Consider the following 461,373-nt stretch of genomic DNA (forward strand, 5'->3'; position numbering starts at 1 on the left):
TTTGGGATTGCAAAGATAGTAGCGTTTTTCATTTATGCAAAGCTTTCCGAGAAATATTTTAAATATTTTCTCAAAACACACCTTTTCATCAATATCCACCCCAAGTCAAAATTAGGATCTCCGCATATCATCGGTATTTGATTTCGTGTTTTAAAGCAATAGCAGAACATACTTACAACTAAAACCGTATCTACTTAATTGAAAATTAAATCTCTTTTTTTTAAAATAAATTACTCTTTTTCACTCAATCAACGAATTTAAGATCATATACACATGATATAGGCCCTTCTCGCCCATGAAAACTGAAGGAATTAAACTAATCGATTTGAAATATTTATTGGAAATATGTAAAAAGTAATTGAAAAATATACTTTTTCTCAATTTAAGAATTACTATTTGATTCTTATAATAGATAAAATGGTCGAAGTATTAACTATAAATATCCATTCTTACTTTATAAAAGTATGCAGGTTCCGATTTATCTATAAAGAAAATATGAGGTGTTTTTTTATTCTACCCTGCAATGCCTTTCAAAAAAAACATTTGAATCTACTTTTTATAATAAATTGAACCTATGTCGAACTGCACTTTCTAAAAACAAGTACATCTTTTTTCCATCATTTACTCGAATTCTTTTTCGTTTTACCATGATAGCATTTGATTTCTTGATCTTTTCGAACAAATTCAGGTAGTAAACATATGCTACATGGACTCCAAATCTTACCTCTCTTGGCAATTTTATTATTCCTTTATATGCATCATCGAAGTCTTTTTTGATATCTGACTCTATTCTAAGCTTCTCATTATTATCAAAATGATTAAAATCTATCCCTGGGAAATACACTCTTCCTCTTTCATCGAAATCACTTTTCATGTCTCTTAGGAAATTTATCTTCTGAAAAGCTGCTCCTAAACTTCGTGCAGGTGAAACCAACTCCTCATATAATGCATCATTTTTATGACAAAACACTTTCAGACACATTAACCCCACCACCTCTGCTGAACCATAAATGTATTCTTCATATAGATCATCGCAATACTCATTGTGATATAAATCCATTTCCATACTTTTGAGAAATGCATTAATTAATGCTGGATCTATTTGGTATTCATTAACCACTTTCTGAAAAGCATGTAATACTGGATTAAGACTAAGCTTCTCATCTATCGCTCTGAAAGCATCCTTTTTAAAATCATCGAGGAGTTTCTTCTTGTCATACCCATGAAAGGTATCTACAATTTCATCTGCAAATCTTACGAATCCATATATATTATATATAGGTGCCCTAAACTTTTTCTCAAATGCCAGTATTCCTAGCGAAAATGAAGTAGAGTACCTTTTAGTAATTAAATGGCTACACTCTTCACACGTTTTTGTATATAATGATAACATCTAAGTGGCTTTTTATTGTTTAAGTATTTCTTGTGCTACTACTTGCCCTGATATTAGAGAAGGTGGAACACCTGGTCCTGGAGTCGTTAACTGTCCTGTATAAAATACATTCTTAATATTACTCTTCATTTTTGGTTTCAAGAAAGCTGTTTGTCTTAGTGTGTTTGCTAATCCATAAGCATTTCCTTTAAAGGCATTGTAGTCAGACTTGAAATTTTCAATTCCATATGACCTCTTATATATAATATGTCCTCGAATAGATTCTCCTGTTTGTTCCTCTAATCTCTCTATCATTATATTAAAATACTTTTCCCTGATTTCTTCATTGTCCTCTAAGTCTGGTGCGAGAGGCATGAGTAAAAATACATTCTCCATTCCATCAGGTGCAACACTATCATCTGTTACTGATGGTACACATACATAGAACAATGGGTCCGATGGCCATTTCGGCTCTTCATAAATATCTTTCGCATGTTGATCAAAATCTTTATCGAAAAACAGATTATGGTGTTTCAAACTCTTTAGCTTCTTATTTACTCCTATATAATATAGTAGTGACGATGGTGCAAGTTCTCTCTTATCCCAATATTCAGCACTGTACTTACGGTAAGCTTTCGGGATAAGCTCTTGTTCGATATGTCTATAATCTGCAGAACCAACTACAAAATCACATTCGTATACATCCGTTTCTGTAAGTACACGCTTAGCCGCTCCTTTCTCTATGTCAATTTGGGTAACATTCTGATTACATAAAATCTCTACTCCGAGCTCCTCAGCAAGTGAAATCATACCATCTATTATCTTATGCATTCCTCCCATTGGATACCAAGTGCCTAAATTCAGATCCGCATAATTCATTAAACTATATAAAGCTGGTGTCTTCTGAGGTGTAGCACCTAGAAATAAAACAGGAAACTCTAACAGCTGAATCAACTTAGGATTTTTGAAGAGTTTGCGTACTTGCTTAGAAATAGAACTAAACATATCTAACTTCAATGCAGATTTAGCAATTCTCAAATCCATAAATTCAAGTATAGAATGACTAGGTTTCCAAACGAACTCATTCATTCCTACCTCATACTTGTACTTTGCTTCTTCTAGAAATTGTTTTAACTTTTCAGAACTACCTGGTTCTATCTGATCAAAGAGAACATATAGATCTTCTATTTCTGCTGGTACTTCTAGTTTATCGTCTTTATAATATATACGGTACGAAGGATCAAGTCTGACTAAATCGTAATAATCACTTACCTTCTTACCAAATCGATTAAAGAATTCTTCAAACACTTCTGGCATCCAGTACCAGCTAGGGCCCATATCAAAGGTGAATCCTTCTGCTTTAAATTTCCGAGCTCTTCCTCCTGGAGAATCGTTCTTTTCTAAAACTTTCACCTTATATCCTTTCTCTGCTAGACAACTTGCTGCTGCCAGTCCTGAAAACCCAGACCCTATAACTATAACTTCTTTCATTTTTACGTCTCTAGTATTGTCCTCTAGATGACTTACTTAACACGAATTCTGGTGTTTTGTTCTAGAAGTGAAATACATTAGAATTATTATAGACTCCTATAATACGCAATTTTGAGCTGAATTACTGTTAACTTTTATCTATGTATTATATATATATGTACTTGAAAATTAGATTTGATAGAATGGATATGCCAACCTAAAACAAAAAGAACCTATATATATAATATATACACTAGTTATCATATATAAAAATGAAAAATATAGTATCGATCATATTATTCCTTGTTTTGATAACTCCTAATGGATTAAGTCAGGAATTAAGATTAGTAGATTCTATTGTTACATCCTATCCATCTAGTGGTCAAACTGTCAAAAAATTATCTAAGAGAATAAACAGTTCATTCAAAAGTGATCTTGAAAAAGTAAGAGCAATTTATACGTGGATAGCTTTAAACGTAAGCTATGATATAAAAGAAAGTGGCAAATACAATTACACAAACTTTGACGAAGAAGAAAGGCTAGTGAAAGATATAAAACAAACTAAAAAACTTTCCAAACGTGTGATTTCAAAACGTAAAGCTGTATGTGAAGGTTATGCATCACTATTTCATGAACTATGCATAGCTACTGGGTTGGAATCCGAAATTGTTCTTGGAAACGCAAAAACTAACATTAGCCAAATCGGGAATTCAAATAGGTACAATCATGCATGGAATATTGTGCAAATTGATAACTCTAAATATCTATTTGATGTGACTTGGGATGCTATTTATGAATTTAAACCCAATGTGACTTACCGATACTTCATGACTAATCCTCGGATTTTTATTAAGAATCATTTTCCCAAATCATCAATAAACCAATTAATTGATAAACCTGTTAGTCAAACAGCATATGCAAATTGGCCGCTATTTCATATGACTTCATCAACAGAAGAGTTCGAAATATCACCAATCCAAGGAATATTATCGAAAAAAGAAAATGTCAACTTTGAAATAAGAACTATAAATGATACTCACTTAACTTCTGCTGGATATTCAATAGGTAAACAGTTTGTTAACGTAACTGACTTAATTAATCAAAATGGAAACTCCATCAACTTTAGTGTAGAAAAAGAAAAATTGACAAATTCAAAATTGACTATTTTTATGAATAATAAATCGGTTGCAAGCTATAAACTAAAATGACTACATGTGATAACATGCCGCGATAACTCCATACCTCGTTCCTCGGAACGGAGCATGCAGCTAAGACGTTATAAAAACGTCTAGATCTCAATGCGGAAACACTCCTTATATATATATAATAATAAGAAACAAAATTAAGAAGCCAAATCTGCGGGCTCTTCTTAAGTCTTCTTTTTCACGAGTACAATCTTACTATTATCAAGAGATGAAAAGGTTTTCATCTTTTCTCGATACTCATTGTACTTCTCAGGCGGAAATTCAAATATCTTCGAAACCCATTTCTTATATACTTTGATGGCATCGTCTTCTTTGCTGATGCTCAATCTAAAACTGCCATATACTGTGTCCTCATCAAAGTTTTCATTTGGCAATGCTTCTATTTCATAATCATCTGGAATAATTATGGTTATTTCGTGTTCAACCGTTTCTTCTACTATAGAATAAAAATTGAGCTTTCGCTCTTCTACAGAAGACGGAACGCTAAGTTCACTATTTACACCATCTAGAGGAATAAACAATCTTTTCCCCGCTCTAGACCCATATTGACTAACCTCAAGCTCATATTTCGTTTGAAGTTTAGGTTCTCCGTCAATAATATCATCCTCATATGAGAATAGTTTTTGAATTCCTACTGGGTATGATCTCTGAAAGGATTTCTCTTTTTCTTCTTGTGTCATCATCGGAAGAACCGTCCGATAATAGTCATGACGGTAACCTTCATAAGTACTTACACTTTTAATATGTGCACCTCCAGATTCTAATAATTCTATACTTGTAGATATATGTTTAGTATTTTCATCCTTCCCCATCTTAGGAGTATGTTTAAATATCGGACCTGAGGCAGTCGATATCATCACCTTCTTATTAGCATTATCATTACCAAGGTATCCCAAAGGATAATTATTCGAAGTACATTCGACAAACATATCTTGAGAAGGGACATATAGAATGGCATGATTAAACAAACCAGCATCCACAAACTCTTCTGAAAGTGGGTTATATACTTCCTCCCCTCTTTTAATAATCACTTTATTATTCTCAACTCCAATCTCTGAAAGCATTGCTCCCATAAAATTGGAAAGCGCTTTACAATCTCCAAATTTATTGTGTTCTACGTATGCTGCATCAAATGTCTGCCACCCACCTATGCCTAACTGAACACTTATATATCGCATGTTTTCTTTCAGGTAGGTATAGAGTGCATCGATTTTGCTGAACTCATCATCTTTATCTTCTGTTAATTGCTTCACCTTCGCCGCCATTTCAGGTGACAATTGATCACGATCCACATTCAGTTGGTAGTAAAAGTCATTATAAGTCTCCCATGTTTCTTGACTTCCTTCATATCCATCAAAGTAAAATTGAGTAGGATAGATCTTTACTAGAGGAAAAACTCGATAACCAGATGGCCCTAGTGGTTCGTATTTAAGAGCAGGTAAGTTTTCGACTTCCCATACCAGTGCCTTTTTATTATCTAAGGTTTTCTCTTTAGGATCCATCATCCCATTATAACCTCTATATCTAATTTTCAAATCTGATGGATATGAAATAATATAAGAAGATTTAACTACAGCTTGATTGTATTGATTCGGATAGTAGTGGTCGTATACTTGCATTCCATCATACTCCACTTCTGATTCAATTTCAATAATGTATGGCGGATTGAATTTTTCGAAACTTAATGACAATGATCTGGAATCTGAGTATAATTCATTAGAAGGAGTCGGTAAGTCATGAAAATCTTTTTTCTTATATTTTTCTAAACGCTTACCATCTGCATCAAATATGGAAACATTAAGGTTTTTTACTTTGATAAGATCATTAAAACCTACAGCATAACCTGTATCATCACTGTCCTCACTTAAAATTAATATTTTCTTATAAGTTGTTTTTATAGCCTTCTTCTTAGAAAGAACAGCATATTCTATCTTTTCTTCTAAAACAACATCATTAGCATTCTCATATGTATTACTAACGGGATCAACTTCTGAAGAAAAGCCACAAACATTGAACAAGAATATATAAAGTAGGACCTGTTTCATACTAGACTTTTTTAAGCACTATTTGCTCTCCAGACTTTTCTATCATCATATCAAAAAGTCTTTTCAATGCTCCATATTCAGATGGGGCATAATGAGATTTCCGAATATCAATTTTCTTTATAATTTGAATTATATTTCCATTCACACTTGCTGATAACTGAAAGATGGCTGTTCTATCTTCTATCGTCATCGAAGTTCCCTCTGGAATTTCATCTACTTCATACCCTTCTGGAATAGTCAAATAAAAAATATATTGTTCCAAGAAAGGTCGCCCGAAATCTACTGGGAACTTCCTCTCATTAATTTTAAAAGGATTTTCTTCATAATTACTATATACAAAAGGATCTATATACATTAATTCACCAGCACTGACGCATGCTCCAGGTATTTCCACTTCAACTTCCTCTCTAAAGCTTTCATAAAGATTGCTTTCGTTTTCGCACTTTGCAGATAGCACATCTACATCAGGAAACTTATCCTTAATTCTGTTCTCCCAATGTTTTCCGTCTTTTCCATCTTCATAATGATCACGTTCTATAATTGCATTCGCATCATCATATTTACCTTTAAATGTTCCAACTAGCGCGTCACCTTCAATATTTAAATTAAAAAAGAATATATCAGACCCTTTAGATGCTTCTATATTGAACCAAGTTGGCCCTTCTTTCCTAGCAATTAGTCCTTCTTTATTTAATGCGTCAAAGCCTACGATCCCTGGAGGTCGATTTTTTTGTTCAATGTCTATAAGCATTGGTTCTCCTTCCACTTCAGCATAAACGATGGCATATGTAAATTGGTCAATGAAAGGATATGCAGTGTACAACTGACCATGACTACGTGTACTTATCAAAAATGGATGGGCTTCCACTTCCATTTCCCTCAGTAAATTGATCATCATAAAACTAAGTTCAGAATGATTTGCTTCTTTGGCTTCGAAAGCTTTCTCTATTCCATCGGTACTATACAAACCATAATACCCATTGCACTTCACATTTTCAAGAAGGAATGATTGCAGTTTGAGAATCTTTTCTTTTACCGGAATTTCCATATCTAAGATAGGCCGTGCCAGTTCTACAATCTCGTTAGAGGCACCTTTCTTCTCAATTTGGCTACCAAAATTTTTGCTATCATAGAGTTCTTTTATTAATTGCTCCCAAGTAGAGGTCAATGTTTTGTATACGCCATAAGAATCATTATAACCTTTAAGCTGCATTTTCAATCGGCCTCTATAATCCTCCATTGTTGTTATAAAGGATTCACTTTTCATAGAAGGAACATTTTCCATGGTAAAAGTGCTTACATCTGTCTTTATATATTCTTGGCCTTGCCTTAGAAAGATATAATCTATATTCTCCGGTACGTCGTACTTAACGCTAGCAAACTTGGTGGGGATATCGAATTGAAACCAGAAATCTTCAAGAGAAAAATAATTCTTAGACCTTAGTTCGTAGTAATACTCTATAATTACTCCTTCTGTAAGTTTTGGAAAAGTAAACTTAACGTTAGTCCATGCATTATCAGCTTCTTCTTTATAGATTTCTTTCTTTGAAAGCTTATACGACGAGCCATCAGGATAAGTAATCAAAGCCTTTAAGTTAGATATACTCTCTGTTTTGTCCTTATGATAATAGGATATATTAATTTCTGCCCGATCGAAAGCTGTTTCTTTGAAAATTTTAATTCGCTTGAAGTTGTAGTAAACCATACTAATTCCAGTACCTGGAAATACCATTTTGACTTCAGATGTTTTAGCTAAAACAACGGCATCAGCATCTGGATCAAGCTCATATGACTTCATGTCGATATCTTCTTGAGATACTTTTCCAAATCTGTCTGATTTCTTCTGACTTATTGCTGGACTAGAGAGCATGCTTACGAAAAAACAAATCAATCCAACTGATAGATTAAGATTAAAGTTAGGCATTTAAAAGGTATGGTTGTGTTAATCAATATGTTAGGTAGTAAAAGTATAAATGATATTTAGTAATCACAAAGTTTTGTAGGGAAATTGAAAACATTTAACATGTATGTAATATGACTTACATATTGACTAAGGTGAAAATTTAAACTTCGAATCTTGAAAATCATTGGTGTAGGCAAAGTGATTATGTACGTGCGACCTAATCTTTGCAATATTAAAAAAGCATCTATTCAATCAGTGTTTGATACTTTATCGTTCTAATGCTTTTCGCTTCCCGAAATATCGATGGCCATAACCGAAATTAAAAAGACCTTTACCTTGGTATACAAGATAAAGGCCTAGATATCTGCTATCGACAACAGATATTATGTAGAGTTGATTCAATCATTCTTTCTGGGCATTCAGAAATTTATCCAGACTTTCGCCCTTCGCTTCCTGCTTACCAAGCGTCCATGAATCGGTAATAGATGTTTGCAGCCATTGATCCCCAGACTTTCTGAAGACTTGCACATACAGACCAAAATAATCTTCCATTAATTTTTCAAAATCACTAACCTTAATATTTTCGTTCAATGAAAGCTCACCATCATTCAAATCTGGGTTGAGATAGTCTAAAGTCACCTCCTCTGTAATTAGATTCTTATTACTAGAGATTTCATTATTCCCGTGTTCCTTATTATAGAACTCTATTTTGAGCATTGGATAATGGTTGTGAAATGTATTTTTGACTTCCTCTGTGGTCATGTTGCTACGGATTTTCATAACTTTTAATTTTTCGATTAGATTCCTAATATTAGGATGAGGATACTATCCAAGAATTCATTAACTTATATTTATGATGACTTGGGAGAAATCTAGGCCCGCTCTCCAAGTAACCATAATGCTTTTCTTTTAGATTTAACTTTATAGTTATCTGCTATATATTTAAGAATATGGCTTTTCGCCTCTTCTATGTCATCTGTAAATAAGATTAACTGTTTATCTTCTGCAGAAATCGTCTCTTCATCTTCCATTTTTAAAATCATAGCTTGGATATCCGCATAGAATTCATTACCCATAACCACTACTGGAAAATTTTGCAAAACAGCTGTTTGTATTAGTGTGATCGTCTCGAATAACTCATCTAAGGTTCCAAATCCTCCTGGCATCACTATGAATGCGTAAGAATACTTGAGTAACAGTACTTTTCTCACGAAAAAATAATCAAACAAGATCCACTTCTGCATGTAAGGATTCACCTTCTGCTCATGTGGCAACTTAATCGCACATCCCACAGTCCGACCACCTGCTTCAAAAGCTCCCCGATTAGCTGCCTCCATAATACCTGGACCTCCACCAGTCATAATGGTAAACCCTAATTTCGATAGATCTCCTGCCAAGTTTTGGGTAACCTTGTAATGCTCGTTGGTCTCTGGCAATCTTGCAGAACCAAAAAAAGTAATACATGGACCTACAAAATGTAACTTCCTAAATCCCTTAAGTAGTTGAAGCATTACTCTGAATGAAAAATTCAATTCTTGCCCTCGACTATTCGGACCATCTAGAAATTGTAATTCCGGATTCAGAATTTTGTCCATACCATCCAATTTTTCATCATTTTATAAAAACGCTTTATTATCAGTTTAAAATTAGGCGATATATCTCTTCATCTCCATGATTAACATCACCTACTACATTGATTCGTATCATTTCTTAGCAGCCTGATATTTGAGAACTTGGTAAAAAAAATATGAAAACTATTCTTGCTCTTATTGATGTGGATGCAAAGGCCACCGAAATTTTAGATACTGCTTTTAGGTTTGCTAAGCAGAATGACGCAAAACTCATCGTTTACCACCATTTATTTAAGGAAGAGAGTATTTCAATACGTCCATCAGAATTCGCGATCAACTCAGATACTAGCATTTCGAAGTCTGGACAAACGTACCAAGAGACTTATAACCTAGTTCCTGAATATAGATTTACTTCCGGAAAGTTTAAACATCAGATTCTAGACTGTGTTAAAAAGGAAAATGTAGACCTCATTGTTATGGGATCTAATGGCGTGTCCAATGCAAAAGAAAGAATTCTTGGAAGTCACGCTGAAAAAGTATTGGAGAGTGCCGAATGTTCTGTCTTAATTCTAAAAGATCTTAGATTAAATCATCCTCTTAAAGAGGTTGTCTTTGCTTCTTCATTTAATAAAAAGGATAGAGAAATATTTACCTATTTTTTGGAATTTTTAAAACTTCCCTCAGACTGTCTGATACACTTATTAATGGTAGATACTTATAGTTTCTTTAACCAACCTTCCATACTTGTTCAAGAATCACTGGAAGAATTCGAAGAACTTGCAAAGCCATACCGAACAGAATCACATTTCTTTCATGGAATTTCAATAGAAGATGGGATTTTAAAATTTATGGGACAAATGAAACCAGACCTACTTGTTATGAGTAATAAATACAGTAGAATACTAAGAACAAGTTTATCTGGAAGTAAAATGATTGCAACTATTCATCAGAATGAACACCCATTTCTTAATATAGACTACGATAGTAGTAAGAAGGAAGCGTAGGATTTCATACTCAATGTTAACGCAATTGTCTCAACAGGATGTTTTTTGTTCCAGAATAAAAGAGAGAAAAGGTCTAAACAATCTAAGATTCAGGTAATATCAGTACAGGTATTTCACTTTTATAAACCTGATTTTTAGTAATACTAGTTTGAAAAAGGCTTTCAAAAAATCCTTTCTCTCTCCTTATCATACAGAGCAGATCGTAATTACCCTGAGCTAGGAATGCATTGATCGTGTCATTGATGCTTTGCGACATGGGCACTTCGCGATAAGACAGCTCTAAATCCTTAAGATATGAATCGATATCGTGATGTTTTTCTTCACTTAATCCGCTATTGACATTAAGGAGGGTAACAGCGGAATTAAACTTGAATGCCAGTTTTTGCAATGGTTCAAGAACCTTGAACGAAACCTTATCCAAATCTGTAGCCAATATAATTTGCTCTAGACTTAGCATAGAATGATGTGGCTGAACAACCAAGACAGGAACTGTAGCTAAATCCAAAGCTGTGGCTGCAACACTACCAAATACCACCTTCTTCCAACCAGAAGCACCTCTACTCCCCATGACGATTAAGCTTATATCATTTTCTTCTACTGCACTATTAAATAGTGAGAAAATAGGAGCTTCTTCTATTTTAGTTTGAAGGGAAAGACCTTTTTCAGCTACTTTATCAATGAATTTTCGTTTAGTAAAATTCATCTTATCATTAATTCTTTTTATAAATGGTTGCTCGTCATCAGAAAAATCCGAATTATAATCACGCCTCCTATTAAAAGAGTAGACATGGTACAATAACAGATCACTTTTGAATTTACTGCCGATTTCAATTGCAAAATTCATTGCTTCATCGGAAACAGAGGAAAAGTCAGTTGGTATAAGGATTTTTTTCATCTTGAAACATTTTTCAGAATCCTGAGTTGCTAATCGAATTCTAGTTAAAAAAGAATACGGAACGTTATATCATCAACTTAGGATGATAAGGTCTAAGTTTTTAAAACTCGATCAAGAAGAAATTATAGCAATACCCGTTTCGTTTCGTTACTAAACATCTACATTTTGAAATTATTGATAACAAGGCCTGATGCCATGTTATAGCTATCAAAAGGTATTGCTTATCTGCAAATTCTTATTCAGAAAACTAATTTACGTTGTTTTAAATATAAAAAATTGATTGCTAATACACAATTAATTATACGTGCATTCTTAGCGCAAACTGCTTTCTGAATATGAATTTGAATATTGGACACTTAAAATATTACTCTTTCTATGCTTTTGATTGCATGTCGAGTTCTTTTTCATTTTTTAAATTCCAAATTTGATCTGAAATATCTTTAACCATACCTTTGTACTTGTTTGCATTTTCCTCATCGCCCAATTTTTCATAGACCGTTGCAATACCATTTAATGAAGGAATGTGTGCGTAGTTAATACTAAGACATTTTTTATATTGATTAATCGCTTCTTCAAAAAATCCCTTTTCAACAAGCTCCACAGCAGTTGCATATTGATTTTCTAGATCTTGGATTTTTGATTCTAATTCTAATGTTATCGCATCTTCATGTTTCAAAGTAATAAATGAACACATTACTTCCCTAATCACTTTCTCTGTAACGCTACCCATCAACATCTTACTAATTCCAGACTTTCCTGTTGTACCCATAAGAAGTAAATCAGAGTTGTGCTTATTCACTGCTTTGAGGATCTTCTTAGCTGGGTCACCTCCCAATATTTCGATTGAATAGTCGACATCGACTAAATTAAACTCTTCTATATACTTATTGAACTCTTCTAAATGATCCGATTTTCTTTGTTCATTTATTTCCGTCGGGTCCAGTTTAGTAAAAGACTGCCGAAACAGTGTATAGACTGATAATATAACAAGCTTAGCACTGAATAATCTAGAAATCATTATCGCTGTCTTTAGTGCACGACTTGATTCTTCAGAGAAATCTACTGGGCAAATGATATTTCTAATGTCGAGGGATTGATGATTATTTATTACAAATACAGGTTTATTACTTTCTCGAATAATTTTTTCAGCAGTTGTACCTAATCTGTATTCACCTTTCTTTGATGATTCGCCTGAACCGACGATAACCATGTTTGCATTTATCTTATCAGATGCATCAACAATTCGATCATAATAACTTCCAAATTCTAAAATTGGATTTCCTGTTTTTATGCCTTCATTATTAATTCTTTCATTCACTTCATTTAGTTGTGCAATTGCACCTTTTTCAACCATTACTCTCACCTTATCATTTCCAATATCATTCGGTAAAACATGGATTAAAGTTATATCGGACTTGAATTTTTTCGCAAATTTTATTGAATTCACCAATAAATTTTCTGAAGACTCACTAAAGTCGACTGCAACAAGTATATTTTTAAGTATTTTCATAATAGATTTAATTTATTTAGTTTTTAAATTCGAAAAATTTATTGTTCAGCTATTGGCTTATATTGACCAAACCCATATCTTCTTTGATTTAGAAGGTGATATAATAATTTTTCTTGCTGTACTAAGTTAGCCCGAAATAGAAATTGTAGGTTTGATATAAATCAGCAATTGAATTGATTTGAATCAGAAGGCGTCCAATTATTGAAACGCCTTTTATCTCTAGATAATCATTAATGGTACCTCTAGCTGGTAAACCATTTTTTTCGTGTGACGTTTCCCAAAAAGTCTATTCCAAAAGTTCTTAGCCGATGGATGCATGACGATCATTTCTGCATCAAAATTATCAGCAAAATCAGAAATCGTTTCTTCTATATTATCACTAACTTCTGTGTGGAACTGAGTCTGCACATTACTTGAATTATCTAATAGGAACTGAGAAAATTCTTCTATTTGTTCTTCATTTGCCTTGGCTCCTTTATCTATAACATGTAGACATTGCACAACTGCGGTATTCGGCTTAATCAAATTAGATAATTTCCAAATATTGAAAGGATCAGACTTATCAAGATCTGTAGCGTACACTATATTATCGAGGAGCTTAAAATGGTAATCTTTAGGTACTAAGATTACTGGGATACTAGAATGTGAAATTACTTCCGAAGAAGCTGAACCCAAGAACTTCTGTAAGTTGGATTTTCCTTTGCCACTACTTCCCATAATAATAAGGTCAGCTTTAACCCTTTCGCCTTCCTTGATGATGGAGCTCGCAATTTGCCCTAAAATTACATTCGTGGTAATCTTCACTTTTTTGTTTTCTTCTTTGCCTTCTCGACTAAGCGCCTCTAGATTGTCGAGATTAGTTCTTGCTGCATCCAGCAAAGCTTGATTTGCAACTGAAGTCATAGATGGATATTCCACAGACTCATTTACTGGAACAACCACATTAATAATATGAAAATTGGCTTCTTCATTTCCAATAAAGCTTAATGCATATTCATAGGCGTCAGCGCCATTCTCAGAAAAATCAGTAGGAATAAGTATATTTTTCATTGTTCTAGTTTTTTGTACATAGGTAAGTTCAAGATTTTAGACCTAAGTTTCATTGATTTCGATCATGCTTATACATGATGTTACTCAGCAAAACTCTATGCAGCTCCCACTTCTTTTACCAATTAGCCTTAGAGTGGTCTTTATGATAAGAAGCAATTCTAAATTCTGGGCAAGGATCATCTAATTGGTTGACTTGTGTCATAAAGTCTACTTCTTCATTTCCTTAACTTGTAGAAAATTAATATTATGAAAATTCTACAATTCGCCTTTCTTCTTCTATTGCTTGGATCTTGTTATTCTCCTGTAGTTTTCGATGAAGCTTATCCGAAGAATGAACCTGCACTTGACGCTATTCCCGAGTTTGTTCAAGGCATATTTATGTGTGAAAGCGATAGTACCATAGTAACCATCAATGATCGAGGAGTTTATGCCTTAAATGTGAACTACTTCGAAGAAAGTATTGATAAAATAAATGAAAGGGAAACTTGTACTTTAATAGGGAATGAGATCTACTTTGATGAAATTCAAGATTGTGTTCCTGTAGATTATATTAGTGAAGACAGTATAAAAGGTCAATTTTCTACCATTGATACTCTTTTTCACTTAAATGCAGAAAATATTGTCAAAACTTATAAAGGCAGCGTGGTATTATCAAGTCATGTGGATAATAAGGAGTGGATTATTTCTCTGCTGAGCATAGACTCTTACAATAATATATTTTATCGCGCGATAAATGAGAATAGTGAGTTAGAAGAACTGGCCCAAATTACTGGAATGGAGCAAATAGGAGTAGATCGAAACAGTGAACCTATTTACAAAATCAAACCTACGAAAGCAGAATTCGAAAAGATTTTCGATCGAGAAGATATCTTTATTGTATGTGAATACCTTATGCGTGTCAATTTAGAAGAGTTTCCTTACTTTGTTTATTGAGGTGGCGACTTATAGTTTCTAGATTTAATGTTGTTGTTAAGTAAATCTAATATTACTGAAAGCGATGTCAAATTGTGATGCACTGTCAGATTATGAAGGGATATTACGGAATTAAGTGCGGTTTGCTATGTCAATTTTTATCCTGATTTTCAGTAAAAAGCTCTTTTAATAGACCAGCATCTAATAATTAGACCTAAACCTTTCAAAATAAATGGGTTACGCTATTATCAAAAGAGTAAAATCTGGGACATCACTTAAATGTCGATAATTACCACCCACTTCATAAAAGCAGAACTCATGATCAATAAATCACTTGAAACACCCGTATTTACTAGGTTTGAGGAATTATTTTAAGCATTTTTAAATGCAAATGCTGTAGCTTAAATTCAGGCCATATTACGACCTACTGCTAAGGAATCTTCAAATACGCTCTGAATTTAGCTTTTAAAAACAGGTAAATCTTAAAGCGTTGTCAGATTAAAGTGCTTTGTTAGATTTTACCTAAAACGATACCCAAAAGTTATTCCAACTCCAGGAATAACATCTCCTGCAAATTGATATCTCGGACCATTAGCAATGAAAGCATTTCTGTTTTCATAGGCGAAATAAACACCCACTGAAAATTCTAGAAAAACATGATTTTTAAACTGCATTAAATAACTAACATTAGGATATACGAGGAGTGCAATGAACTCATTAATATGTGAGTCTGTAAGAAATGGATTCGCAAAAAAATGGGAGATTTCGCCACCTATTCCCCACTTCTTATACTGCAAATCTACCCCTGTATGAACGATAGCATCTAAGCCATATTCAGGAAATATCATGGATCCAACTCCCAAGGATGGAGTAATAGATAAATCAAGTTCATCTATTATAATTAATTTGTAGGATCCATTCATAGACCACCCTAAAAAATTTGAACCACCTAAATGAAATTCAACACCTGGCTGAGCATAAAGTCCCGATATAAATAAGAATAGAAAATAGAAGGTGAGTTGTTTTTTCATGGTCATGGCATTTCTCTATAAAAGAAACGATATGAACATCTTAATATTACTTCATTCTAAAATCATCATTTTGCTGTTTTGCGATTCCGATCATTCTTATAACATCTGCACTTCCTTGATGAAATGGGCCTTCATTTAGTTGAATCGTTGCATTCTCAAATGACATCGTATCTAAACCTTGAAAATCATAGGCTAGCATATTCCCATTATACAGTAATTCACTTTGCTTAGGTCCGCCAGATTTATTTTTAATTTGCTTCTTATTAAAAGCTTCTAATAAAATACGCCCTTCCGGTTTTAATAGGTGAACTAATTTATTATGAAAACTAGGTCTTATTGCTGGTGGAACATGCACATATATTAATGCAATCAAATCAAAATCAGCGGTTAAGGATGTAAAATCTTCTAATTTTGATATTTCATAATTGATCTTTACACCATGCTCATCTGCAAGCTTAAGTGCTTTCTTTTTTCCTGCTTCGCTCTGATCAAAAGCAAAAACTTCCCATCCCAAACTTGCTGCATAAACCGCATTTCGACCTTCACCTTCAGCAGATAAAAGGAGTTTACCTGGGACTTTTCCTTTCAAGTATTCTTTAAAGAATAAATTAGGACTCGTTCCATACGCAAACTCCTCTTCACTATATCTCTTTTCCCAAAAATCAACTTGCATAAATTACAGCTGTTTTTTAGCTAAATAAAAATCAACCTTTTCACAAGTGTCATCTGCTAATCTATCTTCCATCTCAGCTAAAGATTTAGGAGGAGGAACGATTACTTTATCTCCAGGTTTCCAATCTAAAGGCATTGCCACTTTATATTTATCAGACGTCTGAAGTGCAGTTAATGCTCTAATAATTTCATCCATATTACGTCCCACATTCAGTGGATAATACATGATTAAACGTATTTTTTTCGCAGGATCAATAAAAAATACAGCACGTACTGCAGCGGTTTCACTCTCATTAGGCTGAAGCATACCATACAACTTCGAAACTTTCATGTCTATATCAGCGATAATAGGAAAGTTAAAATACACGCCCGTGTTTTTCTTCACATTATTCACCCATCCTAAATGCGCATGAACACTATCAATACTTAGACCAAGTAACTCCGTATTCAACGCATCAAATTCTGGTTTCCGAATGGCAAAACCACTCATCTCTGTAGTACAAACTGGTGTAAAATCAGCTGGATGAGAAAACATCACGATCCATTTATCTTTTGCGAAATCTGAAAATTTTATTTTACCTGTTGTAGTTACCGCAGTAAAGTCAGGCGCTTGATCACCTATTCGAGGCATCGAAACTATTACATTTTCTTCCATTTGTATATTATTTAAGGTTAAAATATACCTCTAAGTTAGTACCATGAAAATTAATGAATGTATCTAGAGTTACTTAAAAGGATGATTGTAATCATCCTTTTTTATAAAATTTTTACTAGTGAGAACACCTGTCTTATTAGAAGATTCCCACTAAAGCGAATCCGAGAAGATTCCCTCTTTCTATAGCTTGTTTATTACTGTTTCTGTAGTAATTATTGAAGGTAGCACCTGGCAAACTTTCACCGAGTTCTCCTTGATTTATCGTGTAGGTAATAGAAATTTTTAATTTTGGATTAAGATGATAATTAAGACCAATATCTATCACTTCGTCATTCCCTGCAAAAGCATTAATGATGCTTGCATCATTCTGAGCTGTCGATGATAATGGCCCATTGAATTTCACTATCATTAAAACAGGTTCCAGAAAATGCTGGTTACTTAATTCAATATTATACCCTATTCTTAAGTAACCTCCGCTAGAATGGCTAGCGTAATTATTTTCCTCTATCCATTTATTTCTAGAAAAAAATGTCCACTCTCCATCAACATTCAGCATTCCATAATTTAATAACCAATCAAATCCCAATGCCTCATTTCTATCGAAAACATCCGTTCTTCCTTGTCGACTTCCAGCTAGTGCTAATGTAAGTCCATTGCGTTTTCCAAAATAATTAATCTTATGACCTGTCGAATATCTCTCTGATTCAGGTTGTCCAAAATATAAAGCTAGTCGCCCCACAAAAAGTGGACTAGACTGAATTCCTGCACTATTATTTACATTCGAAAAAGCTTGTGGATTAAAACCACCTAGGTCATAACTGAAAGAAAAATATTGATTGACCTTTTTCTGTCCGCCAATGTTTACGCCCATTGCTCTTCCGGACCCAACTCCCACGATACTTCGTCTAAGGTAATTCTGCGACCAAGATTTCTCAAAAGAGGTAGAATTTAAAGCACCCGTTATACTTTCACGGCCTATCTGTGGTGGCTGAAAACCTCCAGTAATATGCAATAAATCACTATTCGCAAATGGTTTCCACCTGACATACATATTCCAAAGTCCAAATTGACCTACAGAAGTATTATTGTTGCCTCCTTGAGTAGCTGCAAATGCATCACGACCGACCAAGTCCAATGAAGCCGTAAGTTTAAAACTTAATCCAGGATAAGGTTGTCCTGAAACGGAAAGCCTAGATCTTCGTAATTGATTATTCCAGCGATCATCAACATTCACATAGGAATTACTAGCCTCATCAAAACGTTTTTCATTCATGGTATAAGTACTCCATAATTGAAAACCCAAACTAGTCTTTAGCTTATACTTGTCTTGAAACGACTTATAATTAGGCTTAACGTCAACTTGCCCTAGAAGCTGAAAATTGACCATTAAACTCATAAAAAAAACAAAAACTATAATGCTTTTCTTTACCAAGTATGTCAGCTTTTTAATCATTCTAGTGTGGCAATTTACTTTTTAAAGCACCATAAGCATAGGTTCCAGCAATCGCACTTGCAATCACAAGCAAAATTGTCCAAGCGCCATGGCCAACCAGCGTGAACATAGGTCCCGGACATGCGCCAGTCATTGCCCAGCCAAGACCAAAAATAATTCCACCTATTAGATAGCGAGGAACACTCATATTCTTAGGATTAAAAACAATCTGGTCGCCACTAAGCGTCTTGCCTTGATATTTTTTAATCAGCCAAGTCATAATCGCAGCTAATATCACTGCAGTTCCAATGATTCCATACATATGAAAACTTTCGAACCTAAACATTTCTTGAATCCGGAACCAACTTACGGCTTCTGATTTCGTCATCACGATTCCAAACAAAATCCCTGGAATCATATATTTCATCAACTTCATAGTCCTTGTTTAAATAGTAAATAGAAATGGAATAATCAACCATGTCATCAACAGGCCACCGATAAAGAAACCGATAACCGCAATAAGCGATGGTAGCTGTAGGTTAGAAAGGCCACTGATTGCATGACCAGATGTACATCCACCCGCATATCTCGCACCAAATCCTACCAAAAATCCACCCACTAAAATGATCACGAGATTACGTCCTGATAATAAATTCTTTACAGCAAATATTTCCTGCGGCAAATATCCATTTCCTTCTTCTATCGTCTGCGGCGTACTTACACCTAATGTAGAAAGATACTCTTGTGTTTCCTGTGCGATCTGAACTGGTTCTGGACTCGCAAAAACTGTAGTTGCCAGATAACCGCCTATAATTGCGCTCCCTATAAAAACAAGGTTCCACATCTGCCCCTTCCAGTTAAACTTGAAAAAATCTACTTGTTTTCCCGCTCCACCGATTGCACAAAGTGTCCTCAGATTAGAGGAAGCACCAAAGTTTCCACCAAACCAAAGCAACAAAAACATAACAAATACGATAACTGCTCCTGACACCGACCAGTGCCAGGGCTGACTTACAAACTCAATAAAATTCATATATTTTTTTTGATTAACTCACGCTTGCTACTAATTCATCTAATTCCTCCTGAGACATTGAAGTTGGACATTTATAATCCGTTAAGGCTATGTGACCATTTTCTTCTATCCCTTTAAATCCTTGCTGAACATCTACAATGTTTCTAATTCCTCTAGCTTGCAAAATGGAAGACATGATCATCGATCTGTATCCGCCTGCACAGTGAATGTAATAAGTCTTATCTTTAGAAAGACTAGACATGTTTTTATTAATATAATCCAATGGGAAGTTCGTTGCACCTTCTACATGATGTGCTAAAAACTCAGTTGGTTTACGAGCATCGATTAATTCATCAACTTTTCCTGAATTCCATCGATCTGCAAATTCTGCAGGTGTAATAGATTCAATCTGGTCTACTTCCTTGCCCGATTTTTTCCAAGCATCGATACCATCTTTTAAATATCCTAAAGTATTATCATAACCAACTCTTGCCAATCGAGTAACAACTTCTTCCGCCATTCCTTTTTCAGCAATAATAACGATCGGTTGTTCGATATCTGTAATTAAAGCTCCTACCCAAGGGGCGAAACTACCTTTGATTCCAATGTTAATCGAATTAGGAATATGGGCTTCTGCAAATTCCGCTGGCGTTCTTGTATCTAACATTAACGCTTCTCTTGTTTCCACAATTTCCTCAAATTTTTCTGGGCTTAATGCCACAGCTCCTCTCTCCAAGATATCATCAAAACTTCCGTAACCTGCCTTATTCATCATGGCATTCTTAGCAAAATATTGTGGCGGTGGTGCAAGTCCTGCAGTCACTTCTTTCACAAATTCTTCCTTCGTCATGTCAGCTCTTAAAGCATAATTCGTCTTTTTCTGCTCTCCTAGATATCCCCAAGTTTCCTTACTCAAGTTCTTTCCACATGCAGAACCTGCACCGTGAGCTGGATATACGATTACGTCATCAGCAAGCGGCATCACTTTTTCTCTTAGGCTGTCAAAAAGATAACCTGCAAGATCTTCTTTTGTAACAGCTCCTTGTTTAATCGCTAGATCTGGTCTTCCGACATCGCCTAAAAATAACGTGTCACCAGAAAACATTGCGTAATCTTTTCCTTCAGCATCCTTTAATAGAAAAACGGAGCTCTCCATGGTATGACCAGGCGTGTGAAGTACTTTAAAAGTAACATCACCCACTTGCAACTCTTCTCCATCTTTAGCGGAGTAAATATCATAAGATGTTTCAGCCATCGGACCATAAACGATCGTTGCACCTGTTTTCTTTGCAAGATCTAAATGTCCAGATACAAAGTCAGCATGAAAATGTGTTTCAAAAATGTATTTCAATTTCACACCTTCGCTTTCCAATTTCTCTATATATGGTTCTGTTTCTCTTAATGGATCAATGATCACTGCTTCTCCTTTCGATTCGATGTAGTAAGCACCTTGTGCTAAACATCCTGTATATATTTGTTCTACTTTCATATTCTGTTTTTTTTATTAACTAATGCAAAAATAACTTATATTTTCCAGCTCTATTGTAACCTATGTTACCTTGACTAGGTTCAAAAATAAAAGCGATTCCAATTTGACAACCGGAACCGCTTCATTATAGGAGTTGATATTTTGCCGTACTAGTTTACTTTTTTACAACAAGATTTTCCTTCTTTAGGTGCGCAATCTTTCTTAGACGCTTTATTATTACAATTAGATTTTTCTTCCTTAGACTTCTTGGAACAGCAAGATTTCGCAGTGGAAGAACTTGCTTCATTGACCACTGGAAAACCATTTTCCTGCCAAGCCTTAATGCCTCCTTCCATATTAATAGTATTCGTAACACCTAATTCTGAAAGTTGATCTATTGCTTTTTGGCTTCTATTTCCACTTCGGCATGCCATCACTAAAGTCTTATCATTCGGCAATTCGCTATATCTATCACTGAGCTCCGAAAGAGGAATATGTAGCATCCCGTCTGACTGATATGCCATCGCTGCAACTTCATCGTTTTCTCTGACGTCAACCAATATAGCACCTTCTTCCAGTAATGCTTGAGCATCATTCACCGTTATTGATTCTGACTGCGCAAAACTTATTAGTGGCATCAATAAGGTGACAATAAAAATTAATATTTTCATTTTTTTCTTTTTAAGGTGAATCAATTATGCAACTAGAAAAGAGTTCATGATCATATAAGAACCACCATTATAAGTATCCTTTATTCCTAAACTCTGGAGGTAATTAACGGCTTGACCACTTCTATTTCCACTTCGGCAATAAAATACTTTATCACCTTTCATTTCTTTGATCGTATCTACGAAATCTGCAAAATGAGAAAGCGGCATATTAACTGCATTTTCTACGTGCTCAGATTCAAATTCATACGTTTCTCTAACATCTATAATGTGTACTGAGTCTTGTTTTACTATTTCTTGAATGTCCATAACTTTTTTATTTTTTATTCAAAGATAAGGCAACAGGATAGGACTGCGTGTGACTTGAGTTACATATAGGCACCTCCTATTCATAAAGTTTATTTATTCTATTTCGCATTCTCCAATAAATCACAATGCCTAAGACAAAGCATATCACACCCACGGATATTAGCGACCATTCAAGAAAACCAATATGCTCATTTTTCTGAAGGTAGAATGTTCCAATGGCTGTACTCATGAAGAAAATCCCCGTTTTTATATAGGACAATAAGGTACGTTGATTAGCCAGCACGGTTCTATCCAGTGCAAGCTTATCTCTCAGAATTAAGTCTGCTCTATTCATTTTTTTCTAAATATTCGAATAATTAAAATGGGTGGACAGGCCGTCCATTAAGCAATCTGTTCAAGGGATTCTAAGAACCGAAGTAATCGGATCAATCGCTAGTACAGACTGATCAGATTCTATAACTTTATAAGCAAGAAAGTACAAGGTAAAAACCTAGGTCTAAATTAAGAAGGCCTCTATTATTTCCGATAAGACATAAATCCACCAGAAAGATTAAAAACATTGGCAAAGCCTAATCCAGCGAGCATCTTACTCGCAATGGCACTTCTTCGACCACTTCTACAATAGACCACATATGTTTTATCTTTATCCAACTTGGAAGCTTTTTCCTTGAATGAGCCATTAAGTTCTAACCAACTAGGCTTACCGATCACACCAGATTTCATTTCCGCCTTGGATCTGACATCTATAAGATTGACCTTTTTTTCTTTTATCAAGGCATTCAGTTCGTCAGAAGAAATATTTTTATATCCGCTTGGCTTGGCATTAAATAATCTAAATAATAAGTAGACGCCAATAGCGGCTAGTATAACGTAAATAAACGTGTTCATTTTTTTATATTTTATTTGGTAGTAAAGTGATGCTCCACATTCCGCGAAGATCTCCTGTTTTATATCCTGTCGCTAAATCTGTAGGATATTTTGCTAGTATTTTATCGTAAGCAGAAATTTGATCTTTAGGTCCATGACATTTCATACACATTTCTTGCATGACGATCGGCGCATAAAAAATTTGCTTTCCTCCTACTTCTGCTAATTTCGGTTTCATATCTTCTCCTTTATCTTTGAGTTCTTGATATGCTAAGAGGACCTTCCCTTCTGCCATCGTCGGTGCGTTTTTAGGATTTCTATACTTTGCACTTGTTCTTTTGATCTCCGCATGATACTCATTTGATAAACTATCTGTAATGGGTAGCGCATTGATATTGCAATAAGCAATCGCCTTTTCAATTCCACCTTCTTCCATGCTCTTTTTCAATTCTTGGGATAGCGCTTTGAATGTATTTTGGGCAACTTCTTTGCCTCTCTGCATTAAAGCTTCTTGATCTTGGTCAATTTTTGCCTTACTTCCTTTTTGTTCCATATTACATGAAGTAATAATGACTCCTAGAATCGCGATGATTAGAAATTTTAATTTCATGATTAGTGTATTGGGAATGTTAAAATAGGATGGAATAAATGATTAACAACATCATTAGATACGCTATGTCTGAACAAGCGGGAGAATCCACTAGATTGGTGTGTACCGAGAATGATCATATCAATGTCTTTCTCTGCACAAAACTTACCTATCCCAGCTTCCACACTTGGATCTTCGTAAATATTAAGGGTATAATTTTCCAATTTATTTAGCTGCGCAAATTTTTCCATGTCCTCATGTACTTGAATATCTGTTCTTTGATTATTCGGTTTCTTAATTTTTAGCAAGAGAATTTTAGAATTAAATACTTCTTGAATTCTCTTCATTACTTCCAAGTTCAACACTTTGTTTTCAAGAAAGTCACTTACGAAAACGACTTGACTCAAATCCAGATTAGAACGATCACATTTTAGAGACAAAACGGGTACCTGGGCATGTTTCGTAATATACTCAGTGTGCGACCCTTTCGACCATACTGATTTATTAAACAGGCCTTCCGTTCCCATAACCACAAGGTCTATTTCATGTTCTTCACTTAACTGCAGGATGGTTTCATCAATATCTCCAATAACGCAAATCGAATCAGTGACAGACTCTTTATCAGCGATCCATTTCTTCATTTGCTCTTTTTTCCCTTCGCAACGTTTATACCATTCTGTATAATCATCCCCCTCATCATTCATCAGCTTTCCTGAACTAGAATATAATGCTCCCGCAGGTCCAGGCATTACGTATAGCGTAATAATTTCACAATTTGTATTCTTAGCTATTTTACTTGCTACCTCGTATGCGTAATCTCCTAATTCAGAGAAATCTGTTGGAACTAATATTTTTTTCACTTTGATTTGATTTAATTATTTAATCTAATGAGGCTCTATGCTCAGGTTTCAGGATTAACAAAAGAAGAGACTCCATTAGGAGCCTCCTCTTCAAATTTTATATTTATAACATTGTAGAAGGACATACATAATCGGTCAACTCGAATTTTTCAGATGCTTTAATGGCTTTGAAACCACCTTTAACATCCACTAAATTTCTGTATCCTCTCGACTGTAATATCGAAATGAAAACGAGTGATCGATAGCCACTTGCACAATTTGTGTAATAGGTATCTACCGTGTTTAACTTATTCATACTTTCATTGATGTAATCAAGTGGGGCATTGAGCGCACCTTCTATATGCTCACTATTGAACTCACTTTCTTTTCTTACATCTAATAGGTTTGCATTCGGAATTTCAGCTAGTTCCTCTACATCGACAGAAGTAATTTCGTCTATCTCCCGTCCAGCTTCTTTCCATGCAGCAAATCCACCTTTCAGGTAGCCCTTAGCATTATCATAACCTACTCTTGCTAATCGGGTAATGACTTCTTCTACTCTATCTTCATCTGCAACAATCAAGAGCGATTGTTTCACATCTGGAACCAAGGTTCCTACCCAAGTTGCAAAATTACCATCTATTCCGATAAAAATAGAGTTAGGAATAAATCCAGAACGGAAATGATCTTTTCCTCTAGTGTCTATGATAACTGCGTCAGTTTCCTCTGCAATTAATTCGAATTCACGTGGACTTAATGCCTTGCTTCCTTGTTCCATAACATCATCGAGGCTTTCATAACCTTTGATATTTAATAAAACATTCTGTGGGAAATATCCAGGAGGAGGCATTAATCCATCTAAAACTTTTTCTACAAATTCGTCTTCAGTCATTTCCTGAAGCGCGTAATTTGTTTTCTTTTGATTACCAAGCGTATCTGTTGTTTCACTGCTCATATTTTTACCACAAGCAGATCCTTGACCATGTGCTGGATAAACAATCAAATCATCAGAAAGTGGCATTATTTTATTTCTCAATGAATTGTATAAATGTCGCGCTAATTTATCTTGGGTAAGTTCAGCGATTACTTTCTGAGCAAGATCTGGTCTTCCTACATCACCTATAAACAAGGTATCGCCAGTGAATAGGCCAACTTCTTTTCCTTCTTCGTTTCTTAGCAACAAGCAACTACTTTCCATCGTATGTCCAGGAGTGTGAATTAACTCTATGGTTACATCACCAACTTTGAAAATCTGCCCATCTTTAGCAACTGTTTTCTTGAATCCAGTTTCCATTGTAGTTGGACCAAAAACAATCTCAGCACCCGTTTTCTCTGCTAGGTCTACATGACCAGAAACAAAGTCTGCGTGAAAGTGTGTTTCGAAAATATATTTGATTTTAGCGTTATTCTCTTTTGCTTTATTGATATAAGGTTCCGTTTCTCTTAGAGGGTCAATGATTACCGCTTCTCCATTTGATTCGATGTAATAGGCAGCTTCAGCCAGACATCCTGTATAAATTTGTTCAACTGTCATGATTCATTTTTTTTGATTAACGATATCACAAAGATAACGAGCAAGTCTCTATCACTAGGTAACCCAAGTTACAGTACACTATTGATCTTCGTCATATTTTTATTGTGCAATAGAATGATATTGATCTATTATGATTTGGTATTCATGCAAGAATCGCCAATTTAATTTGATTAAATCTTCTAAGCACAAGGATAGATGACCATTTATATAAGTTGAGAAAAATGTAACAAGGAGAAAAAAATATTACATATGATAGAAGCAAAATTATCCGTTGAAGATCGCTTAACACGAATAGAAAATATGCTTGAAAAAATATCAATGGGAATCGGTCAAGCACCAACCATGATGGCAATGGCAACAGATTCTTTCGATGAGCTGATCATTAATAAGAAAAGGGAGGGAATTAACATTGAAGATTCCTTCGAAAACGCTTTCCACCTGCTAAGTAGATTGGCTACACCCAATATCAGTGCCATGCTTGAAAAGCTTTTGGATACTATGGAACAGGGGCCTGGATTAATATCTATAGCCCTTGACAGCGTAGATGAAAGTTTGAGAAATGCTAATCAAGGAAGTACTCGCCTAGATGAAAGGATGAATAGCGTAGTCCACTTGCTGACACAATTAACAGAGCCTAAAATGATTAATCAATTAAACGGTTTAATCAAACTAGCAGATCAATCCTCTGGTCTAGTAGCCATGGGAATGGACACCATAGATGAGTTTATTGACAAGAGTAAAATTCTTGATCCAAAAAATATTGACCTTGTAAAAAAATTAGGCCAGTCTATTACAGAAGCACAGAACCAACCGCCACTAGAGGTAGGAGGAGTTTTTGGCTTATTACGAGCTTTAAAAGATCCAGACAGACAGAAATCACTAGGCTTAGTAATGAATATTCTAAAACAATTAGGTAAAAATTTATAAAACTGTAGAAAATGGAAAAACATCAAATCGTTGTAGTTGGCGCAGGAAGTGCTGGTCTCACAGTAGCAGCTATGTTAAAGAATCATAATAGTAGCTTAGACATTTGCATTATTGATAAATCAGAAAAACATTACTACCAACCGCTATGGACATTAGTGGGTGCTGGTGTGTTCCCAAAAGAAGAAACCGAAAGAAACCAAGCAGATTATATTCCTGATGGTGCTACTTGGATTAAAGATCATGTTGCAAGTTTCGACCCAGATCATAACTCACTTACTACACAGGGTGGAAAAAAAATAGCATATGAGTACCTCGTAGTTACAGCTGGCATTCAGATTAATTGGGATGCGATTCCTGGATTAAAAGAAAGCGTAGGCAAGCCAGGCACCGGAATCGTAAGTAACTATTCTTATGACACGGTAGAATCAACTTGGGATACGATCAAAGCTTTAAAAAGTGGTACTGCAATATTCACACATCCTAGTACACCTATAAAATGCGGAGGTGCACCGATGAAAATCATGTTTCTAGCGGAAGATCATTGGAAGAAGGAAGGAGTAGCAAATAATATAAATATCAAGTTTGTTAAGGGAGGTCCTGGAATATTTGCTGTAAAAAAGTACGCCGATGAATTAACTAAGATTGCTGATCGCAAAAACATAGAAAGAATCTGGATGACAGATCTTATAAGTATTGACAGCAGTAATAAAAAGGCCACATTTAAGCATATGGAGACAGGGGAAGAATTCACAACGGATTACGATATGATGCATGTCACACCGCCGATGAGTTCGCCTGACTTTATAAAAAATAGTCCGCTCGCTGCAGAATCCGGATGGGTGGATGTGAACAAAGATACGACTCAGCATAATAGGTATAAGAATGTATTCTCACTCGGAGACAATAGTAGTTTGCCAACAAGTAAAACTGGCGCAGCCATAAGAAAACAAGCTCCTGTAACTGTTAAAAATTTGCTGGCTTTAATTGCTGGGGAAAACTTAAACGAGAAATACGATGGCTACACCTCTTGTCCACTAATAACTGGGTATGGTTCGTTGATCTTGGCGGAATTCGATTATGATAAAAACCCGCAAGAGTCTTTTCCATTTGACCAGTCTAAAGAAAGGTATAGTATGTATGCTCTTAAAGCTTATGGGTTACCTAGAATGTACTGGCATGGAATGCTCAGAGGTAGAGAATTTTAGAAACAAATGCAGAAGGTCTAATTTATAGATTTTCTATGTTCTTTTTTCATGGCCCTTCCATTAGTTCCTGGTTGGGCCTCTTTTATAGGTCAATGTTAACTCCCTTCAGACAATAGATAGCACTTTATACGACCGATATTCTTGCTAGTTTATATGCTAACGCAAAAACGCAGATGTAGGTAATGCTTACATCTGCGTTTTATTGAAAAATCGAGCTTAATAAAGCTTCAATATTATTTTTTATTAGTAGAAATCCCAAATGGCAAATAAAGTGGGCAGAAACTGATGAAACTAGTGATCACAAAAATAAGAGCTAGTACTCCTAGAATAATGGCAACGGTTCCATTAATAATGCCAGTGTAGTATAGAATAGCTACGATGATAGCTAATACTATTCTGATGATTTTATCTGTGCTTCCCATATTCTTTTTCATAATTAGTACGTATTTAATTGGTTACGAAATGTTTTTAATTCTTTGTTTCTGATAGTATAGTTTCCTTCTTTAGAACAAGGGAAGTGGCAATGGTTATATATTAGCCGCCTTCTTCAATGCTCTGATTTCTTCATGCATCTCTTCTAATTTTGCTAAGATCATTATATGTGTTTTCTTAGCATCTATGCCCACAGGGCTAGAATCACTATGGATATCTTTTTCAATTCTTTCTAGAAGTTTCTTGTATTCTGCCGCAGTCATTTGAATCTGTTTTTATTGTTATGAATAGAATGAATACTAAATTTAAGCATTTGATAAAGATCTTTTATTTCTTTTTTCCATGGTTCGATTGAGAAACATATTGTTCGTATTCATTGCCTGCGTTATGTTTAATATCCTTGATCGCATCTTGATTCGACAGATAGAAACGCATAGCATGATCTGAATCCATCATGTTATTCCGATATAAAATATCTCGTACAGGACCTCTGACATTAGACAAGGTAAGGGCTCTTTCCTGACGATGCAGATTCTCTACTAAATCTTTAAGTGAATGAATGGCACTGGAATCAATTCCGGTAACAGCGCTAAAATCAAAGATAACATGCTTAATTTTTGGCCTTTCTTGAATCTTTGCCTCCACATATTCTATCAAGCTACTTGCATTGGCAAAATAAAGTTGAGCATCAAATCTTACAATTAAGATGTCATCTGTTATTTCTAAATGATCAAATCTTTCTAAATTTCTAAATTCGTCACTTCCTGGAACCTGACCTAACTCAGCCATATGCGGATACGAAACTTTATAGATTAATATACCAAGTGATAGAACAACTCCTACTAATATACCTTCTTCTATTCCGAGAGATAAAGTCGCAATTGCGGTGACCATAAAGACTGCAAAATCTTTCTTATCGTGTTTCCATAAATGCTTGGCCTCTGCAAAATCAATAAGCCCGAATACTGCAACCACAATGATTGCACCTAACACTGCATTAGGCAAATAATAAAAATACTCTGTCAGGAATAATAAGGTGATAATGATTAGCACCGCACTGATGATGCTCGCAACCCCAGTTTTTGCACCTGCCTGATCATTAACTGCCGTTCTAGAAAACCCACCAGTCACAGGAAAAGCTTTAAAGAATGAACCAAGTATATTCGATAATCCGAGACCAATCAATTCTTGATTAGCATCAATTTCATAATTCTTGTGTTTCGATTGTATTGCTTTCGCAACCGCTATTGACTCCATGAAACCGACAAAAGAAATGGTTAATGCAATCGGTAGCAAAGCGATCATGGACTTTCCATTAATATTCGGAATACCGAAACTAGGCAATCCTCCAGGCACATCTTTGATAATTTTCACACCTGCGGCATCTAAGCCCATGAAATAAACAATACCCATTCCGATTAACACAACAATCAATGGACCAGGTAGTCGCTTACTAATTTTCTTAGATAATAGCAGCAAAATTACAGCTCCCACACCTATGACTAAAGTTGGTAGATTAATGTCACTTATATTCTGAAATATATTGAAAATGGTATCATGTACTTTCCCTCGTGGGATACTCAAGCCTAGCAAGTGTTTTACTTGAGAAAATCCAATAATAATGGCCGCAGCTGAAGTAAAACCTGCTATTACAGGATGTGATAGGAAATTAACTAGAAAGCCAAGCCGAAATGCACCCATACTGAACTGAATAACCCCGACCATTAAAGCTAGTAAAATGGCAAGTGCTATAAATTCAGTACTTCCTAAAGGTGCTAAAGCACCAACACCGCTAGATATCAGCAATGCCACCATGGCAACAGGTCCAACTGCTAATTGCCTAGAAGTTCCTAAAAGAGCATATACTATTAGCGGAATTGTAGAAGCATATAATCCGTAAATAGGAGGTAGGCCCGCTAACATGGAATAAGCCATTCCTTGTGGAATCAGCATCACACCTACGGTTAGTCCAGCGGACAAGTCTCCTCCAAACTGTGCCTTGCTATATGTTTTAATCCAATCCAAGAAAGGAAAATATTTCTTCATTTATAATTTTTTTTTTGAGAAAGTTGATATATATAATTTCTAACATTCCCATTTATTTCAGTAAATGCAACTTCTGCCGCTTTCAAGTGATCGTAAGTTGGCATTCTGTTCTGCAAGGAATCTCTACTCCATAATTGTAGTTCTAGACCACAGCACTTTGCAACATTATCTTTATTAAAAACACCGAGTATTGAGTATCCATCAAGCTTAAGTAATTTTTCCATCTGAGAAAAATAGGCCTCTTTTTCCTTACAAGTCGTAAAAAAATGCAACGTTGCCCGATCGATATATAGATCAATCTCTCCATGTAACGATTGTATTTTACTAGGGTTAATCAAATCATCTTGTAAAAAAATGACTTCACTCCCAGCATGTTTTATTCTCAATTTATTAAGTGCCACTTCGCTGATATCGTTCGCAACGATATTGTAAAAACCTTTCGTTAGCAATGATTCTACAAGGTTAGAATCACCAACACCAGCACAGAAAATTTTAGCATCTTTGGGAAGATTGATTAAATCTATCCAAGGCATTATCCATGGAGTATTACGCTCAATCCAATTAGGCGTTTCTAATTTATTAAAATTAGCATCCCAATAATCTTTACTCGTTGTTTCGCTACTGCTCACTATGCAACATGAATCTTTCACTTCCATAAGTTCTCTATTTTAATGATAAAAGTGAAATACTTAAATGATAATAGCGGCATTTACATTTATACTTCATATCAGCCTGCAAGGTATAGTGTAATATTTTAAGTAATGTTACTTGAGTTACTTTCGGAACTTAGTTTTAATACGACCTACGATCAGAGGAGTTAGAATTATAATAGTCTAAATATTAGGAGTTCGTGAATCGCTAGGTGGGAATAAGAATAAATTGCAATGGGCTTCACAGCCAAAAAAAAAGCCCGAACACTTTCGTGATCGGGCTTTGTATCTAGGTAAATCTTACATCGCTGAAAGCGCTGTCAGATTAGGAAGAATATTATTTTCTTCCTCCGTCTAATTCATCCTGCAAAGTCTTTAACTCATCCCATTTCCCGTCTGCAGCTAACTGCGACTGTTGTGGCCAAGTTGTTGGATCATGCATTTTGTATCTAGGACCAGCTTCTTCAAGAATTTCACCTAATTTTTCTGCACTTGCAGCAGCAAGTTCAGCGAAAGTGTTAATTCCTGCTTCACCTAATTTCTCAGCGATCTTAGGCCCGATTCCTTCTATTTTCTTTAAATCATCAGCTGCAGTTTCTGATTTCTCAGCCTTAGGAGCAGCTTCTTTAGCTTCTTCCTTTACAGGTGCAACTTCTTCTTTAACTTCTTCTTTCTTAGGAGCAGCTTTAGGAGCTGGCTTAGATTCTGCCATTTGCTCTTTAAGTTGAGAGAAAACATTTAAGTCACCAAGCGTAGTTTTTTCAATACTTGCATTTCTTGTCTTAACTACATTTCTTGTATCTTCTCTTTCTTTTCTCTGTTCTCCTTTAACTTGATCATCTGCTTCACGCTGAATATCTTCAAGATATCTTGTGTGTGAAACTAGAATTCTCTTATCGTCTCTGTTAAATTCGATTACTTTAAATGTCAAGTTGTCATCAACTGCAGCAAATGTTCCATCTTCTTTCTTAAGATGTTTAGCTGGAGCGAATGCTTCTAGACCGTACGGTAACTGAACAATAGATCCTCTATCTTCTTTCTTTACAACTGTTGCCTCGTGGTAAGAACCTTGAGGGAAAACTTGTGCAAATGTATCCCATGGATTTTCTTCTATCTGCTTGTGTCCAAGAGATAATTTTCTATCCGACTTGTCAATTTCTAAGATTACACATTCGATTTCTTCACCCACTTTTGTGAATTCTGAAGGATGTGAATATCTCTTAGTCCAAGAAAGGTCTGAAATGTGAACCATTCCACCAATTCCTTCTTCTAGCTCAACAAATACACCATATGGAGTTAAGTTCTTAACAATACCAGTGTGTCTGCTTTCTACAGGGAATTTAGCTTCGATACCATCCCATGGATCTTCAGAAAGTTGCTTGATCGATAGAGACATTTTTCTTTCTTCTCTGTCAATTGTTACAACCTTAGCATCAAATTCTTGATCTAATGTGAAGAATTCTCTTGCGTTAACAGGCTGTGTTCTCCAGCTTACTTCTGAAACGTGAATTAATCCTTCTACTCCAGGGCTGATTTCTAAGAATGCCCCATAGTCTTCTATGTTTACAATCTTACCTTTAAGCACAGAACCTTCTACGATTTCTGCTCCTAAAACTTCCCATGGATGCGGCTGTAATTGCTTTAATCCTAAAGAAATTCTCTTCTTATTCTCATCAAAGTCAAGAACTACAACATTTAATTTCTGGTTAAGCTCTAACACTTCATTAGGGTGGTTAATTCTACCCCAAGAAATATCTGTGATGTATAGTAAACCATCTACTCCACCTAAATCCATAAATGCACCGAAATCTGTGATGTTTTTCACGATTCCTTCTAGTACTTGTCCTTTTTCAAGACTCTGGATAATAGCTTCTCTCTGATCTGCAAGATCACTTTCGATCAATGCTTTGTGAGAAATTACTGCATTCTTAATAGCTTCATTAATTTTCACTACTTTGAACTCCATAGTCTTACCTACGTACTGATCGTAATCAATAATAGGTTTTATGTCAATTTGTGATCCTGGTAAGAATGTTTCTAAACCACCACAATCGGCGATTAATCCACCTTTTGTTTTGCTGATCACTGTACCTGTGATAATTGTACCATTCTTGTAAGAATCCACAATGTTTTCCCAAGCTTTGAAAAGTTTTGCTTTTCTTCTTGATAAGACTAGCTGACCTCTTTCATCTTCTTGACTTTCAACGTAAACGTCTACTTCGTCTCCAATCTTAATTTCACCTAGGTCTCTAAATTCTGATAAAGAAACGATTCCATCTGACTTGTAGTTAATGTCTAATACAACATCACTAGCTGAGATAGAAGTAACTTTCCCTTTGATAATTTCATTCTCGTTAACGAGGGTAAGTGTTTGTTCGTAATCTTTAAGGTAATTTTCGATTTCATCGTCCGTGTAACTAATTGCGTTTTTGTTACTTATAGACCAATCAAAATCATCGTGAGCTGTCTTTGGCTCCTCTGCCTGAACAGGCGTTTCTTCTACAACTGCAGTTTCTTCAACAGCGTCGTTTGATTCTGGTGTTTCCACTTTTTTGTCATCTGACATATATTAGAATCAATGTTTGTATGTGTATTTCTTTTATACACAGCGGTTAACAATATATTTTCAACTCTATAAAACAAGCCATTTGACATGACATTTCATAAAGGGCTGCAAAGATAGTATTTTATTTTATAATTAATGATTTTCAATTGTGTTAAATCAACCTGTTGTTTTTTAAGATTGTATGAGGTGAGGCGGGAAAACGATAGGTCTTTTTAAAAAGGGATTTATGGGTTATGGGTACTAAAAACAAACAACTACAAACTAAAAACAAAACTCTCCCACAGATAACGCCGATTCTCGCAGAACTAAAACTCGTCCTCACTCAGAAAACGAATCACGGAAAAACGAACAACGGATAACGGACAACGGATAGCGGATAGCGGATAGCGGATAGCGGATAGCGGAAACCTAATCTTGCGAAACATTCGTCAACAACAAAATTTGTGGAAAATCTTGACCTCCTTTATATAACGCCTTACTGAACTCACTAAAATTGTGAAAATACGAGCCTAGAAAAACATCAGGGTAACCATCTTGATTAAAGTCTCCTATATCCATCGTCAACCATTTACCAGAATAAGTCCCATCCAAATACCTAGGTGTAAAATTAGAATCTCCTTTATTCTCCAGATACACGATACTTTCTCTTGGATGATCTAAAGCATCAAAAAAAGAAATCGCAACGATATCTTGATCACCGTCTTTATCGAAATCGGCATTCATGGCTTTGTGGCAACCTTTCATTGGAAAAAAATAAGACTCTTCAAATTTATTCTCTCCATTATTCAAATAAACGCGGACTCCATGATATGGCTTGTCAATCTGTGAGAGGTCCCAGTTATCGCCATTAGTTAAGATAACATCTAAGTTTCCATCCTTATTAAAATCTAATCCTCGTATTCTAATTCAAGTAAGGCACTTCGAACATCTTCCGATTTCTTAAAGTTCACTTTCTTTTCCTTAAAATAGGAGACTATATCCTCTAACTCCTCTGTTTTTTCATACTTATCTATGAATGCTTTTCGTCTTTTAGTCAATTCGTACAACTCTCCATTTCTAGATAAGTAGAGACTTTCTTTTAAGGATAACTTGGGCTTCTTAGATCCAATATCGAATGCAGGGCTGTAAGACTGACTCCCTATATATGCCTCTGTTTTTAGTAGAAGGCTAAGTGTTTCAGAATCTAATAAAATCTCATACAAGTCATTAATTCCTTTATTATTCCTAAGTGTAACGAAATTTCTACTAAGTCCATTTGTAGTTCCTAATAGGATAGAATCTACCATTTCCAGATTCACATTATATTCTGATTCGTCCAATTTCAAATAAAGTAATTTTCTAAAACAATCATATATAATATGATACTCTTTCTGAATAAACTCTTTTTTACCTTTTAGCTTTAAACTCCCTGGTGTCCATTCACCCCACAGAAGTGGTGAGCCTGAAAACGTTGGCTCCTTTCTCTCGAAAGAACTTAATCCGTAATCTTTCAAATTTCCTACTTGAAGATCCGTACCTAGAATTTTCACGTAGTCATTTGCCTGATTATAAGTAGTCCCATAAGCAAGAAAAAAACAAATTAATAACGTACATCTTTTCATAATAATTCTAATTTCATTAAAGCACTATACCTATTATGGGCATAGTTCCTCTGTATATATCTTAGTAATTTTCTTATAATTATTGTCTTTAAATATATATTTTTCTTTTTGTATTTCAATCTTTAGATACAGGTAAGTTTTCTTTTTCTTAAAATCTTTCGAACAGGGCGAAAAACATTAAGAAACACTAAAGTATATATTTTACAAGATGCACTACTTTCAAAGTTCAATGCATATTATAACTATTGAAATGAGTATAAATTTCTATCCCTATCAAGTTTAAGGAATCTTATTTTTAAATTATTTATTCGTATTCAATAACATCAATAATTGAGGAAAATCTTGACCTCCTTTATATAAGGCCTTACTGAACTCACTAAAATTATGAAAATACGAGCCTAGAAAAACATCAGGGTAACCATCTTGATTAAAGTCTCCTATATCCATCGTCAACCATTTACCAGAATAAGTACCATCCAAATACCTAGGTGTAAAATTAGAATCTCCTTTATTCTCCAGATACACGATACTTTCTCTTGGATGATCTAAAGCATCAAAGAAAGAAATCGCAACGATATCTTGATCACCGTCTTTATCGAAATCGGCACTCATGGCTTTGTGGCACCCTTTCATTGGAAAAAAATAAGACTCTTCAAATTTATTCTCTCCATTATTCAAATAAACGCGGACTCCATGATATGGCTTATCTATCTGAGAAAGGTCCCAGTTATCACCATTAGTTAAGAGAACATCTAAGTTTCCATCCTTATTAAAATCAACCAATTCGAAATAACTAACACCATGTACAGGTGAAAAACTCAACACCTTGTCTTCTGTAAAAATACCTTTTCCATCATTATAATATATAGATAAGGCCTCCCATGCTTGAGATCTTAAAGCCACAACATCTAAGTCACCATCACCATCCATATCTACAACCTCAGTCCTTCGTGTTCCAGGAAATGACGATATCACTTTTTCTTCATTAAAGTCATCATACCATGCTAATTTCCCTTTATGATTTCCAAACGATGAAATCAATGCATCTTTTTTCCCGTCGTTATTCAAGTCTGAGATATCAGCATGCACAGGTCGAGGCAATGGACCTACTATTTTATTCGGATTTATTTCTTCCGGGCTGCTTAGCGGTGCTAAGTATCCGTTCTCAAGATCAGATGGAATAATTGATCCTATTCCAACAATATAGGGCTGGCCTTCATCCATGATCAAGTGAGACAGTGGTTTCTGCAACCCCCAAGTTCCTGTTACCTGACCAAAGGTATTCAAAGCATAAAGAATTTTATAATCACCGATATAAAGCGTTTTACTTGCTACGTCAAATTCCAATAAAGAAACTTGAGGCACTTGCTTATCTCCTATATTGATTAACTGAGCTCTGAAAGGCGCTGACACATCACTAGCAATTGATTCCATATCACTTGTCAGTGAATCAGGCGCATTTTTAATGTAGAATTTCACTATCGACTTCCAATCCTTACTTGAAATTAAAGCTTGCTCTGGATAGACATTCATTTGCATAATTATGGACACCTCTTCAGCAGCTAGTTTAGTGAAAGGATCATGTTCCTCATCTTTAATACCTAACCTCCAGCCCATATTAGGCAAAACACTTTCTTTCCAAGTTTTCTTATCCAATAATGAAGGTTCAGGATAGAGGTGGCAGGATGCGCAATAGATCTTAGCCAGCTTTTCAGATTCGTCAAGATGTGCGATGTCCTTTTCCCAAAACAACAGGAAAATCAAGAAAACAGGAATGGCAAATATGTACTTCAAGAATGTAATCTATTTTATTGTAAAGTTAGTAAACATAACTCAATACGTTGTTTTTAAACACTGCTAAAGCGGGAGGCAAGAAACGATGTAATTTTTAGTGCCAGATATAAAAAAAGGATGTTTCTATCCGTAGAAAGAAACATCCTCTAAAAAAATTTATTAATCAATTATCTTAATTCACATCCCAAAAAAGAGGATTAAATAATTCATCTTCTCCACTGATCGCTTCATAGTTCGATTTGTTAAATGATTGCTCATTTCCAGGAACATTGAACCTCAATGGTGGTGTTTTAACTAAGCTAGAATTATCTACCCAAAATTCTAAAACTGGATAATCTAATCTTCTGATTTCTGCCCAGTTTTGGTAAGGTTGAATAATGTTAAAATGAACCCATTTTTGACTAGCTATAAGCTCAATTTTCTCTTCTTGAGAACCAGCATTATCCCAGCCAGCAGCTTCCGTAGCAAACATTACATCAAACTCGCTTTCTTCAACTGGAGTAGGTTCTCCAGCTATTCGATCTGCGCCAAGACTATTAACATAAAAATAAAAGTCTGTAGATTGTTTAATAGCAGTTTCATAAGCTTCTTTAGCTGCTGCATCATCACCAGCTTTTAAATAATATTCTGCTTTTATCAAGTTTACTTCCGGAGCATTAATAATGACACCAGGAAATGACTGATTACGACTTGTTGTAGTTCTATTATAAAAAGCAGTTACAGACGTATTTCTAAGATCATTTTGATCATTACCTAATAATAATGGATCGATACCGATAAATTCGCCATTAGCACTGTCTCCTGGTTCAAATAAAACTCTTAATCTAGGGTCCTCAGATTCATTCATATAATCTATCATGGCTTTAGGCGCATCATCTCCATCCCATCCTCCTGAGTTAATACCTCCATTAAATCCACCAGAATTAATTGCTGAATTAATATCATAAATATCAATCATAATGTTTTGGTCGTTATTCTCTACAACTGGATACTTACTTGGATTCCCAAGTATTTCAGCCATTTCAGAAGTAGCTCTAGAGCTAAACTCTGATGACAAAGAAAGTCTATTCAGCATCCTTAATCTCAGAGAATTCGCATATCGCTTCCAAAGATCAAAATCTCCATAATTGATAAAATCTTGTGCTTTAAGTGAAGCCGCGGCAGAAACACCTGGTTCTCCAGCAGCAAAATCATCTGCAATTACTTTCAGTTCATCTAGCATATAAGCATAGATATCTGGGCCTAGATCAAAAGCTGGATACGAATTATCGTAATCACCTCCGTTTTGGCTTAATCTTCCAGCTTCAAAAAATGGAATATTTTCATATAAGTCAATCATTTTCGCAGTCTCTCTGAAAAAATGTATATCAGCTGTTTGCTTGAAAACTTTTAACCTTGTTTGTTTCTCAGCTTCTGAAGCATCAAATACTTTTTCAAATTCTCTATACTGCCTCATGCCAGCATAATAATTATTCCATACCAAATCTAAAGCTCTACTACCTGGTATGTATTGATTAGGAGTATTGATCCATGAAATAGACTGAGTCCATGGATTTAGTGTAATCCTCAAGTTCTCAAAATAATCATTGTAATTAGGAACGATATGTCCTCTTGTAGCATTTAGAAATCCTGTGTACTGACGTTCGATGCTAGTTTCAGCTACCTTTTCAGGATCTGCATATGCATCTTCAAATTGTTCTTTTGTACAGGAGCTAATAACAACACCTAGAACCAAAAGAAACATTATATATTTAAAATTCATTTTTATAATTTTTTAGTTCGAAAATTAAAATCCTGCTGTAAGCTGAATTCCGAATGATCTAAATGCTGGATTATTACCTGCATTATTTATATTATTATACCATCTTGGTCCAGATGTAGTCTGCTCAGGATCGATGTCTTTTATACTTCTGTATAAGAAAAATAAATTTCTTCCATAAACATTTACTCTTGCATTCTGCATTCCTAATTTGTTACTTACTGTTTTAGGCAAAGTATATCCTACAGCCATTTCTCTAACTTTCCACCAATTGTTATCATTGATATAAAGTTCATATCTAGAATTACCATATTGCGGTCCACCCCAGTTATATGTTCCTGCATAGAATAAAGTCTGTGGTATAACATTTGTATTCTCGGTATAAGTTATTTCACCAGTTACATCATCTGCACCTACTACTACTCCTTCTAGTAACATACCATTATGTTGTACTAATTCTCCGTTAGGACCTGCTGCAGATGTAGTTTGAACTCCTTTTCCATCAGCATCAATATAATATGACAATCCACCAGTTTCTGTGTTTCTAAAATTCAAACTTTCCTCTGTAAGACCTCTACTTGTTAACCAATATACACCTGTAGGCATAATTGCTCCACCTACACTAAAATCAGTTATGATGTCTAAAGAAATACCCTTGAAGAAAAAGTTGTTAATAAAACCACCCTCAAAATCAGGCATTGCATTACCATATACTTCCCATACATCACCATCTAACTGATGAAGCCCATTAGGACTTACGATTTGGTTACCATTTGGATCTGTTGCCACAGGGTGAGCATAAATATCACCCATCGGACGACCAACTACAGATCTAATCTGAGCAGCATTTCCATCGAAATTAGCATGAACTAATTCTGTAGCTTCATTTGCTAATTTTACAACTTTGTTAGTATTCTTTGCAAAATTTATTCTTGATTTCCATTTTATATCACCTACTCTAATAATATCCATATCAAGTGCAAGCTCAATTCCTGTATTTCTAAGCGTTCCAATATTTGTTAATACTGATCCAAACCCTTGCGAAGCTGGTAGGTCTACTGGTAAAATTTGATCTACTATAAACCCATCATAAAAACTTGCATCTAATGTAAATCTAGTTAAGAAATCTACATTTAATCCTATTTCAAACTCTTGCTTTTGCTCTGGTCTTATGGCATCATTACCGTATCCACCACCGATACTTGAATATAAAATCCCTTGTCCTCCATCAGTCTGAACACCTAATGAGCTTTGATTATATGCGACATTAGCTTGATACCTCTGTGGATAGTTACCTACCACACCGTATGATGCCCTAAGTTTAGCAAAGCTGATTGAAGTCGGTAAGCTGAAAGCTTCACTAAGTACTAAACTACCGTTAACTGAAGGATATACGAAAGCATTATTCTCAGCAGTAATTCTAGAAGTTCTATCTCTTCTAATCGTACCTTCTAAAAATGCCCATCCTTTATAATCTAAATTAGCTAAACCAATGATCGCATCTTTTACTTCGATATATCTACTTGATCCACTTCCTACAGGTGTATTGATAGATCCAGAGATTGCGAAGAAATTTTCTGGTGATAAACCTCCACTTGTTCCTCTTGAAGATTGTAAATATTGATCTTGCTGAGCATTATAACCACCACTAACACTGAATCCTAAATCTTGTGTTAAGTCTTTTCTATAGCTTAATAATGCTTCACCATAAACTAATGAATAATTACTATTACTTAAACTATAACCTCCACCAGGATTAGTGTAAAGAACACTAGGGTTCTGAGTTTTATTTTTATTCTCAACTTTTTCTGCTGTAAAATCACTTCCAAGTCTTCCTCTTAAGGATAGACCATCAATTATTTCCCAACTTTGAGTAAGATTAGCGATAACACGATTGTTACTTTCAACACTATTCAAGGCAACTAATCTATAAACATAATCAGCAATGGCATCCTTAAATCCTGCACCTGTAATGTTCTCATCTGGTGTTAAACTCGCTTGAGTTCCTGTTCTATATCTATATCCAAGACTTGTTTCTGCTCTATCAAAATACCAGTCTGGAGACTCGAATCTATCCATCATTCCTCCAAAATTGTTGATCATTCGATCTACTTTATAAGGACGATTCGTTGTCGTCTGATTAATATACTTGACATTAATTGTTGTATTGAACTTTTCACCTATTTGGAATCTTGTAGATAAATTAGCGATGTTTCTATCATTACTTGACCCTAATGAAATCATTTCATTATCTTGTCTTGTAAAAGAGAATCTAATACTAGAATTTTCATTTCCTTGAGAAACGGCTAAGTTAATATTAGAACTTGTCGCTGGTTGGAAAAAGTCAGCGTAACTATTTTCACCAGCTACATAAGGTACAACTTCTCCTGTCCAAGCCACAACTGGCTCTCCATCAAATTCTGGCCCAAAGTTAAGTGATGTTCCAACTAAACCTCTTGTATCACCTACTCCGTCTCCATCTGTATCAACGCTAGTAAACATATCGTCTCCTTGGCCTTGTTGAGAATACAGATTAGAATAACCTGGACCTCTTACATTTTGGTACCTTGGCATGTATGCAATTCTATCAGTATTATAACTAGCACTAAAATCAACACCTAGTCCACGTTTTTTACTTCCTTTCTTAGAAGTAATCAACACTACACCATTCGTCGCATCAGAACCGTAAAGGGCTGCTGCTGATGCACCTTTTAATATAGAAATACTTTCTATATCATCAGGATTTATATCTGTTAATCCGTTCCCTCTAATTCTTTGGTCTCCCCAGTAACCTGCGCTACTTGTTTCACCATTTCTAATAGGAATTCCATCCATTACAATTAAAGGCTGAGTATTTCCTGTAATCGAAGAGAATCCTCTTATATTAATATTAATTCCGCTAGTTGCACCTCCAGGTACAGACCTCACTGTAACACCAGGAGCTTTACCATACATGGCAGTTGCAAAATTTGTAACCTGAGTAGTATTTAAATCAGATGATTTAATCTCAGATGTAGCATAACCCAATGCTTTCTTTTCTCTACTAACTCCAAGAGCTGTTACGACAACTTCGTCTAATAACGCTCCTCCTTCTAATGCAATGTCCCAAGTTGCTTGACCAGAATAAGCAATATCTACTGTTGTAAAACCTACATAACTAAATGTAAGAACAGGATTTTCAGTAGTAAGGTTAATTGAATATTTACCATCTAAATCAGTGATGGTTCCATTCCCAGACGCCCCCTTTTCAACAATAGATGCCCCAATAATAGGATCCCCTGTAGATGCTTCTGTTACAACTCCAGTAACAGTTTGTGCACTCGCAAAAAAGCTACAAAAAATAGCTGTGAGTGTAATGATAAATCTTCCCGTAGTACGAAGTTTTTTTTCGTAGGCTAGAAGAGATATCGCCTTTAAAGATATAGACTTCTTCATGCAAATTTTGTTTAATTAAATTATGAATTTTTCCGTTAAGCCAATCCACTAGTTTTTTGGACTAAATTTTCATAAAACCTCATGAAAATTCGAATTGGTGTTAAATAATAAAGTATAAGTAGTGCATAGTAAACAAACTAAATTCCTTAAGCACATCGTAAAAAATAGGGCAAATGCCCAATAAAATATAGAATGTTAAGGTATCGTTAAAAATGTTTGTGTTAACATTAACGCACATCATTTTACCAAAGATAGAATTTTTGTTAGAAATCCACAATATCAAAACAAAAAATTATAATTTATTACATCAAAGCCCTAATCTTCTACCCTAGTCAACAACAACGATATAATATGGCTCATTTGCTTGATATGAGATCTATGTGAGAAATATAACTACTTCAAAAACGAAAATATGTTTTGTTATGCTGCTACGCCTATTGAGTTAATACCTGCGGGTCGGGCAAAAAGAAATTTCCGGAGTGGAAACTTACATTTTCTGGCAACAAAATATCAAGTGGTAAATATTGGATTTTCTCCGGTTGTAACTTAAACACTAGGAAGTGCCTTAAATTCAAAATACCCATATAACCCATCAGCTTAGGATTCTGACTAATCAAATAGTCAATTTTCCCCTTTTTCAAATAGTCTAGATTATTTTCTACTGAATCATATCCGATTAATCGAATATTCTGAATATGCTTGTTCTCTAAATACTTTGCAATTCTATTAATCCGCGAAGAACCTGTGAAGATACCTGTCAAATGCTCTATATCTGCTAATTGCTCATCAAGAAAACTTGATAGCTTCTTAGGATCATCAAACATTTCAAACTCTCGCGTCACGACTTGCGTAGAAGGAGACATCTCATTAAACCAATCCCTGAACCCTCTCTCTTTTTCAAGATAATGGTGCGCATTTTTGAAATCTCGATCCAATGGAATAATCATTACCCTTGCATTCAACGAACAATGCAAGGACATCAGACGAGCAGCTAGCCTCCCACTCTGATATGAATTAGGCCCTACATAGCAAATTAGCTTTTCGGAATCCCTTTCGATCATCGTATTAATTATCACATATGGCTTCTTATGCTCTTCTAACTTATCTAATAAAAGTTTACTCTCGCTCCTAAAGATCGGCGCAATCAAAAGACCATCAATTCCTTTTAAATCTAACTTCTCAACTTGCTCTGTAAATTTCTTTCTATCAAACAAATCGAAGGACAGATAAGTAAACTTAACCCGCTGTTGTGCAATCGAATCAATGGCTAACTTGCACCCTGCATGCACTTCATCCCAATATGGATCTTTACTTTTTTCAGGAATAATTATTAGAATAGTCTTTGTCGTTCGAGTAGCCGCTAAACCTGAAGCATAAATATTAGGCTTGTAACCTAAATCTTCGGCAATTTTAAGCACTTTAGCTTTCGTCTTTGGTGCTACTCTACCCCTTTTATGAATAACACGATCTACTGTCCCGATTGAAACTTCCGCCAATTGAGCAATATCAATTAATCTAGGAATCTTGTCCATATTTCTTTAGTAAAAGGAGAAGTGTTTTTTGAGTCTTCCTATGCAAATATATTATTTTTTGCAGTTTTCACAATATATTTCGCTCTGAGTAGAATAATTATTATGATTATATGTCAATTTTGAAAGAATTATAAATCAAAGTTAACTTACACGCCCCAAATAATATTTTGTTGATTTACAATGTATTAATTCCTTTTCATATCGCCCAAAATCCGCCTCATTGTGGACAACATATAATCCGCATGCTCTCTTCTAAAAAACATCGGCGGCTTAAATTTTACCACATTATGCATGGGCCCATCTGTACTCAATAAGATTCCAAATCGCTTCATTTCATTGACCACATTACTGGCTTTTTCTGCTAATGGTTCCAGCGTTTCTGGATCAGCAAACTCCCATCCCAGAAACAATCCTCTACCCCTAACATCTGCAATAATCGAATGTTCTTCTTGTATTTTTTTGAGCTCACCTTTTATATATTGACCTAAAACAAATGCGCGTTCTTGCAATCCTTCTTCTTCAATAATTCTAAGCACTTCTAATCCTATACTACACGAAACTGGGTTGCCGCCGAAAGTATTGAAATACTCCATTCCGTTGTGAAATGCATCTGCAATTTCTTCTGTACAAACCACCGCTGCAAGTGGATGCCCATTTCCGAAAGGCTTCCCAATAGTAACAATATCAGGTACAATATCCTCTGCCTCGAACGCCCACATATGACTCCCCACTCTTCCCAATCCTGTCTGAACTTCATCGGCGATCATTACCATTCCCTCATCCCGAAAATCTTTATAATAGGTCTGAAAAAATCCTTCTGGCATAACTACTTGACCACCGCAACTCAAAATACTTTCATGGATAAAGGCCGCTGGAGTTTCTCTGGATTGATCCAAAATAAAACGCTCTATATTTTGACTACGAACTGGATCTGGCATCGGAATTAACTGAACGAAATCTTTCTGCCCCTGCCCTCCTTTCGCATTAAACTTATAAGAGCTAATATCCACGCATAAATTAGTATTTCCATGATAACCATGCTCCATCGCCACAATACCATTCCTTCCAGTGTATGTTCGAGCCATTCTAATAGCTAACTCATTAGCTTCTGAACCTGAGTTAACAAAATGACAAACATTCAGCTTTCCCGGCAGTGATTCTATTAATTTCGATGCTAGCTTAACAATGTTTTCATGCAGATATCGAGTATTCGTATTCAATAATTGCATCTGCTTCATTGCTGCCTGAACCACCCTAATATTCTGATGACCTACATGCGGAACATTGTTCACGCAATCTAGATACTTACGTCCATTTTCATCATACAAATACTGGCCAGCAGCTCTCACGATATGGAGTGGTTGCTCGTATGACAAGGAATACGACCTACCTAATTTTTGCTTCCTTAATTTCTCAATTTCCTGCGATTGTAGTCCTCTAGCTTCTGGTAACTTCAGGCCCAAATAAGGTCTCGGATCTGGACAAATATGCGTATATAATTCCCGCTCATGAACATGACAGACACCTGGGAAATCACCCTCATAATTAAGCATATCCAGTATGATCTGAAAGTGCAAGTGCGGTGCCCAATTTCCATTTTCAGCTGGTGTCCCAAACCAAGCAATTAATGATCCAGCTTTCACCTTTTGCCCTACACTAAGATGCTGAAGCGAAGCTGCAGAAAGATGTCCATATAGTGTAAAAAAGCAGTCGTGCTTTATGATGATCGTATGACCATAATTCTTATCGCCTTCATTATAATTCATGGAATAAATCTCCCCATCAGCGAATGCATAAACCTCAGTCCCTTCTTCTTGAAAAAAATCTAGTCCAATGTGAACCGTCCTCCATCTCCGCCCTTCATTACCTATTTCCACAAAATCCTCAGAACTGTACAATGGCCTTATTTCGTTATAGGAACCGATAGCGAAACTTTTCTGTTTTGTCTCAAGAATATCCTTGATTTGACGCCAGTGTCTCTGCGGATTGTTATAGTCATATTCATGACCTAATTCAAGACTTCCTACTCCCAGATCCAGCGTGTAGTAATCATCTAACTCTAAAGGGACAACTCGAGAAATCTCATGACTCTCCGCCCATTTCTCGAAAGTCTGCTTCTTATCGGATAAGGAGATGTTACAAGCTGCCTTAAACTTATAAGTTGCGAAAGCTTCCGAGGTCTCGGAAAGTTTATTTAACAACTTAAGAGCCGGGTCTCTGCTAATCTGCAGGTAATCATTATCTGGTCTTTGGATTATGTTTTGCTGTGAAGTCACCAAACTAACGCTAAGTCTCATCGCGATAAGCACATATAAAACTTCTATTTCTTCTGACTTAAGCGATTGAATTTCAGTAAAACCACTCAAAACATGAACCGCTGCGTCTAATGGATCTTCAAAACCCATCATCGCATAGGAAAGCAAAATGGCCACCTCGTTAATTCTCTGGCTATAGCACATATCTCCATAATCAATAAAGCCAGTTACCTTTCCTTCATCTACTAATATGTTATAGTCATTCAGGTCATTGTGTATCGTGGATTTAGGTAGGTCAATGTATATTTCTTGCACATCTTCAAATCTGTGTATAAAGTGTGTAATTTTTTCACTCAATCCATCATCAAGTATATCGAGATGGGGCTTAATCCACAGCGATTGAGCCAAGTCCCAGTTGAAATTCTCCCTTCTTGTAGAAAGATGATCGAAATCCTCTATTTTATTAAAATGCTTCGCCGCTTGAATTCCTAAATCTCGCAGGAGTGCTGGAGTTTTAGGATAGGTATCTCCCCATGGTTTTCCAGAAGTCCACTCTATTAATCGAGCAGTGAAATCTTTAGTCTCATGTAATTCCACCTTCATCTTCATAAACTGAAGCACCTCAACCTGCATTTCGACTTCCGCCGTCAATCCTCCATCAGAAATTTTCAACAAATAGGTATCGCCACCATCTGTTTTCACATGGTAATTAAGATCTTCGAAACCAGCAAGTTTATTAACTTCGGCATGGAGATTCCAAGTTTTATATAAAAAATCTTTTACTTCTTGAATTGACATAAAAACTCTTTCTTCTAGATTTCTAAAAACTGTCCATTCTCATATATCAATTCTCCGTCTGCATATATCTTCCCTCCGTCTCTCATATCTGAAATCATATCCCAGTGAATCGAGGATTCATTCTTTCCTCCACATTGACCATAGGACTGACCGACTGCCATATGGACCGAACCACCTATTTTCTCATCGAAAAGTATATTCTTAGTCGCTTGCTGTATGCTGTAATTTGTTCCTATCGCAACTTCACCGAAGAACCGAGCACCTGGAGTCGAAAATACTTGATCTAACAAATCACCTCCACGCTCTGCAGACCATTCCACTACTTCCCCATCTTTCACTTTTAGTTTAATTCCACTTGCCTCCTGTCCCATATATATGGAGGGATAATCGAAGACAATCTCACCATTCACTGAGTCCTCTACTGGCGCAGAAAACACCTCACCAGACGGCATGTTATTCATTCCGTCAGAATTAATCCAAGTACGCCCTTCCACTGAAAACGATATATCTGAATGCTTATTCACATATCGGATTATAGATTTTTGATTCAGAAAGTCAACGATCTTTTGTTGGGATTTTCGGACTTCTAACCAAGCCGCAACAGGATCTTCTTCATATAACTTACACGCTCCGAACACAAATTCTTCATATTCTTCCAATGACAATTCCGCTTCTTGGGCATTGGCTTGTGTGGGATACTGGCATAAAGATCGTTTTAACGAACCATCAGCTAATCTTTTAAAATAAATCTGATTCAGTTCTTTGGTTGCATTCGATCGTTTCGTCCTTTTTTCTTTGTCAATGTTTTTCCCGGATTTCAAGTTGAAAGGTGCCCGAACATACAAATAAGCGTCGCAAGTTTCCATTGCCATTTTATCTATAGGATTCAAGAAGGCAAGTTGATCATCGTCCGCATAATCCATAAAGATTTTGCCTTCTTCTCTAAAGGAAAGGTCTTTAATGACGTTTGCTCCGATTTTCGTTGCTTCCCGATATATTTCTCTGATCAGTGGTTCTGCTAATGTGGTAGATTTTATATACAGTAATTCGCCCTTCTTAAGATCTAATGAATAGTGAACAAGAAGTTTTGCGTATTTTTTGAGCATAGTTGTTTTGTTATCAAATATAAATTTCTTTTAGGAGAATGTCTATGATGATTAATTGCTGAAAATTGCTTCGAAGGTTAAATCTACCTGCAAGAACTATGAAAGCTAATTACTGCTATAGCGAAAAAATAGTTAAAAAATCTTGATCACTGAAAAGTTATCCTGTCTAGAAAAGTCCATTCAATATACTTAACGCAAATAATTCTGTTACTTCTCTCTTAATGAAAAAAACAGCTAGAACCCATATGTTTAAGAGCAATTTTCTCTATTTTTAGAGAGAAACAAGCAAATAACCAATCATGAGTAACCGTAGAGATTTTCTAAAAAGCACAACAAAAGCCGCATTCGTCATTCCGTTTGTGAATTTAGAAACAAATAAGTACGATCTCGCCAAACTCTCCACTGCCGTTTTGGATGGTGACGATTACTGGAAATTAGTTCGAAAACAGTTTCCGCTCAAGGATGGACAGACTTACTTCAACAACGGCACGATGGGCCCAACTTCCAGCTATGCACTGGATAAGATGGTTCATCACATGATGCATTACGCTCGAGAGGCAGCAACGGTAGATTATAAAAATGGCTCAGGTCCTGAATTATTGAGTGGCTATTTCCCGTATATCGAACTACGAGAAAAACTTGGTGCGATCGTGAACTGTGACTACAAAGAGATATCATTAACCCAAAACGCAACGCATGGAATGAATTTCGTTGGTAATGGTTTGAATCTGAAGGAAGGAGACGAATTGATCAATACGAATCAAGAACACGGTGGTGGTTATGGCGCTTGGCAATTACTGGCGAAAAGGAAGGGTTGTATCTATAAGCAAGCCATCATGCCGGAGCCTGCAAACGACCCACAAGAAATTGTTGATGCTATTTTTAAGGAAGTTACTGAGAAAACAAAGGTAATTGCAGTGCCTCACATCATATCAGTTTATGGAACAGTAATGCCTGTTAAGGAAATTTGTGCCGAAGCTCGAAAGCGTGGAATATTCACCATTTTAGATGGTGCTCAATGTGTAGGACATGTAAAAGTGGATGTTAAGGATATCGGATGTGATGCTTATTACTCAAGTCTACATAAGTGGTTGTTGGCTCCTGCTGGCAGTGGTTTGCTGTATATAAATAAAGAGGTAGTGGGTGAAATCTGGACAACTTTAGCAAGTTACAATTGGGACAATGAAGAAGACCACGGATTTCGTTTGATGCAAGGCGGAACAGGGAATCCTGCGCAGATGGTTGGCTATGAAGCAGCCGTTGATTTTTTTAATGCTATCGGGGAGGAAAAGTGGTTGAGCCGGATTCATGAACTGGGTGCATATCTTCGCGAAGGTTTAAAGTCCATGAACCATGTGACCATTCATTCTTCAGTGAATGAAGAGATGGCCGCTGGAATCACGACTTATTCTGTGGAGGGTCTGACCGGGCCTGAACTTCAGAAAACGATGTGGGAAGAGAAACGATTGCAACCTCGATCTGTAGGGCAAGAATATTTGAGGCATTCGACGCATATTTACAATTCGAAAGAGGAAATTGATAAGGCATTAAAAGTTATTTCAGGATTAAGCTAAGGTCTTTTGTTGAAGCTGACCACTATCCTAATTCCCTTAATATCTTCTATAGGTATACCTACATTTTTCACATTTTACGCCTTAAAAGCATAGTTCCTCATACTCTGCATGTAGATATTTTATCGCTCATTGCTTATATTGTAATTGTACGCAATCAAAGTCTCATGAAACCAATATTATCATTCCTACTTTTTAACCTTTTCTCTATCAGTCTAATAGCTCAAAGCGATGTGCTTTTTGATGAAATTAGATTAACAGAAACAATAGCAGAATTTGGATTAACAGGGAAAGGTGCGATTGTTGCCATTTTCGATCGAGGAATAGATTATCGGCATTCAGATTTTATAAATGAGGATGGCACGACAAGAATATTAGCCATCTATGATTTATCTGATAACTCTGGCGCCCAAGCTGCTAATAATCCATATGGAAAAGGTACAATCTACGATGAAGCACAGATTAATGCAGCTTTGACTTCTGGGAATAAGTTAGCTACTCGCGATGCTTCAGGACACGGAACCGTAACTGCGGGCGTCGCGGCTGGAAATGGAAGGGCTAGTGATGGAAGCATCATCGGTGTCGCACCAGAGGCTAAAATTGTGGTTGTGAAAATAACTAGTGAGGGCGCTCCAGCTCATGATGACCAACCCGCCGAAACTGGTTTTTATGCATCAGAATCTCTAATCGATGGAATAAACTTTGTGAAAAACATTGGCACTGAAAAAGGATTACCTGTTGCCATGATTGCTAATTTTGGGTCTAGTGGAGGTCCTATGGACGGAACGAGTGCTCTTTCCTTATCCCTTGATGACGAATTCACTGAAAATGATCCTGGCGTTGCTTTTATTTGCGGGTCGAGTGATGATGGCGGCTTGGATAATCATGCCCAATTAGATGTATCATCTAATTCTACTTATGACTTAATCATCAAAAAGAATGAAGCTCCTGTAAGAGTAGATTTGTGGTATGATAGTCAAGACCAAATCTCTTTTTCTATTAAAACACCCACAAGCAGCGTGGAGCTAGCAAGCGTCACAAATACATCTGATGCTTTCAATGCAAATTCTGAAGGCATCACAGCTTATCATAGAGGTTCCGATGTTGATTTTTATAATGCTCAGAATAATAAAAACGAGCTTTTAGTAGATTTTAATGGTGCTGCTGCAGATATTACCATATCGATAGAGACATCAGCAATTACTAATGGAAGAATAGATGCTTCTCTAAATCCTTCCTATATATTTATAAACGCTCCTTCCATTTTCAAAACCTATGTCAAAGAAGGCTATACGGTATGGGACTTAGCGGCTGCAAAAAATAACATTTGCCCAAACTCTTATATTATCAGCAACGAATGGAAAGCAACCAATGGTGGAACTTATTCTTACCCCGGACATGAGAATGGAATTGGAAGTTTGTGGACAGGAAGTGGGATCGGTCCAACATATGATGGCAGAATAGGTATCGATATCTCCGTTCCAGGAAATATCAATTTTGGTGCATATGGGCCAGACTCTTATTTTGGTTCGCTTGATTTTAATATTGTACAAGACGGCGAGCATCCTTATGGAGTAATTGCAGCCGTAAGTGGTGCAAATCCTGTAATGGCAGGAGTAGTTGCATTAATGCTTGAAGCTGACCCTACACTTTCCGCGCCTGAGATAAAGCGAATTCTTCAAAAAACAGCTCGAGCAGATTCATTTACTGGAGAAGTACCTAATGTTTCTTGGGGCTATGGGAAGTTAGATGTTTATGCAGCGATAAATGAAATATATAATCCAACTTCAGTGAGTATTAGTGAAATTGACAATTCCATAAAACTCCAACCCAATCCTGTCATTAACGAGCTTAATCTCATCTTACCAGGAAATTATAGTGGCGAAACTGATATCCAGATTTATAACACGACAGGTGAATTGGTCCTGGTGCAAACTGAACAACAAAACCAATCATCTTTTTCAATCAATGTGAATCCGCTACCACCTGGGATTTATTTTCTGAAAGCGAGGCAGCAGGATAATTATTTTAGTTCTAAATTTATTAAAATTTAAGCCCTCTACTTCGCTTAGCATTTGGTATCCGCAACGTAGACTAAGTCAAAAATTGGCATACCAAAATCATAAAGACCTATACGTCCTGCGTCACCATTCTCCAACCATCTTTTCTGTGAACCATGTGGCCTTCCTTCATCATAATATTCTTCTATATACGTGTCACCGTTTCTGTAATACATGATATGCCGTCCATGAGCTCTTCCATCTTTGAAGTTGAATTCCCTAGAAATAGAACCATCAGGAAAGTAGTAGGTCAATTTCGTAGCATAGCCATCCTGAATATGCGCAACCATGTATTCCGCTAGTTCACCTTTCGCTCCTATAGAAGCATACTTCGCGCACCCTGAAAAAGGCTCACTATCTTTAAAGTATTTATTTCCAAAGCCTCTTTTCTGAATAACCATATTTCGCAACTCATTGTAATCTTGTTCGCAGTTTTCAAATTCTTGATTATAAACTGGTGCATTGATATCCTGAGCAACAGAAATAGACAGACTAGTAACAACTAATATTAGCATTAATAATTTCTTCATCGAGTTCTATTTTTTTCATAAAGATATCTAAAGAAATAATGCAAAACCCTTTATTTTAAGGATAATCACACTTATTTACAATTGTTTGAAGAATATTCATTTGCTTAATAGTAGCAAATATTCACCTAAAAACCAAAACGCTAGAAAGGTTGAGAATTATGTATCGAAAGCATGTTCTAAGGAAAGAAAGTTATACCTATTTAAAACAAAAATTACATCTATTGGTAAATAGAAATCGAGGTAATCAAATAAAATATTTAATCACCTCGATATATAAAGAGCATGACAACTCCATGTTAAACAAAATTAAAATGAATATTAATCCACCTTATTCTTTATCAATTTTTGGGTATGAATGATTTCATTATTATGGGTAACATTTATAAAGTAGCCCCCTGAATTAATATTAGTTAAGTCTATTGTATTTACCTTATTGTCAAGTCTGCCTTGCATAATAAGTTTCCCAGTTAAATCATATAGGTTAAAGGAGGATGCTTCTTGAACAAACTTAGGTAAAGAAATAACTACCCTTTCCGTTACAGGATTCGGATAAACTTCTACATTGACTCTGTCATAATCCACTTTAATCACCTCCGAATAAGCAAGTGTTCCATCATAGTCCACTTGTTTCAATCTATAAAAAGTTGATCCAATAAAAGGAGATCTATCAACAGTCGAATAACTAAGTACAGCATTTGAATTTCCATTTCCTAGAATTTTAGAAAAGCTCGTCCATTCTTTAGTATCACTTGATTTCTCAACCATGAAATAATCGTTGTTTATTTCCATCGCTGTCTGCCACTTAAGACTAACAGAGCGTTCTGAACTTTTCTCACCAGTGAAACTTAACAGTTTAACCGGTACTGCAGGCGCAGCTTCTACGGTTACTGGTTCAGAGAAAAAGAATCGTACTCTTTCTGGTGCTCTTAAAACCCCTTTCCCTTTAGGCGCAACATCTTTTTTCCACAGTTCTACTAAAACAGTGTATGCACTATCTTGTCCTAATTCAGCTGATCCTCTTGCCGAGTTCGAAATAGGCAGAGAGATATTTGCAGTTGTCATACTTGGTGCTATTGCAAAATCTTCCTGGTAATAACCGTAATGCTTATAGTTAACACCATCATTTGCCGTATTTCTGATAAGTAATTGAACCCTGAAAAATACAATTTGGTCCGCTGTATAATCTACAGTAAAATCTAAATTGTTTCCAGCCGTAAAGGTTGCGCTGGTATTAATTACTGGATCTTCCATGACATTTAAGACTGTAGAGGAAGGAAGGATATCTATAACATTGTCATCGTCAGAAGCAATTGTACCTGTTTCATCTTTAAGTTGAAATAAAAACACATAAGATAAATCAGGATCGAAATTAGCTGGGACATTTATGTCGATGTCCACTGTTGAACCTGCTGAAGCTGGAAATGTCGGTCTTGTCCATGTTCCACCATGTCCGGCTCCCCAATTAATATCACCATTTCCATCTAGTTGGTAAATGGTTGCTTCGATGTCCATTTCTATAGATGCAGAATATGTAACGTTAACAGTTACCGTTTCTCCAACTTCTACAGATGTGGGAGTGGGCGGTTGATTAATAGTGATTGTTCCTGTTCCTTGCCCAAGCAACATGCTTGAAAACAGCAAGATTGAAACTATCATTAGTATAAAAGGTTTCATAAAATTAGTATTTAGTTAGTAAATAAAATATTGCACATTCAATTCAAAAGAATACTATAATCAAATCATATAGAAGATTTTAATTATATATTCTACCGTTTCAACTTAATGCAACATCATATACTATACTAGAGCTCTAAACTTTCGTCTTTTACTATGAAAATTAAATTTTAACATAAAATTTCTATTATTGAGTTATAGAAACATGACTGCGAAATGAGTAAATAAAATAGTTTCCACTCAGTTTATGGAATAAGGTAATAATGGGCTGCGGACCGATAAGTTACGCTGTTAGAAGAGTAGATGGAGGAGGAACTTGTCCTATTTTTGATGAAGATCTTCCAGAAGGAAATGATAATGAACAACTGAATGATTACGTTTTCTTCTGTTGTGATGATGTCGGACAGGATAGTATTATGGTCCAATTCGAAGTTTGTGATGATGCAAACCAAGATGGAATTCTAGGCGGTGTGGATGATTTATGTAATAGTGTGATGGTATTCGTGGAAGTACAAGATAAGCTTCCTCCTAGCATAGAATGTCCAGCTGATATGACGATCTCTTGTATTGATTATTATGCCATCGATCTAGAGGATTTAACTAAACTTGATCAAATGTTCGGTGAGGCAAGTAGTTCCGCAACATGCCAGTTAAATGTAAGCCAAACTATATTGAGTTCAGAATTCTGCGGTGCAGGCGAGATTGTGAGAAGGCTAGCAGCTACGAACGACGCTGGAAGTGATTATTGTGATCAGAGGATTACTGTAGAAGCAGAGGTTGTGAATCAACTGACGTGTGATAGAATTTCATTTATTGGATTAGATAACAGTATTTATAACTGGTGCGACGTGAATAATGATGAAGTTGATACAGATGATCTTCCAAGTTTAAAAATTGACTGTAGTGAAAGTTATACTGTACCAGAATTAGACATAGACTTAGATGCTCTTTGTACTGAAGCGGGTGTTAGTGTTACAATTGACACATTTGCCTTTGCTGGCGATGCGTGTAGAAAATACCTCGTTCATTATGAGGTTATCGATCAGTGTATCTACCAAGAGAACTACTTCGATGCAAGTACAGGAGAAATTAATCCTTTTGTTTCTGAAAATGGATACTTTGAGTTCTATATAGAAATCGATGCCTTCGATAATGAGGGTCCTACTTTATCTTGTGAAGAAAGAAATCTTGTCGCTGAGAATTGTATCGGATATGAAGGAGCGATAGGAATTACAGGAAGTGATAATTGTACTGATCCAAATTTCTTTGGCGTTGTATGGAAATTAGATCTGAATAGTGATGGTATTATTGACTATCCAGAGACAGGGTATGCGGAATCTAATGAAGTGACTCCTACGGAAGTGGGCTTAGCTTACTTCCCACTTGGAAAGCATGAAATCACCTGGGTAGTGAGTGATGGTTGCGGTAACACGTCATCTTGTACTCAAGTGATTAATATTGGTGAGAACGATAAAGCGCCGACGCCATACTGCTACGATGGAATTAGTTCTGTGGTACTTGCTGATGACGGAACTTTTGAAATATGGGCTAGTGATTTTGATGCGGGTTCATTGAATACTTGTCAGGATAATGTTACCCTTACTTTACTTCCAGATGCATATGCTACGGATTTAAGTGACGAAGAAGCGTTTGCGCTTAGTCTTAACCATCCAGATGTGGTGCTTATTCCTGGTGGAACTTACGGTTTCAGGTTAAGTTGTGAAAATATTCCAAATGGCGTTGCAGCAACTATTCCTATTAGAATGTATGTTAGTAATCCTTCTGGCAAATTTGATTATTGTATTGCCAATTTAAGATTAGAAGATCATGCGAATGTATGTGAGGATAATATCGGTGGTGCACTCGCTATAACTGGGATGATAACAACAGAAGAAGGTAAAGCTCTAGAGAAAGTTGTTGTTGAATTAGGTGCTGATTTTGCTGAATTCCCGATTTATGGAAATACAGATGAAAATGGAGTTTATCTTTTCGAAACATTATATGATCAGGTAGATTACCAGATTACACCGAAGCGAGATTTCGATTATAGAAATGGAGTATCGACATTGGATTTAGTACTTATTCAGAGACATATACTAGGTATCCAAGACATCACTAGTCCGTATGATTTGATTGCAGCGGATGTAAATGGAGATTGTGGTGTTAAGGCAAGTGATATTCTCCAGTTGAGAAAAATGATTCTTGGTTACTATGTAGATGATAATTTACCAAATAACGAGTCTTGGAGATTTGTTGCTCATGCGAATACGTTCAATGATAATTTAATCCCTTGTGACTATATGGAACAGGATGAAATTCTGAAAATGGATGCTACAAGCCAGAGCAACTTTACCGCAGTGAAAATCGGAGACATCAATCATTCTGCTAAGTTAAATGCTAATGACAATGCGGTCGTTCGGGAATACAAGACACTAGATTTTGTTATACCGAATCAGCAATTCACTAAAGGTCAATTTGTTGAGATTGATTTCTTAGCTAGCGACTATAGAGATGTGGAAGGTTTCCAATTTGACCTAGCGTTATCGAAACTGAAGTATTCTGCTATAGAATCTGGAGGAATCGAAATATCAGGTGAAAATATCGGGACGAGCTTTGTGGATGAGAATCATTTATTGATCAGTTATGCAAATGCTGGAGGCTCGAGTGTGGAAAATGATAGTATATTATTTACGCTTAGGTTACTAGCCACTGAAGACGGCTCATTAGATGAATCCATTTCAATGTCAGACTTCAAGTTGGATCCAGAAGTTTATGTAGGAGAAAACTTAACCGTCTTCGAACCTAAGTTGAACTTTAGAGATGATGATCAAATGAGTCTTGTATTTAGAGTAGAGCAAAATGCGCCTAATCCATTTGTTGATAAGACGACTATTGCTTTCACGATTCCGAAGGATGGAAATGTGAGGTTTGTAGTATTTGATATTTCTGGAAAAGAAGTGATCACAAGAGAGCAATACTTTGATAAAGGATCACATACTTTTGAAGTAACTACTGCAGAATTAAATAGATCTGGGGCTTATTATTACCAGATAGAAGCAGGTGAGTTCAAGGGTGGAAAAACAATGATTGCGATTGATAATAATTAATTAAAATCATTAGGAAATAAAAAGCTGCCTCATTTCGGGGCAGCTTTTTTTGTTTTGGGTTAATCCGGAATCCTCGGGCTTAAGCCCAAGGTCCAATGGGACAGTTCAGATTTGATAATTTGCAGTCCTTCCTCTTACACATTTCCTCGCTTTGGCTTCCCGCTAAAGCTGGACAAGTCCGAGTCTAAATATTAGCTACATAAAAACATATAATATAGTGCCGTGATTACTGAGACTTTAATTTCTTGGACTGAACCTCAAGGTCCATTTCTTTCTCCCAAGGCTTAAGAAGCCAAATGATATGAGATCAATAAGTAAGCAATGAATCGCAATAGGTCCAGAGGACCGAATTTGTTTGTAACTGTACCAAATTACAAGAATTGAGGTGCAGCGCACCGGCTTTGTAAATTTTCAAGTTTACTTAGTAACTCAACAATATGTTCACACTAGATTATGCGTCTATCTTCTTTATACCCTTAACCTACATCACAAAATTTGATAATCTAAAATTTAAACAATAACTTAACCATAGAATACCATTTCAAGAAACAACAAGTATAATATGCCTAAGTACATCTCAAAATCCAAACTCGATAACATCCTTTTCCTTGACATAGAAACCGTTTCTGAAGCTCCTACTTTCTCAGCATTAGACGAAGACTTTCAAAAACTATGGACTAAAAAAGCCAAAAACATTCTCAAAAAACAAACTGAAGAAATGATCGAATCTGAAATTTCAGATTGCTATCATGACAGAGCAGCCATCTTTGCTGAATTTGCCAAAATCGTTTGTATCACAGTTGCTTACTTGAGAAAGGACGGAGACGAATATGAAATGAGAATCAAGTCCTTTTACGGAGATGATGAAGAAGATCTCCTTAGAGATTTTGCCAAAATTCTTGATAAGCACTTTGACAATCCGAATAAATACTTCCTTTCTGGTCACAACATTAAAGAATTTGATATTCCATTTATTGGTAGAAGATTTCTGATTCACGGTTTAGAACTGCCTGAAATGATTAATCTTATCGGGAAGAAACCATGGGAAACCAAACATTTATTAGACACACTTGATATGTGGAAATTCGGGGATTACAAAAATTTCATTTCTCTTGACTTATTGGCTAAAATCATGAAAGTTCCAAGCCCAAAAACCATAATGGATGGTTCGCATGTAGGAAACGCATACTGGGTCGAAAAACGATTAGAAGATATTAAAAACTACTGCGAATTAGATGTTGTCACCTCTGTAAATGTATTCCTCAGACTTAATGGAAATGATACAGTAGAGAAAGTGGTCAGTGTTTGATTTATCGATCTTTAGTTCGGTACACAAACTTAAGAGCGGACCAATCTTTATCTACTGAGCAAACCTTAATGTCAACTAAGCCAATAGATAAAACAAAGGCTCTTACAGATTCCCGATTAATCGATGAAACGATCTTAGAGCTCCCTTTCGGCCAGCTCACCCATAACATTCCTGATTTTTTCAAGTATTCCTTTGCTTCTGACGTTATCTCCACTAACTCTTGATCCGACTTAACAAATACGTGAATAAAATCTAGTGAACCTACTTCAGGAATTTCCACCTCCTCTGCAGTCTTTGGAAAATCACTAAACAAATCAAAATAATGAGACGGTTCATTCCTCAACAAGAACTGAAACCCTTCTTTAACTCCTAATTTCTTGGCTAATGGAGTTCCTGAATAACCTGATAATTCCATCCATATTATTTTTACTAATTTAAGTATTTTTAGAAACTCAACCATGAACAGAATGGAAATAAATACAAATCACTTCATCACACAAAAAACTGCTAGATACTCGACTTTGGGAACACTATCCAAGGAAACTAAATATTTTTGGTTTGCGCTTCATGGTTCTAAAATGCAATGCGAGCAAGTATTATATAAGTTTGCAAAATTTGACCCTAAAGAACACTTCATTGTTGCACCAGAAGGATTGAATCGTTTCTATGCAAATGGTTTCGGCGGGGAAGTTGTTTCATCTTGGATGACTTCGAGAGATAGGCTTGCAGAAATCGATGATTTCTCAATTTACCTCTCGAATTTATACCAGAAATACATTGACCTTATTCCTAATCATTCAAAAAAAATATTACTTGCTTTTTCTCAAGGTTGCACGACTGCATATAGATGGATGAATCACTCCAGAATAGAAGCTGACTATTTCCTACCCTATTCAGGATGGATTCCAGAAGACATTGACCTAAAAAATAGTAAAACAAATCTTAATAAGATTAAAACAACGTATTCTTATGGAAGTGATGACCAATTTCTCACTCCTGAGATCATTGAAAAAATAAAGAAAAACATTGACAAAAACGATCTAGAAATAACCATTGAAAAATATAAAGGAGATCATCGAATCGACAAAACTCATCTTCAATATCTATTCAAAAATTATATTAATATCTAGTCTTCTTAACCTATCTACTCGCAACCTATCGGCGATCCAGGAGGCATTTCTGGCATGGACGGCAAAGTTAATGGCTTCGAAATATCCATGCCGTCAATAATCATTTTTTCTATAAACGTCGCATTTGCATCTCTTGTCTTTAGCTGGTTCGGAATCAACATGGCCATCACTTTAAAAGCCTCGGCAGAAACCTGACCAAATCCTTTCGTGTCCCTCGAAAGTTTTAACAAATGCATCACTAATAATCTCTGAGTTGAATTAGCAATTTGATGCTGAATACCGTTTGATCCTTTATCATTGAAAACTTGATTTACAATTTTATTCAAATAATCACTCAGGCTCATCTGACTTTCATCTCTAGCATGTTGTTGGATAATTCTCGTTAAGCGGTCATCATTCAACATAAAAGACAAGGTATGATTCGCACTTCCTTCAGCTGCGGCAATCGGATCAAATGTGATAGACGAATAGCGACTAAAAGTTTCTCTGTCACGGCGATATCCATATGCTGCCGGCGGAATGAGTTTTAATATTTCTTCAGGAATTTCTAAGAACGATGGTGCTAATGTTTTAAGTAAAGCATCCGTTGCTTCTTTTTGGAATTTAGCATCTACAACTTCATTAATAACTTTATGAGCATCTCCCTTTAAAGCATAAGTATAATTCACGCCGCCAATAATCTTCGCTACACCTTCTACTTGATACCTGTGTGCAAGGTAGATAGGTACCAATACGTTTTCTAATTGCGAATATGGCGTTCCTGTAGTGATCGATCCAAGCCCGAAATCCTTCATTGATCTTGCCCTTAAGGCTGATAACCGATTCAACTCATCAACAGGTGAAGCCCCATTGTCCCAGAGGTGCCCATAAGGATGAGCACCACCCGCAGGTCTTGCATCACTATCCGAAATATGTAAATAGCCTTCTTTGATACTCTGATCTATGGTCTTTTTTAATTCAGCCTCTTCATCTACTCCGTCTGGAAAATCTTGGTATCCATAAATGATGGTTCTTTTGTCCCAATCACCTATTCCTACTGCGTATGAATCTGACATATCCATTTTACCATCGTTTCCTATTTTCACTACAGGATGCGGATAATCCATAACCGATGCTCGGTCATTAAAACTTGCTGCAAAATTATGTGCAAGACCAATGGTGTGACCAATTTCATGTGCAGACAATTGTCTTAACCTAGCCAGTGCCAATTCCATCATCGGAGAATGATTATCATCATTTTCATTGTATGGAGAAAGCAAACCTTGAGCGATTAGGAAATCCTGCCGCACTCTTAATGAGCCAAGGGAAACATGTCCTTTTATAATTTCGCCTGTCCTCGGATCAGAAACCGATGCGCCATAAGACCAACCTCTTGTCGATCGGTGTACCCATTGAATAACATTATATCTTACATCTAGCGGATCAGCATCATCTGGCAGCATTTTTACTTGGAAGGCATTAATGTAACCAGCAGCTTCGAAAGCCTGATTCCACCATTTGGCACCATCCAATAAGGCAGACCTAACTGGTTCTGGAGTCCCAGGATCTAAGTAGTATACAATCGGCTCTACTGCTTCACTCTTCTCAGCTTCTGGATTCTTTTTCTCCAATCTATGACGATAGATATACTTCTTTTCCATCGACTCATATATCGGTGCTGCATAATCATAATAACTCAAATCATAATACCCTGAAAAAGGATGGAATTTTCGAGGTGTATATTTATTATCTGGAAGTTCCACAAATGAATGGTGCATTCTGACCGTTACCGCATCCGATGAAGGTGTAACTGAACGCAGGTATCTTCCCTGAGCGTCTCCTGTAAATGTAATCGTAGCTTCAAATTCAACATTTTTCGGGAAAGCTTTAGTTCTAGGAAGATAAATTGCAGAACGCGATGCGTCCAATTTATATGTCCCTTGCTTACTAGCTTTCAATCTAGCAGCAACTTTATGTGCGTCACTTAACAGCATCGGGGTAAGATCGATCATGATCTTGCCTTTCTTTTCAGAAGCGATCTTAAAACCCCAAAGTACAGACTGCGCAAACGCTTCTTTAACGGATTCTCTTTCTTTAGCATTATCGCTTTCAGCTCGATACTGGTAATTAGGCTGGACTAAAAGAATCTTATTACCAGATCTTTGGAACTTAACAATCCTTTCATTTCCTAGTTGGCCTCTATCTAAGCCGATATCATTAGATCCGACTCCTGCGGCTAAAGCATTTACGTATAAAAACTCTTGCTCTAGCTTATCAACTTCTAAGAGAATCTGTCCTGTGGAATCTTTCCATTCAAAATTGAAGTAACCAGAAAAAGATTGGTTCTGGGCGGAAAGTAAAATTGGAAGTAAAAAAAAAGTAAAAGCGATGATTCTTATCATGGTCAGAGTTTTTAACTGCCCCAATATAATTGTTAAAAATGGAATTAGGGAATTCTTTGAAAAGCAATATAGGAGAATAGCTATTATTTAAAAATACACATCCTTCTGTTGGACTTTTAACATATGGTATAATTTTAAATGTATTCATTCCAATTATCGATAATTCAAAAATATAGAAAGAAGCCAAATTTGAATAAAATTATAAATTATGAAAACCAGATACACTTTTGTTTTACCATTCATTCTTGTTCTCCATTTTCTAAGTGCCCAAGAATTCACAAATTTCACTTCGCTCTCAATACATGCAGGAGTACAAAATCCAATAGAATTAGGACACCTTGATTTATATAACGTCAGTTATGGAGATTATTTCGAACCTGGCAATCTATTCGGGATTTCAATCAATAAAGATTGGGGAAAAGCTGCCATTTCCTTTCAAGGCGAATACCTTTACAACCCTATGAATATAGGGAAGTCCAATAAGAACCTCGATCTACATAGTATTAAAATAGATTATAAATTTTGGTACAATTTCTTGAATCCAGCATCAAGAATGAAACTCAAAGCTGGTACAGGCCTAGGAGTTTTGGGTTTTAAATATCCAGAAAGATCTTATCCTCCAAGGTTTGGACCTGACATAATAGACAATTACCATGTTTACGAAGCATATATTGAATTTTCGTTAGCCTACACAACTGCCCTTAATTTCACCTACAGAATAAACCATATGATATCCCTTAGTACAACAATAGGAAATGACTTCGTTTATAATTATGGCGATGAGCAAACGGTTCTACTTACCTCTTTTTCAGCCAGTATAAATTATACCATTTCCAAATAATATAAGGGAGCCTCCAGCTCTACTTCTTATTATAAGCTGTGCTATCTTCTTCCGCAGCTTTCTTAACTGCAGCCGCTACTTTGCTTGCAACATCAAAATTTAACGAAGGTGGAATAACCATTTTCGAAAATGGGTATTCGATGCAATCAGCAATAGCGAAGGCGGCTGCCAATTTCATTTTCGGAGTAATTCTAACTGCTCTTGCATCCAAAGCTCCTCGGAATATTCCAGGAAAACCTAATACATTATTGATTTGATTCGGCATATCGCTTCTTCCTGTTCCTACGACGACTGCGCCTGCTTCATAAGCATCGCCAGGCCAGATTTCTGGAGTAGGGTTTGCAAGTGCAAACACGATAGGACTCTCCGCCATATTTCTGATGTCTACTTGACTTAGTATTTCACCTACAGAAACACCGATAAAAACATCTGCATTATGCATCGCATCCTTTAATGAACCTTCTTCATTATTCGGATTCGTATATTGTATCATTTCTTTCTTCGCGTCGTTAAGATCTTCACGATTTTTGTGAATGATGCCTTTACTATCACACATGATCACTTCTTTCGCAGTTATTACATCCTCTTCATCTACGTGATCTGCGCTCTTAAGCAACTTAGCAATTGCAATTCCCGCTGCTCCAGCGCCATTAACGATAATTCGCATTTCTCTTATCGGCTTCTTAACCACTTTAGAAGCATTAATCAATGCTGCTAAAACCACGATGGCCGTTCCGTGTTGATCATCATGAAAAACAGGAATTCCTAAATCTTGTAATGCATTTTCAATAATAAAGCTTCTAGGAGCCGAGATATCTTCTAAGTTAACCCCACCAAAAACTGGAGCAATCATCTTAACTGTTTCGATAATTTTATCTGCATCTTGAGAATCTACACAAATAGGAAAAGCATCAATACCCGCGAATCGCTTGAATAACATGGCCTTTCCTTCCATCACCGGAATTGCTGCTAATGGTCCGATATTTCCAAGCCCTAAGACTGCAGATCCATCAGAAACAATAGCTACGGTGTTCCCTTTTATCGTTAGGTCGTAAACCGCTTCCGGGTTCTTCTCAATTTCTAAACATGGCCCAGCGACACCTGGAGAATAGACCATCGACAAATCTTCCTTACTTCTTACTTCGATCTTAGGAGTGACTTGAATTTTTCCTTTGTGCTTCGCGTGAAGCTTAATTGACTCTAAATTGTAATCCATTGATTTTTATTATCGTTCCTCTTCCTCAAAATCCTCAAGAGTGGTCTCTAAGGCAAAATTATTATTCACAAAGTTACACCATTTACAATCATCTTCGTTACATCCCTTAGAAAATTCCTTATTCTTAATCTTTTGGTAAACTGAAGAGAGTTGTTCTCCTACAAATACAATTTCAAAATCACTGACTTCAAATTCCGCTCTTTTGAATTTGTCATCATCAGGCTCCAGATAGTCCATCGTTCCTTTCCTCATCGGCTTTTCCATCTTAGGATCAGCATTGAGTAATATTTGATAAAATACGATCTGCCTCCAGTAATCCCCACCTAAATCTTCATCACCTAATGAAGGTTTTAACTTGGGTCTAGAATTTGCATACTTTCCTGTTTTATAATCAGTTACCTCTATGTGATTCTGATAGATATCCACTCTGTCTAAAACCCCTTTAATAGGAACTCCATTGAATTCCGTCAAATCCACTTTGTACTCCACTTTATAATGATGAGGCTTCGACCATTCCCCCACATATTCTGTATAATATGCCTCAAGCGTCCTCTTTCCTAATTCTAATAAGTCTGTATATTCTTTCAGTGTATAATGAGATCTAGTTCTATCCATTCCTTTTCCGAAAAAAGCCTGCATATCTTGAACAGGTGGTATTCGTCTTTCAGGATCTTCCTCTATCTTAATAAAAAATTGCTCAAGAGCAAAGTGCATTGCTTTCCCAAATCCCATATTAGCATTCCTAGCCAGTGGAACTCTTAGAACACTTTCGAAGTAAAAAGTCAGTGGACATTTCAGATATTTATTCAGATTGGTAACACTTAGACTAAAATTCTCTAAAATCCGATCGACCAAATTAGCATCTATTAATTCAATAGGAGATTCTCTATATTTCATTAAATCTGCCTTATACTTAAGAATCTCTTCATTCCCTATATCACATTTCACAAAGTCATCAACGTGTTCTATTTCTGTTATAAATCTAGATGGCTCTAAGACTTTCCCTTCGTCTGATGCTTCAGCATAACTTATGGATAAATAATTCTTAGCTCTAGTCATCGCGACAAAAAACAATCTTCGATCATCTTGTACATCGTTCACGTTCGAATCAGGAACCCAATCTTCTGGCAATGTAAACCTGCTGTTGTTACCTCTTTTTGACTCCCAGTTTTTACTTTCATTCCTAATCATATAAACCCGATCGAATTCCAATCCTTTCGATCCGTGGGCCGTTAGAAAATTCACACCTTTCTCATTTGAAATGATCTTCTCAAAAGGCAATCTAATATCACTATCCTTCATGAGGTCAATGTATTCTAGCAAGTCGGTAAGATTGAGATCTGGTTTCTTGACACTTTCCGCTTTGAGGAAATCAAAAAATGTATTTACTAATTGTAGCCGCCATACTCGATCCTGAGAATTCATCACAGAATTAATAATATTCCCTTCCGTCAATATTCTTTCGAATAAAACCTGAAGCGTCATGTTTTTCGAGTAACCTATCCAAGCTTGCATCATTTCATAAACAGTATGCATCTTTTCAGGGTCAGAAACTCCTATTTTCTTAAGTGTTTCTAATGAGGTAAGAACGCCATCCCAGCTTCTATCATCTTCTTCATCATCTGTTCTTCTAGAACAATAAACAGCAACCTTCCCAACATCCCTCGCTCGAAGCCCAAAGTACTCATAATGCAAAATCTCGAAAAGCAAGTTATTCGCCGTGTCCAAGAAAGTACCTTCTTGCTCTATATAACTTAAAATATTTAAAATCCGCTGAACTTCCGGCGTATCCAGAACATTCAATCTTCGCTTTATATTTAATGGGATTTCATGCAACTCTAGATACTTGACAATGTTTTCTGCAAAGATGTGCTTTGTATAAATGATTGCTACATCAGATAAATCTTCGCCATTTTGATGAAGTTTAATGATTTCATTTGCGACAAAGATTTCTTCTTGTGTATGATTCGGAAAAACCTGAATATGAGGCTTAATCTGGATGTTTTTATCGTTTCGACTTTCTATTAACGCTTTCTTGATTTGCCCATCGAATTCATTGACCAATCTTTTCGAGTTGTATTCGATTAGCTTCGTAGCACTGTCTAATATGAGTTGGGATGATCGATAGTTGTTTTCAAGAACGACGACATTCGGGTTATACTTGCTTGCGAATTCTTTAATGTTATCCATATTCGCACCTTGGAAACGGTAGATAGACTGGTCATCATCACCTACCACGAATAAATTAGGATCCTCCCAGAAAGATGCTAGTAGATTTATTAATTTATTCTGAGATCCATTGGTGTCTTGGTATTCATCGACTAATATGTATTGAAATCTTTCTTGATATTCTAAAAGCAATTCAGGTTTTTCTTCAAATTTCTGAATCACCCACAAGATCATATCATTGTAATCAAACCTTTCTTTAGCTGCTAGCAAACGCTCATACTTCTTAAACTCATTTAACCCTGCAATCAGCTTTTTTAATTTACCTTCAGCTAGTCTAATTTTATTCCAATTTTGATCTCCTTTTGCATTTTTCCCACTTGCTCTTTTGTATTGAAAATCAATATTATCTGGATCATTGATTTTCTCGATTTCTCCCTCACAAAAATGGATTAATTCTTGCACGTCCCATCCTTCTTGCTTTATCGTAGAAAACAAATCCAGTAATGGTTTTCGCTCATAATAGATATTTCCTTTGAACCGCTTTAGCACGTGATCAGGTGAAAAATCATCAATAATCTTCTTTAAAATTTCTACTTGCTCTAACTCTGAAACCGCCTGCAAATCATAGAATCCTCCGAAAAATTCAATATTCTCCTGAATGATCTTAGAGCAGAAAGCATGGAAGGTATAGATCGATACATTATAGGCTTCAGGTCCGATAAATTGAAGAAGTCTTTTCCTCATAGCCACTGCACCGGCATCTGTAAAGGTTAGTGCCAAAATATTAGCCGGATTCGTATCCGTCTCTTGAAGAATATAGCCTATTCTCGCTGCTAGAAGTTGGGTTTTCCCAGTTCCTGGACCAGCGATAACCAATACCGCTCCATCAGTTTGCTGAACAGCTGCCCGCTGAGCATTATTCAATGTTGCAAGTGCCTTTTTGAAATTAGACTGATAGATTGACTTTGGGTCTTGTGAAGATGGTGTCGACATATTCTAGTATAGTTTTAAAATATAAGTTGCAAGGTATAAAAAATGATAATGAATTTGCTTTCAGAAGGATTCTGGATTACAGTAATAAAACTTCAAACTACTTTTTTACCTTTTACAGGTCACATTTCTCACTTTACTCGCTCCTTTGAATATAAACCTTTAACTTCATTAAACCAGATCAGCCATTGATCATAACCTTTTAAATAAACTAATATGACTTATTTAGCACTCTTTATAGGTTTAGTAATTGGATTTCTAATTGCGGCTTATTTATTTCAAAAATCAAAAACACCCAACCATCTTATGAATAATGACTTGACTCCCGAAGAGATTGAGAAGATTATGAAAGGATTAACTGATGAAAATAGTGAATACTATATCTACAAACCTGGTACTAAGCTAAAAAGACGATTCGAAAGTATAATGGATTTTGTTTTATCAGACTTAAACAGTGAAACAAAAAAAATCATCCTCGACGATCCGATTAATTTTAATACAGCTATTGCATTAATCGCGATGGGTGAAACAGATAGGAATCCAGATTTCAAGCCTAGTCCAGAATGGATAGAAAAACAAAGATCTAGAATCCAAAAAGAAGAAAGTTATACTTTCCCAGAATTAGGTGCTAAAAAATGCCCTCCACCAGAAGGTGGTGGGCATGAAGCATTCGATATAGAAAGAATGGAAGCACCATGGTGGACTTGGTTTTTAAACAAGTACATTAATGTCTTGCATAATTACGATACAGATATAATAGGAGAACTTAATAATAACAGATTAATTAAGCCATCTATTAAAAATCGATTCTTCACCCAATTCGAAAAACCTTCAGATATCGGTGATGATGGAGCTCAATTTGCTTTAATAATCAAGCTAACCAACACAAAAACTAAAGAAGAAATTCTGATTAAATACTATTTAGCTTTCAAGGATTAATAGTATTTTAACCTTCACATGGTTAGATTGTCTTGTACATATTTTTTTATTCTACTTACCGTTTTACTTTCTGGTCAAGATTGTGGAGGTTATTGTAATAACATTGCCTTTGCTAAAAATTTTGAAATCGTAAATCCTGAACGCATTTTAGAATGTAATTGTACTGACAACGTCGCTTTAAAACTTGATACATTCTTCAGTGTTGCTGTTCAAGAAGAAGATATAATTTCCCAGAAATTGATCCTTAATCAAATGGAAAATGTATTAAGTTTTAATAGAGACAATCCGACCACAAGCACTAATTTTTCACAATATATATTCAATACTGGCTTATACAATAAGCACATCAACAACCTCGATCTTGCAGAGAAAAAATACAATGAAGTTGTTTCCAATTTGAAAAATTCCTATAAAAATGATCCTCAAAGAGCTGAGCTACTCAGTCTAGCATTACAGCAACTTGCAGAGATTTCAACATCAAGATCAAATTTTCAAAAATCAATTAATCATCTTGAATATTCAATTGACCTAGAAAAGAAAAGAGTAGAAGGGACAAGTCAAAGACCGGTTACATACTCAATGTTAAGTAGAATAGGTGTTAACTACTCTATGATGGGAAAGGGAGAGGAAGCATTAAGATATTTTAGGCTTGGTACAGAACCAATGAAAGAAGCGGTCTCCCATTTATCACCTGAAAGAATCAAAAGTTTAGCTTATATTTTCATCGGCTATTTCAATCTTGAATTAGAAGAAACGCTCAAATTAAAAAAGAACAAAGAATCATATGAGTTACTAAATATCATTTCTAAGATTCAACAACCTAATCATCCTAGAAACAAGGCTATTAATCTGCTTAAAGCTAAATATTTCACTAACTCTAACAATCAAGACTCCGCTTCTTATTATTACAAACTTAGTAAAGACAGCATCTTCGCCTCCGAAAACAATACGACGGAGAAACTAAATTACTACACCAATTATGCAATATTCTGCGAAACATTCAAGAGCCCCGAAGACGCACTTCTATCATTAGATACAGCTATTTTTTATGGTGACCACCTTCTAGCAACAAGTACGAAATGGTCAAGGAACATGATCCATGCTAAATCAGAGAAGATTCGGTTGTTGCACCAATTAGGCAGAAGCAATGAAGCATTAAATCTTATTTCTCTATTTGCTAAAGAGATTAACCAACGACTCTCTGGGGCCGTAATTTTCGAAGATCATATTAATCACATTAATGAGTTCTACCCTATTTTTGAAATTGGACTTAACATCATCGAAAAGGAGTTTCCTGAAAAGATACATCTCGCATTCGATATCATCGAATGTACTAAGTCATTAAGTCTATACAAATCTTCTCTGCTTACTCAAAATTCAAAGAACTCCAATCAAGATAGTTTAATCTTAAAATTCAAGACTCTTAATGCATTAGCTAGCCAATATTTACTGAATCAAGCTAGAGGAGATTCTACGATAGAGACCAGCAACAATCTTTATGATACTCATAAGATGATTGCAGAGATTAAAGGGAAACTATTAGAAGAAAGTCCTTTCCCAAAACCATTATCTATTTCTGATTATCAAAGCAACATTGACCGAAATAAAACACATATTTTAAGTTTTTCAGGAGCAGATCATTACTACTTTCTGAGCATAGAATCTAATAAGACTAAACTAGTCAAAGTTGAAAATACAGAATTGGATAGTCTATTGAAAAAGTATATTACTGAAATTTCAACCTTCCAAAACAATCTGTTTCAAGAAAGCTCAGAGAAAATAGGTGTTTTGCTAAATAAGGTCTTAAGTGATACTAAGAAAGAAATCATCTTTTCTGGAGACGGCTACCTTGATTTAATTCCTATCGAAAGTATCATCATGCCAGATGGAAATTTCTTATTAAACAAAAAGTGCATTTCTTATTCTCCATCGGCTAAAATCCAACATTTATTCAATACAGGATTGCCATCTGAAAAATTAAAAACGGCGATTTTCAGACCAAGTTTTAATGATGATGTCATGCCGCTAGAATATGCTGAAAAAGAATGTGCTGCCATATTGAAATTAATGAATGGAGAGCTTTTCGAAAATGGTGCTGCATCCAAGGATTTATTTTTAACGGAAAGTGAGCAATTCGATATTCTACATCTTGCAACTCATGCGAAATCTATCAATGATGATCCTTCGAAATCGTATATCAATTTCACAGATTCTAAGCTGTATTTTAATGAGATAAGATCTATGATTCTAGGAACAGAGCTCGTTTGTCTTTCTGCGTGTGAAACAAATTCAGGACTTAACTTTAATGGGGAAGGTGTTCAGAGTTTAGCAAGAAATTTTATTGCCTCAGGAGCTAAGTCTGTCGTTTCTAGTCTTTGGCAGATTTCAGATCAAACAACATCGGAGATCACGATATCATTCTACAAATATCTAAGCAAAGGATATTCTAAAGCAGAAGCATTACAAAAATCAAAAATTGATTTTCTAGAGCATCATCCCGACGATGGAATGCATCCCTATTATTGGGCGGGGTTGGTTCTTACAGGAAATTCAGACGCGATAACTAGTAATAATAAGTGGAAATATTTACTGGGCGGTTCTGTTCTAATATTTTTTATAGGACTTACAGCTTTCAAGCAGTTCACTAAAATAAGTAAGAAAGCTTCTTAATATTGAATGGTCACAATTTATTCGGGCAATGCAATCCAAGTCTTAATCTTCTGAACTCGTTTATATTTTATATGGTCTTCTGATAGACTTGGCAGGTAGAAAAGCGCACTATCTCTTTCGCCTGCATTCAGGAACACCTCCGTTAACCAATAATTCCGGGTCGTTAAGTCTAAGGTATTTATGCTTTTTATTTGTGATGTCGCTTTATCAAGATCATCAGAATTTTTCCATTCTGCTATTGCTGAAGATAGAGAATCCATGCTTCCTCGCGTAATGGGCCAAATAGGCTCTGTGTATACTTCAGCGAAAAGCTCATTATTTCCTTGGCTACTTGCACTAAAAAAATAGATCGCTAAAGCACCCACGCCAAGTGCGACAATTAGCCAGATCCATTTCGATAATGAAAAGCTTCTTCGACTTTCATTTTCTAATGTTTCACGCATATCTATTTCCAATAAACCCTTAGATAGCTCTCGAGCTAGTAAGTAGTTATCGTAACGTTCTTTCAGCATTTTATTGGTAGCAAGTTCACTTTCGAATGCCACCAAACTATTACCGCTTAGCTCGCCATCTAAATATGCTTGTATTTTTTCGTCAGTTGTCATTTTCTTTTTAATAGCGATTTTAAATGCGGCCTCTCAGAAACATAATCTACCAGCTCCTTTAGACACTGATATTTCTTTTTCCTTGCCATCATATCACTTTTATAATTCATAGCATCTGCTATTTCTTTCATATTGTAGGAATTAGCCCATAAGCTTAAAACTTCCCTACAATTCTTCCCTAACTTATCTAATAACTCTTCGACTAGCTGCTTTTGTTCGAAATCAATCATGAGCTTTTCTGGAACTTCATAATCTATCCACATCTCTTGGTGCTCTTCTAATTCTACCGTACTCAACTTTCCTTTTCTCTCCTTAATGAAAGTATTCTTTCCTATCACTATGATGTAATTACGAAGATCAGAAGTCAATTCGAAATCAGGTCTCCTAATCACAGTAGACGCAAAAAGGATGAGAGAGTTATTAAAGATAGAATCAAAATTAGATGCTTGCCAACCTTGATTTCTAATCATTTTCTTGAAGCTATTCCTCAATTTCTGATCATGATATAGGTATACTAATGCTTCATCTCTGCCAGCCTTGCCCGACCGAATAAGTTCTAATAAATTATCTTTATCAAGCGGGCGTCCACTCATTAGGATTCAATTTGGGTAGATTATATGACCTCTAAATTAAAAAAACTACTTATAAACCATCTTAAACCTCGATAAATCAGGTATTTTATTCCTCGTTCTTCCCAACTCATACTCGTAAAACTTCCTTCCCAAGGCCGCTAAAAATGGAATTCCTACTTCATTGTACTCATACTGATCATCATTAAAGACCTGATTAGAATTGACATGAATCGTTGCTGCCAAGAAAAACTCAATGTTATTTTTAAAATCTACGATATATGCACAGTCTGTCAGATACCCATAGGCTCCACCTATTTTATTAAAGATCCGAATGTGTTCTGGAATACTTTCTTTTGTATCTCCAAACATAAAATACTTAACACTTGAGTCGAAAATTTGCTCCCCTTCATATATTGGCGCCAATGACTCTCCCGGATACATAGACATACTCTTATACAATAACTGATAATCCTCCGCCCGCAAATCAAGTTTCCCATCTTGCATAATCACAGAAATTAGGCTTTCTTGCAAATCTCTTAAAGCAATAAAATTTTTATTACTGAAATCAAATGGCTCACTAACTAGATCATTGTTTCCATTGATATAACCTCTCCCCTTCGAGGTATTTTTTAATTTCTCAAAACTCCACGCCTCCATATATTGAGCCGGCTGACTATAAACGGTACGTTCTCCATCGAAAAACCTAAATGAATTCGTATGTCTATTTTCTTCTTCATTAAAGGCAGGAGCACTTAATCTATGGACAATCCTAGAATTTCGGAAAATACCTTTAGACCTCATTTCCTTATTAATTGCTTCAGGACCCACAAATTCATACAACCGGTTATAAGCATCATTATCACTTACTAAAAACAGTTTGTGTATATAATGACCGATACTTGCACGGAAATCTATCGATGATGAATCATATAAAACCGCTGTCTGAGGTGGAACCCGCTCCGCATCTATTTCGAGTGCTGTATTAAAATCAACATCTATATTTTGCTTGTATAACTGATTCAATTTCTCTAATGCGAGAAATGCAACGGGCATTTTTGCTGAGGACGCTGGATAGAAATATGCACTTGAGTCTACACGAAATTCATAAGGAACTAGTTCAGCAACGCCATCTTCATCTCGATTAATTTGAACATAGCGAATTTGAACCTCATATTTTTCTGCATGTTCGAATACTTCATTCAAAAGTGAGTCTCCCTCGATATTCAGAAAATCAATTTCCCCAAGATCATTTTTTTCAGAACAAGCGCCTAGTAAAACAAAAAATCCAACGCACCAAATGAACATCCACTTGACCATCTGGTACGTCTTAGAATCTTTTATTTTGTTACATCTCATTAAGCTGATTATTTCTTAAATCTTAATTCCTGCAGTGCAAATGCTGGTTGATTAGGGTTATTACTTTTAAAATGAACATACAAATCATGTACTCCTTTTGCACCACTGATTTTTAATACATCCGCATTAAAAGCCGTCTTTTCTCCTTTTTTAATTTCAAGTGAACCGATAGACTTTCCATTCACACCATCTAGCTTCAGGTCCAAAGATCCACCAGCCATTTTACCATGATCTAAAAAGGTCAATAACTCAATAGATTGTATTTCCGTAAAATCCAATTTTTTATATAAAACATGGGACTGATCATCCGCCACTAATACGGAAACATCCTTCTTTAAATCTGAGTAATCTTTTGCTTTTAATTGCTCTCTTTTCACATCCTCCTTCGCATCGTAATCCATCGCCGAAAGATTAGAGTTTCTAAAAACCAAGGTCTCTGTTGTAGAAATAGGATCTGTTTTCGGAGCGCCATTATCTACATAGGAAGCATTCATTATAAAAACTCCACCCTTCTTTTTACCTTCTGGAATTTCAAGTTCATAACTACCTGCTATAGGCATCGCATCGGTATCTGTTTTTTCTTTCAAGTCTAAGATGTACTCTACCATTGACAAAACTTCTGCTGAAGATAATTGTGGGTGAGCTGCCATGGCTTGTTCTCCCCAGACGCCACCACCACCTTCGATAATTCTCTGCGAAAGATAACCAGGCGCTTTTTTATCATCTCTATACTTATTAGCAACGTCCATGTAAGAAGGTCCTATAGATTTAGCATTATCTTTATGACAAGAGTAGCAATCTGAATTTTTCATCGCTTTCATTCCAGGGTGTGAAGCAATAGCACTCATGTGTCCCATTGCAATTTCATTTCGATCATAGCCATTTTCTAAGTAATCAATATTTATCGCAACCGCTGAAGGATCTATTCCCTCGCCGATCTTTCCATCTTCTTTATCCGCTACACTCACTTTATAGTTAATCGGCTCGTTTTCGAAGTAGAAACTCTTATTTCCTTTTATGTCAATGTTTACTTTCGGTTGATCATTGCCAACCATTAATGGAATTTCTTTAGAACTAATACTGCCTGCCTTATCCTTAACTTCCAGTTTCACAATGTAGTTTCCTGGCTCAGTAAACGTATGTTCTAATTTGGCATTTTTACCGATCACTTCATCACCTACTTTCCATGTGTATGAAATTTTGTCCTTATCATAATCCAAACTCTTACCAGCGTCAAAACTAGCTGTCATCGGCGCAGCGCCTATCGTTTGGTCAATTTCAACTTCTGGAACTGGAGGTCTATTTCCACCATTAAACTTAAGATGCACTAATCGAGCATCAGCGTTCATAGAAAACCATGCAGTCCCATATTCTAATAGGTATATATTACCATCATTATTAATCACGATATCTGTCGGATTAGAAAATTTATGATTCGGGAGGAATCGCTCCATCGAAACAAAGTCTCCATCTTCATTCATCGTCGTTGCCATAAACCATCCTCTTATCCAATCATAAGTGAATAACTTACCATCATAGTACTTAGGAAGTTTGTGTTCCGACTCTGGATAATCATCATAATGATAAACGAAACCAGCCATGGCATTTCTTCCTCCAGCACCGACAAGTGGGAATTCCTCAGATTCTCCGTAAGGATAATAGATAAATGCTTTATTCGCTTTCGGAAGGACTTTTTTCCCAGTGTTAAACTTTGAATTATTAATAGGTCTTTCAGGGTTAAATTCTTCTCCTGTGGTTTTACGACCAAAATCGTACGCTCGATAAGGGATATTATCAGCGATGAATAATGGCCAGCCAAAGTATCCAGCTTCCCGTGCTTGATTCACTTCATCATATCCTCGAGGTCCTCTATTTTCATTGTCTTTACCTGCATCTGGACCTACATCTCCCCAGTATAAAAAATCAGTTTTAGGGTCAATGAAAAAACGGAATGGATTTCGGCAACCCATTACATATATTTCCGCCTTCGTACTGTCTGTAGCAGGAAACAAATTTCCCTCTGGGATAGTATATGTCCCATCATCTTGCGGCGTTATTCTTAAAATCCCTCCCCTGAAATCATTGGTACTTGAAGATGATCTTCTCGCATCAAAAGGAGCTCTACCTTCTCGATCATCGCTAGGCGAAAAGCCATTAGATTCGAAAGGATTCGTATCGTCACCCGCTGAAATGAACAAGTTCCCATGACTATCGAACTCTAAACCACCCGCAGAATGACAGCACTTCTCTCTTTGAACGGGGATCTTTATAATAATCTTCTCCGACGAGAGATCAATCTTTCCATCTTTAAATTCAAATCTAGAAACATACTGTGTCCACTCCTCGATTTTAGGACTATAAAATAGATAGACCCACTTGTTTTCTTCAAAATTTGGATCTAATGTTATTCCTAATAAACCGTCTTCGAATTCGGTGTGGACATCGATCTGATTAATTGTTTCTGTCGTTTTTTTTTTGCTATCGTAGTAACGAACCTCTCCTTTTCTCTGAATGTACATGATGTCATTATTCGGCATCATCACTAATTCCATCGGTTCGTCTAGATTCATTTCTAAGACCTCTTTTTGAAACCGGTTTGTCGCTGGAGCAACCGCCACACCATTATAGTTAGGTCGATTTTTACTTACCGACAGAATTCCACCTAAGATGTGCTTTAGGAAATTTTCTTCTGAGAAACTGGCTTCCGTATGACCTAATCCAGTGTAGAACATATTATCTCTAGTCCAAGCAATTGGATGATTTTCTCCATTTGTCCCTCCTTCATATGTTGTTTCATCAAGGTTAAGTAAAACCGTCATCTCAGGATTCAAGTTCTTAAAATTATAATATTCATCATCTCGATTCCAGACATCAGGTAGATGTGCGCACGATAGGTGTGTATCATTTTTCTTCTGAATATCTGCATTTTTGATCCCTGGTGGGTGTCCATTAAAATATCCTCCCACTAATTCCCCATACCATGGCCATTTATACTCCGTATCTGTTGCAGCATGAATTCCTACGAATCCACCTCCAGCTTGATAGTATCTCATAAATTCATATTGCTGCTCATCGTTAAAAATATCCCCAGTCGTACTTAAGAAAATAACTGCATTGTACTGAGAAAGTGAATCTTCGTTTATGATATCTGAATCCTCGGAATGATCCACTATGAATCCATTTTCCTTCCCTAACTTCCTTATTGCCTCCACTCCTGGCTCTATAGATTTATGGCGATAGCCTTCGGTTTTAGAAAATACTAAGACTCTAGTTTCTTTTTTCGCAGTATCACATGACACTAGAAAGAATAGGAGTCCAACAAGCAACAAAAAATTTTTCATTAAAGGTTTATTTGCGAAAGTTTATTAAACAAGTGAATATATAAAAAAGACGCCATTCATATAGTTTAATGCATCTATTCATTAAAGCAATCTTATGAAAAAGGTAATTTTTGATCTTAGATATCACCTCCTTACATTTTGTGCAGTGGCATTCTGCCTTTTTAGAACAACTCAGCCGCATAAATTCAAACCAGTAGTTAATCCATATAGTGAAATCGAAATCATTGATACGTTTACAAAATATTTAGAAAAAGATCTGTCCAGCGATTTTCATATGGCAAGTTTCCCAATAGGATACATTGGTCCGAAAGTCAAGCAAATCAATAATTACAATTCCATCAATTTTCGGGACTATGATCGTCCATTAAAGAAGAGCTTCAGAAATGCGAATCCAACAGATCTAAACATTTACGTAGATACCACTCGAATGATTGGTCGGACCAAGACCTTCTTCTCTTCGCCTCCACCATTAGAGACCTTAAAAAACAAAAAACTCAGCAAATCCTACATAAGATATCAAAAAACAAGCCTGATGTCACACCCCGTTTTTATTGAAAACTTAAGCAACGACACTTTACTATTAATGGGAGCTTTTCATTTGCATTTGGTAACGGAAGCAATTGATCTCTGTGGAGACTGGCAACCGATCCAGTCACCAATCAGATATAGTTGCGGAAATGGATTACCTCATCTATTCATACCCAATGGAGGAATTGCGTTATCATCTGCAATTATTACACATGGTGATTTCAAGACTAAATTAAGATTGAGATACGGTTATAACAACTTTATATATTCTAATGAATTCCAAGGTCATATTGATTACTCTCAATTTACGAAGATCAAATATCCACGAAGGTTTTATTAAATGTACCACGAGCGCAATATATAGGTATTAGTCGTTCCTTCATAAAGCTAAATTAAGTACATTTAACCAGAAATCGTAAGAGCATCAATGGAGAAAGACTAATGAACAATTAGTCAACTTTAGACCTTAGTAAAAGAAAAATCATGTGGAAAGAAGTAAATAATACCTTAACAACAGACTTAAAATTTAAGGATTTCAAAGAAGCCTTCGGATTTATGACAGAAGTAGCCCTTCATGTAGAATCCATGAATCATCACCCAGAATGGGAAAATGTCTACAATAAAGTAAAGATCACATTAACAACTCACGACGAAGGAAACACTGTCACTGAGAAAGATCGAAAATTGGCCAATAAAATAGAAGCAGCCTATCAGAAGTATAAGTAAACTACTATTTCACGCTACTTCATAAAAATAAATGGCAGCTGTCAGATCCTCGATTGCATGCCCTACAGACTTAAATAATGTCGGTTGCATGCTAGGTGAAACTTGGATCCTATTTCTGCATAATTCGAAAAGATTGCCTTTAATATCGTCTTCGGTTATTGTGCCTTCCTTTAATGGAATGGCAAGATCGCCACATTCCTTCATAGCCGGCGCATCATCAATGTAAATTTGACATTTCGAAATCAAGTCATCATCTGCTTCTCGCATATTCGGCTTGTACGATCCGACGAGATCAACATGTAGCGAACGAGTTACCCATTGACCTTTAAGAATAGGTTCGTAAGCATGTGTGGCACAAGAAACGATGTCAGCATCAGAAATTTCTTTCTCTAGGTCAATGTTTTCTTCATTGGCACGATTCCATATCACTACTTCGTCTAAGTTATAGTAGGCTTGATAAGCTTCCTTAAGGTGCATCGCGACCACTCCTTTACCAAGGATGACTAGCTTCTTAGGATTACTAACAAAATAAGTAGAAGCCAATACAGAAGTTACGGCAGTTCGAACCGCGGTGAGTTTCTTCGCATCGATAGAGGCCAAGTGATTACCATTGTTTACATCAAACAAATCAAACTTACCCTGAATGGTAGGAAGATTCTTCTGAGGATTATGCGGACATGCAATAATCTGCTTTAATCCATAATATCTATCATTCCATGCAGGCATAACTAAGCTGATATTATCATTAGGAAGGTCCAAGTGCAATCTCTTCGGCACGCTCACCTGCTCATCTGCAAATCCTGATTTCAACTGCGCAACCAGATCCTTATACCTTATCAATCTGCTGATGTCTTTTTCCGAAATTATCTTCATAAACTTTATAATCACTTTATTAAATGTAGCCAATTACACTTCGAAAGCTAAATGAAATGAATATTAATATTTCGCATGACATATCCGTAGATTTTCTTCGGTAGATTACCATGAGCATGTAACTTGGATACAAATTAGAAATGAATGAGGTTTGCAATTACAGTTATGGTTATGTTTCTAGGTCAATTTTTAAGCGGTCAGGATTGTGGCTGCACGATTAATCAAGTAGAAACTAATCAGGTTGAATCTTGTGATCTGGTGATCGGAGAAATTGTAAATGTTTCTACCGTTTCTGAATTTAGAGCTGCGATATACGAAGCGAATCAGACTGGCGGAAATAAAACAATTCTCATTGCAGATGGAACTTATGCTGTCGCATCGACCGCTTCCTATCCCTATATTACTGCCTCTAATATGGTGATTAGAAGTGCTTCTGGAAATCGAGATGCTGTAATTCTAACTGGCCAAGGAATGAAAGCTGTGAATGGAACAGAGATTGGGCTTTCCCTGCAAGGTGACAATATTACGGTGGCAGACCTAACTATTAAAGAAGTGGGCAATCATGGTATATCTTTGAATTCTAATAATAATCTGATTCACAATGTTAGAATTCAGAACACGTTCGAGCAAATGATTAAAGGGACCAGTCAAGATGGAGGCTCAGACGATTGTATTGTTCAGTGTTCTTTATTTGAATACACCGCTGGGATCGGTCCTCAGTTTTACATCGGAGGGCTAGACATTCATGATGGAGACAACTGGATCGTTCGTGATAATATATTTAAGAGTATAGCAAGTCCATCTGGATCGCAAGCGGAACATGCCGTTCATTTCTGGAATAACTCTTCTAATAATATTGTGGAGCGCAATCTAATGTATAATTGTGACAGGGGCGTCGGATTCGGTTTAGGACAGAATAGTGCTAATGAAGGTGGAATCATTAGGAACAACATGATCACAAATGATGGCGCCGGACCATTTAATGATGTGGGAATCGGTCTGGAAAGCTCGCCGAACACCAAGGTTTATAACAATACCATTTTCATCTCCTACCAAAATTCAATAGAGTATCGATTTTCATCTACAACCAATGTAGATATCCAAAACAATCTTACCAATAAAAGGATTTGGCTTAGAAATAATGGAAGTGGAAATGTAGAGAATAATGTAACCAATGCAGTAGAGGATTGGTTTGTGAGTACATCTACTGGAAATCTTCGGCTTGCATCCGCACGTGCTAACATTATAGATCAAGGTGCCGATCTAGCAGAAGTAACGGATGATATTGATCAAAGAAGTCGACCACTTGACAGCGGGATTGATCTAGGAGCACATGAGTTTTTTGTTGGAGGAGCAGTGGATGCTGACAATGATGGTTTCAATTCTGATATCGATTGTGATGATAACAACGCAAGTGTAAATCCTGACGCAACTGAAATTCCCAATAATGACATAGACGAAGATTGCGATGGTGTTTCACTGATCATTGATGAGGACAACGATGGGTTTAATTCTGATCAAGATTGCGACGACACAAATGCTGCTATCAATCCGGATGCTATGGAAATTCCGAATAATAACATTGACGAAAATTGTGATGGAATCCTAAGCGTTACGGATGCTGACAATGATGGATTCAATTCCGATATCGATTGTGATGATAACAACGCAAGTGTAAATCCTGACGCAACGGAAATTCCCAATAATGACGTAGACGAAGATTGCGATGGTGTTGCGCTGATCATTGATGAGGACAACGATGGGTTCAATTCTGATCAAGATTGCGACGACACAAATGCTGCTATCAATCCGGATGCTATGGAAATTCCCAACAATAACATTGACGAAAATTGTGATGGAATCCTAAGCGTTACAGATGCTGACAATGACGGTTTCAACTCTGATGTCGATTGCGATGATAACAACGCAAGTGTAAATCCTGACGCAACGGAAATTCCCAATAATGACATAGACGAAGATTGCGATGGTGTTGCGCTGATCATTGATGAGGACAACGATGGGTTCAATTCTGATCAAGATTGCGACGACACAAATGCTGCCATCAATCCGGATGCTATGGAAATTCCCAATAATAACATTGACGAAAATTGTGATGGAATCTTAAGCGTTACGGATGCTGACAATGATGGTTTCAACTCTGATGTCGATTGTGATGATAACAACGCAAGTGTAAATCCTGACGCAACTGAAATTCCCAATAATGAAATAGACGAGGACTGCGATGGTGTTACGCTGATCATTGATGAGGACAACGATGGGTTCAATTCTGATCAAGATTGCGACGACACAAATGCTGCTATCAATCCGGATGCTATGGAAATTCCCAACAATAACATTGACGAAAATTGTGATGGGGAAGATTTAACCACTGGAATAGAAGAATGGCAGCTTGGAAATGTGGCCATCTATCCAAATCCCGTTTCTGACCAATTAGTTATCGATCATATAAAAGGTGCTTATTCAGCGACAATACTAAGCATGGATGGCAGGAAAGTTTATTTCAGGTCAAATTTATTAGGCGAAACACATCTAGAATTAAACAGTCTGCATAAAGGTGTATACTTTTTAAAACTGAAAGTGGAAAAGAATAATGAAGAGAAAGTTTTCAGACTAATTAAAATCTAATAAAACTCTAAGACAACCTAAATAACACTATTCAGGCACGCATTAAATTATTCAAAGCAAAATCTTTCTGCTTACTTACAATTGCACTACTTTATATAAGGTCTTCTTATATTCTGAAGGGCTCTTTCCAGTAATCCGCTTAAATGATTTCGTAAAATGTGAGAAATTATTGAACCCGCTTGAAAAGCAGATTTCCGTAATAGACATCTGATCTTCTGCTAGAAGCTTAGAGGCATGGACAATTCTAAATTCCATCAAGAACTCAGAAAACGTCTTCCCTGCCATCTTCTTGAAATACCTACTAAACGAGGGAATAGACATCGAGACTGCTTCTGCTATTTCTTCGAGGTAGATTTTCTCCTCGAAGTGACCTCTAATGAAATCATAGATTAGATCCATTCGGTCATTATCCTGTGGATTCATGACTAGGGCTAGTCCATCATTCGCATTTAGTAATTCATACTCTTGAGAAAGTGCTAAGTTCTGAAGGATTCTAAGGAGTTGTAATAATTGATCAAACTTTATCTTTACCCAATTAAAATCTTTTAGTAAGATCCCAACTTCATCCTTAGTCCTTCCGTAGAAAGAAATTCCTGATTTGGCTCTTTCTAATAAAGACTTTATATCTCTCATTTCTGTACGATCAAAAAATTCCGCACCCATAAAATCCAACTTAAACTGAACAACGACTTCAGATTCATCTCCAGTTAATCGATCACCGAAACCTACATGGGGCAGATTCGGACCGATTAATACCAAGTCTCCGTCATTATAATAGGATAGATGGTTCCCAATATGCCTTTTCCCAGAACTCTTCTCAACATAAACCAACTCTATTTCAGGATGATAGTGCCAGAAAGGTTGATTACTTGCACTCTTTTCAGCGAATAATTTATAGGTGAAGGAATTACCAAAATTAGGCTCAACCATCTCTAAAATTGGGGAATTATATTCCTTTGAAATATTCTTACTAGACTCGCTCATAATTACAAATTATATTTTGCCTTTTAATTACTATATGCACTTTTATCATATTGTTAAATATAAATATAATAATATTTTGACAAAATACCACATATATGTGATATGATAAGCACAATTTTAAGCTAATGTTGTTCGTACTTTTGCGCCCGCTTAAAAATTTTCTTTAAGCCACAAATAATAATGGAATGAGAATAACAATGGAAAAATTAGTAGTATTAGTAGTTGTGATTTTATCAGCAACTTCAATTTATGCAGGAAATTACGCAAATGTAATTTTCGAGAAGGACAAAACTTTTGTTCTTGATTTGAATGATAAGGAAAATCCTTACGTTGAAATCGAAATTAGAGATCTTAATGGAAAAGTACTTCATTCAGAAAACTATCAAACGCTAAGTATAGCTTCTAAAAAGTATAACTTAAAGAACTTGCCTAACGGTACTTATGAAATGGTTATACAAAGTAAAATGGGAAAAACAATCTACCCAATGACGGTAACTTTTGATGGTGTAAAAATGTCACCAGTAAGTAATCACGTTAACTTTAAGCCAATTATCACTTACGAAAACGACTTAATTGAGTTTAGTCAGTTAACATTAGGAAGAGATGTAACTTTTACACTATCTGACAAGGAAGGAATATTTTATACTAAGAACTATAAAAATGAAGCAAGTATAAACGCCAACTTTAGTGCTTCGAAATTACCTGCAGGTGACTATACGGTTACGATTACAAGTAATGATCAAGACCATACTTACAGCTTTAAAAAATAATATCAATCCCAATGGATATAAAGGCCTGTTCTTTCATTAGAGCAGGTTTTTTTTATTTATACCAAAAAGAAAGATGCGCGACATCCAGTTTCATCAATTACGCATCTTACCAAATACCAATAATTCAAAATATTCTTAAAACAATTCATATTCACCTTTTTCACTTGACCACCCCACCTTTATCAAAATCACTCGACGATGACTATATTCAATATACACAAAGAAGAATCAGCACTATTTAGCCCAACTTTTAATATGATTGGTAATTACCATCCTTTGTAAATATTGTTTTTACACTTCTTAAGAGTGGCGAAATTAAATACCGCCCAATATTAACATAGTGTGCTTTTATTGTAAACATAATATTAATAACTAACCGAGATTGATATAATAACACACATTTATGTAAAAATAAGCAAAGTCTTAAGTAAAGCATGCCCTTATATTTGTATCAGATTTAAATATTATTTTTTAATCAAGTAAATAATAAGACATGAAACTATTAATGAGAAATTTAATCGTATTAACAATTTTAATCCTTTCAGCTAGTTCTACATTTGCAGAAAAATATCCGAAAGTTAATTTTGACGAAAACAAAACTTTGTTCGTTAACTTGAATGATTGGGCTGGACTAAACATCGATATTGAAATCCGTGATTTAAAAGGAGAAGTATTACACGAAAGTCAAGTACAGAAAGGAGCAACATTGACAAAAAAATATAATCTTAAAAACCTTCCTGTAGGGCAATATGAATTAATTCTTCATAGCGATATGAAAAAAGCAATCTACCCAATAGAGGTGACTGAAAATGCAGTTAAAATGTTACCTGTAGAGAATCCAGTTGTTTTCAAACCTATGGTTGCATACAAAAACAACAATATTGAATTCAATCAATTAGCACTGGGAAGAACTGTAACCTTTACTATTACTGATAGAACAGGGACATTTTTCACAAAGACGTTTCAGAATGAAGCAAGCATCAACACAAAATTTGATGTAGCGAAATTACCTGTTGGTAATTATACAGTTGCAGTTATTGGTAAGAACCAATATGATACTTACTTCTTCCAGAAATAAATAAATAAATAAAGCACATACCATTTAAAAGGCTTGTTCATTACGAACAAGCCTTTTTTTATGCGCCTTCTTTTAAAGGACCCAATATTCTTTTTTTGTATCTTTACCCTGATGATCTACAATAATCTAATAGAAGCAAAAAAGAATGGGCAGAAAAAGCTCGCTGTGCTTATCGATCCTGATAAACTCAGATTGAATTCTATGGACCACATCATAAGGAACTCTGTCGATCACAATATCGACTACTTCTTTATCGGTGGCAGCCTTATTGTAAACGATCAGCTCGATGAAGTCTTAGGTAAATTAAAGGAAGCCTGTGATATACCCCTTATATTATTCCCAGGAAATTCAATGCAATTAAGCTATAAAGCAGATGCGATTCTTTTCCTTTCATTGATTTCAGGAAGAAATCCAGAGTTACTTATCGGCACTCATGTCATCTCCGCTCCTTATCTTAAGTTAAGTCCTTTAGAAGTTATTTCTACTGGGTATATGAATATAGATGGTGGTGTAAGTACTACAGTAAGTTACATGAGTAACACTAATCCAATCCCGAAAGATAAAAATGACATTGCAGTATGCACTGCTATAGCAGGAGAAATGCTCGGAATGAAAACCATTTATCTTGATTCAGGATCTGGAGCTAAGTTCCCCGTTTCCAAAGAAATGATAGAATCTGTTCACGGAGCAGTAGACATTCCCATTATTACAGGAGGAGGAATTAGAAATCCTGAAAAAGCATTTGAAAATATTTCAGCGGGAGCTGATGTCATTGTAATCGGGAATGCAATAGAAAATGATCCAGGCTTAGTTGCAGAAATGGCAGCAGCAGTCCATTCTAAAAACTTAAAAGTCTAATTTGAAAAAAGAAGGAATAGTCTTTAGATCTACCGGCAGCTGGTATGATGTTAAAACTGAAGATGGAGAATCTATTCAGTGCAGAATAGTAGGTAAGTTTAGATTAGGTAATTTAAAAATAACTAATCCTGTTGCCGTAGGCGATGTTGTTATTGTAACAATCGAAGAAGGAGATGACGAAGGGATAGGCAGTATCATAGAAATAAAAAACAGGACAAACTATGTTATCCGGCAAAGTCCACGAAAAAAACACCAACTACACCTTCTCGCTTCTAATGTAGACCAGTCTATATGCGTCATGACAATTGCACAACCGAAGTTAAAACAAGGATTTATCGATCGGTATTTATTAATGACCGAGCCTTATAATATACCTACAAGAGTAATATTTAATAAAGCAGATATCTACTCAGAAGGCGATCTGAATGTATATCTATATCTAAAGGATATTTACGAGAAAATCGGCCATCCATGTCACCTTGTTTCAGCCATTACAGGGGAAGGGATCGCGGAATTACGAGCTGCACTTCAAGATAAAACAACACTTATCGGTGGCCAATCTGGTGTAGGAAAGTCAACCTTAATCAATGCAATAGAACCACACCTAGCGTTAAGAACTGATGATATTTCAGAATATACTGGAAAAGGACAGCATACTACCACTTTTGCAGAAATGTTCGAATTAACGGGCGGTGGCAGGATCATCGATACTCCTGGTATCAAAACGCTCGCTTTTTCACATTTTGAGCCGTTAGATGTTGCCCACAATTTTAAAGAAATATTCAAATTTTCAGAAAATTGCAAGTTTTCTAATTGTATGCACAGAGACGAACCGAGCTGTGCTGTAAAGGCTGCCGTAGAAGATGGCGAAATTAGTGAACTGAGATATATGAACTATCTGCAGATTTTAGAAGAAATAGAAGATCAAAATTACTGGGAAAGACACTCAGATATGTAAGTTTTATATCTTTGCACTATGCCGTATGTATCCAGAAAGAAATATAAGAGTAGAAGAGAGAAAAGATTAACTTCTACAAGAATAATAAAAATTATTCTAGTCACTGCTGTGCTCCTAATAACGGTACTTCTAATTATGAATTGGACATATATTAAAGATTATATCATCACATCATTCTATTAGCGTGTTACTTTTTGCAGACTTCCCGTCTAAATATAGAATATTACAAAGAATCATCTTATTTTCGAGTTTCAAGAGAATAGATAACGCGTGATATTATTATTAAATCCCTTATTGTCAAATATTTCAGATGCTTCTACGGATGAAGTTCTGGTAGAGAAATATTTGAACACACAAAGAGGGGCATATTTTGACATATTATATAAAAGGTATTCCGCAAAGGTTTATGCTAGAAGTATTTCAATGTTGAAAGACGCAGAATTAGCTCAAGATGCTGTTCAGGAAATTTTTATTAAAGTCCTAACAAGCATCTCTAAATTTCAGGGCAAGTCTAAGTTTTCATCTTGGTTATACTCTATTACATATAACTATTGTATTGATTTAATTCGAAAGAATAAGAAAATTAAAACAGTAGCTATGGATAAGCTTGGCGAAATAGAAGATATGCATGGAGATATAGATGACAAAGAATTAATGGAAACTAAATTCGAACAGTTAAAAGTCGTCTTAAATGAAATGCCCGCGCAAGACAAAACTATTTTGCTCATGAAATACCAAGATAATATGTCCATTAGAGAAATAGGCGAATTAAATGGTAAATCAGAAAGTGCAACTAAAATGCAAATTAAAAGAGCGAAGCAAAAGTTTATGGTTTTAAGAACCGATTTGTTTCCTGCAGAGATATATTAAATGAAAAATAATTTTTTAAAATTAGAAGAAGATCTAATCGTTCAGCACGGTACACCGCCGGACGAAGTAAAAGAGAAGATAGACAACTCTTTTAGTCTAATTAGATTTCTAGCTGATATATTAGAATTATTTGTTCCGAAATTAATTCAAGCAATCGTTAGTTTATCTGGCGGCAAAAAAGAGGATTAACTATGAATATGACAGGCGCACTTACTGACTTATTAAAAGGATTTATTGACTTTGTACCGAACCTAATGGGAGCTCTTATGGTCCTCCTTGTCGGATTCATCATCGCACGTGTACTTAGAAAAATAATAAGAATTGCATTAGAAAAAGCAAAAGTGGATGTGCTTGGTGAAAAGTTAAATGATATTGATATCATTGAGAAGTCAAAGGTTAAAATTAAATTAAGTGCTATTTTTTCAAAGCTGATTTATTTTATACTGATGCTTTTCGTTTGGGTTGCAGCAACAGATGTACTAGGTATGGAAGCCATTTCTAATCTGGTAACTGATATTTTCACTTTCATCCCGAATCTGTTAGTAGCCTTTATCATTTTAATCATTGGGTTATTACTCGGTGATATAATCAGAAAAGCAGTTGTAACTGCTTGTGAATCTTTAGGAATACCATCCGCTAAGTTGATCGCAAGTTTAGTTTTCTATTTCATATTTATAAATATTATCATTAGCGCGCTTTCGCAAGCTAAAATCAATGTAGAATTTTTATCACAGAATATATCGCTAGTCATCGGAGGTGCAGTACTTGCATTTTCTATTGGGTATGGCTTAGCCGCGAAAGAAATTTTGGCCAACTTCTTAGCATCCTTCTATGGAAAAAATTTATTCAAATTAGGAGATCAAGTAAAAATAGATGGTGTAGAAGGCGAAGTTATTGCCATCGAAAGATCTAGTGTTACATTATTATCTGAAGGAAAACAAATTATTATTCCTTTCAGTAGAGCAATTAATAACAAAATTGAAAAAACTATTTAAATTATATTTTATGAGAAATGTACTGACAATTATTATGTTTTTTGCCTGTATAGGCATCGTGTCAAATATCCAAGCGCAAACAGAAGCTGAAGTTGCTCAAATGGTTATAGACAAGACCGCCAAAGAAGCTGAAGCTGCAAAAATTAAAGGAGAATTAGATGCTGTTATGGCAGAAATTGCTGGCTTAAAAGCAGCTATCGATAAAACTATCAAATGGAGATTTGGGTCAGGAGGACTACTTGGCTTAGATATCAATAATTTTAATAACTGGGCGCCTAAGCCAGATTTAAATTCTTCTGCACAATCTATTTCTTTTTCTTACAATGGATTTGCTAACTTAATTGAAGATAAATACTTCTGGAGAAATAATGGTGGACTTAACCTTGGATGGTTAAAATATGATGAGGACTCACAAACAACAGGTGATGATGATGGCTTCGATCAAGTAGCGGATATCTTCAATGTTCAGTCCTTATTTGGTTACAACCTTACTAAAAACTTAGCGCTATCTGCTTTAGGTGAATACAGAACAACTTTATTGAGCAACTTCAACAATCCTGGATTTTTAGATATGGGAGTTGGTTTCACTTACACTCCGATACCTAACTTCGTATTAGTTGTTCACCCACTTAACTATAACTTTATATTTGCAAAAGAAGCAACAGATTTCACATCTTCTTTAGGTGCAAAAGTGGTAGCTGACTACAATACTAAAATTGCAGACATTGTTACTTGGAGATCTAACTTATCTGGATTCTTAAGTTATGAAGGTACTGACTTATCTAATTATACTTGGATCAATGGTTTCAACTTTGCAGCATACAAAGGAATTGGTATTGGATTCGAATTAGGACTTAGATGGTACCCACAAGAGACAGAAGCTAGAAGTTTAGAATCTGCATTCCAGAATTATTACCAGGTTGGAATTTCTTACACGATACAATAAAGAACAACTTTTAAGAAAAGATATAAAGAGCCTCCATGTGAGGCTCTTTTTTTTTACTTTAGCTATTCTAAACCAATAAAATGAGTGAGAAAAAATTGTTCCTCCTTGACGGACATGCTTTAGTTTATAGAGCACACTATGCATTTATTAATCGACCTTTAATCAACTCTAAAGGCATTAATACTTCGGCTATTACTGGGTTCGTGAGAACACTTTGGGACTTACTCAAAACACAAAAACCAACACATATTGCGGTAGCTTTCGATCCAAGTGGTCCTACTTTCAGAAATGAACAGTATGCGGAATACAAGGCTAATCGAGAAGAACAGCCGAAGGATATTACAACTGCCTTTCCTTATATCAAATCTATAGTAGAAGGATTCAACATTCCTATTATTACAGTAGATGGATTCGAAGCAGATGATACCATAGGAACCATTGCTAAGCAAGCTGAAAAAGAAGGATATACCGTTTATATGGTTACTCCAGACAAAGACTATGCTCAATTGGTTTCAGAAAACATTTTTATGTATAAACCTTCTCGCCAAGGGAATGGCGTCGAGATCATAGGTGTTCCCGAAGTTCTGGAGAAATGGGATATCGAAAATGTATTACAAGTAATAGATGTCCTCGGTCTCCAAGGTGATAGTGTCGATAATATTCCTGGAATTCCTGGAATTGGCGCGAAAACAGCCTCAAAATTACTCAAGCAATTCGGGTCAGTAGAAAACTTGATCGAAAATGTTGATCAGCTCAAAGGAAAGCAAAAAGAAAATGTGATTAATTTTGCGGAGCAAGGCTTAATGTCTAAATCCCTAGCAACTATTAAATTAGATGTACCTATCCAATTTAATGCTAAGTCATATACACACGATCCTATCAATAAAGAAGTTCTTGCCGAACTGTTCAAAGAATTAGAGTTCAGGACGCTAGCAGATGCAATCTTAGGTTCAAATACAAAAGCACCTGTGCAGCAATCTCTTTTCGGTAATTCAGAAGCACCGAAGCCTGAAGATAAAGTAGCTGCAAACTATCAAGTTGCTGACAAGAACATCACTGATGTTAAGCACAATTACATCTTAGTAAATGATGAAACTTCTCGAAAAGATCTCGTTAAGTTGCTATCCAGTCAAGAAGAAATCAGTTTCGATACGGAAACGACAGGCCTAGACGTCCACCAGGCGGAATTAGTAGGTCTTGCATTTGCGATTAATCCTAATGAAGCTTACTACGTTCCAGTGCCAGAAGATCGTGAAAAGACCATGGAAATTGTTAATCTTTTCAAGCCGATTCTAGAGAATCCTGACATTAAAAAAATAGGACAAAATATCAAGTATGATATCTTAATGATGAAGTGGTATGGAGTAGAGTTGAAAGGGAAATACTTTGATACGATGATTGCCCATTATCTAAGTGAACCAGACAAGCGTCACAAGTTGGATTATCTATCAGAAGCTTATCTTAATTATAAGATGGTTCCGATAGAAGCATTGATCGGGAAGAAAGGTAAGAATCAGCTTAATATGAGAGACATTGACCTAGAAAAAGTGTCTGAATATGCTGGGGAAGATGCAGATGTTACCTTACAATTAAGAGATCCACTTAAGGATTTATTAAAGGAGAACGAATTGCTTGACTTATATGAAGAACTAGAATATCCGTTGATCGATGTTTTAGCAGGAATGGAATTCGAAGGTGTAAGAATAAATCCTGAATTCCTAGCTAACTACTCTACCGTTCTAGGTGATTTAATTGTCAATAAAGAAAAAGAAATCTATGAAAAAGCTGGCGTGAAGTTCAATATTGCATCGCCGAGTCAAGTAGGAGCTGTGCTTTTCGAAAAATTAGAAATACCGTATCGGTGGAGAAAAACTTCATCTGGAAAATATAGCACTGACGTGGACAAGTTAACAGAACTTGCCGTGGAGCACGAAATAGTGAGTGACATCTTAGAATTCAGGAAGTACAGTAAATTAAAATCTACTTATGTAGATGCGCTTCCTCAATTAATTAATCCAAAAACAGGAAGAGTTCACAGTAGTTTTAATCAAGCAAGAGCTGCAACAGGACGGTTGAGTTCTGAGAATCCAAATTTGCAAAATATTCCGATAAAAGATGCCGCTGGGCGAGAAATCAGAAAGGCATTCGAACCAAGAGATAAAGATCACCTTTTATTTGCAGCAGATTATTCCCAAATAGAGTTGAGGTTGATTGCAGAAATCAGTAAAGACGAAGGAATGATGGAGGCTTTCATCAATGGTCTTGACTTCCACACCGCAACAGCAGCCAAGATTTTCGAAGTTCCTTTAGAAGAGGTAACAAGTGATCAACGAAGAACAGCAAAAACGGTTAATTTCAGTATTACTTATGGTGCTGGTGCGACGAATTTGTCTCGTCAATTAGGCATCAAGAGAACAGAAGCTTCAGAAATTATCACCCAATATTTTAAGCAGTTTCCAGGTCTACAAAACTATATGGTAGAAACCGTAGAGGATGCAAAGAAGACAGGCTTTGTTTCAACTTTAATGGGACGAAGAAGATACCTTAGAGATATCAATTCTAATAGTGGGCTTGCTAGAAGTAACGCAGAAAGAATGGCGGTAAACACTCCTATTCAAGGAACAGCAGCGGATATGATAAAAGTGGCGATGATTCAGATACACCATGCTCTGAAGGACGCCGGTCTTCGATCGAAAATGATCTTGCAAGTTCATGATGAATTGGTTTTCGATGTGTATAAGCCGGAATTTGATCAGGTTAAAGAGATTGTAGAGGAGAAAATGAAGAATGCATTGCCAGGGTTAAAGGTGCCAATATTAGTGGGAATGGGAAGTGGGGAGAATTGGTTGGAAGCGCATTAGGGAAGGAGTCTTGAGTCGTGAGTCTTAAGTCCTGAGTCGTAGGTCGTGGATCGTGAGCATCACTTGGTAGTCTGACCTTCAGTCATCCTATTAATGTGAAGAGTGAGCGGTGAGGCATGAGCAATAAGCAATAAGCATTGAGCATTGAGCATTGAGCAAGAAAATAAGAATTAGTGAGGTAAGTAAAATTGACCATCATTAAATGAAATTACATAAATCTGTTGTTTAGCATCTGGACTTTATCATTCTGTTCTAAAGAAAAAACAGGAACTTCATTTAATGAAGATATAAATGAAACGTTCAATGCTGAGATCCTAGAATAACTTTATTTTTATAAAAATTATCTGTCGTACTTTTTAAATTATAAACCCATATTCATTTATGAACCCAGGAACGTTACATCTTTTCCCTTGCCCCATAATTGATGGTGAAACGGACACAATACCAGAGTCTGTCATTGCAGCCATTAGAAAAGTTGATTTTTTCATCGCAGAAAGAGCTAAAACAACACGTAGGTTTCTTAAGCAAATTAATCACCCACTCACCTTTGATGAAATAGAAATTTTCGAATTAGATAAGAAAAATCCCCTACAAGACAAGGATGTGTGGTTAATGGAATTAATGGCTGGGAAGGAAATCGGGTTGTTTTCAGAAGCAGGGACGCCTTGCATAGCTGATCCTGGTGAAAAGATAGCTTCATTTGCTCATCAAGTTGGCGCAAAAGTAAAACCATATGTTGGACCGAATTCCATCTTGCTTGCGCTAATCGCTTCAGGACTTAATGGAGAACAATTCCATTTCCATACCTACCTTCCGATTCAACAAAATGACATTACGCGAACGTTAAAAAACATTGGAACTGATATTCAGAAAAATGGGACGTCTCACATCTTTATTGAGACGCCCTATCGAAATCTAAAAACCTTCGAAACTATTATGAAGACTTTACCTTCTAATATCTTTCTCTGTCTTGCTACTGATATTACAGGAGCTTCTGAGCAAATATTGACCAAATCAATAAAAAATTGGAAAGGAAGCAAACCTGACTTACATAAGAGACCTACGGTATTTATATTGGGATTGATGCAGTAACGAAAAATAGATTTTAGTCTTTAGTTTCTAGTTTTTTGGGTAAAAGAGTAACGGATCGGCAAGCTCGAGGTTTAAGTTTTGATGAATATCCAGTGTTCTAGACTAAAGCTAAGAATACATTTTTATTCCTTTTCATAGAAACCAGAAATAGAAACGGCATCTATTTCATTCCAACCCTTAATAACCTTACTCGCGATATTTATTTTCACTGCATCTACTAGAAAAGTAGTCGTCGGAAAATCTATCTGCATAATTCTAGATTCAGCTTTTAGATTTAATTCATATCCATCACTGTAAACGGGCACCCAACTACCATTTTCCTTATTTCGTACCGAAACTGCCGAAACCGCACCTGGATTATAAGTCTCGTAAATTGAAATATTGTTTACATATTGAGCAGTGTCGAAAGCAATTGCAATCATTTCATCTGCATCATCTTTTGTTTTAGATGCCCAAGCGGTAACCTCATCACCATAATCGGGATAGGTGTCTGGTTCACCGAGTATCACAAAAGAGGACCAGGGACCTGGAGCTGGTCTATATTCAGAACTAAATTCTATAATGCCATCACCGAATTGAGATAGAGGAATTTCATTTTCCGAATTGAGCAATGGAACTTTAGAACAAGAAAGTATGAGTAAGCAGAAGCCGAGCATTAAAATTGTTTGTATGGTTTTCATTTTATTTTTATTTAACATTGGCAATTAAAATCAGGACTATATATCTCAATAATTAAGAAGGTTACCTTCCTGAAAAAATATTGTTACTTTTGCGCGAAATACATGGTCGGTTCGTTCATGTTAAAAGAAATATTTTATGAAGATTTATTTGCCGTTTTTATTATTAGGTTTATTTCTATTAACTTCTTGTAGTAAAGACAAAAGATCAGAAGACGAAATCATAGCAGCTTTCATCGATGACAATAATTTGGAAGGAGAATTTATGCAAGACGGGATTTTTGTTAGCATAGAGAATCCTACGAATGGCGACCATCCTACAGCAGCGAGTACCGTAGAAGTTTATTATGAAGGTCGATATGCTTCAGATGGAGAGAAATTCGATGGCAATCTAAATTCCGGCAGCACAGCTACTTTTCCATTAAGTGGAGTAATTCCTGGCTGGACTAAAGGCATTCCCTATTTCGGAGTAGGTGATAAAGGTTGGTTAATCCTTCCATCTTCTCAAGCTTACGGAAGCTTTCCTCCTGGCAACATCAGAAGCAACGCAGCAATGGCATTTTATGTAGAATTAGTGAGTATCAAATAGTGTTAAAAAAGTTTAATTTTAGGGATATTTTACCACAGTGCATTTCTAGCATTAGCATCATTCGTGAAACGATTCCTTTTATTAAAAAACACAAGCTCTGGTTAGGTATATTTGATTACAAGTGGATCGCGGTATTGAGCATTATCATATCTCTTGCCTTCACTTACTTTGTTTACGAAAATCTAGCATCGAATTACCTCCAAGGCTTCTATGTAGAAGATATTCAGAATGTTGACCAAAACATGAATGATGCCGTTGGTGAAGTGAGGTCTGAAGGGAAAAGAGGTGCAATCACCAGTGGGACGAAATACTTGCTGGTTATCCTTCTCGAAATCGTTATCTTCTACTTCTCAGTAAAGACGCTTTCCATATTGACCGATAAAGAAAGAAGACCGACGATTGCCGAATTTATCAAGGCTGAAACTCGGATGCTAAAGTTAATGGTCCTGAATTTTGTCAAAGGGATAATTGTTCTTGTGATCGTCAGCGCAATTCTATTTCTCCTAGGTGTCAGTTTTCTCAGTCCATTTGTAATGTTCTTAGTTTATGGCTACTTCATGGGATACGCTTTCATAGACAACTATAACGAGCAACATGGGAACACAATAAAAAAATCAGGTCAGATTATTCAGCAACATTTGGGAGCTGCATTGACCATCGGAACCGTGGTAAGCCTTCTGATCTACATACCTCTAGTAGGACCTTTGTGTGGACCAATTTTCGGTTCTGTAGCTGCTGCGTTATATGGTGAACGCCACAAAATAGAGCACACGTTGTTACCTATTGAAGACTTGTAATTCCAATTTCTAAATGTGAAAGAGCCATTCCCTTAAAAAGGGTTAATTGCTTAAGAAGATGTATTTCCATTTCATCCATTCTCTTATCATTCTGGCCTTAGCCACCATCACTTAAGCAACGATACATAAATTAAGAAAGATCATTTTAATCTTCCTGCTAATAACTTTCTAAAATTTAATATCTTAGTCTCAAATTGAATATAATAAAAACGAAAGATAATGGCTGAAGAAAGACCTTGGATCAAGAATTACCCAAGTGGAGTTCCCGCGAATATAGACCCTAACCAATATAATACAATTAATGAGTTTGCCGCTGATTGCTTTAAGAAGTATAAAAACCAGAAAGCTTTCGAGTGCATGGGTAAAGCCATTACTTACGGTGAACTAGATAAAATGTCTACTAATTTCGGTGCTTACCTTCATTCTAGAGGCCTTGAGCCAGGAGATAAGATTGCATTGATGATGCCGAATCTACTTCAGTTTCCGATCGCTTTTTTCGGTGCTTTAAAAGCAGGGCTGATTGTTGTGAATACGAATCCGTTATATACCGCACGGGAAATGAAGCATCAATTTACAGATTCAAAGGTTTCTGCCATTGTAATTGTTGAAAATTTCGCCTCTAATCTGGAAAAGATCATTGGCGACACAAATATAAAAACCATCATTACGACTACGATCGGAGAGATGTTAGGTATGAAAGGACACATAGTCAATTTCGTAGTGAAAAGTGTCAAGAAAATGGTGCCTAAATTTGAATTGCAGAATACGGTAAAATTCAAAGATGCTCTTTCTCAAGGAAAGAAATTTGTTATCAAAGATTTCAATAGTGACCATGATACGGTAATCCTTCATCAGTACACTGGTGGGACGACTGGAGTTTCGAAGGGAGCTATGTTGACCAATAAAAATATGATTGCGAACATGCTACAGATTAAAGCATGGTTAGGAGAACATGTTCCAGAAGGAGCTGTTTCCTTATCTCCTCTGCCTTTGTACCATATCTTCGCATGTACAGTGAATTGCTTATCCATGATGGCGTGCGGAGCGCATAACGTTCTTGTTACCAATGCAAGGGACTTACCATCAGTGATTAAAGAATTTAAGAATCATGATGTTGCGTTATTTACTGGACTAAATACATTATTCAATGCTTTATTGAATCACAAAGACTTTGCGTCAGCTGGATTCGAACACTTAAAAATCACAGTTGGTGGAGGAATGGCAGTTCAGACAGCCGTAGCGGAAAAATGGGAAAAAGTAACTGGATGTAGATTAAGTGAAGGTTATGGAATGACGGAATCTTCTCCAGTAGTAACGATTAATCCGATAGATGGAACTGCAAGGTTAGGAACAATAGGAATGCCTGTTTCTAGCACTGACGTCCGTATTTTAGGAGAAGATGGTACTGTTCAACCAGTAGGAGGTATTGGTGAAATCCAAGTTCAAGGACCTCAGGTAATGAAAGGTTATTATAACAGACCAGACGAAACGGTCAAAACAATCGTAGACGGTTGGTTGTGTACTGGAGATATCGGAAGCATGGATGAAGATGGATTTTTCAGAATTGTAGATCGGAAAAAAGATATGATTCTGGTTTCAGGGTTCAATGTGTATCCGAATGAAATAGAAGGAATACTAGCAGCACATCCGAAAATACTAGAATCTGCGGCAATAGGAATTCCAGACGAGAAATCAGGTGAGGTAGTTAAGATATTTGTTGTGAAAAAAGATAAATCATTGACAGAAGATGAAATCAAAGCATATTGCAGAGAAAACATGACAGGTTACAAAATTCCTAAGGTAATAGAATTCAGAGATGAACTTCCAAAGTCGAATGTAGGAAAGATATTGAGACGAGAATTGAGAGATGAGAAGAAGAGTTAATGGGAGGCTGATTTCTAATTTTCCAAAACTTGAAATCACTCACCGTCCCTGTTAAGTCTTATGAATCAAGTCTAAAGTCTGAAGTCTTAAGTCCTATACGTTAAGTATTGGGACTTAGGACTCAAGACTCAAGGCTCACGACTCACGACTCACAGCTACTTCGCTCCCGGTAAATACTTACACTTCATACTGATGTGCAAGTGATCAGCAGTACCGACATGGCGTAAAACATTGAATCCCATGGCTCCAAAGTAAATTGCTAACGCTTGATTCCTCCATTCAGAGCGATCATTCGTTCTGAGGTCGATCGCATAAGTAAATCCATCCTCCTGCTTATAGTGCAATGATTGTTTTTTAGACTTAAGACCCATTTTTTCATAGTCTTCTTTGACCCTTTGCCCATCAGTCACCACTAATTTACTATCGATCTTAAGAATGGTACCAATTCCTAGCCTTAGAAATGGATGTAATTCTGAGTATTCTTCTTTGATTTCTGGCTTCTTGATGTTATCGTTAGAAATAAATATTATCGCATGCAAGGCGAATCCTGCCACAATTAAGAACGCAAATATCAATCGCCTTTGCAGATTATCTTTATCGCCAACTTTACCGGTAAATTTACCATAGATAAAAGTCATATAAATAAATAATAGAAGTGTAGTGATTACTACTCCGCCCGCTAATGATGGCCATATCGCCCACTCCATACTTGTATTAAAGTATACTGCTCCTCTGATTAGAACAATGAATGGTAGTACAATCAAAAAGACGGCACGAAAAATAAAAAACAAGACTTTTCCGATCAATTTACTTAAGGTTTATGATTTAAAAGTACAAACAAAAAAGCCGCAATTCAAATGAACTGCGGCTTGTATTTTTATTCTTTCTTATTTTTTTAAAGAATCCCGAATCTCGATAAGTAAATCGATTTCGCTAGGACCTGCTGGTGCCGGTGCTGGTTTTGGTTTTATTTTGTTGTAAGATCTTACCATTAAGAACATAATGAATCCAACAATTAATAAATTAATGATTGTGTTAATCCAAGCTCCCCATCTAATCGCATTTTCCGGTGTCACAACTGCTCCCGTTGCATCTTTAACCTCTGGAGATAATACTACTTTAAGATCAGCGAAATCAACACCTCCTGCAAAATGTCCAACGACTGGCATGATAATATCATTTACGAATCCATTAATTACTAGTCCTATGGCTCCAGCCATGATTACTGCAACTGCAAACTCTATTACATTCCCAGTCATTATAAAGTCTTTAAATTCTTTAAGCATAATTCTATTTTTTAAATTAGTTAGTTATTCATCATGAAGATAGTGAAAATGAATATACGTTTGAAAAATTTAACGTTATCGCTGCAAGTTCATAGAAGAATTATGACATAAATACAACAAAAGATGGGATTGTGGGACATTTAAAAAAGAAAGTTCTGCCATCAACACTTTACAGGCAAATGGCAGAACAATATGTTATTTATTAAAAACCGAAGTCTTTTCTAATTTTATTCAAAGCAGAACCTTGATTTACCCATTCGATCTGAGCATTATTATAAGTATGAGCAACCTTAATTTCATCACTCGTTCCATCTGCATGAGCCAGAACTAAAGTAAGCGGTTTTCCTGGCGCAAACTCAGCGAAATCCTTAATGGTTATTTTGTCATCTTGTCTTACTTTATCATAATCTTTAGGCTCTATAAAAGTAAGTGCAAGCATACCTTGCTTCTTAAGGTTTGTTTCATGAATTCTCGCAAAAGATTTCACAACTACCGCCTTCACACCTAAGAATCTTGGTTCCATGGCAGCATGCTCTCTAGAAGAACCTTCTCCATAGTTTTCTTCACCGAATACAATCGTACCGATTCCGTCTTTCTGATAAGCTCTTGCAGAATCAGGCACAGCCATATATTCTCCAGTTTGGTAATTTAATACCTGATTAGCTTTATCGTTAAAATAGTTGATCGCTCCTATAAAACAGTTATTAGATATATTTTCTAAGTGTCCTCTGTATTTCAACCAAGGTCCAGCCATAGAAATGTGATCTGTTGTACATTTTCCTTTCGCTTTAATAAGTACTCGCATATCAGATACTTGATCTGTATTAAGTGGCTTAAATGGCTCTAGTAATTGTAATCTATCTGAAGTAGGTGCAACTTTCACCTCTATATTGCTACCATCTTCTGCTGGTGCATTATATCCTGCATCTTCTACTGCGAATCCTTTAGGAGGTAATTCATCTCCGAAAGGTGGATCTAACATGACTTGCGTTCCATCAGCTGCTGTTAATGTATCTGTCATCGGATTAAATCCTAAGTTTCCAGATAATGCAATTGCCGTAACGATCTCTGGTGATGCTACAAACGCATGTGTATTAGGGTTTCCATCTGCTCTTTTAGAGAAGTTTCTGTTAAAAGAGTGAAGGATACTATTTTTTTCTTTCTTGTCAGCACCTGCTCTATCCCATTGACCGATACAAGGTCCACAAGCATTAGCAAAAACTAAAGCACCCATCTTATCGAAGGTATCGATAAATCCATCTCTTTCTATGGTAAATCTTACTTGCTCTGATCCAGGAGTAATCGTTAATTGAGAACCAACTTTAATTCCTTTATCCACTGCTTGCTTAGCAATAGACGCTGATCTAGAAATATCTTCATATGATGAATTCGTACATGATCCAATCAAGCAATACTCTAAATCTGTAGGCCAACCATTCTTCTCAGCTGTTTCTTTCATCTTAGAAACTGGTGTCGCTAAGTCTGGAGTAAAAGGTCCATTGATTAAAGGCTCCAATTCTGACAAATTAATCTCGATCACTTGATCGAAGTATTTTTCTGGCTCAGCGTAACATTCAGGATCACCTGTTAATGCTGCTCTATTCTGGTCAGCTAAGTCAGCGATCTCTGCTCTATCCGTAGCTCTCAAGTATCTACTCATAGAATCATCATATCCGAAAGTAGAAGTCGTTGCTCCTATTTCCGCTCCCATATTACAGATCGTTCCTTTTCCAGTACACGATAAGCTTTCAGCTCCTTCTCCGAAATATTCTACGATTGCACCTGTTCCACCTTTAGCGGTAAGAATTCCTGCAACTTTAAGAATAACATCTTTTGCAGAAGTCCATCCATTTAACTTTCCTGTTAATTTAATTCCGATAAGCTTAGGCATTTTCAGCTCCCATGACATTCCTGCCATAACGTCTACTGCATCTGCTCCACCTACACCGATCGCTACCATTCCTAATCCACCTGCATTCGGAGTGTGCGAATCTGTTCCGATCATCATTCCACCTGGGAAAGCATAATTCTCTAATACAACTTGGTGGATAATTCCTGCTCCTGGCTTCCAGAAACCTAAACCATATTTATCACTTACGGATTCTAAGAAGCTATATACTTCCGAGTTAATATCCATCGCACCTTTCAAATCCACATCCGCTTCGATCTTCGCTTGGATTAAGTGATCACAGTGAACTGTAGATGGTACGGCTACTGAATCTCTACCTGACATCATGAATTGAAGTAAAGCCATCTGCGCTGTTGCATCTTGCATAGCGACTCTATCTGGAGCAAAGAAAACATAGTCTTTCCCTCTACCTTGTTCCTTTAGTGGAGTATCTTCATGAAGGTGATTGTATAGGATTTTTTCTGCCAATGTTAATGGCCTTCCGATCACTTCTTTAATTTTTTCAATGTTCCCTGCAAGATCAGCATAGTGCTTGCGTATCATTTCAATGTCAAATATCATATTTTATTACTTTTCTTATTTAAATTAACAGCAGCGCGAAAATAAAGTTTTAGCCTATTCTATCCAATAAACTAGAACTAATTCTCAAAAAATCCATTTCTGTTACAATTCCAACCAAATCAGACTTGCTAACAACTGGCAAGCAACCGATCTTATGTTTCTTCATAAGTTCCATCGCTTCCTTGATAGAAGTTTCTGGACTAACACAAACTGGATTCTTCAACATTATATCTTCTACCACCATGTTTTTCTCATCGGAACTGTCCTTCAAATTTACATAATAGTCTAAAAGTCTTCTTGTAGAAACTAGACCTATAACTAAACCCTTTTTATCTTCTACAGGAGTATACCTTAGCTTTTTCCACTGCATCATTTGTGCCACTAAATCGATGATGTCGTCTTTCTGAACGGTCACTAAGTCCGTAGACATAAATTCTGAAACACTGATATCTGCTGGATGATAGTGTGGCAAGTCCTTTAGTTCACCAAGCTTCCAGTTATGTACAGGAATGTCAGATTTTTGTTTTTCTAATATAGAAGCCGTGATCGCAGATAAAGCTTCATCATTCGTGCTTTGCTCTTTTAATTTCGTAAAAGATCTCAGCAACCATCTAGCCCCATTCGTATGAAGCTTAGCTCGCCCCTCGATAATCCCTAAATATAGATCAATATCGTCTGGATCTATTTTTCTCTTTTTCAAGCCTTTTCTAGCAATCGGAATCAACTCTTTCAAAATTAAATCGCATGCCGAAATTTTCTTATCACCATACCATGTAAATGTTGAATCTATTCCATATCGCACTGCTTTCTCAAAATTATCATGCACATCCGCATAATCCATTTTCTTTCTAATATCATCTACTTCATCTGCCATTCCAACCATCAATCCTAGCCAAAAACAGGCATTGGCCATTTCATCTTTCACAGTAGGGCCTGAAGGTAGAATACGATTTTCTATTCGAAGGTGCGGCTTGCCATTTGGACTTATTCCATAACAAGGTCTATTCCATCTATATACCGTTGAGTTGTGAACTTGAAGGCTTTTCAACTTAGGTACTTCTCCATTTTTCACCATTGCCAATGAATCTACCGTAGTATCGCCAGCTAATAGCACTCTAAACTTAGTAATATCATCTTTATAGATGTCCGTTATACATTCATCTAACCACTTTGTTCCGAAATTAACTCTCGGAGAATAATCTCTATGGTAGTCATGCGAAGTTCTTGTGTCGATAGACTGCTGGAACATTGCAATTCTAGATTCATGCCAAAGGCGCTTTCCGAAAACCAGCGGCGAATTCGCTGCAATGGCCATTACAGGTGCAGAAATTGCTTGAGCAATATTATACATCTTCACGAATTCATTAGCAGAAACTTGAAGGTGAACTTGAAAACTAGTGTTACTAGCTTCTAATAATGGAGAGTCATGTTTTAATCTTAATTCATCTATCCCGTGAATTCTTAACTCATAAGATCCACCAATAAGTTGCTCATTTATAGCTTCCATTAATGCCTTATACCTCGGCTTAGGCGTAAGGTTGTTCATATTAAGGTCAAACTTCCTTAATGTGGGCAGAATTCCAGTTAGTAAAATCTCTGTATCAAACTCCGCGATATTGGTGTTGATTTCATTTAAATACGTTTTTATTTCCCCTTCTAAAAGCTTGAAACAATCTTTCTTAAATTCTCTGGGATTCAAATTAATCTCAAGGTTAAACTTAGCTAGTTCAGTATCTAACCAAGGCTTGTCTCCCATCTTTTCTATGGCTTGCATGGCAATAGGTGACACTTTAAGTGTTTTCTTATTAACAAGTACCATTTCTTGTTCAGCGCCGATTCTTGTAATGTCGTTTTCGAACCAATCATGCTCAAGCATATATTCCATCGCTTGGACATCCTTCAGCAACAATTTCATAAAATGTTGCATTTGCGCCTTATCATTTACCTTATTTACGTTCTGGTCACCCATTTTTTCTAGTTGAATAGTTAGAAAGATATAAACTATTTACATTCCGCCGTCGTTAATTTGATAATTCAATTTGATATTCATTGTAATTATATGAAGAAATTTTTAGTTTATTTTTTATTAGTCCTAGGATTATCCTCATGCAACAAGGATATCGAACCTTTATTTAATATGCCACTAGAAGTTGATTTCGAAATCCCACCAGGTCTTTCAGGGATATTAACACATTCTTTTGTCATTCAGGATATTAAAAATCCAATCAATGGATTTTTGTCAACTTTTAATGTCGATACAAGCCAGATAAAAACTATTCAAGCAGGAAGAGGCGAGTTAAATGCTAGATTCGGGGAAACGAATTATCAATTCATCGATCGCGTTTCTATTCTCCTCGTTGATTCTGATAATCCCGAAATTCAAAGGGAAATTTACTACCTAGATTTTAATTCCGACACCAATAACGATACGACTTTACCGCTACTGAGTGCCCTTTCTAATGTGAATGATTTAATGAAAAAAGAAACATTTGATCTTGAAATAAAACTGACTTTTCGTAGCTTTTCTCCTAGATTAATAGAGAATAGGCTTATCTTTAATCTACAAGCTTTTGAGTAAATGGAGGACAACAGACAATATATGGTGGAATTTGATGTCTATTATCAAATAGATGGAGAGTTCGAGTCTAAAATCCCAAGTCAACGAGATGCAATCAGTCGACTTTTCGCTCAAGGCAAATTATTATCCTACTCTCTTTCGAAGGAAAGAACGAAGCTTTGGGGAGTATTTCTAGTTAGTTCTGAAAGTGAACTGATCCAATTAATAGAAAAGCTACCTTTAACTCGCTTCATGGATTATGATTATAATGAACTTTTGTTTCACAATGGATTAAGTCTAATACCTACGATGTCTTTAAATTGAGCAGCTCGACTTTACATATTTTGAATGGAGATTCCACGAAGGAAAAATTTGCCATGACAGGCATCTCTGGCAATATTATGGTATGGAGAGAAGCTCTTGTACAAGGTCCGCTATTCTACCAGTTAGACAGTGAATTGTTCTGGGAAATGAGGTCTCAATTTATGGAAGAAGCTTTCGGTTCGAAATTGGTAGAATACAAACGAAAAGTCATTAATGAGTTCCTGAAGCTAAAAAGATTCCAAGGAAGAGAAATCGTTCTTTGGTTCGAGCACGATCTATTCTGCCAAATCAACATGATTGCCATGTTATCTTATCTCCTAAGGAATAAGAAAAAGGTGAAAATCTCACTTGTCTGTGTAGGTGATTATCCTAATAGCGAAAGAAGATTAGGTCTTGGAGAAATTTCTTCAGATGACTATCCTAAGTTATTTCACAAAAGAACTATCTTAGAAAAGTCAGACCTATTGCTTGCTGATCGGGCGTGGATGTATTTTTGTGGTAAAGAAATACATAAATTCGAGAGTATTCAGTCGACTACTTTTGAATATTTAGGAGAAGCGCTTAAGAATGCTCTTCAAATATTCGTCATCAATGGTGAGCATTCTGAACTCGAAAAAGAAATCATTCTGGCTTTAAATGAAGAAGGAATGGATAAAAGGAAACTCATAAGTAAGCTTCTAAGGGAACACAATCACTTAGGTTTCGGGGATCTTCAGTATGAATATATCATTAGAAATATTGAGAAATCTAGCTTAACACGTTAATAATTAAAATTGAAATATATTAAATAGGTAATTATAAAGCACAATGAAGAAAATCATTTTAAGTCTAGCATTTATTTTAGTTTCCCTTTCACAATCCTCACTTCTAGCAACTAACCCTATTTCTGTAGAAGCATTTACTGAAATGCAGTTAGCGAAAGATGATATCCATGGTGAAAGATTATGGGTGAAAGCTAAAACTTGGCTTGTTAAGAAATGGTTGAAAATAGGAAAGAAGGATTCTGCGAATGGCTTATCGAATCTCTCAGTAATATTGGGACTTGCTTCTTTAGCCGCACTGATCACCTTTTTCGCTGGTGGCACCGCTTTAGAACTCCTTTTGACATTTGCTACTTTAGCAGCACTTATAGGCATTATCATGTCAATCATTGTTTTACAGAAAACGAAAAAAGACAAGTCATCCTATAAAAAAGAAAGAAGAAAAGCATGGTGGGGATTGGTTCTAAGTTCAGTAACAATCCTTTCACTTTTAGTGGTTTTCGCACTAATAATACTCGTCTTACTAGCCTTTTTCTAGTGAGTCTTCATGTGTAATATGTTGAAATAATTCGATAATGTTACTGATCAAAAAATCTGATTATGAAAAAATCATATCTACTTATTGCATTTATTTCTTTAACGGTTTCATTTCAGTCGTCATTACTTGCTACCAACCCAATTTCGGTGGAAGTATATAATCAATTAAGCACAACATCTCAGGAAAGGTCGATAAAGAATCATTGGCAAAAGGCAAAAACTTGGCTTGTAAAGAAGTGGTTCAAAACTGGAGCTGGAATTTCGATAGAAAAACTTGCTAATGCAGCTATAATCATAGGCTCATTATCCTTAGTTGTCTTAATCGTATCCATTTTTGCAGGTCTACCCTACTTAATTCTTGTCGGATTCGGAATGGCACTTATTGGCGACATCCTTGCCATTATGCTATTACAAAAGACCAAGCATAAAAAAGATGATTTCAGAAAAGAAAGAAGAAAGGCATGGTTCGGACTAGTCTTTAGTTTACTCACCGGACTATTACCACTTGCACTCCTAGGAATAGTGCTAGCGCTTTTGTCTATTGGATAAATCTTGAAATTGAATAAAGCATTTAACTTTACAACATGGACTATAATATATTCAAAAATATCGCAGACATAAAGGACTTCAAAGTCATCGACGGCATCGTAGGGAAGATTATTCACACAGATAAGATGAGTATGTCATTTTTTAATATTAGTAAAGGCGCTGTGCTCCCAGAGCATCATCATATTCATGAGCAAACGAGCTTTATTCAAGAAGGTGAATTCCAATTTACAGTGAATGGTGAAACAAGAATAGTAACTGCTGGAAATTATATTAATATAGCAGCAGATGTCCCACATTCTGCTGTGGCCTTAACGGATTGCAAAGTGATCGATGTATTTGTACCTTGTAGGGAGGATTATAAAAGCAAATAGAAAAGGGCTTTAAAATTGACCTAAAAGAAAAACGTGTGGCTTACTTTATAAAGTGCTTAAGCATGATCACCTCTTTTTCCTTCAGGTGTCTCCACCATCCACGCTTCAGATCCTTTTTCGTTAATCCAGCATAATATTCTCTATCTAGTCGCTCGACTTTATAACCCAAGTGCTCGAAGATTCTTCGAATGATTCTATTTCTTCCTGAATGCAATTCTATTCCTACAACCATGCTTTCTCCGCCTTTTACAAAGTCTACACCATCTACTTTAATAAAACCATCTTCCAGTGTAACTCCATTTCTAATCTTCTCTACATCTTCATCTGAAATTTTCTTATCCAATACAGCACGATAGAATTTTTTCACTTCTCCCGATGGATGCGCTAATTTCGTGGCAAGGTCTCCGTCATTGGTTAACAATAAAAGCCCGGTCGTCATACGATCTAAGCGGCCCACAGGATAGATACGCTCTTTTACTTTATCACCTATGATGTCTCTCACCGTCATTCTACCATTCTCGTCACTTAGCGTCGTTACCGTATTCTTAGGCTTATTCATTAAAATATAAACCTTATTTTCTTCTAACTTCAGTGATTTCCCATCGTAAACTACTTCGTCCGTATCGGTAACCATGTAGGAAGGGTTGATTTCTAGTTGCCCATTAACATAAACCTTTCCAGCTTTCACTAAATCACCCGCTTTTCTACGAGAACAAATTCCTGAATGTGCGATGTATTTATTGAGACGCATGATATTATATTTATAAATCGGAAATCCTCCGCTATATACGATCTTTAAAAAGAAGATGAATGCAATAAATAAAATGTTACATCTCCGCTAATGATCGAAATTAGTTATTAATTCTATGAATTAGAAACGCATGTTAGCCTTTTAAAATGGAATGTTAGGGATATCTGAAGAGTCATCATTCATCTTCGATGGTCTAGTTACAATTCCTGTACTAAACGGATCTCCCATTGCTGGTAATTCACCAAATCCCATATTATCTGGCTCCGCAAATTTAACAAATTGAGGAATAAATTTCAAGAACACAGAACCTAACGAACCATTCCTGTGCTTAGAAATAATAATTTCTGCCGCATCTCTTGGAACACTTGGATCTTCTGGTTCTAGATCGTAATATGCAGGTCGATAAATAAAGGTTACCATATCCGCATCCTGCTCGATCGCTCCAGATTCCCGGAGATCGGAAAGTTGTGGTCGCTTATTCCCTCCCCTTGTTTCCACTGCCCTACTCAGCTGCGAAAGTGCAAGTACTGGAACACTTAATTCCTTTGCTAACCCTTTCAGAGCTCTCGATATAGTAGAAATCTCTTGCTCTCTATTTCCTCCTCCACCATTAGGTGCACCGGTCATCAACTGAAGATAATCGATGATGATCATCTCTATATTATGATTCTGTTTTAGTCTTCTACATTTCGCCCGCAATTCGAAAATATTGATACCTGGTGTATCATCTATATAAATAGGTAATTCTGAAAGTCGCTCTACCGCTGCATGCAGTCTATCCCACTCTTCCGTACTTAAGTCACCGTTTCTTAAAGATCTAGAATCCACTTCAGCTTCCATGGCAATCAAACGATTGACGAGCTGAAGGTTGGCCATCTCCAGAGAGAATATCGCTACACCTTTACCAAATTTGGAAGCATTGTGAGCAAGTGAAAGCGTATAAGCGGTCTTACCCATACCTGGACGAGCTGCGACAATCACCAAATCCGATTTCTGCCATCCAGAAGTCATCTTATCTAATTCTTCGAAACCAGTAGGAACTCCTGTCAGACCATCCGACTTCGCACTTACAGTTTCTATTTCGTTTCTAGCTTTTACCGCTAATGCTTTCAGAGATTCGAAACCGGTACTTAAGTTTTGCTCTGTGATTTCATAAAGGTTCCGCTCTGCAGCATCTAGTAATTCAAATACATCTGTCGTATCTTCGAAGGAATCTTTAATCGTTTCTGTTGATACCCTAATCAGTTCACGCTGAATAAATTTCTGCGCTACGATTCTTGCATGATATTCAATATTAGCAGCTGATGCCACTCGATGTGTAAGATCCATCAGGTAGTTCACTCCACCTGTAGATTCTAGATGTCCACTTTTCTTAAGAGATTCATGAACTGTTAATAAGTCAATAGGCTGTGATTTCTCGAACAACTCCAACATCACTTCATAGATGTACTTATGTTCTTCTTTATAGAAACTTTCCTTCCGTAAAATATCGATAACAGAAGTTAGTCCATCTTTGTCCACCATAATTGCACCTAATACTGCTTCTTCAAGTGGAATTGCCTGAGGCAATACCCTTCCATAACCTAATGCAGAAGGATCTGATTCAGTCTTAACAGCTTTTAATCTATTATTCGTAGATTTTAGTGATTTTGGTTGATCTGCCATTTACTCATTTCGTTTTAACTCGACAAAGCTAAAATAAATTAGCTAGACGAATTTTTAGTGGAACAAAACAGAGGTTAGTTATTTGTGGATAACCTCCATTTTCTGTTTATAACTTTTTCCTTGTCTAACATTAGAACAACTTATAATAAATAAAAAATCCATTGACATATTTATATTTATTAAAATATATGCCAATGGATTTGTATACAGCTAATTTTCAATACTTTAGCTGAAATAATATTTTTTCAATTTAATTCATTTCACAAAAAAACAAATTTTCAGAAAAATATCAGAATGTTAGAAATTACATTTTCAACTTCTTATTCTTCCCTACATTATTCAGTCTTTCTCTAATTTCTTCTAGCGCTTCTTGGTGAATCTTTAATTCCGCAGATTTATCATCCTGAGCTTTTTCGTTGTCGATAATCGCTTCCTCCATTTCTTGAATCTTCTGTCTAGCATCTTCTATCGCCTTCTTGTACTTTTCATTGTCTTTTTCCAGTTGCTTAGCATCTCGCTCCATCTTTCCAAGATTCTTTTCTGCTTCTTTTAATTCATCCTCTACTAAAGACTTTTCAACGAAAATACTGAAGTCAACAAGCATTTCAGCCGCTGCATCATATTCCTTTTCAAAATCTTCAGAGTTAACAAATCCATCTCCATTATCTATCCATACCAGTAATCTAGATGCCTTGTTAAGTTCTTCCACCTTAGCATAAAGGTTAACTTTCTCAGAAGATACAGGCTTCAACTTTGCTTCATTCATATAATATTCAGAAGCTTTTCTATTGTATTTCACCTTCCCCCATTCTTTAAAGTACTCCTTAAAGTAACTTTCAAGCTGTTTTGTATCAACATTCTGGACATCGATGATTAATGCATTCTTATTCCCAAGGCTCATAGAATTTTCTTGCTCGTCTACTTGAGCCATCACAGAAGAAGACACAAATGCAACCAACAAAAGTAAAGTAGTAAAAATTGAATTTTTCATTATATAAATTTTTATTAAACTTATTTACACGCCTGAAACCAACAGGCATTACATTCGGGTTAATCGAAAAAACGTTGATTAAGTTCCGAAATTCTATATTTTATTCAATTGTTAACTTTTCGAACTTATTCAAAAACTTTTCATCAAAGGTCGCTCCGATCCCTGGTGTTTCATCCACTGTAACTTGCCAGTCCTTCTGATAAACCAATCCTCCTTGAATAGGATCCTGTGACTGCATTAACGGCGAATCCATATCGTAATATATAATGTTGTCCCACGCCATAGAAAAATGAGCCAATGCTGATATTCCTAAACGAGTTTCAGAAAAAGATCCAACTTGACAATACACTCCAGCTGCCTGAGCAATTCCTGCAATTTTCATAGCATGAAGTATTCCTCCTGATTTTCCTAATTTGATATTGATCAAATCCACTGCACCTTCTACCAAATTCAAGTAAGCATCATGATGGTTAAATATGGCCTCGTCTCCCATAATTGGAATTGGACTTGTATCTACCAATCTTCTTCTATCTCTAATATTACCCGCAGGCACTGGCGCTTCACAATGTTCTATATTCATATCCTGAATCCCTTCTAACACTCTTATCGATTCTAGATAATTCCAACCTTGATTCGCATCAATTCTCAAAGGAATTTCTTGTCCGATCGCTATTCGAATGCCAGCAATTCTTTCTATATCTTTATGCGCAGGACGATCCCCTAACTTTACTTTTAATACAGGAAATCCATCAGAAGCATATTTCACAGCCTTTTCAGCCATTTTTTCTTTATCTAATAGACTTATCGTCATATCCGTATACATCTTCTTGTTCGCATCACCCTGTAGATACCTAAACAACGGAAGATTTACGGCTTTAGCATTTAAATCATATAATGCCATATCTATCGCACACTTAATAGATGCATTCCCAGCCAGTGCTTTATCTATCTTCCCTACGATTTTATGAATCTCGCGAGCGTCCTCCCCAATCAATAATTCTGCTAACTCTTTTCCGGCTGCAACAGTCCCTTTTTGCGTCTCACCATGAATGGATCTGAATGGACAACACTCACCTGTTCCGAATATTCCATCTTTAGTGTGAATAATTACAACCGTATTTCTTGCATGTGTTAACGGTCCTTTAGAAATAACAAAGGGCTCGTTAAGTTTTATCTTTATCGGAATAATTTCGATTCTTGTAATTTTCAGTGTGCTCATTAAATTTATGTTTAATTTTCAAAGGCTGAATATATTAAAATATTCGTTTAAATGACAAAGTGAGGAGTTTGAAACTAAAGTTAACGCATAGGTTTTTCTCTAGGTCAATGTTACCTCTTCCTAAGTTCAATAAGCAATCTGGAAGAAGTTATTTTTATAATAAATAGTTATTTTTTTCTCTAAGATAAAACATGCTCTATTAAGAGCTGTATTAAAGTATTCCTATAAATAATGTGCTCCAAGAGTTTGCAACGGATCATTTTCAGGTGTAGAAATATCTATTACTCTTACTACTTCCGTACCAAGAGAATCTAATTCAACTTTTATTTCTGACTGGGTAGGCAAAGTCTTGACACAAGCATAACATTTTATTTCTGCACTAACTTCTGAACAACTTGAATTTAATTTACTTACTAAGGTTTTCAAGTTTTGATGGTGTCCTAATTCATCACTTTCTATAGGAACTGGAAGTAAGTCTTCTGTCAATTTATCCATTTCTGCAACCAATAAATCTGAATCAAAACTGAGTAAAGCTGTTTTATAATTCGCGCAATTTACTACTCGATCTTCTCTTTTACTACACGAAAGAAGAAACAATGTCAAAAGGAAAAGTACAATAGCGTTTTTCATAACCATAAGCTTTTTGATTAATTAAATAACGTTCATCAAGCGAATTTTGTACGGAGTGTATAATTTATCTGTGTAGCTAATATGTTTTTTTATAGTTGTCAATTTTTTCCAGTGGACGAATCGCAAAGTTTGGGAATCAATAAAGCGTGTGTCATATCTACCAATTTATTAGAAGATTTCTGATTTATTAGTAAGTGTTTTATCGCTTTAATGCTTAGAATTGCTTTTCCTCTTAGTGGTTCCTTTATAAACCCTTGTCTTCTAATTAGATCTCATAAAAATCAACTTATCAGTATGAAATTATTCTACTTAATTATCCTTGTATCATGCACTGTAAATTCTATTGCAACAGCCCAACCGATCTCCGATGAATTTCGGGACGAAGTGATCTTAACTTATCGAACCGACACTATTTCTTGCGACAGAAATGCCGTTATTGAAAATTACAAGCAAGGTTATATTGCAACGGAAGTTTCCTATGATGAATTAGGCTGGAATGGTGATGTAGATAATTGTGATGAAGGTAGTATTTCAGATATAGCAATGGAAAAGACATTGCAAAGAATAAATTATTTCAGAAAATTGGTGGGAGTCGATCAAGAGGTAGTTTTTAATGACACCAAAAGCCAGAAATGCCAGAAAGCAATTCTGATGATGGATGCAGAGAATAAACTGGATCATTATCCCACTACTGACTGGAAATGTAGCAGTCCTGAAGGGATAGAAGCAGCAGGAAAGTCTAATATAAGTTATGGACGTCACTCATCAGGTAGTGTACCACAATACATTCAAGATGCAGGTTCAGGAAATGGAGCCGTCGGTCATAGAAGATGGATCCTTTACCCGAAATCTCATGAGTTTGGCTTTGGGTCTACCAACTGGGGAACAGCCATGTGGGTAATAGGAGGAAATCAAAATCCTGAATTCTATCCAGAATTTGTGGCTTATCCGAGCCCAGGATATTTTCCAAAAAACTTAATATACCCAAGATGGTCATTTTCGAAAAAGGGTGCCAACTACGATCTTGCGAAAATTAAAATGTACAATGAAGCAGGCGAAAATATTTCGTATACCGTAGAAGAAGTAGTCAATGGTTATGGTGACCATACACTGGTCTGGATACCTGAGATCGAGCTTTATGATGAAAGCCGCGGAACAGATGCTTATTTCAAAGTTGAGATAGACAGTATAAAAAGTGGTGGAGAATACATCAGTTATGAATATGAAGTGTTAGGGATTATTCCTGAATACTCAAGTGAACCAGCTAGCATCGTATATCCAACATGCAGTAGCTCAAATGGAAGCATATCCATTGATAATACCACTGGTTATCAAAGCATATCCTGGAATAATGGAGAACAAAATACAACTAGTATATCTGCACTTTCTGCAGGAGATTATAGTGTCAGCATTACGGATAAACTTGGTTGTGAAAAGGTTATGGAATTCACATTATCAAGCACCAACGAACCCAAAGTGCTTACTGAAATCAGCGGAAATATGACTTCATTCTCTAACACGAATGAAATCTATAGTACTGATCAGTTCGTAGATGGAAATTACACTTGGACCATCACCAATGGTCAGATACTCGATCAGACTTCTAATTACGAAATAGAAGTAGTCTGGGATGAAGGGGTGAGTATTGGAATTCTATGTGTTCAGTTTAGCGATTTCGAATCTTGCAAGAGTAACGAAGTTTGCGTAGATGTAGAATTATCGACAAGTAGCACTGAAAAGATAGCTGTTACAAACTTTCAATTAACACCTAATCCAGCCAAAGACCATTTATTAATCCAATGGGATCGTCAATCCAATTTGAAGATGATCAGCATTTACAATTCAGCAGGTGCGAAGGTGAATTCTCTAAAAACTAATTCTTCTGAAGCCCAAATAAAATTAGATGTTTCATCATATGAGCCTGGACTGTATTTCACTCAGTTTCAATACGATGATCAGGTGGTCGTTAAAAAGTTCTTGAAGATATAGAGTGAAAGGGATTTTAGCAGGGAGTGATGTACCTATGTCCAGATCGATTACCAGGAGAAATATAAGCTCAAGGCTTACCATGTATTAATGCTAATTCTTGACAATTATTTCGGTAATATTTCTGTCCTTGATTCTAAAATTGACAAAATACAGACCGCTTTCTAATGCTGTCAAATCCCATTTTGTGTTTGTGTGTGGTATGAATTGCTGACTTATAAGTTGGCCTGTAATATTATATATTTTTAAATCTTCAACTGGATGATCAGATTTGATTTCAATGAAGTCTGAAGTTGGATTTGGAAATATTTGAAAATGGACTTGATCTAAATTTTTAGTTGAAACTGGAACTAAATCATAGCAATTTTCAAATTCACTATAGACGAAATAGCCGTTTTTTCTTACCGTTCTTAAAATAAATCCATAATTGTGAAAATCCACATCTTCTATCTGATATAAGAAGAATCCAGTAGGGCCGATTCCTTCTATGAATTTTAGCGTTCTGTAAATTATGGTATCCGTAGGAGTAGCATATACTTCAGGATAGATATAATCTAACTCCACAGTTTTTCTTGTGCCTATCGTGTCTATGCTAGTCACTTTACTGTATCGTCTTCCATACTTATCACAATCAATAAAAATGGAGTCCCCGACGGTTAGATTTAGATCCATTATTAGCTTTTCAGCTCCATTTACTTCTTTAAACCAAGCTTTAGCATTTGATGAATCCTGGCGAAAAAATCCTTCTATATCATTAGTTTTTATTTTAAAATAGGTAAGATCATTGATCAGTGTATCTCCCGAAATTTCATATGTTTCTTCTAAGGTCCCATCAAATATTGGGTGACAGACTTCAAATTGAATGTTTTGAGAATCGTTAACAATTGGAAGATAGTTTTGAGTGAAAACAAAGTGACTTAAGAGTAAGAACGTAACTGAAAAGGCTATTTTTGATTTCATCGTTAAATTTATGCTATGGTGTATAAGCTCTCACAAATTTAATAATATTAATGCATCAAATCTTCACAACCCTGAAAACCTTAGATTCCCCAGCAGATTCCATACTTAATTTTAACAAGTACATTCCTTCTGGAAGTGTCGACAAATCCAGACTAGAATTATTGCTTAATGAAGTTCGAAGCAAAACCCTTCTACCATCCATTCGTAATAGCTCAGCGGAAAAAGAACCATCTACATGATCGATTATTAATCGGTCTGAAACAGGATTAGGATATAGGTCAATGTTTTCATTGCCCAACTCCCCAATACCACTTGTCAAGATCTCACCATCACAATTCTCATCTACATCGTTACCCGGAATCTCTTCCGCTTCTGGATTAATTGCTGCATTATTATCATCACAATCCTCATCTGAATTAAAGCCATCTTGGTCTTCATCAATGATTAATGCAATTCCATCACAATTCTCATCAATCTCATTGTTAGGAATCTCTTCCGCATCAGGATTAATAGCTGCATTATTATCATCGCAGTCTACATCTTCCCCAAAACCATCTGCATCCATATCTACTATTGCAGATTCCTCACTAGAAATACAGATATCAGAAATGTAAGCACATTGATTAGATCCCCATCCTATTCCATAAAAATCACTTGCGTCCATATAGAACGGCACTTTCAGTGTGTCACCCATCGGGCACAGCAAGCGTAGTTCATCACCTATAAAATCTAGTTGCAAGGTATAATTCACAAAATCATTAGGAATGATATGGCAGCTCGGAAAAGTATCTCCTTGGATATAATAAGCTTGGTTAAAGCTCTCACTATCGTAAGATGTTATCACTAAATCAGCAAATGTTGAAAATGCCGAATCCTCGTAAAACTCAAGGGAAACAATTCCACATTCGTTGTAATAATTGAAAGAGATCTCTATTATTTCCGGCTCTTCTAAAGATAACGTTTGCACTATTTGCGCATCGTATTGATTAGAACTCTGATTGAAATTAGAGCCGATATCTAGCACATTGAACGCGCCCCAATTAGATATGCTTCCATTCTGGCTTTCAACATTTCTAAACATCCAGTTCTCAGCTCCTGATTGCCCTACAAAAACCCCTTCTTCAAAACTATTAAAATCTTCGAAAACAACATTGCATTCTTCTGCTGTAAACACCTCAATCACTCCATCGCAATTTTCATCGACATCATTATTCGGGATCTCTGGATTTCCTGGATTCACATTGAACTTTGTATCATCACATTCTTCCCAGAAAAAATATCCATCCGTATCTGCATCTAATTCATCGACTATAGTCGACTGTGTGGTATTCGTAACAATCGGATCGTTAAAATCGAAGTAGATATATGCTGTATTTTCAATTATCGTAAAATCTTCGACACCTTCCTTCAGCCCAATTTCAAACTCAAAAAAGCCATGACTTTCTGCCTCATTCGTTGTACTATCCACCAAGTAAATATTTTCGAACGCCATCGTCAGCACACCATCATCCACCGAAAACACGCCCGTATGACTCGTCGCCGTAAATGCAATCGTACTTAGGTCGAAATACTCCGATAAAGTATCTTTCACCGCGACGGTATATGCCGTATCTGAACCCGTATTCTGAAATCTTATTTTATAGGTCAATTTTTCACTGTTCAACGTATAATTATTCGGGTAATCTCGGGACGGTGAGACTTGCTTATCATTAGGATCTATTGCACATCGAATGGCAGATTTAAAATGAATCGTGTCTCCTTGAAAGACTGCGCTCATTCGAATCGTGTCTCCTTCGAAATTTTCATCAGCAATCATTCCTTGGAAATGTAAAGTCTGAATACCAGAAGCACTTAGACTATCCAAGTTTCCCATCAAGACTGAATCCATGACAAGAAAATCACCTTCCGTAGATTGCAAATTAGAAACCAATGAATCTGTAAAAACAGTCACCGGACCAGTCAAGTAAGCACATTCTGTATTCTCTATGGTGACCCAAAAATTGACCAATGTATTACACCTTGTAGGCGCTGCATTTATTCTTATTGTAAAATCCTCATCTTCGTTCCCAGTTCTCACCAATCCAATATCCATACACTGTTCTGTCCCTTCGCTTGAATTATAGTACACATCTGTAGAATCACTTATTCTCCAGCACGTTTCTTCTGGACTTAATCCAAATGTATCAAGCCCTACAACAGAATGAGTCAAGAATGCTCCGTTTTCATCTGAGTAGAAAATCCTTCCACTTTTAGAATGCTGAAATTTGATGTTTGAAAGTGTTGCTTCGAGGCTGTCTTTCACGCCATTGTTGTTCTCATCGTGGAAGGCACTTCCTTTAATAGAGTAGTCACAATCAGCATTTTTAATATGAACAAATATATTAGAATGCAAATTCTTACCATCAGTACCTATTAGGCAGTAGTATTCTGTCTCACTCTTAAGCCCACTTACCAAATGAATCGAATCTCCATACAAGCAAATAATTTGATCACTTAGAAGGCTACAGGCACTTCCTTCATACAACTCCAGAAATGGACTTCCTCTATAACCACTTAATTGAATTTCAATATTGGTCATCCCAACTCCTGTCGTGAACTTATACCATTTAGACCCATATTCATTAGAATAACAGCCTGTAGGTTGTGGATTATCATTGCATAATGTAGATACTCCAGCTTCTGCTGCATTAGTATATCCAAACGGACAATCCAAGATTACACCCAGATCGAAAGCATTCACACAACTATCTATTTCCGCAAACATTTCGTCCGAACAATCCAAAATATATTCATAGATCCAATTAATTCTGGTATCTGCATCTAGTTTTAGCTTAAATTGATCGCAATCACCTTGCGACATCATTCCTGCAGGAATAAATGGAGGTCCCATATTCCCGAGAGTCACTAGTTCACTATTATCCGAATTGCATAAAATAAATCCTATCGCTCCCGCTTCTGCTACATGATCATACTTATCGGAAATTAAGCAAACCCCTCTATCTACTAAAGCAATTTTGCTAGAAAGATCTGCTGCCACTGAATCGCAAACTAAGTAAGAGCCATTCATATCTGAGACCCATTCGACTTCTACGTTCTGAAGGTTATAATCGGGAACATTACTAGTATTTCCCTGCCGAAATGAGAAGGTATCGAGACTGCCGTCTCCATAAGTGACTTGAAATTCTTGCACAAGCTGCCCACTTAAGGACCACATTGACATAAAATAAAATCCTAGGCAAATTCCAAGTCTCAATATGTTTCTCAAAATATTTACATTTTAATCAATTTGAAAAATTTCACTCGCTCTCCATTATTCATATATAATTTTACAAAATATACACCTCTTGGATTATTAGACAAATCTACATGATTCTTCCCTGAGTGAAGAGCCTGATTATAGACAATCTGACCATTATAAGTCATTATTTCAATGTTGGTGACATCTTCAGCTATTTCAATTACAAACCTGTCATTCATCGGATTCGGGTACACCTTTACCTCACTTAGCCATTCTTCATCCACACTACTTGTTAGGTCCTCTCCATCGCAATCTTCATCGATACCATTGTTTGGAATTTCTGGAGCACCTGGATATATAAGCGAATCTTGATCATTACAATCTACAGAACCTAGATAACCATCCATATCTTCATCGGTAAAACTAAGCTCACCATTGCAATTTTCATCGACATTATTATTAGGAATTTCCACTGCATCAGGATTAATTGCTGGATCGGTATCATCACAATCTTCATCTGAATTAAAGCCATCATTATCTTCATCGATAACTTGAGCCATTCCATCACAATCTTCATCCACATCATTATTAGGGATTTCTGATGCACCTGGATTGATTGCAGCATTCGTATCGTCACAATCCACATCTGAATTAAAGCCATCCATATCTTCATCAATTAAAATGACCGCTCCATCACAGTTCTCATCGATGTCATTATTTGGGATTTCTTCAGCATCTGGGTTAATCAATGGATCATTGTCGTCACAATCTACATCGGAATTAAAGCCATCGTTATCCTCATCAATGATTAATAATTCACCATCACAATTTTCATCGATATCGTTGTTCGCAATTTCTACAGCATCTGGATTAATCGAAGCATCTGAATCATCACAGTCATCTTCTGAATTAAAACCATCCATATCTGCATCAAAATTTAATACAATCCCATCACAATTTTCATCTATACTATTACCTGGTACCTCCTCAACATCTGGATTGATTGCTGCATTCGTATCATCACAATCCACGTCAGAATTGAATCCATCCATGTCTTCATCAATAATCAGGACTACACCGTCACAATCCTCATCCACATCATTATTCGGAATCTCTACAGCTCCAGGATATGCAGTCGCATCTTTATCATCACAATCCTCATCAGAGTTATAACCATCCATATCTTCATCGATGATCTGAGCTACTCCATCACAATCTTCATCTACCTCATTGTTCACAATTTCCGTGGCATCAGGATTAATCGCTGCATTGGTATCGTCACAATCCACATCTGAATTAAAGCCATCATTATCCTCATCGATAATCAGAGCTACACCATCACAGTCCTCATCCACATCATTATTAGGAATCTCTATAGCGTCAGGATTGATTGCAGCATTCGTATCATCACAATCAAAACCTGCATTAAACCCATCGTTATCTGTGTCCACACCTTCTATGAGGCCATCACAATTTTCATCTACCGTATTATTAGGAATTTCTGTTGCGTCTGGGTTAATTAATGGATCATTATCATCACAATCTTCATCTGTATGGAAACCATCATTATCTACATCTGGCAAAGGATTGATTACTGTCACATCTGCAGTATTCACACTTCGATCTACGCATACACCATCTAGACTTAGGTCAAGTAATTCTTTACCAATAAAATCGGCAGGATTAAATGTTTCCGCGTCTAATTTTATAGTATAAATGTTTTTTACGCCTTGCTTCAATTCTCTAAAATCTGATTCTGGAAGAATCGCTTCTATAAGTCCGTCCTCATCTTCTACCACATAGAAAAAGCTTCCATCTAATTCGTTGTTATTTTCAATGCTAATTAAGGATTCTCCGGAGATTCTTACTTTAAATGTTTTATCATCATCGAAAGAAGTTATCCCTAGTTTATAACTCACGCATGCTTCTAACTCTACATCTATCCAATTCGAAAATGAAGTAGTCGTCGTCCCAGGAAATGTAGAGGATTCTATTAGATTCATATCTATAACCGAACTACACAGGTCTGCTTCATCGAAATTACTGTCAAATAAAACTAACCCAGCAAATTCTCCTACATTAAATATTCGATATGATCCACTTTTTGCAACTTGAAAATTTACAAATTCAAAATTCGTTCGAACAGGATTCCCACTAGGAAATAAAACCTTTTCACATACTCCATCTAATGTATATCTAATGAACCCTAACTCTTCATCGGCATTATCTATCAAGAAATCTGCTTCATAAGTTCCTACACCTGTGTATGCTTGCGCTGTAAAATTAAGTTCTTCAGCTCCTATATTCGCTGTAACATCCTCTAACCCACAAGTGTAATATAACTCTGGCGCAGGACAATTGGTTGTAGAGTAAAACGGTCTTGAATAATTGTAAAATGAGAAACACTCTGAAACATGGCATTCTACTTTAAAATGAAAATTACCGTCTATGCTAAATCCAGGAGCGACAAAATAGGAAACACCTAGATCACCGTAATCTACATTCTGCGCAATCGGAATAATGACCGTCGGATCATTTAAGGAAATTAAATTGACATCCACCTTATCGCATATTCCGGAAATTCCATCATCATTCCATGTCAGATTTATCGTTTCACCTCCTACTATCGTATCGATCAATGAATCAATCTCTATGGTTAATGGCCCGATATCCAAAACAGATACCGTAACTTCATCACTTGTGAAAATACCGCCTTCAGAATCGTTATCTCGAATAGTACATCGAAGTGTTAGATCTCTAGGAACCTTCGGAAGTGACTCGAATGGATCCTGAAGAAAGTAATTGAAAAATCTTGGAAAGCTTCTTTCAGCATTTGAGTTCGGCGCATAACCTCTGAACAAAGGGCCCCTTGCACTCATCGCTGCTTGATCCCCTAAGAAACCAGCATTAGGACTTCCACTTCCATCTTCATCGAATTGCTCCCATACATAAGTAAGATTATCTGAATCTGCATCACTGCCCTCCGCTTTTATCCTAAATGGAGTATTCAGCGGAATCTGAAACGAAGACATTCCACAAGGATTTATGGTCAAGTCTGGAGGCGTATTATCCGTTAATAAAGTCTGTTGGCAACTTAATGAATTCACATATTGCGACATTAAGTACAAACTGGAAAAATGGAAATAATTATTGATCGTTTCATCTGGTAGTACATAGTCATCATTGTCTCCACATTTGCCACCATAAGACATAAGCGTACTTCCACTACCTATTTCATAGGCATTATCTGGAGATAACGCATCCATACAAATATCAGAATCTGAATTCATCGTATGCCTTGCTCCGAAAGCATGACCTATTTCATGAGAAACCAATGCTGTAAATCCATTGTCTGCAAGTCCTACAGAAGCTGCCCATATTCTAGCCTTATTAGGACCGCTTCCTGTAGTTCCAGGATTACATGCTGCTTCGATAACTGCTACCCCACCACCTGGCCATCCATCAGAATACGAATTAAAAGTTATTCCTAAATCGTATTCATCAAATGTGAAATCGTTCACAAAAGCATTCGCTGACTGAATGGTTCTGTTGCCACCTCCGTTCAGACTAGGTGTAAATGGATCTGTTTCTTTATCACTGTAGAGTTTCACTCTGCCTTGCAAGGTAAAATTTAACGAAAAATCACGCTCGAAAATTCTATTAACACCTGAAATGGTCTTAATAATGTCTGCCATCACGAGTTCGTCAGTATTACCGTGTTGCTCATAAAACTCACCTGTCGCAATGATGGCCAACTTAAAGCTCTGCAGGTCATCACCATAGCTATACTTCCCTATATTAGACCTCACCGAACTAGGAAGTTGTCCCTTTAGTTCTTCTGCTGCACACTCCCAATATTGCTTGGTTGTTTCTTCTAGAACATACTCACCTGTCTGGTGATTCGGAAAAAAGCTTTGAGTGCCTTTATTTTCTATGTCAATGTTATAGTAAATATGTGTTGATGACGTGATTAAACTTCCAACAATTATATCTTTCTGGTTATAAAGATCATAGCTTTTGATTTTTGGGAATCGCTTCGCTAAATTTTCATCAACAAGGTCATTCTCCTTCGCAATAAATGTACTCGACTGCCCTGGAAGCGAAAGAATCTGTCTAGTACTTGCCTTTTCTGTGATTTCTAAATAGGTTCCTCTCTCTAAATTCATAGTCCTATTCTGACCAAAAATCAATACAAAAGAGCTAAGAAATGTAATAAGTGTAATTAGGTATTTCATTATTTTTCATTGCTATTATGAGTGCCAAGATACAAGAATATCAATTACTTAGCGCTTCCAATGATATGCATTTTCACTTCACAAATACTTGAATGTATAAGTGTTTATGGTTAGATGAATTAAGTATTACGAATTAATTAATATTGATGAGTTCGCTATTCTTAGCTTCACAAATAAGATAAAATAGCTTAGATTTGTAGACCATGATCTCCCAAAAAAAATATCACCATATTATTATACTATTTTTTCTCAGTATAACTTCCATTCTAGGTCAATCTGGAAACAATCTGTCTATTAATGAGAATTTAGACCTAGCGGATGATTGGGAAAATAAAAATTTAGACTCTTCACTACATTATTCACTTATTGCCTTAGAAAAGAGTCGAGCAGCAGAAGATCAAGTTAGTGAAATAAAGAGTTTGAACAATGTAGGTTATTCTTTGGGGCAGTTAAGTAAGTATTCTGAGGCTTATGAAATGCATCAGGAAGCTTTAACTGTGTCGAAAGCGATAAAAGACACAAGTCAGATTGCTAAGACGCTTAACTTTATTGGTGTTTTCTATAATGAACTAAGTGATTATGATGAAGCACAAAAGTATTTCACTCAATCTTACGAGCTTCGGTATAACTTAAAAGATACTGTTGGAACTGCTATTGTTGCTGGAAACATTGGCCTAAATTATTACCGATTAAAGCAATATGACCTAGCAGAAAAATACATGAATCAGACCTATCAGATCGATAGTATGCTGAATGATAGTTTATATATTATCGGTGATCTCATTAACCTTGGCTTAGTCTACAAATTTACAGATCGCTTAGATCTATCGGAGAAAGTTACTAAGGAAGCTTTAGATATTGCAACAAAGTTAGGTAGTTCATCAGATATTGCGCTTATACTCGGTAACCTTGGAATGATCTACTTACAAGCTAAAGATTATCAAAAATGTGAGGACTATTTAAATGAATCCATTAAGCTTAGACGAATAAGTGGTAACCCGCGTTCTTTAGTTAGAACCCACGCTAATTTTTTAAGCTTGTATAAAGACTGGGGCAAATACGATAAAGCACTAATCTATGCGGATAGTGCTTCTTACTATAACAATATCGTAAAAAACAAGAGACAAGAAGAGAAGATTCTTCGAAACAAAGCGGAGGTTTTTGAAAAAATGGGTAATTACAAAGAAGCCCTTAGAAATAGAGATTTACTTTCTTCAGTTAGAGATTCTATGACCAACTCTGAGCGGCTACAACGTCTTGCATCAGCTGAAAGTAGGCTTAATCTACTTGCTAAAGAAAATGAAATTATAAAGCAAGAGAATGACATTGTACAATTAACGTCTCGAAATCAACGTCTAATTTTCGGAGGTACAGGATTGATGTTATTAATGGCAATAGGATATTTACTTCGGTCGAGATCTTATAGCAAACGCAATGCGGAGTTACAGAAACAATTTGCTCAGGATTTAATAAAAAGTACTGAACAAGAACGAAAAAGAATCTCGAGTGAATTGCATGACAGTATTGGCCAAAGCCTGCTCCTAATTAAAAACAAAATCCTGCTGAACCCGCAAGAAGTACGACAAGATATCGACATTGTAGATAATGCAATTAGTGAAGTAAGATCTATATCTCAAGCCTTACATCCTTACCAATTTGAGAAATTAGGATTGATTAAGTCCTTAGAATATTTAATAGATCAATTTCAAAATAACTCTAACATATTTTACTCGCACGAAATAGAGGTTGAAAATCTTTCTTTGCCTGATAGCCAAGGAATCTATGTTTATAGAATTATACAAGAATGTATTAATAATGTAGAAAAGCATTCTAACGCCAAGGCATGTAATTTGCTCGTTGAAAAAAATACAGATCATATACTTTTTCAGATTCGCGACAATGGAAAAGGATTTGACTTAACAGAAAATAGTCAGTTGTTAAATAGCTTAGGAATGAAAACCCTAAGAGAACGAGCGCAAATTATCGGTGCACAATTAATCATTGATTCTACAGCAGGCAAGGGAACCATTGTTAAATTAAAAGTTCCTTACTCATGAAGCCAACCTTAATATTAGCTGATGATCATCCTCTATTAATGCAAGGTGCTGTCCAACATTTAAATCAGCATGGCTATCAAATTCTTCACACCTCTGACAATGGGAATGATGCATATCTTTCCATATTAGAACATTCCCCTGACATTGCCATACTAGACATGGACATGCCTATTCTTACCGGCCTAGAAGTTGCGAAAAAGGTCAAAGTAAATAATGTCAAAACAAAGATTGTGATCCTGACGCTTTATAAGCAAGAAGCAATCCTTGTAGAAGTGGGTCAAAGTATAGAAGGGTACGTTACCAAAGATTCTGCATTAGAAGAACTAGATAACTGCCTTCAGAAAGTTCATATAGGAGAACTATACATTTCTCCTAAATTAAAAGGGAATATCATTTTCGATAATAAAATTCCTAATCTGGAATTACTGACTCCTACTGAAATTAAGATTTTGAAGATGTTAAAGCAAAACCTGACAAGTGCAGATGTTGCTGATCAGCTGTTTGTATCGAAAAGAACGGTGGAAAAGCATCGAAGTAACATCATCCAAAAGCTAGACCTCGGCTCAAGTCACAATGCGCTTTTTATGTGGCTGAACAAACATGGCGACAAGCTTAATTAAGCGCTAATTTTCTTCGAAATAACATAGAAATTTAACCAAAAGCAGCAGATTACGTATATCTACGTATATCATTTTCCTTTATCTCAACGTAACTTAGTGGCATAATTAACCGCTTAAAACCTAGCCAAACCCTTTAAGACCAAACCTAAATAAGTCTTAAAACCAAACCAGATCGACGTTAACCTCAATCGATCGCAAACCGGGGCATTTTTATAGATGCTCCGGTTTTTTTATTTTCAGTTTCTTATACGTGTAAAGCTCTGTTATCAGTTGCCGCTAATGCTGCTTCTTTCACAGCCTCTGTAAATGTAGGATGTGGATGACAAAGTCTCGCCATATCTTCAGCAGAAGCTCTGAACTCCATTAATGCAACGGCTTCCATGATTAAATCAGCACAACGAGGACCAACCATGTGAACTCCAAGAATTTCATCAGTTTCTTTATCTGCAAGCACTTTCACCATTCCTTCCGTGTCCATACTTGCTCGCGCTCGACCTAAAGCTTTGAACGGGAATTTCCCAACTTTATAAGCAACACCTTTTTCTTTAAGCATTTCTTCCGTCGCGCCTACAGCAGCAACCTCTGGCCAAGTATAAACAACACCTGGAATTAAGTTATAATCGATGTGTGGCTTCTGTCCCGCTAATAATTCAGCAAGAAAGACTCCTTCTTCTTCCGCCTTGTGCGCAAGCATCGCTCCAGGAATTACATCTCCTATAGCATATACACCAGGCTCTCCAGTTTGAAGATGCTCATCTACTTTAACTCTTCCTTTTTCATCCAGTTCTACTTTCGTATTTTCTAGACCAAGTCCCTCTGTATATGGCTTTCTTCCTATCGCAATTAAACAGTAGTCCGCTTTCAGATCAAATTTCTCCTCTGAATCTCGCTTCTGAACAGAAACTGTAACAGCTGTTTTCGTTCCTTTCACTCCAGTAACCATATGTTTCAAATGGAAATTGATGCCCAATTTCTTAAGAGATCTTCTAAGTTCTTTACCACAATCCACATCCATTCCACCGATTATAGAATCCATGTATTCTACAACATCTACTTGAGTTCCTAATCTAGCAAAAACAGAACCTAATTCGAGTCCAATTACACCAGCACCGATGACTACCATTTTCTTCGGTAGCTTTTCTATATTCAATGCTTCTGTAGAAGTGATCACTCTATTTTTATCATAATTAAATGATTCCGGAGTAACAGGTTTCGAACCGGTAGCAATAATAATATTAGTTCCTTCGATTTCTTGCGTCGAGCCATCATTAGCTGTAACGGTTATCACCTTCGCTGACTTAAAAGAACCAACTCCAGTAAAGACTTCGATTTTATTCTTTTTCATCAAAAACTCCACACCTTTGCAAGTCTGATCTACAACATCTTGTTTCCGCTTAACCATTTGCTTAAGATCTACTCCTAAGTTGGAAATTTTGATACCGTGTGTTTCGAAAGATTTATCAGCATTGTGATAATGTTCTGAAGAGTCTAGCAAGGCTTTAGAAGGAATACATCCTACATTCAGACAAGTTCCTCCTAAAGTAGGATACTTTTCAATAATCGCTACTTTCTGTCCCAATTGGGCTGCTCTAATTGCCCCAACATATCCGCCAGGACCACTTCCGATGATAATTAAATCGTATTTATTCATTTCTTACTTTTTATCAGTGGGTTTATCACTGCTATTATTCTTATTATTCCGAGGTTGTTGTTTCCCTCGTGGTTTTCTATTTCGCGAATTCCTAGAATTTCTCGGCTTTCTCTCTCCAGAAGGTGCATCTGACTTAGGCGAAGCTGATTTCGTTGTAGTTGATTTTTCGCCTGAGTTACTATTGCTTTTCTGAGCTGGTCTAGGTCTATTTCCTTGACTCTTCCCTCTTCTCTTATTTCTTCGCTTTTTCTTTACATCGGGAAGTTCTACGACACCATCTACTTGGCCGTAACCCATATCTTCATCTTCAGGAGCAACTTCTTTCACTACTTGCATACTCATCAGATCATCAGGAAACTCTCCTCTCTTATTCATTTCTAAGATCTTCTTCACTTGCTCTTTATCAAGTGTAACTACTGGACCTCTTCTTCCATCTATATTCGTCCCATAATACATCAAGCCTTTAAAAATATCAAGCTTAATCATTTGGGCAGAACCAAACTTAGTTTTCAGGTAATCAGCTTTCTTAGGGAAGTCTTTAAGCGCATCCATATAAGTGTCTAGTTCATAATTCAGACAACATTTAAGACGACCACACTGACCACTTAATTTAGACTGATTAATTCCTATGTACTGATATCTTGCGGCAGAAGTACTTACGGTTTTAAAATCTGAAAGCCACGTAGAACAACATAGCTCTCTTCCACAAGATCCTATTCCCCCTATCCTTGCAGACTCTTGACGCGAACCGATCTGACGCATCTCTATTTTTACTCTAAATTCTTTAGCGTATTGCTTAACTAACTCTCTAAAGTCAACTCTTCCATCGGCCGTATAATAAAACGTAGCCTTTCTTTTATCTCCTTGAAATTCTACATCACCGATTTTCATCTCCAGCCCAAGAGTTCTAGAAATAACACGTGCTCGAACTAAAGATTGTTTTTCTAAAGCTCTTGCTTCTTGAAGTTTTTCTAAATCCCGATTGTGTGCTCTACGAATTACATTGCTAAAAAGTCTTGACTCATTGACCTTTTTCTTCTTCATTTGCAATCGAACAAGTTCCCCTGAAAGGCTTATTCTTCCTACGTCGAAACCATTTCCTGTATCAACGACCACCATGTCTCCTGTAATAACTCTTTCTCCTAATTCATTCTTAAAGAAGTCTTTTCTTGCACCGTTCTTGAAACTTATTTCTACTATGTCAAACTCGTTTTTGTCATATATTTCTAGCTGAGAAAGCCAGTCATATGTGTTTAATTTGTTACAACTGCCACTTGTACAATGGCCTTTGCTCTCGCAACCCATCGGAACACCACCGGTTCCTGAGCTACAACTCTCACATCCCATAATTTATATATTTTATATGTCAATCAAACCTCCATGCGACGACCTACTAATTAATTAGGCAAAACGAGCAACGTGAAACAATTCATGAATTCTTATTGAATTTTTCATGAATAACATTTTCGCGTTAGCATTCCGTTCTATCAGCATGAAGCTATCGTTAAGTAGTTCCTCAATAATCTCAAGTGCATCTAAGTCAATAAACTTCTTAAGATTACTAGCAACTTTAATTTCTTTATCTAAAAAACGCAGATGATCATTATCAACTACATCTAACATTAGAAAAGATCTAAAAAATTGTAACGCATAGGTTACAAAGTATTTTTGCTGTTCTTTCGTCAGCTTTCCAAATTCATCGCACCAATTTACGATTTCTTCTGGTTTTAATTTATAACAAGTTCTGAGCCAGTCAAATAATTTATCTGAAAAATCGATAATATTCTCATCACTCATATTCCTTGCAACTCGATAATTACCATCAGCCAAGAAACTTATTTTTCGGGCATGATCAGCATCGATGTTATGTTCTTCCATTATTCGCGTCGCGATTTCATCATCTGAAGGAGATGGGACGTGAATCAACTGACATCTAGATAAGATCGTATTCAGAATCCTATCTACATTTTCAGTAACAAGTATAAAAATGGTATTCTCAGGTGGCTCCTCTATTAATTTTAATAAACGGTTTCCTTCCTTACCTAAGTATTCCGGCAACCACATCACTAGCACTTTGTATTCACTTTCAAAACTCTTAAGTCCTAATTTCTGAATAATACTATGGCATTCCTTAGCATTGATGTTTGCTTGCTTATTATCAGCATCTAACCGCATCATCCACTGCGTGATATTCATAAACGGATCTTCTAATAGTGCCTCCCGCCATTCTTTCAGAAAATCATTACTGGTGGTATTACCTACGAAAGGAAAAGAAAAGTGAATATCAGGGTGAATGTGTTTTCCTGCTTTGTGGAATGCAGACTCCTTCTTCGCATCAGAAGTATTAGCAATCTTGTTCGAAACAATGTGCTGAGCTAATCTAATACCTAATTCCAGTGCCCCACTTCCGTCTTTTCCCTTTACAATCATGGCATGCGGAAGTCTGTCTTCTTCTAAAAGGTGCTTTAATTCCGTGAAAATATCCGTATGAAAATAAGTACGCTCACTCACTGCTTCTGTCTTATTATTATTTTTTTGTAAAGATAGGCTATTCTTTCTTTAATTTATTAATCATCGTCATAATAACAAAAAGGATTCACAAACCTTAGATTTTATCTCAATGATCGAAGAATATGATCTCACTTGATGAATTCCGAACAGTCTGCAATCTTGCATGTGAACCTAATCTGATGCTTAGCTGCGGTTCAATTGGGTTAAATTTAAAAGTGAAAAGATGATTGACGAAACTTTTATCTTTAAGACTAGTGCATAAACATTTAAAATCTCCATACGATCACAAAATCTCAATACGGGAATATTATACGCAGTTATTAATCTTTCTTGTTCCAATTTAAAGCACTTTTCAATAATCCTTCTATAAGAAATAATGATTTTATAACTTTTGTGGCAACAAAAATGGATATCTGTTCATTTACTGTATAGAAATGTAACTTAACAATGAGAATAGCTGTATTTAGAAAAGCCCACTTTAATGCTGCACACAGAATGCATGTTGCAGAATGGACTGATGAAAAGAACATAGAGGTATTCGGATTATGCAATAGCCCGAATTATCACGGACATAATTACGAAATGGAATTGAAGGTTGTAGGTGAAGTAGATCCAGTAACAGGATATTTAATTGACCTAAAGTACCTCAAAGATTTAATCAAAGTAGAAATCGAAGATCGATTCGACCACAAAAACTTAAATCTAGATACAGAAGAATTTAAAAATACTCCTCCTAGTTGCGAAAACATTTGCTACGTAATATGGAAAATAATATCGGAGAAACTCGGTAGTAAATACGAAGTTACTGTTCGTCTTTATGAAACGCCAAGAAATTTTGTGGAATATCCAGCTTAGTTTTTTCTAAGCTTCATCACCTTTATAGAATCACCTTTCGCATCTAGCAATCTTACATAGTAGATGCCTTTACTGAGATCCGTAATGTCATAAAAACCGCCTTGCTGTGCTTTAAAACTTCCAACCTTTTTACCAACTACGGTAACCACATCGATATGATCCACTAAAGAACCTGTATTCACCCTGAAAAAATCTGAAGTTGGATTCGGGAAAACACTTAATCCTTTCACATCAAAATTAGCTGTAGAAGAAGTAATCGTATTAACCGAAATCGGTACGTCCACATTGATGCTATCTGCATGCTCTAGATCAAAAAAGTTGATTTTATAAGAAGCTGAACCTTCAGAATCTGTAGGTAATGTGTGAAACATTACGATAATCGTTTGTCCAGGAGGAATGATATTCGGTCGAGCAGTAGAACTTACATCTTGATTAAAATTGTAGCAATTCTCTGTATCACAAACATAATATTGCCATACAGATGGTTGTTCTACAACTTCTAATTTCCAAGCTAAGAATACCGTATCTGTACCTTCATTTTTAAGCTCGAAGTCAATTTGAATATTTTCTGTAGACTTATCGGCAGTAACATCTATTGGGTTAGGTGAGTACGAAATCTGACCGTAACCAAAAGTGCAAAGAGCCAAGAAGAAAATAATTTGTAAAAAATTACGCATAGGCAATATTCAATTATATCAAAGATAAGCATTAAAAGTTTAAGCAATTATTAATGTTATGTTAAAAGTCCATTTCTTATACTAAAAGACAATTAACCGAACACAACGCAAATATATTAATATTTATTGTAATATGTATAACATTGACGGACATAATTTAAATGATTTATTTAGCTAATTTCACATCAGCCTCTCAAATAAACTTATGTCCTATGTTAGACAAGTAATAGGAAATAATGTAATTGCTTAAGACATTAACTCCTATATTGATGAACCTAAAATTGCCATAAACCACTATAACATATGAAAATAATTATAATAGGTAACGGAATAAGTGGAATAACTGCAGCACGATTTATTAGGAAACTTTCAGATCATTCCATCACCGTAATTTCTTCAGAAACGGATCATTTTTTTTCTAGAACTGCCCTCATGTATATCTATATGGGCCATATGCGTTACGAAGACACGAAGCCCTATGAAGACTGGTTTTGGGAGAAAAATAGGATAGAACTGAAAAGAGCTCGAGTAGAGTCTGTGGGATTTGAGCAGAAAACACTAACACTAGACAATGGTGAAAGCCTTCCCTATGATAAATTAATCATCGCGACAGGTTCTGCATCTAACAAATTCGGATGGCCAGGCCAAGATCTGGAAAGAGTCTATGGAATGTATACCTTCCAAGACTTAGAAGCAATGGAAAAATATAGTGATGGTCTCAAGCGAGCAGTTATCGTGGGTGGAGGTTTAATAGGAATCGAAATGGCTGAGATGTTCCATTCTAGACACATTCCTACCACTATTTTAGTCAGAGAAGAAAGCTACTGGAATAATATACTGCCAGCTGAAGAATCACAAATGGTTAGCAGGCACATTAAAGAACATGGGATAGACTTGAGATTATCTGAAGAGCTGAAAGAAATTCATGATGATGGAAATGGACATGCGAATGCCGTGACCCTCAAGTCAGGCGAGAAAATCGACTGTGGCTTCGTAGGATTAACCGCTGGTGTTCACCCTAATGTGGGTTTCTTGAAAAATGGAGCACTCAAAATAGAACGTGGTATTGTGGTCAATGAGCATCTAGAAACTAATATTCCAGATGTCTACGCGATCGGTGATTGCGCTCAGATTAATGAACCTGTAGAAGGAAGACGCGCAATAGAAGCAGTGTGGTATACCGGAAAAATGATGGGAGAAACTGTTGCTTATAATGTATGTGACAAGAAAGTGAAGTACAATCCTGGCATATGGTTTAACTCTGCCAAATTTATGGACATCGAATACATGGTATATGGCGATGTCCCTGCTAAAAAAGCTGACTATATGAATACCATCTACTGGGAACACAGTGATGGTCGAAAATCTATAAGAATTAATTTTCACAAAGAAAGTGGAGAAGTGCTAGGCTTCAATTTGATGGGAATTCGATATCGCCACGAAGTTTGTGAAAAGTGGATTGCTGATAAAACACACGTTGAAAATGTACTTCAGCATTTAGGTCTTGCCAATTTTGACCCTGAATTTTATAAGCAATATGACAAAGAACTAGTCAAAGTCTACAATAAACAAACAGGAAAAAAATTAGAATTGAAGACCAAAAGAGGCCTCAACAAAGTATTGGCATTTCTTAAAAAATAGACAAAGCGAAAGATGAATATTATAAATAAAATAGGTTTAGGAATTTTTGTAGCCGCTTTAGCGCTTTTTACCTTATCGCTCGGATTAGATAGCTACCAACTAAAGAACGAGCATCTTCCAGGAAAATCTACTAGCCATCAAGAAGCAATTAAGGTTGCAGCAGAAGAATCTGGCATCATTGGAAAAGAATATACTAACAACATCGCCTACATTGCAGACTTAAAAAAAGCTTTCAAGCAAGCTCAAAAAACTCAAGAAGAAAATGCAAAAAATGGTATTCCTGATGGTGTAAATGAGTGGGATTTCAGAATGAGTGATGGAGATGTAAAGTCTTATGTATTTAGTGCTGTAAAAGCATCAAGCAATGGTCTTATAGCGAATAACAAACTCCTTTTCTTCTTCTTGACTATTGGTCTCGGAGCTTTAGGTGGATTAATTTATATTTTACCAACCTTCTTGAAAATTCCAGGAATAAAAAATGATCACATCTACCACAGCTCTATGCAACGTGGATTAACGGTCAATGTTAGAGGATTTTTTCTTGCAGCTACTATACTCGGGCTGCTAGTTTATGGTTTTTATTATACAGGAGGTCAACTCCTATGGCCAGTCATCACCTTGATCATTATTGGTCTTATCATGTATTTGGTCTTAGGTAGAAAAAATGAAAAATCACATGAACCGACGAAGTCAGCATCCCCTAATATCACAGGTTGGATTGGTGTCATTACAGGAGTATATCTGATTGTATTTTATATTATTCTGTACTGGGCACCTGCGTACATGACTTCATGGATCAATATGGTAGATCCGCTTTCTCACGCGATGAGTGGCAATGATGCAAGCCAATGGTTCCTATATGGAACCTTGTACACTATTGTGATTATCGTAATGGGAATTAGAATGATTGCTAAGTACAGACATAATAAGTATCAAATTCTGAGGACAATATCAGTAATGTTTTTTCAGACGGTATTTGCATTTACCTTACCTGAAATACTAATCAGACTTAACAAGCCATACTACGATTTCAAAAATATCTGGCCACTAAACTATTCTTTCTTCTTCGATTACAATATCAAGGATATGCTAGCCAACGGAAGCTTCGGGATATTCTTGCTAGTATGGGGAATAGCTCTTGCACTTGTTGCAGTACCCGTTTTTGTTTACTTTTTCGGTAAGCGATGGTATTGCTCATGGGTCTGTGGATGTGGAGGATTAGCAGAAACAATGGGAGATCCATATCGCCAACTTTCAGATAAAAGTCTAAGAGCGTGGAAGTACGAACGATATATTATTAATGGTGTACTTGTATTTGCAGTCGTGATGACCCTACTGGTTCTGTATACTTATTTCACTGGGCAAGGTCGTGTATTCGGATTTCTAGATAGCTACAGTGTAAGAACTTGGTACGGATTTTTGATCGGATCGGGATTTGCTGGAATTGTGGGTACTGGATTTTACCCTTTAATGGGAAATAGGACTTGGTGTAGATTCGGTTGTCCATTAGCGGCTTACTTAGGAATAGTACAACGCTTCAAGTCTAAATTCAGAATCACAACCAATGGATCTCAGTGTATTTCTTGTGGTAATTGTTCCACCCATTGTGAAATGGGAATCGATGTAAGATGGTATGCACAAAGAGGGCAAGATATTGTAAGATCTTCATGTGTCGGTTGTGGGGTCTGTTCTGCTGTATGTCCAAGAGGTGTATTAAGACTAGAAAATGGAGATAGCGATATTAGTGAAAGAGCAAGTGAAACGAGAGCGATTCATATTTCAGAAGATGAGGTAAAGTTACTTTACTAGAAGACCTGATGGTGATTAGGTAAATGTTTTACTTAATCACCGATTGCTTAGTTATACAAAATAAGATAAGTATTAGAAATTGGCGCAGATTACCATTCTTGCATGTCGATGGTCATTTCTGTATCTTGATTTCCACCGTGCTCGAACAAGACCTCATTAAACTTAGGGGCTCTTCGTTTCACAACATAGTTAGTGGAAAACCCGAATGGCTCTTTTGGAACACCCATAAAGTTGGTGTCGAATTTTCGATTGCCATTTACATCCTGAAATAATGCAATGGCATATTGACCAGAAGGAACATCTTCGATAACAATAACTTCTTGACCATTCTCTACAGGCTGAATAGCATACTTAAATACTTTCTTGATCTTTCTAAAAGTCTTCTTGCTATCGTAAATACCAACAAGGATTTCACCTTCCATGTTTTCAATATTGGTTACATGCACTACGATATTGCTTTTGTCATTAACGTAAGCTTCCTGGGCTAAAGCCGTAGGATTATTAAGTATTAACTGAATTGCTAGGTATATAATATAAGTCATGTTGATTAGTTTGTTATCATCTATCTAACAAAATGAAATTATTTTGGTTCGAAAAGTCATCTTTTGGATTATTTATAAAGTGTTTTCGTTTGATATCAATTTTATTGGCATCTTTGCAAAATGAAATTTACAGAATTAGGATTAGCAGATGAGATCATTGAATCCATCGGCTACATGGGATTTGAAGAAGCAACACCGATACAAGAGTTATCTATTCCTATTATTATGAATGGGGATGATATTATTGCATGTGCTCAGACAGGTACAGGTAAAACAGCAGCTTTTATCCTTCCTACTTTGCACAAGCTATTCACGAATCCAAAATCTGAGGTTACGAGAGCCTTAGTCATTTGCCCTACTAGAGAACTTGCAATTCAGATAGATAAGCAAATTCAAGGTTTCACCTATTTTCTAGGCTTGCATTCTATTGCAATCTATGGAGGAGGTTCTGGGAATGATTGGGTTCAAGAAAAAGAAGCGTTATCACAGGGGGCAGATATCATCGTTTCCACTCCTGGAAAATTAATTTCTCACTTGAATATGGGATATGTGGATTTCAGCCAGGTGGAATTCTTCATCATGGATGAGGCGGATAGAATGCTCGATATGGGTTTCAAAGAGGATATCGATAAAATTGCTTCTTTCCTACCAGCATCGAGACAGACTTTAATGTTTTCAGCAACGATGCCTACCAAGATTAGAGAACTTGCTAAGAAAACACTAAAAGATCCTAAACAAGTTAATATTGCCATTTCTAAACCAGCTGCGGGAGTTCTTCAGGCTGTATACTTGGCACATGAAAATCAAAAACTAGGTTTGATTACGAGATTGATCAGAGATAAGCCTAACTATAAAAGAATCATCGTTTTTACTTCTAGAAAGAAGAAAGTTACAGAAATCGTAAGAGCATTAAAAAGTGAAAAATTTAATGTAGAAGGAGTTTCTTCTGACTATGAACAAAGCGAAAGAGAGGCTGTAATTGCCAATTTTAAAAGCTTAAGAACTAGAATCGTTGTCGCTACAGATGTACTTTCTAGAGGGATTGATATTAAAGACATCAATCTTGTAATCAACTATGATACGCCTTCTAATGCTGAGGATTATGTTCACAGAGTAGGTAGAACGGCACGAGCTGACACAACCGGTGTGGCCATTACTTTTGTGAATGAAGACGACATGCAAGATTTCAATGAAATAGAGCAGTTGATCGATATGGAAATCATGAAACTTCCACCGTTTCCAGAATTAGGACCTGGACCTACATGGAATCCTAACGCGCGAAAAAAGAAAAGAAGTTTCGGTGGTGGGAAAAACAAGAAACACAGCGGAAAAAAAACTTGGAAGAAGAAAAAGTAGCGAGTAGATTTTACCAGTAGTCTAGGCTACAGTGGAAGCTTCGCAATGCTTGCTTGAAGTACTTCTCCACCGTCTTCTACTTTATGTACAAATACGACCACTTCGATATCTTCCTCTTTCCACAAGAATTCGTCTTCAGGAAGAGTGAAATTATACACTTTATTTACGACTTCAGACAATCCTAGTGAAGTCGCTAATGTTTCACCATCAAAAGGCGTAAGCATCGTTCTTAGCACATGATTATGATGGAATTCCTCGATGACTTCATTTAAGTCTTCTTGAGCATCAATAATATTATTTTCTAAGATCATAACACTGATCTTTATAGCGCCATTGATCTCTGTAAGTCCTACTACTCCCGCATTAACCGTTAAGTTCCTATTTTCATATTCCAGATCAAGCGCGATAGTCACCAATGGAGGTATCATTAATTGATCTTCCACATAACCATTCCACAGATCTGCCGATTGAACAACCGCCGAGCTTTCTCCTTCAGGGACTGCACGATTAATTAAGGCCGCAGGCTTCGATGTTCCCGGTGCCAATGTCATTTCTAATTGTTTCGCGAAATCATTTCTGAAATCAAATTTGCTCTCTTTCGTCGGCCATGATAGAAAGAAGCCATGAATTCCGACAGGGATCACCAAGTCTCCATATCTTTCCTTTATAGCCTCCACTTCCGCAGTTCCCTTAGGACAATTCGGACAACTCACTCCTGTCATTTCTTCTAGCAACACTACTCTATCTGATTCAATTGCTTCGAATTCTGGCACCTTGATAATGTTGCGCTCACAAGCACAGAACATTAAAATAACAATAAATATCGCCAGCTTTTTCATTAGAATAATGAGTTTACTTCAAATTTAAATCCGCTAAATGCAGGCTCCAACCTACAGACTCCTCCAGTACACACAACGCCTTCTACTTGCTTTACATAACGCAAGCCATACCTTGATTGTTTCCAGATATAGTAGACACCCGATGTCGGATAGAGGATTTTTCCACCTGCACCTTCTGGAATATTTGGATTTCCTGTATTAGGAATAATATTATACATGCCTGATAACTCAAACCTCCAATGTGGTGCCAGTCCTAATTCTGCTAATAAATATACCCAAGAACCATAATCCTGTTCTGTCGACATATATTGCGCTTCTACTTTGAGCGAGTTTCTTCTTGTAAACTTATACAGCAAATCCACATATGGTGTCCAGGTTTTTACAACCGGAGTAATGTTTTTAGGCTTCCCTTCATATACGGACTGGTTATAAATCTGCCTCTGAAGCCCGAAGTGACTATCGAATTTCCTGTTCGGTTTATATTGAAGGTCAATGTAAAACTCTCTGTATAAATTTTCGTTCTCAAGAGTATTCACATTAGACGTATTCACATTCAATGTATATTTCTTATTGATTTTATACTTTACATCCAGTTGGAATGCTAATTCGCTTGTAAACTGTGTTGCCGGATTATATCTACTTGTCAATCGATAGGACGTGATATGATTCATCGGTGGCAGGAATCCTATGAGCCCATTATTCAGAAGAAGTGTGGGATCTATTCTAAAATCAAAATTCTCGGTTCTTTTGCCCTCTAGCGTTATTCCTAATCCTTTCTTTGCATAGGAAAGTGTAGAATAAAAAACGGTTCCTGCCCTTTTCAGGTACCGACCTTGAGATTTCACACCCGTAATCTTGGTCGTTTCTTCATTAGGATCGAAGGAGACTTCTGGTAATTTATAAGCGCCCTCGAAGTACCAAGAGAATGCTTTATAATTAAGACTGTTATAAATACTTAATGCTTGGGAATGAAAGGTAAATTGTTCTATTCTTTCATCATCGGTATAATTTCTTAAGATCGAGATCAACTTGTCTACACTTCCATCCGATAATCGCTTCCCTGTAAATCCGATTCCAGGGACTATTGAAACGGGATTATCTTCTCCCATTGACATAAAACCTTCTACTTTTCCTCCGTATACAAGTCCATCATAGCTGGAAAAGAGATATCGTTGCTTTCCAGCAAAAGTAGTTACTTTCCATTCGTCATTAATATCATAGGCGAGCTGAATTCCTTTCAGCGCATTATCTATTAATAAAGGTCGCTCTTCATATGCTCGATATATGATTCCGCTACCTATTTGATTATAGATTCCACCGATTCTGACATCTAATTTTTTGTATTCCGTTTCCAGATACCATAAGCCAAGTCCCCGATCGGTATACGATGAAGATGGGTTCAATAAATTAGAATTGTGAAAAAAATCGAAACGAACGCCACCTCGCCATATTCCAAAATCAGCATTGACATTAAGCCAAGCATCTGCACCTAGTGGCATGCCTTCATACTGAGGAGTATTCGCTGCACCTATTTTCGCATCCTTGATAAAGTAATTCAATGTACCTTGAAAAGCGCCATTAACCTGAACCTTATCAGGTGACTGCGCTGCAAGGCTCGTCGTGAAACCAAGGATAAAAAGCAAGAAAAACTGAATTCTTAAGGACATATTCACCGTTAAGGTTGCGTTAATTCCAGTTTGGAATTGAATTTGTATAGGCAAAAGTATAGTTTTGTATAGAAAGTGATTTAAAATTAATTCAATATTTCACTTCAACAGTAAATTTAAGAAAATGAAAATTCTATTTGTCCTTCTTACCACATTAATGATTGGTTTCACAATTAACGATAGTACTAAATTCCCTGAGGCGCAATTAAAAAACATGGAAGGTAAGACTGTCAATGTACAAGATATCACATCTAAGAATAAAAAAACGATCATTAGTTTTTGGGCAAGTTGGTGCAAGCCATGTAAGTCAGAAATGGATGCCATTGCGGAATATTACGAAGAGTGGCAAGAAGATTATGAAGTTGAGATGATCGCGGTAACGATCGATAACGCAAGAGGACTTGCGAAAGTACCTGGAATAATCGCCTCTAAAGGATGGGACTATACCTTTTTATCAGACACCAATCAGGCATTAAAGAACAAGTTGAATTTCCAGACCATTCCACAGACTTATATCGTGGATCAAGATAATAACATCATTTATTCTCACAATAGTTATTCACCAGGTGATGAGCTAGAGATAGAAAAAGTACTAAAAGGCAAGTAATCAAGTCTTTTCAACTATTTTTTCTCATTCCTTTAGAATCCTAAATCCATTTGTTTAGATTTCGGATCATCTTGATTGTCAAGGTTGGACATTCCCACGCCTAATAATCTGACGGACGGAATTTCCTGTTCTAACTGCTCAAAAAGTTCAACAGCTGTAGTTTCTAATAAAGCTCCATCATTGGAAAACTCCTTAAATGTTTTGCTTTTAGAAAAAGTAGTAAAATCAGCTAGTCGTACTTTAATATTGACAGTCCGCCCTTTTATTTCCATTTTCTGAAGCGTTTCCGCAACCTTAACAGAGAGTGATTTCAATTCTTGTATCATGTCATGACGATCGCTGATATCTTCGCGAAACGTATTTTCAACGGATACCGACTTTCTCTTGCGGTCTGGATCAACTGGCCGATCATCGATTCCTCTTACAATATCGTAAAACTGCGTTCCCATTTTCCCAAAGTGCATGCCTAGCTCCGACCTCGTATATTGTTTCAGATCAGCCCCTTTACTAATCTTCATTCGTTCCATTTTCTTGGCGGTAGCTTTTCCTACTCCATGAAAAGTGTTAATATCTAGGTTATCTAAAAACCGCTGTGCGTTTTCAGGTAAAATTGCAGTCAGCCCATCAGGCTTATGATAATCAGATGCTACTTTCGCTAAGAATTTATTATATGAAATTCCTGCTGAAGCGGTCAACTGAGTTTCTGCTTTGATGATCGCCTTTATATCTTTGGCTATTTGAATAGCAGACTCGATACCTTTTTTATTTTCTGTGACATCCAGATAAGCCTCATCTAATGATAGCGGCTCTACTAAATCAGTGTATTCATAAAATATATCTCTAATCTGCTGAGAAATTTGCTTATAAACTTTAAATCTTGGAGGGACCACAATAAGTCGTGGGCACTTCTTTTTCGCAATTCGCGTGGACATCGCCGACGAAACTCTAAATCTTCTTGCTTCATAACTAGCCGTAGCAATTACACCACGAACTTTGTCATGCCCGCCAACCGCCATTGGCTTACCTCTCAAACTCGGATCGTCTCTTTGCTCCACGGCAGCAAAAAAAGCATCCATATCTATGTGTATTATTTTCCGTTTTATAACGTTATAGTTTTATCTTTGAAAGAACAAATTAGCATGATTTAATTTATTAAGTCAATTTTTACGCTGATTTGTTAACAAAATAAACCTGAGAACTATTAATTAGAGAAAACCACAATAATCCATAGGTGGAAGTTAGGGAAAGCTTGTCCTTTACAATATATAATAAAGCGAAAACTAACTTTTACAAAATAAACCCAATGAAAGCAATGCCTACTATTAAAAAACATTTAATCTCTTCGAAAGAACATACCCCAGTGTATGCTTTGGAGAACCTAACGATGCTGAGGATGAATCTTCCCAAAGGCAACTGGTTAGGCGTCATAGAAAGAAAAATAGACCGTTTGAGAATTTTAACGACTAACGGTGAAGGTTGGATAAGCACAGAAGATGTTGCAGAACCTAATCAATTTGAATTTAAAATATTCCATGATTCGAACGGTATGTTACAATACGGAATCTAATATTATTCAGCTACAAACCTCATAACCTGCTTGACCAATTCATCTCGATTATCTGCATGAACCCAATGTCCCGCTCCTGCAATAGAAATTAATTCAGCTTTAGGAAATACTTTATGGATCAATTCCATGTCATCTGGCATGATGTAATTAGACCGTTCTCCTTTGATAAACAAAGTAGGTCCATCATATTCTAGATTCGTTTTGGATTCTTCTATGATGGTATTATAATTTTCAGATATCGATGACAGATTCATCTTCCATTTGTAACCTCCCTCCTTTCTCCTGCTAATATTTTTTAGAAGAAACTGTCTAACTCCTAATTCATCTACTGATTTCGCTAAGTATTCTTCCGCCTCAGTCCTAGAGCTCACTTCAGCAATAGGGACAGATTCCAATCCCTGAAAAATTAGTTCATGTCCTGGCTTATAAGCCTTAGGTCCTATATCCACGACAATTAACTTATCTACTAAATCAGCTTCAGTTAATGCCAATTCCATTGCCACTTTTCCTCCCATAGAATGCCCCATGATCGTTGCCTTATGAATCCAGTTCGCTTCCATAAAATCCCTCACATCTTGGGCCATGAGTTCTATACTCCATTCCTCCGAATGAGGAGACTTTCCATGATTCCGAAGGTCGAGCAAGATGACCATATATTCTTCGGCTAATAATTTAGCTACAGATTGCCAATTATCAAGCATTCCGAATAATCCGTGCATTATAATGATCGGATCTCCTTCGCCAAGTACTTTACTATTTAATTCCATCTACATGATCGTTGTTTCCAGATATTCAAATTGATCTGGGTAATCCGTATTAAAATGAAGTCCTCGACTTTCTTTTCGACTTTGCGCTGATTTAGTTACTAAATAACCAATGGTAATTAGATTACGCAGCTCACATAATTGCGGTGATAGAATGGATGAATTATATAATTCTTCTGTTTCAGAGTATAGTAAGTATAGTCGATCCATTGCACGTTTTATCCTTACATCTGTCCTAACAATCCCCACATAACTTGACATAATTTCTTTTAGCTCTTTCCAACTCTGTGTAATCAAGACCATCTCATTCGGCTCTGTAGTGCCCTGAGCATCCCACTTCGGAATACCATCGATAAATGATATCTGATCTATAACATTCTGAACATCTTCATTAATGCGATGAGCAAATACTAAGCCTTCTAACAGTGAGTTCGAAGCTAATCGATTAGCTCCATGCAGCCCAGTACAAGTACATTCTCCCGCAGAATATAAATTTTTAATTGAAGTTCTTCCCATTTCATCTGTTAGAATCCCACCACACATATAGTGACAAGCTGGTACTACTGGAATGAAATCTTTCATAGGATCGATTCCAAGACTCATACATTTTTCATGTATCGTTGGAAAATGCGCTATAAATCCTTTCTTATCTAAGTGTGTACAATCTAGAAATACATATTCATCTCCACGTACTTTCATCTCATTATCTATGGCTCTCGCGACAATATCCCGAGGTGCTAATGATAACCGATCATCATACTTCTGCATGAACTCCTTACCGTCTTTCGTTCTAAGAATCGCACCAAATCCTCTAACTGCCTCTGAGACTAAGAAATCTGGGTTTTCACCAGCGGGATTATAAAGTGCTGTCGGATGAAATTGCACAAATTCCATATTAGCAATTCGCCCTTTGGCTCTATAAAACATGGCAACTCCGTCCCCTGTTGCGATCGTAGGATTTGTGGTATTTCTGTATATCTGACCAGCTCCTCCTGTCGCTAAAACCGTAACTTTTGCTTGCCAAGTTTCGATTTCCTTATGATCCTTATCCATCATATAAGCACCATAACATTCTATGTCGTTATTAAGTCTTGTAATGTTTCGACCTAAATGGTGCTGAGTTAATAAGTTAATGGCGTAGAAATTCTCTAGTATTTTAATATTACTATAGCTTGCTGCTTTCTCATTAATTGCTCTTTGTATTTCTGCTCCTGTAAGATCCTTATAGTGGAGAATTCGATATTCTGAATGACCACCTTCCATTCCCAAGTCATAATTCCCTGCTTTGTTTTTATCAAACCTAGTCCCCCACTCGATGATCTCCTTTACACGTTCTGGACCTTCTTCCACCACAATCCTCACAATTTCTTCTACACATAATCCATCACCAGCATCTAAGGTATCTTCGATGTGCTTCTTATATGAATCTACATCATGATCCCAGACAGAAGCAACTCCTCCTTGCGCATATCTAGTATTGCTCTCTTCCTTAATTGTTTTCGTCGCAACGGTAATGGAAAGATCTGATCTTTGCATTGCAATTTTAATTGCTAGTGTCATCCCTGCAACGCCACCACCTATGATTAATACGTCTGTTTTATGCACTGTATCTTTTTTATTTTTGCTAATATAAAGGATGAAGTTATGAAAATGGATAAATTTAAGATATGAATATTCTTGTTGTTGAACCTTTTTATACGGAAAGTCATAAACATTGGTTAGATCACCTCATTCAATACTCCACTCACAACATTAAAAAACTCACTTTAAAAGGATTTCACTGGAAGTGGAGAATGCATGGTGGTGCGGTAACTCTTGCATCTGAATTTTTGCAAATGAATTTCATTCCCGAACTCATCATCTGCACTGACATGCTTGATCTTAGTGTATTTCTTAGCTTAACTAGAAACAAAAGCCAAGGTATACCTGTCGCTCTTTACTTCCATGAAAACCAACTTTGCTACCCTTGGAGTCCTGATGATCAAGATGTTTCTCTGAATAGAGATCGCCATTATGCCTTCATCAATTATACTTCTGCACTATCTGCTGACCAGATCTATTTTAACTCCGTGTTTCATAAGAATCAGTTTATTAAGGATTTAGGTCAATTTTTAAGCGAGTTTCCAGATTATAAGAATTTAGCTACGATTGCAGCAATTGAGAAAAAGTCTGAAGTGCTCTATCTGGGAGTAGATTTACAAAAATTTGATCGCTATAAAAATGATTCTCAAAATAAATTGCCTGTTCTCTTATGGAATCATCGCTGGGAATATGATAAAAACCCGAATTTATTCTTTAATACTTTAATCGAACTAAAAAATGAAGGTTACAAATTTGAATTAATTGTCTTAGGAAGATCCTACCCTAGAGAACCAGATATATTCAAGACAGCTCAAACTCAACTTGCTACTGAAATTATACACTGGGGTTATGCCGAAAGTTTTTCAGATTATGCAAGGTTATTATGGGCGGCTGACATTGTTCCGATCACATCAAATCAAGAGTTCTTCGGAATTTCTGCTGTAGAGGCCATTTACTGTAATAATGTTCCACTTCTTCCAAATAGGCTATGTTATCCAGAACATATTGCTGATTTGAAATGCTTCTATAATACGACCGCAGAATTCAAGAAAAGCTTGGAATTACTTATCCGTTCGCATGGATCTTACCCAAAAATTGACCTCAATAAAATAAAATCTTACGATTGGTCGCATCAGATTATCCGATATGATGATGCTTTTTCCGTCCTTTCTTCTAATTTTGCACAAAATATTATCGATTGAGCGAGGAAGCTAAAACATATAATCCGGAGACTTATTGGTCCGAAGTTGGAAAAAGAATTCAACAACGTGGCGATGGCAATGTAGTTGCAGGAGACGACACCCCTTATTATCGTTATAAGCGAGAGCGATTTTTAGAAATGCTTAATAGTGTCAACTTTAGAGATAAAAAAGTAATGGAAATCGGTCATGGACCTGGTGGAAATCTAGCAGAAGTATTGAAACATAATCCAAGTCAACTGACAGGAGTGGATATTTCTGACACCATGATTTCTCTTGCAAAAGAAAATCTGGGAACAGATAAAATTGAATTTTATAAAACAGATGGGATGACTATAGGTTATCCTGACCAATCACAAGAAGTCGTTTTCTCAGCAACCGTATTGCAGCACAATAGTGATGAGGAAATGATGAAAGCGATGTTTAGAGAAATGTTACGTGTTTCTAGTGACCAAGTCATTATTTTCGAAAGGATAGAAAAGCAGCTCAAAGGAGACGATTTATGCGTAGGAAGACCTTCTAGTTACTATGCCGCCGTAGCAGAGAGCGAAGGATTCAAGTTAAAAGAAGCTACTTTTATCAATATTCAAGCGAGCTACTTGGTATGTGGAGCAATTCGAAAGTTATTCAATCCGGGAAGCCGTAAAGAAGGAGAAAAGCTAAATGGATTTTCTGTTTTCATGCAAAAAGCAACTTTACCGATTACGAAGGTATTAGACAAAGTTTTTACCGCTAAGCGAGATCTCGGAAAGTTAGTTTTCGAACGTACATCATGAGAATCGCTGTAAATACCCGTGTTTTGCTTAAAGGCAGAATGGAAGGTGTGTGCAGGTACATTCATGAAACGACCAAAAGAATGGTTCGTAATCATCCAGAAGATGAATTCATCTTTCTATTCGATAGGACATTTCATCCGTCATTTATATACGGACCGAATGTTACGCCTGTAGTGATACCTCCACCGACCAGAGATCCGATCTTATGGAAAATCTGGTTCGACTTTTCAGTACCGAGAGCTTTAAAGAAATACAATGCTGATGTCTTCTTATCAGGAGACACCTATCTAAGTATGAAAACGGAAGTTCCCACCGTTCTAATTTCCCATGATATTGCTTATGCTCATTTTCCAGAACACTTACCTAACCGAGTGCTAAAATATTACCAGAATAACTTCCCCGACTTCCATCAAAAAGCTGAGCAAATTGTAGCTGTTTCTTCTTTCACCAAGGATGACATTATCTCAGAATACAACTTAGAGTCTTCTAAGGTGTCTGTTGCATACAATGCCACACCAGATGGGTTTTCTCCATTTACGGAGGATGAGAAAAGATTAGTTAGAAAGAAACATGCTGGAGGATCACCATTTTTCATATATGTAGGTTCCTTACATCCAAGAAAAAACATTGGAAACTTAATCAAAGGGTTTCTCGAATTTAAGCAGAAAAACAAGACACATAAATTGATATTGCTAGGTCGGAAAGCTTGGAATTTCGAAGAATATGAAAAGATGATTGATGCATCACCAGACATCATATTTTTGGATGGAAACCAGTTTGATCCCAGAGAAGTTCTGCCTGCAGCTTCAGGTCTAGCTTACATATCTTTGCACGAAGGATTCGGTATTCCTATATTAGAGGGAATGAGCGCTGGTGTTCCTGTTATTACATCTAGTGTCACAAGTATGCCAGAGGTCGCTGGCAAGGCTGCTATTTTAGTCAATCCTAATTCGACTTCGGAAATTGCATTCGCTTTACAAGAAATAGCGGATAACGATCAATCAGAAATGATCAAGAAAGGCTTTGAAAATACTAAGCGATTTAACTGGGATAAGAGTGCAGCTACTATTTATGATGCCATTAAAAAGACTCAAAAGAAATAGTCTCTAATTATTAAGTTTTTCTATCACTTCTAAAACTTCTGCTGCATAATCTTGAAGATACTCTGGGTTTGATTCTATATCGGAATCCACTTGCCATTCTTTCTTATCTGCTCCATCGAAATATCTCAGCAAAATAATATCTTGATCTACACAACCAGGACATCCAAAACTCATTTCGGTCGTTTCTTTCAATTTGTCTGGAATATCTTGATATAATTTTAATGCTTCTTCATATTTATCTGTAGGAAGAGGATCGCTTTCGAATACTAAGTCATCACCTGGAAGATATCGATCCATATCATCTGCATACAACTTTCCGCCTTCTATTTTGAATAAGGTAGTACAATTGCTAGCGCAAAATCCATTAAACTTTCCAAAAACTAAATACTCATCGTTCTCTAATTTTGCTGCTTTTTCACAAGACCAGATAAACATTGACAATCCAAGAAATAGAATGATCTTTTTCATAATAGAGGTTTATACTACATAAGACGAAATTCAAGCCCATTTCGTTGGTTCGAAAACGAAAATAATTGCAACTTATTCTCGCCGAACTCCAAATTTTCTTAGATATAACACGCCGGCTATTCCAATAAAAAACAAACCTAGTCCAATGAATTGAGACATGGACCAATTAACGCCAAGTATATTGTAGTGTTCATTTACTCTAATCGCTTCTATAAAAAATCGTTCGATTCCATTGAAAATTAAATAAATGAAAAACAACATGCCTATGATTTTTACTCTTTTTCGGATCACCCAAAGAATGATAAAGATTATGGAGGCAAGTACAGCTTCATAAAGTGGTGTTGGAAAAACAGCTTTCACCAACCTGGTACAATGCTCAGGGATCTGCCCTCCTGCTGCAACTAGTCCACCACAATCTGGAATTTGCTCTCCGCCATAAAAAGTATTTCCAGTCACTGGATCTGTATTCATACTATTAATCACATTATGAGGATAATCATAAGCCCATGCCCAATCAGGAAGAATAAACCATCCTGGCTTAGCAAGCTCATTCACAATTCCCCAGTCACCATCACCAGAAAACTGACAACCTAACCGCCCGACTGCATATCCAATAATCAAGGAAGGCGCAACGGCATCCATCATGTATATCGGCTTAATTCCTCTTTTTTTCACATAAAAATAAACCACTATAAATGCTAGAATTAATCCGCCATATATCGTTAGCCCGCTTCCAGATATCAACTGCCCTATTGGATCTTTTAAAAAATCCTCCATGTTCTCCAAAATTGAAAATAACCTTGACCCAATAATTCCTGAAATGGCAGCAACAATCGTAATATCAGGAACGCGCTCATGCGGCATCACAATTTTCTCTATCGTCTTAGGCTCGATTAACTTGTCTTTATGTAATTCATAAAATCTCCAAGACCCTAAAATTAAAAGACCAAGAACTCCTCCGATCCAACTTCCTGTAGTTGATAAAACCACTCCTGCGGCATCAACTTTAAATTCTGCGAAATTATTAACCACATAAAGTATCTTGAACCCCAAAACAAACCCAAGTAGCGCACTTAATAGAATCGGCATCAATTCTGGTCCTTTTCCAACTACTTCCTTTTCCTTTATACCTTCGAATATCCCTTCTTTTTCGTATCGCCTAAACTCAAGATAAAGCACATAACCACTGACTACAACAGCAAGTGTCAAAAACAAACCAAAGGTCTGAATGACAGAAAAAGCATTATCTACAGGAGTGCCGAAAAGGTCATGTAGAATGTAAGATAAGTCAGGATACATAAATTATTTTTTGTAAATTATGATGTAAAAATAGCAAATGCATGACATAAGTGGCATAGAATATGCCCTACATGTAGGTGAGCGGAGATTTTTAAACGTCTATAGTAGTAGTTCCCCCTTTGAACCACTTTATTTTCCGCTCAAACTATAATTTATGAAAAAATTAGTGGCTGCCCTTTTCTTGGTTTTTATTTGTACTCTTTCTTATGGACAAGGAGGAGCTAAAATATATACTGGGCTTACTACATTAAACAATACAAATACGAATATAACTGGTGAGGGTTTATCTCATTACGGATATTCTGTAGGTATTCGTGCCCGCCTAAAAGATGGCTCTTTCGTGGCAGGTCCTGGATTCAAATACACCAGGTTTTCTATGATGCCTTCTTCGAATGCAAACTTTTTCAATAAAGAAGAGAACTACCACTTGCTTTCTATGCCTTTTAATATTGGCCTTGAATATAGATTAGCATATATTCTCAAGTTAAGAATGTATACTGGTGCAGATGCTCATTACTTTTGGAAAATCGACAAAAACGCAAGAGACATCAATTTCGATTATGTCAATGATTATTTTTTCGGCGCCCACGCTGGAATTGGAATAGATATATACTGGATAACATTAGATGTGACCTACGAATATGGACTTTCTAATGCGCACAAGTATGATGATTCTAAGTATAATTGGTTAACTTTTACTGCAGGATTTTTCTTCTAAAACTTTAACGTGCGTTAAAGTTAATTCTCTTGCAAGAAGTTAAGATCAAGATCTACCGTTCTATCTTCATTAGTTCTACTTCAAGAGAAGTAGGCAATCCAAGAAGGATTTCACTGACTAATTTCCCAGTTCCAGGTCCTAAGCTCATGCCCATCATTCCATGTCCGGTTGCAACTGTCAAGTTATTCAACTGACTAGACCTTCCCACATACGGAACACCGTCAAAACTCAAAGGCCTATATCCTGTCCATATTTGTTGCTGATCTGCTGGCAGAGATGTCTTGATCTCAGGAAAATATCTTGGAACTGCATCTAAAAAACCTTGCACTCTTTTCTTGTTAATACCAGTAGAAATTCCACTAATCTCAAGTGTCCCCGTAATTCTTAAGTCACTCGCCATAGGAGTAATCGCAACTTTTTCATCTGTAAGGATGGAAGGAATAGAGGGTTTTAGGTCAATGTTTTTCTGCGTAATTGAATATCCTTTTCCATCTTCTAAAAGTAATTTAACACCTAATTGCTTTAAGATTTTCCAAGACCATGTTCCAGCTGTAACCACTAGTTGATCAATGCTTCGTATTCCACCGTTATCTAATCTGATTTCCTTTACCTTATTATTTTGAACTACACCGCCGACGACTCGGTCCTGAATAAAGGTAACACCCTTGCTTTTCAACAGGCTAATCATTTCACTCATGAAACGATTAGAATATAAATGCGCATCTCCTGGATAATAAACTCCACCTAATACCTCTATCTCTACATTTGGATTCAATGCTTGAACACCTTGCTGATCCAAAATCTCTACTTTTAACCCAAGCTGTTCAGCATGTTCGGCGATTTCAACCTCTTCATTTTTGCTCTTTTCGTTCTTATAGAGCATCAGAAGTCCTTGTTCCTTGAAATCAAACTCAAGCTGTTCTTCCTTATAGATTTTCTTATATTCTTGCTTACTTAGCTCGTTATATTGCCAAATCAGTTTTTGACTATTTTCAACATGTGCCGTATTACAAGATTTATTAAACCTCCACAACCATTGTAAGAGTCGGAGGTCCATTCTAGGTCTTATGTAGAAAGGACTGGAGGAATCAAACATCCACTTCATCCCTTTCGCTATAATCCCAGGAGAAGCCATCGGCATAAAATGCGAAGGCACAACCATCCCCGCATTTCCATAGGAAGTCCCTGCATCACTGAAGGTTGGATCTATGATTTCAATTTCAAAACCTGACTTTTGTAGGTAGAAAGCGGAACAAATCCCATTCACTCCTCCGCCAATAATTGTTACTTTTTTGCTCATATCAATTAAAAACCTATACTACCTGAAATCCATAAGCATAAGGATCATCTTCGTCATCAATTAATATGGTATTGTACCCTGTTATGCGAGCCCAACCTTCTATTCCTGGATAGATTGCTTCGTAAGGACCACATTTTGTCCTACCTTCTATCGTTCCTATAAATTTACTCCCGATAATACTCTCATGAATAAAATGATCGCCTTCGGAAAGTTTACCTTTTGCAGCCCACTGAGCCATTCTTGCACTCGTTCCTGTTCCACACGGTGAGCGATCTATCGCTTTATCTCCATAAAACACTGCATTCCTTGCTGTAGATTCTGAATCTAATGTATCACCAGTCCACAGCAAATGACTTAATCCATTAATCTTAGGATCTTCCGGATGAAGGAATTCGTATTTCTCATTGAGTCTTTGTCTAATAATCGGGCTCCATCTAATTAAGTCTCCTGCCGTATAATCTTGAATACCTGAAAAGTTTTCATGCGGGTCTACAATGGCATAAAAATTTCCACCATAAGCCACATCTACCTTTAATGTTCCTAGATCTGGACATTCGACGACTAAATTTTCCTTGTACAGAAAGGATGCTACATTGACCAACTTCACTGACTTCACCTTTCCACCTTCTTCGCGGTACGTAATTTTTACTAATCCAGCGGGAGTTTCAATATTGAGCTTTCCCTTAACTTTAGGAATCACAAGTCCTTCTTCTATTGCAATCGTAACTGTCCCAATGGTGCCGTGACCACACATCGGCAGGCAACCTGAAGTTTCAATAAATAGAACAGCAATATCATTCGCTGGATCAGATGGTGGATACAAGATACTTCCAGACATCATATCGTGTCCTCTCGGTTCAAACATTAATCCCTTCCGTATCCAATCAAATTCCTTCAGAAAATGCATTCGCTTTTCGCCCATATTCTGCCCTTCTAAAAGAGGACCACCTCCAGCAACTAATCGGACTGGATTTCCGCAAGTGTGAGCATCAACACAAAAGAACTTCTTTTTCATTATTTATATTCACCATTTTCTAATCTCCGAATACCAAGTGGATTTGCTTCTTTCAATGCATCTGGCAGCAATTCATCTGGAAATCCTTGGTAACATACAGGTCTCACAAATCTATAAATGGCATTACCACCTACGGATGTAAATCGCGGATCCGTAGTTGCTGGAAAAGGTCCTCCATGATTCATCGCTTCGCATACAGCGACACCAGTTGGCATGCCATTAATTATTATTCTTCCTACTTTGCTCGCAGCTATTTCCAATAAATCATTGGCTTTAATTATCTCATCTGCTTCGCCAATAATAGAAGCAGTTAACTGACCTTCCATTTGAGAAGCTACCTCCTTCATTTCACTTTGATTTTCACAAACCACCATAATCGTAAAAGGGCCAAAAACCTCTTGGCTTAGTTTTGGATTTTTGCTATAATCAGCATAACTAACCTCTAGTAGGCACGGGTGTGCACTAAGAGACGCTTTATCATCATCGATCTCAATGTATTTAATCTTCACCCCGCTTTCCTGAGATTTAGAATACTTCGCTTTATTATAATTAGCATGAATACCTTTGTTCAGCATGGTAGCAGCTTGCAGTCTGCTGAACGCATCAACTAATTGATCTGAAAATGCAGTTAGAAATTCATTTCGTTCAACAACAATAATTCCAGGGTTAGTACAAAATTGACCTGCACCTAGATTTACTGAAGAAGCAATTGCTTCAGCCCACGAAGTTGTTTTTTTCTCCATCGCTTGAGGCAAAACAAAAATCGGATTCACGCTCCCCATTTCAGAAAAAACAGGTATAGGGTGAGGTCTTGACTGCGCTAAATCATACAGTGCTTTTCCTCCTCCATAAGATCCTGTAAATGCAACAGCTTGCACATCTGGATGCTTCACTAGATAACTTCCAAGTTCATATCCAGCACCATTTAAGGATGAGAATACACCATCTGGAAGTCCACATTCTATCGCTGCCGCCATGATACATTCTGCTACTAAATTGTTAGTTCCTAGGTGTGACTCATGCGCCTTAACAATAACCGGACATCCAGATGCTAATGCTGAAGCAGTATCACCACCTGCAGTAGAAAATGCTAGTGGAAAATTACTTGCTGTGAAAACAACAACAGGGCCTAGCGGTTGTAAGCACTGACGAATATCTACATCACCTCGATCTACAATAGCATTCACCCATGATCCTTCTTCTATTTTATCTGCGAAAAATCGAAGTTGACCACAAGTCCTTCCTCGCTCTCCAGTAACACGACCTTCAGGAAGGCCACTTTCTGCAACAACTCTATCTATAAGTTTCGAAGAAAGCTTTTCAATATTATCAGCAATAGTCCTCAAGAATAAGGCTTTCTTTGAACTTGGCAAGTTCGCATATTCACGAGCAACAGCTTTCGCTTTTTGAATTGCCTCATCAGCCTCTTCAGTTGTTGCTACGTGAAATTCACCTTCTAACTGTTCTTGGTTTTTTGGATTAGACGCTTGAATGGTTTTATCATTTAGCGCGCTAATTTTTTTTCCGATAATATTATATCCGATCATTAATTTAAGTTGGGGTTGTTAAAAAATACCTCATAAATCATATCAATTCATGAAGCTACATACACCTTAAAGATCGAGATATTTGGGTAATTCTGGTCTCGTTTTGAGACTTTTTTCAATAATATCTATTACCCTTTGTCTTTCAGCACCTTGCAAAACCATCCTTGGTGCTCGCACATTTTCGTTCCCCAGTCCCGTGTATTGTTCGGCCAATTTTATATTCTGAACCAATTGAGGATTAATATCTAATTCTAATAATGGCATGAACCATCTGTAGATATTGATTGCTTCTTGGACTCTACCAGCTTTCACTAAATAATAAATCGCACATGTTTCTCTTGGGAATGCAGCAACAAGTCCAGCTAACCATCCATCAGCTCCTAATAACATACTTTCTAATGCCAATGTATCCACCCCACATAGCACTTTTAATCTATCTCCAAATCTATTTCTGATTCTAGTGATATTCGTTGTGTCACGAGTACTTTCTTTAACCGCCTTGATGTTTTCTTGCTTCACCAACCTTTCGAAGATATCTAATGTTACTTCTATTTTGTAATCTACAGGATTATTATAAACCAATATTGGCAAGTCGGTATTCTTAGCAATTGTTTCGAACCAAACAGTTGTTTCCTCATCTGTAGATTTATACATCATCGGAGGTAGAACCATCAGGCCATCCGCACCGTTATCTTGAGCAAGTCTCGCAAGACTAATTGCATCTTTGGTGCTACTTTCTGCAATATTTACAATGACTGGAATAGCTCCATTCACGAATGATTTCGTTTCGTTAAGTAAAATCATTCTTTCTTCATGAGTGATCGTACTTGACTCTCCTAGTGATCCACCGATAACTAATCCATTAATACCAGCCTCAACTTGAGCTTTTGTATTATTATTAAAAGCATCTATATCTAGAGATAAATCTTCTTTGAATTTTGTTGTGATCGCTGGAATCACACCTTCCCATTTAACCATAGTTTTTTTTACAAATTTATAGGTAATGATCAAATAGAAGTATTCAATAATTGACTATTTCTTTGCATATTTTACCCTTATAACCATATTTTTTCACAATCTTTAGTGCAAATATGCAAACATGAAGGTTCTGCCATTTACTATTCCGAAAGTAAAAAAAGCGTCTTTTGTGATTCTTGAAGAAAAATTAGAGCAGTTCTACCCACATCTTCATCGACATCAAGAGATTCAAATATGTTGGATTAAAAAAGGGAAAGGAACCCTAATTGTACAAGCAGATATATTTCCATTTGTTCAGGACGATGTTTTCATCATTGCTTCTAATAGGGCTCATTTATTTAAAAATGAAAACTTGAAAGGTGTGGAGACTTTAAGTCTGTTCTTCAGTCCAGATCCGAATACTAATTTATTAATGAGTCTTCCTGAACTCGAAGACATCATGCTGTATTTCCAGGGAATTTCCTCATGCAACAAACTCGACAAAAGTGTAATTGCATTTCTAGAAGAGCTACAAAATAAGGACTCATTGAACGGATTACAATTGTTTATTTCATTACTTAATAGTTTAGATGGGAAATTACCTATGGAAAATATTTCATCAGAGATCTATTCAGAAAAGTCAGAACATAAAATGAAAGTAATCATGGAGTACACTATGAAACATCTTCATCAAGAAATAGAAATTAAAAAGATCGCCGATCAAATCAATTATACGCCAGAATCATTCTGTAGATTTTTCAGAAAACGCACTGGAAGAACCTATATTAATTATCTAAATGAATTAAGAATTACCGCTTCATGTCACCAAATCATTAATCAAGAGGTGACTGATATTAGAAAAATCGCATTTGATTCCGGATTTAATAATGTCAGCCATTTCAATAGGGTTTTCAAGCATTGGAAGGGATGTTCTCCTCTCCAATTTAGAAAAGCATATTATTTAAATTTCAAATAGTCCAATAATACTGCTATATTTCACTTTTAATTTGTGATTTGAAACATTTACAGAGAAATATTAAGCAGGAATGCAATCCAGTAGTGGATATCTTTGAAAAACACTACAATACTTTAATTTTCTTCGGAAGAAACTTAGGGGCAGATAAGGTATTGATAGAAGATTGCATTCAAGATCTATTTTTAAAATTCTGTGAAAATGAGTCCTTAATTCTAGGAGCTCACAATCCTCAAGCTTACTTAAAGTCCTCATTGCGCAGAGAATTGCTCAAGAAAATGGATAAAAAAGTAACACACTTAGACGCATCGGCAAATGTATTAGAAATATCAGTTCCTTCTTATGAAGAGTTGCTGATTAACCAACAAAGTTCACTTCAAGAATCATTAAGTGTTAAAGAAGCACTTTCTCAATTGTCTAAAAGTCAGAAGACGATCATGACTATGCGATTCTATCGTTCTATGTCATATGAAGATATCGCTGCTAAACTTGGCATTACTAAGAGAACGGTCTACAATCAAGTTCATGATGCCATGAAAAAAATGAAGGCTAATTTTAGCTAACCACTCGCTACATTGACAATTATCTAATAATTTTTCATAAAAAATATTCTTCGCTCACTATCTCTTATTCAAAATTTAAGAAACGACATAAAATAAAAATGTGACACCTCTATCTTATGAAAAGATAAAAAGTGTCACAGTTATATTATATAATGAGTAGATAAAGTATGTTATCGACAGAAATCTTAAGTCAGCCGCATCGCACTTATGAAATTACAAATCTACAAGTATCAACATCATTAACCTACCTTAGACATGCGTTACTTTAAGCATGTTCGTTCTACCTTTCTCTCTTAAAGGCATCGTTCCTGTATTTACGAGAACATCACCCTTCTTAACAGTACGATTTTCTTTAAGAATATTGCTTAAGTCTTCGATTGTTTCATCGGTTGTTGTGAACTTGTCATAGTAGAACGTTTTCACTCCCCACACTAAATTCAATGTATTAAGGATTTTCTCTTTTGCTGAGAAAATAAATATTTTACTCGCGGGTCTATAACTTGAAATCTTAAAAGCAGTATAACCAGAAATTGTTAACCCAACGATTCCTGATGCTCCTAGGTCTTCAGCCACTTTGGCTGCATTCAAACAAATGGTATCAGAAAAGAATGTTTCTGACTCTGGATTAGGTTTCGGTCTCTTTCCAGTCCATTCATAATTCTTTTCTGCTTCCGTGATAATCTTATTCATTGCTTCTACTACTAATGCAGGGTGTGCGCCCACAGAAGTTTCACCACTTAACATTACAGCGTCCGTTCCATCTAAGACTGCATTCGCAACATCTAGGATTTCAGCTCGTGTAGGATTAGGATTCTTAATCATACTGTCCATCATTTGGGTCGCTGTAATTACTGGCTTACCTTTTTTGATACACTTATTAATAATCATTTTCTGGAGTGCAGGCAATTTTTCCATAGCAACTTCTATCCCTAGGTCTCCCCTTGCAATCATGATCGCATCCGAAGCCTTGATAATTTTGTCTATATTTTCAATAGCTTCCGGTTTCTCAATCTTAGAAATAAGCTTAGCAGAAAAACCTTTTTTATCTATTATACCTCTTAATTGCTTTACATCAGCAGCTTTCCTAACAAAAGATAAAGCTATCCAATCTACAGCATCTTGGGTACATATATAATCAAGGTCTATTAAATCCTTCTCAGTAAGACATGGAATCGAAACACTAGTTTCTGGTAAGTTAACTCCTTTATTAGAAGAAAGTCGTGAACCATAAAGCACTTTCATTTTAACGGAATCCACTCTATTGCTTTCCACTACTTCCATAATCACATTACCATCATCCAGCAAAATCCTTTCTCCAGGATTCGCATCTATAGGAAATGTCTTGTAACTAATAGAAACTCTTTCGCTATTTCCGAGTACATTTTCATTGACGAATAAAATTTCATCTCCTTTTTTAATAGGGAATCCATCATTTTCTATTTTTCCAATTCTAATTTTCGGTCCTTGCAAATCAGCTAGAATACTGACATGTATATTATACTTCTCTCTGATTTCTACTATTCGGTCTATAACTTCTTTATGTTGTTCATGTGTACCATGTGAAAAATTAAGTCTGAAGACATCTACGCCCGCTTTTATTAATTTCTTAAGCATTTCGGGACTGCTACAAGCGGGTCCTACTGTTGCTACAATCTTTGTATTTTGATGATCTGTTATCTTCATATTGTCAAATATTATATTGTGATCGGCCTAATTATTATCTTTTTAGGTTGCCTTTAAATAAAAATATCCTAAAAAGAATTACTGCAATAATCGGGTAAAAATAGGTTTCTTATTTTAAAAATATAATAAAAAGATACAAAATGGAACTATGTTATGTGAATTGCGGGTTAAATTTTCCGAACAATTTTATGGATTGCAGGAATAAAGCGTTAATTTTGCAATCTAAATTTAAAAGATTTTAAATCATGTCAGAAATTGCAGACAAAGTAAAAAAGATAATCGTTGATAAATTAGGAGTTGACGAATCTGAAGTTACACCTGAAGCTAGTTTTACAAATGATCTGGGAGCAGATTCATTAGATACTGTAGAACTTATTATGGAATTCGAAAAGGAATTTGATATTTCTATTCCAGATGAACAAGCAGAACACATTCAAACTGTGGGCAATGCTATCGAATATTTGGAGTCTCAGCAGTAATATTTTGAGGTAAAACCTCACTTTGATATCCACAAATGTTATAATTAATGTTTGTGGATATTTTTTTTCCTTTATTTTTAGGTCAATATTTAACTTATGAGGAGAGTAGTAGTAACTGGAATAGGAGCATTAACTCCTATCGGAAATACAGCAGAAGAATATAAAAAGGCGTTATTCGAAGGTAAAAGCGGTGCGGATTTTATTACGCATTTTGATACCGAGCACTTTAAAACAAAATTTGCTTGTGAGGTCAAAAACTTTAATCCTGAGGATCACTTTCATAAAAGAGAGGTTCGTAGACTAGATCCATTTTCACAATTTGCATTAGTTGCAGCTGAGGAAGCGATGAAAGATAGCGGGTTAGATCTTGAGAAAATTGACTTGGATCGTGCTGGAGTTATCTGGGGAAGTGGTATCGGAGGATTCCACACTATAGAAGAAGACATTACAGAAGCAGCCCTCGCGAAACCAGGACATAGATACAGTCCATTTCTTATTCCTAAGTTGATCTCTGATATTGCACCAGGACATATTTCTATTAAATATGGATTTAGAGGAATAAACTATGCGACCGTTTCTGCATGTGCCTCTTCATCACATTCTATTGCCAATTCAGCAGATTATATTAAGCTAGGAAAAGCAGATATTATCATTGCTGGTGGATCAGAAGCTGGTATTGTTAAAGCTGGTGTAGGTGGTTTTTCTTCCTTAAAAGCTTTATCTGAAAGAAATGATTCTCCACAAACTGCCTCTAGACCATTTGACAAAGATCGAGATGGTTTTGTCTTAGGAGAAGGAGCAGGTGCCTTAATATTAGAAGAATACGAACATGCGAAAGCAAGAGGAGCAAAAATATATGCAGAAATAGCTGGTTCAGCAATGACTGCAGATGCTTATCACATTACTGCACCACATCCTGAAGGCTTAGCCGTTACTAAAGTAATGGAGTTAGCATTAGCAGATGCTGATGTAACTAAAGATGATATAGATTATATCAATGTTCACGGAACATCTACTCCATTAGGAGATATCGCCGAAATCAAGGCGATCCAGAACGTGTTTGGTGAATCAGCATATGATTTAAATATCAGCTCTACTAAGTCAATGACGGGTCATTTACTAGGAGCTGCAGGAGCAATAGAAGCCTTAGCATGTATCTTTGCTATTCAAGAAGGTTTAATTCCTCCTACTATAAATCATTTTACCGATGACCCAGAAATTGATCCTAAATTAAACTTGACTTTCAATAAGACGCAAAAAAGAACTGTAAATAATGTAATTTGCAACACTTTTGGTTTTGGAGGGCATAATACTTCGATCGTGATTAAAAAAATAAGCTAAATAGATTTTGGGTTATCTTAGAAAATTCTTCAATTATTACCTTTCTCCTGAAAAGGAGTTGGCTCGTAAAATAAAATCTGTAGTTGGATTTACTCCATCCAGATTGAAAATTTTCAAGTTAGCATTTTATCATAAGTCTATGAATGATAAAACGGCTAGTGATTTCAATAATGAAAGACTAGAGTATCTAGGTGATGCCATTTTATCAACCGTAGTCGCAGAATACCTATTCAAGAAATATCCAAACAAGGCTGAAGGTTTCCTAACAAAGATGCGATCTAAAATTGTGAAGCGGAAAACGCTTAATGAGATTGCAGATAAAATGGGTATCGATATGATTCTTACCGATTACTCTCAAGGAAATCTTTCGAAGTCTATGCTAGGAAATGCCTTTGAAGCTTTAATAGGTGCAATCTATGTGGAATACGGATACAATACTACTAGAGACTATATCGTCCGCCATGTACTTCGTAAGTATCTAGACATTCATGAATTAGAATCCACTGATGACAACTACAAATCTCAATTATTAGAGTTCTGTCAGAAAACTGGAAAAGAGGTAGACTATAAGGTGCTTTCTAAATTTAAGCATGAAAAAAGAGACCGATTTAGAATTGCAGTTCTTATAGATGGCAAGGAAACGGCAGAAGCGGAAGACTTCAATAAAAAATCAGCAGAGCAATCTGCATCGAAAGTAGCCTTAAAAATTATCTCTGCCAGAGAACCAAAGGCAGAATCCGCTGTTAATCCATAGGACTTGATATTTAATATAACTTTTCATTTTTCTATTTCATTTCCGTTTACATTTGACATTAAACTACCTTAATGGATTCATTAACACAAATTGTTTTAGGTGCAGCTGTAGGAGAAGTTGTGGCAGGAAAAAAACTAGGCAACAGAGCTATGCTTTGGGGAGCTGTAGCAGGGACCATTCCTGATCTAGATGTTATTATAGGATCCTTATTTATGAATGAGTTGGATTCATTAGCCTTCCATCGAGGTTTCATGCACTCTTTTACTTTCGCCATATTATTTTCGGTGCTCATTAGTTTCATTGTCCATCGACTCTATTCATCAGGATATTACCAACAAAAAGGGCACAAAATATCAGCAATGGTAGGTGCTGGATTGATGATGATATTCATGGCGGGTATTCTTAACGCACTTCCATTTATCATTACAGGAGGGGTTAACATTATCGTGTTACTCATTAGTGTTGTCCTTCTGGGCTACTTTTTCTATCGGTTATGGACAAAGTATTATATGAAAAATCCAATGGAAAATGTAGAAATGGATGTTAAGCATTGGTATTTATTCTTTTTCCTAACAATTGTTACCCATCCTATCTTAGATTGCTTTACGACATACGGAACTCAAGTATTCCAACCCTTCTCTGATTACAGAGTAGCGTGGAATAACATTTCTGTTTTCGATCCATTATATACTGCTCCATTTTTAATCTTACTGTTGATCGCTGCCTTTTTGAAAAAAGGAAAGAAGGCCAGACTTTGGTTTACAGTTGCGGGACTTAGTATCAGTTCACTTTATATGATGTGGACCTTTTGGAATAAGGCAGAGGTAAATGATGTATTCGAAGATTCTTTAGCCAAAGAAGGAATCGTTTATGAAAGGTACATTACCACTCCGACTATTGCCAATAACCTTTTGTGGAATTGCGTAGCTAAGGGCGACGAATACTTTTATACTGGATTTTATTCTGTTCTAGATAAAGAGCCTATCGTAAAAGATATCTTAAAGATTCCGATTAATAAATCAGTGATCAAAGGTTATGACGGTGACGAAACAGTGCTGACTTTAGATTGGTTTAGTGATGGATATAACAGTTATCAAGGTTTAGATAACGGTGGGATTCAAGTAAACGACTTGCGATTTGGACGATTTACTGTGGATAATGAAGACACGGATAATTTTGTATTCAAATTTCAATTACAGCCTGATTCAGAAGGCGCTCTTAAAATGACGAGTAGCGCTGGAGGCCCGCCCGACAATCCAGATGGTTGGGTAAAGGAGTTGCTAGATAGAATGATGGGGGAGTGAGTGTTGCGAAGAATGAACGAACGATCCGTAGGATGAACGAACGATCCGTAGGAATTTTAGCAGAGCTAAAATAGTGAGAGAACCAGCGGCACACCCGCTGGATGGGAAGCCAGAGGCATAATAGGCTTTGAACCCGAGGCAAATCCGAGGGATGGGAAGCCAGCGGCATTTTAGTGAGAGAACCCGAGGGATGGGAGGCTAATACATACTGATAAATAAAGCATTTATTTCTGATGACAGCGCTTTTCACAGCGATGTTATCAATGTTACTCAGAATAACACATGATCATTTGATAGGCTGACTAGAGGTCAAGCTATCAGAGCATTCCTCTTTCTGATGACAGCGCTTTTTCCAGCGATGTTATCAATGTTCCACAGAATAGCCCATGATCATTTGATAGGCTGACGGGAGGTCAGGCTTTCAGAGCATTCAACTTTCTGATGACAGCGCTTTTCCCAGCGATGTTATCAATATTACTCAGAATAACCCATGATCATTTGATAGGCTGACGGGAGGTCAGACCATCAAAGCAGCCGAAAAAAGAAAGATCAACCATTTTCTCAAAAATTTGCATCTACTATTTATATCAGCTTTTCGTTATAAAATAAGATAGAATTACGAATGCATTACATTGAGGCACTTCCTGACAACATTTTTACGAACCATATAGAAAGTTATTGGCAAATTAAAACTGTGAATTCTGATACTCAAGAAATCGAGCTTCTCTTGCCTACCTGCACATTTAATATCATTTTTTCTGAACGACCTTGCCTTGTTAAATCAAAAGCAAATGTTCATTGGAAACACTTAAAACCAGGTGGTACATTTTTCGGTCAGACGAATAGTAGTATTATTATAAAATCAAAACACCCTATCAATCTTCTTGGAATAAGATTCAAACCATTTGCCTTTTCAAAGAAAATTCAACAACCAGCATATCTTCTTAACGACGATTTTATAGCACTAAAGGAATGGTTCCCCTTAAAATCGCAGATGGTGTCTCTGATTGAGAAAATTAACATGAAGGACGATCATGAAACACTTTTCAAGCAATTTGATGAATTAATGTTTATCTTTTTTAAAGATTCACTCAGAGTAGATGAGAAATTAAGAGCACAATTAAATTTTATAATGGACCGAAAGGGAGCTATGAAGATTAGTGAGCTCTTTTCTGAATTTGGAGTAAGTAAGGTGACGCTGAGAAACCATTTTATCAATAAAGTAGGACTCACACCTAAGAAAGTTTCCCAAATATGGAGGATGAATTATGTGCTTCAATTAAAAGCAGAAAATCCACAATTGAGCCTCACTGAGATGAGCTTGCAGGCAGGATTTTACGATCAAGCCCACTTTATTAAAGATTTCAAACAGATCTTCTCTTTAACTCCACGTAAATTTTTCAATGAAAAGCCAGAAATATTCAAACTTGCTCATCATAACATTTCAAGAAGGTTCAGCAACCAGTATGATCCCAAATAAGCAAGCTTAACTTTTTTACAATTATTTAGGCATTTAATAATTTACATTTGAGGAACTAATATTAAATCCGAAATGAAATTAATTATCAAAATCTTACTCGTAATTAGCATACTAGTTCTTCATATAGAATCTTATAATTCACAGACAAATACACTTAATAAAGCATACAAAGAAGCTGCCATAGATAGGCTTAATGAATTAATGAATGACTATTATGTATTTCCAGAAGTAGCTAAGAAAACAGCAACTTTTCTAACAAATCAATTCGAAGAAGGTCACTTTGATAAATTTAATGACCTGGATAGTTTTGCAGATGCATTAACCGAATCAGTTCAAAAGATCAACAAGGATAAACATATGAGGATAAGAAAAAATAGACCATATATAGCTCAAGAAAATTCTCCAGAAAGGATGATCGAAGAAAGAGTAGAGCTTTTGAATAGATCAAGGATGGGGAATTTGGGAATCCGAACTGTTGAAATTTTAGATGGGAACATTGGATATCTTGACTTGAGAGGTTTTGCAGGATTGGAACGTGGGAAATCAAAAGTTGACAGTTATATGAAACTGATGGCAGAGACAGATGCAGTAATTATTGACCTAAGTAAAAATGGAGGAGGAAGTCCTGAGATGGTACAATATCTATGTAGTTACTTTTTTGACAAACACATACACTTGAATAGTCTTTATTATAGGGAAGGAGATGTAACTCGGGAATATTGGACTCTTGATAAAGTGGGAGGAAAGAAAATGCCAGAAGTACCTTTGTTTGTAATTACCAGTGAAAGGACTTTTTCAGCAGCTGAGGAATTTTCTTACAATATGCAGACGCAAAAAAGAGCTACTTTAATTGGGCAAACCTCAGGAGGAGGTGCAAACCCAGGAGGCACCCAACTAATTAATGATGATCTAGGTGTATTTATTCCTACGGGCCGGGCGATTAACCCTATTACGAAAACTAATTGGGAAGGTGTTGGAGTTATACCAGAAATCAAATCAGAAATCGAAAATGCAAAAGAAAAAGCTCATGAATTGGCCAAGATAGCAGCTGAAAAATATAGAAATGAGTCTAATAAAAAAATGACCGAAACGCTGAAACATCTATATGGAATGCTTGATGAATATACGCCTGAAAAATCTCATAAATTGATTTTAACTACTCTTGAAAAATGCGTCGAAAATCGATATCTAGAAGAATATAATATTAATAGTTTGGGTTACATGTATTTAATGGAATTTGAAAAAACAGACGTTGCTGAAGTCCTATTTTTGGCAAATACAAAATTATTCCCCGAATCTCCAAATGCCTACGACAGCTATGGCGAGGTTCTGTTAATAAAAGGAGACTTGGACACTTCATTGCTAAGTTATCAGCAAGCAGTTGATTTAGCTTCCAAGCAAGAAGATCGTGATCTCGAATTCTATCAAAAAAATTTAGATAAAGTCAAGAAAGAGATTAATAAAAGGTAGTAGATATAATGTGATAGGCATTTACTATCGTTCTGTGCAAAAGTTTTAACACAACTTTAGTAGTTTATTTCGAATCAAATGACGTTTCATTCTGTTAAATGAATGTAAAAAATAAATATTATGAGACTTTTAGCATTGATTCTATTATCTACATTGACATTAACCTCAATGAATGCACAGATTAATCTTAGCAAACTCGTAGACAAAGGGAAGAAAGTATTAGCAGGAGAAAATCCACTATCGAAGGATGAAGTAGCTAACGGATTAAAAGAAGCATTGGATAACGGAATCGAAGAAGCTGTTTCTAAATTATCTGCTGAAGATGGCTACTTAGCCTCAGCCTATAAAATTCAGATTCCAGAAGAAGCACAAAAAGTTATTGGCAAACTAAAAATGGTACCCGGCTTCGAAAACATCGAACAAGAATTAATTCTAAAGATGAATAAAGCAGCAGAACTCGCTGCTAAGAAAGCCACACCAATTTTTGTCGATGCTGTGAAATCAATCAGCTTCGATGATGCTATGAATATACTGCAAGGAGAAGATGACGCAGCAACTGTCTATCTTAAAGGAAAAAGCAAGCAATCACTATACAAGGAATTTATGCCTGTAATCGTTTCTGCTTTAGATGAAGTGAATGCTAGAACTTACTGGAAAACTGCAGTCGACGCTTATAACAAAATCCCATTTGTCAAAAAAGTTAATCCTGAATTAGACGATCACGTTAACAACAAAGCACTTGACGGTCTATTTTCATTGATCGCAGTGAAGGAGGAAGGTATTAGAAATGACATCGATCAAAGAAGCTCCGATTTACTGAAAAAAGTATTCGGCCAGCAAGATTAACATCATGTTTTTGAGATCTTAATGAGCTTGAATTATGAGGTCGTTTTGAACTAATTGAGCTCTAGATCAAAATGTGTACGGTTTTTGATATATGAAGAGTATGAAGATTTATATTTTTTCCATAGTAACTATGCTTCTGTTGTTTTCATGCGGGACTGATCAGGAAGAAATTCCCAATGTAAGTGATATCGATGGTTCATTTAATTTATATCGAATAGAGCAAGATATCATGAGTGCGGACACCAATAATCTGCAAGAAGTTTTTCTTCAACATCCTGCATTCATGGAAATCTACCTGAATAACATCATGGGTTTCACTCAGAATCAGGAAGAGAATATTACAGGATTTATAACCGATAGTAACATTAATTTACTGTACCAGGCAACTCAGATCCAGTATGGAGATTTCTCTAGCCTAACTAAAGACTTCGAAGAAGCATTTCAATTTTATAAGTATTACTTTCCAGAACGCGATGTACCTGATTTATATACTTTTATTTCTGAATATGGCATTCAGAGATTTGTCTTTTCTGATGAAGATGGCAAGGATGCTTTAGGAATAGGTTTAGATCTTTTCCTAGGTGGCGATTATCCATATGCACAGTTTATCCCTAACAATCCAGCTTTCTCTCAATATTTAATCAGAAGATTCGACAAGACACATCTCGTAAAGAGAAGTATCGGAGCGTTAGTAGAGGATATTCTCGGTGAAAATACTGGAAACAATCTGCTAGAAAAAATGATTCACAATGGTAAGAAATTATATATTCTAGATCGTTTGCTACCAACGACTCCAGATTCCGTTATCATCGAATATACGACTGATCAAATGTCTTGGGTAGAAGATAATCAAGTAGAAATGTGGGCTTACTTATTAAAAGAAGATCTCTTTTATGAGTCAGATATTAATAAAATCAATAAATTAGTCAATCCTTCGCCAAATTCACCTGGTATGCCTAACGAAGCACCAGGAAGAACGGCCAACTATTTAGGATGGAAAATTGTGGATGCCTTCATGAAAAGGCAATCCAATTACTTTATCCAAGATTTAGTAAATGAGAAGGATGCGCAGAAAATATTGAATGAATCAAAATTTAAACCAAGAAAATAACATGGGAAAAAGAGCAATACCATTAGTTGACCTTGAAAAATTTACCAAAGGAAGTGAAGCAGATAGAACTGCTTTCGTTGCTGAATTAGGTTCTGCATTTCACGAAGTTGGATTTGTGGGAGTTATTAATCATGGCATTCCTAAGGATTTAGTGGATGATTTTTACAAAGCTTCTAAAGCTTTTTTCTCCCTACCTGTCGAGACGAAGAGATCATATGAGATTAAGGATATGGCTGGTCAGCGAGGTTATACTTCATTCGGAAAAGAACATGCTAAACAGTCTCAGGTTGCGGATTTGAAAGAGTTTTTTCAGATAGGTCAATTTGTGAGTAAGGACGACCCAAGAAAGCCAGAGTATCCAGATAATCCTGATGTGAAAGAAGTAGAAGGTTTTTATGAATTAGGAAAGGGGCTTTACAAAGCATTCGAAAAATCAGGTGGTGCTCTACTAAGAGCAATTGCTATACATCTAGGACTTGATGAAAATTATTTTGATCCTAAGATTACGAAGGGTAATAGCATTTTAAGAGCGATCCATTATCCGCCGATTACCGAAGAGCCTAAAAATGCGATAAGAGCAGAGCAACATGAAGACATTAATTTGATAACATTGTTAGTGGGAGCTTCAGCAGGAGGGCTGCAGGTTCTAAATGCGCAGAAAGAATGGCTCGATGTTGTGCCTGGAGAAGGTGAAATCGTAATTAATGTGGGTGATATGTTACAGCGATTAACAAATAACTATTTAATTTCTACAACTCACAGAGTTGTTAACCCTCCGAAAGCTGAATGGCATAAACCGAGATTGTCTATTCCTTTCTTTTTGCATCCAGTAAGTGAAATGGATCTAACTTGTCTGCAGGATACGGTTACAGAGGAGAGACCACTAAACTATGAACCTATTACAGCAGGAGAATATTTAGACGAAAGACTAAGAGAAATAGGGTTAAAGAAGTAATTGAGACAAAACAAAAGCGAATTGGGGAATTAATACTTTGATATCCTTGTTTTTTCGTTGTAACTTTGATAAAAATAAAAAAGATGAATACCACACTATTAATATTTAATTTAGGAGCACCAGAAATAGTTCTGATCGTTTTAGTCGTTTTATTACTTTTCGGAGGAAAGAAAATTCCAGAATTAATGAAAGGATTAGGAAAAGGTATAAAGGAATTCAATAGTGCTAAAGCAAACATTGAATCTGAAATTAAGGAAAATATGAGAGAAATCGAGGAGCCTAAGAAAGAGCCAATATTAGAAAGAAAATCTAACAAAGATTAATTAGAAAGTCTAGACTTCTAGAAGAATATTTATAAAAGACCTTGCTAAGCAAGGTCTTTTATCGTTTTAGAGTCTGTTTTTTCTTAAAGTTTGGTTAAAGAATTAGTTTTTCCGCTACAGTAAAGCTATTTTTGCGTCCTTATAAAAAAGATATAATTTCGAATGAAGTATTCAAGTATAATAACAAAACTATTTTTCGCTGCAGCATTAGTATTTGCAGTAACATTTTCAGCATCGGCTCAGAAATTTGGCCATCTTAATTCAGCAGAATTAATGTCTGAATTGCCTTCTATAAAGAGTGCAGATTCTGAATTGCAAACTTATCAGCAGCAACTTGCTAAGATAGGTGAGGACTTGGTTACGGACTTCCAAAAGAATTATCAAGACTATCAAGCTAAAGTAAATACTGGGACTCTTTCTCAGATTCAAGCTCAAGAAATAGAAGCTTCTCTACAGCAAGAACAACAGTCTATTCAGGTATATCAGCAAGAAGTGCAGCGTAAAGTTACGGAGAAGAGAAAAGAGTTGTATGATCCTATTTTTGATAAAGTAAGAAATGTGATCGAGCAATACGGAAAAGATAATGGCTATACGATGATTTTCGATAGTGGTCTTGGAGCGATACTTTTCGAGTCTTCTGAAGATCTTACTGAAGCTGTTAGAGCGAAGTTATAATTAATATTCTTTGGGTATCGCTCTTGCATACCCTACCGCTTCCGCGGTTCATTCGTTTCAAGCACTGTCGTACTTGACTCTTTCAGAGTTAACGAATTCATTTTCGAGTCTTCTGAAGATCTTACTGAAGCTGTTAGAGCGAAATTATAATTAGCATTTAAGGGGTATCGCTCTTGCATACCCTCCCGCTTTCGCGGTTCATTCTAGATACAATTAGTTGAATAAATGGACTTGTAAACCTGTAGTGCAACGAAAGGACTACTAAGCCGTTTATGGGAGATATATGTGCTTTTTTCTGCGATAAAAAAGTACCAAAAAATCACCGCTCTGAAACCTAAGCTAAAATCAATGCGGCAACCCGCTGCAAATAAAACTCCTCCCTGCGGTCGTCTAACAGTTATTTGCATTTTCATCCGAGCTCATGCATTAATTTCTTAACGCTTATCTTTCAAGGCGATCTTTCTATTTGTGCCTACTTTGCTTAAGGTTGTGAACGCTTATATTTAAAGTTGGATTCTTCGAGGAAAGGTTGATAGCGAAGAAGTAGCAACGAAATTGTTTATGATAAACATTCATAGTGAATCGCTCTTGCATACCCTCCCGCTTTCGCGGCTGATTCTAGATACAATTAGTTGAATAAATGGACTGGTAAACCTGTAGTGCAACGAAAGGACCGCTAAGCCGTTTATGGGAGATATATGTCCTTTTTTCTGCAATAAAAAAGTACCAAAAAATCACCGCTCTGAAACCTAAGCTAAAATCAATGCGGCAACCCGCTGCAAATAAAACTCCTCCCTACGTTCGTCTAACAGTTATTTGCATTTTCTTCCTAGCTCATGCATTAATTTCTTAACGCTTATCTTTCAAGGCGATCTTTCTATTTGTGCCTACTTTGCTTAAGGTTGTGAACGCTTATATTTAAAGTTGGATACTTCGAGGAAAGGTTGATAGCGAAGAAGTAGCAACGGTTGAATAAATAGACTGGTAAACCTGTAGTGCAACGAAAGGACTACTAAGCCGTTTATGGGAGATATATGTCCTTTTTTCTGCAATAAAAAAGTACCAAAAAATCACCGCTCTGAAACCTAAGCTAAAATCAATGCGGCAACCCGCTGCAAATAAAACTCCTCCCTACGGTCGTCTAACAGTTATTTGCACTTTCTTCCTAGCTCATGCATTAATTTCTTAACGCTTATCTTTCAAGGCGCTCTTTCTATTTGTGCCTACTTTGCTTAAGGTTGTGATCGCCAATTGTTAAAGTTGGATACTTCGAGGAAAGATTGACAGAGAAGAAGTAGCAACGAAGTAGTTTATGATAAACATTTATGGGGTCGCTCTGGCATACCCTCCCGCTTTCGCGGTTCATTCTAGATACAATTATCTGAATAAATGGACTTGTAAACCTGTAGTGCAACGAAAGGACTGCTAAACCGTTTATGGAAGATTCATGTCCTTTTTTCTGCAATAAAAAAGTACCAAAAAATCACCGCTCTGAAACCTAAGCTAAAATTTCACCGTTAAGCTAATACATCAATTTCTTAACGCTTGATTAAGAATTAGGAATACATCGTAAAGGGATAATAACGGAGAAGCATTCTGCTTTTGTTATTTCCATGAAGAAAAGACTTAGCCTATTCTTCGTCCTTGAACCAACCAGAATACTTTACGTAGTTATCAGCCGTACGCGTGATATGAAATTGCATACTTTCTTCGTCGAGTTTTTTTAATCGCTTAGCAGGCACGCCACCATAGATGTAGCCCGATTCTAGATGAGAGTTCTCTAATACAACAGCACCAGCAGCAATAAGTACATTTTCTTCTACAACTGCCTTATCCATGATTATGGCTCCCATTCCTACTAGCACATTGTTCTTAATAGTACATCCATGGACCATGGCTTGGTGACCGATAGATACATTGTCACCTATAAATGTACCCGCCTTTTCATAGGTGCAATGAATTATTGCACCATCTTGAATATTTACTTTATTTCCAATTCTTATGCTGTTCACATCGCCGCGAATTACAGCATTATACCACACACTGCAATTCTCTCCCATTTCTACATCACCAATAATCCGAGAATTATCAGCGATAAAACAACTTTCAGGTACCTTAGGCGTAAAACCTCTAACGGAAATGATTTGACTCATGCTATTTAACAGCTTCTAATGTAAATCCTGCTTCTTTTAGCAAGTGAATCACACCTTGAGGACCTCCTAAGTGTCCTGCTCCTACTGCAAAAAAGGTTGTCCCCCCTTTCATCGCTTCTGAAATAACTGGAATCCAATTTTTATTTCTATTCGTTAAAAGTACATCTTCGTGTCCTTCTACTCCACTCTCTTCTTCCTTGAACATATCCTGCATGCCCTCTATATCCTGCTGCTTATAAATTTCGATCATCTTCTGCATACTTCCGTTACTTGCATCACCCATCTCAATCGTTTCTAGCAACATATCTGCTTGCTCTTCATAAGGAATACTATCGAAAACACTCATCTGGTATTCTATCGTTTCTAGACCACCAGTTTCTTTTTTCGCATCCTTCGCGATTTCGTAAAACTCCATTTCATATGACTTCGCTTTACCTGACTGAAGGTCACCAGGATCGATATCACCTGATGCAAAAACAGTAAGCAACATCGGCTTCATTCTTTCCATAAAAAATAATGGAATACCCATTTTCTCGAAATGATCTTTCACTTTCTTATACTCTTCTTCCGTATACAAATCTTTCAACGTTAGATCATCTTTCATGAAAGCTTGATTCAACAGTCCCATTTGTTTGCTGACATCATTCATTTCTTTCATGTCAATTTCGAAATACATCTTTTTCGATTTCCCAATTGCCTCAAGTGTTCCTTCTGGTAAAAAATACTCTTCCGAAGGTATTATATGAATAGTACCATATAGATATGAAGGTGATTCCACCCCATTTCCACTAATTTTCCATAAAAGTGCATTTTCTAATTTCTCATATGCAATGGCATTAGATTCAACAGTGCTTGTTTTCACTTCTTTATTGCTCTGACCTGCAGACTTCTTTGTCGTATTGCATGCGCCAATTGATAGCAAAATCATAACAATAACCCCTAAAAATAATTTATTCATATTTATTTACTTGTTCTTTGTTTTAATACTTCGTACATAATAACACCTGAAGCAACAGATACGTTCAATGAATCCGTCTCTCCTACTTGAGGAATTTTAAACTTCTCATCACATAATTGCAATAAATTACTACTGACACCATCTCCTTCAGAACCCATTATAATAGCACAAGGTTGATTAAAATTAATATCTGAAATGTAATGGTCTGTATTTAGATCTGTTGCAAATATCTGAAAACCTGAACTCCTCAAGTATTCTACTGTATTTGACAGGCTTTTTTCTCTGCAAATAGGTATTCTTAATATTGCGCCTGCTGAGGTCTTAAAAGCATCATGATTTATTCTAGCTGAATTCTTCTCCCCTATAACCATACCATGCACTCCGAAAACTTCCGCAGACCTTGCGATCGCTCCGAAATTCCGCACATCCGTAACGCCATCGAGGATCACAATTATTGGTGACTCTCCTTTTTCATAAAGATGAGGAATTAAGTTTTCGATGGTTTGGTACTCAACAAGAGATGCAAATGCAATGATGCCCTGATGATTCTTACGCGTTATTTTATCCAGCTTATGACTAGGCACATACTGGAGTGGAATATCTAGTTCTTTACACAACTTACGTACATCCTTCTCGAAAGGACCTCGAATAGTCTTGAGAATCAGAACCTTGTCTATTTCTTTATTGGCTTGAATAGCCTCAATTACAGGATTTCTACCAAAAATAATATCATCACTATCCGCCATTGTGCGAAAATAACAATTATTCTTCTTCTGTTATATTATCGATCGCTTTAGAAACACGGTCGCTAATAACTTTTCCAACCGCCTGAACTGAATCAACAGCATCTTCTGCAATATCACGTATTTTTTCACCTACACTTCTATCATCAACTTCTTCAGTCACTGCCTCAGGAGTACTTACCGTTTCGACACTTGGAATTACTGTTTTCTCTTCAACACTTTCCGTTGCTTTCTCTACTTTCTCAGTTACTGATTTTTCCACTTCACTAGAAGCTTCTGTACTCGCAAATTCCTCTCTTACTGGTTCTTTTGCACTAGCAGCACTGACCAAATCTTCGATATTTACCGGTGGAGTTACTACTTTCTCTTTTACGGTCGCTTCTACACCATCTCCCATTTTTTCTTTCAGGAGTTGATTTTTCTCTAGGATATCTTGCTTTACTTTTGCTTTTAATTCTGCTTCTTTAGCTTTTATTTTCTTGGACTCCTCGATTTTCGCAATCTTCTCTTTTTCATTGGCTATCTTCTGTTCGAGCATAACCTTTGTTTTATTCATTTCCGCAAGCTTCATTTCTTTAGAATTCACTCGCTCCTCGATCATTTTCATTTTCGCACCACGTAATTCTTTTTCAAGCTGCCCAAAAGTCCCTTCCGCTCTTTCGTTCTGAAACTTCATATCTTTCTTATCCCACTTAATGGAATTCTCCATTTTCTTAATTGCAGAGAGCAATCCTTTGTATCTATTCTCGATTCTTTCTAATGCGTTGTTTTGACCACCGCCATCTTTAGAACCATATTTTTTCTCTTTAATTTCTTTAAAAAGTCGATCTATTTTATTCCAAATTTCATTTCGATCTCCTTTCGATAATTTCTCATTTCTGAATTTGGTTTGAATAGACTTCATTTCATTCCAAAGCGGCTGTAAGCCTAAACCATCAGAAAGTTTCTTACTAATGGTATCTAACTTTTCATTAAAAACAGCTGCTCTTTCCTTAGATTCTTCCTTAAATTTCTCATCGAATTTTTTACGAAATCTTTTCAACTTATCGAAAAGCGCATTGGTTTCATCCTGTAATTCTTTAGAATGTTCACGGAACAGGTTTTTATCATAAACTTGTCCTTGCACTTTCTGCCAAAAATCTTTTAGCTCATCCCAGACATTTTTATCATAGACTTCAAGATTACTAACCTTTTCCTTAATTTCAGCTAGTTCACTTTGGTACAATTGGTATAATTTCGAAGACAAGACAACAAAATGCCATTCTGCTTTCGCACGATTCACAACATCCGATCTAGTAATCTTAATATTGTCTGGAAGTAGCGTTTCTGTGACAGAAAGCGGTCTATCTATAACGGTGTGATTTTCTGGAAAGACAACAGGATTGCCCACTCTCCATTCATTAATCATTTGGTTATAAAAATCTTCCTTAGCCTCTGATTCAGGGAACACATAGATTTTCACCATGTTCTCCGCTTCAATTAATTCAATTCCAACAAGAATTTTTTCATCTTTCTCGTTAGCTCCCCAAATAACAATTTTCGTTTTCATATCATATGTATTACAGAAAATCGTAGAGGACCTTAACCCACCAGACCTTCTTTTTTCAAGTATTGTACAATTTGTACTGCGTTCGTAGCTGCGCCTTTTCGCAAATTATCAGAAACTATCCACATATTCAAGGTGTTTTCCTGTGATTCGTCTCTTCTAAGTCTTCCAACAAAAACTTCGTCTTTATGTTTGGCATAAAGAGGCATTGGATAAACATTTTTCACAACATCATCTAATACAATAACGCCTTCTGTATTATTTAAGATGCTTTTTACTTCATTAATTTCAAAATCTTCGGCAAATTCAGCATTCACGGCCTCCGAATGTCCACCTTGCACTGGAACTCTTACTGCTGTTGCTGTTATCCGAATATCATCGTCCTTTAAAATTTTTCTCGTTTCATGGACCAATTTCATTTCTTCCTTAGTATAATCATTTTCAAGGAAAACATCACAATGTGGAATACAATTATCTAAAATTTTATAGTGATATGCCTTCTCATAGTCACCTGTTGCCCCTGCCAATTCTGATTCATACTGACCTACGGCTTTCATTCCCGTCCCAGTTATCGATTGGTAAGTAGAAATAACCAGCCTCTTTATTTTATATTTCTCGTGTAGCGGCGCTAAAGCCATCACCATCTGAATAGTAGAACAATTAGGGTTCGCAATGATGTAATCATCTTTCCCAATTGCACTAGCGTTAATTTCAGGAACGACAAGTTTTTTACTTGGATCCATTCTCCATGCAGAAGAATTATCTACAACTCTAGTTCCTACCTCTGCAAATTTAGGCGCCCATTCTAATGAAGCTGATCCTCCTGCAGAAAAAATAGCAACATCTGGACGCTCATTAACAGCATCTTGCATAGAGATAACTGTGTATTCCTTGCCCTTGAAACTAATTTTTTTTCCTACCGATCTTTCGGATGCAACCATTAAAATGTCACTATATTCTAATTTGGATTCTTCGATTACTTCTAACATTACTTGCCCTACCATTCCTGTTACTCCAACTACTGCTAATTTCATATGTTGTTTTTTAATAAAGATTTAGTAATTTTCCGTCTTTCTGATATTAGGTGCAAATATATACTCAATTTTAAATTTTTTCAAAAAATACTGCCTTGATTAGACACTTTATAATCATATGCATCCTTTCTTGCCAATGTCTTAATTTATTAGGTCAATTTTTAGACGATTTCAGCGATTCAGATTTGAATTCGAATCCAGTCTGGGAAGGTGACTTACAAGATTTCATGGTGAATGATGACGAAAAACTGCAATTAAGTGCTGCAGATGGCGATCAAAGCACGCTGTATACACAACTTAATTTTGCGGATACCATTCAATGGGATTTTGAAGCCCTGATGGATTTCTCACCTTCTACTAGTAATAGGTTAAGAATTTATTTAGCCATTGACCAGCTAAATATTGATCAAGCAAGTGGATATTTCATTGAAATCGGAGAAAATGGAGCTGCAGATGCTTTAAATTTTTACCATTTAGCAGAAGGAATTCCAGAACTTATTGCTTCAGGAGAGCTGGCTGCTTTAGGAAGCGATCCCGCTTTCTTAAAAGTAAATGCGCTATATTTCCCTAATGGCGAATGGCGTATTTCTACCGCATATATTGAAAACCAAGCCGTAATTGAAGAATTGGTATTTATTCATGATACTTATGACTTTAGTGGAAATCAAATTTTTCAGCTAGAGTGCAATTATACTTCTTCTAGGAGTGACAAATTTTTCTTTGATAACATTGGCATAAAAAAGTATGAGTTAGATAAAGAAGGACCAATTATTATTAGTGCTGAGATTATTGATGCAACTCATCTGAATATTCAAGCCAATGAAAAGCTAGCATCCACCTCAGTAATAGATCTTTCTAACTACACCATCTCGAATTATAGCGGACGGGTTACTGCTGCAGTATTGAGTGAAAATGAAACTGCGATTACCCTCGAGTTAGATAACCCATTGAATAGTGGTACGACTCATACATTGACCATTAAAGGAATTTCTGACATCAATGGTAATACTAGCCAATCTTATGACTTCGATATCTTTCTGATAGAGGAAGCCATTGCAGGAGATCTGGCCTTAAATGAAATATTATTTAATCCTGAAACTGGTGGGTCTGATTTTGTAGAAATCATCAACATTTCTGACAAATATATCTTTCTAGGTAACTTAGAACTTAATAATGCAAGTAAGCTAGAATCGAAACCTATAGGATCTGACATCGTCATAAAACCTGGTGCATATTTGTGTTTTACTGAAGATATACAATATCTAAAAGACCGATATGAAACACCAGATAGTGCAAATTTCCTTAACGTAGATCTACCTTCATTTAATAACGAAGATGGTAATGTGCAGATCGTTAATAGTATTTCGGGTGAGATCATTGATTCTTATGATTATGAGGAATCACAGCACTTTCAGCAGTTGGATGATTTCAACGGTGTAAGTCTAGAACGAATTTCTCCTTTCGATGACAAGTGGTTTTCTGCTTCTTCTGCTTCCTTATTTGCTACGCCTGGTTATCAAAATTCAGTATTTAGGAATCCAAACATTGGCAATGAAGAATTATTAAGCTTTGAAAGCAAAACATTCTCGCCAAATCAAGATGGAGTCGATGATCAACTGATTATCAATTATAAATTACCTGGAAATGGCTATCAAGTGGATATTGACATTTATGATCAATATGGCAGGCTTGTAAGAACTTTAATCAACAATGAATTATTCTCAGAAGAGGGATTTGTGTTTTGGGATGGCTTAAATGAAAATGGAGAAAGGCTCGATATTGGGATATATTTTGTGGTTTTAGAAGCTTATAATGAGCAAGCAAATGTCGTTGGTGTAAAAAAACCAGCTATTCTGGCTGATTTCTTAGACTAATCTCATGAAATAACATCAATCTAAAAGTATCTTTGTCCTCGTAAAGAAGTATATGTATAATAAGAAATTGATTAAGAATGTGATCGTGGTTCTGCTTGTTGCAATAGCAGTCGTGCCCATTTTCAGTCTTAATGTCCCTTTCTTACAGCTGAGTATTGACTTTTCAGTTCAGTTAATGTTAGGCTATTTGTTCTTAGGATTTCTGTTTCTGATCATTAGTGAAAAGCGATTATTGTTAACGAGTTTTGCTTGCTGTGGAATGTTATGTTTGTTTCTGAAGCAATCCTCGAACAACAATTTAATTCTACCGAAAGTCAATCAAAGTGAGAAAGTTTCTATTGCCCACTTTAATACTTCGTCCAGCACATTAGGGTATGCTTCTATGCTGGAAGCTGTTATTTCATCAGATGCGGATATCGTTTCATTCCAGGAAGTTACTCCAGACTGGGACATGTACCTCAATAATAATCTGAAAGCACTATATCCATACAGTGCGAGAAATGTAAGGATAGATCCTTATGGGATGGAAATCTTCTCTAAATTTCCTATTGTAGAGTATGATACATTTCACTACGATGAAATTCCACATCAGATGGTCAATATTAATGTTTCTGAAAACAACAATATAAATATCATAAGCGCACATGTTCTGCCTCCTTTAGGCAAGAGACTAAATGAAAGAGCTAAGAAACATTTGCAAACGATCGCAAATAAAATTTCTTCGCTCCCTTCTCCTAGTATTGTCTTGGGTGATTTCAATCTAGTATATTGGTCTAATGAAATCGTACATTTCAGAGAGCAAGCTCAACTAGAAAATAGCCGGCGTGATGTTTCTCAGAATTTGCTTAATGTACCGTATGACCATATCTTTTATAGCAATAAACTAGAGTGCACCAGTTTCAGAGATATCTCTGATTCAACCTCTAATCACTTAGGTATCGTCGGGACTTACCAAATAAAACCGACGACGGATGTTAAAGAAGGTCGTGTGACTTCTTTTCTAAACAAATAGAACTTTTCCCCTAATAAATTCTTGCATTCCAATCAAATAATTCAGCTTCTTGATTCCATAGCAAAAGCATTGGCACTAAAAAAATATGTTGTGATATCGAACAAAAGGAAGCCTCATCGCGTATGGAAAGAAAAAATTAAAAGATGAAATACTTAAAAATTTTAATGATTGCAGGACTTAGTGTGTTTGCTCTTGCATCATGCGACAACGATGAAAAAGCCTCCATGAAGTTAGGAGATAAAGAAATTTCATTAGAAATCGATGAAGACAGAAATGATTTCGAATCCAAAATGGAGCGGTTCGGCGAAAGAATAGATAATGAAATCGCTGAAATCAATGCGAAGATGGAAAATGCCAGTGAGGAAATGAAAGAAGATCTAGCAGAAGAAAGAGAAGAATGGAAAGAAGCTAGGGCAAATCTAAACGAGAGGATGAAACGTTTCCAGCAAAATGCGAAAGATAACTGGTCAGAATTTAAAGAAGACACAAATGACTTTTTCGAAGAGCTAGAAGAAGACTTTAAATCATAATTGACTGAGCGTAAATAAAGCAGAATAATAATTCCACAGGAGGTTGATACCTAATCGTATCAGCCTCTTTTCATGTTCATAAGTAACGAAATCCCTTGCTCTACATATTGGTTTTCCATGATCAATGTAAATTCGTTCGTTGTGGAAAGCACCTCTACTAATGGTACATTTTCCCACGCCAGTTGCTTGAGTATGTAATAATAGATTCCTGAGATCTCCGTACTTTCCTGTGCCAGTTTGATGGTAATTGATGAAAGATCTGGCATTCTAGAAATCAGAACTTCCTCTTTGAAATAGTCCTCCACTATTCCTTCTATCTTTTCGTTAACCAAAAGTGTACGCTCTGATACTCCTTGAGAGAAGGTGCAAAAGGCATCCATGTCATTCTCTATATGATTAAATAAATTCAGCTGGCTACTGGAAAGTGTTTTCGTATTCGCATAGGTATAAATGGTAAGATTCGTTTTCACGATCAGGTCGCCGAGCTTAGCGATATAAGCCTTCAAGCGGTTTTGGTATTTGAAATTCTTATCAACATGAATTCTATTGATAGCCATAATGATTGCACCGGATCTTACTGGCTTCCGCAATTGCTGCTCAACTTCCGGTTGGATTTTTCGAGCAAGCGATGATACATTCACCAAGCCTTCATGGATCGCTTCTTTCATAAAAGGAGAACGACTTAATATCTTTTCAACTATCTGTGCTGTGGTGATCATGTTAAATATTTCACACAAAGTTAAATTATAGTTTTATTCTTCCAATTTATTCTTTATCCTTTTTTCTACCATTAGTTTTATAGTATGAAAAAATTAAGAGGCTCTATAGTAGCATTGGTAACACCATTCGAAAATGATGGCGGTATTGATTATCCTGCGTTAAGTCAGTTGATCAATTTTCATCTAGAAAACGGGACGTCTGGAATTCTAGTTAATGGAACAACAGCAGAATCACCATGTATTACACTTGAAGAATTTGATAGCATAACAAAATTCGTGGTGGATCAGGTCAATGGTGCTATTCCAGTTATTGCAGGAACTGGGTCTAATAGCACAGACCAGGCCATCATTAGATCACAGATTGCCGAATATAACGGAGTAGATGGTCTTTTAGTGGTAAGTCCGTATTACAACAAACCGACGGCTAAAGGTTTGCTAGAATATTTTGGAAGTATTGCCACTTCCACGTCGCTTCCGATCATCATTTACAATGTTCCAGGAAGGACGGCATCTAATATCCCTACGGATATCATATTAGAATTAGCTAGGAGACATAGAACGATAATAGGCATAAAAGAAGCGTCAGGATCCATGGAAAAAATCATGGATTTGATTCAGAACAGACCTAGTGGATTCCTAGTTTATTCAGGAGATGATAGTCTGGCGCTTAATACTGTGTTAATAGGTGGCGACGGATGTATATCTGTAGTGGCTAATCAGATCCCTAAAGTTTTCAGCCAGATGCTGAATGCGGGTCTAAACGGAGAAATAGAAATCGCTCGTAATTTGCATTACAAGTACTATGAATTAATGAAGCTGAATTTCATAGAAACGAATCCGATTCCTGTAAAAACAGCATTACATCAAATGGGTCTTATCTCATTAAATTTCAGAAGTCCTATGTGTACGATGGAAGAAGAGAATGAGGCGATCTTAAGCAAGGAATTAAACAATTTGTCTCTGACAAGTTCTAAAAGAGTAAAGGAATTCATATTAGAATAAGGGCTAAGAGATTCCTTTCATATCAAAAAAAGACCTTCCTTGTTAATGTGGCTACAAGGAGGGTTTTTTTATGATCTCAGTGCTTTGTCATGATATTAGCGGTTCAAGGTCTTCAAACGATGACATCATTGAAATTTTAAACATTCCGTGATGACATCACCGTGATTCTAAGCTTTCCGCAATAGCTTTAATGTAATTTTAAACTGTGGAAACTTCTCTTATTCTTTAAAGATTGCTAATCGGAGACGATTCATTCTTTAAGCAGTAAAGTCAATATTCTTAAAAGTGATTAATCTTCACTACGACTTATCAAGATTCTCTAGAAACATTTCTACGAATCTCAAACTTTCAGAATCTCCTAAACTCAGCGATCTAGCCTTTTCAGCATATTCTAATGCTTTCTGATCTTTACCAAGACTATGGTACATTTTAGCAACGGTGAGGTATTGATCATACACGGGATGCTCAGATAACCTAATCGATTCTTCCACTCTAAACAGGCATACTTTTAATTCTTTTTTATCAGCGTTAAGGCATTTGTACTTTCCTAGTTTATAAAGCAATTCTGCATTAGGCTGAATTAAAGTTTCGAGGTATTTTTCTCCCAGAATCACATATTCGTTATAATTTTCCTCTTCCTCATATCTTTTCAACAAGTATTCATAAGTATATTTTTCATACTTCCTAGGATACAAAATTGAAAATAAAGAAGCTACCTTTTCTGGATCTGGTCTAGGTATCTGACGATAAAGGCAGTCATTAATAAGTATTTCTAGGGTTTTTCTATAATTTTCCGCGCCCATTAAATCCTGAAAGTCATCTTTCTCCGCTAGAAAATAGTCAAACAATTCCGAGTCTGTCTTATCTAGGAAGCTAACGATAAAATTCATGTTTTTCTCGCTGGACCAATCTTCTTGGGTGTTTAAATACTTCATTGCGATGCTGTCATGCGCATCATCCATATGCTCCAACTTAAAAAATGCCTCATGGTATAAGTAGTCTGGATTATTAGAGGCCTTAGGATCATCGAGTACAAACAATATTTTCTCGCCTGGTTCGGCAACAGGGTTGGCTGGAACAGCATTACTTGATTTAGCTTTGGATTTCACAACAGATTTCATGGTGTTATTAACAACCATATCACCTATCTGAAGCATCTGATCTGGATTCATTACCCCATCTATTCTTTGCTTTACGTTTCCGTTAGCATCCATAATGAGCATTGTAGGCAGGAAAACTATACCATATTTCTTAGCTAGCTCTTTACCTTTGAATAGATCTACATTTACTCGGACATTAATGAAGTGCTGATTATAAAATTTCGCGACGTTTTTATTTCTAAAAACCTTCTCCATTTTCTTGCATGGCTTGCACCATGGAGCATAAGTATCTAAAAAAATATCTTTGCCTTCTTTTTCAGCTACTAATAATGCCTCATCAAAAGCATTCTCGTAGAAAGAAATACTTTGCTGTGCTTGACCGAAGCCAAAGAAACACAATAGCAAAAAACTAAAAAGATATTTCATCAAATTACTTCGATTCTAAAAATTTCAATTGTTGTTGAGCTTGATGTTTCGCACGCAAATCATCACCTGCAGCTAATTCAGCTTTTTCCGCCCATTTTCTTGCATCAGCCCATTGTTGTAGCTTCATAAAAGTATGACAAGCTAGCAAACAATTAGAAGCACTAGTGTTGTTTGTAGCGACATTTACAGCAATATCAGAGGCAAGATTCAACGCCTTGGGATCATTATTGTAAGCCCTTAGAAGCTTTGTCACTAATGAAATCTCTTCATCTTCTTCTCCTTTGATCACTTGACTGTGATACTTAGAAGCTGATTTAACAAAAAGTCCAGAATCATTCTTCCGATTTGCTTCGATCATATCACATTCTATCACGAATCTTTTGTACTCTTCTTTGGCATATTTCTTCACTGCATCTTTTGCCTCTTTTCCTAAAGAAGCTACATCAAACTCTAATGATTTTTCGAAAGTATTAAAACCAGCATCCACGATTTTCTCATTGAATGCTTCTCTGGTATAATATTTTAATGCTTTCTTTTTACGATCGACGAGTAGCTCGAAAAGTTTCGAATCAACTTCTGTCGTTGCTTCGAAAATAAACTTTACATTTTCTTCTGAAGAAAGATTCTTTTGAGATTTCACATATTCATTAGCAATCTTAAGGCTTGACTCACCAGATTTATTCAGCGCTTTAACATATCTGTATACGGTTTCATAACTTCTGTCGCCCTCTTCATAAAGCTTCGCATATTTCTCTGTATTGTCAAACTTTGCTAATGCTTTTTCAGCTTCAGCAAGTAGACCTTTCACATCTCTTCCACCCTTGAATTTATGCACCACTTCACCCATTCCATTGATAAAAAAGAAAGTAGGATAAGCAGAAACTGGATAGGTCTTACCAAAGTCTAGTCCTTGACCTTTTTCCATGTCAATTTTCAAATTGATAAAATTATCGTTGAAGAGTGAACCCACTTCAGACTGAGGGAAAATTTGCTTAGACATTCGCTTACAAGGACCACACCAGACCGCATAAGCATCTACAAAGACCAATTTATCTTTTTCAGCTGCCATATTAAAGGCTTCTTGATAGGCTCCTTCGAAAAATTCTATTCCTTGAGAATAGGATAATGTAAAACTGAAAAGCAGGGCTAACGCTAAATATAAATTTCTCATTTTCAATGATCTATTAGAGTATTATGATACCAAAATATCTATGTAAAGATATAATAAATAAAGGATCGTTAGAAATATAAGTTCTCCCTATCGTCTTCCTTAACTTAAATATAACAAGAATTGGGCTATTTTAAATAGATCCGCAGATTTCATCTGCTGCAACATAAGCTTTTTTGTACCCCAGTTTAGCAGCTGACTTCATGTCTTTGCAAGCATCTTTGTTATTCTTCATCTGAACATTAACACTTGCTCTATTGTAATATGCTACGGAGGATTCCGGGTTTAATTTGATTGCTCTTGAAAAATCTTTATGCGCTGCTTTAGCCTTATTCATTCTGATGAAAGAAATCCCTCTATTGACAAATAATTCATCTTTACTAGGAGACGCAGCAATTAACTCGTTGTAATCATCTACTGCATCTTCGTAATTTCCTTGTTCGAACAACGCGATTGCTCTATTATGTCGAGCACTTGCAAGATTAGGATTAATGTCTAGTGCGTTAGAAAAATCTCTGATCGCACCATTCATATCTTTATCTAACAATTTACAATATCCTTTATAATAATGAGCGTAAGCATTATTCGGATCACTTTTCACAGTTAGGTTGAAATCAGAATAAGCTTCTGAATACTTCTCTAATTGAAGATACGCTTTGCCTCTATTAAACAAGGCTTTAGATTCATTAGGTTTCACATCTAGAGCTGCAGTGAAGGCATTGACCGCATCGAAATGCTGACCTATTTTACTATTACATACTCCTAAGTTATAAGCTGATGTATATTGATTAGGATCTAGTATGATCGATCTTTCCAAATCTTTCACCGCTTCAGGATACTTCCCAAGTTTCATAAATACCGTCCCCCTATTCGTATATGCTCTTGCATATTCACTGTCTAGCTTAATCGCATTTGTAAAAGCTGGGATACTTGCTTCCAATCTATCAAGCCTCATTAAGGCATAACCTTTATATAAATATGCTTTTTTAAATTGAGGATCAAGTTTTACAACCTTGTTAAAATCATCAACTGCTCCTGCATAATCCTTGACATTAAGTTTCGCATTACCTCGATTATAATAAGCTTTTGTATAGCTTCCATCAACCTGTATTGCTTTAGAATATTCTAAGATGGCGCCTTGGTAATCTTTAACTCGGAATTTCTCGATCGCTTTGTTAAAATGCTCGTAAGCTTCGTTGGGAGTTTCTTGAGAGAAAATGCTACTTGCCGTACATAGCAAGATCATTAAGGTGATATATCTCATTATTAATGTTTAGAGTATTACTAATTAGTAGTTAATCGACGAGCATTTTCAAGATATTAACGAATAAAAACTTTTTTAAATTATTTTTGTTTCCAATTTGATTCAAAAAATGTCGTCAAAGCATCTATAATTTTAATCTATGTCATCAAATCCAAGTAATGTTTCTAAAATTGATCCTACATCGAAATCTAGGAAGTTAGATCACATAGAAATGGCTTTTGAATCGCAGATAACTCCTCAAAATATAGACCCTAGATTCTATTATGAGCCACTACTAAGTGGTCACCCTAATAAAGCAAATGATTCAACTTTTCGCTTTTTAGACAAGCAGTTTACATTTCCTCTATGGGTTTCAAGTATGACAGGCGGTACAGCTTATGCTGGAATCATTAATGAAAACTTAGCTAAAGCATGTAATGAGTTTGGATTTGGAATGGGACTAGGTTCATGCAGAGGATTATTATATGATGATGAAAACTTCAATGACTTTGATGTCAGAAAACATATCGGCGACCAAGCATTGTACGCGAATTTGGGAATTGCTCAGGTAGAGGAATTAATTAATAATGGTCAATTAAATAAGGCCAATGAATTGGTGAAATCTCTACAAGCTGATGGCTTAATTATTCATGTTAACCCGCTTCAAGAGTGGCTGCAGCCCGAAGGAGATGTTATTGCAAATCCGCCTATAGATACGATCAAAAGAGTTCTGGACACCTTAGATCTGAAAATAATTGTAAAGGAAGTAGGCCAGGGAATGGGTTATGAAAGTCTAAAAGCATTATTCAAATTGCCACTAGAGGCTATCGATTTCGCTGCAAACGGAGGGACGAATTTTGCAAAATTAGAAATGCACCGAGCGACCGAAGCTGTGCGTGAAAGTTATAGAAAAATTGCCAATTTAGGCCACAGTGCTGATGAAATGGTTACGCTTTCTAATCAGATAATAGAAGAATTAAAAACCGACTGTCTTTGCAAGCAAGTAATTGTTTCTGGAGGAGTTCGTGATTTTTTAGATGGATATTATTATATTGAAAGGTTAAATGTACCTGCCATATACGGTCAGGCCTCTGCATTTCTTAAATATGCAAGAGAAGATTATGAACAATTAAGACAATATGTGGATGCGCAAGTTTCAGGATTAAGACTAGCAAAAGCATTTTTAAAGATTAAAGAATCGTAGATGGGTTCAAAGACAATAAGTGGTTTTTCTAAGCTTAATAAAGTAGGAAAAATAAAATGGATAGCTGAAACATTTTTCAAAGATCCAGAAGCTGTAATAAAAGAGCTAAAATCTTACTGGTACGCTAACGAAGAGAAACAAAGAGTATTAGATGGATTTAGCGAAAATACCTTAAGCAATTTCCCTATGCCTTTCGGTGTAGCTCCTAATTTCATGATTAATGGAAAGGCTTTTACGATTCCGATGGTTATCGAAGAAAGTTCCGTCGTAGCAGCAGCCGCTAGTGCAGCGAAATACTGGATGACTAGAGGAGGTTTCAAAACGGAAGTTCTAGGAACAACAAAAATAGGTCAACTTCACTTCAAGTGGTTTGGTGATTTTTCTAAACTCACTTCATTGACTTCAGCTTTTAGAGTTTATCTGGAAAAACATACAGATGACTTAGTGGTGAATATGAGAAATCGAGGCGGTGGTTTGACGAATCTTTATTTTAAAGATTTCGATGATCAAATCCCAGGAGTTAGGCAGTTGATATTAGAGTTTGAGACCTGTGATTCGATGGGTGCAAATTTTATCAATACCGTATTAGAAAGGTCATCCGACATTTTATACAATTTCATTCTTGATCAGGAATCATTTCTGCCTCATGAGAAAGATTATGATAAGATCATGGCGATTTTGTCTAATTATACCCCGGAATGTTTAGTTAGAGCAAGCGTTTCATGTCCAGTAAGTGAACTGGGGAATTTTGGCCCCATTACAGGAGAGAAATTAGCTGAAAAATTTAAAGATGCTGTTGATATTGCTCGAATAGATCCATACAGAGCGTGTACACATAACAAAGGAATATACAACGGAATAGATGCAGTTGTGTTAGCAACAGGGAATGACTTTCGAGCCATAGAATCCTGTGGACACACCTATGCTTGCAGAGATGGTCAATATAGAAGCTTGTCTTTCTGTGAGATCAAAGATGGAGTTTTTAATTTCTGGATGGATATACCGATGGCAGTAGGAACGGTAGGTGGACTTACGAATCTCCATCCAATTGCTAAGAGATCATTAGAGATGTTAGGAAATCCAGGAAGTGAAGAGTTGATGCAAATTATTGCTGCCACTGGACTAGCACAAAACTTTGCTGCAGTAAAGTCATTGGTTACGACTGGGATTCAGAAAGGTCATATGAAAATGCACTTGATGAATATTCTCAACCATCTTAATGCTAATGAGCAGGAAATGAATTTGGCCATAAAACATTTTGAAAAGAATCGGATTAGTTTTTCGGAAGTTCGAACTTACTTGGAAAGCAAAAGGGTGAATCTGGTTTAAGACTTTTTTTAACATTCCAATTTTCGAATATCCTAACGCTACATAGACCCCGTCAACTTCTGAACAATCTTAAATTGATTCAGAAACTCTTTCGCAATCACCCTTATAACCGTATAGGTTGGAATCGCCAGTATCATTCCTAGAATTCCTCCGACTTTCGCTGCTACAAGTATAATAATGAATATTTCTAAAGGATGCGCTTTCACACTATTCGAATAAATAAAGGGTTGCAAAATAAAGTTATCCACTAATTGCATGACTGCAAAAACGATCACAACCTTTATCATTAGCGGAGAAAGCACTTCATAGAAGTCAACATTCAAATTGCTCGATACGGTTATAAACAGCCCGAATAAAGCACCAATAAATGGCCCAACGTAAGGAATTACATTGATAATAGCTGCAAAAAATGCAATCAACAAAGCATTTTGAATTCCAAATATCCACAGCAATATAGAGACAAAAGCTGTGATACAGAGTATTTGTAAAATGATCCCTCCAAAATATTTGCGAAGCATCCTACTAATATCTTCGATAACCACTTCTGTATCGGCCTCATACTCATCTGGAACCATTGCTTTAATGAAGTTCGTAAACAAGTTTTTCTCCCTAAGAAAGAAAAAAGCGATGAACAAAACAGAGAAGATTCCGATTAAAATATTACCCGCGATACTGAATATATTTCCTATGAAATTACTAATGAAATCAGGCTTAAACCAGTCACTTAAGGCCCTAATAAAGTTTTCGGAGGATAATTGATCAGAGGTTACTATGCCGAGATCGATTAATTTTTGATTGATCGTACTAATCGGAACACTAAGTGTTTCGTAAATTTGATCATACTGGACATTTCGTAGATTATTTGCTTGTTCAATAATCAATGGCACGAAGATCATTACCAGCAACCCTATTCCGATAATAAATGAAATCAGTGTTAAGATCGCAGCTGGAATCCTTCCCATTCGAATCTTTTTACCAATCTTAATTTTCAGAAATAAATTCATGATCGGCTGACCAACCATGGATAGCACCCAAGCTATAATCACATATCCGACGATATCACTTAGAAAATAGACTACCGTTCCTAATACGAGTAAGGAAAAAACAATGATGGCAATTCGTCGGTTTTCTGTCTTCATTGACTAAAACTAATCATTTTCCTTTTGCGCTACTAACAAAATCGACGAAATATAGCTACTATACGAATAAGGGAGAATGATAGTTACTTACTAGCGCACTTTCCTTTTGTAAAAACTTGTCAACTTCTATTGCCGCTTCTCTACCCTCTGCAATTGCCCAAACCACTAAAGATTGACCTCTTCTCATATCACCTGCAACAAAAACTTTATCGAGACTCGTCTTATACTGTTCATCCTTTACATTTCCACGATCGGTCATCTCTAATTTTAGATCAGATAACATCCCTTCATACTGGGGATGAATAAACCCTACTGCTAGTAATGCTAATTCACAATCAACAATGCGATCGCTTCCTTCAACTTCTTCGAAACTAAATCGTCCAGTTTCTGGATTTTTTTCCCATTTGAGATCAACAAGTTTCAATCCTTTAAGATTGCCTTTTCCATCACCAATAAACTCTTTCGTATTAATAGCCCAGTGACGCTCAGCCCCTTCTTCATGTGAACTAGAAGTCCTTAGCTGCATCGGCCATAGTGGCCATGGTGTAGATGGATCTCTTTCTTCTGGTGGCTTAGACATTAATTCAATTTGTGTCACAGATGCTGCTCGATGTCTGTTAGATGTACCTACACAATCAGATCCTGTATCACCTCCTCCGATCACAACGACATTCTTATCCGTAGCAAAAATTTCTTGATTTTCTTCGAATTGATCTCCTTGAACTCTTTTGTTTTGCTGTTCTAAAAATTCCATTGCAAAATGAACGCCTTTCAGATCACGTCCAGGTATTTTCAAATCACGCGGAATCGTAGAACCTCCAGCAAGAATCACTGCATCGAATTCATCCAGTACATCCTTCACTTTTATATTTCCACCTACATTTGCATTTACTTCGAATTTCACCCCAGCTTCTCTCATCAGGTCAACCCTTCTAGAAACAACATCCTTTTCCAACTTGAAATCTGGAATTCCGTATCTTAGCAAACCTCCTATTCTATCGCTTCTTTCGTATACCGTTACTTCATGACCAGCTTTTAACAACTGAGACGCAGCCGCTAATCCAGCAGGACCTGAGCCTACAACAGCTACTTTCTGGCCAGTAGGAGCACCTTTTTCTTCTACCACCCAACCATTTTCAAACGCCTTCTCTGCAATACTCTTTTCTACAAGTTCGATCGTAACTGGATCATTGTTTATTCCCAATACACATGATTGCTCACATGGTGCTGGACAAATTCTGCCTGTAAATTCAGGAAAATTGTTCGTACTATTTAAGACATGGAAAGCTTTCTCCCAATCCTCTTTATATACTGCATCATTAAACGCAGGAATATTATTCCCTAACGGACAGCCGTTATGACAAAAAGGGACACCACAATCCATACATCTTGCAGCTTGAGTTTTTGTCTTCTCTTCAGAAAAGTCCTTATAGATTTCCTTATAGTCATTAATCCTTGACTTAGGATCTCTCGATTCAGGTAGTTCTCTATTATACTTTATAAAACCTTTGATATCTCCCATGACTTATGCTATTAATTCAATTTCCTCTTTCGCTTGTGCGGCAAGTACTTTTTTATACTCTTTAGGAAAGACTTTAATAAATTTCCGCTTCTCATTTTCCCAATCATTAAGAATCTGAATCGCAGACAAGCTACTTGTATATTTAAAATGATTTCTGATCAGTGTTCTCAAATGATCAAAATCATCCTCTGTTAACTCATCTAAATCAATCATTTCTAAATTACACTTCTGTCCGAAATCGTCGTCTTCATTATAGATATAGGCAATTCCTCCACTCATTCCAGCGGCAAAGTTTCTTCCGGTTGGACCTAGAACGACAACTTCTCCACCAGTCATGTACTCACAACCGTGGTCTCCGATACTTTCCACAACTGCCGTTACTCCGGAGTTCCGAACTGCAAATCTTTCTCCCGCTACACCTTTGATATAAACTTCTCCTGAAGTTGCTCCATAAAGCGCAACATTACCGATGATGATATTTTCGCTTTCATTAAAAGTAACATTACGATCTGGTACTACGATCAACTTAGCTCCACATAAACCTTTACCGAAGTAATCATTAGCGTCTCCTTCTAACGTGAAGCTTATTCCTTTCACACTAAAAGCACCGAAACTTTGCCCAGCAGAACCTCTGAATCTGAAATTAATCGTATCATGAGGTAAAGCTTCTGCACCATATCGCTTGCTTATTTCACTCGACAACATCGTTCCTACCGCTCTATCCGTATTCTTGATTTCGAAATTAGTATTGATCGGAGCAGCATATTCTATGGCAAGATCAGCATATCGAATTAACTTCCGATCCAATACTTTCTTAAGACCATGGTCTTGTTCGATCGTCTTGTATTGATTCTGAAACTTACTGTCGAAAAACAAAATTGGACTAAGGTCTAAACTCTCCCACTTCCAATGATCTAAGTGATCTCTTACTTTAAGTAAGTCTGCTCTTCCCACCATTTCATTAATGGTTCTGAAACCTAGAGAAGCCATAATTTCTCTTAACTCCTGAGCCAAGAAGGTGAAGAAGTCCACTAAATGATCTACTTTTCCAGTAAATTTCTTTCTTAGTTCTTCATCTTGAGTCGCTACTCCAACTGGACATGTATTCAGGTGACACTTTCTCATCATAATACAACCCTCTACAACTAGTGCCGCTGTAGCAACTCCCCACTCTTCAGCACCTAACAATGTAGCAACTGCAAGGTCTCTACCTGTTTTCATCTGTCCATCACACTGAACAGTTACCCGATCTCTTAATCTATTTTTCACTAAGGTCTGGTGCGTTTCTGACAATCCTAATTCCCAAGGAAGTCCTGCATGCTTGATAGAACTTAGCGGTGATGCTCCTGTACCACCATCATGACCTGATATCAGAATGTGGTCAGCATGTGCCTTCGCTACACCTGATGCGATAATTCCTACTCCTGCTTTAGATACTAGTTTCACACTAATATCTGCATGTCTGTTCGCGTTCTTTAGGTCAAAAATCAATTGAGCTAAATCCTCTATAGAATAAATATCGTGATGCGGTGGTGGTGAAATCAATCCTACTCCAGGGATAGAATGCCTTACTTTCGCAATCCATTTATTTACCTTATGGCCAGGAAGCTGCCCTCCTTCTCCAGGTTTTGCACCTTGAGCCATTTTTATCTGCAGTTGGGCAGCATTAACAAGGTAATGACTCGTTACGCCGAAACGCCCAGAAGCTACTTGCTTAATTGCTGATCTTTCCCAATCACCGTTTTCTTTCTTTATAAATCTTGATTCATCTTCTCCTCCTTCTCCACTATTACTTTTTCCGCCGATCCTATTCATCGCAATCGCTAAAGTAGAGTGCGCCTCGTGGGAAATGGAACCGAACGACATTGCTCCAGTAGCAAATCGTTTCATTATTTTTTCCACTGATTCTACTTCTTCCAGCGGAATTTCTTCTCCTTCTTTAAACTCAAACAACGATCTTAATGTATTCGCACGCTTAGATTGGTCGTTTATTTCTTGAGAATATTTCTTAAATGTTTTATAGTCTTTATTCTGCGTTGAATGCTGAAGTAAGTGAATAGATTTCGGATTAAATAGATGATGCTCGCCTCGTTGTTTCCATTGATAGAAACCACTTTCTGGCAACTCATTTAACCTATGATTTTCGTCAAACGCTACTAAATGTCTCACGAAAACTTCTTTCGCTAAGCCGTCGAAATTAAGTCCACCGATTCTAGAAATAGTACCATCGAAACATTTCGAGATGACTTCATTTCCTATCCCTATCGCTTCGAATGTCTGTGAGCCTTGGTAAGATAAAACCGTAGATACCCCTAACTTAGACATCACCTTCATCAGCCCTTTTTCAGCAGCATAATAATACTTCTGAACACGCTCATCAGAATCTAAATGCTTAACCGCTAACCAAGGAAAAATTCCGTCAGCACCATATCCTAGCAAACATGCATAATGATGTGTTTCGATAATATCTCCTCCTTTGATAATGATAGAAGCCTTTCTTCTTAATCCATTCTTAATTAAGTAGTGATGTAAACAACCTAGAGCTAGCAAACTAGGAACAGGCGCTTTATCTATGCCAATGTTAGAGTCATCTAGAATAATGACATTCGTTCCATTTTTGATCATTGCTTCTGCGCTTTCGCACATCTTATCTAAGGCAAATTCAAGACTACCATTTTTTCCATCAGACTTGAAGGTCGTATCTATCGTTTCTGCCTTATAATGCTCTGTATTCAGATTTCTAAGTGCTGTAAACTGTCGCTCTGTTAAAAGTGGTGATTCCATCCTTAACATAATGGCGCTCTCTGCCTTGCCAATTAAAACATTGGGCTCGCCACCTAAAAAAGTCTTAAGGGACATGTACGCCTTTTCCCGAATCGGATCGATAGGCGGATTAGTCACTTGAGCAAATTGCTGCTTAAAGTAATTACAGATATGCTGAGATTGTAAAGAAAGTACAGCTAAAGGTATATCACAACCCATAGAAGCGATCGGTTCATGACCACCTTCTCCCATTGCTTTCAGAATCATTTCTTCATCCTCCACTGTGAAACCAAATGCTAGTTTCTCTGTAAGAATATCATTCTTAGTTGGCGGTTCTTTCTCGTCAACTTGTATATCATTTATATGTAGTCTGTATTCTTCTAGAAATTCACCGTAAGGCTTTCTATTACAAACGATCTTCTTTAATTCATCGTCACCGATAATCCTTTTTTCATCAAGATCGGCTATTAAGATTTTCCCTGGTTGAAGTCGGCCTTTATAAACAATCGATGCTGGATCTACGTGAATACATCCTGACTCAGATCCTAAGATTAATACATTATCTTTAGTCAATAAGTATCTAGATGGTCTTAGTCCATTTCTATCAAGTGTCGCACCTACTAGAATTCCATCTGAAAAACAAATAGAAGCGGGACCATCCCAAGGCTCCATAAATGCTTCGTGGTATTCATAAAAATCTTTTTTATAATCTTCTATGAACTCATCGTTCTGCCAAGCTTCAGGAATCATCATCATTAATGCATGTGGTATTGTTCTACCATTCATGATTAAGAATTCCAAAACATTGTCAAAATTTCCTGAATCCGATGCTCCTGTTTCACATACTGGAAATATCTGATCTAGTTCTTCTTTTGAAAATTCAGGCGATACAAGCATTTTTTCTTTAGCTCTCCACCAGTTCAAGTTTCCTTGAATCGTATTGATTTCACCATTATGTGCTATGGTTCTGAAAGGTTGCGCTAGCCTCCATTTCGGAACTGTATTTGTAGAAAATCTCGAGTGGACAAGTGCAATTGCAGATGTTGCACGCGTATCCTGTAGATCTTCGAAGTAGTTTCTTACTTGATCAGAAGTTAATTGGCCTTTATAGATAACAGTTCTGCTAGAGCATGAACAGATATAGAATATATCCGCTAATTCAGGATCTTGTTTATGTATAAAATGTGTTAAGTAGTTTCTGAAAATAAATAATTTCTTTTCGAGTGCCTTTCCTTCTAGACCTTCTTTGCATTTCAAGAAAACTTGAACGATATCTGGTTCCGTGTTTTTCGCTGAGCCACCGATATCTGAATTATCAGTTGGTACTTCTCTCGCTCCGATGATAGAAAAAGAAAAACTTTCAGCAACTTTCTGAAATGCTTCATCGCATAGTGCTCTTTGATCAACATCCTTCGGCATAAAAGTCATGGCTAGACCATAATCACCCTTTACTGGAATATCGATTCCTTGCTCTTTGCATTTTATAACTAAATAATCGTGTGGAATTTGAATTAGTATACCAGCTCCATCACCAGTATTGGCTTCATAACCAGAAGCTCCTCTATGTTCTAGGTTTTCTAGTGTAGTTAGAGCATCATGAATTGTCTTATGAGAACTAATATTGTTTAGATTAGCAATTAGCCCAATCCCACAAGCGTCTTTTTCGAGTTGGGGAGTGTATAGCCCGTACGGTAACGTTTCAGACATATCGATGAATTTAATGCTATAAAATAAATAGATTAGAAAAAATAGACTCCCCGGAGTAAGCCACTAACTCCAAAGGAGCCATTCAATGAAAGAGAAACTGTTCTTCAGTATTTCTTATTGGTTCCTTATTCTTATATACCAAATATAGTGGTAGATCGAGGAATCTCATTTCTAAAAATCGAGATTTTGTTATGTTCAAATCAATAAAAAATGGCATAAAACATTGTATTACAACGTAATATGCCATTCTAAAATGTGATCTTGAAACTGTTAAATCAAAAATTCAAAACTTAAAATTTAACATTGTGCCTTCAAATCTTTATCCAAAGGACTTTTAAATAACTGTATGGAAAAATTATAGTTGCATATTTTAAAAAGCGTAAACCGCTGCCAATAAAAATGATGCTAAGCTATTGCCTACTTCACCTGCGTCTACATCGAGAACTACTGCATCATTAGAGTAAAGATCTATTCTAAACTCTGGTATTATTGTTAAATTACCTACTTTATAATTAGCAGATAAAGTTAAATCTATCACACTCTCGTCTGTTCCAATAACTTCTACACCTGAATCAGCGAAATATTCACCTCTGAAACCAAGAGATAAAGCATCTGATGTTGCATACTGTGCATATATAGCCGCTCCAGAAAAGTTATCCTGTGCTGTTGTAGCATTTAAACCTAGATAAGCCTTTTCCGTTACTTGCCATCCTGTTGTCAAATCAACTTGATAGAAACCATCTGAAATAATTAAGTTTAACCATGCTCCACCCATATCATTCGTATATCCTAATTGTGCTCCAGCTACATAATCACCTGATGGATTAAAATCTGTCGCATCTGTAGGATTAAAAACTCCTAACATACCAGAAAATCCTCCACCTAAATCAACATCCATTTTAATTCCTGAATGTGAGAATGGACCATATGAGAACATATATGAAGTAGAATAATTGAAATTTGCCGTAGGAGAGATTACTTCATAACCGAGGAAAGTATTGAAGTTTCCTAAGGTCAATGTTACCTTATCTGTAACGTTCCAGTAACCGTATAATTGATTAACGATATTTAATGGTGGAGGTGAACCAAACACTGCTTCTGCACCTCTAGGTCCGAAAACCATATCTGCAACAAAACCTACTTTATCTCCGTCGTATGCGCTAATTAAATTGAACATTCCTAAGGAAAATCCAGGTCCATTCGCAAATGAAGTTCCTGGAGCTGTAGTATTCGCAAATCCATCCGCATTTGGTGTAGGATTATTAGAAGCATTTAGATTTCCTCTATAATAAACATCTACGGAACCACTAAGTGTAAAACTTGAATCTATATTAATCTGTGCAAAACTGAATAAAGCTACAAGACTAAAAACTAATGTTAGTATATTTTTTTTCATAATTTTTGATTTTGTGGGTTAAAAAAGATCCTTTTAAGAAAAGCATCATTTCTAACTAACCATTTGATTTTTAATTAATTACCCTCTCATCCATTCACCGAATAAAAATTGGCATAAGAAATCAAAGACATTATTAAGTAGATGGGAAAACCAAAAATTAACTGGTAAAAAATATTTTTCATACCTTTATATTAGTCAAGTATTAATTTACGGTTTTCCGTATCTGTGTCACCCAAGCTGCAACTTGGGTGACTTTTTTATTTATTGAACATTTAAGCTATATTCAGCAGTTTCTGAAGCTGGATAAGCACTCATTTCATGCTCTGAAATATCAAGTCCTTTCATCTCTTCTTCTTCTGTTACTCTTATACCTATTGTTACTTTCAATATATAGAATAGTACGAATGCAAATATAAATGTAAATACACCTATAGCAGCTACACCAATCAATTGAATACCTAACTGACCCAGACCAGCTTTGTCTCCAAAAACTCCAACTGCTAGTGTTCCAATAATCCCACAAACCAGGTGTACAGAAGTTGCTCCTACTGGATCATCTAATTTCAACTTATCAAACATTACAACTGATAATGGAATAATTCCACCTGCAATTAATCCGATAATTATAGCTTCAAAAGGACTCATCAAGTCGGCACCAGCAGTTATCCCTACTAAACCACCTAGAATCCCATTTAGAACCATAGAAAGGTCATGCGTTTTAAACATCACATAAGAAATAACAAATGCACCAATGGTTCCTCCTGCTGCTGCAAGACTAGTTGTTACAAATACTTTAGCAACTCCAGCTGCATCAGCTGACAAAACAGATCCACCATTAAATCCGAACCATCCGAACCATAATAAGAACACTCCTAATGTTGCGAAAGGCATACTGTGTCCTGGAATTGGCTTAATTCCTTTCTTCGTAAACTTTCCTGTTCTAGCACCGAGCAAGATGATACCTGCTAAAGCAGCAAATCCGCCTACAGCATGAACCAATGTAGATCCAGCGAAATCATAGAATCCCATTTCAGAAAGCCATCCGCCTCCCCACTGCCACATACCTGTAATAGGATATGAGATAGCAACGAAAATAGTTGTGAAAATTAAAAATGCTCCAAGCTTAATTCGTTCTGCAACAGCACCCGATACGATCGTTGCACAAGTTGCAGCAAACATTGCTTGGAAAATAAAGTCAGTGTACGAAGGCATTGTGAATCCTTCAGCAGATCCTGCTAGAAGAGACGCCATGTCTCCAGGCTCCGATACACCAAATCCTGCGAAGCCGAAAAAACCTCCGCCTTCACCTCCTGGATACATTAACCCGTATCCTATAATATAGTATGTTAAAAGTCCAATCGATAAAATCATTGAATTTTTGAACAAAATGTTTACAGTATTCTTCTTTCTTACCAATCCTGCTTCTAGAGAAGCGAATCCTAAATGCATTATGAAAACCAATACAGTGGCTATTAGTATCCATAAATTGTGTGCGGTAAATAATCCTTCACTCATAATTCTAAGTTTTAATAATTTCGTTTATAAAGCTGATTCGTTTTTAGTTCCAAGTCTCACACTCCACATTTCAGAGATATCAGTCACTATAACTTTTCCATCTCCTATTTCACCAGTTTTGGCTGAGTCCATGATAATATTCACAATTTCTTCACAATCATCATCCTTTGAATAAATATCAAGCTTCATTCTCGCGATATATCCCACATCATAGACTGCTCCTCGATATACGACTTGCTCACCTTTTTGTTTTCCAAATCCCTTTACTTCCATAAAAGTGAAAAAGTCAACATGAATTGCTGCAAGTGCATCTTTTACGTCATCAAATTTTGATGATCTGATAATTGCTTCTATTTTCTTCATTAGTTTTGTTTTGTTTACTTTGTAAAAGTGTTTCGAGTTAATTTGACATTGCAATGATGTTACAATGATAAAAGATCGTATTCCATCACAATCGTTCTTTTTTTCTCCATTTGTAATGCCTACATTAGCTTTAAACAACATATTTTATTGATTATCAATGTTTTAAATTTTAGCATTCTGTTATGCCAATATCACAATCTGATCAGTTATTTAAATTGATAAAGTCATTAACCAAAGCCGAAAAGCGAAATTTCACTCTTTATGCAAAGCGTGTTCAAGACAGTGATGACCTTAAATTTTTGCAGCTTTTTGATGTTATAGACAAAATGGACAAGTTTGATGAGAAGCTAATTATTAAAAAAGTTGATAATCTTGCGAAGTCCCAATTCTCAAATGTAAAACGACACCTTTACAAGCAAATAATGACGAGTTTGCGACTCATCCACATCAATAGAAAAATTCACATTGAGATCCGAGAACACATTGATTTTTCCCAAATCCTATATGATAAGGGTCTTTATCTCCAATCTCTGAAAATTCTCCAAAGAGCCAAGAATATGGCATATAAAGTGAGCAATGAAATCTTGATTTTGGAGATTATTGAGTTTGAAAAGATTATTGAATCAAGGCACATTACCAGAACAGGTCCTGCTAAAAATCTTCAGCTCACAGACGAAGCCAATACTATAATAAATACTTTATCTAATGAGATTAAGCTTTCTAACATTAGGATGAACCTTCATTCTTTTTATATAGAAGGAGGACATGTTAAATCGAAAGAGGAGTACGATAGAATTTCACTCTTCTTAGAAGAAAACTTACCTCAGTTAGACTATGAGGAAATGAGTTTTCGGGAACAAATTTTCCTATACCAATCACTGGTATGGTATAATTATATCTTATTGGATTTTGATCGATGTTATACATTTGCTTTAAAATGGATCAATGCCTTAACAAAAGATCCGATCATGATTGATCGAGATCCAGATAATTATATGCGAGCATATCATTATTTATTGACTTCGACATTTAACATTAATGATTATGATAACTTCATCATCCACCTTAAAGAGTTAGAAAAATTTAGAAAAACAAAATACAGTAAGTTCAATTCTACATCGCAGATTATTTCTTTCCTATATGTTCACATGGCTAGGCTTAATAAGCACTTCTTGGAAGGTTCATTTGATGAAGGTGTGAAAATTATCCCAAGTACTTTAAAGAGAATTGCTAGATATCGAGAGAAATTAGATTACCACAGAATTCTAGTTTTTTACTACAAGATTGCTTGGATGCATTTAGGAAATGGGAATCCAGGGAAAGCTATTGATTACCTGAATAAAATCATCAATGCAGACAACAAATCTAATCTAAGATCAGATATACAAGCTTATTCTAGAATCATGTTTTTAATGGCTCATTTCGATGAAGAGAATTATGAAATAATTGATTACTTAGTTCGGAATGTTCGGAAGTATGTGAATAAGATCGAACAGAAAGACATGCTTCTCACCAAGAGTTTAGACTTCTTTAAGAATATAGTAAAACTGCCCCTAGGAGATCGTCGTGCTGCTATGAATGATTTTCATAGAGAGCTTATCATGATCAAAGACGCGCCATATGAGAAGCGCGCCTTTTTATATCTTGACATTACCTTATGGATTAACAGTAAGATAAGAGGACTTTCTCTTCAGCAAATCGTTAAGGAAAAATTTCAACGAGAAAATCAAAGGTTTTAAAATTATTTTTTTCTCTTGTCTCTCAAGCCTTTTAACATTTTACGCTTGAATTCATGTTCAATCGAAAATAGTTTCACTACTCTTTTTGGTGTGAGAATGGGTTTTAAATCTTCTATATATTCACGCTTTAACGCTAACATCTCTTCCTCGATACTCAATCTATTTTCTAACAAAACCAATGCTTCCTTATCTGACAATTCTGATTCATTAGAACCTTGTCTGAACTTATCTTTTAACGCTCGCTCTTTATCTTTATAAGCGTTCTGAATCGGCCAAAACTTCTGTGATTCGGCTGGTGTGAGACTAAGCTTCTCTGTTACAAAAGCAACTTGCAAAGCTCTCATTTGCTCATATTTATCTTCTTTATTTTCCTGACCAAAAATGGCAGCAGTCGTAATCGTTATTATTGCTAAGGTTATAATGTACTTTCTCATTTGTCTAAATTTTCTAACATATCAAGATCGATATCGTCGAGCCATTCCTCACTTGCAATGGCACTATAAAGTTCTAATTCTATTTCATTAATGGCTTGCTCTGCACCGTCGAATTGTGAGAGTTCATCAATACTTAATTCGTCAGGATTTTCTAATAGGTAATCCCAATTGTCTTCTAAGGTCAATTCCGCAAACTGATAATCAGCTTGATCTTGGTTCAACTTAAGAATAAAAACAGCTGCAATGGCTAACATAAAAACTGCGGCTATTGCATTCAATTTGTATTTTGACCAGAAAGGAATCACTTTTGCTTGACTTCCTATCTGAGCCATAAGGTCATCTTCGAAAGAATCGAAAAAGCCTTCAGGAACTTTCATTCCTTTTCTAGGATCATTATTCTTGTTTATCATAAGCTTTGCTGTTTTACAAATGCTTCAATTTTATTTTTAGCATGATGAAATGAGGCTTTCAGACCACCTACTGAAGTTCCTAAAACTTCAGAAATATCATTATACGACATGTCATCAAAATATTTCATATTAAATACAATTCTCTGTTTATCTGGTAAGCTTTCTAAAGCTTTTTGTAAAATCATTTGCGCTTCATCACCATCAAAATAAGTATCTGCTTCTAAGCTCAATACTTCATGTTCTGCTTCCTCACTTTTATACTTCTTTTGTTTCTGCAAATGGTTCAAACTTTCATTCGTAGCAATTCGGTACATCCATGTATAAAATTTAGAATCCGACTTAAAAGTTCCAATGTTTTTATACGCTTTCAAAAATGTATTCTGCATTACATCCGCCGCATCTTCATGCGTCTTCACAATCCCTCTTATGTGCCAGTAAATTCTTTCTTTATACAAAGTCACTAGCGTTCGAAAGCCTTTCTCGACATCAATTCCTTTCTGAATATTTTTAATAATCAACTCTTCGTTCTGCATGAATGACTATCGGTTGCATGTATTGGACAACGTTAAGATACAAAGGTTTAATGAAGATTAACTTTTTCTGTTAAAATGAGACATTCGACTCCAAGACTTAGGACTTAAGGACTTTCGACTTTGGACTTCACGACCTAGGACTTAGAACTTAAGACTACAAGACTTAGGACTTCAGACTTCAGACTCAGGACTGCACAACCTCACGACTTCACGACTCAAGACTTCACGACTACAAGACTTTGGACTTCAGACTCAAGACTCACGACTCTATTAGCGAAAAACAAAAAACTAAAAACGGATACCTCTTTACATGAAAATAAACTAGCTTTACAATCATGGGAAAAATTAGTTCAGCCATTTCAAAATTCCTGCTTTGTAAAGTTTGGGGTTTCAAGATCAAAGGAAATTATGCGTTTGACATCCCTAAAAAGGTGTTAATTGCTGCTCCACACACCTCTGCATGGGATCTACCACTAGGTATTCTCACCAGAAATGTCCTTCGTACAAAAATTCAATTCGTAGGAAAAGCGACCCTTTTCAAGCCACCTTTCGGTTGGTTTTTTAGAGCGGTAGGTGGTGTTCCAGTAGATCGAACTAAAAACAATAATTTTGTAGATGGAGTTGCCGAAATATATGAAAACCGAGATGATTTTAATTTTTGCCTTGCCGTAGAAGGAACTAGAAAAAAGGTATATAAATTAAAAACTGGGTTTTATTATATCGCCCGTAAAGCAAATGTTCCTGTTCAGATGATCGGCCTAGATTACAAAAACAAGCAAATAATCTTTAGTGAGCCATTCTATGTTTCTGACAATATGGAATTAGAAATGAGAAAAGTAGAAGACTTTTTCAGAGGTATTGTCGGAAAAGTTGAAGCCTATAGCTTTTAACGTGAAAAATGGATAAAGAAATAAAATCAGATGGCACTTATAAATTCATATACGACCAGCCCACCGGCGAGATATGCTCGCCGTTCACTACCGATTCTTCCTCCAGAAGAATTACTCGGTAGTTCATTATTCGGTTTAGTATGAACGAATGTTGGGAAGCAATAACGCTGGAGGCGTTACAGTGAGAGAACCAGCAGTTAATCTGAAGGATGGGAAGCTAGAATGAAAATTAACGATATAGATGGACTTAAAATGTCATTAGCCAAAAGCCTTCTGAATCATCATCTTATCTTAAAAATCTCTTGAATTAGCTCTGCTAGTCCTGCTAAATTTTTAATTCTAAGCTGATAATCCATATGGCTCCTGATAAAATTCCTTATCCATTCTTCACGTAGTTTTTAGGTTTTCCGAATTGCAAGCCCTCCGAAGTAAGCTATCTCATAAGTATTTCTTAATTTTCCCGCAAAATAGATTTACATGTATTCGGACGCAGAAAAAAAAGCCTTATTTAACCTTACTCAAGAACTGCTCAAAAAAGAGCCTGGAGTAGACCAACTGGATTCTTTAATTCAAGTGCTTCACTTTCACGAATGGAATTATTCGATCCAAAACAATCCCTTGATCTCTGATTTCGAATACGATACCTTATATAAATCTTTAGAGAAAATAGAGGCTGCAAATCCGTTATTAGTAAGACCAGACAGCCCTACACAGCGTGTTTCCACTGATCTAAAATCAGACTTCCCGAAAGTAACTCACCTTGTTCCTATGCTTTCTCTAGGGAATTCATACAATGCTGAAGATTTAATCGATTTTGATAGACAAGTTCGAAAATTGACTGGGTTATCAGAAGAAGATTCCATCGAATATACGGTCGAACCAAAGTTTGATGGCGGCAGCATCGCTATCGTTTATGAAAATGATTTATTGACCAGAGCCGCAACGAGAGGAAATGGCCAAGAAGGTGAAGAAATGACTGCTAATGCGAAAGCAATGTCAACTTTGCCGTTAAGAGCGGCCTTTTCGAAGTTAGGCATCCAGAAAGCTGAACTCAGAGGAGAATCCTTAATTAGAAAAGATATATTCTTACAGTTAAACAAAGACCGAGAAGAATTAGGCGAATCTATATTTGCCAATCCTAGAAATGCAGCAACAGGCGGATTAAGGACTAAAGATGCGAACCAGACAGCTGATCGAAAAATCGAAACTTTTATTTTTCAAATTGGCTATGCCATAAATAAAGAAGGGAGGGACATGATTCCTGAACTCGGCACGCATATGAATAGCCTGGACAAACTCACTTCTCTGGGATTCAAAATACCTCAAGCGGAAAGAAAATTATGCAAAAATATTGATGAGGCAATCGCTTTCTGTGCGCATTGGCAGGAAGTTCGGGAGGAGTATCCCTATGAAATCGATGGAATGGTCGTCAAGGTGAATAGCTTCGAACTTCAAGAGAAATGTGGTTATACACAGCATCATCCACGATGGGCAATTGCCTATAAATTCAAAGCGAAGCAAGCCACTTCGAAACTAGAACGTGTAGAATATCAAGTGGGAAAAATCGGGGCTGTTACCCCTGTTGCTAAAATTACACCTGTTGCATTAGCTGGAGTGACCGTTTCCTCCATTTCTCTTCATAATGCAGATTTTATAAGCTCCAAAGATCTTCGAATAGGTGACACGGTTCTAGTTGAAAGAGCTGGAGATGTTATTCCATATATCGTAAAGTCGTTTCCCGAATTACGAGATGGCAGTGAAAAAAAGGTGATTTATCCAACTCATTGTCCAGTTTGCCAGCATCCCTTGGTTCGAATCGAGGATGAGGCGGCTTGGAGATGTGTTAATTTTTCATGCGAAGCTCAAGTAATCCAACGAATGATTCACCACGTCTCGAAAGATGCCATGAATATAGATGGTTTCGGGGCCTCATATGTGGAGCGCTTTCATGAACTTGGATGGTTAAAGGATGTCTCAGACATTTACAATCTGGATTATGAGGCGATTGCTGAGCTAGAAGGTTTCGGTGAGCGATCTGCGCAAAAATTGAAAGCAGCTGTTGAAAAAGCAAAAAGCAACCCTATTCATAGGTTATTAAATAGTTTAGCGATTCACCACCTTGGACGAAAAGCTTCTAAAGTTATTGCAGAGCATATCGCTCATGTAATGAATCTAAAGACATGGACAGTGGAAGAATTGACCAATATTAAAGATATTGGACCTGTAGTTGCTGAAAATCTTACTGCTTTCTTTTCTGACGAGGTCAATGTTAACATGCTGGAACGAATGGAATCTTATGGAGTCAATCTGCATCAAACAGAAGAGGACAAGCCTCGCGAAATCAAAGAGGATGCTCCATTGGCTGGCAAGACCATTTTATTTACTGGAGCATTACAGTTAATGAATCGGAAGGAAGCTCAGTTAATGGCAGAAGAGGCTGGTGCGAAAAATATCAGTGCGGTAAGTTCTAACCTGGATATATTAGTAGTCGGTGAAAAAGCGGGATCGAAGTTGAAGAAAGCGGAGGCTTTAGGTACGGTTGCGATCTGGAGCGAGGAGGAGTTTTTGGAGAAAACTCGCTAAGCTCGTTTTTTCAAGTCAAGAGTCGGGAAGTCAGGAGTCGGGAAGAAGCCCAAAGTCGGAAGTCCGAAGTCAGGGAGTCGAAAGAAGTCCGAAGTCTGAAGTCAAGACTTTAGACTCAAGACTAACGACTCAGGACTCTGGACTTCAGACTCAATACTCACGACTCACACAAAGCGACTAAGAAAACTTCTTCGGGTTACTCATCATATATTTTAAGATAATACCGACCTCTTCGCTTTGTTTCTTAAGTAGGAGGAAGTCATCTTTATCAATATACTTACATCCAAATGCAAAATCTAACCATGACTGGGTTTCAGTATTTTCCATTGCAGAATCACTAAGTTTAGCTATAAAGTGTTTTGGGTATCTTCTTTATACCACTTCTGTTTTAGTGTGTTGTATAAATATTTATGAATTAATGGCTAGTATTTAAGGCGAAAAGCGCAGTAATAGCCATAGCTATTGCGAGTATTTTCAACGAAGAATACTGGCCATAAAACATAAATATATGCGACATATTGAAGCAGAAATGGTATCACTATAGCTCTCAGCTAGATTTGCACATACTGACCTTGAAGATCTTCGAATCTGATCAGTCAAGGAGTAAATCTCTTCTCTTGGAAATTTTTTAGACAATTCAAAAATCCTCATCGCAAGTTTGTATGCATTTTGATAAGCTATAAGTTCATTGTACTTTCCCATTTTATTAATATTTACCTTTATTAGTGTAAAAAATGTAGAAAGTGTTACAAACAAAAAAAATTAACTTTCGTCTTTAGATTCCAGACTTCTGACTTCAGACTTCGGACTTCAGACTTCAGACTCAAGACTCAAGACTCAAGACTTAACATAACAATAAAAAAACAATGAAATATATACTCCCCCTCCTTTACTTAATCATCATAATTTCATGCAAACAATCAAGTCCTGCTGTAACAATTCCTAATGAAGCTGTCAAACCGGAAGTAAGCGAAAACATTGACCTAGAAGAAGAAAGTAAAGAGCTTGAATATCCAGGGTGGATCGAATTTCCTGAAAATAATATGCAACATCTAGACATTCGATATGCGACGAAAAACAATTTTGTGAAAGAGCAAATGTATGAATGTGGGAAGTGCTACCTCCGAGAAGAAGCTGGCGAAGCTCTAAAAAAAGTTGCTAAATCCTTAGCGCAAATTGACCATAAACTAGTGCTTTTCGATTGCTATCGACCGAAACCTGTCCAGCAAAAACTATGGGATAAGGTTCCGAATGCTAGTTATGTAACCCCACCTCATAAAGGCTCTATGCATAATCGAGGAGCAGCGGTAGATCTTAGTATTATGGATGCGGATGGAAATTATCTGGATATGGGAACGGAATATGATTTCTTCGGGAAGGAAGCGCATACAGATAATTTTGACCTGCCTGCAAATGTTCTTAAAAATCGAAAATTATTGAAAGATTTAATGGTAAAATATGGTTTCAAAGGCATAAGAACCGAGTGGTGGCATTTTTCATTCGTCGATGGAAGTTATGAAATTGCCGATTGGGAGTGGGAATGTTTTTAGTATGTCAATGGATAAGCATATATTGCGAAACATTTTCGGGATTTAGCTCGTTAAAAGAACTCATTCAAGAATCAAAACGTAAAAATGGCATTAGAATTTAAGTCGGAAGTAGAGGCAGTAGACCACTTGAAACAGTCATATGGTAAATTAACTGATGAAATAGGGAAGGTGATTATTGGGCAGAAAGAAGTAGTGAAAGCTGTGATCATTTCATTGTTTAGTAATGGACATAGTTTGCTAGTCGGTGTACCAGGATTAGCGAAAACACTTTTAGTAAGTACGATTGCTGAAGTGTTAGAGTTAGAATTCAAGCGTATTCAGTTTACGCCAGATTTAATGCCTTCTGATATTACGGGATCTGAAGTGCTGGGTGATGATAGAAAATTCAAATTTAATCACGGACCATTATTTTCGAACATCGTTCTTGCGGATGAGATTAACAGAACACCTCCGAAAACGCAAGCTGCCCTGCTAGAGGCCATGCAAGAAAGATCTGTGACGGTGGGTGGAGTTAGGCACTTATTGCCGAAGCCGTTTTTCGTACTTGCAACACAGAATCCAATAGAACAAGAAGGAACATACCCATTGCCAGAAGCACAACTGGATAGATTTATGTTTAATATTCCACTTGATTATCCTTCTTATGAAGAAGAACTTCAAGTCGTAAAATCTACAACTTCTAATCAGAATATCAACTTAAAAAACATTGTCACTTCTGAGGAAATTATCTTCTTCCAGAATTTGATCAGAAAGATACCTATTACAGATAATGTACTAGAATATGCGGTAGGCTTAGTAGGAAAAACGAGACCTGGTGGACCAAGAGCAACAGCAGAAGTTAACAATTACATTTCATGGGGTGCAGGACCTCGAGCATCTCAGTACTTAGTACTTGGAGCTAAATGTCATGCTGCTATTAATGGAAAATATTCTCCAGACATTTCAGATATTCAAGCGATCGCAAATTATGTATTAAGACATAGAATCGTGAGAAACTACAAAGCTGAAGCGGAAGGTATTTCAGAGGAAGATATTATCAAGGGACTTCTTTAAGGAAAGTTTTTTGTTTTTTGCTTTTAGGCTAATAAGACATAGAAAAAGAATTCTATTTCCCTTAATAAAATTAAGATATCATAATAGACTCGTAAGCCGTGTCTTGCACATGCGGAAAAGCTAGGACTGCGAAGCTATTATGAAGTAAAATACTGTTCCACTTAGCTTTAATATCTCGGGCTAAATCCCAAGGTCGTATGGAGGATAGTGTCGAAATTCTCCAGCTGAAGCTCAAGGATTTTTTTGTTTCTAGAGATAGATGAACTAAAGTTCTAAAATCCAATTTCGAACTTCGTCCAACCATCATCATCTGTATACAATCTATACTCCGCTTTATGATTATTCAGAATATCTCTGATCAACATCAGTCCGATACCTTGACCTGTAGGCTTCGTTGAGAAAAAGGGTGAGAAGATATGCTCGGCTACATCTTCACTAATTCCCGCTCCATTATCAGCAATCGTCAATTGTGGCTTTTCAGGCTTTGTTGTGACCCTAATCATTCCATCTGAATCTATAGATTCTATAGCATTCTTGAGAATATTACTTATCACTTGCTCCAGTTGGATCTTGTCCGCTGAAATTATAATAGGTTCTGGGAAGGTCCGAATATCAAATGCTATCATTCGCTTCTGAGCACTTAAATTCATATAATCCACTTGCTTGTTCAGCAGTTGGTTAATGTCAATTTTCGACAATAATGGTTGTGGCAACCTGATAAACTCTGCGAAATTATTAGTGAATCTTCCAAGATCTTTATTTCGTTCGATGGCAATTCCCAAATACTTCTCTAATTCTGACTCTTCTTCCTCTGGAAATCCATATTCTTTCACACTTTCCAATATCGAATTCACCGCGCCCATGGAATTATTGACCTCGTGCGACATCATTCTAATCACCTTGCCATAAGCTTGTTTCTCTGCCTGCAGCAATTCACCAGTCATCTCTTCTATCATTACAAACTGGCGAGGAAAACCCTTATGAACCAGTTGGTGCACTTTGCATTTATATTTTCGAAGGCCATCTATTGCGATCACTTTCTCCTCGAAAGACGCCATTTCTGAAATTGCCAAAGCCAACGGACTTGATATTTCATCTATCCGCAATCCAAGTAACTCATCGCTCTCTAAAAACTGTTTTGCTTGTCGATTCGCAATTACTATCTCTTTCTCATAATCTAAAATCAACATGCCTAGTGGAGAATTTTCGATCAGATCTTCCAGAAAATAGGATTGTTCTTCTGTCCTGGTTTTCTCCTTTCGCAATCGTTCGATCATAGAATTATAGACCACGATCAGGTCGTCCATTTCCTTGGTTCCGGTAGGATTGAATTTGATTGTAAAATCTTCTTCAAGCATGGTGTCTTTACCAGACTTGATGAGTCGAAAGGGTTGCAATATCGTCCTGAGCAACTTAAAACTCACATAAAGTGAAATGAGAATCATCAATTCCCCGAAAAGAAAAATCCACTTATCATCTTGAAATAATTCATACATCAACACTGTAATCACAGTATGCAATAAAACTATTAAAATGATGTATCTAATTCTGAGACTCATGTGGAATATTATACTTTTCCAATCGCCGATAAAGTGAACTCCTCGTAATTCCAAGTGATCTAGCTGCCTTGCTGATGTTGTCTTCATGAAAAGCAAGCGCTTGCTTGATCATATGTTCTTCCATTTCATCGAGCTTCACCAGTCCTACTTCAGGAATTTTAATCATCGACGAACCTTGCCCACTCTTCTCCAAATTCTTAAAATCTTTCACCGAAATTACCTTTTTATCAAAGTTTAAAAGAATCGCACGCTCAACTTTATTTTTTAATTCTCGAATATTACCTGGATAGTTTTGCGCACTCAACCAATCCATTGTTTCTGATTCGAAAATAGGCACTTCCGTATTGTAAAGATGTGACATTTTTCCAGCAAAATGCTTAACCAGTGATGGAATGTCAGATCTCCTCTGATTCAACGATGGAATGTATAAGGTAATCAGGTTTATTCTATAGAACAAATCCTCCCTGAAAGACCGATCGAAGACCATATTTTGCAAGTCCTTGTTCGTAGCGCTGATTACTCTAAAATCAGACTTAACTGGCTGACTAGAACCTAAGACTTCGAAGGACTTCTCTTGCAATACGCGGAGTAGTTTGACCTGATGATCTAATTCCAATTCTCCGATTTCATCGAGAAAAATAGTTCCACTATGGGCTTTCGCAAATCTACCTTCCCGATCCACTGCCGCCCCTGTGAACGCACCCTTTTTATGACCAAACATCTCAGACTCAAACAAGGAACCAGAGATTCCACCTAAATTGACCTTAACGAAAACATTGTCCCTTCTCTTACTCTTTCTATGAATCGCTTCCGCAAGCAGTTCCTTTCCTGTTCCGCTTTCTCCAAGGATCAAAACTGAGGCCTCAGTGGGTGCCACTCGTTCTGCCATTTCGAGCACTTCCAGAAATGCTTCATCTTGCCCGATAATAGAATATTCGTCTTCCTCTAATTTCCCTATTGAAACTTTCGGATCATAAATATGAATGATCGATTCAATGGCACTGATCATTTGCTTGTTGTCCCAGGGCTTGGCAATAAAATCTTTCGCACCGAGCTTCATTCCTTCCACCGCTAACTGAACAGTTGCCCAGCCAGTCATCAAAATAATCAATGCTGCTGGGTTCTGTTCTCGGATTTTCTTTAATAGTGCAAGTCCCTGACGGCCCGTTGTTTCTATCGTGAAATTCATATCCAACAAAATCACATGCGGGTTAAAAGCAGCTAGCTTTTCCGGTACATCCGTAGGATAATGAACCACTTCTACCTCGTATCCTTTCTTCCCCAGCAAAAACTGAAGGCTCTGGCATACGGTTCGATCATCGTCTATAACAAGAATTTTATACTTACTCATCTGGGGCAAATTTACTAATCTTCATGTAAAGCTGTAGCGGGCTGAATTTTAGATGCTTGAGCACTTGGGTACAAAGCACATATTACTACAATGGTCAAAATAATTAAAGCGGAATAAAACATTGACCTATAAAAAATATTAGGTGGAATATCTATCAACTTCAGCAAAGGTACTTGAACCGCGAAGAAAACTCCAACTAAAACTGCTAGTAAAGTTAATATTAGTACTTCACCTGTAAATTGGGAAGCGATCCCTACTCTACTTGCACCAAGAGCCCTCCTTAAGCCAATCTCAGACCTCCGATTATTAATATTATACCATAAAACACCGAATAACCCAAGTGCAACATTAATACATAGAAATCCACTTATAGAAAGTAAAGCAATCATCGGAACCCATGTCTGACGATTATTTCTTCGCTCCATTGCTTTAAGATCTTGTATAACAAAACTGGAACTTTTCGTAATGCTTTCTACCATTTTACTCACTTCTTCTTCAAAAGACTTCGGCGTATTTTCAGCTACTTTAAGGTAAATAATCTCAGAGTTCTCTGAGGTATAGGGCTGATAAAAGAAGCAAGTTTCCTGCAATTCTTCGAAAACTCCATTATATCTATAATCATCTATTATCCCTATTATTTTTTTATCACCACCAAAAGGTATGATAGAATCAATCATCGACTTATCAGGAAAGTACTGATCAATAAAAAATTGATTCACAATAATCGGTTCATATGTAGCTGTTTTATCTGTTTCATCAAACCATCGACCATCTGTAACATTTATATTCATGGTTTTCTCAAAGTTAATATCCGCATACAAAAACCTACTTCTCATTTCGAAACCCAAATCATCGTAACTAGATGACCAAGTATTATAACTATAGGGTGCTATCGGATTACTAAACGCAACATCCTCTACATTTTCTAGTGATTGCAAATCATTTTTCAAATTAATTCTCATCTGCGCATTTGCAGTAGAATCCATGTCTTTATCATTTCGATCTAAAAATACAAGCCATCGATTCTCCGTATCAAATCCTGTAGGAACTTCCAGCCGGTCTGTATTATAAATTACGTAACTCAATACAGCAAACAGGACTAAAAATGAAAGAAATATCTCAACGATCAATAAGCTATTGTTACCCTTCTTATTCCAGATCAATTTAATTATATGGCGGATCATAATTTGTTACTTTTTAAGGCATTAACAATGTGAATTTTCGACATTCTGTAGGCAGGTAAAAAGCCTGAAAGGACGCCGAAAAGGATGACGACAATAAAACTATAAATGAAGAATTTGTAATTAATGGTCAATCTTAAAAACTCTAACAAATTGGCACTATTAATAAAATAAATCAGCACAACAGCTAGTCCAAGTCCGATGGTTCCACCAATTATGGTCAACACCACATTCTCAAAAATAAATTGACCTAAAATATTTCCCTTACTCGCTCCGAATGCCTTTCTCACGCCTATTTCAGACGATCGCTCCATAATCCGGCTAACATTTAAGTTGATCAAATTCAAAGTAGGCAGTAGAACAAATAATGAAATGAATCCAATAAGAATCCAACTTAGTATTCGACCTGCTTTCTTCGGTTCGTTAAACGGGACTAGGTTTCTTGAGAAGGCTTGAAACATGGTTCCTGTTTTATCCTTAAGTAAAAGCTTATTGTAGTCTTCGATAACGTCCATGGGAATTTCATTCTCTTTGTTTTCAATTTCGTCCTGAAGATTAGTAACGTCGGACTTAGAATTCGCTAGAAAATAGGCGCGGTAACCACCAGTATAGCGATCTACTGGGCCTAAATAATCTGGAAGTAAAGTAGTAGGTGCCCAGACATCTCCGTCAATCATGGAGCTTCTTGGCTTCTTCACCACACCGATTATTTTATGATTTTTTCCATCCATCTTTATCTCCCGACCAACAATGTTGCTCATTTCACCAAAATATTTTTCAGCAAGTTGATCAGTGATTACTGCGATAGGCTCTGCTCGCTCATACATCCCTTTATCATAACCCTGTCCTTCTAAGAATTCGAAATCAAAAATTTCCCAATAATGAGCATCAGTATAAAAGGCGTCAAGAACAATTTTAGAGTTATTCACATAAGCATTATAGGATACACCAGGAATATAAAAAGTATAATTTTCAGCGTACTTCAAGTCCGTAAAATAGTTTTCTAGGAACCGTCCACCTATTGAACTTATCGTCGTGGAATTACTTGATTCCCCGATCGATTTCGTTGTATCATATTTCATTGCTCCATCCACTAGCATAGAATCAATCAAGAATGTTGTATCAGCAACCATAGCTTTCATTTCTATGGTACCAAATGAAACCATTCGATCTCTATTCGTCCACGGCTTGTCCGTGCCTAATTCCGTCTGGAGAAAGGATACAATGACCATCAGAATACCCAAGGTAAAACTGATTCCAAACAAGCTTATGAAAGTGAAAAACTTTTTCCGACCCAGAACGCGCCAAGCAAGAATGATATAATTTTTTAACATTGTTTCTGGTTTATTAGGTTATTTAATCTGACTTCCATCATACAATCTCATTAATCGGTGCGTTCTTCGAGCCATATTCTCATCGTGCGTAACCATAACAATGGTTGTTCCTCCTTCTTTATTCAGGTTAAGTAAAATATCCATCACTTCATTTCCCATCACGCTATCCAGATTACCTGTCGGCTCATCGGCGAGTATAATCTCTGGTTTCCCTACGATGGCTCGGGCAATAGCAACACGTTGTTTCTGTCCACCTGAAAGTTGGTTCGGAAAGTGGTTCATTCTATTCTTCAGCCCTACAGATTCTAATGCTTCCTCACTCAGGCGTCTTCTTTCTTTTGCAGAAACATGTTTGCGATATAATAAAGGCAATTCTACATTGTCGATCACTTTCAAGTCAGGAATCAAGTGAAAACTTTGGAAAATAAACCCAAGCTTTTCATTTCTGAAGTGAGAAGTGGCTTTCGAAGCATATTTCTGAACTTGCTTTCCAGCAATAGTAACCGCGCCATCTGATGGCTCATCTAGTAAGCCGATAATGTTCAGCAGGGTAGATTTTCCACACCCTGAAGGTCCCATAATACTTAAGAATTCCCCTTTAGGAACTTCAAGATTGATATTATTTAAAGCAGTTGTTTCGATGGTTTTAGTCCGGTAAACTTTGGACACTTGGTCTAATGATATCATGATTAGTAAGTTATTTTTTGATTGTTAGCAAAGTCGAAGCCAGTCATTAATCGCAACGCATAATAGCTGTTCCAATAATTACTGAGCGTCTGAATATAGTTACGTCTGGTTTGATCTTTTTCTCTTTGTGCTAGTGTCCAGTCTGTGATGCTGATTGCACCTAGGACATATCTTTCATTAGCAATATTAAAGCGTTTTTCGGCAAGGGTTCTGATGGCTTCTTGGTCTTTCACAGCTCGCTGAAGCATACTGAATTCTCTTACTTTTAGGCGAACACTATTCTCCATTTCAGCTGTTTCTTGCTTTATGGAGGCCAATGTATTTTCATGTACAATTTGCGCCTGCATTCTACTTGATTTTCTTTTCCCCCAATCCACGATGGGCACTGAAAATGTTAAACTTAGTTGCTGCTCAGTGAATGGACCACGATATATTTCTGAAACGGATTCAGCACCTCGAGCGAGTCCAAAACTTGCGAATAAATTGGCTTGTGGTCCTGTCGCCGCTTTGACTTGAGCGATATTTCTTTCTGCTTCTAACAATTGGCGTTGGTAAGAAATGATTTCTGGTCTGTTTTTCATTGCCATCTCTACAGCCTTGTCTTCGTCAATTAATATTTCCGACATCGGATCAGGAATTGAATAGCTAAGTCCAGGACCAGCTTTCTCACTCAGGAAAGTCCACAGATTGCGTTCTGCTGCTTGGAGTTGGTAATCTGCGCTTCTTAAATTAACCTTCGCATTTTCTAGCTCAATTTCGAGTTGAAGTTTTTCGTCTTTGGAGATCTTTCCTAGCTCGAGTCGTTCTTCAGCTATTTTAATTAGCCGCTCATTCACTTCTGTGTTGAGCTTAGAAATCTTCCGATCCTCTTCGGCAATTAAGACTTGAAAATATAGGAAGTTAGCTTGAAACTGCGTGTTTTCAATATCGAAGGTATATTGCACATTAGCTTCTTTCAATGTTACTGGAGCAAGTTGCTTATTCCACTTCATTTGATTAAAACCGAAAATCGGCTGGCTGATCCCAATTCTAAGAGGGACGCCGTTGTATAATCGGTTGTTAAAAGTAAAATCATCAAATCGCTGAATATTTGATTGCACGAAAAGCGTCGCTCCTGTAAGTGGAATGCTCTGCTGTGCAAAAAGAGAAAGGCTTGCATTATTCTGAGAAACCCGCTGAAATTCTATCGTTCCATTCGGCTGAGTAATCGCTGACGATGAGCTAAAGAATCCTGGTATTTTCCCATCTAGAAATAATGCAGGTTTAAGTGAGGATTTAAAAATGGCATAATCCTGCTTGGCGATCTGCTTTTGTTGATCGGCATTCGTAGAAGCGAAAGTACTTTTTCTAGCTATACGTAGTACTTCTTCTAGGTCAATGTTGGACTGAGCTTCGGCATGAAAATTAAGAAACATGCTCAGAAAAAACAATACTACAAAAGTGTATTTAATCATCTTCCTCATCATTTCTTGTTTATCTTGAACTCATTCAAATGATCATAATCTTCCGTTTCTGATATGATTACACGTTGGCCTTCCCTTATATTAGGGCTCGTGATTTCTACATAGTCAGAATTGGAAAGACCCTTCGTAATTCTTGTTTTCACAGCGCGGTCACCATCGATTACGAATACATCAAGACTCGTTGCCCCGTTAAATGCTGCACCATTCTTAACTCTAAGCGTATTGGATTTTTGATCGGTGATAAGGAATACTTCCGCGCGCATATTCGGTCGAAGAATTTCATCGCTGTTGTCATCTAATTCCACGATAAACTTAACCGTGTTATTTTCTACCGCTGGAAGGACACTGCTTATCGTTCCAGTTAACGTGCTTCTGTTGATTCTCACATTTACCGGCATCCCCACATTAATTTTCTCTGTATTTCGATCTGATGTGCTTGCTTCGATGACATAACTATTCAGATCCGCAATTCTCACTAGCGGTTCTCCTTGACTTACTGTTCTTCCTACATCTTCTAGTATCCACGTAATCACTCCATCAAGAGGAGCTCGAACTTCAGTTTCATTAAGTTTTCTCTTAAGTTCTTGCAACCTTTTTTGCTGGATGGTAAATTCAAGTTCAAGGTTTCTTTTCTCCTTAACATTCGCATTTCGAGTATAATCTAGGTTGTTTTCTAGCATCAATTTTTCTATTTCTGCCACTTCTAGTTTCAACTTCGCTTGTTCTAATTCTTCGTCTGTTGCACCGCCGATTTCTACTAATCGTTCTTGATCTTTTACTTGAGCTCGGAGTTGGCTTAAGGTTAGTGCTTTTATCTGATCCGTATAATCTAGATCTTTTAGGTCTTTGTCATATTGTAGATTGAGCTTACCAATATTATTTTCCTTTAGTTCGAGTTCATCTTTCAGCCGTTCGTATTCTAGTTTGGTAAATTCTTGATCGAGGTTCATGATGAGCTGACCGCTTTTCACCACAGTTCCTTTAGGCAGGATTACATTTTTAATCTCGGTATTTACTGGAGCGTTGATTTCTCTTTCGTAAGATGGTTTCACAATTCCGGTAGCGGTCAATGTGTTCTGGATATCTCCTTTTTCTACCACAGAAATGAAAAAATCATTCATTGTGCCTGTTCTTCGAAGTGCATTTCGACCAAAATAAAATGCTGCCCCAAGAATGGCAATAATGATCACATACTTTAAGATGTTCCAAATTTGGGAACGTCCTCTTTCTTTGCTTGCAATTTCTCTATCCATAGTAAGGTTTTCGTTTTTTAGGTCAATGTTTTAATAATTCTACGTCCTGTATACTATAATGCCAATGCATGTGCCAAGAAATATTCTATTGATTTATAGAGAATTAAATATATTATAAATAAATATATTGTCCGTTTTCGAACAGGTGGTGTGCGGAATGCTCTAAGGTAAGTCTCGCACTGATGTATGAGGTCCTATAATATTTTAACTCGGTAGTCAAACCAGTTGTGATTGCGTGTCCTTAGCCTTCGATGAAGCTTCGACTTTCGTCCGAGAATGTGGTTTTTCTCGCACTGAATTACCACAAAACTAAGCTCACATTGATGTTCAGAATTAAAGCAACAATTACACTTCACAAAAAAAACTTAAATAAAGCTTTTAAAAAGTGCAACAAAATATATTTTAGCACATTTATTTATCTAATTGTTTGATCAAAATATAAAAATGAGGTTATTTCTTTTAGCAATACTTATAACGGTTTTATCTACAAATGCTCATAGTCAAGAGAGTGAAATTGGGAACTGGATGATTTATATCGGAAGTAAGAAAATCGATTCTAAGTGGAACTGGCATCACGAAGTACAATATCGAAACTACAATGCTATAGGTGACCTCGAACAACTTTTGCTGAGAACGGGTATCGGATATAATCTTTCCGAAAACAACAATAATTTACTTGCTGGATATGGATTTATAAGAAGTGAAAACTACATGGACGGGCAAGAAGAGAAGGTGATCGTCAATGAGCACCGGATCTACGAACAGTTTGTAACGAAGCAAAAGTTCAAGTTCATGTCCGTTCAGCATCGGTATCGATTTGAACAAAGAATTGTAGAAGAAGATTTCAAGATGAGATTCCGATACTTTCTATCTCTTGGTATTCCATTAAACGATGATTTTTATGTTTCCCTGTATAATGAGATTTTCTTAAATGTTAGTGAATCTCCTTTCGATCGAAATCGGGTGTACGGTGGACTGGGATATCGATTAAATGATGTAATGCGCTTTGAATTAGGGTATATGAACCAGCTTTTCGGTGCCAGTAGTCGAGATCAAGTCAACATTATAGCGTTTGCCAATTTTTAAAAGTGGTTCGCAAGCCAAGACTTATAAACCTGATATTTTTAGAAGAGCCATTCGGGATTGAGAAATCGGTTGAGAATAGAACAAGGAACAAAGTTAGGAATCATTGACTTTTAAACGTCTAATAGAGCCTAAAGCTTCAGCCCGAAACTTTTCATCATCTCAAATTCCCCTCCTAAAAGTGACGCTTTAAATTCAATTTACTTAGCTCGCATCCGATTGTTACGCTTATTGTGCTCCACTTCTGCAAGTCCAAGTTCCTCTAATAATGGTGGAAGATACATCCCAACTCTACCTCTGAAATTTTTCTTTAATCCATACCAGCCGCCTATTGGGTTTTCTGGTGACCGTCCCCAAAACTCAACAGTTCCTTCTTTTGCTTCGGCTTTTTCATCTTTACTCCCTAGCAAAACCCAATCGCCATGCTCTTTTAGCATTTGATGCATATCTTCAATAATTCTAGCATCATAATGTAAGATTGTTTTACCCACTGTACAGACTATTATTTCGCGTCCATCTTTCTCATCGATATACATTTCATATTCTGAAGATTGAGGTGGTGTCTTCAGTTTCCAAGGATTATCTTTTGTTCTTTTTTCCATGAGATCTGGATTTAATAAGTGACTTGATTTCTAAAAATAATATATGTACAACAATTAACAAACTCGATTTTCCAAAAAAACTACACTTTTCTCTTTCCCATTATTGCTGACCTAAAAGTGTCGCGTTGAGCTTAAGCTTTTTTTACTTAAAGACCAATTTGCTGACTCTGCCATTTCCACCAGCATACGCAGTATTCCCATCCATAAATCGAAGGGTATAAAATCCTTCATCACTTAAGTGCATCCATGTTTCCCCTCCATCTGAAGAATAATCAATCCCTTTGAAGCCAATTGCCACGACTCCTTTTCCTGCAGAACCCGGAACAAATTGAACACAACTTCGATATCCGGGAGATAGACCATCAGCTAGAACCGACCATGTCTTACCACCATCTTTAGTTTTTATCTTATTTGCTATAGCAGCTTCAGGCTTAGTGTAGTCTCCTCCGATAGCAATTCCAACTTGCTCATCATAAAAATCTACCGAATACATTCCTGTAGTTGGTGTTCCTTGGATGATCGGTGTATCATAAACTTGCCATGACTTTCCTTTATTAGCAGAATAAAGAATCCTACTAGCCATCCCACCAGTTGCAATCCAAGTATGATTCCCTATCGTTTTAATATTCGTATCGCTTGCCGCAAAAGCCGCTTCACCGCCTACTGCTTCAGGTAGGTTTTTACACTCCACTTTCTTCCAGGTTTCTCCCCCATCTCTTGTAATAATGATACTTATACAATCTTCAGTAGGATCTCCCATAGCAATCCCTTCTTTCTCATTCCAGAATGTCATCGCATCATAAAATGCCTTTTCATTGTCCTCTCTATAAACTACGTTCCCATTTTTATACAATAGTGCTGGAGAAGCAATACCTAATGAAAATACCCCTTCCTTGGTGATCGCGAGTGATCTAAAATTTGGCTTAAACAACGTATCAGAAGAAAACAACTCAAACTTGCCTTGATCTTTTTCCTTAATCATTACTCGAGCATCTGATGTCGCAATTATAATTTTACTATCAGAAATTTCTAGTGCTCTAACATTGACCGTAGAATCTAATACTACATCTTCTATCGATACAGAAGTAAATGTTTCTTGTGCAGAAATAAAATTGTGAAGGCAAATAAATAGGACAAAAATCAGTGTTCTCATATGTAGAGCTTATTTGAAATAATAACGTAAGATAAATCAAATGCCTTACAATTTTAATCATGAATATTATTCAGCATTCTCAGGTACAATAAGTTAATTCATTTCTTGTTAAATAATTGGATAAAAAGTAAAAAATGAGAACCTGCTTAATACTAATTTTCACATTCAGTTGCATCTTTTCACAAGCAAAAGCACAGTACTCCCCAAAATCCAAATCATTAAAAGTTAGTTCAGGAGTTTATTTCCTTGGTTCAAGTGATATCCTTATGCCAAAAATTGTCAATATTCGCGCTATCATTCAGCCCTATTATAATGAAGACATTTCCAGTGGTATTTCAATTGGGTTTATGGGAAGGTGGTAAGAAATTCTAGCTATACTCTAATAATCCGCATATATTCATGTTTATACGTCATACTAAAATATAATTGAACTAAGAACCTTTAAAACTTTCCTCGTACGGCAGCGATAACATTGAACCCAGAACCACTTACACCTGAAGCAAATGGCGTGTATTGCTTGTCCAAAATATTTTCTATTCCTAGCTGAAATGTATAACTACCGATCGAATAATCTGTATACAAATTGAAGATCGTCCAAGGCAAAGCGCCTTCCGGAGTGGCATATTCTGGATTATCAGAACTTCCACCATATAATTCAACAGGTTTCATACCATTATACTGGCTCAATAATGTAAAATTCCAGGCCGTCCACGAATACTTAAGCTGAGTCTTTCCATAAACAGGAGGGATATGCGCTAGTGGTTCGTTGATACCTCCTAAGATTTCACCTTTCACATAACTAATCGAACTCGTCAGGTCCAAGCCTCTCATTAATCTGTATTTTAGATTAAGTGAAACACCGTAAAGTTCCGCATTTTCCGCATTCACGTTGCCTTCTACATTATAAGTTTTATCTCCATCCGAAAAAGTAGTACTGCCATCAGGTAACATAAAATCTTGGCGAACGATAGCATCTGATAATCGCGTATAGAAAAAGCTTCCAGAGACTAAACTTCCTCGACCTAAATTCCTATTGATATTAATTTCTGAGTTAATCGACCTTTCCGCTCCTAGTGAATTGTTCGGCACCAATGCATTTCCATTATTCACTCTTAGCTTTCCAATATCATCCACATTAGGCGCTCTAAAGGCAGTCGCTGCAAGAAATCTAATCGTCCAGTCTTGAGTGGGTTTCCAATTCATTCCCGCAGACCAACTTACTGAACTATTAGTCGAAGTTACGCCGTCATAGAAAAACGAGGGCCACTGAATCGGATCCGATTCTAGATATTTCACTTTTGTAGTATAAGAGGAGAATCTTACTCCGCCATGGAATACAAAAGTTGAATCTTCAGACTCATTCACATATTGAGCATAAGCTCCTAAGATATTCATACTCGAGCCTCCACTTGGATATCTCGTGAAAACATTGTCATTCCTGTCACCCGTGTTGATATTCTCTTCATAAGCTATCGAGTTAACAAGGTTATAATTTGCATCAGCTCCATAGTAAAACATATGCGTTCTCTTCTTTCTAATTTTCTTGCTGATATCTATGGTTAATGCATTTACACCTACGGATTCTATACCGGTTGTTCTCAAATCAGAATTAAATCCTCGTGTGATTCTTGATTCTTCTATATTTTGACGTGAAGCAATAACGATGAATTCATCCATCCAAGCCCTTTCTTCAGTCCACTTATACTTTAAGCTTGCCAGCCCTCTTTTCTGAGGACCATAATACCATTCCGCGAATTCAAACTGGTCTCCATCTAACAAAACTAATTGATCATATCTCGGTATATCAGATGACGCCGAATATTGCAGATTAGCGGTAAGGTTCATCTGATCGTTAATCTGATATCTGATTTTCTGTAAAAAATCGAACTGCTTATATCCCGTTCCTACCTGAACATTTTCATTCTCATTCTGAACAATCACATCTTCATTGTTGGATCGAGACTGATAGCTTGGTCTCTTAGCAAAATCTGGATATTCACCCGTTCGGTTAGCCCCCATTCTTAAGTCTCCAAAATCAGAATAAGAAATACTCGTTAAGCTTCCCCACTTTCTAAGTCCAATGTTAACATCAGCATGGACTGATTTCTCGTTACTTGCACTTCCATATCTCGCATAATAATTACCAAATACATTGGCGCTCTGATCTTTTCGCAAATTCAACATCGGTTCTTTCGTACGAAAATGAACCACACCACCTAAGGCATCACTACCATACATTAGAGACGAAGGACCATAAATGACTTCCATCTGATCTAGAATCGCATTATCAATGGTGATGGCATTCTGTAAGTGGCCGTTTCGGTATATCGCATTGTTCATTCTTACTCCATCGACAACGAGTAGAACCTTATTAGCTTCAAAACCTCGAATAACTGGACTTCCACCTCCCATCTGACTTTTCTGAATGTACACATCAGCATATCTTGCCAAGGCATCTACCGAAGTCTGTGGATTAGAAGAAGCAATTTCTTTGCTCTGAACGGCATCTATTTTCTGCAAAAAGTCTTCAGATCTGATATCATTTCTACCTATCAGAACTACTTCTTCTAGAATTTCATTTTTAGGCTGAAGAGTCAACTCAATAAGACTCTTTTCAATCAATGAAAGATCTACACTTATAGTCTCGAAGCCTAAATATTTAAAAGTAAATTCATCGTTTTGAAATTCTAGGGGAATGGAAATATTCCCTTCTAGATCAGTGGTGGTCGCGAAAGAAAAATCGCCATTGTAACATTCCACACCCACTAAAGTAGCTCCCTTATCATCGTATACAACAACAGCTTTCTGGCTGAATAACGCAACAGATAATAAAACGCAGAAGATACTACAAAGAAGCTTTTGGCAAGTTAATCTGGAATGTTGTGCCTTCATTCAATTTAGAATTTTTTACAAAGATTTTCCCTTTGTGATACTGCTCAATGATTCGTTTTGCAAGAGATAATCCTAGTCCCCACCCTCTTGTTTTCGTAGAATATCCTGGTCTGAAAACGGTTTTTTGCTTGGATTCAGGAATACCTTTTCCTGTATCGCTTAGCAAGATAGTAACGTTATTCGAATCCGAATGCACTTCCGCTGAAATTTCCCCTTTACCTTCCATTGCATCAAGGGCATTACGCATCAAGTTTTCAAGTACCCATACAAAGAGATGCTTATTCACATTCACGTAAAGTTCTTCAGGTTGTGATTCTGGAAATCTAAAACTCACATTCCTAGATGCTCGTTTCTCCATGTACTCTTTGGTTTCATTGAGAATATCATAAATTCCATATGTCTTAAGCTTTGGTTCCGAGCCAATTTTAGAGAAACGATCTGCAACTAAGTTAAGTCGATCCACATCATTCGCCAGCTCATCTAATATTTCGAGTTGATCCGTTGTTATATTCTCATCAATTTTCAAGTGCTCTAACCAGCCAATGATTGCAGAAATAGGAGTTCCTAACTGGTGTGCCGTTTCTTTTGCCATTCCTGCCCAAACTCGGTTCTGTTCTTCTCTTCGCGAAGCTGAAAAAACAAGGTATCCCAGCAAAATGAATATGGCGACAAGTAAAAACTGAACGATTGGATAAAGCCGAATAAGGGTATAAAGTCTAGAGTAATTCAGGTATATAATTCTAGAATATCCTGAACCTTGAATTGGATCGAAACCTCTATTCTTAGACTTTTCTATTTGTTTAATCAAAAACTCTTGGTCTAGAAGCTTTTCCTCTGGGAAATTATATCCTTCTAATGCACCATCTTCATCTTCTAATACTATCGGAACGGTATTATTCTTTATTATTTCATCTACGATAGTGAAATCTGCGTTTAAATCATCATTTTCATATGCCTCGCTTAACGCTAAAGCAAATAGCTTCACACTTTTCAGCTCTTTCTCACCGAGTTGCTGTGCTAAATAATAAGAATAAAATGAGGTGATGACAACGATGATCATTCCGAAAATTGCTAGAAGAATTCGCCACTTAGACCTCGATTTATATAACTCCATTTACTAATTTTCCTTATCTAAATATGCTTTCACTCTATCTTGAACATTCTCCCGAATGTCTGCATAAAATAGGTTGTAGTCTGCTATATGGTAATTCTTAAAGGTCAAAAATACACTGCCTCTGAATTTAGGTTTGGTAACCCATAGATGATCCTCGTACACTTGAGCGTCAGCTATGCCTGGTTTTACTCCTTTATTAAACTTAAAAAGCACCGTTCCTTTGTTTTCTTCTGCTGGTACTAATGTCGTATCAGTTGACCAGCTTAATGGATTGGTAACCACTATATCACTGCCAGATTCGTGCCATGCTGGAAGATAACCTCTTTGATATGATCTCCAGGTTACAAAGCATCCTGTTTCATCAGCACTTTCACAAGCAGGGATTGTTGGAAAACTACTTTTCCTCACTGGCATTCCGATCAGATAAGCTGCTACTAATTGTTCTTTTAGCGGTTTGCCTTCGAAAAATTCATTCATTAATTGGATGGCATGAATCGTACCTTGGCTATGAGAAGCAATGATAATCGGTCTACCATTATTCAAGTTTTTCAAATAATACTTGAATGCATTTCGAATGTCTTGATAAGCTAGTTTCATCGCTTTCTTCGCATCTGCTTTCTTTTGCTCGTCCTCATTGTAGAAAACGTAAATGTGGGCTTGTCGATATCTAGGTGCATAAACTTTAGCAGCGCCATTGAAAACACTGGCTTGAAACAGAATGGTACCATTATCGGTCTTTTCATTAAGCTCTTCATCATCCAATTCCGCATTCCACTCCGTATTTCCTTTTTCTCGGGTATAAGAAGTTGGATGCAAGAAAAACACATCTACATCTGCTTCATCTTGGTGATCTTTATAAATATCTCCAGGTGTTCGATCTGCATTATCCTTCTTTAAAGGAGAAGCTGCCCAATACTTTAAATCACTATAATCAGGAGCTCCTTTATCACTAATAGGCTCAAAAACGCCTTGTGGAATTTTAGGCACTGAGGTACATGCCGTTAATAATAAAAGCAAAACAAATAATCTCATTTTCATAAAACGGAGTACTTTCCCTATATATTGGTCAATGCTTGGAGAATATCTGATGAAATATCGTCTATATGCTCTAGACCCACAGAAATTCGAATTAAACCTGGTGAAATTCCGAGTTCCATTCTTTCTTCCTCTGTCAATTTTCGATGTGTCGTAGATGATGGATGAGAAGCAATACTTCGTGTATCTCCCAGATTAGCAGTTAAGGAAAGCATTTGTAGTGCGTTCAGAAATTTGCGACCACCATCTAATCCTTTTTTAAGATCAAAAGTAACGATAGCACCACCTTGACTCATTTGCTTTTTCGCAATTGCATATTGTGGATGTGATTCTAAAAAGGGGTAATTAACTTTCTCTATTTCTTCATGACCTTGCAGAATACTAGCTAGTTTGCTTGCATTTTCACAATGCCGATCCATTCGAACGGCTAGTGTTTCAAGACTTTTACTTAATACCCACGCATTAAATGGGGACAAAGATGGTCCCGCACTTCTTACATAATTAAAGACCTTTTCCACGATCTCTTTTTTGCCCGCAACTAGTCCTCCTAATACTCTTCCCTGACCATCGATAAACTTAGTAGCAGAATGACAGATGATATCCGCTCCATAGCTCGCAGGTTTCTGCAAATAGGGCGTTGCGAAACAATTATCTACATTAAGTAGAAGATTGTGCTTTTTGCACCATTTAGAAATGTTCTCCAAATCGTAAATATGAAGTCCTGGATTAGATGGAGTTTCAAGAAAAAGCATCTTGGTGTTCTCTTGAACCGCTTCTGTCCATTCTTCTACGCCTTGAGACGGATTAAGAAAAGTATATTCTATTCCAAATCCTTGGAGGTAATTCTCCATCATTTTATAAGTAGAGCCGAAAACCGCTCGAGATACTAATAAGTGATCGCCACATTTTAAGAAAGAAACGAAACTTGCGAAGATGGCAGACATTCCACTTGCTGTGGCAACTGCATCCTCAGTTTCCTCTAAGGCTGCCATTTTCATTTCGAATTCTCTAACACTAGGATTCGTAAATCGACTGTAGATATTACCTTCTTCGTCACCAGCGAATACATCACGCATCTGCTCAGCCGACTCATAAGTAAAACTAGATGTTGGGAATATCGGAGTACTGTGCTCTCGATGCTGTGATTTAGCTGTTTGCAGTCTTATTGCCTTGGTCTCGAATTTCATATGAACGGTAAAGGTAGGATTATGACGGTTAACTTTTTAATGACCACCAATTTTTATTTGCTTTACTTCATTATCATCTACTGGACTTGGTCCCCTCTAAGTTTTCTGTAACGCTTTCGCGCCTCAACAGCATAGGTACTATTCGAAAATTCGATGAACAATTTTTCATACAATTCCATTGCCTTTCCCGTATCATTTAATTGAAACTCATAAAGCTCAGCTAATTCATAGATGGAATTATCTGCTCTTATTTCCTCTGGATGTAAAGTGATCACCTCATTGTATGCTTTTACAGCAGCATCATAATTTTTTCTTGACTTAAATATATTAGCTTCTAAATACAGAATGTCATCTCGTAATGGATGCGCAACATACATAGTTTTGATAGAATCTAGCTTTTCTATCGCTTCATCATATTTGTTTTGAAAAATAAGCAATTCCGTTTGAGCATACATTTCTAAAGGTTCCACGATAGAATCTGTTCCCATATTATCAAGTATGAAGACACTTCGATCTATTGCATCATTAGAAATCAACTTAGATGTCGAGGCTTTCAGGATATCGAACTGTGCTTGTGACCATTCGAAATCACCATTATAATAGCTTAACAATGCATTTTTAAACCTCGCTTTTTCGCCCCAGAAATCTTCCCTGAAATCCTTATCTACTTGCGAATATAAGAGTGATGCTTCCCAAATGTCTTCGGTCATCAAGTAATAATCACCAAGGTTAAGTTTCGCACTTGCTAAGATATACTTGTTCATTCCTTGAAATGAAATCAATGAGTCTAACAAGGATATAGCACCCGGAAGGTTGTCCAGATATTCTGCTTTTAATTTTGCTAATTCTATGACCAAAAATGCCGACTGAGTATTCAGCCCTAGTCTGTCGATAAATTCCGTATATTCCTGCTCTAGCTCAATAATATCTTGCTGCGTATAATCAAAATTACTAGTAATCAACTTCCGCTTATTCGCTAATTTCTCTCTCTTTGCTTCGAAATAAAAAGGAGATGTTTGATCTTTTTCTTCTAGTAAATACTCAAAGGCTTCGATGGCAGTAGGATAATCACCAGCATTCGAGGCAACTTGACCTAAATTATACACTCTTATTCCTGTTTCAGAAAGTCTTTTGTCTAGTGCCTTAGCTTGTCTAAGTGCCCGCTTATAATCCTTCTTCTGGATAAAGGACCATTGTAGTAGTTCTGTATATTCGATTACATCTGGGTATTCCTGAACATTGGCATATAAATTCTTCAGTAATATTTCTAAATCTTCTGAATCTAGATTCCGCTGAAAAATAGTCTGGACAGTGGTCATTCGTTCTGGCCGCTCTGCAATACTAAGCAGGTAGTACTTGATCATTTTATCCTTATTCCCATTTCTGCGATATAGATCTCCAAGATTATAAGCGAATGATTCGCCTTTCTTAATGAGTTGACTGCCTCTTTCATAAACTTGAATAGCATAATCATATTTAGCAAGGCCTATGAAAGCATTCCCGAGCTGAGTCACAACTGCCCTTGATCCATTTAATCTGCTTATTGCATTTTCGTATTGTTCTTTAGCTTTATCTTCTTGCTGCAATCTCTCATAAAGATTTCCGAGGGTAACATAGAGATGTAAGTCGTTAGATCTTTTCTTCAGTTGCTTCTTGATCGCTTTTTCACTTTCTTCATAATCTTCTAAGGAAAGTAGACAATTGATATATCGATTAAAATAGTAACTATTAGACTTAGATTTCTCGAAAAGTTGCTTATACATTTCAGCAGCTTTTTCGTATTCTCCAGTATTGTAATATTGATTAGCTAAACGGGTATCTTGGCTGAAAACAATATTAGAAATGCAAATGAAAATAAAAATAAATAGGTACTTCATACTTTGTGTTTCAGACTTATGTACTTACAACGAAAATGAAAGGTAAAAAGTTATATTGAGAAAGATATAAGGAATTATTTCTTTGTCAATTTTTTAACGTTGCGTAAAAACAACGCAATCCGTACGTGTAAGTCTCTCTTTATAAAAAGCAATAGGCTATTTCTTCTTCAGTCGAAAAGTTACAGGAAGTGTATAAATACAGGAAACATTTTCACCGTCTTTGCTTCCTGGAATCCATTTTTCCGTAAGATCATTCATTCCTTCTACCATCGAAGCTGCTGAATCTCCGCATCCGCCAGCAAGATCTCTTACAATTTTAACATCTGTAACAGAGCTATCACTTCTAATTACAAAAGAGACTACTGCCATTCCTTCAATTCCCTGCTTAAGAGCATCTTCAGGATAAACAAGATTTTCACTTATGTATTCAAATAATTTATCTGAAGCACATCTTTTTCTGTCTTGTTCAGATCCTTCTAATTCTTCACAACCAGGAAATCTTGGCATTTGCTCTACAACTTTATATACCTGATCATTGCTCCAGTCTTTCTTCGCAACCAAAGCTTCGCTTTCTGTTGCTCCACTCTGTGCAAACATTGACATAGAAAAGAATAAAAAAAGAGATAAGTAACAATATTTCATGGTAGTCTATTTTTTATAAGTTCTGTAGTTATTTATATATAACGATAAAGAAAAGCATTTCTAAATTGAATAGAAAATTCTTGGTATAAAAAAAGGGTTGCTTCGAAATCCGAAGCAACCCTTTATATCTTTAAGACTGGTAACTTAGTCTTGTAATTTAAATCTTACTGGTAAAGTATATAATACCTTTACGTTTCTACCTCTCTGCTTACCTGGCGTCCATTTCTGCGGTAGATTATTCATACCTTCTACAACAGATAATGCTGATTCACCACATCCTCCTTCTAGGTTTCTAACGATTCTAGCGTCAGCAACAGATCCATCTTGTTCTACAACAAACTGAATTACTGCCATACCTTCTATACCGTTCTCCCTTGCGATTGCAGGATACTTAAGATTTTTGTAGATGTACTCTAGCATTTTGCCTTTCGCACACTCTTCTTTTTCTTTATCAGTACCTGAAATATTTTCACATCCAGGGAAACGAGGCATTTGCTCTACCACTTTAAAGATCTCCTCCACTTCCGGTTCTGGTGGTGGTGGCGGTGGTGGTGGTGGCGGCGGTGGTGTATCATCTACGACCACTTCTGGCTCATCAATAATAGTTTCTTCAGTGATGTCTGTATCTTCGAATACAGGTTCATCTTCTTCTAAAATTTCCTCTTCCGGTACCTCCTCAATTACGGGCGGCGGCGGCGGTGGTGGTGGTGGTGGCGGTTCTGCCGTTCTAGGAGGAATCTGTTCTATTTCCTCATCGAATTCCAGAGCGTTATCTGGTATAAATACTTGTTCTTCGTAAGAAGTCCAGCTAAATGCGAGTAAAGCAATTAAAACAGCAGCAAGAGCGCCGTACTTAAATGCAGGTCCTGTGTAATTAAAAACATTTACATCAGGATACTTATTATTCGCTTTTAGTGGAGAGTCCCAAGTTTTGCCACTATATTTTTCAGTTAAGCGCCCATCAGCTTTTGATCTGAGAGCTGCTCTAAGTACCTGAACAATAATAATAGTCAAAACGACGAAAGCAAGTATCGCAAGCAAAACGTTCGATCCTGTTAATGCGATATCCATATGCTAAAATTTTAATGTTTAACTTTTAATAATAGTACTCCGACTAATGATCCGATAATATTAGCAATAATATCTAACATGTCAAAGGATCTTGACGGTGAAAGATAATATTGCATAACTTCCATTAATATTCCATAAAAAATGGGAACACCTAATATGAACACATAATACTGATAGCTTTTTACTTGTTTGTCAGACAAATAACTGCCTATTAAAAAAGTATATATGGTATATAGTAAAATGTGTGCAACCTTATCTAAAGGAATCCCTAAATCAATCGAAATTCCTGGAACATTAGAGCTCGGCATTAAAGACAAAATTGCAATTATAATTGTCCAAGAAACAACTATAAATATATTTTTTCCCAAAATTTTAAAGAACATTTTATTACTAGATGCAGGTGAAGATAATTTTGGTGTATTACCCAACTAAATTTTTATATCCTTCTGCGTCCATTAATTCATCTAATTCAGATTCATCAGCGATTTCGATCTTGATTATCCATCCATTTTCATATGGATCTTCATTGATTACAGAAGGATTATCTCCTTCATTCTCATCTATTTCTGAATTAAACTCGATTACTTTTCCACCAATTGGCATAAATAAATCAGATGTTGTTTTCACTGCTTCTACCGTACCAAAAATTTCATCTTTCTCTATAGATTCTCCTACTGTTTCAACTTCTACATAAACTAGGTCTCCTAGTTCTCCTTGTGCAAAATCAGTAATTCCAATCGTTGCGATGTTTCCATCGACTTTTACCCACTCGTGTTCTTTCGAGTATTTTAAATTATCAGGTATATTCATTGCTTTAATTAATCGTTTTTTACAAATTCTTTAATCCACTCAGAAGTTACTGACTTTGGTCTTTCTAAAGAGAAACCAAGTGCTCTGGACCATGTTGTGGCTGCTAATACTCCTAATGCACGTGACACACCAAAAAGTACCGTGTAATATTGATATTCAGATAAACCATAATGAACTAAAATTGCACCAGAATGTGCATCTACATTCGGCCAAGGATTAGCTACTTTCCCTAATGAATCTAAGATATCTGGAACAACATCAAATAAGTCCCATACAATCTGCACATGGTCTGAATTTTCAATAAATTCTTCTGCAAATTTTTTCTGTGCGATAAATCTTGGATCTGGTTGTCTTAATACTGCGTGTCCATATCCCGGAATTACTTTTCCACTATCTAATGTTTTCTGAACATAAGCAGCAAGTTGCTCTTTCGTTGGTTTAGAAGTTCCTAATTCTTCTATCAGTTCTAATATGAATTTAAGAACTTCTTGATTCGCTAATCCATGTAGTGGCCCAGCTAAAGAATTCATACCTCCAGCAAATGAGTTATAAACATCACTCAATGTTGAATTAATTAAGTGAACAGTATGCGCTGATGCGTTTCCACCTTCATGATCTGCGTGAATCGTAAGGTAAAGTCTCATAAGACTTTTGAAGTCTGCTCCTTCTATTCCTAACATGTGAGCGTAGTTTCCAGCCCAGTCTAGAGAAGTATCAGGTTCTATATGCTTTCCGCCATGAAAACTTCTTCTATATATATAAGCAGCGATTCTAGGCAATTTCGCTATAAGATTCATCGAATCCTCATAACTAGCGTCCCAGTAATCATTCTTAGACATTCCTTCTGCATATCTTTTAGCAAAAATAGACTCCGTCTGCAAAGACATGATTGCAATATTAAATTGTGTCATCGGATGTGTATCCTCAGGTAACGCCTCTAATACTTTACTTGTGTGTGCTGGTATATAAGCTCGTTTCTCCCATTCATCACTCAACCACTCAACATCTTTCTGAGATGGAATTTCATCCACAAGCATTAACCAAAACAGTCCTTCTGGAAGTGGCTGGCTATCACCTTTTCTTGTAGGTAGTAATTCTTTTAGTTGTGGAATGGAGTATCCTCTAAAACGAATTCCTTCTATCGGATCCAATTGTGAAGTTTCCCACACCATACTTTTCACACCTCTCATTCCTGTAAGCACTTGCTTCAGGTTTACTTCACCTACTTTTACATCTCCTTTTTCTTTCCTTAGAGCTTTAAGCTCTTTCATTAAAACTTGTGACTTTTCGAAAAACTTCTTCTTTAATGGATCCATTCTTGTTTTTATAAATTAAAATATATTACTTATTCAAGGGAAATTGCATAAGATATGTTCACTGATTTATCCCATATTGTGCATCTAATAAATCATCCTTACTTGCATTCTCTGCTCTTAATGATTTAATTCTTTTTGCGTTTTCTGTACGCGCTTTCGCCTTGTATGTTTTCCAATGTGCTTGTTGCTCTTTGCTTAACAACATCTTAATTGAATTTTCAGCACCTGAATAAACAGCTCTACGTTTTGCTCTAAAAGCTGATTCATCCGTTTTCTCTAATTCTGAAATAGCTTCTAAGTCACTGTATTTCCTAATAATGATCTTAGAAAGTTTCGCCCTTTGAGAATCCTCAATTTTCAATTCTTTTGTGAACAATTCCATCTCTGTGCTAATTCGAGATTCTTGTGCAAAAACAAATGAAAAACTGAAAACCAAAAAAATTAATACTAGTATTCTCTTCATGACGCCAAATTAATGATTAAGAAACAAATTTTACTCCCTGCAGATATATTTTTATTTCCTTTATATGTGAAATTCAATTTAAACAACTTATCATTATCTATTACCTTTGGATTATGATTAATATAGAAGACAAGTTAATAAGTGATGATATTGTTCAGAAAAACTTTGTTTGCAATTTAGAAAAATGCAAGGGTGCTTGCTGCTGGGAAGGTGATTTCGGTGCACCATTAACCTCTGAAGAAATTTCAACGATCTCTGAAAACATAGACCATTTCTCTGCTGACTTACCAGAACGTAGTCAAAAATTCTTAGCCGAGAAACCATTTCACAACTTATATAATAATGATGAGTTCGAAGGAACTGGACTCCACGAAGATGGTGCTTGTGTTTTTCTGACTACTGAAAATGGGATTTCTATGTGTGGAATAGAGAAAGCCTATAACGAAGGCAAAATTCCACTTCGCAAACCCATTTCCTGTCACCTATACCCTATCAGAGTCAAAAAAGATCCTCATACTGGTATAATTTTCATGAATTATGACAAATGGGAAATCTGTAGTGATGCTTGCAATTTAGGAGATGAGTTAAAAGTTCCTGTTTATCAATTTGCGAAAGAGGCCCTAATCAGAAGATTCGGGGAAGATTTTTATGAGCAATTAGACCACCTAGCTCAACATTTAGAACAATAAATATTAATACAACTTTTATACATTTGCAAATGTATGGTATAATATTTGAAAATTACCTCAAAGACGTTACCTTTGCGGAGCTTTTTCAAAAAGTAATAAAATCTAAAGCCAGAAAAGCAAACTGGCTTGGAAATCAATAATTTAAATAACTGCAATGTGCAGTCGAACTATAATTTAAACATCAAATGGCATTAATAGGTAAAATAAGACAAAACTTCTGGTTTGTGCTGATCGTGTTGGGGCTTGCTCTTGCTGCTTTCGTTATTATGGACATGACTTCTGCTAACAGAGGGAGTGCAATGAATCCTACTATAGGAACTATAAACGGAACAAAAATCAATGCACAAGAATTTTCAAGAACTGAAAGTATTCTTTCTCAAAATTCTCAAATCCAAGATGCGAATCAAAGAAGAGAAAATCTATGGAATTATTTTGTAGACAAGTCTATTGTTGAAGACGAAACGGAAGAATTAGGACTTAATGTTTCTTTTGAAGAGCTCATGGATCTTCAATTTGGTCAAAATCTTAGCCCTATTATTCAGCAAAGTTTTTACAATCCAAATACAGGACAAGTTGATCGTCAACAATTGTCTCAAATTCAAAATGCAATCACAACGAATACTGGATTAACACCAGATTTCAAAGCGTTTTGGGCAGTACAAGAAGATCAAATTATTGCAAATCAATTGCAAAACAAATTGACTAACCTTGTTTCTAAAGCTGTCTACACTCCAAGCTGGATGGTAGAGCAAGAATACAAGCAAAGTAATACAAGAGCACAAGTTGCTTATGTAAAAATCCCATTTGATGCTGTAAGTAATGACGCGGTAGAAGTAAGTGATAGCGATATTAAAGATTACATGAACAAGAATAAATCTATGTTCACTTCTAAAGAGGAAACTAGAATAGTTGATTATATTTCATTTCCTGTACTAGCAACTTCTAGAGACTCTGCAGCAATTTTTGCAGATATGACAAGAAGAGCTGATGAATTAGCAAATACAACTAGCGACTCTATATATGCAGTAAATAATGGTGGTGACAAACCAACATTGTATTATGCATTGGATGACTTACCAGCTCAATTACAAGACAACATTGGTGACCTTGAACTAGGTCAAACTTATGGTCCATATATTGACAATGGTGTATATTCTGCTGCTAAAGTAGTAGGAAGACAAGTTATTCCTGATTCAGTAGAAGCTAGAATTATCGTTCGTCAAGCTTTATCTTCTAATCCTACACAAGTTGAAGATGCTCAGGATTACATAGATAGTTTAAGAACATTAATCGTGAATGGAACTGCAGATTTTGATTCTTTAGCCATTCAGAATTCACAAGATCCAAGTACAGCTCAGAGAGGTGGTGACTTAGGTTACCTAACACAAGGAATGCTTCCTTCTCCACTTGATGATGTATTATTTTTAGAAGGAAACATAGAAGGGCTTTATGAAACAAAAACGCCACAAGGCATCTTTTTGATTCAAATCACTGATGTTATCCAGAGAAATAGAGATGACAAGTTCAGATTAGCATATATTAATACGAGAGTTACGCCTAGTCAAGAAACACAGGATAGTGTACTTGATATCGTAAATGACTTTTTAAGTGAAAACAGAACTTTAGAAGCAATTACTTCTGCTGCGAAAGCACTTAACTTAAATGTTAGAACTTCTGCTCCTTTAGATCAAAATGCTTATCAAGTAGGAAATCTTGGATCTAGCCAGAGCTCAAGAGACATGGTTAGATGGGCATTCGATCAGTCTAACGAAGAAGGGGATGTTGCTCCTGATTTCTATAGCTTTACTGATCCTGTAGATTACTACACTAATAAATATGTAGTAGTAGGATTAAGAGATATCGTACCTGCTGGAATGCAGACTGTGGAATCTGCTAAAGATGAGTTGATGCCATTAGTTAGAAACTTAAAGAAAGGAGCTAAACTAAAAGCTGAAATCTCTGGTACAGACTTAAATGCCATCGCATCTAAATACAACACGAGTGTAGATACATTATCTGCTGTAACAATGGCTAGTTCTTCTATTCCAGCAATAGGAAATGAACCAGAAGTAGTTGCAGCAATATTTAAAGCTGGAGAGAATAATGTAAGTAGCCCTATCGTAGGAAATAGTGGTGTATATGTGGTTAAACCAATCGCAATTGCTACTCCTGGCGCTGTCAGCAATGTTGGATCTCTTAGAAATTCAACTACTTTAGTGAACAGAGCTAAAGTTGGACAAGGACTAATAGAAGGCCTTAAGAAGAATGCAAAAGTAGAAGATGGTAGATTCGGATACGGATTCTAAACTTCTATCTTAAGAAATATAAAAAGGGTGATGGCATATGCGATCACCCTTTTTTCATCATAATACAATTGATCAAGCAATCTACTGAGATGCGAAAAGCAGAAAATAATTAAATTTATTGTTCTGTAGATAAGGTAAACTTATGGTTGCTTCTTATTATTTTCAGGTCAATTTTTTGCTGCTTTGAATCAAAGGATTGTATTGTTTTAAAAAATTAATAGAACCAACTTTAAGAGCATACGTTTTTAAATTACTCTAACGTTTTATATTTAATACAAATGAAAAAAACTGTTTTCTATATCTTTTCCCTTCTTATTTTGCTTTCATGTGGAAAGCGGCTCATAGAAATAGAGGTCAAAAATGACGATGGAATTGTTATTGAGAAGTATTATTTAGATAAGGATTCATTGAAATTCGGTACTTATACGTCCTTTACAGAAGATGGTAATTTATTCGAGGAAAGCCATTTCAAAAAAGGCACTCTTGATGGTGAGCGATTGATCTATTTTCCGAATGGAGAAGTAGAAATTCAAGAGCACTATGTTAAGGGTGAAATAGATGGATTATATCGTACCTTTTACGAAAATGGGCAGGTCAACTTGGAAGCGAATTATGTAGCTGGCAAAATGGAAGGCGTTGTTAAACGTTATTACTCTTCAGGTGAAATTTTAGAGGAAGTAACATTTGTAAATAATGAAGAAAATGGCCCATTTAAAGAATATTATAAAAACGGCCAAGTGAAGTGGGAAGGAGCCTATAAAGATGGCGATAATGAATACGGAACGATCAACAGTTACAGTGAAGAAGGAGAATTAATTAAAAAAATGGAATGCGGAAAGTATGGTGGAGAATATATCTGCCAAACAGTATGGACGAAAGAGGAAGGTGAAAAAGAACTGGTATTAAAATATGAGGAATAGTTTTACACTTTTAGTAATGTACTTGTTTTCTGGGAGCTTATTAGCTCAGGTAGGAGGCGAGCACATCTATGAATTCCTAAATTTATCTCCCTCTGCAAGAGTTACTGCACTAGGCGAGTATCAAGTCAGTGTCTATGACGACGATGCTAATCTTGCGTATATGAACCCTGCTGCACTAAATGAGCAAAGCCATAGTCAACTTAATTTCAGCCAGACTTTTCATTTCACAGACATTACCAATGGCTACTTCTCCTATGCTCATTTTATTAAAAAACACAATATTTCATTTCACGGCGGTTTACAGTATATCAATTACGGTGATTTCAATTTAACAGATGAATACGGCCAAATATCCGGGACTTTTAAAGTGGGTGAACAAGCACTAACATTAGGAGCGTCTAAGGCTTTGAATGAAAATTATTCGGTAGGAAGTAATGTTAAATTTATCTTCTCAAGCTTTGAATCTTATCGATCTGCGGGTATGGCATTAGATCTGGGTGGCATGTATCATCAGGATGAGAAAAAGTTTTCAGCAGGATTCGTTATCAAAAACATTGGAACCCAATTCACTGCGTATGATATAGAAAGAGAACCGCTTCCTTTTGACGTAGTAGCTGGAGTTAGTAAGCAACTGGCTCACCTACCTTTAAGGTTTTCACTTATTGCTCATCACCTGCATAGGTGGAACATCACTTATGATGATCCGAATCTAGAAAACAATAGATTATTTACGAATTCCTTTGCTGTAGGCCTAGACAACTTCTTTAGACACTTTGTAATCAATGGAGAGTTCTTATTAGGTAAAGGAGGTCCATTGAGATTGCGTTTTGGATATAATCATTTTCGCAGAAGAGAGTTGACATTGACAGATTTTCTATCCTTCGCTGGTTATAGTGGAGGCTTCGGAATCAAAGCTAAAAGATGGCGAGTGGACTATGGATTTAATATCTACCACTTGCACGGAAGTGTTCATCACCTCAGTTTCGGGACTTCATTAAACTCGTTCAAGAAGCAAAAGATATAAGATGAAGCTTTTTTATAGGTCGATTTAGTTATATTATAAGACACTCATTTGATTTGACCCATATCTAAAGTTATCGTGAAAAATTAGCTTATTTATTTCTTCTTTAGTGCATATGAATTTGTCTCTTTTATGACCACTAAATAAGCTTTATCACAATCTTCATTATATGAAAAGAAAAAGGATGAATTTTATTGGTATAAAATTTAGAATTAAACGTTATTAGTCCACATAATATTAATAATGCAAAAAAGTAAAAATGGATAGTGATGCTATTCAAGATGGTTTTCTAGGTCAGCGAGTTGTAATCATTCCTAAACAAACTAGGAAGGAATTAAAATCTAACGTGCTCACTGCACCTTTTTATATTACGGATATAGGGCGTTATCCTAAAGCTATTCATCACCTCAAAGAGAGAAGAAAAGGATGCAATCAGTATATATTTATTTATTGTACTAGTGGCAGAGGATGGGTTAAAATCAAAGGTGAACGAATAACGATTTCTCCGAATGAATTTATCATTATAGAAAAAAATACGCCGCATCAGTATGGAGCTTCAGAGAAAGATCCTTGGACTATTCTTTGGATGCATTACACTGGACACCTTTCAGATGCTTTGTTTGAAAGGTATAATGAGATGAATCAAACAGTACATGAAGTACCATTTTTAAACGAGCGTATCAAAGTATTTGATCAAATATTCGAAGTGCTAGCAGAAAATTATAGAGCGAAAGACTTAGAATATGCTTGTCTACTTTCACTGAATTTTATGTCTTCCTTTATTTTCAATAAAGTAGATAAACACAGCCATAATTTCAAGAAAAATAACTTAGTACAGGATATCATCAACTTCCTCAACCAGAACATGGACAAAACGCTTAAGTCTGATGATCTAGCACATAAGTTTCACTATTCCGTATCTCACATTCTCTCAACATTTAAGAAGAATACAGGCTACCCTCTTTTTCAGTTTTTCAACATGAAAAAAATACAAAAAGCATGTGAATATCTCAATTATACAGACTTAAGTATTAAGGAAATAAGTTTCAAACTTGGTTACCAAGATCCTTTGTATTTTTCGAGAGTTTTCAAAGGTCAAATGGGCGTTTCACCTCGACAGTATAGAGCTGAACAGTTCGATTAAGTGATAAGATGAAGTATTTATTTTTTTATGCTTATTCCTCGGAATCCCTGAATAACTTCTCATCCCATATTACAAACCTGGAAAACATTTCTTCTTTGTACCAATTCAGAGCTCTTGTTTTCTTAATCATCTCTGTGTGACTTGGATTGTTGTAAGCGTATGCTTTCATATGGTCTAGTGATTCCCACACCGAAAATGTAGCCTGTAGAATAAGTGGCCACTCTCCGAATCCTTTAGCATAACTCAAGCCTTCATGATCCTTAAGTGTATAAGAAACTCGCGGTACATTTTTCCAAAATCTCAAAGCGAGCTTAGGTTTTATAGTTGCTCTCGTAATGATCGCAATCTTAGCCGCCATATCAGGATTTTCAACTACTTTCATAGGATTAGAACCGCCCCAGTTCCCATGAGTGCTAATACAATGCATGAAATAAGATCGATGCTCGATACTATTCTTAGTGTATTTCTTCATGACATCACCTTCATAAAAATCTACTGCATCTTCTTCTTTTTCAAAAACAGTTACCAAAGCATAGGTTGAAAAATCAGGCTTCAAAGAAAATCCATTCTCACCTCCAACTCCCATTGCTCGCCAGAACTGAAGACCATCCACCTTCGAGAACATTAATGGCGGAAGTCCCATTCTAGTGAAAGCCTTCCACTTGGCTCTAACTTTATGGTATGTGAAAAATGATACGAGTGTCGTTTGACTCATAGATTTATATTAAAAGAAGACGAAAACCAGAAAGAAAAGTGTAAAAGCAAGCAGAATATTAGTTGCGAGTACCCCATTCCCTTTAGGGTTAAATTTTTGAAATAGAAAATTCGCTAAAAAGCCAAAAGCAAACCAAGATATATAATTTCTTAGTGGAATGATTCCGTTCTTAAACTCCCAAAAGTCGAAGCGAGGAGCTACAAGTTCTATCAATACATCAAATGTTACCATGATCGCAGCGGCAATTATAGATGATAAGGTCAAATTTTTAGTAATCCTTCTCGAAATATTCGCACTACAATATGTTAAAATTGCCCAGTTAATACCGATAAACCATGGAACACCTAATACCTTAGGTCCTAAATTCTCCCCATAAGTATAATCTCCGAAGAAAAAACCATAATTGACACCTAAAATTTCAGCAATCATCCCAATTGAAAAAGGAATGACCAATGGTAAAAGTCTTTCGGCTTTCCACTCTTCGACCCATAATATGACAAACAATGACACCGCTAAGTTGACAGGAGTGAGAGAAATAAACCACTCCTCATATCCCATCAAAATCCCTATCATCCCAGAAACATGGAATAACCAAACTAGAAAAATGGAAATATACAAAGCGTTAAACTTCAAGTTACTTATCATATAGAATCAATTCAGAAGTTATTTTAGCGGATAATAAACACAGCGGAATTCCGCCTCCCGGATGAACACTTCCGCCACAGAAGTATAAATTCTCAAACCTACTTGAAAAATTAGGATGGCGTAAAAATGCTGCAAATTGGTTATTACTAGCTGCACCATACAAACTCCCTTGGTAGCTTTGTGTTCGACTTTCTATACTTCGAGGATCAAGTATTGATTCACTTACAATCAAGGGTCCAATTTCTTCTCCCAGTTGATTCGACAGTTTCTTGATAATATTTGCACGTGTTCTCTTAATGATTTCATCCCAATCTTGATCCATATTGCCTGGAGCATTGACCATCACAAACCAATTCTCACATCCTGATGGAGCATCTTCCGGGATATCCTTAGCAGTAATATTCAGATAAACAGTGACATCATCTCCTATAGTTTGCTTATCAAAAATGTTCTTAAATTCACGGTCATAGTTATTGGCAAAAAAAATGTTGTGTAAGTCGAGCTCTTCAAAATTTCGATTGATCCCCCAGTAAAAAATTAATGCCGAACTAGACCTCTCTTGTCTCAACACTTTTTCCGGTGCTGGATAGCCTTTTAATAATTTTCGATATGTCGGAACGACATCCATGTTGCTGACCACGATGTCTGAAAATATTTTTTTATTCTCCACGATGACACCTTCCGCTTTGTTTGAATCATCGATCAGGATTCTATTGACCTTGGAATTAAGATGCAATTGAACACCCAGTTTTTCCGCTAGCGAAACCAGTGAATTGGTTATAGAAATCATCCCTCCTTTAGGGACAAATGTTCCATAATGATTCTCAAGATGTGGTATTAGACTCATTATTCCTGGTGTCAGGAAAGGAGATGAGCCGTTATAAGTGGCGTATCGATTGAACAACTGAACAAGCAATGGATTCTTAAAGAATTTTTCGTTCTCTTGATTCAAATTCCGATGGATACCTAAGGTAGGCATTGCGACAATTCCCTTTAAGGTATCAAGGCTTAAGTAGGTCTTGGCTTTATGCAGTGATTTATTTAGAAATAAATTCTTAGTAACATCGTATTTTTTCTTGCTTGATGCCAGGTAGGCACGAATGGAATTCTCCTCTTCATTGAAAGTTAAAGCTGCCTTTTTAATATAATTTTCTTTATCTGCATAAGCGGTAAATCGAGTTCCATCCTCATAATAATATTTGCAAATAATCTCCTTCTTCTCATATGCGAAATATTGCTCCATGGGCACCTCACATAAGTCAAATAATTCCTCTATAAACTGAGGCATTGTAAATAAAGATGGCCCTGCATCAAATCTGAAATCGCCCATTATAAATTCAGAAATCTTTCCTCCGTAATAATCGTTCGCCTCATATACATGAACAAGGTTCCCCGCTTGCTGCAAGCGAATAGCTGTTGCAAGGCCAGCAATCCCAGAACCAATTACTACTATACTTCTATTCATCGTGAACAAAGGAGAATTTAGCCATTAAATTTTAAAGAAAATTAACAAGATTAGACAGAAAAGGTTTTTAGCGGTGGTACTTCCGAAAGCATAATTAGAGAATAGATATTCACTTTAACTTAGCGTTTCGTAGTGTCTTTTTATGTCAATGTTAGATAAAGGGTAACATTGTTAATTTGTCATTAATAATTATTTAAATCCAACAAAATGGTAATTATTGCGTTTGAGTGAATATGAGATATTGGACAATTAAAATACTTTTAATAGTAGGCATTTTACCTTTTGGTCTAAGCGCACAACCTATTGAGGAAGGAGAAAACTTAACAATAGAGGTCACCGTGGTAGGCATTGACAAATTAAAAGGGGACATTAGAATTGCACTCTATAACGAAGAAGGAAACTTTCCTAGCGAGTCAGATATTGATGATTTTCGAGTAGAAAGTATAAAAGAAGCAACTCATAAAGTGAAATTTAATGTTGCCTCTAAAGGTAAATATGCAATTGCTGTGCTCCATGATGTTTCTAAGAATGGAGGAATGGATTTTAATATCGTAGGATATCCTAAAGAGCCGTATGGTTTTTCAAACAATCCTGGAATATGGTACCGAAAACCAACCTTCACTGAATGTGCATTCGATGTCTCTCAGAATACTTCTATCAAAGTAGAATTAAATTAAGAGTGTTTTCCTTTTACTTTTTAACAAGTAATATATCATAAGGCTAAGGCATTGACCTAAAAAAACTACTCCACCACAATTCTCTCTGTAAACGTCCCATTCTTAGTCGTTAACTTTATAAGAAATACACCCGACCCCAAAATCCTATCTCTACTAATCTGAATTTTATTTCTAAAAGTATTATTGTAGACCATCCTGCCTTGCAAATCATAAATCGAAATTTTCACTGCTTCTGCCTGGCTAGATTCGATGGTGAACTCCCGATGAGATGGATTAGGATATACCGAATAACTATCTGAATCTATTTTCTGAGATGAAGCGGAGCCAGTCATTGCTCCTTCATAATACTCGAATGCATCACAAAAAATTTCTGTGCCGCTACTCGCTTCGTTTTTATTACCACTCACTTGGGCACTAATTCTTAATAGAAATCCGAGCAGGAATACTGCGCCTAATGAAAACTTACTTTTTTTCATGATTGGAAAAATTGTTACTGATTTTATAAATGATCGGTGCTTTTTACTGCTTAAATTTTGTGTTGTTTTCAACAATTCCAAGAATTCCAAGGAAATCAGTACAAGATGCCTTTACCTTATAGGGTGAAGAACCTTTCAAACGAACTGCTTTAACAAGCTCTATAAATGGCTCTTTCTGATCGCAATACAACAAATAATTAATGGTCATCAATGCCAATTCAAAATTCTCACTTTCGATATAGCTTTTCAAGATTCCTTCCGCTTCTGAGTTATTCAGAAAACGATAAGCCATAGCGGAAGCAGTGATGGCTACTGGTGGATATGAATCTCTTATCACCTCGGAAATAGCGCTAGCATATTTTTCTTTTAGGTCAATGTTTTGAGCATACAATCCCAGAATTCCCCAATAACGAACGATAGGATTAGAATCTTTTAAAAGTGCTGCTTGCTTAGCTGCGATATTCGCACCTCTAAACCCAGCTAAAGCTGCTGCATCATAAATTTCAGCTAGCGGATACTGCTTTGGGTCTAGTCTATATTCATACGGTGTAGTTGTTTTGGAAAGGATTCCAATTTCATATTCTGGAAGGAACATGACATCGCGTGAAGCTAAAATCTCCTTTTTCAAATTCGCCCGCATTTGCTTCAACAACTTCTGATGTCCTGGATCATTCGCGAGATTATTCGTTTCCCATAGATCCTTCTCTATATCAAATAGATATTCAGGTGGTCTTTCTTCAAACAAACTTTTTTGCAATGGATTCAGTTTATTTTCCGCTAAGTCCTTTCGCATTTCTTGAGTAATCTCTCCTATTTCTACATATCGAATGTATTTGCTTTGCGGCAAAAAAGGCATATAATTCCTTGAGTAAACGTATCTGCCATTGGTCACAGATCTCACCATATCGATTCCATTATCCGCTCGGTCAGATGATAGAACTAGGTGGTCAGCTTTAGGTGCACGCTTCTTGCCCATTAAAATTCGGCCCTCCAAATGCTCCGGAATTCTTCCTCCACTAAGGCTAATCATCGTTGGAGCTAAGTCTGTAAATTCAATTAGCTCGTCTGTTACAACTCCGCCCGTTCCCCATGGAGACAAATGCTTATACTTTTCAGGGAAACTTATAATAAATGGCACTCGATATCCCAGATTAATTCCATTTGTTTTTCCTCTAGGAATTCCTTCACCATGATCTCCATAAAAAACTATTATAGTATTATCCCGTAATCCATCCTTTTCCAATCGATCGAGTAAGTCTCCGATTTTATTATCGGTCAATTTAATCGAATTATAAACCCTTGCAACTTGCTTTCTCATAGCTGGAGTGTCCTTGTAAAATGGTGGCATGTCAAAATCATTATCACCTATCATCTCGCTTTCATCCAAGTAAGCAACCACGTTTTTCTGATACCATTCGTAAGACTCCGTCATGGTTCTTGACTGGTGAGAATCAGCATAATTAAAGACTGCAAAAAATGCCTGACCAGTTTCTCTATTCCACCAACCCGCTTTGTTAGAACTTTCATTCCAAGCTTCTTTGGTAAATGCCTTCATATTGGCAACATTATAGTCCGTTTTGCTATTATTCGTCGTATAATATCCTGCTTCCTGCAAGTAATAAGGAAAGCCCTTGATGTATTCAGGAACTGGATAATTGCTTCTGTGATTCCCTGTTCCCATTTTATAGGTTTTCACACCAGTTATGATCGCTGAACGACTTGGAGAGCAAACAGTTCCAGTTGAAAATGCATTCGTGAAACGAACACCTTCTTTCGCCAGTTGGTCTATTACAGGAGTGCTTGCATCCTTATTCCCATAACAGCCGATAAATTGTGGAGAGGTATCCTCGATGGTAATCCAAAGAATATTTGGGCTCTCTATCGACTTTTTTGAGTTTTCTAAGGTCTTACAACTTAGTAAACCAATGATAAATAAACACAATAAGCTGACATTTCGTAGATGCATGTTCTTCATTTTCTGTCCTATTTTAATTGACTTCAGTAGTCTTGTTTTTAATTTTTCCGACGTCTAAGATGAACAAAATCTTCTAAAATATTCCTTGACTTTCATTTCATCCAGCCATTTGACAATTTTTATTGCCAATATATAATTATTAGCACCTTAGTCGACAAGCATGATAAGGATAACATTTTCCACAACTTACTAACTAAAGTTAGCTTTGCAGAATTACTTTATTGAACAAAAAGAAATCCAATAAACAGAAAAACGTACGCAGAACTAATTTTGAAATTACTTTTAAAACAATTCATTGACTATTTCATTTAATACAATTTTATGGCCTAATTCATTAGGATGATTTCCTTGACTCATATATGCTGTAATGTCTTTACCTTCTTTTTTTAAGGTTTTGAATGCATGATATACATCCACTACAGGAATATGGTATGCTTTCCCCAATCTTAAAATCATATTGGTATGATGCTGTAACGGTGTGTTATCATCTAATATATCTTCACTTAGATCTGGAGTCGGTGTCAGCAAAACTATTTTAACTTCCGCCGCTAATGCCTCTTTTATCATTGATTCCCATGCTGCTTCTGAACGTTCTAGTCCGATGCCTCTATCATTCAAAGCATAGTCTATAAAGATCAAATCTGGCCTCATGTTAAGGACTTCATCTTCGAATCGTTTAGCGCCTTGTTCGGCTTGCTCTCCACCTATGGAAGTTGTAATACTATTCACAACTGAAGAAATATACTCTTGCTTAATAAACTTCAGAAACAAATGAGGATATGCATCTAAAGTATTAACGTAAGGAGTTCTGAAATAACCAGAAGGCACGCTGTGTCCATGAAAAATGAAATTAATCGTCCTGTTTTTAGGCCAGACTTTGACTAGCTCTTCTTTCAGTTCAGCCAAGTAATCATCTTCTTGTTGTTCTTCTTGCTGTATTGATGGGTTTTCTAGTGTGGTTTCTCCACAAGCAAACATCACCAATGCATAAATAAACCATGTTACCATTTTCATTATTTTTTTATAATAAGTGTAGATACTGATCTTTTCGGAAGCGATAGATTATCGAGCTTTACGGACGTCTTCTTTAGATCTCTTCCATCATCTGTAATATATAAATCCCCATTTATAGACTTCACGCCCTCTAAATTTATCGCCTTCGATTCTTCTGTATAATTAATGAAGACGATCACCGCCTTTCCTTTCTCGAAATCCTTAAAAGCAACAACTTGAAGGTCTGTAGCTGCCTCTTCAAGAGATAAATTATGATCTAAAGTCGCTTCTATTCGCTTCATTCCTGGTCGCACAAACCGGGAAAAATTCCCGAATGCCCACAACAGTTTTGTTTCTGTTACCGTACCAGCAAACATTAATTGGTGATTCAATGCACTAGTATCATTCCTCACTCCATTTCCGATTCCATCATCTAGGTGAATAAGCCCATCTTTATAATCAAATTGAGAGAGCGCTGTCCACCATTCCCAGGACTTTGCATTCGCAATCGTCAGGTCGGAATGAATCACTCTAGCCACATACAATGCGGTCGGCATTCCCAAGTCTCGTCCTCTACCGCCAGTAATTTCAGGATTCTTCTCGAGGATACAAAATTCCGTTTGGTGGAAATCAAGTTCCGGATTTATTTCTTTAATTCTTTCGGCTAGTTTCTGTCTGACACTGATCTGCTTAGCTATCGGCCAAGTAGTGAAGTAACTATGAGAAGTGATGGCATATTCTAGGTTTTTAAAGTTTCCCATGTAGAAGGGCGACTCCCTATTAAAGAAAACATTCACCTGGTCGCCGTTCGAGTTTTTACCTCTCTCTCGATATAAGTAATCCATCTGTCCTGCTTCTCCCGCAAGTATTTTAGTGGATAATGTAGTCTTGCTTAAAGCCTCTGACAAATTCTTTGTGATCTTGAAGAGCTCCGCGTTTGTTGCTGGTGATCCTTCTTGATTCGACTTATCCCACGCCCATTGTGGTTCATTGAACGGGCTAATGTACTTGAATTCAATCTTTTCTTTCTGCTTGAAATGATCTAAAACAGTAACGATATAATTAGAAAAATTATCGTAGTGTTCCTCTTTGAGGTTGAAACCTAGGTCACCTTTAGTGGCGTGGGCGATTCCATTTTTCGTGTAAAAAACTGGAGGTGAAATCGTGTACAAAGTGAACATAGGAACGCCAAGTTTTTTCGCTTCTTGGAGGAACCAACGTTGCCCTTCATATTTAGACCAATCATAATTCCCATCTGCATCTAGAAAACATTCGGATCTTCTCCATACATTCCTTATATCCGCCTGATCACCTTGCTCCATAGACCCAGCGCCCAGATAAAATCGCCAATTAGAAAGCCCGATTCCGACCGGACTACCATCTGATTTTTCTTCCAAGCTGAAAAGTAAATTAGCGATCCTTTGTTTCTTTTCTTGAGGCCAATTTTTTCCAACGAATTGGGTACGCCATGAATCTGACGCTCCGAAACTGTGTATTTCTTGAAAGACGTTATCCGTATTTATTTTAATGGTCAATTTTTGATCCTGACTGAATAGTAAAGTCGGAATTAAGAAGCTGAGTATTAAAATTATCTGTTTCATTTTGCGCCTTTTATTTTCAGAGTCAATTTTTAATTAAGTTTACCAAGGTAGTTTCTATATTTTTATAACTAGCTAAGGAAACAAGGTAAATTCCACTTGGCAGGTTTTCCGCTGAAAAGTAGAGTTCTGAACTTGAATAATTAAGGTATCTACAAGAAAGCCTCTTTCGGTGTAACACCGTAGTAATTTTTAAATTCTTTGATGAAATGTGCTTGATCATAATATCCCATTTCATAGTAATACTTATTGGTTTTGAGGTCTTTATTTGAATGAGAAGCATTCAAGATATACTGGAATCGAACGACCTTGCTGAAAGACTTTGGTGTAGTGCCAATGTAATAATTAAATACTCTTCTGAGTTGTCTCGGACTGAGGCCAGTATTTAGTTCTGTTTCGATATCAACCTTCCCTTTACTTAGAAGAATGATGTTAATAGCATCATAGAATCGGCCATCTAAGTCAAACTTGTGGTCTTTTATAAATTGGCCTAGAAAATTATTAAAGACAGAAGCAATTTCATGGAGTTGATGCGAGGGGGAAAAGGAATCCTTAATCAATCTTGCCAACTGCGGCTGGACTTCTGTAAGTGGAGTTGATTTATTGCTAAGTGCTTTAGCATTGACCGAAAAAAGTTGAGAGAAAATGGATGGAAAGAATCGAATTCCAATATAGTTAAAATCTTTTCCGATCGGAAACGTTGTAAATTTTCTACAAAATCCCATAACTGAACTATCTACAGGATTGTTTAGATCAAAAAATATATCGATGCAACCGTCCGCCACTACGCGATACTCGTAATCCTCCTTCAATGGTCGAGAGGTCTTCAGTTGCCAGTAACAAAAGATTAGATTTTCTAGGCTTCGACAAGGAGAAATTTCTTGATAATCGATATAGCCAGATGCTTGCTTAGCAGATGGTTGTATAGGAGAATAATGAAAATCAAGAATTTCTTTTTCATTCATTCGAAAGCGGAATAAGTCTAGCGCTAAGATCAGGAGTTTCCATGTCTTTATCAAGTGGAAACATGGGTCTATTTATTCTTTTGTAATCTAGTCTTTGTAAATCTTGATCCACACCACCTGGAGTCAGCGCCATAATCCAACCAGCACGGATATCATATAATTCCGGCACCAAATAACCAATTTTCACCATGACGATGTCTGCATTCGAAGGATCTAGGCCAAGATTTGTAAAGTCTTTAATTTTGTGATAGGGTTTACGTTTTTTTGTAACGATAACTTTAGCGCTTCCAACCTGAACGACCACTTCAGTTTCTGCATGTTTGTCTCCATGTTCTATAGCTAGGATTTTTCCGTTAAGCATAACAGGTGGAGCGTATCGGTGATCGACTGCAGCACCAGCGGTTGCTTTTATTTCAGCACCAACGCCTAGTTTTATAGCTTCTGCAACAAATTCTGGTCCTGGTATAGATGCATAAATTAGTTCTGGTCCGTCTTCCGACTTAAATTCATTTCGCTTAAGTATTTCAGTAATAGTCCAAGTAACATCTCCAGCACCACCAGCTGTAGGATTGTCTCCCATATCACTAATAATAAATGGCTTCTCTTCCGCATTTAATGCCATTTCTAGACTTTCCTCTAAGCTTGCAACTGGGGCTACAAATTCAAATTCGTTTCTAACTTCCCAAAACTTAGAGGCTAACTTTTCAGCACCCTTGGTTACTTTTTCTTTATCATCTCCAGTGACCATGACGACGGCATGATTCCTTGGCTCGTCTGCCCAAGCATATCCTACCCAGATCGCTGCATCTATGACACCTTCTTGGTCTGCAATGGCAGGAATCTCAGCATAAAGACTCTTTGCTGGTTCTATCCGTGTACTTGTTTTTTCACCAGGAAGTAAGATGGGAACTGGAATCCAGGCTTTGTATTGTGGTCGTCCTTTTCCTGATGCTAACCTTTCTATTAAATTGTCAACAGCCCTTTGTTTAGATTCCATGGCATCTTCATGCGGTGCCATTCGGTAGCATGTCATTAAATCGGTGTGTTTTGCGAGTGTTTCAGAAACATTTCCGTGGAGGTCCATGCAAGTTGAGATGATTGTTTCCTTTCCGATTACTTTTCTAACTCTTTTGATGAGGTCACCTTCGGGATCATCGAGCTCTTCTACACTCATCGCTCCATGAATATCAAAAAACAAACCATCGTATGGTTTATTAGCTTCGAGGTTCTCAAGTAATTGCTTCACTAGAGATTCATAGGCTTCTTTCGTAACTATTCCACCTGGTAGGGAGTGACCCTTGAGCGCTGGATACCATCGTGCATTATTTCTAGCTTCTGAACCTTCTTTTAGAAAGGGATAAATTTCGAAAATATCTTCTCCAATTTTTGCTTGAAAAGCTTCTTCATGTGTTTTTGCTGGTGAAAAAGTACTGGACTCTATTGCTAAACCTGCGATTGCAATTTTGGGTAATTCACTATTCGGATTCTCTGTATTTTTTCCAGAATTACACTGACAAAAGAATAAGATAATCGTTGCTAGAAGTAATAAGTTTTTCATTTAAATAATTTTAAAGTCACTGAGTTAGTTAGAAAGAAGGCTATTTACTTATCAGCTAAGCAAAATAGACTACTCCATTAAAATTACTATAATTTCCAAACGGTTATATCGCTTTAAAACGAGTTAACTATCGGCCCATGTGAACCAATAAAACCGAAATATCCGAAGGTGATACTCCACTGATTCTGCTTGCTTGGCCAATGGTCATCGGCTTAAGTTTGTTCAGTTTTTCTCTAGCTTCCGCAGAAAGAGATTGCAAGCCATCATAATGAATGTTTTCACCTAGTTTTACTTCTTCAAGCCTATTCATCTTGTCTGCAACATCTTGCTCTTTCGCCAAGTAACCTTCATATTTCATATTGATTTCAGCAAGTCTGATGCTTTCCTGCTCGAATCGCTTCAAGAAATCGTCTAAGTGATCAACCTTTCCGCGGATATCTTCTAGATTAACCTGCGGTCTCGAGAGAACACTTTTAAGTTTAACTTTTTGCTTTAATGGTGTTGTGCCTTTTTCAGCTAGCATTGCATTCACAACCTCTGGCGTAACACTTACCTCTTCGAAATATTTCTCGACAGCGGCAGCTGAAGCGGCTTTCACTTCTACTCGTTCTATTCTTTCATCCATGTGATTCATACCTATCGCCTTAGCAATCGGAGTCAATCGGATATCCGCATTGTCCTGACGTAGCAAGATTCTGAATTCCGCTCTGGATGTAAACATTCTATAAGGCTCTGTAGTCCCTTTGTTGATTAAGTCATCGATTAACACACCTATATAAGCATCAGACCTTTTCAAGATGAATGGATCTTTTTCATTAATGGCGAGATGAGCATTAATACCTGCCATTAAACCTTGGGAAGCAGCTTCTTCGTAACCTGTCGTTCCATTAATCTGTCCTGCAAAAAATAGATTGCTGACCAATCTTGTTTCTAGATTAGCTTTCAATTGTGTAGGCTGAAAATAATCATATTCTATAGCGTATCCAGGTCTAAACATCTTGGCATTTTCAAAGCCAGGAATAAGTCTCATCGCTTTGTATTGTACCTCTTCAGGTAAGGACGACGAAAATCCATTGACATAGATTTCTACTGTTTTCCAACCTTCTGGTTCTACAAATAACTGATGTCTATCGCGATCAGCGAAACGGTCTATTTTATCTTCGATACTCGGACAATACCGAGGACCTGTACCTCTAATCGAACCATTAAATAAAGGAGATCTGTCGAATCCAGTTTTAAGAATTTCGTGTACCTTTTTATTGGTATAAGTGATGTGACATGGTCTCTGTTTTTCTAGTCTAGGAGTATCAGTATAGGAAAATTTTCCTGCTACTTCATCACCTGGCTGAACTTCCATTGCATCCCAGTTTAGACTTCTGCCATCTACTCTCGGAGGAGTTCCGGTTTTCATTCTACCTGATTCAAAACCCAGCGTTTCCAGTTGTTCTGTAATTCCTGTGGATGCTCTTTCTCCAGCTCTTCCGCCACCGAAATTTTTATCTCCGATGTGAATGAGTCCATTTAGAAAAGTACCATTTGTTAGAATGACAGACTTCGCAGGAATTTCTAAACCAATACCTGTTCGAACTCCCACCGCTCTTCCATCTTTTATGACTAGGCCTGTGACCATCTCTTGCCAGAAGTCAATGTTTTCATTTCCTTCAAGCATTAAACGCCACTTTTCGGCGAACATCATTCGGTCAGATTGTGCTCGAGGACTCCACATTGCAGGACCTTTAGACATGTTCAGCATTCGAAACTGAATCATGGTATGGTCCGTAACAATACCTGAATAGCCACCTAAAGCGTCTATTTCACGAACTATTTGGCCTTTAGCAACTCCACCCATGGCAGGATTACAAGACATTTGTGCTATGGTATTCATATTCATGGTTGCTAACATGACTTTCGAGCCCATATTAGCTGCAGCGACTGCTGCTTCGCAACCTGCATGACCACCACCTACTACTATTACATCGTATTCTGGAAACATGGCGCAAAAATACAGAAATAAAATTTACTAGTTACTTAAACGGAGAGGATAAAAATAGATGAAGGTATAATATGCCTTCTGATTAACAAGTGTTTAAGTTTGAGAATATTACTTTTCTGAATTGCTAATTAATTTTTAAACCGTTAACTTTAAAGGTTAAACATTGGTCTATGAAAGAGGAAGATGAAAAAAATAAAGTTGATGAACCTTTAACATTGTATAAGGAGAACTATACTTATGCCGATTATCTAAAGTTTGAGTTTGAGGAGATGGTGGAGTTGATAAGAGGAAAGATATTCAAGATGTCTCCAGCGCCTTCATCGAATCATCAGAGGATAAGTAGAAATTTAACTAGGGAAGTAGATCATCTATTTAAGAGGTCTAAATGCGAACTGTTCATTGCCCCATTCGATGTTATTCTTCCTGTTGAAAATAAAAAGAGAAATCAATCTAATACTGTTGTCCAGCCTGACTTATGCATTATATGTGATGCTTCAAAGATAGAAAAGGCGGGCTGTTTCGGAGCTCCAGACTTAGTTATAGAAATACTTTCACCGAATACCTCGAAGAAAGATCTGGAATATAAGTATTCAGTTTATGAGGAATCCTGTGTGCAGGAATATTGGACTGTAATGCCAGAAGTAGAAGCCGTGGTGATCTATGTAATAGAAAACGGAAGATATCAGAAATTTAAGGCATTTGGAAAGGAAGATGTGCTTTATTCGAGCATATTTCCAGAGCTGAAAGTAAAATTGGAAGATGTTTTTCCAGAGCAGGTGGATTAATGGTGATTGTTAATTAAATTTAAAATGATGAAAACTGAAGACAAAAAGAACCACGTAGAAGAACCGGTTTCACTTTATAGTGAGCATTACACTTATGCCGATTATCTGAATTTCGACTTCGAGGAAATGGTGGAACTAATTCGTGGAAAGATATTTAAGATGTCTCCTGCTCCTTCATCGAATCATCAGAGGATAGTAAGTAATTTACATTTTGAAGTTAGGAAATTGTTTAATAAAAAGAATTGTGAGCTTTTCATTGCACCTTTTGACGTGATCCTACCTGTAGAAAATAAGAAAAAGAATCAATCTAACACAGTTGTCCAGCCTGACTTATGCATTATATGTGATGCTTCAAAGATAGAAAAGGCGGGCTGTTTCGGAGCTCCAGACCTGGTCATAGAAATCATTTCACCGTATACTTCGAAGAAAGATCTGGAATATAAGTATTCAGTTTATGAGGAATCCGGAGTGCAGGAATATTGGATAGTAATGCCAGAAGTAGAAGCCGTGATGATCTATGTATTAGAGAACGGAAAATATCAGAAATTTAAGGCATTTGGAAAGGAAGATGAGCTTTACTCGAGCATATTTCCAGAACTGAAAGTAAAATTGCAAGATGTTTTTCCGGAGCAGGTGGATTAATGTTGATTGTCAAATAAATTTAAATGATGAAAACTGAAAACAAGAAAAATCAAGTAGAAGAGCCAGTTTCGCTCTATAGTGATAAATATACCTATGCTGATTATTTGAAGTTTGAATTCGAAGAAATGGTGGAATTGATTCGGGGGAAGCTATTTAAGATGTCTCCCGCACCTTCATCGAATCATCAGAAGATAAGCGGTAATTTGCATGGAGAACTATATCAGAAATTCAAGAAATCTGCGTGTGAACTTTTTAGTGCTCCCTTCGACGTCATTCTTCCCATTGAAAATAAAAAGAGAAATCAGTCTAATACTGTTGTGCAGCCTGATCTCTGCATCATTTGTGATTCATCGAAAATAGAAAAAGCAGGCTGTTTTGGAGCACCAGACTTGGTCATCGAAATCATATCACCGAATACCTTGAAAAAAGACCTAGAATATAAATATTCAATTTATGAAGAATCAGGAGTCAGGGAATATTGGACAGTACTCCCTGGTGAAGAAGCAGTTATTATCCATGTTCTAGTAGATAAAAAGTATGAGCAATTTAAGGCATTTGGAAAGGAAGATGAGCTTTATTCGAGCATTTTCCCAGAGATGAAGATTAAGTTGGATGATGTTTTTCCGAAGCAGGAGGATTAATGTTGATTGTTAAGTAAATTTAAAATGATGAAAACTGAAGACAAGAAAAATCAAGTAGAAGAGCCAGTTTCGCTCTATAGTGATAAATATACCTATGCCGATTATCTGAAATTCGACTTCGAAGAAATGGTGGAACTGATAAGAGGAAAGATATTCAAGATGTCTCCAGCACCTTCGTCTAATCATCAAAGAATCAGTACGAATCTTACTGGAGAACTTCATAGTATATTTAAAAAATCTGAATGTAATCTTTATCACGCACCCTTCGACGTCATTCTACCTATTGAAAATAAAAAGAGAAATCAGTCCAATACCGTTGTTCAGCCAGATCTTTGCATCATTTGTGATTCATCGAAAATAGAAAAAGCAGGCTGTTTTGGAGTACCAGACCTGGTCATAGAAATCATTTCACCGAATACTTCGAAGAAAGATCTGGAATATAAGTATTCAGTTTATGAGGAATCTGGTGTTCGGGAGTATTGGATAGTAATGCCAGAAGTAGAAGCCGTGGTGATCTATGTATTAGAGAACGGAAAATATCAGAAATTTAAGGCATTTGGAAAGGAAGATGAGCTTTATTCGAGCATTTTCCCAGAGATGAAGATTAAGTTGGATGATGTTTTTCCGAAGCAGGAGGATTAATGTTGATAATTAAACTTGATCATATAAACCTGCAATTTGCGCTGATACAGCTTTTCAAAAGTAGGAATTTATTGGACAAGCATTGTATTACTGACGAAGTCGAATAGACATATAGACCTAATCTTAAAGTAGGTTATAATCAAGTCAAGGTTCAAACTAACTTGATTACTAGAATCATTTATCATTTGTGAACGAGCATCATTTAAATCAGTAAGAGTTACAGCGCCTGCAAGATATTCCCGCTGAGATAATAAATAAATCTCTTCTGATTGTTTTAAGCGGTCTTCCACATAATTTAATCTGGTTTTAAGATTATTAAAAGTGGTTACCAGAGATTCTAAATCCATTTCTACATCTTGCCTTTCTTGAGCAAAAATGATCTCTTGTTGTACATATTGTTCTTTAGCAATTTCTAGGTTAATTTTTCTTTCTTTATAACCATTTAAAGGTATCGAAAAAGAAATTCCTAAATTCTCCTGATCTTGCATTCCTATCAACAATTGATCAATATCAGTATTTGTATTATTAGCCCCGCCCGATGCAGAAATAGATAATGATATGTCTTTTGTTTGATCGATTCGATTGATTTCTGCTTCTAAATCTTTCTGAAGAGCATAATTTTTATAATTGAAGTAAGTGTTGTTTGCAAATGCATCCTTCACTTCTATTGTGTTCATGTCACTAGGCAAATCAATGTTAGGTTTCATAAGTTGGATTGCACGATTATCGAAGGCCTGAATTTGAATAAATTCATTCAACGCTATCATATTGATGGTTAGAGATGACTTTAATTCCTCAATATTTTCAGTTAGTATTTTTTTCTCTAATTCTAGACGAAGAATTTCTATTTTTCCTATGGCACCGAGATCATATAATCTGCTTTGAATTTGAGTTAGCCTATCATTATTTTCTGCTGCTTCTAGGAGGATTTCAAGTTCTTGTTGTAGTTCAAAAGTCGAGCAGTATTTTTCTATAATTTCTGAAATGATCTGTTCACGGACGTGACTTTTTTCTAAGGTCAATTTTTCCGAAAGGATATTAATGCGTTCTCGCTCCCATTTCGTTTCATCAAATTGAAAGGGAGAGTATTGATAGCCAAGTTTAAAAGGTGTGAAAAAGTAATTTCTAGAATAAGGTAAAGTCTGAGTTCTTAGAATATCAAGTCTTTGAATACTGCTAACTGCTGTGAGTTTTCCAAAATTTCCAGGAAGTTCATAATCTGCAGATATTCCAATGCTATTGTACATGGTGGATCGATTAACGAAAGCATCTCTTCCATCTGGTAATGGTCTAGATTCTATTGCTCTTGAAAGGTTAGGAAGAATTCCATCTAGGTAGAAATTGGGTTTTAAAGATTCATTAAATTTTAGCAGGTTGAGTTCACCTTCTGTGATTTTTAAATCATGGGCTTTAATTTCTAGTGCATTTGAAAGTCCTTTATCAAGTGCCTCAACTAAAGAAATTCTTAAGGTATCTTCTTGAGAGTATAAAATAATTGAAGAAATTAAAAATAGGAAGGACGCAAGAAATGTTTTCATAGTTATTAAGCTAGGTGATGAACTTAAAAATAAGAAAACTGTGTGAAAATGGAGGTGTAATTATAAAATTTTGGTCAGCTTAAAAATTTAATTGAATTTAATTGAATTTAATTGAATTTAATTGAAGCTAATTGTTTCAGCTCTTTAATAAATGTTTATTTGAATCTATATTTAAGTACAGCATGTAAATGGATTCCCTTTAAAACTGCTGTTAGATTTTCAATATTTTTCTTAATATTTAAACTTTGAGTCAATGAAAAAATTAATAAAAGTTTTGCTTTTCACAGTGTTACCCCTATTTGCTTTCCTTATTATTAGTCCATCACCAGCAAATGCTAGAATGGGAGATGACCTTATGGTAATAGCTAAGGCCTGTCCAGGAGGTGGTACATATGATGTATGCTGGGCATATTGCGGTGGCTGTTATTGCAATCCTTCTTCTCAAACTCTTTGCAATTAATGCACAGAAAAAGTATTTTTATGAATAAAAGTAAAATGGTTAGCAGACTCATATCAAATTTCATATTGGTGTTTATGCTATCCATTTTATTAGTAGCCTGTAATTCGGATAAGAATCAAAGTGAGGTTACTAATAACTTAGCTCATGCAGAAGTGGTGAATTACAATGAGCCAGAAGACTTTATAATGTCTGAACATATAGACAGCATCACCTTTGTACCTCTTAAAGCACCATATACTTTTGGATGGGTTTCTGAAAGAATAAAAATAACAGATCAGCATATTTACTTTCTTTATACACCATATCCAGATGCATGTTATCTTATCATTTGTGATCGAAAAGGAAATTTTGTTCATCAGATCGTTTCTGAGAGCAATGATCAACAAAATATTGTGACGATTAGCGATATTGAAATTCTTAATGATACACTTTATGTATTGCATGATGACAAGATTTCAGTGTATAACACGTTCGACTTTTCTAAAATAGGGGAGTCTATCTTTTTGCAAGATCGATATCAAGAATTCGAAAAAACAGCATTTGGCTTTTTATGTTATAATGCAGCTCAAGGGCTTCATAAATATGATAATAAAGGTATATTCTTATCCGCGGACCCTCTTCTAGATAATTATCCCTCAAATATTTTGGATCTACTGTATCATTTTAGTGATATCATAAATTCAGAAAACTTTTATTTTTATTTTGGTTATAATCCATCTCTTTATATCGTAGAAAACAGGAGTGGAAAGTTGATTAATAAGATAACAAATGATGTAGGAAAGTATAATATTACAGAAAATGAATTAAATTCTATTATTCAAGCTGGCCCTGACGTAGGTGCTGTGAAAAATAATATTTGCAGAACCTTACATAAAATGTGTTATATGAACAATGTTTATGATCTAAGTCAGAAAATCATTCATGTAAGTAGGTTTAATAACCGTACCCACTTTCTGTCTTATGACAAAAAGACTAGAGAGCCTACCCTGTACGATAAAGTTATCAATGATACTGGCCTTCCTTTTCTAACAGAATATGAGTATTTCTACAATTTTGGCTCTTACAAGAATGAAATTATAGGCGTCATCGATCCCGAATATATTAATATGCAACTAGAGGATATAAGTGATCAGAAAATCCCTTCTAACTGGGATAAAGTAGCAGATCAGATTAATGAATTTTCGAATCCTGTAGTCGTCCTTTATCTCATGAAAGGACATGATAAAGAAGTAGTTGCATTGTAAAGTAATCTCCTGATGTTATCGCTTTTAGGGATGACATCAATCTTGTTTTGTATGATGATTTAGCACAAAGATCTTACATCGCGATAAGCGCAGTTGTAGATTTATAATCTTAATAAAAATAATACAAATCTAAAATAACCTAAATCCGTATATAAGACAAAAAGTCATTTACTAAACCTAATGATAATCGGATTTTGTTCATTGGCTGATTCATTGCGAGGAAGATCAGGACGAGGGCCAATTTGAAAGTCGCTTAAAAAAATTAGTGCACTATCTATATCGGTAGTGTAACCATAAATCCCGGTTGAATTGTCAGAATAAATAAAAGGCATGAAAGTTTTAACGTTATAAGGTAAATCAACTTTCGAGGAGTTTATTGACCCGCCGTTGTCTTTATGTAGATTGAATACTTGAAATTCCCCTTCATAATAAGCGACCACTATATCTTCATTTGGAAAAAAGTAGAGGATAGGATGAACAATATTGTTTTCTAAAAGAAAGTCTAAATAATACTTTGGGGATTCGCTCTGTTCTTTTGGGTAATTGGTAAGGTCGAATTGATTTATCCCAAAGTCAATATTATTCGTTTTTTTTATGGAATTTTCGTTTAGTTGATAAATATTACCGGTAGTACCATTTATAAAGTAGTTCTTTTGATTTTTCATGAAGAATGGGTTCATAATATATCCCATTAATCTAACCCGATGCGCTGTATTAGGAAGATGTTCGGAAAGTAAACGCCCTTCTGCAAGAGAATAAAATTTCAATAGCGGATCATCTACAAAAGAATAAAATACAATCAAGTTATCATCTAAATGAAAAAATCTATGTACTGAAATGAAATCAAGGTTAACTGACGATTTATAATTACCTTCAAGATCGTATATAAACAATTTCCCTCGTGGATCTAAGATTTCTAGATTGTTATTATAGATTGCGAAATATTCGATTGAACTGTATTTTCCTGGACCTTCTCCTTGATTATTAATTTCATACCTAAAATCCCCATTGTCATCAAATGTGAATATAGAATTCTGAGACTTGTCTAGAATAAAAAAATAAGTATCATGTATTAAAATTTGATTTATTCTCCTTATGTGAGATTTTTCCGATGTTTCTAAAGGTACGAATTCTACTTCTGGAAAAATTGTACTTGGTTTCACCTTTGGGATATTTTCAAGATCAATTAAAATATCTACAGAGTCTAAGTTTTCGGTTGAATTACAATTAATTAAAACTGAAAAGCACAGAATCATAAAGATAATTCTTAGAGCCTCTAAAATATTAAGTTTCATACGCCCCTTTGTATTTTAATAACATGCGCAAAAATCTGAAGCAGACCCAGTGTATATGCAATTGTCAGGCAAAGTCCATTGTAGGCAACAGCCACAGTTGGAACTGGCGCAATTTATTGTGGGGTTGCCGTCATTTGCAATATAAAAGCAGGGCTCTCCCAAATTATAAAATGCCATTGAAAAAAATACTGTGACTGAAATCACAAGAGTAAATGTAAGAACTCGAAATCTTTTCATTTTTGCTGATATTGTGAATCCATTATTAAAAAAATTGAATTCTAATCAAAAAATAAGAAACAAAGTGAATTAGCGCTAAAACATTTTGATTATCATTCGTAATGTATTTGTTTTCAATCACATACACAACACCCATAATTGAACATAATTGAATTTAATTGAATTTAATTGAATTTAATTGAAAATTAAAACCTTCCCATGAAGCCTAAGACCTCGAAAATTTCACAAATGCGGGCATAATTAAACACACGGCAAAAACAGAAAAAAACAATCCTCCCATCGCACCAACTGCTAATGAAAACCAAAATGGCTCCTGATCACCAAACATTAAAAATGGTGTTAGTCCTAATATCGTAGAAAAAATGGTCAACAAAATCGGTGTAATCTTTCCTGAAAAAGCCTTCGTATAAATGGCTACACTTCGCCCATGTTTCACAGATAAGCGATTATAATCACTCCATATCAGAATCATACTATTCACCGTGATTCCACTCACCAGAATAAAGGAAGTGTAACCTCCTTGGTCAAAAGTGAAATCAAACAAGTAGAAGGTCAGAAATATGCCAATAAATGAAATAGGAATCATCAATACAATCGAAATCGCTGTGCGAAATGATTCAAAATGTACCGCACAAATCATAAAAATCAATACAATGACCAATCCTAGTAATCCGTATTGCTTCTTAGCCTCTTCTTGAAAAAATCTGTTTTGAAGCTTTTCCAACTCATATCCTAATGGCAATGTTGGTCTGAATTTCTCGATACATTCGTCCAAGTATTTATAACCGAATCGCGCAGATCCTGTGTATTCCCATTTTAAAAGCAGTAAATATTGTTGGTTTTCTTTGTGTAGACTGCTAGGTAGTTTTAACCTTTCCACTGAGCTTATCCCACTTAATGATAATTGACTACTGTCTTTCGATATCACCTCATTGTTCAGATTCCAAAACCCCTTTAACATGGAATTATCACTGATCATTCGGATCGGAACATTTTCACTTGAGTAACCTACAAACTCTCTTAATGGGTTTACATTCTGGATAACACCATAAAGGTCTCCAAGTTCGAAACCCGAGGCAATCATAGCACGTTTATCATAATCAAAGTGAAAAGCATATTTTTCCCGACTGTACCAGTCTAAGTTCCCATCTGTATCCACTTCTTTAATCCTTGGATGTGACTCAAGGAGCTCCGCGAATGCACTCGAAATAGTACGAAGTTCTGGTAAATTATATCCTCTCATCTTTACACTAAACTGAGGCGGTCTGGAAAAGCTGCCATTCGAAAACCCCTTTCCCACACCGTAAATATTCCATGTTGCTCCACCCAGATTCACTGCCATTGAAGTCAGTCTGTTTTTTAAAACGAAAGGAAAGTAATAATCATTTTGATCGACGAATGTGATACGAAAAGATGCCCGTTCGCCATTGCTGATATTTAAAATGTAGTTTTTCACCTGATGTGGTAAATATTGAGAAAGGTAGGATTCTACCATGGCACATAGTTGGTCTAATTGCTCTAATGTACTTCCATCTGGTAGTCTTACATTGGCATAGAGAATTGTCTCTTCATTGTTTCTAAAACTCCCTCGTTCATAAACGTATCGATAAAAAAATCGAAAGCTCCCACCTAGAATTTTTTCCACCCAAGGCTTTATATCTTCCTGGTAAGTCTCTGAACCAATGGTATGGTTATACCATGAAAGCCCTTCTATTTCAGAAGGGATAAGAAAAACGGGAAGCCCGAATGCCCATATGCTTGCCACGATGACCCATCGCCGATATTGCTTTATTTTGGAAAAAAGACTTTCCCAGAATGAAAATGCTTTTAAATTTTTATTCTCTACAAGAGCTTGTTGCTCCTCCCTCCTCTCCCATCGATATTGCAATGCAGGAACGAATAAAAAAGAAACCAATAATGAAATGGAAAGGTTAATCATAATTACTCGCGCAAACTCTTCCAGATTTTCACGCCATAACTCAGGAAGAAAGAATATTACAATGAGCGAAGCAATGGTAGTTAGCGTTGCAGAAATCAAAGCTGGAAAAATCGAAAGGTTCTGGTAGTGTCTAATATGATGAAGAATAACGAGTGCATTGTCTATAAGAATTCCGAAACTTATGGTAATTGCCGCAAGCGCATAGAGATTAATATTGACATCCATCACATTGTACGCTATTACTGCGAGACCTAGGTTTACAAGAAGACTAGTGATAATAATGATCGTATAACTTAGCTTTCTGTAAATAATAATTACAAACAAAAGTAAAAGGGATAGCGAAAGAAGACTCCTTAAGCGAATTTTTCGCAATTCTTCTCTTAGATATTCTGTCTGATCATTTTCTAATAATAAATCGTATCCCGGAGGTAGTTTTTCTCGAGCATCTTCGATCTTGTCCTTTAATAATCCAGCTGTGACTAGATGGTTAGCATTTTTCTCAGGAATGCATTGAATTCGAACATTAGACCTCCCGTTAATTCGATATATCGATTTCCGTTCTTTAGGTTTTCGAAATACTGTTGCTACATCATCTAGGTAATAATTAAAAATGGAATCAGATTTCACAAGCATATGAGAAAGACTAGACTGCTGTGCTTGGCCTAGTTTAAGAGAAATGATGTCTTCATTATAATTTACTTCAGAAAGAGATTCATCTAAACCATAGGTATTCACTGCTGCTCGAATATCCTCCTTTGTAATATTACTTGCTAGCATTTTATCTACGTTATACTCGATGACCCATTCGGATTCTTCGCTTCCTTCTAGTCTTATTTCCTTCACACCTTCTACTAAAGAAAGCAGCGGAATTAACTGGTCGCTTGCATATCGAGATATCTTGTCAGCAGAAAGTGAGGAAAACAAAGAATAGGTAAGTAAGCTGGTATTGGTGTTTTCTTCCAGTCCTGAAAGTTTGATGTCAGGAAATTTAGTTGCTGGGGGAAGTGAAGGGTAGATTTCTCTAACGCGACTGGCGACTTCAAACCTTAAATAATCGAGATTTATATCCTCTGCTACATCTAGTTCGATCTCAGCTTGCCCGATATTAGAGCGGGAGTAAATACGCTCTATTCCTCCGATTCTAGAAAGTCCAGCTTCTAAGGGCGTCGTTACTTTTAACTCTACGGCTGAGGGAAGAGCATTAGGATAACTAGCGGTGACAAAAATTTTCTTAGCCTTTCTTTGTGGGTTGAGCTGAAGATTTAAGCCTTCGAAAAAAAAATAACTGCATGCGGTTGCCGCAAGGAAAAAGATAATAATAGAAAAGCTATATTTTTGTATATTTTCTATGTCTTTGTGGATTTATGAAGGATGACTCTCTTCGGATTAAATATTCTATACAATACAGGCAAGAAAATCAAGCTGCTCAGTGTTCCTACCACTAATCCTCCTATTACAGTTAGAGCCAATGGCTTCTGAATTTCCGCACCTATCCCGGATGAAAACAATACAGGAAGAAAGGCAAGAATAGTCGTGATGGAAGTCATAACGATAGGACGTAATCGGCGACCACTTGCATGAATAATGGCTTCATCTACGGATTGTCCACTTCTCGTGTTCTTGTTAATCATATCAAGTTTTAGGATCGCATCATTCACAATGATTCCTGCAGTAATGATGAGCCCCACCATGGAAACCAAGTTGAGTGTTTCCCCTCCAATCCATAGAAACAACATTCCGCCAAATAGAGATAATGGCACATCCACAAGAACTAAAATCGGTTGCACCAGAGATTCGAACTGAGCTGCAAGAATGAGGTATAGAAGAATGAAGACAATAAGTAGTATTCGCCACAATTGGCTAATGATTTTTCTAGTTTGATAGATACTTCCACCAAAGCTTACAAAGAAGTCGCCATCCTTAGTAATCTGTTTTCGAAGATCATCTTCTAATCCTTCTCGATAATTAATCGACGGTATTTCTAGTGCTTCACCAGCTAGTGTTCCTTTAATACTTTTGTAATCTCTTCTTTTCTGGACAGAAATAAATTGACCTAAAGGGATATTATTTCCATTTTTATTCTGAATTAATGTCTTATGAATGGCATCATAAAAGTCTTCTTTTTCCATAGAATGGCCTATTACTATAGGGATCATTCTGTCTGAGGAACGCATTTCCGTTATTGCATTAGCATTAAAAATGGTCTTAAGTTTAGAAAGTAGGGCATCATACGAAACACCATATTCCTCTAAAATGTCTAATCGAATGGTTAGATTCAGAAATTCATCGACTGGAGGAACTTCAAATTCTGGAATAACAGTTTTGATATCATCTACAAGAGGTTGAATTTCTTCAGGATCTGGCAGTTCTGAACTTTGACTAGGATAGGCATATGAAATGAGTGGATATTCGTCCGTAGAGAAAAGATAATCAAAGGTATTTTTTTTACGAAATGATTTAGAATCTGCTTTGGGGAATTGTTGTGAAAGATAAGCTGTAATTGATTCTACAAGCGAAAGTGCTTCTTCACTACTTTTAGACTTAATTAATAATTGGGATTCATTAATACTACTTTCCTCTGCTGTTAATATAAATTGTTTTTCACCGATAATGGCACTTAACCAAAGGATGTCATCTGATAAATATGCTCTCAGTTGATTAACCCTTATGATACTTTCTTCTATGCCAATGTTTTCATTCCAGTCTATACTAACTTCTAATTCGTCTGTACTTAATTCAGGGAATGCTGTTCTATTAATCTGACTGATTAGGAAAATTCCCAGTGCACTCAGAATGAGAAAAATAACCAAAAGTAAAAACCTATTTTTTAGAAAAAACACGACTGCTTTGTGGTGCCCTTTGTCCCAGATTCCTTTTTTCTCAGATGGGTTTTTGTCTTTCATCAGTATTCGTGCAAGAACGGGCAGTACAACTGCTGATACTAATAGCGAAGCAATTAATGTTATGCTAATGGAAATAGCCTGATCGTAAAAGAGTGCGCCTGCAATTCCACTTATTAATATTAAGGGTAGAAATACAGAACATGTCGTCATCGCAGAGCTCAATAAGGGTTTTAATACATCTTTAGTTCCTACGGTGATTGCTTCATTTAATGCTAGTTTGTTTTGTTCTTGACGAATATTGTCAATAATAATAATTGCATTGTCGATCATAAGTCCTACACCTAGAATCAAGCCTGAAATAGAAATGATATTAATGGATAGTCCTAATAAATAAAAACCTCCAAGGGCTAGAAGCAAGCCTAAGGGAACCGTAATGATAATTAATAAAGGCAGTCTCCATTCTCGAAAGAAAAAGAAAAGAATAATACTACTGAATAAGATGCCATAAAGTAGAGAGGTTCTTAGATTCTGATAACTAATTTCCAGAACCTCGGACTGATCATTGATAACTTTAAAATTTAAATCTGGATAGCTTAGCTTAAAATCTGCAAGCAGGGTGTCCATCTTTGTTTTAAGAGAAAAGTTATTCGCATCGTCTTTTTTACGCACACTCATTATAATGCCTTCTTTTCCTTCGAATGTATATGCGCTTCTTTTGTCTTTCGGTCGAACAACGATATTAGCTAGTTGTTTGAGTTGGTAAATTTGATTCTGAATGGAAACATATACATTTTTTAAATCATCAATTTTTTCGATTTTATTGCTAAGTTCTACATTGTATTGATACTGTCCATCTCTTATAATTACATTTCCTACATCTATGTTGCTGTTCGAAATGGCACTGGCTAATTCTTCCTCATTAATACCTAGAGACTGGAGTAAGTTCTGATTCGGAAAAACGATAACCTCGGGATATTCAAGCCCATGCAGATCTGCAAAAGCGATTTCCTCTTCTTGTTCTAATCGACGTTTAATCACTTTTTCTGTAAATTCTGAGAGCTGCCTTAAATCCTCATTTGCCTCATTTTTAGGTAGGATTGCGAGATAGAATACAGGAATATCAGAGATATTGGATTTAATTACTCTGGGCCTATCGATGTTTCTAGGTAAGAAAGACATTGCCTGATCTACCTTTTCATTGGCTTCTATAAATGAAAGGTCTGTATCGGTTCCATGCCTCAATGTTAGGTCGATGTATGCTGATCCATTTCTGCTACTAGAATGCAGATCTTCTAAATGGTGCAATTGTAATAACTGGTTTCTAAGAGGGCGAGTTATGGTGTTTTCTATAACCCTAGCTGTTTTTTCAGAAGCAGATACTTGAATACTAATCTTAGGAATCGGAATGTCAGGAAGTAGGGAAATAGGTACTTCTCGGCCGAAAAATAATGAGAGTACCACAAGACCTAAGGTAATGGTCAGTACAGCAATAGGTCGATATATTAAGTATTTTACGATATCCCTAACAATTAAATGAACGTGATATTTATTTCTCTAAACTTTCAGCAAGCTCAACTTTCGCATCATGATCAAGATTGAGGTTACCTTCAGCGATAACTAGATCCCCTTCCGCAAGACCATCTATTATTGCAAGAGCATCTTTGTTTTCATAACCAACAGTAACATATTTCCACTTAGCTAATCCGCTCGCTTCATCATAGACAAAGATCACATCTCGATCTGACCTGGACACTAATGCAGACTTAGGAACAATTAATTGATTTTTCTTATGGCTTTCTACTTCTACTCTGACATTCATTCCTTCGAAAAGGTGCTGACCACTGCCTATTATTTTTGCGTAAATGGTAACAAGTCCATTTTTGTCAACAACTGGATTAATTTTCGATATGTTTGCTTTTATTTCTTGATCTGGAGAAAGTAGAGGATATGCAGTGATCGATGTTCCAATTTTTGTGGAAAGGGCATCAGATTCTAACATCATAATTTTAATTTCAAATGAGGAAGGGTCTATAATGGTGCAGATTTCTTCTCCAGCATTAATGTATTCTTTATCATTGATTTTTATGTCGCTTATCCACCCAGATATCGGGGAGAGTGTTCTTTTTTCTTCAAGTCTATACTGAATTTCTTTTAGCGCAGATTGTGCCTTATTTAATCCTGAAAGAATATTGATGTATTCTAGTTTTTGCGGACTAACACTTGAGTCTTGGTCGGCAAATCCACCATCTCTGATGATTCTTTCATTTTTAGACATTATGGCATCATCATATTCATTTTTTCTCTGTTCTAGCTGTAATTGCAATTCCTGAGCATCCTGTTCGATGAGTACTTCACCTGTTTTAATATACTTACCTTCTAATAGGTTATAATTTATGATTTGTCCATCTGATGTTGATTTGATATTGACTTTACGATCTGCTTCGATTCGTCCGCTCAGAATTTTCTGAATGGTAAAAGTTTCTAATGTAGCTTTTACAACGCGGACTTTTGTTTTCTGATCTATTAAGCTTGCCTCTTCTTTCGCCTTAGCCGTGACGGTTTCTAAGTCTGGTTTTTTAGCATTGCAGGAAGGCAGAAAGATGATCAATATTAATATTGAAAGCATTCTAGTGTGGAGCATAGAACTATAAGTTTTCGTAGGGTGTGTTTTTAATGATATGCTTACCTACGATACAGAGATATATTGCTCGCTGTTGCTTGATATCTAATTGTTTTCGAGGAGGAACTGTTATTCCTTTTTCTGAAAGCTTTTGTTTTAAGAAATGAGGCGTGACTTTTAGCTCTTTTGCTAAGCGAGTTCTAGTCTTGAAAGGACTGAAAGTGATTTCATGGTTCGTCATATGTAGAGTTGTTCATGTACAATGGGGTGCTTAAATATATAAAAATATTGGGTGGTTTTGGCAATTTGAAAATGTTAAAATTTTCAATTAAATTCAATTAAATTCAATTAGGAGGGTTGTGTAATATATTGAATGACAGTATATTGCCGAGGTGTTAATTGTTTAACATTCTTGAGTGTTATAAAGTAATTATAGACTCAAAAATGTCTAACTTATTTCGGTTAATCCTAAGCCAAATTTTAAATTAGGAAAAATTTAATTGTTATGAATATTTTAAAAGGTGTATTTGTATTAATTGTTATGTTTATTTTTTATCTACCAGTTTCTGCAAATGTGGGTGTATGTGCAGAGGGTTTAAGTCAAGGTAAAGGAACAATTCATTGGGATCCTATTAATGGTGAAGCAGAATTTTGCCCTCATGATGATGCTTTAGTATGGTGTTGTTATGATCCATGCTAAGAATAAAGCCATATTAATCATGAAATTCAATATGATAATTATTTTGATTTTATTGCGTGAGACTATTTTTAACTACTCACGCAATTTAATTTTAACATCTTGTCTTAGCATTTTATTTATTTTAATGATATCATGCAATGAGGATGGAAGAATTGGCAAGTCTGATTTTCATTTCGAAGTGGTCGATTCACTGTATGTTCAAAATGTATTTGATTTGGAGTATCTCGATAAAGATATGGGAAATGAATCATTTTTATTTTACAGTTTAAAAAATAAAATGATTTACCTAATAGATAGAAATACAAAAAAGACAATTGAAATTCCATTTCCTGGACAGGCAACATCAGCGTCAGGATATGGGCTTAAATCTGGATGTTTTGTTACTTTTAATTCTGAAGAATCAATAGTTTTATGGACAAATAAGGGGTATCATTTCTATGACTTAACAGGTAGTTTATATCGTAATGTTGATTACAAAACAAACTATTCACATCCTATATCAGCTTGGTTCAATACTGTTGAGCAGGGTGATCAATTGCTTGCTTATCAAACACGAGCTATAGATCTTAATGATGATGGAAGTTTTTCATTCGAGGATTCACGGCTCGTAGAGCGATTCAGTTTTGATTCTAAGATCTCTAATTTATATAAAGGCTTTCTAGATGAGGACCCCAGATTATTAATCGGAGAATTTAAAAGAAAAGTAGTTTTTGAAGGAGATGATTATCTTCATATATTATTTAGCCCTGATAACACGATCAGTACCTATTCTTTAAAAGATAGTTTTGATTTTGTTAGACAAGAAAAGATTGAAATACCTAATTATGAACCTCCTTCAATTCCTCGTTTTTCCTACGAGGAATTATTAATTAACCCAGACATATATTGGTTTTTTGGAGATGCTAAGCACTTTTACTTGATTTACAAACTAGGCATAGATCCCAAAGAAGTTAATTTTAATAATTCAGGCATATTGGACGACGCGTCTTTAAATCAAGTGGTCATATATATGTATATCCATGATCGCACTACTGGTCATGGTTATTCAGTGGAACTTCCGAAATTATTACCTGGTTTCAAGGCAAAATTGGAGGACAATTTATTTTTAGGTCAACCATCTTCTATTCTAAGAGAACATGAAATGGGAAATGTCTTCTATATCGTAGCGTTAGAAAATTGATTATTTTTAAAATGCATATTAATTTTTGTTTAATTATTAACACGTGGAATAAAATCTAAAATTTTCATTTTGTTTAAGAACGTTGTGTTTTAGTGCATTATAAAAATTTGATTTCTTTAGAAAATGAAGAACCTTATGAATAAAAATAAGAGTGGATTTAGACTTAAATTTTCACTCTATATTCTTGCAGTATTGACTTCAATAATTGCATTCATTTCTTGCGAAGATCGCAGTGATAGCGTATTCGATGATTTATCTTTTAATATTGTCGATTCTATGTATGTCGACGGTGTCTATGACTTGGAGTATCTGGACAAAGATGGGGATAATGCGAAATTCTTATTTTACAGTTTGAAGCAGAAATTGATTTTTCTCTTGGATCGAAAAACTAAAGAGGCCATAAAGATTCCCTTTCCTGGTCAGGCAACATCTATCTCAGGATATTCCTTTAAGTCTGCTTGCTACTTTAACACGGATGATAAAGAATCAATAGTCATATGGACAGACAAAGGATATCATTTTTATGATGGTGAGGGTAACTTACTCCGAAATGTGGATTTTAAAACTTCCAATTCTCATCCAACTTCAGTTTTCTTTAAAGTAACGTATATTAATAATGAATTGATAGCCATTCAAAGACACGGAAGGGAGTATTTAAAGGATGGAACTTTGTCTAAAGAAAAATCAAAATTCATACAAACCTATAATTTTGAAAATGATGAGACGAATTTGTATAAGGGATTCAAAGATGATAATCCTACCTTAGCATCTGCTGATTTTTTGCTAAAGGCATCCTTTGAAGAAAATAAGTTTATACATATTTTACTTAGTCCAGATAACACGATAAGTACATATTCCATTCAGGATAGGTTTGAATTGGTGAAGAGTACAAAGATGGATATTCCTGATTATTCACCGTCATACCAACTTAGAGCTAATATTGAAGAACAAGTTATCCAGCCTAATATTTATAAGCTCTTATCTGATGCCCAATTTTTCTACATTATTTACAAACCGTTTATTGATCCTGGAAGTACCGGTATTAAATTTAACAATGGAATGATAGATCCTAAATCATACGATTTAGTAGATTTATATTTGTACAAATATGATAGATTATCAGGTGAAAGCAATTCGATTAAGTTACCAAAATTATTATTGGGATTTACTGCGAAAATGGAAGTTGATTTATTTCTAGTTAAGCCCTCCTCTTATATACATGAAAGTGAAAAAGGAAATGTTTTCTATATCGTAGACTTAGAATAAAGCAAGAAGTGAAAAATAATAAAACAGAATTTATATAGTAATTTAATGATTCACGTTATCATTAATCAGATAGCATTAATTTTTACAATGAAATTCTCGTATTTAAATATTTATTTTCTTGCATTACTTTTCATTGGCTGCAATGAAAAACAAGAAAGTGTTACAGAGACTTTTATAGAGAAAAATATAACGGCAGAAGTAATTCATATTAATGAATTTATTTACCGACCATCTGATATGATCATTTCAGATAACTATTTGGTTATTCATGATAAATATGATGAAAGCTTGTTTAAAATATTTGATTTGGATGATCTTAAAAATTCAAAATCTTGGGGTGAGCTAGGCGATGGTCCCGATAAAATAAAATATGTTTCTTATAATTCCCTATCCAGAATTAATAATGGATTTGGATTTGTAGATAAATATACATTTAGACAATTCCAGATTAAGAACAACCTTGATGTGATTGAAGCCCCGTCTATAAACTTAAGTAAAAATCTTGGGATAATTAATGGCTTCTGTAGATTAAATGATAATTTATTTATCGCTAACTCAATAAGTGAAGGTGATTTATATGAACATGTTTTTCTTAAAGGAAATGAAATAATCGAATCAGAATTTGGGTCTTATCCTGAAGAGGATATACCTCAACGAGAAATCATAGATAAGCAAAGGTATTATAGCAAATTTGGTCTGTCGAATGAGAAAAAAAGTAGATTATTTACTTTTTATTACAAGCAAAACATCGTAAAAATGTATGATTTTGATGGTAAATTAATAGGAGAAACTAACCTTGAATTTGATGAAATCATTAAAAAGGATCAAAAAGCATTAGCTTTTATGTCTGGCACATCTAATGAAGATTATATCTTTTTAATTAACCCGAATAAAATACAAAAAGATGTAAAAAATGATCCAGAAAACTATCATCCGAATTTGATAGTTATGAATTGGGAAGGCAAATTAATTGCGAAGTTGAAAATTCAAGAACCGATAGGATTAATATCAGTAGATTCAAATAATAAAGTTTATGGTATGACAAGTGATTTAGGTGATAGAATATTTAAATACGATTTAAGTTCAATATTATGATTCAGCCCCCTAATGACCAGATAATAATATAAGTTAATAAATGTGGTTTAATAACCGATACCTTTGCAATTTCAGCATCGACAGATGGTGCTGTTATGATCCATGTTAAGCACAATTAAAAGTCAAACACTTATGAAAATGGGATGAATTTGCTACGACCTCCTTATCACACAGATTATGTAGAAGGCAATTTAACTTTCGATGCATTTATCCCTTAAGTTATAGGAGCTAGAGGAGCTCTATTAGTTTATAGCTTGATTGATTTTGTAATCTATATCGTATTTCGATTTCAAAAAACAATTCATTCTATGAAATACCTTTTTCACTTATTAACCTGATAATGCCTCACTTGTACTAGTTCTTAGAAATAACAAATCCACAACAATTTCATCTCACCGCCCATTTAATTTTTAATACTTTTGTAGAATAAATAAGAAAGAGAATGGATCATTTGATATTAAAGAATGAACAAAAGGCACTTGAAATAAATCTTGATCAACAGATTTATGGAACCTTTGCTGAAATCGGGGCTGGACAAGAGGTGGCAAGAATATTTTTTCAAGTGGGTGCTGCTGCTGGAACCATTGCTAAAACCATGTCCGCATACGATAAAATTTACTCTGATCGGATATACGGAAAAGAACCTTCCGGAAGATACGTTTGTGAATCTAGAGTCTACAAAATGTTAGATCATGAGTATGACTTAATGGTGGAGAGATTACAAACAGAACTTCCTAATTCCACATTTTTTGTATTCGCAGATACGGTTTCTGCCATCAATTATTCAAAGACGATAAAAGGTGACGGATGGCTAGGAGTTCGGTTTCAATTGACACCTAACGGAAAACCAAATGATCTTGTCCTTCACGTTAAAATGAAGGATACCAATAACAAATTACAGCAAGAGGCGGTAGGTAAGTTAGGAGTGAATATGATCTATTCTTGTTATTTTTATAAGAACGACATTAAAGCATTCGTTGCTTCCTTATTAGATGGACTGCACGAGCGGGTAGAGGTCGACATGATTAGGCTTACAGGCCCAGATTTCGACCATGTAGATAATCGATTACTAGGTCTCTATTTGCTAGAATATGGACTAACCGAAGTCACAATGATCGGTCCAGATGGCCAGTCTGTACATGCTTCTGAATTCTTGTACAAACGTTCATTAATGGTGGTTCGAGGTCACTTCCGACCTCCGACAAAAGTAACAATTGATGTTATAAAATCTTCTTTCGATCAATTTAAAAACGAACAGGATGTAGACCCTGATAAATCATTTGTGGTCTGTGAATTAACCTTGGAGAACTTAGTGAAAGATGGAAAAATAGATCACGAAGATTTTCTAGCAAGGGCTGATTTACTGGGAGCTTTAGGACAGACTTTTATTATTTCTAATTGCCATAACCACCAGCGACTCATTAATTACCTTGCGGATTATAAGATAAAGAAATTGGGATTAGTAATCGGTGTCCATGAATTATTGGATATTATCAATAACAAGTACGAATCCAATAGAGATGGACGTTTGCTCGTTGCTTTTGGAGAACTTTTCACTCGTAACATATTGATTTACGCTTATCCTGCGTTGAAAGAAGAAGGAAGTACTGAGATTATGGAAGCGAATAACTTGCCTGTCCCAGAAGGGATTCGATTTTTGTATAGGCACTTAGTAGATAGCCAGCAGATTGTTCCAGTAGATAATTATAATAGAGAGAATTTGCATATCTTTCCTTATTTAGTATTTAATTCAATTCTTGCGGATGATGGAAAATGGGAGGATATGGTTCCTGCCAAATTAGTCCCTATAATTAAGAATAGAAAATTATTTCAAAACCATGTGGAAGTTTAGTATTGTATTATTTGCCCTCGTTACTTGCGCTCCAAAACAAGGTGAAGGGAATACTCAAGAAAATACTGATCCTATAAAGGTCAATGTTGCTTCAGAGCCCCTTAGTGAAACCATCGTTGCGAATCCAGCTGATACGACCTACCATAGTTATGGTTTTAATATGCTGATGGGACATTTCGATCCAGCTAAGCATAAGGATTACGTTGTCGTCGAGGCTAAGTATGCGGATCGTTCAGGAATGTACATTCACAAGGATACCTATAATGCGTTTCTGCTTATGCGAGAAGCAGCAAGATTAGATTCGGTAAATTTGGTAATCCGATCTGCTACAAGAAATTTTGATTATCAAAAAGGAATCTGGGAAAGAAAGTGGGAGAAAGAAAGTGCCATAAAAGACCCTGTCACAAGAGCACTGAAAATATTAGAATATAGTTCTATGCCTGGAACATCTCGGCATCATTGGGGATCTGACATTGACCTAAATAATTTCAATAACTCATGGTTCGAAAAAGGAGAAGGCTTAAGAATGTGGAATTGGCTAGAAGAACATGCAGCTGAATTTGGTTTTTGCAGACCTTATACCGCAAAGGATGAATTAAGACCTAATGGGTATCAAGAAGAAAGATGGCATTGGTCTTACATGCCCTTATCTAAGTATTTTATGTCAATGGCCAAAGAGAAGCATAGTGATTCTGAAATCAATGGTTTCAAGGGAGCTGAAGTGGCGGATGAGATTAATGTCGTAGAGAATTATGTTATGGGAGTAAATAAACAGTGCATCGATAATTAATGAACCGATCTGACAGCTAAATACTGAAAGATCACTGAGCCCGAGGTACGAAGGGATCATTGAGCTTAATCGACATTAATCATCGCTGATGCAGTCCATTTTTTACTTACTATTCCGAGAGACTAACTTTTCAACTTCCACATCAAACACTTTTCTCAACAAACTGTTATCTTTGCGAATCAATTACAATTTCTGGGTTTAACATTGACATAAGCCCAATTAAATTTTAAATAAAATATGAGTTACGTAGAATCAATAATGATCGACTTAGGAACGAAAGCTCCAGATTTTAAACTTCCAGATACGGTTTCGGGCAAAGAACTTACTTATGCAGACGTGCAAGGTGAAAATGGAACGGTTGTTATGTTTATCTGTAATCACTGTCCTTATGTTATCCATGTCAATGAGGAATTAATAAATCTTGCTAATGATTACAAAGCGAAAGGAATCGGATTTGTAGCTATTTCTTCTAATGATGCTATAAATTATCCTCAGGATGGACCAGCATTAATGAAGAAACATGCGGAGGAAGTCGGTTATAATTTTCCATATTTATATGATGAGTCTCAAGAAGTAGCAAAAGCTTACGAAGCGGCTTGTACCCCTGACATGTATGTCTTCGATCACAATCAAGAGTTATACTATCGAGGTAGAATAGATGATGCGAGACCTAACACAGATAGAGAAATTACAGGAATAGACATAAGAAATGCTATGGACGATATGTTAGCTGGAAAAGCAGCTCCAGAAAAGCAATATCCAAGTGGTGGCTGTAATATTAAGTGGAAGTAAATGAGCTATACGGTTCATCTCCAGCAATTCGAAGGTCCATTTGACCTGCTCCTATTTTTCATTGAGAGAGATGAATTAGATATTAATGATATACCTATTTCTAAGTTGACCAAGGACTTCTTAGACTACATTCAGGATCTAGAACAGCTGGATATCGAAGTGGCGAGTGAATTCATATTAGTAGCTGCTACTTTAATGCGGATTAAAGCGAAAATGCTCATTCCTAGAAAAGCGCTAGATGAGGAAGGAAATGAAATAGATCCTAGAACAGAGCTAGTTCAGAAACTTCTGGAGTATAAACAATTTAAAGCCTTAATTCCAGAACTGGAACGACTGGAAAAACTAAGATCCCTGAAAAGCTACCGAGGGAATATTGCGAAAGATCTGAAGATCATTGCTGAAAAAGCTCTGGTGGATGAAGAGCTAGAAAATCTAACGCTCTTTAATTTAATGAAGGCATTTCAGAAAGTGCTAGATCAATTAGAAGATAAGAAAACAAGGGCTGTTCATCACATTGTTGATTATAGTTACAATGTCGAAGATCAACAAGATTATATCTCTAGCAAATTTCTTAAAGGGGAAAAACTCGAGTTTAAAGAGGTTTTTAAAGGGTTAGAAAACAGAGTTCATGCGATCGTAACATTCTTAGCATTGCTGGAAATGTTGAATTTGCAAATGCTAGAAATCATACAAGGAGAGGGTGTTAACAACTTTTGGCTAAAGGAATTAAAATAAAATTTGGAAGAACTAAATTAAAAATGTATATTTGCGCCTCCAAAGTAGGAAAATTTAAAAATACAAAACTTCAATTATTTTATAACATGTTGATAATTAACGTTAAAGAAGAAGAATCAATAGACAGAGCTCTTAAAAGATACAAAAGAAAATTAAGAGATACTAAGATCATTAAAGAACTTAGAGCACGTAAGAATTACGAAAAGCCATCTGTTAGAAGAAGAAATGAGATTCTTGGAGCTAGATACAGATTAGAAAAATTCGGAGCTTAATTTTATATTAAGTTTCTGCTTAAGATATAAAAGCCTTGCATTCATTTGTAGGGCTTTTTTAGTTTCTGTTAAGTTACCGCATTTCACTTTAACAATACTTCATCCAGTTTCCGTTTCATTATCACATTATTTATATTTTCTTCTTCCTCGAATGCTGAAAGCAAATCCTAAATAGTCCTTTCAAAGCGGTATTGCCTCCACAAATTTTCTATCTCCCAGCTATATATCAAGTGTTTAGAAAAGCCATCCTTTTCAACTAGGAAACCATTGCTCTTACATCACATAAAAACTTTAAATAAAGGCAATTGTTGGATTGTCCATATTTAGCATCATATTATCTATTACCAACCAATATTATTTTCTCTAGTTTTGATATCAAACAAATATAGTTTGGGAAATTAAGATTTTAAACAAAGTAAAAACAAAGATTTTATCTAAATCCAAGTTGATAACAAGATGTAAGATTATCCATCTCTTTATCCAATATCACAACCAAAAAAGATAATAATCCTAAATTAGAACTTAAAAAAATAAATGATGTATAGAATTTTCTTATTTATTTGCCTTGCTCTTTTAATAAGTTGCAACAGCCAGAAAAGCACCGACGTTTCGGATAGCAAATCTCAACCCAATTTTGTTTTTATCCTTGCGGATGATTTCGGACTATACGACCTTAGCTTTATGGGAAGCGATTTTTACGAAACGCCAAACATCGATAAGATTGCTAAAAATGCTATCGTTTTCGACCAAGGATATTCAGCAAGTAGAGTATGCAGTCCCTCTCGAGCTAGCATCATGTCAGGACAGTTCACCGCACGTCACCAAATCACAGATTGGATAGGCGCTAGAAGCGGTGAAGACTGGAGAAAACTAAATAGAAATGATCGATATCTTCCAGCAGCTTATAATCATAAACTTCCGTTAGAAATGACGACACTACCTGAAGCACTTCGCGACGGTGGATACAGTACATTTTTTACTGGGAAATGGCATGTAGGCGATGTGGGTTCACATCCAGAAGATCACGGATTCCAAATCAACAAAGGTGGCTGGGAAGTAGGAAGCCCTAAAGGTGGATACTTTTCGCCATGGGAAAACCCTTCCTTACCGAATAAAGAAGCCGGAGAAAACCTTTCTATGAGATTAGCTAAAGAGACTGTTGATTTCATAAAACAAGAAAAAAGCAAACCTTTCCTGGCCTACCTTTCCTTCTATGCTGTTCACGGACCGATCCAAACAACTGAAGAAAAGTGGAGAAAATATAGAGAAAAAGCAGAAAAAAATGGGATAGCAGATCATGGTTTCGAAATGGAAAGATTGCTTCCTATCAGAGTTACACAAGACAATCCTGTGTATGCAGGACTAGTAGAACAAATGGATGATGCCGTAGGATTAGTCCTCGATGAACTAGAAAGTTCCGGACTCATCGATAACACCATTATCATTTTCACTTCTGACAACGGTGGAGTTGCTTCAGGAGATGCATATTCTACAAGCAACTATCCATTAAGAGGTGGAAAAGGTTATCAATGGGAAGGTGGCATAAGAGAACCTTATTTCATATGGGTTCCTTCAGAAAAGGCTAAGAGCGTGGACTATCCAGTAAGTGGAATCGATTTTTATCCTACTATTATTGATTACGCAGGAATTTCCAAACCTGATAATCAAGTACTCGATGGTGTAAGCTTGAAACCAATCATAGAAGGCAAATCACTGGAGGAAAGACCTCTATTTTGGCACTATCCACACTACGGAAACCAAGGAGGAGAGCCATCGTCTATAATGCGCCTCGGAGACTGGAAGATCATCAATTATCTAGAAGATGGTAGACTAGAATTATATAATCTTGCTAAAGACCCAATGGAACAAAACAACCTCGCTGAATCTAACCAAGAGAAAGCAAGTCAAATGAATGATCAGTTGATGTCTTGGTTGAAAAGTGTGAATGCAAATTTCGGAGAGAAAGATGATCAGTTTAGTGCTGAATTAGCTGTAGAAAAAATGAAGCAAAAGAAAGAAGTACTTATGCCTCGTTTAGAAGCTCAGCGAAAGAAATTTTTAGATAAAGACTTTGACCCTAAGAACAATTGGTGGGGAAGTAAAACAATAGATTAATCGAGATGGAAGAAAAATTCAATTATAAGTACGTCCTTTTTCTAGCCTGTGTTTCCGCATTAGGAGGGTTTTTATTTATTGCAATGCGTTTCGTAGACACACTAGGAAGAAGAAAACTAATGATATTTGGTGCGCTTGGTCTTTCTATTGTGTACGCTTTAATAAGTAGTGCATATTATTTCGAATTCAAAGGGCTTCAAATTTTATTCTTAGTGGTCGTCTCAATAGGAATCTATTCCATGTCACTAGCACCAATAACTTGGGTAGTATTATCTGAAATTTTCCCAAATCGAGTACGTGGACTACGATTTCGTGACAAATAGAAAGCTAGCAACTGTTTTCGAAGCGAAAGTTGGAAGTGGCCAACTCATTTATACTTCTATTGATTTAGAAACAAACTTGAATGAACGGATAGTTGCAAGGCAATTAAAAACTAGTTTGATTAACTATATGAATTCTGCTGAATTTGCACCGACAACCTCATTGAATATTAATGCATTAGATTTTACAAATATCAAATCTTAGGATTAAATAGTCATAACTTTTTAAGTACAAGGCATCAACACAATTTATCGTGGTGGTGCTTTTTTGTTTTTACTATGTCCGAAATTTACAATTCCAGAAAGGAGATAGCGCTTACATTTGAATAAAAAATAATGAAAAATCTAATCGTATTTTTATTCATCACAATAGCAACGAATACATATAGCCAAAACTTAAAGAACATGAAATTAAACGCTGGATTTATTACTGAAAAACTAGAAGAAACGAAGAAATTTTATGTGGAAACATTGAAATTCGGTGTAAGTTTCGAGAATGAATTCTACCTTCTGCTGCATACGCCGAACAAAGAAGCTGAAATAAGTTTCTTACTTCCGAATCACCCCAGCCAAAAACCAATATTCCAGAATGCATTCGACGGGAAGGGCGCTTTTCTCACTATTGAAGTGGAAGATGTAGATGCGATCTATAATGCTATGAAGTCCCAGGGTGTTAAGATAGAAATTGAAATAAGAGATGAACCATGGGGCGACCGACATTTTGCAATTGTAGATCCGAATGGTATCGGAATTGACCTGGTTAAATATACAGCACCTGAGGAATAGAGGTCATCTAGAATTAGCCGCCCTTATTCTTACTGTAATCAGAAGATAAAGAATATTTTATATATTTAGGCTAACAATTATATTATGCGTCAAACGAATACTTGTCCTAAATGCCAATGCACTGAAATATATGTTGCCAAAGGACGAAAACATAGCCAGAACGGCAATAAAATAATGATTTCTAACTTTAAAGTAATACCACTAGATCACTTTACATGTGTCCAATGTGGTTATACAGAAGAGTGGGTCACAGATGCAAAAAGCCTGGAAGTCATGAGAAAAAAAATAAGTCAACAGAAACCACGTCAGAACTACTCAGATTTTGTATAACTTTGCAATCCAAAATTTACACACAATTGAATAGGTTTTTGGTTCTTCTTTTAATGTTTGTTGTATTTGCAAAAGCGAATGCGCAGACAAGTAATATCGACGCGGTTAATTCTTACATTGACTTTAACAACGAGTGTACCCATGGCATGCTCATTGTACATCGCCTACTCGAAAACTTTAATCAGGACGTAAATAAATTCGTTGATCTCGAAAGTCATCAGATAAATTTTTATTCTAATAAGGATCTCCCTCGAAATATTTTCGAAGATACAGATCATTGGTTCTATGAAAAGACACCGTATGAATGGTACGCTGAACTTGCTTCGTTGGATCTGTCTGCAGAATGGAAGCAACCGCTTAATACTACCGCTTCGAAAATGCGACAAGATATTACGGCTATCAACCAAATTCGATTCGAAGCTGAGCAATTCATCACAGAAAATGATCTTAGCGATAGAAAGAGCCAAGAAGAAATTTATAAGATATTAGAAAAGGGTGTTACCTTATTTGAAAATTTCTATAAAAATCAAAAGGTTTTAAAGAGCCAGATTGAGACATTTGCACAGCGTCAGAAAGCTGAACGAAACGATTTTGAAAATGTACATGAGCAAGCTTATCAAATGCTTGAAAGTCTAAGGTACAAGAATGATGATAATTGGGCAGATGGAATTCAGGTGCTAGAAGGCGCCATTTCTTCTGGAGATCTAAAAGGAGAAATGAAAGACAAGCTTAATAAATTCTTACTCGGTGCAAAGGAATTTATTCAGACAGCCACTGTGGACGCGGAGTACAAACTTTATGGTAAATATTATTTCTACCACAATTCTAAGTTGCTGAATTATGTAAACAGATACGGTAATGGATATGCGAACGCTTATAATGAATCCATCGATCGAAAAAAGCAATTTAAGTTATTAGAAATACCTCACTTTTACCAAGTGATTTATCCTGTAAAGTGGATGGAAAATGTTCCATTAGCAAGTATGGACCCAATGATTCAAGAAATTCCAGATCAATTAAAGGAACGGAAGATAAACTTAAGTAAGAATATTATTTATGTTGAATCAGATGTTGTAGAACTTGAAATTTTTGATCACCAGATGATTGATGGTGATATTGTTTCTGTCAATTTTAATGGGGACTGGATACTTGAAGATTTTCCCATCAAAGGGAAGCCTTATCCGCTGAAAGTAAAGCTGAATGCTAATGGCAAGAATTTCCTTTTACTCCATGCGATCAACTTAGGAAAAAAACCGCCAAATACTATGGCGGTTCGTTATGTTTATAAAGGTCAGAAACAAACTGTCGTTTTAAGTTCCGACCTAGATGAAAGTGAAGTGATCGAGTTAAAAATTGTTAAGTAGCTAGGGAGAAGTTTCAAGGCAGTTTCCGTCAAATAGTATTTCGATTCTATAATTATCTTGACACCAAGATTTTTTATTTCAATCCTCCTTGCACTTCAGAATTATTCACTAGACTTCCTACTTGTTTTATTTCGATTAATAGCATTATTCTACCATAAAACATTGTTGTTTCATCCCGCTCCTAAAATTTCTTTTTTCAACATTAAAATTTAGCAAATTATCTATGGAGTATTTTGCGATTTATCACCATTAATGCTTTAATTTATGGTATGACTTTATTCACCTTTTTACTGTTTACAGGATTCGTTGCTGCTTTTGCAAGTTATAAATTACGAAAAGACAAACTCAACACTTCAGATGGCTACTTCCTCGGTGGAAGATCGCTTACTGGAATTGTGATTGCAGGTTCTTTATTATTGACCAATATCTCTACGGAACATCTCGTCGGAATGAATGGCTCCTCTTATAGAAACGGAGCAATCATCGTAGCTTGGGAGGTTACTTCCTCTTTGGCTTTAGTTATTGCGGCATTATATTTTGCCCCTAAGTATCTTAAAATGGGGCTAACCACCATTCCCGAATTTCTCGAAAAAAGATTTGATGGGATGACTCGGACCATTGTGGCACTCCTATTGATAATTTCATTCGTAGCAACCTTACTTCCGATAGTTCTTTATACTGGAGCACTGAATATAGAAGCGATTTTCGAAATCTCAGACTTGCTGAACGTTTCGAAATCTCAAGGAATATGGATAACCATTCTAATCGTGGGAACGATAGGAGCAGCCTATGCCATATTTGGTGGTCTGAAAATGGTTGCCTATACAGATACGATAAACGGATTTGGGCTATTGGTCGCAGGCTTAATGGTGCCTATTATTGCCTTAATCAGTATCGGAGATGGAAATATGTTTAGTGGTCTTACAGAAGTATTTAATAATGCGCCGGATAAGTTTAATGTGATCAGTAGGGAATCCGGTATAGGTGAAGGTGCTAGAGATGCCATTCTTCCCTTCGAAGTCCTGTTTACAGGCTTGATGATTAATCAAATTTACTTCTGGACCATGCACCAGTCTATCATACAAAGAGTCTTTGGTGCGGTCAATTTAAAAGAAGCACAGAAAGGACTTCTGATTACCGGAATGCTTAAGATATTGATTCCGATAGTTATTGTATTACCAGGGCTAATCGCCTTTTACTACTTCGGAGATCAATATTACAATGATCCAGATTCTATCTATCCAAGGTTAGTAAAAATGGTATTGCCTACATGGCTGACAGGATTTTTCGTAGCGGTTATGATGGGTGCGATTTTAACGACATTTAATAGTACGTTGAACAGTGCAGCAACAGTTTTTAGTCTTGGAATATATAAGCGATATATTGTAAAAAAAGCTAGTGAACTTTCATTAGTTAGAATTGGGAAGTGGACTTCCTTTATACTGGCTGCATTTGCTATAATAATCGCTCCATTTGTGGCGAATGCACCTAGTGGTCTTTATCAATTGCTTCAGGAATTAAATGGGATCTTCTTTATACCGATTGCGAGTGTGATCCTTGCTGGATTCTTATTTCCTAAGGTCTCTGCAACAGGTGCAAAAGCTGGACTTTTGTTTGGGTTTGCGTTTTACATTGTATGCAATTTCGTACTGAAACTGAACCTACACTTTGTACATATCTGGGGAATGGAATTTGTATTGAACATCATTGTTATGCACTTGGTGTCGATAGCGTATCCTATGCAGGAACGATTTGTTATGAAGGATGCTGGAGTTGTCAATTTAGAACCGTGGAAGCTGGCAAAAGGTGTAAGTATTATCCTTGTCGTCATTACGGTATTGATTTACTTTTTCCTTGGTAGAGTCTAACTCCTGATGTTATTAGAACAGATCTTACATCGCTGGAAGCGCTGTCAGATCGAATAGGCACTTTCAGGTCGAAAGATAAGTTGTTCTGATGTTATCGCTTTCCGCGATGACATCAATGTTGCTAGAACAGATCTTACATCGCTGGAAGCGCTGTCAGATCGATATTGCGCTTTCGGATCGCTTAATCCATAATTGCTCAAGCTATCTATCTAAGCTACTCTTCCTTTTTACTAAAAACAAAAATGGCCCTCGAAAACGAAGGCCATTCAATGATTTGTATGTTTAGAAAAGTATTATTTCTTAACAAATTTTATCGTCTGATATTTAGCATCATTTGCAATCAGAATAATGTATAAGCCTGCATTAAGACCTGTAACATTAACGTCTACATTCTGTGCATTCACATCGAATTTCATCACCATCTTACCGTTCACATCATAAACGAAAAGATCGCTTATGTTTTCATCAGATGTAAGAATGATTCTTTCATTTACAGGGTTACCATAAACTTTTAATCCTTCAAAATCAATTTCTTCTGTTCCTGACGGAGGAGTAACCGTTACTGTAAACTTATTGCTAAAGATATCCAATCCAGGCACCAGTGTGTTTTGAACAAACGCACCATACTCACCAGAATCTTCCACAGCAACACTATCAATCTGTAAGTTTGACTCCGTAGCGCCAGCAATCACATCATCTTCTCCTTTGAACCATGTGTAAGTATTCGCTGTTCCTCCAACATTAACTGCTAGTCTTAATGTATCTCCAGAATTTAATTCTAATACTTCTGGTAAACCAACATTTGCTTGAGGAGAATAGTTAAATTCTGCAACTAGTGTATCTTGAGTTAATACCATATTAGATTCTAGATCTTCGAAAGTTAAGTTGTTCTCTTGAACTCTTACTTTTGCACCATCTGCCCATACAATACCAGACATATCTGGAAGTTCTTTTAATTGATTCCCGTTAAGATAAAGTCTATCTAAACCTGAAGCAGTAGCAAGTTCTGCTGGTAAGTCATCCAGGTTGTTATCATGCATGTATACTTTAACCATTGAAGGCAAAGTAAAGATCTTACCTGGAGCCATTCCTCCTATCGGACTTCCTTCCGTGTTAAACTCAGTAAGATTTACCATATTTTCCATGCCGTCAGTATTGACACTTGTGAACCCAGTAAATTTAAATTGAATACGATCAACTTTCACCCAATTCCAAAGGAATGATGGAATTTCACCAACTAATAAAGAATCGTCTCTGAATTCAACTTTTCCACTTAACTCATCTAAATCACCAAGAGTTGCTGGTAATGTACCTGTTAAGTTCATATTTTTAAAATCTATACCTACCACTCTTCTTCTTACACTATCTATTGTAATTGCCTCCCAAGTATTAATCGGACCATTTAACCAATTGCCGAAACCAGACCATTCTGATCCTCCACAATCATTGTAAAGGTCAACTAATGCTAGTGAATCTAACATTGGCTCATTACCTAATAAATAAGTATTCGCAGTCTGAATATCTAATCCTGGTACCAATGTGTTCTGAACAAGTGCATAATATGTACCTGAATTCAATTCTAAATCATATGCTTCGATTGTAAAAGTATCCGATTCACCTACTTGCTCCTCTCCTTTTACCCAAACATAAGAGTTAGCTGTTCCTCCTACTTCAGCAACTAATTGAACATTGCTTCCTGCTGCTGGTGATAAAACTGTTTCTTCACCAACTAATCCTTGAGGAGAATAGTTAAATTCTGCAACTAGCGTATCTTCTGTTAAAACAACATTCGATTCTAAATCTTCAAATGTCAAACTGTTATTCTGTACTCTTACTTTCGCGCCATCTTTCCATATGATACTAGACATATCTGGAAGTTCTGTTAAATTATTTCCGTTCAAGTAAAGTCGATCTAACCCAGAAACAGAAGCGAATTCAGCAGGCAATGCATCATACTCACTATCGTGTAGATATAATTTTTCCATTGCTGGAAGGTTAAATAAAATTCCTGGTACCATACCTGCTATAGGAGTTCCTTCTGAATTAAATTCAGTAAGATTCACCATATTTTCCATGCCTGTTACATCCATAGATGTAAATCCACATTTCTTAACTTGGAAACGATCTACATCAACCCAGTTCCATACGAAGGCTGGTAATTCTCCAGTTAATCCTGGTTGATCATTCAATTGAATCTTTCCACTCATTTTGTCCAAGTTTCCTAAACTTGCTGGCAATGTACCTGTTAAAGTCATTCTGCTGAACTCTACATGTGTAACTCGCTGAGTTGCGCTGTCCACAGTTACATCCTGCCAAGTGCTAATCGGTCCACTTAACCATGTATCAAATCCCCAATCAGCTCCACCACAATCGTTGTATAAATCAACAAGTGCTAATGAATCTATTGCTAAAGGTGACTCAAAAAGTCCTACTGGAGCTGTTGTGATATCTAATCCAGGAACTAATGAACTCTGAACTAAAGCGTAGTAATTTCCTGAATTTAAACTAGCATCAAATCCTGCTATTGTCAATGTATCAGAATCTCCTACAACATCGTCTTCACCTTTTACCCAAGTGTAAGTGTTCGCTGAACCTCCTACTCCTGCAACTAATTCAACATCACTTCCTAAAGCTGGAAACATATTCACAGCCTCACCTACAACTGCCTGTGGAGAATAGTTAAATTCTGCAACTAGCGTGTCTTCTGTTAAAACCACATTAGATTCTAAATCTTCAAAAGTCAGGTTATTATCCTGAAATCTTACTTTTGCACCATCTTTCCAAACGATACCAGACATATCTGGAAGTTCAGTCAGATTATTTCCATTCAAATAAAGTCTATCTAGTCCAGCAACAGAAGCAAATTCTGCAGGTAGTGCATCTATTTCATTATTATGCATGTAAACTTTAACCATTGATGGCAATGTAAAAACCTTAGCTGGAGCCATTCCAGAAATTGGCGTTCCTTCTGTATTAAACTCAGTAAGATTGACCATGTTTTCCATACCATCTGTATTCACACTAGTATAGCCGGCAAATTTCATCTGGAAACGTTCTACATTTACCCATTTCCAAAACAATGATGGCATTTCTCCAGATAATACATCATCTCTGAATTCAATCTTTCCTCCCATCTGGTCTAAATTCCCTAAACTAGCTGGAAGTGTTCCCACAAGAGCCATGTCTTTGAATTCCACATGAGTTACTCGTTGAGTGGCACTATCCACCGTCACTTTTTCCCATGTACTAATCGGACCATTTAACCAAGAATCAAATCCTGACCAATCCGTTCCTCCACATTCGTTGTAGAGATCCACAAGTGCAAGCGAATCCGCTTCCGCTGTCTGCGCACTAGTGTAATTTACATTTCCTAAAATCATAAGGAAAAGTAATAATGTTGATAATTTGTAAACTTTATTCATATAATTAGATTTTTTGATAATGCTTAATTCAATATTAATTTAAAGGTGACTATTTTTTCTATATCAAGATTCTCGGCTGTTAAATAATAAACACCGCTTTGAAAAGGTGACAAGTCCAAATTCAAGTTTGACTTATGCTCTATGGATATTTGCTTGACCGACTGACCAAGGCCATTATATATCTTCAGTGTTTTAAATCCTTCGAATCCCTCTAAGGTAAATTTTTTGTCTAGTGATGGGTTAGGGAAAACTTTTAAATTGGCAATTTCGTCTTCCTCAACATTTGAAAAAATACCAAATTCATCATTGATGACATTTTCTCCATTTTTAACCGTATAAGTTCTCGTATCTGGGGTTTCATTTTCCCAGCTTTCTCCTTTCCTGTAGTTATAATTTAGAAAATCACCAGCGGTAAGTTTTGGAAGGGTATAAGTATAAACGTTATCACCCAAGGCTTCCATTAAAAATCCATCATTCCAGTCATCGTTAATGCCCATCAAGTAGACATCATCTCCCCCAGCATCTAACTTGACATTAAAGATTACGTCCCTATTGTATATACCATAAACCGTATCTCCAGTTACCACATCATCACCAACTGAAAATTCAAGAATGAAATTTCCGTTCAGCAATGAATCAGCGTTAGATGTTTTTGGTATAAGTGTAAGCGTAACATTTCCCAGCGTATCGACAGATGTAATCGTATCGAAAGAACTAATGATTTCTCTGCTGTAAACATCCCATTTATAATCATCATCCGCTAGGCCTGTTTCAAGGGTCCATATGTTATCAGCTGCTACCGCATCACCATTCGTTCCGTCATCGTAAAGTTGAACAGCAGTTGCCTTCCATGAGCCCTTGATCACTACATTTTCTAATGCATCACTTCCATCTTCAAAGGATATAACTACCGTCGTTCTATCCACCGTAACATTGTTATCGACCGGAATTAAATCCGATTCTTCTAATGACCCACCATATAATCCATTGATTCCACCTTCCATATATTGGACAGTAATGACTTCAGCGCTGTCTGAAATACTTTCTGATAATGTTAGCAAAATCGTCTTAGAGATATCTTTATCAACATCTCCATCGATAAGACTTACATTCTCAACGCTATAAGATGTGTTTCCTTCTACATTAAAACTTGCTGAACCCAAAGATGCTGGATCGATAAAATAGTCAAACGAAACCCTGATTCCACTTCCATCCAATGTTGTTTCTGCTTCAAGAATAGAAGGTGCAAATCGAGTTCTATTTTCTATTTCCATATCTGCGATAGATAATAAGACACCTCCATTTTTATCCTTAATAACTTCACTATCATATGAAAGTGTAACCATCTCTCCTTCCTTAACGGCTTCTTCTAAAAACAACCGAACTTGTCTGTCTATCCTTCCATGAACAAGACCGCTTTCTACGGCAATTTCTCTTCCTTCAGCAGAAACTTTCATTTCCGTAAACCCAGTTGCATCTGTCATCGTCTTAGAAAAATATAGGTCAATGTATTGGCCATTGTTCGCGACGAAAGACTTAGTAATCGTAGGTGTAGCTGGTTCAGCAACTAAATGGATTCCTTTTGTAAATACTTCTCCATAGTTGCCATTCCCATCGTAAGACTTAACATATTCATTTTCAATCCGAGTTGTATAATGTCCATAATCTGATTCCTTCACACTTGCCAAAGAATAGGTCTTATCTTTCTTTCCGAATTTACTTAAGCCATCCTTGAACCACTGATAAGTAATAAATTCTTCTTTTACTCCTGCATCATTACAAACCATTTCCACGCTCGATCCCACCGGTGCAACAATTTCTATTTCATCTCCCACATCAAACATGTCTCTCGCTTCGAATCCAAATTCCATTGGATTAGGAGAAATTGTATAGAAAAAGTCAACAATTCTTTCCATATAGAAATAGGATAATCTGGAATTGTAAAACCATTGTGAGCCTTCGAAATTTCTTGCACCCTCTTCTCCTACGAAGTCAAGATTCGGCATAAAGTCATAGAAATTATACCTAATATTTATTTTTCTAATATCTGTACAATTTCGGAACTCATCTGAAAGCCCACCTGCAAACCAACACGATTCTGTATCGAAGTATCTTAACGTTGGTTGGTATAATTCATCTGGAATTAATTCATCTGTGAATCCATCATTACCATTTAACCTGATTTGCTCAAGTGCCGTAAGCAAGCCCACTTCCGTAGGTACATAACCATTTAGTAAATTTTGACCATCCGTTCTCCTTCCGATAACTGGCCATAACCAAGTTACTCTGTAGATAGAATCCACACTGTTCACAATGGGTCTCTTCTCTACTTTTACCCCGAACCAATCTTTGACAGGACCATCAAACCAATTATTAAACTGACCATCATAAGTATCTTGCCATTCTGTGGAAAGGTCTGACATACTAAAACCTGCTTGATTCGAAGTCCAGTTCGGACCATCCGTTGCCCAATAAAAAGCAACTAAAGCTAACGAATCCTGTTCTGCAAGTTTATAATCAGACTGCGATGTGCCGATCACATTCGCTGTGATAAGCAGTAAAAAAATAGTAATAGATTTTATTATATCGTTTTTCATAAATTTCATATTTGGGTAATCACTGAGCACTCAAGTACATAGGAAGTGCCTTCATATCTAGGGACTGATGCTGGGTGCAGTCCTTCCACTTGTAATATTCCAGCTTTTAACGAATTCACCGCATTTACATCTGCTTGAAATAATATCACATCTCCCACTTTCACATTGGAAATAGAACCTCTTCCATCTGCAACCATATTTACACTCTCTAAAATGGAAGAAAGATCTGAAGGAGTTATTTCACTAAGTAACTTTCCTTCTTCAAGGCTAATTTTTTTAAACAGTGCACTATTCTCAAAGCTTAGTTCCGTATCAAGATTACCTGAAGCAAGTGACGTTATGTAAGCTGATTTATTACCAGTATTAAAATAAAATACGATATCAATTTTCTTCTGAATAGCTACATTTTCTTCTGATAATGTACTAGAATTAGTCTTGATATCTGGATAAACAACTCCTTCACTAGATGAAAGTGCATCGAAAAAAGTAGCATCTTTCGCGTATAGACTTATGTCATCATGGAACTGAACCTGAGGAACAACTCTAAGTGTTTTCTCAACTTCTACTTTTCCAGACTCATCGACAATCAGAACAGATATTATTGACTTATTAATTTCCTCTGGAATAATGTAGTCATATCTTACTTTAAATGATTGTATCCCTGGCCGAACTGTTCCAAATCCATGATCAGCAAAAGGATCATCAAAACTTTCATCCGTAACATTGAAGCCAGATCCATTCTTTCCTTCATTAGACGTCTGAATAATACAAGACTTAATATCAAAGTCAGAGTCCACACTAATTGAGAAACTGATCACTTCGCCTTCAGCTCCATTTTCAGGTCCTATACTTTCTACTACTAAAACTGCATCGGAATCTCCATACTCAGTTTCCAGACCTTCATCAACGAAGTCCAAACATGAGGAAAGGCTAACTATAAAAGCCGACATCAGTATTGTAGATATTATAAAATTCAATTTCATTTCTTATTAAGCTTTATCACTTTTTGTTATCGTTCGAACCAAAACATCGTGCTATAATGATCATTATACCAAGATTTAAAATTTACTCCTGAACCATTTATCGACTCTATTAATGGATAATCGGTGCTATATACTGGTTCTTGAAACAGCTCCATTTGTAAATCATTATTCTGGATGATCCACATTTTCGCCTCGTTTCTACTCTCATCACTGATAATAGGAACATCGAATCCATTAGCTCTCGCCTCTGCAACATTACCTGGATTATTAGCTATTTCAGAATCTGAATAGGCTGCTCTACTTGGAAATTTCGATCCACTTCCATTCGGTCCAAAGTTCTCCGCTCCAGAAGAAGCTCTTAATGGAGGAAGCATTGTTCTTCTATGGTCAAAATATGGTTCTATACCCAAGAAAAATGAGGCTAACCATTTCTGCTCAGCTATTAGTAGTAATTTATCACGACCACCTTGGTAGTCTACATCTGGCTGACTAATATATTCGCTAAAATCACTAACTCCTTCCGAACCAAATGCACCCTTATATCCATCTCCTGCATAATCCACACTATAAAAATCAAATGATGCCTGAATCGCTGCTTCATAATGCGATTGCGCATCTCCAGCAACAAATCCTCTTTCTATCGCTTCAGCAATAAAAAATTCTTGTTCTGAATACAATGCGATCAATGTAGGAGTAGATGCTGATTCTATTAATGGCTGTCCAGTTACATCTTCTTTTCTAAAGAAATCTCCGAGTGCCGAAGCAAATGGAAATCCTCCATTCCAAAGTGTAGCATGAGCATTATCCGTTGTTATTCCATACATGTGACCCGCGTATTTTACCGGTCCAGGATTACTCGGAAGTATATGTGTTTCTGGATTGCTATGCACTTTTCTTACTGGCTTAGCAATAACAGGCAATCTTGGATCCTTTAGCGTAATTAATCTTTCTATAAACACATTGCTAAATGGTGCTTCTTCGATCTTCGCTTTACTGATCGTATATAAAACAGAAGGCCTTTCTACTGCATCATTTTTAAAAGTAGCGTTATCATCATTAGACTGCATGATCGGATAAGTTTCCTGATCATTTAATATTTCTTGGATGATCGCTTGTGCTTCTGCTGGAGCAGCATCTGCCATATACATCGCTAATCGTAATCTTAGTGTATTAGAAAACTTCTTCCATTTCAACATGTCTCCCCTGAATACTAAGTCACTCTCAGCATTAATTGGTGCATCCTGACGCGTAATAATTTCTCCTGCATCTTTCAATTTTGCAAGAATTGCTGGATAGATATCAGCTTGTGAATCGTACTTGCTCAATAATGGTGGATCATCAGAAATGGGATCAAAATATGGAACATCACCATATAAGTTCGTCACCATTGAAAAAGTATAAGACTCCCATATATCAGCAATTGCTTCATACCTAGTGTCTTGCGCTTTAATCGCAGCATTTCTGAGATTTTTCACTACTCTAATCGAGCTGTACATGGGTTGCCAGAATCCTGAATCATCAAAGGCATGCCACGACTTATGTCGATTACCTTGACTTAAACTTTTCGTCTTTCCATGATATTCACATACGGCTGGAATTACATTCCAAGCCAAATAATCATATCCGTCAACCGTGGACCAAAGCATTGGCACCATAAAAACGGAAGGATCGATATCACTATCATTTCCAGACTCTAATAAACCATTCGGTGTATTAGGGTTTATATTAATATCCGGATCCCAAATATCACATGAGGTAAAACAAAAGAATACCCCAAGTGCTAATAATTTCCAGTTTAATAATCCTCTATATATTGTATTTGATTTCATTAAAATTTCAAACTTAAATTAAACGAAATATTTCTAACAGAAGGAATTCCTCCTGAATCCAATCCTGGTATATTACCAGCCTGGTCAGATTTACTAAAGGTCTCTGCATCTACATTTGGCACCTTCGACCATAACGCCAAATTTCTTACAACAACTCCCGCATTCACACCACTCAACTTCCATCTTTTAGTCATTTCTTGTGGAAATGAATACGAAAAGTTTAACTCTCTAATCTTTATATAACTCGCATCGTAGATTACAGCTTCAGGTATTTCTGCATCCATCACATTCTCCCAATATTGCTGACCTGTTAATCCTCCAGAACTTAACCCAGAAGCGATTAATACTTCTCTCGTAAGCTTTTTATAACTCCCGTCATCATCTAGGTACATTCCATCAGGAACAATGTAATCTCTAGGAACTAAATTTCCGTTAGGGTCCAAGCCACCTAATAAGGTCGCTTCTGATAAACCTCTTATGTTCAAGTTGTAATTGGTTTCAGAATAGAATACACCTCCATATCTTACATCGACTAAGAATGACAATCCAAAATTACCGTATTGGAAATCATTAATAATAGAACCCATCCAATCCGGATTGTAATTACCTATATATGCTTTTTCTCCTCTTTGTGTATCACCTGACTTGGTAAATAAAATCTCACCATTCGGAGCTCGCTGAAAAGACTTCCCATACATCGCTCCTCTTCTTTCCCCTAATTTATCCTCTACAAATAAATGCGTTGTTACACTTCTTGATAAGAATGCATCTGGATTCTCTGGATCGTATTCTTCCACTACCGATCGGTCCATAGACCAGTTCAAAGTAGCACTCCATGAAAATTTCTTTTTTTCTATGATTCTACCATTCACCATTAATTCTACCCCTTGGCTTCTAATCTTTCCTGCATTTTTTAGAAAGTAATCATAACCTGTAGTAGGAGAAACTTCCACTCTTAAAATCTGATTCGAAGTCAATGAATTATAGTAAGTCGCATCTAACTGAATTCTGTTATTCCAGAATCTAATATCTGTTCCTACTTCCCAAGCGCTTGTAATTTCTGGTTTTAGATCTGGATTTGCTTTTGTACTACTTTGCTCAATCGATGCCACTCCGCCTTCTCCAGTTTTCCAGCTATAACCGTCTTGCAAAGCATAAGGCCCTGTATCATTACCTACTCTCGCAATTCCTCCTCTTAATTTCCAGAAACTGATGACTTTGGGTAGCGCAACCACTTCATGAACCAGTCCACTCAAAGTAAAGGATGGATAGAAATAAGAATTATTGTCTATAGGCAGTGTACTTGACCAGTCATTTCTAGCAGTAACATCTAAGTATAGAAAATTCTTATAAGCGAAGTTGGCAAAACCATACAAGGAATTTAATTGCTTTTCTGAAAAGCCATTTCCAGTTGTTGGATAAACTCGTCTATTACCTAAATTATAAATATCCGGTATCAGTAATTGATTTACATTACTCGAAATATTAGAACCATCTGTTCTTAAATGATTTCCACCAAAAGAAACAATTGCATTAAGGTCCTTGAAAATATTCATTTGGTATCGCGCAAGGAAGTCTGCATTCAACTCTCTACTTTTCCCTTGACTTGCCGAGAAAGAGCCAAATCTATTGTTTGTACCTACGCTGCTAAATGCTTCTCTGTTATAATTCTCTGAATAACTTCTGTTTTGGCCGATTCTGCCCATAATAGATAACCTATCCGTAATCTGATAATTCACAGTAACATTCCCTAGTAACCTCAGATTATCATTGCTGTTTCTATTTTCATATTGCTCGAAGTAAGGATTATTATCGCTTGCTCTCCATTTTAATTGTTGTACCCCTTCTAATCCTGGAACCCAGTAATTTTTAAGTGCATCTATGTCTATATTTCTTGGATACAATCTAGGATCTTCGGATCTATTATTATCACTACGAGATTCTATATATTTTATATTCGCTCGTACGGTTATCTTATCAGTTAAGTTAAGACTAGAACCGAAATCTATCCGATCAGTTCCAATCCCTGTATTAGGAATAATTCCCTTTTGTCTGATATTCGTATAGGATAATCTAAAGTCCCCTTTATCATTGGAACCATATACGGCAACATTGTTATTAAGAATTAAACCTGTCTGATAGAAATCTCTGACGTTATTTGGATATGCAACCCAAGGCTTGTAACCATTAAACTGTGGCCTATCTACTCCATCGAATTTAGGTCCCCAGTTGAGTCGAGAATCATCATTAGAAATAGTTCCATCAGGCCAAGTTCCGTTATTTCCATCGAAGTATTTATACTGACCACCTGAACCTTGACCAAATTCATTTTGGTATGAAGGAAGTATAAATGGATTCTGAAAAGATGCATTCATATTCACTTCGAATCCTATTCTATCTTTTCCTCCGCCAGCACCTGACTTTGTCGTAATTAAGATAACTCCTGCTGCTGCTCTAGAACCATAAAGTGCCGCTGCTGCAGGACCTTTTAGCACAGAAACAGAGGCAACATCATCTGAAGCCACATCATTAGAACCACCAGGCACACCATCTATTACGAAAAGTGGTCCATTATTTCCCGCCAATGAGGTCTCACCTCTAATTACGATTCTAGCTCCTCCTCCTCCGAGACCACCGCCGCCTTGTGTAATATTTACACCTGCCACTTTTCCTGAAAGAGAATTAACCATATTCAGTTCTCTACTTTCACTTATAGATTCTCCATCTACTTCTTGTGTCGCATAACCCAGTGATTTCTTTTCACGCTTCATCCCTAATGCGGTAATAACAACCTCATCCAACTCTAGAGATTCAGCCGTCATGACTACATCAATAATGGATTGCGTTCCTACCACTCTTTTTTCTTCGATATATCCTAGAAAATTATAAACAAGCGTATCGCCAATTGCACACTTAATTTCATAACTACCGTCAAAATCGGTTGCCGTTCCATTTCCCATCTTACCTACAGGATAAACGGTAACACCGATTAGCCCATCAGAATTCCCAGGCTCAGTTACGATTCCTTGTATTACCGTGTTTTGTCCATAAGAACATAAAACTCCAAGAAAAATAATCAAGGATGTGTATAAACTTTTCATAAAAGTACAGTCATTAAATACTAAAATCACAAATTCAAAATCTCAACAATATTAGTGCTATTCATTTAATAAGTCATATTCATTTTAATCCGCCATAAAACTGCAAAATTGAGATTTATACCCAATTCAGCAATAAAAATATAATACGGTCTGATATTATTAATTTAGAATTAAAAAAGAACTAACTTAGAATTAACAAACTCTAATTTTGATAATCACAAATTAAAAAATGTAAATGTAATGAGAATTATTGAATAAATATTATATTGCACCTAGTAATTATGTAGTACATATATACTTATTAATTTGCTGTGATATTGAATTAGCAGGTTATAGAACAATAAATTTATTATGGAAAAATTTCGAAACATGACTACAGTTGTCTCTCAATTGTTTAAATCAATCGCTCCTGTTTTTTGTCTAACATTCACAATACTTTTCTTAGGAGTAAACTCAACAATAGCGCAAAGCTCTGGTAATATTTCAGGAAAAGTTATAGATAAATCTTCTGGCGATGAACTTCCATTTGCAAATGTTTATTTGGAAGGAACAAGTTTTGGAGCAGCAACAGATGCCGAGGGGAAATACATTCTTTATCAAATTCCAGCTGGAGATTATAATTTAATCACCGCATATATTGGATACAAAGAAATTTCCATGCCTGTTTCTGTTACTGCAGGTGGCGATGTCACCTTAAATATCGAACTAGATTATGCTGGAGTGGAAGGAGATGTGGTCGTAGTAACGGCTCAAGCTTCTGGGCAAATGGGTGCTATTAACCAGCAGTTAAATTCTAATACCATTAAGAATGTGGTTTCAGCAGATAAAATAAAAGATGTCCCTGATGGGAATGCTGCAGAATCCGTATCTAGATTACCAGGGATGTCGCTTGTAAGAAGTGGAGGAGAAGGACAGAAAGTCGCAGTTCGTGGTATTTCGCCAAAGTATAATGTGATGATGGTTAATGGCGTGAGAATGCAATCCACAGACCGAAATGATCGTAGTGTGGACCTAAATATGATTGCACCAAACATCCTAAGCGGAATAGAAGTTACTAAAGCTTTAACAGCTGATATGGATGCAGATGCAGTAGGTGGTACTGTAAATCTTAAAATCGGAAAGGCTGCTGAAGGACTTCAAGGCAACTTTTCCATGCAGAACGGCTATGGATCTTTAGCTGATACTTATGGGAATTATAGAGCAACTGGATTTCTTAGTAATCGTTTTTTCAATAATAAATTTGGAGTTCAAGTTTCTGGATTTTTAGACAATTTTAATAGAAATTCAGATGTACTAAGCGTCGGATATGCTTTAAATGAAGAAGCAGTATTAGAAGGAGGATTTATTCCAGTCGATCTGGCACGTGTAAGCATAAGTGATAGAGTTACACAAAGACAGAGATTAGGTGGTAGTTTGGTTTTCGACTACCAATTTAAGAATGGATCCATCATAATGAATAACTTCGTCAGTAATCTTGCTCAACAACAGACCGTACAACAAAATTCTCTAGCCCTTGTCGGTAACCAATGGTCTGCATATGCATCCGTCGGAGAGCAGAACAATACAGTAATAAGTAATGCTATTCAAGGCCAATTCGACTTTTCAATTTTCAGCTTAGACTTCTCTGTTTCTAATTCGATATCAAATCAAAATGTTCCTGGAGACCTACAAATGAATGTCGGAATTGCACAAGCCGAATCAGGCTTCACAACTCCATCGCTGGAAGATCCGACAAAGGCAACACCAAGTGAGTTGTTAAATGCTGCTGTAATCATAGAAGGACCGAATGCAAAAAGGATTCAAAGATTTACCACTTTACAAAGGGATGTTTCTGAACAAGCACAAGAGGCCATGCTTAATTTAAATGTTCCTTTTAGCTTCTCGAAAACCATTTCAGGAAAGCTAAAATTCGGTGGTAAATATGTACGTAACTTTAGAGACAATGATGAAACACTAAACTTTAGTCAACCTGACAGAAACTTTGTAGGGGAACAATTCGTGGTCGCCTTGAAAGATTCTTTATGGACAGATCTTGGCTTAGATAACGTTGATAGGAATCTTGGAATAAGAGCTTCCTTGTTCGAACAACCTGATTACGACATCGGGGACTTTCTTTCTGGTGATGAAGGAATTAACAGCTTCTTCTATAAAGCTGATATCGGAAAGATGCAACGTTATGAAGAACTAGCAAAAAATAATGCTTCCTATGAAGAAGATATAAAAGGGTCTACTCAGTATGATTATGACTACGAAAGAGGTTTATTTGCATTTTATACTATGGCAGAAGTGAACATTGGAAAATATGTAACGCTATTCCCTGGTATTAGATATGAAAACTTCAACTTCAATTATAATTCAGCATTTACAGAAAGATTCGGTCCTAATCCTGTAGATTTCAGAAATGAACCATTGAGTGATGATAAAATTAAAGGAGCTAACTGGTTCCCACAATTACACCTAAGAGTAAAACCTACTGATTGGTTAGATATTCGATTCGCAAGCACTAAAAGTATAATATATCCTGATTATAGAGCAATTTCACCTTATATGTATTACGATTCATATAGTGGTCCGAGTTTGGATTTAGGAAATACCTCCCTACAACCAGCAATTGCACAAAATTATGATATTTATGCTTCGATTTTTCAGAACAAACTTGGATTAATCACAGCTGGATATTTCTATAAGGAGATCGATAACTTAATTGTTTCTTCGACTTTTAGAACCAAAGATCCAGAAACGATTAATAATAGATTCGACTTAATACAAACACAACAAACAACAGTTAACACATGGATTAATTTAGATGCTACGTCTACCGTAAGTGGAGTAGAACTAGACTGGCAAACCAATTTTTGGTATCTGCCATCATTCTTGAAAGGAATCGTAGTGAGTATTAATTATACAAAAATCACCTCTTCGACAAGCTATCCATTTCAGACATCCGTTAAGCAAGGCACTGGTCCATTCGCGAAAACTGTATTTGTAGATTCCACCCGAACAGGTAGAATGCCTAATCAGCCGGATGATATATTCAACTTTACATTGGGTTATGATATAGGAGGTTTTTCAGCTCGATTATCTTATGTATATACTGACAATGTTCTCGTCGAAGTCAACAGAACTTACGATGAGCTAGATTCCTATACAGCAGCTTATAAACGTTGGGATTTTACAGCTTACCAGAAACTACCTTGGCTTAATGGACAACTTCAGTTGTATCTGAATGTCAACAATATAACGAACACAGCTGATCGCTCATTCACCAGTACATTGCAAAAACTTTCGTCATTGGAATATTATGGCAGAACAATGGATTTAGGACTTCGATATAAGTTTGCAAAAACTAAGGAGTAATAAGAATAGTTGGATTCGAGCACAAAACTCACGTCCATCGAATAAAAATATTTAACAATAAAAAACGAGTAATTATGAAGAAAACATTTACAGTATTATTAATGGTGCTTATACTCAGACTGTGCTCAGTCTTGAATGCACAAACAGCACTTGATCCAAATCAGTTTGTAAACACTCAGATAACAGCTGCAGGAGTTTACACGGCAGAAGCTGGTCAATCATATGCTTTTGACGGTCGAATTGACTTGCCTTTTGATGTGACAATCCAAGGTCCTGATAACGGATGGATAATGGATGTTACTAACCCACCAGTTTTTGTAAACACTCCAGCAGCGGATGCGTCAGCTAGAGATTTTTTCGAACTTAAAGAAGGTGGCTCACTTACACTCAAAAATGTTCTTTTTAGTGGTACACACAGTAATGATGAAATATCAGCCGTATTCGTAGCGAATACGGGTGGTAGTAAAATGATTGTAGATAACTGTGCATTTTCTGATTGGCAGGATTTTGCACTTAGAAACCAAAACAAAGGAGATAGCATAAGTGTCACTAACTCTGTATTTATCAATGGAGTACGATTACGTTATTCTCAGTGGGGAGGTTTCCCAATGCGAATGGACGTAGCATGTGATAATGTAATTTGGGAGAACAACACAGTTGTTAACTCTGGACGTTTATTAGCAAATAGTGGACCTTTCCAGAATGCTAATATTTCTCAGATGCATAATACTTATGTCAACCAAGGTGTAGCTGGTGAGGAACAACGTGCTAACGAGTTTATTACAGCAAATAACATATTTCACAATTTCCACTTTTTAGGACGTACGACAGATAATCATTCAAGTCCAGAAAACACCTATGGTGCATACTTTACAACTTGGAATTATTTTGCGGACTCGAAAGATCACTTAGACAGTATTTCATTGTATTTAGGTCAAAATTTATTTTATCGTGAGCCTTTATTGGTAGAATGGTTTGATGAATTTGGTGGAGATTCTCTTGCAACTAGCCTTCTATGGGAACACCCAGATGTGGATTCATTTATTGTAATGGATGACAATTATACCATTGGTACAAATTACTCAGAAATAGACCCAGGATTTACAGTTCCTCCCGGAAATACTCAAGCAATCGTTGACCATGTTAGCACATACCGTTTGAATCCAACTGGAGAATGGGTGGATTGGAGAGTTCCATCACCGGTATCATACGGTGGTGACGGACTTCCTGTTTTAAGTTGGCCTCCAGCTTTTGATTTGAGTTACTCTAATACTTATTTACAGACAGCTGGAACAGACGGCTTACCACTTGGTGACTTGAACTGGTATCCTGATAAAAAAGCAGAGTTTTTATCTAATAGAGATGGTATTATAGCATCTATTAGAGATTCAATGGTAAACGCTCAAGCAGTATACGATCCAGAAACAATGGATAATACTCCTATGATTACGGAAGCAACTTCTTCTGTTTTCAGTCAAAAGGTTCCAGACGATTTCTATCTTGCTGGCAACTATCCAAATCCATTTGATCAAAGTACAACCATCAAATTTGGTTTACATGACAGATCAGATGTTACACTAAGTGTATTCAATATTTTTGGTCAGAAAGTATATGAATCTAACGAAATGAGATTATCATCAGGTCCTAACGAAATTAATTTTGACGCTTCTAATCTAAGCAGTGGTATTTATTTATATAAAATCAGTGCTCAAGAAATTAACGGTCAAAGTTACATCCTTGCTAAGGAAATGATATTGACTAAACAATAAGATTAAGTTAAGTACTTTATAAGTTTACCCATAATAGAATATGGGTGAACTTGTAAGGTATATTTGATATAATGCTTTTAGTGACAATTCATTATACAATGTTTAAACATTTTTCTAAAGCATTGTCAAATTGAATTCAGATAGATCTTAATTGAGTCCTAGGTGTTCATAAAATACAAAGCATGTTTCCTCGGATCAGTAGATTTTATCAAAAAATAGGGACCAATCTTGTCACAATTTTCAGTGGTAATATGGACTCAAAATCAAAAAATTAAAAAGTTTCATATCGTAAATATTTATTCATATTTAGAGGCTCAAGCAAAACTTGAGCCTTTTTTATAGTCAACTTTAATACATCGATTTACCTTAACTTGAAAATGAAATTATTTTTCCATTATACTATTATTCTCTTTCTGCCTATTCTAGGGTTTATTTCTTGCAGCACTGCAAACAATATTCAAATTGTAACTTCTGAGCATGCAAGCAAAGCAGAGCTCATGACTGCCGAAGATCTAAAAGAAGATCTCCTAAAAGTTTATAGCTCCGAAGTTGAAATTGTAAAAGAATCTAACGCCAATCTAAAAGCAAAAAAAATCATTATCGGCACGTTCGACAATAATGAAACACTAAAGAATATATTAAAAGATTCAGGGCAAGAATTTTTCGCTGAAAATCCCGGATATCGAGGTGGTATTTGGCAAAAAGTAGATTCTGAAACCATCATTCTGGCCGGAAGCGATATTCAGGGTATGCAATATGCCATTTACGACTATTCTAAAATTGTCTTAAACATAGACCCTCTAATTTACTGGAGCGGTCATAGCGTTTCACAAATTGACGATTCGGCTATTTTCAACATAGACAATAAAATTATTGAGCCACCTACCGTCCCCCTTTTGGTTTACTTTGAAAATGATGTCGATGAGTTGATGAATCTAAAAGAACCATTACTCGAGTATGATTGGGAATCCTATACAGAAATGATCGACGCTTTGATTCGAATGAGATATAATGGTATCCAACTGTTTGATCTTTTAGGAAGGGCAGAATTTTATCTTCGAGAAGAGTATATGCAGATGGTACCCGACTATGACATTGACATAGATTATATAGAAGAAATGATAGATTATGCTCAGGATAAAGGAATGTATGTTCAGATCGACTTGTCTTTAGGCTATAAAATCAGATCATTAGAAAGTAAATATGCAGATTGCTGGAGCCAACACAAGGCTAAGTGGTTAGAAGTATGGAAGTATTATCTGGAGGAAACGCCCCTGGGCAAAGCAGATATATTCTCACTAAGACCAAGAAATCAGGTGTGGGACTGGGAATACAAGAGCACCTGCGGTGAAGATAAAATTGAAGTTTTCAATGAGGTCTATGAAGTACTCGATTCCTTAATAGAAAGCCATAATTCAGACGCCACGAAAGTACTGATTTGCTACGCTGATGGCATGACGATGTATAACGAAGGGTTCAGACCTCCAGATGACTGGATCGTAGCGTGGTCTGACCACGGATATGCAGATTTCGAAATATATCCCAATACTACAGATGGCTATCAGTTCGGGACATATATGCATGCGGGTTTTTGGAAAAACCACACCGTCGCTCATCCATATCCAAGAACTATAGACACGATCATGCATAAAATGTTCGACGAATATGATGCCACTGCTTATTGTCAAGTAAATGGTCAGCAGTTTAGACCATTTCTCTTAAACTTGGAGGCATTTAGCGAAGTCTGCAGAAATCCAGATGAATACACAGGCTCGAGCTTCTACAAGATGTGGGCACAGAGGTATTTCTCAGAGCATCTTCAACTTCAAGTTATTGAACTGATGGATGAATGGGATGAAGCTTCATTCGGACATGCAGGATACGTCCAAAATTTATGGGAAATAAAAGAAGTGATTGCTTATCTAGCAGAACTTCCTATTCAATCACCAGGAAAATCCGCTAAGCCATTTACAGCGGAACGTGTTCATGGCGATATCGAAAACGCCCGTATTCGAAATCAAATGATCCAGTCGTGTTTTCAAAAAAGCACTTCATTGATTCCTGAAACAAACCCAGCTTCAGCATATTATTATGATCAAATCCACTTCCCCCTGGAATCATATGCTGATTTATTGAGTTTTGAAGTAGTGCTTCATCAAATTTTTGATACGAAATTAAAATATGAAAAAGCATCGAATGAAAATCTAAAGACCCAAGCTAAAATGCTCCTTAGAAAAGCAAAAGTTCATCTAGAAGATATCATCGAAAAAACAATGAAGCCAGCAAAAGATCCAAAATGGAACGGCTGGTATGATATTAGCAAAAGGAGACCTAATAATGGTTTCCCAACAATGGAAATGTTAAATGAAATAGATCAAGCCATTGAAGAAAAGTGGTAATGCTAAAATAATAATAGAAGATAAATGAAACCTTACATTTTATGCTTGCTAGCGGTATTAAGCTGCTTAGCTTGCACTAGTCAAAACGTTGATAAAGCTGTTGAATCTGAAACAGATCCCGTAGAGCAAGTCTACCCCTTATTAGACGCTGCTAATTCCCGTTGGTTTTTCTTTGCGTCTGCATGTCGTCCATTCGGAATGGTTACTCTAAACCCTGATACTCAAAATGAAGGAGCATGGGGGAGTGGTTACAAGTACAATACCGATACAATCAAAGGTTTTAGTCATATTCATGGCTGGCAAATTTCTGGCGTTTCGGTGTTACCAGTAAGCTATGCTTCGTATGATGAAGGAATTCTGGATGACTATTTTTCTAGCTTTAGTCATGACAAAGAAGATGCGCAGGTTGGATACCATAAGGTAGAATTAGATCGATATAATATCAAAGCTGAATTAACAAGTTCTACACGAGTAGGCTTTCACCGATATACTTTCGGAAATCAAAATGAAAAAGGAATAGTATTCAAACTTAGTGGTGCGCTCGGACCTTCGGATATTAAAGATGGTTCGCTTACGTTAATCGATGAATATACATTACATGGCCAGATGACCAATGAACCTACTCGAAGAAGACCGAAAGACTTTGTCGTTTACTTCAATGTAAAATTTGACCAACCGATAAAAAGTATCGAAAAAGGAAGTAGCGACAACCAAATCGTCACTTTTGAAAAAGATGTAGACCAATTACAAATGAAAGTTGCCATTTCATACACTTCTAATGAAAATGCGGCATTGAATCTCGAGACTGAAATTCCAGATTGGGATTTCGACCAAATAGTAGCAGATTCAAAATCTGAGTGGAATCAGATGCTAGGAAGAATCAAAATAACAGATGAAGATGAAACACAGAAGCGAAGATTCTACACCGACTTATGGCATGGCCTTCAAGGCCGAAGAATCATTAGCGATGTTAACGGAGCTTATCCTGATTATACGGGAGAGGAACCTAGAATAGGCAAGCTACCTTTAGATGAAAACGGCAAACCAAAATTCAACCACTATAATTCAGATTCATTCTGGGGTGCTCAGTGGACCATTAACACCCTATGGGGACTTCTTTATCCAGATATCTATAATGAATTTGTTAATTCACTATTAGTATATTATAAAGATGGAGGAATTATTCCTAGAGGACCATCAGGCGGGAACTATACCTATGTGATGACTGGTTCTTCAGCAACGCCCTTTCTAGTCAGTGCATACCAAAAAGGAATTCGGGACTACGATGTAGAAACACTTTATGAAGGCCTAAAGAAAAATCATCTTTCGAAAGGCATTATGTCAAAAGCTGGTTATGAACATAAAACTTCTCTGGGAGGTGGTCTGGATCACTATATCGAAAATGGATATGTCCCCTACCCTATCCCTGAAGGAAATTTCGGTTATCATCAAGATGGAGCTAGCTTGACATTAGAATACGCTTACCAAGACTGGACATTAGCACAGCTAGCAAAAGCATTGGGCAAAACGGAAGATTACAATATTTTCTCTGAAAGAGCACAAAATTATGCGAATGTCTACGATGCTGAGTCAGGATGGATGCGCCCTAAAAGCATAGATGGTGTCTGGAAAGAACCATTCGATCCCTATCAATATGAAAATGGTTTCAACGAATCAAATGGTGCTCAGTCTACTTGGTTCGTAGGTCATGATATTCCAGGATTAGCTAAGCTTATGGGTGGAAATGAAGTCGCTGTCAAAAAATTAAATGCACAATTCGAAGAAGCCGCTAAATTAGATTTCACACCAGGAAATTCACATGAAAGAGGAGAAGATCCTACTAGAGCTAGAATTCCAATCAACTATGGAAACCAACCATCCATACAGACTGCTTTTATTTTCAATCAACTAGGCCGTCCAGACTTAACTCAATTATGGACAAGTAAAATTACCAAACAAACTTTCGGTGGCCTCTCTCCTGAAACAGGCTATAGTGGCGATGAAGATCAAGGACTCATGGGGTCACTTGCTGTTATCATCAAGCTTGGAATTTTTCAAATGAACGGTGGAACAGAAGCTAATCCTATTTATGAATTTGGAAGTCCATTATTTTCAAATGTAGAAATGGCTTTGCAAAATGGGAAAACGCTGACCTTCGAAAAAAAGGGAAATGGAATCTACATAGATCATGTCAGTTTCAATGGCAAGAAGCTGGATAATTTACACATTTCTCATGATGAATTAAATCAGGGTGGAGTACTTATTTTCAATATGAAAGAAACTCCTTAGTACTTATTAGGATATCGCTTTACTATATTTGTTAATCACTAAACTAGCTTTGGTAGAACTTTGATATCGCATCTATTATTTTACTAATTTCCAATTTCGCCATAAAATCAGGTAGTTATTTTAGAATATTTACATTGACAATATCAAGTAGTAAGTAAAGAATGGCAAATGCAAATTTCCAGATTAAGAAGAGTTATAATTCAAGTCTTCATACTTTTAAAATTTCCAATAAATAATCTATTTCAAATTCTAGGAACACCTATGCATATTCATGCTAAATCTCACATTTATGCTCTAAATAAATTGTTTTAAATCTACACACCAATTAGAAATTATATTCCCGAATTTACGCCCATTTTAAAATTTAAGTACGCAAAAACCCCATTCCCACATACTTAATTAAAGAAATTCCATATTTCTGAATGATATGTCCATATCACGCCTTGCTTAATATCCTAAATTGTTTTCTGAAATAAGAGGTAAGTAAATGATGGAAAAATATTGGCTACTACTGATCAATTTTGTCGCTGGTTTCAGAGGCATTTCTCATGTCCGGACGCTCTCAAAAGACGCCTTAATGGAATCGCAATTTGATCTACTGTGTGAGGCAACTTTCGAAAATGAAGGTATAGAAAGCAGCTACATGCTGAAAAGGAGTAATTCTATTAACGGTGTTCTTATTGCACCATCTTTCCGATTAACTGAACAAGCAAGAATCGCATTATCGAAAAACAAGAACGTGGATGGCTTAACGAGAGAGCTTTCCACAATTGCAACCAAGATTTTAGGAAATCATTTCAACAAAGTAAGTAAGGAATTTGGAAATCTTAGACTTAGCTAGTCTAAGATCAAATAAAATAACAGCAGACAATTAACACTATATAGTAATCACTCTAAGTATGGAAAAAAACATTTATCACTTTAATAATAAGATATCAAAATCATATATTTCTATATGTTGCTTTGTATTAATAGCATTCTTTATAGGAACTCAACCTATCTATGCACAAGGATCTGGTAATATTACTGGAAAAGTTATAGATAAATCTTCAGGTGACGAGCTTCCTTTTGCGAATGTTTACTTGGAAGGAACCAGTTTCGGCTCAGCAACAGATGAAGAAGGGAAATACATACTTCACCAAATTCCAGCTGGAAATTATAATCTCATCACAGCATATATCGGTTATAAGGAGCAATCTATTCCTGTTATTGTTGTTGCAGGTAGTGATATAGAGCTGGATATTAAATTAGATTATGCTGGAGTGGAGGGTGATGTGATTACCGTTACTGCTCAAGCCTCAGGTCAAATGGGAGCAATCAATCAACAACTCAATTCGAATACCATTACAAATGTGGTTTCAGCAGATAGAATTAAAGATGTCCCAGATGGAAATGCCGCCGAATCCGTATCTAGATTACCAGGAATGTCTCTAGTTAGAAGCGGTGGAGAAGGACAGAAAGTTGCAGTCCGTGGTATATCCCCTAAATATAATGTGATGCAGGTTAATGGTGTTAGAATGCAATCTACAGATCGTAATGATAGAAGTGTGGATTTGAATATGATAGCGCCTAACATCCTTAGCGGTATAGAAGTAACTAAAGCATTAACAGCGGATATGGATGCCGATGCAGTGGGAGGAACGGTTAACTTAAAAATAGGAAAAGCTTCTGAAGGATTAAGAGGAAATTTTTCTTTACAAGGAGGATATTCTTCTTTATCTAACACCTATGAAAACTATAGAGCAACAGGCTTTCTTAGCAATCGGTTTTTCAATAATAAGTTTGGTGTTCAAGTTTCGGGTTTTGCAGATCATTTTAATAGAAGTTCTGATGTATTGAGTGCAGGATATGCTATAAATGAAATTTCTGTTACAGAAAACGGAAATATTCCGCTTGACTTGAATAGCGTGAATATTAATGATAGAGATACAGAGCGAGAGCGATTAGGTGGTTCTTTGGTTTTTGACTACCAATTCAAGAATGGCTCACTCATTATGAATAATTTCATTAGTAAGCTTGCAGGGCAAAACGTATCGCAGTCGAATAATTTACGAATATCAGGGTTTGAATGGACAGCGGGTGCAAGTTCAAGTGAGTCTAGCAATACTGTAGTAAGTAATGCACTACAGGGTGAGTTCGATTTTCCTTTTTTTAGCATGGACTTCTCCTTTTCTAATTCGATTTCAGGGCAACTATCTGAAAACACTAGTATGAATATCGGTATTGCGCAGAGTGCATCAGGATTCACAACACCATCTTTAACAGATCCAAGTCAAGTAACACCTGCTGAGTTATTAGCTGCTGCTGTAGTTGTCAATGGAGAAAATGATAAAAGAGCGACAAGATTTCAAACCTTAAATAGAGATGTCACCGAACAAGCTCAAGAGGCAGCCTTAAACTTCAATGTTCCCTTTAGCCTTTCTAAAAATATTTCAGGTAAGGTAAAACTTGGCGGTAAGTATGTTCGCAACTTTAGAGATAATGATGAAACACAGCGGCAAACAGACCCAGACAGAGATGTTCAGGGAGAAGCATTTATCATTCTGGTGCAGGATTCCTTATGGCCAGAACTAGGTATAGAAAACATAGATAGAGGTCTTGGTATTAGAGCTTTCTTATTTGAAGAACCATCTTATGAAATAGGTGACTTCCTTTCTGGTGATTCTGGAATTGATAATTTCTTTTACAGAGCGGACATCTCTAAAATGATAAGATATACAGAAGTAGCAAAACAAGCAGATTACTATGTACTTGATATAAAAGAATCTACTCAGTATGATTATGATTACGGAAGAAATCTATTTGCATTTTATGCTTCCGCTGAGGTAAATTTCGGCAAGTATGTAACGCTCTTCCCAGGAATAAGATATGAAAATTTTAATTTCAATTATAATGCTTTCGATACTGAAAAATTCGGTCCATTACTGGAAAACTTTTCATCAGAAGCAATACGTGATGATAATATTAAAGGCACAAACTGGTTTCCGCAATTACAACTTCGTGTAAAACCCAATGACTGGTTTGATATACGATTTGCCAAGACTAAAAGCATAATATATCCAGATTACCGATCTATATCACCTTACAGGTTCTATGATTCGAACGGTTCTCCTACCATGAGTTTGGGAAATCCTAGCTTGCAACCAGCATTATCAGACAACTATGATATATATGCTTCGATCTTTCAGAACAAACTTGGCTTGATTACTATTGGTGCTTTTTACAAAGAGATAGATAATCTAATTGTTTCTACAAGTTTTAGAACAAAAGATGCAGGAACAATTGATAATAGGTTCGAACTATCTCCAACACAACAAACGGTTATTAATACTTGGTTGAATTTAGATGCTACCTCGACTGTAAGAGGAATAGAATTGGACTGGCAACATAATACATGGTATCTTCCTTCATTTCTTAAGGGTATTGTCTTAAACGTTAATTACACGAAGATTCAATCCCAGACAGCCTATCCATTACAAACATCAAGAAGAGATGGAACTGGACCATTCGCACCAATAATATTTATCGACACCATTAGAACTGGTAGAATGCCAGATCAGCCAAACGACATTTTCAATTTTACAATAGGTTACGATATCGGTGGTTTTTCAACCCGATTATCATATGTATACACAGACAATGTTTTGGACGGTGTTAATAGAACTTATGATGAATTAGATTCTTATACTGCTGCTTATAAAAGATGGGACTTTACAGCATATCAAAAACTACCATGGTTAGAAGGAAGACTTCAGGTATATCTGAATGTTAACAACTTAACCAACACACCAGATCGATCATTCACAAGCGTATTAGAGAAGCTTTCCTCTTTAGAATATTATGGGAGAACTGTGGACCTAGGTGTGCGCTATTCATTTCACAAATTACCGGAATAAATAAAATAAACACTGGAAGTAAGCTGAATTCTTAATTCCATCAAACATTGAAATAAATTAAAACAACAAAAAATAGAGATTATGAAAAAAACATTTACTTTTTTATTAATGGTGCTTATTCTAGGGCTATGCACCGCTTTAAAAGCTCAGACAGCACTTGATCCAAATCAATTTGTAAACACTCAAATTACTGCTGATGGTGTTTATACTATGGAAGCTGGCGGATTTTATGCATTTGACGGCCGTTTAGATTTAGTACATGATGTTACGATCCAAGGTCCAAGTGAAGACTGGATTAGAGACCAGGCTAACCCACCTGTCATATTACAAACTCCAGGAGCTGACGGTTCACAAAGACAATTCATGCAAATTAATGAAGGTGGAAAATTGACACTTGAGAATGTTATTTTAAGTGGAACACATAGTAATGATGAAGTTTGTAGAGTTATGATAAACAATACTGGTGGCAGCGGATTTGTTGTAGATAACTGCGTGATTACAGACTGGACAGATTTTGCACTTAGAAATCAGAACTCTGAAGCAGAAAGTATCTCCGTAACGAATACTGTTTTCATAAATGGTGTAAGGGTAAGTTATTCTCAGTGGGGTGGTTTCCCGATACGTATGGATAGTGCACCTGATGAAGTAATCTGGGAGAACAATACCATAGTGAACTGTGGACGTTTACTTGCAAATGCTGGTCCTTTCGAAGAAGCGACTATTCATCAGACGCATAACACCGTGGTTAATCAAATCGTAGCTGGTGAAGAGCATCGTGGAAATGAAATCATTCAAGCAAATAACATTTTCTACAATTACCACTTTATTGGATATGCAACTGAAAATCATTCCGCACCTAGTGATAACTATGCAACATATTGGACTGGATTAAACGTATTTTCTCCATTAGCAAATGCTTTAGATCATATATCATTGTATGTAGGACAGAATCTATTTTATCGTCCACAGGAAGTTGTAGACTGGTTCGAAACAAAATCTGGTGATTCTATAGCATTGAGTAAATTATGGGAATTTGCAGAAGTAGATTCTTTCATATTGGCGGATGACAACTATAGAATTGGTGCAAATTACGCAGATATTGATCCTGGATTCGCTTCTGTTCCAGATAATATCGGAACAATTGTAGAAAACATTAACCTTCACTATAATAGAACACCAGATGATAATTGGATCGATTGGAGAATTCCATCACCGGTTACCTTCGATGCTAATAGTGCTCCTTCACTTAGTAACTGGCCGCCAGCATTTGATTTGAGTTACTCTAATTCAGGTTTGCAAACAGCAGGAACAGACGGACTACCTCTTGGAGATTTAAACTGGTTCCCTGAGAAAAAAGCAGAATATTTAGCTAACAGAGATGCTTTTATAGCAGACATCAGAGACTCAATGCTTAATGCTCAACTTTTCTACGATCCAGAAACGATGGATAATACTCCATTGATTACTGAATTGTCAAGTTCTGTTAAAGAATTAAGAGATCCAAGTCAATTAAATTCTGCTGGAAACTTTCCAAATCCATTTACTGATATTACAACAATCAAATTCGGAATTAAACAACAATCTGATGTAACACTAAGTGTTTATGACCTTGTTGGAAAGAAAATTTATGAGTCTAGTCAAGATGGATTAGCTCCAGGTTCTTATGTCTTTAATTTTAACGGCGCTAACCTAAGCAGTGGTACTTATTTTTATAAGATCAATGCAGTTGGTAAGAACGGTCAAAATTATGTGGCTTCTAAGAAAATGATTTTATCTAAATAAATAATGGTTATAAGATTTGCTCGTAATGTACATAACGGGCAAATTTTATTTTATTGATATACCCAGCTGAAAATGTAAATGTATATTTTCTAATGAAAGAGTTGCTTATTTAAACCTAGCATAATGAGGTGTTAAATGCTCCCTCATTTTGTTTCTAAATTCTTCAGCAGTACCATGTTCTATTGCATCGATTAGGTCGAAATGATTGATTTTTCCTCTCGGTGGCTCTTCTTCTAATTTTGCTTCAACAACCATCATGTAATTAAAAATAGGAAGCAGCATTTTCTGGAATCTTGTTAATGTAGAATTTCCTGTCATAGAATACAGCTTACCATGAAATTCTATTTCATACTTAGACCTAACTTTTTGAGACGTTTTACACTTTGGATCTTTCGCTTCACGCTCTGCAATATTTCTTAATCTTAAAATATCTTTTTCCGTTTTTCTTATGAATAAAAGGTCTGACATTCCCACTTCTAGAACGAGACGCAATTCGAATACATCTTGCATGGTTTCCTCACTTAATAGTGCTGGGTCCATCAGTCTAGTCATGCTACTAAGAATATCCGGCTCAGTAATGATCATGCCTTTTCTTTTTTTAGATTCGACCATTCCCAACATTTTCAGTCGACTTAGACCTTCTCTAACCACATTTCTACTTACTCCTAATGCTTCGGCTAATTCCATCTCTTTAGGCAAGGAGTCACCCGCATTAAAATTATTAGATTTCAGATACTCCATTAACTTTTTTTCAACAAGGTCTGCAAGTGAAGCATTCTTAATTGGAACTATATTTATATCAAGATCATTATTTTCCATAAATTCATTTTATACGTTTCTCTTTCATTCAAAAATCAGAGATCGAAACTCCTACTAATCTATTTGAAATTTAAAAATAGTAGTAATATTCAAATTACTATAGACGGCAATACTGCATTTCTAATTTTTCCAATGTATTGCTATTTTTTAACATCAAAAAATGCCTCCAATAGCCTGATTTTAAAGATATAAATAATATATTGCAATATGTAGTAATGTAGGACATAACATATGAATGAATACAACATACTAAATTTTGGTGCAATAGGCAATGGGATTAATGATGATTCTGAATCAATTCAGAAAACCATTAAAACTTGTTCGGAAAACGGAGGAGGCAGAGTGCTTATTCCAGGGGGATTCACTTTTCTTAGCGGCCCCTTTGACCTAGCGTCCAATATTGAATTTCATGTTCAAACCGGAGCAATTCTACAAGCGATTGCTGATGAAAGCGTATACCACAAAAGTGCGTTCAAGGAAAATAAAGGTGAAGGTAGCATCTGGATCGGAGGCGAAGACCTGAACAATGTTGTTATAACAGGAGGTGGAATCATCGATGGAAATGGAATGGCCTTTATGGGTCGTGAAAGTCATGGTGCATATGAACTGAAACCATTTGACATTATCGATCCTAGGCCTCATATCTTAACCCTTGTCGGAGGTCATAATATAAAAGTTCACAACATCACTTTTAAAGATGCTGCTTACTGGGGGCTCCATTTTGTTGGGTGCAAAGATGTCTTGATCAGTAACATTTCTATCTATAATAATTTAAAAATCCGTAATGGTGACGGCATTGACCTTGATCATTGTCAAAATGTAAATATCAGTAATTGTCATATAGAATCTGGCGATGATTGCATTTGCTTTAAAAATAGACGTGAATATTCTGAATATGGCCCATGCACTGACATCACTGTTAATGGATGCACACTTGTTTCCACATCTTGTGCGATAAAATTTGGCTCTGAAAATGTAGACGCCATCGAAAATGTCATCATTAGCAATTGCATCATTAAAAATAGCAATAGAGGAATAGGCATACAAAATAGAGATGAAGGCACAATTTCGAATATTCTCATTTCGAATATTATAATGAATTGCCGACTTTTTTCTGATGTTTGGTGGGGAAAAGCGGAGCCCGTTTACATTACTGCTTTCCCTAGAGCCACTACCAATGATAAGGATAGCGGAATCAGATTGCCGAATGGCGCCTCTAAAGGATTCGTTGGTGAAGTTAAAGACATTACCATTACTAATATAAAATGTAGTAGCGAAAATGGTATATTCGTAGGAGCCGAAGAACAAAATAAAATTAGAAACATTAAATTTAACAACATCGATCTTAAGATAAATAAAACCACTGCATATCGTGGCGGCATCTATGATTGCCGTCCGTGTGAAGGTCCGCCTTTAGTGGAAGAAGGGACATCTGGTTTCTATCTGATGAATGTGAAAGATGTTTCTATTCACAATTCGGAAGTGAAATGGGGCAAAACTCGGCCATCATATTTTAAGGAAGGTATCACAAAAGTTAATTGTAAGAGCATTCTGGTAAGCAACTCAATATTCCCGAATGAAGAGCATCTTACAAATCTCACCATTCCAAAAATAAAAAAAATCAAGTAAATGATTCTGGGGCTTTCATATGTGGATTTAGGTATAATGCTTATATACTTCGGGATCATTATCTACATAGGCATAAGAGCAAGTTTCAATATTAAATCTCAAGAAGATTATTTACTAGGAGGAAGAAAGTTCGGAAAACTGACGAGCACATTCGCTTCATTTGGTCAAGCTACATCCGCTGATGGACCCGCAGGAGTTGCGACTACAACTTTTAATAATGGTGCCTCAGGAATATGGAGTTCCTTATTGATGCTTTTCGTTACGCCATTGTTCTGGATTACAGCACCTTGGTTACGACGACTAAGAATGCTAACCATGGGAGACTTCTATCTCGAAAGATATGGATCTAAAAAAATGGCTGCAACTTATGCCATCATCGCTTCCATAGGAATGATGGGGCTTCTCTCTGTTGGATACATGGCAGTATCGAAAACTGCCCAAGCCATGACGCCTAAAAGTATAGAAAGTTTATCTCAAGATGAAGTTTCAGAAAGAGAACGAGCCTTAGAGCTGAAAGTCTTGGAAAGCAAAGATTTATTAAGCTTGTCACAAACAGAAAAAGCACAATTAGATAGGCTAAGGATAGAAAAACCAAGGTCCCTTTTCTCCCATTTAAATTCAGGCTATTTAATATGGGGGATTTGCTTATTAGTGATCCTATACACCGTGTTAGGAGGACTAGAAGCAGCTATATATACCGATCTGCTTCAAGGTGTTTTCATCGTTTTTCTTTCGATCATTTTACTGCCTTTTGCTTGGTCTTCTATTAACGACCGTTATGGAGGAGAAGGCGTACTAAATGCCCTTGAAAATCTACATCAAAATTTGCCTGAACACTTTTTTGAAATATTCGGGTCGCCCCAAACCATAGATTTTACTTGGTATTTTATTTTGACAGCTGCCTTAGTATCGGGGATAACAGTTGTTACGCAACCGAATCAATTGGTAACTGCTGGAGCAGCAAAAGATGAGATGTCAGCCAGAGTAGGATTTGTGACAGGGACCTTTATGAAAAGAGTCATTACAGTATTATGGGGAATGTTAGGTTTAGCTGCCATACTATTATACAGTGGTGAAATCACCAATTCTGACTTGGTGTGGGGGCATGCTACAAGAGAATTACTTGGTTCTTTGAACATCGGCTTAGTTGGATTAATGCTAGCCAGCATGATGGCTGCATTGATGTCTACAGCTGATTGTTTAATGCTCACCGTTTCAGGATTAATAGTAAGTAACTTATATAAACCATTCTTCCCGAATGCTTCAGAGTCAAGACTTATTTTCGTCGGCCGAATCGCTGGAGCTTCATTCCTAATCGGAGGGGCGATAATAACTACTCAATTTGATGACATTCTCCAGATCTTAAAATTCATCTGGGAATTCTTTGTAATTTTTGCTGCTGCATTTTGGCTGGGGCTAAAGTGGAGAAAAGCAAATGCGACAGGAGCATGGTTAAGTATCGGAGCATCATTTGCAATCTTTTATTTAATCCCGATTTTACTACCATTACTTTTTCCTCAATTGAAAACTTCACCAACTTTGCTTAAGCAAACAGCACCTCCGCCAATAGAGCGCCAATATGCTGTGAAAAGTATGGATATCGACCTGAGAAACAAAGAAATTAAAGAATGGGAAGCTAACAGTGTTGTTATTGCTAGTACTCCGAGGCCAACAGAACTTGTACTTGGTGAACCTTACACTAAATCATTTCAACTACCTAAAAAGTCTATTTTTTGGTCAAAAAAAGTTAAAACAAATGATAGTGGAGTCCTAGAAGGCTCTGGTTATATATATTTAGAATTGGTTTTGATCAATGCCTTAGGTTTTGATCTGAGTAAAAATCCTTTCGCATTAAATGAATCCATTCGAATGCTAATTCGATTGATTTTTCCGTTTATCTTATTGATCTTAGGATCATTATTATGGAAGCGGGACGAAGATCAATTATTGATCGATTTTTATTCGAAAATGAGAACCCCAGTAAGTGAAGAAAGTAAATCCCGTGATAGAGAGATCGTACAAGAAGCAAGGGAAAATTTCACTTCGACTGAAAGCATACTAGTGTTTCCCAAATCAGATTGGGAGTTTTATAAATGGAAAAAATTAGACTGGACTGGCTTTATCTTAGCATGGGTAATGGTCGTTCTGGTGCTTATGATGTTATATTTTGCAGTAACTGTTGGAAATTAAAAAAAAAAATGAAAAAAGAATTAACAAAAGAACAGAAAAAGGAAGCATATGATGTTATGGAAATGTGGGAAGATGATGTTTTACAAAGGTATCCTGAAAATCAGGAAAAAGCCAAAGAAGAATTTCGGAACTACGATGCACCCGGAATAGATACCGTTAAACAATTCTACAAAACCAATCACGAGTTTCAAACTTACGACTTCGTTCTTGGGAAAGAGAAGCAATATCTTTCATTGAATATGAGAGAAATGAAGCTTTGGGATGCTGTAGAATTTCTGAACACTTTAGTCGATGATAGCGATCCAGATACAGACCTGGACCAAACGCAACATTTGCTTCAAACTTCTGAGGCGATTCGTGCAGATGGTCATCCAGATTGGTTCGTACTAACAGGATTTCTTCATGATTTAGGAAAAGTGCTATGTCTTTTCGGTGAACCACAATGGGCTGTAGTAGGAGATACTTTCCCTGTAGGTTGTAAGTTCTCGGACAAGATTGTCTATCCAGAGTTTTTCAGCTTGAATCCAGATAGCACAAATAAAGATTACAACACCAAATACGGTGTCTATGAAGAACATTGTGGACTAGACAACGTTCATATGTCTTGGGGTCATGATGAGTACATCTATCACATTATGAAAGATTACCTACCTGAAGAAGGTCTAGCGATGCTTAGATATCACAGCTTCTACTCTCAGCACAGAGAGAATGCGTATGATCACTTGATGGTGAAACATGACCATGAAATGTTCAAGTGGGTAGATACCTTTAATAAATATGATCTGTATTCTAAAGCTGCAGTACCGCCGAATGTAAAAGAATTAAGACCTTATTACGAAGACTTAGCTGCTAAGTTTCTTCCAGATACATTAAAGTTCTAGGATCACATCTGATCAATAAAGTTTGGGTTACAACCTAGATATGCCAAAAGATAACAATTGGAATATTCAGATGATAACCCAAACTTCCTTTTATCCAATGACGCCTCCATTCGGATTGTATCCTAAATAGGGCACTTCTTTTTCCTTGAAATGTATTCCATAACCTTTTAACTCATTCAAAATTGGTTCGTAAACCTCTTTGGATATAGGTAACTGAACGCCGGGAGTTGTAATTTCCTTATTTAAAATTTTAAGCGCTGCAATAGCGACTGGTAGCCCAACAGTGGCTGCCATAGCAGTATAGGTTTGATCTTCACCTATAAGGACCATATTACTATCGATCTGATATTTTTCATCTTGAAGAACATATCCAAATTTGTGATACATCACGATCATGTCTTTTTCATCTTGTCGTAAAGTCCATTTATCCATCAGAATCTTCTGGAGTGCTTGTGCAGGTGTTGCATTTTCTATGCCGATCTTCTTTTCAGCGTTAAATATATCCAACTCCAGAAGTTTGTACCACATTAAATCATCTTGCTCAATCTTTAATGCATACCTCATTTTTAGTTCAACAGAATCTGTAGGAGAGTAAGCGAGAAATAAATTGATAAAATCTCTATAGCTCATTTTAGCTGAGTCTGGAATCACATAACTATCATCCGTCATCCCTAGCTGAACAAACATATTCCATGCTTTGCTAAAACCAACTCTACGCATAGTTCCTCTAAATAATGTCCCAATATCATCCAACCCATAAATCTTTCGATATTTCAGTGAATTACGATTAGCATAACCTTCGAACCTTCCATATCCATCTATATCAAGAAACTCAGTTCTTCTAAACAACCTGTGATAAGGAATATACTTATACGAACCTTCTTGGATGAACTCAGCCGCTCCACCCTGTCCTGCCAAAACTACATTCCTAGGATTCCAAGTAAATTTATAATGCCATAGATTATTATCTGACTCTGGTGCTACTAGTCCTCCCGTGAATGATTCGAACATAATCATCTTGCCTCCTTGGTCACGTATTCTATCGATCACTTGCATTGCGCTCATATGATCGATGCCCGGATCTACGCCTATTTCGTTCATGAATACCAATCCTTTGGCTTTTGCTTCTTCATCCAGAGCTTGCATTTCATCGCTTATATAGGAGGCCGTAACTAAATTCTTATTGTAGTTAATACAATCTTTTGCGACTTCGATATGAAATCGAGCAGGTAGCATTGAAATAATAAGATCAGCAGCTTGGATTGCAGCCCGACGCTTATCTATTTCAAAAATATCAAGCTGCATGCCTTTAGCATTAGCATGTCCTTGAGTATATTTCTTAGCAGTTTCTTCAGAAATATCTCCAATAGTAATAAAGATATTCTCCTCTTCGGATTTGTCTAATAGATACTTAATTAGACGAGTACAGGATCGTCCTGCACCTATGATTAATATGTTTCGCATTGTGGCTTTACGAATTTGGTTGGAACGAATGTACTAAAGTGTAATGGAAACTTATATAAATCCCTCTTAAACTTGAAAATCAACCTTTACGATCATTGGATCACTAAAATGATAACACTTATATGATGTACCATTTATAGCAATAGAGGAAAAGCTTTACCTACAGAAATAAATACGGTAGAAAATATAACGGAGCTTAGATACAGCTCGAGAGAGGTAAGTTATATATCCCTGTTACTTTTAAGCACGCAGCGCCTAAAAGTACCAGGGATTATATTTTTACTTAGCTAAAATGATCTTTCTGATAATCGTTTCGCTTTCTGTTTCTATATTAATAAAATAAACTCCATTCGAGTACTTTGCTAAATCCAATGCGATCTTCTCTGAACTTGAATGATAGCTTTCTGATTGCATTAATCTTCCGTTAATGTCCATCAGCTTAAGATTTACACTGCTTGACTCATTTAGTTCATAGTTAACCCAAATTTGGCCAGTAGTTGGATTTGGCGCTACAGAAAAATGCTGAACATCTTTTAAATTAGATACCGCACTAATCATAACAGTTACTGTTCCAACAGAGCTACAACCAACAGCATCTGTTACCGTTACATTATAGTCCCCTTCTGAAAGACCTTCTATGGTTCCTGTTGTTCCACTATCAGGATCTGACCAAGCATAAGTGTAAGGTTCCGATCCTCCACTGGCAGTAACCATAGCAGATCCACTGCCAAGGTCTGTAACCTCGATTGCAAGATCGGAGTTGAAATACGCCGTTATCGTAGAATCAGATAACTCACATAATGAATTAGCTGCATTTCCAGCTTCTGTATAAATAAAAGGTGTTATGATCCATTCTCCTTGAAGAATAGGTAAGTTATTTGCTTCAAGTAATCCACCGATTCCATTATCGAAAGCCGTAGAGACACTAGAGCCCGTTATTGAAAACCCTGTCCCATTTCCTCCGGTTCCACCTTCTCCAGGAGCGAACCCATATGCGATTCCTCCTCCATCAGGTATCGTTACATTTTCCATTAATATAATTACCGAATCCTGATCACCACAAACAACAACATTCGTTTCAGATGCAATACTACCGACTGCACAAGCGGCCATAGTCGTATCACACATTGTATTTCCTAGACATGTTATTGCTGGGAAACCATTTGCTACATCTGTATTGTCTCCATCTCCACAGAACCCTTCCTCATTTATAACAATTAAATAAGTTCCTGATTCAGAAGCCGTCCATGAAATGGTACAAGAATCGCCATCTCCACCTCCCTCAGCATCTACTTCACCACTCGGCGCTATGATTGTAAATCTAGGAACCCAAGTACCTGCTCCTGGTCCATTACACATGCTAAATGAATATTCACCTCCTTCTTGAAAATTATCAATTGAATAAGCTTCAGAAGCAAAAACTTCAAAGTCTGTAATTTCATTAACAGCACATCCTGATCCATCATCACACGGCGCTCCTCCGAAATTAGTATTAAAATCTGTCCATCCGCCACCTGGTGCAGGACTTGTCCAATCATTACAATAATCAGGGCAAGGTGTATTCCCAAGACAAGTTATTGCAGGATACCCATTATCCACAGTAGAATTAGACAGTGTGCCACATGAATCTAATTCATTAATAATAATGGTGTAACTACCAGATTCAGTAGCTATCCAAGAAATCGTACAAGAATCGCCATCTCCAGCACCAAAAGCATCGATTGCCCCACTTGGTGCGACAATTGTAAATTCTGGCACCCAAGATCCTGCGCCTGGCCCATTACACATACTGAATGAATACTCACCACCCTTGATAAATTTATTGATTAGATAAGATTCCGATGCATATACTTGAAAGTCTGTAATTTCGTTGGTTTGGCAACCCGTTTCGCCTTCGCAAGGTGCACCACCGAACATATCATTAAAGTCTCCCCACGAAGTTGTAGTAGTTGGTTCGGTCCAAGTTTCACATTGTGCACTTATGTTATTAACGCAAATGCCGCCTATAAATATTAGGGCAAAAAATAATGTTTGAATAGTAAATATCTTTTTCATAGAACTGTTTTGCTATCAAAATAGTAAAACTTCTAGATTATTATATTTAATTCTTTAAACTTTTAGACGAATCAGCTATGCATAAGCTCTAGCGTCGACATTTTCCATGTAATTTACAAAAGCCTTATTGACCACTCTAATTCCTCCTGGTGTAGGAAAATTTCCTGAAAAATACCAATCCCCAGAATTTCCTGGACAAGCTTCATGAAGTGATTCTATGGTTTGATAAATTATTTTCACATCCGGCTTAATATCGGGAGGTGTAAGAATTTCACTTATCTTTTCACTAACCATTTCATACGGAAATTCATCATATAATTGCTGAACTTCATTTTTCAATTGATCATCTGGAAGATCTGCCATAGCGACACATCTTTGGTATGTTTCCTCAAGCAAATGTTCTTTCCCATGTTCCTTTAATAGCGCAACTAATGCTCTAAAAGCAACAAAGTTTTTCATCTTAGACATGTCTATTCCATAACAATCTGGATATCTGATCTGTGGTGCCGAAGAAACAATGATAATTTTCTTAGGTCTCAGTCTGGCCAATATTCTAAGAATAGAATTCTTCAATGTTGTACCTCTAACAATAGAATCATCGATTAACACAATAGTATCTATATCATTCTGCACGATTCCGTAGGTCACATCGTAGATATGAGGAACCATAAGTCCTCTACTGTTGTCATCCGCAATAAATGTTCTGAGTTTAGCATCTTTAATAGCCAATTTCTCAAATCTTGGTCTTACAGATAGTATTTCTTCTAATTTTTGAACATTCGGTGTAGGCCCTAATTCCTTTATTTGCTTAATCTTCAATGAATTTAATGCATCCTCCATTCCGTGCATCATTCCGAAGAAAGCAGATTCCGCTGTATTCGGTATAAAAGAGAAAATCGTATCCTTGAAATCATAGTTGATTTCTTTCAACACCTTCTCACATAATAATTCCCCTAATTTTTTTCTTTCTAGGTAAATGTCTCTATCTGTTCCTCTACTGAAATATATTCGTTCGAATGAACACGCCTTTTTCTCTACCTGATCTTTTATCAATTCTTCGCTGATCGTCCCATTCTTTCGAATGATGAGCGCATGACCTCTTTTAAGTTCTTTAACTTGATCGTACTGCACATCGATTGCCGTCTGAATAGCTGGTCTTTCAGAAGCAACAACAGCTATTTCATCATCGTGATAATAATATGCTGGTCTGATTCCTGCTGGATCTCTTACTACAAATGCATCACCATGACCTATTAATCCAGCCATCGTATATCCTCCGTCAAACTTTCTGAAGGCACGCTGAAGAAAGCGTTGTATATCTAAATGCTCGTATATTAAAGTATTGATTTCTTGATTATTGTAACCCTCTGGCTTAAACCATGAATGGAGTCGCTGAACTTCATCGTCTAAGAAATGTCCAATTTTTTCCATAACGGTAACCGTATCAGATTTCTCTTTCGGATACTGACCTAGTGTGACTAACTCATCGAAAAGTTCTTCTACGTTAGTCAGGTTAAAGTTACCTGCAACGACAAGATTTCTACTGATGTAGTTGTTTTGTCTTAAGAAAGGATGGCAGGTTTCTATAGAATTATCACCATGTGTTCCATATCTTAAGTGACCTAAAAGTAACTCGCCAGTATAGGGTTTATTCCTTTTCAGCCATTCTGGATTATTCATCTGTTCTGGCGATAAATCTTCAAAATGTGAAAATACGCCTTCGAAAAGATCTTTAAGGTAGGTGGAAGTATTCGTCCTTTTTCTTGAGATGTATCGGTGCCCCGGTCCCATGTCTAGTTTAATCGTTGCTAGCCCAGCGCCATCTTGCCCTCTGTTCCGCTGCTTTTGCATGAGCAATTGCATCTTATCCAGGCCATACAATGACGTTCCATACTTTTCTTTATAGAACTCTAGTGGTTTTAACAATCTAACTACGGCTAAACCGCATTCATGTTTAATTTGATCGCTCATCAGGTTACCGTATTATTATCGCAAAGTTAAAGTAAACTTAAGACTTATTACAACAAACCAAGGACATAAAAGATTTATTAAAACTGTCGGGGTTAGTCATATCATTGAATTTCTAGTATTCGACCTCGTTTTCATGAAGAAACATCACCCATAATTGCACTTGAAAGCCTTGCTTTGAGACCTACGAAGGCGAGGACTTTTGAGCTTACATTTAATTCGAATTAGGCTACCCTAGAATGTTCGCATCACTAATAAAGTGGTATCAACAGAATAAAGCGATGGCATCAAAACCAAACACCATCAAACTGCATCTACTAAATAAGTATCTGTATAAGTTTAATACCTTTTAATCAAGAACGTGATAACATTGACCTAAAAAACAAAACTTATCACTTCCTTAAATCGTTATCAATTAAATCCTTAATTTTACCGTATGGCAATATTCTCATTTTTCAATACTCAAAAACCAAAGCAATTCAACTTCAAGCCTCGGCATTATGATGAGCGGAAAGAAAGAATTGATGAAATTATTTCAAGAAACAAAGAGGAAGCTATTTCGGATCCTGATGCCATGAAGTCAAGAATAAAACATGGCTTCCAAACCCGCGGATCAGTTGACAGAAGCTACGAATCTAATATTCGCAAGCGTTCTAATAGAACATTATTGATCACAATGGTTGTGCTTGTTTTATTATCTTTCTTACTTTTGTCTACATATCTGCCGGAAATATTAAAACTGGTAGAATAAAAAATTGATTTTATGGCTGATATTATTCAGCTTCTTCCTGATTCTATTGCTAACCAAATTGCTGCAGGGGAAGTGGTTCAACGACCATCTTCCATAGTGAAAGAATTGTTGGAGAATGCTATTGATGCTGGTGCAACTGAAATTCAACTCATTCTGAAAGATGCTGGTAAAACCCTCATTCAGGTTGTTGATAATGGGAAAGGAATGAGCGAAACCGACGCAAGGATGTGTTTCGAAAGACATGCGACTTCCAAGATTAGAAATACGGAAGACTTGTTTTCTATTCAGACCATGGGATTTAGAGGTGAAGCACTTGCTTCCATTGCAGCTGTTGCTAAAGTGGACCTTATCACTAGAACAGCTGATAAAGATATTGCAATTAATGTAAGAGTAGAAGGCACAAAAGTTACTCGACAAGAGGCATGTCAGGGACCTTTAGGAACAAGTATTTCCATAAAAAATCTTTTCTACAATGTTCCTGCTCGTAGGAAATTTCTAAAATCGGATCCGACTGAGTACAAGCATGCCTTAGATGAATTTAACCGAATTGTCTTATCCTACCCTGAAATAAAATTTACGCTTTACCACAACAACAATAACATTATGTCATTGTCTGCAGGCAATTTGCGTCAGCGGATAGTCAGTGTCCTTGGAAAATCTATTAATGACAAGTTGGTTCCAGTAGAAGTAGATACCGATAATCTAATATTGTCAGGATTTATCGGAAAACCTGAAGCGTCGAAAAAGAGTCGAGGAGATCAATACCTTTTTGTGAATAAACGATTCATCAAGAGCAACTATATTAACCATGCCATAAAGGCTGCATATGAAGACCTTATTGCAAGCGACCATACGCCAGTTTACTTCTTATTCTTAGAAATCGATCCGACGAGCATCGATGTCAATGTGCACCCAACTAAGCAAGAAATTAAGTTTGAAGAGGAAAGGTTAATATACAACTACATTAAAGTTGCGGTTAGACATGCTTTAGGTCAATATAATATAACGCCAGTACTTGATTTCTCGCGTGAGAACACCTTTGACCACCAAAAGCACAATGTGCAAAAAAGAATGGATTCAGGCGGATACGGTATGCCTGAAAAATCACCTTTGCAAAAGGATAATCTAAAAAATTGGGAGTCCATATATGAAGGAATGATTACCATAGAATCAGATGAAGACTTACCTGTAAGGGTTCCAAGTTCGATGCCTAATGATGATGGGCCTCTAATTTCGACAGATTCGCTAAGTAATCGCCCCTACCAGATTCACAATAAATACATTATTAATCCGATCAAATCAGGATTTTTAATCATTGACCAAAAAAGAGCTACTGAAAGAATTTATTATGAGGAATTCATGGAATCGGTAGAGAATCAAGAAGTACTAACACAGAAAAAATTATTCCCAAAACCTATAGAACTTTCTTCTGCGAAAGCAGAAACATTAAGGCTCATGAAAAATGACCTAAGTTGTATGGGACTAGAAATTGAGGAATTTGGGAAAGACGACTTCATTATCCATGCTTTACCAGCGGGGATAGGAGATAATATTGATGAAACTGTTCTAATAGAAGAATTAATTACACAGTACGAAGCCAATATAGATATGAAGCTTGGTTTATCTGAAAGTGTGGCAGCCAGTGTTGCTTCGAAAAAAGCAATCCGTGGAGGAACTTCACTTTCGGAAACTGAAATGCATAATATTATTGATCGCTTATTTGCTTGTAAAATCCCATATACGAATGCATATGGCAATAAGACTTTTATTACCGTCGAAATAGATGAACTGAAAAAGCGTTTCAATAGTTAATGTAAATGTATGATGAATAATATTACAGATGTAGTAAAAAATCTACTCATCCTTAATGTGATTGTTTTTGTAGGTGTAAGTCTAACAGGAGAGCTAAGTGGCATAGATCTTTCCCAGTATTTCATGTTGTACTCGCCCCTTTCAGAAAATTTCAAGCCAATTCAGTTGGTCACCCATATGTTTATGCATGGTGGTATATCGCATTTACTTTTTAATATGTTAGGTTTGTTTTTCTTAGGACCATATGTAGAAAAAAGAATGGGTTCTCAGCGATTTTTGATTTTCTACCTTGCTTGTGGGTTAGGCGCTTTGCTCGCACATATCGGTGTAGATTACATACAATATTATAGCATGTCTGACTTGACTTCATTAATAAGTATGGATCAGTTAAAATCTTTAATGGCAACTGGCCAATATGCGGGAACAGGTTTAGGAAGAAATGAGGCAGAACTTCTATATCAAGGTTTATATGGTGTATATAATGTTCCAGTAGTAGGCGCTTCAGGAGCCATCTATGGTGTATTCTTAGCCTTTGCGATGTTCTTTCCAAACATGAAATTGATGTTACTTTTCCCTCCTATTCCAATTAAAGCGAAATTTTTAGTTGCAGGAATTATAGCCATTGACTTATTTTCAGGAATTAGTGGCCAGCAGACAGGAATTGCACATTTTGCGCACATAGGAGGCGCTATTATGGGCTTTATTCTCGTTAGTATTTGGTATGGAAACCCATTTAAAAAATAAAGATGTTCGATTCTATTTTTGATGATTTAAAGAATTATTTCCGATCAGGAAACATGATTTCCAGGATCATTATTATTAATGGGGCTGTTTTCCTAGCTTTGATTTTAATTAAAATAGGACTCATCTTTACCGGTCCTGAGTACGCCGCGAAAATGGCTGTTGTTACGAAATACATTTCTATCAACGAGAGTATGTGGTTTAACATCACCCATCCATGGGTTTTCGTTACACATGCATTTACTCATTTCGGATTTTTTCACATTCTCTTTAATATGTTAATGTTGCTATGGTTTGGTAGAATCGTAGGTGACTTGTTAGGTGACAAACATGTTCTTCCTATCTACATTTATGGAATAATGGCCGGAATTCTATTCTTCTGGATATCTGCAAATTATATATCTCCGGGTACTCAGATCGCTTATGGTGCATCAGCAGCAGTAATGGCGATTGTGGTAGCGGCAGGTTTTACTGCACCTGATTATGAAATGAATCTAATACTTATCGGACCGGTCAGAATAAAATATATTGTCCTAGTTTTATTGATACTAGACTTGCTATCCGTTTCGAACATGAGTAATACTGGCGGGCATCTTGCTCACTTAGGTGGAGCAATATTAGGAGGTTTGTATGTCAATGGGTTGCGGAGTGGATATGATCTTTCTACGCCAATGAACAACCTAATAAATAAAATCGTTGCTATCTTCACACCTTCTGAAAGAAGCGCACCAAGAAGAAAAAGTCCTCTTACCGTAAGTTTTAAGTCAGAAGGAAAAACTAGAAAATCAGGTAGCATCTCCGATACAGAAGAAAAGCAATATTCAGTATCTGATAGACTCGATGAAATTTTAGATAAAATAAAAGAAAAAGGAATTCAACGATTAACAAAAGAAGAGCGAGAATTCTTAGAAAACCAAAGTAAAAACTAATTCGAAAGTTGATTTGAAGAAGATTTTAAAATTTTTCTTATTCCTGAATATTGTCTTGGTGATCGTTACGCTTTTCGCCTATCTTTCTCCTTATGCCAATCCTAAGCACCTCTGGCCGGTTTCAGTAATTGCTGTATTCTATCCTTGGTTGCTACTTTTCAATTTTATCTTTATAGTCTTCTGGATGTTTAATAAGTTTCGATATGCACTTATTTCTGTTGCTACGATCCTACTAGGGTTTAATTACCTGAATGGCTTCATCGGATTTAACAGCTCTGGTTATATGTCAAGTCCAGACCAGATAGAGATCCTTAGCTATAATACCCAAAACCTATATTACATCTACAAAACAGAAGAAAACAGAAAGGCTAGGACCGACAAATTCTTCAAATTCATGAAGGACCAGCATGGAGTCGATATCATCTGTGCACAAGAACTAGGCTTACGATCCATCGAATTATGGAATAAGAAAATGAAATTTCCACACGTTTTTGCTCCAGAAAAAGTAGGTCCTGTGATTTTCAGCAATCATCCAATTTCAGATCGTGGACAAATTCATTCTGAAGTCTCTACGATTAATTCATGCATCTGGGCGGATATCAGCATTAAAGGAACGACTTATAGAATATATAATCTGCACATGGAATCGAATAAGATTACCAGAACTGCAGAGAAGGTGATTGAAGAGGTTAACCTACAGAATAAGGAAACATGGAGTGGTGTCAAGGCCATTATAAAACGATATAAAAACAACGCTTCGCTCAGAATCGGTCATGCCGAAAGGATTAGAGCGCATATGCTAGAAAGTCCATATCCTATAATTTTAGCAGGAGACTTTAACGATGTTCCTATGTCTTACCTTTACCACATTCTAAGCTCAGGCATGAATGATAGTTTTATTAAGAAAGGACGAGCATTCGGCACCACATTTGCAGGGAAAATACCGGCATTAAGGATTGATTACATCCTAACGGATAGTCAATTTAAAATTTTGGACCACAAAATAATGAAAGAAGGATTTTCTGATCATTATCCTATAAAATCAGTTGTCCAATTAAAGCAAGAATAACGAAATAGATATTTAATATACGGATTGCCAATAAATAAAATCACTTAAAAAAATATACTTTTGCACCTTATGGACAAGAAACTTAGTGTATACAACAGCTTAAGCAGGAAAAAAGAGGAATTTAAACCTATTCATGAAGGAAGAGTCGGAATGTATGTATGTGGTCCGACGGTATATAGCGATGTCCATTTAGGAAACTGTCTCACCTTTGTCAGATTTGATGTCATTTATAGAACACTTCTTCACTTAGGATATAAGGTAAGATATGTGCGAAATATTACCGATGTTGGTCACTTACTAGACGATGGGGAAGATAGAATTTCTAAGGGTGCTCGAATCGATCAACTAGAACCGATGGAAGTTGTCCAGAAATATGCGAATGGCTTTCACGACATCATGGATATATTTAATGCCCTAAGACCTAATATCGAGCCAAGAGCGACTGGTCATATCATGGAACAGATTGCCATGGTAGAACAAATCATTAAAAATGGATATGGTTACGAGGTAAATGGTTCTGTATATTTTGACACGATAAAATTTGCCGAACAGACTGGAAAATATGGCGAACTATCTGGAAGAGTGATAGAAGATTTATTAGTAGAAACCAGAGATCTAAAGAATCAAAGTGACAAGAAACATCCAGCTGATTTTGCGATATGGATGAACGCTTCACCAGAACATCTGATGAGATGGCCATCACCATGGGGAGAAGGATTTCCAGGCTGGCACTTAGAGTGTTCTGCAATGTCAACTAAATACTTAGGTAAGACTTTCGATATTCATGGTGGAGGAAATGACTTAAAATTTCCACACCACGAAAATGAAGTAGCTCAGAATGTCGGAGCTTGTGGTTGTGCACCAGCAAATTATTGGTTGCATACGAATATGCTATTAATGAATGGTCGAAAGATGTCTAAAAGTGACGGGAACACGATTTCTCCTGAAGAATTATTTACAGGAGATAGCCCACATGTTTCTAAAGGATATCACCCAATGATCATCAGATTCTTTATGTTGCAATCTCATTACAGAAGTGAATTGAACCTGACAGATGAAGGAATTTTATCCGCAGAAAAAGGGTACAAACGACTGATGGAATGTTTGAAATCTGTAGGTAGTTTAGAGGCGAAAGGTTCTAAAGCTACTCCATTAGATGAAGAAATATTAAGCTTGTTAAATCAAGCTGAAGAAGATATGCTTGATGACTTTAATACACCGAAAGCTATTTCTAGATACTTCGAATTGTGTAATAAGATCAATGGATTAAAAGAAGGCCAATTAAACCTTGGGGATGTATTACCGTCTACTATAGAGAAACTTGTGAAAGATTTTAATGCTTTTGTACACAATGTTCTAGGACTTAAAGATGTTTCGGATTCAGAATCAGGTGCCATTTTAGATGGTGTTATGCAACTAGTGATTCAACTGAGACAAGGAGCACGAGAAGAAAAGAACTGGGCTGCTTCAGATAAAATTAGAGATGGTTTAGCAGCGTTAGATATACAGATTAAAGATGGCAAAGAAGGAACGGAGTGGTCTTTTAAGTAGGGAGGCGGGGAGTCTTGAATCTTAAGTCTTAAGTACGGATTGGAGAGAAGTGAGGTTTCTAGTGAACTTAGCCAGTGAACTATCTTGCAAATTCATTTTTAAAATATGATGATTTAAAAATTACTAAGGTGAAAAAATATATCTGCATACATGAAAATTAAATATCTATACTTTCTCCTGATTATTGGATTTGCAATGTTTTCTTGCAAGTCAGATCCTAAGCCTCAGACTGTTGAAACCAAACTTAAGGCGAGAGCAAAAGTGCCTGTTTTCAATATTGATTCCTCATTTTCTTACTTAGAAAAGCAGTTGGACTTTGGATTTAGAATTCCTGGAACAGCCGAACATGAGGCTACTAAGGACTGGTTGGTTGCTAAATTTAAAGAATTTGGTCTGTCAGTAAAAGTTCAGAAATTTAATACAACCATTTTCAATGGTCAAAAAATGCCTGGCTATAATATCATTGCACAAATAAACTCTGAACATGCAGATCGGGTAATTATTGGTGCACACTGGGATACGAGGTTCATTGCCGACAAAGATCCAGATGAAGAAAATCATGATGATCCAATCATGGGAGCGGATGATGGAGCAAGTGGAGTTGCTGCAATTCTAGAATTAGCTCGTACAATTAGCCAAAACCCAATAGATATGGGTGTTGACTTTATTTTATTTGATGTAGAAGACCAAGGTGATATGGGTGGTGATGTAACTACTTGGGCACTTGGATCTCAATATTGGGCAAAAAACAAGGTACCTAAAAATTATAGCGCTGATTTCGGAATTTTATTAGATATGATTGCTGCTAAAGGAGCACGATTCGGACGGGAAGGGTATTCTATGAGAGATGCTGGACACGTTATGGATAAAGTATGGAAATTGGCTCAAAATATGGGTTACTCAGATCTTTTTCAAGATTACAATGCAGGCGGCATTGCGGACGATCATGTATATATGAATCAAGCTGGAATACCGACGATAGACATCATTAGTATCCCAAATCCAGATAATAAAGAATCATCTTTTGGTTCGTATCATCATACAGTTGCGGATAACATTGACATTATTGACAAGCGGAATCTAAGAGTGGTAGGTCAAGTTGTGCTTGCAGTCTTATATAGGCATTCAGATGGAACTCTAGGCTTGTAGCGTATGAAAAAAGTAGTTGGAATTATATTTTTGCTGTTCGTATTGCTTTTAATTTCTACCGTAATTACGAATCTACCTTTAATTGTAGCGGTTGTTATGAATCCACTTGGATTAATCGTTTTTCTTTTAATCTCTGCTGGGCTAATCTTTTCATTATACAAGTTATTAAAGTTTCTAAGGTCGTAGAGATGGATCAGTACGCCGAGCTTAGGATAGAGCGATGGCAAGGATTGCTGAGCCGATATTCGAGGGTTGTTAATGCTCAATATTTTATCATAATCCACAAAAGTATTTATAGGCTCACGGCAGGTGAGGCTATGATTTTTCGCTAACTGGAAAGCAAACCATCTAACTTCTCGCTAATGCTGATCGTAAGCTTGGATCAGTAAGCCGAGCTTTGAATAGAGCGATGGCAAGGATTGCTGAGCCGATATTCGAGGGTTGCTAATGCTCAATATTTTATAATAATCCGCAAAAAAATTCATAGGCTCACGGCAGGTGAGGCTATGATTTTTCGCTAACTCGAAAGCAAAACCATCTAACTTCCCGCTAATTCTGATCGTAAACTAGGATCAGTAAGCCGAGCTTTGAATAGAGCGTTGGCAAGGATTGCTGAGCCGATATTAAAATTACGAAGTAAAGATTATTCTAGAACCATCCCCAATGACTCAATTACCATGTTTCAATTCTTGCTGTATGAGTGCTTAATTTCATGTATTCAATTCAGAAGTATGATGAGTGTTGTTCTCATAGACCTTATATTTGCTTGTTATGGCTTATGTAAGACCAATATTCAGTTATAAGTCTGAGCATTGCTACCTTTAATTTCTGACTCTCTGACAACTAAACAATAGAGACTTAATTAGTACCTAATTGCCTAATCTATGAGCTTACATCTACTTATAAAGTCACATTACGAAACTAAACCTGATTTGTCAATTAGGAATACGAGAAACTAAAAACAGGTCAACTAACTGAATATCAATTATTTAGAAAATAGGATATAAGACATTTTATTTTCAAAATTAGGAGTTTGGCACCATTTAGCTCAAAAAATCGTTATCTTAGTAACTAAATTGAAGGATATGTCTACAATAGAACTTAAAAATAAACTTAAGGAAAAAATAGAGTCTATCCACGAGGATTATCTCCTTGAACATCTTATAGACATCATAGAAGCTGAAACAGCTAATGAAGCCTTTGAAATACCCAAGTCGCATATGAAGAGTATAGACATTGGAATTGCTCAAATTAAGGCAGGAAATACTTATACAAATGATGAAGTTATGGAAAGAGTGCAACAATGGTCAGAGAAATAATTTGGTCACCTGAAGCGCTTGAACTATTAGAAGGCATCTTAACATATTGGGAAGAAAGGAATGGATCAAAAAAATATTCTCTTAATCTAAATAAGTACTTCCAAGACGTACTTAGGCAAGTCAGTAAATATCCAGAATCTGGCAGAGTTACTAAATATCGGGATGTTTATTATAGAATTGTGAAAGACTATTTTATCTACTATGCATATAATGAAGAGGTAATAGAAGTCCTTTCCTTATGTGATATGAGAAGAGATCCAGATTATATCAAATCCTTACTAGACAGATAACATACGAGCCATAACACCATATATCATGTCATGCACTACTTAGGCCCAATCTGCTCTATTGGTAATATGAGATTTATAGCATAATTCAGCTTCATCGCTGTAATGCACGCCTCATATCCTTGAAACGTTATTTCATTGCCACTAAAACCTCCCTAATCAACCCTGACTATCCAATACCATGCTCCAAAATTCTTACTCCTTCCCATTCGCCTATATTGTTCTTCTGAAAAAATACTAATAGTGGAACAAAAAAGTCTTTATTTTCAAATGTTGCAAAGATAACCGCCTTATTTCCCTTTACGAAAATAGGACTACAACCAAATAAATTCTCCTTTCTTTCTTTCGAATCGTACTCTTCCCTTGAAATTATGGGATAACCTAAATCCGTGCATTCTATTTCTTCACCTATTTTTACTGGGTCAATGGTTGTAAAACTTGAATCTATAGAAGAAATGAACTTGATATCTTCTTCTGAAATTCCATGGAGTTCTAAAGAAATGTAAATCTCTTCTTTTGGTAGCCATGAAATAGAATCTGAGACATATTCAATGCATGTAGTGATTAATGAACATTCACCATTATCTTTAGAATCATCGCATGAAAATAGAATGAATGATTCATTATTATTTGCACAATTAAAGATCATGAGTGATAATAATAGTATTGCAAATTTCATAGGAATTATTGATAAAATGGTTTTTCACAACAATTGTGACTATGATTTTTCACATTTCGGCATCATAATGGTTAAGTCCAAAAATAAAAACTTTAGTTCCGAAACCAAAACGGAGTTGCGTATTCCTAATAGCGAAAAGATAATAAAATCTAATCACATCTAGTTTCCCGCTAATGCTGATCGTAAACTTGGATCAGTACGCCGAGCTTTGAATAGAGCGATGGCAAGGATTGCTGAGCCGATATTCGAGGGTTGCTAATGCTCAATATTATATCATAATCCGCAAAAAAATTCATAGGCTCACGGAAGGTGAAACTATGATTTTTCGCTAACTCGAAAGCAAACCATCTAACTTCCCGCTAATGCTGATCGTAAACTTGGATCAGTACGCCGAGCTTAGGATAGAGCGATGGCAAGGATTGCTGAGCCGATACTCGAGGTTGTTACTGCTCAATATTTTACAACAATCAGCAAAAATATCCATAGGCTCACATAAGGTGAAGTAATAATTCCCCCCAACTTGAAATGGAATTATTTATCTTGACTTACCTTAATCAAAACATTGACCTAAAATGAAGAAGGAAAAACCCGCTGATAAGATTCGAGTAAAACGTATTCCTAAAAGAGGCATCTACGACCGAGAAGAAATTTACGAGATCCTTGACAAAGACTGCGTCTGTCATGTTTCCTTTGTCTACGAAGGTTACCCCGTCATCATCCCAACCATCTACGGCCGAAAAGAGGACAAACTCTATCTTCATGGCGCTGGCAGTTCAAGAATGATGAAAACCTTAGCATCTGGAATTCCCATCTGTATTGCAGTCACACAAGTAAATGGAATCGTCCTTGCTCGATCACTTTTTAATTCTTCCATGAATTACGAATCCGTTGTGGTTTTTGGGAAAGCTAAAATGGTAGAATCTGCCGAAGAAAAAAATGAAGGCTTAGCCGTTGTTTCTGATCAAATTCTTAAAGGAAGATGGGAAGAAGCGCGCCTCCCGAGCGCGAAAGAACTGAAAGCTACCATGCTTCTAGAAGTGACCATAGAAGATGCTTCCGCTAAACGAAGAGAAGGAGATCCTGGAGATGAAAAAGCAGATTACGATTTAGATATCTGGGCAGGCGTTGTTCCTATGATTCGATCATATGGACCACTGATTCCCGATGCGCTCTTGAGAGAAGGTATTCCCGCACCATTATCCACAGAAAAGCTGTATAAATAACAAGATATTTCCCTTAAGATTAATAACTTGTAAACTATGATAACCGTTGAAGAAGCACACAGAATTGTACTGAGCAATTGTTCAGTAGCTAGTATTGTATTAGAAAATATTAACGATGTTCAAGGTTACAACCTTGCTGAAGATATCTACGCTGACCGCAACTTTCCTCCTTTCGATAGAGTAACCATGGATGGAATCGCTATACGATTCGAAGATTATAGCAAAGGTATCAGAACTTTTAAAATCAATGGAATTGCCGCTGCTGGAAGTGAGCAAATTAGCATTCACAAAAGCGGAGAATGCGTGGAAGCAATGACAGGTGCTATGCTTCCTGAAAATTCGGACACTGTTATCAGATACGAAGATCTTGAAATCGAAGGCAACAAGGTTACCATTATTGCCGAAAGGGTTACCCATGGCCAAAACATTCATAGAGAAGGCGAAGACAGAAAAAAAGGTGACTTAATTCTTCGTAAGGGGAAGAGAATCGAAGCTCCAGAGCTAGGTGTCCTTGCAACAGTAGGGAAGAACATGGTAAAAATCTATCAAAGACCTAAAATTGCAATCATTTCTTCAGGAGATGAGTTGGTTAATGTTGATACTAAGCCAGAACCTCATCAGATTCGAAAATCGAACAATTATAGTATTCAAGGTGCATTGACTCAATTTAATTGTGAAATCGACCAATTTCATCTACTAGATGATCCAGATGAAATCACCAATAAAATTCGAGGCATTCTGAATGAATATGATGTTTTAATATTGAGTGGTGGCGTATCGAAAGGCAAATTTGATTACATCCCTGAGGCCTTAATGCAGCTCGATGTCAAAAAATTATTCCATAGGGTTAAGCAACGTCCTGGCAAACCATTCTGGTTCGGTAAGTCTAAAGAAGGAAAGACCGTGTTCGCATTACCAGGAAACCCAGTCTCTTCTTTCATGTGTACTCACAAATATGTGTTATCATGGATGAGGTGGCACCTCGGTCTCACAGAACCCACGATATATGCCGAACTCGCTTCTGATATAAATTTCAAACCGAACTTAACTTACTACGCACAAGTGAAATTGACATATAGCAAAACAAGTAAAATATTAGCCCACCCTATCGAGGGAAATGGTTCTGGCGACTTGGCCAACTTAACAGATGCCGATGCTTTCATGGAATTACCAATGGGGAAAGAAATCTATAAAGCAGGAGAGGTTTATGAAGTTATCCGATTCAGATAATAATGGACTAGTATTTTAACAACTAAATCACAATCTTCAGTAAGTCTTCGACGCTATTGGCCGCTTGAAATACATCGATATATGGCCAGGCCGCTTTCAGACATGCTACATCTGGTTTGAAATTAGGATTGGCAGCTAGCGGATTAAGCCAAATAATTTTTCCACTCTTCCGACTGATAATATTCATTGCACGAGCTACCACTTCAGGTTCGCCAGTATCCCAGCCATCACTTAACACTACCACCTTCGTCTTATGATCTAATAATTGGCTTCCATAATTTATTGCAAAATCTTCCAACGCGGCTCCAATTTTAGTCCCTCCAGACCATTCATCAAAACTTTCTTTCAATGCATTAAGGACCGTCGGAAAATCGTAATGGCTTAAACTATTTGTTATTCGTTCCAGTCGAGTACTGAAAACAAAGGTTTCTATCTTGGTTGATGCTTGGTTTAGTCCATACATAAACTGGATTAAGAATTTGGAATAGAGCTCCATCGACTTGCTTACATCGCAGATGAGGACCAATTTTAATTTCTCTATTTTCCGCTTTTTATACTTGAGGTAAATGATTTCATCGCCCTTCCCGAAATTTGCCCGCATCACTTTCCTCAGATCGAGTTGAATGGGCATTTTAACATCTACTGATCGCTGCCCCTTCTTATTAGACCACTTTTTAACCACTAAGCGAGCATGCCTAAGCGTTTCAGATACATCATCTTTGGCAAAATTTGAAAAGTCCTTGTCGGTAAATTTTTGCTTAGCGTCATAACTAGCCACTGTAACTTCATCATTTTCCTTATTTCCATTCAGCCACTTTTTCAAAACTTCAACACCAGATTCCTGAGGTTTCGGTTTTTCTTTCTCTTCCGGAACTTCCTTTTGTTTTGAGTTTTCGCCACGCTTAACTTCGGCCCAGTACTGTAAATAAAGATCATCGAACTTGTCTAATTGGGCTTTATTCTTGGTCAATGTAGACCTAAGTGCTCCTTTGAAATAAGCCGGATCTCCGTAAGGAATAACTTCTAAGGCTTGTAATGCTTGAGACTGCTCCAAAGGTCCAATTGTAAAACCCTTGTTTCTAAGAAATCTGCAAAATTGAATCACATAAGCGCTTATGGTATTTTGTTTTTCCAAGTTAATGCACTTTCATTTTAACCTTAACTTTATCAAATAATTCAGAAAGGGAATCCTGAGACAATCGCGTATCCTGCCAGTCTTTTATAATAATCCCTAGTGTGGATTCAATAATTTTCACATCTAGCGCATCGAAATGCATATTACTCAATGCTAATGCCCAATCTAAAGTCTCTGCAATTCCTGGCACTTTCTGTAACCTCAACTTTCTTAGCTCTTGCATAAAATAAACAATCTGAGCAGCAAGGCGCTTATTAATCTGTGGCACTTTTTGTTCAACGATCTGCTTTTCTTTTTCAAAGTCAGGGAAATCAATCCAAAGATATAAACACCTTCTTCTCAGCGCCTCAGACAACTCCCTATTTCTATTAGACGTTAGTATGACGTGCGGAATGGATTTCGCAGCTATGGTTCCTAACTCTGGAATTGAAATTTGATAATCAGAAAGTAATTCTAATAAGAAACTTTCAAATTCTTCATCTGCTCGATCTATCTCATCGAGCAATAATACAGGTGATGTTTCTTTAGAAATAGATTGCAAAAGCGGCCTTTTCAATAAAAATTTCTCACTGAAAATAGTCTCCTCTTTTTCTTCGAGACTTTTCTCACTCTCATCCATTTTCAGGTAAAGCAACTGATGCTGATAATTCCATTCGTAGATAGATTGATTCACATCTAAACCCTCGTAACATTGCAATCTAATTAATTCCGTTTCTAGCGCCTTCGCAAGTACTTTCGCTATTTCAGTTTTCCCTACGCCTGGAGGTCCTTCTATTAATATTGGCTTGTTCAATGATATAGAAAGAAAAACCGACATGGTTATTTTTTCATCGGAGATATAATGGTTTTCCTCAAGTAATCTAGCTACTTCTTGAAGCGTCATAACCTAATTTTTTTTCTATGAAGTAAGAAGGAAAGGTAGTCAATACATATTTTATTCATTAAAAAATGCTTAGTTCATTTGCATGACCTAAGCATTTATAATGTCTACCCGTAGATCTTCTTACGGTTTAATTTTCTAATTGTTCTCAGAGTCGACTGATTGCTCTCTTAGCATATACACATGCTAAATGAGCTCGGTATTTCTCTGATGCAAAATGATCACTCATCACGTCTACTCCTGCAGTAGCGCCGGCGCAAGCTGTTTCGATATGATCAGCACTGAGATCACCACCTTTTAGTGCATTTTCGATTTCTTTAGCTCTATACGCTGAATCACTAACACCTGTAAATGCTATTCGAGCAGCTGAAACAGTCCCATTGTCTTTCGCAATAGCTGCTGCACATCCTACGATTGCAAACCGCGATGCAGGCTGTACAAATTTCATATAACACGAATTGGCATTTGCTGCACTTTTAGGAATTTTAATGCTGGTGATAATTTCATTATCGTTTAAAGCTGTTTCATAAAATCCTTTAAAAAATTGATCTACATCCACTTCTCTATTGCCATTTGCACTAGCGATTACAATCTTAGCATCTGCCGCAAGTAATACCGCAGGCCAGTCAGCTGAAGGATCTGCGTGTGCAATCGAACCTCCTATTGTTCCTCTATTTCGTACTTGGATGTCACCTATCATGCCTGCAACTTCTGCAACCATGGGTGCATGTTTTTTAAGATCTTCATTTCTAGAAATACTTGCATGTGTCGCCCCAGCCCCTATTGTTATGGTCTGGTCATTATTTCTAATTTCTTGAATTGCTTCAATTTTTGAAATATCTACTAAAGCTTCAGGCATATTCAATCTTAACTTCATTGCTGGCACAAGGGAATGCCCACCTGCTAGGATTTTATCATCCTCACCGAGCATTGCTAGTGCTTCCTGAATAGAATTTGCTTTTTTATATTCAAATGATGCTGGTATCATTATTTTTCTATTTTTTTAATTAAAAATTAATTGCCATTAAATCAATTATTCATGGCATTCCATACACGTTCAGAAGTCATTGGCATTTGTATATCTTTTACCTTATGACCCGCCTTCCATAATGCGTCGATGACAGCATTAACCACAGCTGGTGTAGAACCGATACATCCTGCTTCACCTGCACCTTTCACTCCTAGTGGATTGTGTGGACACGGTGTTACGGTACGATCTATTTCAAAACTTGGCAAATCATCAGCTCTTGGCATCGTATAATCCATGTATGATCCATTAATCAATTGTCCTCCTTCATCATAAATCGCTCCTTCGAGTAAAGCTTGGCCTATTCCTTGCGCAAGACCTCCATGAATCTGACCATCTACGATCATTGGGTTTATAACATTTCCTACATCATCTACCGCTATGAATCTCTTCAACTTCACCTTACCTGTTTCTTTATCAATTTCCACGATAGCGATATGACATCCAAATGGGTAGGTAAAATTAGCAGGATCATAGAAAGAACTGAAGTCTAATCCAGGCTCTAGGTCTGCAGGATAATCATGAGGAACATATGCTGTAAGCGAAACATCACCAAAAGCGATCGATCGATCTGTTCCTTTAACGGTCCACTTGCCTTCAGCATAATCTAGATCATCTACAGAGGCTTCTAGTTTGTGTGCAGCTATTTTCGCACCTTTTTCTAATACTTTTTCGATACTCTTCACAATTGCACTTCCACCTACTGCTAAGGATCGTGAACCATAAGTTCCCATTCCGAAAGCCACCGCGTCAGAATCTCCGTGAATCAAGTCCACATCTTCCATAGGAATACCTAGTTTATCAGCGACAACTTGAACGAAAGTCGTTTCATGGCCTTGACCATGTGAATGCGATCCAGTATATACACTTACTTTTCCTGTAGGCTGAACCCTCACTTGAGCGGACTCAAACAATCCTGCTCTAGCACCTAAAGCACCCACTACAGCGGAAGGCGCAATACCACAAGCTTCCACATATGTAGAAAACCCAATTCCAAGCAACTTGCCATTTTCTAAACTCTTTTTCTGTTCAGCTCTAAAATCTTCGTAACCAACCATTTCTAGCGCTTTGTCTAAGACTGGCTGATAATCACCTGAATCGTATTGAAGGGCGACTTGTGTTTGATAACCTGGTTGTTCTATTCCATCAAAAGCAGGTATAAAGTTCTTTTTTCTTAATTCTGCCGGATCCATATCCATTTCTAAAGCACCTAGATCAATCAGCCGTTCTAATAAATAAGTGGCTTCAGGTCTACCTGCGCCTCTATAAGCATCTACTGAATTCGTATGTGTAAATGCGGCTACCACATTAACATTTATTAATGGTGTAGTATAGAGTCCCTGCAATAAAGTACCATGCAGATAAGTAGGAACCGCTGGTGCAAATGTTGCTAGATAAGCTCCCATATTTGCAAAGGTATCAGATTTCAATGCGACAATCTTCCCATCTTTATCAAATCCCATATTAGCTGTTGTCACGTGATCTCTTCCGTGAGCATCAGTCATAAATGCTTCACTTCTGTCTGAAGTCCATTTCACTGGACGATTTATTTGCTTCGAAACCCAGACCATCAAAGCTTCTTCTGTATAATGGAATATTTTACTTCCGAAACCACCACCCACATCGTGAGAAACGATACGTACTTTATGTTCTGGAATTCCTAGCACAAATGCACATAAGAGCAATCTTATCAAGTGCGGATTTTGAGTAGAGGTATATAATGTATATTTATCCAAAGCATCATCATAATGGCCGATAGCACTTCGGGGTTCCATAGCATTTGGAATCATTCGTTGATTAATAAATTCTAATGTCGTCACATGATGTGCTGATGCTAATGCAGCATCCACTTCTTCAACTGGATTTCCTAACTCCCAATCAAAACATATATTATTCGGTGCATCCGGGTGAACTTGAGGTGCTCCTGGTGCTGTTGCTTTCTTCGGATCCGTAACCGCGTCCATCACATCATAATCCACTTCTACCAAATCGGCAGCATCTCTAGCGATTTCTTTCGTTTCTGCTATTACTACAGCCACTGCATCACCTACATGTCTAACATTATCTCTTACCAATAGCGGATGCGCTGGCTCCTTCATGGTATCACCGTTTTTAAAATTGACTTGCCAGCCAGTAGGTACACCTACGATTCCCTCTATATCAGAACCCACAAAAACTGCAACGACTCCGTCATGGGCTTTTGCCGCAGCAGTGTCGATAGATAAAACTTTAGCATGAGCATATGGTGATCTAACGATATGGGCATGAGTCATACCAACTAATTTTATATCGTCTGTATATTTTCCTTTTCCAGTTAAAAAGCGCTTGTCTTCAATACGCTTTACTGATTTTCCTATAAATGACATTTCTTAGATTTTTAAATTAATAATTACACGTTCTAGAATCAAGCAGACATCGTTTCAGCAGCATCTTTTATCGCTGCTACTATATTATGATATCCTGTACATCTGCAAAAATTACCTTCTAAGGCATGCCTTATTTCATCTTCAGAGGGCGATGGGTTAGTTTCTAAAAAATCACTTACCAGCATAATCATCCCTGGCGTACAAAATCCACATTGGAGACCATGTTTTTCTTTAAATGAATCTTGAAGTGGATGCATTTTCCCGTTTTCTGCCAAACCTTCTATGGTTTTAACTTCACAACCATCTACCTGACCTGCTAACAAGGTGCAAGACTTCACTGCTTTACCATCCACATGTACTGTACATGCGCCACATCCACTGGTATCGCAACCTATGTGTGTACCAGTCAAACTAAGATCTTCTCGCAAAAAAGTAGATAAGGTGGTTCTTCCTTCTACTTCACGAGTTACTTGTTTGCCATTAACTTTAACTGTAATTTCCATTGGCTAATATTTATTATTTATGTATTCATTAATTCAATTTCCTTATCAAATGCTTCGAAGAATTGCTTCGTCAAAGAATTTGCAACGCCTGAAACAACTCTTGCTCCAGTTCTAGCTAATAACCCAGACATCTGAGCATTTCCGTCAAATGTGATTTGGGTATCACCATTTCCAACTTCATCAAGATGAATCACAACATCAGCTTTTACATTTCCAATTTTACTTTGTTGGGTGACGACAAGCGTAAAGCTCTCTGGCTTTACCAAATCCTTGAGCTCTAGATCACCTTTGAATTTTCCTTTTACCGGACCTATCTTCACTTCAGAGACTGCTTCATAATTAGTCTCATCTCTTTTGTTTAATTCAGATATTCCTGGTGTGATTTTTACAAGTTGATCAGGGTTCATTAACATATCCCACACGACATTTCGGGGAGCTTTTAATACATGATCTCCGTTTAGTTTCATATTTTTTACGATTTCAGAATAAAAATTTAAAATATGAAATACTTCGCGAATTAATAAAGGTATTGTGGTAAATTTTAAAAATTAAATCCATTACAACACTTAAATGCAAAGACTATATTTACATTAATCATTTTTTTTACTCAGAAATTATTCAATATTTAAAATTTCGCAATTCGATTTTTTGTATCTTGATACTCTAATTTCTTTAGGAAAAGGAATGAAACATTTACCTATTTACAAAAAACCTAATAATTACAAATCTCAGCCAAATGAAATCATCTAATCTATTATTTAGTGCTACTATTAAATTTTTTCTCTTTTCCCTCCTACTTTTGTTCAGCTTTCATAGTTATGGACAAGTATGTGCTACTGTAACCTTAACCACACAAGCTCAAGTTAATGCCTTTAGTTGCACAAGTATCAATGGAGATTTAATTATAAATGATGGAGGAACTGGAAACATTACAGATCTAAATCCAATTTGGACAACTCTACATGGACCAGGTGCCACGATATCGGGAAGACTCATAGTCAGCAACTGTCCTAATATTCCATCATTATATGGATTAGATGGAATTGTAAGTATTGGGAATAGGTTCGAAATTGGTAACTGTCCTAATATCACCACTTTAAATCATAATAATTTTCCTTTTCAACTAACGAATATTGGAGAATTTCTATATATTCATGATTCTCCCAAACTCACCAACATAAGTGCTTTAAGTGCACTAACAACCTTGGGGAGTGGTATAAGCATTGCATTTCAAGTTCCTGTTAGTGATTTCAATGTTTTCAATAATGTTACTTCATCTCGTGTAATAGAAATAATAAATCTTTCTTCAACAACTATTAATGGTTTTGCAAATCTGACATCTTGCGAATATCTCAATATTTCTGGTTGTCAAAATTTAACTTCTATAAGTGGTTTTGAAAAATTGCAATCAATAAAACAAGGCACATGGAATGGTATCTATAATATCCTTAATAATCCAAATCTATCATCTGTTAGCGGTCATCCAAATCTTAATACCGTTAATGCGGTTACCATTACAAATAATCCAAAATTAGCCTCATGTTGTTTCATGCTACCTATATTAGATAATAATCCATCTTCTATTTCTATTTCAGGTAATGCTGCAGGGTGTAAAAATGTGGGACAAATAGACTCTGCACCCCAATTATCTGCATGTCCACCTAATCGAACGGTATCTACCGGATCCGGTAATTGTCTAGGATCCACCTCTGCGATAAGTCCAATCGCTATGGATAATTGTGATCTTTCTTCCTATAATCTCACTTTACTTTCTCCAGATGGATCAACAACAAATGTTAATAATGTTCCTAATGGTGTTTCGCTAACTTATTCTAACTTGTTGCAAGGGATATCGAAAGTAACGTTTAAAGCTACTGATGCAAGAAACAACAGTTCTGATTGCTCCTTTAACATAACTGTTAAAGATAATGAAAAGCCCATTTTATCCAATATTCCGCCTAACGTGACCATTCATTGTAACGATAACTTCCCCACTATTCCTAGTCCAATAATAAATGATAACTGTGATGGCTCTCCAGCTTTAACAGCTGCTTCATCATTAGCTATTGGTAATTGTACACTTGGAGCACCTGCAGAAATACATTCTTATTCATGGACAGCAACAGATGAATCAGGAAATGAATCCACTGCAAATTGGGAGGTCACTGTGATTAGCGACTTTTCGTTTAACCTTGGAGCTCCTATAGAAATTTGTGATGCAAGTAATTATATTATAGACCCTGGAAATATCGGAGAATCTTACGCTTGGTCTACAGGTGCATCTTCTCAAGCAATTAGTGTAAGTTCTTCTGGAACTTATAAAGTAACTATAACAAGTAAAAATGGCTGTTGTTATGAATCAGAAAAAACAGTTGCTTTTTCTAGTCCTCCAGATGCCACCGCAATGGGTGCAACATTAAATTGTGAAGCTACTGAAGTCCAAATTTTTGGTTCTTCTACAGCAAGTGGTGCTTCTTATTCTTGGACTGGGCCTGGAGGGTTTATGTCTGATATGCAGAATCCGATGGTTTCAAGCCTTGGAGAATATATATTAACCGTTACTAATGCAGCTGGATGTGGCTCTACTGCATCAGCATTGGTAATAGGGGATACGGATATTCCCGATGTAAGTGCAGAAGGTGGCACAATAAACTGTGAGACCACATCTATTCAATTAATGGGAAGTTCCGCTTCATCTGGGGTAACATTTTCTTGGACTGGACCTGACGGATTTACTTCTGATATGCAGAATCCAACAGTAAGTACACCAGGTAATTACATACTTAATGTGCAATCTGGAAATGGCTGTTCGGGAAGTGCAGATGCTTTGGTTATAGACGATACAAGTCCTCCTGAAATTATACTTTCAGAAGGAATCTTATCTTGTGCGCAATCAGAAATTGAATTAAGCGTGGAAGGTGAAGCTTCTTGGACAGGCCCTGATGGATTCACCTCTTCAGATGAAACTATTGTTGTGTCAACTCCAGGTACTTATTCTGTAACCGTGACAGGAAGTAATTCTTGTACGAATTCTGAAACTGTTGAAATTCTCTCTGATCTAAGTGTTCCAGATATTAGCGCTGAGGGAGGTATCATCAATTGCGTTTCCGGGCAAACGACCTTAAGCGGCAATTCTACGACAGAAGGTGCTACCTATTCATGGACTGGGCCTGGAGATTTCACAACAGAAATACAAAACCCTATTGCGATTATAGCAGGTACTTATACTTTAATAGTGACTGGACCTAATGGTTGTTCTTCCACTATGGCTGTTGAGGTTTCTGCAGATATGGATGCGCCAGAAGTCAGTGTCAATGATGGAAGTGTGGACTGTGTAAATACGTCTACTGAATTGACAGCTTCGACAACCAGTGAAAACATCACTTTTATATGGTCTGGACCTAATGGGTTTACAGCAGATGGTGAAAGTATCACAGTCTCTGAACCAGGAGAGTATTTAGTAATGGCCGTTAATGAAAATGGATGTGCTGGAAGTGCAACCTCTACGGTAGCTGCTAATAACATTATTCCTACTGTCTCTATTTTCGTAGGACCGATAGGATGTCAAACAACCGATGTAACTTTCGCTACAGAAGTGTCCGAAGGTGTTACCACTTATTCATGGACTGGACCTAATAATTTTACTTCAAACGAAAAAGAACCGGTAATAACTGAAATTGGCACATATACTCTTAATGTAACTTCTGAAAACGGTTGTACTTCTATGGCTTCATTCGATGTAATAAGTGATTCTGAAGTACCCGATGCCAATGCAACAGTTGATGGCCTCTTAACTTGTACACAGAATACCATTACTTTAATGGGAAACACCTCTACTGATACCGTATCTTTCTTTTGGACGGGACCTGATGATTTCACATCAACGCTCCAGAATCCAACAGTTAGTCAACCAGGTGTCTATATGCTAAGTGTCATTGCCGCTAATGGTTGTGCTGGCCAATCTTCCGTAGAGGTAATGGGTGACGGTGAATTCCCAACGGTCAATGCAACTGGAGGAGACATCAATTGTAATAACAGCTCGGTTATCCTTTTAGGTACTACCAATATAGAAAATGCCACTTTTAGATGGGAAGGTCCTAACGGTTTCGCAACTTCGATTAGCAATCCTGAAGTTGAAATTGCAGGAGAATACACCTTTACTGTTACAAGTGAAGGAGGATGCGTTGCTTTTAAAACTGTAACCGTAAACATCGACAACCAAGATCCAAATCTTAGTTTGAGCGAGGGTTTCTTAGATTGCAATGCTGGAGTTCGTAATTTCAGAGTAGTAACGAATGCTCAAGACCCTACGATCCTATGGACGGGACCTGACAATTATTCTTCTACAGAGCTAAATGCACCTTATTCACAAGCGGGCATCTACAGCCTTTCAGTAACTGGTTCTAACGGTTGCAGCTCCCAACTTTCTATAGAAGTAGATCACGATATTGCGTATGTCCACACACTAAACATTACAGGAAATGATGCATCTCTAGAGATAGAAGGTGGAACTCCTCCATTCATAATTACTTGGGATAATGATATAGAAGGATCTGAAGTTTCTGATTTAGCGGATGGTGAACATTTTGTAAAAATAGTAGATGGCCTAGATTGTACCAAGTTTGTTGAATTCACGATTAGCACATCCAGTGTCACAGACTTAGAAAAAGCGTTAGAGCTTAAAATCTACCCAAATCCAGTTGTGGATCAATTAAAAATTGAATGGGTAACCACAGATTTCGAACCTAAAAATTTAGAAATTATCAACGCGAACGGTAGAAAATTACAACGCACCGATATTGCTGGAAAAAATAATCAAGTAGTAGATATGAGCGACTTAACACCTGGTATCTATTTCGTAAGAATGGAAGGAAAAGATTCAGTAATCTATAAGAAGTTTTTAAAAATGTAACAAAGGTTGTACATTTCAATATGGAAAAGATTATTGTGTTTGATGCTTATGGTACACTCTTTAAAATAGATACCGAAAGCGAAAAGCTGAATGCCGTACTAGGAAGTGTAAAAGGAGCATTTTTAGATTTGTGGAGACAGAAGATACTCGAGTATAGCTGGTTAACAGCTCTCGCAGAACAATGGGAAGGATTTAATAATATTGTTAATAAGGCCATTCACTTTTGTTGTGACACCTTTGATATAGAATTAGATGAAGTGCTTCCTATTCTAATGGATATTTATGAACACCCTCGTCTCTTCGAAGATGCCAAGTTGATGTTTTCTTCGCTCAAAGGAACATGTAGTATTATGTCCAATGGGGAACTCGAAACGCTTAGAAATGCTGTTTCCGAAAATGAAATTGGAAAATATATAGATCAAATTTTCTACGCTGCTAAAGCACAGAAATTTAAGGTATCACCCAAAGTTTATAGAATGGCAACGGTTCACTATAATACAGGGCCAGGCAAGATGTTTTTTGTTTCTTCTAATGCTTGGGATATTGCCGGAGCTAATTTTTTCGGTTACACTACTGTTTGGGTAAATCGAAGTGGAAAGATATTTGACAAGTTAATAGAAAAGCCTGATTATGAAATTAAGTCTCTCGAAGAGTTAAAGGATATTGGAAATTAAGCGGATAATTTAAGAAGTAAGAAATATATGTGATTCTTTAGATTTTATAATATTGGATTATACTTCCTTGCGTCACGCGGATAAAACATTGACCTAAAAAAATCAAGCTGGCTTAACACTCTAGCCTCCTATCGTGCTCATGCTCTCACTTACTGGGAAGTTTAATGCTCTTTTCTTTTCCGCTTCGAATCCATCTTTTGCTTTGCCCGATACAGCTTCATAGATTGCTAATGAAATTTCCTCATCGGTAGCGCCTGCTCTCATGATGTTTTTGATGTTAAACACGCCTTCATCATAAAGACAAGTTTTCACCACCCCTTTCGGTGTAAGTCGAATTCGATTACAACTTCCGCAAAACGTTCGGCTATATGCAGCAATGATTCCGAAAGAACCTTGACCTCCTTCTAATTGATAATTATAAGCTGTAGAATTCGCAGGATCTTGTAATTTGTTGATCTTCGGAAACGTAGATTCTATTTCAGACAAGATCTTTTTATAGTCCCATACTAAGTGCCCCTTTTCCTTCCCTTCTCCATTAAATGGCATTTCTTCGATAAATCGAACACTGACCGGAAGCTCTTGTGTTAACTTAACCAAAGGAATAATATCCTGATCGTTAATTCCAGCCATCACCACACAATTGATTTTCACACTGAATCCCATATCAATCATTCGGTAGAAGCACTCCATGACGACGTCATATTCATCACGTCTAGTTATTGCAAAAAACCGCTCTTTATCAAGAGTATCCAAACTTAGGTTTATACTTCGAACTCCATATTTCCACAGTTCATCCAGGTATTTTCCAGTAACTGTCCCATTAGTGGTCAAGTTAATTTTTTCGATTCCGTCGATCTCTGACAACCCCTTTATGAAAAACATAATATCTCTTCTCAACAATGGTTCTCCTCCTGTGATCCTAACTTTCGAAACCCCTTCTTTCGCAAATATTCTAGACAATCTCAATAGCTCCTCCCAGCTTAGCAACTCTTCCTTCGGGACATACTTTATGCCTTCTTCCGGCATACAATACGTGCACCTCAGATTACAGCGATCTGTTACTGCAATTCTAAGGTAATCTGCGACTCTATTGTATTTATCTTTTAACAAGCTGAATGTTTAACTATTTCGAAAATTAACTGTTTATTTGGAATATATGTTTAATTCATCAGACATAAAGAAGAATTTTCCCATTTTCGACCACTACCCGGATTTGGTCTTTGCTGATAATGCCTCTACTACCCAGAAACCAAGCAATGTAATCGATGCCATTTCCGACTACTACAAAACTTCCAATGCTAATGTTCATCGGGCTGTTTATGATCTAGGTGTAAAATCAGATGAGATCTACCACAATACTAGGTTAAAGTTATGTCAATTTTACAATAAGGAGGAAGCTATTTTTACTGGCGGCACTACTGATGGAATAAATAAACTCGCACGTGCCATTTCCACAATACTCGAGAACGATTCCAATATCGTCGTTTCCGAAATGGAACATCATTCTAATTTACTGCCATGGCAAGCGCTGCATAATGAACTTAGAGTTGCTCGCATGACTGACACTGGTGACTTAGACTTAGCGCATCTAGCATCCTTAATAGATGATCAGACCCGAGTCGTATCCCTCGTGCATATTTCGAATACTCTAGGCAGCATCAACGATCTTTCTAAAGTGGCAAATTTACTAGCAGGTCGCAATTGCATCTTTATAGTTGATGCAGCACAATCATGTTTACTTCACAGAGATTCGATCAGCAAGATCAATGCTGATGCATTTGTTTTCGGAGCACATAAAATGTTTGGCCCAAGTGGTCTTGGTGTCTTATTAGCGAAGCAAAAATTTCTTGATCAACTACCATCATTTGATTTAGGAGGTGGGATGGTAACCGAGGTCGAGGAACAGCACGCTGAGTTCAGAAAGGACATTTCGAGATTCGAAGCTGGAACTCCACCTCTTGCTCAGGTTGCTGGAATGCATGCTACCTTAACCTATCTGGAAGGTTTGGATTTAGGTCAATGTATTACGCATACCCATTCGTTAGCCATAAAGCTTCGAGAATCATTATCGGAAATCGGAGTTCAGTGTTTAGGGAATCCAAAAGATCTTTCTGGAATTGTATCTGCGACTTTTGGTGAAATTCATCCACACGATGCTGCTTCTTTTCTGAACAGTAAAAACATTGCAGTAAGAGCAGGACATCACTGCACACAATTAATTATGAAAAAATATGATATTCACGCAAGTGTTCGGTTTTCATTTTCGATCTACAATGATCTTAGCGATGTTGAAAAGATAGTAGATGCTGTAAAATCTATGAAAAAGTATTTCGGATGAGTAATTTAGATCAGATATATAAAAAACAGATTCTGGAGGAAGCCAAGCACCCTTTTCATTTTGAGAAGCGAGAAGGGAGTTTAGAGCAGATCAGAGCATATAATCCGATTTGTGGAGATCGATTTGACCTGTATCTTTCAGAGAATGACTTGCATTTTCATGGTTTCGGTTGCACCATTTCTAAAGCTTCTACGTCTTTTATGCTTAGAAGATTAGAGGGAAAGACTGACCAAGAAAAGTTGGAAATCATAAATGAGTTTCTTAAGTCCATAGACCAAAACTTGTCGATTAACGATCCGATGCTTAAGGTATTCGAAAACAAAGAAACATTTAGAGGCAGGCTGGATTGTATAATTCTGCCATGGAAAGCACTGAAGGAAAAATTAGAAGAATAGAATCATTTTTCGGATGATCTGATAAAATGTACTAATTTAAAGTTATGAAAATTGATCTACTTGCTTTTGGAATTGCTAAAGATATACTGGGTTATACACAGAGCAGTTATATGGTAGAGCATTCTATAAGCATAGCAGATCTCAAAAAACAATTAAGCAATCAATTTCCATCGTTTGAGAAGTTATCGAAATTTGATATTGCGGTCAATCAAGAATATCAATCTGATGATTTCGAGCTCAGTGAAAATGATGAAGTTGCTATTATTCCACCAGTAAGCGGAGGCTAATGATTAATATTAAACTAACAGATCAGGAACTTTCTCCTTCAGAATGCGAACAACTAATTCTCGATGACCAAGCAGGAGGTCACGTAGTATTTATCGGAACGGTAAGAAATCATACTTCTTCTAAGACTGTAAAATATCTAGATTTTGAGGCTTATGGACCAATGGCCGAGAAAGAAATGCATAAAATTGCAGCAGCGGCAAAAGATCGCTATGACATCTTACACATAGTGATTCATCATCGAACTGGCAAATTAGCTATAGGAGAAATCCCTGTAATTATTGCCGTTTCTTCTGCTCATCGAAAAGCAGCATTTGAAGCATGTGAATTTTGCATTGATACCTTAAAGGAAACGGTACCTATCTGGAAGAAAGAATATTTCGAAGATGGAGAGGTTTGGGTTGCTGCACATCCTTAGCATTTAGTTCATCTATTGTTATTCGCTATATTTACTAAAAAAACCAATATGAAAATTCTAACATTTCTTTTAACCTTGGCATGTATTATATCTTGCTCACCTACTGAAGTTACACCAAGCATTGAACAGAGCACAATTGCTAGACATATGGCTGCACTCGCTTCTGACGAATTTCAAGGTAGAATGCCATGTTCCATCGGAGAAGAAAAGACGGTGGATTATCTTGTTAAGGAAATGAAAGCTATGGGCCTTACTCCTGGAAATGGAGACTCATATCTACAAACGGTCCCACTCCTTGAAATTGATACTAAATTGACCAACGATATGTCTATTTCTACAAAGGCAGGAAAAATGAGTCTTAACCCAGGGACAGACTATGTCGTTCATACTGAGCGTGCGGTAGATAAAGCTGAACTATTAGAATCTGAATTGGTCTTCTGTGGTTTCGGGATAATCTCTGAACAGGACAATTGGAATGATTATGCTGGAATAGACATGAAAGGAAAAACGGCAGTGGTGCTCGTTAATGATCCAGGATTCGGTGGAGAGGATTCTACCTTCTTCAAAGGGAATACGATGACTTATGGTGGTAGATGGAGTACTAAATATGATTTTGCAGATAAAGTGGGAGCAGATGGCTTATTAATCATACACCAGACTTCCATGGCGGGATATCCGTGGTTCGTAGTGCAGAGTTCATGGATGGGTCCTCAGCAGAATCTTGCCGGAATTAATCGGGATAATGATTGTAGCGTGAAGGGCTGGATTACGATAGATAAAGCTCAAGAGCTGTTTAAGAAAAGCGGTGAAGACCTCACAGAAATGATAAAAGCTGCAAGAACACCAGGATTCAAACCAGTTGAATTAGGTGCTACAGTTTCAGTAGAAATGGAAACAACTAATTCAACTTGTGAATCTAGCAATGTGATTGGATATCTTCCAGGCTCAAAGTATCCCGATGAATACATCTTATATACAGCACACTGGGATCATATAGGTACAGGAGACCCTGTGAATGGTGATTCAATCTATAATGGAGCACTCGATAATGCAAGTGGCACATCGACGGTATTAGCTATAAGTGAAATGTTTGCCAATAAAGAAAAAGCACCTGAACGATCTGTCGTCTTTTTATTTGTTACCGCTGAAGAACAAGGATTATTAGGTTCTGAATATTATGCAGAAAATCCACTTTTCCCGCTTGACAAAACAGTTGCTAATCTAAACATGGACGGCGTTAATCCTGCTGGCGCGATGAAAGACCTAAGTATCACTGGAATGGGTTATTCAGATATGGATGACATTGCTGCTGCTGAAGCAAAGAAGCAAGATCGATATACGATAGCTGAACAAGAACCTGAAAAAGGTTATTTTTTCCGCTCAGATCAATTTTCATTTGCGAAAAAAGGTGTACCTGTATTTTATGGTTCTGGAGGTTTTGACCATAAGGAGAAAGGTAAAGAATATGTAAAAGAATTTTCAGAGAATTATATTGCTAAGAGGTACCATGCTCCAGCAGATAATTATGATGCTGACTCATGGAATTTCGAAGGTATGTTGCAAGATGGCCAACTTTACTATAATGTAGGTTCGAAATTGGCGAATTCGCAGCAATGGCCAGAATGGAAATCTGGAAGTGAATTTTCTAGACCGAAAATGATGAAAAACTAAAACTAGGATTTCATTTAGTGGGAATCTAGGTAATATTAGTGCAGGAAATGATAATTGGCTAATTAGTTTCAGTTAAAAACTAAAAACATTTTAGATTAAATGCTAATCTTTGATTTTCAAATTAGCTTTTATGAGTAAATTACTTGACCTCTATAATCCAGATCAATTCGAATCCATCGGGAAGGAGCTTATAACCTTTCTATCGGACTATCTAAGAAAAGCTACCGCAGATAAGATCCCTGTTAATAATTATAAGGATCCAGAACTTGCTCTATCCTCTTGGAAGGAATTTATGAAGAAGGATGCCAGCTTAATAGATTATTTCAAGAAAGTTATTGAAGACTCTATTCATCTGCACAATCCAAATTATATGGGACATCAAGTTAGTGCTCCAGCACCTTTAGCTGCTTTTGGTGGACTGATTTCTGACCTTCTGAACAATGGAATGGCGGTTTACGAAATGGGCGGCGCTTCTAATCCTTTAGAAAAAATGGCGACGGACCTAATTTGTCAAGCAGCAGGTTATGATGAAAATTCAGCGGGTTTTATGACTTCGGGAGGAACGCTAGCAAATCTTACCGCTCTTATAACAGCAAGAAGTGTAAAAACCAATGTCTGGGATGAAGGGAATAGTAATCAGAAACTAGGGATCATGGTCTCTGAACAGGCTCACTATTCTGTAGATCGAGCTGCTAGAATTATGGGGTTAGGCAGTGAGGGAATCATTAAACTTCCTGTAGGAGATGATTACTCCGTCCTTGCTCAAAAATTGACCGAAAAACTAGAAGAAGCTGAAGCTAATGGCATCCATGTGTTCGCAATCGTATCAAGCTCTTGCTCTACCTCTACAGGATCATATGATGAAATAGAAGCGTTCAAAGAATTTGCCCAGATGAATAATATCTGGTTGCATGTAGACGGTGCACATGGAGGATCTGCTATATTTTCTAAGAAATACAAGCATTTACTAAAAGGAGTCGAAAAAGCAGATTCCTTCATTGTCGACTGTCATAAAATGATGATGACGCCGACGCTATGTACAGCTGTGCTTTACAAAAATAGAGCCCATACTTTAGCCACTTTCCGTCAGAAAGCGGAATATCTGTTTGATGAATCGGAGCAGTATGACTGGCATAACTCGGGAAAACGCACCTTCGAATGCACGAAATTGATGATGAGCATTAAAATGATGGCGATTGTAAGACATTCCGGGGCAGAAGTTTTCGAAGAACTGGTGGATACACTCTATGATAATGCAGCAAAGTTTGCACAGATCATTGATGATGATCCCATGTTTGAATTAGCATTACAGCCGCAAGCAAACATCATTTGCTTTCGCTTAATTACTGATTCTCCTGATGAGGTGAATTCAAGAATACGTCAGAAGATATTAGAAGAAGGGAAATTCTATATTGTTCAGACCATACTTAACGGACATGTTTACTTAAGAACTTCTATCATGAATCCGCTGACTACTGAGCATCATTTTCACAATTTGTTAAAAGAAATCAAACGAATCTCGTATATTCAGATTCAACAAACCATGTAAACTTTAGATTTTTTAACAAAACATCTAAATTTCAACTTTATGGAAATTAATTATTTAGCAGTTATCGCTGGGGGAATCGCTGCTTGGGTAATCGGTTCACTTTGGTACAGTCCATTATTATTTGGTAAAGCTTGGCAAAAAGAATTAGGAATGACCGATGACGATTTAAAAGGTGCAAATATGCCCTTGATCTTCGGAACGAGTCTCCTCCTGATGATCATAATGGCTTTCGGAATTGCGCCGATTATTGCTGCACATGGCGATGACATGGCATGGCATCATGGGATGTTTCATGGACTTATGGTGGGTTTAATGTTTATCGCAACTTCGATAGGTATTAACTATTTATACCAAAGAAAAAGCATCAAGCTCTTCTTAATAGATGCAGCTTATCAGATTCTGATCGTTGTAATCGCTGGGCTGATTATTGGTCTTTGGAGATAAGCAAAGGATCGACTAAAGCTATTTCAGAGATAATAAAATCCTTCTTTCAAACCGTAAAGTCAATTAAGTACTTTGCATTAGGAATCACCTTTAAACAAGATGTGGGTGGCCTATTTCTGAAATAGCTTTGAATTATGCAAACATAATATTCTTTCAAAGATGGAAATAGATTCTAGAACAAAACACCATTCACAGAATACTCTTTTGGGTTTTCGAGAGCAAGAAGCTTTCTTTTCACTTCTGTACCATAAGCATAACCAGTAAGCGAACCATCACTCCCGATCACTCGGTGACAAGGAACAATAATAGCGATTGGATTCTTACCATTCGCCATTCCGACGGCTCTTGTTGACTTCGGGTCTCCTAATTTTTTCGCGATATCAAGATAACTAACTGTTCGCCCAAAAGGAATATTTACTAATTCAGCCCAGACCTTTTTATAAAAATCTGACCAACTTTCCAAGTTTAATGGAAGGTCGAAACCTTTGCTTTCTCCGGCAAAGTAAAGATCGAGTTGAGTTTTAGATGCGGTTATGATCGGATTAGGATTAGGAGATTCATCCATTGAACGTACTATGTTCAGGTCAGTAATACCCTTTTCATCTGCTCTTATTCGCAATATCCCAACTGGAGATTCGTAATAATCAATATGCATAATTTAGTATTTGAGCGTAAGTGGCGTATTCTTTAGGCCAATTTACCTTAAATCCCTCATTATTAATAAAAAATGTTGCTAGTGAAATTACTTTTGGATCTAATGAGGTGAAGCCAGTAAGTTTCAAAATGTGATCCTCACTATAAGGAAGAATTAAACTGTAATCTACAGCTTCTACATTATTAAATTCCGAATAAAGGGAGAGTAAAATCTCAGCGTATGCATGGTATGCTATATTATAGTTATCATTAGGCTTACTGATGCTCTGCATTACCGTTTCTAAGGATAGCAAAATCACACCATCTTCTGGATGAATTTCTACGGTGTGGAGAAACTTATTCTGAGGTGTAGGAAAAGGATGATTATAGCAGATAATTCTGTCAAAATCTCCGATTAAAAAATCTTTCAATCCTAAAGTCATCTGAATTCCATGAGCAGCAATTATGGATTTAAAATCTTCAGGAATGCTTTTCTTCTCTTTTAACATCAAACTAAAAGATCTTGCATTTAGATAAAGAGCTAATCGAGTATCGAATTTTAGCCGGTCATTTTGGTCTAAAGTTGAATAAAAGGGAAAAAAATTCTGAAGCCAGATGACAATTTCACGGTCTAATTTGGGTGGAAATTTCTCATCGTACCAATAATTTATCTCCTCTTTTGCGAAAAAAATGGCCAAAACGACCACAAAAAATGGAATTAAGTAAAAAAGATGCTCATCTTTTCCATAATATATTAAATTAATTCCAGTGTACAAACCCCCTAAAACAAAGGGCAAAGCGATTAACATTGAAAATCTTATTCCTCTCATGGTGTAAATTTATTTATATTTTTTTGGGAGTATGAAAAAAGAGCATAAATTTGCAGACCTATTTTGAGGTACCTTAGCTCAGTCGGTAGAGCAATGGACTGAAAATCCATGTGTCCCTGGTTCGATTCCTGGAGGTACCACTTAAGATCCTGATTTCGCAAGAAGTCAGGATTTTTTTTGCCTATTCATGAATTTTGAAAATCCATGCAGAAAGTATACTTTCTACTAGTTCGATTCCTGGAAAATTCTACAAATAAACTTTCACGCCACCCATCTACACATTCGTATTTCTTGAATAGTAATTAACCCTTTCTTCGTCTCTCTTTCAAAACTATCTTGAAGTAAACAAAATACTAATGAAAGATTTAATGGAAAAGTATAAAAGCTTCGCTAAGCCTGCAGCAGAATCCACGGAGAATAAAGTTGCTACAGAAAGTATTATTCCTCCAGAACTATTTAATCCAGAGGAAATGCTTGAATATGTAAAAAAAGCAAAGAAAGCGAACAAATACATTCAACATGCAGATAACACTATCTCAGGAATAGGAAATAAAGGTATAAGATCTACTGCCATGAAATTAGCTCAAAATATCATGAAAGATCAAATGAAAATCAACAACCTTTTTAAAGCTCATCAATTCAGTAAGTATCATAGCAAATTAGATATGCTCGTTCAGAATAAACCTGGTGGATCTAAAATGTTAGGCTCAAAGCTCCAAAAGACCAATAAAGCACTTTCAGGAGCATCATTTGGTATAAACACGATCAAAGCAATAGATGGATTAAAAAACGACGAACAAGGGCAAGCAGTTAAACATAGTGTTGATGCACTTTCGGACGGATTAGGAATGACAAAAAACCCAGTTGCTTTAGCTTTTTCTGGTGGATACGAAGGAATGAAGTTCATTAATGAATCCACCGACAATGCCCTCCCAGATGCTATATATTCAGGTTTTGGATTTAAAGAAATAAAACAAAGTGAAGGCACTGACAACGAAATGAAAATGGAAAAACGTGGCATTTATGACGGCCTACTTGGGATGAAAATCAACAACATCAAAAGCCTAGAACGATACATCAAAAGAATACAAGGTAAAATCACAGGAATAGTTCCTTTCAGAGATGGGCTCATAGAAAACCTAAGCAAAGAAGGCGTAGAGTTGAAACTGCCTAAACTTTTAACTGAAATGCCTGATCTCTCTATTGTAACTAATCCTTGGCCAGCTAATCTTGATCAGCATGTGGATAATCTTCTCATTATAGCAGAGAAAATCCGAGATTATTATGAATCGATCAATTTCCAGTTGAAAATTGTATACCGTATTCATGAAGAACATATGGCGAAGCGTGATCAGAAATAAATGAAACCAATATCAGTTGGCTATATGATCAGCATTTAACTTAAACTCTGGCACCTCAACTTCAAAAATTTGATTTTCCCCTACATTTAACATGGTAAAACTTCCATACATCTTCCCTATCTCTGTATTGATCGGACTCCACGAATCATATTCATAAAATTCTCCAGGTCCGATAACAGGCTGCTTACCGATTACACCGACGCCTTCTACTTCTCTAACTTCACCGAAACCATTGACAATAAACCAATGTCTACTGATTAACTGAACAACCATTTCACTTTGGTTTTCAATTTTTATATGATAAGAATGGACAAATTTACTAAGATGAGGGAAGGAGTGCATCTGCTCATAGCGAGCCTTCGGCTTTACAACAATATCAGGAATTAAAAATCTACTCATCGGTTATACCTAAAAATCCTTCAACAATAAATTCTGCTTCTTTAAAAGTAACTTCTAATAAATCATTCACGAGAATCCTATCAAAGCTATTCTCATAATTCATTTCTCGTTTTACCCTTGCTATTCTTTTCTTAAGACTTTCCTCACTTTCGGTTCTCCTACGTTCTAATCTACTAATCAACGTTTCTATAGAAGGTGGCTTTACAAAAATAGCAAGACAATCATCACCGTACAACTTTTTAATATTAGTTGCACCACGTACATCTATATCAAAAGCAATATGCTTCTTATTTTCCCAAAGTCTAGTAACTTCAGATTTTAATGTGCCGTAAAATTGGTCTTCGTAAACCTCCTCCCATTCTACAAACTCATCATTTTCTGCACGATACCTAAATTCCTCAGGACTCATAAAGTAATAATCCCTCCCATTCTCTTCATGATCTCTTTTTTCTCTAGTTGTAGCTGAAATAGAAAAATCTAAAAAATCATACGTTTTCAATAAGTGTCTTACAATGGTCGTCTTCCCTGCTCCAGAAGGCGCCGTAAACACAAACATCTTACCCTTAAAATCCATATTAGACGATATTCGCTAGCTGTTCTTTAATCTTTTCAAGTTCATTTTTCATGTTTACCACTAATTTCTGAATGTCGGTAAACTGAGCTTTAGCTCCCATGGTATTAATCTCTCTCCCTATTTCCTGAGCGATAAAACTTAATGACCTACCTTTCAAGTCTCCTTCTTTATCTAATTCTTCAATAAAATAGATACAATGCTGAGCTAGTCTAGATTGTTCCTCATTGATATCCATTTTTTCCATATAGAACAAAATCTCTTGCTCCATTCTATTTCGATCTAGATTCGTATTCTGAGTGAAATCCTGCACATTCTTCTGTAGTCTTTGCTTCAGCCTTTCTAATCTCGGAACTTCGAATTCCTCTATTCCACTTCTGAACCTCTCTATTTCTTGAACTCTTTCTCTTAGATCTTCCTTAGTTGCCTCTCCTTCTACAGCTCTAAATTTTGTAAGGCCTTCTATTGCTTCTAAGGTCAATTTTTTAATCACCTTATACTCTTCTTCCTCCATTTCAGATCCTTCAGCTTGAACAACATTAGGAATTCTCAGAATAGCTTGAACATAATCCGTGGGTGGTATTCCCATTTCACCTTCTAGCTGCTTTAACTGATTATAGTAAGTTATGAACAAGTTTTTATTGATACATGCATCTGATTGAGTGCCATTATCATCGGTAGAAATGGATAAATCAAACTTACCTCTTAGTGCTTTATCCGTAACTAATTTTCGAAGTTCCAATTCCTTTTCACGATAGCTAAGTGGTAGTTTACAACGAATATCAGTTGTTTTTCCATTGAGCGATCGAATCTCAACCGTTATTGTCTTTTCTTTATAGTGGCCTTGCGCTCTGCCATACCCCGTCATTGATAATACCATATTGCTAATTTTGTGTAAAGATAATTAATGGAGGTAGATTGTGTAATTAAATATATTGATGACATCATAGATCTATACCTCAATTAAGATAAAATTAAATACCTAACCCCAAGAGACATCGAGCTTTAAGCCTGTAATTACCTCATTAAAAGGCGATTATAAAACAGAAGGGATTAAACAATAAATAAATAAATCTTTTAAAAAGAGCAGGTTTTTTTTCCTTAAATGAATAATTTTGCGAAATTTGCAATCCCTAAAAAAAAGGGGCATATATTTCATAACTATTTATAAACCAAATATTAATAATGAGGAAAGCCGATTTAGTGTCGTCGATATCAGAAAAAACAGGGGTACCTAAAGTTGATGTGTTGGTTACTTTAGAAATGTTTTTCAAAGAGGTGAAATCATCTTTAGGAGGTGGAGAAGATGTATTTATAAGAGGTTTCGGATCTTTCAAGATTAAAAAGAGAGCTAAGAAAATAGGAAGACATATAAAGAAACAAAAAGCAATAGAAATACCAGAACATTATATCCCGTCGTTTAAGCCTTCTAAAGCATTCGTAGAACATGTGAAAGCAAATGTTACGAGCCTGCCTAAGGATTCTAATGATGATGATTAATTAAAAAAGATAAGACATGAACAAAAGTCACTACTTAACTATTGGAGTGTTTACCATTTTGTTCCTTGTGTTGTATTTTGGTTTTGATACAAAACCACATGATATATTGCTCGCTGAAAAGTCTCGAGCAAATTTAATTGAAACAACGAATATTCAGAATCTACTGACGACAGCTCGCGAAGAAATGAGAGCAGATCAAATGGGGATTATTGATGCCATGAACATGAGAGTCGAAGCAGCACAAACAGACAGTGCTAGAGTTGAAGAGTTTAAAAACTTATCTTCTGCTTGGTATCAAAATGAATATTATGGCATTGCTGGATACTATGCTGAAGAAATTGCAAAAATTAATAATGACGAATTAAGTTGGTCCATTGCAGGAACAACTTATGCCGCAGGAATTAAAAATGCAAAAGATCAGAAGGTAAAAGATTTTTGTGTTGAGAAATCAAGGAAGGCATTAGAGAATGCAATTTCAATTAATCCAACAAATTTGAACCATAAAATCAACCTTGCTGTTACATATGCAGAACAGCCTTTAGCTGAAAACCCTATGAAAGGGATTTTGATGCTGTTGGATCTTAATAAGCAGAGTCCAGAAAATGTTACTGTGTTATTTCAGTTAGCGAGACTAGGATTACAGACAGGCCAGTATGATAAGGCAATCGAACGTATAGAAAAAGCGTTAAGTATTGATCCTAACAATCAAAGAATTATTTGTTTAGCTGTAGAAGCTTATACAAATGTAGGTAATCAGCAGAAAGCCGATGCTTACAAAAGTAAATGTGAATTATAAAAAATAAAAAATAAAAGACTATGCCTTGCGGTAAAAAAAGAAAAAGACATAAGATCTCTACTCATAAAAGAAAAAAGAGATTACGTAAAAACAGACACAAGAAGAAGAAATAATTTTTTTCGGTCAGCAGATTCAGTTCTGCTGACCTTCTTTCGTTTCGTCTAATCCATAATATCTTTCTGTAAAAACTTCCCTTAAGGGTTTTAGACATTGTTTAATGTGTACCGAATGAGGTGCCACTAAAAACTGTACCGTGCAGAAAGATTTAATAATTGATGTGAGTCCCAGCAAAGTGGACATTGCATTGCTCGAAGAGGGAAAACTCGTCGAGCTACACAAACAAAAAGCAGATAGCAACTTTACTGTTGGAGATATATTTCTAGGTTCTATTAAGAAAACTATGCCTGGACTTAATGCTGCTTTTGTAGATATAGGCCATCGAAAAGATGCTTTTCTACATTACACCGACTTAGGACCACAATTGAAATCACTTAACAAATTTGTTAAGGAGACGCGTTCTAAGAAACAAACTACTCATCTCCTTGATCAATTCGAGAAGGAAAAAGATATCTTTAAATCAGGAAAAATAGATCAGGTTCTTAAGAAAAGAGATCTTGTCCTTGTTCAGGTTTTAAAAGAACCTATTTCTACGAAAGGTCCTAGACTTACTTGTGAAATAACCATTCCTGGAAGATTTGTAGTTTTAACTCCTTTTTACAATAACGTTTCTGTTTCCAAAAAAGTAAGTAATCCCGAAGAAAGAAAAAGACTTCACACTTTAGTCGAAAGTATAAAACCGAAAAACTTCGGAATTATCATTCGAACTGCAGCTGAAGGCAAGAAAGTTGCTGATCTACATGAAGAAATCAGTGGCCTAATGGAAACTTGGAAAGGCATGTGGAATTCACTAAAAACTGCTAAAGTAACTTCGAAATTAGTCAGTGAATTAGACAAATCAAGCAGCATCTTAAGAGATATTCTAAGTGATTCTTTTAGTAAGGTTGTGGTAAACGACATGGAAACTTATGAAACGCTTAAAACGTTTCTGGAAACTTCCGCACCCAAACTTGCTAAAATACTTTCCCTCTATAAGTCAAACAAGCCGATATATGATACTTTCGGTGTTTCTAGACAAATAAAATCTTCCTTCGGAAAGACCTCAACCATGAGTAGTGGTGCCTATCTAGTGATAGAGCACACGGAAGCTATGCATGTCATAGATGTGAATAGTGGACCTAAAATGCAACGGAAAGATCAAGAGACTTCAGCATTAATGGTCAACATGGAATCGGCTAAGGAAATTGCTCGACAGTTACGACTTAGAGATATCGGAGGAATTATCTTGATTGACTTTATAGATATGCGAAAGCAAGAAAATAAAGTGACGCTTTACAAAGCCATGAAAGATTACATGGAAGGAGACAGAGCACAGCATACCATTCTGCCTTTAAGTAAGTTCGGATTGATGCAGATCACGCGTCAAAGAACAAGGCCAGAAGTAAGTGTAGACACCTCTGAATTATGCCCGACTTGTCAAGGATCTGGAAAAGTAAATTCAACTGTTCTAATTACAGATGATATAGATCGTGATCTTAATTACATCATGACTTCTAGACCCAAAAGCAAGGTTACACTGCATGTTCATCCATTTGTATATGCCTACTTGAAGAAGGGAATAAAAAGTCATCAACGAAGATGGTATTTCAAGTATAGTAGATGGGTAAAGTTAGTTAGTGAGTTTGAATTTGGACTTAATCAATACGTCTTTTATGACAATCATGATGATGAAATTCGACTAGATTAAAATTTCTAGCGTTTTCTAAAGGACATATTTCCATTTTTTTACACTAGTAGTTATGAACATCTAAATCATAACTATGGTAACTTTTCAAGAAGACTTACTCCACTACGTCTGGAAACTAAGATATTTTGATTTCGAAAATTTAAAAACCGTGAACGGAGAATCTGTAGAGATTCTCCATCCTGGTTTTCACAATTTTGATGCTGGTCCTGATTTCAGCGCTGGCAAGATTAAAATTGGATCCACTATTTGGAATGGAAACATCGAATTACATTTAAGAGCATCAGACTGGGTACGTCATGCACATTACAATGATGATGCTTATGATAACGTAATCTTACATGTTGTTTATGACAATGATGAAGTTATCCTTCGCAAAAATGGTTCTACTATTCCATGCATTACTTTAAAGAATAGGATCGATCCAGAGATTTTTGATAGATATCACTACTTAAGCGAAAACAAAAGCTGGGTTCCTTGTGAAAATTTAGTCACTGAAGTCGAAGAAATACAGAAACAAATATGGCTGGAAAGGTTGTTTGTTGCTAGACTAGAAGAGAAAAGCAAGAAAATTAGCGAGTTACTAGATTTCAGTAAGCATAATTGGGAGTATGTATTGTTTATCATGCTTGGGAGATATTTCGGTTCTAGTATCAATTCTGATGCATTCGAATCTTTGTGCAAAAGCATCAACTTATTTACGATTTATAAAAACAGAGATAACACACTGTTAGTAGAATCACTATTATTTGGCCAAGCTGGATTCTTAAAAGGAGAATTTAAAGATCCATATCCTAATACACTGAAAAACGAATATAAATTCATAAAACATAAATACAAATTAGATCCTATTCCCCTAAAATTATGGAAGTTTTTCAGGTTAAGACCTTCTAATTTTCCGACTATTAGAATTGCTCAGTTTGCTGCGTTAATCAATAAAAAACAATCCTTATTCAATTTCATCCTAGAGGCCAACAATCTCGATGAGCTCTACACGATTTTTGACATTTCTACAGAATCATATTGGGAAACCCACTACATGTTTGATAAAGAGTCGACTTTTTCCAGCAAAAATATCGGCAAAGGGTTTCAGAACATCATTTTAATCAATGCCGTTATTCCACTCATTTTCATTTACGGAAAGTTAAGACAAGAACAAAAATATATAGATAAGGCTATCGCCTTCATGCAGGAAATTCCTCCTGAACGAAACAAGGTAATTTCAAAGTGGAAAAAACTAAAATTCAAAGTTTCCAATGCTGCTGATACACAAGCACTAATTCATTTGAAAAAAGAATTCTGTGATCGTCATCGATGCTTACAATGTGCCATCGGACATCAGGTTTTAAAGGAAGACTACCCAGTATATGGACTAATGTACCATGCTATTGATTAATGATCAGCACTACAAAAGTCGGTCGTAATGATTTAAGTTTGACAGAAGAGCTTTCTTGTCAATGTAACATTTATATTTACCTAAAAAATGCTCGAAATACTGGTGAGTATATTGTACTTTATCAATAAGGTATTTTTATTGTTAAATGAAAAAGCAGGCTGGGTTATAGGCATTGTCGCTTCTGGAGCTGCAGTATTATATTTTATTGGGATTCAACTCTACATTTTTAGTGCGCTAGAAATTGCTTGCTTGTGTATTATGATTTATGGCGCTTTAGGAAAGAATGATGCTAAGAAAATAGCGTTGTATGTATATGGGATTTGTGTTCTAGTAACAATTCTATTATTAATAAAAATTCCAGATTCGGGTTTGCTTGAGTTTATTACTTCCCTGTTATTCATGGTCGCGTTTGTGAATTTAGCCAATAACAAAAGGCAATCAGGTTGGGTTGCAATGGGTATCTCACATGCTATTATGGCATACATAACTTTAGGAAAAGATCAATATGTATTTGCCATTTTACAAGCAGCTTCGGTAGTTGTTTGTATGATAGGAAGTATAAATCCAAAATTGACCATTAGGTCATTAAGGCCAAAGAAAGCAAGTTAATATTCTTTAAAAATAATGAATCAGCAAAAATGAAAATACTGATTCCCACTAAAATGTACTCGTTCTATTAAATGAGATCGATCAGCTTGAAAATTGACATCTGATATGGCGGTAATGATTTGTTTTGATGTGGGTTCCATTAAGATTTCAGCATCTTCTATAAGCACTTCGTAAATGTGTTTTCCAATCTTCTTCTCATTATCAGTGATCCATCGAAATGGCATTTCATTTTCTAATAAAAGCTTCGCTAAGGATTTTCCTTTTTTCCCCGCTCCCCATAATATTAAAGGAATTGAATCATTATGATCGATCTTTCTAAAATATTCAATCTTGAGTGGGAAGAAATTTTGGTCAGCATAGTTAGGATCATTTCTGGAAGCTCGTTCTGAGTGATCTCTCCACAAGTGTAATACTTTATCTATTCCGTGTATTGTGTATCCCGCTTCATAGAATCTAAATAGCAAATCATAATCCTCAGGATATTGACTTATTTCAAAAGCTTGAATACGAAGGAGGTCCGATCGATGTGCCATCCAACACGCAGAAGGCAAAGTGCATTCTTTATAGATAGAAGTATAATAAAATTGCTGATTAATCCACTTCTCATAATCTTTGAAACCTTGAAATAATACATCATCAGAAAAATATTCAACCATTCCACTGCTTATATGACCAGGTCCGAGCAATTGAATTTCACTCCATAAAGATGATAATTTATCTACGGGCATAATATCATCGGCATCCATTCTGGTAATAAAATGCCCTTTAGACTTCCGGAACGCTAATCTTAAAGCGCCGATGATTCCTTTATTTTCGTTTTTGTAAATGGATATTCTCGGATCCTTGATTGCAAATTGACCTAATAACTGAAATGAGTTATCTGTGGAAAAATCATCAACAATAATGAGCTCCCAATTTTTAAAATCTTGAGAAATAATAGACTGAATACAAGAATCTAAATATTTTTCTTCATTAAAAACAGGCATCAGAATGCTTACCAATGGGGAGTTCTTCATTTTAAGACTATAATGTTTTGCTACCTCTAAAAGTATAGAAATTAAATTCTGCAAACTTGCTTAGATCAAAATATCCAAAATTGATGGAAATTTTGTTCATTTTTAGTCGTCTCTATGAGACTAAAGCATTATCTTTGCAGCGTTTTTGAGAGGCCTATTGTTTTTAATAAAATCACAAGTAAATAAAAAATGGCGAATATTGGCAAAGTAAATCAAATTATTGGACCTGTTGTAGACGTTAGTTTCGTGGGTGAAGGAGCAGTGCTTCCTGAGATATTGAATGCATTAGTAATCAAACGTCCAGGAATGGATGATCTAATTTTAGAGTGTCAGAAACACTTAGGAGAAGATAGTGTAAGAGCTATTGCGATGGATGCTACCGATGGACTTACAAGAGGCGAAGATGTAATTGATACAGGAAAGCCAATTGCAATGCCAGTAGGTGAAGAAATTAAAGGTAGATTGTTTAATGTTGTAGGAGAGCCTATCGATGGACTTGGAAGAGTTTCAAAAGAAAACTCTTATCCTATTCACAGAAATCCACCAAGATTCGAAGATCTATCTACAGAATCTGAAGTTCTTTTCACAGGAATTAAAGTAATCGACTTAATCGAACCATACTCAAAAGGTGGAAAGATTGGTTTATTCGGAGGAGCCGGAGTAGGAAAAACAGTATTGATCCAAGAGTTGATTAATAATATCGCTAAAGGATATGATGGTATTTCTGTATTCGCAGGTGTAGGAGAAAGAACGAGAGAAGGAAACGATTTAATGAGAGAGATGTTAGAGGCTGGTATCATCAACTACGGTGAAGATTTCATGCACTCTATGGAAGAAGGAGGATGGGACCTATCTAAAGTAGATAAAGAAAAGCTAAAGACTTCGAAAGCGACATTCGTATTCGGTCAGATGAATGAGCCTCCAGGAGCACGAGCAAGAGTTGCACTTTCAGGATTAACTATCGCTGAATACTATAGAGATGGAGATATGAACGATCCTACAGGTGGAAAAGATATCTTATTCTTTATTGATAATATCTTCCGTTTTACACAAGCAGGTTCTGAGGTATCAGCTTTATTAGGAAGAATGCCATCGGCAGTAGGTTACCAACCAACACTTGCAACAGAGATGGGATTAATGCAAGAAAGAATTACATCAACAAAAAGAGGTTCTATTACATCAGTTCAAGCGGTATATGTACCTGCGGATGATTTAACGGATCCAGCGCCAGCGACGACATTCTCTCACTTGGATGCAACAACAGTATTAAATAGAAAAATTGCTTCTTTAGGTATTTATCCTGCAGTGGATCCATTGGATTCAACTTCTAGAATATTAGATCCAGCGATTATCGGAGAAGAGCACTATAATACTGCACAGGATGTGAAAATGATTCTTCAGCGATACAATGAATTACAAGATATTATTGCAATTCTTGGTATGGAAGAGCTTTCAGATGAAGACAAGCAAGTTGTACACAGAGCAAGAAGAGTTCAGAGATTCTTATCTCAACCATTCCACGTTGCAGAGCAATTTACTGGATTGAAAGGTGTATTCGTTCCTATCGAAGAAACAATCAGAGGTTTCAAAATGATATTGAACGGAGAAGTTGATCAGTATCCAGAAGCAGCATTCAACTTAGTTGGATCTATCGATGATGCGATCGAAAAAGGTAAAAAATTATTAGCTGAAGCGAATAACTAATTATGAATTTAACAGTATTAACGCCTGGAAAGGAAGTATATAATGGAGCCGTAGCTTCTGTAAAAGTTCCCGGAACATCCGGAGAATTTGAAGTAAGAAAAGGCCACGCTGCAATTGTATCTTCTTTAAAAGAAGGAAACGTGAAAATAAAAGCTGAAGATGGAACACTCGTTTCTTTTTCAATTGCGAATGGCTTCATAGAAGTTTTAAGAGATGAAGTTTCTATACTTGTCCAAGGTTATAAAGCTTAAAAAAATTCTCATATATAAAAAAAGCTAGACACTAACCTGTCTAGCTTTTTTTTTGCCAATTTCTTTGATCAGCTTTAGGAGTATCACATCTAATAAATCATCTTATGATTGACCTACAGAAAACCCTCTCTTATAAAATCATGGATATGTATAATTCCCTTATAATCTCCATGATCGCTAATAATGATGTGTGAAATACTATGAGCTCTCATTTTAGTAAATGCCTCATAAGCTAATACATCAGATTCGATGGTATATGGCGAAACTGTCATGATGTCTTTAGCAGTAAGATGGCTGATGTCTTTCATAGACTGCAGCATTCTCCTTAAATCACCATCCGTTATAATTCCCAAGATCTTATTGTCTTCACAAATAACCGTCGCACCTAATCTCTTACTGGTCATTTCGATAATGGTTTCCCGAATACTAGCATCAGGATGGATAACTGGTTTTTCATTCTTTAAGTATAGTTCTTCCACTTTCACAAATAACTGCTTACCGATAGATCCACCTGGATGCAAACTTGCAAACTCTTTATTAGAAAACCCGCGCAATGAAAGTAAGCAAACTGCTATTGCATCACCTAATGCCAGTTGTGCCGTGGTACTTGATGTCGGAATCAGATTATTAGGACTCGCTTCACTGCCTAATGGAATAATTAAATGGTGATCACAAGATTCCGTCAAAAAACATTTTGGTTCAGAGCAAATTCCAATCACTGTAGTTCCTTGCAACTTAACCAATGGAACGATGAGTTGTAATTCAGCGGTCTGTCCACTTTTTGAAAGACAAATCAGAATATCTTCTTTTCGAACCATGCCTAAATCTCCATGTGCTGCATCACCGGCATGCATATAAATAGCAGGGCTACCTGTCGAATTAAGTGTCGCAACAATTTTCTGTGCGATCAACGCACTTTTCCCAATACCAGTAATTATAATTCTACCTTTACACTTGAAAAGTAACTCTACGATAAAAACAAAATGTTGATCTAATGATTGCCCCAGATCTTCAAGCGTCCTTGATTCTTCAAAAATCGTGTCTTTCGCAATTTTTAGAATGTCTTTTTCCATCAACTTATTTTAAATAATATTGTGACAAAGGTATTGATATTCGTCATAATAACAGAATCTAGTCATATGTTGATAAAAAATAGCAAAAAGTCCAATTGACAACCGTTTTTTATTAACCATTAGATACTAAAATTGGTTAAAAAGGAGTATATTTAATAACCATTATGAGAATAAAATTTATCCCTTTCAAATCAGTTTTTTATTGATTAATCATCGTTTATTAACACATAATTATGCTAGTACAGAGTGTGGATTTGAATGAAGCCCTGCAAAAATATTTTGGTTTCGATGCATTTAAAGATACCCAAGAAAAAATCATACAGAGTGTTTTAGATCAAGAAGATACTTTTGTTATTATGCCTACTGGTGGCGGTAAGTCTTTATGCTACCAATTACCTGCATTAATGATGGAAGGAACAGCACTTATTATTTCTCCATTAATAGCATTAATGAAGAACCAAGTCGATTCCATTCGCGGATATAGTAAAGAAGATAATATTGCTCATTTTCTGAACTCATCTTTGAATAAAACACAGATAAAAGAAGTAAAAGAAGATATCGTTGCAGGGAACACTAAAATGCTTTTTATTGCACCTGAAACACTAACTAAAGATGAAAATATTGAATTCTTCAAGAATGTTAATATTTCATTTGTTGCAGTAGATGAAGCTCACTGTATCTCTGAATGGGGACATGACTTCCGTCCTGAGTATAGAAGAATTAAAGTAATGATCGATTCTATCGGCTCTAATATTCCGATAATCGCATTAACCGCAACCGCTACTCCTAAAGTCCAAACAGATATTGTGAAGATCTTAGGAATGGAAAATCCGCATACTTATGTCTCTTCTTTTAACAGAGATAATCTCTTTTACGAAATAAGGCCGAAAAGCACTAAAGAGAAAACGATAAAAAGTATCGTCCAGACTGTTAAAAGCATGGCTGGTAAATCAGGTATTATATATGTCCAATCGAGGAAATCTACGGAAGAAATAGCACAAGTTTTAAGAATAAATGGTGTGAAAGCTTCTCCTTATCACGCTGGATTAGACGCTAAGACTAGGTCGCAAGTTCAAGATAACTTCCTTATGGAAGAAATCGATGTAATATGCGCTACGATAGCTTTCGGAATGGGAATAGATAAGCCAGATGTGCGCTTTGTAATCCACTACGATATTGCAAAAAGTATAGAAAATTACTATCAAGAAACAGGAAGAGCAGGAAGAGATGGATTGCCAAGTCATTGCATCGCTTATTACTCTTACAAAGATATAAGTAAGCTCGAAAAATTCTTACGAGATAAGCCAGTTGCAGAAAGGGAAATGGGTGCTCAATTATTAGAGGAGATCATCGCTTTTTGTGAGACAGGAGCTTGCAGAAGAACATTCCTATTACACTATTTTGGTGAAGAATTTGAAGCCGATCAATGTGATGATCTATGCGATAATTGTAAAAACCCGAAACCAAAGATTATGGTTAAGGATGAAATGCAAATAGCACTTCAGATTATCGATGAATTAAATGAAAAACATACTCTAAAACTTCTAGTTGAGTTCGCACTAGGTAGAGCAACTAAGGAGCTAAAAGATTTCAGATATGATGGTCGGAAATTCTTCGGAGCACTTAAAGATAAAGAAGAGATATTCATATACTCTTTGTTTAGACAAGCGTTGCTGAATGATTTAGCATTTAAGGAAGTAGAAGAATATGGAGTATTAAAAATCTCTGAAAAAGGACGCAAATTCATTGCTTCTCCGACGGATATCAAAATTCCAATTAACCACGACTACGAAGAGTTACAAGACGAAACTGTAGTTAATACAAGTGGCGGTGGCGCTCTTGATGATGAATTGCTAAAGATGCTGAAAGAGCTCAGACTACGTGAAGCGAAAAAGCAAAGCGTTAAGCCTTGGGTTATATTCTTCGATCCTTCACTGATCGAAATGGCAACGCATTATCCGATTTCCATGGATGATATGATAAACATTTCAGGTGTAAGTCTCGGTAAAGCAAAACGTTATGGTAAGCCTTTTATTGAATTGATAAAAGACTACGTAGAAGAAAATAACATAGAACGACCACAAGATTTTGTTGTAAAACAAGTCGCTAATAAATCAAGAGATAAAGTTAGTATCATCCAAGGAATTGACAAGAAATTTCACCTTGAAGAAATTGCTGATTCTGTGAAACTATCTTTAGATGATTTGCTTCAAGAAATGTACATCATTGTATCATCAGGAACTAAGTTAAACCTTGATTATTATATAGATGACAATATAGATGAAGAAATTGTCGAAGAAATAGAAGACTATTTCGGAGAAGCTGAATCAGATGACGTAGAAGCAGCTATTAAAGAAATAGATGATGAAGACATAACAAGAGAAGAAATAGAAATCGTACGATTAAAATTCATCTCTGAGAACGCGATCTAGATGCACATACATATAATGAACGGTCCTAACTTAAATTTGTTAGGGCGCAGGGAACCTGGAATTTACGGAAGTAAAGATTTTGAAAGTTATTTCGAAGAATTAAAAGCACAATTCCCTGACGACGAATTGTATTATTTTCAATCCAATCATGAAGGTGCTCTCTTAGACTACCTTCACGATATTGGATTTTCACCATGTGGGATCATCATTAATGCTGGTGCTTATACCCATACTTCTATCGCCTTGGCAGATGCAATAAGTGGAATAAAGGCACCAGTCGTAGAAGTGCATATTTCTAATGTATACGAGAGAGAAGTATTCAGGCATCATTCTTACATTAAGCCTGTCTGTGTTCATACCATTGTCGGAAAAGGTTTAGATGGATATGCGGAAGCGATCGAATACCTTAAGACTTCTCCGGAAGCGTAAACCTTGTATCTATAATCCTTAATCGGTTTTTATCATTTATCTTAACGGGAATCTTGTAAAACAGTTTTCTGAAAAGCCAGCCACCAACAAATGAACCTCCTCCTATAGATAAAACCCGTGTCCAGGAAGTGTTCTCACCAAAAGTTGCAGCAAGCGCTCCTTGAACCAACCATACCACACCAAATGTCTGAACCGTACCTCCTAAGTATTGAACTGAATTTCGAAACAACATAAAATCTGTAACATGTTCTATTTGCAAAATCTCATTATTCAATAAAAGGGTATTTTCATCTACCAGAATCTTCTCAATCTTTCCTTTGTTCCAAACTCCAGGATTATAATTGACCTGATAGGTTATCTGGTCACCTACAGCGTACTTAAGTGCCTTCGGATCATTAAAAATTTCCAACTGAACAAAAACTTGCGCATTGGTAGAAAATAAAAAACATGATAGTATAGTGATTAATAAAATCCTCATTCTTCAGAATTATAATATAATGGAATATAGTTATATCGATTAAAAAGATAAGGATGATGTCTAAGATTATTTTTTATTTCAGATTTTCAATCTAAATCTTGACGCTCCTTATGATGAATAACATAAGCACAAATAAAATAACAATCAGTAATAATGCTGCTCTTAAGCTATATGCATCCGCTATAAAACCAATGACCGCTGGACCAAACATAAACCCACTATAACCCACCGTTGTTGCCATTGCAATTCCAACTCCAGGATTTATTCCAGGCATTGAACCTGATAAACTATAAATGATCGGTACAATATTAGCCGTACCAAGTCCCACTAAACCAAAGCCAATGATAACTAAATATGGATTGTGAAAACATAATACAAATCCCATCCCTATAATAGCTAGTACAGAACCGAGAACTAGCATCATACGATCTCCTATAAATTGGCGACCGGTATCTCCCAGCAGCCTCCCTGCTGTCATCGTAGCAGCAAAGGCAGTAATTCCGATTGCATATAAGTAAGCTGGAGCATTAATTACCTCTTTCAGATAAACAGCACTCCAATCAGAAATAGCTCCTTCTCCCAGCATGCTGCAAAACGCTATGATACCTAACCAAAGTATAGGACCCTTTGGAATAACGATCCAAGGCATTTTTTTTTCTTCTTTTACTGGCTCGTCAGGGAATAAATAAAATGAAAAAAGAATGATCAATACAACTACGATCATAAATACAAGACCAAAATGATTTGAAACTTGAATTTCGTTACTGATTATATAGCTACTTAAGAATCCACCTAACATCATCCCGATACTAAAGAATGCATGGAAGGTTGTCATAATAGGCTTCTTCTTATATTTCTCAACTTCCACAGCCTGAGCATTCATAGATACATCCATCATCCCCGCAAAGAAACCCATGAACAAAAAAGGGAAAAGCAGCGTGAAGAAGCTATTCATCCAAGGAATGGCTTGAAAGAAAAATGGAAATATTACTGCCGAAACCATAGCAACTTTTCTGCTGGTATACTTAGATATTAAGCTACCTGTAATTGGCATTGCTATAAAAGCACCCACGGAATGTGCTAGAAGTATAAATCCTGTTTCTTTATTATTTAGGTCAAATAGTGACTGCAAAGCTGGAATTCTAGCAGCCCAATTGGCAAATACAAACCCATTCACTAAAAAATAAACATTAACAGCCCACCTATGCATATCTCTAATATTTTCCAACAGCTAATACTGCAATACTAATTCTACAATTGAAATCAACAATTAAAGATCCCGCGGCTTCTAACGTAGCACCTGTTGTTAAAATATCATCTAATAATAAAACATGCTGACCTGCGAGTTTTTCAGGGTTTTCCACACGGAAAGTATGCTTCAGATTGTCTATACGCTGTTCCCTAGTTTTGTTAGTTTGTGAAGCTGTTTTATTATGCTTAATCAGCACGTTTTCTACATACGGAATTCCAGTAATCTTAGAAATACCGTCAGCTATTAATGCACATTGATTATAATTCCTAACATTTCTTTTCGATTTATGAATCGGTACTGGTACGATAAAATCAATATCTTTTAAGAAATCTGATTCCATTAGAATCTCTCCAAATTTCAATCCCAACAATTTGCCTATAAAACCTTCATTTTTATACTTCAATCTATGAATCATTTCTTGAACCAATTCCCCTTTTTGAAAATAGAACATCGACGTTCCTCTTTCAACAGCTAACCGACCCCAAAAAAATTTCTCAACTGCATTATCTGGCTCTAAATGAAAATTAGTGAAAGGCAATTCCAACATGCAATTTATACAGAAACATGAATTCTCAACTGGATGTTCCTCATCACAGGCTATGCATAACTCTGGGTAAATTGCATTAAAAAATGGAAATAATTTGCCGAACATACACGAAAGTTAGTCAATTTCGTGAAATTGTATAAAAAAACGCCTGCTCCTGGGAAGAGCAGACGCATCAAAACAAAACGAAAAACCAACTTTATTTTTATATATCTTTATACTTATATAACATCAGAAAAGCACATTTTGTTACAAACCTTTCTTTAATCTAATGTTAAATGTCTTTTCACCACCATTTCTATTGACCTTAACCTTAATAGAATCACCTACTTTCGCGAATTTCATCGCATCTTTAAGGTCATCAAAATTATTAATCTTCTTGTTGTCTAATCCTGTAATGATATCACCTTCTAGAATTCCTGAAAATTGAGCTGCGCTTCCATTAACTATTTCCGCAACGTAAAATCCGCTATTCACTTTTATATCATTTTCCTTTGCGAATTCCTCATCTATGTCATATCCAGCGACTCCAAGATTTGCTCTTTCTATATCTCCCGTTTCAATTATTTCATCTACAATCACCTTCATTAGGTTCGATGGAATTGCGAATGAATAACCGGCATAAGTACCTGTCGGTGTGGCAATCGCCGTATTAATCCCAAGTAGCTCACCTCTTTCATTCACTAAGGCACCACCTGAATTACCTGGGTTGATTGCGGCATCAGTCTGAATAAATTCTTCTATTGATTTCTGACCTTTTATAATATCAATATCTCTTCCTTTAGCACTAATTATTCCTGCGGTCACCGTAGATGTTAAATAATCAAATGGATTTCCAACTGCAAGGACCCACTCTCCTACTCTACTCTTATCCGAATCTGCTAACTTCAAAACCGGTAGTTCTCTTTCTTCTATTTTAATCACTGCTAAATCTGTACTCGGATCAGTTCCAATTTTGATGGCTTGGTATTCTCTACCATCATGAAGCGTCACCTTTATATTATCAGCAAAAGCAACCACGTGGTTATTCGTAACAATGTATCCATTATCAGCAATGATTACTCCTGAACCAGAGCCTTTCTGCCTGTAAAAACCAGATCCTCCGCCAAAAATATCTTCGAAACTAAAGAAGCCATCTAGTGGCGATCTTCTATTTTGCCTTTGTTCTTGCAGTCTTTCTTGCGCAAGTACTTCACTCTCTTCAGCAGAAATATGCACCACCACTTCCATTGATTTTTCAGAAGCTTCTACAAAATCAACTTGAGGAACGGCACTTACTAAAGAAGGTTTCATATTCACCACCTTTGCAAATGATTGCTGATCTAAATCACGATTATCTTCAGTAAATTTAATCCCGCCTAACACGACCAAACCACCTACTAATCCAGCTAAAAATATCTTTAATAAATCTTTCATCCTGTTAATTTATACATCATAAACGCCAAGGATTCCTGGTTGTTTTTATGGTAATTTTCTTTAACAATTTTTTAACTCAGAAATCTTAAGCTCGCCACCGAAGCTAATTACCATATGGAGGTATTAATCGATCAGAAATTTTCTCCAAAACAAATCTAAATCCTTTTTCATAAAAACAGCTTGTCTGTAAAACTCGTGTTGTTCATTCTCTAAAATGCTATCTAATTGATTATTAAACGTTTCAGACTTACTTCCCATTGTTTTCAAGGCAATTAAAAGCCTTAACCAATCTTTATATTCAGAAATATTACCTTCAGAATCGTCAGACTTCGACAACCATGAATTGGCTTCTGTATAATCTCCTTTGTAATAAGCTCTTACTGCACTCGTAAAGTTATCATCAGAAATATTATTTCCATTTCTAGCTATCTGTTTATTAATACCAAATTCATCAGCAATAGCACCATCATTATGACTGAGATTAATGGTTACGACAGAGACGATGAGGATCAATAAACTTGCAGCAATTCCAGCTAGGTAGAATATTCTTTTTCTCTTTGGTTCAGATTGCTCAGCATCTAACCCATTCAGAAATGCTCTAGTACTATTAGAAATTTCTAATTCAAAAGCAGCCTCGCTTACTTTATCAGCTATGGATTCTTTATCTTCTTGATTCAGCATTATAATAATTTGGTATCAACGATGTGTTCTGAAGCAACGCTTCTTTTAATTTCTGCTGGCAATCGTATTTCAGCTTTCTCAGACTAGCTGTTTTTTCAATTTCAAGTTCCTTCCCTATCTCCTCATAACTTACATCATTGCTCCACAATTTCAGGACGGTTTGACATTTCTTAGTCAATAAGCTTAAGATATGATTTAACTTTGTTGCTAGCTCTTTCTCAATAAATATCAACTCTGGATTTTGGTAATCAGAGAGGTCGTTATAACCTTTATCAAGCTCCACTAATTTTTTCTTCACTAATCTTCTCTTATTAGCCCAGTAATTTTTAGCCACTCCGTAGGTATAAGTAACTAAAGTTGAATGACCTTTATATTTTTCATGCCTCACGTTTTTATCAACGATTAGAATACATTCGGTAAATACTCCTTCCCCTTCATCCACTGACCCTCCATTATAAACCACGTAGTTGATTACTCGTTGTTTTAGGCCTGGTGAATGAAAGATTTGGGCCAACGCTTTCTTACGTTCGGACCCACCCATCTGTATACATTCCACTAATCTTTCATCATCTAAAAACTCCTTACCCATATATTAGTGTAAACTTTTGCAATTTTGTTACCGAAATATAACCATTCCACATGAAATAATTGGTTAAGCACTTCCGTTTTAACCGAGTGAAGCTGAAAAATATACTAATAATAGCATGTTGTTTTGTGTCTACGCTAAGTAATGCACAGAAAGGATGGGAGTTAGGCCCATGGATCGGAATAAGTAATTATTTCGGTGATCTTAATACTAATTTCGATTTTACCGAAATAGGTCCCGCCGCTGGTGTTATAGCCAGATACAACTGGAATAATCGGATTAACTCTAAGATGGGCCTGAATTATACTTTTCTTTATGGCGATGATCAAGATTCCCCAAATTCATTCGAGAATAGAAGAAACTTAAGTTTTAGGACTGATCTAGTTGACTTCACAGCCCAAATGGAGTTCAACTTCTTCCCCTATATTCATGGAAGTAAGGAATACTTCTTCACTCCATATTTATTAGGAGGAATTAATATCCTATATTTTAATCCACGAGCAAAGCTAGATGACGAATGGCACGCATTAAGACCTTTAGGGACAGAGGGCCAAGCCGTCGGGGAAGAATATGGAATAATCAATGGAGGGGTTGTCTTAGGTGGGGGATTCAAGTGGGATCTTAATAGAGACTGGAGTTTCAACATAGAAATTGCATTAAAAAGGTTATTTACAGATTACTTAGACGATGTCAGCGGCACCTATCCGAATGCAACTTCTCTAAGAGCTAGAAGAGGTGACATTGCAGCAGAACTTTCCGACAGAAGTGTAGGTGAAAAAATCGGAGAACTAGGAAGACAGCGAGGAAATTCTAGAGATAAAGATACTTATACCATGTTCGGTGTAGGTTTAGTTTATTACTTTGGTACAATTCCATGTCCAGAAATAGGAAATAAGTCATTATGGTAGATCAATACCAGATTAAATTAGCGTCAAGACAGCGCGGTTTTCATTTAATTACAGAAGAAGTCCTAAGACAAATTGGTCGCCTTCCCAAAGCTGGTATTCTGAACATTTTCATTAAGCACACTTCCGCAGCGATTACGATCAATGAAAATGCAGATCCTAGCGTAAGAGTAGATTTTGAAAGATATTACAATGAAATTGTAGACGAAAACCTACCTGGTTTAACGCATACGATAGAAGGTCCAGATGATATGCCTGCTCACATCAAGGCAGCACTAACCGGTTCAGATATTAATATTCCCATTACTAATGGACAGCTTAATTTAGGAACTTGGCAAGGTATCTATTTGTGTGAATTTAGGAATTATGGTGGGGCACGGACGATAATTGTGTCTGTGTATCATTAGGAAATTATTATCTTTCCACAATGCAATACGTAATAGAGGGCATCCTAATGGGACTTACCTTATCTATTTTATTAGGTCCTATCTTTATCGCACTTACTCAGAGTTCGATTGAGAAAGGTTACAAAGCAGGTCTTTCTGTAGGTTTAGGTATATGGGTTTCAGATCTCCTTTTTATTGTTTTGACTTATGAATTCGTTCACAGAATAACTCATATCATAAATGGCGAATATTTTCAATTATCAATGGGTATTTTGGGTGGAATTGTATTAATTAGCTTCGGACTTTATTCTATTTTCAGCAAATTGAAAGAGTTTTCTGCAGATGAGATTAAGGGTGTAAAAGGTTATCTAGGTCATTTCACTAAAGGCTTCCTAATCAACACTATTAATCCATTTACTTTTATATTTTGGATCTCTGTTATTTCCACTTATGTCTTAGCTAGAAATACCACTGGATGGAATAGCATAGCTTTCTTAGGCAGCATTTTAGTTGTAATCATTATTACCGATTCTTTAAAAGTTTTACTCGCTCAATTATTGCGAAAAAAACTTACAAGTACTCACATGCTATGGATTAATCGAATCGCTGGAATTGCACTTACTATTTTCGGAATTCTACTCATCGTTTGGTCTATCTAGTTCATTCTCAAATGTTAAAGTTTGTGACTTAAAGCATTCACCTAGTCTTAAGGTCAAACAAAACAATCTAGATATGGACTATTTGAATCAGCTTACTTCTTCATTATCCGATAGATTCGGAACACTTCTTCCAACCGTTTTAGGAGCAATACTTGTACTAATTATAGGATTCTTCCTTGCGAGAATCGTTAAGAAAATTGTTATTAAGCTCTTATCGAAAACTAAAATCGATGAAAAACTTAATGCTAAATTGAAAATGACAGTAAGAGCTGATCAATTTATTGCCAAACTATTCTACTACTTAGTTGTCATATATACTTTAATTATTGCACTGAATATCTTAGGTGTTACAAGTGTACTTCAGCCATTAGAGGAAATGGTTTCTAGTTTCTTAGGATATGTTCCGAACATCATTGCTGCGGGAATTATCGCTTTCGCAGGTTACATTATTAGTAAACTTGTATCTGAAGCTACCGGAGTAATTTCTGAAAGATTAGAAAGAGTTGGTGCGAAATATGGAATTAACTCCGAGTCATTCAGCTTAGCAAATTTAGTAAAGCAAGTTGTTTTCATTCTTATTTTTATTCCGATCCTTATTGTTGCATTGGATACTTTAAAAATGAATGCAATCTCTGATCCAGCAACAGAAATGCTAAGATCATTACTTTCTGCAGTTCCTAAGATTATTGCTGCGGTCATTATTCTTGTCGTATTCTATGTAATCGGTAAATATGTAGTAGGAATTCTTACAGAGCTTCTTAGGAATCTAGGAATAGAATCCATTGCTGAAAAGATGGGTTTGAAAAAAGTAATCGGTGATTATTCTGTTTCAAAAATAATCGGAAATATTGCTTTATACTTTATTCTATTCGCTGGACTTATGGCTGCTGCTGATAAGTTAGAGATGGAAAGTATTCAAATCATTTTTGGCAAAATATTCTTTATCTCAGGAAAAATATTCTTTGGTATCATTATCCTAATGGTAGGTTATTATATCTCTGGAATAGCTTATAAAGCATTGAATAGTGGAACATATAGCAACTACCTAGCGCCGGTTGCAAGATTTGCCATACTTGGAATATTCTTAGCATTTGGACTTCATACTATGGGTATAGCTCAATCTATTGTCAATTTAACATTTGGCCTTACTTTAGGTGCACTTGCAGTAGCTTTTGCTCTTTCATTTGGACTAGGAGGACAGAAAGCAGCAGGCAAGCAAATGCAAGCATTCTTTGACAATATCAATAATAAAAAAGAACTATAAACGCAAATTTTAGAGGTTAGCGGTTGCTCACATAAACATAATTAAATTGTATTTTCTAATACACAAATTAAAGTGAGTAGCCGCATTTTTTATTTTGACCAGATATTATACTTCAGAATGCACCAAATGGCTCTAAAGCCATCTCTCCAGCCTATTTTCTTGCCATCTTCATAAGAACGACCATAATATGATATTCCTACTTCATAAATCCTAATCTTAGGAATTCTCGATACTTTTGCCGTAACTTCTGGCTCAAAACCAAAGCGTCGTTCCTTTAATTGTATAGACTGTATCGTTTCTCTCTTCCACATTTTATAACACGTTTCCATATCTGTCAAATTTAGATTCGTAAACATATTAGACAAGGAAGTCAGAAATTTATTACCGATAGAATGCCAGTAAAAAAGGATTCGATGAGGCTTACCACCCATAAATCTCGAACCATACACAACATCAGCATGACCTTCAAGTATCGGTAATAGTAGCATATTAAACTCTTCCGGATCATACTCTAGATCTGCGTCTTGAATAATAACGAAATCACCAGTCACTTTACTAATTCCAGTATGTAGTGCAGCGCCTTTTCCTTTATTAATATCATGTGAAAACAAATTAATATTATGTTCAGGATGTTCCTTGATGTAAGTTTCTACCTTCGAGTACGTATCGTCAGATGAAGCATCGTTAACTACTATAATCTCTTTTGTAAGATCACCTAATAAATTGACCTTCAAAACTTTATCCAAAATCTTATGAATAGTCGGTCCCTCGTTGTAAGCAGGAATAATAATTGATAATTGCATTAGCTATTGTAAGCTTTAACTTTTGGGTTCATAACTTTAAACCACATGGGTGGAACTAAAGCCAGTAATATAGAGCCAGGATAACCATAAGGAAGTTGAGGGCTACTTTCTATATTTCTTAATATTTGATATTTTCTATTGGCATTCAAATGATGATCTGTATGCCTCGTTAATTCATAAAGAAAGATTCTACCTAACTCATGATCTGAATTCCAAGAATGACGCTCATTAACTCGTTCATATTTTCCAGATTTTAATTTCTTTCGCTGAAGACCATAATGCTCCACATAATCGATACATTCTAAAAGAGAAAAACTGATAACAGCTGCAACTAAGCAAAACAAGAATACATGTAGTCCTCCTATTAAATAGTAAGATGTAAACAATACTAATTGTGCTAACATCATCCAAATGAGCTCATTCGAATAATGAAACCGAGGCTTTCCTGCCCTTTTCATCTGGGTGAATGAAATTTCCCAAGCTTTAGTAAAGACACCAGATACTGCTGTACCCCAATATGAATAAATCGACTGTCCATATTTTGCAGTGACTGGATCATCTGGAGTTGCTACCCATTTATGATGACCGTTATTATGTTCAATAGTAAAGTGGCCATATAGGCTTGGAATCAAAAGTAATCCTGATGCAATTTTGTTCCATATTCCTGGTCGATGCCCTATTTCATGAGCCACATTAATCCCAGCCGTTGCCATAACAATTCCTAGATTTAACAATAAACCTAATTGAGTAACCCAAGAAATATCTGTCTGGATAATAGCGACTGTTTTAAAAATCAAAAAATAAACAATAGGAATATTTAAATAAATTATCCAATCAAATAAACGATTCAACTTTCTTTGTTGTTCTACTTCTGGAGAATCATTTATATGGTTAGATTTAATAAATCTTTCAGACACAGGTAGGATTACAAATGCAAGAATGACGGTACTAAAACTCCAATAGTTTAAAAATTCCAACGCTAAATAAGCTGAAAAAGGAATTAAGTAAGCTAACAAATATTTTAAGTCTCGTATCTTCACGCCTCCAAATTAATAAATAACATTCAATGAGTAATACATTTCGTTCTTTAAAGGTGCAAAAAATAGTTGAGGAAACAACCGATAGTAAGAGCATATACTTCCATATTCCAGATGATTTATCTGATGATTTCGAATACAAGGCAGGCCAATATATAACGATTAAATTAGAGATCGATGGACACGAGGAAAGACGTTCTTATTCTATCTTTACTAGTCCGATAGAAGAGGAATTCGGTGTAACTGTGAAAAGAGTAGAAGGTGGAAAAGTTTCTAATTATCTGTGTGATAACATAGAAGCAGGTTCCACTTTAGAAATAATGCATCCAGAAGGAAGATTTATTTTCGAGCCCGATGGTGATAAAAGAAGAGATCTTATATTCTTCGCTGCCGGAAGCGGAATTACACCTATATTTTCAATTATTAAGGCAGCTTTAGAGCAAGAACCTCTGAGTAAAGTTTACCTATTCTACGGAAATAAGGATTCTTCAAGTGCTATTTTCAAGGATACAATTGATGAAATTTCTAAAAAGTACGAGGACCAGTTTGAAATAGAACATATTTTCACTCGAGAAAAATCAGATAAAAAGTCATTTTCTCTTTTCAAAAAGGATAAGACTAAATCTGGAAGAATAGATGGTGGAATGACGAAGCAAATTCTTAAGGAATTAAAAGGAAGGAAATTCGAGAGACAATACTACTTATGTGGACCTGGTAATATGGTAGAGACGGTTGAAGCTGCTTTAATTAAGCATGGAACTGAGAAAAAATTTATCCATAAAGAATTGTTCGCAACAGCAGGAAAAGCGGTTTCAGGATCCGAAGCAACTACTCCAGATGGAAAGATCAACCTAGAAGTTACCTTAAATGGTGAGCATTATAATATGGTAATGGATGGAACAAAAACCATCTTAGACACACTCTTAGATAAGAAATTAGATCCTCCATATTCATGTACGAGTGGTGCATGCTCTTCTTGTATGGCAAAAGTTACAAATGGTGAAGTTGCAATGGATAGTTGTCTTGCGTTAGATGATGAAGAAGTGGAGGAAGGATATATATTGACATGTCAAGCTAGACCGCAAACTAAGGATGTAGCGATTACTTATGATATTTAATATTCATAGAAAGAATTACTAAGCAATTCACAATTCGAAAATAGCATTGTCTGCATTCTAATTAGGAAAATAGAAAATATCGAGGGCGTATCAACTCTTGTTATATTTAGTATTACAGGAGTTAATATGCCATCAAAGGAATAAAAAACTTAAGAATATTTTTATTTGTTGTAAACAAATGTTGTTTACAACTGTTATCATAGTATTCAAAAATTAAATTAATACGAATATTATGGAAGCAACAACAAAATGGGTAATAGATCCGACCCACTCGGAAGTAGGATTTAAAGTAAAGCACATGATGATTTCAACCGTAAAAGGACATTTTGAATCCTTCAATGCTACAGTAAAGTCAGATTCTGATGATTTCCAAAATGCACAGATAGCGGTATCTATTGACGTAGATTCAATAAGCACAAAGAATAAAGACAGAGATGGTCATCTTAAATCCGATGACTTTTTCAATGCTGGTGAATTCCCACAAATCGTTTTTAAATCAAAATCATTTGATGGAAATCAGTTAGTAGGAGACCTTACAATTCGAAACACAACTAAAGAAGTAACCCTAAATGTTGATTATAATGGCACCGCTGTAGACCCTTATGGAAACACAAAAGCTGGATTTGAAATATCAGGAGATATCAGCAGAAAAGAATATGGATTGAAATGGAATGTAGTTACCGAAGCTGGAAGTATCGTGGTTTCAGATAAAGTAACCTTAGTGATTGATGCCCAATTTGTAAAACAGCAATAGATTAAGCCTTCAGATCAAATAAAGGGTATTTCAATAAGTACCCTTTATTTTTTTTCCATAAATGTTTTCAATAGCTTTTTTTGTAAATCTTTGCCCACAGATAAATTATATCCTGCTTGCATATTGTCTATAGCATGCTCTACTTTACCTGTACCGGGTATAACACAAGTTACAGAAGGGTCGGCAAGAATATATTTAAGAAAAAATTGGGCCCAAGAATTAATGCTATAATCTTTACACCACTCTGGTAATTTCTTGCCTTTCGCCCACTTGAAAAGTTCTCCTCCACCAAATGGCCTATTAATAACTACTGCTGTACCATGCTCTGCTGCAACACCAAGTAATTTTTGCTCAGCATGTCTATCATTAATCGAGTAATTAAACTGAACGAAATCAGGGTTTTCTGCTTTTATAATTTGTGCTAATTGATCATGAGATCTATCGGTGTAATGTGTTATTCCCCAGTATTTAATTCTTCCTGCATCTTTCCACTCTTTCAATATTTTCACATGAATCTCCCAGTCTACAAGATTATGTATTTGCATGAGATCCATAGTCTCTCTTTTCATGAGCCGAAATGATTGATTCATTTGATCTATTCCATTCTGCCTGCCGCTAGTCCAAACTTTTGTAGCATAAAAAAAATCTTCTTGAAAATTCAGTTCGGAAGCTATGTCTCCTACGCATTCTTCTGAACTTCCATACATGGGAGAACAATCTATGAATTTGCCACCTTGTTTGTATACTTCAGTCAATACCCTTTTGAGTTCCAACCGCTTTTTGACATCATTACCCACGTCAAATGTTTGCCAAGTTCCTATACCTACAACTGGCATCATTTCCCCGCTAGATGGAATGGCTCTTTTCTCCATATCTGCAAAATCAAAATTTAATGAAGTCAGACTTAATCCAGTTGTGCTCACCAAGATGTTTTTTATAGCCCTTCTCCTTTTCATTTTTGTAATATGTTATCTTTAAATAAAAAACGACATCGTGGCATAATGTATTGAGTATTAGCCCAAAAAATTTACGAAGAGAAATTAATATTCCTTCGTAGACCTTCATATTTAGTTCGCTTCACAGGTGTGCCTTCGAAGAGATGGTTGAATACTTCTTCGGTGATTTCTTGCCAGTCAGTCTTGGTCATTTCAAGTAATTCTGCCTTGGGTTCGAATTCAGATTCGTTATGTCGCTCTGCAAATCGATTCCATGGACAGACTTCTTGACAGATATCACAGCCAAAGATCCAATCCTCCATTTGATCCTTGAATTGCAGAGGTATGTTTTCTTTTAACTCAATGGTCAAATAGGAAATACACTTACTTCCATCTACTACATAACCATTTTCTGATATCGCATCAGTAGGGCAAGCATCTATACACTTGGTACAAGTTCCACAGTAATCTTTTATCGGCTCGTCGCTGACTAAATCCAAGTCTGATATGATTTCAGAAAGAAAGTAATAAGAGCCTACCTTAGGATTAATCAACAATGTGTTTTTACCAATCCAACCCATGCCCGAGCGCTTCGCCCAGTCTCGCTCTAGAACCGGTGCTGAATCTACGAAAGCCCGGCCGTCTATTTCTCCTATCTCTTCCCTAATAAAAGCAAGTAACTGCTTCATTTTTTTCCTGACTACTTTGTGATAGTCTCTTCCATATGCATAAGTTGAAATCTTATAGGAAGATTCCAAAGGTTTCAAGTCCGTATGATAATTATACATCAAAGAAATTACAGACTTAGCTCCCGAAACTAGTTTCGTCGGATCCGTTCTAAGTTCGAAGTGATTAGCCATATAAGCCATGCCTCCATGATGATTCTTATTAAGCCAGTCTTCTAACCTTTGAGATTCTTCATCCATCTTTTCAGCCTTAGCAATTCCTACGAATGAAAAACCTAAGTCATGTGCTTTCGCTCTGATCAGATCGGTATGTTTATCTTTAGTCATCTAGAATCTGAAGCTTAGCAAATCGAAGCATGATTCTTCGCTCAGGACTATCTAACTGGCTAAAGTGGATACTTGCTACTTTATTATCTCTTTCTCCATCGATAGCCTTCACAACTCCCTCACCAAATTTCAAGTGCATTACTTTCATCCCTTCCTTAATCGTGTGATTAGGACTTGGCTTAAAAGTGGATGGATCGATTGCAAGCATCGCTTCAGTCTTAGGGGAAAGCTTCTTAAAGTTTCCTAATAACTTAGGCGTTCCAAAACCTTCATGACTATGCTCATTATTGTGAGTAGGCATTGCGGAATCTACATTTTCCGCAGAAATTTCTTCAAGGAAACGCGATGGATCATTGAAACGCATATTTCCGTACTGATATCTACTATTCGCATAACTTAAGGTTAAGTATTGCTCCGCTCTCGTGATGGCCACATAAAACAACCTTCGTTCCTCATCTATTTGCTTAGGATCAGACATCGACATAAAAGATGGAAAGAGATTCTCTTCCATTCCTACGACGAATACTGATTTAAACTCAAGTCCTTTCGCAGCGTGTGCAGACATTAGAGTAACAAAATCTTCACTCTCCTCTTCCTTGTCAAAGTCCGTTATTAGAGCAATACTTTGAAGGTAAGTAGCGATACTTTTATCTACAACCGCTTCCTCCCCTTCTGGAATCTCATCGTCGTTGATAAACTCATTTATACCATCTAATAGTGCTGTTACATTTTCCATTCTTCCAGCACCTTCCATACTATCATCGCCTTTTAGCAACATCATTATCCCTGATTGCTTATAAACATGATTCGCCAGTTCATAGGCATTCATCGATTGCGCTTTCGCTCTGAAACTTTGTATAAGCAATAAGAAATCACTCATTAATTTATTCGCACGACCGGTAAGTTTGATCTGAGGAATTGCTTCATACATGGAGATTTCATGCTCGTCAGCAAATTCAGCCAGCTTGTCTACAGTGGTTTTCCCTATTCCTCTTTTCGGATAATTGATTACTCTTTTTAGGGCTTCGTTGTCTTTTTCATTAACAGAAAGTCTTAGATAGGCGATCATGTCTTTGATTTCCTTTCTCTGATAAAAAGATAGACCTCCGTAGATTTTATATGGAATATTCTGACGTCTTAAATGCTCCTCGAAAACCCTAGATTGCGCATTCGTACGATATAGTATGGAAATTTCTGAGTTAGAAAGATTGTATCTGTTTTTTTGTTCAATAATGCCATCAGATACTCGCCTTCCTTCTTCATTATCGGTCATACATTTTACGACCTTAATTTTTTCTCCCTCATCTTTGTCCGTCCAAATTTCCTTCTTAATCTGCTTCTCATTAAAAGAAATCACTTGATTTGCAGCTTGGACTATGTGGTGAGTTGACCTGTAGTTTTGTTCCAATTTGAAAGTTCGGACATCTGGAAAGTCGTTCTCGAATTGAAGAATATTCTCAATTGTAGCACCCCGGAAAGAGTAGATCGATTGCGCATCATCACCCACAATACATACATTTTCCTTACTTCCAGGATAATGAACTAAAAGTTTTATGATCTGGTATTGTAGGTAATTGGTATCCTGAAACTCATCCACCATGACATGTTGGAAAGATTTCCTGTATCGTTCTAGTACATTATCTGGATTCTGATATAATAACCTAAACATCTGAAGTAAAAGATCATCAAAATCCATCGCACCAGACCGAAGACATTTATTAACATATTTCTGGTAAATAATGTGAATCATCGGCCTTCTGTTCATTGAATCATAAGACATTAGATCCTCATTAAGTGCGTAGGCTTTCGGCGTAATCAAATTAGACTTCGCCATTGAGATTCTAGATCGAATCGCAGCAATATTATACTGCTTTCGGTCCAAGCTCATCTGCTTGATAATTTCTGAAAGGACACTATTCGTATCATCGGTATCATAAATCGTGAAATCATTCGGATATCCGATGCGGTGTGCATCTTTACGAAGCATTCTTGCAAAAATAGAGTGAAAAGTTCCTGCCCATACTCTTTGTGCTTTCTCTCCGACCACTTTACTGATCCGCTCTTTCATTTCTCTTGCGGCCTTATTCGTAAAGGTCAATATTAGAATTTCCCAAGGTATCACACCTGATTCTATCAAGTGCGCAATTCGGTATGTTAGCACTCTTGTCTTTCCGGAACCAGGACCAGCAATCACCATTACTGGGCCTTCGATAGCCGTTACGGCTTGGCGTTGAATATCATTTAGTTCGTCTAGATAAGACTGTTTGTTGGTTGTACCGGACATGTGCAATTAGCTTTGTAAAACTTGACACGCTAAGGTACAAATGTATCTAGATATACTGGAAGAGCTTGTTCAGAATTTAGAAATTTACTTTGTTTTACTGGAAAACTTATAGTTTCTCATCCAGATTCTTTATCGATCTCCGCTCCATAGCTTCTCCAATCCACAAACACACTTATATTCTTTACTTTAAACTTAATTCCTTAAATTTAAACAAAACCAAATTCTATGAAAACCCTATTTATAGTCCTTTGTATTAGTTTATATTCTATCTCCTTAATCTCTCAGGATTGCGATCCTGGTGAAGAACCAGATCCACCCTTTGGCTGTGAAGAATGCGCTCCTGGTACCGCTTCACTTAATGGAGACGCCTGTATACCTTGTGACGTGGGTTATTTTCAAAATGAATACGCCCAAGATATATGTCTTTTATGCCCAGTAGGAAAATATCAAGATCAGACTGGACAAACTATCTGTAAAGACTGTCCTTTGGGTACCTTTACTTCCCAAGAAGGTTCTCCTTTATGCTTAGAATGTCCAGCTGGATTCTTTCAAGACGTGAAGGGACAGACTTCCTGTAAGGCTTGTCCTCCAGGAACATATCAACCTGACCCCGGACAATCCTCTTGCATACCCTGCCCTGTTGGAACATACCAAAGTCAATCAGGAGCTATTTCATGTATTCCCTGTGAAGCTGGAGAATATCAAGATCAAATAGGAGCTATTTCATGTATTCCCTGTGAGGCTGGAAAATATCAAGATCAAATAGGAGCTTCTTCTTGCATCCCTTGCCCAATTGGTTCATCTCAAGCTAATACTGGATCAGAATTTTGTGAACAATGCCCAGCTGGCACATATCAAAATCAACTTGGAAGTATCGATTGTTTAATTTGTCCTTCTAATTCAGCTTCCGATCCTGGTTCTGCATATTGTACCTTCGAAGCAAAAACAGTAGAAATAGGTCATGTGCTTAAACTCATTCCCATTGCTGCTGAACCTCTAAATCCAGAGGAAGGAATGATGTATTACGATAGTAATTCTGGGAAAATCAGGTATTATAATGGTCAAGCATGGATTACCTTGGATTAACAGATTTTTAAGAATCAAGTCCTATAATCCGACCAAAAAAATTCTCGACTTTACTTCCTGCGAAGCTATAGTTGTTTATAGAATTGAAGAGATCGAAGATGAAAGATCTATCCGCTGGTTAGCGAAAAATTAATTTCGTTACCTGATAAACAACGAAAAATCCACTAATTTATAGATGTCATCGCGGAAAGCGATAACATCAGAAGATCAGAGGCACTTAATTACCTATATTGCATTCAAGGCTGTATCTAAATCCGATTTCAAATCCGAAATATCTTCAATTCCAACACTGAGCCTAATTAACGAATCGGTCAAACCCACTTTAAGTCTTTCTTCTTTAGGAATAGACGCATGGGTCATTGTTGCTGGATGACCTATCAGCGATTCAACTCCACCTAGTGATTCTGCTAATGAAAAATAGTGCGTATTGCTTAAGACTTTATTTGCTGCTTTGATATTATTTTCAACCAAGTCAAAAGACACCATTCCTCCAAAGTGCTTCATTTGTTTCTTAGCAATTTCATGGTTAGGATGGTCTTCGAATCCAGGCCAGTAAACTTTCGAAACTTTGTCGTGACTCTTTAAGAATCGAGCAATGGATTCAGCGTTTTGGCAAGCTCTTTCTACTCGAATATGTAGTGTTTTAATTCCTCTCAAAATTAGAAAACAATCCTGTGGACCAGGTACTGCACCAGCAGCATTCTGAATGAACTTTAATTCTTCATGAATACCCTTATCGCTTGTTATAACACAGCCATGAATCACATCAGAGTGACCACCTAAGTATTTCGTAGCAGAATGCATCACCATCGTCGCTCCTAAATCCAATGGGTTCTGCAAGTATGGAGAAGCAAATGTATTATCTACACATGACCAGATCCCCTTTTCATTTGCAATACTACATATAGCCTCGATGTCTACGATGTTCAACATCGGATTAGTCGGTGTTTCTAACCAAACCAACTTAGTTTTATTCGTGATATGTGCTATTATATTACCTGCCTCTGAAAGATCTACGAAGACCATCTTAATTCCGTACTTCGAAAACAACTTCGTCATTAACCGATACGATCCGCCATAAAGATCATTCGTAGCAACTACTTCATCTCCAGGATTCAGCATTCTTAGAATCGCATCCATTGCTGCCAGACCACTGCTATAACAAACCGCGCCCACTCCATTTTCAAGCGCAGTAAGATTAGCTTCTAACGCTGCTCTAGTAGGATTCTGAGATCTTGCATATGCATATCCTTTATGCTGACCAGGTGCATCTTGTACATAGGTAGACGTCTGGAAAATAGGCGTCATAATGGCACCGGTAGAAGGGTCGGGTTCGATTCCAGCGTGTATTACTTTTGTGTTAAATCTCATTTGTGTTTCTGCATTATTGATTCTAAATAACTACTTACTAAGTTTCAAAAGTTACGCCAAAGACCTTCCGATAAACCTCCTTCCATACTTTTCTTCGTTAGGTCAATGTTTTAATGGCTTCTAGGAATCAAACATTGACCTACACAAAAAAAACTTTCTGATGTCAGAAGAGAAACTTTTCGATACGTTTCAGATTATAACAAAACGTCTTCCACCACTCCTAAAATAAATATAATTAATGTATACCTTCGCGCTTTCTAAAGTTGAGAATTATGCAAGAAAATAAAATGCTAGAATATATTAGCGACGTAATAGAAGCAATGCCAGCTGATTGGTTAAGATTAACAACCCATCGACTTGATATCTATAATGAAGAATTGGCCAAGGTTCAGTTCTTAGAGCAGTTTGAAACCTTATTCCATTCGAATAATTCTAAAACTTCAGCTCTTAGTATTTTACCTACCGCTTACGATTATATTCGTCTTGGGCATCCATTATCTTGTATTCTTGAATGGGCCATTGCTAAGCTAAATCACATCCAATCAGAAAATGTCATCAGCTTTTCATCAAGAACGATTCCTATTTTAGCTATTCTGAGAACAAATTCACTAGATAATAAAGGTACTCAGATCTATTATTCTGGAAAATTACCTACGTTTTTTGATGCTGAAGTATTAAGGGCCGTTTATGGTTATAAATTTGATCTTAAGCAGATTGAAAAAGAAGAAGACATATCTAATTTCTCTAAAGGTGACGACTCGGTCATTTTTATTTCACAAGACGATGCGTTTTCTACTATCGATCCCGATTCCATTATTGATTTCTATGTCAATATTCATGATCACTATGGCAGTATTTTAATTGTGAATGGTGAACAGAATGAAAGTTACATCTCAGACATTCAGCATGTTCGAAGAAGAGAGACCATAGCAATGACGCCAGCAGATTGCCTTTCTGCATTAAAGTTTTTAATAAAGGGCGCTTCATTTAACCGTACGGAAAATCCTAATGTTGCGAGCAACAAATCGCTAGTCCTAGATACCATATCAGCCATTACCGATACAGATACCAAGGTATTACTGGCATCTAGTGGGCTATCTATACAGTATGCGATTATGATGGGTCTCGTTCATAATGCATTAGAAAATCATAAAGGAAAAGATATCAAATTTGTCGTTCCTCCGAATTGTTATGGCGGAACTAATGACCAAGCTAGGCGGGTTGCAGCGTGCATAGATATTGTGGAAGTGGTTGACTTGCCAGTGGATGGAGACAATGATATGGTTAAAAGCATTGATACTGTTCTGAATAAGATCGCCAGTGAGAATGCGGTTCCTTATATCATTGCTGAAATCCCAACGAATCCTAGAGTTGAAGTACCGGATCTTATCAAGTTAAATGAGGCATTAAGAAAAGTTAGAAAAACTCCAAGTGGCGAAATAGCAATCGATCCCGTGTTTATATTAGATCAAACATTCTGTCCTAATGTGCACTTTCTAGGGGAAGGTGAAATTCTTTCTGCAGTCAGAACGATTTCGTATACAAGTGGGTCGAAATTTCCAAGTGGTGGCCTTTGTAATGCTGGATATTGCGTAGGCAATAAGAAGACGGAAGATTTGATGGAAAAGATTGAATTGCATCTTAGACTTTGTGATAACGAGGCTACTAATTTGCAAGTAGAAATATTAGCCAAGCAATTGCCTTCCATGAATGAAAGAATTGCGAAAGCGTATAAGAATACACGTGAATTTGTAAACTTCATTTCCGATACTTTACCGGGCGCGAAGATCAATTTTGTTTCGGAAGAATTAGCAGAACAAGGATTTACGCCATCGGTGTTTTCACTAGACCTTCCTTCGAAAGGAAGTACTGCAGAAGAAAAGGAAACTTATAAAAGAGCGTTAAATCATAAGTTGATCAATTTAATGATTACAGAAATTCCGAATGAAAGTAAGTATTGTGTAAGTTATGGTCAGCTAAAAGGTTGTTACTGGACGATACCAGCAACTTCGACACAAGGAACGACAAAGGAGGGCGACAAAGATTATATTGCTCGAGTGGCACTTTCACCAGATATGGATCTAGATCTTCATAAGAAGGTGTTCTTAGATTTCGTGAAAAGTATATAGTTAATGATGTCAACGCCTTCTTCTGATGTTAGCGCTTTGTGCGATGACATCAGTTTTCTAAGCCCATTCTCTTGATGTTAGGACTTTGCGCGATTACATCAATTTTACGAAAAGAGATCTAACATCGCTTGAAGCGCTGTCAGATCGATAGCGTACTGTCAGATCTAAATCGTGCTGTCAGATCAATTATAAAATAAAAAAGGCTGCTCGATTACTCGAACAGCCTTATTTTTTTGGTTAACTAAACTCAATTAGTTTACTGAATCTCCCAATGCTTTTCCTGCTTTGAATTTTACAACATTCTTTGCAGCAATTTTAATTGTTTTTCCAGTAGCAGGGTTTCTACCATCTCTTGCAGCTCTTTTAGAAACTGAGAATGTTCCGAATCCTACAAAAGCAGCTTTATCTCCGCTTTTTAAAGCACCTTCGATGCTATCAAATACTGCGTTTACTGCATCTGCAGCTTGCGCTTTAGAAATTCCAGCAGCACTTGCTACTGAGTTAGTTAAATCTCCCTTGTTCATGTCAACTTTTTTTAAGGTGAATAAATCTATAAGTGAGGCAAATATATATAATAATTAACCTCATACAACAATTTTATACTTTTTTTTCATCTTTAAAGCCCCGATATATGGGCTTTTTAGCAAATAAGGCACTAAATTGCTAGGGTAAAGCGTTTATTCTATGTCTATTATTGTATAAACAGATGAAAAAAATAATATTTATTCTTGGCGTATTTTTACTATTAGTCACCGCTAATACTACCTTTTCGTCATGTTCTCCTAAGGTTGGATGTGAATTAAATGAAGGAATGTCGCCTAAAACAAATAGAAAAGGAGAATTGTCTACTAAAAGAGGCAGCTCTAATCTTTTCGACAAAAAGAAAAGAAAGAAAATGGGCTATTGAGCCGCTTCTTCTCCTATTATATTCAAGCTAAGTATTAATCCAAACAAAGCTATACCTGGAAAAATGGCTAACCACCAAGCAGAAAAATTTCCTTGAGCTTCTTTTAACATTGTCCCCCAACTCACTTCATCGATCGGAATTCCTAGTCCAAGAAATGACAACGTTGATTCTACTAATATCGCCGCAGATATTGAAAATGCAATAATCACTGAAAGACTGGTAAATAATTTAGGTAGAACATGCTTCCATAAAATCCTCAAATCCGAGGCCCCATATGCTTTCGCTGCAAGAATATATTCTTGTGAAAGGACTTTAAGTGCCTCAGCTCTTACATATCTTGAAATCCCAGGCCACATCAAGAAAGCAAGTATCAGGATCAGACCGTTCACATTGAACTCTTCGAAAATACTGATGCAGGCAAGGATTAAAATTAAACTAGGTAATGCTTTCATCGATTCCACTACCCTTAAGTAGAAGCCATCTATCGGCAATACCCACTTCTTTTTCTTTTTTCTAGTCAAATATTGATAGCCTCCATTGATAATAACCACAAAAATTAAAGCGACAACTACATATATATAAGATGTATACGAACTGATCCATAAATAATAGACTAAACAAATAGCACTTAATAAGTACAAGAATCCTGATATTAAGTCAATTTTGAAAGGGTTAATCTTCGAATATGCCGCAAACAAACCCATACATAATGCTAAAATTGTAGCTAGAAGAACAGACAAAAACCCAATCTTAACAGCGATTTCCGTCCCTTTAAGTATTCCAGCAAATGTGTCCCTACCGATGATGTCCGTACCTAATAAATGTCCATTTTTTAATGGTGGCGAATAACTAACCGTCTCATCTATCGTATTATATGAATATGCTACTGGTGCTGAAATAGAAAACTTCTTCCCTAGTATTGAAAAATTATGTGCATTTTCATTTGCAATAAAAGGATGAAAAACAGCTATAAAAACATAAAAGCCCACGATCCAATATGACAATTTTCTCTTCTTCATGATATTCTAGGATCTACTGTACGATATAAAATATCCGCAATGAGAAAAGAAAGGAAGGTAAAGCAAGCAATGATCATTACCACTGGAAACACAACTGGCCAATCATAATTAAGGATCGATTTATATAAGAGTCGACCCATGCCAGGAATATTGAAAATAATTTCAATAACTAAGGAGCCACTAATTGCAGCAGGAATTGCAGAGGTGACAGAAGTAATTAGCGGAATCAAGCTAAATGGCAATACTTCTTTAAATAAGACTTCTTTTTTACTGAAACCATATGCTTTAGAAGTTGTAACAAAACCCATCTTCTTACTCTTGTCTATATTTCGCTTCGTAAGCGTACTTATAAAAGCCAAATTATGAAGGACTAACACTACAGTAGGTAGAATTAGTTGACTGCCGTATTTACTTAGCCGAAGATACCATGGGTCGCCGACATCTATAGGACTTAAGCCAACCGTAGGGAAGATATTCGTCCATGCTCCATATTCCTTAGTTGTAAAAAACACCAACAATAAAGTTGCTAACCAAAAAACAGGTATCGCGTAAATTCCAAAAAGTAAGCCCTCTAACCATCTCACCACTTTTTTACTTCTTATACTGCTAAGTAACAAACCGATTCCGATACCGAAGAAGTAACTAAATATGATACTTGTCAATACCAGAAATACAGTCCACACCATCGCCCGCTTAATCTTATAGTTCACAGGACTACCATCTGAAATAGAAAGACCGGAATTAAATAACCATTTATGATATTGATTCTGAAGACCATGCCAACGTAAAGTTGGAAGAAACAAACCTCTGTCTGAAAAAAAGTCCTTGCGCTTGGCCTGGACGTCTGCTTTACTTGCTAGTGCTTGAATATCCTTTGGAAAATGATTAGGAGCCAATGCAAAGTAAAAATACGGCAGATCTAGAAATAGTTCTTTTTTCAGCCTTGCGTATTCTTTTTCATAATTCCCTTCGAAAGTGGTATCGAAATTTAATGCTAATCGATCATCTACAGGATCTCCAGGTACAGCTTTGGACAATAAAAAAATGAGAATGGAAATAATCCATAAGCTTAAAAACGCTGCGCCAATTTTTTTTAGAATAGAGATTAACATTACAGATTAAAGATAGTTGGAAAGTTTATAATTGTGCTTTATCAGAATCATAATGTGTAATTCGAATAAAATTAATTGAAAACAACCTAGGAAACAACCAGTTTTAGCCACTGTATAATTTAGATTGTCAATGTAGGTACTTGAATTATTTTGCTTATCTGCTACAGATCAAAAATATGTTTTTAAATCACTTCTATAATACTCAATCAAATTTCTTCTTATATTCCGAGTTAATTATGGATAGAATTGAAAATTTAATGGTCGGCTTTGGAAATGCCGCGTGGGGAATGCCTTTACTTGTATTGCTAGTTGGAGGTGGATTATTTTTTAGTTTTTACATCAAATTACTACCGTATCGATACATCGGTCATGCAATCGATATCCTGAGGGGGAAGTTCGACAAGAAAGAAGATGCTGGTGACATCAGCCACTACGAAGCGCTTTCTACTGCCCTTGCTGCGACTGTAGGTATGGGAAATATTAGTGGTGTCGCCATAGCCATAACAATGGGTGGACCAGGGGCATTATTTTGGATGTGGATCAGTGCGCTAGTTGGAGTGAGCACCAAGTTTTTCACTTGTACGCTGGCCATTATGTATCGAGGAAAAGATTCAAAAGGGGAACTTCAAGGTGGTCCGATGTATTTCATAACGGAAGGACTAGGTAAAAAGTGGAAACCACTTGCTGTAGTATTTTGTATCGCAGGAATGTTCGGACCACTTCCTGTATTTAATGCGAATCAGCTGACCGCGGCATTTAATGATAGTCTGTTTATTCCTATGGGAATAGAGCAGTCCACTACAACTAATCTAATTTTTGGATTGGGATTAGCGGCTCTTGTAGCATTAGTCATATTTGGTGGAATTAAACGAATAGGTAAAGTTGCATCGAAATTAGTGCCATTCATGGTTGTTGTTTATTCTGCAGCTGTCCTATATATTATATTTTCCAATTTTACATTAATAGATGATTGTTTCGCATTGATTTTTAGTGATGCATTTTCTGGAGAAGCTGTTTCAGGTGGAGTTATCGGAGCAATCATTATAGCTGGTGTAAGAAGAGCAGCATTCTCTAATGAAGCTGGATTAGGTACGGCACCTATGGCACATGGAGCTGCTAAAACAGATGAACCAGTAAGAGAAGGACTCATCGCAATGATGGGTCCTATTATAGATACCATTATTGTATGTACGATGACTGCATTAGCGATCATAATTACGAACTCATGGCAAGACGCTTCTGAAAGTGGTATTAATATTACTTTGAATGCCTTTGACATTGGACTTCCAGGAATCGGAAAATACGTGTTGATGCTATGTATTCTAATATTCTCTTTGACTTCAATGTTTTCGCTTTCTTACTATGGATCGAAGTGTTTTAGTTTCTTATTTGGTGCGGAGTACAAAAACATCTTTAATGTGTTTTATATCTGCTCGATCATCGCAGGATCTGTCGCTTCATTGAGTGCTATTATTGGTTTTATCGATGGTATGTATGCTATCATGGCGGTGCCTACGATGTTATCTGCGATATTACTTGCACCTAAAGTGAAAGCTGCAGCGAATGATTATTTCAAAAGGATGAAGGCGGGAGGGGTACTATAGTAATATTAAATAATGGTTACAATGGGCTGATATTATTATGAGGATATAGGACTATATTTTTTTTCAAATGTAGTATTTCTTATGTCAATTTAAATCTGTCTTTTGCTTATTTTTTAAGGGTAAGGATTATTCGAGTATTTCCTTTCTGAAGTACAAATGCTTCTATAGCTTTATATACGCTCTAATTACAAATCTGTAGATATTTATTTATCTTGAATGCAAAATCAGTTTGTTATGAAATTCATCAAATTACAGATCATTACTTTTTTATTTCTATTTGCAAATCCTTTGCTTTTTGCAGGAGAAGGAATGTGGCTCCCGCTTTTACTGAAGTCTCTGAATGAAGCTGAAATGCAATCCTTGGGAATGAAAATGACTGCAGAAGATATCTATAGTGTAAACCAAGGCAGTCTTAAGGATGCAATCGTTCACTTTGGTGGTTTTTGTACTTCGGAATTAATCTCTAATGAAGGTTTACTATTAACAAATCATCATTGCGGTTATGGAGCCATTCAATCTCATACAAGTTTAGAAAATAATTTTCTAAAAGAAGGTTTCTGGGCAAAAAGCAAAGCGGAAGAAAAACCGAATCCAGGCCTATTCGCCAAGTTTATCGTAAGGATCGAAGATGTAACTGATCAGGTTCTTAAGGGTGCCAAAGACAAGATGAACGAAAAAGAATTGCAGTCGCTTACAGACAAGAATATAGATGCCATTCGAAAGTCTACAAAATTAGAAAAGCATGAAGAATTAGAAATCAAGCCCTTTTTCAAAGGCAACCAGTATTTTATGTTTGTAACCATGACTTATACCGATGTTCGATTGGTCGGCGCTCCACCTGAGAGTATAGGGAAATTCGGTGCCGATACGGACAACTGGGAATGGCCAAGACACACTGGAGATTTTTCTTTGTTTCGAATCTATGCAGGACCGGACAACATGCCAGCAGAATACAGTGAAAACAATATTCCTTACCAGCCGAAACATTTCCTACCGATATCTTTGGACGGTGTAGCAGAAGGAGACTTCACGCTTATCTTTGGTTTTCCAGGCAGGACAGATCAGTATCTGCCTGCTGTCGCTATCGAACAGACGGTCGATGTTCTCAACCCTGCAAAAATAGGAATTAGAGACAAGGCTTTGAAGATCATCGGAGCTAAGATGCGTGCGGATGAATCGGTTAAGATTAAGTATTCTTCAAAATTTGCAAGCACAGCGAACTATTGGAAAAAGTGGATCGGTGAAAGTCAAGGTTTAGTAGCTACTAATGCGGTCATGAAAAAGAGAGATCAAGAGGCTGATTTTCAAGATAAAATTTATAAGAAGAGAAAACTTAAAAAGAAGTACGGGATGCTTTTGGGAGAATTTGAGACTGCTTATAAGGATATAGAAAAATTAGCCTATTCGAGGGATTATTACAGTGAAGTAGTAGGGCGAAATATTGAAATTTTTCGAATTCAAGGACTGCTTTCACGACTGCTTAACATTTACCAAGAAAATGGTGAAGCTGGTTATGAGAATTATAAGAGGCGGCTCATTCCCTATTTTGAAAATTTCTATAAAAATTACGATGCTAACATTGATGAAGAAGTGTTCGCAGCATTGCTAGAAATGTATGTTGAAAATGTAGACAATGAATATATTCCGCCTACTATATTTAACTACGCTATGGGCTATGACGAAATAGCACAAGAGTTATATTCTAAAACCTTATTTAAGAATTCTGAAAAACTGATGGCTCTACTTTCATTACCAGCAGCAGAAGCTGCCGAGCAATTAAAAGAAGACCCTATAATGCAATTAGGCGAAGAATGGAAAGAGCTCTATGATGAGAAAGTGGCTACACCTTATAATATAAAAAAGGACAAGATTAATGCTTTGCAAAAGCAATACATGGCAGCTCTGATAGAGGCTTATCCTGATAAAACGTTCTGGCCAGATGCGAATAGTACAATGCGGGTAACATATGGTCAAGTGGCAGGATATCATCCTAAAGATGCAGTCTACTACCTACCTGTTTCTTACTTAGAAGGCGTAATGGAAAAATACAAACCTGGGGACTACGAATTTGATGTATCAGCAAAACTTATTGACCTCTTTAAGGAAAAAGATTATGGTCAATATGCAGATCAAAGTGGGAAAGTACCTGTTTGTTTCTTAGGGACTAATCATACGACAGGAGGAAATTCTGGCAGTCCTGCGATCGATGCTCATGGAAATCTAGTTGGACTTAATTTTGATAGAGTTTGGGAAGGAACGATGAGTGATCTGAATTATGACAAATCAATATGTAGAAACATTATGGTAGATATTCGGTATGTATTATTTATTGTGGATAAGTATGCTGGTGCAAGTCACCTGATAGAAGAAATGAAGCTGGTGCATCCTAAGAAATGATGTGATTAGAGGAAAGTAAACTCGGAATGCAGTGTAGCTAAAGTTGAATCTGTAACCGAGCTGTGTTTCGTGCGGTGGCTAGGATTGCAGAGTCGACTTGAGCTTCCTTGGATTTCTCCATTTCACATTCAGCTCTGCAATCCTCCCTGCCCAATAGGCTACTCTCGGCTTACAGATCTAAATGATCTGATGGTCTGATATACAGTTCAGGCTATCAGATGATCATGAACTTATAGTTTAACAATACAACTCATTTTATAACTTACTAAAGTTGAATCTGTAAGCCGGGCAGTGTTGCGGGCGATGGCTAGGATTGCAGAGTCGACTTGGGCTTCCTTGAATTTCTCCATTCCACATTCAGCTCTGCAATCCTCTCTGCCCACTAGGCTACTCTCGGCTTACAGATCTAAATGATCTGATGGTATGACATACAGTTCAGGCTATCAGATGATCATGAACTTATAGTTTAACAATACAACTCATTTTATAAATTGCTAAAGTTGAATCTGTAAGCCGAGCTGTGTTTCGTGTGGTGGCTTGGATTGCAGAGTCGACTTGGGCTTCCTTGAATTTCTCCATTCCACATTCAGCTCTGCAATCCTCCCTGCCCAATAGGCTACTCTCGGCTTACAGATCTAAATGATCTGATGGTATGACATTCAGCTCAGGCTACCAGATGATCATGAACTTATAGTTTAACAATACAACTCATTTTATAAATTGCTAAAGTTGAATCTGTAAGCCAAGCTGTGTTTCGTTAGGTGCCTAGGATTGCAGAGTCGACTTGGGCTTCCTTGAATTTCTCCATTCCACATTCAGCTCTGCAATCCTCTCTGCCAACTAGGCTACTCTCGGCTTACAGATCTAAATGATCTGATGGTCTGACATACAGTTCAGGCTATCAGATGATCATGAACTTATAGTTTAACAATACAACTCATTTTATAACTTACTAAAGTTGAATCTGTAAGCCGGGCAGTGTTGCGGGCGATGGCTAGGATTGCAGAGTCGACTTGAGCTTCCTTGGATTTCTCCATTCCACATTCAGCTCTGCAATCCTCCCTGCCCACTAGACTACTCTCGGCTCACTAAGCTAATTGATCTGACTTCCAGCCTTAGTCATAATGTTTTAGTGGTTCAGGTTTACCTAATCCTTCAAAAGGATTTCGAGAAATGTCTTTCAAAAGATCATTTATTTTCTTAAGCTTTTTCTTGTCTATCTTTTGCCAATATAAATAATCCTCCCATGACTCGTCCACAAATATATACTTCACTTTAATTATCAATTAAGTCCTTTTCAAATGACTTTTACTCTTCAGTTTGTCGATTGCTGAGTCTAATCTCAATTCATTTTTTCTAGAGTCAATCATTTTCATATAACAAAACAGTAAAATTTACCACCTAGAATAAATTCGTTCTACTTTTCCTGTTTTTTTGTTATAAATTATAGTCAAGCCTCCTACATCAGCAACTACTGTTCGACCATTAATATCTACCACACTATTTAAAAACATCTTCCTAAGATTACTAACAAAGTCTCGAGACCTAGAATAACTTAATGGATAAAGTTCTTTCACCACGTTTATTGGCATGCCAACATAAAATTGAACATTATGATTATCTACTATAATTATGGAGGCATCTAGAATTTCTGAGTTCCCCAGCTGATTTTGCTTCAGTGCTTCCTTTTGCAGAAACGATTTTCCTCGAAACAACCTCGTTTCATTAACTCCGTCATACTCATTTAGATAGGCCTCACTACGCCATTCATCCTTTATAAGCTCATAGAATTGACTAAACTCATAAACTTTATCATTGCTCCTCGTTCTATCAATTATATGAAAGTCCTCGATATTTATTAGTTCACGTAAATCTCTGTCCACTATTTCTTGCGAAAAGACATAGAATATTGTACAATTGACCAATAATAATATGAAAACAAATCTAATCAAGATTATACTTTTTATATATAACAGCTACTGCTTAAACTTATTGTTTCTTAGCAAGCTGCTCACCCTAAAGGGGCGAGATCCTATACCCTAAACAACTTTCCTACACCCCCAAAATCTAAAAGGAAATTCACTCGATCTTTGATCTCGCTCTTTATCCCTCGGAATAAATTCCAAGCTCCATTAAGATTATCTCTCTTCCTCTCGCCCTAAAGGCAAAGTTCCTGTACTAACTTAATACTCACAACTAGCACCTCAATACTGTCTCATTCACCTATACTTTTTCTTCTCTACCGGCACTTTCAACAACTTCCCTAGATTCTGAGTCTCCCCTTCGAAAACATCAAGTCCAAAAACAATGTCTTCTGCAGGCATGTCATGGTAAGTTCCGAATAATCTATCCCAGAAAGAAAACACATTTCCATAATTCGTATCGGTCTGTGGTCTTTCGAAGTGGTGATGAATTCTATGCATTCCTGGAGTAACAATCACAACTCTAATGATCTTATCCAACCAATTCGGCAACTTCATATTGGCATGATTAAATTGGGACAGCACCGCAGAAATACTCTGGTATAACATCACCATCCATATCGGCGCACCTGCAAGCAAAACCGCTAAAGTCGTAAAGACTGCTCGAAATACGGATTCTCCTGGATGATGCCTCAGTGCCGTTGTCGTATCCACTTTTTCATCTGAATGATGGATCACATGAAATTTCCACATAAACGGAATCTTGTGCTCCACCCAGTGAATCGTATATGCACCCACTAAATCCATTATCAATAAACCCACAATTAATTGCACCCATATAGGCATCGCAAATAAGTGTATGGCACCAAAATCATTAGCCGTTACCCAGTCACTCGTTTTAACGATTAGGAATGCGAATGCAAAATTGATAATAATCGTCGTTAGTGTGAAAAACAAATTGGGACCAGCGTGCTTAAATTTTTTATAGCTAAATTTAGTAATGGGAATAATTCCTTCTAAAATCCAGAAAAAAGTGATCCCTCCAACCAATATTATGGTTCTGTGCAAGGAAGGAATCGTCTCGAAATAGGTAATTATAGCATCCATACTGAAAATTTTTCTAATTTAAGTTAATATTTCTAATTTCACAGTTTACCAATTTAAATTAAAAAACATGAAAACAATAAAAGGACCAGCAATATTTTTAGCACAGTTTATGGCAGATGAGGCGCCATTCAATTCTTTGGATGGAATATGTAAGTATATGGCTGACCTAGGTTATAAAGGAATTCAGATCCCAACTTGGGACGCTAGGCTAATAGATCTTGAAAAAGCGGCGACAAGCAAAACTTATTGTGATGAACTTAAAGGTAGAATTGCAGAGCACGGGTTAGAAATAACGGAACTCGCTTCCCACCTTCAAGGACAGTTGGTTGCTGTGAATCCAGCATACGATGACTTGTTTAATGCTTTTGCTCCAGCAGAAGTGCACGGAAATCCTAAAGCGCGAACCGAATGGGCGATCCAACAAGTAAACTGGACCACTCAAGCTTCTAATAATATGGGCTTGACATCTCATCCTACATTTTCTGGTGCGTTAATATGGCAGACCATGTACCCTTGGCCACAACGTCCAGCTGGATTAGTGGAAGCGGCTTTCGAAGAACTTGCGAAAAGATGGGTTCCGATTCTAGATGTAGCGGAAGACAACGGAGTAGATCTGTGTTATGAGTTACACCCTGGTGAAGACTTGCACGATGGAATTACCTTTGAAATGTTCGTGGAAGCTTGTAAAGGTCACAAAAGAGCAAACATCAATTACGACCCTTCGCATTTCGTGTTACAGCAAATGGACTACTTAGATTTCATTGACATTTATCATGAACGCATTAAAGCCTTCCATGTTAAAGATGCAGAATACAATCCGACTGGAAGAAGCGGTGTATACGGAGGTTACCAGAACTGGGCAGATCGACCAGGAAGATTCCGTTCATTAGGTGATGGACAAGTAGATTTTGGTGCTATCTTTAGTAAATTATCCCAATATGGGTATGATGGATGGGCAGTCTTAGAATGGGAATGTTGCATAAAAGATTCAAGCCAAGGTGCGGCAGAAGGTGCGCCATTTATAGAAAATCATATCATCGAAACAGTGAAGCGCGCATTTGATGATTTCGCAGGGCAAGATGTAGATAGTAATTTATTAAATAAAATAATGGGTCTTTGAGAGTAGCAACATTAATTCTATTTCTTTTTTTAGGTCAATGGGCTTTAGGGCAAGCTGATATTACCATTATCGATAAGGATACGAAAGATCCATTAATCGGGGCTAATGTCATTGCCAAATCAGAAGGAAATAGCATACAATTGATCACAGATATGGATGGCAGAATCCGTGTTGAATTAGGCTATCCGCTTGAATTAAATATAACTTACTTAGGTTATGTTCCTATGCAAGTTAAATTGGCAGAGCGTACGGAAGACTTGGTCATCCAGATGATCGTGGACGAAATGAACATTGCCGTGAACCCAATCATTATTGCGAATCCATTTCTATCGGATAATGTCTCCTTTAATAGGAAGGAATTTCAGGTTTTGCCTGGAGCATATGAAGATCCATCGCGTCTTATATTAAAAGCGCCAGGATTTTCTACATCCAATGATCAAGCCAACTCCATATTATACAAAGGGATGCCTTCTAACTTTGTTAATTGGACACTTAACGATGGACTTATCGTTAACCCGAATCATCAAAGCAACGCGGGTACTTTATCAGATATTAGCAGTCCGAATGCAGGAGGGGTCAACATGATCAGTGCTCAAGTCATCGGTTCTTATGATTTCCAAAGCGCTCCATATTCCACGCCTAGGAACAATTCCATTGCAGGAAACTCTAATGTAAATTTTTCAAATTTCAACAATTCTTACTTGAATCTAAGTTTAGTGGGATTAGAAGCAGGCTTAGGATTTGAAGGAAAGAAACTTCCAGGTTTTCAAGCGAATTATCGATATTCAACGGTAGGAATTCTTACGGGTGTATTAGGACTTGATTTTGGTGGTGAAGAGATCATATACCAAGATCTATTTACCAAGTTTGATCTGATCGATAAGGAGGATACCCAATTGAGCGGTTTCGTGATCTTGGGGAAAAGTCACAACTACAAAGATGCGCTTGCAGAAAAGGATTCCGTAAAAACATTTAAGGATATTCAAGATATTTACTTCGATTCAGAAATCATCCTGAGTGGGCTGACATTTTCTAAGAAATGGAACGGTCTGAGTTTAAAAAGTGCTTTAAATTTCTCAGCGAAAGAAGATCAATGGCGTTCAGAAATAGACGATCCTTACTTACTTAGAGGCGTTCATCTTAAACAAACGGTGACTAGTGCTTTGTTTGATTTCAATAAGAGGAACTTTCATTTTGGTGCAAACATGCATTACATCGATGATTCGCGAATCAATAGCAGACATGTGTTAACAGGCACTGATAATAACGGTGTAGGTTTTAGTAATTTCAACATCATGCCTTATGCTAATTATGAATGGCAGACAGATAAACTTTATATTTCTGGAGGGAGTGGCTTAACATTTAACAGTGTAACAAGTCATTTCAACTTAGAACCACACTTGAAAGTCATCGGGCAATTGGGTAATTCATTAGAAGCAGAAATCGGAGCCAGAAGGAATACACAAATTCTTACAGCCTCTTCCTTTTCATATGAATTTAAACCAGAAGAGATCAAAGCATTGCATTTTGAAGGTATTTTAAGATTGAAAAAGAGAAAGTATACCGTATTTATGAGTGCTTTCAGCCATCACATGAACAATATTTTGATGGAAAAAACATCGAATTATTCTCAATATACGGGATTAGATCATCCGCTGATGGGTGAGTATGACTATAGTGGAAATGCTAGATCGCAAGGCGTTTCACTAGGATTTAGTTCTATGAACCTTTGGTTGAATGGGCTTTCTTTATCAGCTAACGGAACTGTATTTAATTCCGATTATGGGCGCGATGGGAATTTCGACTTGAACAATACCTTTGATTTTGAGAACAGCTATAATGTAATTGCGAGTTATAATCGACCACTAAGAAAAGACAAAGAGTTAGTGACTAGTATTTCATATCACGTTAGAGGAGGATTGAAAGAATTTCCGATTGCTGCAGTAGCAGGATCTACTAATTTCATGACATCATATGATTTTTCAAGTGCGCCGGTGGTTCAGCTAGCAGATTACGAGCGAATTGATTTTAGGATTGTCTACAATCTTAGAAAAGGGAATTATCGGAAGTTTGCAAAAAGTATATCATTAGATATTCAGAATCTTGCGAATAAAGAAAATGATGCTTCTACAGATATAGATTTTCTGACTGGTGAAAGCTATGTACGAAAGCAACTGGGAATGATTCCAATATTGGCCTATAGAATAGAATTTTAATGGACAATGCTTAGGAAAATATCACTTTCATTGCTTGGAACAATATTTCTTTTGTTCGCCTACTTTCAATGGAATGATCCAGACAGCGTGAAATGGATTATTTATTACTTGCTCGTAGCTGGAGTTATTTTCGGAACAGCTTTTCGGATCAATAGAAAGGCATACATCTACATAATGCTCGCTGTTTCTACGATTTGGATGTTTACCTTATTACCGAATGCAATGGAGTGGGTGAATGACGGAATGCCAAGTATTGTAGATAGTATGAAGGCAAGTTCGCCTTATATTGAATTGGTTCGCGAGTTTCTAGGGCTTTTTATTTCTATTGTTGTGCTGGTGACATTGCTGGTTGTGGAGCGGAAGGGGGAAGGTAATTAGTGCTCATATAATGGGACTAACAATCAAGACGTTTTTTGAAAAAGTAAGGACTAGCTAAAGAAGTAATTTGGTCTGTCAAAGTTGAAAATGATTTAATCATAATATTAAATTTCTAAATAATATTTCAAATAAAGATCGTGTCCCTCTGAATTAAATTGTACATTTTCTACAATTCATTTTTTTAAATTGCATTTTGGATGCTTATTCTAATTCAGAAAATGAAAATTAATTTTTATGAAAAAAGTCTTACTTTTTTCAAATTATTCCTTCCAGATAACATTTATAGAAAATTAAAATCGACTATAAGATCACTAACTTATGGAATATATAAAGGGAATAATGTTTGGTGTAATATCTGCGGAACTTCATTTAAGAAATTTTTTTTAGCAGCTAATGGTAATGAGATTTGTCCTCGTTGCGGAAGCATAGGTAGGGCAAGAAGTATCTGGATGTACCTTAATTCTATTGGGCTAGACAACTATAAAACTATCCTGCATTTTTCGCCTGATTCATCTTTAATGAAAAAATTTAAAAATGTTTATAGCGGTCATTATTTATCAACTGATTATAGTAGTGAATTTGAAGCAGAAGCTAATTTAGATATTACAGACACACAATTACCTGACAATTCTTTTCAAGTTGCTATTTGCTTACATGTTTTAGAGCATATAATGGACGATCATTTGGCCTTTTTAGAATTATACAGAATTTTAACACCAGACGGGATTTGTCTTATTCAAACACCTTATAAAGAAGGCGAAATATATGAGGACAAAAATCTAGTTACTGAAAGTGAAAGACTTATTCATTTCGGGCAAAAGGATCATGTTAGAGTCTATTCTTATAATGGATTGAAAGAAAGACTTGAAGAAGTCGGATTTAAAATTGAGAAATTAACATTCTCCGAACTTGATATTAAGAAATATAAGTTGAGTAATTCTCCAATCATTATTGCTAGGAAGTAAATTAAAGATATAAATTATAATAGCATTGCCCTACTCACACCCATCCTTCTTCACCGACACCACCACATTCGGCGGCAATACCACATTTCCGTTTATTTCCACAATTGGTGCATCGAAAATCGCTGAATTCACCACATTTGAATTACCCATTACCATGATTTTCTGTCCTGCCAAAAAAGAAGCATCTATGATCGGTGTATGCGAAATCATTCTCGTTTCTACGCACGATCCCAATAAATCAATATTAAGTCCAGTGACTTGATCTAAAATCGGATATCCTTTCGCTGCTACCTCGGTCATCATCGGAGCTGAGCGATCAAAGTAAAAACTGGTGTTTGTTACATTTCCAGAAATCGCCCTCACCTTAACTTTAAGCAAATTTCGATTGTTACTCGGCCCGTTTCCCGTAGTTCCTCCTGCAAAATGGAATCGACTATTGCCTGGTACAATTTCAGACATCAAAACATCAGACCAGCCGTAAACATCCACTACCTCAAGAACTTCCAGTAATCCAGCATCATATACCATTCGAATATCTATTCCATCCACAGGTACATTTCCTGCATTTTCTATAGCTATATAAAAAGATGAAATTTCGTTTTCTGCAAGAGATATGCTTGCTGGAGTCGTCTTCAGATTGACCATAGAAACATTGTTGTTCTCACTTTGGGATTGTGTGCCAGAGCAAGCGATTTTTCCTGTATTCCCGTAATTAGATGCCAAGATAGAATAGTCCTCTATGGTTACTCCTCCGTCCGAATTCAGATCAAGATCCGCATCAAAGGAGGCATTTCCACTGAAAAAATAATATCCCGACTTCATCAAATTCAAGTCTGTATTGTTCACGCTATTCGAATTGTTAATATCGCCTGCTCGCAATTCCTTGCCTTGACTTTCCAATAATGAAAGTGAATTTGAACCTGCCGCAATGCTTAAATTGGTCACTGCCTTTCTCAAGTACCCCGTTTTACCTAAATAAAGTTTATAACTGCCCACAGGAATATTCGGAACGCTTATGTTTCCATTTGCATCTGCGGTAAAAGAACTATTTATAATTTGTTGATTAGACGCGTTGCAAAGCTGGACTAAAACTGGACCACTATGATCTGATTTTCCTTGAAGTTCCAATGTTAATTGTAATGACCCCAAGTCCTCTGCCGTCGTTATTGGAATCCCTAATGTAACTCCATCATCATAGGCGACATTCAATGTTGCACTCTTTCCTCCTTGGCTTCCATTGTGATAAACTATAATGTTTTTTGAGGTCCCAGCCTTTAAAAATGCAAAGCTAAAAGACTGGTCGGTGGAAAATTCTGCTGCATTTGTTCCCGAAATGCTTATACCTTTTAAGGCAACGCCGACATTACCATTCACCGCTGAAAGATTAAAAGCCAACGTTCCTCCAATGGGAACTTCCAAGGACGAAGGTCCCGTCAATTCGCAAGCATCAGAAGCTGAGCCACTAGGATTATCATCTCCAAAATATTCCATTTTCTTAATTCTACCTCCTCCCAATTTATCAGAACCCGAAGTCACATGAATTCCAGTCCCTGAAACGATGGCTTGTGTTCCATGTCGTTCCGTTATTAGATTGGCTTCTGTGGACCATTGACCAGTGGAAGGATCGAATGATTCTGTTGTTTTTACCGCATCATTGACCGACTGACCATTCAGGTCGGTTTGGATTTCGCCTCCCATGACATAAAGCTTTCCTCCAAGATTAGCAACTGCTGGCGCAGCTCTAGGCGTAGGAATATCTGCAACGGATGTCCACTGGGAAGTATTAAAATCATAGACATCGACTTCCGCTATCAAAGGAGCAAATGTTCCACCTGCTCCGCCCGACCTTCGTCCTCCTGCCACATAAAACTTATCTCCTATCACTTGAGCATGGAAGTGATCTCGAGTTCTAGGTGCATCTATAAGTTGTGTCCACTGCCCTGTCGCTGGATCGAATTCATCAAACCAAGACACATATCCACCATTATGACCAATGGTATTTCCACCCACGATGTAGAACTTATCATTATATACGCCAATTCCTGCAGAACCACGTCTTCTGTTCGCAGGAATTGCAGGCCCTTCTATCCATTCATCATTCGCTGGATTATACATCCAGATATTTTCTTCAGGCGCTTCATTTGGAAATCCATTATCCTTAAATGCACAAATTATCCAGATCAGTCCATTGTATTCCGTAGCCTGAAAATGGTTAAATTCTTTCGGTGCTGAATTGGAAATCGTAGACCATGTTTTGTTTCCAAAATCATAAATATCCAGGTTTTTAGGACTTTCTCGTCCACCCATCAAGTAGAATTTGTCCCCAGCCTGAACAAATGAGCATTCATGCCTCGCCGTATAATTTTCATCATCTGACTGATCATGCCATGTCTGTGCAGCAACTGCCCAGTTAAAAGTGGTCGTTGCGGGAATACTTCCATTCCTTATGACGGTAATTTCAGGATTATAAGGACTATTCGCTGCTGCATTTGTGGTTAGTGTTCCGAAAACAAGACCTGTGCTTGGTTCTATCTGAATACCATCGGGCAGTCCTGAAGCAGTAAACTGGTAAGAACCTGTTTTTCCCCCGCTAGCATAAACTGGCATATTGATCAGATCTCCACTCTCATTAGACATATTTGAAATAGGCTGAATAGCCACCGGATATCCTAAAACTTCTATTCCATAAACATTCGGATTTTCCACTTCATGTTCAAATAAGATATTTAATGTTCCATCATTGACCACAACATCATGTTCGACCATACCGCCAGTTTCATTTCCGAATCTCGCTACAGGATCAAAATTATTTTCCACTATCTGACCTTCCATACGAATATCGAAGATGCGTTCACCTACTTGATTTGTTCCTGAATACCAATTTCCCAAGTAAAGCCTTACCTTATATTCCGCATTGGTTAAATTGATGTCAAACTGCATTTCTGGGCCATCAGAATTATCCCATCTTTCCTTATTAAACAGTGACATTGGAACATAAGCTGGTAGCGAGGCATGTCTATTTGAAAAGGCTTCTCCCGCAATATTTCCAGTATTCACACTGAAATTTTGACCTACATAACTACCAGTATTAGGAATACCTTGCCATGTTGGTGTATCTGCAATATCACTTCCTCCAGGCCGAATTCTTATGATGGATGTAGGTTCTTGGTCATCTGCAACATTGACCTGAAAACTCTGCTGGACATAAAGTCCATTCTGATCTGTCGCCCGAATAATAATCGAAGCATTTTCTTCTGAATTAGGATAATCTAAGGTCAATGTATTTCCAGATACAAAAGCATTAATCGCCGAATTGGAATTGTACTGCAAATTGTAATCTAGATTTGCGTCGCCATCGTTATCATTAAAATAATTATCCAAGTTAAACTGATTATTGGGTGCGTTCACCGCAACATTAATATCTGGGAACACTTGCTCTATCGTCGGTTGTGAACCTTCTACTTTGAGGTAATCCCATGAACCTTCTAATTCCACATTACTTTGATTCGATGTCCCAATTAGTCCAACTGCCAGAGGTGTGTTCGAATTTTGAATGGCTTGAAGGATCGAGCCTTGAGCACTTATGATGCCGACAGTCTGAAACGAATTCCCTTGATCAAAAGAGTAAAGTGCTTGAACAGATCCTGTTTCTGGATTGACACTAAATTTAAAAATGACGTTATCATTCGGATCTTGAGGACGATTACCAGCAGAAATATTTAGGTCAATGGGCGTCTGGGCTACATCATTAATTTCTTGTTGGAAGCGAATTCCTGACTTTTTCAGGACTAGTTTGATGTAGTTCGACTGTGTCCCATCACCCATAAAAATTCCCAATTCACCATCCACTGGAGATGAAGTATGGTACAATTGAAGTGGAGCGTGAAAATTAAAAAGCCGACCAGAAATGATAAATCCTCCAGTAGATTGGTCCACATTCACACCATATTGGAAAGCTTTTCTTTGATTATTTGTAGAACCTAAAGCTGTTCCCGATCCCATGTGCATCGTCATTGCGCCAACTGCTCCACCTAACAAGTCATTTGGATTCGGCCCGTCACCTGGAAGGTCTATCCAGTCCAACCAATTCGGACTAGTCGCGCCATTATTCATCATTCCCGTTAAGCCAAGACCCAGATAACCTTGTAAAGTACTGTTATCAGAAAATAATTCATTAATAATGGGTAAGTTGAAAGCATCTGTTCCACCAGTTAAAAAATCACCTAACTGAAATGGATCATTGGAATCTGGGATACCATCGTTGTCATCGTCGTGATCATTCAAGTCAGAAACCAAGTTTCCACCCGCATCTTTATCGAAATCATTCGGTTGATTTCCAGGACTGCAAATTACACTTTCTATCGTCTGTGATCCTCTGTTATCTATTTCATCTTGATTCGTATATCCATCTGCATCGTTATCCCCACTTGCGGAATAACTCGGATGTCCAGGCAAGTAGCAATTAATCGCATCCGCTGGTTCTAGCACTTTAATATTTCCGTTAAAAGTAGCGACCCAAATGGTTCCTGGATGAGGATCATTATCTCCATTACAAGTCACTCCCAATGGGTTTCCTCCCAGATTTGTCTGGAAAGATTCATTGAGACTAGCAAGATTGCCGCTTCCATTTAATGCTACCCTGAACAACTTCCCTCCACTTTTTCCAGCGATTAAATTACCTTTCATTGCACCACCAAAATTGGATGCAGTATACTCATCGATACCGTTTGTATTCGTACTCCATGTCGTGACATAAATATCATTCGTGCCTTCTGGATTCGAATCTCCTGTGGATCTAAAATCTCCTTGTATGGGATCTGCCGTTGGAACTGGCGGCCAATTTGCAGGCAGGCCTTGATTAACGTTAGAAGTAGAACCTGGTGTAGAGCCATTCGGATCATAGGTATTGGTCCTGAAATAGGCAAGAGAGGAAATACTATTCACTCCGGGATTCGTATACAGTCCAGCTCCATTCGGATTCGCCCTAATCGGCGAAGGATGTCCTCCATAAAAAGACCCAAAAGTATAGGTCTGTATATTGTCTGTGACTTTTGTTAAGTGATCTCGATTATTGACTTGCTCTCCCCCAGTAGAACTTGAACTTCCTGGTTCATTACTAAGATATTGGTTCGTCACACTTCCTCCACCTTCATTCTGTGGCAATCCACCCCAGCCACCATTTGGTCCGTTATCTGTAACATAAACCCGACCGTTTTCTGTAACGACTAAGTCATATGCATTTCTATATCCCGGGGAAAAAATCTGCACTGGTCCACCAGGAACGATCATCGCTTGGTTTAGTCCGTCGTTCCCTCCGAAAGGATCATTGATATCTATTGGCGAATAATTTGCACTATTAGGATCTTCCGATGCTGCTGAACCATTCGCATGCACATTATCTCTAGTCGGATCATCTAATGTAGGAATATCATAAGGGAGGCTCATTCCTTCGAGCATTGTTAAATTTACCGATAAAATCGCTGCAGATAAGGCATATTCTGTTGTCCAAGCAAAATTATCTGATGGAGAACCTGCATTCGTATGACCTCCAGAACAAACAATTAAATAATCCGAGCCATTAATGGTGACATATTCTAGCCCGTTCGTTGCATGATTTTCTTCTGATCTAGGCAATCCTCGAACTAAATCTATTGCGACCCAAGAACCACCATTCCACATTAGTCTAGATATAATCCCAGAATTAGTATCTAAATTCAGGTCACCACTGGGACCACCAATTCTGGAATCACTTGATGTAACATAGATCACTGGATTATTTGCTGTTCCTGCTACGGTTAGTCCAGTAGCCTCTCGTATATTCACACTGTTATTAACGCTTCCATCATCATCGTGATTCGTTAGGTTTTTAACATAATTAAGTGTTTCCGAAGCAGTAACTTGATAATTGTCTTTGGCTATTCTAAGAATGGAGTAGATATTAATCTGACCATCGATATCCAATGTATACAATCGACCATCAGGTCCATATGTTAATGACGTTGCGCTATTGACAGGTGAAAATCCATTATAATCAAGATTTGATTGACTAAAATTTTGGGCGCTACAGGTATAATATACCATACACAGAAGTATGGTAAAAAGGGTACTACTTCTCACGGGTTTAGGTTCTAAGGTTTAAGGCAGTGTTAGGTCCGTGTAAATTCGCCTAAATCATTCTAATTGTCAACATTTCACCTCGATTTTCGACGATATGATAGGCAATTTACATTTGTGGAAGAGTAAAATATCTATTTACAGATCTGTATGACTTAGGTAAATGTTTTGATTTAATCTAAAAAGATGAATAAATGTGGAATTGCTAGGTTTGATGTGTTTTCTCACTAGATATAATTCTATATCAAATTTGTCTCTTTATTTTATATGAATTTAATCTAGAATCGTCAATATTATAATTTCGTCGGAGCTTTATATAATCAAAATCATCAATCGGAATTCAAATGTTCCTAAATAATACGAACTATATTTCGTAAATTTACGTTTAATGAAGATAGCATCTTTAAATATTCTTGAAAAACATCTCAAAAAGAAAAGAGGTAATAGAAAGCTTAAAAACGAAGTTGATAAACTAATAGAAATATTAAAAAGTGCAAATTGGTGAAAACCAGAAGAAATTAAAATGATTAGACCTGATGCAGATAAAGTACATTCGCAAGGTTTTTATTTTTTCAACATTTCTTTTGACAGAACAATGATTTTAATTGAATTGGAAGATGATCAAGCTACAATTATTTGATGTGGAAACCATGATGAATATGAATCTACCTTCAAAAACAATAAGAACACAATCCGTAAATGGCTTCAGGCTAAAAATTGGATATAATTATGAATAATGAATTTAACATCGATCAACTTATCAAACGAGGCGAAATTAATAATGAACTGGAACTAGAAAGAGCTTCTATGGCTGAAAGGAAATTAAGATTAATGACAAATGAATTTCCTGAAGCCAAGATAAAAAGGAAGCAGATAAGAGAACTAATTTATGCATATGAGGCCAAATATTGGACTAATAGGGACAAAATAACAGATTCGCAAGTTGATGAAAATGATGAAGCTGAAATCATTGTTCAAAATGAGAATGAATTTATAAATGCGAGAAAAAAGCTTATCATCTCCAAACTCAAAAAACTTGGATTGAATCAACAAGAGTTTGGAAGTATTCTAGGACATAACAGCAAATCATACATGTCAGAATTAATGAATGGTGTTGTTCCTTTTACTTTAAAAGATTTAATAATTATTAGCAAGCTATTGAAAATAAATTTAAGTAAACTTATCCCAACTCAAATTCCAGATGAAGACAAAACCAAGATTGTAAATTCAATCGAGAAACTAGGCAAACCTAAATTAAAAATTGATAAGAAAGAGTTTGCATTCCGTTAAAAGTGCGAAGCACAAAATAGAACATGCTCAATTTTCTTCATCTGATGTTATCACTTTCCGTAATGACATCATTATCATAAAGTATGATTTATTAAATCTTGTTTGGCGATAGCAGACAATTCAACTTCTAAGTATTCTAATAATTAACTTGGCTGGTTTTTAGTAAGTTTAACTATTCTTACCCTATATTTCATATTAAAGACATGGCGTTTCCATTGGTTTCGGTTTCAAATTATAGAACAAAAATTCCGTTGTTCTTTAGCTTAGTAAGAAAAGAAGAAATAAAACACAAATCCATCTTTTTACAAATTGGCCTTCAAAATTCTTAAAACTCGATCCATTCCTCCTTTTAATTCTCGGGTAGATACCAGATAATTACTGTTCATCAAACTAAATACATAAACCTTCCCGCTATCGCCGATTAGAAATCCACTTAAGGAATGATTATTACTGAGACTACCTGTTTTCGCATGTATAAATGGCTTTTCTGCAGCATACAAATTTCGGATCGTGCCCGTTTCACCTCCAGTAGGAAGCAATCGAAATAATCTTTCTTGATCTACTTTTTCATATATCAGCTCCAGTAAGTGTACCATGTTTCCAGGTGTCGTCATATTATACCTGGATAATCCAGATCCATCTACCCACTGAAACGGATGAGGCATTTCGGAAAGCAAATGCTCTTTTGACCAATCAATGATTTTCCTAGTATTCATTGTATCGAACAATTCTGAGCTGCAATTTAATAACAACTGTTCAGCCACAAAATTATCACTTGGATGCAGCAATAACTCGTATAAGCTGTCCACTTGTGCAGTTTTTATTTTTTCGGCTTCGCCAATGTGTTTTTGTTGATCAATCAGTGTTACCTCTTTTCCAATAAGATCTCTTAATAATTCAACAACCAATTGATCCGACGTCAAAAATGGAACATATCTATTAACATTCCCTATCTTATTCAATTTATTATAATCGTAGTTAAAGATGTTCTGTTGTTCTTCCCTGATAAATGTCGAGCGTTGAGCCTCCACATTGGGCACTAAAAGTTTTTCAAAATATGCTGGCACCACTTCTAAGTTAGAAGTTCGTAGTTTTTTTCTGAAATTCACCAGATTACCATACATTGGCAATCCACTTTTATCTGCCTGGTAGCCATAATTATAATCATCCCAAGACCAACCTGAACCAAAGTGTTTATCGTGAAAATTAGAAGTAGATAAATATATTGGCTTCTTCGTTGCTCTCAATCGTTCCGTGATAAAGTCATTCTCCTTGAGATAATGGTTCATAAAAGTAGGATCTCCAGTTCCCCAAATAATCAAAGAATCTGCACTTTCAAAAACCTTTAAACCATTGATCCGATCATCAAGAATATTAAGCGATGTATAGAATGTGAGTAACTTAGTATTAGAAGCAGGCGTAAAATATTGATCAGTTTTAATTTTTATTATATCTTCATTGGTCGAGATATCTCTTACTAGTAATCCAGTATGAGAATTTCTGAAGATAGAATCATTTGAAATTATTTGTTCTATTTTATTGATGTAATTGTTCTTATCGTTTAACTTGTGCGTGGTCTTACACGCTGAAACCATGAACAAAAGCGTTAAAAAGCTAAAAATTTTTATATACATTTTACAATCCCTATTTTAGAAGGGAAAATAGATCATAAAACTTTATAAATGAAACTTGTTTTTGGAATTCTAATTTTTTTACTAATTATCAGTTGTAATTCAAAAACTGAAGTTGCCGAATCTACCTTTTGGAAAGTATCTGATGTAACAAAGAATGAAGAGAGAATTGCAGTTCTATTAGACGAGCAACCAAAAATTCTTAATATTTTAGTGAAAGGAGAAGTAGACGCGCCATTTCAAATTATGGCTAATGGTCTTGGAGAAAGAAAAATTTACGATTTTAAAAAAGGAGCAATAGATACCACATTATCCGACTACTGGAAATCAAGTGTATGTAAGACCATATATGTGCCTAAAGGCGTAAAAACAGGAGATATTAACATTAGTGTTTTACTTTACTCGAAAGAACAATGAATAAAAAACTTATCATCATCGTCGGCGTAATCGGGTTAGCCTTGTTTGCTTATTTTATTTCAGGTAATTCTGGTGAAAAAGTAGATTTCAACGAACAAGTTCGACCGATTTTAAACAAAAATTGCTTAGGATGCCATGGAGGTGTTAAGCAACAAAGTGGGTTAAGTTTTCTGTTTATAGAAGAAGCATACGAAGCAGCAAAATCAGGGAAAAGAGCAATCGTTCCGGGCAATGCTTCTAAAAGTGAAATGATTCATCGGATTAAATCTACTGATCCGGACCTAATGATGCCTCCAAGTCAAGAGCCTTTAACACCAAAAGAGATAGAAATATTAGAAAAGTGGATAGACCAAGGCGCTAAATTTGAAACCCACTGGGCATACGTCATGCCTGAAATAGAAGAACCATTAAACATAGATGCATATGTGGAAGAAAACCTAGTAAAAAATGGACTAAGCTTTTCTGAAGAGGCATCGAAAGAAACGTTGTTAAGACGTGTCAGTATAGATCTTACAGGACTTCCTCCTACATTAGAAGAAACAGAAGCCTTTTTAAATGATACCGATCCCAATGCCTATGAAAACTTGGTAGATCGCCTACTTTCTTCTCAGCACTATGGTGAAAGATGGGCTGCCATGTGGATGGATCTTGCTCGATATGCAGATTCACAAGGTTATCAAAAAGATAGATTAAGAAAAAATATTTGGCGGTACAGAGATTGGTTGATTCATGCTTTTAATCAAGATCTGCCTTTTGATGAATTTACCATCGAGCAATTAGCCGGAGATTTATTACCAGAGCCTACAGAAGATCAAATTCTGGCTACCGCTTTTCATAGAAATACTATGACCAATGATGAAGGTGGAACAGATGATGAGGAATATAGAGTGGCTGCAGTAATAGATCGATTAAACACCACTTTCGAAGTTTGGCAAGGAACAACAATGGCTTGTGTTCAATGTCATAGTCATCCATACGATCCGATTCGCCATAAGGAATTCTACAATGCATATGCCTATTTTAACAATTCCGTCGATAGCGATCTATCTTCGGATGTACCTAAAAAAGTATTGTTTTCTCCAGCGCAAAAAGCATATCGTGCAAGTTTAAAAAAACAAATAGAATCCATAAGCGATACGCTTTCTGATGAGTATAAAGCTAAAATTAGCGAATTCGTATCCCTGAAAGCTGGAGCCGTTCCAATCATGGAAGAACTTAAGGGCGACTCAAGTCGTGTAACGCGAGTCTTCGTAAGAGGTAACTGGTTATCACATGGTGATACGGTCATTGCAGATACTCCTGATTTTCTTCCTCCTTCTGAATATTCTAAAGATCGACTTGGATTTGCTAAGTGGCTGGTAGATGGAAAAAATCCACTAACTTCTAGAGTTATTGTGAATAGATTTTGGGAACAAATCTTTGGTAATGGCTTAGTGTATACATTAGAAGATTTCGGAACACAGGGTGTAAAACCTGAAAATCAAAAATTGCTCGATTACTTAGCACTCCGATTCCAGAACGAACACGACTGGAGTTTGAAATCCTTACTGAAAGAAATAGTGCTTTCGAGAACATACAAGCAATCTTCTGTGGTCAACGATGAGCTACTCGAAAAAGATAAATACAACTACTTGCTTGCTCGCGGACCACGATATAGATTAACCGCTGAAAATATTAGAGATCAAGCGCTTGTTGCAAGTGGATTATTTAGTGATAAAGTGTATGGACCTAGTGTTAAGCCGCATCAGCCAGATGGTGTATGGAATGTAATTCGTCATGTAGATCGATGGACTACCTCTGAAAATGGAGACCAATACAGAAGAGGATTGTATACCTTCTGGAGAAGAGTAAGTCCTTATCCTTCTATGATAACATTTGACGTTCCTAGTCGAGAAGTTTGCGTTTCGAGGCGAATCAGGACGAATACGCCATTGCAAGCACTTGTTACCATGAACGATCCTGTATTTGTAGAAGCATCCGAAGCATTAGCCGAGCGAATGATGACGGAAGGTGGGACAGAATTAGAAAGCCAATTAAAATACGGTTATAAATTAGTCCTGATGAAGGAACCTGATGATAAAAGATTAGAAGAATTAGTCAAATTATACCATACTTCAGATGGCGCGATGAGTTTAGTGGCCAATGTGCTCTTAAACTTAGATGAGGTCATTATGAAGAGTTAATAAGATATAACTACAACAATAAATAGGTAAAAAAATAAGAATTTAGATCCATGAAAATATTAAATGAACTACAAGGTCGGGCTCAAAGTGCAATGAAACGAAGAGAGTTTCTAAAGAATACCTCTTTAGGATTAGGCGGAATGGCGCTGAGTGGTTTGTTAAGTAATGTTCAAGCGAAACAAGTGATGCCTAAGGCCAAAAGGGTTATATTCCTGCACATGGCTGGTGCTCCATCACAATTGGAACTTTTCGATTATAAACCATTGCTTCAGAAATTAGATGGAAAGCCTTGTCCGCCTTCTTTATTGAAAGGGAAGCGTTTTGCATTTATTCAAGGTGTTCCTGATATGCTTGGACCTCAGTTTCCTTTTAAGCAGTATGGCCAAACCGGTTCTTGGGCGTCGGATCTGCTTCCTAATTTCTCAAAGGTGGTAGATGATGTTTGTTTTCTAAAAGCGGTACATACAGAAGAATTCAACCATGCCCCAGCTCAATTGTTTATGCATACGGGCGGTCCTAGACTAGGAAGGCCTGCCATGGGAAGTTGGGTAACGTATGGATTAGGAAGCATGAATGAAAATCTACCAGGATTTGTAGTGCTTGTTTCAGGACAATCAGCTCCAAGTGGAGGGAAGAGTTTATGGGGAAGCGGGTTTCTACCTTCACACTACCAAGGTGTGGAATTGAGAAGTAAAGGTGATGCCGTACTTTATGTTAAAAATCCAGATGGCGTTTCCAGAGATCTAAGAAAAGAAGCTATTACCACGATCAATAATATCAATAAGCAAGAGTACGACGAAGTCGGTGATCCTGAAATTCTTGCAAGGATTAAGCAGTATGAGCTAGCATTTAAAATGCAAATGACGGTTCCTGAAGCAACGGATATTTCTTCTGAACCAGATTATATCCATGAATTATATGGAACAGAACCTGGGAAAATCTCATTTGCCAATAATTGTTTGCTAGCACGAAGGTTAGCAGAACGAGATGTCAGATTTATTCAGCTTTATCATAGAGGATGGGATTCCCACGGCTCTAATAATTTCGAAAGTTTGCATGGAGGATTTCTAGAAAGAGTAGAGGAAATCGATAAAGCGATGACAGGATTAATCATTGACCTAAAACAAAGAGGATTACTAGAAGATACATTAGTAGTCTGGGGTGGAGAGTTCGGAAGAACACCGATGCAAGAAAACAGAGGAGGTGTTTCAAATAAATTCAAAGGTCGAGATCACCACGGAGAAGCATTTACGATGTGGATGACCGGTGGAGGAATTAAGACAGGAATGACTTTCGGAGAAACAGATGATATTGGTTATGCTGGTATACGAGATCGAGTTCACATTCATGATCTTCAAGCAACTATCTTAAATCAACTTGGTGTAGATCATGAAAAATTGACCTATACTTTCCAAGGAAGAGATTTTAGGTTAACAGATGTTCATGGTCGAGTGGTAAAGGACATTATAGCTTAATTCGTTATTTATTTCCAGTTTTTGGTTTTTTGTGAAATGTCAATTTTTAATGGCGCACATCTGAAAGTTGATCTTTCGAAAATTCCATCACTCCATTTTTATTTTCTACAAATACATTCTTAGCTAGTGGAAACTGGTGAGCTTCTGATTCAAAAAAATGCATCATATAGCCAGCGGTATTCGGGAATATCACTAGATCATTTACTTCAGGCAATCTATCTAAACTAATTTTTCGTTTTAATAACACATCCCTTTCTAGACAGTATGCACCAGTAAAATAGACGTCCACTGGTTCCAGATTTTCTGAATTGTTGTATAAGACAATCGGGTCAAGGAGAAAGTCTGCACTTCCACTTAGCATCTGTGTCATATTCATTTCTAGACCTATGTGATGATCACCATTCTGATCTTTTTTCCTATGAATAACTTTAGCAATGGTGAAGCCCACTTGATCCAATAATGATCTACCAGGCTCGATTCGCAATTCTATGCCAGCCGCTCTTAATTGATCCGCAATTTCACCTTCCAAAATATATTGCAAGGCATTATCCTTGTTTAAATTATTATAGTACGGATAAGTCTTCAGCTTTCCTGTAACCTGACCATTGACCAATTCATAACCTAACCCATTATTTCTATAGGTCACCTCTTCAGATTTCCCAGATATTCCTTGCCTTAACCGCTTATCAAATGCTTCCCACTCTTCCTCAGACTGAAGGTAATTCATCAACAATCCTCCACCTATATCAATAAATTCCGTTCCTTCTAAATCTCTACTGAGAGCTATGCAATCCGATAAAGCCGACCTTCTCTGATCTAAATCATATCCATCCAGATGAAAGTGAAGCCCTTTATAGATGAGATTCGGATGCGATGCTAAATGCTCCGTTATAAAATCCTTGGCATCTAGAATATCTATTCCGAAACGACTATAAGCCTTGCTTCCATTAAATTTAAATCCACTCAATCGAAATCCAACATTAACCTTCTTTCCATCAGCTAATCTACTTATCGCTTGGACTTCATCCTGATTATCGATGATAATAAGCACATCATTTTTTATGGCCAATTCCAGTAACTGATCGGGCTTAACAGCAGCTGTCACTACAAGATTGTGAGAACTTACACCTTGGTCTAGGCTTTGCTTCAATTCATGATAACTGGCAGTATCAATCCCATAATTATGCTGATGAGTACCCGTCAAAAGAGATAGACACCTATTCGCCTTTCTTGCAAAGAAGGCCTTCCCTTGGATATTTAAGTTGCTGAAAACCTCATTATACTTATTGACATTCTCGTAGAATGGTTCGAGGTTATGAATATTGAGCGGTGATCCGTATTCTTCGATCGCTTCACGTAGTAAGCTAGGCTGAGACTTTAAGTTTTGGACCCAGTTGTGAAGAATCGGAGTTAATTTTGTAGTGCTCATATTCGAAATCTTTTTGTATTTCTTTAATCCAGTTGATTGCATAGTTGTTGTGATTCGTGGATAATGTATCGTTGTTATAGGTTATCCCTTCGGTAGGAATTCCATAAAAAGTGAGTTGGCTGATAACCATTCCATCCTCACTAACGCCGTGACCATCTGAGTCTAAATCTATACAACCCATGTCGTAGTCACCATTTCGTGCTGTCCTGATCAATCCTGAATTCAGCATATTCCGATAAAGTTCAGATGGATTATTCAATATGTTATTAGAAGGAATTCTAGCATCTACTAAGTAGGTAAACGAAGTGCTAGATTGACCATCATGGTTTGTTATTTTTTTACGCTCAAAATCAATGCTTGGACTTTTCGAAAAGGCAAAATCAAGTATTCCAGCTTCATATACAGCTTGAATTTTCTTATAATTTATCAATGGAGGGCCGTAACTTACTCTCTGCATTTTTCCTTTCCAGTATTGATCAAATTGTCTATGAGCAGATGGATTCAGTCCGCGGTTACTATATATTTTATTGAATGCTGTTGAGAATAATCTCCAGATCAATGATGCAACGATCTTTTCTGAAAACGAATTTCCCTCAGCGATATTTACCAGTTCATCTATCGTAAAATCACTTAGTGAAGCTGCATCAACAAACTTTCCTTTGCCTCCTTGTTGGGCAAATTCATCCTCTAATGCTGGAAGAATATCTTCTTCAAAATCCAATTGGCCCTTCCTGTTCTTAGCTATCTGGTTAAGAGATTTGCTTCGTAATCTAAAATTAGGTGGAAGTTTTGTCTCCATTCGTGGCAACATCAATTCACCTGTTCGTGAAAAAGGAATGATCGTTTTCGGTTCATTTCCTGATTTTATGTATTTCAATTTTTGCCCATCTGCTGTAAAGCGACCGTCTCTCCCTTCCGTCAATCCTAAAACAGTATCTATAAATGTTAATCCTAATCCCTTGACGATGACCACATCTTCTTTAGCAATAGATTTTAGTTTCTGCTCTGGCGGGTAGACAAAATTGATCATCTGATCAAATGTCTGCTTACAAGCATTGCAAGTATTATGACCTGAAGTAATCATAACCTGGTCGAAAGCAATGTGATCAAATTCTGCATTAGCCGTTTCTAAGAACAGCTTATCCTCTGATTTCTTGATATTAGTGACCGCATCTTTAACTTCTTGAATATTAAAACATCCCAATGACTGGATTTTTAAGTCATTATAAAGATCTAAGAGATAACGACCGATTTCGCCTCTCGAAGAAAAATGCTCTTTCGGTTCTGCAATCTGATTATAAGTTTTGCGACGATCATCCGAGATGTATAAAGAAGAATGATCGATATGGACATTTTCGTAATTCATCAATAAATACTTCGGCTGATCCAAGTTATAAACTGGACCAGTCCCGAATTGACCTGACTTATCAAACAAGTAAACATTTACCTCTTTGATATTCCTTGATAATAGGAACTTAGTGAGTTCAGCGAAGGCATATAAGCCTTTAGGCCCTAGTCCGATAATCGCTATGTTGTATTTAGATATCGATGAATTATGCTGCATGAACCATGGTTTCAACTTCTGAAGCTATATTTTCTTTCACCCAATTCTCATCATAAATGGTATCGAGGTATCTTTCCCCTCGATCACAAATTAACATCCCGCATCTACTTCCAGGTTTTATGTTGCTCGCATATCTATTGATCGCGGTATAAACTCCCCCGCTAGATCCTCCAGCGAAGATTCCTTCGTTCGTTAAAAGGTTTTGGCAACCGGAGACACAGTCATAGTCACTTACTAGAACGACTCCATCTACTTGGCTTTTATCTAATAACTGAGAAGGCTTGCTTGCTCCATGTCCAGGAATCACTCTTTTTCCAGGTTTATTACTAAAAATTACACTTCCTTTCGCGTCGACAGCGATCAGTTTTGTGTTCAAGTTTTGTTCTCGAATAAATTTGCTGCATCCCATTAAAGTGCCACAAGTACTTGTTGCAATGAAAACGTAGTCTAATTCTGCATCTAAGCCATTATGAAACTCCTTCATCGTCTGGTAATGTGCCATCGGATTCATCTTGTTCTTGTATTGATTGGGCCAATACATGTCACCAGATTCTTTAAGCAGTTTCTGAATGATATTTATTCTTGCACCCAACCATCCTGTTAATGGAGAGGGCTTTTCTACCTTAATTACTCTAGCTCCATAGGCTTTAATAATCTTAATATTCGTTTCTAACGCGAACGGATCCACTACGATTATTAGTTTCAATTTATGGTAACGGCAAAACTGAGCTATACCGATTGCCATATTTCCAGAACTAGATTCAATAATGGTTGAATTTTCATTTATTTCGCCGCTACTGAGCGCATGCTCCAATATACTTAGGCTGGTTCTATCTTTAATAGAGCCTGCAGGATTTAAAAACTCAAGCTTAGCATAGAGATTTATATCCAACATTTCGCTGGAGTTTTCAAGTTTGATTTGAGGGGTATTCCCCACTGTCGTTAGTATTCCCATGATTATTTTGTACGCTAGTTTTCGAATAAGTTTAGAAATTCAAATTTGTACTTAAGTAAGTTTAATGGGTAGATATTTGTTCGACAGGAAAATTACTTGAAACGGGAAAGGCTTTAAATTCTGGTATCTAAGTATGAAAAAAACTCATCGAAGTAAATCTGTCCTTGAAAAATTGTTGTCATCGCCGTGAAGCGCTAACATCACAAGCTGATTATATAGTATGCAAATTATATCCTACTCGAAACCTGATCTTAAACGGATTGTAAAAATCTAGTTTACTGCCATTATTTTCAATAGCCTCATCTAAAAATTTCATATGGACTGCACGGAAATCGAGATGAAAACTTCTCCTACCTTTTTGTAAACCAGTACTTATAAATAATTCATTCGCGAATGGCTCTAAAGTTACTCTACTAAATCTATGCTGAAGAAGAAAGCCTGAATTGTACATAGACTTAAAGAGTGAAAGACTGAATGTATTGTTAATTCCGACGTAATAATTCCAGTCTCCATGATTAAGAATGTTTCTCTTTATACCTAAATTCGGCTGGAGGCTGGTATTAAAATACCATCTATTCCACCATCCTTTTAGTTGTTGATTTCCAGGAAAAAAGTAAGTATAATCAATTATACGACCAGCATCATTGAATATGATCGAAGTTCCCATACCGATAGTCAGAAAGAATTTCCTTTTGAGCCTAAAATCTGCGGAAAATTGATAATAATATTCATTTAACAAAGAAATTCTTTCACTCTTAAGCCGTTCAATGATAACGGGATTGTACCTTATAAATATTCTTTTGTCAGGCTTTGTAATTGATATCCCAGCATTAAAATTTAAAGCCCTCTTCTGTCCTTGCGCTAAAATGGCTAAAGAACAAAAAAGTAATAGAAACGAGAAACTTAATTTGGTTTTCAATTGATCTTAAATTAAATACTAGAGCGAGAACATTTAAAAGCACTATAAATATAAACCTCGGAAATCTAGAAATATTGTTTTATGAGAGTATCTAATTTATGGCCAAAGACTATAAATTTAAGTCGCAAGGGATGAATTTGTTCTTGAACTAAATTTGTTCTTCGGGAAATTGATGTCATCGATGTGAAGCGCTAACAGCAGAAAGCTGTCCTTCTGAAAATTGTTGTCATCGCCGTGAAGCGCTAACATCACAAGCCTTGCTCCAAAACCAAACTGATAGGATGACTAGAGGTCATGCTATCAAATGTTTTTTCTAAGAAAAGTCCATTCCGAAATCAAAGTCGAAGTCGTTCGCAATCGGAGCATCGACACTCTCTCCTTTTTCTTGACTGTAGAAGACCTGATCAGTTAACTCTTCAGGGAATTCGTTCAGAAAGTAAGTTGGTACAGCACTTCCATCTTCAGTAACATGATCTTCTGCATATATAGAACTCGTCCTTCGGGTGATGAATAACTCATCTTTAGCTCGGGTGAGCGCCACATACAATACTCTTCGATCTTCCTCTACCTTCTCAATGTCTCCTAGTGACCAAGCCGATGGATACACTTTCGGAGAAACATTCAACACAAAACAAGTGCTTGCTTCCAGACCTTTCGCGGAGTGGACAGTGGAAATGATAACCGCATCCTCTTCCTTATTCTCCTGAATTTCAGACTTCTTCAGCGTAGGAGAATTATTGATTTTCGTAGAATTATCTAATAAGCATTCCGTAATAAACTCACTAAGATTAGAGTAATTTCTGGCTAAAAGCGTCAAAATTGGAAAATCAGGTTTCCGTTTTTTATCCCAGTCTTGAACATATTTCATTGCTAATCGTGCTTGCATCGTTCCGTAAGCTGCTTCGACCGCTTTATCTATTTTGTCCATATTCGAAGCAATGCCTTTCAGGGTTTCTATCATTTCAAATGGGCCTTTACTCCCTTCTTCTAACCACTGAATACACTCTTCTATATCTTCCTTATTAATTAACTCCTGAATGTACTTCGCTGCCGAAATTTCTCCGATCCCTTCCCAGAACGTAAGAAAACGGACCCATGCAATTTCATCCAAGTTATTATTTACTACTCGGAAAGCTGAAAAAACATCTTTTAAGTGAGCTGCTTCCATAAAACTACGGCCTCCATAGGTTTCGAAAGGAATTTTCTTCTCTATAAAAATGGCTTGCAACGAACGTGTATAATTCTGAGATCTAGAGAGAATAAGGTGATCATTGTACTCCTTGTCCTTTTCTGTAAAATTCTCAATGATCTTAGCAGCGATGAAGTATCCTTCTTCCCATTCATTCGGAACATTAATTATTTTTGGTTTAATACCACTGCCTCGTACCGCTGATAATCGTTTTTCATAATTCAAGGTAGACTTGTCCAATAACCAGTTCGAAACATCGAGTATCTCAGACGTAGATCTATAATTCTCCTCCAGCCTGAAGACCTCAGCATCCTTCACATTCTTCTTGAAATTATGAATATTTTTGAAATCTGCACCTCTGAAAGCATAGATGGATTGGGCGTCATCACCTACGCAGAACAAGTGGCAAATTTGCTGAAATGGTCTGATTAATTCCCACTGAAGTGGATTCGTATCTTGCATCTCATCGATCAACAAATGTTCGTACTTCTTTCCAATAATTTGCCTTGCTTTCGGGTCTTTATTGAGTCGATTCGCCACGACCTGGATCATGTCATCATAATCTAGATACTTCCTTTCTCGCTTTTTCATCTCGTACTTACGGAGAATCGATTCGACCAGTGGTTTTACTTCTGCTAATCTTTCTTCTAATTCATTCTCAGGTACGTCATCGAATAACTTGACGGTTAAGGTGTCTGTTAGGTTCCGCTTAGTATTCCTTGCGAAAGAGTACAGATCTACCAGTTTCCTTGGCTTTAATCTTAGTTTTTTAAAGGCTTCTTTTTGATTTCCGCACACCATTTTCATAATGGAGACTTGATCATCTTCATCTATAATGGTAAATTTTGCGGTACCGAAAACATTAGGAAAGTTATAAAGTAGCTGATTACACCAAGAATGGAAGGTAGAACCGGTCGGATTCTTACCTGATTGCTCTCCCATGGAAGCTTTCACCCTGGATACGATCTCACTTGCAGCTCTTTTGGTGAAGGTCAATATTTGAATTTTACTTGGATCAACTCCTTTGCTAATGAGATATACCGCTCTTGCGATTATGGTACGCGTCTTCCCTGTCCCTGCTCCAGCTAGAACCAGCAAATGTTTGCCTTCGAATTGTGCGGCCTTGAGTTGATTTGTGTTTAATTCTGACATTGAAATCTAAAAATACAGAGATTTTATAAGAATAATAGTCGAGCTCTAGTTAAAAGAAATTAAACCAGAATTTAGAAGTATTGTTCTTAACCTTCTAATATCATTTAGAGGCAAAGTAAAAGTGAAAATATAAATGAGTGAGTTTTTTCTATGCGAAGAATAAGGTTTTCTAATCAATACCACTATAACATTGACCTAAAAAAAACACTCCAGCAACTTAATGCTGGAGTGCTTCTATTATACCATATAAGCTTAATAATGGTATTCATAAACACATTACTTGCTATCTTGAAATACGCTTAATGCTGAATCACAATTCCTTGACCCAATATGCCTTTACCTGATATAATTTGTACTCGATAATAGCCATTTGTGAAATCAGAAGTATTAATTACAGCTCTATCTGAATTTGATACTCTTGTAAATACAAGTCTTCCTGCTTGATCAAAAATTCTAATTTTATAACTTTCATTCGCAGAAACTTCAATATTCTCTATTGTAATCTGCTGATTCGCTGGGTTAGGGAACATTGCGATGTTATGATCAGCAAATGTTTCTTCCACAGAAGTACTTGTTACAGTAAATACCTTGTCATCAAAAATGATGGTATCGTTCTGTGAATGATCCATTAAGATGTAACCTAGTTTATAATTCCCTTCGAATAACTCATCGTATTCTAACATTAGGTCGTCATTACCATTTTCAATTGTAAAAACAGCACCATCGTCTACCACAAAGAATTCTTCGTCTGTTACTTCGTTAAAGCTTTCATAAAGCAACTGAACAACATCACCAGGGACAAGCTCTAAACGCTCTTTAGGAACAATTCTTACTGAATCTCCATATACTTCTGGTACAATACTCTCTAATGTGATATTAAAATCTTCATCGTAACTATATGAGATGATAATGTCTCTCTCATTCTCTGTATCAGGGTGTAATATTGCTGGAATATGAACTCTTGTATGATATTGGAAATTACCATCTTCATCTTCTACTTCATAATCTTGAATATCAGAAATGTAAGCTGGGTATCCATTAATTCCTAACCAAGCTCCGTCCCATTTGTAAGCATAAGTTTCTGTTCCGTCATCATTAGAAACGATTGTATCAGGGAATGTAGCACCTAAGAAAATGTATTCATTAGGAAAGCCTTCGAATTCTTCTATCAGTACGATCTGAACTTGTTCTAAATCGTCATCATGAGCGATTCTAATGGCGCTAATAGAATCCCCAGTGAAATTTCTCGTTGCAGACTCCCCTTTTTTGCCTGAAAATGTAAAGTCAGGATCTGTCATTCCTGAAGGAGGAGTAATATCAGAACTCGCTAGTGGGATATAAGTATTCACAATAAAATCACTTAATGTTGAATCTACCCCGATAGGAATGTAGACACTATCTATTAGGTAATAAGTTTCTCCTTCATCTATAAGCACATTATGAGGTAAGTACATAGATATACCTGTCGCTAATGGTCTAGTGCTATCTTTCTTATTGTATACAACTGTGCTGTCTAAAGCTACCAAAACAGAATCAATTTCTGCGCTCAAGCTCGGGTCGACTTTTTTCAACATTTTCATCATATCTCCGATATCTACCATGTCTTCAGAATACTCTGGGTTCTTAATAGACTTCGAATACTCTTCCGCTTTCCCACGTGCTTTCTGTAGAGATCTTACTTTGTCTTCATCTTTGATCTTGTTAAAAAGCGTGGTAATCTTAGATTCTAGGTTAGAAATATGTGCTAGATTCATCACTCCTAAAGTCACATTAGAAGTTTCTTGATCTTCAGATTGGGCTTTGTAGCTATCTACGATGATGGTTCCAAGTTTGTCTCCTGTTAGTGCTTCTCCAGATTCCATTGCATTCACTATCGGTGTGTAATTCCAACCGTGACCAGGCTCCGTTTCTTCTGACCCTACGAAGTAATTAGCAAAATCTTTCAAGCTTGTCTGCACTTCTAATGTTGCCATAAGACAAGCATCAAATCCTAGTAATTCAAAAAGGTTACCATCCTTAATAAATTCTGAATCGCCTATTGCTTTCTTGATCGTCTGTACTTTTAAGCTTTTGCCAGATACTTCATCATTTCCGTAACCTCTGATGTCTCCTCCATGATTCCAAAAATCCATCATAAACTGATGAGCTGGGTAGTTCTCCGTCGCCCAATTAATGAATTCCGTGATATTATTAGGATCCGCCATGTCTGTATTAGAAGGAACGAAATCTAACTGAATTTGCTCTCCTGCTACAACCAAAAAGGTCTTCGGTTCTTGCCAGCCTTCTTTCATCGAACCACCTCTTAATACAATCACGTTCACATAATCAGTAAAATCAGCATCCATCATTTCTTGGATATCTGTAGATCCTGCATCAGATCCTGATTCAAGGTCTGAACCCACTAAATAAACTAGTAGCGTCCAGTCTAAGGTATCTTGTGCGGTGATCTTAGCCGTCATTCCACACAAAAACATCAATGTTAATAGTGTAAAAATTAATTTTTTCATAATTGTTATAATCTGTTTAAAATAAGTGTTGTTTTAAAAAAAATTGATTTTCCATGGTTTTGAGCCGCGAAGTTATTATTAATAAGCATCAAAGTAAATAGCAATGGGGTAGACAAGAAGGTGGACAATGATAATATGCCACGCTGAAAATTAAATAGGTGCCTATTTTAGGGATTCTTAAAGGAAAAAATACCGTGAAAAAAAAATTATAATTCTGAAATTATTCTTGAAATAACCTTTTTACGATTTTCAGATCTTGATGAATATCAAATTCAATAAAATAATGTATTTGCCATGCTTGCGTTTTCACAGCTTGTTTGCTTTGAGGGTCATCCCAGGATGGATATACCCTAAATCCTCTTTTTCCTTGCCTTTGATTCGTGGTTAAAATTTTATTTTGGATGAGTGCAGCCTTGGGAAATATAAACTGACCAATTCTTTTGTCATTAATAACACTGATAAGAATGAAATCTATCTCATCCGTATCACAATAAGGTTCTGTTTCCCCACTTACTCCTCGTTTCCAAAGGGTTACAAACTGACCAACTTTCTTCGGAGTAATCTTGGCCTTTCTATGCACCATATTCTGGTCGTTCATTCTGAACTGGCAAGCATGATACGCTTTACTTTCCTTTTCTATTTCTATATCAGAAATTTGAAAACCACAGGGAGCATATACCATTTCACTTATCCAATTCAACTCCCTATTCAATTTTTCAGATTTCTTCATGAACTGTTAAAATAGGAAATAGAATCGAAGGAGGAAACTTATAATTCTCAAAGTTAATTCGGAGGCTTGCTTATAGGGCTGCTGATGAGAGAAAACCTAACCCTATAACTTATGATCTTTTATTCCACCTTTTTCTGAGCTAAGAATTTTTCTTCTAAAGATAAAAGATGGTTCTCTAAGCTTTCAAGTTTCTCTTTTAAAGCGCTATTTTCTTCTTGTAAGATTTTTATGGCTTTAACATTTTCTTCGTCATCTTTTGTTTTTCCATTTACATTATTATCTAACTGCGTTAAACCACCTGGTGTTTTGCCATAAAAATGACCATCGAAATAGAATATCGTTCCATTGTCTTCAGCCGCACCATTAGTGTGACCAAGCTTAAGGGTTCCATTGATATATACATTATTACTTTTTACTTCCATAGCGCTGTATATTGCATTTCCGATATTAATACCCCATGAACTTGTAGTCTGATTATAAAAGGTAAAGGCTGCTGGAACACCATCTACACTATATCCATAAAATGGTTTAGAATTTAATCCTCCTTCAACATCGATATACATTCCTCCAAATGTATTGACCTTTGATGACTTAATCGTAAAGTCTGTATACTGGTTAAGCTGTGTATTCGTATTCAACATGGTCCCACCATAAAGAACAGAACCTCCGTTAACCCTAAGTGCTGTATTTGCTACTAAGTTATTCAGAACATGCGTAGTATCTGGACTTACTTTCAATTGATCACCTTCAACATATAATCCCCAAAAGTTTTCTATTCCATTATAATAATGCCAAACCTTTCCTACATTTCCAACTGCATATCCGTAAAATGGAATCGCAGCACTCGTACCTAGTGAATTAATATACATCCCCCCATATCCTTCTTTAGGTTGTGTCAATGTAAAACTTGCAGCTCCAATCTGAGGACCTGAATGATTTAAAAAAAGCTGGTCTTGGTTATTAAACTTACTAAGTCTTAATTGAGCATAAGTAACTGTCTGAAGGAATAGTAATAATGAAATGAATATGAATCTCATAATTGAAAAATATTTAAAAAATGATTAAATCCTATTCCTTAGTCGAATCTAAATCAATGAGGTTAACAAGCTTGAAAACTAAATTAATATCTTTCTATGTAAGATCAGTATTTTTCAAAAACCAAACTTTCCACTTCCCAAACCACTCGATTTCTTCTTAAGTCTAGCATTTCTTCAATATTAAAATTTCTTCGATGGATGATCTTAAGTCCGCGATCTTCTATTTTTGAAATGATCTTATCGATCGGATACCAAGTTTTCCATCCTTCCGAGCCAAGGTAATTAAATGGTGAGATGATCATGATTCTGCCTTGTGGCTTTAGGACTCTTAGTTTTTCTTCTAGCAACTTGTTGGGATCAGCGACTCGGTCCCATAGAAAACACGAGAAACAAAAATCTACTGATTGATCAGGAAGTGGTGTCATACAGGCATCACTTAATGCGAATTCAATATTCGATAAATTTTGGTTAGGAATTTCCATGTCTGCCATTCCATTCTGTAGTGCTTGAATCGCCGAATTTCCCAGTTTCTTATTTCTAAAAACTTGAGCTGCCATTTTTAACATTTGGTAGCTATAGTCGAAACCAAAGCACCTGAAATCCGGGTTATTTCGAGCGATGTTTCCCAACAAATAACCACTCCCGCATCCGAGTTCGACAATATTTTGATCATTTCCTGTAGGTAAATATTTGGAAACTTCTTCTAGCAGGACCTTTCCATAATTACCCTCATAGAAATTACGACAACTCCTTAACACATTGGGGTTATAGATCTCGTAGTTATCGGCTTTAATTTCCGCTTCCGTTTTCGGATAATAAAGCGGAATATCCTTTCGATAACCAAGAGGCGGTGGAAGTTTTAATGAAGAGTTAGACATAATTAAAATTTTATTCTACCATAATTTCATCAATAAATATAAAAGCTCCTCCGCCTTTAGGTGGGCTTCCGATATTCTGAATCATCACTTTGACATATCTAGTATTCTGACGTTCGAATGATATCTCAAAGTCCTCTATCGTAGGAAATCCATTTTCCTTAAATGGTCGCTTAAGTTCTCCGGCCTTCTTATAAATACTTCCATCCTCAGATAAAGAAACAATCATATTGATCGGATAGAATATCCCTGCTGCTTGAGTTTCCATAGCACCTATTCTAACGGCTGAAATTTCTGTTTTTTCTTCTAGGTCAATGATTATTTCTACTTCATCATCAAGCCAAGCTAGCCATTGGCCATCATGGAAATTTTTACTTCCTCTGATAATATTCCCCAATGTTAAGTCTCCTATTCCTGCATAACTTTTATTGTACTTAGGCTTATAAGACATCTTCTTGCCAAATGCTTTATGGAAGATTAAATTTTTATATAGGGTATCGCCCAATGCCACATTATCTTTAAATACTGCGGTCTTAATCAAGGTTGTTTCTTTCAGCGAAATCGGTGATGTGTATTTTAATGAACTAGCGTTCAATGGTTCATCATTAAAGGAATATCTAATTTCTGAACTTGGTATTTCATTTTTTAATGTCACCAATAGTTCTTTGCTAGTCGTGTCATATTTGCTACTGGCAGTAACCGCAAATACACTTTTCGAATAATTAATTCCCATATGGTCTAACCGTTCGAATAGAGGGTCAATTTTCTTAGAAAAATTATCCCAACTTTTCTTATCCTTCGGTGTCCATACCATTTCAGATAAGGCAGCAATTCTTGGAAAAATCATGTATTCAGATATCTGCTCATCCACAATAAACTCAGACCACAAATTGGCCTGGGCCCCTAAAACGTGTTTCTTCTGCTCAGCAGACATCGAATCTACCATAGGCTCGAAGGAATATACTCGGCTTAAAGGAACATATCCTCCGAAAGCTAATGGTTCGTAATCTGGCTCTCCTTGGTATTGATTAAAATACAAGTAATCACCGGGCGTCATCACCACATCATGTCCTTGCTCCGATGCCTCCCATCCACCTTTCGTGCCTCGCCAGCTCATAACAGTTGCTCCGGGAGCTAATCCGCCTTCTAATATCTCATCCCATCCAATTAAAATCCTGCCTTTAGAACTTAGAAACCGCTCCATTCTTTTGATGAAATAACTCTGTAATTCAGCCGTATCATCTAAACCTTCTATAGCCATTCTTTTCTGGCAATCTTTACATTTTTCCCAATTCGTTTTTGTAGCCTCATCTCCACCTACATGGATATACTTCGATGGAAAAAGCTCCATCACTTCATTCAGCACATCTTCTAGAAATTGAAATGTACTTTCTTTTCCAGGGCAATAAATATCTGTAATTGGCCACAACCCTCCTGATGGAACTCCAACTGGTATTTCTTGGCAAGAAAATTCTGGATAAGCGGCGATTGCGCTGGTCACATGGGCTGGCATTTCTATTTCAGGCATCACTGTTATACCTCGTTCTGATGCATACTGGACAATTTCCTTAATATCTTCTTGGGTATAGAATCCTCCATAAGTCCCTTTCTCACTTGGCTCATTAACCAATCGCGCATCCCAAGGTTTATCTTCTTGATCTACCCTAAATGCACCGATTTCAGTTAGTTTAGGATACTTCTTAATTTCTATTCTCCATCCTTGGTCATCTATCAAATGCAAGTGGAGCGTATTCAACTTGAAGTAGGTCATCCGATCGATGGTTTTCAGAACGTATTCTTTCTCGAAAAAATGTCTGGAAACATCCAACATAAAACCTCTCCAAGGATATTGGGGTTCATCTTTTATGGTCAGTGTCGGAAGAATAAGTTCTTTACTTTCTATGGGTAAGAGCTGCCTGATCGTCTGAATAGCATAAATAAATCCGCTAGGCTTACTAGCTTTAATACTCATCATTTCAGGAGTAATTTCCAATTCATACCCTTCATCTGCAATATCTTTCTCTATTTCAAATCGGACAAAATTATGCTTAGTAGTATCATTGGTAACTTGGTCATCACTTAATCCATTAAAGCTAGAAAGGAGTAACAAAGCTGCTTGTTTCTCAATTTCGTCGCTCGTTATAATCTTAGTATTAGAAACTAATTGGAAACTGCCATTTCTAATGGTCATTTCAGCAGGTTCTGGAATTACTGTAATTTCTTGTGGTAGTTCCGTCTTATTATCACATGCCCACAATGTAATGATCAAGAGAAGTAAGCTTAATTTTAGAACTGCATTCATTTGATAAGTTTATAGATTTTTATCTGGACTTTATAAGACCGTTAGTTATTCCACAGTGATTTCATCTAAGAATATCCAAGCTCCTCCTCCTTTTGGTGGGCTACCCAGATTTGTGATTTTGACCTTTATAAACTGAGCATTTTGTTTTTCGAAACTAATCTTGAAATGCTCTAGTGTAGAGAGCACATTATTCTTAAAAGGGCGCGATATTTCACCAACTTTATCAAATTGGCCTCCATCAGAAGAAAGAAAAACTTCAAACTTTATTGGAAAATATATGCCGGAGCCTTGATTTTCCATCGAACCGATACTTACTGAAGTCATTTCCGTACTTTCTACCATATCCATGATGATTTCTACTTCAGGAGACAGCCAAGCTAGCCATTGTTTATCGTGGAAATTTTTACTTCCACGGATGACATTAACCAGCGTTTTATTTCCAGTTCCAGAGTAGCTTTTGTGGTACCTAGGATTGTAACTTAGATTCTTGCCAAATGCTTTATGAAAATTAAATTCTTTTTCAAGAGTTCTCCCAACAGGTTTACCATTTTCGAAAACAGCCGCTTGAATAGTTGCTGACTCATTAATTAGAAAAGGCGCTGTATATTTAGTAGCCTCGGCATTCAATTCATCGTCGTTAAGTGCATACCTAATTTCGGAATTTGGGATTTCATTTTTCAGAGAAATGGTTAGCTCGTTTTTAGCTGTATCCAATTGACTATTAGAAGTCACGGCATATACACTTTTCGAATAATTAACATCCATCTTATCAAGTCGCTGGAAAAGAGGATTGATTTTTTTAGAAAAATTTGTCCAGTCGGTCTTATTCTTTGGAGACCATAACACTTCCGCTAAAGCAGGTAATCGAGGGAAAATCATATACTCAGAGATATCCTCGTCTGTAATATATTCTGACCACAAATTGGCCTGAGCGCCTAGTACATGGTTTTTCTGCTCAGCAGACATAGAGTCTACGATTGGGTCAAAATGATAAACTTTGCTCATCGTTGTATATCCTCCGAATGCAAGTGGTTCATGATCCGCTTCCCCTTGGTACATATTAAAATACATGTGAGATTCAGGAGTCATAACCACGTCGTGTCCTTGTTCAGAAGCTTCCCAGCCGCCTTTAGTTCCTCGCCAGCTCATTACTGTTGCGCCAGGTGCCAATCCTCCTTCGAGAATTTCGTCCCATCCGATAAGAATACGTCCTTTAGAGTTCAGGAATTTTTCTATTCTTTTAACGAAATAACTTTGCAGTTCTTCCGTATTATCCAGTCCTTCTTGCTTCATTCTATTCTGACAATCATCGCAAGTCTCCCAGTTAGTTTTAGTCGCTTCATCACCTCCAATGTGAATATATTTAGAAGGGAACAAATCCATTACTTCAACTAATACATCTTCTAAAAATTCAAAAGTGCCTTCCTTTCCTGCGCAGTAAATATCTGTTATAGGCCAAAGTCCGCCAGAAGGAACTGCAACTGGTGTTTCGAGGCATGAAAATTCTGGATACGAAGCAATAGCGCTGGTTACGTGAGCTGGCATTTCGATTTCTGGAATAACTGTTATTCCGTATTTCGAAGCATGTGCTACTATTTCCTTGATGTCTTCTTGCGTATAAAAACCGCCAAATGTTCCTTTTTCATTCGGGTCATTTTTAGGTCTTGCTTGCCAATGTTTATCTTCTTGATTTACTCTGAATGCACCAACTTCCGTAAGTTTCGGATATTTCTTTATTTCAATTCTCCATCCTTGGTCATCTATTAAGTGCAGATGTAAAGTGTTAAGCTTAAAGTAAGACATTCGCTCTATTGTTTTCAGGATATATTCTTTTTCGAAGAAATGTCTAGAGACATCGAGCATTAATCCTCTCCATTGAAAACGAGGTTGATCTTTAATGGTCAATGTAGGAAGGAAGTGGTTACCTCCAGATATAGGTATTAATTGACTGATGGTCTGAATTCCGTGAACAAAACCGTTGTGGTCATTTGCTTTAATGGTTATGGCGTCTGGAGTGATTTCCAGTTCATAACCTTCGGCTAAAATTTTATCATTTGTTTCAAACAGAAGGTAATTTGATTCGGGAATCTCACTTGAGAATTGGTTATCATTAAGATTGTCAATACTTGCGATCAAGAGATTTGCCGCTTGTTTCTGCATATCATTGTTGGCAACAATTTTAGTTTTAGAATCAAATTTGAAACTGCCATCACCGATGGTCATTTCTGCCGGTTCAGGAATAATAGAAATTTCTTGGAGCGTATCTCGGTTGCTTTCTTCCTCACAAGCATAAAAGGAAAAGAGGGAGATGACAGCAATAACTTTTATAATGACATTCATATATTTCGTTTTCATGTAATAGTTCGTAAATATATGTTTTATCCATTAAATCACGATTGATCTGTCAGCACCTTCTCGATCTGACAGCGCTTCTAGCGATGTTAGATCTCTTCCTAGAAACATTGATGTCATCGCGGGAAGCGATAACATTAGGAAAGTTTACTTATACAATCCTGTATTTCCTTGCTCTAAAACTGGCATGAGTTGAGCAACTAAATCCGGGTTTTCTTCAGCTATATTATTCGTTTCATTCGGATCTACTTCATGATCATACAATTCAATCTGTGGACTTGCCTCCCTAAAATATTTAGTTAATCGATATCGATCCGTCCGAAGCGTGATCCCATTCCTATAATATCCGTACGATCGATCCTTCCAACTTTCCCCACTACCATCTAACAATGAAACTAGACTTTCACCATCCGTTTCATGAGGCATTTTTAAGCCGCATAGCTCAACCAATGTTGGGTAGAAATCCACAGTGCTCACTATTTTCTCTACTGACTTAGCCTTGCTTTCTCCTGGAGCCTTAATAATAAACGCACTATTTAATGAACGTTCAAAAATCGTATGTTTTCCCCAAGAAGCATAATCTCCTAGATTCCAACCATGATCACCCCAGAGGACAACAATAGTATTATCATATAATTCTAATCGCTTTAATTCCGCCATTAACTTACCAATCTGGGCATCTACATAACTGATACTCGCAAAATAACCGTGCCTTAACTTCCTCGCATAATCATCGCTTACTTTCTTTTCGAAACTTGCTTTCTCTTCCCCTAATTGATAACTATTGAACTCGCCACTATTATTAAGACTAGCTTTATTTACATTCGTAGGGATCGTATCAAATGGTGCCAATGGCAGAGATGATTCATCATATAAATCCCAATACTTTTGTGGCGCATTAAAAGGTAAGTGCGGTTTAAAGAAACCTACGCCCATGAAGAATGGTTGATCTTGTCCAGCAACTTCTTTAAGCTTCTTCAGTGCCAAATTCGCAGTTAAGCCATCAGGATATCCATCATCCGCTACGTCTCCGTTTTCATAGGGTTTCACTTGACGTTTCATACTTTGCCTATTCTCCCCATTTGAATAAGCAAAAAAGGCATTCCACCCAGTCCCCCATTTGCCTGCATCGAATGCAAGATCACTCCAACTCTCAGGAAGCTCTCTTTGCTCACTTACAGGTTCTTCATAACCATACACATATCCATCAGCAGAATGACTAATCTTTCCTATTCCTACTGTATGATAGCCATTGTTCTTCAAGTGATGTATAAAAGTCTCCGGAAGTTGTCTTGTGGTATCATTCGATATAAACTGTACCGCAGCATTATTTCCCAAATGCTTCCTTGTCGTCGGCAACATTCCTGTCAACATTGCATACCGTGATGCTCCACAGGTTGGAATCTGGACAAAATGTTTGGTAAAAACAGTACTTTCTTTTGCGAGTTGATCGATGTTAGGAGAGTGTATATAATCTTTACCATAACAGCCAAGTTCTGGACGAAGGTCGTCGATACTGATGAATAGGACGTTAGGTTTTTGCGGGTTATGCTCTTCCTGCTTATTGTTTCCACATGAGGACAACAGGATCGGTAATAAAAGAAGTAGTAGTTTTACGTTGGTCTTGAAATTCATTTGAGCAAGATATAAAAAGGCGTTGAAAATTGAATGCTTTATAAATGAAGATCTAAGACTTTAATACAAGAACTTAGTTTTCGAAAATATAAAATGCTAATTTCCTTTAAAGAACTATTTGGGTTTGGAAGTGCGGCAAAAAAAAACCCAAAGGCTTACACCTTTGGGTCTTGGTAATAGTTGTTCGTATTGTAAAGTTGATTATTCTCGATCTAATTTGATACTAGAATTTTATTTTCAACTTGTGAGCTTTTAGCATATTGCTCAAAGCTGTTTTTATCCTTCTAATGCAGCTGCTCCACCAACGATCTCTGAAAGTTCTTTCGTAATCGCTTCTTGTCTCGCTTTGTTGTAAGATATTTTCAGATCTTTAACCAACTCTTCTGCATTTTCAGTTGCATTATCCATTGCTGTCATCCTCGCTCCATGTTCTGAAGCTGCTGTGTCCAACATGAACTTATGCATGCTTGTTCTTAATATTGTAGGAACCAATTCTTCTAATAATTCTTCTTTACTAGGCTCGAAGATGTAGTCAGCTTTCAACTCTTTACTACTATTATCTTCATGAATTGGTTCAATCTTTTCTACTGGTAAAAATTGAACTTGTTCTGCAAACTGTAAAGCTGCATTTTTAAATCTACTATAAGTTACATAGACCTTATCTAGTTCAGCAGTTTCAAATTTCTCGATTACTTCTGAAGCTAAAACAGCAACATTTTCAAAATCAAGGTCAGTAAATAGATTCAGATATTCTTTATTTAATTCAATATCCGTATATCTCTTTCTGAAATAGTCGTATCCTTTTTTACCTACAAAGATTAGACTTAAATTCCCAGCTGCTTTTACATCACTTAACTCTCCTTCGATTAACTTAATCGTTTCTTTGATGATGTTCGTATTAAAAGCACCTGCAAGACCTCTATTAGAAGTAATGACAACAACAGCAGCTTTTTCAACTGGTCTTTCTACTCCTAATTTAGTAGAAGCATCATCGCCAAGATTAGAAATAACATTCTTTAAAATAAGATCTAATCTATCAGAATACGGTCTAAGATCAGTAATTGCTTGTTGTGCACGTCTCAACTTAGCAGCAGATACCATCTTCATAGCACTAGTAATCTGCTGTGTGTTCTTTATAGATTGAATACGATCTCTTACTTCCTTTAACTGACCACTCATTTTTTAATAGTTTATGGTTCAAAGTTTATAGTTTAATGGTCTTAAGTCCAAAATGAAAGTTAAATTCAAGAATGCAACAACCATGAAAAAGTCCTGCAATCTTTAAACTTTCAACTATAAGCTTTACACTTTATTTGTATTGTGCAGCAATATCAGCAGCAATTCTTTCTGTTGTTGCAATAGCTTCATCAGATAATTTTCCTGCTTTGAAATCCGCTAATGCTTCTGCTCCATCTCTTTCCATCGCTGCTAAAAATGTAGCTTCGAACTCTCTAATCTTCTCTACAGGTACAGCTCTCATTAATCCTTTCGTTCCTAAGTAGATTATTGCAACTTGCTTTTCTACTGGTACTGGAGAGTATTGAGGTTGCTTAAGCATTTCCACATTTCTCTTACCTTTCTCGATAACTACCATCGTAGCAGCATCTAGATCAGAACCGAATTTCGCAAATGCTTCTAATTCTCTATATTGAGCCTGGTCCAACTTAAGTGTACCAGATACTTTCTTCATTGATTTAATCTGTGCATTTCCACCTACTCTTGAAACCGAGATACCTACGTTAATCGCTGGTCTTACACCTGCGTTAAATAAGTTCGACTCTAAGAAAATCTGACCATCAGTAATCGAAATTACGTTAGTTGGAATATATGCAGAAACGTCACCCGCCTGTGTTTCGATAATCGGAAGTGCTGTTAATGAACCACCACCTTTTACGATACCTGCTTCTTTTAATGACTCAGGAAGATCATTCATTCCTTGAGCAATCTCATCATTAGCGATAACCTTTGCAGCTCTCTCTAATAATCTTGAGTGAAGGTAGAATACATCACCAGGGTAAGCCTCACGTCCTGGAGGTCTTCTTAATAAAAGCGATACCTCTCTATAAGCAACTGCCTGCTTAGATAAATCATCAAAAATGATCAATGCAGGTCTTCCTGTATCTCTGTAAAATTCTCCAATAGTTGCTCCTGTAAATGGTGCATAAAACTGAAGTGGTGCAGGATCTGCAGCTGAAGCAGAAACGATTACTGTATAAGCCATTGCTCCATTATCTTCTAATACTTTAGCAACTTGTGCTACAGTAGAAGCTTTCTGACCTGATGCGACATATACACAGAAAACAGGTTCGCCTCTATCGTAGAATTCTTTTTGGTTAAGAATCGTATCAATAGCGATCGCTGTTTTACCAGTCTGTCTATCACCAATGATTAACTCTCTCTGTCCTCTTCCGATCGGAATCATGGAATCAATCGCCTTGATACCTGTCTGAAGTGGTTCAGTTACTGGTTGTCTGTAAATTACACCCGGAGCTTTTCTCTCTAATGGCATAGCATACTTCTTTCCACCGATAGGACCTTTTCCGTCTATTGGCTCACCAAGTGCATTTACCACTCTACCTACAAATTCTTCTCCTACATCAATAGAAGCAATTTTTCCAGTTCTCTTCACATTCGAACCTTCTTTAATCCCTTCACTACTTCCTAAAAGTACTACCCCTACATTGTCCTCCTCTAGGTTCAATACGATAGCTTGTACACCGTTGTCAAATTCAACAAGCTCTCCAGCTTGTGCTTTTAACAATCCATATACTCTTGCAATACCGTCACCTACTTGAAGTACTGTTCCTACTTCTTCTAATTCCGTTTGCGTTTTGAATCCTGAAAGTTGTTGCTTTAGGATTGCGGATATCTCATCGGGCTTTACATCAACCATTTGAATACTTTTTTTATATTATTAAAATGCTTTCACATATTTATTTTCAGAAAAATCTTTTTTTAGCTCATTCAACTTTCGTTGTACAGATGCATCATATAATTTATCACCTATCTTAATAACAAGACCTCCGATTATAGAAGGATCTACATTCGTAGAAAACTCGATGCTTTCATCTGTAATGTCACTTGCAATCAATTTAGTTCTAATTGCTTCAAGTGCCTGCTCTGTAAGAGGTGTGGCCGTTGTAATATGGACTTTAGAAATCCCTTTAAGCCTGTTATATTGATCTATAAATGCAGTAGCTATTTCCGGCAAATAAGCTTCTCTACCTTTCCTAAGAATGATATCAAAAAAAGACATCGTCAACTTATCAAAGTTTCCTTTAAATATCTGATCGAAAATTGCTTGTTTTTTGCTTAGAGAAACAATCGGGCTTTTTGTTAATAATAACAATTCCCTATTTTCCATCGCTTGCTTGAACGATTGAATATCTCCTAAAACTTGCTCTACATTATTTTGCTCCTTTGCTAAGTCTAATAATGACTTTGCATATCTGGAGGCTACTTTAATTACAGACATTTAGTTTAATTTAATCTCGTCTACTAACTGATTAACATATCCTACTTGTGCATTATCACCTTGAAGTTCTTTTTTCAATACTTTCTCAGCAATTTCTAATGCCATTGCTCCTACTTTATTCTTCACTTCTACGATAGCTGCATTTTTTTGATTGTCAATTTCCACCTTAGCGTTTTCAATCATTTTCTTAGCCTCTTCTCTCGCTTTATCTTTTGCCTCATTAACTATTTCTGCTTTCGTATCAGTAGCTTCTTTTAACATTTTAGCACGCTCTGTTCTAGCTTCAGCTAACAGACGCTCATTTTCAGCATTAAGATTCTGCATCTCAGCTCTTGCTTTAGCAGCTTCATCTAAAGCGCTTTGAATATCACCTTCTCTTTTTCTTAAAGCTTCTGCGATAGGTTTGAATGCAAATTTACCAATCAATACCCAGAACAAAATAAAGATTAATGTCGTCCAAAAAATTAGACCTAAGTCTGGTTTGATTACTGAAAAGTCAACTAAATAAAACATTATATATAAAATTTAATTTTTGTCAATTTGTTAATTAGGCCACTAAAACATTGACCTAAAAAAGAACGGTCTGTAAGCAACCCTTACAGGATCCGTTCCTTAATTTTTGATTGGGTTTTTCTTATCCGAAAAACGCAAGAATAATCGCGATCAACGCAGCACCCTCGATTAAGGCAGCCATTAAGATCATGTTAGATCTAATGTCACCTACAGCTTCAGGTTGTCTTGCGATTGCTTCCATTGCTTTAGATCCGATATTTCCAATACCGATTCCAGCTCCGATTACTGCCAATCCAGCTCCTATTGCAGCTAATGTTCCAGTCATAATAAACTATTTATATATTAAATTAATGGTGATGCTCTTCCACCGCCGCTCCGATATACGAAGTGGTTAGAATTGCAAACACAAAAGCTTGTATAAACGCTACTAATAATTCTATTGCCATCATAAACATGGTCAAAACTGTTGACCCAACTGCTCCTCCATATGCACCCACAGGACTTGTTCCTACGTTTCCAAATATGAAAATCAAACTTACAAATATGATAACAACGATGTGCCCTGCAGTGATATTCGCGAACAATCGCAATGTCAATGTAATAGGCTTTATAAACATACCCAAAAACTCTACGGGTGTTAATATTGTCTTAACCCAAGCTGGCACACCTGGCATCCAGAATATATGCTGCCAATAATCTTTCTTTCCACTTAAGTTAGTAACTAAGAATGCAAGTACTGCAAGAACTAATGTTACCGAAAGTGATCCTGTTACATTCGCACCTCCGAAAAATGGAATCTGACCGAATAGATTTAAGGATAGAATAAAAAAGAAAAGAGACATAATGAATGGTAAGTAACGATCCGACTTGTCTCCCAAGAATGGCTCCAAAACCTCTTCTCTCATAAATAAGAAAATCGGCTCAATAAAACCTTGAAGACCCTTAGGTGCTTTACCTTCTCTCGTTTTGTATGCTTTAGCTACTTTTAAGAAAACCCATAACATAAACAAGAAAACGATGATCATTGCTGTTACGTTCTTCGTTATAGAGAAGTCATGAAAAGAGGTGATTCCTCCTCCGAACATTCCAGCATCTAAAGTTGATTCCGCATCTGTTCTATATTCATTTCCATTGTAACAAACGTAAGTTACTTCTTTATCTTTTCCTTTATCTGTTGTTTCGTGCTTGTGCTTCAGGCCATCAAGTCTTACGGTTCCGTCAGGAAAAGAAGGATCTGTAATCCTTTTGATAGAACCTCCGTCAAGGATGTATCTATTATGAGCATTATACCCAGTTCCATGTCCTAAAGTTTCGAAATCAAACTTACTAGAAAGGAAAAAGTCCAAACCTCCATCTTTAGACCATAAGATAGCAGGAAGTGGCAATTGCAATGGACCAATGCTATATACATTCGCATCCGCAATGTGGTGAAAAGCAATTTGCTGTGCGCTGAAATTCTCAGGAGTTACTTCATGATGAAAAGTACAAACATCATGATGACCACCAGCGTGACCATTATCGTCATGAGTTTCTTCTTCATGTGTCCCATGATCATGTCCTTCATGATCAGCATGATCATGATCCTGACCGAACGAGAGTGTCGCAGCGAGCAGTAAAACTAATGTAAACAAACGTTTTATTTCCATTCCTGATAAGGTTCTGTAAAATCGCTGCAAAGGTAACTTTTCTATTTTGATTTTATTAAGCCTTTGAGAACTTTTTTTAATCTTTTGAAAATGAATGAATAAGAAGCTGAAAATGAAGTGTTTTGGTTTATTAAGGGTGCTTAATAAAATTTGGATTGCGTAATTTATTTAAATTATTAATTGGCAAGTTTCGCTAATAGCAATTTTTTATTTTTCACTAAATATTAATTTTACATAACTTACGATTGAGTATAGTAATGACTAAAGGCGACCAAAAAAGATAATTTTCTAAAAATCAACTTATTTCATCAACACAATCAAATTCTTAAGGATCAATTTAGTCCAATTTTCATATCTTGTTAAGAAATTCAGTAATCATGAAAATACTACAAACTTCTCTTGCTTTCATCATTCTATTCTTTATTTCTACAAGCCTGAAAGCGCAGATTCCATCAGGCGTTTACTTTTCAGAAAACGAAAACGAGACGCACGAGTTAAAAATAAACGACAACTATATTATTCATACTGTTTATGAATCTTCTCCTGCAAAATTCATCATGACGGCGGGTGGTTTTTATACTTTGAAAGATGGTATTATACATGTGGATTTAGAATTTGATTCTGATTTCGCAAAGGACAGTTTGACTGAATTAGATATTCCATATTCTATGAACAATGGTAAACTATTACTGAAAGCTTCATCTGAATTAGAGTTTGAGAAAAGCGAATCTCTTAGTCAAGAACTTGATGGTGAATGGCTTTTTGCAACACGTGGACCAGATACAGGACAAGAACGAAGAGGTGAAGAAAGCGCTAGAAAAACGCTGAAATTTTTAAAAGATGGCAGATTTCAATGGATTGCATACCACACTGAAACAATGAAGTTTTCAGGAAGTGGTGGCGGTACCTTTTCCTCTAAAAATGGTGTGTACGTGGAGAACATTGAGTTTTTTTCTAAGGACAATTCAAGAGTAGGAGCAGAGTTGAAATTCGATTATGAGATCAAAGGAAAAGACTGGCACCATACAGGATTGAATAGTAAGGGGCAGGAAATGTATGAGATCTGGGGGAAAAGGTGAAGTGGGTCCTAAATATTATAATACTCTGGACGCTAATTTCATGCGACTCGACGGTGGGTGATGTACGAAAAGCACTTTCTGAAGATAAGCAACCTCTTGAAATAGATTACACCAAAGATAGTCTTGCTTTTTCAGAAGCTCATCAATCAGGTTATCTAAATAACTACCAAGATTTTCTTGATTCATTTCCAACTGGCCCATATTCAGAAGAAGCTAGATTTTGGATCGGAACCATTGAAAAATCAGATTCTTTGAAACAGGTGTATGTCAATTCTAAAATCAAGATTCCGTCACGAAATTTGATGATCATAGAGGTTACCAATTCAATGGATTCTTGGAAGATCAGAGATCAAATGATTCCTAATAATGATGCTCCTGAAATTATTAAAGAATTCTTATTAAACCCTTCAAAGAAAGAAATCTATTCTAAGACTCCAAACGTTGCCATTATTTCCATTAATTTTTCTCAAACTCAATCGGAACTTGCGCATGATTACTTTATTGCTGTAAGAAAGCTTTATGAAAGTATTTACAATGATTATAGCAATTATCATTTTGGTGTTAACTATTCTCCACTCCTCCCTCATGACCGAAAAAAACTAGTCCATGAAAAGCAACCCTTCCATGTTGTTCTCAACGGGATCACTCTTCCGCCTAAACCAAAGTCACCTCCACGACCTGTTATCAATTAAGCACAGATTCTAGTTGTAAGAATGGAGCACGGTAAGAAGATCTCAACATCGTTTTAAAATATCTACCGTTTTTTTAGATCAATTTCTACTTGCTGAGGTTCCAAATTATATTGATGGTATACTACTCATTGATGCTTATATTAATATCATCATCGTTGTTAATCTACTTTTTTCCATTGATGTCATCGCGGAAAGCGATAACATCAGGTGAAAGTATTAACAGCTGGTGAGTTTTCGAAAGTCCGTATAATATCTTACTTTGATCACTTCTATTTCTTATAATCCAAAATTGATGAAAAACATGACTTTCCGATTAATATCCTTTCTCTTTCTGCTTCCCTTTTTAACATTTGCGCAAGACTCCGCAGAAATCAAACATTCTCTTTTCATAGCTGGGCATGATTTCACTGGAATTATCGGAGAAGAAGGTGAAGTAATTTGGCAGGCTGAAAAGGCACATGCCCGAGATGGATATGTGCTTAAAAATGGAAACATCTTAATCTGTTATGCTAATGAAGTCATAGAGTATAATAAAAAGAACAAGATCGTTTTCAACTATGAACGTGCAGAAAAGAGTATGGAACTGGGCACGGCGGTGAGGCTAAAAAATGGCAACACTTTAATCACTGAATCTGGGAAGAATCCAAGACTTTTAGAAGTTAGTAAAAAAGGAGAAATCGTCAAAAATGTTCCACTTCAGCCCGAAACCGATAATACTCATATGCAGACCCGAATGGCACGTAAGCTTAAGAACGGCAACTATCTTGTTCCCCACTTACTTGCATTCAAGGTTAAAGAATACACCCCTGATGGTAACGTCGTCGATATTTTTGAAACGGATATGGATGACCTTGGTGGAAGGGAAGCAGAAAACTGGCCATTCACGGCTATTCGACTCAAAAATGGAAACACATTGACCACTTTAACACATGGGAATAAGGTTGTAGAAATGGATTCAGAAGGAAAAGTAGTCTGGGAAGTTAACAATGAAAATGTGGAAGGTTCGCCTTTTGCTGATCCATGCGGTGCGCAACGTTTACCGAATGGCAATACCGTTATTGCAAGCTATGGCGCGAAAAAAGGGATTCGACTTTTTGAAATTGATCGAGAGAAAAATATCGTATGGACCATGTCTAATTACAATGTGCATCATTTTCAAATATTGACAACGAATGGAAAAAGGGTCAAAGGAGTACCGATGAAATAGAGATTTGTAATGCTAAAGAAATCATCTAATTGATAACATCACTTAAAGTGCTATCATAAAGACCTAGAAGTTGGATCAGTATGCCGAGCAGGGTAATGGGCGTATGCAAGGCCTGCTGAGCCTAATTCAATTCAATGAACCAATGTTGTAACGTAAAATTGGAAAAAGTCCAGCCATCAAAAGAACACACTTTGCAGAACAAATCCGTCATTTCGCAGATAAAAGTTTAATTATCAAGCAATTAATCTGATCTTCACCATAGATTATGAGAAAATCAGCGATTACAACAATTCATATTGGGTACTGGGTTGCATATCTTTTACTATGGTTGCTTGTGATCGGAGGTATTAGTCAATCTGATGACTTCACTCAAGAGGATACTAAATTTTATGCTGGAGTCATCGTAGGAATCGCCATAATACCTGGTATCTATTCATTCTACACTTTCTATTTTTTCTTATTTCCTAGATATCTAAGCAAGAAAAAAATTACGGAATCTATTATTGTAGCCATCGTTATTGCCCTATCTGCATGGCTAATTTCTGTTGTTACGCTTCGTTTTTCAGCAAACATGGCCTTGAGTTGCCACGCTGAATCTAATTATTTTTCAATCCTCATCGCCGCTTTTATCGCCCTAGTTAATGGTGTAATCGCACTTATTATCAGAGGATTTATAACTTGGTACCAAGAAATCAAAATCAAGGAAGAGCTTCAGCAAAAGAATCATGAAATGGAACTGGCGCTTTTGAAATCCAAATTAGACCCTCACTTTTTGTTCAATACCTTGAATAACATTGACATTATGATGCTCAAAGATCCTAAAGAAGCATCTGGATATCTGAATGGACTTTCAGATATTATGAGGTTTATGCTTTTCGAAACAAAGTCAGAATTGATACCGTTAGAGCGCGAAATTGAGTATATAAATAAATACATTGACCTACAAAAAATAAGAACTTCTAATGATCAATATGTAACTTTCGAAGTAATCGGTGACCCAACAGGAAGAATGATTGCACCTATGGTTTTCATACCATTTATCGAAAATGCATTCAAACATACCAACAATAAAAAAATAAAAAATGCCATCGATATTCGCATAGAAATAGATAAAAGTCAGATAAAATTACTTTGTGAAAACAAAGTTGATCCAAGCCGAATAACAAGCGTCGAAAGCAATGGACTAGGAAATGAATTGATTTCAAAACGCTTAAAATTGATCTATCCAAACATGCATAGCCTGGCTGTTAACCATCATGATCATCACTATAATATATCACTAACACTAGATCATGAGCCGGCATAGTTGTATCATAATAGAAGATGAACCACTGGCCTTAGAGCGAACGAAAAACTTCGTCGAGAAGGTTCCAACTTTAGAACTGCTCGGATGTTTTGAAGATGCCATTTCAGGGCTAAATTTCCTAACCGGTAATCAAGTTGATATTCTATTTCTAGACATCAATATGGATGAACTAACGGGAATAGAATTGCTGGAAAGTTATCAAGTGAGTAGTGAGATTATTATCACAACTGCCTACCAACAATATGCGCTCAAGGGTTACGAGCTTAATGTTACAGACTACCTTCTAAAACCATTTACATTTCCACGATTTCTCCAAGCGGTCCATAAGGCTCAAGGTAATCTGAAGCTCAAATCAAGTCAAAGCGAATCGGATTTTATCTTTATTAAGACGGAGCACAAATTGGTTAAGATTCTTTTCGATGAAATTCTCTACATCGAGGGTATGCGGGACTATCGTCGAATATTTGTTGGAGATAAAAGCATCATGACACTTGAAAAATTCACGGATTTAGAAGTTATTATCCCCAATGATAAGGTGTGTCGTGTCCATAAATCATACATGGTTTCTTTAAGCAAAATTGACCATATAGAGCGTAACCGGATCCGGATCGGCACTAAAATCATTCCCATTTCTACAACATACAAATCCTCCTTTTTTAAGCTGATTAAAAATTAGTTTGCAGAACGAAACACTTGTTTTGCAGAAGCTTTAGTCTGAATTGCCTAATTGGGATATTCTTTCCCTTAATGATCTAGATCTTTCATCTATTCTCTGATTAAATAACAAGGTAATGAAAACAGCTAATCTTCGTCTTGAACAATCCATCCGTACGCTTTTCTATATCGGATTAATGGGTCAATTATTCTTTGCCATCTATATCTTCTTATTCTATGGTGGATCTGCTATAAAGGGAGATTGGAACACATGGACGGAAGCAATGATTCATGGAATAATAGAAGGTGATCCGATAGGTAATATAGTCTTAGTTGTTCATATTCTCCTTGCTTTTATTATTACCGTTTGCGGGCCGATTCAATTTTTCAAATGGATTAGAATCAATCGACCTACATTACATAAGTGGAATGGCCGAATCTATATCATGACAGCCCTTGTGATAAGCACTTTCGCCATCTATATGATCATGGCTAGGGATGCAAAAATAGGTGGAGAACTAGGCCGAATTGCTACTACAACCAATGGATTATTAATTATAGTCTTTGCAATATTGACATGGAGAACTGGCGTGAAGAAACAGTTTGCACAACACAGAAAGTGGGCGATACGAACCTTCATCGTTGTTAGTGGGGTATGGTTTTTTAGGATTGGATTTGGTGTATGGATATTAATTACCGGATTTACGGCACCGGGTACGTCTGCAGATCTGAGTGGTCCATTCGATCGACTTTTATATTTCGGAAGCTATTTGGTTCCGCTTGCAATTGCAGAGTTTTATCTATATGTCAAGGATTCAAAGCATAGCAAGCTCAAGTTCATAGGAGCTGGATTCTTCTTTATGCTTTGTGTGATTTTATTAGGAGGAACAGCCATAACAGCAAAATTTTTCTGGCTTGATTCCTTATGATTTTAGACCTTCTTAGTATAATACTTTCTGAAATACAAGGTCGTTATTCCACCGATTAATCCCATCACCGCCATAAATCCGAAAACATATTGATGTCCTAATTCACCAGGATTATTATCTAGCAAAACACCGATCAAAGGCCCCATAAAAACATCAGGGGTATACCCGATTAGGGATGCAATTCCAACAGCAGTTCCAGTTAGTGCCAATGGAATATTGCCCTCTTCCATTATTGCGAAATACAAAGAGCGAATAGCATAAACGCCAAGTGATGTAGCAAAAATAGATAGTCCGAAAACCAAAACCAATGAAGGACCAATTATGCCAGAAGCTAGGACTAAAGCACCTAAGGTCATCACTCCGAATCCTATAGCTAGCCATAGCGAAGATGCAGATCTATCCGCTAAAAATCCAATTACAATTCCGAGAATGGGACGAATATATAAGAGCATAGTTCCGATACCTGCCGCTTTGATTTCATCGTAAAGCATGACATCCTTCGCATAAAGTGAAAATATATCCGTGATTTTGTATCCACAATATCCTGTTAGAATAATCACCATTAACAGCCATACAACTCTCATTCTAAGAAGCACAGGAAAATCTTTTAATGACATTTTCTGCTTCTTGACTTCGATGTCTTTGCTCTCTTTGCTCTCTTTCAGAAAGAAGAAAGTAATCAAACCTATAAGCGCAACAACTCCTGAGAATGTCCAGATTAGATATTGAAATGCCTCTTTCCGATCTGCCATAGGTAATGCCTCCATGTCGCCGATTACAAATAATCCAAGTACTGCAAGTCCTAAAGACCCAAATCCCGCTGCGACTAGTCCTCTTCCACCATCTAAGAATCCAAAGGCTTTCCCTTGTCGATCTGCTCCGCCCCACATTCTGGTCGCTTTAATCATCGCCGCCCAGAACAAGAAAATCGTCGTAAAACCCCAGTATCCATACAACATTCTTAGTGTTCCTAATTGAGGATAAGTTGCCATCACCAGACCTCCAGCTGCCGTCAATATCAGCGCTATTCCCATTAATTTGCCGGGAGAAAAACGATCAGCTACTATTCCTCCGAAGAAATAGGCAATAATCGCTACAACTCCATATACACTAAAACACAAGCCTAATTCAAGATTCGTTAATTCAAATAAATCCAAAACGGTAGGTCTAAATATTCGAACTAGGACGAACGGAAGAATAAAAACGGCTTCTCCCGCTAGGATCAGCAAAAGAATGTTGTAAAATGGTTGCTTGTTCTGCATATTAAGTAAAGATGGTAAAAAAATATTATGGTCGCAGTGCAAGAGCACACTGATTGTTTTATGTTACTAATCATTTTGAAGATCTCTGAGGAATACTGATGTCATTGTTGAAATCGATAACATCAGAATAGAAGCTTCTATCTGATAGCGATGTTAGATTTTTTTCAATTGAATGGTCGAGCCCAAAGGAAACTGGTTCAACTTAGAAAGAAATGCAGGCTTTATATAAGCAATCCTCGGATATCCACCTGTTGTCTGCCCATCTTGAAGCAAAATAATCGGCTGTCCATTAGGCGGAAGCTGGATAAATCCAGGAAGCACCGGCACACTATTCTCTAATTGGTACGAGGTACTTTCTAATCGCTCACCCACTAATCTCATTCCCATTCTATTGGTATCTGGGCTGATTTTATAAACTGTTGAAACCAATAAATCCTTCGCCGTGTCAGAAAGAAATGCATACTCAGGACCTTGATAAAACGGCACAACTTGATCCATATCCAACTCATCATCTGACCAATACAATACATCTCCTTTCTTCAAAAACCTACCATGAAATCCTCCCAACTTTGCATTCGCATATGTCGAATAGGAATGATACACTCGACCTATATCTAACTTGCCTTTAATAGCGAGGTAACCTCTTAAGCCCTTTTTCGCAAATGATCCTTTGAGAACATCTCCATTATGAACGCTCATAACCGTGTTCAAGGAAATGCTTTGGTTATTGATTTTCCAATTGAAATCGGCGCCTGTTATCACAATTTGGGTTGATTCGTGAAATTTTATTTCAGGCGCTAACGAGGTAAACTCTAAAACTGGATCCTCCTCATTTTTTCCCAATAACAGCAAGGCTACTTGGGCAGCATTTTCGTCCATGGCACCAGATGGAGGAATAGCATAATAAGCAAGCCCTTTCCTCCCGACACCTTGGATGCTCGTCATTAAACCTGGTTTCAATATTTCTAAACTACCCTTCATAGATCCCTATTATACTCTCCCAAAGTCATCTTTTCCGCTTTAATTTTTTCAAATTCCAATTTGCTGATTTCAACAATCTGAACTTGATCTTCCAAGTTCATTGGTACTGGAGGCAATCCAGTGATGTCCAATATCGAAATTGGAGTCTTCCCGATGACATGCCATCCTCCTGGACTATCAATGGCATACAACCCTAAATATTTTCCACCCAGAGCGATCGAATTGGACTTGACATATTTAGATGGAACACTTTTTCGAGGAATCTGTATTGCCTTTTTCAGACCAGACAAGTACATAAATCCTGGCAAGAAGCCAAACATGGAGATGTTCAGCTCTGATGTGACCAATTCCTTAATCACTTGCGCTTTCGTTAGACCAGAAAACGATTCTACAAATGTCCAATCTTCCCCATCATCAAAATAAACAGGCAACTTATATCGAGTCCGATCACTTCCAGATTCCACTTTTAGAGCTTTAATCTCAGCAAGGTGATCCGCATGAAATTTAGAGTTTAATTGCAAACATATTTCCGCTTCTGTAACAATCACTTCATTCACAAATTCGAAGTTCTGCTCAAAAATTGACAATCCTAAAGCCCTTAAGACCAGATGTTCATCAGATGTAATGATTAAAAAATCATCGTTATAATTGTCAATATGTAGCAGCGAATCATCCAATGCTTATGGATTTTGAACGTATAAAATCATATATAACTTTGCTAAGTCTAATCGCACCTGGTGTATCTCCATGTAGGCAGATTGTATCTACACTCATATCTACCTTTTCTCCAGAATAGAGTTCTACAACTCCATTTGAAAGTAATTCAATTTGCTGTAAAATCTCATTTTCCTCTGAAAGAACCGCTCCATCATACTTCCTATTTCTTAGTTGAGTTTTCGTATCATACTTTCTATCCGCAAAACCTTCATTGACAAATACCATTTTATGATCCACACAAATGGTGGATAATTGCGATCCTGCAAGCCCATAAATCTGAAGTTTCGGATCTATTTCCTTGACTAGGACCACGAAAGCCTCAGCCAATTCTTCATTCTTCACCATATCATTGTACAAAGCGCCATGAGGTTTCACATGATTCAACCTTCCACCCAGACTTTCTGCCATTCCCTGCAGTGCACAAATCTGATATCTTAGTTGAGAAAGTAATTCAGGCAGTGGAATCTCGATAGAAATTCTACCAAAATTTTCACGATCGTCATACGAAGGATGAGCACCTATTTTCAGATTATGATCGATCGCATTTCGCAATGTATTTTCTATAATTCTCGGGCTGCCACTATGAAATCCGCATGCAATATTACACGATGAAATATAGGGCATTATTTCATGGTCAATGTTTGCAGCGTCTCCGGGCAATGATTCGCCCATATCACAATTTAGATCTATCTTCTTCATCCGCCTTTTTTAAATAACGAGAATATTTATTTCATGGTCTCACATGGAGTGAGGCTATGAAATGTATCGTTGCGTTAAAATAGAAAAAATAAAGTCTTAAATTTAGAACATGATACGAATACTCTTTCTACTTTCTATAGCATTCCTGTTTTCTTGTACATCAGAAAACGCTTCAGAACCGAAAAAAGAATTGAAATCAAATATCAATTTTGATGCTCGATTAGATTCTCTAGGCATCAAACTTGATCCAGTTGCTGCTCCACTTGCAAATTATGTCAATGTCGTTCAGACTGGAAATCTACTTTTTCTATCTGGTAAAGGGCCACGAACAGCTGATGGTTTGATCACTGGAAAAATAGGTGAGGATATGACCGTGGAAGAGGGTTATGAAGCAGCGAGAGTTGTTGCCGGTCTTCAATTAGCCGTTCTCAAAGATCATCTCGGTGACCTGAACAAAGTAAAGCGAATTGTCAAGGTACTAGGCATGGTGAATTGTACGGACGGCTTCGGAAATCAACCAGAAGTTATCAATGGTTTCAGTGATGTGATGGTAGAAGTATTTGGAGATCGTGGAAAGCATGCAAGAGCGGCTGTGGGAATGAATGCACTACCGAGAAATATTTGTGTCGAAATAGAGATGGTGGTCGAAGTGTATTGATTAATATGATATTTCACCCGCACATTGATAAGCTCACTTGATGTGATACTATCAAGTGCTACTAACAATATATCTCAATCGCTCCTTTCAGTACTTCTGCACTGAATGGAGTACTTCCGACAATCTGTCCATCGACAAGTAGAATAGAAGAATGAACTTCGGCTACCGAAAACTGTCTAGCAGGGCAATATTCCACTAGTGGATGATTCAAGTGGTCTCCTTTGAAAATCTTCGCAAATAAACCAATCAGTTTCAATCTACTTGCTTGCTTAAGAATTAGTACATCAAATAAGCCATCGTACAATCTAGCTTTGGGCGCCATTTTCATTCCGTTTCCAGTATGAATTGTATTACAAGCCATAAAAAATGAATAGTCTCCCTCTATTACTTTGTCCTCTACATTGATTCTTACAGGCCAATTGGGATTCCTAATAATTTCAAGCAAGGAAGCTACATTATACCTCTGCCCGCCAAACCTTTTTAGTTTTTCTGCTTTCTGATTAATGGTAGAAGGTAAGCCCCATCCAATAACATTAATGCTATAGATATGCGTGGCGTCGTAACTTACTTTCGCAACGTCCATCTCCATTCTACTGTCTGCCAATATTTTTTCTGCAGCAGATATTGGGCTCAAAAGATCCAAGTCTCGAACAAGTGAATTCCCAGTTCCCGCCGGAATTAATCCAATCACGATTTGTTTGCCATCTTTCCGATCTAGCATTCCATTCACAAATTCATGCATGGAACCATCTCCTCCGATTATAACAACAGAGTCAATAGAATTAAAATTATAGGAATTAGCTATTTCATAGAAGTGACCAGCATATGCAGAAATTACTGCAATAATATTGCAGTTGCTTTTTTCAAATAGTGGTAATACTTTCCGGTATATTTTTTCTCCTTTCTTAGTTCCACTAACGGGATTGATGATGAAAAGATAATTCATAGCATTGAAGATAGCGGAATAGACGGAAAATTGCATTGATAATCAAGATTCCGTGGTAAAGAAAAAAAACGGAACCTAAAACTAGATTCCGCTCTCATATTTGTTATTTTATGATGGTCAATTTTTTAATGGCTTGACCTGAAATACCTACCACGTTTAAAGTGTAATTCCCATTGGAAAGATCACTCGTATTAACCGTCAATTGTTGACCAGTCTGACTGATCTTCTTTACTAATTGACCGTTAAAGTTATAGATTAAAACATCTACACTTCCTTTCGCCCATGGAACATCAATTTTTACTTCATTAGATGCTGGGTTCGGAGAGACTCTTGTCTCATTTGAAAAAACGAGATTCTCTGTGCTAGACTCTAAACTGAGATTTTCCACAAAGAGTGCTCTGTTTCTATAATCTGAAAAAAGTATATCTTCATCACCATCATTGTCAATGTCTACAAAGCTTAAAGTGGACGCGATTCCTGATAAACTTTCATTTAATGATTCGTCTCCTGAAACAGGTGTTAACACTCCATCGACTTTTTCATAGGTCAAAATGTCATAATAATAATCAACCTGAATCATTTCTCTATCCCCATCGTTATCTACATCTAAAAAATAAATCTGTGACTGATCATCCTGATTTACTTGTGCAACAACATCTGCATTTTCTACATATTCGCCGTCCACATTTTCATAATACATAATTTCTCCATACTTGTTGCCAATAAACACATCAAGGTCACCATCATCATCATAATCTTCGAATAGAACTGTTCTGTTATTTTCAGAACTCAATTCAACTATTGGGTTATCTAGACTATCTAATTTCGTAAATACACCTTCCACATTCTCAAAATAATCTTCGTACCCATCGAATGTTGAAATGAAATGACAATCGATATCTCCATCTCCATCTATATCACCACAATTAGGGTCAGTATAGAATGGCTCCAATCCACTTGATACACCAAATGGATTACCTGCAGGATTAAACACAAAGCCATCTTCTGTATTTTCAACATATCTTAATTCTGAAAAATCAACTCCTACTAGCAAATCTTCATCTCCATCCCCATCTAGATCAGCAAACTCTGGGATTGCCGCTGAGGCTCCATAAAAATGTATTCCTTTCTCGTTAAATGGAATGAATTCATACTCATTATTACCTATGTTTTCGAAGTAACTCATAACCCCATAAACATTTGCAACAACTACGTCAAGATCGCCATCATTGTTCACATCTGAATATGAAAGTGATGGATTATATTCAATGGAAACATTTGATAATCCATGATTTTCAACAATTGTAAAAGCACCATCTGTATTTTCATACATATCAATACTCCCATATTTATTTCCTACCATTAAGTCAAGGTCGCCATCTCCGTCGTGATCAATTAAATTCGGTGACATTTGTGTTCCAGACGCAATGGTATCTCCTACCACAAAGACACCTCCATCTAAATGGTATGTTTTCATTGTACCTTCATCTGAAACAATAGCATCTATTACATCATCTCCATTAAAATCCCCCAATGCAAAATCGTAGAAGTCTTCCTCAGAGAGTACAACTCCAGCAAACGGATTCGCATCAGTATTTACTGCAAAATTACCATCAGTATTTTCTAAATAAACAATTGCCGACCCTTCATATATACCAGCAAATGCATCAAGATCTCCATCGTTATCATAATCAATAAAATCCATTACAACTAATGCTTCATCCAATTCTGCAGCAATTTCTGTAAGCCCTAAATCATCAGGGAACATATCTACACTCTTCTTAGTGTATGCACCATCTGTATTTTCAAAATAAGTCAAGCCTTCATCTCTAATATTGCTTCCTGATTTATCAAAAACATAACCTGATAAGAAAAGATCATCATCCCCATCTCCATCAAAATCAACAAAGTGCGGTTTCGCATTTCCTCCATTAACAACTTCATAAAATGGATTCGCCGGATTCAGCTGCAGTTCAAAGTTTTGTGCCTGAGCTGTCGCTAACATTGCTGTTACAGCAAATGCAGTGTTGACTACTTTTTTAGTGGTTAATCGATAGTTATCAATTCGTGATTCTATAGTATACTTTAATTTTAAAAGCCTTTTTTTCAACCAGCCTATCTTAGCTGATTTTCTTTCATTTTCTAACAAATATCTGAGTTTCCTTAGATACCTGGTATACGTTTTCAAAATGTTTCTGGTAGTTCTTTTCCTCATATATAATTTTTATAAAATAAATAAATTACTGTATTGAGCATAGCCTTTACACCTGCTCTAAAGGTTTATTTAAATCGCTTCAAGATATATTATATAATTAACACATACAACGTGGCCAGTTTAATTTAACATGATCTCAAACTAAACTCGCCTGTAAATAGGACATGAAACCTTTTATCCACCCCTCATCTACAGATCAATAAAAAATTCAACTTAAGGGAAAGCTATTCTTCTCAGAAAAGGAAAAAGCTTATGCTAGAATATTCTTAGAAATGGATTTCTTCTTATTTGTTTTTCGAAGCAATAACCTCAGCCATAATACTTAATGCTATTTCATTCGGTGTTCTTGCTGAAATATCTAAACCAATCGGTGCATGAATCTTACCTATTTCTTCATCCGTAAATCCTGATTCTTTAAGCCGTTCTACCCTCTTCGCATGGGTTCTTCTACTTCCTAATGCACCAATATATGCTACTGGTTTTCGAAGCAAAATCTGTAAAGCATTATCATCTATCTTAGGATCATGCGATAAAATAATTGCGAAACACTCACCATCCAACTTATAGTTATTTAATACTTCTGAAGGATACGATTCTATAATTTCGTCAGGCTTTTCATCGAAATTAATATTCTTAGCAAAGGTAGATCGTGGATCTATCACCACTGTTGCAAAATCATAAAACTTAGCAAGATGAATTAAATCTGAGGAGATATGAGCCGCACCTATGATCAACATTGTCGGTTTTCGCTTAATTCTCTGTGAAAAGATATGATCTGAAGCCTCTTCCGTATCTGCAATCCAGTTATTTCCATTTTCAAGATTTGTCAACCAATAAAATGAATCTTCATTTCTTATTTTCTCAAACAATGAATTTCTAAAATCTCCTTTCTCTAAGACTTGAATCAATACCGTAAGCTTTCCTCCACAGCTAAGTCCTACTTGCCACGCATCATCATCACTCACTCCATAATCCTCAATTGCAAATTTCTTATTATCCTCTAGCAATTCTTTCGCTTTCTTTAAAACCGCACCTTCCACACAACCTCCAGAAACAGAACCATACATTTTATCCTTTTCATCAATAATTAATGCAGAGCCCACAGGCCTAGGTGATGAGCCCCAAGTTTTCACCACTCTTGCAATTACAATTTTACTTTGTGTGTCCCATTCATCAAAATGACTAATAAATTCTCTCATTTTCCTTACATTTATTATTGAAGGTATAATAACTAAAATGAAAACATATATTCCAAGTAATTGTTAACTTAAACGATTATAATATTTTAAGAGTTCTATGATAAAAGTGCATTTCACATCTGCATTAAAGCGGTTTTTTCCCAATTTACAAACCATCGAAGTTGAAGCTTCCGATGTCTCTACTGCCTTGCTCCAAGTGGAGGAAAAGTACCCAGGCATGAAGTCTTATTTGATGGATGAAACAGAACAATTAAGACCTCATGTTAATATATTCATTGGCGAAGACATTGCTACGCTTGAAAACGAAGTAAGTGCTAATGACGAAATTTTCATCTTCCAAGCATTATCAGGTGGATAAATTATTAGTAGGTACATCTAAGGGATTAATCACTTTTCACAATGGGAAGGAAGTTCGTTTTGAATACGAAGGATTAAATATTACAGCTATTCATCAACTCACTAACGGAGAAATTGCGGTTGCCATTAATCATAAACATTGGGGAAGTAAACTGTTCATCAATGGAGCACCAATTCCAGCTCCAACTTTTCAGAAAAATCATAAAACAGTCACTGGAAGTCAAGCCATTCTTAAGCAAATTTGGTTTATTACCGATGGTGGTGAAAAATACCCTGATCGGCTTTGGGTGGGTACAGAGCCTGGAGCGCTCTTTATTAGCGAAGATAGAGGCCAACATTGGCACTTAATAAACGGCTTATGGAATCATCCAAGCCGCATTTCACATCAGCAATGGTTCGGAGCGGGAAAAGACTTACCATTTATTCATTCTATTATCGTAGACCCAAATAATAATGATTGCATCTACATATCTGTTAGTTGCGCAGGAATATTTAGAAGCATGGATTCAGGAAAAACATGGGACCTTATGAATGAAGGGATGAAGGCAAAATACTTGCCGAATCCAAAACCAGAAGCGGGATACGATCCTCATCAAGTTTTAATGCACCCGACTCACAACCATGTTCTTTGGCAACAAAATCATTGCGGAGTATATCGATCCGAAAACGGAGGCAAGCAATGGATTGAAATCAATGATCAATATGGTTTTTGCATATCGATCGATGAACACAATCCTGAAGAAGCCTGGATCATTCCTGTAGAAAATGAAACATCTAGAATACCTAAAGATAGATTATTGCGTGTTCTTCATACACAGGATTGCGGAAAATCATGGAATGACGCAAGTTCAGGGCTACCTAATGAACCATTTTATAGCATTGTACTGAGGAATGGTTTTGCTAAAAAAGGAGATTTAATGGCATTCGGAACCACGAATGGAAATGTCTACATGAGCAATGATAAAGCAAATTCTTGGCAGGAAATAAGCACAAATCTGGCTAAAGTCAACTATATTAGTTTTATAAAATGAAAAAATGGTAAGCGGAATTCTACTAGCAGCAGGTAATTCTACACGGATGGGAGATGCTAACAAACTCCTTTTACCGATCAAAGGAGAACCTCTTTTTGTAAAAATGGTACGAGCAATGGAACACTCTAATCTAGATGAACTCATCGTTGTGCTAGGTCATGATTACAAACAAATGATTCCACACTGCAATAGCAATGCACTAAAGTTAGCTATCAATGGAAATCACTTAGAAGGCCAGACCAGCAGCATAAAAGCAGGAATGCAATTGATTAATCCCAGTTCTAATGCTGTAATGATTTGCTTAGCGGATATGCCATTAATAACATCAGACCACTTGAATAAACTATTAACCGTTTCGAACCATCAGAATATTTTCAGGCCCATGCATAATGGAAGACCTGGAAATCCAACCATATTCCCTAAAAGCCTATTTAACGAACTTTTAGATTGTAAAAATCCGAATGGATGCAAAGAAGTTATCAATACTAATGCTGATCTTCTGAAAATATATGACACCGAAGACCCAGCATATTTTTCTGATATGGATACTCCCGAAGAATATAGTAAATTTGCATCATGATTATATACATCATTATTGCCCTTATTCTGTCTGCCTTTTTTTCTGGCTCTGAAATAGCTTATGTTTCAGCGAACAAACTTGGTATAGAAGTTCAGAAAAATAAAGGAACTCGACGAGGAAAGATCCTTACAGGGTTTTATAACAATCCTAGGAATTTCTTGAGCACTATGCTTGTGGGAAATAATATAGCACTAGTTGTCTTTTCTATTCTGATCACAGAATCGCTTAGGCCTTACTTAAACACTTGGTTGGGCGAAGGGTTTTATTTCCTATTATGTACTACGCTAATCATCACATTAATCGTATTGCTTTTCGGAGAATTTATTCCGAAGACGATGTTTAGAGTTTACTCTAATGAAATGATATATGGCTTAACGTATCCACTAGCCTTTTTCAAATTTATTCTAGGTATTCCAACTTGGTTCATGACTAGTATTTCAAACTTTATTCTGAAATACATCATTCGAATGCCGAATGAAGAAGTAGAGCAAGCATTGACTAGACTAGATCTAGAATCCTATGTCGAAGAAAGCTTTTCAGACGATAATGAGGAAATGGAGGCCGATATGTTTAAGAATGCACTGAACCTGAGACAAGTGAAAGTGCGAGATTGTATGATTCCTAGAAACGAAATTGTACTGATCGATAAGCGAATGAATCCTACGGAAGTTGTGAAAACATTTATTGAATCACGTCACTCAAGATTGATCGTTATTGACAAGGATGTAGAAAATATCGTAGGATATATTCATCACCAACAAATGCTTGATAACCCAAAGCAAATCAAGCATCTGATATTAGATATTATGTATGTTCCAGAAGCGATGAGTGCGAAGGATATGATGTCTAAGTTTATCAATAGTGATACGAATATTGCTTGCGTGGTAGATGAATTCGGTGGAACGGCAGGAATCATCACACTGGAAGATATCTTGGAAGAAATCTTTGGAGAAATCGAAGATGAACACGATTCAGAAGATTACATCGATGTTCAAGTTAATGATAGAGAATATCGCTTCTCAGGTCGACTAGAAGTGAACCACTTGAATGACAAATATGATAATATAAATATTCCTGAAGGTGAGTATCACACTTTGTCAGGATACCTCGTAACTACTTCGGGGACTATTCCAGAGTCTGGTGCTGAATTAGAATTAGACAATTATAAATTTATTTTCGAAGATGTCAGTGAAACGAAAATAGAGACTGTAAGAGTGATCATTAATGATGATACAGAAATCATCTAGCCTTCATTAAGCAAAGTCTGAAACCGATCGACATATCTTCCGATATCTCTACCGTCCATTAACCCGTGATGAACATGAATAGAAACTGGCATTTTTAATACCGTACCTACTTTGTAAACTTTACCAAATGATATCTTTGGGCAACTATCTGGACGAGCATACTTTCTAGCATGAGAGACCGAAGTAAATTGGAGCCAAGGCATGGCAGAAAAATGAATAACATTCTCTTTATGGACTGGTGGAAATAAGTTATAATCTTCCGCGATTCTCTCCTTCTCTGATACAACCTCTCTAGAAAAATCTGTCAATTCTTTTTCGAATTCAATATGACTAAACCCGAATGTTCCGTCCGCTCTGGAGATTGTTGCCGAAGCATGGATCTTCTCATACAATCTTAGTTCATCATTGACAATCCTAAGTCGGAAAGGTCTTAGATCATTAGCTGCTAACAAGGACTTGTGCAGGTAGTATTGAAAAAATGAAAACTTAGCCAATTTCGCATTTTCATATGCTTTCGTAACATCTACATCGCATGTAACTCCAGTGAAAGGCTCTTCGAATTCTTTAAAAAACAGATATTGGCTAGACCGATTCCAGTCTTTGTAATTGATGACTTCGTAATTCATTTTAATAATTCAAGTACTTCACTAATGTTGCTCAATGGATAAAAATTATCGTGCGTAAATGTAGTACTTACTTTTTCATATTCCCAAGTTGTGTGGAATGGAATATGTGCCGCATAACCACCTAGGTTAAGTATCGGAAGAATATCTGATTTCAAAGAATTCCCAATCATTAGAAACTCATTCGCAGGAATATCAAGGTGGTTTATTAATTTCTTATAATTCGGCTCCTTCTTTTCCGAAAGGATTTCTATATGATGAAAATACTTTTCCAATCCCGATTTAATAAGTTTGGTTTCTTGCTCAAGCAAGTCACCCTTTGTTGCCATTACAAGTTTGAATCTACCTTGCAAAGCTGAAAGCACTTGCTCCACATTTTCTAAAATTTCCACCGGTTGCTGTAACTGATCCTTTCCGATCGCTACAATTTTCTGCAACGCATCAGCAGAAACTTGATGATCAGAAATTTCAAGCGCAGTTTCTAGCATAGAAATTACAAAACTTTTCACTCCATACCCTAAAACTGGAATATTCGCGATTTCTACTTTTAATAGTGCCCTTATTACATCATGTGGAGGCATAAAATCAGAAAACATTTCTGCAAATCTTTCCTCTGAGGCTCTGAAAAATGGTTCATTAGACCAAAGGGTATCATCCGCATCAAAAGCAATAACCGATATTTTATCCTTCATAATAAACTCTATAAATGGCATCCGCAAAATCATCAGAAATCAATAATGAACCATCCGACATAACTTCTACATCGACAGGTCTTCCCCAAACACTATCTGATTCTTTTTCCAACCATCCTGATATAAAACTTGAAAATCGAACTGCCTTGTTATCTTCGAAATGCACTCTTACGATTTCATAACCTGACTTCTTCTCTCTATTCCACGAACCATGTAAGGCAATAAATGCATCGTTTTTATATTCACCCGGAAACATCTCTCCTTCATAGAACTCCATTCCTAATGGAGCAACATGAGGACCTAGTTTCAATGCTGGAGGAGTATAGTCATCACATGATTTCCCTTCTCCTAACTTAGGATCTAGTAAACCACCTTCATGACAGTATGGATATCCAAAATGCAGATGGTCTTCAGCTGCAAAGTTTAGCTCACATTCTGGCTCATCATCACCCATCCAATCTCTTCCATTATCTGTGAAGTAAAGCTGCTTCGTAATTGGATGCCAATCAAACCCTACTGAATTCCGTATTCCTTCGTGTACGATCTCTACATTGCTACCATCAGGATTCATCCGTGTTATCGTAGCGAAAATTTCTTCCTCTGATTCACAGATGTTGCAAGGTGCTCCGACTGGAACATACAATTTATCATCTGGACCGAAAGCGATGTATTTCCATCCATGGTGCTTCTTATCAGGGTAGTCTTCGTTGATCACCTCGTAAGCCACATCTTCTTTGATATTATTTTCTATATCCTTGATTAATAATATTCTATTCACCTCTGCAACATATAAGTCACCGTTCCTTAAGGCAACGCCGTTAGGCAAGGTCATTCCCGTTAAGAGGGTTGTTTTCTGGTCAATTTTTAAATCCCCATTGGTATCTTTGAGCGCATATACATTCCCTTCATTTCTCGTACTTACGAAAAGCGTTCCAGAGGAAGAAAGTGCCATAGATCTTGCATTGCTTATACCTTCTGCATAGACATCAATTTTAAAACCATCAGGAAGTACCAATTGGTCTATTGGCAAATTTCCATCATAACTAGGACTAAATACTTTGTTAGGTGGATTTATCTTAGAAAAACAGGAGATCATCAGGCTAGATGAAAATAAGAGCGAAAGAATAAACTTGGACATATTATTAATATTTAGGTCAATATTTCAATAATCTCATTGAGCATCATAGAAGTTGCTCCCCAGATAATATCATCGTCAAAATTAAAAATCGGTACATCATTAATCATCATACCATTCGACAACCTGATATTTTTCCGTCCTTTTTTCACAGGATCAACAACCATCTGAATCGGTACCTCTATAATTCGAGCTACTTCTGTTACTTGCGGTGTAAAAATAAGTTCGCTTTCAGAATAAGCTAATACAGGAAATACCTCAAACTTACTTACAGGAATTTTCAAGGGTGTTAACTCTGCTAAAACATTGACCTTAGAAACATCAAGCCCTATTTCTTCATGGGCTTCTCTTAATGCTGTATCTATAACTGACTGATCATATTCTTCAGCACTTCCACCTGGAAAAGAAATCTGAGCACTGTGTTTATCCTTTTCATGTGCCGATCTCTCTATAAAGACCATATGCCATAGATCATTCTTAGGATAAACAAGGCTTAATACAGCAGCTTTTCTATAGGCCAGAACTTTATCCATAAATTCTTGTCTCCCAAATGGAGCCATATGAAATTGGCTGTCCCATCCTGGAAGAGGAGATTCAAGTCTTCGCTTAAGTTGTTCTATTAATTGCATGAAGAAATAACTGTTTAGCAGATCAATTTGTTTTCAAAAAACAGGGCCTATTTGCTCTTTTTATCATTTCTAATATTCCTTACATCTTGATAATGATTATAGACCGTCTGAATAAAATTCAATATCATTCCCAGTCCAATCACGATATAAAAGATGGTGAATAATTTTCCTGCATCTGTAATTGGAGACAAATCACCATAACCTATTGTCGTTAAGGTAATAACGCAAAAATAGATGCAATCTACCCATGACCACCCTTCTAAATAATGATAAGTAATAGATCCTAACGCAATCACAGCTGTGGTCATCATTAGCAAATTTCTATAATTCTTATCTTGTAAAAAAGAGATAACTGTTTTGATAAAGGTGAACATACGCCTATTTAGATTTTTAGAATAGCACTACAAACTAAAGATAAACCCTTTTCCACAACCTCCATATTTTTAACCATTTCTATAAAGATGGTGGCTACCGTTTAGTAAACCTAAAATACTACATTTAAAATAATCGAGTGTAATGACAGTCACACAGTACTGAAAAGGATTGAGTAATGTAAAGAGCGCATAGATATCTTTCAGAAAACGCCAAAATTGAAAATTAAAAAGGCAATGGAATTTAGGAAAAGATATTTAAACCTGTAATTATGAAACTGATTCTAACATACAGCCAATCTATTTATACCAAATAGACAAGTATACTCTTGAGGCAAGAAGATGATCGAAAACGAAAAAAGCCTACAATGGATTCGACTTCTTAAGGTAATTTTCTAGTGCCATCGTCATAGAAGGAGATTCAGGAGAAGGCGCGTGAATATTTATCGTTAATCCTCTATCTTCTACTGCTTTAGAAGTACTGTTTCCGAACACAGCCATTCTAGTTTCATTCTGCTTAAAGCCAGGAAAGTTTTCATATAATGAATGAATTCCTAAAGGACTAAAAAACACTAAAACATCGTAGGTAATATCACTTAAATCAGAAAGATCACTTGCAACGGTTTTATACATCATTGCGGAAGTGTAATTAATCTTATTCTCATCTAAGTAATCTACTACATCTTGGCTCCCTAAATTAGAATTAGGTAGGAAAAACTTTTCTTTATCCTTATGCTTATTAAAATAAGAATGTAAGTCGGCTACTTTTCTAACACCTACAAAAACCTTACGCTTTCTATACACGATAAATTTCTGAAGGTAATTAGCAATTGCCTCAGACAGACAGAAATACTTCGTATTCTGATCCATCTTAATTCTCATTTCTTCACAAAGTCTAAAGAAATGCTCTATTGAGTTCTTGCTTGTAAAAATGACAGCGCTGTACTCATCAGGACGAATACGGTTTTTTCTGAATTCTTTTTCAGTTACACCTTCGACATGAATGAAAGGACGCCAGTCAATCTGGATGCCGTACTTCTGCTCAAGTTTATAGTAAGGAGACCTTTCTGGTTTTGGTTGAGAAACCAGAATAGTTTTTACTGTTTTATAAACAGTTCCTGCTTTTGTTTCTGCTGACATATCCTGTGCTCTCAAATCTATATTTTTCTTTAATTGCTAAAAGAATTACTTAAAAATCTGACCAAAATAAAAATAGGTGCGATTTCGCAGGTGCAAAGATAAAGAAAAAAATGAAAAAGATGATTACTTATAAAAGTATATGCATGAAGACTCCCTCTTAAAAACCTCAATAAATACAAGACTATGATCAAGCCCATGCCAATATATAGCGAAATATTTGCAATTCCTTCAGGAGAATAGGCAAGGGTAAGGTTCACTGGTATCAGTAACAAACCCAGATAACTGTTGAACAAAATGATCATAAAATTGTAGTAGGAAGTTGTTTTTGAAAAAGGGAAAACAAACCCTTGAAACCCAAGAAAAATATGTCGAAAAAGATAAATACCAGAGACAGATAGCAGGAAAACAAGGAATTTCGAAAATCCGCTGATTCCCACGTAATGTCTAGCAGCTAAATAAATAAAAATTGATAGCGAAATAATAAAAATGACATACATGATTACAAAGAGCGCATTAAACCCTCCGTTATAATCTCTACTTACAAGTTTTGCAAAGTTGTCATTACTAATCGATCGATTAATCTTCTTGATAAACTCCCTATTAATCCCTAGCACACTCGTTAATAAAAGTAACTGAATCAGAAAAAACCAGAAAAGAAATTTTGCATTTCTTGTATTAGACTTCGTTAATAAGTCTTTATTAATATTTTTTCCAGGAGGGCTATCTATTTGATCTGACTTAACTTCTGCAATCTTATTTATTTTCTTTACAGGAATATGAGAGACGTTGAATGGGTTCTCCTCGATCATTTCTAATTGCCTTCTCTCTACGAAAGACACATGCTTATCTAATGAAAAGGAATCCGACGTCTGGGTTAAACTGTCCTCTACCACGGTTCCGATTCTCGATTGAATATCGAAAGGATTCTCATCTTGTCCGAACATCGAAATCGATAAGAAAATTAAAAATAGTATAAGGGTACTTGTCCGCCCAATCTTAGTCATGCACAAATATATATCATCATTAAGGGGATTACTGCAAATTTGAAACCAATTTATGATAATAAGCTGTTAATGATTTTTTTTACATAATAAGAGAACACAGATAATTGTTAATTTTGAATCAATGACAAATAGCTCCATTCGAAAATTATTAATCCTGGGTGCATTACTTGTAAGCGCTATTATTTTCATTCAAGGATACTGGACTTACAGGAATTGGCAATTAAAAGATATTGCCTTTAACCAACAAGTGCATATTGCTCTAAGAAAAGTCGCTACGAAATTAGCAGCTTATAATGAGACCAAATTACCTAAGCAAAATATCATTCAAAGGATTTCATCGAATTACTATGCGGTAAATATCAACGATGAAATAGATGCGAATATCTTAGAAGATTTCTTAATTCGGGAGTTCGAAGCGCAATCGCTTAATACCGATTTCGAGTATGCCGTCTACGATTGTACCAGTGATGAGATGGTGTATGGAAATTACTGTGACATCGGTGAACGTACTACTGAAAATACCAATGAAGGTGTTCTTCCTAAATTCAGCAATCTCGAATATTATTTCGTCGTAACCTTCCCTTCTAAGGAAAGTGTGATCTTGCGTTCCATGGGCCAGTCGATTCTATTCACCTCGATTACTCTACTTGCACTTGGATTTTTTATCTACTCTAGTTTCATTATCCTAAGGCAGAAGCGGTTGTCGGAAATGCAGAAAGATTTCATCAACAATATGACCCATGAATTCAAAACGCCAATCTCTTCGATGAAGATTGCAGCAGATGTGCTTGCGAATAGCCCTAATATTCAGAGCAATGAGCGGCTTAAGAAATATGTGGAGATCATCAAAAACCAGAACATCAGGTTAAATTCTCAAGTTGAAAAAGTGCTTGACATCGCACGTATAGAAAAAGACGCCTTGAAATTAAATTTTGAGAAGGTCAATTTAACAGAGATCGTTACAGAAATTATTGAAAGTTTCAAATTGAAGATTTCTCCTACAGATGGAAAAATAGAACTGATAAAACCCGATGTGCAGATATTTGTAGAAGCTGACAAGTTGCACCTCGGAAATGTAATTTATAAC

380 protein-coding genes, 1 tRNA gene and 2 pseudogenes (1 of these 383 running past the window's edge) are annotated in these 461,373 nt (G+C 36.4%); 173 read left to right on the plus strand and 210 right to left on the minus strand.

Annotated features, from left to right (window positions below):
- Positions 1–556 precede the first annotated feature (556 nt).
- Entirely contained in the window at positions 557–1,393 is an 837-nt protein-coding gene (locus L2586_RS03205; RefSeq protein WP_235291327.1) for a phytoene/squalene synthase family protein, read from the minus strand.
- 12 nt (positions 1,394–1,405) lie between these two features.
- Positions 1,406–2,863, minus strand: coding sequence for a phytoene desaturase family protein (locus L2586_RS03210; protein ID WP_235291328.1), 1,458 nt, complete (start codon positions 2,861–2,863; stop codon positions 1,406–1,408).
- Between the two features lie 251 nt (positions 2,864–3,114).
- Here L2586_RS03210 and L2586_RS03215 point away from each other — a divergent pair, with 251 nt between their 5' ends.
- Positions 3,115–4,050 carry a transglutaminase domain-containing protein gene (locus tag L2586_RS03215; protein ID WP_235291329.1) on the plus strand — a complete coding sequence of 312 codons (936 nt, stop codon included), beginning with the start codon at positions 3,115–3,117 and terminating at the stop codon, positions 4,048–4,050.
- A 161-nt stretch (positions 4,051–4,211) separates the two neighbouring features.
- On the opposite strand, the gene L2586_RS03220 is transcribed toward L2586_RS03215, so the two are convergent.
- From L2586_RS03220 to L2586_RS03235, 4 genes are all read right to left on the minus strand, one after another.
- Complete coding sequence (locus tag L2586_RS03220; RefSeq protein WP_235291330.1) at positions 4,212–6,092, minus strand: DUF3857 domain-containing protein; 1,881 nt, start codon at positions 6,090–6,092, stop codon at positions 4,212–4,214.
- A 1-nt stretch (position 6,093) separates the two neighbouring features.
- A complete protein-coding gene (locus tag L2586_RS03225) occupies positions 6,094–8,016 on the minus strand; it encodes a DUF3857 domain-containing protein (RefSeq protein WP_235291331.1) in 1,923 nt (640 codons plus the stop codon).
- 381 nt (positions 8,017–8,397) lie between these two features.
- Entirely contained in the window at positions 8,398–8,775 is a 378-nt protein-coding gene (locus L2586_RS03230) for a hypothetical protein (protein ID WP_235291332.1), read from the minus strand.
- A 92-nt stretch (positions 8,776–8,867) separates the two neighbouring features.
- Positions 8,868–9,590, minus strand: a complete 723-nt coding sequence (locus tag L2586_RS03235) for an LOG family protein (protein WP_235291333.1) — start codon at positions 9,588–9,590, stop codon at positions 8,868–8,870.
- Positions 9,591–9,742: 152 nt separating this feature from the next.
- Between L2586_RS03235 and L2586_RS03240 the strand changes: the two genes are divergently transcribed.
- Positions 9,743–10,570, plus strand: a complete 828-nt coding sequence (locus tag L2586_RS03240; RefSeq protein WP_235291334.1) for a universal stress protein — start codon at positions 9,743–9,745, stop codon at positions 10,568–10,570.
- Between the two features lie 82 nt (positions 10,571–10,652).
- Here the strand turns inward: L2586_RS03240 and L2586_RS03245 are convergent, their stop codons facing one another.
- The 3 genes from L2586_RS03245 to L2586_RS03255 all read right to left on the minus strand — a co-directional run bounded on the left by L2586_RS03245 (position 10,653) and on the right by L2586_RS03255 (position 14,025).
- On the minus strand, positions 10,653–11,465 hold the full coding sequence (locus L2586_RS03245) for a universal stress protein (RefSeq protein WP_235291335.1): 813 nt from the start codon (positions 11,463–11,465) through the stop codon (positions 10,653–10,655).
- 373 nt (positions 11,466–11,838) lie between these two features.
- Positions 11,839–12,975, minus strand: coding sequence for a universal stress protein (locus tag L2586_RS03250; RefSeq protein ID WP_235291336.1), 1,137 nt, complete (start codon positions 12,973–12,975; stop codon positions 11,839–11,841).
- A gap of 219 nt (positions 12,976–13,194) precedes the next feature.
- A complete protein-coding gene (locus tag L2586_RS03255) occupies positions 13,195–14,025 on the minus strand; it encodes a universal stress protein (protein ID WP_235291337.1) in 831 nt (276 codons plus the stop codon).
- Between the two features lie 246 nt (positions 14,026–14,271).
- On the opposite strand from L2586_RS03255, the gene L2586_RS03260 reads away from it, so the two are divergent.
- A complete protein-coding gene (locus L2586_RS03260) occupies positions 14,272–14,958 on the plus strand; it encodes a hypothetical protein (protein ID WP_235291338.1) in 687 nt (228 codons plus the stop codon).
- 497 nt (positions 14,959–15,455) lie between these two features.
- Here the strand turns inward: L2586_RS03260 and L2586_RS03265 are convergent, their stop codons facing one another.
- The 14 genes from L2586_RS03265 to L2586_RS03330 form a co-directional block, all read right to left on the minus strand.
- Positions 15,456–15,968: a hypothetical protein gene (locus L2586_RS03265; RefSeq protein ID WP_235291339.1), complete on the minus strand. Its 513-nt coding sequence runs from the start codon at positions 15,966–15,968 to the stop codon at positions 15,456–15,458.
- Positions 15,969–16,014: 46 nt separating this feature from the next.
- A complete protein-coding gene (locus tag L2586_RS03270; RefSeq protein ID WP_235291340.1) occupies positions 16,015–16,641 on the minus strand; it encodes a class I SAM-dependent methyltransferase in 627 nt (208 codons plus the stop codon).
- A 3-nt stretch (positions 16,642–16,644) separates the two neighbouring features.
- On the minus strand, positions 16,645–17,295 hold the full coding sequence (locus L2586_RS03275; protein ID WP_235291341.1) for a peroxiredoxin: 651 nt from the start codon (positions 17,293–17,295) through the stop codon (positions 16,645–16,647).
- Between the two features lie 136 nt (positions 17,296–17,431).
- Positions 17,432–18,748 (minus strand): OprO/OprP family phosphate-selective porin, encoded by a 1,317-nt coding sequence (locus L2586_RS03280; protein WP_235291342.1) that lies wholly within the window; start codon positions 18,746–18,748, stop codon positions 17,432–17,434.
- 1 nt (position 18,749) lies between these two features.
- Positions 18,750–19,163 (minus strand): DUF6691 family protein, encoded by a 414-nt coding sequence (locus tag L2586_RS03285; RefSeq protein ID WP_235291343.1) that lies wholly within the window; start codon positions 19,161–19,163, stop codon positions 18,750–18,752.
- 9 nt (positions 19,164–19,172) lie between these two features.
- The gene (locus L2586_RS03290) at positions 19,173–19,760 is read right to left on the minus strand and encodes a YeeE/YedE family protein (RefSeq protein ID WP_235291344.1); all 588 of its coding nucleotides are present in this window, start codon (positions 19,758–19,760) and stop codon (positions 19,173–19,175) included.
- Between the two features lie 13 nt (positions 19,761–19,773).
- On the minus strand, positions 19,774–21,228 hold the full coding sequence (locus L2586_RS03295; RefSeq protein WP_235291345.1) for an MBL fold metallo-hydrolase: 1,455 nt from the start codon (positions 21,226–21,228) through the stop codon (positions 19,774–19,776).
- Between the two features lie 149 nt (positions 21,229–21,377).
- Positions 21,378–21,878 (minus strand): rhodanese-like domain-containing protein, encoded by a 501-nt coding sequence (locus L2586_RS03300; RefSeq protein WP_235291346.1) that lies wholly within the window; start codon positions 21,876–21,878, stop codon positions 21,378–21,380.
- 24 nt (positions 21,879–21,902) lie between these two features.
- Positions 21,903–22,184 carry a rhodanese-like domain-containing protein gene (locus tag L2586_RS03305; RefSeq protein ID WP_235291347.1) on the minus strand — a complete coding sequence of 94 codons (282 nt, stop codon included), beginning with the start codon at positions 22,182–22,184 and terminating at the stop codon, positions 21,903–21,905.
- 76 nt (positions 22,185–22,260) lie between these two features.
- Complete coding sequence (locus L2586_RS03310) at positions 22,261–22,518, minus strand: DUF202 domain-containing protein (RefSeq protein ID WP_235291348.1); 258 nt, start codon at positions 22,516–22,518, stop codon at positions 22,261–22,263.
- Between the two features lie 182 nt (positions 22,519–22,700).
- Entirely contained in the window at positions 22,701–23,072 is a 372-nt protein-coding gene (locus L2586_RS03315) for a rhodanese-like domain-containing protein (RefSeq protein WP_235291349.1), read from the minus strand.
- A 4-nt stretch (positions 23,073–23,076) separates the two neighbouring features.
- The gene (locus L2586_RS03320; RefSeq protein WP_235291350.1) at positions 23,077–23,661 is read right to left on the minus strand and encodes a Tll0287-like domain-containing protein; all 585 of its coding nucleotides are present in this window, start codon (positions 23,659–23,661) and stop codon (positions 23,077–23,079) included.
- Positions 23,662–23,663: 2 nt separating this feature from the next.
- Positions 23,664–24,500, minus strand: coding sequence for a universal stress protein (locus tag L2586_RS24620; protein ID WP_235291351.1), 837 nt, complete (start codon positions 24,498–24,500; stop codon positions 23,664–23,666).
- A 103-nt stretch (positions 24,501–24,603) separates the two neighbouring features.
- Positions 24,604–26,013, minus strand: a complete 1,410-nt coding sequence (locus L2586_RS03330; protein WP_235291352.1) for an MBL fold metallo-hydrolase — start codon at positions 26,011–26,013, stop codon at positions 24,604–24,606.
- A 249-nt stretch (positions 26,014–26,262) separates the two neighbouring features.
- Here L2586_RS03330 and L2586_RS03335 point away from each other — a divergent pair, with 249 nt between their 5' ends.
- Positions 26,263–26,940, plus strand: a complete 678-nt coding sequence (locus L2586_RS03335) for a DUF1641 domain-containing protein (protein WP_235291353.1) — start codon at positions 26,263–26,265, stop codon at positions 26,938–26,940.
- A gap of 11 nt (positions 26,941–26,951) precedes the next feature.
- Complete coding sequence (locus L2586_RS03340; protein WP_235291354.1) at positions 26,952–28,145, plus strand: NAD(P)/FAD-dependent oxidoreductase; 1,194 nt, start codon at positions 26,952–26,954, stop codon at positions 28,143–28,145.
- Between the two features lie 233 nt (positions 28,146–28,378).
- Here the strand turns inward: L2586_RS03340 and L2586_RS03345 are convergent, their stop codons facing one another.
- From L2586_RS03345 to L2586_RS03405, 13 genes are all read right to left on the minus strand, one after another.
- Positions 28,379–28,579 carry a YgaP family membrane protein gene (locus L2586_RS03345; protein WP_235291355.1) on the minus strand — a complete coding sequence of 67 codons (201 nt, stop codon included), beginning with the start codon at positions 28,577–28,579 and terminating at the stop codon, positions 28,379–28,381.
- Between the two features lie 93 nt (positions 28,580–28,672).
- Positions 28,673–28,840 (minus strand): hypothetical protein, encoded by a 168-nt coding sequence (locus L2586_RS03350; protein WP_235291356.1) that lies wholly within the window; start codon positions 28,838–28,840, stop codon positions 28,673–28,675.
- Positions 28,841–28,904: 64 nt separating this feature from the next.
- Positions 28,905–30,623: a SulP family inorganic anion transporter gene (locus tag L2586_RS03355; RefSeq protein WP_235291357.1), complete on the minus strand. Its 1,719-nt coding sequence runs from the start codon at positions 30,621–30,623 to the stop codon at positions 28,905–28,907.
- Positions 30,620–31,279: a class I SAM-dependent methyltransferase gene (locus L2586_RS03360; protein ID WP_235291358.1), complete on the minus strand. Its 660-nt coding sequence runs from the start codon at positions 31,277–31,279 to the stop codon at positions 30,620–30,622. Before L2586_RS03360 ends, L2586_RS03355 begins: the two co-directional genes overlap by 4 nt.
- A 331-nt stretch (positions 31,280–31,610) precedes the next feature.
- Positions 31,611–33,839 (minus strand): 30S ribosomal protein S1, encoded by a 2,229-nt coding sequence (rpsA, locus tag L2586_RS03365; RefSeq protein WP_235291359.1) that lies wholly within the window; start codon positions 33,837–33,839, stop codon positions 31,611–31,613.
- A 408-nt stretch (positions 33,840–34,247) separates the two neighbouring features.
- Positions 34,248–34,745 (minus strand): FG-GAP repeat domain-containing protein, encoded by a 498-nt coding sequence (locus tag L2586_RS03370; protein ID WP_348535558.1) that lies wholly within the window; start codon positions 34,743–34,745, stop codon positions 34,248–34,250.
- Complete coding sequence (locus tag L2586_RS03375) at positions 34,727–35,440, minus strand: hypothetical protein (protein ID WP_235291361.1); 714 nt, start codon at positions 35,438–35,440, stop codon at positions 34,727–34,729. The genes L2586_RS03370 and L2586_RS03375 overlap by 19 nt, the downstream gene beginning before the upstream one ends.
- Positions 35,441–35,740: 300 nt before the next feature.
- Positions 35,741–37,234 (minus strand): FG-GAP repeat domain-containing protein, encoded by a 1,494-nt coding sequence (locus L2586_RS03380; protein WP_235291362.1) that lies wholly within the window; start codon positions 37,232–37,234, stop codon positions 35,741–35,743.
- 172 nt (positions 37,235–37,406) lie between these two features.
- Positions 37,407–38,996, minus strand: coding sequence for a SusD/RagB family nutrient-binding outer membrane lipoprotein (locus L2586_RS03385; RefSeq protein ID WP_235291363.1), 1,590 nt, complete (start codon positions 38,994–38,996; stop codon positions 37,407–37,409).
- A 24-nt stretch (positions 38,997–39,020) separates the two neighbouring features.
- Complete coding sequence (locus L2586_RS03390; RefSeq protein WP_235291364.1) at positions 39,021–42,428, minus strand: SusC/RagA family TonB-linked outer membrane protein; 3,408 nt, start codon at positions 42,426–42,428, stop codon at positions 39,021–39,023.
- A 434-nt stretch (positions 42,429–42,862) separates the two neighbouring features.
- Entirely contained in the window at positions 42,863–43,960 is a 1,098-nt protein-coding gene (locus tag L2586_RS03395) for a LacI family DNA-binding transcriptional regulator (RefSeq protein ID WP_235291365.1), read from the minus strand.
- Positions 43,961–44,145: 185 nt separating this feature from the next.
- Positions 44,146–47,013, minus strand: coding sequence for an aminotransferase class III-fold pyridoxal phosphate-dependent enzyme (locus tag L2586_RS03400; protein WP_235291366.1), 2,868 nt, complete (start codon positions 47,011–47,013; stop codon positions 44,146–44,148).
- A gap of 14 nt (positions 47,014–47,027) precedes the next feature.
- A complete protein-coding gene (locus tag L2586_RS03405; RefSeq protein ID WP_235291367.1) occupies positions 47,028–48,119 on the minus strand; it encodes an aminopeptidase in 1,092 nt (363 codons plus the stop codon).
- A 299-nt stretch (positions 48,120–48,418) separates the two neighbouring features.
- On the opposite strand from L2586_RS03405, the gene L2586_RS03410 reads away from it, so the two are divergent.
- Positions 48,419–49,693 (plus strand): aminotransferase class V-fold PLP-dependent enzyme, encoded by a 1,275-nt coding sequence (locus L2586_RS03410; RefSeq protein ID WP_235291368.1) that lies wholly within the window; start codon positions 48,419–48,421, stop codon positions 49,691–49,693.
- A 164-nt stretch (positions 49,694–49,857) separates the two neighbouring features.
- Entirely contained in the window at positions 49,858–51,744 is a 1,887-nt protein-coding gene (locus tag L2586_RS03415; RefSeq protein WP_235291369.1) for a S8/S53 family peptidase, read from the plus strand.
- Between the two features lie 14 nt (positions 51,745–51,758).
- Here L2586_RS03415 and L2586_RS03420 read toward each other — a convergent pair whose 3' ends face one another.
- Both L2586_RS03420 and L2586_RS03425 read right to left on the minus strand, forming a co-directional pair.
- A complete protein-coding gene (locus L2586_RS03420) occupies positions 51,759–52,280 on the minus strand; it encodes a toxin-antitoxin system YwqK family antitoxin (protein ID WP_235291370.1) in 522 nt (173 codons plus the stop codon).
- Between the two features lie 318 nt (positions 52,281–52,598).
- The gene (locus L2586_RS03425) at positions 52,599–53,954 is read right to left on the minus strand and encodes a T9SS type A sorting domain-containing protein (RefSeq protein ID WP_235291371.1); all 1,356 of its coding nucleotides are present in this window, start codon (positions 53,952–53,954) and stop codon (positions 52,599–52,601) included.
- Between the two features lie 263 nt (positions 53,955–54,217).
- Here L2586_RS03425 and L2586_RS03430 point away from each other — a divergent pair, with 263 nt between their 5' ends.
- Positions 54,218–57,061, plus strand: coding sequence for a T9SS type A sorting domain-containing protein (locus L2586_RS03430; RefSeq protein WP_235291372.1), 2,844 nt, complete (start codon positions 54,218–54,220; stop codon positions 57,059–57,061).
- A gap of 562 nt (positions 57,062–57,623) precedes the next feature.
- A complete protein-coding gene (locus L2586_RS03435) occupies positions 57,624–58,370 on the plus strand; it encodes a ribonuclease H-like domain-containing protein (RefSeq protein ID WP_235291373.1) in 747 nt (248 codons plus the stop codon).
- 1 nt (position 58,371) lies between these two features.
- Here L2586_RS03435 and L2586_RS03440 read toward each other — a convergent pair whose 3' ends face one another.
- The gene (locus tag L2586_RS03440) at positions 58,372–58,785 is read right to left on the minus strand and encodes a hypothetical protein (protein WP_235291374.1); all 414 of its coding nucleotides are present in this window, start codon (positions 58,783–58,785) and stop codon (positions 58,372–58,374) included.
- A 52-nt stretch (positions 58,786–58,837) separates the two neighbouring features.
- Between L2586_RS03440 and L2586_RS03445 the strand changes: the two genes are divergently transcribed.
- Positions 58,838–59,500 carry an alpha/beta hydrolase gene (locus L2586_RS03445; protein WP_235291375.1) on the plus strand — a complete coding sequence of 221 codons (663 nt, stop codon included), beginning with the start codon at positions 58,838–58,840 and terminating at the stop codon, positions 59,498–59,500.
- Positions 59,501–59,514: 14 nt separating this feature from the next.
- Here L2586_RS03445 and L2586_RS03450 read toward each other — a convergent pair whose 3' ends face one another.
- Complete coding sequence (locus L2586_RS03450) at positions 59,515–61,881, minus strand: zinc-dependent metalloprotease (RefSeq protein ID WP_235291376.1); 2,367 nt, start codon at positions 61,879–61,881, stop codon at positions 59,515–59,517.
- A 208-nt stretch (positions 61,882–62,089) separates the two neighbouring features.
- Between L2586_RS03450 and L2586_RS03455 the strand changes: the two genes are divergently transcribed.
- Positions 62,090–62,722 (plus strand): hypothetical protein, encoded by a 633-nt coding sequence (locus tag L2586_RS03455; RefSeq protein WP_235291377.1) that lies wholly within the window; start codon positions 62,090–62,092, stop codon positions 62,720–62,722.
- A 19-nt stretch (positions 62,723–62,741) separates the two neighbouring features.
- On the opposite strand, the gene L2586_RS03460 is transcribed toward L2586_RS03455, so the two are convergent.
- Both L2586_RS03460 and L2586_RS03465 read right to left on the minus strand, forming a co-directional pair.
- Positions 62,742–63,938, minus strand: a complete 1,197-nt coding sequence (locus tag L2586_RS03460) for an NAD(P)-dependent malic enzyme (protein ID WP_235291378.1) — start codon at positions 63,936–63,938, stop codon at positions 62,742–62,744.
- 9 nt (positions 63,939–63,947) lie between these two features.
- A complete protein-coding gene (locus L2586_RS03465; RefSeq protein WP_235291379.1) occupies positions 63,948–67,100 on the minus strand; it encodes an ATP-dependent helicase in 3,153 nt (1,050 codons plus the stop codon).
- 213 nt (positions 67,101–67,313) lie between these two features.
- Here L2586_RS03465 and L2586_RS03470 point away from each other — a divergent pair, with 213 nt between their 5' ends.
- Both L2586_RS03470 and L2586_RS03475 read left to right on the plus strand, forming a co-directional pair.
- The gene (locus tag L2586_RS03470) at positions 67,314–68,036 is read left to right on the plus strand and encodes a hypothetical protein (protein ID WP_235291380.1); all 723 of its coding nucleotides are present in this window, start codon (positions 67,314–67,316) and stop codon (positions 68,034–68,036) included.
- Between the two features lie 27 nt (positions 68,037–68,063).
- A complete protein-coding gene (locus L2586_RS03475) occupies positions 68,064–70,706 on the plus strand; it encodes a CHAT domain-containing protein (protein ID WP_235291381.1) in 2,643 nt (880 codons plus the stop codon).
- Between the two features lie 17 nt (positions 70,707–70,723).
- Here L2586_RS03475 and L2586_RS03480 read toward each other — a convergent pair whose 3' ends face one another.
- The 4 genes from L2586_RS03480 to L2586_RS03495 are packed head-to-tail and all read right to left on the minus strand — an operon-like array spanning position 70,724 to position 76,580.
- Positions 70,724–71,311 carry an anti-sigma factor family protein gene (locus tag L2586_RS03480; RefSeq protein ID WP_235291382.1) on the minus strand — a complete coding sequence of 196 codons (588 nt, stop codon included), beginning with the start codon at positions 71,309–71,311 and terminating at the stop codon, positions 70,724–70,726.
- The gene (locus tag L2586_RS03485) at positions 71,308–71,904 is read right to left on the minus strand and encodes a sigma-70 RNA polymerase sigma factor region 4 domain-containing protein (protein WP_235291383.1); all 597 of its coding nucleotides are present in this window, start codon (positions 71,902–71,904) and stop codon (positions 71,308–71,310) included. The genes L2586_RS03480 and L2586_RS03485 overlap by 4 nt, the downstream gene beginning before the upstream one ends.
- A gap of 45 nt (positions 71,905–71,949) precedes the next feature.
- A complete protein-coding gene (locus L2586_RS03490) occupies positions 71,950–73,239 on the minus strand; it encodes a serine hydrolase (protein ID WP_235291384.1) in 1,290 nt (429 codons plus the stop codon).
- A gap of 8 nt (positions 73,240–73,247) precedes the next feature.
- Entirely contained in the window at positions 73,248–76,580 is a 3,333-nt protein-coding gene (locus L2586_RS03495) for a ThuA domain-containing protein (protein WP_235291385.1), read from the minus strand.
- Between the two features lie 94 nt (positions 76,581–76,674).
- On the opposite strand from L2586_RS03495, the gene L2586_RS03500 reads away from it, so the two are divergent.
- Both L2586_RS03500 and L2586_RS03505 read left to right on the plus strand, forming a co-directional pair.
- On the plus strand, positions 76,675–77,448 hold the full coding sequence (locus tag L2586_RS03500) for a hypothetical protein (RefSeq protein ID WP_235291386.1): 774 nt from the start codon (positions 76,675–76,677) through the stop codon (positions 77,446–77,448).
- Between the two features lie 143 nt (positions 77,449–77,591).
- Complete coding sequence (locus L2586_RS03505; protein WP_235291387.1) at positions 77,592–77,834, plus strand: 4a-hydroxytetrahydrobiopterin dehydratase; 243 nt, start codon at positions 77,592–77,594, stop codon at positions 77,832–77,834.
- Positions 77,835–77,843: 9 nt separating this feature from the next.
- Here the strand turns inward: L2586_RS03505 and L2586_RS03510 are convergent, their stop codons facing one another.
- Positions 77,844–78,707 carry an ornithine cyclodeaminase family protein gene (locus L2586_RS03510; RefSeq protein WP_235291389.1) on the minus strand — a complete coding sequence of 288 codons (864 nt, stop codon included), beginning with the start codon at positions 78,705–78,707 and terminating at the stop codon, positions 77,844–77,846.
- A gap of 144 nt (positions 78,708–78,851) precedes the next feature.
- Between L2586_RS03510 and L2586_RS03515 the strand changes: the two genes are divergently transcribed.
- Entirely contained in the window at positions 78,852–81,353 is a 2,502-nt protein-coding gene (locus L2586_RS03515) for a MopE-related protein (RefSeq protein ID WP_235291390.1), read from the plus strand.
- 75 nt (positions 81,354–81,428) lie between these two features.
- Here the strand turns inward: L2586_RS03515 and L2586_RS03520 are convergent, their stop codons facing one another.
- Positions 81,429–82,337, minus strand: coding sequence for a helix-turn-helix domain-containing protein (locus tag L2586_RS03520; RefSeq protein WP_235291391.1), 909 nt, complete (start codon positions 82,335–82,337; stop codon positions 81,429–81,431).
- 185 nt (positions 82,338–82,522) lie between these two features.
- On the opposite strand from L2586_RS03520, the gene L2586_RS03525 reads away from it, so the two are divergent.
- From L2586_RS03525 to L2586_RS03570, 10 genes are all read left to right on the plus strand, one after another.
- Entirely contained in the window at positions 82,523–83,107 is a 585-nt protein-coding gene (locus L2586_RS03525; RefSeq protein ID WP_235291392.1) for a DUF3244 domain-containing protein, read from the plus strand.
- A gap of 493 nt (positions 83,108–83,600) precedes the next feature.
- A complete protein-coding gene (locus tag L2586_RS03530; protein ID WP_235291394.1) occupies positions 83,601–84,185 on the plus strand; it encodes a hypothetical protein in 585 nt (194 codons plus the stop codon).
- Positions 84,186–84,296: 111 nt separating this feature from the next.
- The gene (locus L2586_RS03535) at positions 84,297–85,043 is read left to right on the plus strand and encodes a phosphoglycerol geranylgeranyltransferase (protein WP_235291396.1); all 747 of its coding nucleotides are present in this window, start codon (positions 84,297–84,299) and stop codon (positions 85,041–85,043) included.
- Position 85,044: 1 nt separating this feature from the next.
- Positions 85,045–86,001, plus strand: coding sequence for a ribosome small subunit-dependent GTPase A (gene rsgA / locus L2586_RS03540; RefSeq protein WP_235291398.1), 957 nt, complete (start codon positions 85,045–85,047; stop codon positions 85,999–86,001).
- A 294-nt stretch (positions 86,002–86,295) separates the two neighbouring features.
- Positions 86,296–86,871 (plus strand): RNA polymerase sigma factor, encoded by a 576-nt coding sequence (locus tag L2586_RS03545; RefSeq protein ID WP_235291399.1) that lies wholly within the window; start codon positions 86,296–86,298, stop codon positions 86,869–86,871.
- Positions 86,872–87,060 (plus strand): hypothetical protein, encoded by a 189-nt coding sequence (locus L2586_RS03550; protein ID WP_235291401.1) that lies wholly within the window; start codon positions 86,872–86,874, stop codon positions 87,058–87,060.
- An 8-nt stretch (positions 87,061–87,068) separates the two neighbouring features.
- The gene (locus tag L2586_RS03555; RefSeq protein WP_235291403.1) at positions 87,069–87,866 is read left to right on the plus strand and encodes a mechanosensitive ion channel family protein; all 798 of its coding nucleotides are present in this window, start codon (positions 87,069–87,071) and stop codon (positions 87,864–87,866) included.
- Positions 87,867–87,876: 10 nt separating this feature from the next.
- Positions 87,877–88,812 carry a DUF3078 domain-containing protein gene (locus L2586_RS03560; RefSeq protein WP_235291404.1) on the plus strand — a complete coding sequence of 312 codons (936 nt, stop codon included), beginning with the start codon at positions 87,877–87,879 and terminating at the stop codon, positions 88,810–88,812.
- 80 nt (positions 88,813–88,892) lie between these two features.
- Positions 88,893–91,673 carry a DNA polymerase I gene (gene polA / locus L2586_RS03565; RefSeq protein WP_235291405.1) on the plus strand — a complete coding sequence of 927 codons (2,781 nt, stop codon included), beginning with the start codon at positions 88,893–88,895 and terminating at the stop codon, positions 91,671–91,673.
- A gap of 381 nt (positions 91,674–92,054) precedes the next feature.
- A complete protein-coding gene (locus tag L2586_RS03570) occupies positions 92,055–92,765 on the plus strand; it encodes an SAM-dependent methyltransferase (protein ID WP_235291406.1) in 711 nt (236 codons plus the stop codon).
- 122 nt (positions 92,766–92,887) lie between these two features.
- On the opposite strand, the gene L2586_RS03575 is transcribed toward L2586_RS03570, so the two are convergent.
- Complete coding sequence (locus L2586_RS03575; protein ID WP_235291407.1) at positions 92,888–93,445, minus strand: hypothetical protein; 558 nt, start codon at positions 93,443–93,445, stop codon at positions 92,888–92,890.
- A gap of 136 nt (positions 93,446–93,581) precedes the next feature.
- Between L2586_RS03575 and L2586_RS03580 the strand changes: the two genes are divergently transcribed.
- From L2586_RS03580 to L2586_RS03590, 3 genes are all read left to right on the plus strand, one after another.
- Positions 93,582–94,031 carry an FKBP-type peptidyl-prolyl cis-trans isomerase gene (locus tag L2586_RS03580; RefSeq protein ID WP_235291408.1) on the plus strand — a complete coding sequence of 150 codons (450 nt, stop codon included), beginning with the start codon at positions 93,582–93,584 and terminating at the stop codon, positions 94,029–94,031.
- Positions 94,031–94,828 (plus strand): EI24 domain-containing protein, encoded by a 798-nt coding sequence (locus L2586_RS03585; RefSeq protein ID WP_235291409.1) that lies wholly within the window; start codon positions 94,031–94,033, stop codon positions 94,826–94,828. The genes L2586_RS03580 and L2586_RS03585 overlap by 1 nt, the downstream gene beginning before the upstream one ends.
- Positions 94,829–95,047: 219 nt before the next feature.
- Complete coding sequence (locus L2586_RS03590) at positions 95,048–96,712, plus strand: AMP-binding protein (protein WP_235291410.1); 1,665 nt, start codon at positions 95,048–95,050, stop codon at positions 96,710–96,712.
- Positions 96,713–96,867: 155 nt separating this feature from the next.
- Here the strand turns inward: L2586_RS03590 and L2586_RS03595 are convergent, their stop codons facing one another.
- From L2586_RS03595 to L2586_RS03610, 4 genes are all read right to left on the minus strand, one after another.
- A complete protein-coding gene (locus L2586_RS03595) occupies positions 96,868–97,518 on the minus strand; it encodes a hypothetical protein (protein WP_235291411.1) in 651 nt (216 codons plus the stop codon).
- Positions 97,519–97,599: 81 nt separating this feature from the next.
- Entirely contained in the window at positions 97,600–97,998 is a 399-nt protein-coding gene (gene mscL / locus L2586_RS03600) for a large conductance mechanosensitive channel protein MscL (protein ID WP_235291413.1), read from the minus strand.
- Between the two features lie 202 nt (positions 97,999–98,200).
- Entirely contained in the window at positions 98,201–100,468 is a 2,268-nt protein-coding gene (locus L2586_RS03605; protein ID WP_235291414.1) for an aconitate hydratase, read from the minus strand.
- A 49-nt stretch (positions 100,469–100,517) separates the two neighbouring features.
- Positions 100,518–102,437, minus strand: coding sequence for a CBS domain-containing protein (locus L2586_RS03610; protein WP_235291415.1), 1,920 nt, complete (start codon positions 102,435–102,437; stop codon positions 100,518–100,520).
- A 90-nt stretch (positions 102,438–102,527) separates the two neighbouring features.
- Between L2586_RS03610 and L2586_RS03615 the strand changes: the two genes are divergently transcribed.
- The 6 genes from L2586_RS03615 to L2586_RS03640 all read left to right on the plus strand — a co-directional run bounded on the left by L2586_RS03615 (position 102,528) and on the right by L2586_RS03640 (position 105,567).
- The gene (locus tag L2586_RS03615) at positions 102,528–103,046 is read left to right on the plus strand and encodes a lipoprotein (RefSeq protein ID WP_235291417.1); all 519 of its coding nucleotides are present in this window, start codon (positions 102,528–102,530) and stop codon (positions 103,044–103,046) included.
- Complete coding sequence (locus L2586_RS03620; protein WP_235291418.1) at positions 103,047–103,349, plus strand: muconolactone Delta-isomerase family protein; 303 nt, start codon at positions 103,047–103,049, stop codon at positions 103,347–103,349.
- Positions 103,350–103,402: 53 nt separating this feature from the next.
- A complete protein-coding gene (locus L2586_RS03625) occupies positions 103,403–104,113 on the plus strand; it encodes a hypothetical protein (RefSeq protein ID WP_235291419.1) in 711 nt (236 codons plus the stop codon).
- A 43-nt stretch (positions 104,114–104,156) separates the two neighbouring features.
- Complete coding sequence (locus L2586_RS03630; protein WP_235291421.1) at positions 104,157–104,648, plus strand: hypothetical protein; 492 nt, start codon at positions 104,157–104,159, stop codon at positions 104,646–104,648.
- A 62-nt stretch (positions 104,649–104,710) separates the two neighbouring features.
- On the plus strand, positions 104,711–105,196 hold the full coding sequence (locus L2586_RS03635) for a hypothetical protein (protein WP_235291423.1): 486 nt from the start codon (positions 104,711–104,713) through the stop codon (positions 105,194–105,196).
- Positions 105,197–105,231: 35 nt separating this feature from the next.
- Positions 105,232–105,567, plus strand: coding sequence for a cupin domain-containing protein (locus L2586_RS03640; RefSeq protein ID WP_235291425.1), 336 nt, complete (start codon positions 105,232–105,234; stop codon positions 105,565–105,567).
- 40 nt (positions 105,568–105,607) lie between these two features.
- On the opposite strand, the gene L2586_RS03645 is transcribed toward L2586_RS03640, so the two are convergent.
- From L2586_RS03645 to L2586_RS03665, 5 genes are all read right to left on the minus strand, one after another.
- Positions 105,608–106,318 carry a pseudouridine synthase gene (locus L2586_RS03645; RefSeq protein WP_235291426.1) on the minus strand — a complete coding sequence of 237 codons (711 nt, stop codon included), beginning with the start codon at positions 106,316–106,318 and terminating at the stop codon, positions 105,608–105,610.
- A 141-nt stretch (positions 106,319–106,459) separates the two neighbouring features.
- The gene (dnaB, locus tag L2586_RS03650) at positions 106,460–107,983 is read right to left on the minus strand and encodes a replicative DNA helicase (protein WP_235291428.1); all 1,524 of its coding nucleotides are present in this window, start codon (positions 107,981–107,983) and stop codon (positions 106,460–106,462) included.
- Between the two features lie 304 nt (positions 107,984–108,287).
- The gene (locus L2586_RS03655) at positions 108,288–108,974 is read right to left on the minus strand and encodes a hypothetical protein (RefSeq protein ID WP_235291429.1); all 687 of its coding nucleotides are present in this window, start codon (positions 108,972–108,974) and stop codon (positions 108,288–108,290) included.
- 100 nt (positions 108,975–109,074) lie between these two features.
- A complete protein-coding gene (locus L2586_RS03660; RefSeq protein WP_235291430.1) occupies positions 109,075–110,193 on the minus strand; it encodes a mandelate racemase/muconate lactonizing enzyme family protein in 1,119 nt (372 codons plus the stop codon).
- 222 nt (positions 110,194–110,415) lie between these two features.
- Complete coding sequence (locus tag L2586_RS03665; RefSeq protein WP_235291431.1) at positions 110,416–110,823, minus strand: hypothetical protein; 408 nt, start codon at positions 110,821–110,823, stop codon at positions 110,416–110,418.
- A 294-nt stretch (positions 110,824–111,117) separates the two neighbouring features.
- Between L2586_RS03665 and L2586_RS03670 the strand changes: the two genes are divergently transcribed.
- On the plus strand, positions 111,118–112,812 hold the full coding sequence (locus L2586_RS03670; RefSeq protein ID WP_235291432.1) for a T9SS type A sorting domain-containing protein: 1,695 nt from the start codon (positions 111,118–111,120) through the stop codon (positions 112,810–112,812).
- Positions 112,813–112,902: 90 nt separating this feature from the next.
- On the opposite strand, the gene L2586_RS03675 is transcribed toward L2586_RS03670, so the two are convergent.
- The 3 genes from L2586_RS03675 to L2586_RS03685 are packed head-to-tail and all read right to left on the minus strand — an operon-like array spanning position 112,903 to position 121,242.
- Positions 112,903–113,769: a T9SS type A sorting domain-containing protein gene (locus L2586_RS03675; protein ID WP_235291433.1), complete on the minus strand. Its 867-nt coding sequence runs from the start codon at positions 113,767–113,769 to the stop codon at positions 112,903–112,905.
- 55 nt (positions 113,770–113,824) lie between these two features.
- The gene (locus tag L2586_RS03680; RefSeq protein WP_235291434.1) at positions 113,825–117,034 is read right to left on the minus strand and encodes a DUF7619 domain-containing protein; all 3,210 of its coding nucleotides are present in this window, start codon (positions 117,032–117,034) and stop codon (positions 113,825–113,827) included.
- Between the two features lie 5 nt (positions 117,035–117,039).
- A complete protein-coding gene (locus tag L2586_RS03685; RefSeq protein ID WP_235291435.1) occupies positions 117,040–121,242 on the minus strand; it encodes a MopE-related protein in 4,203 nt (1,400 codons plus the stop codon).
- A 203-nt stretch (positions 121,243–121,445) separates the two neighbouring features.
- Here L2586_RS03685 and L2586_RS03690 point away from each other — a divergent pair, with 203 nt between their 5' ends.
- Positions 121,446–123,299: a tetratricopeptide repeat-containing sensor histidine kinase gene (locus L2586_RS03690; RefSeq protein WP_235291436.1), complete on the plus strand. Its 1,854-nt coding sequence runs from the start codon at positions 121,446–121,448 to the stop codon at positions 123,297–123,299.
- Positions 123,296–123,919 (plus strand): response regulator, encoded by a 624-nt coding sequence (locus L2586_RS03695; RefSeq protein WP_235291437.1) that lies wholly within the window; start codon positions 123,296–123,298, stop codon positions 123,917–123,919. The genes L2586_RS03690 and L2586_RS03695 overlap by 4 nt, the downstream gene beginning before the upstream one ends.
- A gap of 244 nt (positions 123,920–124,163) precedes the next feature.
- Here L2586_RS03695 and lpdA read toward each other — a convergent pair whose 3' ends face one another.
- The 3 genes from lpdA to L2586_RS03710 are packed head-to-tail and all read right to left on the minus strand — an operon-like array spanning position 124,164 to position 128,081.
- Entirely contained in the window at positions 124,164–125,570 is a 1,407-nt protein-coding gene (lpdA, locus tag L2586_RS03700) for a dihydrolipoyl dehydrogenase (protein WP_235291438.1), read from the minus strand.
- A gap of 3 nt (positions 125,571–125,573) precedes the next feature.
- A complete protein-coding gene (locus L2586_RS03705; RefSeq protein ID WP_235291439.1) occupies positions 125,574–126,917 on the minus strand; it encodes a PSP1 domain-containing protein in 1,344 nt (447 codons plus the stop codon).
- A 54-nt stretch (positions 126,918–126,971) separates the two neighbouring features.
- Complete coding sequence (locus L2586_RS03710; RefSeq protein WP_235291440.1) at positions 126,972–128,081, minus strand: DNA polymerase III subunit; 1,110 nt, start codon at positions 128,079–128,081, stop codon at positions 126,972–126,974.
- Positions 128,082–128,528: 447 nt separating this feature from the next.
- Here L2586_RS03710 and L2586_RS03715 point away from each other — a divergent pair, with 447 nt between their 5' ends.
- On the plus strand, positions 128,529–128,936 hold the full coding sequence (locus tag L2586_RS03715; RefSeq protein WP_235291441.1) for a 6-pyruvoyl trahydropterin synthase family protein: 408 nt from the start codon (positions 128,529–128,531) through the stop codon (positions 128,934–128,936).
- Here the strand turns inward: L2586_RS03715 and L2586_RS03720 are convergent.
- On the minus strand, positions 128,933–129,613 hold the full coding sequence (locus L2586_RS03720; RefSeq protein WP_235291442.1) for a T9SS type A sorting domain-containing protein: 681 nt from the start codon (positions 129,611–129,613) through the stop codon (positions 128,933–128,935). The two genes, L2586_RS03715 and L2586_RS03720, sit on opposite strands and share 4 nt — an antisense overlap.
- A gap of 303 nt (positions 129,614–129,916) precedes the next feature.
- On the opposite strand from L2586_RS03720, the gene L2586_RS03725 reads away from it, so the two are divergent.
- Entirely contained in the window at positions 129,917–131,254 is a 1,338-nt protein-coding gene (locus L2586_RS03725) for an NAD(P)/FAD-dependent oxidoreductase (protein ID WP_235291443.1), read from the plus strand.
- 12 nt (positions 131,255–131,266) lie between these two features.
- Complete coding sequence (locus L2586_RS03730; protein WP_235291444.1) at positions 131,267–133,063, plus strand: 4Fe-4S binding protein; 1,797 nt, start codon at positions 131,267–131,269, stop codon at positions 133,061–133,063.
- 89 nt (positions 133,064–133,152) lie between these two features.
- Here L2586_RS03730 and L2586_RS03735 read toward each other — a convergent pair whose 3' ends face one another.
- Positions 133,153–133,605, minus strand: a complete 453-nt coding sequence (locus tag L2586_RS03735) for a DUF2141 domain-containing protein (protein WP_235291445.1) — start codon at positions 133,603–133,605, stop codon at positions 133,153–133,155.
- A gap of 120 nt (positions 133,606–133,725) precedes the next feature.
- Here L2586_RS03735 and L2586_RS03740 point away from each other — a divergent pair, with 120 nt between their 5' ends.
- A complete protein-coding gene (locus tag L2586_RS03740) occupies positions 133,726–134,961 on the plus strand; it encodes a DEAD/DEAH box helicase (protein WP_235291446.1) in 1,236 nt (411 codons plus the stop codon).
- A 26-nt stretch (positions 134,962–134,987) separates the two neighbouring features.
- Here L2586_RS03740 and L2586_RS03745 read toward each other — a convergent pair whose 3' ends face one another.
- Together L2586_RS03745 and L2586_RS03750 are read right to left on the minus strand one after the other, a co-directional pair.
- Positions 134,988–135,800 (minus strand): Omp28-related outer membrane protein, encoded by an 813-nt coding sequence (locus tag L2586_RS03745; protein WP_235291447.1) that lies wholly within the window; start codon positions 135,798–135,800, stop codon positions 134,988–134,990.
- A complete protein-coding gene (locus L2586_RS03750; RefSeq protein WP_235291448.1) occupies positions 135,800–137,521 on the minus strand; it encodes a DUF6029 family protein in 1,722 nt (573 codons plus the stop codon). The genes L2586_RS03745 and L2586_RS03750 overlap by 1 nt, the downstream gene beginning before the upstream one ends.
- Before the next feature lie 70 nt (positions 137,522–137,591).
- Between L2586_RS03750 and L2586_RS03755 the strand changes: the two genes are divergently transcribed.
- Positions 137,592–138,074 (plus strand): TlpA family protein disulfide reductase, encoded by a 483-nt coding sequence (locus L2586_RS03755; RefSeq protein ID WP_235291449.1) that lies wholly within the window; start codon positions 137,592–137,594, stop codon positions 138,072–138,074.
- A gap of 32 nt (positions 138,075–138,106) precedes the next feature.
- Here the strand turns inward: L2586_RS03755 and dinB are convergent, their stop codons facing one another.
- On the minus strand, positions 138,107–139,177 hold the full coding sequence (gene dinB, locus L2586_RS03760; RefSeq protein ID WP_284284415.1) for a DNA polymerase IV: 1,071 nt from the start codon (positions 139,175–139,177) through the stop codon (positions 138,107–138,109).
- A 200-nt stretch (positions 139,178–139,377) separates the two neighbouring features.
- On the opposite strand from dinB, the gene L2586_RS03765 reads away from it, so the two are divergent.
- The gene (locus L2586_RS03765) at positions 139,378–139,641 is read left to right on the plus strand and encodes a hypothetical protein (RefSeq protein WP_235291451.1); all 264 of its coding nucleotides are present in this window, start codon (positions 139,378–139,380) and stop codon (positions 139,639–139,641) included.
- 2 nt (positions 139,642–139,643) lie between these two features.
- Here the strand turns inward: L2586_RS03765 and L2586_RS03770 are convergent, their stop codons facing one another.
- A complete protein-coding gene (locus L2586_RS03770) occupies positions 139,644–140,408 on the minus strand; it encodes an alpha/beta fold hydrolase (protein ID WP_235291452.1) in 765 nt (254 codons plus the stop codon).
- Positions 140,409–142,010: an L-aspartate oxidase gene (gene nadB, locus L2586_RS03775; protein ID WP_235291453.1), complete on the minus strand. Its 1,602-nt coding sequence runs from the start codon at positions 142,008–142,010 to the stop codon at positions 140,409–140,411.
- Between the two features lie 62 nt (positions 142,011–142,072).
- Here nadB and L2586_RS03780 point away from each other — a divergent pair, with 62 nt between their 5' ends.
- From L2586_RS03780 to L2586_RS03790, 3 genes are read left to right on the plus strand one after another with little or no spacing between them, the layout of a single operon-like run.
- The gene (locus tag L2586_RS03780) at positions 142,073–143,188 is read left to right on the plus strand and encodes a tRNA-queuosine alpha-mannosyltransferase domain-containing protein (RefSeq protein ID WP_235291454.1); all 1,116 of its coding nucleotides are present in this window, start codon (positions 142,073–142,075) and stop codon (positions 143,186–143,188) included.
- Complete coding sequence (locus L2586_RS03785) at positions 143,185–143,961, plus strand: class I SAM-dependent methyltransferase (RefSeq protein ID WP_235291455.1); 777 nt, start codon at positions 143,185–143,187, stop codon at positions 143,959–143,961. Before L2586_RS03780 ends, L2586_RS03785 begins: the two co-directional genes overlap by 4 nt.
- Positions 143,958–145,064 carry a glycosyltransferase family 4 protein gene (locus tag L2586_RS03790; RefSeq protein WP_235291456.1) on the plus strand — a complete coding sequence of 369 codons (1,107 nt, stop codon included), beginning with the start codon at positions 143,958–143,960 and terminating at the stop codon, positions 145,062–145,064. The genes L2586_RS03785 and L2586_RS03790 overlap by 4 nt, the downstream gene beginning before the upstream one ends.
- Before the next feature lie 3 nt (positions 145,065–145,067).
- Here the strand turns inward: L2586_RS03790 and L2586_RS03795 are convergent, their stop codons facing one another.
- Both L2586_RS03795 and L2586_RS03800 read right to left on the minus strand, forming a co-directional pair.
- Entirely contained in the window at positions 145,068–145,532 is a 465-nt protein-coding gene (locus L2586_RS03795) for a hypothetical protein (RefSeq protein WP_235291457.1), read from the minus strand.
- 72 nt (positions 145,533–145,604) lie between these two features.
- Positions 145,605–146,831, minus strand: a complete 1,227-nt coding sequence (locus L2586_RS03800; protein ID WP_235291458.1) for a prolipoprotein diacylglyceryl transferase — start codon at positions 146,829–146,831, stop codon at positions 145,605–145,607.
- A 154-nt stretch (positions 146,832–146,985) separates the two neighbouring features.
- Between L2586_RS03800 and L2586_RS03805 the strand changes: the two genes are divergently transcribed.
- On the plus strand, positions 146,986–147,549 hold the full coding sequence (locus L2586_RS03805; RefSeq protein ID WP_235291459.1) for a PorT family protein: 564 nt from the start codon (positions 146,986–146,988) through the stop codon (positions 147,547–147,549).
- Positions 147,550–147,601: 52 nt separating this feature from the next.
- Here L2586_RS03805 and L2586_RS03810 read toward each other — a convergent pair whose 3' ends face one another.
- From L2586_RS03810 to L2586_RS03825, 4 genes are all read right to left on the minus strand, one after another.
- Complete coding sequence (locus L2586_RS03810) at positions 147,602–148,849, minus strand: NAD(P)/FAD-dependent oxidoreductase (RefSeq protein ID WP_235291460.1); 1,248 nt, start codon at positions 148,847–148,849, stop codon at positions 147,602–147,604.
- Positions 148,850–148,862: 13 nt separating this feature from the next.
- The gene (locus L2586_RS03815) at positions 148,863–149,864 is read right to left on the minus strand and encodes a 4-hydroxyproline epimerase (protein ID WP_235291461.1); all 1,002 of its coding nucleotides are present in this window, start codon (positions 149,862–149,864) and stop codon (positions 148,863–148,865) included.
- Positions 149,864–151,411, minus strand: coding sequence for an aldehyde dehydrogenase (NADP(+)) (locus L2586_RS03820; protein WP_235291462.1), 1,548 nt, complete (start codon positions 151,409–151,411; stop codon positions 149,864–149,866). The genes L2586_RS03815 and L2586_RS03820 overlap by 1 nt, the downstream gene beginning before the upstream one ends.
- A gap of 66 nt (positions 151,412–151,477) precedes the next feature.
- Positions 151,478–152,389, minus strand: coding sequence for a dihydrodipicolinate synthase family protein (locus L2586_RS03825; protein ID WP_235291463.1), 912 nt, complete (start codon positions 152,387–152,389; stop codon positions 151,478–151,480).
- 121 nt (positions 152,390–152,510) lie between these two features.
- Between L2586_RS03825 and L2586_RS03830 the strand changes: the two genes are divergently transcribed.
- Positions 152,511–153,344: an AraC family transcriptional regulator gene (locus L2586_RS03830; RefSeq protein WP_235291464.1), complete on the plus strand. Its 834-nt coding sequence runs from the start codon at positions 152,511–152,513 to the stop codon at positions 153,342–153,344.
- A 38-nt stretch (positions 153,345–153,382) separates the two neighbouring features.
- Positions 153,383–153,904 (plus strand): RNA polymerase sigma factor, encoded by a 522-nt coding sequence (locus L2586_RS03835; RefSeq protein WP_235291465.1) that lies wholly within the window; start codon positions 153,383–153,385, stop codon positions 153,902–153,904.
- A 249-nt stretch (positions 153,905–154,153) separates the two neighbouring features.
- Here L2586_RS03835 and pyk read toward each other — a convergent pair whose 3' ends face one another.
- The gene (pyk, locus tag L2586_RS03840) at positions 154,154–155,587 is read right to left on the minus strand and encodes a pyruvate kinase (protein WP_235291466.1); all 1,434 of its coding nucleotides are present in this window, start codon (positions 155,585–155,587) and stop codon (positions 154,154–154,156) included.
- 245 nt (positions 155,588–155,832) lie between these two features.
- Here pyk and L2586_RS03845 point away from each other — a divergent pair, with 245 nt between their 5' ends.
- From L2586_RS03845 to L2586_RS03895, 11 genes are all read left to right on the plus strand, one after another.
- Complete coding sequence (locus L2586_RS03845; RefSeq protein WP_235291467.1) at positions 155,833–156,066, plus strand: acyl carrier protein; 234 nt, start codon at positions 155,833–155,835, stop codon at positions 156,064–156,066.
- A 96-nt stretch (positions 156,067–156,162) separates the two neighbouring features.
- A complete protein-coding gene (gene fabF / locus L2586_RS03850; protein WP_235291468.1) occupies positions 156,163–157,407 on the plus strand; it encodes a beta-ketoacyl-ACP synthase II in 1,245 nt (414 codons plus the stop codon).
- 7 nt (positions 157,408–157,414) lie between these two features.
- Positions 157,415–158,161, plus strand: coding sequence for a ribonuclease III (gene rnc / locus L2586_RS03855; protein WP_235291469.1), 747 nt, complete (start codon positions 157,415–157,417; stop codon positions 158,159–158,161).
- A gap of 71 nt (positions 158,162–158,232) precedes the next feature.
- Positions 158,233–159,465, plus strand: coding sequence for a metal-dependent hydrolase (locus tag L2586_RS03860; RefSeq protein ID WP_235291470.1), 1,233 nt, complete (start codon positions 158,233–158,235; stop codon positions 159,463–159,465).
- Positions 159,466–160,087: 622 nt separating this feature from the next.
- On the plus strand, positions 160,088–160,945 hold the full coding sequence (locus L2586_RS03865) for a helix-turn-helix domain-containing protein (protein ID WP_235291471.1): 858 nt from the start codon (positions 160,088–160,090) through the stop codon (positions 160,943–160,945).
- 72 nt (positions 160,946–161,017) lie between these two features.
- Positions 161,018–162,415, plus strand: coding sequence for a S41 family peptidase (locus tag L2586_RS03870; protein ID WP_235291472.1), 1,398 nt, complete (start codon positions 161,018–161,020; stop codon positions 162,413–162,415).
- A 120-nt stretch (positions 162,416–162,535) separates the two neighbouring features.
- Positions 162,536–163,261: a DUF4197 domain-containing protein gene (locus tag L2586_RS03875; protein WP_235291473.1), complete on the plus strand. Its 726-nt coding sequence runs from the start codon at positions 162,536–162,538 to the stop codon at positions 163,259–163,261.
- Between the two features lie 100 nt (positions 163,262–163,361).
- A complete protein-coding gene (gldB, locus tag L2586_RS03880; protein WP_235291474.1) occupies positions 163,362–164,372 on the plus strand; it encodes a gliding motility lipoprotein GldB in 1,011 nt (336 codons plus the stop codon).
- On the plus strand, positions 164,344–165,327 hold the full coding sequence (locus L2586_RS03885; RefSeq protein ID WP_235291475.1) for an isopenicillin N synthase family dioxygenase: 984 nt from the start codon (positions 164,344–164,346) through the stop codon (positions 165,325–165,327). The genes gldB and L2586_RS03885 overlap by 29 nt, the downstream gene beginning before the upstream one ends.
- Before the next feature lie 83 nt (positions 165,328–165,410).
- A complete protein-coding gene (locus tag L2586_RS03890; protein ID WP_235291476.1) occupies positions 165,411–165,650 on the plus strand; it encodes a Sec-independent protein translocase subunit TatA/TatB in 240 nt (79 codons plus the stop codon).
- Positions 165,651–165,812: 162 nt separating this feature from the next.
- Positions 165,813–166,325, plus strand: coding sequence for an OmpH family outer membrane protein (locus L2586_RS03895; protein WP_235291477.1), 513 nt, complete (start codon positions 165,813–165,815; stop codon positions 166,323–166,325).
- Between the two features lie 1,631 nt (positions 166,326–167,956).
- On the opposite strand, the gene L2586_RS03900 is transcribed toward L2586_RS03895, so the two are convergent.
- Genes L2586_RS03900 through L2586_RS03920 form a run of 5 tightly spaced genes read right to left on the minus strand, consistent with a single transcriptional unit; the run spans position 167,957 to position 172,759 of the window.
- A complete protein-coding gene (locus L2586_RS03900; protein WP_235291478.1) occupies positions 167,957–168,478 on the minus strand; it encodes a gamma carbonic anhydrase family protein in 522 nt (173 codons plus the stop codon).
- A gap of 1 nt (position 168,479) precedes the next feature.
- Positions 168,480–169,436, minus strand: a complete 957-nt coding sequence (locus tag L2586_RS03905; protein WP_235291479.1) for a TraB/GumN family protein — start codon at positions 169,434–169,436, stop codon at positions 168,480–168,482.
- A gap of 2 nt (positions 169,437–169,438) precedes the next feature.
- Complete coding sequence (gene rlmB / locus L2586_RS03910) at positions 169,439–170,182, minus strand: 23S rRNA (guanosine(2251)-2'-O)-methyltransferase RlmB (RefSeq protein ID WP_235291480.1); 744 nt, start codon at positions 170,180–170,182, stop codon at positions 169,439–169,441.
- A 16-nt stretch (positions 170,183–170,198) separates the two neighbouring features.
- A complete protein-coding gene (locus L2586_RS03915; RefSeq protein ID WP_235291481.1) occupies positions 170,199–171,728 on the minus strand; it encodes a ring-infected erythrocyte surface antigen domain-containing protein in 1,530 nt (509 codons plus the stop codon).
- A 32-nt stretch (positions 171,729–171,760) separates the two neighbouring features.
- Positions 171,761–172,759 carry an aspartate-semialdehyde dehydrogenase gene (locus tag L2586_RS03920; RefSeq protein ID WP_235291482.1) on the minus strand — a complete coding sequence of 333 codons (999 nt, stop codon included), beginning with the start codon at positions 172,757–172,759 and terminating at the stop codon, positions 171,761–171,763.
- A 95-nt stretch (positions 172,760–172,854) separates the two neighbouring features.
- Between L2586_RS03920 and L2586_RS03925 the strand changes: the two genes are divergently transcribed.
- From L2586_RS03925 to L2586_RS03935, 3 genes are all read left to right on the plus strand, one after another.
- Positions 172,855–174,633, plus strand: coding sequence for a T9SS type B sorting domain-containing protein (locus L2586_RS03925; RefSeq protein ID WP_235291483.1), 1,779 nt, complete (start codon positions 172,855–172,857; stop codon positions 174,631–174,633).
- 52 nt (positions 174,634–174,685) lie between these two features.
- The gene (locus L2586_RS03930) at positions 174,686–175,645 is read left to right on the plus strand and encodes an endonuclease/exonuclease/phosphatase family protein (RefSeq protein ID WP_235291484.1); all 960 of its coding nucleotides are present in this window, start codon (positions 174,686–174,688) and stop codon (positions 175,643–175,645) included.
- Positions 175,646–175,788: 143 nt separating this feature from the next.
- Positions 175,789–176,175 carry a C50 family peptidase gene (locus L2586_RS03935; protein WP_235291485.1) on the plus strand — a complete coding sequence of 129 codons (387 nt, stop codon included), beginning with the start codon at positions 175,789–175,791 and terminating at the stop codon, positions 176,173–176,175.
- Between the two features lie 59 nt (positions 176,176–176,234).
- Here the strand turns inward: L2586_RS03935 and L2586_RS03940 are convergent, their stop codons facing one another.
- Positions 176,235–176,894 carry a hypothetical protein gene (locus L2586_RS03940; protein WP_235291486.1) on the minus strand — a complete coding sequence of 220 codons (660 nt, stop codon included), beginning with the start codon at positions 176,892–176,894 and terminating at the stop codon, positions 176,235–176,237.
- Positions 176,895–176,978: 84 nt separating this feature from the next.
- Between L2586_RS03940 and dapA the strand changes: the two genes are divergently transcribed.
- Entirely contained in the window at positions 176,979–177,896 is a 918-nt protein-coding gene (dapA, locus tag L2586_RS03945; RefSeq protein WP_235291487.1) for a 4-hydroxy-tetrahydrodipicolinate synthase, read from the plus strand.
- 299 nt (positions 177,897–178,195) lie between these two features.
- On the opposite strand, the gene L2586_RS03950 is transcribed toward dapA, so the two are convergent.
- The 3 genes from L2586_RS03950 to L2586_RS03960 form a co-directional block, all read right to left on the minus strand.
- Positions 178,196–179,422 carry a thioredoxin family protein gene (locus tag L2586_RS03950; protein WP_235291488.1) on the minus strand — a complete coding sequence of 409 codons (1,227 nt, stop codon included), beginning with the start codon at positions 179,420–179,422 and terminating at the stop codon, positions 178,196–178,198.
- A 4-nt stretch (positions 179,423–179,426) separates the two neighbouring features.
- The gene (locus tag L2586_RS03955; protein WP_235291489.1) at positions 179,427–180,593 is read right to left on the minus strand and encodes a thioredoxin family protein; all 1,167 of its coding nucleotides are present in this window, start codon (positions 180,591–180,593) and stop codon (positions 179,427–179,429) included.
- A 130-nt stretch (positions 180,594–180,723) separates the two neighbouring features.
- Entirely contained in the window at positions 180,724–181,854 is a 1,131-nt protein-coding gene (locus L2586_RS03960; RefSeq protein ID WP_235291490.1) for a tetratricopeptide repeat protein, read from the minus strand.
- 139 nt (positions 181,855–181,993) lie between these two features.
- On the opposite strand from L2586_RS03960, the gene L2586_RS03965 reads away from it, so the two are divergent.
- Positions 181,994–183,037: a beta/alpha barrel domain-containing protein gene (locus L2586_RS03965; RefSeq protein WP_235291491.1), complete on the plus strand. Its 1,044-nt coding sequence runs from the start codon at positions 181,994–181,996 to the stop codon at positions 183,035–183,037.
- On the plus strand, positions 183,038–184,366 hold the full coding sequence (locus L2586_RS03970; protein ID WP_235291492.1) for a hydroxymethylglutaryl-CoA reductase, degradative: 1,329 nt from the start codon (positions 183,038–183,040) through the stop codon (positions 184,364–184,366).
- Between the two features lie 38 nt (positions 184,367–184,404).
- On the opposite strand, the gene L2586_RS03975 is transcribed toward L2586_RS03970, so the two are convergent.
- The 6 genes from L2586_RS03975 to L2586_RS04000 all read right to left on the minus strand — a co-directional run bounded on the left by L2586_RS03975 (position 184,405) and on the right by L2586_RS04000 (position 194,771).
- Positions 184,405–185,505 (minus strand): AI-2E family transporter, encoded by a 1,101-nt coding sequence (locus L2586_RS03975; RefSeq protein ID WP_235291493.1) that lies wholly within the window; start codon positions 185,503–185,505, stop codon positions 184,405–184,407.
- A gap of 58 nt (positions 185,506–185,563) precedes the next feature.
- Positions 185,564–187,027, minus strand: a complete 1,464-nt coding sequence (locus tag L2586_RS03980; RefSeq protein WP_235291494.1) for a glutamate synthase subunit beta — start codon at positions 187,025–187,027, stop codon at positions 185,564–185,566.
- A gap of 3 nt (positions 187,028–187,030) precedes the next feature.
- Positions 187,031–191,497, minus strand: coding sequence for a glutamate synthase large subunit (gene gltB / locus L2586_RS03985; RefSeq protein WP_235291495.1), 4,467 nt, complete (start codon positions 191,495–191,497; stop codon positions 187,031–187,033).
- Positions 191,498–191,867: 370 nt separating this feature from the next.
- Complete coding sequence (locus L2586_RS03990; protein ID WP_235291496.1) at positions 191,868–192,893, minus strand: outer membrane beta-barrel protein; 1,026 nt, start codon at positions 192,891–192,893, stop codon at positions 191,868–191,870.
- A gap of 261 nt (positions 192,894–193,154) precedes the next feature.
- A complete protein-coding gene (locus L2586_RS03995) occupies positions 193,155–194,408 on the minus strand; it encodes an ammonium transporter (protein ID WP_235291497.1) in 1,254 nt (417 codons plus the stop codon).
- Positions 194,409–194,432: 24 nt separating this feature from the next.
- Positions 194,433–194,771: a P-II family nitrogen regulator gene (locus tag L2586_RS04000; protein WP_235291498.1), complete on the minus strand. Its 339-nt coding sequence runs from the start codon at positions 194,769–194,771 to the stop codon at positions 194,433–194,435.
- A 182-nt stretch (positions 194,772–194,953) separates the two neighbouring features.
- Here L2586_RS04000 and L2586_RS04005 point away from each other — a divergent pair, with 182 nt between their 5' ends.
- The gene (locus L2586_RS04005; RefSeq protein ID WP_235291499.1) at positions 194,954–196,510 is read left to right on the plus strand and encodes a hypothetical protein; all 1,557 of its coding nucleotides are present in this window, start codon (positions 194,954–194,956) and stop codon (positions 196,508–196,510) included.
- 2 nt (positions 196,511–196,512) lie between these two features.
- On the opposite strand, the gene L2586_RS04010 is transcribed toward L2586_RS04005, so the two are convergent.
- Genes L2586_RS04010 through L2586_RS04020 form a run of 3 tightly spaced genes read right to left on the minus strand, consistent with a single transcriptional unit; the run spans position 196,513 to position 197,887 of the window.
- Positions 196,513–196,944 (minus strand): hypothetical protein, encoded by a 432-nt coding sequence (locus L2586_RS04010; protein WP_235291500.1) that lies wholly within the window; start codon positions 196,942–196,944, stop codon positions 196,513–196,515.
- Complete coding sequence (locus L2586_RS04015; protein ID WP_235291501.1) at positions 196,941–197,354, minus strand: hypothetical protein; 414 nt, start codon at positions 197,352–197,354, stop codon at positions 196,941–196,943. The genes L2586_RS04010 and L2586_RS04015 overlap by 4 nt, the downstream gene beginning before the upstream one ends.
- Entirely contained in the window at positions 197,351–197,887 is a 537-nt protein-coding gene (locus tag L2586_RS04020) for an RNA polymerase sigma factor (protein WP_235291502.1), read from the minus strand. The genes L2586_RS04015 and L2586_RS04020 overlap by 4 nt, the downstream gene beginning before the upstream one ends.
- 335 nt (positions 197,888–198,222) lie before the next feature.
- Here L2586_RS04020 and L2586_RS04025 point away from each other — a divergent pair, with 335 nt between their 5' ends.
- Positions 198,223–198,777: a 1-acyl-sn-glycerol-3-phosphate acyltransferase gene (locus tag L2586_RS04025; RefSeq protein ID WP_235291503.1), complete on the plus strand. Its 555-nt coding sequence runs from the start codon at positions 198,223–198,225 to the stop codon at positions 198,775–198,777.
- A gap of 477 nt (positions 198,778–199,254) precedes the next feature.
- Positions 199,255–201,360 carry an NAD-dependent DNA ligase LigA gene (ligA, locus tag L2586_RS04030; RefSeq protein WP_235291504.1) on the plus strand — a complete coding sequence of 702 codons (2,106 nt, stop codon included), beginning with the start codon at positions 199,255–199,257 and terminating at the stop codon, positions 201,358–201,360.
- 177 nt (positions 201,361–201,537) lie between these two features.
- On the opposite strand, the gene L2586_RS04035 is transcribed toward ligA, so the two are convergent.
- Together L2586_RS04035 and L2586_RS04040 are read right to left on the minus strand one after the other, a co-directional pair.
- Positions 201,538–201,687, minus strand: a complete 150-nt coding sequence (locus L2586_RS04035; RefSeq protein ID WP_235291505.1) for a four helix bundle protein — start codon at positions 201,685–201,687, stop codon at positions 201,538–201,540.
- 213 nt (positions 201,688–201,900) lie between these two features.
- A pseudogene (locus tag L2586_RS04040) lies at positions 201,901–202,062 on the minus strand (four helix bundle protein); the annotation flags it as partial.
- Positions 202,063–202,226: 164 nt separating this feature from the next.
- On the opposite strand from L2586_RS04040, the gene L2586_RS04045 reads away from it, so the two are divergent.
- On the plus strand, positions 202,227–202,910 hold the full coding sequence (locus tag L2586_RS04045; RefSeq protein ID WP_235291506.1) for a M15 family metallopeptidase: 684 nt from the start codon (positions 202,227–202,229) through the stop codon (positions 202,908–202,910).
- 84 nt (positions 202,911–202,994) lie between these two features.
- Complete coding sequence (locus L2586_RS04050) at positions 202,995–203,963, plus strand: AAA family ATPase (protein ID WP_235291507.1); 969 nt, start codon at positions 202,995–202,997, stop codon at positions 203,961–203,963.
- A 272-nt stretch (positions 203,964–204,235) separates the two neighbouring features.
- Here L2586_RS04050 and L2586_RS04055 read toward each other — a convergent pair whose 3' ends face one another.
- From L2586_RS04055 to L2586_RS04085, 7 genes are read right to left on the minus strand one after another with little or no spacing between them, the layout of a single operon-like run.
- Positions 204,236–205,522: a sensor histidine kinase gene (locus tag L2586_RS04055; protein WP_235291508.1), complete on the minus strand. Its 1,287-nt coding sequence runs from the start codon at positions 205,520–205,522 to the stop codon at positions 204,236–204,238.
- On the minus strand, positions 205,506–206,873 hold the full coding sequence (locus L2586_RS04060; protein WP_235291509.1) for a sigma-54-dependent transcriptional regulator: 1,368 nt from the start codon (positions 206,871–206,873) through the stop codon (positions 205,506–205,508). Before L2586_RS04060 ends, L2586_RS04055 begins: the two co-directional genes overlap by 17 nt.
- Before the next feature lie 14 nt (positions 206,874–206,887).
- Positions 206,888–208,057 carry an ABC transporter permease gene (locus L2586_RS04065; protein ID WP_235291510.1) on the minus strand — a complete coding sequence of 390 codons (1,170 nt, stop codon included), beginning with the start codon at positions 208,055–208,057 and terminating at the stop codon, positions 206,888–206,890.
- Entirely contained in the window at positions 208,054–209,388 is a 1,335-nt protein-coding gene (locus tag L2586_RS04070) for an ABC transporter permease (protein WP_235291511.1), read from the minus strand. The genes L2586_RS04065 and L2586_RS04070 overlap by 4 nt, the downstream gene beginning before the upstream one ends.
- Positions 209,389–209,406: 18 nt before the next feature.
- Positions 209,407–210,075 carry an ABC transporter ATP-binding protein gene (locus tag L2586_RS04075; RefSeq protein WP_235291512.1) on the minus strand — a complete coding sequence of 223 codons (669 nt, stop codon included), beginning with the start codon at positions 210,073–210,075 and terminating at the stop codon, positions 209,407–209,409.
- Positions 210,076–210,077: 2 nt separating this feature from the next.
- Entirely contained in the window at positions 210,078–211,538 is a 1,461-nt protein-coding gene (locus L2586_RS04080; RefSeq protein ID WP_235291513.1) for a TolC family protein, read from the minus strand.
- Positions 211,538–212,791, minus strand: coding sequence for an efflux RND transporter periplasmic adaptor subunit (locus L2586_RS04085; protein ID WP_235291514.1), 1,254 nt, complete (start codon positions 212,789–212,791; stop codon positions 211,538–211,540). Before L2586_RS04085 ends, L2586_RS04080 begins: the two co-directional genes overlap by 1 nt.
- A gap of 444 nt (positions 212,792–213,235) precedes the next feature.
- Here L2586_RS04085 and L2586_RS04090 point away from each other — a divergent pair, with 444 nt between their 5' ends.
- Positions 213,236–213,877 carry a DUF2490 domain-containing protein gene (locus L2586_RS04090; RefSeq protein WP_235291515.1) on the plus strand — a complete coding sequence of 214 codons (642 nt, stop codon included), beginning with the start codon at positions 213,236–213,238 and terminating at the stop codon, positions 213,875–213,877.
- A 197-nt stretch (positions 213,878–214,074) separates the two neighbouring features.
- Here the strand turns inward: L2586_RS04090 and L2586_RS04095 are convergent, their stop codons facing one another.
- From L2586_RS04095 to L2586_RS24770, 10 genes are all read right to left on the minus strand, one after another.
- Positions 214,075–214,476, minus strand: coding sequence for a DUF6855 family protein (locus L2586_RS04095; RefSeq protein WP_235291516.1), 402 nt, complete (start codon positions 214,474–214,476; stop codon positions 214,075–214,077).
- 142 nt (positions 214,477–214,618) lie between these two features.
- Complete coding sequence (locus L2586_RS04100) at positions 214,619–215,629, minus strand: WD40/YVTN/BNR-like repeat-containing protein (protein ID WP_235291517.1); 1,011 nt, start codon at positions 215,627–215,629, stop codon at positions 214,619–214,621.
- 441 nt (positions 215,630–216,070) lie between these two features.
- Positions 216,071–218,521, minus strand: a complete 2,451-nt coding sequence (locus L2586_RS04105; protein WP_235291518.1) for a TonB-dependent receptor — start codon at positions 218,519–218,521, stop codon at positions 216,071–216,073.
- Positions 218,475–219,635 (minus strand): sensor histidine kinase, encoded by a 1,161-nt coding sequence (locus L2586_RS04110; protein ID WP_235291519.1) that lies wholly within the window; start codon positions 219,633–219,635, stop codon positions 218,475–218,477. Before L2586_RS04110 ends, L2586_RS04105 begins: the two co-directional genes overlap by 47 nt.
- Before the next feature lie 3 nt (positions 219,636–219,638).
- Positions 219,639–220,673: a DUF3089 domain-containing protein gene (locus tag L2586_RS04115; protein WP_235291520.1), complete on the minus strand. Its 1,035-nt coding sequence runs from the start codon at positions 220,671–220,673 to the stop codon at positions 219,639–219,641.
- Positions 220,674–220,690: 17 nt separating this feature from the next.
- Positions 220,691–221,857 (minus strand): O-succinylhomoserine sulfhydrylase, encoded by a 1,167-nt coding sequence (locus L2586_RS04120; RefSeq protein ID WP_235291521.1) that lies wholly within the window; start codon positions 221,855–221,857, stop codon positions 220,691–220,693.
- A gap of 77 nt (positions 221,858–221,934) precedes the next feature.
- Complete coding sequence (locus L2586_RS04125; protein WP_235291522.1) at positions 221,935–223,734, minus strand: tetratricopeptide repeat protein; 1,800 nt, start codon at positions 223,732–223,734, stop codon at positions 221,935–221,937.
- Positions 223,735–223,890: 156 nt separating this feature from the next.
- On the minus strand, positions 223,891–224,376 hold the full coding sequence (locus tag L2586_RS04130) for an energy transducer TonB (RefSeq protein ID WP_235291523.1): 486 nt from the start codon (positions 224,374–224,376) through the stop codon (positions 223,891–223,893).
- Positions 224,377–224,520: 144 nt separating this feature from the next.
- A complete protein-coding gene (locus L2586_RS04135; protein WP_235291524.1) occupies positions 224,521–225,447 on the minus strand; it encodes an energy transducer TonB in 927 nt (308 codons plus the stop codon).
- Positions 225,448–225,458: 11 nt separating this feature from the next.
- The gene (locus L2586_RS24770; protein ID WP_394804396.1) at positions 225,459–225,755 is read right to left on the minus strand and encodes a VanZ family protein; all 297 of its coding nucleotides are present in this window, start codon (positions 225,753–225,755) and stop codon (positions 225,459–225,461) included.
- On the opposite strand from L2586_RS24770, the gene L2586_RS04140 reads away from it, so the two are divergent.
- Positions 225,673–225,879 (plus strand): hypothetical protein, encoded by a 207-nt coding sequence (locus L2586_RS04140; protein ID WP_235291525.1) that lies wholly within the window; start codon positions 225,673–225,675, stop codon positions 225,877–225,879. The genes L2586_RS24770 and L2586_RS04140 overlap by 83 nt on opposite strands.
- On the opposite strand, the gene gcvH is transcribed toward L2586_RS04140, so the two are convergent.
- The 3 genes from gcvH to L2586_RS04155 are packed head-to-tail and all read right to left on the minus strand — an operon-like array spanning position 225,868 to position 228,036.
- Entirely contained in the window at positions 225,868–226,257 is a 390-nt protein-coding gene (gene gcvH / locus L2586_RS04145; RefSeq protein WP_235291526.1) for a glycine cleavage system protein GcvH, read from the minus strand. The genes L2586_RS04140 and gcvH overlap by 12 nt on opposite strands.
- Positions 226,258–226,265: 8 nt before the next feature.
- Positions 226,266–227,573 carry a citrate (Si)-synthase gene (locus L2586_RS04150; RefSeq protein WP_235291527.1) on the minus strand — a complete coding sequence of 436 codons (1,308 nt, stop codon included), beginning with the start codon at positions 227,571–227,573 and terminating at the stop codon, positions 226,266–226,268.
- 58 nt (positions 227,574–227,631) lie between these two features.
- Complete coding sequence (locus L2586_RS04155; RefSeq protein ID WP_235291528.1) at positions 227,632–228,036, minus strand: hypothetical protein; 405 nt, start codon at positions 228,034–228,036, stop codon at positions 227,632–227,634.
- Positions 228,037–228,149: 113 nt separating this feature from the next.
- Here L2586_RS04155 and L2586_RS04160 point away from each other — a divergent pair, with 113 nt between their 5' ends.
- The 5 genes from L2586_RS04160 to L2586_RS04180 all read left to right on the plus strand — a co-directional run bounded on the left by L2586_RS04160 (position 228,150) and on the right by L2586_RS04180 (position 234,116).
- Positions 228,150–228,725, plus strand: coding sequence for a DUF3109 family protein (locus tag L2586_RS04160; RefSeq protein WP_235291529.1), 576 nt, complete (start codon positions 228,150–228,152; stop codon positions 228,723–228,725).
- Between the two features lie 185 nt (positions 228,726–228,910).
- On the plus strand, positions 228,911–231,031 hold the full coding sequence (locus L2586_RS04165; RefSeq protein WP_235291530.1) for a peptidylprolyl isomerase: 2,121 nt from the start codon (positions 228,911–228,913) through the stop codon (positions 231,029–231,031).
- 278 nt (positions 231,032–231,309) lie between these two features.
- Positions 231,310–231,951, plus strand: a complete 642-nt coding sequence (locus L2586_RS04170) for a toxin-antitoxin system YwqK family antitoxin (protein WP_235291531.1) — start codon at positions 231,310–231,312, stop codon at positions 231,949–231,951.
- Positions 231,941–232,975 (plus strand): type IX secretion system protein PorQ, encoded by a 1,035-nt coding sequence (gene porQ, locus L2586_RS04175; protein ID WP_235291532.1) that lies wholly within the window; start codon positions 231,941–231,943, stop codon positions 232,973–232,975. The genes L2586_RS04170 and porQ overlap by 11 nt, the downstream gene beginning before the upstream one ends.
- Positions 232,976–233,231: 256 nt before the next feature.
- On the plus strand, positions 233,232–234,116 hold the full coding sequence (locus L2586_RS04180; RefSeq protein ID WP_235291533.1) for an AraC family transcriptional regulator: 885 nt from the start codon (positions 233,232–233,234) through the stop codon (positions 234,114–234,116).
- 31 nt (positions 234,117–234,147) lie between these two features.
- Here the strand turns inward: L2586_RS04180 and L2586_RS04185 are convergent, their stop codons facing one another.
- From L2586_RS04185 to crtD, 3 genes are read right to left on the minus strand one after another with little or no spacing between them, the layout of a single operon-like run.
- On the minus strand, positions 234,148–234,831 hold the full coding sequence (locus L2586_RS04185) for a hypothetical protein (RefSeq protein ID WP_235291534.1): 684 nt from the start codon (positions 234,829–234,831) through the stop codon (positions 234,148–234,150).
- Between the two features lie 9 nt (positions 234,832–234,840).
- On the minus strand, positions 234,841–235,476 hold the full coding sequence (locus L2586_RS04190; protein ID WP_235291535.1) for a carotenoid biosynthesis protein: 636 nt from the start codon (positions 235,474–235,476) through the stop codon (positions 234,841–234,843).
- Positions 235,466–236,941: a 1-hydroxycarotenoid 3,4-desaturase CrtD gene (gene crtD, locus L2586_RS04195; RefSeq protein WP_235291536.1), complete on the minus strand. Its 1,476-nt coding sequence runs from the start codon at positions 236,939–236,941 to the stop codon at positions 235,466–235,468. The genes L2586_RS04190 and crtD overlap by 11 nt, the downstream gene beginning before the upstream one ends.
- A gap of 233 nt (positions 236,942–237,174) precedes the next feature.
- Here crtD and L2586_RS04200 point away from each other — a divergent pair, with 233 nt between their 5' ends.
- Positions 237,175–237,618: a DUF2141 domain-containing protein gene (locus L2586_RS04200; protein ID WP_235291537.1), complete on the plus strand. Its 444-nt coding sequence runs from the start codon at positions 237,175–237,177 to the stop codon at positions 237,616–237,618.
- Between the two features lie 65 nt (positions 237,619–237,683).
- Here L2586_RS04200 and L2586_RS04205 read toward each other — a convergent pair whose 3' ends face one another.
- The 7 genes from L2586_RS04205 to mnmG all read right to left on the minus strand — a co-directional run bounded on the left by L2586_RS04205 (position 237,684) and on the right by mnmG (position 247,176).
- The gene (locus L2586_RS04205; RefSeq protein ID WP_235291538.1) at positions 237,684–238,094 is read right to left on the minus strand and encodes a T9SS type A sorting domain-containing protein; all 411 of its coding nucleotides are present in this window, start codon (positions 238,092–238,094) and stop codon (positions 237,684–237,686) included.
- Between the two features lie 43 nt (positions 238,095–238,137).
- Complete coding sequence (locus tag L2586_RS04210; protein ID WP_235291539.1) at positions 238,138–240,069, minus strand: sulfatase family protein; 1,932 nt, start codon at positions 240,067–240,069, stop codon at positions 238,138–238,140.
- Between the two features lie 282 nt (positions 240,070–240,351).
- Positions 240,352–241,083: an SGNH/GDSL hydrolase family protein gene (locus L2586_RS04215; protein ID WP_235291540.1), complete on the minus strand. Its 732-nt coding sequence runs from the start codon at positions 241,081–241,083 to the stop codon at positions 240,352–240,354.
- Positions 241,083–242,663, minus strand: coding sequence for a glycoside hydrolase (locus tag L2586_RS04220; RefSeq protein ID WP_235291541.1), 1,581 nt, complete (start codon positions 242,661–242,663; stop codon positions 241,083–241,085). Before L2586_RS04220 ends, L2586_RS04215 begins: the two co-directional genes overlap by 1 nt.
- 149 nt (positions 242,664–242,812) lie before the next feature.
- Complete coding sequence (locus tag L2586_RS04225) at positions 242,813–243,625, minus strand: helix-turn-helix domain-containing protein (protein WP_235291542.1); 813 nt, start codon at positions 243,623–243,625, stop codon at positions 242,813–242,815.
- A complete protein-coding gene (locus L2586_RS04230; protein ID WP_235291543.1) occupies positions 243,618–245,183 on the minus strand; it encodes a M81 family metallopeptidase in 1,566 nt (521 codons plus the stop codon). Before L2586_RS04230 ends, L2586_RS04225 begins: the two co-directional genes overlap by 8 nt.
- Before the next feature lie 127 nt (positions 245,184–245,310).
- A complete protein-coding gene (gene mnmG, locus L2586_RS04235; RefSeq protein WP_235291544.1) occupies positions 245,311–247,176 on the minus strand; it encodes a tRNA uridine-5-carboxymethylaminomethyl(34) synthesis enzyme MnmG in 1,866 nt (621 codons plus the stop codon).
- A gap of 170 nt (positions 247,177–247,346) precedes the next feature.
- Between mnmG and L2586_RS04240 the strand changes: the two genes are divergently transcribed.
- Genes L2586_RS04240 through L2586_RS04255 form a run of 4 tightly spaced genes read left to right on the plus strand, consistent with a single transcriptional unit; the run spans position 247,347 to position 249,886 of the window.
- Complete coding sequence (locus tag L2586_RS04240; RefSeq protein ID WP_235291545.1) at positions 247,347–247,961, plus strand: Uma2 family endonuclease; 615 nt, start codon at positions 247,347–247,349, stop codon at positions 247,959–247,961.
- A gap of 24 nt (positions 247,962–247,985) precedes the next feature.
- Positions 247,986–248,603: a Uma2 family endonuclease gene (locus L2586_RS04245; RefSeq protein ID WP_235291546.1), complete on the plus strand. Its 618-nt coding sequence runs from the start codon at positions 247,986–247,988 to the stop codon at positions 248,601–248,603.
- Between the two features lie 23 nt (positions 248,604–248,626).
- Positions 248,627–249,244 carry a Uma2 family endonuclease gene (locus tag L2586_RS04250; RefSeq protein ID WP_235291547.1) on the plus strand — a complete coding sequence of 206 codons (618 nt, stop codon included), beginning with the start codon at positions 248,627–248,629 and terminating at the stop codon, positions 249,242–249,244.
- Positions 249,245–249,271: 27 nt separating this feature from the next.
- The gene (locus L2586_RS04255; RefSeq protein ID WP_235291548.1) at positions 249,272–249,886 is read left to right on the plus strand and encodes a Uma2 family endonuclease; all 615 of its coding nucleotides are present in this window, start codon (positions 249,272–249,274) and stop codon (positions 249,884–249,886) included.
- Between the two features lie 68 nt (positions 249,887–249,954).
- Here L2586_RS04255 and L2586_RS04260 read toward each other — a convergent pair whose 3' ends face one another.
- A complete protein-coding gene (locus tag L2586_RS04260) occupies positions 249,955–251,424 on the minus strand; it encodes a TolC family protein (RefSeq protein WP_235291549.1) in 1,470 nt (489 codons plus the stop codon).
- A gap of 253 nt (positions 251,425–251,677) precedes the next feature.
- Here L2586_RS04260 and L2586_RS04265 point away from each other — a divergent pair, with 253 nt between their 5' ends.
- Both L2586_RS04265 and L2586_RS04270 read left to right on the plus strand, forming a co-directional pair.
- Positions 251,678–251,884, plus strand: coding sequence for a hypothetical protein (locus L2586_RS04265; RefSeq protein WP_235291550.1), 207 nt, complete (start codon positions 251,678–251,680; stop codon positions 251,882–251,884).
- 20 nt (positions 251,885–251,904) lie between these two features.
- Positions 251,905–253,128: a 6-bladed beta-propeller gene (locus L2586_RS04270; protein WP_235291551.1), complete on the plus strand. Its 1,224-nt coding sequence runs from the start codon at positions 251,905–251,907 to the stop codon at positions 253,126–253,128.
- Positions 253,129–253,292: 164 nt separating this feature from the next.
- On the opposite strand, the gene L2586_RS04275 is transcribed toward L2586_RS04270, so the two are convergent.
- The 5 genes from L2586_RS04275 to L2586_RS04295 form a co-directional block, all read right to left on the minus strand.
- Positions 253,293–254,423, minus strand: a complete 1,131-nt coding sequence (locus L2586_RS04275) for a 6-bladed beta-propeller (RefSeq protein ID WP_235291552.1) — start codon at positions 254,421–254,423, stop codon at positions 253,293–253,295.
- Positions 254,424–254,865: 442 nt separating this feature from the next.
- Positions 254,866–257,961 carry an efflux RND transporter permease subunit gene (locus tag L2586_RS24625; protein WP_317218949.1) on the minus strand — a complete coding sequence of 1,032 codons (3,096 nt, stop codon included), beginning with the start codon at positions 257,959–257,961 and terminating at the stop codon, positions 254,866–254,868.
- Positions 257,946–260,972: an efflux RND transporter permease subunit gene (locus L2586_RS04285; RefSeq protein WP_317218950.1), complete on the minus strand. Its 3,027-nt coding sequence runs from the start codon at positions 260,970–260,972 to the stop codon at positions 257,946–257,948. Before L2586_RS04285 ends, L2586_RS24625 begins: the two co-directional genes overlap by 16 nt.
- Before the next feature lie 16 nt (positions 260,973–260,988).
- Positions 260,989–262,083 (minus strand): efflux RND transporter periplasmic adaptor subunit, encoded by a 1,095-nt coding sequence (locus L2586_RS04290; protein WP_235291554.1) that lies wholly within the window; start codon positions 262,081–262,083, stop codon positions 260,989–260,991.
- A gap of 4 nt (positions 262,084–262,087) precedes the next feature.
- Entirely contained in the window at positions 262,088–262,303 is a 216-nt protein-coding gene (locus tag L2586_RS04295; protein ID WP_235291555.1) for a hypothetical protein, read from the minus strand.
- Between the two features lie 264 nt (positions 262,304–262,567).
- On the opposite strand from L2586_RS04295, the gene L2586_RS04300 reads away from it, so the two are divergent.
- The 15 genes from L2586_RS04300 (at position 262,568) to L2586_RS04370 (ending at position 277,527) form a co-directional block, all read left to right on the plus strand.
- Positions 262,568–262,762: a hypothetical protein gene (locus tag L2586_RS04300; protein ID WP_235291556.1), complete on the plus strand. Its 195-nt coding sequence runs from the start codon at positions 262,568–262,570 to the stop codon at positions 262,760–262,762.
- Positions 262,763–262,886: 124 nt separating this feature from the next.
- On the plus strand, positions 262,887–263,942 hold the full coding sequence (locus tag L2586_RS04305) for a hypothetical protein (RefSeq protein WP_235291557.1): 1,056 nt from the start codon (positions 262,887–262,889) through the stop codon (positions 263,940–263,942).
- Between the two features lie 135 nt (positions 263,943–264,077).
- On the plus strand, positions 264,078–265,208 hold the full coding sequence (locus tag L2586_RS04310; RefSeq protein ID WP_235291558.1) for a hypothetical protein: 1,131 nt from the start codon (positions 264,078–264,080) through the stop codon (positions 265,206–265,208).
- Between the two features lie 87 nt (positions 265,209–265,295).
- Complete coding sequence (locus L2586_RS04315) at positions 265,296–266,303, plus strand: BF3164 family lipoprotein (RefSeq protein ID WP_235291559.1); 1,008 nt, start codon at positions 265,296–265,298, stop codon at positions 266,301–266,303.
- Positions 266,304–266,745: 442 nt separating this feature from the next.
- The gene (locus L2586_RS04320) at positions 266,746–268,155 is read left to right on the plus strand and encodes a TonB-dependent receptor (RefSeq protein WP_235291560.1); all 1,410 of its coding nucleotides are present in this window, start codon (positions 266,746–266,748) and stop codon (positions 268,153–268,155) included.
- A complete protein-coding gene (locus L2586_RS04325) occupies positions 268,142–268,945 on the plus strand; it encodes a M15 family metallopeptidase (RefSeq protein WP_235291561.1) in 804 nt (267 codons plus the stop codon). The genes L2586_RS04320 and L2586_RS04325 overlap by 14 nt, the downstream gene beginning before the upstream one ends.
- A gap of 237 nt (positions 268,946–269,182) precedes the next feature.
- Positions 269,183–269,737: a thioredoxin family protein gene (locus tag L2586_RS04330; protein WP_235291562.1), complete on the plus strand. Its 555-nt coding sequence runs from the start codon at positions 269,183–269,185 to the stop codon at positions 269,735–269,737.
- Positions 269,738–270,472, plus strand: coding sequence for a segregation and condensation protein A (locus L2586_RS04335; RefSeq protein ID WP_235291563.1), 735 nt, complete (start codon positions 269,738–269,740; stop codon positions 270,470–270,472). It abuts the gene before it with no gap.
- 86 nt (positions 270,473–270,558) lie between these two features.
- Entirely contained in the window at positions 270,559–270,744 is a 186-nt protein-coding gene (gene rpsU / locus L2586_RS24775) for a 30S ribosomal protein S21 (RefSeq protein WP_235291736.1), read from the plus strand.
- Positions 270,745–271,278: 534 nt separating this feature from the next.
- Entirely contained in the window at positions 271,279–272,859 is a 1,581-nt protein-coding gene (locus L2586_RS04345; protein WP_235291564.1) for a sulfatase, read from the plus strand.
- 5 nt (positions 272,860–272,864) lie between these two features.
- Positions 272,865–273,182, plus strand: a complete 318-nt coding sequence (locus tag L2586_RS04350; RefSeq protein ID WP_235291565.1) for an MFS transporter — start codon at positions 272,865–272,867, stop codon at positions 273,180–273,182.
- Positions 273,172–273,384, plus strand: a complete 213-nt coding sequence (locus L2586_RS04355) for a hypothetical protein (RefSeq protein ID WP_235291566.1) — start codon at positions 273,172–273,174, stop codon at positions 273,382–273,384. The genes L2586_RS04350 and L2586_RS04355 overlap by 11 nt, the downstream gene beginning before the upstream one ends.
- Positions 273,385–273,584: 200 nt before the next feature.
- On the plus strand, positions 273,585–273,965 hold the full coding sequence (locus tag L2586_RS04360) for a VOC family protein (protein WP_348535560.1): 381 nt from the start codon (positions 273,585–273,587) through the stop codon (positions 273,963–273,965).
- A 356-nt stretch (positions 273,966–274,321) separates the two neighbouring features.
- On the plus strand, positions 274,322–275,659 hold the full coding sequence (locus L2586_RS04365; protein ID WP_235291568.1) for a hypothetical protein: 1,338 nt from the start codon (positions 274,322–274,324) through the stop codon (positions 275,657–275,659).
- A gap of 269 nt (positions 275,660–275,928) precedes the next feature.
- Entirely contained in the window at positions 275,929–277,527 is a 1,599-nt protein-coding gene (locus L2586_RS04370) for a solute:sodium symporter family transporter (protein WP_235291569.1), read from the plus strand.
- Positions 277,528–277,820: 293 nt separating this feature from the next.
- Here L2586_RS04370 and L2586_RS04375 read toward each other — a convergent pair whose 3' ends face one another.
- From L2586_RS04375 to L2586_RS04395, 5 genes are read right to left on the minus strand one after another with little or no spacing between them, the layout of a single operon-like run.
- Complete coding sequence (locus L2586_RS04375) at positions 277,821–280,949, minus strand: T9SS type A sorting domain-containing protein (RefSeq protein WP_235291570.1); 3,129 nt, start codon at positions 280,947–280,949, stop codon at positions 277,821–277,823.
- 23 nt (positions 280,950–280,972) lie between these two features.
- The gene (locus tag L2586_RS04380; protein WP_235291571.1) at positions 280,973–283,546 is read right to left on the minus strand and encodes a T9SS type A sorting domain-containing protein; all 2,574 of its coding nucleotides are present in this window, start codon (positions 283,544–283,546) and stop codon (positions 280,973–280,975) included.
- A 5-nt stretch (positions 283,547–283,551) separates the two neighbouring features.
- Positions 283,552–284,529, minus strand: coding sequence for a hypothetical protein (locus tag L2586_RS04385; protein WP_235291572.1), 978 nt, complete (start codon positions 284,527–284,529; stop codon positions 283,552–283,554).
- 26 nt (positions 284,530–284,555) lie between these two features.
- Complete coding sequence (locus L2586_RS04390; protein ID WP_235291573.1) at positions 284,556–286,358, minus strand: SusD/RagB family nutrient-binding outer membrane lipoprotein; 1,803 nt, start codon at positions 286,356–286,358, stop codon at positions 284,556–284,558.
- Positions 286,358–289,459, minus strand: a complete 3,102-nt coding sequence (locus L2586_RS04395) for a SusC/RagA family TonB-linked outer membrane protein (protein ID WP_235291574.1) — start codon at positions 289,457–289,459, stop codon at positions 286,358–286,360. The genes L2586_RS04390 and L2586_RS04395 overlap by 1 nt, the downstream gene beginning before the upstream one ends.
- A 351-nt stretch (positions 289,460–289,810) precedes the next feature.
- Between L2586_RS04395 and L2586_RS04400 the strand changes: the two genes are divergently transcribed.
- The 7 genes from L2586_RS04400 (at position 289,811) to L2586_RS04430 (ending at position 304,951) form a co-directional block, all read left to right on the plus strand.
- The gene (locus L2586_RS04400; RefSeq protein ID WP_235291575.1) at positions 289,811–292,816 is read left to right on the plus strand and encodes a TonB-dependent receptor; all 3,006 of its coding nucleotides are present in this window, start codon (positions 289,811–289,813) and stop codon (positions 292,814–292,816) included.
- 74 nt (positions 292,817–292,890) lie between these two features.
- Positions 292,891–294,585: a T9SS type A sorting domain-containing protein gene (locus L2586_RS04405; protein WP_235291576.1), complete on the plus strand. Its 1,695-nt coding sequence runs from the start codon at positions 292,891–292,893 to the stop codon at positions 294,583–294,585.
- 377 nt (positions 294,586–294,962) lie between these two features.
- Positions 294,963–296,984, plus strand: a complete 2,022-nt coding sequence (locus L2586_RS04410; RefSeq protein ID WP_235291577.1) for a glycosyl hydrolase 115 family protein — start codon at positions 294,963–294,965, stop codon at positions 296,982–296,984.
- Between the two features lie 24 nt (positions 296,985–297,008).
- Complete coding sequence (locus tag L2586_RS04415) at positions 297,009–299,273, plus strand: GH92 family glycosyl hydrolase (RefSeq protein WP_235291578.1); 2,265 nt, start codon at positions 297,009–297,011, stop codon at positions 299,271–299,273.
- A 577-nt stretch (positions 299,274–299,850) separates the two neighbouring features.
- Entirely contained in the window at positions 299,851–300,114 is a 264-nt protein-coding gene (locus tag L2586_RS04420; RefSeq protein ID WP_235291579.1) for a hypothetical protein, read from the plus strand.
- 58 nt (positions 300,115–300,172) lie between these two features.
- Positions 300,173–303,169, plus strand: coding sequence for a TonB-dependent receptor (locus L2586_RS04425; protein ID WP_235291580.1), 2,997 nt, complete (start codon positions 300,173–300,175; stop codon positions 303,167–303,169).
- Between the two features lie 81 nt (positions 303,170–303,250).
- The gene (locus L2586_RS04430; RefSeq protein WP_235291581.1) at positions 303,251–304,951 is read left to right on the plus strand and encodes a T9SS type A sorting domain-containing protein; all 1,701 of its coding nucleotides are present in this window, start codon (positions 303,251–303,253) and stop codon (positions 304,949–304,951) included.
- A 105-nt stretch (positions 304,952–305,056) separates the two neighbouring features.
- On the opposite strand, the gene L2586_RS04435 is transcribed toward L2586_RS04430, so the two are convergent.
- Positions 305,057–305,770, minus strand: a complete 714-nt coding sequence (locus tag L2586_RS04435) for a FadR/GntR family transcriptional regulator (protein WP_235291582.1) — start codon at positions 305,768–305,770, stop codon at positions 305,057–305,059.
- Between the two features lie 231 nt (positions 305,771–306,001).
- On the opposite strand from L2586_RS04435, the gene L2586_RS04440 reads away from it, so the two are divergent.
- From L2586_RS04440 to L2586_RS04450, 3 genes are read left to right on the plus strand one after another with little or no spacing between them, the layout of a single operon-like run.
- On the plus strand, positions 306,002–307,399 hold the full coding sequence (locus L2586_RS04440; protein WP_235291583.1) for a glycoside hydrolase family 28 protein: 1,398 nt from the start codon (positions 306,002–306,004) through the stop codon (positions 307,397–307,399).
- A complete protein-coding gene (locus L2586_RS04445) occupies positions 307,400–309,589 on the plus strand; it encodes a sodium:solute symporter family protein (protein ID WP_235291584.1) in 2,190 nt (729 codons plus the stop codon). It begins immediately after the preceding gene.
- Positions 309,590–309,597: 8 nt separating this feature from the next.
- Complete coding sequence (locus tag L2586_RS04450) at positions 309,598–310,470, plus strand: inositol oxygenase (protein ID WP_235291585.1); 873 nt, start codon at positions 309,598–309,600, stop codon at positions 310,468–310,470.
- A gap of 90 nt (positions 310,471–310,560) precedes the next feature.
- On the opposite strand, the gene L2586_RS04455 is transcribed toward L2586_RS04450, so the two are convergent.
- From L2586_RS04455 to L2586_RS04465, 3 genes are all read right to left on the minus strand, one after another.
- On the minus strand, positions 310,561–311,934 hold the full coding sequence (locus tag L2586_RS04455) for a saccharopine dehydrogenase family protein (RefSeq protein WP_235291586.1): 1,374 nt from the start codon (positions 311,932–311,934) through the stop codon (positions 310,561–310,563).
- A gap of 279 nt (positions 311,935–312,213) precedes the next feature.
- Complete coding sequence (locus L2586_RS04460) at positions 312,214–313,989, minus strand: T9SS type A sorting domain-containing protein (RefSeq protein ID WP_235291587.1); 1,776 nt, start codon at positions 313,987–313,989, stop codon at positions 312,214–312,216.
- Between the two features lie 75 nt (positions 313,990–314,064).
- Complete coding sequence (locus L2586_RS04465) at positions 314,065–315,960, minus strand: amidophosphoribosyltransferase (RefSeq protein WP_235291588.1); 1,896 nt, start codon at positions 315,958–315,960, stop codon at positions 314,065–314,067.
- Between the two features lie 433 nt (positions 315,961–316,393).
- On the opposite strand from L2586_RS04465, the gene L2586_RS04470 reads away from it, so the two are divergent.
- From L2586_RS04470 to L2586_RS04510, 9 genes are all read left to right on the plus strand, one after another.
- Positions 316,394–316,708 carry a hypothetical protein gene (locus L2586_RS04470; RefSeq protein ID WP_235291589.1) on the plus strand — a complete coding sequence of 105 codons (315 nt, stop codon included), beginning with the start codon at positions 316,394–316,396 and terminating at the stop codon, positions 316,706–316,708.
- A gap of 12 nt (positions 316,709–316,720) precedes the next feature.
- A complete protein-coding gene (gene mutL, locus L2586_RS04475; protein WP_235291590.1) occupies positions 316,721–318,520 on the plus strand; it encodes a DNA mismatch repair endonuclease MutL in 1,800 nt (599 codons plus the stop codon).
- 9 nt (positions 318,521–318,529) lie between these two features.
- Positions 318,530–319,264, plus strand: a complete 735-nt coding sequence (locus L2586_RS04480; protein WP_235291591.1) for a rhomboid family intramembrane serine protease — start codon at positions 318,530–318,532, stop codon at positions 319,262–319,264.
- 2 nt (positions 319,265–319,266) lie between these two features.
- Positions 319,267–320,190 (plus strand): rhomboid family intramembrane serine protease, encoded by a 924-nt coding sequence (locus L2586_RS04485; RefSeq protein WP_235291592.1) that lies wholly within the window; start codon positions 319,267–319,269, stop codon positions 320,188–320,190.
- 13 nt (positions 320,191–320,203) lie between these two features.
- On the plus strand, positions 320,204–321,259 hold the full coding sequence (locus tag L2586_RS04490; RefSeq protein WP_235291593.1) for an endonuclease/exonuclease/phosphatase family protein: 1,056 nt from the start codon (positions 320,204–320,206) through the stop codon (positions 321,257–321,259).
- 69 nt (positions 321,260–321,328) lie between these two features.
- Positions 321,329–322,810, plus strand: coding sequence for a cysteine--tRNA ligase (cysS, locus tag L2586_RS04495; RefSeq protein WP_235291594.1), 1,482 nt, complete (start codon positions 321,329–321,331; stop codon positions 322,808–322,810).
- A 150-nt stretch (positions 322,811–322,960) separates the two neighbouring features.
- A complete protein-coding gene (locus L2586_RS04500; RefSeq protein ID WP_235291595.1) occupies positions 322,961–323,959 on the plus strand; it encodes a M28 family peptidase in 999 nt (332 codons plus the stop codon).
- A gap of 1,085 nt (positions 323,960–325,044) precedes the next feature.
- Positions 325,045–325,278: a hypothetical protein gene (locus L2586_RS04505; RefSeq protein ID WP_235291596.1), complete on the plus strand. Its 234-nt coding sequence runs from the start codon at positions 325,045–325,047 to the stop codon at positions 325,276–325,278.
- Positions 325,263–325,568 carry a type II toxin-antitoxin system RelE/ParE family toxin gene (locus L2586_RS04510; protein WP_235291597.1) on the plus strand — a complete coding sequence of 102 codons (306 nt, stop codon included), beginning with the start codon at positions 325,263–325,265 and terminating at the stop codon, positions 325,566–325,568. The genes L2586_RS04505 and L2586_RS04510 overlap by 16 nt, the downstream gene beginning before the upstream one ends.
- 166 nt (positions 325,569–325,734) lie before the next feature.
- Here the strand turns inward: L2586_RS04510 and L2586_RS04515 are convergent, their stop codons facing one another.
- Positions 325,735–326,244, minus strand: coding sequence for a hypothetical protein (locus L2586_RS04515; protein WP_235291598.1), 510 nt, complete (start codon positions 326,242–326,244; stop codon positions 325,735–325,737).
- A 572-nt stretch (positions 326,245–326,816) separates the two neighbouring features.
- On the opposite strand from L2586_RS04515, the gene L2586_RS04520 reads away from it, so the two are divergent.
- Together L2586_RS04520 and L2586_RS04525 are read left to right on the plus strand one after the other, a co-directional pair.
- The gene (locus L2586_RS04520) at positions 326,817–327,467 is read left to right on the plus strand and encodes a pyridoxamine 5'-phosphate oxidase family protein (protein WP_235291599.1); all 651 of its coding nucleotides are present in this window, start codon (positions 326,817–326,819) and stop codon (positions 327,465–327,467) included.
- A gap of 36 nt (positions 327,468–327,503) precedes the next feature.
- Positions 327,504–328,697 carry a molybdopterin molybdotransferase MoeA gene (locus tag L2586_RS04525; RefSeq protein WP_235291600.1) on the plus strand — a complete coding sequence of 398 codons (1,194 nt, stop codon included), beginning with the start codon at positions 327,504–327,506 and terminating at the stop codon, positions 328,695–328,697.
- Positions 328,698–328,719: 22 nt separating this feature from the next.
- Here the strand turns inward: L2586_RS04525 and L2586_RS04530 are convergent, their stop codons facing one another.
- From L2586_RS04530 to L2586_RS04555, 6 genes are all read right to left on the minus strand, one after another.
- Positions 328,720–329,832 (minus strand): vWA domain-containing protein, encoded by a 1,113-nt coding sequence (locus tag L2586_RS04530; RefSeq protein ID WP_235291601.1) that lies wholly within the window; start codon positions 329,830–329,832, stop codon positions 328,720–328,722.
- Position 329,833: 1 nt separating this feature from the next.
- Complete coding sequence (locus tag L2586_RS04535) at positions 329,834–330,715, minus strand: AAA family ATPase (protein ID WP_235291602.1); 882 nt, start codon at positions 330,713–330,715, stop codon at positions 329,834–329,836.
- Between the two features lie 145 nt (positions 330,716–330,860).
- On the minus strand, positions 330,861–331,700 hold the full coding sequence (locus L2586_RS04540) for an FAD binding domain-containing protein (protein WP_235291603.1): 840 nt from the start codon (positions 331,698–331,700) through the stop codon (positions 330,861–330,863).
- Between the two features lie 41 nt (positions 331,701–331,741).
- On the minus strand, positions 331,742–334,105 hold the full coding sequence (locus L2586_RS04545) for a xanthine dehydrogenase family protein molybdopterin-binding subunit (RefSeq protein WP_235291604.1): 2,364 nt from the start codon (positions 334,103–334,105) through the stop codon (positions 331,742–331,744).
- Positions 334,106–334,143: 38 nt separating this feature from the next.
- The gene (locus L2586_RS04550) at positions 334,144–334,608 is read right to left on the minus strand and encodes a (2Fe-2S)-binding protein (RefSeq protein ID WP_235291605.1); all 465 of its coding nucleotides are present in this window, start codon (positions 334,606–334,608) and stop codon (positions 334,144–334,146) included.
- A 17-nt stretch (positions 334,609–334,625) separates the two neighbouring features.
- Positions 334,626–335,075: a CoxG family protein gene (locus tag L2586_RS04555; protein WP_235291606.1), complete on the minus strand. Its 450-nt coding sequence runs from the start codon at positions 335,073–335,075 to the stop codon at positions 334,626–334,628.
- 269 nt (positions 335,076–335,344) lie between these two features.
- Here L2586_RS04555 and L2586_RS04560 point away from each other — a divergent pair, with 269 nt between their 5' ends.
- Both L2586_RS04560 and L2586_RS04565 read left to right on the plus strand, forming a co-directional pair.
- Positions 335,345–339,520 carry a T9SS type A sorting domain-containing protein gene (locus L2586_RS04560; protein ID WP_235291607.1) on the plus strand — a complete coding sequence of 1,392 codons (4,176 nt, stop codon included), beginning with the start codon at positions 335,345–335,347 and terminating at the stop codon, positions 339,518–339,520.
- A 20-nt stretch (positions 339,521–339,540) separates the two neighbouring features.
- Positions 339,541–340,194, plus strand: coding sequence for a haloacid dehalogenase type II (locus L2586_RS04565; RefSeq protein WP_235291608.1), 654 nt, complete (start codon positions 339,541–339,543; stop codon positions 340,192–340,194).
- A 120-nt stretch (positions 340,195–340,314) separates the two neighbouring features.
- Here the strand turns inward: L2586_RS04565 and moaA are convergent, their stop codons facing one another.
- On the minus strand, positions 340,315–341,304 hold the full coding sequence (moaA, locus tag L2586_RS04570; protein WP_235291609.1) for a GTP 3',8-cyclase MoaA: 990 nt from the start codon (positions 341,302–341,304) through the stop codon (positions 340,315–340,317).
- Positions 341,305–341,350: 46 nt separating this feature from the next.
- Here moaA and L2586_RS04575 point away from each other — a divergent pair, with 46 nt between their 5' ends.
- The 7 genes from L2586_RS04575 (at position 341,351) to L2586_RS04605 (ending at position 347,294) form a co-directional block, all read left to right on the plus strand.
- Positions 341,351–342,532, plus strand: a complete 1,182-nt coding sequence (locus tag L2586_RS04575; RefSeq protein WP_235291610.1) for an aminotransferase class V-fold PLP-dependent enzyme — start codon at positions 341,351–341,353, stop codon at positions 342,530–342,532.
- The gene (locus L2586_RS04580) at positions 342,529–342,927 is read left to right on the plus strand and encodes an iron-sulfur cluster assembly scaffold protein (protein ID WP_235291611.1); all 399 of its coding nucleotides are present in this window, start codon (positions 342,529–342,531) and stop codon (positions 342,925–342,927) included. Before L2586_RS04575 ends, L2586_RS04580 begins: the two co-directional genes overlap by 4 nt.
- A 44-nt stretch (positions 342,928–342,971) precedes the next feature.
- Positions 342,972–343,214, plus strand: coding sequence for a MoaD/ThiS family protein (locus L2586_RS04585; protein WP_235291612.1), 243 nt, complete (start codon positions 342,972–342,974; stop codon positions 343,212–343,214).
- On the plus strand, positions 343,214–343,630 hold the full coding sequence (locus tag L2586_RS04590; protein WP_235291613.1) for a molybdenum cofactor biosynthesis protein MoaE: 417 nt from the start codon (positions 343,214–343,216) through the stop codon (positions 343,628–343,630). Before L2586_RS04585 ends, L2586_RS04590 begins: the two co-directional genes overlap by 1 nt.
- Positions 343,631–343,678: 48 nt before the next feature.
- Positions 343,679–345,301, plus strand: a complete 1,623-nt coding sequence (locus L2586_RS04595; RefSeq protein ID WP_235291614.1) for a M28 family metallopeptidase — start codon at positions 343,679–343,681, stop codon at positions 345,299–345,301.
- A 130-nt stretch (positions 345,302–345,431) separates the two neighbouring features.
- Positions 345,432–346,850, plus strand: a complete 1,419-nt coding sequence (locus L2586_RS04600; RefSeq protein WP_235291615.1) for a pyridoxal phosphate-dependent decarboxylase family protein — start codon at positions 345,432–345,434, stop codon at positions 346,848–346,850.
- A gap of 39 nt (positions 346,851–346,889) precedes the next feature.
- Positions 346,890–347,294 carry a DUF1761 domain-containing protein gene (locus L2586_RS04605; protein WP_235291616.1) on the plus strand — a complete coding sequence of 135 codons (405 nt, stop codon included), beginning with the start codon at positions 346,890–346,892 and terminating at the stop codon, positions 347,292–347,294.
- A gap of 172 nt (positions 347,295–347,466) precedes the next feature.
- Here L2586_RS04605 and L2586_RS04610 read toward each other — a convergent pair whose 3' ends face one another.
- Together L2586_RS04610 and L2586_RS04615 are read right to left on the minus strand one after the other, a co-directional pair.
- Positions 347,467–347,949 carry a methylated-DNA--[protein]-cysteine S-methyltransferase gene (locus L2586_RS04610; protein ID WP_235291617.1) on the minus strand — a complete coding sequence of 161 codons (483 nt, stop codon included), beginning with the start codon at positions 347,947–347,949 and terminating at the stop codon, positions 347,467–347,469.
- Positions 347,939–348,757, minus strand: coding sequence for a M90 metallopeptidase family protein (locus L2586_RS04615; protein ID WP_235291618.1), 819 nt, complete (start codon positions 348,755–348,757; stop codon positions 347,939–347,941). Before L2586_RS04615 ends, L2586_RS04610 begins: the two co-directional genes overlap by 11 nt.
- A gap of 67 nt (positions 348,758–348,824) precedes the next feature.
- Here L2586_RS04615 and L2586_RS04620 point away from each other — a divergent pair.
- A tRNA-Phe gene (locus L2586_RS04620) sits at positions 348,825–348,897 on the plus strand.
- A gap of 216 nt (positions 348,898–349,113) precedes the next feature.
- A complete protein-coding gene (locus tag L2586_RS04625) occupies positions 349,114–350,118 on the plus strand; it encodes a hypothetical protein (protein WP_235291619.1) in 1,005 nt (334 codons plus the stop codon).
- Positions 350,119–350,130: 12 nt separating this feature from the next.
- On the opposite strand, the gene apaG is transcribed toward L2586_RS04625, so the two are convergent.
- Genes apaG through L2586_RS04640 form a run of 3 tightly spaced genes read right to left on the minus strand, consistent with a single transcriptional unit; the run spans position 350,131 to position 351,968 of the window.
- Positions 350,131–350,517 carry a Co2+/Mg2+ efflux protein ApaG gene (gene apaG, locus L2586_RS04630; protein WP_235291620.1) on the minus strand — a complete coding sequence of 129 codons (387 nt, stop codon included), beginning with the start codon at positions 350,515–350,517 and terminating at the stop codon, positions 350,131–350,133.
- Positions 350,510–351,091, minus strand: coding sequence for a guanylate kinase (gene gmk / locus L2586_RS04635; RefSeq protein WP_235291621.1), 582 nt, complete (start codon positions 351,089–351,091; stop codon positions 350,510–350,512). The genes apaG and gmk overlap by 8 nt, the downstream gene beginning before the upstream one ends.
- A 1-nt stretch (position 351,092) precedes the next feature.
- A complete protein-coding gene (locus tag L2586_RS04640; RefSeq protein ID WP_235291622.1) occupies positions 351,093–351,968 on the minus strand; it encodes a YicC/YloC family endoribonuclease in 876 nt (291 codons plus the stop codon).
- Between the two features lie 305 nt (positions 351,969–352,273).
- Between L2586_RS04640 and L2586_RS04645 the strand changes: the two genes are divergently transcribed.
- The 5 genes from L2586_RS04645 to L2586_RS04665 all read left to right on the plus strand — a co-directional run bounded on the left by L2586_RS04645 (position 352,274) and on the right by L2586_RS04665 (position 357,190).
- Complete coding sequence (locus L2586_RS04645; RefSeq protein WP_235291623.1) at positions 352,274–352,588, plus strand: HU family DNA-binding protein; 315 nt, start codon at positions 352,274–352,276, stop codon at positions 352,586–352,588.
- Between the two features lie 16 nt (positions 352,589–352,604).
- Positions 352,605–353,384, plus strand: a complete 780-nt coding sequence (locus tag L2586_RS04650) for a tetratricopeptide repeat protein (protein ID WP_235291624.1) — start codon at positions 352,605–352,607, stop codon at positions 353,382–353,384.
- A 253-nt stretch (positions 353,385–353,637) separates the two neighbouring features.
- A complete protein-coding gene (locus L2586_RS04655; protein ID WP_235291625.1) occupies positions 353,638–355,188 on the plus strand; it encodes an Rne/Rng family ribonuclease in 1,551 nt (516 codons plus the stop codon).
- 73 nt (positions 355,189–355,261) lie between these two features.
- Positions 355,262–356,581, plus strand: coding sequence for a DUF2851 family protein (locus L2586_RS04660; RefSeq protein ID WP_235291626.1), 1,320 nt, complete (start codon positions 355,262–355,264; stop codon positions 356,579–356,581).
- A gap of 87 nt (positions 356,582–356,668) precedes the next feature.
- Positions 356,669–357,190, plus strand: coding sequence for a hypothetical protein (locus L2586_RS04665; protein WP_235291627.1), 522 nt, complete (start codon positions 356,669–356,671; stop codon positions 357,188–357,190).
- Positions 357,191–357,210: 20 nt separating this feature from the next.
- On the opposite strand, the gene L2586_RS04670 is transcribed toward L2586_RS04665, so the two are convergent.
- On the minus strand, positions 357,211–358,206 hold the full coding sequence (locus tag L2586_RS04670) for a glycosyltransferase family 2 protein (protein WP_235291628.1): 996 nt from the start codon (positions 358,204–358,206) through the stop codon (positions 357,211–357,213).
- Positions 358,207–358,395: 189 nt separating this feature from the next.
- On the opposite strand from L2586_RS04670, the gene atpD reads away from it, so the two are divergent.
- Together atpD and atpC are read left to right on the plus strand one after the other, a co-directional pair.
- A complete protein-coding gene (gene atpD / locus L2586_RS04675; protein ID WP_235291629.1) occupies positions 358,396–359,910 on the plus strand; it encodes a F0F1 ATP synthase subunit beta in 1,515 nt (504 codons plus the stop codon).
- A 2-nt stretch (positions 359,911–359,912) separates the two neighbouring features.
- Positions 359,913–360,161, plus strand: coding sequence for an ATP synthase F1 subunit epsilon (gene atpC, locus L2586_RS04680; RefSeq protein WP_235291630.1), 249 nt, complete (start codon positions 359,913–359,915; stop codon positions 360,159–360,161).
- A 113-nt stretch (positions 360,162–360,274) separates the two neighbouring features.
- Here atpC and L2586_RS04685 read toward each other — a convergent pair whose 3' ends face one another.
- The gene (locus L2586_RS04685) at positions 360,275–361,234 is read right to left on the minus strand and encodes a KpsF/GutQ family sugar-phosphate isomerase (protein ID WP_235291631.1); all 960 of its coding nucleotides are present in this window, start codon (positions 361,232–361,234) and stop codon (positions 360,275–360,277) included.
- Between the two features lie 233 nt (positions 361,235–361,467).
- Between L2586_RS04685 and L2586_RS04690 the strand changes: the two genes are divergently transcribed.
- Both L2586_RS04690 and L2586_RS04695 read left to right on the plus strand, forming a co-directional pair.
- Complete coding sequence (locus L2586_RS04690) at positions 361,468–363,666, plus strand: RecQ family ATP-dependent DNA helicase (RefSeq protein ID WP_235291632.1); 2,199 nt, start codon at positions 361,468–361,470, stop codon at positions 363,664–363,666.
- The gene (locus tag L2586_RS04695) at positions 363,667–364,095 is read left to right on the plus strand and encodes a type II 3-dehydroquinate dehydratase (protein WP_235291633.1); all 429 of its coding nucleotides are present in this window, start codon (positions 363,667–363,669) and stop codon (positions 364,093–364,095) included. It begins immediately after the preceding gene.
- Here the strand turns inward: L2586_RS04695 and L2586_RS04700 are convergent.
- The 6 genes from L2586_RS04700 to L2586_RS04725 form a co-directional block, all read right to left on the minus strand.
- Entirely contained in the window at positions 364,073–364,573 is a 501-nt protein-coding gene (locus L2586_RS04700) for a hypothetical protein (protein WP_235291634.1), read from the minus strand. The genes L2586_RS04695 and L2586_RS04700 overlap by 23 nt on opposite strands.
- A gap of 91 nt (positions 364,574–364,664) precedes the next feature.
- On the minus strand, positions 364,665–365,783 hold the full coding sequence (locus tag L2586_RS04705; protein ID WP_235291635.1) for an MFS transporter: 1,119 nt from the start codon (positions 365,781–365,783) through the stop codon (positions 364,665–364,667).
- A gap of 4 nt (positions 365,784–365,787) precedes the next feature.
- The gene (locus L2586_RS04710) at positions 365,788–366,477 is read right to left on the minus strand and encodes a ComF family protein (protein WP_235291636.1); all 690 of its coding nucleotides are present in this window, start codon (positions 366,475–366,477) and stop codon (positions 365,788–365,790) included.
- Between the two features lie 141 nt (positions 366,478–366,618).
- Entirely contained in the window at positions 366,619–367,785 is a 1,167-nt protein-coding gene (locus L2586_RS04715; RefSeq protein WP_235291637.1) for a S1C family serine protease, read from the minus strand.
- Positions 367,786–367,908: 123 nt separating this feature from the next.
- Positions 367,909–368,466, minus strand: a complete 558-nt coding sequence (locus tag L2586_RS04720) for a hypothetical protein (RefSeq protein WP_235291638.1) — start codon at positions 368,464–368,466, stop codon at positions 367,909–367,911.
- Positions 368,447–369,055, minus strand: a complete 609-nt coding sequence (locus L2586_RS04725) for an RNA polymerase sigma factor (protein ID WP_235291639.1) — start codon at positions 369,053–369,055, stop codon at positions 368,447–368,449. The genes L2586_RS04720 and L2586_RS04725 overlap by 20 nt, the downstream gene beginning before the upstream one ends.
- Before the next feature lie 86 nt (positions 369,056–369,141).
- On the opposite strand from L2586_RS04725, the gene porG reads away from it, so the two are divergent.
- The 4 genes from porG to L2586_RS04745 all read left to right on the plus strand — a co-directional run bounded on the left by porG (position 369,142) and on the right by L2586_RS04745 (position 372,266).
- Positions 369,142–369,960, plus strand: coding sequence for a type IX secretion system protein PorG (gene porG / locus L2586_RS04730; RefSeq protein ID WP_284284361.1), 819 nt, complete (start codon positions 369,142–369,144; stop codon positions 369,958–369,960).
- Positions 369,954–370,364: a secondary thiamine-phosphate synthase enzyme YjbQ gene (locus L2586_RS04735; protein ID WP_235291641.1), complete on the plus strand. Its 411-nt coding sequence runs from the start codon at positions 369,954–369,956 to the stop codon at positions 370,362–370,364. The genes porG and L2586_RS04735 overlap by 7 nt, the downstream gene beginning before the upstream one ends.
- A gap of 20 nt (positions 370,365–370,384) precedes the next feature.
- A complete protein-coding gene (locus L2586_RS04740) occupies positions 370,385–371,002 on the plus strand; it encodes a LysE family translocator (protein ID WP_235291642.1) in 618 nt (205 codons plus the stop codon).
- Between the two features lie 73 nt (positions 371,003–371,075).
- On the plus strand, positions 371,076–372,266 hold the full coding sequence (locus L2586_RS04745) for a mechanosensitive ion channel (RefSeq protein WP_235291643.1): 1,191 nt from the start codon (positions 371,076–371,078) through the stop codon (positions 372,264–372,266).
- A gap of 89 nt (positions 372,267–372,355) precedes the next feature.
- Here L2586_RS04745 and L2586_RS04750 read toward each other — a convergent pair whose 3' ends face one another.
- Together L2586_RS04750 and L2586_RS04755 are read right to left on the minus strand one after the other, a co-directional pair.
- Positions 372,356–373,069, minus strand: coding sequence for a glycosyltransferase family 2 protein (locus tag L2586_RS04750; protein WP_235291644.1), 714 nt, complete (start codon positions 373,067–373,069; stop codon positions 372,356–372,358).
- The gene (locus tag L2586_RS04755; protein ID WP_235291645.1) at positions 373,069–374,109 is read right to left on the minus strand and encodes an alkane 1-monooxygenase; all 1,041 of its coding nucleotides are present in this window, start codon (positions 374,107–374,109) and stop codon (positions 373,069–373,071) included. Before L2586_RS04755 ends, L2586_RS04750 begins: the two co-directional genes overlap by 1 nt.
- Before the next feature lie 26 nt (positions 374,110–374,135).
- Between L2586_RS04755 and L2586_RS04760 the strand changes: the two genes are divergently transcribed.
- Both L2586_RS04760 and L2586_RS04765 read left to right on the plus strand, forming a co-directional pair.
- Positions 374,136–375,224, plus strand: coding sequence for a ferredoxin--NADP reductase (locus L2586_RS04760; RefSeq protein ID WP_235291646.1), 1,089 nt, complete (start codon positions 374,136–374,138; stop codon positions 375,222–375,224).
- A 232-nt stretch (positions 375,225–375,456) separates the two neighbouring features.
- Positions 375,457–375,978, plus strand: a complete 522-nt coding sequence (locus tag L2586_RS04765; RefSeq protein ID WP_235291647.1) for a YceI family protein — start codon at positions 375,457–375,459, stop codon at positions 375,976–375,978.
- Between the two features lie 44 nt (positions 375,979–376,022).
- Here the strand turns inward: L2586_RS04765 and L2586_RS04770 are convergent, their stop codons facing one another.
- From L2586_RS04770 to L2586_RS04780, 3 genes are all read right to left on the minus strand, one after another.
- On the minus strand, positions 376,023–376,934 hold the full coding sequence (locus L2586_RS04770; RefSeq protein ID WP_235291648.1) for an aldo/keto reductase: 912 nt from the start codon (positions 376,932–376,934) through the stop codon (positions 376,023–376,025).
- A 71-nt stretch (positions 376,935–377,005) separates the two neighbouring features.
- Positions 377,006–377,926 (minus strand): tRNA epoxyqueuosine(34) reductase QueG, encoded by a 921-nt coding sequence (queG, locus tag L2586_RS04775; protein WP_235291649.1) that lies wholly within the window; start codon positions 377,924–377,926, stop codon positions 377,006–377,008.
- The gene (locus L2586_RS04780; protein WP_235291650.1) at positions 377,919–380,210 is read right to left on the minus strand and encodes an ATP-dependent helicase; all 2,292 of its coding nucleotides are present in this window, start codon (positions 380,208–380,210) and stop codon (positions 377,919–377,921) included. The genes queG and L2586_RS04780 overlap by 8 nt, the downstream gene beginning before the upstream one ends.
- 225 nt (positions 380,211–380,435) lie before the next feature.
- Here L2586_RS04780 and L2586_RS04785 point away from each other — a divergent pair, with 225 nt between their 5' ends.
- Entirely contained in the window at positions 380,436–381,296 is an 861-nt protein-coding gene (locus L2586_RS04785) for a hypothetical protein (RefSeq protein WP_235291651.1), read from the plus strand.
- A 225-nt stretch (positions 381,297–381,521) separates the two neighbouring features.
- Here L2586_RS04785 and L2586_RS04790 read toward each other — a convergent pair whose 3' ends face one another.
- Positions 381,522–382,688, minus strand: a complete 1,167-nt coding sequence (locus L2586_RS04790) for a cystathionine gamma-synthase (protein ID WP_284284417.1) — start codon at positions 382,686–382,688, stop codon at positions 381,522–381,524.
- A gap of 251 nt (positions 382,689–382,939) precedes the next feature.
- On the opposite strand from L2586_RS04790, the gene L2586_RS04795 reads away from it, so the two are divergent.
- Positions 382,940–384,796, plus strand: coding sequence for a PLP-dependent aminotransferase family protein (locus L2586_RS04795; protein ID WP_235291653.1), 1,857 nt, complete (start codon positions 382,940–382,942; stop codon positions 384,794–384,796).
- Between the two features lie 251 nt (positions 384,797–385,047).
- Here the strand turns inward: L2586_RS04795 and L2586_RS04800 are convergent, their stop codons facing one another.
- Positions 385,048–385,320 (minus strand): HU family DNA-binding protein, encoded by a 273-nt coding sequence (locus tag L2586_RS04800; protein ID WP_235291654.1) that lies wholly within the window; start codon positions 385,318–385,320, stop codon positions 385,048–385,050.
- Between the two features lie 182 nt (positions 385,321–385,502).
- Here L2586_RS04800 and L2586_RS04805 point away from each other — a divergent pair, with 182 nt between their 5' ends.
- A complete protein-coding gene (locus L2586_RS04805) occupies positions 385,503–385,703 on the plus strand; it encodes a hypothetical protein (protein ID WP_235291655.1) in 201 nt (66 codons plus the stop codon).
- Here L2586_RS04805 and L2586_RS04810 read toward each other — a convergent pair.
- Positions 385,697–386,722 carry an ABC transporter permease gene (locus L2586_RS04810; RefSeq protein WP_235291656.1) on the minus strand — a complete coding sequence of 342 codons (1,026 nt, stop codon included), beginning with the start codon at positions 386,720–386,722 and terminating at the stop codon, positions 385,697–385,699. The two genes, L2586_RS04805 and L2586_RS04810, sit on opposite strands and share 7 nt — an antisense overlap.
- On the minus strand, positions 386,719–387,759 hold the full coding sequence (locus L2586_RS04815) for an ABC transporter permease (protein ID WP_235291657.1): 1,041 nt from the start codon (positions 387,757–387,759) through the stop codon (positions 386,719–386,721). Before L2586_RS04815 ends, L2586_RS04810 begins: the two co-directional genes overlap by 4 nt.
- A gap of 311 nt (positions 387,760–388,070) precedes the next feature.
- On the opposite strand from L2586_RS04815, the gene L2586_RS04820 reads away from it, so the two are divergent.
- Both L2586_RS04820 and L2586_RS04825 read left to right on the plus strand, forming a co-directional pair.
- Complete coding sequence (locus tag L2586_RS04820) at positions 388,071–389,438, plus strand: alanine/glycine:cation symporter family protein (RefSeq protein ID WP_235291658.1); 1,368 nt, start codon at positions 388,071–388,073, stop codon at positions 389,436–389,438.
- 234 nt (positions 389,439–389,672) lie between these two features.
- A complete protein-coding gene (locus tag L2586_RS04825; RefSeq protein WP_235291659.1) occupies positions 389,673–391,835 on the plus strand; it encodes a S46 family peptidase in 2,163 nt (720 codons plus the stop codon).
- Between the two features lie 1,124 nt (positions 391,836–392,959).
- On the opposite strand, the pseudogene L2586_RS04830 reads toward L2586_RS04825, so the two are convergent.
- From L2586_RS04830 to L2586_RS04840, 3 genes and pseudogenes are all read right to left on the minus strand, one after another.
- Positions 392,960–393,109, minus strand: a pseudogene (locus tag L2586_RS04830) (Txe/YoeB family addiction module toxin); the annotation flags it as partial.
- Between the two features lie 120 nt (positions 393,110–393,229).
- Complete coding sequence (locus tag L2586_RS04835) at positions 393,230–393,787, minus strand: hypothetical protein (RefSeq protein WP_235291660.1); 558 nt, start codon at positions 393,785–393,787, stop codon at positions 393,230–393,232.
- Between the two features lie 267 nt (positions 393,788–394,054).
- A complete protein-coding gene (locus L2586_RS04840) occupies positions 394,055–394,864 on the minus strand; it encodes a sterol desaturase family protein (protein WP_235291661.1) in 810 nt (269 codons plus the stop codon).
- 67 nt (positions 394,865–394,931) lie between these two features.
- Here L2586_RS04840 and L2586_RS04845 point away from each other — a divergent pair, with 67 nt between their 5' ends.
- The 4 genes from L2586_RS04845 (at position 394,932) to L2586_RS04860 (ending at position 399,543) form a co-directional block, all read left to right on the plus strand.
- Entirely contained in the window at positions 394,932–395,984 is a 1,053-nt protein-coding gene (locus tag L2586_RS04845; protein ID WP_235291662.1) for a sugar phosphate isomerase/epimerase family protein, read from the plus strand.
- Complete coding sequence (locus L2586_RS04850; protein ID WP_235291663.1) at positions 395,981–398,200, plus strand: carboxypeptidase-like regulatory domain-containing protein; 2,220 nt, start codon at positions 395,981–395,983, stop codon at positions 398,198–398,200. The genes L2586_RS04845 and L2586_RS04850 overlap by 4 nt, the downstream gene beginning before the upstream one ends.
- Positions 398,201–398,206: 6 nt before the next feature.
- Positions 398,207–398,578 (plus strand): transmembrane 220 family protein, encoded by a 372-nt coding sequence (locus L2586_RS04855; protein ID WP_235291664.1) that lies wholly within the window; start codon positions 398,207–398,209, stop codon positions 398,576–398,578.
- Between the two features lie 218 nt (positions 398,579–398,796).
- Positions 398,797–399,543 (plus strand): class I SAM-dependent methyltransferase, encoded by a 747-nt coding sequence (locus L2586_RS04860; RefSeq protein WP_235291665.1) that lies wholly within the window; start codon positions 398,797–398,799, stop codon positions 399,541–399,543.
- Positions 399,544–399,573: 30 nt separating this feature from the next.
- Here L2586_RS04860 and L2586_RS04865 read toward each other — a convergent pair whose 3' ends face one another.
- The gene (locus L2586_RS04865; RefSeq protein WP_235291666.1) at positions 399,574–405,624 is read right to left on the minus strand and encodes a Kelch repeat-containing protein; all 6,051 of its coding nucleotides are present in this window, start codon (positions 405,622–405,624) and stop codon (positions 399,574–399,576) included.
- Between the two features lie 762 nt (positions 405,625–406,386).
- Here L2586_RS04865 and L2586_RS04870 point away from each other — a divergent pair.
- Entirely contained in the window at positions 406,387–406,947 is a 561-nt protein-coding gene (locus L2586_RS04870) for a helix-turn-helix domain-containing protein (protein ID WP_235291667.1), read from the plus strand.
- A 302-nt stretch (positions 406,948–407,249) separates the two neighbouring features.
- Here the strand turns inward: L2586_RS04870 and L2586_RS04875 are convergent, their stop codons facing one another.
- Positions 407,250–408,581, minus strand: coding sequence for a D-alanyl-D-alanine carboxypeptidase (locus tag L2586_RS04875; protein ID WP_235291668.1), 1,332 nt, complete (start codon positions 408,579–408,581; stop codon positions 407,250–407,252).
- Between the two features lie 48 nt (positions 408,582–408,629).
- On the opposite strand from L2586_RS04875, the gene L2586_RS04880 reads away from it, so the two are divergent.
- The 3 genes from L2586_RS04880 to L2586_RS04890 are packed head-to-tail and all read left to right on the plus strand — an operon-like array spanning position 408,630 to position 412,653.
- Complete coding sequence (locus L2586_RS04880) at positions 408,630–408,995, plus strand: hypothetical protein (protein WP_235291669.1); 366 nt, start codon at positions 408,630–408,632, stop codon at positions 408,993–408,995.
- Positions 408,992–411,178, plus strand: coding sequence for a PSD1 and planctomycete cytochrome C domain-containing protein (locus L2586_RS04885; RefSeq protein ID WP_235291670.1), 2,187 nt, complete (start codon positions 408,992–408,994; stop codon positions 411,176–411,178). The genes L2586_RS04880 and L2586_RS04885 overlap by 4 nt, the downstream gene beginning before the upstream one ends.
- A gap of 50 nt (positions 411,179–411,228) precedes the next feature.
- Positions 411,229–412,653 carry a DUF1501 domain-containing protein gene (locus tag L2586_RS04890; RefSeq protein WP_235291671.1) on the plus strand — a complete coding sequence of 475 codons (1,425 nt, stop codon included), beginning with the start codon at positions 411,229–411,231 and terminating at the stop codon, positions 412,651–412,653.
- A 46-nt stretch (positions 412,654–412,699) separates the two neighbouring features.
- Here the strand turns inward: L2586_RS04890 and L2586_RS04895 are convergent, their stop codons facing one another.
- From L2586_RS04895 to atpB, 18 genes are all read right to left on the minus strand, one after another.
- On the minus strand, positions 412,700–414,082 hold the full coding sequence (locus tag L2586_RS04895; RefSeq protein WP_235291672.1) for a type III PLP-dependent enzyme domain-containing protein: 1,383 nt from the start codon (positions 414,080–414,082) through the stop codon (positions 412,700–412,702).
- Positions 414,018–415,646 carry an FAD/NAD(P)-binding protein gene (locus L2586_RS04900; protein ID WP_235291673.1) on the minus strand — a complete coding sequence of 543 codons (1,629 nt, stop codon included), beginning with the start codon at positions 415,644–415,646 and terminating at the stop codon, positions 414,018–414,020. Before L2586_RS04900 ends, L2586_RS04895 begins: the two co-directional genes overlap by 65 nt.
- The gene (sbnA, locus tag L2586_RS04905; protein ID WP_262914106.1) at positions 415,636–416,601 is read right to left on the minus strand and encodes a 2,3-diaminopropionate biosynthesis protein SbnA; all 966 of its coding nucleotides are present in this window, start codon (positions 416,599–416,601) and stop codon (positions 415,636–415,638) included. Before sbnA ends, L2586_RS04900 begins: the two co-directional genes overlap by 11 nt.
- Positions 416,602–416,812: 211 nt before the next feature.
- A complete protein-coding gene (locus L2586_RS04910; RefSeq protein ID WP_235291675.1) occupies positions 416,813–417,520 on the minus strand; it encodes a hypothetical protein in 708 nt (235 codons plus the stop codon).
- 313 nt (positions 417,521–417,833) lie between these two features.
- Positions 417,834–419,861 carry an ATP-dependent helicase gene (locus L2586_RS04915; RefSeq protein WP_235291676.1) on the minus strand — a complete coding sequence of 676 codons (2,028 nt, stop codon included), beginning with the start codon at positions 419,859–419,861 and terminating at the stop codon, positions 417,834–417,836.
- A gap of 299 nt (positions 419,862–420,160) precedes the next feature.
- On the minus strand, positions 420,161–422,368 hold the full coding sequence (locus tag L2586_RS04920; RefSeq protein ID WP_235291677.1) for a clostripain-related cysteine peptidase: 2,208 nt from the start codon (positions 422,366–422,368) through the stop codon (positions 420,161–420,163).
- Positions 422,369–422,588: 220 nt separating this feature from the next.
- Positions 422,589–423,098 carry a MepB family protein gene (locus L2586_RS04925; protein ID WP_235291678.1) on the minus strand — a complete coding sequence of 170 codons (510 nt, stop codon included), beginning with the start codon at positions 423,096–423,098 and terminating at the stop codon, positions 422,589–422,591.
- Positions 423,099–423,217: 119 nt separating this feature from the next.
- Complete coding sequence (locus L2586_RS04930; RefSeq protein WP_235291679.1) at positions 423,218–424,135, minus strand: hypothetical protein; 918 nt, start codon at positions 424,133–424,135, stop codon at positions 423,218–423,220.
- A gap of 104 nt (positions 424,136–424,239) precedes the next feature.
- Positions 424,240–425,013 (minus strand): class I SAM-dependent methyltransferase, encoded by a 774-nt coding sequence (locus L2586_RS04935; protein WP_235291680.1) that lies wholly within the window; start codon positions 425,011–425,013, stop codon positions 424,240–424,242.
- A gap of 10 nt (positions 425,014–425,023) precedes the next feature.
- Positions 425,024–427,312, minus strand: coding sequence for a beta-N-acetylhexosaminidase (locus tag L2586_RS04940; RefSeq protein ID WP_235291681.1), 2,289 nt, complete (start codon positions 427,310–427,312; stop codon positions 425,024–425,026).
- 45 nt (positions 427,313–427,357) lie between these two features.
- A complete protein-coding gene (locus L2586_RS04945) occupies positions 427,358–429,652 on the minus strand; it encodes a beta-N-acetylhexosaminidase (RefSeq protein WP_235291682.1) in 2,295 nt (764 codons plus the stop codon).
- Between the two features lie 159 nt (positions 429,653–429,811).
- Positions 429,812–431,299, minus strand: a complete 1,488-nt coding sequence (locus tag L2586_RS04950) for a sulfatase (protein ID WP_235291683.1) — start codon at positions 431,297–431,299, stop codon at positions 429,812–429,814.
- Between the two features lie 276 nt (positions 431,300–431,575).
- On the minus strand, positions 431,576–432,478 hold the full coding sequence (atpG, locus tag L2586_RS04955) for an ATP synthase F1 subunit gamma (RefSeq protein ID WP_235291684.1): 903 nt from the start codon (positions 432,476–432,478) through the stop codon (positions 431,576–431,578).
- A 130-nt stretch (positions 432,479–432,608) separates the two neighbouring features.
- Entirely contained in the window at positions 432,609–434,192 is a 1,584-nt protein-coding gene (gene atpA, locus L2586_RS04960; RefSeq protein WP_235291685.1) for a F0F1 ATP synthase subunit alpha, read from the minus strand.
- A gap of 21 nt (positions 434,193–434,213) precedes the next feature.
- Entirely contained in the window at positions 434,214–434,774 is a 561-nt protein-coding gene (atpH, locus tag L2586_RS04965) for an ATP synthase F1 subunit delta (RefSeq protein ID WP_235291686.1), read from the minus strand.
- Positions 434,775–435,287, minus strand: a complete 513-nt coding sequence (gene atpF / locus L2586_RS04970; protein WP_235291687.1) for a F0F1 ATP synthase subunit B — start codon at positions 435,285–435,287, stop codon at positions 434,775–434,777.
- A 121-nt stretch (positions 435,288–435,408) separates the two neighbouring features.
- Positions 435,409–435,612, minus strand: coding sequence for an ATP synthase F0 subunit C (gene atpE / locus L2586_RS04975; protein ID WP_235291688.1), 204 nt, complete (start codon positions 435,610–435,612; stop codon positions 435,409–435,411).
- Positions 435,613–435,634: 22 nt separating this feature from the next.
- Positions 435,635–436,933, minus strand: a complete 1,299-nt coding sequence (gene atpB / locus L2586_RS04980) for a F0F1 ATP synthase subunit A (protein ID WP_235291689.1) — start codon at positions 436,931–436,933, stop codon at positions 435,635–435,637.
- Between the two features lie 377 nt (positions 436,934–437,310).
- On the opposite strand from atpB, the gene L2586_RS04985 reads away from it, so the two are divergent.
- The 6 genes from L2586_RS04985 (at position 437,311) to L2586_RS05010 (ending at position 442,800) form a co-directional block, all read left to right on the plus strand.
- A complete protein-coding gene (locus L2586_RS04985; RefSeq protein WP_235291690.1) occupies positions 437,311–438,012 on the plus strand; it encodes a hypothetical protein in 702 nt (233 codons plus the stop codon).
- A complete protein-coding gene (locus tag L2586_RS04990) occupies positions 438,009–438,704 on the plus strand; it encodes a hypothetical protein (RefSeq protein ID WP_235291691.1) in 696 nt (231 codons plus the stop codon). Before L2586_RS04985 ends, L2586_RS04990 begins: the two co-directional genes overlap by 4 nt.
- Before the next feature lie 292 nt (positions 438,705–438,996).
- Positions 438,997–439,911 (plus strand): beta-propeller domain-containing protein, encoded by a 915-nt coding sequence (locus tag L2586_RS04995; RefSeq protein WP_235291692.1) that lies wholly within the window; start codon positions 438,997–438,999, stop codon positions 439,909–439,911.
- A 265-nt stretch (positions 439,912–440,176) separates the two neighbouring features.
- Complete coding sequence (locus L2586_RS05000; RefSeq protein WP_235291693.1) at positions 440,177–441,217, plus strand: sensor histidine kinase; 1,041 nt, start codon at positions 440,177–440,179, stop codon at positions 441,215–441,217.
- On the plus strand, positions 441,204–441,893 hold the full coding sequence (locus L2586_RS05005) for a LytR/AlgR family response regulator transcription factor (RefSeq protein ID WP_235291694.1): 690 nt from the start codon (positions 441,204–441,206) through the stop codon (positions 441,891–441,893). The genes L2586_RS05000 and L2586_RS05005 overlap by 14 nt, the downstream gene beginning before the upstream one ends.
- Before the next feature lie 115 nt (positions 441,894–442,008).
- Positions 442,009–442,800 (plus strand): DUF2306 domain-containing protein, encoded by a 792-nt coding sequence (locus L2586_RS05010; RefSeq protein ID WP_235291695.1) that lies wholly within the window; start codon positions 442,009–442,011, stop codon positions 442,798–442,800.
- A 2-nt stretch (positions 442,801–442,802) separates the two neighbouring features.
- Here the strand turns inward: L2586_RS05010 and L2586_RS05015 are convergent, their stop codons facing one another.
- From L2586_RS05015 to L2586_RS05030, 4 genes are all read right to left on the minus strand, one after another.
- Positions 442,803–444,062 (minus strand): MFS transporter, encoded by a 1,260-nt coding sequence (locus L2586_RS05015; RefSeq protein ID WP_235291696.1) that lies wholly within the window; start codon positions 444,060–444,062, stop codon positions 442,803–442,805.
- Between the two features lie 153 nt (positions 444,063–444,215).
- On the minus strand, positions 444,216–445,043 hold the full coding sequence (locus L2586_RS05020) for a 5-oxoprolinase subunit C family protein (protein ID WP_235291697.1): 828 nt from the start codon (positions 445,041–445,043) through the stop codon (positions 444,216–444,218).
- Positions 445,040–445,720, minus strand: a complete 681-nt coding sequence (locus L2586_RS05025; RefSeq protein WP_235291698.1) for a 5-oxoprolinase subunit B family protein — start codon at positions 445,718–445,720, stop codon at positions 445,040–445,042. The genes L2586_RS05020 and L2586_RS05025 overlap by 4 nt, the downstream gene beginning before the upstream one ends.
- Positions 445,713–446,459, minus strand: coding sequence for a 5-oxoprolinase subunit PxpA (locus L2586_RS05030; protein WP_235291699.1), 747 nt, complete (start codon positions 446,457–446,459; stop codon positions 445,713–445,715). The genes L2586_RS05025 and L2586_RS05030 overlap by 8 nt, the downstream gene beginning before the upstream one ends.
- A gap of 109 nt (positions 446,460–446,568) precedes the next feature.
- Here L2586_RS05030 and L2586_RS05035 point away from each other — a divergent pair, with 109 nt between their 5' ends.
- Entirely contained in the window at positions 446,569–447,117 is a 549-nt protein-coding gene (locus L2586_RS05035) for a RidA family protein (RefSeq protein ID WP_235291700.1), read from the plus strand.
- A gap of 61 nt (positions 447,118–447,178) precedes the next feature.
- On the opposite strand, the gene L2586_RS05040 is transcribed toward L2586_RS05035, so the two are convergent.
- The 3 genes from L2586_RS05040 to L2586_RS05050 all read right to left on the minus strand — a co-directional run bounded on the left by L2586_RS05040 (position 447,179) and on the right by L2586_RS05050 (position 451,477).
- Positions 447,179–448,063, minus strand: coding sequence for a diacylglycerol/lipid kinase family protein (locus L2586_RS05040; RefSeq protein ID WP_235291701.1), 885 nt, complete (start codon positions 448,061–448,063; stop codon positions 447,179–447,181).
- 103 nt (positions 448,064–448,166) lie between these two features.
- Positions 448,167–450,278 carry a T9SS type A sorting domain-containing protein gene (locus L2586_RS05045; protein ID WP_235291702.1) on the minus strand — a complete coding sequence of 704 codons (2,112 nt, stop codon included), beginning with the start codon at positions 450,276–450,278 and terminating at the stop codon, positions 448,167–448,169.
- A 284-nt stretch (positions 450,279–450,562) separates the two neighbouring features.
- Positions 450,563–451,477, minus strand: a complete 915-nt coding sequence (locus tag L2586_RS05050; protein ID WP_235291703.1) for an XdhC family protein — start codon at positions 451,475–451,477, stop codon at positions 450,563–450,565.
- Positions 451,478–451,574: 97 nt separating this feature from the next.
- On the opposite strand from L2586_RS05050, the gene L2586_RS05055 reads away from it, so the two are divergent.
- The 4 genes from L2586_RS05055 to L2586_RS05070 are packed head-to-tail and all read left to right on the plus strand — an operon-like array spanning position 451,575 to position 454,692.
- Complete coding sequence (locus L2586_RS05055) at positions 451,575–451,835, plus strand: MoaD/ThiS family protein (RefSeq protein ID WP_235291704.1); 261 nt, start codon at positions 451,575–451,577, stop codon at positions 451,833–451,835.
- Positions 451,828–452,865, plus strand: coding sequence for a WD40/YVTN/BNR-like repeat-containing protein (locus L2586_RS05060; RefSeq protein ID WP_235291705.1), 1,038 nt, complete (start codon positions 451,828–451,830; stop codon positions 452,863–452,865). Before L2586_RS05055 ends, L2586_RS05060 begins: the two co-directional genes overlap by 8 nt.
- 4 nt (positions 452,866–452,869) lie before the next feature.
- Positions 452,870–453,445: a nucleotidyltransferase family protein gene (locus L2586_RS05065; protein ID WP_235291706.1), complete on the plus strand. Its 576-nt coding sequence runs from the start codon at positions 452,870–452,872 to the stop codon at positions 453,443–453,445.
- Positions 453,442–454,692, plus strand: a complete 1,251-nt coding sequence (locus L2586_RS05070; protein WP_235291707.1) for a hemolysin family protein — start codon at positions 453,442–453,444, stop codon at positions 454,690–454,692. The genes L2586_RS05065 and L2586_RS05070 overlap by 4 nt, the downstream gene beginning before the upstream one ends.
- Here the strand turns inward: L2586_RS05070 and L2586_RS05075 are convergent.
- The 7 genes from L2586_RS05075 to L2586_RS05105 form a co-directional block, all read right to left on the minus strand.
- On the minus strand, positions 454,689–455,318 hold the full coding sequence (locus L2586_RS05075) for a CatA-like O-acetyltransferase (protein ID WP_235291708.1): 630 nt from the start codon (positions 455,316–455,318) through the stop codon (positions 454,689–454,691). The two genes, L2586_RS05070 and L2586_RS05075, sit on opposite strands and share 4 nt — an antisense overlap.
- Positions 455,315–456,007 (minus strand): HAD family hydrolase, encoded by a 693-nt coding sequence (locus L2586_RS05080; protein WP_235291709.1) that lies wholly within the window; start codon positions 456,005–456,007, stop codon positions 455,315–455,317. The genes L2586_RS05075 and L2586_RS05080 overlap by 4 nt, the downstream gene beginning before the upstream one ends.
- Positions 455,997–457,145, minus strand: a complete 1,149-nt coding sequence (locus tag L2586_RS05085; protein WP_235291710.1) for a PQQ-dependent sugar dehydrogenase — start codon at positions 457,143–457,145, stop codon at positions 455,997–455,999. Before L2586_RS05085 ends, L2586_RS05080 begins: the two co-directional genes overlap by 11 nt.
- An 11-nt stretch (positions 457,146–457,156) precedes the next feature.
- The gene (locus L2586_RS05090) at positions 457,157–457,771 is read right to left on the minus strand and encodes an NUDIX hydrolase (protein ID WP_235291711.1); all 615 of its coding nucleotides are present in this window, start codon (positions 457,769–457,771) and stop codon (positions 457,157–457,159) included.
- A gap of 47 nt (positions 457,772–457,818) precedes the next feature.
- Positions 457,819–458,145 (minus strand): potassium channel family protein, encoded by a 327-nt coding sequence (locus L2586_RS05095; protein WP_235291712.1) that lies wholly within the window; start codon positions 458,143–458,145, stop codon positions 457,819–457,821.
- 360 nt (positions 458,146–458,505) lie between these two features.
- Positions 458,506–459,282: a uroporphyrinogen-III synthase gene (locus L2586_RS05100; protein ID WP_348535561.1), complete on the minus strand. Its 777-nt coding sequence runs from the start codon at positions 459,280–459,282 to the stop codon at positions 458,506–458,508.
- 29 nt (positions 459,283–459,311) lie between these two features.
- The gene (locus tag L2586_RS05105; protein WP_235291714.1) at positions 459,312–460,286 is read right to left on the minus strand and encodes a DUF4271 domain-containing protein; all 975 of its coding nucleotides are present in this window, start codon (positions 460,284–460,286) and stop codon (positions 459,312–459,314) included.
- Positions 460,287–460,407: 121 nt separating this feature from the next.
- Between L2586_RS05105 and L2586_RS05110 the strand changes: the two genes are divergently transcribed.
- Positions 460,408–461,373, plus strand: the 5' portion of a protein-coding gene (locus L2586_RS05110; RefSeq protein ID WP_235291715.1) for a sensor histidine kinase. The gene runs 294 nt beyond the window's last position; 966 of the gene's 1,260 nt are visible here — the first part of the coding sequence; the start codon lies at positions 460,408–460,410; the stop codon falls past the right edge of the window.

Origin of the sequence: Portibacter lacus, from assembly GCF_021533215.1 — a bacterium.
In the GTDB taxonomy this organism is placed as follows: domain Bacteria; phylum Bacteroidota; class Bacteroidia; order Chitinophagales; family Saprospiraceae; genus Portibacter; species Portibacter lacus.

Coding starts and splice junctions, on each gene's coding strand:
- L2586_RS03205 (WP_235291327.1), bottom strand. CDS start 1,393: ATGTTATCATTATATACAAAAACGTGTGAAGAGTGTAGCCATTTAATT.
- L2586_RS03210 (WP_235291328.1), bottom strand. CDS start 2,863: ATGAAAGAAGTTATAGTTATAGGGTCTGGGTTTTCAGGACTGGCAGCA.
- L2586_RS03215 (WP_235291329.1), top strand. CDS start 3,115: ATGAAAAATATAGTATCGATCATATTATTCCTTGTTTTGATAACTCCT.
- L2586_RS03220 (WP_235291330.1), bottom strand. CDS start 6,092: ATGAAACAGGTCCTACTTTATATATTCTTGTTCAATGTTTGTGGCTTT.
- L2586_RS03225 (WP_235291331.1), bottom strand. CDS start 8,016: ATGCCTAACTTTAATCTTAATCTATCAGTTGGATTGATTTGTTTTTTC.
- L2586_RS03230 (WP_235291332.1), bottom strand. CDS start 8,775: ATGAAAATCCGTAGCAACATGACCACAGAGGAAGTCAAAAATACATTT.
- L2586_RS03235 (WP_235291333.1), bottom strand. CDS start 9,590: ATGGACAAAATTCTGAATCCGGAATTACAATTTCTAGATGGTCCGAAT.
- L2586_RS03240 (WP_235291334.1), top strand. CDS start 9,743: ATGAAAACTATTCTTGCTCTTATTGATGTGGATGCAAAGGCCACCGAA.
- L2586_RS03245 (WP_235291335.1), bottom strand. CDS start 11,465: ATGAAAAAAATCCTTATACCAACTGACTTTTCCTCTGTTTCCGATGAA.
- L2586_RS03250 (WP_235291336.1), bottom strand. CDS start 12,975: ATGAAAATACTTAAAAATATACTTGTTGCAGTCGACTTTAGTGAGTCT.
- L2586_RS03255 (WP_235291337.1), bottom strand. CDS start 14,025: ATGAAAAATATACTTATTCCTACTGATTTTTCTGAGAATGGCGCTGAC.
- L2586_RS03260 (WP_235291338.1), top strand. CDS start 14,272: ATGAAAATTCTACAATTCGCCTTTCTTCTTCTATTGCTTGGATCTTGT.
- L2586_RS03265 (WP_235291339.1), bottom strand. CDS start 15,968: ATGAAAAAACAACTCACCTTCTATTTTCTATTCTTATTTATATCGGGA.
- L2586_RS03270 (WP_235291340.1), bottom strand. CDS start 16,641: ATGCAAGTTGATTTTTGGGAAAAGAGATATAGTGAAGAGGAGTTTGCG.
- L2586_RS03275 (WP_235291341.1), bottom strand. CDS start 17,295: ATGGAAGAAAATGTAATAGTTTCGATGCCTCGAATAGGTGATCAAGCG.
- L2586_RS03280 (WP_235291342.1), bottom strand. CDS start 18,748: ATGATTAAAAAGCTGACATACTTGGTAAAGAAAAGCATTATAGTTTTT.
- L2586_RS03285 (WP_235291343.1), bottom strand. CDS start 19,163: ATGAAGTTGATGAAATATATGATTCCAGGGATTTTGTTTGGAATCGTG.
- L2586_RS03290 (WP_235291344.1), bottom strand. CDS start 19,760: ATGAATTTTATTGAGTTTGTAAGTCAGCCCTGGCACTGGTCGGTGTCA.
- L2586_RS03295 (WP_235291345.1), bottom strand. CDS start 21,228: ATGAAAGTAGAACAAATATATACAGGATGTTTAGCACAAGGTGCTTAC.
- L2586_RS03300 (WP_235291346.1), bottom strand. CDS start 21,878: ATGAAAATATTAATTTTTATTGTCACCTTATTGATGCCACTAATAAGT.
- L2586_RS03305 (WP_235291347.1), bottom strand. CDS start 22,184: ATGGACATTCAAGAAATAGTAAAACAAGACTCAGTACACATTATAGAT.
- L2586_RS03310 (WP_235291348.1), bottom strand. CDS start 22,518: ATGAATAGAGCAGACTTAATTCTGAGAGATAAGCTTGCACTGGATAGA.
- L2586_RS03315 (WP_235291349.1), bottom strand. CDS start 23,072: ATGAACACGTTTATTTACGTTATACTAGCCGCTATTGGCGTCTACTTA.
- L2586_RS03320 (WP_235291350.1), bottom strand. CDS start 23,661: ATGAAATTAAAATTTCTAATCATCGCGATTCTAGGAGTCATTATTACT.
- L2586_RS03330 (WP_235291352.1), bottom strand. CDS start 26,013: ATGACAGTTGAACAAATTTATACAGGATGTCTGGCTGAAGCTGCCTAT.
- L2586_RS03335 (WP_235291353.1), top strand. CDS start 26,263: ATGATAGAAGCAAAATTATCCGTTGAAGATCGCTTAACACGAATAGAA.
- L2586_RS03340 (WP_235291354.1), top strand. CDS start 26,952: ATGGAAAAACATCAAATCGTTGTAGTTGGCGCAGGAAGTGCTGGTCTC.
- L2586_RS03345 (WP_235291355.1), bottom strand. CDS start 28,579: ATGAAAAAGAATATGGGAAGCACAGATAAAATCATCAGAATAGTATTA.
- L2586_RS03350 (WP_235291356.1), bottom strand. CDS start 28,840: ATGACTGCGGCAGAATACAAGAAACTTCTAGAAAGAATTGAAAAAGAT.
- L2586_RS03355 (WP_235291357.1), bottom strand. CDS start 30,623: ATGAAGAAATATTTTCCTTTCTTGGATTGGATTAAAACATATAGCAAG.
- L2586_RS03360 (WP_235291358.1), bottom strand. CDS start 31,279: ATGGAAGTGAAAGATTCATGTTGCATAGTGAGCAGTAGCGAAACAACG.
- rpsA (WP_235291359.1), bottom strand. CDS start 33,839: ATGTCAGATGACAAAAAAGTGGAAACACCAGAATCAAACGACGCTGTT.
- L2586_RS03375 (WP_235291361.1), bottom strand. CDS start 35,440: ATGAAAAGATGTACGTTATTAATTTGTTTTTTTCTTGCTTATGGGACT.
- L2586_RS03385 (WP_235291363.1), bottom strand. CDS start 38,996: ATGAATTTTAAATATATAATGTTTCTTTTGGTTCTAGGTGTTGTTATT.
- L2586_RS03390 (WP_235291364.1), bottom strand. CDS start 42,428: ATGAAGAAGTCTATATCTTTAAAGGCGATATCTCTTCTAGCCTACGAA.
- L2586_RS03395 (WP_235291365.1), bottom strand. CDS start 43,960: ATGGACAAGATTCCTAGATTAATTGATATTGCTCAATTGGCGGAAGTT.
- L2586_RS03400 (WP_235291366.1), bottom strand. CDS start 47,013: ATGTCAATTCAAGAAGTAAAAGATTTTTTATATAAAACTTGGAATCTC.
- L2586_RS03405 (WP_235291367.1), bottom strand. CDS start 48,119: ATGCTCAAAAAATACGCAAAACTTCTTGTTCACTATTCATTAGATCTT.
- L2586_RS03410 (WP_235291368.1), top strand. CDS start 48,419: ATGAGTAACCGTAGAGATTTTCTAAAAAGCACAACAAAAGCCGCATTC.
- L2586_RS03415 (WP_235291369.1), top strand. CDS start 49,858: ATGAAACCAATATTATCATTCCTACTTTTTAACCTTTTCTCTATCAGT.
- L2586_RS03420 (WP_235291370.1), bottom strand. CDS start 52,280: ATGAAGAAATTATTAATGCTAATATTAGTTGTTACTAGTCTGTCTATT.
- L2586_RS03425 (WP_235291371.1), bottom strand. CDS start 53,954: ATGAAACCTTTTATACTAATGATAGTTTCAATCTTGCTGTTTTCAAGC.
- L2586_RS03430 (WP_235291372.1), top strand. CDS start 54,218: ATGGGCTGCGGACCGATAAGTTACGCTGTTAGAAGAGTAGATGGAGGA.
- L2586_RS03435 (WP_235291373.1), top strand. CDS start 57,624: ATGCCTAAGTACATCTCAAAATCCAAACTCGATAACATCCTTTTCCTT.
- L2586_RS03440 (WP_235291374.1), bottom strand. CDS start 58,785: ATGGAATTATCAGGTTATTCAGGAACTCCATTAGCCAAGAAATTAGGA.
- L2586_RS03445 (WP_235291375.1), top strand. CDS start 58,838: ATGGAAATAAATACAAATCACTTCATCACACAAAAAACTGCTAGATAC.
- L2586_RS03450 (WP_235291376.1), bottom strand. CDS start 61,881: ATGATAAGAATCATCGCTTTTACTTTTTTTTTACTTCCAATTTTACTT.
- L2586_RS03455 (WP_235291377.1), top strand. CDS start 62,090: ATGAAAACCAGATACACTTTTGTTTTACCATTCATTCTTGTTCTCCAT.
- L2586_RS03460 (WP_235291378.1), bottom strand. CDS start 63,938: ATGGATTACAATTTAGAGTCAATTAAGCTTCACGCGAAGCACAAAGGA.
- L2586_RS03465 (WP_235291379.1), bottom strand. CDS start 67,100: ATGTCGACACCATCTTCACAAGACCCAAAGTCAATCTATCAGTCTAAT.
- L2586_RS03470 (WP_235291380.1), top strand. CDS start 67,314: ATGACTTATTTAGCACTCTTTATAGGTTTAGTAATTGGATTTCTAATT.
- L2586_RS03480 (WP_235291382.1), bottom strand. CDS start 71,311: ATGACAACTGACGAAAAAATACAAGCATATTTAGATGGCGAGCTAAGC.
- L2586_RS03485 (WP_235291383.1), bottom strand. CDS start 71,904: ATGAGTGGACGCCCGCTTGATAAAGATAATTTATTAGAACTTATTCGG.
- L2586_RS03490 (WP_235291384.1), bottom strand. CDS start 73,239: ATGAGATGTAACAAAATAAAAGATTCTAAGACGTACCAGATGGTCAAG.
- L2586_RS03495 (WP_235291385.1), bottom strand. CDS start 76,580: ATGAAAAATTTTTTGTTGCTTGTTGGACTCCTATTCTTTCTAGTGTCA.
- L2586_RS03500 (WP_235291386.1), top strand. CDS start 76,675: ATGAAAAAGGTAATTTTTGATCTTAGATATCACCTCCTTACATTTTGT.
- L2586_RS03505 (WP_235291387.1), top strand. CDS start 77,592: ATGTGGAAAGAAGTAAATAATACCTTAACAACAGACTTAAAATTTAAG.
- L2586_RS03510 (WP_235291389.1), bottom strand. CDS start 78,707: ATGAAGATAATTTCGGAAAAAGACATCAGCAGATTGATAAGGTATAAG.
- L2586_RS03515 (WP_235291390.1), top strand. CDS start 78,852: ATGAGGTTTGCAATTACAGTTATGGTTATGTTTCTAGGTCAATTTTTA.
- L2586_RS03520 (WP_235291391.1), bottom strand. CDS start 82,337: ATGAGCGAGTCTAGTAAGAATATTTCAAAGGAATATAATTCCCCAATT.
- L2586_RS03525 (WP_235291392.1), top strand. CDS start 82,523: ATGAGAATAACAATGGAAAAATTAGTAGTATTAGTAGTTGTGATTTTA.
- L2586_RS03530 (WP_235291394.1), top strand. CDS start 83,601: ATGAAACTATTAATGAGAAATTTAATCGTATTAACAATTTTAATCCTT.
- L2586_RS03535 (WP_235291396.1), top strand. CDS start 84,297: ATGATCTACAATAATCTAATAGAAGCAAAAAAGAATGGGCAGAAAAAG.
- L2586_RS03550 (WP_235291401.1), top strand. CDS start 86,872: ATGAAAAATAATTTTTTAAAATTAGAAGAAGATCTAATCGTTCAGCAC.
- L2586_RS03555 (WP_235291403.1), top strand. CDS start 87,069: ATGACAGGCGCACTTACTGACTTATTAAAAGGATTTATTGACTTTGTA.
- L2586_RS03560 (WP_235291404.1), top strand. CDS start 87,877: ATGAGAAATGTACTGACAATTATTATGTTTTTTGCCTGTATAGGCATC.
- polA (WP_235291405.1), top strand. CDS start 88,893: ATGAGTGAGAAAAAATTGTTCCTCCTTGACGGACATGCTTTAGTTTAT.
- L2586_RS03570 (WP_235291406.1), top strand. CDS start 92,055: ATGAACCCAGGAACGTTACATCTTTTCCCTTGCCCCATAATTGATGGT.
- L2586_RS03575 (WP_235291407.1), bottom strand. CDS start 93,445: ATGAAAACCATACAAACAATTTTAATGCTCGGCTTCTGCTTACTCATA.
- L2586_RS03580 (WP_235291408.1), top strand. CDS start 93,582: ATGAAGATTTATTTGCCGTTTTTATTATTAGGTTTATTTCTATTAACT.
- L2586_RS03590 (WP_235291410.1), top strand. CDS start 95,048: ATGGCTGAAGAAAGACCTTGGATCAAGAATTACCCAAGTGGAGTTCCC.
- mscL (WP_235291413.1), bottom strand. CDS start 97,998: ATGCTTAAAGAATTTAAAGACTTTATAATGACTGGGAATGTAATAGAG.
- L2586_RS03605 (WP_235291414.1), bottom strand. CDS start 100,468: ATGATATTTGACATTGAAATGATACGCAAGCACTATGCTGATCTTGCA.
- L2586_RS03610 (WP_235291415.1), bottom strand. CDS start 102,437: ATGGGTGACCAGAACGTAAATAAGGTAAATGATAAGGCGCAAATGCAA.
- L2586_RS03615 (WP_235291417.1), top strand. CDS start 102,528: ATGAAGAAATTTTTAGTTTATTTTTTATTAGTCCTAGGATTATCCTCA.
- L2586_RS03620 (WP_235291418.1), top strand. CDS start 103,047: ATGGAGGACAACAGACAATATATGGTGGAATTTGATGTCTATTATCAA.
- L2586_RS03625 (WP_235291419.1), top strand. CDS start 103,403: ATGACAGGCATCTCTGGCAATATTATGGTATGGAGAGAAGCTCTTGTA.
- L2586_RS03630 (WP_235291421.1), top strand. CDS start 104,157: ATGAAGAAAATCATTTTAAGTCTAGCATTTATTTTAGTTTCCCTTTCA.
- L2586_RS03635 (WP_235291423.1), top strand. CDS start 104,711: ATGAAAAAATCATATCTACTTATTGCATTTATTTCTTTAACGGTTTCA.
- L2586_RS03640 (WP_235291425.1), top strand. CDS start 105,232: ATGGACTATAATATATTCAAAAATATCGCAGACATAAAGGACTTCAAA.
- L2586_RS03645 (WP_235291426.1), bottom strand. CDS start 106,318: ATGCGTCTCAATAAATACATCGCACATTCAGGAATTTGTTCTCGTAGA.
- dnaB (WP_235291428.1), bottom strand. CDS start 107,983: ATGGCAGATCAACCAAAATCACTAAAATCTACGAATAATAGATTAAAA.
- L2586_RS03655 (WP_235291429.1), bottom strand. CDS start 108,974: ATGAAAAATTCAATTTTTACTACTTTACTTTTGTTGGTTGCATTTGTG.
- L2586_RS03660 (WP_235291430.1), bottom strand. CDS start 110,193: ATGAGCACACTGAAAATTACAAGAATCGAAATTATTCCGATAAAGATA.
- L2586_RS03665 (WP_235291431.1), bottom strand. CDS start 110,823: ATGAAAAACGCTATTGTACTTTTCCTTTTGACATTGTTTCTTCTTTCG.
- L2586_RS03670 (WP_235291432.1), top strand. CDS start 111,118: ATGAAATTATTCTACTTAATTATCCTTGTATCATGCACTGTAAATTCT.
- L2586_RS03675 (WP_235291433.1), bottom strand. CDS start 113,769: ATGAAATCAAAAATAGCCTTTTCAGTTACGTTCTTACTCTTAAGTCAC.
- L2586_RS03685 (WP_235291435.1), bottom strand. CDS start 121,242: ATGAAATACCTAATTACACTTATTACATTTCTTAGCTCTTTTGTATTG.
- L2586_RS03690 (WP_235291436.1), top strand. CDS start 121,446: ATGATCTCCCAAAAAAAATATCACCATATTATTATACTATTTTTTCTC.
- L2586_RS03695 (WP_235291437.1), top strand. CDS start 123,296: ATGAAGCCAACCTTAATATTAGCTGATGATCATCCTCTATTAATGCAA.
- lpdA (WP_235291438.1), bottom strand. CDS start 125,570: ATGAATAAATACGATTTAATTATCATCGGAAGTGGTCCTGGCGGATAT.
- L2586_RS03705 (WP_235291439.1), bottom strand. CDS start 126,917: ATGGGATGTGAGAGTTGTAGCTCAGGAACCGGTGGTGTTCCGATGGGT.
- L2586_RS03715 (WP_235291441.1), top strand. CDS start 128,529: ATGAGAATAGCTGTATTTAGAAAAGCCCACTTTAATGCTGCACACAGA.
- L2586_RS03720 (WP_235291442.1), bottom strand. CDS start 129,613: ATGCGTAATTTTTTACAAATTATTTTCTTCTTGGCTCTTTGCACTTTT.
- L2586_RS03725 (WP_235291443.1), top strand. CDS start 129,917: ATGAAAATAATTATAATAGGTAACGGAATAAGTGGAATAACTGCAGCA.
- L2586_RS03730 (WP_235291444.1), top strand. CDS start 131,267: ATGAATATTATAAATAAAATAGGTTTAGGAATTTTTGTAGCCGCTTTA.
- L2586_RS03735 (WP_235291445.1), bottom strand. CDS start 133,605: ATGACTTATATTATATACCTAGCAATTCAGTTAATACTTAATAATCCT.
- L2586_RS03740 (WP_235291446.1), top strand. CDS start 133,726: ATGAAATTTACAGAATTAGGATTAGCAGATGAGATCATTGAATCCATC.
- L2586_RS03745 (WP_235291447.1), bottom strand. CDS start 135,800: ATGAAAAAGCTGGCGATATTTATTGTTATTTTAATGTTCTGTGCTTGT.
- L2586_RS03755 (WP_235291449.1), top strand. CDS start 137,592: ATGAAAATTCTATTTGTCCTTCTTACCACATTAATGATTGGTTTCACA.
- L2586_RS03765 (WP_235291451.1), top strand. CDS start 139,378: ATGAAAGCAATGCCTACTATTAAAAAACATTTAATCTCTTCGAAAGAA.
- L2586_RS03770 (WP_235291452.1), bottom strand. CDS start 140,408: ATGGAATTAAATAGTAAAGTACTTGGCGAAGGAGATCCGATCATTATA.
- L2586_RS03780 (WP_235291454.1), top strand. CDS start 142,073: ATGAATATTCTTGTTGTTGAACCTTTTTATACGGAAAGTCATAAACAT.
- L2586_RS03790 (WP_235291456.1), top strand. CDS start 143,958: ATGAGAATCGCTGTAAATACCCGTGTTTTGCTTAAAGGCAGAATGGAA.
- L2586_RS03795 (WP_235291457.1), bottom strand. CDS start 145,532: ATGAAAAAGATCATTCTATTTCTTGGATTGTCAATGTTTATCTGGTCT.
- L2586_RS03800 (WP_235291458.1), bottom strand. CDS start 146,831: ATGTATCCTGACTTATCTTACATTCTACATGACCTTTTCGGCACTCCT.
- L2586_RS03805 (WP_235291459.1), top strand. CDS start 146,986: ATGAAAAAATTAGTGGCTGCCCTTTTCTTGGTTTTTATTTGTACTCTT.
- L2586_RS03810 (WP_235291460.1), bottom strand. CDS start 148,849: ATGAGCAAAAAAGTAACAATTATTGGCGGAGGAGTGAATGGGATTTGT.
- L2586_RS03815 (WP_235291461.1), bottom strand. CDS start 149,864: ATGAAAAAGAAGTTCTTTTGTGTTGATGCTCACACTTGCGGAAATCCA.
- L2586_RS03820 (WP_235291462.1), bottom strand. CDS start 151,411: ATGATCGGATATAATATTATCGGAAAAAAAATTAGCGCGCTAAATGAT.
- L2586_RS03825 (WP_235291463.1), bottom strand. CDS start 152,389: ATGGTTAAATGGGAAGGTGTGATTCCAGCGATCACAACAAAATTCAAA.
- L2586_RS03830 (WP_235291464.1), top strand. CDS start 152,511: ATGAAGGTTCTGCCATTTACTATTCCGAAAGTAAAAAAAGCGTCTTTT.
- pyk (WP_235291466.1), bottom strand. CDS start 155,587: ATGAAGATAACAGATCATCAAAATACAAAGATTGTAGCAACAGTAGGA.
- L2586_RS03845 (WP_235291467.1), top strand. CDS start 155,833: ATGTCAGAAATTGCAGACAAAGTAAAAAAGATAATCGTTGATAAATTA.
- fabF (WP_235291468.1), top strand. CDS start 156,163: ATGAGGAGAGTAGTAGTAACTGGAATAGGAGCATTAACTCCTATCGGA.
- L2586_RS03860 (WP_235291470.1), top strand. CDS start 158,233: ATGGATTCATTAACACAAATTGTTTTAGGTGCAGCTGTAGGAGAAGTT.
- L2586_RS03865 (WP_235291471.1), top strand. CDS start 160,088: ATGCATTACATTGAGGCACTTCCTGACAACATTTTTACGAACCATATA.
- L2586_RS03870 (WP_235291472.1), top strand. CDS start 161,018: ATGAAATTAATTATCAAAATCTTACTCGTAATTAGCATACTAGTTCTT.
- L2586_RS03875 (WP_235291473.1), top strand. CDS start 162,536: ATGAGACTTTTAGCATTGATTCTATTATCTACATTGACATTAACCTCA.
- gldB (WP_235291474.1), top strand. CDS start 163,362: ATGAAGATTTATATTTTTTCCATAGTAACTATGCTTCTGTTGTTTTCA.
- L2586_RS03885 (WP_235291475.1), top strand. CDS start 164,344: ATGAATCAAAATTTAAACCAAGAAAATAACATGGGAAAAAGAGCAATA.
- L2586_RS03890 (WP_235291476.1), top strand. CDS start 165,411: ATGAATACCACACTATTAATATTTAATTTAGGAGCACCAGAAATAGTT.
- L2586_RS03895 (WP_235291477.1), top strand. CDS start 165,813: ATGAAGTATTCAAGTATAATAACAAAACTATTTTTCGCTGCAGCATTA.
- L2586_RS03900 (WP_235291478.1), bottom strand. CDS start 168,478: ATGAGTCAAATCATTTCCGTTAGAGGTTTTACGCCTAAGGTACCTGAA.
- L2586_RS03905 (WP_235291479.1), bottom strand. CDS start 169,436: ATGAATAAATTATTTTTAGGGGTTATTGTTATGATTTTGCTATCAATT.
- rlmB (WP_235291480.1), bottom strand. CDS start 170,182: ATGGCGGATAGTGATGATATTATTTTTGGTAGAAATCCTGTAATTGAG.
- L2586_RS03915 (WP_235291481.1), bottom strand. CDS start 171,728: ATGAAAACGAAAATTGTTATTTGGGGAGCTAACGAGAAAGATGAAAAA.
- L2586_RS03920 (WP_235291482.1), bottom strand. CDS start 172,759: ATGAAATTAGCAGTAGTTGGAGTAACAGGAATGGTAGGGCAAGTAATG.
- L2586_RS03930 (WP_235291484.1), top strand. CDS start 174,686: ATGTATAATAAGAAATTGATTAAGAATGTGATCGTGGTTCTGCTTGTT.
- L2586_RS03935 (WP_235291485.1), top strand. CDS start 175,789: ATGAAATACTTAAAAATTTTAATGATTGCAGGACTTAGTGTGTTTGCT.
- L2586_RS03940 (WP_235291486.1), bottom strand. CDS start 176,894: ATGATCACCACAGCACAGATAGTTGAAAAGATATTAAGTCGTTCTCCT.
- dapA (WP_235291487.1), top strand. CDS start 176,979: ATGAAAAAATTAAGAGGCTCTATAGTAGCATTGGTAACACCATTCGAA.
- L2586_RS03950 (WP_235291488.1), bottom strand. CDS start 179,422: ATGAAATATCTTTTTAGTTTTTTGCTATTGTGTTTCTTTGGCTTCGGT.
- L2586_RS03955 (WP_235291489.1), bottom strand. CDS start 180,593: ATGAGAAATTTATATTTAGCGTTAGCCCTGCTTTTCAGTTTTACATTA.
- L2586_RS03960 (WP_235291490.1), bottom strand. CDS start 181,854: ATGAGATATATCACCTTAATGATCTTGCTATGTACGGCAAGTAGCATT.
- L2586_RS03965 (WP_235291491.1), top strand. CDS start 181,994: ATGTCATCAAATCCAAGTAATGTTTCTAAAATTGATCCTACATCGAAA.
- L2586_RS03970 (WP_235291492.1), top strand. CDS start 183,038: ATGGGTTCAAAGACAATAAGTGGTTTTTCTAAGCTTAATAAAGTAGGA.
- L2586_RS03975 (WP_235291493.1), bottom strand. CDS start 185,505: ATGAAGACAGAAAACCGACGAATTGCCATCATTGTTTTTTCCTTACTC.
- L2586_RS03980 (WP_235291494.1), bottom strand. CDS start 187,027: ATGGGAGATATCAAAGGTTTTATAAAGTATAATAGAGAACTACCTGAA.
- gltB (WP_235291495.1), bottom strand. CDS start 191,497: ATGTCTGAAACGTTACCGTACGGGCTATACACTCCCCAACTCGAAAAA.
- L2586_RS03990 (WP_235291496.1), bottom strand. CDS start 192,893: ATGAAAAAAAATATACTAACATTAGTTTTTAGTCTTGTAGCTTTATTC.
- L2586_RS03995 (WP_235291497.1), bottom strand. CDS start 194,408: ATGAGTGAAGGATTATTTACCGCACACAATTTATGGATACTAATAGCC.
- L2586_RS04000 (WP_235291498.1), bottom strand. CDS start 194,771: ATGAAGAAAATAGAAGCAATTATCAGATCATCAAAATTTGATGACGTA.
- L2586_RS04005 (WP_235291499.1), top strand. CDS start 194,954: ATGCCAATATCACAATCTGATCAGTTATTTAAATTGATAAAGTCATTA.
- L2586_RS04010 (WP_235291500.1), bottom strand. CDS start 196,944: ATGAGAAAGTACATTATAACCTTAGCAATAATAACGATTACGACTGCT.
- L2586_RS04015 (WP_235291501.1), bottom strand. CDS start 197,354: ATGATAAACAAGAATAATGATCCTAGAAAAGGAATGAAAGTTCCTGAA.
- L2586_RS04020 (WP_235291502.1), bottom strand. CDS start 197,887: ATGCAGAACGAAGAGTTGATTATTAAAAATATTCAGAAAGGAATTGAT.
- L2586_RS04025 (WP_235291503.1), top strand. CDS start 198,223: ATGGGAAAAATTAGTTCAGCCATTTCAAAATTCCTGCTTTGTAAAGTT.
- ligA (WP_235291504.1), top strand. CDS start 199,255: ATGTATTCGGACGCAGAAAAAAAAGCCTTATTTAACCTTACTCAAGAA.
- L2586_RS04035 (WP_235291505.1), bottom strand. CDS start 201,687: ATGGAAAATACTGAAACCCAGTCATGGTTAGATTTTGCATTTGGATGT.
- L2586_RS04045 (WP_235291506.1), top strand. CDS start 202,227: ATGAAATATATACTCCCCCTCCTTTACTTAATCATCATAATTTCATGC.
- L2586_RS04050 (WP_235291507.1), top strand. CDS start 202,995: ATGGCATTAGAATTTAAGTCGGAAGTAGAGGCAGTAGACCACTTGAAA.
- L2586_RS04055 (WP_235291508.1), bottom strand. CDS start 205,522: ATGAGTCTCAGAATTAGATACATCATTTTAATAGTTTTATTGCATACT.
- L2586_RS04060 (WP_235291509.1), bottom strand. CDS start 206,873: ATGAGTAAGTATAAAATTCTTGTTATAGACGATGATCGAACCGTATGC.
- L2586_RS04065 (WP_235291510.1), bottom strand. CDS start 208,057: ATGATCCGCCATATAATTAAATTGATCTGGAATAAGAAGGGTAACAAT.
- L2586_RS04070 (WP_235291511.1), bottom strand. CDS start 209,388: ATGTTAAAAAATTATATCATTCTTGCTTGGCGCGTTCTGGGTCGGAAA.
- L2586_RS04075 (WP_235291512.1), bottom strand. CDS start 210,075: ATGATATCATTAGACCAAGTGTCCAAAGTTTACCGGACTAAAACCATC.
- L2586_RS04080 (WP_235291513.1), bottom strand. CDS start 211,538: ATGAGGAAGATGATTAAATACACTTTTGTAGTATTGTTTTTTCTGAGC.
- L2586_RS04085 (WP_235291514.1), bottom strand. CDS start 212,791: ATGGATAGAGAAATTGCAAGCAAAGAAAGAGGACGTTCCCAAATTTGG.
- L2586_RS04090 (WP_235291515.1), top strand. CDS start 213,236: ATGAGGTTATTTCTTTTAGCAATACTTATAACGGTTTTATCTACAAAT.
- L2586_RS04095 (WP_235291516.1), bottom strand. CDS start 214,476: ATGGAAAAAAGAACAAAAGATAATCCTTGGAAACTGAAGACACCACCT.
- L2586_RS04100 (WP_235291517.1), bottom strand. CDS start 215,629: ATGAGAACACTGATTTTTGTCCTATTTATTTGCCTTCACAATTTTATT.
- L2586_RS04105 (WP_235291518.1), bottom strand. CDS start 218,521: ATGAAGGCACAACATTCCAGATTAACTTGCCAAAAGCTTCTTTGTAGT.
- L2586_RS04110 (WP_235291519.1), bottom strand. CDS start 219,635: ATGGAGTTATATAAATCGAGGTCTAAGTGGCGAATTCTTCTAGCAATT.
- L2586_RS04115 (WP_235291520.1), bottom strand. CDS start 220,673: ATGAAAATGAGATTATTTGTTTTGCTTTTATTATTAACGGCATGTACC.
- L2586_RS04120 (WP_235291521.1), bottom strand. CDS start 221,857: ATGAAATTCGAGACCAAGGCAATAAGACTGCAAACAGCTAAATCACAG.
- L2586_RS04125 (WP_235291522.1), bottom strand. CDS start 223,734: ATGAAGTACCTATTTATTTTTATTTTCATTTGCATTTCTAATATTGTT.
- L2586_RS04130 (WP_235291523.1), bottom strand. CDS start 224,376: ATGAAATATTGTTACTTATCTCTTTTTTTATTCTTTTCTATGTCAATG.
- L2586_RS04135 (WP_235291524.1), bottom strand. CDS start 225,447: ATGGATATCGCATTAACAGGATCGAACGTTTTGCTTGCGATACTTGCT.
- L2586_RS04140 (WP_235291525.1), top strand. CDS start 225,673: ATGGTATATAGTAAAATGTGTGCAACCTTATCTAAAGGAATCCCTAAA.
- L2586_RS24770 (WP_394804396.1), bottom strand. CDS start 225,755: ATGCCGAGCTCTAATGTTCCAGGAATTTCGATTGATTTAGGGATTCCT.
- gcvH (WP_235291526.1), bottom strand. CDS start 226,257: ATGAATATACCTGATAATTTAAAATACTCGAAAGAACACGAGTGGGTA.
- L2586_RS04150 (WP_235291527.1), bottom strand. CDS start 227,573: ATGGATCCATTAAAGAAGAAGTTTTTCGAAAAGTCACAAGTTTTAATG.
- L2586_RS04155 (WP_235291528.1), bottom strand. CDS start 228,036: ATGAAGAGAATACTAGTATTAATTTTTTTGGTTTTCAGTTTTTCATTT.
- L2586_RS04160 (WP_235291529.1), top strand. CDS start 228,150: ATGATTAATATAGAAGACAAGTTAATAAGTGATGATATTGTTCAGAAA.
- L2586_RS04165 (WP_235291530.1), top strand. CDS start 228,911: ATGGCATTAATAGGTAAAATAAGACAAAACTTCTGGTTTGTGCTGATC.
- L2586_RS04170 (WP_235291531.1), top strand. CDS start 231,310: ATGAAAAAAACTGTTTTCTATATCTTTTCCCTTCTTATTTTGCTTTCA.
- porQ (WP_235291532.1), top strand. CDS start 231,941: ATGAGGAATAGTTTTACACTTTTAGTAATGTACTTGTTTTCTGGGAGC.
- L2586_RS04180 (WP_235291533.1), top strand. CDS start 233,232: ATGGATAGTGATGCTATTCAAGATGGTTTTCTAGGTCAGCGAGTTGTA.
- L2586_RS04185 (WP_235291534.1), bottom strand. CDS start 234,831: ATGAGTCAAACGACACTCGTATCATTTTTCACATACCATAAAGTTAGA.
- L2586_RS04190 (WP_235291535.1), bottom strand. CDS start 235,476: ATGATAAGTAACTTGAAGTTTAACGCTTTGTATATTTCCATTTTTCTA.
- crtD (WP_235291536.1), bottom strand. CDS start 236,941: ATGAATAGAAGTATAGTAGTAATTGGTTCTGGGATTGCTGGCCTTGCA.
- L2586_RS04200 (WP_235291537.1), top strand. CDS start 237,175: ATGAGATATTGGACAATTAAAATACTTTTAATAGTAGGCATTTTACCT.
- L2586_RS04205 (WP_235291538.1), bottom strand. CDS start 238,094: ATGAAAAAAAGTAAGTTTTCATTAGGCGCAGTATTCCTGCTCGGATTT.
- L2586_RS04210 (WP_235291539.1), bottom strand. CDS start 240,069: ATGAAGAACATGCATCTACGAAATGTCAGCTTATTGTGTTTATTTATC.
- L2586_RS04215 (WP_235291540.1), bottom strand. CDS start 241,083: ATGAAAATGGTAACATGGTTTATTTATGCATTGGTGATGTTTGCTTGT.
- L2586_RS04220 (WP_235291541.1), bottom strand. CDS start 242,663: ATGAAACAGATAATTTTAATACTCAGCTTCTTAATTCCGACTTTACTA.
- L2586_RS04225 (WP_235291542.1), bottom strand. CDS start 243,625: ATGAATGAAAAAGAAATTCTTGATTTTCATTATTCTCCTATACAACCA.
- L2586_RS04230 (WP_235291543.1), bottom strand. CDS start 245,183: ATGAAAAACTTATTACTTCTAGCAACGATTATCTTATTCTTTTGTCAG.
- mnmG (WP_235291544.1), bottom strand. CDS start 247,176: ATGTTTCCAGAATACGATGTAATAGTAGTAGGTGGTGGTCATGCAGGT.
- L2586_RS04240 (WP_235291545.1), top strand. CDS start 247,347: ATGAAAGAGGAAGATGAAAAAAATAAAGTTGATGAACCTTTAACATTG.
- L2586_RS04245 (WP_235291546.1), top strand. CDS start 247,986: ATGATGAAAACTGAAGACAAAAAGAACCACGTAGAAGAACCGGTTTCA.
- L2586_RS04250 (WP_235291547.1), top strand. CDS start 248,627: ATGATGAAAACTGAAAACAAGAAAAATCAAGTAGAAGAGCCAGTTTCG.
- L2586_RS04255 (WP_235291548.1), top strand. CDS start 249,272: ATGAAAACTGAAGACAAGAAAAATCAAGTAGAAGAGCCAGTTTCGCTC.
- L2586_RS04260 (WP_235291549.1), bottom strand. CDS start 251,424: ATGAAAACATTTCTTGCGTCCTTCCTATTTTTAATTTCTTCAATTATT.
- L2586_RS04265 (WP_235291550.1), top strand. CDS start 251,678: ATGAAAAAATTAATAAAAGTTTTGCTTTTCACAGTGTTACCCCTATTT.
- L2586_RS04270 (WP_235291551.1), top strand. CDS start 251,905: ATGAATAAAAGTAAAATGGTTAGCAGACTCATATCAAATTTCATATTG.
- L2586_RS04275 (WP_235291552.1), bottom strand. CDS start 254,423: ATGAAACTTAATATTTTAGAGGCTCTAAGAATTATCTTTATGATTCTG.
- L2586_RS04290 (WP_235291554.1), bottom strand. CDS start 262,083: ATGCTCCACACTAGAATGCTTTCAATATTAATATTGATCATCTTTCTG.
- L2586_RS04295 (WP_235291555.1), bottom strand. CDS start 262,303: ATGACGAACCATGAAATCACTTTCAGTCCTTTCAAGACTAGAACTCGC.
- L2586_RS04300 (WP_235291556.1), top strand. CDS start 262,568: ATGAATATTTTAAAAGGTGTATTTGTATTAATTGTTATGTTTATTTTT.
- L2586_RS04305 (WP_235291557.1), top strand. CDS start 262,887: ATGATATCATGCAATGAGGATGGAAGAATTGGCAAGTCTGATTTTCAT.
- L2586_RS04310 (WP_235291558.1), top strand. CDS start 264,078: ATGAATAAAAATAAGAGTGGATTTAGACTTAAATTTTCACTCTATATT.
- L2586_RS04315 (WP_235291559.1), top strand. CDS start 265,296: ATGAAATTCTCGTATTTAAATATTTATTTTCTTGCATTACTTTTCATT.
- L2586_RS04320 (WP_235291560.1), top strand. CDS start 266,746: ATGGATCATTTGATATTAAAGAATGAACAAAAGGCACTTGAAATAAAT.
- L2586_RS04325 (WP_235291561.1), top strand. CDS start 268,142: ATGTGGAAGTTTAGTATTGTATTATTTGCCCTCGTTACTTGCGCTCCA.
- L2586_RS04330 (WP_235291562.1), top strand. CDS start 269,183: ATGAGTTACGTAGAATCAATAATGATCGACTTAGGAACGAAAGCTCCA.
- L2586_RS04335 (WP_235291563.1), top strand. CDS start 269,738: ATGAGCTATACGGTTCATCTCCAGCAATTCGAAGGTCCATTTGACCTG.
- rpsU (WP_235291736.1), top strand. CDS start 270,559: ATGTTGATAATTAACGTTAAAGAAGAAGAATCAATAGACAGAGCTCTT.
- L2586_RS04345 (WP_235291564.1), top strand. CDS start 271,279: ATGATGTATAGAATTTTCTTATTTATTTGCCTTGCTCTTTTAATAAGT.
- L2586_RS04350 (WP_235291565.1), top strand. CDS start 272,865: ATGGAAGAAAAATTCAATTATAAGTACGTCCTTTTTCTAGCCTGTGTT.
- L2586_RS04360 (WP_348535560.1), top strand. CDS start 273,585: ATGAAATTAAACGCTGGATTTATTACTGAAAAACTAGAAGAAACGAAG.
- L2586_RS04370 (WP_235291569.1), top strand. CDS start 275,929: ATGACTTTATTCACCTTTTTACTGTTTACAGGATTCGTTGCTGCTTTT.
- L2586_RS04375 (WP_235291570.1), bottom strand. CDS start 280,949: ATGAATAAAGTTTACAAATTATCAACATTATTACTTTTCCTTATGATT.
- L2586_RS04380 (WP_235291571.1), bottom strand. CDS start 283,546: ATGAAAAACGATATAATAAAATCTATTACTATTTTTTTACTGCTTATC.
- L2586_RS04385 (WP_235291572.1), bottom strand. CDS start 284,529: ATGAAATTGAATTTTATAATATCTACAATACTGATGTCGGCTTTTATA.
- L2586_RS04390 (WP_235291573.1), bottom strand. CDS start 286,358: ATGAAATCAAATACAATATATAGAGGATTATTAAACTGGAAATTATTA.
- L2586_RS04395 (WP_235291574.1), bottom strand. CDS start 289,459: ATGAAAAGTTTATACACATCCTTGATTATTTTTCTTGGAGTTTTATGT.
- L2586_RS04400 (WP_235291575.1), top strand. CDS start 289,811: ATGGAAAAATTTCGAAACATGACTACAGTTGTCTCTCAATTGTTTAAA.
- L2586_RS04405 (WP_235291576.1), top strand. CDS start 292,891: ATGAAGAAAACATTTACAGTATTATTAATGGTGCTTATACTCAGACTG.
- L2586_RS04410 (WP_235291577.1), top strand. CDS start 294,963: ATGAAATTATTTTTCCATTATACTATTATTCTCTTTCTGCCTATTCTA.
- L2586_RS04415 (WP_235291578.1), top strand. CDS start 297,009: ATGAAACCTTACATTTTATGCTTGCTAGCGGTATTAAGCTGCTTAGCT.
- L2586_RS04420 (WP_235291579.1), top strand. CDS start 299,851: ATGGAATCGCAATTTGATCTACTGTGTGAGGCAACTTTCGAAAATGAA.
- L2586_RS04425 (WP_235291580.1), top strand. CDS start 300,173: ATGGAAAAAAACATTTATCACTTTAATAATAAGATATCAAAATCATAT.
- L2586_RS04430 (WP_235291581.1), top strand. CDS start 303,251: ATGAAAAAAACATTTACTTTTTTATTAATGGTGCTTATTCTAGGGCTA.
- L2586_RS04435 (WP_235291582.1), bottom strand. CDS start 305,770: ATGGAAAATAATGATCTTGATATAAATATAGTTCCAATTAAGAATGCT.
- L2586_RS04440 (WP_235291583.1), top strand. CDS start 306,002: ATGAATGAATACAACATACTAAATTTTGGTGCAATAGGCAATGGGATT.
- L2586_RS04445 (WP_235291584.1), top strand. CDS start 307,400: ATGATTCTGGGGCTTTCATATGTGGATTTAGGTATAATGCTTATATAC.
- L2586_RS04450 (WP_235291585.1), top strand. CDS start 309,598: ATGAAAAAAGAATTAACAAAAGAACAGAAAAAGGAAGCATATGATGTT.
- L2586_RS04455 (WP_235291586.1), bottom strand. CDS start 311,934: ATGCGAAACATATTAATCATAGGTGCAGGACGATCCTGTACTCGTCTA.
- L2586_RS04460 (WP_235291587.1), bottom strand. CDS start 313,989: ATGAAAAAGATATTTACTATTCAAACATTATTTTTTGCCCTAATATTT.
- L2586_RS04465 (WP_235291588.1), bottom strand. CDS start 315,960: ATGAGCGATCAAATTAAACATGAATGCGGTTTAGCCGTAGTTAGATTG.
- L2586_RS04470 (WP_235291589.1), top strand. CDS start 316,394: ATGGCAATATTCTCATTTTTCAATACTCAAAAACCAAAGCAATTCAAC.
- mutL (WP_235291590.1), top strand. CDS start 316,721: ATGGCTGATATTATTCAGCTTCTTCCTGATTCTATTGCTAACCAAATT.
- L2586_RS04480 (WP_235291591.1), top strand. CDS start 318,530: ATGATGAATAATATTACAGATGTAGTAAAAAATCTACTCATCCTTAAT.
- L2586_RS04485 (WP_235291592.1), top strand. CDS start 319,267: ATGTTCGATTCTATTTTTGATGATTTAAAGAATTATTTCCGATCAGGA.
- cysS (WP_235291594.1), top strand. CDS start 321,329: ATGGACAAGAAACTTAGTGTATACAACAGCTTAAGCAGGAAAAAAGAG.
- L2586_RS04500 (WP_235291595.1), top strand. CDS start 322,961: ATGAAAATTAAATATCTATACTTTCTCCTGATTATTGGATTTGCAATG.
- L2586_RS04505 (WP_235291596.1), top strand. CDS start 325,045: ATGTCTACAATAGAACTTAAAAATAAACTTAAGGAAAAAATAGAGTCT.
- L2586_RS04510 (WP_235291597.1), top strand. CDS start 325,263: ATGGTCAGAGAAATAATTTGGTCACCTGAAGCGCTTGAACTATTAGAA.
- L2586_RS04515 (WP_235291598.1), bottom strand. CDS start 326,244: ATGAAATTTGCAATACTATTATTATCACTCATGATCTTTAATTGTGCA.
- L2586_RS04520 (WP_235291599.1), top strand. CDS start 326,817: ATGAAGAAGGAAAAACCCGCTGATAAGATTCGAGTAAAACGTATTCCT.
- L2586_RS04525 (WP_235291600.1), top strand. CDS start 327,504: ATGATAACCGTTGAAGAAGCACACAGAATTGTACTGAGCAATTGTTCA.
- L2586_RS04535 (WP_235291602.1), bottom strand. CDS start 330,715: ATGACGCTTCAAGAAGTAGCTAGATTACTTGAGGAAAACCATTATATC.
- L2586_RS04540 (WP_235291603.1), bottom strand. CDS start 331,700: ATGATACCAGCATCATTTGAATATAAAAAAGCAAATTCTATTCAGGAA.
- L2586_RS04545 (WP_235291604.1), bottom strand. CDS start 334,105: ATGTCATTTATAGGAAAATCAGTAAAGCGTATTGAAGACAAGCGCTTT.
- L2586_RS04550 (WP_235291605.1), bottom strand. CDS start 334,608: ATGGAAATTACAGTTAAAGTTAATGGCAAACAAGTAACTCGTGAAGTA.
- L2586_RS04555 (WP_235291606.1), bottom strand. CDS start 335,075: ATGAAACTAAACGGAGATCATGTATTAAAAGCTCCCCGAAATGTCGTG.
- L2586_RS04560 (WP_235291607.1), top strand. CDS start 335,345: ATGAAATCATCTAATCTATTATTTAGTGCTACTATTAAATTTTTTCTC.
- L2586_RS04565 (WP_235291608.1), top strand. CDS start 339,541: ATGGAAAAGATTATTGTGTTTGATGCTTATGGTACACTCTTTAAAATA.
- L2586_RS04575 (WP_235291610.1), top strand. CDS start 341,351: ATGTTTAATTCATCAGACATAAAGAAGAATTTTCCCATTTTCGACCAC.
- L2586_RS04580 (WP_235291611.1), top strand. CDS start 342,529: ATGAGTAATTTAGATCAGATATATAAAAAACAGATTCTGGAGGAAGCC.
- L2586_RS04585 (WP_235291612.1), top strand. CDS start 342,972: ATGAAAATTGATCTACTTGCTTTTGGAATTGCTAAAGATATACTGGGT.
- L2586_RS04590 (WP_235291613.1), top strand. CDS start 343,214: ATGATTAATATTAAACTAACAGATCAGGAACTTTCTCCTTCAGAATGC.
- L2586_RS04595 (WP_235291614.1), top strand. CDS start 343,679: ATGAAAATTCTAACATTTCTTTTAACCTTGGCATGTATTATATCTTGC.
- L2586_RS04600 (WP_235291615.1), top strand. CDS start 345,432: ATGAGTAAATTACTTGACCTCTATAATCCAGATCAATTCGAATCCATC.
- L2586_RS04605 (WP_235291616.1), top strand. CDS start 346,890: ATGGAAATTAATTATTTAGCAGTTATCGCTGGGGGAATCGCTGCTTGG.
- L2586_RS04610 (WP_235291617.1), bottom strand. CDS start 347,949: ATGCATATTGATTATTACGAATCTCCAGTTGGGATATTGCGAATAAGA.
- L2586_RS04615 (WP_235291618.1), bottom strand. CDS start 348,757: ATGAGAGGAATAAGATTTTCAATGTTAATCGCTTTGCCCTTTGTTTTA.
- L2586_RS04625 (WP_235291619.1), top strand. CDS start 349,114: ATGAAAGATTTAATGGAAAAGTATAAAAGCTTCGCTAAGCCTGCAGCA.
- apaG (WP_235291620.1), bottom strand. CDS start 350,517: ATGAGTAGATTTTTAATTCCTGATATTGTTGTAAAGCCGAAGGCTCGC.
- gmk (WP_235291621.1), bottom strand. CDS start 351,091: ATGGATTTTAAGGGTAAGATGTTTGTGTTTACGGCGCCTTCTGGAGCA.
- L2586_RS04640 (WP_235291622.1), bottom strand. CDS start 351,968: ATGGTATTATCAATGACGGGGTATGGCAGAGCGCAAGGCCACTATAAA.
- L2586_RS04645 (WP_235291623.1), top strand. CDS start 352,274: ATGAGGAAAGCCGATTTAGTGTCGTCGATATCAGAAAAAACAGGGGTA.
- L2586_RS04650 (WP_235291624.1), top strand. CDS start 352,605: ATGAACAAAAGTCACTACTTAACTATTGGAGTGTTTACCATTTTGTTC.
- L2586_RS04660 (WP_235291626.1), top strand. CDS start 355,262: ATGGTAACTTTTCAAGAAGACTTACTCCACTACGTCTGGAAACTAAGA.
- L2586_RS04665 (WP_235291627.1), top strand. CDS start 356,669: ATGCTCGAAATACTGGTGAGTATATTGTACTTTATCAATAAGGTATTT.
- L2586_RS04670 (WP_235291628.1), bottom strand. CDS start 358,206: ATGAAGAACTCCCCATTGGTAAGCATTCTGATGCCTGTTTTTAATGAA.
- atpD (WP_235291629.1), top strand. CDS start 358,396: ATGGCGAATATTGGCAAAGTAAATCAAATTATTGGACCTGTTGTAGAC.
- atpC (WP_235291630.1), top strand. CDS start 359,913: ATGAATTTAACAGTATTAACGCCTGGAAAGGAAGTATATAATGGAGCC.
- L2586_RS04685 (WP_235291631.1), bottom strand. CDS start 361,234: ATGGAAAAAGACATTCTAAAAATTGCGAAAGACACGATTTTTGAAGAA.
- L2586_RS04690 (WP_235291632.1), top strand. CDS start 361,468: ATGCTAGTACAGAGTGTGGATTTGAATGAAGCCCTGCAAAAATATTTT.
- L2586_RS04695 (WP_235291633.1), top strand. CDS start 363,667: ATGCACATACATATAATGAACGGTCCTAACTTAAATTTGTTAGGGCGC.
- L2586_RS04700 (WP_235291634.1), bottom strand. CDS start 364,573: ATGAGGATTTTATTAATCACTATACTATCATGTTTTTTATTTTCTACC.
- L2586_RS04705 (WP_235291635.1), bottom strand. CDS start 365,783: ATGCATAGGTGGGCTGTTAATGTTTATTTTTTAGTGAATGGGTTTGTA.
- L2586_RS04710 (WP_235291636.1), bottom strand. CDS start 366,477: ATGTTCGGCAAATTATTTCCATTTTTTAATGCAATTTACCCAGAGTTA.
- L2586_RS04715 (WP_235291637.1), bottom strand. CDS start 367,785: ATGAAAGATTTATTAAAGATATTTTTAGCTGGATTAGTAGGTGGTTTG.
- L2586_RS04720 (WP_235291638.1), bottom strand. CDS start 368,466: ATGCTGAATCAAGAAGATAAAGAATCCATAGCTGATAAAGTAAGCGAG.
- L2586_RS04725 (WP_235291639.1), bottom strand. CDS start 369,055: ATGGGTAAGGAGTTTTTAGATGATGAAAGATTAGTGGAATGTATACAG.
- L2586_RS04735 (WP_235291641.1), top strand. CDS start 369,954: ATGGTAGATCAATACCAGATTAAATTAGCGTCAAGACAGCGCGGTTTT.
- L2586_RS04740 (WP_235291642.1), top strand. CDS start 370,385: ATGCAATACGTAATAGAGGGCATCCTAATGGGACTTACCTTATCTATT.
- L2586_RS04745 (WP_235291643.1), top strand. CDS start 371,076: ATGGACTATTTGAATCAGCTTACTTCTTCATTATCCGATAGATTCGGA.
- L2586_RS04750 (WP_235291644.1), bottom strand. CDS start 373,069: ATGCAATTATCAATTATTATTCCTGCTTACAACGAGGGACCGACTATT.
- L2586_RS04760 (WP_235291646.1), top strand. CDS start 374,136: ATGAGTAATACATTTCGTTCTTTAAAGGTGCAAAAAATAGTTGAGGAA.
- L2586_RS04765 (WP_235291647.1), top strand. CDS start 375,457: ATGGAAGCAACAACAAAATGGGTAATAGATCCGACCCACTCGGAAGTA.
- L2586_RS04770 (WP_235291648.1), bottom strand. CDS start 376,934: ATGAAAAGGAGAAGGGCTATAAAAAACATCTTGGTGAGCACAACTGGA.
- queG (WP_235291649.1), bottom strand. CDS start 377,926: ATGACTAAAGATAAACATACCGATCTGATCAGAGCGAAAGCACATGAC.
- L2586_RS04780 (WP_235291650.1), bottom strand. CDS start 380,210: ATGTCCGGTACAACCAACAAACAGTCTTATCTAGACGAACTAAATGAT.
- L2586_RS04785 (WP_235291651.1), top strand. CDS start 380,436: ATGAAAACCCTATTTATAGTCCTTTGTATTAGTTTATATTCTATCTCC.
- L2586_RS04795 (WP_235291653.1), top strand. CDS start 382,940: ATGCAAGAAAATAAAATGCTAGAATATATTAGCGACGTAATAGAAGCA.
- L2586_RS04800 (WP_235291654.1), bottom strand. CDS start 385,320: ATGAACAAGGGAGATTTAACTAACTCAGTAGCAAGTGCTGCTGGAATT.
- L2586_RS04805 (WP_235291655.1), top strand. CDS start 385,503: ATGAAAAAAATAATATTTATTCTTGGCGTATTTTTACTATTAGTCACC.
- L2586_RS04810 (WP_235291656.1), bottom strand. CDS start 386,722: ATGAAGAAGAGAAAATTGTCATATTGGATCGTGGGCTTTTATGTTTTT.
- L2586_RS04820 (WP_235291658.1), top strand. CDS start 388,071: ATGGATAGAATTGAAAATTTAATGGTCGGCTTTGGAAATGCCGCGTGG.
- L2586_RS04825 (WP_235291659.1), top strand. CDS start 389,673: ATGAAATTCATCAAATTACAGATCATTACTTTTTTATTTCTATTTGCA.
- L2586_RS04840 (WP_235291661.1), bottom strand. CDS start 394,864: ATGGATGCTATAATTACCTATTTCGAGACGATTCCTTCCTTGCACAGA.
- L2586_RS04845 (WP_235291662.1), top strand. CDS start 394,932: ATGAAAACAATAAAAGGACCAGCAATATTTTTAGCACAGTTTATGGCA.
- L2586_RS04855 (WP_235291664.1), top strand. CDS start 398,207: ATGCTTAGGAAAATATCACTTTCATTGCTTGGAACAATATTTCTTTTG.
- L2586_RS04860 (WP_235291665.1), top strand. CDS start 398,797: ATGAAAATTAATTTTTATGAAAAAAGTCTTACTTTTTTCAAATTATTC.
- L2586_RS04865 (WP_235291666.1), bottom strand. CDS start 405,624: ATGGTATATTATACCTGTAGCGCCCAAAATTTTAGTCAATCAAATCTT.
- L2586_RS04870 (WP_235291667.1), top strand. CDS start 406,387: ATGAATAATGAATTTAACATCGATCAACTTATCAAACGAGGCGAAATT.
- L2586_RS04875 (WP_235291668.1), bottom strand. CDS start 408,581: ATGTATATAAAAATTTTTAGCTTTTTAACGCTTTTGTTCATGGTTTCA.
- L2586_RS04880 (WP_235291669.1), top strand. CDS start 408,630: ATGAAACTTGTTTTTGGAATTCTAATTTTTTTACTAATTATCAGTTGT.
- L2586_RS04885 (WP_235291670.1), top strand. CDS start 408,992: ATGAATAAAAAACTTATCATCATCGTCGGCGTAATCGGGTTAGCCTTG.
- L2586_RS04890 (WP_235291671.1), top strand. CDS start 411,229: ATGAAAATATTAAATGAACTACAAGGTCGGGCTCAAAGTGCAATGAAA.
- L2586_RS04895 (WP_235291672.1), bottom strand. CDS start 414,082: ATGAGCACTACAAAATTAACTCCGATTCTTCACAACTGGGTCCAAAAC.
- L2586_RS04900 (WP_235291673.1), bottom strand. CDS start 415,646: ATGCAGCATAATTCATCGATATCTAAATACAACATAGCGATTATCGGA.
- sbnA (WP_262914106.1), bottom strand. CDS start 416,601: ATGGGAATACTAACGACAGTGGGGAATACCCCTCAAATCAAACTTGAA.
- L2586_RS04915 (WP_235291676.1), bottom strand. CDS start 419,861: ATGTCAGAATTAAACACAAATCAACTCAAGGCCGCACAATTCGAAGGC.
- L2586_RS04920 (WP_235291677.1), bottom strand. CDS start 422,368: ATGAAAAAATTAATTTTTACACTATTAACATTGATGTTTTTGTGTGGA.
- L2586_RS04925 (WP_235291678.1), bottom strand. CDS start 423,098: ATGAAGAAATCTGAAAAATTGAATAGGGAGTTGAATTGGATAAGTGAA.
- L2586_RS04930 (WP_235291679.1), bottom strand. CDS start 424,135: ATGAGATTCATATTCATTTCATTATTACTATTCCTTCAGACAGTTACT.
- L2586_RS04935 (WP_235291680.1), bottom strand. CDS start 425,013: ATGTCTAACTCTTCATTAAAACTTCCACCGCCTCTTGGTTATCGAAAG.
- L2586_RS04940 (WP_235291681.1), bottom strand. CDS start 427,312: ATGAATGCAGTTCTAAAATTAAGCTTACTTCTCTTGATCATTACATTG.
- L2586_RS04945 (WP_235291682.1), bottom strand. CDS start 429,652: ATGAATGTCATTATAAAAGTTATTGCTGTCATCTCCCTCTTTTCCTTT.
- L2586_RS04950 (WP_235291683.1), bottom strand. CDS start 431,299: ATGAATTTCAAGACCAACGTAAAACTACTACTTCTTTTATTACCGATC.
- atpG (WP_235291684.1), bottom strand. CDS start 432,478: ATGAGTGGTCAGTTAAAGGAAGTAAGAGATCGTATTCAATCTATAAAG.
- atpA (WP_235291685.1), bottom strand. CDS start 434,192: ATGGTTGATGTAAAGCCCGATGAGATATCCGCAATCCTAAAGCAACAA.
- atpH (WP_235291686.1), bottom strand. CDS start 434,774: ATGTCTGTAATTAAAGTAGCCTCCAGATATGCAAAGTCATTATTAGAC.
- atpF (WP_235291687.1), bottom strand. CDS start 435,287: ATGTTTTATTTAGTTGACTTTTCAGTAATCAAACCAGACTTAGGTCTA.
- atpE (WP_235291688.1), bottom strand. CDS start 435,612: ATGACTGGAACATTAGCTGCAATAGGAGCTGGATTGGCAGTAATCGGA.
- atpB (WP_235291689.1), bottom strand. CDS start 436,933: ATGGAAATAAAACGTTTGTTTACATTAGTTTTACTGCTCGCTGCGACA.
- L2586_RS04985 (WP_235291690.1), top strand. CDS start 437,311: ATGAAAATACTACAAACTTCTCTTGCTTTCATCATTCTATTCTTTATT.
- L2586_RS04995 (WP_235291692.1), top strand. CDS start 438,997: ATGAAAAACATGACTTTCCGATTAATATCCTTTCTCTTTCTGCTTCCC.
- L2586_RS05000 (WP_235291693.1), top strand. CDS start 440,177: ATGAGAAAATCAGCGATTACAACAATTCATATTGGGTACTGGGTTGCA.
- L2586_RS05005 (WP_235291694.1), top strand. CDS start 441,204: ATGAGCCGGCATAGTTGTATCATAATAGAAGATGAACCACTGGCCTTA.
- L2586_RS05010 (WP_235291695.1), top strand. CDS start 442,009: ATGAAAACAGCTAATCTTCGTCTTGAACAATCCATCCGTACGCTTTTC.
- L2586_RS05015 (WP_235291696.1), bottom strand. CDS start 444,062: ATGCAGAACAAGCAACCATTTTACAACATTCTTTTGCTGATCCTAGCG.
- L2586_RS05020 (WP_235291697.1), bottom strand. CDS start 445,043: ATGAAGGGTAGTTTAGAAATATTGAAACCAGGTTTAATGACGAGCATC.
- L2586_RS05030 (WP_235291699.1), bottom strand. CDS start 446,459: ATGAAGAAGATAGATCTAAATTGTGATATGGGCGAATCATTGCCCGGA.
- L2586_RS05035 (WP_235291700.1), top strand. CDS start 446,569: ATGATACGAATACTCTTTCTACTTTCTATAGCATTCCTGTTTTCTTGT.
- L2586_RS05040 (WP_235291701.1), bottom strand. CDS start 448,063: ATGAATTATCTTTTCATCATCAATCCCGTTAGTGGAACTAAGAAAGGA.
- L2586_RS05045 (WP_235291702.1), bottom strand. CDS start 450,278: ATGAGGAAAAGAACTACCAGAAACATTTTGAAAACGTATACCAGGTAT.
- L2586_RS05050 (WP_235291703.1), bottom strand. CDS start 451,477: ATGAGAGAATTTATTAGTCATTTTGATGAATGGGACACACAAAGTAAA.
- L2586_RS05055 (WP_235291704.1), top strand. CDS start 451,575: ATGATAAAAGTGCATTTCACATCTGCATTAAAGCGGTTTTTTCCCAAT.
- L2586_RS05065 (WP_235291706.1), top strand. CDS start 452,870: ATGGTAAGCGGAATTCTACTAGCAGCAGGTAATTCTACACGGATGGGA.
- L2586_RS05070 (WP_235291707.1), top strand. CDS start 453,442: ATGATTATATACATCATTATTGCCCTTATTCTGTCTGCCTTTTTTTCT.
- L2586_RS05075 (WP_235291708.1), bottom strand. CDS start 455,318: ATGAATTACGAAGTCATCAATTACAAAGACTGGAATCGGTCTAGCCAA.
- L2586_RS05080 (WP_235291709.1), bottom strand. CDS start 456,007: ATGAAGGATAAAATATCGGTTATTGCTTTTGATGCGGATGATACCCTT.
- L2586_RS05085 (WP_235291710.1), bottom strand. CDS start 457,145: ATGTCCAAGTTTATTCTTTCGCTCTTATTTTCATCTAGCCTGATGATC.
- L2586_RS05090 (WP_235291711.1), bottom strand. CDS start 457,771: ATGCAATTAATAGAACAACTTAAGCGAAGACTTGAATCTCCTCTTCCA.
- L2586_RS05095 (WP_235291712.1), bottom strand. CDS start 458,145: ATGTTCACCTTTATCAAAACAGTTATCTCTTTTTTACAAGATAAGAAT.
- L2586_RS05100 (WP_348535561.1), bottom strand. CDS start 459,282: ATGTCAGCAGAAACAAAAGCAGGAACTGTTTATAAAACAGTAAAAACT.
- L2586_RS05105 (WP_235291714.1), bottom strand. CDS start 460,286: ATGACTAAGATTGGGCGGACAAGTACCCTTATACTATTTTTAATTTTC.